Genomic DNA, 461,373 nt, shown 5'->3' on the forward strand with positions numbered 1-461,373 from the left:
GCCGAGGGCCCCTGCCCGGCTCACGAAGCTAACTGCGTGCCTGACCCGCCAGCCGTGCCATGCGCTGCGCATCGGACAAAATGCCGCGCAGCAGGCGCACTTCCTGCTCGGTCAGCGCGTTGCGCAGGAACAGGCGGCGCAGCTTGCGCATCGCCGAATCCGGCGCGCGGCCCTTGTGGAAGTCGACGTCGTCCAGGGTGTCGGCCAACTGCCCGAACAAGCCTTCCAACTGCGCATGGCTGGCCGGCGCTTCGCGGAATCCGGGTTCCGGCGCGGCCTGCGCCGTGCCCTCGCCGCGCAGCTGCGCCAGGCGCAGCTCGTAGGCCAGGACCTGCACCGCCGCGGCCAGGTTGAGCGAACTGAACGCCGGATCGGAGGGAATGTGCACCGCCGCGTGGCACAGCTGCAGTTCCTCGTTGGTCAGGCCGGTACGCTCGCGGCCGAACACCAGTGCCACCTCGGCCTGCCCGGCGGCCGCGGTCACCAGGCGCTGCGCGCCCTCCGCCGGCAGCAGCTCTTCCAGCGACACACGCCGGCTGCGCGCGGTACAGCCGAACACCAGCTGGCAGTCGGCCACCGCCTCGGCCAGCGTGGCCAGCACCGGCGCCTGCTGCAGCACGTCCTCGGCCCCGGCCGAGCGCCGGTAGCCGTCCTCGTCGAGCGCACGCTCCGGCGCCACCAGCACCAGCCGCGCCTGGCCCATGGTCTTCATCGCCCGCGCCGCCGCCCCGATATTGCCGGGGTGCTGGGTACCGACCAGAACGAAGCGGATGCGGGCAGAAGCGGTCATGGCAGGAAGATGCGGAGCGAACGGGGCGTAGATGGTAAACTGTGCGGCCGGCCTTCGCGCCGGACTGTTCTTTTCCTCCGCCAGATCCTTCTCGCCCTCTCGGGAGCCGTTGCCATGCAAAAACCCGCCGTCACCGTCATGGTCAAGGCCGCCCGCCTCGCCGGCAATGTGCTGTTGCGCCATATCAACCGGCTGGAAGCGCTGAACGTGGTGCAGAAGGACCGCATGGACTACGCCAGCGAAGTCGATGCCGACGCGGAGAAGGTGATCGTCAAGGAACTGCGCCGCGCCTATCCCGATTACGGGGTGATGGGCGAGGAAGGCGGCGTGCAGGGCGGCGGCCGCTACATGTGGGTGATCGACCCGCTCGACGGCACCAGCAACTACCTGCGCGGCTTCCCGCATTACTGCGTCTCGATCGCCCTGGTCGAAAACGGCGAGCCGATCGACGCGGTGATCTTCGATCCGCTGCGCAACGAGCTGTTCACCGCCAGCCGCGGCAACGGCGCGGTGCTCAACGACCGCCGCATCCGCGTCAGCGAGCGCAAGGAGCTGAACGGGGCGATGGTCAACACCGGCTTCGCCCCGCGCGAGCGCAAGCGCACCGGCGCCCAGCTCAAGTGCGTGGACGCACTGATGGTGCAGGCCGAGGACATCCGCCGCACCGGCTCGGCCGCGCTAGACCTGGCCTATGTGGCCTGCGGCCGCACCGACGCCTACTTCGAGGCCGGGGTGAAGGCCTGGGACATCGCCGCCGGCGTGCTGCTGGTGCGCGAGGCCGGCGGCCGCATCACCGACTTCAAGGGCGCCACCCCGGGCCGCATCGACGACCGCGGCGTCCCGCAGTTCCAGATCGTAGCCGGCAACATCAAGGTCAGCGACGCGCTGCAGAAGCTGATCGTCAACACCGGGTATGCGGCGGAGTTCGACGCCAAGTTCTGATGGGGCCGGGATTGGGGATTTGGGATTGGGGATTCGTAAGAGCGGCGCCCCATCGCTTACCTCTTCTCTTCCCAAAACGAAAAAGCCGCGCATTTGCGCGGCTTTTTCGTTGCAGAACCGGGAATCCGCCTTTGCGAATCCCCAATCCCAAATCCCCAATCCCAGCCCCTCAGGGCCTACGCGCCAATGCCTCGACGTCCTTGGTCTTGGGCAGCAGGTCCTGCTTGCTGACCTGGAACGGGCCGATCGACAGCAGCGGCACCGCCACGATCACCGAGGACACCACCACGATCACCGCGCCGATCATGTGGGTCAGCGCCAGGCCTTCCATCGAGTTGCCGCCGTACAGGTACAGCGCCAGCGCCGACAGGAAGAACATCACCGCAGTGATCACGGTACGCGACAGGGTCTGGTTGATCGAGCGGTTCAGCACCTCGATCGGCTCCACGCGCAGGCTGCGGAAATTCTCGCGCACGCGGTCGAACACCACGATGATATCGTTGATCGCAAAGCCCATCACCGACAGCAGGCCGGCCAGCACGGTCAGGTCGAACTCGCGGCCGGTGAGCGAGATGTAGGCCACCGTCACCAGCAGGTCGAACAGCGCGGTCAGGCTGGCCACCACCGCGAACTTCCACTCGAAGCGGAAGCCGATGTAGATCAGGAAGCCGACCAGCATGAACAGGGTCGCGTAGACGCCGTTCAGCGCCAGGTCCTTGCCGACCTGCGGGCCGACGAATTCGCCCGGCTTCACCGTCGCCGGGTTCTCCGCCGTGTTCACCGCCTTGCGCACCTGCTCGGCGAGGTTCTTGGTCACGTCTTCGTTGTTGTGCTCGCCCTGCGGCTGCAGGCGGATCACGACCTCGTTGCCGCTGCCGACGTTCTGCACCTGCGCGTTCTCGAACCCGGCAGCGCCCAACTGCTCGCGCACATGGTCGATGTCCACCGGCTTCTGGAAGCTGGTCTGCACCAGCGCGCCGCCGGTGAATTCCAGCGCGTAGTTGAAGCCCTTGGCGAAGATCACCCCGAGCGAGGCCACCGCCAGCACCAGCATCAGCACCAGGGTCGGACGCCGCCAACGCATGAAGTCGATCTTGGTGTCGTTCGGGATCAGATGAAGCGGGAAGATTTTCATGGAGACCTGCTCTTCATTAATTTGGACCCCGCACATGGATGTGTGCGGACTCTTGCGAAGGACTCGCATTTTTGACACCCCGCACATGGCTGCGGGCTCTTGCGAAGGACTCGCCGTGTTCGGCCCCTGCGCAGCGCCGCGCAGGGTCTTGCGAAGGAGCCGCCCGCGGCTCAGATCGCCAGCGACTTGAGCTTCTTGCGACGGCTGTAGATCAGCGTGGCCAGCGCGCGCGACACGGTGATCGCGGTGAACATCGAGGCGAAGATGCCGATGATCATGGTCAACGCGAAGCCCTTCAGCGGACCGGTGCCGAACGCGTACAGCGCCACGCCGACGATGATGCCGGTGAGGTTGGCGTCGAGGATGGTGCCGCCCGCCTTGTCGTAGCCGGCGACGATCGCCGATTTCGGCGGCACGCCCAGCCGCAGCTCCTCGCGGATACGCTCGTTGATCAGCACGTTGGCGTCCACCGACAGGCCGACCGACAGGGCCAGGCCGGCGAAGCCGGGCAAGGTCATGGTGGCGCCGAACAGCGACATCACCGAGACCACGATCAGCAGGTTCATCAGCAGCGCCACCGAGGTGATCGCGCCGAACATGCGGTAGTACACGCCGAAGAACACCAGGGTGAACAGGAACGCGTAGACCACCGCGGTGACGCCGCGCTCGACGTTCTCCGCGCCCAGGCTCGGGCCGATCACGTATTCTTCCACGAAGTCCATCGGCGCGGCCAGCGAACCGGCGCGCAGCAGCTTGGCCAGGTTCTCGGCTTCGACCTTCTCCAGGCCGGTGGTCTGGAAGTTCTTGCCGAACACGCCGGCGATGCGGGTCGGCGCCAGGGCCTCTTCCTTGACCCGCACGCTGCGCACTTCCTTGCCGTCGACCATGCTCACGGTCGGAATGCGCTCGATGTAGACCACCGACATCAGCTTGCCGGTGTTGGCGCTGGTGTAGTCGAACATGCGCTGGCCGGCGACGTTGTTGAGGGTCACCGACACCGCCGGCAGGCCGTTCTGGTCGTTGCTGACGGTGGCGTTGACCATCTGGTCGCCGGACACCAGCACGCGCTTGTTCAGCAGCACCGGGGCGCCGCTGTCGCGCAGGCGATACACCTTGGCTTCCGGCGGGATGTTGCCGGTGCGCACCGCGTCCTCGGCATTGCCCTCGACCACGCCGCGGAACTCCAGCGTGGCGGTGGCGCCGATCATGCGCTTGGCTTCGGCGGTGTCCTGCACGCCCGGCAGCTCGACCACGATGCGGTCCTCGCCCTGGCGCTGGATGATCGGCTCGGCCACGCCCAGCTGGTTGACGCGATTGCGCAGCGTGGTTAGGTTCTGCTCGATCGCGCCGGCGGCGATCTGCTTGAGCTCGGCGTCGGGCACGCTGACCGCGATGGTCTGCCCGGACACGGTATAGCTCAGCGTCGGCTGCGCCTTGCTCAGCGCGGCGCGCGCGGCGTTGACGTCGGCGCCCTCGCCCAGGCCGACCTGGATGCTGTTGTCGGCGCGGCGCTCGACCGAGCGGTAAGGGATGCGGCTGTCGCGCAGCGTGGTGCGGATGTCCTCGGCGAAGGCGTCCAGGCGCTTGTCAAGCGCCGCCTTCTGGTCCACCTGCAGCGCGAAGTGCACGCCGCCGACCAGGTCCAGACCCAGCACCATCGGCTTGCCGCCGATCGACGACAGCCAGTGCGGCACGGTCGAGGCCAGGTTCAGCGCCACGGTGTAGTTCTCGCCCACCTGCTGGCGCAGGATGTCGTTGGCGCGGGTCTGCGCCTGCAGGCTCGGCAGGCGCACCATCAGGCTGTCGCCCTCCTTGGCCACCGACTTGGGAGTGATCCCGGCCGTCTTCAGCTCGGCGACGACCCGCTCGCGCAGGGCTTCGTCGAGCTGGCCGCCGCGGCTGGCGGTGATCTGTACCGAAGGGTCCTTCTGGTAGACGTTGGGCAGCGCGTACAACGCACTGAACGCCAGCACGATCAGGATGAGGAAATACTTCCAGCGCGGAAACTCGAGCATTGCAGGACCCCGCGCGACGCCACGCCGGCGCCGCGCCTAGCAGTAAGAGAAATGGATCAGGCGGACTTCAGCGTGCCCTTGGGCAGCACGTTGCCGATGGCGCCCTTCTGCACGCGGATGCGCACGTTGTCGGCGACTTCCACGGTGATGAAGTGGTCGCCGATGTCGGTGACCACGCCGGCCACGCCGCCGGAGGTGATGACCTCGTCGCCGCGACCGAGCTTGTCCAGCATCGACTTGTGTTCCTTCTGCCGCTTCATCTGCGGGCGGATCATCACGAAATACATCACCGCGATCAGGATGATCGGCAGCAGGAACATCTGCATGCCGCCACCGGCGGGAGCGGCGCCGGCGGTCTGCGCCTGGGCCACGGGAATCAGGAAATCGAGCGGGTTCATCGGTGTGTCCTATGGTTTGGGCGGTCCGTCGCCGTTGCGGGCACGGACTGCTGGTTTGTCGCCGAAGGCGGCAAGCAGCCGCCGATTATGCCACGATCTCCTCTCATCCCCCGGAACGGCCGCAGCGCCCCCTTCTCCCACTGAGAGAAGGTGCGGCGCCGCGGCGGATGAGGGTACGGGCAAGGCCTCGTGCACCCCGACGCCGCGAGACGCTTCGCGCCGTACCCTCACCCCAACCCCTCTCCCAATGGGAGAGGGGCTACGGCCGTTCCTTCTCCCGTCGGGACCATGGCCCCCTTTTCGGGGGAAGGTGCCCCGAGGGGCGGATGAGGGTACGGGCGAAGCCTCGTGCACCAAACGCCGCGAGACGCTTCGCGCCGCACCCTCACCCCAACCCCTCTCCCGGGGGGAGAGGGGCTTTATCCGTGCTCCGACGGGAGTGGCGCCGCTTCTGCCCCGCGCGCCGCATAGAAGGACCTGCGGAACTGGGCAAAGGTTCCCGCGGCGATCGCCGCGCGCATGTCCGCCATCAGTTTCTGGTAGTACCAGAGGTTGTGCAGGGTGCCCAGCATCGGCGCCAGCATCTCGTTGCAACGATCCAGATGGCGCAGGTAGGAGCGGGTATAGCCGCCGCTGCAGGCGTGGCAGCCGCAGCCCGGCTCGATCGGGTCCAGGTCGCGCTCGTAGCGGGCGTTGCGGATGCGTACGGTGCCGAACGAGGTGAAATAGTGGCCGTTGCGCGCGTTGCGGGTCGGCATCACGCAATCGAACATGTCCACGCCACGGGCCACGCCCTCGACCAGGTCCTCCGGCCGCCCTACCCCCATCAGATAGCGCGGGCGCTCTGCCGGCAACCGCGGATGCAGGTGTTCGAGCATCGCGTTGCGCTCGTGCTCCGGCTCGCCCACCGCCAGCCCGCCGATCGCGTAGCCGTCGAAGCCGATCGCCTGCAGGCCCTCGATCGAGCGCGTGCGCAGGTCCGCATGCACGCCGCCCTGGACGATGCCGAACAGCGCCGCGTCGTTGCCCAGGCCATCGTGCGCATCGCGCGAACGCTGCGCCCAGCGCAGGCTCAGCTCCATCGAGCGGCGCGCGACGTCCTCGGTGGCCGGGTACGGGGTGCACTCGTCGAAGATCATCACGATGTCCGAATCGAGCACCTTCTGGATGCGCATGCTCTCCTCCGGGCCCAGGAACACCTTGGCCCCGTCGGTCGGCGAGGCGAAGGTCACCCCCTGCTCGCTGATCTTGCGCCGGTGCGCCAGCGAGAACACCTGGAAACCGCCCGAATCGGTGAGGATCGGCCCGTCCCAGCGGGCGAAGCCGTGCAGCCCGCCGTGGTCGCCGATCACGTCCAGGCCCGGCCGCAGGTACAGGTGGAAGGTATTGCCAAGGATGATCTGCGCGCCCAGCGCCTTGATCTGCTCGGGCAGCACGCCCTTGACCGAACCGTAGGTGCCGACCGGCATGAACGCCGGGGTTTCCACCGTGCCGCGCGGGAACGTCAGGCGGCCGCGGCGCGCGGCGCCGTCGGTGGTATCGAGCTGGAATTGCAATCGGGACATGGTCGGGCGGAAGTCGGCTAGCCGGCTATTGTCGCATTGCCGGAGCACTGAGGCTCGGCCCGCCGCCGCGCGGCCACACCAGCCCGTGTTCACACCGCTGTTTTGCCGTCGCGCAACGGCCACGGCTGCAGCACCGATGCGTGCTTCGGGAATCGCCGCGCCGGCAGCCGAGGTGCCGCCCCGTTGCGGGGACGGCACCGTTTTGCCTCAGTAACCGTAGATCTCGATTTCCGAATAGGCCAGCCAGGAGTACGGGTTGTTGGCCTCGATCTTCAGGTAGCGCGCGCCGCCGCTCAGCCCGATGTAGACCGGGGCCACATCGGATTGATCGGCCTCGGTGTAGTAAATCGGCGCGCCGTAGCTGACCTGTCCGCCGCCGGTGCTGCCGCCGAACACCGCGCCAGGAACGCCGGACGAGACCGCGAAGTCGATCGGTTGCGCCTCCCCCGCCAGTTCGCTGGCCGCGGTACGCAAGGTGATCCGCACCCCGGTCACCGTGCGTACCTGGCCCAGGTCCAGGGTCACGCTGCCCCAGTTGGCCTGCGCATTCCAGTAGTCGACATCGCTGAAGAACTTGCCGTCGTACAGCGAGGCCAGATTGGCCGAATTGGTCGGCGACGTCGCCGCCACCACCGGCAATCGCTTGGGAATGTTGAACTGGGCGGGCGCCACGTACCGCACCGTCCGCAACGGCAATCCGGCTTCGCTGTAGCCGGTGGCGGCCAGGCCGGCCTTGATGTAGGCCTCGCGCTCGAGCGGACGGGTCTGGCTGTCCCCATAGCGCGACGCGATCGCCGCCACGATCGGCGCGGCGAAGGAGGTGCCGGACACCGCCTCGGTGCCGCCGCTGTAGAGCAGGTTGGTGATCTCGTGCGCCGGCGCCCAGGCCTCGATGCAGGGGCCGACGGAGGAGCCGCTGGCGAATCCGCCCCATTGCGCGCTGTTCTCGGCGCCGCCGAAACGCGAGCCGTCGCGCTGCAGGCCGCCGACCACGACGATGCCGTCCATGTCGCGGGCTGCGCCTGCGTTGTTGTAAGCCAGTTTGCAGGCGTCGGGCTCGAACGGCGAGCGCCCATCGGTATAGGCGTTGCCGGCAGACTGGGTGATGAAGAAACGATTGCTGGCGGCGCGGATCCTGCGGCCCCATTTCTGGCTCGATGCGAACCAGTTGGCCGACCCGGGATAGGTGTTGAACGACATGTTCAGTACGGCGAACTTGCCGATCCCATCGGCGTAGCGCGCAGCCGCGTCTAGCGCATTGGCCACCGTGTCCTCGTTCAAGTCGTTCAGACCGAACGCCTTGATTGGCTGGCCAGGATTGATCCCGCGCACCAGCTGCCCGTTCTGCCTGGCGCCGACCAAACCGGCCACGGCAGTGCTGTGCAGCGGATTGGGGATGGCCGACGGCGAATCCTGCCGGTACACGACGTTGAGTTCCGGATGCGGCGGGTTGTCCAGTACCGCGTCCAGCAGATAGAACGGGTTGGACGTGGTGATGGCGTCGTTGGTGTTGGTGTACGGCAGAGCCCAGGACGCGGTCTCGGCGCCGTTGAACACATCGCCCGCGGCCGAGAAGGTCGCCGCGGACGCCGCCACCCCACGCACCGAGACGACGTAATCGATCCGTGCCAGTTGCGCGGCCACGCGTTCCGGCATCCACGCATAGACGGTGCTGGAGACCGTCGACAGCACCCGCTCGATCTTCACCCCTGGCATCCGCGCGATCTGGTCGGCGAAATGCACCATGCCCTTGCTGTTCTGCTGCGGACGGATCGCCGGGTCGATGCTGCGGAACTCCGCGGGGCTGGTGTTGGCGTACAACCGTTCGGTTTCCTGCAGCACGAACGGATTGAGGTTGATCGCATACAGCCGGCGCCCCTGCGTGTCGCTGCGCGGCGTGCCTGCTTCAACCAGCATGCGCTTGGCCGGGAACTTGCCGCCGCCCAGGGTCTGTGTCTGCGCCGCCGCCGAGGCTGCCGCCAGACTCATCAGCAACGCGGTGAGCAACAGGTTGGTGGATTGCTTCTTCATGAATCGTCCTTTGAGTGAATGACATGTCCCGCTCATCGGGACACCGGAGCGCAAGCTCCATTCACCAGGACGAGATGCGCGCGTCCATCCCCCAGCATCGCGCGGCACCGTCTACGCAAGAAGACGCTGCATGTCATCCATCACAATCCCGCGCGATCGACGTTGCCGGATCAGCGGCTTGCGGTGATGCGCTGCTGCGCGACGTCACGCGCATGCGCCGATCGGCATGCAGAAAGCGAACGCCAGGTCGCGTCGCCGTTACCAATGCCCAATCCCGAATCCCTACTCCCCGCTCCACAGCAACATCGCATCGCCGTAGCTGAAGAAGCGGTAGCGCTGCTCGATCGCATGCCGATACGCGTCGAAGATGCGCTCGCGGCCGGCGAAGGCCGAGACCATCATCAGCAGCGTGCTTTCCGGCAGGTGGAAGTTGGTGACCATCGCATCGACGCTGCGGATGCGGTAGCCCGGCAGGATGAAGATCTGCGTTTCGCCGGCGAAGGGATGCAGTTCGCCGTCCTTCGACGCGCTCTCCAGCGCGCGCACCACCGTGGTCCCGACCGCGATCACGCGGCCGCCGGCGGCGCGCGTGCGCCGCACCTGCTCGACCAGGCTGGCGCCGACGTTGAGCCATTCGCGGTGCATCACATGCTGCGCGAGCGCCTCCACCCGCACCGGCTGGAAGGTGCCTGCGCCCACGTGCAAGGTGACATGGCCGACGCTCACGCCGCGCGCCTGCAGCGCCTCCAGCAACGGCGCATCGAAATGCAGGCCGGCGGTGGGCGCGGCGACCGCGCCGGCCTCGCGCGCGAACACGGTCTGGTAGCGCTCGCGGTCGTCCAGGCCGGGCTCGCGGCGGATATACGGCGGCAGCGGCAGGCGCCCTGCCTGTTGCAGCCACGTCTCCAGCGCGTCGGGCACATGAAACTGCAGCACATAGAATTCGCCGTCGCGCTCCAGCACCTCGGCCTCGCCGCCGGCGTCCAGGGCGATGCGCGCGCCGGGCTTGGGCGACTTGCTCACGCCCAGCTGCGCACGCGCACGCTGGCCGCCGAGCAGGCGCTCGATCAGGACCTCGACGCGGCCGCCGCTGCTCTTGTTGCCGAACAGCCGCGCCGGAATCACCCGGGTATCGTTGAACACCAGCAGATCGCCGGGCTGCAGCAGCTGCGGCAGGTCGCGGATCTGGCGGTCTTCGAACGGCGCCGGCGCCGGCGGCACCAGCAGCAGGCGACTGGCGGAACGCTCGGCCAGCGGCGCCTGCGCGATCAGTTCCTCGGGCAATTCGTAGCGGAAATCGGACTTCTTCAAGGCCGGCGCGTCACTGTACGGGTGGTCGGTCATTGTAGCTGGAGGGCCGGGATTGGGGATTCGGGATTGGGTCAAGCGCAGCGGCACCGCGCCTTTGCGAATCCCCAATGCCCAATCCCCAATCCCGGCAGTTCACCGCTCGAACTTGGTCGACAGGATGATCGACGACGTGGTCCGCTCCACCCCATCGACCGCGCCGATGCGGTCGGTCAGCACGTCCATGTCGTTGACCCCGGGCACCACGCCCAGTGCGATCAGGTCGTAGGAGCCGCTGACCGAATGCAGCACGCGGACCTCGTCGATCTCGCGCAGCGCCTTGACCACCGAGGTCATCTTCTTCGGCAGCACGGTGATCAGGATGTGCGCGCGGATGTGGCCCTGCTCGAAGTCGTCGCGGGTGCGCACCGTATAGCCGCAGATCACACCCTCGCGCTCCAGCCGCTCGATCCGGCTCTGCACGGTGGTGCGCGACAGGCCCAGCCGGCGCGCGATCTGCGCGGTGGAGGCGCGGGCGTCCTCGCGCAGCAGGGAGAGCAGGCGTTCGTCGGAGGATGTGATCTTCATGGGCGCCGAATTTCGTCGAATCGACGAAATTATCCGATTTCCTGCACAAATCAACTCTGCCAACCGACGATCCGGTCCCGATAATAGAAGGTCTATCGCTGAACGACCCCGCCTCCAGGAGATCCCGCATGTCCGTACTCGGCCCCCTCGCCCCGCTGCGCGCCCATGCCGGCGAACGCCTGACCGCCGGTCTGGACGATGCCAGCATCGAACGCCTGGCCGCCTCGCACCCGCAGCTGGGCGCCGCGATCGACGCCGCCGCGGCGGATCATCCGCGCCTAGTGGCAGAGTTCGCCGAACTGCTGGAGCTGGACGAGATCGAGCAGATCCGCGCGCTGCAGGCCGGCTTCGTCAACTTCTACGCCGACGATGCGGTGACCCCGTACGTGGCCGTGGCCGCGCGCGGGCCCTGGGTGGTCACGCTGAAGGGCGCGGTGCTGTACGACGCCGGCGGCTACGGCATGCTCGGCTTCGGCCATACCCCGGACGCGGTGCTGGAGGCGATGGCGCGGCCGCAGGCGATGGCCAACGTGATGACCCCGAGCCTGTCGCAGCTGCGTTTCGAGCGCGCGCTGCGCGCCGAGATCGGCCAGCAGCGTGGCAGCTGTCCGTACAGCAAGTTCATGTGCCTCAATTCCGGCTCCGAAGCGGTGGGCCTGGCCGCGCGCATCGCCGACATCAACGCCAAGCTGCAGACCGACCCGGGCGCGCGCCATGCCGGCGCGAAGATCAAGCGCATCGTGGTCAAGGGCAGTTTCCATGGCCGCACCGACCGCCCGGGGCTGTATTCCGATTCCAGCCGCAAGGCCTACGTGCAGCACCTGGCCAGCTATCGCGGCGAGGACTCGGTGATCGCGATCGCTCCCTACGACGTGGACGCGCTGCGCCGCGCCTTCGCCGACGCCGAGCAGCACGGCTGGTTCGTCGAGGCGGTGTTCCTGGAGCCGGTGATGGGCGAAGGCGATCCGGGCCGCGCGCTGCCGCCGGCGTTCTATGCCGCCGCGCGCGAGCTGGCCCGCGCCCACGGCAGCCTGCTGCTGGTCGATTCGATCCAGGCCGGACTGCGTGCGCACGGCGTGCTGTCGGTGGTCGACTACCCCGGCTTCGAGCAGCTCGACCCGCCGGACATGGAAACCTATTCCAAGGCGCTCAACGCCGCGCAGTACCCGCTGTCGGTACTGGCGGTGACCGAGCATGCCGCACAGCTGTACCGCAAGGGCACCTACGGCAACACTATGACCAGCAACCCGCGCGCGCTGGACGTGGCCAGCGCCACGCTGGCGCAGCTGACCCCGCAGGTGCGCACCAACATCCGCGCGCGCGGTGCGGAGGCGGTGCAGAAACTGGAGAAGCTCAAGAGCGAGCTCGGCGGGCTGATCACCCAGGTGCAGGGCACCGGCCTGCTGTTCTCCTGCGCGCTGGCCCCGCAATTCAAGTGCTACGGCGCCGGCTCCACCGAGGAATGGCTGCGCCAGCACGGGGTCAACGTGATCCACGGCGGCGAGAACTCGCTGCGCTTCACCCCGCATTTCGCGATGGACAGCGAGGAGCTGGACCTGCTGGTCGGGCTGATCGGCCGCGCGCTGCGCGAGGGTCCGCGCCTGGCGCAGGCCGCAGCCGCCTGAGGCCGGCTGGCGCATGCTGCAGGACCTGGCCGAGGCGATCGCCCGGCCGTTGTTCGAACTGCTCCTGCAACTGTTCGGCTACTGGAGCGGCCGCATGCTGCTCCCGGTGCTGTCGCTCGGCTGGATCCGCGCCGAGGCGCGCCGCGACCGGCCACCGCGCCGGCCTGGCAAGCGCCTTCGAGGCCAGCCGCTGCTCTATCGCAACGCCGGCGGCAACTTGGTCGCCAGCGACGACGCGGTGATGCTTCTGGGCCTGGCGTGCTGGGCGCTGCTGGCGCTGGCCGCGTTCGCGCTCTACCGCATGGCGCGCTGAGGGCGCGGACGCGCGGCGCAGCATCGGCCAGGTCCGCCAGAACGCCGCGCAGTGGCAGATCGCGACGCGACGGACACGCGCAGCTGCCGGCCGGATTTCGCCGTGGCCCTGTCTCCGGGCCACCTGTGGAGCGACGACGCGATGGCCCGCACCGGTGGACACGCGGTTGCGCACGATCGGCATGACGTCCTGGCAGGTTCGATGCCGCTCCATCCGGCGGTTCCCCTGCACGCCACGTAACCCCGGGATACCTGGCGGCTGCCGCGCCGGCTGCGGCACACTGTGCGCATCCCCCTTGCGAGCACGTCCATGAAGATCGTCGAAGTCCGCCATCCGCTGGTGCAGCACAAGATCGGCCTGTTGCGCGACGCCGCGCTGAGCACCAAGGGCTTCCGCGAACTGGTCACCGAGCTGGGCACCCTGCTCGGCTACGAGGCCACCGCCGACCTGGAGACGGAGACGCACACGATGGACGGCTGGGCCGGCCCCACCCAGGTGCAGCGCATCGCCGGCGCCAAGATCACCCTGGTGCCGATCCTGCGCGCGGGACTGGGCATGCTGCCCGGCGTGCTGGCGCTGATCCCGGCGGCGCGGGTCAGCGTGGTCGGCCTGCAGCGCGACGAGGAGACCTTGCAGCCGGTGCCCTACTTCGAGCGCCTCACCGGCCGCCTGGAAGAACGCGATGCGCTGATCCTGGACCCGATGCTGGCCACCGGCGGCACCCTGATCGCTACCGTGGACATGCTCAAGCGCGCCGGCGCGCGGCGGATCAAGGGCATCTTCCTGGTCGCCGCGCCGGAAGGACTGCGCGCGCTGGAAGCGGCGCATCCGGACGTGGAGGTCTACACCGCCGCGATCGACGACCACCTCAACGACAAGGGCTACATCCTGCCGGGCCTGGGCGACGCCGGCGACCGTATCTTCGGCACCCGCGTGGGTTGATGGGATGCCGTCGCGCCTGCGATAGAGCGCATCGCGGCCAGCAGGCAATCGACGTGCGCTACAGTGCGCAGTGCCGATAGGCGGTTGGAGCAGACCACGCGCCACGCAATCGCGGCGCCAGCCGCGACGCTCACAATCCGGCAGCGCGCGCGTTCATCCCTTTAGCGCCCCATCGCGGGGCGCCACGGGATGGAGCCGCGCGATGCTTACCTGCAGGGAAACCCAGGTCCTGAACCTGATCGGCCGGCGCCTGCGCTGCCGGCAGATCGCGCGCGTGCTGGCGATCGGCGAATCGACCGTGCGCAAGCACCGCGCCAATATCTGCAGCAAGCTCGGCTTCCACAACACCGCGCAACTGGTCGCCTATGCGCTGCGTACTCGCCCGGCACCAGCGGCCGATAGCGGCAGCGGCCCGTGGGAGACGCTGCGGCCGCGCGAATGCGAGATCGTGCGCGAACTTTGCCGCGGCCAGACCAGCAAGCAGATCGCACGGCGACTGCGGATCAGCCATCGCACGGTGGAAAAACATCGCCAGAACGCGATGCGCACGCTCTACGTGCACGACATGGCGACGCTGATGCGGCTGGCCGACGGCAGCGGCGGACAGGCGTCGCCGTCGCTCGCGTCAGGTCGCGATCGACCTTGAGCATGCCTGAGGCTTCGGCGCATCGCACATGCGGCCGCGCCGGGACCACGACCCGCACAAGCACGCGGACGCCGCAGCTCGAAACCGACACCGCAACAGGCACAGGCGGAAAACGGACGCGCCGAAATCGGCGCGCCCGTCGCGGATCAACGCGCTTCGACCCTGCCTTCCACATCCACGGCGCGCGTCTGTCCGGGCCAGACGCCGAACAGGTCGATGGTGCGCACGCCATTGAGCCATTGGCCGAGCGGCCGCTGCCAATGGAAGTGGCGGCGGTCGGTGGAGCGGATGCCGCGGAACCCCAGTTCCAGGCGCAGGTTGCTCGCGTCCAGCGGGATGTCGCCGATGGTCGAGGTCAGCCCGCCGCTCACCGTCACCCGTCGCTGCTGCGCGCCGCGCGGCGTGTCGAATTGCAGGTGCGCATCGACGATGTAGGTGCCGCCATGGTTGTTGCGCAGGATCAGGGTGAAGGCCCCCAGATGGGTGATCCAGTTGGGCATCGGCAAGCGCCCGCCGAACGAGGCGAAGGCGAAGGCCAGCGGCGCCTGCGTGTCGGCCAGCCGGCCGGCCTCGCTCGGCCACAGGTGCAGATCCACGCTGCGCTGCGCGCTGGTGGAAACGAACGAGCCGCGGCCACGCGCCTGGCCGAGCATCTTCTCCACCGCGCCGGCATTGCCGGTGATGGAGAAACTGTTGTCGGCCGACTGCGATGCCACGTTGACCCCGCTGCGCGCGTACAGCACATCGGTGATCACGCCGAAGCCCTGGGCGATGCCGTTGCCCTGCTGCATGCCTGCCTCCTGCGCGCGCGCCAGCAGCCAGTCCATGTGCCGGGTCAGCAGCGCGGTCGGATCGTTGAGCCCGACCGTTTCCTCCAGTGCGCACTGCGACACCATCGAGCCTTGCCGGCCGAAGCTCCAGGTGATCTTGGTGCCGGCGGTGATCTTGAGCCCGGTCTCCGGATCGGTGACCGAACCGTCCAGCTGCGCGGCTGCGCGCGTCTGCCGCACGTCGCTGGTCATCATGCTCCAGTCGATGCTGAGCGGCTGCCGACGCAACTGCGCATCGTCCAGGCCCGGCAACGCCGCGGCGATGCGGCGGAAGCTGCCGTTGTGCGGATCGACGATGCCGACCGCGCCGGGCGCGATGTCCGGGCTGAGTCCCCAGTTGCCCCAGTAGCCGGGATGGCTGTTGCGTACCATCTGCGTGAACTGCGAGTTCCACTGTGTCATGGCGATGTCCCTGCTCGATGCGAATTGCATCGCGGCCACGCTGGCATCGGCGACAAGCGCTTTGAATTGCACCGATTGCGTAGCGCTGGCCGTTGCTGGCGCGCTACGCATTCGGAAGAATTTATCGCGCACCCCGCTGCAGCCATGCTTGCCGGGACGGCGAATGGCCGCCATTGCACAGGAGCGCGACATGCCCTATCAGTTCGAGCAGGCGAGCAGCCCGCAACAGATCGCCGAGCGCCAGTTCGCCTCGGTCTCGCTGGAAGCCGGCCCTACCACCGGCACGCTGCTGCAGTTCACTCCCTTCACCTCGTGCATCGGGGTGGCGGTCAACAACAACGGCATCCTGATCGGCGTGCACCTGTCGCTGCTGGGCGCCGACGGCACACCGTTCTCGGCCGAAAGCGTCGCGGAGGTGATGCGGCTCACCGGCAAGGACCAGCAGCCGGGCGCGCCGTGCATCGTGTTCGGGCAGGTGGCGTACTGGGAGAATTCGCTGCCGGATGCCTACCAACTGCTGCTGCAGCAATTGCAGCCGAACGAGGTCTACGCGCTGGCCGATCTGACCCCGGGCGTCGGCGTGGACAACCTGGGCCGACCGATCCTCACCGAGTACTGAGCGACACGCGACCGGGAGCCGACGCATGCGGCGACTGGGCGATCCAGATCGCCTGCGGGTGCCGCGTCGCGATCGGGCACCGACGATGAGCGCGCGGCATCCGCGGGCGATGCCGGCGCTCAGCGTTGCAGGTTCTGCAGCGCCGCGCTCACGTACACCAGCGGCGCGTTCCAGTTGATCGCCACTTCGTTGCTGGCATAGCTGCATTCCTGGTCCAGGTAGGACAGCGCCGGCAGCGACGAGGCGTAGCCGTGCTTGCACTGCGCGGCGTCCTGCTGGCCCGGCTGCGGACCGCCGACCAGCAGGCCAGGCACCGGCAAGGCGACCCCGTCGGCGATGGAGATGCGATGGTGGATGTGCAGCGGCGAACGCACGCCGATCCCGGTCACGAACGACATGCCCAGCGGATTGCGCCCGAGCACGTAGTCCAGCTGCGACTGCGCGGCCTGCAGGTACTCGGGCTTGCGTTGCAGCTGATAGGCCTGCAGCAGCAGCATCGCCTGGTTCAGCGCGGTGCTGTTGCTGCCCCAGTGGAAATCGCCCGGGGCCATCGCCACTTTCCACGCCGAGCCCTGCCAGGTTTGCAGCAAGTGCGTGGCCACGCTGTCGATCTCGTGCGCGATGCGCGCCTGGTCCGCATGCGCGGTCAGCCGCGTGCGGTGCTGCGCCAGCGACATCCACGCCAGCCCGCCCACCGAACCCCAGCTCGGTACGCTCGCCGGCACATTGCGCGCCAGCGCCGCGTCGTAGAACGCGTCCTCGCCGGTGGCCAGATACAGCTCGGTGGCGGCCCAGGCGAACTCGTCGTCGAGCTTGTCGTCGTCGTAGCCGCCGGTGTGCACGTCCGCCGGCTGCCGGTAGACCGCGTCCGGATGCGCCTGCGCCCAGGCCCAGGCGCGACGCGAGGCCTGCAGCATGCGCCTGGACACGCCGTCGAAGCGGTCGTCGAACGGTGCGTAGATGCGGCTGGCCTGGGCCATCACCGCAGCGAAGTCGAGCGTGGCCGCGGTGCTCTTCTGCACCACATAGCGCGGCGCGCGCGCCTGGTCGGGCATCTGCATGCCGCCGAAGTCCAGGTTGGTCAGCTTGTGGTAGACACCGCCGTCGCCCGGGTCCTGCATCGCCAGCAACCACTGCAGGTTCCAGTCGACCTCGCGCAGGATGTCGGGCACGCCGCCGCCGCTGTCGGGAATGCCCTCCTTCTGCGCGGCGAAGTAGGCCGGGAACTGCTCGTAGGCGGCCAGCAGCGTGTACACGGTGATGCCGGAATTGACCACGTACTTGTTGTAGTCGCCGGCGTCGTACCAGCCCTTCGGCGCGGCGATCACGGTGCCGGCCGGACGCCCCGGCGACGCCGCCGAGGCGTGGACCAGCACATGGGTGTCGGGGTGCCCTTCGGCGCGCGCGTGGCGGCCGGCGTACTCGCCGGGCAATGCGGTGCTGGCGCGGTTGAAGTAATAGGCCTTCAGTGCCGCGCGCGTCACCGCGTCGTAGGCGTCGGCGGCGATGGCGAAGCTGTCCGATGGCGCCAGCCCGTCCACGCGCAGGCGATAGCGGCCCGGTTCGCGCAGCACAGAGAAGTCGGCGATGCGCACCGTCTGCTGCGCCGGCGCCCATGTCGCCGCCGGGCCCAGCGTGCCGCGCAGCACCACCTTGCCCGAATCGGCGCGTTCGACCGCGAAGCCGTCGCCGTGTCCATCAAGCACCACCGCGAGCTTGCTGGCGGCCGGCAGATAGCCGACCTGGTTGAGCCGGATCGGCGACATGGCGGCGTCCTCGGAACGCGAGGCGCAGCCGGCGACGACCAGGCAGGCGAGAAGCAGGCAACGCAAGGCGATAGGCAGGTTCATGCGCCGATACTGGCCGGCCGTGATGACGGCTGCAAGCGCCGCGCGGCGGGCTTTCAGCCGGCAGCCGGAATGCCGCCGCGGCGGCGGCGCGACGGCGCGATCCGGGCGGCGCCCTACCCCGCCAGCGAACGCGCCTGCAGCGACGGCAGCTCGTGCGCGGTGACGAAACGGCCCTTGTCGTCGCGCGCCAGTTGCGCCAGTGCGCAGTCCGGGTCGTGGGTAAAGAACAGATGCACGTTGCGCGCCAGCGCGTCTTCCAGGAACGCGCGCTTTTCGTCGATGAGCAGTTCCGCATTGCGGTCGTAGCCCATCGTGATCGGCACATGCACCCACGAGCGTCCCGGGATCAGGTCGGCGCAGAACGCGACGCCGCCATGCGCCTGTCCGTCGACCTGCTGCGCGCCGACGATCTCGGCCAGCATCAGCCCCGGGGTGTGCCCGTCGCTGAAACGGAAGCGCACCGCCTCGCCCAGGGCGCGCGAATAGTCGCCGTCGACCAGTTCCAGGCGGCCGCTGGCCTCCAGCAGGCCGGGCAATTCGGGAATGAAGCTGGCACGGTCGCGCGGATGCGGCCGCAACGCGCGTTGCCAGTGCGCCGCGCCGACCAGGAAGTGCGCGTTCGGGAACAGCAGTTCCGGCGCGGCGCCCTCGCGCCATGGCGCCAACAGCCCGCCGGCATGGTCGAAGTGCAGATGGCTCAGCACCACCACGTCGATATCGGTATGCGCGACGCCCGCTGCATGCAACGAATCCAGCAGCACATGGCGCTCTTCCTGGATGCCGTAGCGCGCGCGCAGCGCCGGCGCGAAGAACGCGCCGACACCGGTCTCGAACAGCACCGTCTTGCCGGCCAGCGGGCGCGCCAGCAGCGCGCGGCAGGCCAGCGCGATGCGGTTGGCGTCGTCGGGCGCGGCCCACTGCTGCCACATCGCCTTGGGCGCGTTGCCGAACATCGCGCCGCCGTCGAGCTTCTGCGAGTTGCCTTGGATGGACCAGAGTTTCATTGCCGGGATTCGGGATTGGGGATTCGCAAAAGCAGGCGGCGCGCGGCTCAGCGTGCCGGCGCTGCCGGTTGCAGGACCTCGGCGCTGCCGACCTCGTTGCGCGGGTCGCTGCCGCCGCTGAGCACGTTGTTGCGCTTGTCCCACTCCACCGTCTGCAGGTTGCCCCATACGTGGCTGGACCCACGGCCGCCCTCGGCGCTGTCGCCGGGCAGCTTGAGCGTGTGGCCCATCGCCTGCAGCGCCTGCACGGTGGCCGCGTCGAAGGTGCCGGTCTCGGCCTCGATCACGTCAGGCAGCCACTGGTGGTGGTAGCGCGGCAGCGCGGCGACCTGCTGCGCGCTGAGGCCGTCGTCGTAGCCGAGGATGCCCAGCAGGACCATGGTGATGATGCGGCTGCCGCCCGGCGTACCGAGCACGATCGTCTTGTCGGCGTTCTCCATGAAGGTCGGCGTCATCGAACTGAGCGGACGCTTGCCCGGCTTGGGCGCGTTGGCGGCGTAGCCCATCACCCCGAACGCGTTGGGCGTGCCGGGCTTGAGCGCGAAGTCGTCCATCTCGTCGTTGAGCAGCACACCGGTGCCCTTGGGGATCAACCCGGAACCGAACAGCAGGTTCACGGTCTGGGTCGCGCCGACGCGGTTGCCTTCGCCGTCGATGATCGAAAAATGGGTGGTCTCGTCGTCTTCCAGCGGGGTCGGCTGGCCAGACAGCAGGTCGCTGGGCGTGGCCTTTTCCGGATTGATCGTCGAACGCAGACCCACAGCGTAGTCCTTGCTCAGCAGGATGCGCTGCGGCACCGCGGTGAAGTCCGGGTCGCCGAGAAAGAAGGTACGGTCGCGGTAGGCACGGCGCATGGCTTCCACCACCAGGTGGGTGCGGTGCGCCGGATCCATCGCCTTCAGGTCGTAGCCTTCCAGGATCTGCAGCATGCTGGCCAGGGCGATGCCGCCGGAGGACGGCGGCGGCGCGGTGGTGATGGTCCAGCCCTTGTAGTCGAACTGGATCGGCGTGCGCTGCTTGACCGTGTAGCCGGCCAGTTCCTCGGCGGTCCAGTGACCGCCGGCCTGCTTGACTCCGGCCAGCAGCTTCTTGGCGGTGACGCCGCGGTAGAACCCGTCGAAGCCCTTGGCGCCCAGCAATTGCAGGGTGTTGGCCAGTTCCGGTTGCTTGAACAGGTCGCCTTCGGCGATCGGCTTGCCGTTGCGCAGATACACCTCGCGGGTCCCGGGATAGCGCTCCATCACTTCGCGCCGCGACTGGTAGCCCTCGGCCATGCGGCGGTACACCGGGAAGCCGTCGCGGGCGATGCGGATCGCCGGTGCCAGCGATTGCTGCAGCGGCAGCTTGCCGTGCTTGGTCGCCAGTTCCACCAGCGCCGCCGGCAGGCCGGGGACGCCGGCCGACCATGGGCCGTTGACCGAACGGTCGCGGTCCAGCGCGCCCTTGGCGTCCAGGAACTTGTCGGCGCTCGCCGCTTCCGGCGCGACCTCGCGCGCGTCCAGCATCACGTCCTTGCCGGTCCTGGCGTCGTGCAGCAGGAAGAAGCCGCCGCCGCCCAGGCCGGAGCTGATCGGTTCGACCACCGCCAGCGTCGAGGACACCGCCACCGCCGCGTCGAACGCATTGCCGCCCTCGCGCAGGATCTGCAGGCCGGCGTCGGTGGCCAGGCGGTGCCCGCTGGCGACGGCGGCGCCGGGCGGATGCGCGGCAGCGCTAGCGGTAGCGACCGGCGCCTCGGCCCACGCCGACGGCGTCAGGACCAGGGCGAGCAGCAGGACACGGCGGACGAGAGTGCTCATGCGGCGGGGGGCTCCTGTCGGTAGAACTCGGGATGATCGCGCTGCAGTTGCAGCAGCTTGGCCAGCAACTGGTCGTGGCTCTCCGGGATCGCCGGATCCGGATCGATGCACTCGACCGGACACACCACCACGCACTGTGGCTCGTCGAAATGGCCGACGCATTCGGTACAGCGGGCCGGATCGATCACATAGATCGTCTCGCCCATCGCGATGGCCTGGTTCGGGCAGGCCGGCTCGCAGACGTCGCAGTTGACGCAGAGCTCGTTGATCTTGAGGGACATTTCGCTGGATTCGGCACTAACCGCGCCATCTTACCGGATCGGGCGTGGCGGCCCCGGCATCGCGGTCACGTCCGGCGGGAACGCTGCGTCGCGCAGGCGACGGCTGGCTGAAGGCGCCAGCGGGCGGGCCGGAGGCGCCGATGCACGTGGCAATTGCTTGTGGCGTCCCGGGAACGCCGTTGTCGCCCTGCCTGGCCGAGGCGCGCAGGAACCAGATCGGGCGATGGATGCCGCTGGCGAAACGGAAACGCTGCAGTGAAGACCGGGCCGTCACGGCCGCAGGCCAGCCGACGCTGGCCACTGCGTCGGCTGGCCTGCTTGGACCCGCCTGCGCCAAGCCGGCGCGCCCAAGCAGGCACGCCGGCGCGAAGGCGCTTACTTCGCTTCGACGAAGATGTACTCGGCGCCGGTCGGCTGGATCACGGTCTGCACGCGCGCGTTGTCGGCGGCGTTGCCGATGTAGACCACGCGCACGCCCTTCATCGTGTTCGGCTCGACCTTGGCGAAGGCGGCGGTGATCAGGTCGGCCATCTTGGCCGAGGCCGAGGAGCCGAACGCCAGCATGTTGCCCGGCTGGATGCCGCGGCCGATGGCGGTGGTGGCGCTTTCGACCTGGCGATCGTACTTGGCCTGGAAATCGGCGTCCGACTCCGGCGGCAGGTAGTACAGGAACGGGCTGTTGGTGATGGTGCCCATGTTCTGCAGCGCCACTTCCTGCAGGTACTTCTTCCAGCCGGCATCGTCGTCCTTGGACGGCACGGTCAGCGCCGGCTTCGCATCGGCGACCGGTGCGGCGGCCTCTTCCTTCTTGCAGGCGGTGAAGCCCAGTGCCAGCGAGGCGATCAGCAGCACGCGTACGGTGTTCTTCATGGATGGCTCCCTTGTTGTCTGTGAATGGCGGACGGCTCAGCGCTGCGCCGCGGCTTGGCGGGCCTGGACCAGCGCCTGCACCACCGACGGCGGCACGAAGCCGGACACGTCCCCGCCCAGCCGCGCGATCTCGCGCACCAGCGACGACGAAATGAAACTGTGTTGCTCGGCCGGGGTGAGGAACAGCGTCTCCACTTCCGGGATCAGATGCCGGTTCATGCTCGCCATCTGGAACTCGTATTCGAAATCCGACACCGCGCGCAGGCCGCGCAGCAGCACCCCGCCGCCGACCGAACGCACGAAATGCGCCAGCAGCGTGTCGAAGCCGATCACCTCGACATTGCGGTGCCCCGTCAGCGCCTCGCGGGCCAGGTTCACGCGCAATTCCAGCGGCAGCGTCGGCCCCTTGGACGGACTCTGCGCCACGCCCACCACCACCTGCTCGAACAGCGGCGCGGCCCGGTTGACCAGGTCGATGTGACCGTTGGTGATCGGATCGAAGGTCCCGGGGTAGACGGCGATGCGGCTATGGGCCACGGTCATGCGTTGGATACCGCGTGAAAGTCGCCGGGAAGTGTAGCAGCGGCGCGCCGGTACAGGGCAGCGCGGACCTCGCGGCTGCCGCCCTCGCGGTACAGCGCCCACTGCGCCGGCACGGCCGGCACCTGTCCCGCCGGCGACTCCAGGTACAGCCAGGCGTCGGCCGCCAGCCGCGCCGGCAGCCGCTGCAGCACCGCCTCCCACAACCCGTCGGCGAACGGCGGGTCGACGAAGGCGATGTCGGCCGGGGCCTCGCTGCCCGGCGCCTGCAGCCAGCGCAGCGCGTCGTCCTGCACCACCTGGATCTGCGCCTGCGCCTGCAGCTTGGCGACGCTGGCGCGCAGGCCGGCGGCCAGCGCCGGATCGCGCTCGACCAGGCAGGCCGAGGCCGCACCGCGCGACACCGCCTCCAGCCCGAGCGCGCCGCTGCCGGCGAACAGGTCCAGCACGCGCGCACCGGGCAGCGCCGGCAGCAGCCAGTTGAACAGGGTTTCGCGGACCCGGTCGGAGGTCGGGCGCAGCCCCGGCAGGTCCGGCACCGGCAGCCGCGTGTTACGCCAGCGCCCGCCGATGATGCGTACCTGGCCCGCGCCGGCGCGGCTCATCGGCGGCCTCGCGACGGCCGGGGAACGGGAGGCAACGGGCACGGGATCGACATCGACGGCGGCGGCATGGAACGGGGCCAGGATGATAGACCAGCGCCAGGGCGCCCGCTGGCGCGGCCGGGCGCTTGAAGCCGGGCCTGGCCGCCACCATCTCCGCTGGCAGAGTCGCGCCCTCCTCCGCGCGGCCAGCCATCATCCATGGAGCAAGCACCGATGAGCGTGGAAACCCAAAAAGAAACCCTGGGCTTTCAGACCGAGGTCAAACAGCTGCTGCAGCTGATGATCCATTCGCTGTATTCCAATAAAGAGATCTTCCTGCGTGAACTGATCTCCAATGCCTCCGACGCGGCCGACAAGCTGCGCTTCGAGGCGCTGGTCAAGCCGGAACTGCTGGATGGCGATGCGCAGCTGCGCATCCGCATCGGCTTCGACAAGGACGCCGGCACCGTCACCATCGACGACAACGGCATCGGCATGAGCCGCGAGGAGATCGTCTCGCACCTGGGCACCATCGCCAAGTCCGGCACCTCCGATTTCCTCAAGCACCTGTCCGGCGACCAGAAGAAGGATTCGCACCTGATCGGCCAGTTCGGCGTGGGCTTCTACAGCGCCTTCATCGTTGCCGACCAGGTCGACGTGTACAGCCGCCGCGCCGGACTGCCGGCCAGCGAGGGCGTGCACTGGTCCTCGCGCGGCGAAGGCGAGTTCGAGGTCGCCACCATCGACAAGCCCGAGCGCGGCACCCGCATCGTGCTGCAGCTGAAGGAAGGCGAAGAAGGCTTCGCCGACGGCTGGAAGCTGCGCGGCATCGTGCGCAAGTATTCCGACCACATCGCTCTGCCGATCGAGCTGCCGAAGGAACACCACGGCGAGGACAAGGACAAGCCGGAAACGCCGGAGTGGGAAACCGTCAACCGCGCCAGCGCGCTGTGGACGCGGCCGCGCAACGAGATCAAGGACGAGGAATACCAGGAGCTGTACAAGCACATCGCGCACGACCACGAGAACCCGGTGGCATGGAGCCACAACAAGGTCGAGGGCAAGCTCGAGTACACCTCGCTGCTGTACGTGCCCGGCCGCGCGCCGTTCGACCTGTACCAGCGCGACGCTTCGCGCGGGCTCAAGCTGTACGTGCAGCGCGTCTTCATCATGGACCAGGCCGAGCAGTTCCTGCCGCTGTACCTGCGCTTCGTCAAGGGCATCGTCGATTCCAGCGACCTGCCGCTGAATGTGTCGCGCGAGATCCTGCAGTCCGGCCCGGTGATCGACTCGATGAAGTCGGCGCTGACCAAGCGCGCGCTGGACATGCTGGAGAAGCTGGCCAAGGACGAACCCGAGCGCTACAAGAGCGTGTGGAAGAATTTCGGCCAGGTGCTGAAGGAAGGCCCGGCCGAGGACTTCGCCAACCGCGAGAAGATCGCCGGCCTGCTGCGCTTCGCCTCTACCCACAGCGGCGACGCCGAGCAGAGCGTGGCGCTGGCCGACTACGTGGTGCGGATGAAGGAAGGCCAGGACAAGCTGTACTACCTGACCGGCGAGAGCTACGCGCAGATCAAGGACAGCCCGCACCTGGAAGTGTTCCGCAAGAAGGGCGTCGAAGTGCTGCTGCTCACCGACCGCATCGACGAGTGGCTGATGAGCTACCTCACCGAGTTCGACGGCAAGTCTTTCGTCGACGTGGCGCGCGGCGACCTGGACCTGGGCAAACTGGACAGCGAGGAAGAGAAGCAGGCCAAGGAAGAAGCGGCCAAGGCCAAGCAGGGCCTGGTCGAGCGCATCCAGCAGGCGCTGGGCGAGGACGTCTCGGAAGTGCGCGTATCGCACCGCCTGACCGACTCCCCGGCGATCCTGGCCATCGGCCAGGGCGACCTGGGCCTGCAGATGCGGCAGATCCTGGAAGCCAGCGGCCAGAAGCTGCCGGAGAGCAAGCCGGTATTCGAATTCAATCCGGCGCATCCACTGATCGAGAAGCTGGACGCGGAAGCCGACGGCGAGCGCTTCGGCGACCTAGCGCGGGTGCTGTTCGACCAGGCGGCGCTGGCTGCGGGCGACAGTCTGAAGGATCCGGCTGCTTATGTGCGGCGGCTCAACAAGTTGTTGTTGGAGTTGTCGGCGTAAGCCCTGGCAGCCACGCGTGTAGGGTAACGAAGCCGGCGCCCTGCCGGCTTTGTTGCAGTTGGCACTAGGCGCTCGCTGCTGCGAACTGGCCGTGGGTAACGATCATCAGCCTCTTGCCGTGCAATCAACAACTGAAAAGAGCCTCCCCAAATCCAAGGCCCACGGCGCCTACTTTTTACATACAGAGCGATCTTCAGCTATGAAAACCAAGCTTCCAAAACCTGGGTAACTGACAAATACCTGGTTTAACCGGGGGCCATTCTGCACTTCCTCCCCGCTCGATATCTCAGTTAATTTTTCAACTATCAATCTGTCAAGAACATAATTTTTTGAGCTTATTTTGATTGAAGCCTTTTTGTTTTCCACAGAAGCTTCGACGCAACTTTTTTTTGGCCAATCTCCGGCAGGGCCTCTACGCAGACCTATATCAAAAGCACGCCCCTCATGGCTCCCAAACGTAGAGGCTGCGCACAAAACCTGAAGAGATACGAAAGCCAACAAGAAGATATTTTTCATAAACCTACTCCACGGGATGACCAGAATAAGCCTCCCTATAACCAAACCCAATATCCCGTCGATATGGATTTTCAAAAATCTTAACTGTGTTCACCTCATCCAAAATCCCTCCATCATCCAAAGACTTGTAACCAACAGCTGATGAGCCGATACTCGTATGGCCAATCTCATGAGCCAGCAAGACATCCAAAGTCGCACCTTTCAGCTCTGGCGGATTACCCTTCAGATCCAAATATCCCTTCACATCAAGCGTATAAGTAATAGCATTCCCACCCCCTAATCCGCCACGAAAGTCTGGGTCGAATCCAGACTGTGGAGTGATGAGCTCCATCGCGACTTTTGCCTTATGCATTACCGCATATCTCCCCACCCTACCGCCAATCTTTGTACTAAGAAATTTAGTAAGCGCCTTTTTTGTCTCTTTAGGCATTGGAGATGGATTGGCCGGATCAGCCGGGTTGTTTGATGCGACAGAAGCATGAGTGAATACACTGCTCGGGTTCCGCGCCTCGATATTTAATGTCGACTCCTGCTTTGTTGTGAACTCCCCGGTAGACTTGCAAGTGTCATCATAATTTGTAATGTGCGATCCCGTGCACCGCCCATCAGGATCAAAAAATCTATAGGGATTGTTGTTCCCGTACCAGTATCTATTGAAATTACTACCGCTGATCGAGTTGGCCCTCACCGGGTCCACCGACAAAAACCGGCCAATCAGCGGATCATAGTACCGCTGCTGCATGTACGTCAGCCCGGTGGCCGCATCCTGCACATGGCCGGTGAACCCGGGTCCATCGGTCACCGGGCGATTGAGCAGCTTGCCGTAGGGTTCGTACTCGCTGGTCTCGATCAGGTTGCCGCTGGCGTCGGTGATGGCGATCGGGGTGCCGAGGGCGTCTGTGTGGACGTATTCCACCGTTTCGGCGGCTGCGTGGAGCGGCAGCGCGAGGCCCAACAGCCACAGCAGCTTGGTCAAACGCTTGCCGCTTCCTTTCATCTCGTGTCCGATGCTCATTGGTTCGGCCCTCCCTCGAGCGGCGGAGTGTAGGCGGCGGACCAGGCCGAGCAGCCGTTCTCGTTGCAGGCGCGGACCTGGACGCTATTGCCGCTACCACTCTTGCTAAGGCGGGCGAAGGTCTTTGGTCCGGAGTAGCTGACTGCACCGGTGACTTCATAACGCGTGGCGCGGGCTCTAGGTGTCCAGTCCAAGTCGAAGGTTGTAGGCGAGGTATTTAGATAGCGATAGCTAGGGTTGAACGCTGGCATGGCTGGCGGCGAGGTATCCACCACCGTGGTCTGGGTATTGGAGTACGGTCCGCAGCCCGCGATGTTGCAGGCCTTGCTGCGGTAGGCATAGCTGCCGTTGCCCTTGCTGGCGAACGCCTGGCTGGTGGCATTGGCGTTCTGCGTGGCGCTCCAGCCGCCGCCATTGGCGCTCTCTTCAAGGGTGTAGCTACTGGCGGCGGCCACACCGCTCCAGCTCACCGTGTAGCCATTGACACCGGCACTGGCCGGAGCGCTCAGGCTGGGTGTGCCGGTGGGGGCGAAGATCACCTGAGTGGAGGCATTGCCCGAGTACGGTCCACAGCCAGCCGCATTGCAGGCCTTGACTCGGTACACGTACGTGCCAGCGCCGCGGCCGCTGACACCTGCGCTGGTTCCGCCCACCGAGGCGATCCCGCTCCAGCTGTTGCCGCCGTCGCTGCTCTCTTCCAGGTTGTAGCTGACAGTGGTGGCGACCGTGCTCCAGCTGAGCGTGTAGCTGCCGGTGGTGTTGGTCGCCGGCGCGCTCAACGAAGGCGCCGAACCCGGGGCGTAGACCGCCTGCACCGTGCCGGTGCCCGAGTACGGCCCGCAGCCAGCGGGATTGCAGCCGCGCACGCGATAGGCGTAGCCGCCAGCGGCCTTGCCGCTATAGGCGTTGCTCTGCGCGCTGCCGCTGTAGGACACGCCCCAGTTGCCGCCGTTGGCGCTTTCCTCCAGCGAGTAAGTGGCCGCGCCAGTGACCGTGCCCCAGCTGATGGTGTAGTTGCCGACCACGCCGGTGCCGGGCACGCTGATGCTGGGTGCATCGCTCGGTGCGAACTGCACCACTGTCGTGCCGGTGGCGCTCCACCCGCCGCAGTAGCTGCCCAGGCAGGCACGGGCGCGATAGGCGTAGCTGCCCGCGGCCTTGCCGGAGACCGCCTGGCTGGTCGCGGTGCCCGAGGACAGCGCCGTCCAGCTACCGCCGTTGGCTTGCTCCTGCAGTTCGTAGCGGTTGGCAGAGGCCACCGTCGTCCACTGCACGGTATAGCTGCCGGAGCTGCTGTAGCCGGGGACGGTCACGCTGGGCGAAGCCAAGGTCGGCAGATTGCTGACCTTGGCCAGCAGGCTGCCGCCCAGGTACACGTACTCGGTGATCTTGCCGACCCGTTCGTCGCGCTGATAGCGCAGCACGCCGTCCTGACCGTACAGCGAAACGATATTGCCCAGGCTCGGGCTGGTGGCCAGCACCCGACGGCCCTGCGCGTCGTAGCGGTAGGTCTCCACGCCGGTGACCTCGCGCAGGCGGTTGCCCTTGTCGAACAGGTAGTGGACGCCGTTCTTGTTGGACAGGTTGCCCTGGGCGTCGTAGCTCAGCCCGATCACCGCCGAGCTATCGGAAGTGTTGTTGACGCTCAGCAGCTGCCGGTTGGCGTTGTAGAAGTAGCTGTAGTCGCGACTGCCGCCGACCTTGACCGCGGTCAGGTCGTCGAGCACGTTGTAGCTGTAGCGCGCCAGGTTGTCGCCGCCGAACATCGCCGACTGCGTGGTGGACAGGCGATCCAGCCCGTCGTAGCTCATGCTGCGGGTCTGCCGGCCGCGCGCGTAGTCGGTGATGCCGCCGACGTTGCCGTTGGCGTCGTAGGTATAGCCCAGGTCCAGCGGATTGCTGGCGCCGCTGTCGGAGCTGCGCGCCGGCAGCTGACGTGCATTCTGCGCCATGGTGTGCACGATGCCGTTGCCGTAGGTGAACTGCTTGATCGCCCCGTTCGGGTAATAGCCCACGCCCAATGCGTAGCCGTTGGCCTGAGTCGCCTGGCCCAGCGCGTTCGGTGCGTAGTTCAACGCCAGCCCCGATGGATAGGTGACGCCGGCGGGATGGCCGTTGGCGGTGTACGCGTAGCCAATGCTCAGCGCGCTGGATCCCGGCTGGGTCATGCTCTCGCTCAACAGCAGGCGTCGCTTGTTGTACGCATACGCATTGACCACAGCGTCGCCGCCGTTGCTGTTGTTGGTGGTGACCTGCGCGGGCAAGCCATCGGCGGTGTAGACGAAAGACTGATTACCGACGCCATCGGGGAACGCCAGCGTGGCCAGGCGGTTACGTGCGTCGTAGCTCCTGCCGACCTTGGCACCGGCGGCAACGTCGGCGCTGTTGCACGATGAGGTCGACGTGTAGCTCTGCCCGCTGGCTGACCAGGCCACGTTGCCGGCCGCATCGTAGTCCATCACCGTGGCGCCGGTTTCCGGCTCGATGGTCTTGCACAGTTGCTGGTAGCCGTCGTAGACGTAGCTGCGCGTGACCGACAGCGACCCGTCGGCATTACGGCGACGGATCGAGCCCGGCTTGCCGAACACGTCCAGCGTGATATCGGTATTGGCGCCTTCCGGATGTTGGATCCATACCGGCTTGCTGTAATCCGGTTGATCGAACACCTGGAACCCGCTCACCGTCTGCTGGCCGCGCGGGTTGGTCACCCGGGTCTGGTTGCCGGCCAGGTATTCGGTGCGCGTGGTCAGCAGGCCCAGTTCGCTGTCCTGCGATACCGAGGTGGCACGGCCCAGCGCGTCGTATTCGCTCCAGGTGCCGGTGCTCAGCGTATCGCTCGTTCCGGGGTAGGAACTGAAGGTGGTGCGTCCGTCGTAGTCGTAGGTGAACTTCTGGAAGCGCTGGGTGTTGGCTTCGTTGCCGACTTCGAATTCGCGCGTCAGCAGCGGGCGCCACAGCGCATCGAAATAGGTCAGCTTGCGTGCGTTGCCGGTGGCCACGGTCTGCCGCCAATGGCCGGCATCCAAGCCGTATTCGCTGCCGTTGACCTGCTCGAATGCCTGTGTGGTGGTATTCCAGGCCACGTTGTCGCTGGCCGGATAGGCGATGCTCGCCAGTCGTCCCATCGTGTCGTAGCCATAGGTGGTGGTGTAGCCGTTCTCGTCGGTGGTCGAGGTGATCCAGCCGCTGTCGTTGACCGTGGCCGACTCGGTGCTGCCGTCGGCATAGCGGATCGACTGCGGAACACCGCGCTTCCAGTTGGAGACGGTGGTTGTGTTGTTGTTGCCGTCCTTCACCGTGGCCAGCGTGCCGTCGCCGCTATAGCCCAAGGTCAGGCGCAGTTTGCCGAACGACCAGCGTTGCGAGGGCATCGCATTAGCATCGAAGCTGGTTTGCGATTCCACCAGGCCGGTATTGGTGTTGGTGCTCTTGGCGCGTTGGCCGACGATCCACTTGCCCAGGTCGTCGTAGTACTCGGTCGCATCGGTGCGCGAGTGCCACGGGCTGGCGCGGGTGACGCTGAGCGTCCGCGCGAACGCATCGAAGCCGTTCGCAGTCCAGGTATAGGTGGTGCTGTCCTGCACCACCGTCTTGCTGCGCAGCGGGCGCAGCACGTTGGTCAGCGGGTTGGGAATACCGAGCAGGGATTGTCCCATTTCCGCCGGGAATGGCTGGGCAGCTACGTCGCCATCGGCGAAATAGGTGTTGCTGGTCTTGGAAACAGTATTGCCGTTGGCGTCCAGTGCCGAGGTACTTAGCAGGCGGCCGTCATTGAGGCCGTACATGATCCCGAATTCATAAGCGGTAGCGTTACCGTCCGGATTGGTCACCTTGGTCGTCTTACTCGGCGTGCAGGTTGGGCAGGGATCAGTCGCTTTGCCCGTCTTGTAGAATTGTGTTACGCCATCGCCCGGCTGGTAATGCCAGACCTGCTGCGCAAGGCCCGGGCCGGTCACGGTCTTCGACGTCAGAACATAGTTGTCAAAGTAGTTAGGAACATAAGGAATTGGCGGCTCCTGACCAATCGGCAGAGCACACCGGATGATGGGAGTATGGCTCCTGTACTGACGACGGTAGTCGAAGGCGAACACGCCTACGGCACCGGAAGGATGGTTCACCTGCAGCGACACCGCGCCATCCATCGGATCGGGCTCATAGACGCAACTGCTGGCACCACCGCCGGCTGGTGGCTCGCGCTTTGGCAGCATATTGCCGCTGATGATGCTATAGATCCACTGCGAGCCATCGGGCTGGGTGACGGTCTTCAGGCGATAGGCGCCTTGTGCCGTCGGATACGCCGTGCTGAATTCGTAACCGTAACTCCAGGTCTGACCGTTCGCCTGGATACTGCTGATCAAATCGCCGTTGTAATTCAGCGTGATCGCACGGCCGTCGCTGGACTGGATCGACGACAGCTTGTCGCCCGCGTAGCTATACGTCACCCAATTGCCAAAGCGATCTTCAACGCGGCTCGCCGCAAGCGCTACGCGCACTCGCACCGCCGGGGCACCTGAGCCTGCCTGCAGGTAACCCTTTATCTGAGTGACAATTGCATAGTCGAAGTAATACTTTACGCCGGAAGGCGAAACAGCCAGAAAACCCTCACCACCGTAATTGCTTGCGGCGGTCAGACAACCCAGGCGCCACCCATCCTTGGTGATCCAGGGGCGTGCCACGCCATCGGTCGGTCGTGGCGTCTTGGTCTGATTGTCGACCAATAGCTCCTGCTCGCCGGCACCGGGCACATGTAGATAGTAGCCGTGCCACATATCGTAAACGCTATACGAAACGTTACCGACGGTCATTGCAGCATCGGGTATAGCTGGAACGGAACAACGTGCGCTAGGCGATGCGCTAGTCGTTACCCAGCCTTTATCTGACCGGAACTCGCCGTACACCCGAGGCGTATCGATTTCCCAGTCACCGAACCCCTTTGCAACATACTCCGAGCGCCGGTTCGTGACCTTAAACTCGCGCCCTACCGAGACCGGCAGCGCATTGTTGCCCGGTACGTCAACGTCGGTGGCATGGAAGCCGACACTGAGGTCGTACAGGCTGATGTTCTCACCGAAGATGTTGCCCTTCAACGGACCGACGACCTGCGATGCTTTGATCTTCTTCTCGTACTCCTCGTAAGGCGACAGGTCGTCCCCGGCGTGCACGCGCACACCCAGGCACACCAGCAGCATGCCGATCACCAGCCGTACTTTGAACATCCGCCTGCCTCTTCCCTTTCAGCCCGTTGCGGGCCGAATTCCCTGAACGATCGCGAGGCTCCAAACCGCGAGTATCGCGATAACGAAAATCGCAAAAAAGCAATACGAATCCATCGCGCCAAGGCACGAGGCAATGAGTTGAACGGAAAATCCCCTGCGGGCTGGATCCCGGCCCCTGTCGAATTATCGAACCAATTCAGGGATACCTGTCAACAAAATTTTTCAGCATCCGACGAGTGGTGTCGTCTCCTGAAATCTTCCACATCGTCGGCTCGGCCGCCACGCAATTCGCGCATAGCTGAGTCATTACAACGCCATCTACGCATGCGGGCGTCTTGTATTGCGCGACGCCTGACTGGCGCACAGATCAGGCCGCTCAGTGTCGGCTCGCAGTCTAGGGTGTTCACAAGGCGCGGCACGGGCGAGAATCCGGGTCACCCTCGCCCGTGCTTTTTCGATGAATACCAGCGATACCGTCGCACTGTCCCTGGACCAGGCCACCGCGCTGGTCGAACGCATCCTGCACCATGCCGGCTTCGGTCCGGCGCATGTGCGGCCCCTCACCGCCACGATCGTCGCAGGCGAACGCGATGGCTGCGCGTCGCATGGGCTGTACCGGACGCTGGGGTGTGTGGCGACGCTGCGCAACGGCAAGGTCGTAGGCGATGCCGAACCGGTCGTGCACGATCAGGCACCCGGGATCGTGCGCGTCGATGCCTGCGGCGGCTTTTCGCTGCTGGCCTTCGAGCGCGGCCTGCCGTCGCTGATCGGCAAGGCGCGCGGCAATGGGCTGGCGGCGCTGGCGATCAACCATTGCGTGCATTTCTCCGCATTGTGGCCGGAAGTCGAACGCATCACCAAGGCCGGGTTGGTCGCATTGATCTGCAACCCCAGCCACGCCTGGGTCACGCCAGCCGGCGGCCACACGCCCTTGCTGGGAACCAACCCGCTCGCGTTCGGCTGGCCACGCGGGGATGCGCTTCCCTTCGTATTCGATTTCGCCACCAGCGCGGTGGCACGCGGCGAGATCGAGTTGCACCGCCGCGCCGGCCTGCCGATTCCCGAGGGTTGGGGCGTGGACGCCGCCGGCAAGCCGACCACCGATCCGAACGTGGTCGCCGGCGGCGGCGGCGCAATGTTGACCTTCGGCGGGCACAAGGGGTCGGCGTTGTCCGCGATGATCGAACTGATCGCCGGGCCGCTGATCGGAGACCTCACCAGCGCCGAATCGCTGGCGCACGACGCCGGCGCCGGCGCCTCGCCCTATCACGGCGAACTGATCCTGGCCTTGGACCCGGTCCGGTTCCTCGGCGCCGAGTGGGCCGCGCACATGGCGCGCGCCGAGGCGTTCTTCGCCGCCTACCAGGACACCGGTGCGCGGCTGCCCTCGCAACGCCGCTATCAGGCACGCGAGCGCAGTGTCCGCGACGGCGTGCGGATTCCGCGCGACCTGCACCGGGACCTGCTGAAGTTGCTGGACTAAACCAGCGCAGCGCGGAGGCGGCGCGAGCACAAGGCGCTGCCCGAGCATGCGACTGAGCAGGCGGACAAGCGCCGCCGATCGATCCGAAAACCCTGGCCATGCAGCGCCAACCGCAACCAGGCATAGCGCACATCGATGCGATTGCCGTGATCCCTACGATCGCCGATGTACCGGCCGCCTTGTACTCACCAAACAAGTAGCTGGCGCGATCACCATCTAGCAGGCGCCATCGCCATCGCGCAGCAAGCCGGCGCCATGGGTGTTGATCCCAAGCGCCCTGACGATCGTTTCGCGATGCCCCAAGGCCATTTTGCTCGACACCGGCGGCAGCCTTGCAAGGGACTACCGTCGGCATCGCCTGCCATCACATCAAGGTACGTGTGAGCGGATAGCAACGGCAAAGCGCATCTACAACATCCAGGCTGGTCCTAGCCAACGCACGCTTAGAACTTCACCGTCGCCCGCGCCCAGTAGTAGCGGCCGAGCAGATCGTAGGTGGCCACATCGGTATTGGCGTTGGTGACGTTGTTGGCGTAGTACAGCGGCGGCTGCTTGTCGGCCAGGTTGTCCACGCCCAGCTCGAAGCGGGTGTGCCAGGGCTTGACGTTATAGCCGACCTGCACGTTGTGATACACGTACGAACCGATGCCGCGCACCACGGCGGCCTGGTCGGCGTCGGCCGACAGACCCTGCCGCGTATCGGCGCTGCCGATCTCGGTGCTGCCGATGTAGCGGATGCGCCACGACGCGCTCCAGTCGCCCAGGTTCCAGCTCAGCGTGCCCAGCCCGCGCCAGCGCGGGAAGTTGCCGTAGGCGTAGGTGTACTTGCCGGCGTTGTGGATGGTGACGGTGCTGGCGTCGGTGGTGTCCGGGTTGATGTCGTAGCGGATCACGTAGGTGCCGTTGAGGCTGGCGTTGAAGCTGCCCCACGCGGTGTCCGGCAGGCGGTAGTTGAGGCTGAAATCGGCGCCGCTGGCCCACAGCTTGCCGAGGTTCACGGTGGGCTCGGCGACGTAGTTGATGGTGCCGTTGTCGTTGCGGTGAATCAGCGCGCAGAACGCGCTGGACGCGTTGGCGTAGCACTGGTTGAGCACGGTCTGCGCCGACACCTGGGTGATGGTGTCCTGCAGGTTGATCTTCCACAGGTCCGCGCTCATCGACAGGCCGTCCAGCCAACCCGGATCGTAGACCACGCCGAAATCGTAGGACTTGCCGGTTTCCGGCTTGAGCTGGTAGCCGGCCACCACCGCGCCGGACGCCTTGGCGCCGACCTGGTTGTCGGCCTGCTGGTAGCTGCCGTCGGTGGGCACGTTGGCGCAGGCCGCGGCATGGCCGCCGGTGTAGCCGTTGCAGGGATCGTTGACCGACGGCGAATCGCCGACCACGCCGGAGTACAGTTCGCTGATATTCGGCGCACGGAACACCTGCGACACGGTGCCGCGCAGCAGCAGGTTCTCGATCGGACGATATTCCAGCGAGACCTTGCTGTTGGTCTTGCTGCCGACGGTGTCGTAGTCGGAGAAGCGGCTGCCCACGGTCAGGTTCAACGAGTGCACCATCGGCAGATCCGCCAGCAGCGGGAACAGCGCCTCGGCGTAGGCCTCCTTGACGCTGAAGCTGCCGCCGAGCACGGTGGCGCAGAATTCGATCACGCCGCACATGCCGTTCTCGTCGCCGGTCCACAGCGGATCGGCGGCGGTGGAGGTGCTTTCCTTGCGGTAGGACACGCCCGCCGCCAGGCTCACCGTGCCGGCCGGCAGGTCGAACAGGTTGCCGTTGGCGTTGGCTTCGAACTGCTTGACGGTGTAGACGCTGGTGACGATCGGGTTGACCACCAGTGCCTCCAGCGCCGCCTTGTTGCTGGCGCTGTTGAGGTTGAACACGTCGATCGGGGTACAGCCGGCGATCACCGCGCCCGCACTGCCGCACTTGACCGTGCCGTCGCTGTCCAGGAACGAGGGGCCAACCGCGGCGTTGAAGCCGGCGTAATTGAGGAAGCCGTAGTTGATCGACTTCTGCTTGACCTTGCCGTAGTTGACGCTCGCATCCCATTGCCAGGAGCTGTCGCCGAAGCTGCCGCGCAGGCCGGAATTGATCTGGAAATTGTAGGTGTTGTACTCGTATTGGCGGTTGCCCAGCACCGTGGCGCGGGTGTTGAAGCTGTTGTACGAGGTGCCGGTGCTGCGGTCGGTGCCGAAATTGACCCCGAACGGGTTGTAGTAGCTGTCGGCGGAGACCAGGAAATTGTCGCCGTTGGCGAAGATCGGGATCGGCGCGATGATCGAGGACGAGGTGGTCTTGCTGAAGTAGGTGTTGACGTAGCCTTCCAGGTGATCGTTGAAGCGGTAGCTGCCGATCACGAAGGCATTGGTGCGTTCCTGCGGCGTCTGCAACAGGTTGTACGGCTGGTAGTTGTAGGAATCGGTGGAGGCGACGTAGCAGTGGTACTGGCTGGCGTTGGTGGGACTGCTGTCGCCGCCGTTGAAGGTGACCCGCGAACAGCCGTTGCTGGCCGCCAACGCCTTGGACTGGGCGGAACCTTCGTCGAAGCTGATGCTGCCGGTCGGCGTGGCCGAGGAGCCCTGCTTCACCGGCACGCCGTCGATCAGCGACAGCGCATCCTTGGAATAGCTGCGCTGGCCGGCCGAGACCGGATCGATGTTGTGGTAGGACAGGCCGGCGACGATGCTGCCGCGCTCGCCGGTCTTGCCCGCGGTCAGGGAGAAGTTGCGGCGGTTGCCGTCGCTGCGCGAGCTGGTGCCGAAGTCGGTGCTGCCCTCGATGCCGTCGAAGCCCTTGCGCAGGATGAAGTTGACGACGCCGCCGATCGCATCCGAACCGTACACCGCCGAGGCGCCGTCGCTGAGCACTTCCACCCGCTCGATCATCGTCGCCGGGATCGCGTTGACGTCGTTGCTGGCCAGGCGCGTGCCGTTGACCAGGATCAGCGTGCGCTTCTCGCCCAGACCGCGCAGCGAGATGGTCGAGGCGCCGGTGCCGCCGCCGTTGTTGGTGTTGGGGTTGGTCGCATTGCCGGCGATGGAGGGCAGTTCCTGCACCAGATCGCCGAGCGTGGCCTTACCGGTCGCCTCGATTTGCGCGCGGTCGATCGTCACCACCGGATTGGCGGTCTCGGTATCGACGCGGCGCAGGCGCGAGCCGGTGACCACGATGCTGTCCAGGGTCTGGGTCTTGCCGTCGTCCGCACTCGCGTCCTGTGCCAGCGCCGACCAGGAACTGCCCAGCGACAATGCGGCGACGACGGCCAGCGCCAGCGGCTGTTGCGCCGGTGCGCGGCGACGGTGGGGATGGGGTGCGTGCGGGAACGACATGGAAATCTCCTGAGCGATGGCGACACGTGGCGTAAGCGGAAACGAGGGGCCGAACGGGTCCGCACCGGCTTGCGCCAGCGACGGAACGTGCAATGAGGACGACGCTGCGCAGCGACGCCGGTGGTACGCATCCTGCGTCGCGACCAACGGGCCGGACGCGTCACGGGGATGACTGCTGTCCTTCGCACGCAATGCGTGCGCAGACCCCCGGTCCTGCAGTGAATGGCGAAGGGCGGTGGCGGATCCTGTCCCGCGCACCGGCCGTTGGGCCGGAAAACAAAAGGTCATCACGCTTTAACGATGCAATCACAATGTGCCCGTAACCACGGTCGGCGTCTTGACGCAATTAGCGGTTCTGCATGCGGAATAACGCATGGTCGCGACGCGGCGGCGCGTCCGGGCCAGCGACCGGCATGCATATACGTTGCTTCCGGTTCAGCCGGCGCCGCTGCACGCCGGCGCGCGCCGGGTGCAACTCGGCACAATGTTTCAGTAGCTTGGCAATGGCTGCGATACATCGCCAGCTACGTGACGCACGAAGCAACCAGCAAACAAGCGCGCAGGCATGGCGAACCGCCCGCGATGGCGTGTTCCCGCCTTCCAGTTCAACTCAACGCCGGTGTGCAACCGCTGGCGGCGACAGCCGCAGCAACACCACGCCATGCGCAGCGACCTGCACGCTGCGCAGCTCGCTGGCGGGCCGGCTGCCGCCGCGCCACAGATCGCGCCAGCGGCGCCCGCGCAGCGCGGTGCCGGCATCGTCTTCGCTCAGCGCCACCCGCCGTGGCTGCGCATCGCGATTGAACACGCCGAGCGCGACGCCGCCATCGGCCAGCGGCTTGCGCCAGATCTCGATCGCGCCGTCCTTGCGCACCGCCCTGCCCTGCACGCCCAGCGCATCCTGGTCGATCGCCAGCACGTCGCGATTGCGCAGCAGCGCCAGCGTCGCCGGGGTCATCTGTCGCAGGTCGTTGCCGAGCAGCAACGGCGCCGCCGACAGCGCCCACAGCGCCAGGTGCGTGCGGTATTCGTCCACGCTCATGCCGCCGTTGCCGACCTCGAGCATGTCCGGATCGTTCCAGCCACCCGGGCCGGCGTCGGCGGGATCGCCGTTACGGTCGAAGCCGATCGAGGCCATTTTCGCGTAGCTGTCCTCGATGTCGCCGGTGGTGCGCCACAGGTGGCCGCCGACCTCGCGCCCCCACTGCCCGACATGGTCGCGGCCGTACTGGCACAGGCTGTAGACGATCGGCCGGCCGGTCGCACGCAGCGCCTGGCCCATCTGCAGGTAGGCGCGGCGCACCTGTTGCGGTTCGCGAAAGATGCCCTCGCCCGAGCACAGATCGTACTTGACGTAGTCCACGCCCCAGCCGGCCCAGGTGCGCGCGTCCTGTTCGACGTGGCCGTAGCTGCCGGTGTAGCCGGCGCAGGTCTTGGGGCCGGGCGAGCTGTACAGGCCCAGCTTCAGGCCCTTGCCGTGCACGTAGTCGGCCAGCGCGCGCATGTCGGGAAAGCGCGCGTTCGGCTGCAGCACGCCGTCGCGGTCGCGCTGGCCCTGCCAGCCGTCGTCGATGTTGACGTAGACGTAGCCGGCATCGCGCAGCCCGGAAGCGACCATGGCGTCGGCGATGCGGCGCACGGTGGCGTCGTCGATGTGTTCGGCGAAGCGGTTCCAGCTGCTCCAGCCCAATGGCGGCGTCCGCGCCAGGCCGTCGCTCGGCAATGCGGCATAAGCCGGCAGCGGCGCGGCGGGAAACGCCAGCCGTTCCGCGTCCGCCTCGCTGCCGCGGCTGGCGCGCACGTCGACCTGCTCGTCCCAGATGCGCCCGGCCACATGCAGCTGGCCGTGCTCCAGGGTCGCGGTCCACGGTTGCGCCGGCAGCCGCGGATTGCCGTTGTCGATCTGGAAGTGGGCCACGTCGCCGTCGATGCGCAGTTGCTGCATCGGCACATCGCCATACCAATCGGTGGTGATGCTGCCCTGCGCCTGACCATCGCGCTGGACGATGCGCAGGTAACGCGGGCCGGGAAACGACGGCCCCTGCGCGATCACCCAGATGCCGTGCAGTGGGCTGTCGGTTGCCGTGGCCGCTACTGCGACCGGCGGCGCATGCGCGCAGCCGCCACTGCCGATCACCGCGAGTGCGAGCAGGCCACCCCACAGCCAGCGGCGCGCGGGAAACGCAACGCGCGAGCGTGGCGCCCTAGTAGGCTCCCGCCAGGGCGCGACGCCAGCGCCGCGTGCATGCGCCGCCGCGGTGGTCATGCGCTCGCGGCCGGGATCAACCAGCCGCCGAACAGCGGCCCAGCGGTATCGCCGTGTTGCGGCTCGATGCGGAAGGTCAGCTGCGCGGCGCGGGTCAGCGCCGGCGGCAATACGTAATCGCGATCGACGAAGTCGATGACCTGGCTGCGGTCCACCTGCACTTCCACCGCCAGCTTGCCGTCGATCAGGATGTTGAAGCGGCCCTTGTCGCTGCCCCAGAAACGCAGGCGCAACGCCAGCGGCTGCGCGCTGCCTTTCATCTGGAACTCGACGAAGCCCTTGCCGCGCACGTCGCGGCATTGCTGGCGGCGGTAGGCGCCGCCGAAGGACGTATCGCTGCGCAGCTTGTGCGCCTGCTCGGAGGCCTCGTCGCCGAACTGGATCATATCCACCGCACTGGCCTGCAGCGCCGCGCGCTCGGCCTGCTGGCGCGCGCGTCGCGCCGCTTCCTGCGCCCACTGCGCCGGCGCCATGCGTTTGAAGTACAGCGCGCTGCGGCGTTCGTACTGCGCGTAGAACGGCACGAAAGTCAGCCCCGGCGGCTGCGTGGCGGCGGCCAGGAAATGCCCGAGCTGCGGCAATTCGGCAAACCCCGCCAATGGATCGGCCGCGGCCACCAGCGCCGGGTCTGGCGCGTCGTAGGGATCGGCGACCGGGCCGAGATCGGCGGCCAGCGCCAGCGGACCGCGCATCACCACCACCGTGTCGGCATCGCCGGCGGCATGCTCCAGGCGCAGCGGCATCGCCAGGTCCAGTTCGATCAGGTCGCCGCTGCGCCACTGCCGCTCCAGCGCCAGATAGCCATCGGCGGAGGTGCCACGCTGGGCCTTGCCGTTGACGCGCACTTTGTAGTCCCCCTGGCACCAGGCCGGCAGCCGCAGCAGCAGGCGGCGCGGTGTGCGTGCGCCGGCGCGACGCAGTTGCAGCCGCACCTTGCCGTTGTCGGGCACGCCGCTGTCCAGTTCCAGCGCCAGGTCGCGCTCGGGCCAGTCCAGGGTCGAGGGGATGTACAGGTTGACATACAGCGACGCCGCGTCCTGCCAATAGATCGAGTCGCCGAACTGCGCATGCGCCTCCATGCCGCTGCCGACGCAGCACCAGAACGAATCGAACTTGTCGGAGAAGCCGCGCTCGCCGCCGCTGATCATCGGCGTCATGTAGGTGAACATGCCGGTGGCCGGATGCTGCGCGGCCATCGTATGGTTGTGCAGGGTGCGCTCGTAGTAGTCGAAGTAGCGCGCCTGCGGCGTCCACTGATACAGGTGCCGGGTCAGCTTGAGCATGTTGTAGCTGTTGCAGTGCTCGCAGGTCTGCTCGGTCAGGAACGCGGCGATGGTGTCCGGTTCCTGGAAATACTCGCGATCGGCGTTGCCGCCGATGACATAGCTGTAGTGGCCGGTCACCGTTTCCCAGAAGAAGCGCGCTGCGGCCGCGGCGTCGGCATCGCCGGCGACCTCGAACTGGCGCGCCTCGCCGATGAACTTGGGTACCTGGGTATTGGCATGGATGTGCGGCAACTCGTCTCGGCCGGCCGCGGCCGGATCGATCACCTTCTCGTGCCGCAGGCGCTTGCCCAGCGCGACCCAGCGCGGGTCGCCGGTGCGCGCGCCCAGTTCGATGTAGGACTCGTTGAGGCCGCCGAACTCGGTATCCAGCAGGGTCTGCATCTGCGCATGGTCCAGCGCGTCGAAGACTCCGCCCAGATAGCCGGCCAGCGGCAGCAGCACCTGCAGCGCCTGCGCGTTGCCGGCCAGTTCGTGCGCATCGAGCAGGCCGGCGAACAGTTTGTGCACCGTGTACAGCGGCGACCAGCTGCCGTTGAGATTGAACTTGCTGCCTTTGATGATGCCGCGCCGTACTTCCTCGAACACCACCTTGCCGCTGTCGATGGTGCCCTTGTCGTTCTTGCGGGTGAGTCCGCCGACGTAGCCGTCCGCGTCCTTGGCCTGCGCGCGCGCCAGTTCGGCCACGATGTAGTCGATGCGCTGGCGCAGCGCGGGATCGCGCGTCTGCGCATGCATCTTGGCCAGTGCGCTGAGGTAATGGCCGAGCGTGTGCCCGGCGATGGTGTCGCCTTCCCAGCCGCCGTAGACCTCGCCCTTGGGCGGCAGGCCGGCGTTCTGCAGGAAGTTGTGCAGCAGGCGGTCCGGCTCCAGTTCCAGCAGATAGCGGCGATTGGTCTGCAGCGAATCCAGGAACAGCGACGGCTTGAGCGTGACCTGCTTGAGCGGCAGCGCCTGCACGGCACCGGCGCTGGACGCGGCAGCATCCAGCGGGAAGCGCAACAGCCCCGCGGCCACCGCGAGCGCGCTCCATTGCAGGAAACGCCGCCGCGAGGGGTCCAGCGCCGTCAGATCGACATCGGCGGCATGCGCGCAGTGCGCGGTGTGGACGTCGTGCCCAGAGCGCGCGCTCATCGCGCACCGCGCGAATGGATGGCTACGGGAAACCGAGAGGAAATGCGAGACGGCATTGCTTGCTCCTTTGCGCTTGGCGGCGGCGGGCGCGGGCCCGGCCGCGGCCACGAACGGGCGGCCTGTGGCCACTGTGTCATCGATACGTCATCGCGTCTTGTCGCCTCGGCAGCGCGAACATGCGGATTTGTGCCGAATCGCGCCCCATGCTCACAGCGCCAGGCGGATCCCGCCGTAGTACATGCGCCCGATCACGTCGTACACGCCGGCGTGGTAGCCCAGCTCGAAATTGGCGCCGCCCGCCTCCGCACCCGGCACCCGCGGCGGCGCGCGGTCGAACAGGTTGCTGACCCCGCCGAAGAACTCCAGACCCGACTTGAGCCGGTAGTAGCCGGACACGTCGCTGTAGAACACGTTGCCGGTCCACACCTTTTGATAGTCGGTATCGGTGATCTCGGTGCTGTTGCGCATCTTGGAAAAATGCCGCAGCGACCAGGTCGCGCCGGCATGCGCGTTGGACCAGGTGCTGCGCAGCACGCCCTTCCAGTACGGCGAGCCGAACACCCCGGCGAAGTGGGTGACATCGTCCGGCTGGTCCGGATCCAGCGTGTAGTCCTGGCGGATCAGCCGCGTGTAGTTCAGGTCGAACGACAGCGCGCCGGCGTTCTGGCCCCAATGGTCGGCCAGGTCGTAGCGGTACTGTGCGGCGAAGTCGATGCCGCGGGTCAGGTAGCGCGACAGATTGAGTTTCTGCGTGACCACGTTGAGCAGGTTGCCGTCGGCGTCGCGGCTGACGAAGCCGCAGAACGGGTTGTCCAGCGTCTGCGCGTCGACGCACTTGTTGATGATGGTCTGCGCCGGAAACGAATCGATCGCACCGCGCAGGTCGATGCTGTAGTAGTCCACCGACAGCGAGAAGTCCTGCAGGAAACGCGGGCGCAGCACGATGCCGACGGTACGGGTCTTGGCGGTTTCGTTGGCCAGGTCCAGGTTGCCCTTGGTGATGATGTCGCGGTACAGCCAGTAGGTGCTCTTGTCCGAGGGATTGAGCTGCGCGCAGTTGGCCGCGGTGTACTGGCTGCGGTCGGTGCGGTAGCGCTGGTTGTAGGTGTTGCACGGGTCGGTGATCCACATGCCGCCGATGCTGCTCGCGGTATACAGCTCGCCGATGTTGGGCGCGCGCACCGCCTTGCCGTAGGTGCCGCGCAGGGTGATGTCCTGGATCGGCGCCCAGTCGATGCCGAACTTGTTGGTGACGGTGCGGCCGGCGAGGTTGTAGTCGGACACGCGTACCGCCGCGTCCACGCCCAGGCGCTGTGCGAACAGCTTGTCGGCCAGCAGCGGCAGGTGCAGCTCGCTGTACAACTCCTTGACGTCGTACTGCCCGACCAGCGGCAATTGGGTGGTGCCCAGGCTGGCGTCGTAGGCGGGATTGGCCGGATCGTATTGCGCGACCGCACCGATATCGTTGCGTTCCTTGCGGTACTCGCCGCCGAACACCATCTGTACTTCGCCGCCGGGCAGGTCGAACAGGCCGCCGGACGCGTAGGCCGACAGCACCTGCTGGGTCAGGGTGGTGGTGGCCCAGTCGGAGTCGTAGCGCAGGTAATCGATCTCTTTCGCGGTCAGGCGCTTGAACGGGTTCAACGGTACGCAGCCGTTGCCCGGATCGGTGAGCGTGCTGCGGCAGATCGCGCTGCCGTCGGCGGCCGTGGTGGAATCCACCGCCAGGTAATAGCGCGGATAGGCCACCGTATCGATGTCGCGGTTGCGCTGCCGGGTACGGCCATAGGAGTAGTACGCCGAATAGTTCCAGGCGCGCCCGCCCAGGCTGAAATCGCCTTCCACGCCGAACACGCCCTGCAACAACTGGCGCCGGTACTCGCTGCCGCCCTGCCCCAGCTCCTCGTCGAAATGCCGCGCGAAATAGACTCCGTCGGTGATCGTGCCGCCGTTGGCCGCGCGCATCTCGTCGGTGATGAACGGACTGTCGGCCGGCACCGCCTCACTGCCGAACGCGCTCAGCGCGCGCCAGGCCGATTGCGATTGCGTCCGCGAGTAGCCGACATTGGCGAAGAAACGCAGGCTGTCGTTGACATCGAAATTGAACGTGGCGCGACTGGAGAAGCGGTCCGACGGTACCGCCAAGTACCACGAATCGTAGCGTCCGCCGTATTCGCCGCCGTCGGTGAGCAGACTGCCCAGCGCGCCGGACGGATCGGCCAGGCTGATCGGCGAGGCGTTGACGTAGCCGCCGGGTCCGAGCACGGGCGCGCGCAGCTGGCCGTCGGCGGTCATCGCGTAGTGGCGGCCGCCGAGGATGAGCTGTGCGTCCTCGGCGTTGTTGATGTTGCGGTTGTTGTCGGAGATCCAGTAGCGCTGGTTGCGGTTGTTGCGGGTGTACATCGGGTAGCCGGTGGCGGTCCATGGCCGGTCCTGGCCGGACACCGAATCGGGCTCGCGCTCGTAGAAACCGTAGAAGGTGAAGTTGCCGCGGTTGTCGGCGAAGTTGCGCCCGAACAGCGCATCGACGCTGCTGCTGCGCATGTCGCCGCGGCTGGAGATGCCGTAGCGCGCACTGGCGTCCAGGCCCTGGAAATCCTTCTTCAGGATGAAGTTGGCCACGCCGGTGACCGCGTCGGCGCCATACAGCGCCGAAGCGCCGCCGGTGATGACTTCCACCCGTTCGACCAGGCTGGAAGGAATATTGCTCACGTCCACCGCCGAGGTGCCGGGGATCGCCGGCACCTGGCGCCGGCCGTCGACCAGCACCAGGGTGCGCTGGGTGCCCATGCCGCGCAGGTCCAGCGCGTTGATGCCCGGATTGCCGGCCAGGTTGCTGGTCTGGCTGGTCTGGGTCAGCGCCAGGCTCGGCAGCTGATTGACCACGTCGGCGATCTCGGTATAGCCGGCCGCGCGGATCTGCTCGGCGCCGATCACGGTCAGCGGCGTGGGGCCATCCAGCGCATCGTTGCGGCGGATGCGCGAACCGGTGACGACCACGCTGTCCAGGGTCTTGGCGTCGGCGGCGCTGTCGCTGCCATCGGCCGCGGCGGCGGCGGTGGCGCGCGCGACGGCCGCTTCCTGCGCCGCCGCCGGCAACGCGGCCAGCAGCGCCATGCCGATCGCGGCGCACAACAGCGTGCGTCCGTGTTCGCGCCGATCGCGACAGGAGGAGACCAGAGAGGAGGAAGGCAAACGAACGTCGCGCATGGGTTGTCTCTCGGTTGAGCGGCCTGCACCGAAATCCAGGCCGCACGACGCCACGCCCTCGCCGCGCATGGCAGCGAGAACCCGCATCGATCGATGGAGGCCGTGCATCCCCGCACGGCGCAGAATGCGGTGCGCGTGTCGCGCATCGGAGAACCATTGCGCATCTCCGCGCTCCGGAAAAACCGTCGCGCGTCGCTACGCACCGCAGCTGCAGCGTTTCACGTCTGCAGGGTCAACGTCTTGTGCAAAAACCTCGCCTTTGACGTGGAAATTTGTCGATATGTTGCGATGTGTCGCAATGACTGCCACACACCGTGCGCGACCTCACGCCGGCCCGCATGCGACCCTCAGTGCGCGACAGGCGCCGCTGCCGCGGCTTGCCGGTTCCAGTCCGGCGTCGGCGCCTGCTGCAACCAGCGCACGAAGAAGTCCGCGAGGCGGCGCCGGCCGTAGTCGCCACCGGCGCCATGGTCGCCGCCCGGGACCACCAGCAGATCGAAATCCTTGCCGGCCTTGATCAGCCGGTCGGCGACCTGGAAGGTGCTGGCCGGATCGACGTTGTGGTCCATGTCGCCGGTCACCAGCAGCAGATGCCCCTGCAGGCGCGCGGCGTTGTCGACATTGGACGAGGCCGAATACCACGGTCCGACCGGCCAGCCCATCCATTGCTCGTTCCACCAGATCTTGTCCATGCGGTTGTCGTGGCAGCCGGAATTGGCCACCGCGGCTACGTAGAACTCCGGGTGGAACAGCAACGCGCCGAGCGCGCTCTGGCCGCCGGCGGAGGTGCCGTAGATGCCCACGCCCTGCTCGATCGCGTACCACGGATACTGCGCGGCCACGGCCCGGTGCCAGGCGATGCGATCGGGGAAACCGGCGTCCTTGAGGTTGCGCCAGGCCACGTCGTGGAACGCGCGCGAACGGTTGTTGGTGCCCATGCCGTCGATCTGCGCCACGGCGAAGCCGAGCGCGGTCAGTGCCGGCACGCGCGCACTGAAGGTCTTGGGCACGAACGAGCCGTGCGGCCCGGCGTAGATGTTCTCGACCACGCGGTAGCGCTGCTGCGGATCGAGCCCCTGCGGGCGATGGATCACGCCCCAGATCTCGGTCTTGCCGTCGCGTCCGGGCGTGTGGAACGGCAGTGGCGGCACCCAGCCGGCCGCACGCAGCCGGCTCAGGTCGGTGCGCTCGACCTGGCGCACCAGCGCACCGTCGTCGCTGCGGCGCAGCTCCAGCACCGGCCCCAGGTCCACGCGCGAATACAGGTCGAGCAGCCAGCGGCCGTCGGGCGACAGCACGATCTCGTGGTCGGCCGGCGCCGGCGTCAGCGCGGTCAACCCGCTGCCGTCCAGGCCGATGCGATAGGCGTGGCGGTAATAAGGGTCCTCGCCGGGGGTCATACCCGAGGCGATGAAGTAGATCTGCTGCGCCGCCTCGTCGACGCGCTCGACCTTGCGCACCACCCACTCGCCGCGCGTGACCTGGCGCGGAGCGCCGCCGCTGCGCGTGTCGTACAGGTACAGCTGCTCCCAGCCATCGCGCTCGGAAGCCCACAGGGTGCGCGCGCCGTCAGCGAAGTCGTGGCGATAGCGTTTGCCGCCGTTCTCGTGGGTGCCGCTGAGATCGGAATACTCGATGAAGGTCGGCGAGGTTTCCTCGATCAGGGTGCGCGCCTGCGCGCTGCGTCCATCCGCCTCGATCACCCGGTAGCGCTGGTGGCCGCGTTCGTTGTACTCGAAGGTGAAGCCGCTGCCGTCGCTGCGCCACTGCGGCCAGCTCAGCGCGAACGCATTCGGGAACAGCGTTGCCGGCACCGCGGTTGCCTGCCGCGAGGCGAGGTCGAACAACACCGGCTGCAGCACCGGCAGCGGATCGCCGGGCTTGGCGTAGAGTTGCTGGTGCAGCTTGGGCTGCAACTGGTCCACTGGCGCCGACTCGATGTAGTACACCGTGCGCAGCGGTGCCGGCTTGATGCGGTAGGCGACCAGCCGGGTCGAATCCGGCGACCAGGCGATGCTGTCCGCCGCGTAGTACTCGGCGGCGCTGCCGTCGCGGCTGAGTGCGACCGCAGCGCCGCCAGCGGCCGGCGCGACCACCACATTGCCGGCCTCGACCCAGGCCCGCCACTTGCCGTCCGGCGACGCCTGCGCATACGCCGGACCCTGCTTGAGCGGGATGCTCATGTCGTAGGAATCGGGCGGCAGCGGCTCCATGTCGGTGCGCGTGCAACGGTACTGCGGCAGCGCGCACTGCCAGCGCACGCGATCGCGCTCGAAGGCCAGCCGCTGCGCGTCCAGCTTCACCTCGCTCAGCTGCAATGCCGCCGCATCGACCGGCTTGCCGCTGGCCGCGGACATCGCCGCCGCCAGCCGTGCGTGATCGAACGCAGGTTCGTTGCGGCCGTCGGCGACCGCGACCCGCCGGTACTCGATCGCCGGTGCGGCGCCGTTGCGCGCCAGCGAACGCCGATACAGGAAATGCCCGGCGTCCAGCCACACCGGCTGCGACGGCTGGCGATCCACCAGCGCCTCGTAGCGCCGGCTCAAGGCCTGCGCGCGCTGGTAGTCGTCCGCGCTCGGCGCGGCCAGCGCGCAGGGTGCCAACGCCGTCAACGCCAACAGCAATGCGCCCGCTGCGGCGACGCGCCCCCCGTTTCGATCCGTCTTCATCCGTCGACCACCCGATGCCTCAAAGCGTGTCGCAGCGCTGCGCATCCGCAGCGCCGGCCTGGACCAGGCGCTGCGCGCGCGTGGCCCATATTTCCCATTCCTGCACCGCCAGCGCGGCGTAGCGGCCATCGTCGCCGGAAGCATCGAACACCGCACGCACGCAACGCGTGGTCACCGGCGCGAAGCGCACCGTCTGCAAGCGGCCGGCCACCGCACCACGCGGCGCCTGCGCCAGCGGCAACCACTGTCCGCCTTTGCGGTACTCCAGATGCCAGCGCGCAGGCGGCGCCACGCCTTCGTTGGCGCCGGGTGGATGGTCGGCCCAGAACACGATGCGGCTGCGCTGCAGCGTCACCGGTTGCGCCCAGCTGTACTGGATCCACTGCTGCGGCGGATTGTGCGGGCTCCAGCTGCCCCACATCTGCGGCGGCAGCGGATTGCGCTTGACCACGCCGTCGTTGAGCGCGGCGATCCAGTACTGGTGCGGGATGTCCGGGCCGTTGGAGGCGCTGGCATGGGCGTAGCGGGCGACGTTGCGCTGCAACGGCAGTGGCGGCTGCGGCGCGCGCGTGGCGATCACGCGGCGGATCCGCGCGGGCTGCTGCGTGTCGTCCCATTCCATCCTGTCGATCGCCACGCTGCGGCGGAAGTGGCCGCCGCCCTTGGCGTCGGCGGTGTGGTAGACCAGATACCACTGGCCCTTGAAGTGCACGATGCCCGAATGCGAGGTGGTGGAGGACACCGGCGGCAGGATCACCCCGCGGTAGGTCCACGGCCCCAGCGGCGACGGCGCCGTGCCGTAGGCGATGCAGGCGTGGTACAGCGTCGGCGTGCAGTCCGAGTCCGGCCCGGCGCGGTTGCCGGCGTAGGCCATGTAGTAGGTGCCGTTGCGCTTGAACAGCCACGGCGCCTCGAAATAGCCGTCCAGCGTGGTCACCGCCACCGCCTGCCCCTTGGGCGTGACCATGTCGCGTTCCAGTTCGATCCCGAACAGCTTGCCGAAAGTGCCCCAGTACAGGTACACGCGGCCGTCGTCGTCGACCAGCACGGTCGGATCGATGTTCTGGATCGTGTTCCGGACCGGCAACGACTGCGACAGGATCGGCCCTTGCGGATGCGCATCGCGCCACGGTCCCAGCGGGCTGTCGGCGACCGCCACGCCGATCGCGAACGGATCGGCGTTGGGCGAGTGTTTTTCCTCCACCGGTGCGTACAGGTAATATCGCCGGTCCGGCCCCTGCACGATCTGCGCGGCATAGGCGCGGCCCGCGGCGGCCCAGGCGAAGACCTGTTCCGGACGCAGCAACGCGGGATAGTGGGTCCAGTTGCCGCTGCCGACATCGTCGGTCACCAGCATTTGCCAGCGCCGGATCACGAAGTCGTTGACCTCCGGCGGCGCTTCGTCGCGGCCGGCGATGATGTACAGCTTGCCGTCGGCGACCAGCGGCGCCGGATCGGCGGAATAGTCGCGGCCGTCGGCCAGGATCGGATTGCCGGCGCTGCGCACGCTGCGCGCGCGCAACGGCGCCGCCTGCGCGCCGGCAACGGCCAGCGCCAGCAACAGCCAGGCGCCGCTGCGCCGGGCAAGCCATGCTGCGCGGCGCAGGCTCATGGCGCCACCGCCGCATCGACCACGATCTGTAGCTGCACCGGCAACTTCCCGCTGTCGCCACGCCCCTGCACGATGCCGACGATGCTGCTGGTGCCCGGCGCGGCATAGGTGGTCGGCGACAATGGCGGCCACTGCACCGGCACGCGTTCACGCGAGCCGTCGTTGTACTGCACGCCGACGAATGCCGGCAGCGCCGGCACCTGGCCGACGCGCACGTGCAGCGGCGGCGGCGCCTGCACCGTGTTGATCTGGCCAGGCGCCGTGGCGCGCACCCAGATGCTGGCGCTCACCGGCATGCCGCCGTCGGCCAGGCCCTGCACCTGCACGCGGCCTTCGCCGGCCAAGGCTGCCGCGTCGAGCTGCGGCCAGCGCACGTCCAGCCACCCCCAGCTGCCGTCGGCGAAGTAGCCGGCGATGCGCTGCGGCAACGCCGGAGTCTCGCCCGGCGCCACCCGCGCGTCGATCGGCTCGACCGCGTCGGCGCGCTCGGCGAACACCTGCCATTCGTCGATGCCGACCGCGGCATGGCCATCGCCCTGCACCGCGGTATCCAGCACCGCACGCAACGCGGTGGTGGTCACCGGCGCGAACGCCACGCGGCTCGCTGCGCCGCGCGCGGCGACCGGATAGCCGCCGCGCACCGCGATGTCGCGCCACTGCTCGCCGTCGCGGTATTGCAGCTTCCACGCGCGCGGCGGCGCCACGCCGCCGTCGGGCTGGTCGTCCCAGAAGTAGAGTGCCGCGCCATTCAAGCGCTGCGGCTGCCGCCACTGGTACTGCACCCACACCGACGCCGGTTGCGCACGGCCCCAGCTACCCCAGCGCCGGTCCGCGGACGGCACCTGATCCGGCGCGGGCAACAGCCCGTCGTTGAGCGCCTGCAGCCGATGGTGGCCGGCGGTGAACTGCGCGCTGGCCTCGGCCTCGCCCTGCACTTCCAGGCCCTGCCCGGCCGGCGTCGGCGCGGCCGTCACGGCCACGTCGGCATGGCCTTGCAACGCGCCATCGTCGGCCTGCAAGCGTAGCGTGTAGGCGCCGGGCGCGGTGAAGCGCACGCCGGTGCTGGCCGCCTGCGGTTCCTCGAAGATCGCCGCGCCGCCCGGCGGCGCCTGCAGCACGCGCCACTGCAGTGCCAACGTGCCGTTCGGCAGCGCGTCGTCGCCGACACGGCCGAGCAGGCGCAGCGCACCGCCACCGGCGATGCCGTCCTGTTGCCAAGCCTCGACCTGCGGCGCCTGATTGGACTTGGCCACCGGTACCCTCACGCCGCTGGCATAGGCCTGGATTTCCTTGATCCCGGTGCGCAGCGCGCCGGCATGGGTCACCAGCACGCGCAGCCGTTGCAGGCGCAATGCCGGGAAGCGCACGCGGTTGCGATTGCCCTGCGCGATCGGCGCATCGCGCACCTGGCCGGGCACGGTCTTCCAGGTCTGTCCGTCGAAATACTGCAGCACGTACAGCCACGGCGGCGCATAGCCGGCGCGGGTGCCGGAGGGGAAGCCGTGCTGTTCGCCGGGCGGCGAGGAACTGCGGTAGAAGTACAGGCGCACGTCGTCCAGCAGTTGCGGCTTGCCCAGGTCGAGTTCGATCCAGTCGCTGCGCGACGGCGAGCCGGCCGTGCCCCAGAACGGTTCGTTGGCGGTGCTGCCGTCCACCGCCGCGCTGGCCGGGAAGCCATCGGCGGCATAGCTGGCGCTCATCGCTGCGCCTTGCGCAAGATTGTGCGCGGTCGCCGGCAGCGTGGTGTCCACGCCGGCGTCGGCCAACACCGCGGCGATGCGCGCATCGGCGGCGAAGCGCACCTGCTGCGGCGCCTGCACGGCGATGGTCTTCGCACCGAGCACACGCAACTGCGCGGCATCCGTATTGATCGCATCCGGCAGCGCCTGCACGCGGCCGCTGGCCGGGTCGTAGAGCACATGCGCCAGGCGATCGACGGTGAACGCCAGCTTGCCGTCCAGATACAGCGAATAGCCCTTGGGCACCGCGCCGCCGTAGTGGCGGCCGTCGCGATCCCAGACGATGGCCAGATCGCGATCGCGGTAGCGCACCGCGTCGGCGGCGAAGTGATCCCAGCCGATGTCGATCGGATACAGCTCGATCTTCGCGTCGCTGCGCGGACGCAGGCCCATCGCGTCCTCGATCACGGTGAAGTTGGTCGCGCCGAGCTGGGTGTGGTGGATCCACGAGCGGTAGCCGATGCTGCCGCCGTCGGCGGCGCTGCCCTGCGCCCAGAACTCGTTCTGGTCCGGGTAGCGGTTGTCGCCGTCGATGTAGTGCGCCCAGGCGTTCCAGTACAGCAGCTTGCGGTAGCTGTTCGCGTCCAGGTATGGACTGGGATAGTCGCGCAGCGCGCTGCCGAACAGGCGGAAGGCGACCGTGGAGTTGATCACCGAAAAATTGTTGCTGCCGCCGGCGCCGCGCGCCTGCCGGTCGGCCTGGTTGGCGGTGTAGAACGGGAAGATCGGATACTGCCGCGCGTCGGCGAACAGGCGCAGCGCGCGCACGTATTTCGGATCGTAGTCGGCATCGCCCTGCCTGGGCATCAGGCCGACGCTGAACGGGTAGTAGTTGTTGGTCTCCTTCCAGTCCACCGGCAGCCGCGCGCCATCGGCCTGGCGCTGCTTGAGCAGGTCGCCGTGCAGGCCCATGCCGTCGGCGACATCGCTATGGTCCTGCCACAGCACGTCGAGCACGCCGCGGCGGATCTTCGCCGCCAGCGCCTGCATGCGCAGCGCGGTGGCCGCGTCGCCGGCGAGCTGCGCGGCCTGCGCCGCGGCCTGCGCGTTGGCGTAGACGTAGGCGCTCTCGCTGCGGTCCATGCGGATCTGGCCGTGCTGCTTGGCCCAGTCGAAGGACACCGCGTCGGCATCGTTGCCGGTCATCGCCGCCCAGTCGTACTCGATCAGGCCGTTGCCGTTGCGATCGTAGGCGCGCAACAGCGCGTCCGCGTCGGCGCTGGCGTAACGCGCCAGCTTGGCCGCCACCGCCGGCGGCCCGCCGTGCAACTGATAGGCGCGCCAGGCGGCGGCGCTGAGATATTGGGCGTAGGAATTGGACCAGTTCTCCGGCGCGCCGGGATTGTCCACGTACTTGCCGCCGCCGGCGGTCTCGCCGGCGCCCAGCCACGAGCCGTAGGCATAGCTGGGATCGCGCAGGTATTTGAGGTCGTCGATGAACATGCCGGTGGTCAGCACGATCGCGTTGTCGTAGCCGAGCACGCCTTCGATCGCCACCGGGAACTGGTAGTCGTTGCCGGGCACCGCGGCATCGAGGAAATTGAAGCGCAGCAGCCACCAGCGATAGAACAACGTCTTGTCGATGTTGTCCTCGGGCGTGTCCAGGTACGGCAGGTTGTCGGCCCACCAGCGGTTGTAGGCGATCACGTGCTCGCGGTAGGCCTGCTGCGGCGACTGCGCTGCGATGCGTCGGTACTCGCGCAACGACGCAGGCAGTTCGCGCGTGACCAACCCGAGCTGCACCTTGAGCGTCGCAGCCTCGCCGCTCGCCGGCACCGCCACGCGGCGCGCGATGGAACCGCCCTCGACCGAGAAGCCGTCGCCGGACAGCCGCGGAAACACCGTGGTGATCGCGTTGTGGGTGGCGAACGCACCGGTCAGCTCGGCGCCGTCGGCGTGCGTGGCCATCGGCGAGATCGCGCGCAAGGTCAGCGCATGCGCCACGCCGTCGCTGCTGGACAGCGTGGCCTCGGCCACGGCCACGTTCTGCTCGCTGATGAACTTGACCAGGCGCAAGCGCACGCCGGCATCGGCATCGGCATAGACGCTGCTGAAATAGCTCGGTGTCTGCCGCCGCTGTGCGCTGTCCTCGATCAGCTGCAGCGGCTTGCCGTCGATCTCCGCCTGCAGCCGGAACAACGCATCGTGGCCAGTCTTGTGCGCGTAGGCGACATCGCCGACGAAGCCCGGCTGCTGCGGCTGATGGGTGTACATGTACGCGGCGCGGCCGCGGCTGAACAGCCAGTTGTTGGTGTCGTCGAACCCGCCGCCGGTGCCGCTGCGCGCGAGCATGCGGTCGATCCAGAAATCCTTGCCCGGCGCAGTGCCGGCGTCGGCCGCCAGGTCGGCGGCGAACACCCGCTGCAGATAGCGGCCAGGCGCGAAGGCCACGCCGCTGTCCGGAATCGGTGTCGGGCTGCCCTTGAAGCGCGGATAGCCGAGCGCGGCGTTGCTGGTCTGCAACGCTTCGCCATCCGCGGCGGCGACGGCGCTGGCCCCCACCGCGCCGCACGCCGCACCCAGCAACACCGCGAGCAACGCGGCGGCGGCGCGCGGCCGCCGCCAGGCCGCGGCCACGCCGCCTGCCCGCAACCTCAAAACTCGGTCCTGAGCCGGGCCCAGAAGTAGCGCCCCAGCGTGTCGTAGGTGAACGCATCGGTATTGGCCGCGCTCGCATAGCCGTAGTACTGCGGCGGCTTGCGGTTGCCGACATTGTTGGCGCCGGCCGACAGCGTGGTGTGCAGGCTCTCGAACTTCCGGCTCAGCGAGACGTCGTGGTAGGTCACCGTGCCGACCTTGAAGTAGACGCAGCTGCCGTCGGCGGCGGTGTTCACGCAGAAGTCCTCGTAGGCGCTGCCGACCGTGGTCGGCCCGATCAGGCGCGTGTTCCAGCTGGCGTGCCACGGCCCGTTGTCCCAGCCCAGGTTGAAGCTGGCGCGCCAGCGCGGCAGGTTGCCGTAGCTGGACATCTCGCCGACGTAGTTGTGGTCGTCGCCGCTGAACCTGTAGCTGGACAGGAAGGTGGCATCCACGCCGGCTTGGAAGCTGCCCCAGGCGGTGTCGCGCAAGGCGTACTTGATGCCGATGTCGTAACCGCGGATATCGACCTTGCCGCTGTTGATCGCGAACGGCACGGTCACGCTGACCAGCTGGCCGCTGGCGTTGCGCTGGATCAACGGGCAGTACGCGCTCTGGCCGTCGTAGCAGTTCTGCAGCACCTGATCCAGGCCCACGCCATTGATCATGTCGTCGAGCGTGACCCGCCAGCTGTCCAGGTTCAGCGACAGGCCGTCCGCCCAGCCCGGATCGTAGACCGCACCGACGTTGTAGGAACGGCCCTGCTCGGGCTTGATCGCGAAGCCGGCATTGGCCGAACCGGTGGTCAGCACGGTGAACGAGGAGGTGTTGACGAAGCTGCCATTGGTCGGCACGTTGGCGCAGGCCGCGGCGTTGCCGCCGCCGGTGTAGCCGTTGCACGGGTCGGTGTAGTCGCCGGTGCTGTCCACCACCGAGTTGTACGGCGAGCCGTACAGATCGCCCAGCGCCGGCGCGCGGAACACCTCCGAGCCGGTGGCGCGGATCAGCAGGTTGTCGATCGGCCGCCATTCCAGCGCGACCTTGCTGTTGGTGGTGTTGCCCCAGTAATCGTACTTGGAATAGCGCGTGCCCAGGTTGAGGTTCAGCGCCTGCGCGCCGGGTACGTCCTTGAGCAGTGGAATCAGCACTTCGGCGTAGGCTTCCTTGATCGTCTCGTCGTGGCCCTGGTTCATGATGCAGCCGTCGTTGTAGTCGCAATTGCCTTCGGCATCGGCGGCGGCGACCGGATTGCTGGTGCCCTGCGAGAACCCGTTCTTGCGGAACGACAATCCGAATGCGGCCTGCACCATGCCCGCCGGCATCGCGAACAGGTCGCCGTTGACGCTGGCCTCGGCGAACTTCATCGTGCTCTCGTCGATCAGGTCGACCGCGCTCTGGGTGGCCTTGATCCCGGCGATGGTGGCCGGATCGTCCGGATTGAACACGTTGATCGGGGTACAGCCGGAGATCACGTTGCCCGGCGTGCCGCACTTGACCACGCCGTCGCTGTCCAGGAACGAGGCGCCGACCGCGTTGTTCAGCGCCGAGGTGATCGAGAAGCCGTTGCGCACCAGGGTGTCCTTGTAGCGCGCATAGCCGGCCGCCGCGTCCCACTGCCAGCTGGTGTCGGCGAACTTGCCGCGCAGCCCCGCCACGATGTTGGTCTGGTACATGGTCGAGGTGTAGACGCGGGTGTTGGCCGCCACCGAGCGCAGCAGGTAGCGCGAGAGCTGGCTGCCGAACGGGTTGTAGTAGTTCTGCGCGGCGTTGGGCAGCTCCAGGCCATAGGCGGTCAGCTGCGAGGTGGTCTCGCTGCGGGTCCAGAACATGTCCAGATAACCCTGCACATTGGGGGTGAAGTCGAAGCTGGCGTGCGCCGAGAAATTGGTGCGGGTCACCGGAGTGATCAAGTACTGGCCGTAGTAGGCGTCGTAGCCGTCGCTGGCGATGTTGTAGGTGCGGTAGTCGCTGGCATCGACCGCGCCGGGCGCCAAGCCGCTGTTCGGCGTCAGCACGCGGCCGTCGCTGAGGAAGGCGCGGGTGCCGTTGCCGCGGCGCTCCACCACCTGACCGTTGAGATAGTTCAGCGCGGTCTTGGAATAGCTGCGGTCCTCGTCGTACAGCGCGTTCATCGAGCTGCGGCTCAGACCCAGGATCAGCCCGCCGCGCTCCCAGGTCTTGCCCCACTCCAGGCCGTAGGAACGGCGGTTGCCGTCGCCATGGGTGCTCTGGCCGTAATCGACGGTCGCCGCGGCGCCGTCGTACTTGTCCTTGAGGATGATGTTGACCACGCCGGCGATCGCATCGGAGCCGTACACCGAGGACGCGCCGTCGGTCAGCACCTCGATCCGCTCCACCATCGCCGCCGGGATCGCGTTGATGTCCACGCCGGGCGCGGCGGAGACGCTGCTGGCCGGCCCGGCCATGCGGTGGCCGTTGACCAGTACCAGAGTGCGCTCGGCGCCGAGGTTGCGCAGCGAGACCAGCGCGCGGCCGTGGCTGAAGCCGGAATTGAGCGAGATGTTGGGCATGTTGCCGGCCATCGCCGGCAGTTGCTGCAGCAGCTGGCCGAGCGTGTCCTGGCCGCTGTCCTCGATCCGCTGCCGGTCGATGGTGATCACCGGGCTGGCGGTTTCCGCATCGACACGGCGGATATGGCTGCCGGTCACCGTGACCTTTTCCAGCGTGGTGGCGGCCGCGCCATCGGCAGTGGCGTCCTGCGCCAGCGCGGCCGGCGCCGTTGCGGCCAGCGCCAACGCGGTACAGATCGCCGCTGCCAGCGGACCCGGCCGCTGCGCGCGGCGCCACGAAGACGGGGAGAGCGGCGCAGCGCGTTCAGACAAAGACGACATCGGGATTCTCCTGGGCGGCGATGCATGGCGATCGGCAGGGCCGGCATGCCCTTCCCCGGGCTGCCATCCCCATCGCCAGCGGTCGTTGGCGGGACGGAACAGGGCGTCGTGTGCAAGGCGCGACGGCAGCGCGAGCTGCCGCCGTCGCCGCTGCGTGCGGCGCTGCATCGTGCAGGAATCTCCCCCGGAGACTTCATTGCACGGACACAATGTGCGCGTACTGTGATGGCGTCGTCTTGTCGTATTTATCGGGTAAACATGCGGAATATCGCACTGCGCGACGCGCAATGGGACATTTCCGACTTTTTCGCCACTCAGCCGTAGGCGGCCGAAATCGTCATTTCCCGCGCCGCGCCGGCGGGCACCTGCACGCGTTCGTTGCGCGGCTCGGACAAGGCCACCGCGCGCCCGTCGATCCGCACCTCGCGCAGCTGCGTGCCGGCCGGCACGCGCAGGGTCAGCCAGGTCCGCGCCGGCGCCTGCGCCGGCAGGGTCAGCGTGCCGTCGATGCGCTTGCGCGCCGGATCGGCGCGCAGGGTCAGCGACACCGCGCCCCAGCGGGTCGGCGCGGCGGCGATCGCGATCGGTTCGCCGCTGCCCAGCCACTCGCGCGGCAGCGCGCGCGCCAGGAACAGTTCCTCGCCGGCGCTGTCCTCGAACACCAGCATCCAGCGCAGCAGCAGCGGGATGGTCATCTGCGCCGGGATGCAGAACAGCGGCATGCCGCCGGTGATGCCGCTGACCTCGCCTGCGGTCCAGCTGCCGCGCGTGTGCACGTGGTAGCGGTGCGCGTACAGGAACAGCAGGTATTCCTCGATCCGGTCCAGGCGCAGCAATTGCTGCGCGTAGCCGTAGGAGATGAAGCCGAGCAGGTCGCGCCCTTCCGGCGTCGGCGGGGCGATGTTGCCGACCACGCCGAGGCTGGTGCCGCCATGGCCGCGCACGCAGTCGATGACCAAGTGCGCCAGGTCGGCGGGCAGCACGTCGGCCTGCAGCAGTTCGGCATAGGCGCGGTGCGGCCAACCCTGCTCGCTGGGGCTCTCCTGCTGCAGCGACTGGCGGAAGGTCAGCTTCACGCCCGGCAGCGGGCCGATGTAGGGCGGCTGCAGGTCGCGGCGGATGTTGCCGCGCAGGGTCTTGTGCAGTTGCGCGGTCAGTTGCTGGGCGCGCCGCTGCCACTGCGCTGCGGTGCCCTGCGCGGCCGGACCGGCGATGGTGGTCCACACCGCGGCGATGTCCTGCCAGCCGCGGATCGCCAGCGCGCTGTTGGCGTAGTACGGCTTCCACCACAGGGTCGGATCGGGGAACAGGCAGGCGTCGGATTCGTTCCAGCCGTGGATCAGGCCGTGCCCGGGCGCCTTTGCCGGCAACTTCAAACTGACGTCGTGCAGTTCCAGCAGGATCTGCACCGTCGCCTCGATCTTGCCGCGGTGCTTGCGCAGCAGCGCCGCATCGCCGGTGTAGCGCAGGTAGCGCGCCAGCAGCGACAGGGTCAGGCCGAATTGGCCGGTCTCCGCGCCGCGCATGTTGACCATGCCGTCGTCCTGCACGAAATCGCTGAAATAGCCGTCCAGCACCGCTGCCGCCTGGGCGAAACGGCCCCATTCCAGGTTCGCGTACAGCGAGCTGGTGAAGGTGTCCTGGAAGCCGTCGTATTCGTTGCCGTAGTAGTCGCGATCGACCGCGCCGTACTTCGGATAGGTGCCGCCGGGGCGCACCACCAGCTCGCGGGCGAAGGCGAAGCGCGCCATGTCGCTCCAGCTGGCGTCGGGCAATTGCGCCTGTACGGTGTCGGCGAGCAGGCCCTGCCAGTAGCCAGCGAAGGCGAGCAGGCCACGGTAGAAGTCCTCGGCGCTGCGCGGGCCGCGCCGCGGCGGATAGTCGGGATAACTGTAGCCGTACACCACCTTGGTCACCTGGCCGTGCTCGACCAGCGCGCTGCGATGCCAGGTCTGCACGATGAAGCGGTCGGTGGCGAGCACGTCGGCGAACAGCAGCACGTCGTAGTAGCGGCCCTCGCCGGCCGGCACCACCTTGCGCACCGCTGGCATCCAGCCGCCGATCAGGCCTTCGTGGCGGCGTGCGACCAGTTCGGCCTTGCCCAGCTCGGGAAAGGCGTGCAGTGCGCGATAGGCGCGGGTGCGGCCGTCCGGATACACCGGCATGGTGTCGGCGCATTCGCGGGTGCCGACGAAGGTGGTCCACGGCAGGCGCCCGTTGTAGTCCTTGGGATCCAGTTGCGAGGCCGGCGGCGGCGCCGCGTCGCGCACTTCCTCCACCCTCGGATCGCCGTCGCGCAGCAGGCGGTCGGCGAGCAGGTCGGCTTCGGCCAGCGCCACGTCGGCCAGCTTCATGCCCAAGTACGGCGCCTGCGCGCTGGGGTAGACCGCTTCGGTGCGCTTGCCGAGCACCAGCGCGCCGCCGGGGCCGAGCAGGGTCAGGTCGCCGTCGGCGCTGCGCAGGTCCTCGTACACCTGCCACTGCGCGCCGGCCTCGGTGAAGCGGCACTGCAGGGTGTGGCCGGCGAGCGCATCGGCGGCCAGCGGCTGCAGGCGTGCCGCCGCCGGCGCTGGCGGCGTGGACGGGGCGGCGTTGGCGGGCGCGGCCATGCCGCCGGCGAGCGCTTCGACACCGGCCACCGCGCCGACCGCCAGCCCCTGGCGCAGAAAATCTCTCCGATCCATATCCCTTCCCCGATGAGCAATAGCGCATCATCGTGCGCCGCAGGTGCGGTCACGTCTTGTGTGCTGTGTCGAGGATCGGTGCGGAAAATTGCATAGCTTGGGGGCTGCGGTGGTGGCTGCAGGAGGCTTCGCCCGTACCCTCATCCGCCCCTGCGGGGCACCTTCTCCCGATGGGAGAGGGGGACAGCCGACTAGCCCCTCTCCCACCGGGAGAGGGGTTGGGGTGAGGGTCCGGCGCGAAAGCGACTCGCAGTGCTTGGGAGCGCGAGGCTTCGCCCGTACCCTCATCCGCCCCTGCGGGGCACCTTCTCCCGAGGGGAGAAGGGAGAGCTCAGGTCTCAGGCCAGGACGTCGAGGAGGCTGCCGATGGTGTCGCCGGCTGCGCGCAATACCCGCGCGTTGGCCTGGAAATCGTTGCGGGCGGACAGCCCGCCGACCATGTCGTCAACCAGGTCGCTGCCCTCGCCGCCCGCCGCCTGCACCTGGACGCTCACGCCGCCGCCCGGCGTTTCCTGGTTGGCCGTGACCTGGCGCTGGAACCCTTCGGTGGCGGCGTTGGCGACATTGTTCGCGCGCGCCTGCAGGCCGGATGCGGCGGCGCGCATGCCGGACAGGGCGATCGAGGACACCGAGGCGATGGAACTCATGCGCGTTTGCTCGTCGGGCGGCCGCGCTGCGGCCGCAAGGTCAGTAGGTTCCCACGGTCACCCGCAGCACGTAAGGATCGCTGCGCCGGAAGTTGAGCCCGTAATCGGTCTCGTCGCCGTTCAACAGGCGCACCAACCGCCACTGGCCATCGACGTAGCGGCCCTGCTCCACGCGCAGCAGTTGCCCGTACTTGCCATCGGCCCGGTCGCGCAGAAATTCAACGCGCGCGTTGAAACCTGTGACCAGAAACACATTCGACTGCAGTTCCTGCACCAGCACGCGGCCATCGTGCTGTGGGGTGCCGGGCAGGATCGCCGGCGCTTCGCCCCAGCCCGGCGCGCCGAACGATACCTGCGCCTGCCACGCGCCGAAGCGCAGGCTCTGCTTGGGCACCCCGGCTTTCTCTACGGCCGCCTGCAAGGTACCGGCGAAGGCGCCGGCGGCCAGTTCGCGCTGCAACGGCGCGAGCAGGCCGAAGCCGGCGGCATGCGCGGCGACCGCGGCCCGGTTCTCCGGCGTGTCCTCGTTGCCGTCGATGCCGAACACCGAGAAGCCGATGCCGCCACGGCCGAGCACGTGGAAGTGATACGGCGCGGTGGCCGCCTCGAACCCGGTCTCCGAGACCCAGGCCGGGTTGTCGGCGCGCGCGTACTGGCCCACCACCTTGGTGTATTCGTCGTAATCGCTGGTGTAGATGTCGGTGCCGATGAAGTCGATCGCCGGCGTGGCCAGGCGCCACAAGTCGAACACGTTCCAGGTGGCGCCGCCGGCCGGGTATTCCTCGCCGGGTCTGGTGCGGCCCTTGTAGCGCAGCCAGGTGTTCACGTACAGCGGCAGCGGATACGCCGCCTTGCCGGCGGCGGCGACCTGCTGGATATAACTCGCGTTGCTCCAGGCGCTGAACATTTCCTCGGCGTCGCTGCCGAACACCTGGATCCAGGTGCCGGCCGGCTTGCCCAGGCGCTGCAGCACAGCGCCCGGCACTTGCGCGTTGAACGCGCGCTCGCCAGCTTCGCCATGGTCGCGCACGGTGCCGATCGCGCCGGGTTCGTTCTCCACCTGCACCGCGATCACCGTGTGGCGGCCGGCGTCGATCTTGCGCAGGTGCTGCATCAGCGCGGCGAAGGCGCGCGCATCGGCCTGCTGGTTGGCCGGCGCATGCGGCGACAGCACGTCCACCGGCTCGCCCTTGGCGTCGCGCATGCGCGGGTACGTCACCGGATCGCGCTTGATCCATTCCGGCACGTAGTGCATCTGCCCGTTCTTCCAGGTGCCGAACCACAGCACGATCAGGCGCAGCCCGCGTGCACGGCTCTGCTCGACCAGCGCATCGACGTTGCGGTAGTCGTAGTGGCCAGGCTCCGGTTCGAACTGTTCCCAGTACACCGGCGCCTCGACCGTATTGGCGTGCAGCGCCTGCACCGCGTCCAGCGCCTGCGGCAACACCTGCGGCCAGGCGCTGGAGTTGTGCAGCTGCGCGGCCATGATGCTGTACGGCGCCCCGTCGACGAACAGCGCGTGGTGGCCGTCGCGGCTGACGTAGCGGGGCATGTCTTCGGCATGGGCGAGCAGCGGCAACAGCATGGCCAGCACGGCGTACCCGCAGATTGGCCACGCTTTCTGTAGGAGCGGCTTCAGCCGCGACATCGGCGCCGAGAGGATTCGGAATCTGAAACTTCCTGTCGCGGCTGAAGCCGCTCCTACAGGGGAGTACGACGGGCTTTCGGTCATGGCCTGTGCTCCTGTTCGAACGAATTCCAGCGCGGCGTCTGCGCTCCCAGCAGATGCCGCACGAAGAAGTCGTACTGGCGCCGCTGCACGTAGTCGATCGGGCCGCTGGAACGGCCCGCCGTGTGCTCGCCACCGGGCACGTTGAGCAGGTCGAAATCCTTGCCGGCCTTGATCAAGGCGTCCACCACCTGCGCGGTCGAGGCCGGGTCGACGTTGCTGTCCTGCTCGCCGACGATCAGCAGCAACTCGCCGCGCAGCTTCGAAGCGTTGTCGACGCCGGAAGCGCGCGCATAGCTGGCGTCCACCGGCCAGCCCATCCACTGTTCGTTCCAGCTGATCTTGTCCATGCGGTTGTCGTAGCAGCCGGCGAACGCCACGCCCACCTTGTAGAAATCCGGGTGCCGTTCCAGCGCGCCCAGCGTGCTCTGCCCGCCCGCCGAGGCGCCGTAGATGCCGACGCGGGAGATGTCGTAGGACGGGTCCTTGGCCGCCAGCGCCTTGTGCCAGGCGATGCGATCCGGAAAGCCGGAATCGCCGAGGTTCTTCCAGGCCACGTCGTGGAACGCCTTGGAGCGGTTGGCGGTGCCCATGCCGTCGATCATCACCACGATGAAACCCAGGTCGGCCTGCGCCTGCATGCCGATCTGCTTGTCGCCGCCGGAGTGGTAGCCGAACGGCCAGAAGGTCTTGGGCACGAAGCTGTCGTGCGGGCCGGCGTAGATGTTCTCGATCACCGGGTATTTCTTGTGCGGGTCGTAGTCGCGCGGGCGCACCACCATGCCCCAGATGTCGGTCTTGCCGTCGCGGCCCTTGGCCACGAAGGTCTGCGGCGCGCGCCAACCGGCGGCCTGCAGCTTGCCGATGTCGCCACGCTCCACCACCTGCAGCAGCGCGCCGTCGATGGCGTGCAGCTCCATCACCGGCGGCAGGTCCGGGCGCGAATAGGTGTCCACGTAGTGGCGGCCGTCGTCGGCGATGGCCACGTCGTGGTCGGCATCGGCTGTGGTCAGCCGGGTCAGGTGGCGGCCGTCGAAATCCACCGCGAACAGCTGCCGATAGTAAGGATCCTTGCCCGCGTCCATGCCGCTGGCGGAGAACCAGACGCGGCGCTGCGCGTCGTCCACACGCAGCACGTCGCGCACGATCCATTCGCCTTTGGTGATCTGCGCCTTGACCTTGCCGCTTTCGCCATCGAACAGATAGAGATGGCGCCAGCCGTCGCGCTCGGAGATCCACAGGATCTCCTTGCCCAGCCCGTCCACGTCGTGGCGGTAGCTGCGGTCGGCGTAGACGAAGGTCCTGGCGTCCTCGCCCACCGCGACATGCGCGCGGCCGCTGGCCGCGTCCACCGCGATCGCGCGCATGCGCTGGAAGCCCCGCTGCACGTAGTCGAACACGAAGCTGCGGCCGTCGCTGCGCCACTGGATCGGCGACAGCTGGTACGGATTGGCGAACAGCGCATCGTCGACGACGGTGCGCCGCGCACCGGCACCCGCAGACACGCCGGCCAGATCGAACAGCACCGGGCGCTCGATATCCACCGCATCCCCGGGCTTGGGATACAGCTGGGTACGCACGCGTGGCTGGCCGCCGCCGGGCGGCGCCGCCTCCACCCGCGTCACCCGCCGCGGGAAGCCCGGACGCACCTTGTACAACGCCAGCCGCTGCGAATCCGGCGACCAGGCCAGCGTTTCCGGGTCGTAGAAATCGTCGGCGCGGCCGTCGTCGCTCAAGCGCACGAGGTGGCCGTCGGCGACGCTGCGCAGCACGAGATCGTGGCCGTCGGCGAACGCCTCCCAGCGCCCATCCGGCGAACGCTGCGGCGTGTTGTCGGCGGGCACTACCGGATCGCGGACCACACCGAAGCCGCGCGGCCGCGGCTGTGGGCCGGCGTCGGCGCGCGCGCAGACATAGTCGGCGAGCGTGCAGCGCCACGGCGCGTAGTCGATCTGGAACACGATCGCGGCATTGTCGCGGCCGGCGTCGGCGGCATAGCGAAAGCGCTCGAAGGGCAAGCGCTGTGCCGAATACTCGGTGCCGGCCGCAGCGCTCAGCCCGCGCGCCAGCCGCAGCGCATCGAACGCCGGCTGCTTGCGCTGGCTGGCCACGTCTTCGAGCACGAAGGCGAAACCGCCGGACACGGTCTTGCGGTAATAGAACGTGCCGTCGTCGCGCCATTGCGCCGGCCAGGTCACGTTCTCGGTCAGCGTCATCCACGCCTCGCGCAGGCCGAGCGAGCGCTGGTAGTCGGCGACGCTCGGCGCGGCCTGGGCGTGGGCGGCGATGGACGCCGCGGCCAGCACGATCGATGCAGCGAATCTGTTCATTACGTTCCGATATCCCCTGATACAGCTTTTTCTGTAGGAGCGGCTTCAGCCGCGACAGGATGTTTCAGCAAGCCTGTCGCGGCTGAAGCCGCTCCTACACAAGCGAGCACACCCTATTCCCCGTCGTCCTCTTCCAGCGCCAGTTCGTCGCTGCGCAAGCCGGTGCGCGCACCCCAGTGGTAGCAGCCGAACGCGATGACCGCCACGCTCAGCGTGTCCCACGGATGCGCGATCTGGCCGGTGCCGCCGAAGGTGCCCAGGTAGGACACCAGCAGCACCAGCACGAAGAACCCGATCAGCCACAGCGCGCCGCGCACCTGCCGCCACAACTGCGCGCGGCCGGCCGCGCTCGGCAGCTTGTACAGCACGTACAGCGCGAACATCGCCACCTGCAGGCCGAGCAGCCACGACAGCGTGCTCCAGGTGGACCAGTACACGATCAGCGCGGCGACGATGAACGACAGCGGCCCGAGCACGGCGAAGCCGCGCAGCAGGAACGGCCGCGGCAGCTGCGGCGCGCTGCGGCGCAACGCGGCCACGGTCACCGGCGCCACCGCATAGCTCAGCACCAGCGCCGCCGACACCACCTGGATCAGCGTCTCCCACGACGGGAACGGCAGCGTCCAGAACACCGACAGCGCCAGGCTCAGCCACAGCGCCGGACGCGGGATGCCGGACTTGGCATCGACCCGGGTCAGCACCGGCAGGAAGCCGCCGCTGCGCGCCCAGCCGTAGACCACGCGCGGCGTGGCGTTCATGTAGATGTTGCCGGTGCCGCTGGGCGAGATCATCGCATCGCAGATCACCAGCGCCGCCAGCCAGCCCAGGCCCAGCGCCAGCGCGATGTCGTGATACGGCAGCGCGAAGACCTTGTCGATGCCGCCCCAGCCCTGCGCCAGATACGCGGACGGCACGCTACCCAGGAACGCCAGCTGCAGCAGCACGTAGATGACCGTGGACAGCGCCACCGACAGGATCAGCGCGATCGGGATATTGCGCTGCGGATCGCGCACCTCGCTGGCCACCGACACGATCGGGGTCAGTCCCAGGTAGGCGAAGATGATGCCGCCGGCCGAGATCGCCGCCTCCACGCCGGCCGCGCCGGAGGGCGCGAACCCCTGCACGTGCAGATTCTGCGGATTGAAGTGCGCCATCAGCAGCACGATCACCAGCACCGGCACCAGGAACTTGAATACGCTGACGATGTTGTTGGCGGTGGCGAAGGTCTTGACGCTGAAGTAGTTGAGCAGGAAGAACGCCACCAGCAGCGCCAACTGCAGCAGCCAGCCGGCCACGCTGGGATGGGTGCTGCCGGCCTGATTCAACGACGGGAACCACGCCGCGGCGTACTGCCGCGCCGCCTCGACCTCGATCGCGATCAGGCTGGAGAACGCGATCAGGGTGATGAAGCCCATCAGCCAGCCGAGCAGCGCGCCGTGCGAATACTCCGGGTAGCGCACCACCCCGCCGGCACGCGGCAGCGCCGCGCCCAGTTCGCAGTACACCAGGCCCAGCAGCAGCACCGCCACACCGCCGGCGATCCACGACACGATGCCGGCCGGGCCGGCGATGGCCGACACATGGCTGGCCGAGAACAGCCAACCGGAGCCGAAGATCGAACCGAGCCCGATGAAGGTCAGATCGGTCAGGCTCAGACGCTTGTGGAACTTGCCTTGTGTGGTCATGGTGCCCCCGCTGGAAAGGTTGTAACCGGCTATTCCTGACTACCGCCCCCTTCTCCCCCTGGGAGAAGGTGCCCCGAAGGGGCGGATGAGGGTACGTGCGCAGCCTCGTGGCGTTTCGACTGCGCGCGGCTTCGCCCCGTACCCTCACCCCAACCCCTCTCCCGGAGGGAGAGGGGCTTTGGTCATCGCTACTGCTTTGTCGCCTCCTGCGCCCATGGCGACTTGCCGCCCTCGGCGATGAAACGGTCGATGCGCTGCTCCAGTACCGGCAGCGGCACCGAGCCGGTTTCCAGGATCGCGTCGTGGAAGGCGCGGATGTCGAATTTCTCGCCCAGCGCGGCCTCGGCCTTGCGCCGCAACTCGATGATCTTCAACTCGCCCAGGTAATAGGACAGCGCCTGCCCCGGCCAGGCGATGTAGCGGTCGACCTCGGTGGTGACCTCGTGCTCGCTGAGTGCAGTGTTGTCGCGCAGGTACGCGATCGCCTGCTCGCGGGTCCAGCCCTTGTGGTGGATGCCGGTGTCGATCACCAGCCGGCAGGCGCGCCACATCTGGTAGGTCAGGTAGCCGAAGCGGTCGTACGGGGTCTCGTACATGCCCATTTCCTGCCCCAGGTACTCCGAGTACAGCGCCCAGCCCTCGCCGTAGGCGGAGATGTAGCCGTAGCGGCGAAAGTCCGGCAGGCCCTGCTGCTCGGCCGCCAGCGGCATCTGCAATGCGTGGCCGGGCGAGGATTCGTGCAAGGTCAGCGCGGTCAGGTTGTACAGCGGGCGCGACGGCAGGTCGTAGGTGTTGACCAGGTAGATGCCCGGGCCGCCGCGGCCGCCGGTGTAGAACGGCGCCAGGTCCGGCGGCACCGGCTCGATCGCGAAGCGCTGCCGCGGCAGCCGGCCGATGTAGTCGCCGACCTTCGCATCCACGCGCTTGGCGATCCACGCCGCCTGCTTGAGCAGCTCTTCCGGCGTCTTCGGATAGAACTGCGGATCGGTGCGCAGGAAATGCAGGAATGCCGGGAACGTCGCCTGTCCCTTCGGCGCGACGAAGCCGCTGGCGGCGATGGTCTGGTCCATGTCCTTGCGCAGCTTGGCCACTTCCTGCAGCCCGATCTGGTGGATCTGCTCGGGTGACAGCTCCAGCGTGGTGTATTCGCGGATCTGCGCGCGGTAATAGTCCTTGCCGTCGGGCAGCGCCTCGCCGGACAGCGTGCTGCGCGCCTTCGGCTGGTACTCCTCGCGCATGAAGCGCAGCAGGTCGGTATAGGCCGGCACCACGCTGTGCGCGATGGTATCCAGCGCCTGCTGCCGCAGCTGCGCCTGCACCTCGGCCGGGATGCTGGCCGGCATCTGCTTGAACGGTGTATAGAACAGATTGGCCTCGCCGCTGGCGTTGGCCACATCGGCGATCGATTGGTCGCGGCCGGTCAGCGTCACCTTCGGCTGGCTGAAGCCGCGCGCCAGGCCGGCGCGCATGTTGACGATCTGCTCGTCGAAATAGCGCGGGATGTCGGCCAGGATCTTCAGATAGCGCTGGTAGTCGTCGCGGGTGTGCAAGGTGGCGCGGGCACTGAAGCCCAGGTTGCTCCAGAACGCGGTGTCGCTGTTGAACGGCATTTCCCAGGCGCGAAAGCGCTGCTGATCCAGGAATACCGCGATCTGCTGACGATAGACCTGGTAGTTGACCTGATCCTGCGCCGACAGCTGCGCCTGGTCGATCGCGTCCAGTTCGCGCAGCACCTGTTGCCAGTACGCGGTGCGCTGGTTCTGCGTGGCCACGTCCACCCTGGGCAAGTGGTCGGCGGCCGCGCCCTGGCTGTCCTCGTCGTCGGCGCCGGCCGACTGCTCCTGGCGCCACTTCCACTCGCGCAGGTACAGCGCCTTGAAGCGCGCGGCGGCGTCGCCGGGCGTCGCGGCGGCGGCGGCCTGCGCGGGTTGCGCGGCCATGGCGGCGCCCTGCCCTGCAAGCGCGCCGAGCATCGCCAGCAGCAACGGCACGCGAAATCGGGAATTCAGGCTCATTGCGGTGTCTCCGGAGTGGCGGATGTGCCCGCCTTGGCCTGCGCGATCCAGGCATCGATGCGCGCGTCGAGCAGGTCCAGCGGCATCGCGCCGCCGCCGAGGATCTGGTCGTGGAAGGCGCGGATGTCGAAGCGTGCGCCGAGTTCGCGCTTGGCCTTCTCGCGCAGCGCCAGGATGTCCAGTTCGCCGAGCTTGTAGCCCAGCGCCTGGCCCGGCCACACGATGTAGCGGTCGGTCTCGGCCTGGATGCTGGGCTCGTCGTCGGAGGGATGCGCGTGGAAGAAGTCGATCATCTGCTGCCGCGTCCAGCGCTTGTAGTGCACGCCGGTATCCAGCACCAGACGGTTGGCGCGCAGCAGTTCGCCGGCCAGGCGCCCGTAGTCGCTGTAAGGATCCTTGTAGAACCCCACGTCCTTGCCCAGCTTCTCCGCGTACAGCGCCCAGCCTTCGACGTAGGCGTTGTAGCTGGACTGCTGGCGGAACGGCGGCAACGGCAGGCCCTGCGCGAGCGAGATCTGCAGGTGATGGCCGGGTACGCCTTCGTGATACGCGGTGGCCTCGATGTTGACCAGGGTGCGTTGCGCGTAGTCGCTGGTGTTGACCATCACCAGCGCCGGCTTGCTGCCCTGCGCATCGCTCTGCCAGTACTCCGCGCCCGGTGCGGTGCTGCGGAAGTCGGCCATCGCGCGCACTTCCAAAGGCGTCTTCGGCAATTTGCCGAACAGCTTGGGCAGCTGCGGCTGCATCTGCGCGATATCGTCGCGATAGCGCTGCAGGATCTGCTCGCGGGAACTGGCGAAGAACTTGCGGTCGCGTGCCACCGCCTTGCGCAACGCGGGCAGATCGGCATAGCCGAGCTGCCTGGCGATGGCGCTCATTTCGCCCTCGATGCGCGCCACTTCGGCCAGGCCGATCTGGTGGATCTGCTCGGGCGATTTGTCGGTGGTGGTCTGGGTATGGATCGCGTAGCGGTAGCGGCGCTCGCCATCGGGCAGCGACCACAGCCCTTCCTGCGCGCGGCCCTGCGGCGCGTATTCGTTGGCGACGAAATCGGCCAGTTTGGCGTAGGCCGGACGCACCTGCTGGTCGATCGCCGCCAGCATCGCCGCGCGCAGGCGCGCGCGCTCGGCCGCCGGCACCGCGTCGGGGAAGCTCTTCAGCGGCAACGCGAACGGGCTGTCGGCGCCGGACGGCGCGGCGATCTCGCGCACCTGCGCCGGGATCCGCTCCAGCAAATATTTCGGCTGCACCAGCCCGTCCTTGGCGCCGGCGCGCGACAGCGCCACGACCTGGTCGAGCAAGGCCGGGATCGCTTGCAGGCGCTTGATGTAATCCTCGTAGTCCTTGACGCTGGCGAACGGAAACGCCTGCGCGTAGCCCGGCAGCGCCAGCTGGATGCCGCCGACCGGCTCCAGCGGCATCTCATCGTTCTTCAGCGCGATCGCTTCCAGCCGGTCGCGCAACTGGCGCAGCATCATCTGCAGGCTCAACTGGTCCTGTGCCGACAGCGCCGTGCCGTCGATCGCCTCGAACCGCTTGAGGAAATCCGCGGTGGCCTGTTGCTCGGCCTGCAACGCCGCCAGCGAATAATCGCTCCAGCGGTCGTTGTAGCGCGTGTCGCCGATGATGCTGGCGAATTCCGGATGGTGTGCGAGCTGGTACTGCCACTGCGCGTCGAGCAAGGCGGCGAAGGCCTGGCCCGGCTGTTGCGCCGCCGCGCCCGTCGCGGCGGCCGGCTGCGGCGACGCAGGCGGCGTGGCCGGCTGGCATGCGGCCAGCAACGCCGCGGCCAGCGCGCAGGGAAGCAACAGGCGGGCGAATCTCATCGACGAACTCCGGTAAGCGAATGGAACCCGTGCGGCGGCGCTGCGACAGCCGCCGCCGCGTACATCATGCGAATGGCCGATCGATCGCCGGCGACGGCGGGGTGAACCACTGCGCACCGTGTTCGGTGACGTAGAAATGGTCTTCCAGGCGCACGCCGAACTCGCCCGGCACCACGATCATCGGTTCGTTGCTGCAGCACATGCCTGGCGCCAGCGGCAACGCGTTGCCACGCACCAGATACGGCGCCTCGTGGATGCTCATGCCGCAGCCATGGCCGGTGCGGTGCGGCAATCCCGGCAGCCGATAGTCCGGGCCCAGGCCGGCCGCCTGCAGCACATCGCGCGCGGCCTGGTCCACCGCGGCGCAACTCACGCCCGGACGCACCGCGGCGAACGCCGCCGCCTGCGCATCGTGCTCCAGCTGCCAGATACGCCGCTGCTTTTCGCTCGGCTCGCCGAAGATGTAGGTGCGGGTGATGTCGGAGTGGTAGCCGTGCACGGTGCAGCCGGTGTCGATCAGCACCAGTTCGCCCGCACGCAAGGTCTGCACGCCGGGGATGCCGTGCGGATACGCGGTGGCGTGGCCGAACTGCACGATGCAGAAGGTGGACCCGTTGTCGGCACCGAGCGCGCGATGCGCCTGGTCGATGAAGCGCACCAGTTCGGCGGTGGTGATGCCTTCGTGGATCAGGCCGGCGGCCAGCCGCTGCACCTGCAGGGTCATGTCGCAGGCCTGCTGCATCAACGCCAGTTCCGCCGCCGACTTGCGCATGCGGCAGCCATCGACGATCGGCGTCGCGTCGCGGATCGCGATCCGGTCCAGCACCTTGCTGAGTCCGCTGTGCACGGCGAAGGCGACGCCCGGATCCAGCGCCAGCGCCTGCGCGCCGAGTTCGCTCAGCGCCTCGGCGACCAGCGCATGCGGATCCTCGTGTTCTTCCCACAGCCGCTTGCGCACCGGGATGCGCAGTACCGCATCCAGCGAGCCTTCCTCGAACGCCGGGCAGATCAGCAGCGGATCGCCTTCGGCGGTCAGCAGCATCGCCACCAGGCGCTCGCTGGCGCCCCACGGCACGCCGGTGAAATAGCGCAGCGAGGCGCCGGCGCCGATCAGCAGCGCGTCGGCGCCCTGCGCGCGCAGCAGCTCGCGCGCACGCGCCAGCCGCTGCTGGTATTCCTGCGGCTGGATCGGCGGCGCCTGGATCGGCCACGGCGCCAGCTGCGCCCGCGCCATGGCCAGGCTCAGCCCGCCGATCTGCGCGGTGGCGCTCATGCCGTGCGCTCCACGTCGGCGACAGTCCACTGGCCGTCGATCAGGCGCTGCACGCCGCCGGGATTGCGGTCGCGCAGCAGGTCCGGCAGCAACGCATCGGGCAGGCCGTCGTAACTGTGCAACGCGGCGAAGCGGCGGATCGCGGCCGGCATGCCGACTGCGGTGAAGCCCGGATGCCCGGTGCTCGGATACGGACCGCCGTGATTCATCGCCGCACTGACCGCCACGCCGGTCGGCATTTTGTTGCAGATCAGGCGCCCCACCCGCGGCCGCAACGCGGCGGCCAACGCCGCGAACGGCACGTCGTCGCTGCCGTCGGCGGCACGGTACACGGTGCCGGTGAGGTTGCCCTCCAGGCTGTGCGCCAATGCGGTCATCTGCGCCAGGCCGGCAGCGCGCACCACCAGGCTGACCGGGCCGAACGCCTCGGTCTGCAGCGCCTCGGGCTGTTGCAGGAAGGCCTGCGCCGAAACCGCCAGCAAGGTCGGCGCGTGGCGATAGCCCGGCTCCAGCGCGGCGTCGCCGCCGGCCAGCACGCTGGCGCCGGCATTGCGCAGCGTGGCCACGCCGCGCTGCAGATGCTCGAGCACGCCGCGCGAGAACAGCAGGCTCGGCGCGGCGCCGGCGAAGTGCGCGCTGGCCGCGGCGACGAACGCATCGCCGTCCTCGCCTTCGGGCACCACCACGATGCCGGGATTGGTGCAGAACTGGCCGCTGCCCATCGTGCACGAGGCGAAGAACTCCTGCGCCAGCGCGGCGCCGCGTTCGGCCAGCACGCCCGGCAGCAGGAACACCGGATTGACGCTGGACAGCTCGACGTAGGCCGGCACCCCGGCGCGGTCGGCCGCGGCCTTCAGCGCCAGCCCGCCGGCACGGCTGCCGGTGAAGCCGATCGCGCCCAGCCGCGGGTCGCCGGCCAGTTCCAGGCCCAGCGTGTTGTCGAAGTGGTACAGCAACTGCACCGCCGCCGCCGGCAGGCCGTTGTCCAGCAGCGCCTGGTGCGCGAGCTGCGCCAGGCGCTGGCTGGTGGCCGGATGCGACGGATGTGCCTTGGCGATGACCGGATTGCGCGCGGCGATGGCCGAGGCGAAATCGCTGCCGGCCACCGCGTTGAACGCGAACGGGAAATTGTTCGGGCCGAACACCAGCACCGGCTTGTGCAGCGGCCCCAGCTGCGCGCGCAGGCCGGCCGCGGTGTCGATCACCGGCTGCGTCCAGCTGTGGCTGCGCACCGCCTGCGCGGCCTGGCGCAGCTGCCCGCTGGCGCGCGGCAACTCCACCTTGGCCAGGCGCGGTTCGACCGGCAAGCCGGTCTCGGCATGCGCCAGCGCGACCAACTGCTCCACGTCGGCATCGATCGCCGCGGCGTAGCTGTCGAGGAACCCGGCGATGCGCTCGGGCGCCGCCGCGGCCAACGCGTCGGCGACCAGCACCGCCGCGCTCAGCGCCGCTTCCAGATCGGCGGCGCCGCTGACCGGGAATTCCGGTCCGAACGCGTTCCCGTCGCGCGGGTCTTCGGCGCGGAAGCTGCCGCGCGCTTCCAGCGACGGCTGCCAATGCCCGGCAAGCAACAGCGGCTGCATGCTCATCTCAGAGCCCGGGGTGGGTGGCGATGGCGTGGTCGATCACCTTCAGCGCCGCTTCGCGCTCGGCGCCGTCGACGACCAGGCGCGGTGCGCGCACGCGCTCGCTGCCCAGGCCGACCTTCTCCTGCACCAGCTTGATCAGCTGCACGAACTTGGGCACGGTGTCCAGGCGCAGCAGCGGCAGGAACCAGTCGTACAGTGCCTTGGCCGCCGGGTAGCCGCCGTCGCGGGCCAGCTCGAACAGCTTCACCGACTCCTTGGGATACGCATTGACCAGGCCGGCGATCCAGCCCTTGGCGCCCATGCTCAGGCCTTCGACGATCGCATCGTCCATGCCCACCAGCAGCACCAGGCGGTCGTTGAGCAGTTCGCCCAGCGCGGCGAAGCGGCGCACGTCGCCGGAGGATTCCTTGACCGCCTGCAGGTTGGGGAATTCGGCGGCCAGCTCGGCGATCTGCGCCGGGCTGAAATCGGTCTTGTAGGCGACCGGGTTGTTGTACAGGATCACCGGCAGGTCGGTGGCGGCGATGACCGCACGCGCATGCGCGCCCATTTCGCGCCAGTCGGTGGAATACACGTACGGCGGCAGCACCATCAGGCCGCCGCAGCCGACCTGCTTGGCGGCCTGCGCCAGGCGCACGGCCTCGTCGGTGGACAGCGCGGCGATGCCCGGCACCACCGGGATGCGGCCGTCCAGCGCCTGCACCAGGGTCTTCAGGATCGCGACCTTGTCGTCGAAGCTGAGCGTGGCGGCCTCGCCGAGCGAGCCCAGCGGCACGATCGCGGTGCAGCCGGCGTCGACCATGACCTGCGCATGCTTGGCCAGGAACGCGTGGTCGATGCTGCCGTCGGCGTTGAACGGAGTGGTGATGGCCGGCAGCACGCCGTACCAGAAAGGAGCCTTGCTCATGGGATTACACCTTGTCGAGGGTTGTGAGTGGAGGTTCGGGAAGTCGTGGATCGGGAAGCGATTGGGCGAGCGCGTCCAGGCGCACCGGGAACAGTGGCGGCCGGCGGCCGTCGTCGGAAAAATCGTCGTGCCGCGGCGCCAGCCCCAGCTCGGTCAGCGCGCTGCCGCAGATGCGGCCCTGGCAGGCGCCCATGCCGCAACGCGAGGCCAGCTTGGCATCGCGCAGGTCGGCATGGCCGCGCAACGCCGACAGCGGCACGTCCTCGCAGCGGCACACCAGCGTGTCCGCCGCGGCCAGCGTGTGGATGCGCGGGTCCAGCGCGAACTGGCGCTGCAGCAGCGCGGCGAACGCGCGGGCGCGGGCGCGCTGCGGCTGCAATGCCTGCGCCGCGGCCTCCTGCCCTGCCGCCAGGTGCCCGGCGATGGCGCCTTCGACGCGCGCGCAATCGCGCCCGCCGATGCCCAGCGCCTCACCGGCGGCGTACACGCCGGCGACGCTGGTGCGCAACTGCGCGTCCACCGCCACGCACGGATGCGCGCCGCTGCGCGCCAGGCGGCAGCCGAGCAGTTGCGCCAGCTCCACGTTCGGTACCAGTCCGTAGCCGACCGCCAGTTGGTCGCAGTCGAGGCTGCGGCGGCCGCGCGGGCCGTCGATCTCCACCGAGCGCAGCTGGCTGTCGCCGTGCGCCGCCAGCACCACGCTGCCGCTGTGGTAGCGCACGCCGGCCAACTGGGTGCGCAGGCTCAGTGCCTGCAGCGCCTTGTCCGGCCAGCGCCACGGCAACTGCGCGGCGAAGCCGGCCAGCGCGCGCAGCGGCGCCTGTTCGACGATGCCCAGCACCTGCGCGCCGTGCCGGCGCAGCGTCGCCGCGCTGGCCAGCAGCAGCGGACCGCTGCCGGCGACCAGCACGCGCTTGCCGGCCAGCGGCCAGCCCTGCTTGGCCAGCGCCTGCGCGCCGCCGGCGCCGGTGACGCCGGGCAGCGTCCAGCCGGGGAAGGGCAGCAGCAGTTCGCGCGCACCGGTGGCCAGCACCAGCGCGTCGTAGCCGATCCAGCGCGCGCCCTGCGGACCGTCGGCCAGCAGTTGCCGGTCCTGCGCCATCAGCAACTGCGTCTGCGCGAGGAATTCGATCTTGCTCGCCGCCAGCTGCGCCAGCACGCGCGCGGCCAGTTTGGGCGGCGCGTGGGCCACGTCGTGGCGCCAGATCTGGCCGCCGGCGCGCGCCTGCAGATCGATCAGCGCCACGCGCCGGCCGTGCCCGGCGGCGGCCAGCGCCGCCGCCAGTCCGGCCGGGCCGGCACCGGCCACGACTACGTCGTAATGCAGGGCGCGCGGCTCAGCCATCGGTCCACACCTGCATGCCATCGCGCGCCGGCGTGATGCAGGCGCGCAACTGGCCGACGCCGTCGATGCGCACCCGGCATTCGCTGCACACGCCCATGCCGCACAGCGGCGCGCGCGGCTGGCCATTGCGCGAGCGGCGGAAATGCACCGCCACCTGCGCCACCGCCGCAGCCACGCTGCTGCCGTCCAGCACCTCGAGGGTCTGCCCGTTGACCTGCAGGCGCAGCATCGGCGCGCTCACGACAGCGCCCGTGCCGGCGCGAACGGCGCCGGGTCCAGTGCAGGCGTGCGCTGCAACAGCAGATCCAGCAACAGCCGCGCGCTGCCCAGCGCCGTGGTCACGCCCAAGCCTTCGTGGCCGGCCGCGACCCACACATCGTGACGCTCCGGCACCGCACCCAGATAGGGACGGCCGTCGGGCGTGGCCGGACGCAGCCCGGTCCAGACCCGGATCGCCTGCAGCTGGCGCAACGCCGGCACGAACGCGAACGCGCGCTCGAGCATGCGTTGCAGCATCGGCATCGACACGCTGCGGTCGCTGGCATCGAACTCGCGCGAGGACCCGATCAGGATCTGCCCGGTCGGCCGCGGCTGCACGTTGAACGCCACGCTGCTGCCGTCGCTGCCGTGCGCGCTGTCGGCATAACCCAGTTCCAGCAATTGATGGCCGACCAGGCCGGGATAGCGGTCGGTGATGACCAGTTGGCCCTTGCGCGCGCGCATCGGCAGTTCCGGCAGCAACTCCGGCAACGCGCAACCGGTGGCGACCAGCACCGGCCCGCTCAGCGTGGTGCCGTCGTCCAGGCGCAGCCCGCCGGCGCCCAGCGCCAGCGCGCGGCGCCCGGCGTACAGCTGCGCACCGGCGGCGCGCGCGCGCTCGACCAGATGCCGCGCCATGCGCGGCGGATACACCACCGCTTCGGCGGCCACGCGCATGCCGCCGGCCAGTCCGGGCACCAGCGCCGGCTCCAGCCGGTACAACGCCTCGGCATCGATCGCCTGGGCGTGCACGCCGGCAGCGGCCAGGCGCTGAATCTTGGCCGGGATCGCGTCCAGCTCGCGCGCTTCCCGTGCCACCCACAGCGTGCCGCAGCGGCTGTACTCGGCCGCCGGCAATTGCGCGAATTCTTCCCACAGGCGCAACGAATACGTCGATAGCGCCAGTTCCGCCGGATCGTCGTCCATCGCCACCAGATGGCCCATCGCCGCGGCGGTGGAACCGCCGCCGATCGTGCCCGACTCGACGATCGCCACCCGCAGCCCGGCGGCCGCGGCCGCATCGGCGCAGGCCGCGCCGACGATGCCGGCGCCGACGACGATCAGGTCGAAACCGCTCATCCGGCGCCGATGCCCCAGGCGAACGGATCCTGCGCATCGATCAGCAGCTGCGAACGCGCGGTGATGTGCGCCTGCCCGGTGATCCGCGGCAGCACGCCACGGCTGCCGGGCACGTAGCTGCCTTCGAACAGGCTGCCGAGGATGCCCTCCTGGCGCCACACCTGGCCGGCGGCCAGCTTGCCGTCGGCGGCCAGGCACGCCAGCTTGGCGCTGGTGCCGGTGCCGCACGGCGAACGGTCGTAGGCCAGGCCCGGGCACAGCACGAAATTGCGCGCATCGGCGCCGGCGCCCGGCGCCGGGCCGTTGATCTCGATATGGTCGATCTCGCCGCCGTCGGCGCCGCGGATGCCGGCTGCCTCCAGCGCCAGCCGCAGCGCCTCGGTGTAGGCGGTCAGCGCGCGCTGGTTGCGCAGCTCCAGCGCGCACGGCGTCTGCTCGGTGATGAAGAACCAGTTGCCGCCCCAGGCCACGTCGCCGCGCACGCGGCCGTAGCCGGGCACCTGCACTTCGATGCCGGCGGCGTGGCGGTAGCTTTCCACGTTGTCCACCGAGACCCGGCCGTCGCCGTGCAGTTCCACGCCCACCGTGCCCACCGGGGTCTCGATGCGATGCGTGCCCGGGGCCAGCCGGCCCAGCTCGGCCAGCGTACGCACCAGGCCGATGGTGCCGTGCCCGCACATGCCCAGATAGCCGACGTTGTTGAAGAAGATCACCGCAGCGCAGGCATCGGCCGCGATCGGCGGCAGCAGCAGCGCGCCGACCATGGTGTCCGAGCCGCGCGGTTCGCAGGCGATGGCGCTGCGCCAGCGATCGAAGCGATCGCGGAACAGATCGCGCCGTTGCGCCAGCGGTCCGGTGCCCAGGTCGGGGAAGCCGGCGACGACGACACGGGTCGGTTCGCCGCCGGTATGCGAGTCGATCACATCGAGTGTATGCATAGGTCCATGCTCACATTCCGGGCCGCTGGCGGCTAGCAGCGTTTGCCTGTCATAAATGCGGAAATTCGCACAACCCGAACCTCCCCGCAGGCCCGACTTAGGCTAGGATCGGTCCTGGGGACGGGCACGCCGCGGCGTGCCTGCCGCCGCAGCCTACAACCGCCCGGTGAGTGCAGATGGATACTTTGATTTCCGCGTTGGAAATGCAGACGCTGTTCGATGCGTTGCCGGACGTGGTGTTCTTCGTCAAGGACCGCGACGGCCGCTACACCCACGTCAACCTGACCCTGGTGCGGCGCCTGGGCAAGAAATACCGGGCCGACCTGATCGGCAAATCGGCGCTGGAAGTGTTCCCGCTGCCGCTGGGCGGCAGTTATCTGATGCAGGACCGGCGCGTGCTGTGCGGCGAGATGATCGAGAACCAGCTGGAAGTGCACCTGTTCCCGAACCGCACCCCGGGCTGGTGCCTGACCTTCAAGCGCCCGCTGTGCGAGCACAACGAGGTGATCGGCGTGGTCGGCATCTCCCGCGACCTGGGCCAGCCCGACAGCCGCCATTCGGCCTACGAACGCATCAGCCGCGCGATGGAGCACATGCAGAGCCACTATGGCGACAACCTGCGCGTGCAGACCCTGGCCGACCTGGCGGAACTGTCGGTGGCGCAGCTGGAACGGCACTTTCGCCGCGTGTTCCAGCTGACCCCGCAGCAGCTGCTGACCAAGATGCGCATCGAAGCGGCGATGCGCCTGCTGCACGGCGAGGACAGCATCGCCAGCATCGGCCAGGCCTGCGGCTTCGCCGACCAGAGCGCGTTCGCGCGCCAGTTCAAGGCCACCGTCGGCATGACCCCGCGCGACTACCGTTCCATGAAGGGCAAGCTCTGAGGGGCCGGGATTCGAGATTGGGGATTAGGGATTGGTGGCTGAATGCGGGCGGTGTGACGCTGCGCGTCGCTGGCCGTTGTAGGAGCGGCTTCAGCCGCGACAGGATGCGTGATGTGGGGCGAGCGGCGGCGGATGCAGTCTGTCGCGGCTGAAGCCGCTCCTACAACGGCGCGCGCCAGCGTCGCCACCTGCTTCGTGTTGCCGCTGCACAGGGCCCTCAGGCCGCAAGTGGTAGCATTCCGCGTTTCCGGTCCACGCGTCATCCATGGTCAGCCTATTCCGCCGCAACAAGCCACAGGACAACGCCGGCGAGAGCCGCACGCAGCGCTACAGCATCGAGGAACTGGCCGCCGCCTTCCCCAAGCCGGCCGGTGCCGAACCCGCTGCGCCTGCGCCGTCGGCGCCGCCTGTCACCGAGACGGCGCCCGCCGCCCTCGCACCTGCCGATACTGCTGAGCCGGTAGACGCGCCGGTCGCCGAGCGCCCCGTGCAGGCGCCGGCCCCGGTCGCCGTTCCGCAAGCGCAACCCGCGCCGCTGCCGCCCGCGGCGCCCACCCCGCCGCCGCAGGCCTACGTGCCGCCGCCGGCCGCGGCGCCGCAACCGAGCGCGCCGCAACCGACGCCCGCCCCCGTCCAGCCGGTTGCCCCGGCCGCCACCACCGCATCCGTGCCGTCGGCCGCGGCGGACCTGGTGCGCAGCGATGCGCTGCCCGCCGCTCCGGCCGGCAAGCCCGGCTGGCGCGAGCGCCTGCGCAACAGCGCCATCGCGCGCAGCTTCGGCGGCCTGTTCTCGCGCAATCCCAAGCTCGACGACGACCTGCTCGACGAGATCGAGACCGCGCTGATCACCGCCGACGTCGGCGTGCCGGCCACCACCGCGCTGATCGAGAACCTGCGCAAGCGCATGAAGGCGCGCGAGTTCGCCGATGCGCAGGCGCTGCTGCGCGCCCTGCGCGCCGACCTGATCGCGATCCTGCAGCCGATCGCCAAGCCGCTGCAGATCGACCGCAGCGCCAAACCGTTCGTGGTGCTCACGGTCGGCGTCAACGGCGTCGGCAAGACCACCACCATCGGCAAGCTGGCCAAGCGCTTCAAGGACGAGGGGCACAGCCTGATGCTGGCCGCCGGCGACACCTTCCGCGCCGCCGCGGTGGCGCAGTTGCAGGCCTGGGGCGATCGCAACGGCGTCACCGTGATCGCGCAGGGCCAGAACGCCGACGCCGCCTCGGTCGCGTTCGACGCGCTGCAGGCCGGCAAGGCGCGCGGCACCGAAGTGCTGATCGCCGACACCGCCGGGCGCCTGCATACCCAGACCGGGCTGATGAACGAACTGGGCAAGATCCGCCGCGTGCTCGGCAAGCTCGACCCGGCTGCGCCGCACGAAGTGCTGATGGTCATCGACGGCACCACCGGCCAGAACGCGCTGTCGCAGCTGCGCCAGTTCCACGCCGCGGTCGGCGTGACCGGGTTGGTGGTGACCAAGCTCGACGGCACCGCCAAGGGCGGCGTGGTGTTCGCGCTGGCTCGCGAGTTCGGCATCCCGATCCGCTTCGCCGGCATCGGCGAGCGCCCGGAAGACCTGCGCGTGTTCGACGCCGAAGCCTTCGTCGACGCCTTGCTGCCGGAAGCGCTGGGCGCGTGACGCTAAGCCCCTCTCCCGCCGGGAGAGGGGTTGGGGTGAGGGTACGGCGCGAAAGCGACTCGCTGACCCAAGCACACGAGGCTTCGCCCGTACCCTCATCCGCCCCTTCGGGGCACCTTCTCCCGCTGGGAGAAGGAACGACCGATGCCAGCATGCTCCAGCCAGACACCTTCCCCACCCGACTGCTCGCCTGGTTTGACCGCCACGGCCGCCATGACCTGCCCTGGCAGCATCCGCGCAGCCCGTACCGCGTGTGGCTGTCGGAAATCATGCTGCAGCAGACCCAGGTCGCGGTGGTGATCCCGTACTTCCTGCGCTTCCTGCAACACTTCCCCACCTTGCCCGACCTGGCCGCGGCCGGCACCGATGCGGTGATGGCGCAGTGGGCCGGGCTGGGCTACTACGCCCGCGCACGCAACCTGCATGCCGCCGCAAAGCGCTGCGTGGAGCTGCACGCCGGCGAACTGCCGCGCGACTTCGACGCCCTGCACGCGCTGCCCGGCATCGGCCGCAGCACCGCCGGCGCGATCCTGAGCCAGGCCTGGAACGACCGCTTCGCGATCCTGGATGGCAACGTCAAGCGCGTGCTGACCCGCTACCACGGCATCGCCGGCTACCCGGGTCTGCCGGCGGTGGAGAAACCGCTGTGGGCGATCGCGCAGGCGCATGTGGCCGCGGTCGCCGACGGGCGCATGGCCGATTACACCCAGGCGCAGATGGATTTCGGCGCCACCCTGTGCACCCGCGCCAACCCCGCCTGCGTGTTGTGCCCGCTGCAGGACGATTGCGTGGCGCGCCGCGACGGCCTGGTCGAGGCATTGCCCACGCCGAAACCGGGCAAGACCCTGCCCGAACGCGAGGCGCTGGCGCTGCTGCTGGAAAACGCCGCCGGCGAACTGTTGCTGCAACGGCGCCCGCCGAGCGGCATCTGGGCCTCGCTGTGGACGCTGCCGCAGGCCGAGAGCGAGAGCGCGCTGCGCGCCTGGTTCGAACGCGAGACCCGCGGCCGCGACTTCGACGCTGCCGAGCTAATGCCGCCGATCGTGCACACCTTCAGCCACTATCGCCTGCATCTGCAGCCGTTGCGCCTGCGCAAGGTCGCCTTGCGCGACGCGGTACGCGACAATGACGACCTGCGCTGGGTCGCGCGTGCGGACTTGTCCGTGCTCGGCCTGCCCGCCCCGATCCGCAAACTGCTCGACGGCCTCTGATCGTCGCCCATCGCGCCACCAGGAACCGCCATGTCCCGCACCGTCTTCTGCCAGTACCAGCAACGCGACGCCGAAGGGCTCGACTACGTGCCGTATCCCGGCGACCTCGGCCAGCGCGTGTTCGCGCACATCGGCAAGGCCGGCTGGCAGGCATGGCTGGCGCACCAGACCATGCTGATCAACGAGAACCGGCTGTCGCCGCGCGATCCCAAGCACCGCGCATTCCTGGAAACGGAACTGGAGAAATTCCTGTTCCAGGGCGGCGCATCCAAGCCCGAAGGCTACGTGGACCCCGAACAGGAATCCTGAGACCGAATCCCTGTAGGAGCGGCTCCGGGTGGCCTCGGGCCATCAGCCGCGACAGAACCCATCCGCAAAGCCGCCGCACCCGCAACCTCTGCGAAACCGCTTCGACACCAACAGGCCTGACGCCGGCGCTACTGCGCCGGCACCGGCTGCTGCGCCCGCTCCTGCACCTTGGCCTCGCGCAGTTCCTTTTCCGAGGTACGCAACGCCTTGACGTCGAGCGGACGGATGCTCTGGATGCGGCACGGCAGGCGGATCGCGCCCGGGCTGCCGCCGATCACCAATACGTCGTCGAAACGCGCCGACACCCGATCGCTGAAGTGGGTGATGGCGATCGTCGGCGCGAAGTCCAGATCGGGGCAACGGCCGCTCAGCTCCAGCAGATAGGCCTGGTTCGGCCGCGTCCATACCGCCAGCGCGCTGTCGCCGAGCGCGGTCCAGCCGCTGATCCGGTTGTAGTACTGGAAATCGCGCACCGGCGCGGCGGCATGGGCGCGGTACAACGCCAGGCGCTCGTCGTCGCTGATCCGGTTGGTGGCGCAGCCGGCCAGCGCGGCCAGTCCGAGCAGTGACAGCAAGAGACGTTTCATGGCGAATGCTCCGGTGGCGATGCGCGAATGATGCACCCGCGCCATGCGCTGCCGCGTGCGCGCCCGCGGCACGTTCAGCCGCAAGGCAGCATGGCGGACCCGAGCCGCGGCCGCGGGTCCAACCCCGTTGTCGGCGGTCGCGCGTTTGCAGCCTCGCAACCCACACCGAGCGCCCACCATGCAGCCACGCCCGCACCGCACCGCCCTGCCGTCCCTGATCCTTGCCGCGCTGCTGGCAAGCTGCAGCACCACCAGCGACGACCGCGTCGCCGCAAGCGCGCCGGCGGCGATCGATGCCGCAGCCGTGCAAGAGGTCTACGCTCCCAGCGAACGCCTGGCCAAGCCAGCGCCGGCGCCGGTGCCGGCGAAGATGCTGGCCCCGCCCGCACCGCCCGCACCACCCGCAGCGTCGGTCGCGCCGTCGGTGGCCGGCAATACCGGCATCGACACCTACCCGCGCCTGGCGCCCACGGCGCCGCCGATGCCGCCGCTGGACCGCGAACGCTACGACCATCCCACCGACAACCCGGTGCACAGCGCGCGCGAACAACCGCTGTCCACCTTCTCGATCGACGTGGACACCGGCAGCTACGCCAACGTGCGGCGCATGCTGCGCGACGGCCAGCGCCCGCCTGCCGACGCGGTGCGCGCCGAGGAATTCATCAACTACTTCGACTACGCGCACCCGGCCCCGCGCGACCGCGACACGCCGTTCCGCGTGTCCACCGAACTGGCGCCCGCGCCGTGGAATCCGCAGCGGCAGCTGCTGATGATCGGCATCAAGGGCTACGACGTGCCGCGCCAGGCCTTGCCGCCGGCGAACCTGGTGTTCCTGATCGACACGTCCGGCTCGATGGAAAGCGCGGACAAGCTGCCCTTGCTCAAGCAGGCCTTCGCCATGCTGGTGCCGCAATTGCGCGCGCAGGACCGGGTCTCGATCGTGGTCTATGCCGGCTCGGCCGGACTGGTGCTGCCGCCGACGCCCGGCGACCGCCATGCCGAGATCCTCGCCGCGCTGCAGCGCCTGCAGGCCGGCGGCAGCACCAACGGCGGCGACGGCATTCGCCTGGCCTATGCGACCGCACGGCAGAGCTTCATCGCCGGCGGCAGCAACCGGGTGATCCTGGCCACCGACGGCGACTTCAACGTCGGCACGATCGACCGCGGCGCGCTGGAGACCCTGGTCGCCGATCAGCGGCGCAGCGGCGTGGCGCTGAGCACGCTCGGCTTCGGCCGCGGCAACTACAACGACGCGATGGCCGAACGCCTGGCCGACGTCGGCGACGGCAACCATGCCTACATCGACTCGGCACGCGAGGCGCACAAGGTGCTGGTGCAGCAGATGCAGGCCACGCTGCTGACCATCGCCCGCGACGTCAAGATCCAGGTCGAATTCAATCCGGCCCAGGTCGCCGAATACCGCCTGATCGGCTACGAGAACCGGCTGCTGGCGCGCGAGGATTTCGCCAACGACAAGGTCGATGCCGGCGAGATCGGCGCCGGCCACAGCGTCACCGCGCTGTACGAGATCACCCCGGTGGGCAGCACCACAGCGCGCCTGCCGGCGCTGCGTTACGGCGCGCCGGCAAAGGCGCAGACACCGCCCCACGCCGGCGAACTGGCGCAGCTGCGGCTGCGCTACAAGCTGCCCGGACAGGAGCGCAGCCGCCTGCTGCAGAGCACGATCGCGACCGCTGCGGCGACGGCGCGGCCCAGCGCGGATCTGCGTTTCGCCGCAGCGGTCGCCGCCTACGCCGACCTGCTGCGCGGCGGCACCCACATCGATGGCTGGGACTGGTCGCAGGTGGCCGCCGCGGCGCGCACGGCGACCGGCGAGGACCGCAGCGGCGACCGCCGCGAGTTCGTCGAACTGCTGGCGATCGGGCAGCGTCTGGCCACGCCGCAGTCAGCGGCGGACGTGGCGGCGACAGAGGCTGCTGCGGCAACGGCGGCGGTGCAGGTATCCACGCGCTGAGGGCAGGCTCCCGCGGACCGCGCATAGCCATGCGAAGCCGCATGGCTATACCGCCGCATCCGCGCACGGCGGACGATGCCGAGGTGCCGAAGTGCCGAGCTGGGACTTTGACGGCGTGCGCGGCGCTGCCGCCGCCTCGGGTCGCCCGCGCCTGCCACCTCGTCAGCGCTGCGCCGTCTTCGCCGATTCGCAGAAGCGCTGCCGGTACTCCATCGCCTTGGGCATCAGCGCTTGCAGGTTCTGGATCCGCGTGCCCGGATTCGGGTGCGTGGAGGCGAACTCCGGCGGCGCCTGGCCGCCGCTGCTGGCGCTCATCCGCTCCCACAGCGGCACCGCCTCCTGCGGATCGAAGCAGGCCGCCGCGGCCAGCATCAACCCGACTTCGTCGGCCTGGGTCTCGTGGCTGCGCGCATACGGCAGCAGGTAGCCGTAGCCCATCGCCGCCATCGCCATCTGCTGCTGTTGCGGGTCCATGCCGCTGGCCGCGCCGGCCATCTGCCCGATCTGGGTCAGCTTCTGCTGCGCCATGCGTTGCGCGCCGTGGCGCAGCAGCGCATGCGCGATCTCGTGGCCCATCACCACCGCCATCGCGTCGGCGTTCTTGGCCACCGGCAGCAGGCCGGTGTAGACCGCCATCTTGCCGCCGGGCAGGCAGAACGCGTTGGCCTGGTCGGACTCGATCACGTTGACGTCCCACTCGAAACCGCGCGCGTAGTGCTTGGCCTGCATGCCGTGCTCGGCGGCCAGCGCGTCCTCGACCACATCGACCTTGGCGATCAGCCGCTGCGCGATCGCGCGCACCTGCTGCGCCACCTGCGATTGCGGATCGACCGGACGTTCCTGCGCCAGGATCTCCTGGTAAGCCTGCAGGCCCAGCGCCTTCTCGTCCTCGACGCCGAGCGAATTGTCGATCAGCACTTTCTCGCCGGTGTAGGGATCCTCGCTGCGGTTGGAGAACCAGTAGAACCCCGCGTACACCGCGAAGCCCAGCAGCACCAGCCAGCGCACGCCGCCCAGCGGACCGCGGCGGCCACCGCCCTGTTCCCCGCCCTGGCGGCCGAAGACGTTGCTCATATCCAATCCCCTTGCTGGCTGGTGGGCGGCGACGGCGCCTGCCTGTGCCGCGCACTGTAACGACGTGCGCTGCGCGGCCGCGTCAAATTCCGCGCACCAGGCGGAAACCGACTCTGGCACTGGTGGTGTCGGAGTCCTGCATCAGCCGCCAGGCGGCACGGGTCTGCTCCGGTGCGTTGGCCCAGTTGCCGCCGCGCACCACCCGCGAACGGCACCCGGGGTTGTACCAGGCGGCGCCGTCGGCCGGTGCGCGGCGGTAGCTGGAATGCCAGCAATCGGCCACCCACTCGCTGAGGTTGCCGCCCATGTCGTGCAGGCCCCAGGCATTGGCCTTGAAGCTGGCGACCGGCGCCGGCCCCCAGAAGCCGTCGGCATAGCCGACGAAGGCATTGTTCCAGTGCCGGCCGCTGGGCGAGACGTCGCCGCCGCCGGTGAAGTTGCCGGCGCCGCGCGGCGGGGTGCCGGCGTTGCCCCAGGGATAGCGGCCGCGGCCGCCGGCGCGCAGCGCGTATTCGAACTCGGCCTCGCTGGGCAGCCGATAGTGGCGCCCGGTCTGCTGCGACAGCCACGCCGCGTAGGCCTCGGCATCACGCACGCTGACGTGCATCACCGGGCTGTTCGGCGCGGCGCGCGCGCCGTTGTAGCCGGACTGCCAATCGGTGCCGCTGCGGCGCACGAAGTTGCCGCTGCGCTCGTCGTAGACGATCGAATGCCCGCGCCGGGTCGCCCGCGGCCGCGCGCCGCTGAGCTCGACGAAGCGGCGGAACTCGGCCACGGTGACCTCGGTGATCGACATCGCGAAGCCGCGGTCGAAGCGCACGTAGTGCAGCGGCTGCTCCGCCGGCATCGCGCCCGGCTCGGTCTCGCTGGCGCCCATGCGGAAGCCGCCGTGCGGCACCACGATCATCTGCGGCCCGCGCTCGCCGTCGCTCATGCCGTCGGTGAACACCTGGCCGGGGCGGAAACTGCCGTAGTAGGTGGCCAGGTCGATGCGCTCGCGCAGCATCGCCGCCACCGGGTCGCCCGGATCGGCGATGCGCAGGACCTCGCCCAGCTTCTCGCGCGCCGCCTTCAGTCCGACCGGCGTGGCCAGATCGCGCAAGCCGGCGTCGCGCAGCGCGGCGATGCGCGCGCTGCGCACGCCTTCCACCCGCGCACGCGCGTCGCGCACGGTGGCGGCGGCGTCGCGGATGCGCGCCGCGCGCGCCAACCAGCTGCCGGCGGCGGCGAAATCGGACAGCGCCGCGGCGGCCTCGGCGCGCCGGATCAGCGCGCTCTCCACCGCCGCCACGCCCTGCCGCGCCCGCGCATCGTCCGCGTCCAGCTGCAGCGCTTCGCGGAAGTTGGCCAGCGCGCCGTTGCCGTCCTCGCCGAGCCGGCCGGCGCGCAGATCGTCTTCGCCGGCACGGTTGTAGGCCAGCACCCGCTGCGCGGTCTCTACCCGCTGCTGCAGGCGCCGCACCGCCGGATCGTCCGCATCCAGCGACAGCGCCACCATCGCGATGCGATCGGCGCGCTCCAGCGCCTGCTCCTGCTGCTCCGATGCGCGCAACAATTCGTCGCCGAGTTGCAGCAGCCGGCGCCGCGCCTTGCGCAGCCCATCGCGCGCGACCGGGTCCTGCGGCGCCAGCGCGCGGATCGCCAGGTACAGCGGGATCGCCGACTGCGCGTCCTCGAAAAGGCGGTCCTCGGCCAGCGCGCGCGCGGCGTCGCGGCGCGCCTGCGCCAGTTGCGTGCGTTCGAGCGGCGGCAGCGGCGGCTGCCAGCGCGCCACCGTCTCGGCGGCGTCCTCGCCGCCGATGGTGACGCTGGGCGCCTGCACCGGCTTGCCGGCCGCCGCCTGCGCGGGCTTGGCGGCGGGTTGCGCCGGCGGCGCAGATGCCGGCCCGGTGCAGCCGCACGCCAGCGCGGCCAGCACGGTCCAGGCGATCACGGTGCCGCTCGTACGCACGCTTCCTCCCAACGACATTGGCCTCCCGATGGCATCCGCGCCACCCCGTCCGTGCGGCCGGCGGGCCGACGTTAGGCTATTCTCGCCTGCCTGAGCAAACCCTGCATTCGACGGAAACCACGTGCCCTATTGGATCAAGCAACCCGCCGAGCTGGCCGAACGGCTGGCGCAGCGCCCGGCCAGGATCGGCCTGGATACCGAATTCGTCCGCGAACGCACCTATTGGCCGCAGCTGGCGCTGGTGCAGATGGCGGTGGCCGACGAAATCCTGCTGATCGACCCGCTGATTCCCGGCATGCCGCAGGCGCTGGCGCCGTGGCTGTCGGACCCGTCCATCCTCAAGGTCATGCACAGCGCCAGCGAAGACCTGGTCGCGTTCAAGTGCGCCTGCGGCACGCTGCCGCGGCCCTTGTTCGACACCCAGATCGGCGCCGGCCTGGCCGGCATCGGCGCCGGCATGGGCTACCAGAAGCTGGTGCTGGAGATCACCGGCGTGCATCTGGCCAAGGGCGAGACCCGCTCGGACTGGTTGCGCCGCCCGCTGTCGCCGGCGCAGCTGGAATACGCCGCCGACGATGTGCGCCACCTGTTCGCGATCCACGATGCGCTGCAGGAACGGCTGCAGCTGCTGGACCGCAGCGCCTGGCTACACGAGGACGGCGAACGCCTGCTCGGCACCGTGGAGCACGACGAAGGCGAACGCTGGCCGCACCTGGGCATGCGCTCGGCGCAGTTCATGGACCGGCCCGCGCAACAACGCCTGTTGCGCCTGCTGCGCTGGCGCGACGTGCAGGCGCGGCACAGCGACAAGCCGCGCAGCTGGATCCTGGACAACGAACTGGCCGCCACCCTGGCGCGGTTCCCGCCGTCCGACCGCCACGCGCTGCAGGCGACGCTGGACAAGCACCCCAAGGCGCCGCGCAAGCTCGGCGACGCGCTGTGGCAGGCGCTGACCACGCCGCTGCCCGACGAGGCGCAGGCGCCGCTGGCGCTGGCCTCCAGCGACGAAAACAAGGCCGCCTTGAAGCGGCTGCAGGACGCGGTTTCCGCACGCAGCGCCGAACTCGGCCTGCCCGACGGCCTGCTGGCCTCGCGCAAGCACCTGGAAGCCCTGCTGGAAAGCGGCCAATGGCCGCAGCCGCTGGCCGGCTGGCGCCGGCGCGAACTGGAAGCGACGCTGCAGCCGCTGCTGGGCGGCGCGGGCTGAGATTCGGAGGCGGTTGTAGGAGCGGCTTCAGCCGCGACAGGCGTTATCGATGATGTCTGTCGCGGCTGAAGCCGCTCCTACAGGGGCTGTCGCCTGCGGACAGCGGCTCTACGGTCGAGCGGCGAACATGCCCTCGGTTATTCCAAGCGCATTCCCTGCCGCGCCTGCCTCTGCGCCACGGTTTTATCCACGACAAACCTGGGCGACACCAATGCCGCGCATAAAACCATCGCACATAAAAAAGGCCAGGGAACCCTGGCCTTTTTCGACCGATCAGTATTTGACCAGCGGGAACTTCAGATCCGGATGGCGCGCCTTCCATTCGTTGTAGGCGGCGGTGCCTTCCCATGCGGCGAACGCCTTCGGCGTGCGGCCGCGGCCGGACCAGGTCTCGCCGGTATGCGGCAGCTGGTACTTCGGCTTGACCTCGCTGCGGCCGCCGGCGGACTTGGCACTGGCAACCTTCGGCGCGGCGCTGCTGGTCACGTAGGCGGCGATCTCGTTGCGCTGCTTGGCGCTGAAGAACTCGGAGAACTGCTCGAGCAGCGACAGGATGTTGGCGTGCGCGGCGCTGGTCTCGCCTTCGCGCGCCTGCTTCTCCTGCTCTTCCAGCTTGCGCATTTCTTCCTGCAGCTTGGCCTTGGCTTCGGCGATTTGTTGCAAGTTGCGAACTTCCGTCATTTTTTCAAAGACCCGTGGATAAAAGATTTGGAACGGACGGAATATTTCATCCGGAACGACGAAATCGTCTGGCGAGGATTTCGGCCCGCGATTATATCGACTCCGTCCGGCGGTTGCCTGGATACGGCACCGCATTCCTGACACTGGGCAAGACCGAAAGGAAACCGCAGACGATCGCATGAGGCGGCCTGCCCTGCCGCCTCGCGCGGCAGCAGCGCCGCACCGTGGACGATGCGCCTCGCCCCCTCTTGGCACGCATGCCCCGGGCCAGTTAGACTATGCGTCTGATGTGGGGCGGTAGCTCAGCTGGGAGAGCGTCGCGTTCGCAATGCGAAGGTCGAGGGTTCGATCCCCTTCCGCTCCACCATTTGTTCAGACGAAAGCCCCGGAGGCGACTCCGGGGCTTTTTTGTGGGCCGCGTGCCGACATCGCCGGCGTCCGCCTGCCGCGCATGCGGCGGAAGTGGCATGGATCTGCTGGCCTGGCCCCCTGCCTGCACAGGCGCGCGCCCGGCCGCCGAGGCGCGCGGCGGCCGACGCAACCGTTCAGTCCTGCTGTTCGCCCGACTTGGGGCCGCGCTCGTGCGCCTCGCGCAGTTTTTCGTCTTCCAGTCCCTGCCGCTGCTTGGCGGCGGCGTCCTGGGCGCGGTCCTGCTGACCCTCGCGGATGCCCTGCTTGTCGCTGTGCTGCTTGTCTTGGTTCGCCATGTCCGGATCTCGCTGTGGCGGGCAGATGCCCTACCTCCACGACCCTAGCCGGTGCGCCGTGATGCGCGTATCACGGCGAGCGCGCGGACCGCTCAGGCGGCCAGCGCTGGCGCGAGGATATCGGCATCGCCATCCATCGCCAGCACACGCCTGCGCTCCAGCAGGACCACCAGACGATCGTGCAGCTTGCCCACGCCCTGCATCAGTTCGCCGCGGATGCCGCAGCCGAACGAGGGCGCCGCCTCGATCTGCTGCGGCGAAATGTCCAGCACCTCGCTGACCGCATCGACCAGCAATCCGAACGCCTGGCCGGCGCTTTCGCCCTCCTGCGTCACGATCACCACGCAGCTGCGCCGGGTGACGGCGCTGGCCGCACGCCCGAGCCGCAACTGCAGGTCCACGATCGGCACCACCGCGCCGCGCAGGTTGATCACCCCGCGTACGCATGCCGGCATCGACGGGACCGGCGTCGGCGCCCGGTACTCGATGATTTCCTTGATGCCCACGATGCTCAGGCCGAACAGCTCCTGGCCCAGATGGAAGGTCAGAAACTGCGATGGGTTCTGATCGTGCGCTTGCGCCGACGCGTCGAATGTCCCGTTCTGCATCACGTTCACCTTTAGAAGTTGACGAAGTTCGCTTCGTCCGGCGATTCCACCATCGCGTAGGCCGCAGCCAACGGCCGCACCCGCGCCCTCTTGCTTTCGGCACGCGCGGGCCGCACCACGCCCGTGCGCGGCGGCCGCTCGGCGCTGCGCACGGGCAGCGCCTCGCTACGGCTCAAACGGAAGAACGCCATCGCCTGCTGCAACGACTCGGCCTGCGAACTCATCTGCTCGGCGGTCGCCGCCAGCTGCTCGGAAGCGGTGGCGTTCTGCTGCGTGGTCTGGCTCAGCTGCGACACCGCCAGATTGATCTGGGTCACGCCGGAAGACTGCTCCTGCGATGCGGAGGCGATCTCCTGCACCAGGTCCGAGGTCTTCTTGATGCTGGGCACGATGGTTTCCAGCAGGTTGCCGGCGCGGTCGGCCAGACTCACGCTGTTGGCCGCTACCTCGCCGATCTCCTGCGCGGCCACCTGGCTGCGCTCGGCCAGCTTGCGCACTTCCGCGGCGACCACCGCGAAGCCCTTGCCGTGCTCGCCGGCGCGTGCGGCCTCGATCGCCGCATTCAGCGCCAGCAGGTTGGTCTGGTAGGCGATGTCGTCGATGATGCCGATCTTCTGCGCGATCTGCTTCATCGCATGGGTCGAGGCCAGCACCGCCTCGCCTCCCTGCACGGCCTCCTTGGCCGCCTGCGCGGACATGCCTTCGGTGATCCGGGCGTTGTCGGTGTTCTGCGCGATCGACGCGGTCATCTGCTCCAGCGAGGCGCTGGTTTCCTCCACCCCGGCGGCCTGTTCGGTGGCGGCCTGGCTCAAGGTCAACGCGGTGGCGCTGACCTCCTCCGACGAACCGGCCAGCGACTGCGCGCTGTTGTTGACATCGCCGACCACTTCCGCCAGCCGGTCGACCATCACCTGCAGCGCCACCATCGCGCTGCTGCTGTCGTTGGCGCGGGTCGGCACCTGCACGGTGAGATCGCCCTGCGCGATGCGCCTGGCCACTTCCATCACCGCGCCAGGTTCGCCGCCCAGTTCGGTCATCAGCGAACGCGTGATCAGGAATCCGATCACCACCGCACACAGCGCCGCCACCAGGCTACCGATGATCAGGGTGATGCTGGTGCGCTGCTGCAGCTGCTCGGCCTCGGCCGCACGCGCCGCCAGCAGGTCGCTCTCGGCCGCGCGCACTTCGGCCATCTTGTCGCGCATGGCATCCATATAGGCCTTGCCCTTGGACGAACGCACCGCGGCCGCCATCGCCTCCATCGTGGCCTTGCCGCCATTGACGTTGTGACGCAGGGCGATCTGCGGATGCACCGCCTGGCTCAGCCACTGCTCCTGCGTCTGCTTCAGTACATCAAGCCGCGACTGTTGCTTGGCATTGTCCGCGGTCAACTCGCGGGCTTTCTTCAGGTGCTGCTCGAACTCGGTCATGCCGGCCCGGTAGGGCTGCAGGAACTCGTCTTCGCCGGTCAGGGAGAATCCGCGGGTGCCGGTCTCGATGTTGATCAGGCTGCTGAGCGCGCCGTCCACCTCGGCAATCACCTTGTAGGTGTGCGTGTTCCAGTAGTTGGCCTGCGACAGCGCGGTGACGTTGTAGTACGCCACGGCCGCCAGCGCCAGAAGAATCAGCAGAACGACCGAAAACCCGCCGTAGAGCTTGGTCGATATCTTGATGTGTTTTATCACGGCACTCTCTCAGGAATGGGATGCGCGTTGGGACGAAGGACGCTGAGCGCGCTGCGGCATCGCAGCGCGAGGTATCAGGCGTGGCCCAGTAGCGCTTCGCTGCGGTCAAGTTTTGCGCTGCCCGGCCTACGTGCCGCGACCGTGCGATCGCGTGCCGCCTGGCGCGCGCGCGGGTAACGCGCCGCGATCTCCGCATCGGCGTCGGCCGCGTACACGGTGCCCACCCGCGGCTGCCCGGAGAGCCGGAAGAAGGCCATGCTGTCCTGCAACTGGCTGGCTTGCGAGCTCATTTCTTCGGCGGTGGCCGCCAACTCCTCGGACGCGGTCGCGTTCTGCTGCGTGGTCTGGCTCAGCTGCACCACTGCCGAATTGATCTGCGCCACGCCGGAGGACTGCTCCTGCGACGCCGCGGCGATCTCCTGCACCAGGTCCGAGGTCTTCTTGATGTTGGGCATGATGGTTTCCAGCAGGCGCCCAGCCTTCTCCGCCAGCTCGACGCTGGAGCCAGCGACCTCGCCGATTTCCTGCGCCGCCACCTGGCTGCGCTCGGCCAGCTTGCGCACTTCCGCGGCGACCACGGCGAAGCCCTTGCCGTGCTCGCCGGCGCGCGCGGCCTCGATCGCGGCGTTGAGCGCAAGCAGGTTGGTCTGGTAGGCGATGTCGTCGATGATGCTGATCTTCTGTGCGATCTGCTTCATCGCCGCCACGGTGGCCACCACCGCCGAGCCGCCCTCCAGCGTTTCCCGCGCCGCCTGCGCCGCCATGCCGTCGGTGATCCGTGCGTTGTCGGTGTTCTGCCCGATCGAGGCGGTCATTTGCTCCAGCGACGCGCTGGTCTCCTCCACGCCGGCCGCCTGCTCGGTCGAGGCCTGGCTCAGCGACTGCGCGGTCGCGCTCACTTCCTCCGAAGCGCCGGCCAACGTCTGCGCGCTGGCGTTGACCTCGCCGACCACCTGCTGCAGCCTCTCGACCATGCGCCGCATCGCCATCAGCAACTGCCCCGCCTCGTCCTTGGACGTGGTTTCGATCAGCATGCTCAGGTCGCCCTCGGCCAGCGCATTGGCCACGTCCACTGCCTTGCCGATTGGCTTGGTCACGCTGCGGCTGATGAAGAAGCCCAGACCCACTCCGAGCAACACGCCGGCCACGATGATGGCCGTCAGTACCTTGGTTCCATTGGTATAGATCGCATTGGTTTCGGCACTCGCGGCCGCCGCGTTGGCTTCCTTCATCTTGGCCAGCCCGGTCATCAGCTCGTCGACGTCGTCAGAGGCGCTGCGCGAGGCGGCAGACAATGCGATGAGTTCCGGATTGGCGTCCTGCAGCGGCTGCTGCGTCGCTTTCTCCAGGAACGCGCCGCGGCGCGCCAGGTACACCTTCCACGCTTCGTCGAAGCGCGCCATCGCCGCCTTGCCCTCAGGGTTGTCCATCGAGGCGCGCGCCTTGGTCATGTAGTCGACCATCGTCGCGGTGTACTTGTCGATGCTGGCAAGGTGCTTGGCGCGCTCTTCCTGCGTAGTGGCTAGTTGCAGGTTGGCGCGGGCGCGGCCGGCATAGATCAGGTTGATATTGGCTTCCTTGATGTTGGACAGGCCGACCAGCTCGCGTTCGTACAGCAGCGTGGCGTAGTCGTTGATGTGCCCGGAATTGCGGATACCGATCGCGCCGATGCACGCGCCGATGGCGGCCACGATCAGGAACGCGCAGGTCAGCCTGATGCCAATTTTCATATTGCCCAACATGATCTCTACCCCGATTGTTTGGTAACGACCGCGCCACCACGACGCGTCCGGACGTCCTTCCCGCTGCACCACATGGATCGGGAACGATGGCGACGGTGTATGCGATGCACCTGGGATGACCCGAGGCGGTGCTGCACTGGCCCGTTGCTTGAGGGCTATCGGCACCCCGGCAAATCGTCTTTAATCGGTGCCATGTCTGCAGAATTCGGCACACAACAACGCACCCGTGCCCCGTTGATGAATACGAGCCAAGCCTTTTCGCAGCGACGTTTTAGCGCTACCACGGGAGGCCCGCCAGGTTGCGCGTCGCATGCAGCAGTTGTTCTGCGCGGCGAATTCAACTCATTTGTACGCGCAAGGGAACTGAGATGGGAACCTAGATTATTTGTAGACAAGATGTGAAATTTGCACACGTCCGAGCGCTGGCGCGTTGCTTTCTGAATGTTCTTGGTAGCTGAACAGGCAGTTGAGACCAGATTTGTGTTAGCGCAGACCGGCGAGCATCGCGGCGATGGCCTCGCGCGTCCCTGGGCCGGTCGATTCGAGCAACCGCTGCCGCGCCGCGGCGGCATCGGTGGCGCTCAGGTCCTGCAACAGTTCGAAGCGCTCGGCCACCCAGGTCGCCATCGGCAGGCCATCGCGGTACAGCACCCGCGCACCAGGCACGCGCGGCACCCGGGCGCCCGGCAATACGCTGCCGAGCAGGTTCGCCGGATCGGCCGCGGCCACGCATAGCCAGGCGCCGTCGTGCGGCTGGCGGCGGATCTGACGCAACAGGGCGATCGCCTCGGGCAGCGCGAACTGCTCGCCGGACAGCCCGCTGATGAAGCGCCCGCCGCGGATCTCGCCGCGCGCCTCCAGGCGTTGATAGACGCGCAGCAACTCGCGCCACGGCGGCAGCCACGCCGCCTCGCGCTCGAGCAGGCGCCAGCAGATGACGCCGTAGCGGCGCAGCAGGGTCCGCGCCAGGTGTTCGAGCGCCTCGCCGCGCGCCACGGCGTCGCCGGCATCCGCGGCGCCGCGCAGCAACGCCCAGCGTCCCGCATCCTGGATGCCGTACAGCGGCACCCGGCGCCGGCGCCGCGACAGCGCCGAGGGACGCTTGGAGGCCGGTACCAGCAACGCGCGCAGGCCTGCGTAGCTGTCGCAGTGGATGCGGCCTGCCGCAACCAGTTCGGCCAGCGCTTCTTCCAATTCGGTGGACAGCAGCCGCGTCGCATCGGCGATCTCGTCGAAGAACGAAGCGCCATGCGTCCCCAGGTAATCGGCGACCTTCTGCGCGCGCGAACCCAGCGCGCCCGACTCGGCCGCCGGCGCCAGTCGCGCCCACTGCGCGGCGCTGCGCCGCGGCAGCAGCAGGATCGGCGTGCTGCGCAGCGAGCCCGTGCCGCCAGCACCGCCCGCGCTGGCCGCTGTCGGGCGCAGGCGCGTCCACAGCGTGCGGCCGGCGCTGCACAGTTCGTCCAGCCAGGCCGGCGCGTAGTCGCGCACCCGCGCCGGCAACAGGTCGGCCTCCCACAGCGCCGCCGGCGCCTCGAAGCCCTCCAGTTGCGCCAGCACGCTGGCCAGCGCTTCCGCGCCGGCGACCCGGCCTTCGCCATCCAGGTGCTGCCAGCGGAACAGGAAGCGCGCGTAGTCGCGCGGCGCCACCGGTTCGATCTCGCGGCGCAGCCGGCCCAGCGTGTAGCGATGGATGCGCGCCAGCAGGTGGCGCTCGCACCATTCGTCGGCGCTGGCCTCGGCGGTGAAGCGGCCGGGCAGGAGGTAGCCGTCCTGCTGCAACGCCAGCAGCGCCGCCTGCACCTCGCGCAGCGGCATCTGCAGCGGCGCCGCCAGCGCCGCCGCGGTCACCGGCCCCAGCGCCGACAGGCGCGCGCGCAGCAGCTCGCGCAGCGCGTGGTCGCGCTGCCAGTCGTCGATCGCGTAGCCCTGCGGCACGGCGATGCGCGGCTGCGCGGCGGCCTGCGGATACAGCGGCGCGATCAGCGCCAGCGCTTCGGCCGCGACCCACAGCCCGATGCCGTCACCGTCGCCGCCCAGCTGCAAGCGGGTGGCCCGCGCATCGGCAGCCAGCTCGGCCAGCCAGTTCGACCACGCCGGCTGTGCGGCGGCCTCGCCGTCGCTCAGCACGCCGAGCGCGACCAGCGCCTCGTGCATCTCGTCGCGGCTGCGCGGCTGCGGCCAGGCTTCCTCGCGCACCGCGGCGATCGCCTCCGGATCGAGCCGGCCGAGGTCGTCGGCGCTGTCCGGATCCTGATAGCGGCGGCTGTGCACGGCCTGGGTGCGACGCTCTTCCAGCGGCGCATCGTCGAGGAACGCGTACGGCCGCGCGTCCAGCGCCTCGGCCGCCAGCGGCGAGGGCGCCGCCAGATCGCGCGCCAGCACGCGCACGCTGCCGTCCTCGATGCCGCGCAGCAGCTGCAGCCAGCCGTCGCTGTCCATCGCCTCGTGCAGGCAATCGTGCAACGTCTGCGCAACCAGCGGGTGCTCGGGGATCTCGCGCTCGCCGACCAGGTTCTCGGCGCAGGCGACCTGGTCCGGGAACACGGTGGCCAGCAGGTCTTCCGACTTCATCCGCTGCAGCTGCGGGGCGACCTTGCGCCCGCCGGTGAAGCGCGGCAGGGCCAGCGCGTTGGTGGCGTTCCAGCGCCAGCGCACGCCGAACAGCGGCGCGTCCAGCAAGGCCTGCACCAGCACGTCCAGCGCCGAGGACGCATGCAGGTAACGCGCGACCTCGTCCAACGCGAAGCTGTGCCGGGTCGACAGCGACAGCACGATCGCGTCCTCGGTGGCCGCGGCCTGCAGTTCGAAATTGAAGGTGCGGCAGAAGCGCTTGCGCAGGGCCAGGCCCCAGGCGCGATTGATGCGGCTGCCGTACACGCTGTGGATCACCAGTTGGGTGCCGCCACTGTCGTCGAAGAAGCGCTCCAGCACGATGCAGCGCTGCGTGGGCAGCGCGCCCAACGCGGTACGTGCGCGGCCCAGGTAGTCCACCAGTTGCTGCGCAGCGGCGGCGTCCAGCGCCTGTTCCTCCTGCAGCCAGGCCAGCGCCTGCGCCGCACCGCCCTGCTCCAGGCAGCGCTCCAGCTCCGCGCGCAGCCGCGACACGCCGGCCGAGAGTTCATCGCTGCGCCCAGGCGCCTCGCCGAGCCAGAACGGGATGTTCGGCGGCGCACCACGCGCGTCCTCCACCCGCACCCTGCCCGGCTCCACGCGCAGGATGCGATAGCTGGCATTGCCGAGCTGGAATACGTCGCCGCTGAGGCTCTCCACCGCGAAGTCTTCGTTGACCGTGCCGATGGTCTCCGCCTGCGGCTCCAGCAACACGCTGTAGTCGCCGGTCTCGGGAATGGTGCCGCCGGAGGTCAGCGCCGCCATGCGCGCGCCGCGGCGCTCGCGCACGCGGCGATGCACCGCGTCGCGATGCAGATAGCCGGCGCGCGGCCCCAGCCGCGTGCTGAAGCCGTCGCACAGCATCCGCAGCACCGTGTCGAAGCGCTCGCGCGGCAACGTCGCGTACGGCCAGGCGCCGCGCACCAGCGCGTACAGCGCGTCCTCGTCCCATTCCTGGCAGGCGACCTCGGCGACCAGTTGCTGCGCCAGCACGTCCAGCGGCGCATCGAGCATGCGCAGCGCATCCAGTTCACCGCGGCGCACGCAGTCGAGCAGTGCCGCGCATTCGACCAGGTCGTCGCGCGACTGCGGGAACAGCCGCGCCTTCGGCGTGCCGCCGACGGCGTGGCCGGAACGCCCGGCGCGCTGCAGGAAACTGGCGATCGAGCGCGGCGAGCCGAGCTGACACACCAGGTCCACGTCGCCGATGTCCAGACCCAGTTCCAGCGAGGCGGTGGCGACCAGCACCTGCAGCTGGCCGGCCTTGAGCCGCTGCTCGGCGAGCAGCCGCGCCTCGCGCGCGAGGCTGCCGTGGTGCGCCGCCACCGCGTCGTTGCCGAGCAGCTCGGCCAGGTGCCGCGCGGTGCGTTCGGCCATGCGCCGGGTGTTGACGAACACCAGCGTGGTGCGATGCGCGCGCACCAACTCGGCCAGTCGCGCGTATACCTGCTGCCATTGATCGTTGGACATGGTCACGCTGAGCGGCGTCGGCGGCAGCTCCAGCGCCAGATCGCGGGCACGCGCATAGCCGATGTCGACGATCGCGCAATCCGGTTGCCCGGCATGCACCGCCGCGCTGCCGACCAGGAAGCGCGCGACCGCATCGATCGGCTTCTGCGTCGCCGACAGGCCGATGCGCAGCGGCGGCGTCGCGCACAGCTGCTGCAGGCGCTGCAACGACAGCGCCAGATGGCTGCCGCGCTTGTTCGCGGCCAGCGCGTGGATCTCGTCGACGATCACCGTGCGCACATGGCGCAGCGCGTCGCGCCCGGATGCCGAACCGAGCAGTACGTACAGCGACTCGGGCGTGGTCACCAGCACGTGCGGCGGGCGCCGCCGCGCCTGCGCGCGTTCGCGCTGCGGCGTGTCGCCGGTGCGCACCGCGGTACGGATCTCCACATCGGGCAGGCCCAGCGCGGCCAGCTCGGCGCGGATGCCGGCCAGCGGCGCCTCGAGATTGAGCTGGATATCGTTTGAAAGCGCTTTCAGCGGCGACACATACAGCACCTGGGTGCGGTCGGCGAGCCCGCCATCGCGCAGGCCTTCACGCAGCAGCGCATCGAGCGCGGCGAGAAACGCGGTGAGGGTCTTGCCGGAGCCGGTGGGCGCCGCCACCAAGGTGTGCCGCCCGTCCTGGATCGCCGGCCATGCAGCCAGCTGCGCAGGCGTCGGCGCGGCAAAACAGCGCTCGAACCAGCGGGCGACGGCAGGATGGAAGCGTGCTTGCACGAACGACATGCGGTCTCCGGCGACGCAGCGTCGCGATCGAATGCATTGCGGGCGAAACGAGGGGGTGTCCCGATTGTCCTCGGTACGACAATCGAGTCAATCGCGTCGGGAAAACATGGTGACGTTACCAACGCAGATCAAGCGCAGCTGCGCGGGACAGCTGTTTTCAAGGGATTTTCGGTTAATGATTCAGTGAAAGCCAAGCTGTCTACCACGTACCCCGACATGCGTTGTTATGTTGTCGATGCCGTCACGCCAGCGCATCCAGAGTTTGCGCAACGAACGTGAAATCGCTTCGGGGAGCCTTGCATGCAGCATGGCAGCATGATCGAACAACCGCGCCGGTACCGGCGCCGCCACGCCGCCGCGGCGCGTGACTGCGCGTACGCCGTGGTATTGCGCAACGCGCGCATGCTCGGCGATGGCCGTGTGCGACAGCGCAGCGCAAGGTGCGTGCGCGGCACCGGCGCACAACGGGGCAACGTCCGCACCGACGTCGATTGCAGCTTCACCGCTTCCACTCGCTCGCCCTCGGCGGCGTGGCGATTCAACGTCGACTCCACCGCTTCACTTCCCTAGCCAGACCTTTTCACTTCCCTAGCCAAGGAGCATCACCAATGGCACACAGCAGCTCGAATGTTTCCACCGCCCACTGGGTGCAGCGCGTCAACGACAGCAGCGATGCGCTGGAGCTCACGCCCAGCGTGTTCGAACGCGACGACCCGGTGTCCATCGCCCGTTCGCTCAAGCACTCCGCCGACCAGAGCGCGCGGCGCCGCACCGGTCCCTACCGCTCGGCGATGTCGATGCTGACCTTCTACATCAACCGCGCCGGCAAGCAGCTGCCGGCCCAGCGCCGCGAGGTGCTGGAACAGGCCAAGGACGAACTGCGCAGCCTGTACGGCAAGCCGCGCCGGGGCACCGCGGGCTGAGCGCCGCGACGCGGCATTCGGGGGCGCAGCGTGATGCGCACGGCAGTTCCGTGCTTCGCTAGCGCCCCCCGGCGCGTTGCGTTTGCCCTGCGCCGAAGCATGGGCGCATGATCGCGACATGATCAAGGAACCCGACGTTTCGGACTGGGTCCAGCGCCCTGCCGATACCGCTGCCGACCCTGGCTCCGTCGCCTCGGCGATGAGCGAGGATGCACTGCTGCTGTCGCGGATCATCCTCGCCCAGGGCGAGATCGCCGCTGCCGGCAGCGATCCGCTGCAGGTGGTCGACGTGGTGACCCGCCGCGCGCAGGAGCTAACCCGCTCCAACGGCGCGGTGGTGGAGATGTGCGACGGCAACGACATGCTGTACTGGTCGGCCAGCGGTACCGCCGAACGGCACCTGGGCCTGCGCCTGCCCAGCAACGGCAGCCTGTCCGGACTGTGCATGCGCAGCGGCAAGGTGCTGCAGTGCGACGATTCCGAGCAGGACCCGCGGGTCAATCTCGAGGCGTGCCGCAAGGTCGGCCTGCGTTCGATGCTGGTGGTGCCGCTCAGCTATGGCGATCGCGGCATCGGCGTGCTCAAGGTGATGTCGCCCTACCCCTGCAGCTACACCCCGCAGGACGTGCGTACGTTGGAAATGCTGGCGACCCTGGTCGGCGCGACGCTGGCATTGGCGATGGACCGCGCCGCGCTGCAGACCGATATCGCGCGCCGCCAGAACGCGGAAAAGCATGCGTTCCGCGAGAAGGCGGCGATCGCCACGCGCATCCGCGAGGTGGTCGCCAACGAACGCCTGCAGATCGTGACCCAGCCGGTGCTGGCGCTTTCCACGCAGCGCATCGTCGGCGTGGAAGCCTTGTCGCGGTTCCCGTCCCATCCCGGCCTGGCGCCGCTGCGCTGGTTCGACGACGCGAGCAAGGTCGGGCTGGCGCTGGAGCTGGAGCTGACCGCGGTGCGCAAGGCGCTGCCGTTGCTGGCGCAATTGCCCGCGCCGCTGTACCTGGCGCTCAACGTCTCCGCGCAGACCCTGCTGCACCCGCAGCTGGAGGCGCTGCTGCACGGCCACGACCTGTCGCGGGTGGTGCTGGAGATCACCGAGCAGTTGCAGGCGCCGGACTATCCGCGCCTGTCCGAGCATATCGGCGCGCTGCAGCGGCAAGGCCTGCGCGTCGCGCTGGACGACGCCGGCACCGGCTTCGCCAGCCTGCGCCACCTGCTGCACCTGTCGCCTGACATCATCAAGCTGGACCTGACCCTGACCCGCGGCATCGACGCCGAACCGCGGCGCCAGCGGCTGGCGCTGGCGATCCTGTCCTTCGCCGCCGAGACCGACGCCAGCGTCATCGTCGAGGGCATCGAGACCGAGAGCGAACTGGCCACGCTGCAGGCGCTGGGCGCGCGCTACGGGCAAGGCTACCAACTGGCGCATCCGGGGCCGCTGTCGGCGCACCTGGCGCGCTATCCGGCAATCGGCGACGCGGCGGACTGAGTTCTTGCGATAGATTTCTGTAGGAGCGGCTTCAGCCGCGACCGGGCCTTCTTCGGAACGCTCCTGTCGCGGCTGAAGCCGCTCCTACACGGGCATCGCGGTGTTCGCGGCATTGCGACCGCTCGCGGCGCGCTTCCTACGCAAACGCCGCCCATGAAAAAAGCGGGCCGAAGCCCGCTTTTTCCTTGGTGCAGCGCGGGATGCGGACGGCTTACTCGGCCGACACGCCCTCGCCTTCTTCCACGGCCTTCATCGACAGGCGGATGCGGCCCTGCTTGTCGACTTCCAGCACCTTGACCTTGACCAGATCGCCTTCCTTCAACACGTCGCTGACCTTCTCGACGCGGTCGCTGGAGATCTGCGACACGTGCACCAGGCCGTCCTTGCCCGGCAGGATGGTGACGAACGCGCCGAAGTCCATGATCTTGGCGACCTTGCCTTCGTAGATGCGGCCCGGCTCCACGTCCGAGGTGATCTGCTCGATGCGCGCCTTGGCGGCCTGCGCAGCGATCGCGTTGACCGAGGCGATGACGATGGTGCCGTCGTCTTGGATGTCGATCTGGGTGCCGGTTTCCTTGGTGATCGCCTGGATGGTCGAGCCGCCCTTGCCGATCACTTCGCGGATCTTGTCCGGGTGGATCTTGATCGTCAGCAGGCGCGGCGCGTAGTCGCTCAGCTCCGAACGCGGGGTGGTCAGCGCGCTGGCCATCTCGCCGAGGATGTGCAGGCGGCCGGCCTTGGCCTGCGCCAGGGCCTGCTTCATGATCTCTTCGGTGATGCCTTCGATCTTGATATCCATCTGCAGCGCGGACACGCCTTCGGCGGTACCGGCGACCTTGAAGTCCATGTCGCCCAGGTGATCTTCGTCACCCAGGATGTCCGACAGCACCACGAAGTCCTCGCCTTCCTTGACCAGGCCCATCGCGATGCCCGCGACCGGCGCCTTCACCGGCACGCCGGCGTCCATCAGCGCCAGCGAGCTGCCGCAGACCGAAGCCATCGACGAGGAACCGTTGGACTCGGTGATTTCCGAGACCACGCGGATCGTGTACGGGAACTCTTCCATGCTCGGCATCACCGCCAGCACGCCGCGCTTGGCGAGGCGGCCGTGGCCGATCTCGCGACGCTTCGGCGCGCCGAAGCGGCCGCACTCGCCCACCGAGTAGGGGGGGAAGTTGTAATGGAACAGGAAGTTTTCCTTGTACTCGCCGCTGACCGCGTCGATCACCTGGCCGTCGCGGGCGGTGCCCAGCGTGGTGACCACGATCGCCTGGGTCTCGCCGCGGGTGAACAGCGCCGAACCATGGGTACGCGGCAGCACGCCGGCCTTGACGCTGATCGGACGCACCGTGTCCAGCGCACGGCCGTCGATGCGCACCTTGGTGCTCAGCACCGAGCCGCGCATGGTCTGGTATTCCAGCTCGCCGAATTCCTTGGCCAGGTCGGCGGCGACCCAGCCTTCGACGGTGGCGCGCGGCGCCAGCTGCGCCAGCACGTCCTTCTTGATCGCCGAGATCGCGTCGCGGCGCTGCAGCTTGTCGCGCACCTGGAACGCCGAGGCCAGCTGATCGCCGACCGCTTCCTTCAGCGCCGCGATCATGCCTTCGTTCTTCGCCGGAGCGACCCAGTCCGACGGCTTGGTGCCGGCTTCGACGGTCAGCTCGTTGATGATGTTGATGACCTTCTGCATTTCGCGGTGGCCGAAGGTGACCGCGCCCAGCATCACTTCTTCGGACAGCAGCGCCGCTTCGGACTCGACCATCAGCACCGCATTGGCGGTACCGGCCACGACCAGCTCCAGCTGCGAATCCTTCAGCTCGGTGACGGTCGGGTTGAGGATGTATTCGCCGTTCTTGTAGCCGACCTTGGCGGCGCCGATCGGGCCCTTGAACGGGGTGCCGGCCAGCGACAGCGCGGCCGAGGCGCCGATCAGCGCGGCGATGTCGCCGTCGATGTCCGGGTTCATCGACATCACCGTGGCGATGATCTGCACTTCGTTCTTGTAGTCCTCCGGGAACAGCGGACGGATCGGACGGTCGATCAGACGCGAAATCAGCGTCTCCTTCTCGGTCGCACGACCCTCGCGCTTGAAGAAGCCGCCGGGGATGCGGCCGCCGGCGTAGAACTTCTCCTGATAGTCGACCGTCAGCGGGAAGAAGTCCTGACCTTCGCGCGCGCTCTTGGCGGCGACGGCGGTGACCAGCAGTACGGTGTCGTCCATCTTGACGATGACGGCGCCGCCGGCCTGGCGGGCGATCTCGCCGGTTTCGAGGGTGACGGTGTGCTTGCCGTACTGGAAGGTTTTGGTGATTTTTGCCACGGGGTTTCCTTGGATGATGCTGTCTTCGAATGGACCGCTGACGGCCCATGCCGCTGGCGGGTGGCCGGGAGGATCCGGCCGGCGGCGCGGAGCATTCCCCGGGCCACGGTACTACCCAAAACAAAACCGCGGCGCATCACTGCGCCGCGGTCGGGTTCGTTGACTCAGCGACGCAGGCCGAGCTTCTCGATCAGCGCCTTGTAGCGCTCGCCATCCTTCTTCTTCAGATAGTCGAGCAGGCTGCGGCGGCGGTTGACCATCTGCAGCAGGCCGCGGCGGCTGTGATGGTCCTTCTTGTGGGTCTTGAAGTGGCCGGTCAGCAGCTCGATGCGCGCGGTCAGCAGGGCGACCTGCACTTCCGGGGAGCCGGTATCGGCGGCGCCGCGCTTGTTTTCTTCGATGACTTTCTGGGTGTCGATGGACATGGTGTGTTTTCTCTGAGATGCGGGGCCGGCAGGAACGTGCTGATGACGCACCGCCTGGCTCGCCGATTGCGAAGGATTGCGCCGGAGCGCAGGGTTGCCGTAAAGGCCGCCGAATTGTACCGGCCCCAGCCGGTACGGACAAGGTGTTAACGCCGCGTCATGGCCAGGCCGGCCGTATGGCGGCCGCCGCGGCCGCCCGGCAGGCGCCGGATCAGAGGTTGAACATGCGCTGCGGCGCCAGCAGCCCGCCGGCATCGATCTGGCCCAATCCCAGCGGCACGCCGTCGTCGCCGAACACCGCGACCGCACCGGGCGCCCAGGCGGCATCGCGCAGCCGCTGCCCCATGCGAAAACGCTGCGCCGCAGCATGATCCAGGCGCACCGGCGGAAAATCGACCAGGCCGGCGGCCAGCGGCAGCAGCAGCGCCTCCAGGGCCTCCGGCTCTTGCGCGGCCAATTGCTGCAGCCGCTCAAGGGTCACCATCTGCGGCTGCCGGAACGGCTCCACCCACAAGCGGCGCAAGCCCGCGATATGCGCGCCGCAGCCCAGCGCCTCGCCCAGGTCGCGGGCCAGGCTGCGGATATAGGTGCCGGAACCGCAGGCCACGTGCAGGCGCAGGCGCTCGTTGTCGTGGGCGAGCACGTCGATCGCATGCACCTCGACCTCGCGCTCCGGCGCCTCGATGGCTTCGCCGCGGCGCGCCTTGGCGTACAGCGGCTCGCCGCCCTGCTTCAGCGCCGAATAGATCGGCGCGCGTTGGCGGATGCGGCCGCGCAGCGGCGCCAGCGCCGCCTGCAGGGTCGCCGCGTCGATCGGTGGCACCGGCCGGGTGCGCAGCACCGCGCCATCGGCATCGTCGCTGTCGGTGCTCACGCCGAGCACGATCTCGGCGTCGTAGGCCTTGGCCGATCCCAGCAGCAGCCCGGCCAGCTTGGTCGCCTCGCCGAAGCACAGCGGCAGCAGGCCGGTGGCCAGCGGGTCCAGGCTGCCGGTATGGCCGCCCTTCTCGGCACGGAACAGCCGCCGCGCCGCTTGCAGCGCCGCGTTGGAACTCATGCCGGCCGGCTTGTCGAGCAGCACGATGCCGTCGAGGCGGCGGAAGGAGATGCGGGGCAGTCGGGGGCCGAAGACGGGCATGGAGGAATCGGGACCGGGGACTCGAGACTCGGGACCCGGGAACGCCGAATCGGGAGTCGAACGGTGAGGCCTGCGCGGCTGCAGGCCGGACTTGGGAAACAGCCGCCTAGCGGCGGCGGATCGCGGCTGCGGCTACCGCAGGCGGAGATGCTGGAGCGGCATGGCGATCGATGCAGACAAGTGCTGCCTGCCGCTCGCCAACGCCGGTTGCGCACCGCAGCGATGCTTGCGCATCGTGCGCGCGCTCACTCCTTGGACGGAGCCGGCTCGTCGTCGCCGTCGTGGCCTTCGGCTTGCTGCAATTCGGGGATGTCGCGCAGCAGGTTGTCGATGCGCTCGCCGCGATCGACCGAATCGTCGTAGTGGAAATGCAGTTCGGGCACGTGGCGCAGCTTCATCGCCCGCGCCAGTTCGCTGCGCAGTTGCGGCGCCAGCTCCTTCAGGCCCTTGACCGCCTCGACGGAGCGCTCGGGCATCAACGCGGTGACGAACACCTTGGCATGGGCCATATCGCGGGTGACTTCGACGTCGGACACGCTGACCGACGGCAGGCCGTGATCGCGCACGGCCGAATGCACGATCGTGCCCAGGTCGCGGCGGATCTGCGCGGAAACGCGATCGGTACGGTGAAAGGATTTGGTGGGCATAGCGAAAATCTCTCTGTTCGGAATAAAGAAACCGGGAAAGGCCTGGGACGAGCGACGCACCTGCTGCGCCCCGCTCCTCCCATTCCCCAATCCCGATTCCCGAATCCCGGCTCTTAAAGCGTGCGCTGCACTTCGATGCGCTCGAAGCACTCGATCTGGTCACCCGGCTTGACGTCGTTGTAGGCCTTCACGCCAATACCGCACTCGGTGCCGTTGCGCACCTCGTCGACGTTCTCCTTGAAGCGGCGCAGCGATTCCAGCTCGCCCTCGAACACCACGGTGTTGTCGCGCAGCACGCGGATCGGCTTGTTGCGCTTGACCACGCCCTCCACCACCATGCAGCCGGCGACCGCGCCGAACTTGGAGCTGCGGAACACGTCGCGCACCTGGGCGGTACCGATGATCTCTTCGCGGATTTCCACGCCGAGCAGACCGGACGCCACCTGCTTCACCTGGTCGATCACGTCGTAGATGATCGAGAAGTAGCGCAGGTCGATCCCGTTGGTCTCGATGATGCGCCGCGCCGACGCGTCGGCACGCACGTTGAAGCCGATCACCGTGGCCTTGGACGCCAGCGCCGAGTTCGCATCGGACTCGGTGATGCCGCCGACGCCGGAATGGATCACGTTGATGCGGATCTGCTCGTTGGACAGCGCCACCAGCGACTGCTTCAGCGCCTCCACCGAACCCTGCACGTCGGCCTTGATCACCAGGTTCAGCGACAGCTGGCCTTCGCCCTTGCCGAGCTGCGACATGATGTCTTCCATGCGGCTGCCCGCCGAGGACACCAGGCGCGATTCGCGGCGCTTGGCTTCGCGCTGCTGCGCCACGTCCTTGGCCAGGCGCTCGTCGTCGACCACGACGAAGTCGTCGCCGGCATCGGGCACGCCGGACAGGCCCAGCACCTGCACCGGGATGGACGGGCCGGCGGAGTCCGGCTGCTTGCCGGTCTCGTCGAACAGCGCACGCACGCGGCCGTACTGCACGCCGCACACCAGGTAGTCGCCGCGCTTCAGGCTGCCCTGCTGCACCAGCACCGTCGCCACCGGGCCACGGCCCTTGTCCAGCGAGGATTCGATCACCACGCCGCTTGCGCGGCCCTCGAACACCGCCTTCAGTTCCAGCACTTCGGCCTGCAGCGAGATCGCGTCGAGCAGCGTGTCGATGCCCGCGCCGGTCTTGGCCGAGACTTCGACGAACTGGGTGTCGCCACCGAATTCTTCGGCAACCACGTCCTGCGACAGCAGTTCGTTCTTGACCCGCAGCGGATCGGCGCCGGACTTGTCGATCTTGTTGACCGCCACGATCAGCGGCACGCCGGCCGCCTTGGCGTGCTTGACCGCCTCGATCGTCTGCGGCATCACGCCGTCGTCGGCCGCCACCACCAGCACCACGATGTCGGTCAGCTTGGCGCCGCGCGCGCGCATCGAGGTGAAGGCCGCATGGCCGGGGGTATCCAGGAAGCTGATGACGCCGCGATCGGTTTCGACGTGATACGCGCCGATGTGCTGGGTGATGCCGCCGGCTTCGCCCGAGGCGACCTTGGTGCGGCGGATGTAGTCCAGCAGCGAGGTCTTGCCGTGATCGACGTGGCCCATGATGGTGACCACCGGCGGACGCGGGCGCTTCTCGCCCTGCTCGTCCTCGGTGTGCGCCAGCAGCGCGTCCTCGGCATCGGCACTGCCCGCGCGCACCGGCTTGTGGCCGAGCTCTTCGGTGATCAGCGCCGCGGTGTCGTGGTCGATGGACTGGGTGATGGTGGCCATCACGCCCATCTTGAACAGCGCCTTGACCACGTCGCCGCCCTTCAGCGCGAGCTTCTGCGCCAGGTCGGCCACGGTGATCGTGTCGCCGATCGCCACTTCGCGCACCACCGGTGCGGTCGGACGCTCGAACCCATGCGCGCCGCCACCGCTGCGCGAGGGCTCGGGCTGGCGACGGCCGCCGCTGTTGCCGCCGCGCGGCTTGCCGCGCACGTTGGAACGGCGCGCGCGATCGGCGGCGGACAGGTGCAGCTGGCCGGCGAAGCGGCTGGTGCTGTCGTCGTCCTCGACGCCGGCGACCATCACGTGCGAGCCGCGGGTCTTGTGCTTGTTGCCGGCGTTGCGGTCGTCGCTGCGCGGCGCGGCCGGCTTCGGCGGATGGTGCGGTGCGCCGGCCGGGCGCGGCGCGCGCGGCGCGGCGGCGGCGGCGCTGCCGGCACCGGCATTCGGACTGGCGGTAGACGCAGGCGCGGTTGCGGCCGGCGGCGCCGACTCGGCTTCCACCTCGGCCTGTGCGGCCTTGCGCTCGGCTTCCACGCGGTCGCGCGCATCCTGCTCGGCCTTGCGCTTGCGCTCGATTTCCTCGGCGCGCGCGCGGTCCTGTTCGGCGAGCTTCTGCTGCTCGGCCAGATTGCGCTGCTTGGACTCCTCCAGCTTGCGCAGGATCTCGGCGCGCTCGTCATCCACCCGTCCGCCCGACGACGTGCCCGCGCGCTCGGCGGCGAGGTCTTCGGCGGTCTTGACGTAGGTACGCTTCTGCCGGACCTCGACATTGACCGTGGTCTTGCTGCGACCGGCGCTGACCGTCACTTCCTGCAGCTTGCGCCGGTTCAGGGTGATCTTCTTCGGCGCGGCCTGGGCTTCTTCCTCGACCGGCTTGTCGGTCTTGCCGTGGGTACGGCGCAGGAAGCCGAGCAGCTTCATCTTTTCGGTACTGGTCACGACCTGGTCGGGACCGCTGAACTTCATCCCGGCCTCGGCCAGTTGAACCAGCAGTTTATCGACCGGCGTATTCACCAGTTCGGCCAGCTTGCGGATGGTGGTTTGCTGCGACATTCGGATCCTATGATCTGGTTGGCGCCCCCTCGCGTGCGAAGGTAGCGCGGATTCTAAGCCCTGATCGGTTCAGGGCGGCATTCATCGCTGACTCATTCGCCGCGTTCCAATCGGGCGATCTCCTCGGCACGGGCTGCCAGGATGAGCGCAGCGGCGCGCTCCTGGTCCATGTCCTCGATGCCGAATTCGAGGATTTCGTCCGCAGCCAGATCCGACAGGTCCTCGCTGGTGCGCACGCCATGGCTGGCCAGCGCGTAGGCGGTGGCCTCGTCCATGCCTTCCAGGGACAGCAGATCCGCCGCCGGCACGCCGCTGTCGTCGCTTTCCTCGGCGGCCAGCGCCTCGTTGAGCAGCGCATCGCGCGCACGGGCCCGCAGCTCCTCGACGATGTCCTCGTCGAAGCCTTCCACCGCCAGCAACTCGCCGACCGGCACGTAGGCGATTTCCTCGACCGAGTTGAAGCCCTCGGCGACCAGGATCGCGGCGATTTCCTCGTCCACTTCCAGCTTGTCCATGAACAGCTGGCGGGCGACGGTCTGCTCGGCCTCGGACTTGGCCGCGACCTGCTCGGCGGTCATCACGTTGAGCTGCCAGCCGGTCAGGCGGCTGGCCAGACGCACGTTCTGGCCGCCCTTGCCGATCGCCTGCGCCAGCCGGTCTTCGGCCACCGCCAGGTCCATCGAGTGCTTTTCCTCATCGACGATGATCGACTGCACTTCCGCCGGCGCCATCGCGTTGATGACGAAATTGGCCGGGTTGTCGTTCCACAACACGATATCCACGCGCTCGCCGTTGAGCTCGTTGGACACCGCCTGCACGCGCGAACCGCGCATGCCGATGCAGGCGCCGATCGGGTCGGTGCGGGTGTCGTGCGCCAGCACCGCGATCTTGGCGCGGTCGCCCGGATCGCGCGCGCAGGCCTTGATCTCGACCAGGCCCTGGCCCACTTCCGGCACTTCCAGCTTGAACAGCTCGATCATGAATTCCGGCGCGGCGCGGCTGATGAACAGCTGCGGGCCGCGCGGCTCCGAACGCACTTCGGCCAGGTAACCGCGGACGCGGTCGCCGGCGCGCAGCACGTCGCGCGGGATGCCCTTGTCCTTGGGAATGAAGGCCTCGGCGTTGCCGCCCAGATCGACATAGATGTTGCCGCGCTCGGCGCGCTTGACCACGCCGGTGACCAGCTCGCCGATGCGGTCCTTCCACGCGTCCACCACCTGCTGGCGCTCGGCTTCGCGCACGCGCTGCACGATCACCTGCTTGGCGGCCTGCGCGGCGATGCGCCCGAAATCCGGGTTCTCGATCTGCTCTTCGATGTAGTCGCCGACGTCCACGCCTTCGGCTTCGTCGACCGCATCCATCAGGCGGATCTGGCGGTCCGGCGATTCCATCACCACGTCGTCGGCCACCACTTCCCAGCGGCGGTAGGTTTCGTAATTGCCGTCCTTGTGATCGATGGTGACGCGCGTCAGCACGTCCTGATCGGGGTAGCGCTTCTTCGCCGCCGAGGCCAGGGCGGCCTCGATCGCGTCGAAGATCACTTCGCGCGGCACGCCCTTTTCGTTGGCCACCGCGTCGACTACCAGCAACAGTTCCTTGCTCATTCTTTCGCTCCGCGCGCAGCCTTGTCGGCTGCCGGTTCGTTGGATGGTTTCTTATTGGGTGTTGCGGTCTTGCCGGCCGGCTTGGGAGCCTTGCCCGGCTGCTTGGGGGTCTTGCCCGGCTTGGTCGGCGCCAGGCCCAGCGCCGCCCAGTCGGGCAGGATCCGCGCCTTGTCGATATTGTCGAAGTCCACCGCCAGTTCGGCGCCGTCGACCTCGAACACGATGCGGCCGGCGTCCACGTCCACCTGGGCGATACGCCCCTGCAGGCGCCGACGGCCCTGCTGCGGCAGCTTCAACACCACCTTGGCCGACTCGCCCTGGTGGCGCGCGAACTGCGCGGCGGTGAACAGCGGACGGTCCACGCCGGGCGAGGACACTTCCAGCGTGTAGTTGCCGCTGATCGGATCTTCCACGTCCAGCTGCGCCGACACTTCGCGGCTGACCCGCTCGCAATCGTCGATGTTGACGATGCGCTCGGGCTGCTCGGCCAGCGGCACGTCGATATACAGGCGCAGCGTGGCGCCGCCCGGAGCCGGCAGATACTCCGTCCCCAGCAGTTCCAGGCCCAACGCGTCCACGGTCGGGCCCAGCAGATTCGCGATTTCGTTTGCCTTGTCGCTCACAGCCTGCCTTGCATTTGAAATGAATGAATTCGGTCCCGGCGGTTTTCCCGGACCCCGGAAACGACAAAGGGCCCGTTGGGCCCCTTGTCCGGTACGACTCCGGTAAAGCTGGATTCCGGTTGCAAAGACGGGAACATGCGTCTTCGCGAAGCCCAAATTTCCCTACTGCAGGCAACCGCTGAACTGGTTGCCGCTGTAGACAAATATGGTAGCGGGGGCAGGATTTGAACCTGCGACCTTCGGGTTATGAGCCCGACGAGCTGCCAGACTGCTCCACCCCGCAGCAGAAGCGGAATTATGAAGAACCAGCGCGATTATTGCAAGCCCTGATTTTCATCCGACCCGGTGGCGATGCCGCCGGTCTTCGAGCGACATGATAACCGCAAGCGACCGACAACGGAATACCGATAGCATCGCTCGATGCACAAACGACAACGCCGCCAGGACGGCGGCGTTGTCGCAAACAGCTTGAAAACAGCGCTTTGGTGCGCTCAGGCCAGTTGCGCGAACGCGCGCTGGCACCACGCCATCAGCGGGCTCCAGGCCAGGCCCAGCGCCAGCAAGCCGATCGCATTGACGCCGAGCACCACGCCGAGCACGCGGTCGTCGTTGGCCGGCAACGGCTCGCCGACCGGCTCGTCGAAATACATCACCTTGATCACGCGCAGGTAGTAGAACGCGCCGATCACCGCGCACAGCACCGACAGGATCGCCAGGCCGGTCCACCACAGGTTGTCGGTCGGCACCGCGAGCACCGCGCCGAGCACCGCCAGCTTGGCCCAGAAACCCAGGAACGGCGGCACGCCGGCCAGCGAGGCCATGATGCACAGCACCAGCAGCGCCATCCACGGGTTGCGCGCGTTCAGGCCCTTGAAGTCGTCGATATGCTCGGCCTCGAAGCCCTTGCGCGACATCGCGATGATCGCGCCGAACGAGGCGGTGGACATCACCGCGTAGCAGATCGCGTAGAACAGCGCCGCCGCATAGCCGCGCTCGCCGCCGCCGGCGATGCCGAGCAGCAGGAAGCCGATGTGCGAGACGGTGGAATACGCCAGCATGCGCTTGAGGTTGCTCTGCGCCAGCGCCATCAGGTTGCCGACCAGCAGCGACAGCGCCGCCAGGCCGCCGATCACCCAGTGCCACTGCTCGGACAGCGGGCCCACGCCCACTTCCAGCAGCCGGTAGGCCATGCCGAACGCGGCCAGCTTGGAGGCCGAGCTGATGAACAGCGCGATCGGTGCCGGCGCGCCCTGGTAGACGTCGGGCAGCCACATGTGGAACGGCGCGGCGCCGAGCTTGAACGCCACGCCGGCGATCATGAAGACGGTGCCGGTCAGCAGCAGCGTGCGCTCGTGGGTGGAGCCGATCGCGTCGTGGATGCCGGCCAGGCTCAGCGTGCCGGTGGCGCCGTAGATCAGCGACATGCCGTACAGCAGCAGGCCCGAGGCCAGCGAGCCGAGCACGATGTACTTCATCGCCGCCTCGGTGGCCATGCCGTTGTCGCGGTTCGACGCGACCAGCGCGTACGAGCACAGCGCCAGCAGTTCCAGGCCCAGGTACACCATCAGCAGGCTGCCGGCGGAGACCAGGATCATCATGCCGACCGTGGCGAACAGCACCAGCACCGGAATCTCGCCCTGGTACAGCTTGCGCTCGCGCAGGTAGCTCCAGCCGTAGATCAGGGTCAACGCGCTGAGGCCGACGATCACCGTCTTCATCACGTCGGCGGCGGCGTCGCGCACGAACATGCCGTTGAACACCTCGCCCTGCCCGCCCACGCCGGCGAGCAGCATCGCGAACACCGCGACCAGGATCGCCACCGAGACGATGTGGGTCCAGGCCTTGTTGCGCTCGCTGACGAACAGATCGAGCATCAGCAGGGCGAAGGCGCCGCCGGTCAGCACCAGCTCGGGGAGCAGGGGCGGCAGGTCGACGGCGGTCAGGGGCAGTAGCGCAGGGGTGGTCATCATCAAATCTCTGGAATCATTTCGCTCGACGGCCCGATTACAGCTTGCTGGTGGCGATCTGCGCCGCCAGCTTTGCGATCGAGGGTTCCATCAGGTCGGTCAGCGGCTTCGGATACAGGCCCAGGACCAGCACGCCCACCGCAAACACGCCCAGCACCAGCGCCTCGCGGCCGTTGATGTCCTTCAGCTCGGCCACGTGCGCATTGGCCACTTCGCCGAAGAACACGCGCCGGTACAGCCACAAGGTATAGGCGGCGGTGATCACCAGGGTGGTGCCCGCACCGACGGCCAGCAGCGGATGGGTCTGGAAGCTGGCCATCAGCACCATGAACTCGCCGACGAAACCGCTGGTCCCCGGCAGGCCGGCATTGGCCATGAAGAACAGCATCGCGAACGTGGCGAACCACGGCATCACGTTGGCCACGCCGCCGTAGTCGGCGATGCGGCGGGTATGCATGCGGTCGTAGAGCACGCCGACGCAGGAGAACATCGCGCCGGACACGAAGCCGTGCGAGATCATCTGCACCATCGCGCCCTGCAGGCCCAGGCGCGCCGCATCGGCGCTGCCGAAGCCGACCAGGGCGAAGGCGATGAAGGTGCCCAGGGTGACGAAGCCCATGTGCGCGATCGACGAATAGGCGATCAGCTTCTTCATGTCGTCCTGCACCAGCGCGACCAGGCCGACGTAGATCACCGCGATCAGCGACAGCGCGATCACCAGCCAGGCCCACTCGTTGCTGGCGTCGGGCAGGATCGGCAGGTTGAAGCGCAGGAAGCCGTAGCCGCCGATCTTCAGCGCGATCGCGGCCAGGATCACCGAACCGGCGGTCGGCGCCTCGACGTGCGCGTCCGGCAACCAGGTGTGCACCGGGAACATCGGCACCTTGACCGCGAAGGCGATCAGGAACGCGAAGAACAACCAGGTCTGTTCCTTGGAGGTCAGCGACAGCTGGTACAGGTCGGCGAGCTGGAAGCTGCCGCCCTTCAGGTACAGGTAGATCAACCCGACCAGCATCAGCACCGAGCCGAGGAAGGTGTACAGGAAGAACTTGACCGCGGCGTAGATGCGGCGCGGACCGCCCCAGATGCCGATGATCAGGAACATCGGGATCAGCATCGCCTCGAAGAACACGTAGAACAGCATCGCGTCGGTGGCGGCGAAGATGCCGACGGTGACGCCTTCCAGGATCAGGAACGCGGCCACGTACTGGTTGACCCGCTTCTCGATCGAGGTCCAGGCGCCGATCAGCGCCAGCACCGTGACCAGCGTGGTCAGCACGATCAGCGCGATCGCGATGCCGTCGACGCCGAGGTTGTAGCCGATGTCGTAGGCCGGGATCCACGCATGGGTCTCGACGAACTGCAGCGCGTCGCTGGCGTAGTCGAAGCCGGTGAGCAGCGGCAGGCTGAGGGCGAAGGTCAGCAACGCGACCAGCAGCGACGCCCAGCGCGCCGCCTTGGCGTCGCGCAACGCGAGGATCAGCGCGCCGCCGAGGATCGGCAGCCAGATCAGGAGAGTCAGTAGGGGCCAGTTCGACACGTGTTCTTATTCCGTACAGGTCAACGCCAGAAATGCATCAGCACGCCCAACAGGGCAATGAGACCGATGATCATCGCGAAGGCGTAGTGATAGAGGAAACCGGATTGCGTGCGACGCAGCAGATTGGCCGCCAGGTCGATCACGCGCGCGGTGCCGTTGACCATGACGCCGTCCACGACATGCGTATCCACCGCACGCGACACCTTGCCCAGGCCCAGGCCGCCGCCGGCGAAGCCGCCGATCCAGAGCTTGTCGAACCCGTACTTGTTCTCGAGGATCCACACCGGCAGCGAGAACGTCTTGCGCGCCTTCGCCGCCAGCTCGGGCTTCCACAGGTACAGGATCCAGGCCAGGGCGAAGCCGGCCAGGGTCAGGAAGAACGGCGGCTGGGTCAGGCCGTGCAGCGCGAACGCGACCGGGCCGTGGAACTCTTCGGCCAGCGCGCCGACGCTGTCGCGCGCCGGGTTGTAGAAGTCGATGACGCCGCTGAAGAACCCGACCGCCTGGCCCTTGATCGCCGCCGCGGCATGGTGCCCGGCCCAGTCGGTGCCGAACAGCATCGGGCCGATGGTGAAGAAGCCGATCGCGATCGACGGGATCGCCAGCAGCACCAGCGGCACCGTCACCACCCACGGCGACTCGTGCGGTTCGTGCGCGCCATGGTGGCCATGGCCGTGGTCGTCGTGCGCGTGGTCGTCGTGCGCATGCGCCTGCACCTCGGCATCGGCGTGCGCGCTGTCGTGGTGCGCATGCACCTCGTGCGCATGCGCATCGCGGAAGCGTTCCTTGCCGTGGAAGGTCAGGAACAGCAGGCGGAAGCTGTAGAAGCTGGTGATCAGCACGCCGCCGAGCACCGCCCAGTAGCCGTAGGTGGCGATCCAGCCATGCGAGGTGTGCGCGTGGTGCTGCGCCGCCTCGATGATCGTGTCCTTGGAATAGAAGCCGGCGAAGAACGGGGTGCCGACCAGGGCCAGGGTGCCGATCACGCTGGTCCAGTAGGTGACCGGCATGTACTTGCGCAGGCCGCCCATCTTGCGCATGTCCTGCTCGTGGTGCATGCCGACGATCACCGAGCCGGCGGCCAGGAACAGCAGCGCCTTGAAGAAGGCGTGGGTCATCAGGTGGAACACCGCCGCCGAGTACGCCGACACGCCCAGCGCCACGGTCATGTAGCCCAGCTGCGACAGCGTCGAGTAGGCGACCACGCGCTTGATGTCGTTCTGCACGATGCCGATCAGGCCGGTGAAGAACGCGGTGGTGGCGCCGATGAACAGCACGAAGTTCAGCGCGGTTTCCGACAGCTCGAACAGCGGCGACATGCGCGCCACCATGAAGATGCCCGCGGTGACCATGGTCGCGGCGTGGATCAGCGCCGAGATCGGGGTCGGGCCTTCCATCGAGTCGGGCAGCCACACGTGCAACGGCACCTGCGCCGACTTGCCCATCGCGCCGATGAACAGGCAGATGCAGATAATCGTCGCCACGTTCCACGGGTGGCCCTGGAACAGCTGCACCTGCGCCAGGCCGCCGGCGGCCTCGTTGCCGAGCACCGCGGTGGCGTTGGCGAACACGGTGGAATAGTCCAGCGTGCCGAACCACAGCAGTACCCCGGCGATGCCGAGGATGAAGCCGAAGTCGCCGACGCGGTTGACCAGGAACGCCTTCATGTTGGCGAACACCGCGCTCGGGCGCTTGAACCAGAAACCGATCAGCAGGTACGACACCAGGCCCACCGCTTCCCAGCCGAAGAACAGCTGCAGGAAGTTATTGCTCATCACCAGGCTCAGCATCGAGAAGGTGAACAGCGAGATGTAGCTGAAAAAGCGCTGGTAGCCCGGATCGTCGGCCATGTAGCCGATGGTGTAGATGTGCACCAGCAGCGACACGAAGGTCACCACCACCATCATCATCGCGGTCAGCCGATCGACCATGAAGCCGACGTGGGCCGAGTAATGGCCGACCTCGAAGAAGGTGTACAGGTTCTGGTTGAACGGCGACGCGCCCTGCCCGACCAGCTGGTACAGGGTCCAGCACGACAGCGCGCAGCTGATCGCGACGCCGAGGATGGTGATGGACTGGGCGCCCTTGCGGCCGACCTGGCGACCGAACAGGCCGGCGACGATGCTGCCGAACAGCGGCGCAAGCACCACTGCGATCAACAGACTCTTGGAGAGAGTGATTTCCATCTACGGGTCAGCCCTTCAGCGAATCGACTTCGGCCACGTTGATCGTGTGGCGGGTACGGAACAGCGTCACCAGAATGGCCAGGCCGATGGCGGCCTCGGCCGCGGCCACGGTGAGGATGAAGAACACGAACAGCTGGCCGGCGGCGTCGCCGAGTTCGCGCGAGAACGCGACGAAATTGATGTTGACCGACAGCAGCATCAGCTCGATCGACATCAGCAGCACGATGACGTTCTTGCGGTTGAGGAAGATGCCGGCCAGGCTGATGCAGAACAGCACCGCGCCGAGCGCCAGCATGTGGCCTAGGGTGATCATGGCTGGCCCTCCTGCGGTGCCGGAGCCGGGGTGTGCAGCGTGGGCTTTTCGGCATCCATCTTGACGATGCGCAAGCGGTCGCCGGCCTTGACCCGCGCCTGGTCGCCGGGGTTCTGGGTCTTGATGCCGGTGCGCTTGCGCAGGGTCAGCATCACCGCCGCCACCACCGCCACGGTCAGGATGATCGCGGCGAACTCGAACGGCAGCAGGAACTGGGTGAACAGGGTCTTGGCCAGCCAGGCGATGTTGGAGGTGTCGGCGGCCTGCGCAGCGGCGTTGTCGGCCGGGAACGGCGTCGCCGTCCGCGCCTTGACCCCGATCAGGGTGACCATCTGCACCAGCATCGCCACCGCGACCAGCAGCCCGACCGGCAGGTAGCGCACCCAGCCCTGGCGCAGCCGCGCGGTATCGATGTCGAGCATCATCACCACGAACAGGAACAGCACCATCACCGCGCCGACGTAGACCAGCACCAGGGTCACGCCCAGGAACTCGGCGCCCACCAGCAGCCACACGCAGGCGATGGAGAAGAAGGTCAGGATCAGGCACAGCACCGCGTACACCGAGTTGCGCACGCTGATCACCGCGCCGGCGGAGACCGCGGCGATGGTGGCGAAGATCCAGAAAGCGATATTTACCCAATCCATTTCAGGACCTCAACGGAAGGCGGCGTCGGCGGCGCGGCGCTCGGCGATCTCGGCTTCGAGCCGGTCTCCGATCGCCAGCAGCTGCGGCTTGGTGACGATGTTCTCGCCGCGGTTCTCGAAGTGGTACTCGAGCACGTGGGTTTCCACGATCGAGTCCACCGGACAGCTTTCCTCGCAGAAACCGCAGTAGATGCACTTGAACAGATCGATGTCGTAGCGGGTGGTACGGCGGGTGCCGTCCTCGCGCTTGGCCGAATCGATGGTGATCGCCAGCGCCGGGCACACCGCCTCGCACAGCTTGCAGGCGATACAGCGTTCTTCGCCGTTGGGATAGCGGCGCAGCGCGTGCAGGCCGCGGAAGCGCACCGACTGCGGGAACTTCTCCATCGGGTACAGCACGGTGTACTTGGGACGGAACGTGTACTTCAGGGTCAGCCACAGGCCGCCGAGCAGCTCGAGCAGCAGCAGGCTCTTGAAGTAATGGGTGACTTTATTCATCGCTTACACGCCCTTGTGGATCACACCGTAGAACACCATCAATGCCGTCACCGCGATCCACACGATCGTCAGCGGGATGAACACCTTCCAGCCCAGCCGCATGATCTGGTCGTAGCGGTAGCGCGGGAAGCTGGCGCGGAACCAGATGTAGGCGCTGGCGAAGAACAACACCTTCATCAGCAGCCACGGCCAGCCGCCGGTCCAGATCCAGTTGACCCACGGCGAGATGTCCGCGGTCACCCAGCCCTGGATCGGGCTCAGCCAGCCGCCCAGGAAGAAGATCGAGACCAGGAAGCTGACCAGGATCATGTTGGCGTATTCGGCCAGGAAGAACAGCGCGAACGCGCCGCCCGAATATTCGACCATGTGCCCGGCGACGATTTCCGATTCGCCTTCGACCACGTCGAACGGCGCGCGGTTGGTCTCGGCCACGCCGGACACCCAGTACACGATGAACAGCGGGAACAGCGGGATCAGGAACCAGTCGAAGAACCCGGAACTGCCGGCCTGCGCCTGCACGATCGTGCTCAGGTTCAGGCTGCCGGCGGCGATCATCACGCCGACCAGGGCGAAGCCCATCGCGATCTCGTAGCTGACCACCTGCGCGGCCGAGCGCATCGCGCCCAGGAACGCGTACTTGGAGTTGGACGCCCAGCCGGCCAGGATGATGCCGTACACGCCCAGCGAGGTCATCGCCAGCAGGTACAGCAGGCCGGCGTTGGCGTTGGACAGCACCAGCTTGGCGTCGAACGGCACCACCGCCCAGGCCGCGAACGCCGGCGCCAGGGTGATCAGCGGCGCGATCACGAACATCGCCTTGTGCGAACTGCTGGGCTGGATGATTTCCTTGAACAGCAGTTTGAACACGTCGGCGAAGGCCTGGAAGATGCCCATGCCCACGTACATCGGCCCGTGGCGCACGTGCATCCAGCCGATCAGCTTGCGCTCCCAGACCACGTAGAACGCCACCGAAATGATCACCGGCATGGCGATCAGCAGGATCTTCAGCACGATCCACAGGACCACGCCGATCGCGCCCAGGCCGACGAACCACTGGTGCAGCGGATCGACCACGTTCAACAGCATCTCGTTCATGCAGCCACCACCGTTACCCGGCCGGCACCGATCGGCGCCGTCGCACCATGCCCGGATTCGATCCAGGCCACCCCTACCGCGACCCGCGGATCCAGCACCACCGGCAGCGTCGCGTTGCCGACGGCGTTGCCGACCTTGACCACCTGCCCGGCGGCCACGCCCAGTTGCGCGGCGTGCTCGGGATGCAGGCGGATCGCCGGCGCATCGTTGAGCGGATGCGACTGCAGCGCAGGCGCACGGCGCACCACCGCATCGGTGCGGTAGATCGCCGGCGTCGCCGCCACTTCGATGCCCTCGCCCGCCGCGGCGGCTTGCGCCGAACCGCGCAGGCTCACGCTGCGCGGCTGCACGCCGGCACGCAGGCCGGCCAGGTCGGTGAAGTCGAAGCCGGCCAGCTGCAGTTCGCCGCCGAGCGCGCGCAGCACCCGCCAGCCTTCGCGCGCCTGGTCCGGCAGCTTGCCGGCGGCACGCGCCAGCTGTTCGACGCCGTCCAGATTGGTCAGCGTCGCGTCGATCTCCGGCAGCGCGCCGATCGGCAGGATCACGTCGGCGACGTCACGGGTGGAGGCGCAGGCGAACTGGCTGAACGCCACCACCTTGGCCCCGGCCAGCGCGGCGCGCGCGGCGCCGGCATCGGCGAAGTCCAGGCCCGGCTCGATGCCGTACAGCACGTAGGCGCTGCGCGGCTCGGCGAACATGCCGGCCACGTCGCGCGCGCTCGGCAGCACGCCCAGCTTGGCCAGGCCGACCGCATTGGCGCCCTGCGGGATGCGGCACAGCGCCGCGCCGGTGGCGGTCGCGAAGTCGCGCGCGGCGGCGCGCAGCGCGGCTGCCTGCGGATGGGTCTCGACCAGCGCGCCGACGATCAGCACCGCGCGTCCGGCCGCGCCCTGCACCGCCTCGCGCAGCGCCGCATCGGCGAGCGCGGCGGCGAAGCCGGACGGGGCCACGATCTGCTTGCCGGCCTGGTCGAAGGTGAAATCGAAATCGACCGGATTGATCGAATACACGCGCGCCTGGCGCTGCATGCGCGCCTTGCGGATGCGCGCGTGCAGCAGCGGCAGCTCATGGCGCAGGTTGCTGCCCAGCACCACGATCACGTCGGCCTGCTCGATCTGCGCCAGCGGCACCGCGAACGGTTCGGCCACGGCGGCGTCGGAGAAATCGCGGTTGCCGATGCGGTGATCTAGGTTGCCGCTGCCCAGGCCATCGGCCAGGCGCGCCAGCAAGGCGCCTTCCTCGTTCGAGGTGGCCGGGTGCGCGAGCACGCCCAGCGCGTCGCCGCGGTTGCTCTTCAGGATGTCGGCGGCGGCGGCCAGGCCATCGGCCCAGGACACTTCCTGCCACTGGCCATCGATCTTGCGCAGCGGCCGCACGGCGCGATCGGCGGCGTACAGGCCCTGATGCGAATAGCGGTCGCGGTCGGACAGCCAGCACTCGTTGACCGCTTCGTTGTCGCGCGGCACGGTGCGCAGCACTTCGCCGCGGCGCACGTGCAGGAACAGGTTGGAGCCCATCGCGTCGTGGTAGCCGAGCGATTCGCGCGCGGTCAGTTCCCACGGACGCGCGCGGAACTGGAACACCTTGTTGGTCAGCGCGCCGACCGGGCACACGTCGATGACATTGCCCGACAGCTCGGTGGTCAGCGGCTTGCCGTCGTAGGTGCCGATCTGCAGGTTCTCGCCGCGGTACATGCCGCCCAGCTCGTAGGTGCCGGCGATGTCCGCGGTGAAGCGCACGCAGCGCGTGCACTGGATGCAGCGGGTCATCTCGGTGGCGACCAGCGGACCGATGTCCTCGTCCGGCACCACGCGCTTGCGCTCGTTGAAGCGGCTGACCGAACGGCCGTAGCCCAGCGAGACGTCCTGCAGTTCGCACTCGCCGCCCTGATCGCAGATCGGGCAGTCCAGCGGGTGGTTGATCAGCAGGAACTCCATCACGCTGCGCTGGTACTTCAGCGCCTTGTCGCTGCGGGTCTGCACCTTCATGCCGTCCATCACCGGCGTGGCGCAGGCGGGCGACGGCTTCGGCGACTTCTCCACATCGACCAGGCACATGCGGCAGTTGGCCGCGATCGGCAGCTTCTCGTGGTAGCAGAAGCGCGGGATCGGAATGCCGGCCTTGTCGGCGGCCTGGATGATCATCGAACCCTTGGGCACGACCAGGGACTGGCCGTCGATCTCGACGGTCACATGTCCCTCCGGCACCACGGCCGGGGTCGCGCCAGGATTGTTGGGTTGCGCGCTCATGCGGCGGCTGCCTCCACCTTCTTGCCGTCAACCATCGAATGACCGTTGACGATGTAGTACTCGAATTCGTCCCAGAACTGGCGCAGGAAACCCTGGATGGGCCATGCCGCCGCTTCACCGAACGCGCAGATGGTGTGGCCTTCGATCTGGCCGGCCACCGTCCTCAACTGGTGCAGGTCGTCCATCGTCGCCTTGCCGGCGACGATGCGCTCGAGCACGCGGTGCATCCAGCCGGTGCCCTCGCGGCACGGGGTGCACTGGCCGCAGGATTCCTTGTGGAAGAACTGCGAGATGCGGCAGGCGAACTTGACGCAGCACACGCTGTCGTCGAGCACCACGATCGCGCCCGAGCCCAGGCCGGTGCCCAGCGCGCGCAGGGTGTCGTAGTCCATCTGCAGGTCTTTGAGCTGCTCGGCCTTCAGCACCGGCATAGACACGCCGCCCGGAATCGCGCCCTTGAGGGTGCGGCCCGGCTTCAGCCCGCCGGCCATTTCCAGCAGTTCGTCGAAGGTGGTGCCCAGCGGCACCTCGAAGTTGCCGCCCTTCTGCACGCAGCCGGAGACCGAGAAGATCTTCGGCCCGCCGTTCTTGGTCTTGCTCAGCCCCAGGAACCATTCCGGGCCGTTGCGGATGATCGCCGGCACCGACGCGTAGGTCTCGGTGTTGTTGATCGTCGACGGCTTGCCGTACAGCCCGAAGTTGGCCGGGAACGGCGGCTTGTAGCGCGGCTGGCCCTTCTTGCCTTCCAGCGATTCCATCAGCGCGGTCTCTTCGCCGCAGATGTAGGCGCCGGCGCCCAGCGCGCCGTAGATGTCGATGTCCACGCCGCTGCCGAGCACGTTCTTGCCCAGCCAGCCGTTGGCGTAGGCGTCCGCCAGGGCCTGCTCGAAGTGCTCGAACGGCTCGTGGTGGAATTCGCCGCGTAGGTAGTTGTAGCCGACCGTGCTGCCGGTGGCGTAGCAGGCGATGGCCATGCCTTCCACCACCGAATGCGGGTTGTAGCGCAGGATGTCGCGGTCCTTGCAGGTACCCGGCTCGGATTCGTCCGAGTTGCACAGGATGTACTTCTGCGGCGCGCCCTTGGGCATGAACGACCACTTCAGGCCGGTCGGGAAACCGGCGCCGCCGCGGCCGCGCAGGTTCGACTGCTTGACCATCTCGATCACCTGCTCCGGCGCGATCTTCTCTTCGAGGATCTTGCGCAGGGCGGCGTAGCCACCGGTCTTCAGGTAGCTCTCGTACGACCACGGGGTGTCGTAGTGCAGCGTGGTGTACACCACCTGGTGCGGCAGCGGCGCAGGGCCGACCGGACCGGTGGGAGCGTGGGGATGCTGTGCCATTGCCGTTACTCCAACCCGTCCAGCAGCGCGTCGACCTTGTCCTTGGTCAAGTGCTCGTGATAGTGGCCGTTGATCACCATCATCGGCGCGCCGGCGCAGCCGGCCAGGCATTCTTCTTCGCGCTTGAGGTAGACGCGGCCGTCGGCGGTGGACTGGCCCAGCTTGCAACCGAGCTTCTTCTCCGCGTGCGCGACCAGGTCTTCGGCGCCGTTGAGCCAGCAGCTGATGTTGGTGCAGAAGGCGACGTTGTTGCGGCCGACCTTCTCGGTCTCGAACATCGAGTAGAAGCTGGCGACCTCGTAGGCCCACACCGGCGGCAGCTCCAGGTACTTGGCCACGCCGGCGATCAGCTCGTCGGTCAGCCAGCCCTGGTTCTGCTCCTGCGCGGCGTGCAGGCCCTGCAGCACGGCCGAACGCTTGCGGTCCGGCGGGAACTTGGCCAGCCAGTGATCGATGTGCGCGCGCGTCTTGTCGCTCAGCACCACCATCGGATCGACGTCGCGCGCCGCTTCGAAATTACCTGTCGCCTTCATCGGTCGACCTCACCAAACACCAGATCATAGGTACCAATCATCGCCACCACGTCGGCCAGCATGTGCCCGCGCACGATCGCGTCCATCGAGGACAGATGGGCGAAGCCCGGCGCGCGCAGATGCACGCGGAACGGCTTGTTGGCGCCGTCGGACGCCAGGTAGCAGCCGAACTCGCCCTTGGGCGCCTCGACCGCGCAATAGGTCTCGCCGGCCGGCACGCAATAGCCTTCGCTGAACAACTTGAAGTGATGGATCAACGCTTCCATGTCGTCCTTCATGTCGGCGCGCTTGGGCGGGGCGACCTTGAAGTTCTCGACCATCACCGGGCCGGGGTTGGCCTTCAGCCACTTCACGCATTGCTGGATGATGCGGTTGGATTCGCGCATCTCGGCCACGCGCACCAGATAGCGGTCGTAGCAGTCGCCGTTGGTGCCGACCGGGATGTCGAAATCCACCGCGTCGTACTTGGCGTAAGGCTGCTTCTTGCGCAGGTCCCATTCGATGCCCGAGCCGCGCAGCATCGCGCCGGTCATGCTCCAGGCATAGGCCTGCTCCGGGGTGACCACGCCGATGCCGACGGTGCGCTGCTTCCAGATGCGGTTGTCGGTGAGCAGGGTCTCGTATTCGTCGACGCGGCCCGGGAAGGTGCTGGTGAAGTCTTCCAGGAAGTCGAGCAGCGAGCCCTCGCGCGCGGCGTTGAGCCGCTTCAGCGCGTTGCCCTTGTGCCAGCGCGATTCCTTGTACTTGGGCATGCGGTCCGGCAGGTCGCGGTAGACGCCGCCGGGCCGGTAATAGGTCGCGTGCATGCGCGCGCCGGAGACCGCCTCGTAGCAGTCCATCAGCTCTTCGCGCTCGCGGAACGCGTACAACATCACCGCCATCGCGCCCAGGTCCAGGCCGTTGGAACCGACCCACATCAGGTGGTTCAGGATGCGGGTGATCTCGTCGAACATGGTGCGGATGTACTGCGCACGCTCCGGCGCCTCGATCCCCATCAGGGTCTCGATCGCGCGCACGTAGGCGTGCTCGTTGCACATCATCGACACGTAGTCGAGGCGGTCCATGTAGCCGATCGACTGGTTGAACGGCTTGGACTCGGCCAGCTTCTCGGTGCCACGGTGCAGCAGGCCGATATGCGGATCGGCGCGGACCACGGTCTCGCCGTCCATTTCCAGGATCAGGCGCAGCACGCCATGCGCGGCCGGATGCTGCGGGCCGAAGTTCATGGTGTAGTTGCGGATCTCCTGCTTGCTCTCGGCAGGGTTGCTGGCGAAGGCGTCGTGCGCCTGGTGGTACTCGCTCACTTGGCGGGCTCCTTGAATGCTTCGCCCGCGGCGGTCTGGTAGCGCGCATCGTCGCGGATCACGCGCGGCACGCCGACGCGCGGCTCGACCGAGGTCACCGGCTCGTAGACCACGCGCTGCTTGGCTTCGTCGTAACGCACTTCGACGTTGCCGATCAGCGGGAAATCCTTGCGGAACGGATGGCCGACGAAACCGTAGTCGGTGAGGATGCGGCGCAGGTCCGGGTGGCCGGCGAAGACCACGCCGAACAGGTCGAACGCCTCGCGCTCGAACCAGTTCGCGCCCGGCCAGATGTCGGTGACCGACGCCACCACCGGAAGGTCTTCGTTCGGCGCATAGCAACGCACGCGCAGGCGCTGGTTGTGGCGATAGGAGATCAGCTGCGCGAGCACCGCGTAGCGCTGCTGCGGCACCGGCAACGGCTGGATGTCGCCGGCGGTTTCGCCGCTGGGGAACTCGCCCCAGGCGAAGCGGCCCATGCCCTTGCCTTCCACGCCGCGGCTGAAACCCTGCGACGATACGTCGTCGGTGTCCCACTCGTCGCTGCCGTAGCCCAAGTAGTCCACGCCGCACAGGTCGGACAATTGTTCGAAACCGAACTCGTCGCGCAGCGCCAGGCAGGTGGCGTGCCAGGCGTCGGCCGGCACTTCCAGGGTGACTTCGCCACGCGGGAGGACCACGAACACCTGGCTGCCGGGGAAACGGGCGCCGAGTCGGTCGCTAAAGGAAGATGCTTGCTCTGCCATGGGGGCTTGGCGTGCTCTTAAGAAGTAAGAGGAATCAGCGCGCGATGGTCTGGGTTCGCCAGATCTTCTTCTGCAGCTGCAAGATGCCGTAGACCAGCGCTTCGGCGGTCGGCGGGCAGCCCGGGACGTAGATGTCCACCGGCACGATGCGGTCGCAGCCGCGCACCACCGAATACGAATAGTGGTAGTAGCCGCCGCCGTTGGCGCAGCTGCCCATCGAGATCACCCACTTCGGGTCGGGCATCTGGTCGTAGACCTTGCGCAGCGCCGGGGCCATCTTGTTGACCAGGGTGCCGGCGACGATCATCACGTCGGACTGGCGCGGCGACGGGCGGAACACCACGCCGTAGCGGTCCAGGTCCAGCCGCGCGGCGCCGGCGTGCATCATTTCGACCGCGCAACAGGCCAGGCCGAAGGTCATCGGCCACATCGAGCCGGTGCGCGCCCAGTTCAGCAGCGCATCGACGCTGGTGGTCACGTAGCCCTTGTCGAGCAACGGGTTCTCGCCTTCGGGACGCAGGATGTCGTCGACCCGCCCTTCCGGGATCGGGTTGGTCATCAGGCGATCCAGGGTCTGAATCACTCCCATTCCAGCGCTCCCTTCTTCCACACGTAGATAAAACCGAGGAAAAGCATGCCGACGAACAGGCCCATGGTGACCAGGGAGCGAGCGCCCAGGTCCATGAACACCTGCGTCCACGGCACGATGAAGATGATTTCCAGATCGAAGACGATGAACTGGATCGCGATCAGGTAGTAGCGCACGTCGAACTTCATGCGCGCGTCCTCGAAGGCCTCGAAGCCGCACTCGTACGGCGAGAGCTTCTTCAGGTCGGGACGCCGGGGACCGAGGAACCGCCCCACCAGCATCAGCGCGACGCCGATTCCGGTGGCCACGATCAGAAACAGTAGGGAGGGCAAATATTCGGCCAGCACTCGCAATTCTCTCTTGCCTGTGCCCGCGCGCGTGCCGCGCAGGCATGGGATAGACGATTTTCACCACAGGGACGTGACGTCCCTGCGCAGAAACCGTAGCCAAACAATGGTGCCCAAGAGGGGACTCGAACCCCTACGACCTAAGTCGCTACCACCTCAAGGTAGTGCGTCTACCAATTCCGCCACCTGGGCTTGCGTATCGCGCGCGGCATCCCGCCGCGCAACATATTGTAACCGTCTTCAGTCTTTCTGCGATGGGGCAGGCGACTTTTGTTGTGCATTTTCCGGCGCAGGCTGCGCGGGCACCGCAGCGGCAGGCGCGGCGACGGCCGGCGCGGTCGCCGCCGGGGCCTGCGGAATCTGCAGTTCGCCGGCCGGGGCAGCCGGCGCCGGGGTCGCGGCCTGCGACATCACGCCGAGGTTGGCGTCCGCGGCCGGGCGCGCGCTGTGGCCGGCATACCAGGCCATGAACAGGCTGATGCCGAAGAAAACCACCGCCAGCCACTTGGTCGACTTGGACAGGAAGTTGGACGCGCCGCGCGATCCGAACACGGTGCCGGACGCACCCGCGCCGAAGCCCGACCCCGCCGCCGCGCCGGAACCGCGCTGCATCAGGATCAGCGCGATCATCGCGATCGCCACCAGCACATAGACCACATTGAGGATGACCATCAGCATTTCGAAATCCGTCCGGACAGTTGCGACGTTGAGTAGCGAGCGGGCGCCAGCGCGGCGACCGTTCGGTTAACGGGCGGCCGCCGCTCGCGCGATGGCCAGGAATTCATGGGCGACCAGGGAAGCGCCGCCGACCAGCCCGCCATCGACATCCGGCTGCGCGAACAGCTCGGCGGCGTTGTCGGGCTTGACGCTGCCCCCATACAGGAGCGGCAGCGAATCAGCGATTCTAGCATCGTGGGCGGCCACTTCGCCACGGATGAAGGCGTGCACCGCCTGCGCCTGGGCCGGGCTGGCGGTGCGCCCGGTGCCGATCGCCCACACCGGCTCGTAGGCGACCACGGCCTGGGCGAAGCCCTGCGCGCCGACCAGCGCCAGCACCGGCGCCAACTGCGCGGCGATGACCGATTCAGTCTGGCCGGCCTCGCGCTGTTCCAGGGTCTCGCCCACGCACAGGATCGGGATCAGCCCGGCATGCAGCGCCGCGGCGAACTTGCGCGCGACCAGCTCGCTGCTCTCGTAATGGTACTGGCGCCGCTCCGAATGCCCGACCAGCCCGTACTCGGCACCGACATCGACCAGCATCGCCGCTGACACCTCGCCGGTGTAGGCGCCCTTCTCGTTGCTGCTCACGTCCTGCGCGCCGAAGCGCAGCGCGTGGCCTTCGAAATCCTCGATCAGGTCGCCCAGGTACGGCAGCGGCGGCAGGATCACCACCTCCACGCCGTCGGCGGGCAGGCCCGCGGCGACCTCGCGCACCAGCGCGGTGGCGAAGTGGCGGTTGCCGTGCAGCTTCCAGTTTCCGGCTACGATCTTGCGTCGCATCGGCGCGTTCTCCGGCGAAAAAGTGCCGAAAGGATAGCCGATGCGCGGTGAGGCCCGGCGCTGGCGCCCCGCTTCGCCGCGTCCGCCCTGCCCCACCCTCTACCGCCTCCGCGAGACCGCCAATGCCCCAGCCTTCCGGCCATGCCCTGATCACCGGCGCCTCCAGCGGCATCGGCCGCGAGATCGCCCGCGAATACGCCCGCCGCGGCGTGCCGCTGATCCTCAGCGCGCGGCGCGAGCCGCTGCTGCAGGCGCTGGCCGAGGAACTGCGCGCGCAGGTGCCGGTGCAGATCGTGGTCGCCGACCTGGCCGACCCGGCGGCGCCGGCGGCGCTGGTGGCCGAACTGGAACGGCGCGGCCTGGCGGTGCGGGTCCTGGTCAACAACGCCGGCTATGGCGTGCCGGGTCGCTTTCACGACAGCGACTGGGCCACCCATGCCGCCTTCCTGCAGGTGATGGTCGGCGCGGTCTGCGAACTGACCTGGCGCCTGCTGCCGGCGCTGCGCGCCAGCGGCCAGGGCCGCATCCTCAACGTCGCCTCGTTCGCCGCCCTGGTGCCCGGCGCCGACGGACAGACCCTGTACGCGGCGGCGAAGAGCTTCATGCTGCGCTTCAGCGAATCGCTGGCGCTGGAAAATGCCGACCGCGGCGTCAACGTCTGCGCGCTGTGCCCGGGCTTCACCTGGTCCGAATTCCACGACGTGACCGGCACCCGCGACCAGATGAACAAGCTGCCGCGCTGGGCCTGGCTGCAGACCGCCGCGGTCGCCCGCGCCGGCATCGACGGCGCCGAACACGGCCGCGTGCGGGTCGTGCCGGGCGCGTTCTACAGGGCGCTACTGGGCCTGGTGACGCTGCTGCCGAATGCATTGCTGCTGCGCCTGATGCGCCGCGGCTCGCAACGCATCAGACCGTTGGAGTGAAGCCGGGATTGGGGATTCGGAATTAGGGATTCGCAAAGGCAGGACGTACGCACCGGACGCAAACGCCAACGCGGAACCCGCTCTTGCGAATCCCCAATCCCGAATCCCAAATCCCGGCTACTTGAGCTTGATCTCGCGCAACCGCTCTTCCAGATACCCCTGCGCCGTGATCGGCTCGGGATAGCGGCTCGGGTTGTCGGCGCTCACGCACGAGGGCAGCACGTCGATGACGAAATCCGGGTTCGGATGCAGGAAGAACGGCACCGAGTAGCGCGGCTGCCGCGCCTGTTCGCCTGGCGGGTTGACCACGCGATGGGTGGTCGAGGGGTACACGTGGTTGGTCAGGCGCTGCAGCATGTCGCCGATGTTGACCACGATGGTGTCGGCGTCGGAGGTGAACGGCACCCACTCGCCCTGCTTGGACTTCACTTCCAGGCCGGCGGCGCTGGCGCCGACCAGCAGGGTGATCAGGTTGATGTCCTCGTGCGCGCCGGCGCGCACGTTGGGGATGTCGTCGGCGGTGATCGGCGGGTAGTGGATCGGGCGCAGGATCGCGTTGCCCGAACCGGTCTTGTCGGCGAAGTAGTGCTCGGGCAGGCCGATATGCAGCGCCAGCGCCGCCAGCACGCGCGCGCCGAGCTGGTCCAGCGCCTGGTACAGGCCGTAGCCATGTTCGCGGAAGCCCGGCACTTCGCTCGGCCACAGGTTCGGCGGCATGACGTCGCGATATTTGGAATCGTCGCCGATCTCGCGGCCGATATGCCAGAACTCCTTCAGGTCGAAGTGCTTGGAGCCCTTGGCGGTTTCCACGCCGAACGCGGTATAGCCGCGCGCGCCGCCGCTGCCGGGCACGTGGTACTTGCGCTTGACCTCCTCCGGCAAGGCGAAGAACGCCTTGAACACGTCGTAGGCCGCATCGATCTGCGCCTGCGCGATGCCGTGGTTGCGGATGCCGGCGAAGCCCCACTCGCGGTAGGCCGCGCCCAGCTCGGCGACGAAGGCGTCGCGGTCCGTGTCGTAGCGGGTGATGTCCAGGGTCGGGATGCGCGCAGTCATGGCGGGAACCGTAGTCGTGAAAGGGAAAGACGCCGCGATCAGATCAGCAGGCGGTACAGCAGGTAGAAGGTGGCGGCCTTGGCGATGACCACCGCGATGCCGATGGCGATCGACTCACGCCGCGTCACGGACCGCCTCGGCGAGCTTTTCCAGGGTCTCGCGCATCAGCGCGGCGTCGTCGGCCTCGACCGTGACCCGCAGCACCGGCTCGGTGCCGGACGGACGCAGGAAGGCGCGGCCGCGCCCCTGCACTGCCGCCTGCGCCGCGGCCAGCGCGGCCTGCACGCTGGCCGCCTCGGCCGGGCGCGCGCCCTGCTGCAGGCGCACGTTGACGGTCTGCTGCGGCACCTTGCGCAGGCCCTGCAGCGCCTGGCGCAGGCTCTGCCGCGAGCGCTTGAGCACCTCCAGCACCTGCAGCGCGCTGACGATGGCATCGCCGGTGGTGGCGCGGTCCAGGCACAGCATGTGCCCGGAGGTCTCGCCGCCGAGCACGCCGCCGTGCTCGACCAGCGCCTGGTGCACGTAGCGGTCGCCGACCTTGACCCGCAGGAACGGCAGCTGCAGCGCGGCCAGCGCCTGTTCCAGCCCGTAGTTGGTCATCAGCGTGCCGACCACCGGTCCGCGCAGGCGGCCGCTGGCCTGCCAGCCGCAGGCCAGCACGTACAGCAGGTCGTCGCCGTCGACCGGGTTGCCCTGGTCGTCGGCCATCAGCACGCGGTCGCCGTCGCCGTCGAAGGCGATGCCCAGCTGCGCGCCGTGCTGGCGCACGTTGCTGGCCAGGTTGTCGATGTGCATCGAGCCGACCCCGGCGTTGATGTTGAGCCCGTCCGGCGCGGCGCCGATCGCGATCACCTCGGCGCCCAGCTCGCGAAACAGCAGCGGCGCGATGTGGTAGGTCGCGCCGTGCGCGCAGTCCAGCACCACCTTCAGCCCGCGCAGGTCGAAACCGCGCGGCACGCTGGCCTTGCAGAACTCGATGTAGCGGCCGATCGCGTCGCGCGCGCGCATCGCCTTGCCCAGGCGCTCGGATTCCACCGTGGCGAACGGCGCATCGAGCGCGGCTTCGATCGCGCTTTCGGTGGCGTCGTCGAGCTTCTCGCCCTCGGCGGAAAAGAACTTGATGCCATTGTCGTAGTGCGGGTTGTGCGAGGCGCTGATGACGATGCCGGCGTCGGCGCCGAGCGTGCGGGTCAGGAACGCCACCGCCGGGGTCGGCATCGGCCCGAGCAGCTGCACGTCGACCCCGGCGGCGACCAGCCCGGCCTCCAATGCCGATTCGAACATGTAACCGGAGATGCGCGTGTCCTTGCCGATCACCACCGTCGGCCGCGCGGTGCCGGCGGCGCCCGCGCCGAGCACCCGGCCCAGCGCATTGCCCAGGCGCATCACGAAATCGGCGGAAATGGCGCCCTGCCCGACCCGGCCGCGGATGCCGTCGGTGCCGAAGTATTTGCGGGTGCTCATGCGGCGGGGATTCGGGATTCGGGATTCGGGATTCGGTCAAAGCCGGAGACTTGCAGGGATCGCGGGAAACGCGCGTTTGCCGCGCAATGCATCGCGCGCGCGGGACCGCGAATCCCGAATCCCGACTCCCGATTCCCGGCCTTCACGCCACCACCTCGGTCTTGGCCGGGGCCGGCTGGCGCATCATCATCGCCAGCAGTTCGGACAGGCGGTCGCGCAGTTCGCGGCGGTCGCAGATCTGGTCGATGGCGCCGTGCTCGAGCAGGAATTCCGAACGCTGGAAGCCTTCCGGCAGGGTCTCGCGCACGGTCTGCTCGATCACCCGCGGGCCGGCGAAGCCGATCAGCGCGTGCGGCTCGGCGATGTTGATGTCGCCGAGCATGGCGAAGCTGGCCGAGACGCCGCCGGTGGTCGGATGGGTCAGCACCGACACGTACGGCAGGCCGGCTTCGCGCAGGCGGCCGAGCGCGGCCGAGGTCTTGGCCATCTGCATCAGCGACAACAGGCCTTCCTGCATGCGCGCGCCGCCGCTGGCGGAGAAGCACACGAACGGCGCGCCGATCTGCAGCGCGGTCTCCGCGGCCAGCGCGAAACGTTCGCCGACCACCGAGCCCATCGAGCCGCCCATGAAGGCGAAATCGAACGAAGCGGCGACCAGCGGCTGCGCCTTGAGCAGGCCCTGCATCGCGATCAGCGCGTCGTACTCGCCGGTGCTCTTCTGCGAGATCTTGATGCGTTCGCCGTACTTCTTCTGGTCCTTGAACTTCAGCGCGTCGGTCGGTCCCAGGCGCGCGCCGATCTCGGTCGGCGTGGTGTCCGGATCGAACAGCGAGGCCAGGCGAGCGCGCGCGCGGATCGCCATGTGGTGGCCGCATTTCGGGCACACCTCCAGGTTCTCCTCCAGCTCCGGCCGGTACAGCACGGCGCTGCAGTTGGGGCACTTCTCCCACAGGCCTTCGGGAACGCTGCGCTTCTTGCTGGGCGTGCTATCGGTGCGGATGCCGGAGGGCATCAATTTGCTGAGCCAACTCATGCGGAATGACGATCCAGTCGCGCGGCCCACCGGGCCGCCAAGGGGCGACAGTCTAGCGCGGTGCCAGATATCGCGCCGCAACGACATCGTCCGGCCCGCAGCAGCGCGTCGGTTGACGCGCCGCAACATCCTGCCCGTGGCCGGCACACGATGAGCGCACGGCACGCCCGGCAAAGGCCTGCGTGCGGTGAAGCACCTGGATCGGCACGGGTCGGAGGCGCCGCAGCGGAGACCTGCAGCCCATCCCTCGCCCAGCAAACTCCGCAACCGAACCCCTAGCGAAAACCGCGTGCCGACCTTGCCGTCGACGCCATCGACCGCCGGCGAATACGGCCCTCAGCCCTGGTCCAGCGCCTGCCGCAGCGGCGCCAGGAACGCCAGCGCGCGTTCGCGCACCGCCTCCGCGGTCGTCGCCTCGGCCAGCGCCGCGACCAACGCGCTGCCGACCACCACGCCGTCGGCATCCGCCGCCATGGCCCTGGCGCTGGCGGCGTCCTTGATCCCGAACCCGGCCACCACCGGCACCGCCGAACGCGCGCGCAACTGGCGCAGGCGGTCGCCGGCGGCGCGCGTGTCGAGGTGGTCGGCACCGGTCACGCCGGCGAAGCTGACGTAGTACAGGTAGCCGCGCGCCGCATCGCACAACAGGCCGATGCGCGCATCGCTGGTGGTCGGCGAGGCCAGCACGATCAGGTCCAGCCCGGCCGCGGTGAAGAGCGCCAGGGTCTCGGCCGACTCTTCCGGCGGCAGGTCGACCAGCAGCACGCCGTCCACGCCGGCGGCGACCGCCTCCTCGGCGAAGCGCGCGGTACCGTGGATCTCGACCGGGTTGAGGTAGCCCATCAGCACCACCGGCGTGGTGGCGTCGTCGCGGCGGAACGCGCTGACCGTCTCCAGCACGTAGGCCAGGCCGGCGCCGCGCGCCAGGGCGCGCTCGGAGCTGCGCTGGATGGTGGGGCCGTCGGCCATCGGGTCGGAGAACGGCACGCCGAGCTCGATGATGTCGGCGCCGGCCTCGACCAGCGCATGCATCGCCGGGACCGTCGCCTCCAGCGCAGGATCGCCGGCGGTGAGGAAGGGGATCAGGGCCTTGCGCGAGTGCGTGCGCAGGCGGGCAAAGGTGGCGTCGATGCGGCGCATGAGAAATCCAAGCTGAGGAAGAAGGGGGGGTCAATCGGTCGGCGGCGCCGCGCTGGCGGACACCATGTGCGCAGGCAGTTCCGCCAGCGCCGGTTCGGGCGCTTCCACCGCGAAGCTGTCCACGCAACAGCCGCAGCCGGTGTTCTCGGAACAGGCGCGCAGCGTGCCGCGCCAGCGCTCCAGCCAGTCGAGCAGCAGCGCCTGCTCGCCCGGCGTGTCGAGTTCGGCGATCAGCGTCGCGCGTACCCAGCGCATCGCTCAGACCTGCACGCCTTCGCGCGCGGCGATGGTGTGCACGTCCTTGTCGCCACGGCCGGACAGGTTGCACAGCACCAGCGCGTCCTTGGGCAGGTCGCGCGCCAGCTTGATCGATTGCGCCACCGCATGGCTGGATTCCAGCGCGGCGAGGATGCCCTCGGTGTGCGCCAGCAGATGGAACGCGGCCAGCGCCTCGTCGTCGCTGATGCCCTGGTAGACCGCGCGGCCGCTATCTGACAGGAACGCGTGCTCGGGGCCGACGCCCGGGTAGTCCAGGCCGGCGGACACCGAATGGGTCTCGGTGATCTGGCCGTCGTCGTCGCAGATCACGTAGGTGCGGTTGCCGTGCAGCACGCCCGGGCGGCCGGCGGCGATCGAGGCGGCGTGGCGGCCGCTGGCGATGCCGTCGCCGGCCGCTTCGGCGCCGTAGATCTTCACCCCCGGATCGTTGAGGAAGGCGTGGAACAGGCCGATGGCGTTGCTGCCGCCGCCGACGCAGGCGCTGATCGCGTCCGGCAGGCGGCCGTAGTCCTCGAGCATCTGCGCGCGCGCCTCGCGGCCGACGATGGCGTTGAAGTCGCGCACCATGCGCGGATACGGATCCGGTCCGGCGACGGTGCCGATGATGTAGAAGGTGTCGCGCACGTTGGTCACCCAGTCGCGCATCGCCTCGTTGAGCGCATCCTTGAGCGTGGCCGAACCGGAATGCACCGGCACCACCGTGGCGCCGAGCAGCTTCATCCGGTAGACGTTGATCTTCTGCCGCTCGATGTCGGTGGCGCCCATGTACACCACGCATTCCAGGCCCAGCCGCGCGGCCACCGTGGCGCTGGCCACGCCGTGCTGGCCGGCGCCGGTCTCGGCGATGATGCGGGTCTTGCCCATGCGGCTGGCCAGCAGCGCCTGGCCGATGGTGTTGTTGATCTTGTGCGCGCCGGTGTGGTTCAGGTCCTCGCGCTTGAGCAGGATCTGCGCGCCGCCGACTTCGCGGCTGAGCCGCTCGGCGTGGTAGATCGGGCTGGGCCGGCCGACGTAGTGCTTGAGGTCCTTGTCGTACTCGGCGATGAAGGCCGGATCCTGGCGCGCCTGGTCATAGGCCGCGGCCAGCTCCTGCAACGGCCCGATCAGGGTCTCGGCGACGAAGCGGCCGCCGTAGCGGCCGAAGTGGCCGTTGGCGTCGGGATAGGCGTGGAAGTCGCTGATGGGGACGGAAGACATGGCGCTCACGGGAAGCAGGACAGGCCTGCACTTTAGCGCACGCGTCGCCCGGCAAAAACCGATAAAGTCTGCGCCTATCCGTCAGGAAATCTCACATGTCCAGCCTGCGCCGCCTGCCCTCGCTGAATGCCCTGCGCGCGTTCGAGGCCGCGGCGCGGCTGCGCAGCGTCGGCGGGGCGGCGGCCGAGCTGCACGTCACCCACGGCGCGGTCAGCCGCCAGATCCGGTTGCTGGAAGAGGAACTGGGCGTGGCGCTGCTGCGGCGCGAGGGCCGCGGCATCCGCCCGACCGCGGCCGGCGAACGGCTGCGCGACGCGGCCGGCGGCGCCTTCGCCCAGTTGCAGGACGCGGTGGCGGAACTGCGCCGCCCGGCACGCGCCAGCGCCCTGGTGCTGGGCTGCCCGGGCAGCATCCTGGCGCGCTGGATGATCCCGCGGCTGCAGGCGCTGCAGCGCGACCTGCCCGAGCTGACCCTGCACCTGTCCGCGCATGAAGGCGAGTTCGGCGCGGATCTGGACGGGCTGGATGCCGCGCTGCTGCTCGGCCAGGCGCCGTGGCCGGACGGCTGGCAGGTGCACGTGCTGGCGCCGGAGCGGATCGGCCCGGTGCTCAGCCCGGCCCTGCCGCAGGCGCAGGCGCTGGCCGCCGCCCCGCCCTCGGCGCTGCTGCAGCAGCCGCTACTGCACACCGCCTCGCGCCCGCAGGCGTGGCCGTCCTGGGCGCAGGCGCATGGCGTGGACCCTGCCGCGCTGCGCTACGGCACCGGCTTCGAACACCTGTACTACCTGCTCGAAGCGGCGCTGGCCGGCATCGGCGTGGCGATCGCGCCGCAGCCGCTGGTCGCCGACGACCTGGCCAGCGGCCGCCTGCTGGCGCCGTGGGGCTTCGCCGAGACCGGCGGCGAGTGGGCGCTGTGTACGCGCCGGGAGCAGCAGGACCCGCGGGTGGCGGCGCTGGCGCGCTGGCTGGCGGGCGAATTGCGGCAGGACGGCGGCCAGGGCGTGTCATCGATTCCCGAGTAGGTCGCGTCGGGTCTGCCAGGTCGCCGGCCGGTGCCGCGTGGCGCAGCGCCTGACTGGCGGTCAGGTCAAGCCGCGCGGCGCCGGCCGGCGGCCTGACAGGCCCAACCCGCAGGGCCGCTCTTGCGCGCCCTCGGCGCTACGTCATTCCCCGGATGGAACCATCCTCCACGCCTTCTATTGCCTGCCTCGTGCACGCACACGAGCGGCGCGATCTGCTTGGGGATTGATGACGCGCCCTAGGCCTTTTCTTTCGCCGGATTGCCGGCGACCAGCGGCAGCGACCGCGCAGGAAACGCGAAGCGGCGACGGTTTGGCATGTCACGCGTAGCCGGCGATCCGTCGCGGCTGAAGCCGCTCCTACAGGGTTCGACGGCGGCCGAAAGCGATCGGCCGCTGCGTGCGGCCGACGCGACCGCCTCAGCCGGCCGGGGTCGGCGCGGCCAGGCGCTGCTGCAGCTCGTCGCGCAACCGCGCCAGTTCGACCTCGGCCACGCGCCGCTGCTGCATGCCGTCGCGATGGATCTCGCGCACTTCCTCCACCGTGGCGATCAGTTGCTCGTGCACGTGGCGCAGCGTGTCCATGTCGATCACCGCGCGCTGGTTGGCGCGCGCGGTGTCCACCGAGGTCTGCCGCAGCAGGTCGGCGTTGCGCCGCATGATGTCGTTGGTGGCGTCGTCGATGGCGTTGGATAGCGCCGCCGCGTTCTGCTGCTCGCTCAGCGACAGCTGGATCGCGAACTGGCGCTTCCACGACGGGATGGTGATGTCGCGCACGGTGTTGAATTTCTCGATCAACTGCAGCGCGTTGGCCTGGATCAGGCGGATCATCGGCAGCGCCTGGTCGGCGGCATGCTGCATCACCTGCAGGTCGCCGACGCGCTTGTCGAGCAGGCGCAGGGCGGTGTCGATCTCGGCGCGCTGGCCGCGCGCCTGCGGATCGTCCTGCCCCGCCAGCGCCAGATGTTGCTGCTGCAGTTCGGCCAGCCGCAGCTTGCCGGCGGCGACGTGCAGGCCCAGCTCGCGGCGTTCGGCCTGCACCATCTGGTGCATGCGATCGAACTCGCTCACGCGCTGGCTCAGGCTCGCCTGCTGCGCGCCGACATCGCGCAGCAACTGTTCGATCTGGCGGTTGGTGTCGCTGAATTTCTGCACCAGCTCGCCCTTGGAGGCGCGCAGCCGGTCGATCAGGCCGCCGAGCAGCGGCACCCGCGAGCGCTCGCTGAGCTGGTCCAGCTTCAGCGCACGCGCGATCCGCACCACCTCGCCGAGTTTGTCGCCGGTGGCTTCGAGATCGCGGTTGCGCACCTGGTCCAGCAACTGGCTGGAGAACGCGGCGGTATGCGCGGCGACCTCGTTGCCGAACAGGTGCAAGCTGCCCGGGGCCACGTCGCGCAGCCCCTGCGCGAGCGCGGCGATCTGCTCGCGATCCTCGGACACCAGGCCCAGGGCCTTGAGCTCGGCCGCATCGGGCGTGGCCGGCGCAACCTGCGGCAGCAGCGGGTTTTCCTGGGTCATCGTGCTTCTCTCCTTCGATAGCGGGACGCGGCGGCTCGGTCGCAGGCTCAGCGCAGTCTAGCCCGCATCGCCTGGACTTCGGCCAGGATGCGCTGCTGCGCCTGCGCGGCGCGGGTGGTGCTGGCCGCGCCATGCGCCGCCTGCACGGCCGACTCGGCCTGGCGCCATGCCGGCAGCAACACCTCGCGGATATGCCGATAGCGCTGCAGCAGGTCGTTGCCCTGCTGTTGCAGCAGGCGCCACTGCGCGGCCTCCAGCCGCCAGGCGGCGGCGAGGCGTTGCAGGTGCTGCAGGCGCCGGCTCCAGGCATCGGCCAGTGGCGCGACGCTGGCCATCGCCGGCACGGCGACGATCCAGCGTTCGAGCGCGGCGACGCCGGCCTCCGCTGCAGCGGCCAGCGCGCCATGTCCATCCAGGCGTTGCTGCAATGCGTACGCATGCCGATCGGCGCGCAACAGCACCACGCCCAACTGCGCACTCAGGGTTTCGGCCTCGGCCTGCGTTTCCAGGTCGCGTCCGAGCAGGCGCCCGAGCACACCGCTGGCGCGGCGGATGCGCTGCGGATCGCGCGCCTGCAGCGCCTGCTGGATATGCTCCAGTTCGCGGACCAACGCGGCGCCGCTATCGGCTGCCGCATCGCGCGGCGCCAGCAGCTGGCCGACGGCGTCCAGCAACGGCGCCGCATAGCTCGCCGCGGCCTGTGCGTCGCCCAGCTCCGGCGGCGCGGCAGGCGGCTGCGGCAGCGCCGGGGCGATGTCCGTGCTCACGTCGGGCCGGGCTGCGGATCGTCGTCGCGCGCGGCCCCGGCCTCGCCGTAGAAATGCCGCGCGAGGGCCTCGTCGAGCTGGCGTTCGGCCAGCGTGCGCGGACGGCGCTCGCGTGGCGCGACCGCAGCCGCGGCCGGCGTGGCGGGCTCGCGCAGATAGGCGCGCACCGCCTCGGCCAGCGCCGCGAGCGCTTGCCCGGCCTGGGCATGGCCTTCGTGCGAGCGCGCCAACGCGTCCAGCAAGGGCTGCAGTTCGGGCGCGGGCGTGGACGCAGGCGGCGGCGTCGAAATGGATTCGGCAGCGGCCGGTGCCGGCAGCGCACGCTCGCGCTCGGCCAGCACCTGCTGCAGCAGCGCCAGCACCTGCTCCCAGCGCTGCTGCGCCGACGCCGGTTCGGCGCGCAATACCTGCAGGCCGTTGGCGATGTCGGCCAGCTGCGCCACCATGCGTCCGCCGACATCGGCCTCGTCGGCGCCCATCGCCTTGTTGCGCAGGAAATCGCGCTTGATCTGCTCCCAGCGCGCCAGTTGCTCGGCACTCATCGCGCCGCGCAGTTCGGCCAGCTTGAGCAGGTTTTCCTCGGCGCCGCTGGTCAGCAATTGCGCCTCGCCCAGGTAGTGGTCGGAGATCAGCTGCTGCAGCTCGGCCTCGTTCATCACCGGCGAGATCTTCTCCGCCAGCTTGTTCATGTTGCGATAGCTGCCCTGCAGCCGGAACGGCGGCTCGCTGCGGTAGCGATCGTCCTGCGCGGCGCTGGCGATGTACTGCTGGTTGACCCGGTAGACCACATCGCGCACGCGCAGCATGCGTTGAAGGGTGGCGACGATCTCGTTGATCTCCGCGCCGCTGTAGGCGTGGCTCAGCGCATTGGTGGAAATCTCCTTGCCGCGGGCGCGCTCGACCAGCAGGTACAGATCGGCCAGATCGCGCGTGGCCAGCGGCGCCAGCACCGGATTGGAGGTCAGGCTGTTCTCGATGTAACTGAGCACGAACGCCTCCTCCATGCCGCCGAGCACGTCGCCGAGGTTGTAGACGTCGGCGCGGTTGGCGAGCATGTCCGGAATCTTGAACACCTCGCCGGACTCGGTGTACGGATTGCCGGCCATCACCACGCAGAACTTCTTGCCGCGCATGTCGTAGGTGCGGGTGCGCCCCTTCCACACGCCCTCGATGCGGCGGGTACCGTCGCACAGCGAAATGAACTTCTGCAGGAATTCCGGATGGGTGTGCTGGATGTCGTCGACATACAGCATGGTGTTGTTGCCCATCTCCAGCGCCAGGTTGAGCTTGAGCAGTTCCTGCCGCGAGGTGGCGTCCGGCGCCTGCGCCGGATCCAGCGAGCGCACCGCATGCCCCAGCGCCGGGCCGTTGATCTTCATGAAGACCAGGCCCAGGCGGCTGGCCACGTATTCCATCAGCGTGGTCTTGCCGTAGCCCGGCGGCGAGATCATCAGCAGCAGGCCCATCAGGTCGCTGCGCTTGTTCTCGCCGACCGTGCCCATCTGCTTGGCCAGGTTGTCGCCGATCACGCCCAGGTAGACCTCGTTGATCAGCTTGTTGCGCACGAACGAGGACAGCGGCCGCGCCTTGAACTCGGACAGGCGCAACTGCTCGCGTTCGCGCGCGATGACCTGCTGGCGCAAGGCCTGGTAGTGGCGGAAGCCGGGCACGAAGGTCTGTTCGTGGCGGTGCAGGCGCGCCAGGAAATCGTCGATGGCGATGGTCAGGCGGCCGCCCTGGATACGCGGATGCTCGCCGAGCAAGCCCTCCACCGTGGTCATCAGCAGCACCTCGCTGTGCTGGCTGCGCAGCCGCGACGCCAGCAGCGCGATCGCCACCGCTTCCGGCACGTAGCCGGCATAGGCGAGGAAGCGCGGATCCTGGCACAGGCCGTGCAACCAGTGGCTGGCCAGGGCCCAGCCGGCAGCGAGCTGGCCGCGCACGCGTTCCAGCGAGCGGTCGAAGTCTTCGCGCAGGCCGGCCTCGCCCAGGCGCGCATGCAGGGCGTCGAGCAACTCGCGCGCGTGGCGGCTGAGCGGGAAGGTCGGCTCGCCCAGCGCCAGCTCGGCGCCCAGGTAGGCGGCGGCGGCCGCCACATGGCCGCCATCGAACGGCAGCAGGCTGTCGTCGACGAAGCGTTGCAGCGCCTGCTGCATCTTGGCCTGCAGCGCCTGGCGGCCCTCGCTTGCGCCGAACAGGCGGAAGATCGCATCGGCGCCGGCCTGGCGCGCGACCCAGGCCGCGACCGCGTCGTCGCGCTGGCGCTCGGCCCAGAACGCCATCGCCAACGCGCGCGCGGCCGGCGCATGCACCAGCGTGCCGGCCGCCTGGTGCAGCGGCAGCAGCGCCTGCAGGATGCGCGTGGCGTCGTGGTCGTGGATGCCGCGCTCGTAGCCTTCGCGATAACGCGGCGCGGCGAAGTCGCGCACGCTGCGGGCCAGCGCCTCGGGCGTGGCCGCCTGCTGCAGCAGGCCCGGCAGGTCGAGCCCGTCGCGGCCGGCCAGCGCCGATTCCAGCAGGCTGCCGGCCAGGTATTCGCCGCGGTACAGGTCCGGCGATTCCGAATCCAGCGCCACCTGCCAGTAGGCGCGCGTCGCCTCCAGCGCTTCGTCGTGCAGCGGCTCCAGGTAGTCGGTGCCGGTGAGGTGCAGGGCCAGTCCGTCCTCGCGCGGCAACAGGGTCAGATCCAGCACCTGGGTGTTGACGCTGAAGCGGTGCCGCGGGCCGAGCCGGACCACGTTGCCGCCGGATTCGAACAGCTCGCTGCGGTCGCGCAGGGCGCGCACCGCCTGGTCGCGCACGCCCTTCAGGCGCGCCTCGACATCGTCGGCCTTGACGCTGTCGCGGTAGCCGCGCAGGCGTTCGGCCAGTTCGCGCAGCTTGAGGATCAGCGGATCGCCGGCGAAGAAGGCATTGAGTTCGTCGGCGGTGGCGAAGCGTTCGGTGCGCCGGGGCAGGCCGTCGAGGATGCGGGTGGCGGCGTCGAGCAGCGAACGCGCCTTGCGCTGGCGCTCGTCGAGCGAGGCCTGCTTGTGGCTGTCGAAGGCCTCGATCAGTTCCTCGCGCTTGCTCAGGATGTCGCCGAGGAATTGCTCGTGCTCGCCGAACTGGCTCTCCAGCTCTTCCAACTGCAGCAGCAACCGCGACAGCTGCTCGTCGGCGCGCTCGGGATCGGTGGACAAGGACAGCGCGCTGGTGATGGCCTGGCCGAACAGCGCGAACTGCGCCGCGAACTGGGCCACGGTCTCGGCCGAGCCCAGGGTCTTGCGCCGCTGCTCGGCGCGCGCGCGCGCCTGGTTGAGCCGTGCATAGACTTCGGACAAGGTTTCGACCACGCGGGTGCGCTCGCTGGCGTCGTCGACCTTGAGCCCGGCCATCAGTTCGGAAAGCAGGTCCAGGTCGTTGGACAGCGCCTGCATCGCCTGCAACTGCTCGGACAGCGCGCGCGCGGTGGCCGCCGCCTGCGCGGCCGCGTCCAGTTCGGCCAGGCGTTCGTTCAACGGCGCCAGCGCGGTCTCGCTGCCGAGGAAGCGGCCGGTGGCCGCGCCGACCGTATCGTGCGCCTGCTGCAGCGCCGCGCCCATCGCGTCGATCGCGTCGGTGTCGATGTAGCGGTATTCGCGGATCGTCAGCAACTGCCCGCGCTGGGCGGCGATGGCATTGAGCGGCTCGACGAACTCCTGGATGCTGGTCCAGTTCTCCGGCTGCAGCCGCGCCAACAGCGCCTTGTGCGCGGCGACGGCGGCGGCCATCGCCTGCTCGGACTGCTGGCGGATCGACAGCACCTTCTCGTATTCGTCGAGCACCGCTTCGCCGGTGGCGCTGATGCCGCGCAGCACGCCGCCGAGACCGCCGCACTGCGCGTCGTCCAGCCAGTGGTGGGCGTCGAACAGGCGTCGCGCGTCCTGAACCAGCAACTCGTAGCGCTGCACCGAGACCTCGTCGTGCTCGATCGCGCGCGCCAGCCCGAACAGGTTGGAGATGCCGCGCACCAGTTCGGCGTTGCCGATGCGGCCGAGGAAGCTGTTGCCCGGCGCGCGCCTGGCGGCGAATTCGTCGCTGCTGAACGGGGTCTGCCAGACCTGCATCGGATGGATCCGGGTCGGCTCGGTGCCTTCGGCGTGGAACAGCACCATGCGCCCGTCCTGCAGCAGCGCATAGCCATGGCCGAACACCGGGTTCTGCAGCGCGCGGCGGATGGTGTTGTAGACGAACAGCGCAGACTTGCCGCCTTCGCGCTCGTAGAAGATATACAGCACGTCCTCGCCGTTGGGCGAGCGGATCGCGCGCTTGAACTGCATGCCGTCCATCGCCGCGTCGAACGCCTTGTGATCGCCGTTCTGCAGGTAATAGCCGCCGGGGAAGATGATGCCGTGGTCCTCGGGCAGCTGCACGCAGGCCTGCACGATGGCGTCGTTGCGCACGATGCGGCCGCTGAGCGTGTTGTAGATCAGCCCGCGCCATTGCGTTTCGCGGTACGGCAACACCTTGAGCAGGACCAGCGTGCCGACCCGCGCGAAATCGAACTGGGCGTCGTCCAGCGACTGGGTCTTGTCCTCGACCGGCTCGCTGTAGATGCCCTGCCCGGTCTCGGTGTTGTTCTCGACCTTGATGGTCAGGTCGCCGCCGATGGTCTCCACGAACAGGGTGTCGAGGATGTTCAGATGCGAATGGCGGCCGTTCACCGCCATCTCGCGGGTGGCGCGGGTCCATTCGAAATCGAACGGCGGCGGCAGCGCGATGTCGCGCTCGCCGCGCGCGTCGATGTAGGTCAGGTCGCCGGCGCTGTCGATCGCCCAGCGGAACACGCGCACGTCGGCGCTGCGCTCGCCGATCTGGAACGCCGCCAGCAGCTTGCCGCCGATGACGATCAGCTGCAGCAGCCGCGCGTGCTTGTAGTAGGCGTACAGCTCGCCGAAATCGTGCACGAAGCCGGGCTGGCCGAGGAAACTGCCGGCCACGTCGATCGGGCTGACGTCGTAGCCGTCGGCGCCCTCGACCAGCCGGTACAGGCCGAACACGTCCTCGATGCGGGTCTGGTTCTTGAGCCCGAGGAACACGTTGTAGCCGAACAGCAGCATGTCCTGGCCGACCTGCACGATGTCGCGGCCGACGCAGTTGTTCTCAGTGCGGATGCGGAAGCGCCCGACCACTTCGAGCCGGCTGTCGCCGAATTCCTGCAGGCGCTGCGCATTGAGCGCCTCGACCGCTTCGTGCAGGCGCGCGCCCTGCTCGACCAGGCGCCGGCGCAGCACGTCGTAGGCGCCGCCCTGGGCGACGGCCTGGTCGACCTGGGACGCGTTGCCGCCCTCGGGCTGCGGATCGGTCGGGGATTGGGTTGCTGCCATCGTCAACGGCTCCTGCCGGCTTGCATGCGGCCGGCGCGCGTCGCCGCGCGCCGTCTTCTCAACGGGGTGCGGCGGCACGCGGCCGCCGCTGGATCGCGCAGCGTGCGCGGATCAGGCCGGGTCCGGGATCACGGCTGCGCCACGGGCAGCGCGGCGGCGCCATCCGCCGCCACCGGCGTGTGCCGCTGCACCCCCAGGTAGCGCTGCATCAGGTCCTGCACGATCGGACTCTTGTCGGCCAGGCCCTCGATCGACTTGCCGAGCGAGACCGCCTTGACCAGGTTCTCGAACATGCCGCCGTCGCCGCCGACCAGGTCGATATCGGCATTGCGCAGGGCGCTGGCGATGACCTCGGCGTTTTCCTTGGACACTTCCTTGCCGGCTTCGATCGAGGCCAGCGCCTGCTTGAGGCTGTTGTCGAGCAACATGCGGAACTCCTCGTGGCCGCGCGCGGTGTCGCTGAGCGCGCCGATCGCCTCGAACTTGCGGGTCAGGCCTTCGGCTTCGGCGAACAGGCGCTTTTCGACCACGCTCGCCTCGGCCATGCCGATCGACTCGGCCGCACTCGCCTTGGCCTTGCCCATCTGCTCCTCGCCCTGCGCCTTGGCCTGCAGCGTCTCGGCCAGCACGCGCGCGTCGTTGCTGCCCTGCTTGAGGCTGGCGTCGGCCTTGGCCTCGATCACCCGCGCCTCGGCGATGCCAACCTTTTCGATCGCCAGCGCCGAGGCTTCCTTGACCTGCGCGTCGGCCAGGCCGGGCGCGGCCTTCTCGGCGCGGGTGCCGTCGGCGAGCAGCTTCTTGGCCTCGGCCTGCTTGCCCGCGGCCTCGTGCTCGGCCTGCGCCAGGGTGGTGAGTTCGACCGCGCGATGCTTGGCCGCGGTCTCGCGCGCCTGCGCTTCCTTGACCTGGCGCACCAGCAGTTCCTGCGCCTTGGCCTCGGCTTCCAGGATCGTCACCTGCTTGTGCCGGTCGGCCTCGGCCACTTCGCGCACTTCCTTGATCCGTTCCTCTTCCTGGGCCACGGTCTTGTCGATGGCGATGCGCTCGCGGGTGATGTTGGCCACGTCCATCTTGCCGTTCTCCACCACCTTGTCGCGCTCCACGCCCTGCAGCTGCACTTCGCGATCGGTGGTGACCTGTTCCAGCTGGCGCGCGCGCGCCACCCGCTCGACCTCGATGGCGACCGCGCGCTGGCGGTTCTGTTCGGCGACCTCGACCTCGCGCAGGCGGTTCTGCTCGCGGATGTCGATCAACTGCTGCGCCTCGATGCGCGCGTTCTCCGACAGCTGGCGCTGTTCTTCCTGCACCTTCAGCGTCTCGGCCTGTTCGCGCGCGCGGATCGTGTCGACCTCGCGCTTCTGCCGCGCTTCGGCCTCGGCCTGCTGCCGCTCCAGCGCCAGCAGCGCCTCGCGCGCTTCCACGTTCTTCTTGGTGATCGCCAGCTTCTCGTTCTGCTCCAGCTCGTTGGTGACCACGTTCTGGGTGGCGGTCAGCTCGGTGATCTTGCGGATGCCCTCGGCGTCGAGGATGTTGTGCGGATCCAGCAGCGACTTCGGAGTCTGCTCCAGGTAGTCGATGGCCACGTCCTCGAGCACGTAGCCGTTGAGGTCGTTGCCGATCACCGCGATGATCTCGTCGCGGAATTCCTGGCGCTTCTCGAACAGTTCGGTGAAGTGGAATTTCTTGCCGACCGTCTTCAGCGCCTCGGAGAACTTGGCGTTGAACAGTTCGTCGACCGCATGCTTGTCCGAGGCGCGGTCGGCGCCGATCGCCTTGGCCACGCGCAGCACGTCGGCCTGGGTTTCGTTGACCCGCAGGTAGAACGCGACGGCGATGTCGGCGCGCATGTTGTCGCGGCAGATCAGGCCTTCCTTGCCGCGGCGATCGACCTGCAGGGTGATCAGGCTGATCCGCATCAGCTCGGCGCGATACAGCACCGGGATGATCAACGCGCCGGTGAAATGCACCTTCGGCGTCGAACTCATGTCGTTGACGATCAACGCCACGCCCTGGTCGACCTTGCGGTAGAACGCCTTGAACAGGCCGGCCAATCCCAGCAGCAGCACCAGCAGGATGCCGACGCCGATCAGGAACGGCGCCATCGTCGCAAAACTCATCGGTGGATCTCCTTGTCGCCCGCAATCAGGCTGTGGGGTAACGGCGAACCCGGCTGATCCCGCTCGCGGGCCACCAGGTAATGATTGTGCGCATGCACGTAGTCGACCAGCACCACGCGCTCGCCGCGCAGGTATTCGCTACCGGCCGGCGCGCGCACCTGCAGTACCAGTCCGGCGCCGCCGTCGTCGACGTTGGCGTAGCCGCTGCCGGCATCGGCGCGCGGCGAGGCGATCACCCCGACCTTGCCGAGCAGCGACTGCTGCGCGACCGGACGCAGCTTCAGCAGCAGGCGGCGCAGCGGCCGCAGCATCCACGAGGTCAGCGGCACCGCCGGCACCAGCGCCAGCAGCGCGACCGCGCTGCCCAAGCCCCAGCGCAGCCCGTCCGGCAGCGCCTGCAGCAGGAACAGATGCGCGAAATAGGTGCCGGTCCAGGCCCAGAACGACAGCAATGCCACCACCAGCATCAGCGGCGCGCCGCCCAGGCCGAGCCGCGCGAAGATGCCGGAAATGCCATGCAGGCCGTGCTCGGCGCCGTGTGCGCCATCGAGATGCAGATGCCCGTCGGCGAGGTGGTGATCGGCAATGCCGGTCGCGGCCAGCAACCAGTAGATCGCCGAGAATCCCAGCAAAATGCTGTACGGCAGCGTGGGAAATCCCAGTGCGACACTCAAGAACTCGGCCATTCCCTCATCCATCCCTGTGCGCGCAGCGCACAGCGCCATCGGGCGCGTGCGCTGCCGCTGCATCCTCATCGGCCGGCGGCGCGCCTGTCGCGCGGCGCGGCATCGCCGACCGACCCCTGGTCCGGATCATACGATAAAGGCGTGTCGGCCCGCAGCGCGGCGCGCGGGCGCCCTGGAACGGCACGCCTGGATCTGCGGAGCGCGAGGCGACCCATTGCCCCGCCGTACTGACGCGTACGCGGCCTGGGACGACTAGCCTGGCGGCGGTGGCCGCGCTAGCAGTTGGTGTTCAACTCGTGGCAATCGGCGCGGCGCACTTCCTCGACGAACTTGCGCATCTTGTGCCCGTCCTTGATGCCCGGCTGGCTCTCGATGCCGCTGGACACGTCCACGCCCCACGGCAAGGTGGCGATGATCGCGTCGAACACGTTGTCGGCGGTGATGCCGCCGGCGAGCAGGAACGGCCGGTGCAGGCCGGTCGGCAGGCGCGTCCAGTCGAAGGTCTTGCCGGAGCCGCCGCTCTCGCCCGGGGCGTGGCTGTCGAACAGGAAGCCGGCCGCGTTCGGGTACTGCAGCTGCAGCGTGCGCGCGTTGATGTCGGTGCCGGCCATCGGCACCGCCTTCAGGTACGGCAGGTTGAAGCCGCGGCAGAAGCCGTCGTCCTCGTCGCCATGGAACTGCAGCAGGGTCGGCCGCACCGTGCGCAGCACTTCGCGCACCTCGTCCTTGGGGTTATCGCGGAACAGCGCGACCACGTCGACCATCGGCGAGGCGGCCTGGCGCATCGCACGGGCTTCGGCCGGCGCCACGCGGCGCGGACTGCCGTGGGCGAAAATGAATCCCACCGAATCCACCCCAAGCTCGCCCGCCAGGCGGATATCGCCGGCACGGGTCATGCCGCAGAACTTGATGCGGGTGCGATACAGGGTTCGATTCATAGGGTGACCTCGGCCGGTAGCTTCCAGTGATCGGGGTAGAGCGGACCGACGAACACCAGTCCCTGCGGCGGGGCAGTCGGGCCGGCGACGCTGCGGTCGCGCCCGGCAAGCAGTTCGCCGATCCAGGAAACCGGCTTCTCGCCTGTTCCTACCATGATTAGGGAGCCTACGATATTGCGCACCATGTGATGAAGGAATGCATTGGCCTGGACCTGGACCTCGACGACCTCGCCGATCCGGGTCACCGCGATCGCCTGCAATTCGCGGCGCGCGTGCAGCGCCTGGCACTGGATGCTGCGGAAAGCGCTGAAATCCTGCTCGCCCAGCAACGCCTGCGCGGCGGCGTGCATCGCCTCGGCCTGCAGCGGCCGCCGCTCCCAGCTCAAGGTCTGCCGGTACAGCGCCGGACGTACCTGGCGGTTGAGCAGGCGGTAGCGGTAGCGCCGCGCGCGCGCCGAGAAGCGCGCATGGAAATCGTCCGCGGCCGGCACGCACCAGCGCACGCATATCGACGCCGGCAAGCGCGCAGTGGCGCCGAGCATCCACCCGCGCGGCGCGCGCGGCGCATCGCAATCGAAATGCACGACCTGGCATTCGCCGTGCACGCCGGCATCAGTGCGTCCGGCGCAGACCACGCTCACCGGCGTATCGGCCACCGACGACAGCGCCGCCTGCAGCGTCGCCTGCACGCTCGGCCCGCCGGATTCGCCGAGCTGCTGCCAGCCTTGAAACTCGCTGCCGTCGTATTCCACGCCCAGCGCATAACGCATCGCCCGCTACTCCGTCACAACGCGCACTGCGCGCTGCAGCGGCCACGGCGCTGCGCTGCGGTACGCGCGCGAATATGGACGCGCGCGCGGCCGCACGGCCCGGGCCGCGGGCAGGCGACGCCGCGGCAAGAGCACAGCCGCGATACCGTCCGCGTGCGTCGCCGGGGACAGCGCCTGGCGTGCCGGCGACAGCGTCGCAAGATCAAGGAGGTGTTCGCGCATCGTCGCATTCCCTGTCGAGGCAGCACGGCGGCGGCGTCCGCGCCGCACGCCGCCTGCGCGCATCAGCCCAGGCGGGCCAGCAACTGCTGGGCCTCGGCACGCGCCGCCGGATCGCCGCCGGCCGCCACTTCGGTCAGCAGGGTGCGCGCGGTTTCGTTGTCGCCCAGGTCCATATAGGCCACCGCCAGCTCCAGCCGCTCGCGGCCGATCGGCGGATACGCGGGCGTCGGTTCGACGCTCGGCTCGGCGGCGGCAGGCAGATCGCCCTGGTGCCAGGTCGGCTCCTGGCGTTCGGCCACCACCGGCGCGACCGGCGTCGGCGTCGGCGTCGACACCGGCGACGGCTGACGCCATGGTGCGTCGGCGTCGAGCGGCGCCTGCGTCGGCGGCGCGACCTCGGGATCGGGCCGTTGCGCGAAATGCGGATGCTCCACGGCAGGCGTCGCGTCGGCGTCGTCGTAACGCGGCGCATGGCTGGCCAGTTCGCGCTCGAAGGCGTGGTCCTGGTACGCCCGCTCTTCCTCGGCCGCGTCTTCGGCCACTTCGTGCTCGTGTTCGTGTTCGTCCAGCGGCGGCAGGTCCGGCGCGTCCACCTCGCGGTGCGCCACCACCGGCACCGCCGCGGCCAGTTCCGCCGCGTCGTAGCCATGTCGCGGCAGCGGCGGCAACGGCGAGGGCTTGCGCCGGCGCGACAGCAACAGCGCGCCGATCCCGAGCACCAGCAGCGCCAGCCCGCCCCACAGCCACAGCGGCCAGCCGCCGGAGGCCGCCGGCGCGGGTTGCGCCTGCGCTTGGGCCTGCCCGGACTGCGCCAGGCGCTTCTGCGCCGCGGCCAGGTCGCTGTCCTTCAGTGCGATCAGTTGCTGCTGCTGGGCCTTGAGCTTTTCCAGCTGTTCGACCCGCGAGCGCAGTTCCTGGACCTCGGCATCGCGTGCCGCGAGGTCTTCGCGCGCCTGCTGCAATTGTTGAGTCGCCACCATGTCTCCCTCGTCGCCGGCACCGGTGCCGGACTTGGTTCCTGCGTTGTCGCGCTGCGCCGGCACCGCCGGCGCGATTTCCAGGCGTGCGCCCGACGCCGCCGTGGCCGTCGCGGCGGCGGGCTTGGCGGCGGCCGGCGCAGGCGCGTCGGCCTGCTGCGCCTGGGCCGGCTGCGGCACCGGCGCCCGCGCCTGGCGCCATTGCGCGGCCTGCTCGCGGACGATGGCGGTGGCCGCAGCGGCATCGATGCTGGCCAGTTCCTCCTGGCGCGGCGTGCGCAACACGGCGCCCTGCTTGAGCAGGTTGACGTTGCCGCGGATGAACGCATCCGGATTGGCGCGCAGCAGCGCGACCATGGTCTGGTCCAGCGAATGACCGCCGCTGCGCGCCAGTTGCCCGGCGATCTGCGACAGGGTCTGCCCGCGCTGCACCGGCGCCAGCGCATCGCCGGGCGCCGCCGTGGGCGCCGGGGCGCTGCGCACCGGTGTGGCGGGCGCGCTCGACAGCGCAGGCGGCGGGGTATTGGCGGCCGCTGGCGGCGTGGTTGCCGGCACCGGCTCGCTGCGGACGATGCGGTCGGACGGTGCGGCGGCGGCCGGCGCATCGATCGCCGGCGCATCGATCGCGGCGGCGGTGTTGGGAGCGTCGACCAAGGCCGAATATTCGCGGATCAAGCGGCCCTGGCCCCAATCGACCTCGATCAGGAAGCTCAGCGACGGCACCTCGACCGGCATCTGGCTGCTGACGCGGATCACCGCGCGGCCCTGGCTGGTCTGCGCGAAGCGGAACTGCAGGCTGCCGACCACGCCGTCCGGGCGCTCCAGCCCGACCCGGGCGAAGGTCGCCGGCGAGGCCAGCGCCACGCGCGCGTTTTCCAGCTCGCCCGGTTCGTTGGAGATCACCGGGATCTCGGCCAGGAACGGCTGGCCGGGCTTGGACAGGACGCGGATGTCGCCCAGTCCCAACGCCAGCGCGGCCTGGCTGCAGGCCAGCAACAGCAGCGCGCATGCCGCGCGCCAGCCGCGGCCCGGAGCCGACGCAATGGAAGTGCCGTCGCCGCCATGGCGGCGGAAGAAGCGTGTTTGTAGGCGCATCACGCCCCTGCCCTTGGTGTCATGGCGTGCAATATAGCCGTTGGCCCTGGGATTGTGGCGTTCGTCTACGCGGCCGTGCGACGGCGCCTGCATAGCACCGCGCCGCTTTGCCTCATTGCCCCCACGGGGCTATGGCCCACTTTTGCAGGAAAGTGCTACGAAGGCGCGGATGCGGGGACTGGCACAGCCTCGCGCCCCAAACTCCGCGAGTCGCTTTCGCGCCATACCCTCACCCCAACCCCTCTCCCGGTGGGAGAGGGGCTAGTAGGCTGTTCCTTCTCCCATCGGGAGAAGGCGCCCCGCAGGGGCGGATGAGGGTACGGGCGAAGACTCGTGCACCCAAACGCCGCGAGTCGCTTTCGCGCCGTACCCTCACCCCAACCCCTCTCCCGATGGGAGAGGGGCTCGGCTGTTCCTTCTCCCGTCGGGAGAAGGTGCCCCGAAGGGGCGGATGAGGGTACGGGCGAAGCCTCGTGCACCCAAATGCCGCGAGTCGCTTTCGCGCCCTGCCCTCGCCCCAACCCCTCTCCCGCACCTGATTAGCGTCGAATCTCAGCTGCTGATGCGTGACAGGTGCACCCTTGCTGCCGGTTCTCTTGGAGAGGCAGTCATGGCGATGAATCGTGTGCAGTTCCAGCGGGGGATGTCCTTACCGCAGTTCCTGCAGCATTACGGCACTGAGGAGCAGTGCGTGTCCGCGCTGCTGCGCAACCGCTGGCCTGACGGTTTCGTCTGTCCGCGCTGTGGCCAGCGGGCGGCCAGTCAGTTCCAGCGCGGGCACCAGCGGCTGTGGCAATGCCGGCAGTGCCGCGCCCAGACCAGCCTGACGGCGGGCACCGTGCTGGCCGACACCAAATTGCCGCTGCGTCTGTGGTGGATGGCGATGTATCTGCTGAGCCAGGCCAAGAACGGGATTTCGGCCCTGGAGCTGATGCGCCACCTGGACGTGTGCTACCGCACGGCTTGGCGCATCAAGCACAAGCTGATGGCGGCTATGGCTGAGCGGGAAGGCCAACGTCAGTTGGCCGGCTGGGTGCAGATCGACGATGCCTATCTGGGTGGGGAGCGCGCGCGCGGCAGCGGTGCCGAACAGTGGACCAACAAGATCCCGTTCATTGCCGCCGTGGAGACGCGACAAGGTCGGCCGGGATGCGTCCGGTTTGACTGGGTCGGCAGCTTCTGCCGCGATGCTGTCCATCGCTGGGCCCAGCAAGCCCTGGCGCCGGGAACCCACGTTCTCAGCGATGGGCTGACCGCCTTCACCGCCGTCACCTGGGCCGGTATGAGCCATGAGCCGATCGTGACCGGCACCGGGCGCAAATCGGTACAACAGCCCGCTCTGAAATGGGTCAACACGATCCTGGGGAATCTCAAGACCGCCCTTGGCGGCACCCACCATGCCATCGCCTTCGGCAAATACGGTCTGCGCTACCTGCGCGCGCACCAATATCAGGTCAACCGGCGCTTCAACTTGGCCGCGATCCTTGACCAACTCGGCTTGGCTTCCATGGCCACTCATGCCATCCCGGAGCGCGCTCTGCGCGCTCCGGCTGAGATTCGACGCTAATCAGGTCTCCCGCAGGGAGAGGGGCGGCATGGCTTGGGCTCAGCCCTCCTGCGCCACCAGCTCGGCCAGCTGCACCGCGTTGAGCGCAGCGCCCTTGCGGATGTTGTCGGAGACCACCCACAGGTTGAGGCCGCGCGGATGCGAGATGTCCTCGCGGATGCGGCCAACGTAGACCGCATCGTTGCCGGAGGCGTGGGTGACCGGGGTCGGATAGCCGCCGGCCTTGCGCTCGTCGACCACTTCCACGCCCGGCGCGGCGGCCAGCAGCGCGCGCGCCTGCTCGGCGCTGACCTTGCGCGTGGTCTCGATCGCCACCGCTTCGGAATGGCCGTAGAACACCGGCACGCGCACCGCGGTCGGGTTCACCTGAATGCTGTCGTCGCCGAGGATCTTGCGCGTCTCCCAGACCAGCTTCATCTCTTCCTTGGTGAAGCCGTTCTCCAGGAAATCGTCGATGTGCGGGATCAGGTTGAAGGCGATCTGCACCGGGAAGCGCTGCGGGTCGATCTCCTGAAAATTGAGCAGTTGGCCGGTCTGCTTGCCCAGTTCTTCCAATGCCGAACGGCCGCCGCCGGAGACCGACTGGTAGGTGGCCACGTTGATGCGCTCGATGTGATACTCGCGGTGCAGCGGCGCCAGCGCCACCAGCATCTGCATGGTCGAGCAGTTGGGATTGGCGATGATGCCGCGCGGGCGCTGCTTCAGCGCTTCCGGATTCACTTCCGATACCACCAGCGGCACATCGTCGTCGTAGCGGAAGGCCGAGGAGTTGTCGATCACCACCGCGCCGGCCGCGGCGAACTTCGGCGCGTACTCCTTGGAGATGCCGCCGCCGGCGGAGAACAGCGCGATGTCCACGCCGGTCGGGTCGAAGGTGGCCAGGTCGAGCACGGTGACCTTCTGGCCCTTGAACTCGACCTGGCCGCCGGCGGAGCGCTCGGAGGCCAGCGGGTACAGGGTGGCAATGGGGAAGTCGCGCTCGGCGAGGATGGCCAGCATGGTTTCGCCGACAGCACCGGTGGCGCCGACGACGGCGACGTTGAAACGACGGGATTCGTTGCTCATGGGAGATGGTTCGATCGAGTAGGAGAAAGGGGGAACAGCCGCACTGCCAGCTGGATTCGGGGAACCTCCCGAGCGCGCCGCTCAGGTCGCCGGAGGTTCCCTATCGTTTTTTGCTCGCGCCAATCTCGCCGCCGTTGCCGGCAGCCGCGATCGCGTCCAGGTTCAACGCATTCGGCGGACGCCCGGCGTCGACGCCGAAGCCCAGCGCGGCCAGCAGGTTGTCCACCGCCAGCGCCACCATCGCGCGGCGGGTGGCCGCGCTGGCGCTGCCGATGTGCGGGGTCAGCACCACGTTGCGCAGCGCCAGCAGCTCCGGGCGCACCGCCGGCTCGCCTTCGTACACGTCCAGTCCGGCCGCGGCCAGGCGCCCGTGCGTCAGCGCGTCGGCCAGCGCCAGTTCGTCGACCAGGCCGCCGCGGGCGATGTTCACCAGCGTCGCCGTGGGCTTCATCTTCGCCAGCGCGGCGGCATCGACGATGTGGTGCGACTGCGCCGAATACGGCAACACCAGCAGCAGGTGATCGGCGCGCGCCAGCAGTTCGTCGAAGCCGACGTAACCGGCCGCGTGCGCACGCTCCACCTCGGCCGGCAGGCGGCTGCGGTTGTGGTACAGCACGCGCATCGAGAAGCCGGCGGCGCGGCGCGCGATGGCCTGGCCGATGCGGCCCATGCCGAGGATGCCCAGGGTGCTGCCGTGCACGTCGGCACCGAGCATGGTCTGGAACGACCACTGCCGCCACTGCCCTTCGCGCAGCCAGCGCTCGGACTCGGTGATGCGCCGCGCGGCGGCCATCAGCAGCGCGAAGCCGAGGTCGGCGGTGGTTTCGGTGAGCACGTCCGGCGTGTTGCTGGCGACGATGCCCGCGGCACTGAGCGCGTCCAGGTCGAGGTTGTTGTAGCCGACGCCGACATTGGCGATCGCGCGCAAGCGCGGCGCAGCAGCGATCTCGGCGGCGCCGATGCGCTCGTTGAGGGTCACCAGCGCGCCGTCCAGCGGCGCCAGCGCCGCGGCCAGGTCTTGCGGCGAATACCTGGTCACGTCCGCGGTGGTGGTCAGCGCGCAATGTTCGCCGAGCCGTGCGACGACATCGTCGAACAGCGGTTGGCTGACCCACACCCGCGGCCGCGACTCAGCCATCGCCACCGCCGGGAATGCGCGGCGTCACCGTGCCGACATCGCCGCACTGCGCGCGGTGGCGCAGCGCCTGGTCCATCAGCACCAGCGCCATCATCGCCTCGGCGATCGGCGTGGCGCGGATGCCGACGCAGGGGTCGTGGCGGCCGGTGGTGATGACGTCCACCGCCTGCCCGTCCACGTCCACCGTGGCGCCGGGCAGGCGCAGGCTGGAGGTGGGCTTGAACGCCAGCGAGGCGACGATCGGCTGGCCGGTGGCGATGCCGCCGAGCACGCCGCCGGCGTGGTTGGACTGGAAGCCGTCCGGCGCGATCAGGTCGCGATGCTCGGTGCCCTTCTGCGCCACCACGGCGAAGCCGTCGCCGATCTCCACGCCCTTGACCGCGTTGATGCTCATCATCGCCGCGGCCAGTTCGCCGTCGAGCTTGCCGTAGATCGGCTCGCCCCAGCCCGGCGGCACGCCGTCGGCGACCACGGTGACCTTGGCGCCGATCGAATCGCCGGACTTGCGCAGTGCGTCCATGTAGCTTTCCAGCTCCGGCACCTGCGCCGCGTGCGGCCAGAAGAACGCGTTGTCTTCCACCGCGTCCCAGGCGAAGCCCTGCGGCAGCAGCGGCCCGAGCTGCGACAGGTAGCCGCGCACGCGCACGCCGTAACGCTGCGCCAGCCACTTCTTGGCGATCACGCCGGCGGCCACGCGCATCGTGGTTTCGCGCGCCGAGGAGCGGCCGCCGCCGCGCGGATCGCGGATGCCGTACTTCTGCCAGTAGCTGTAGTCGGCATGGCCCGGGCGGAACTGGCGGGCGATGTCGGTGTAGTCCTTGCTGCGCTGGTCGGTGTTGCGGATCAGCAGGCCGATCGGGGTGCCGGTGGTGCGGCCCTCGTAGACCCCGGACAGGATCTCCACCTCGTCGGCCTCGCGCCGCGCCGAGGTGTGGCGGCTCTTGCCGGTGGCGCGGCGCTGCAGGTCGTGGGCGAATTCGGCCGCGTCCAGCTCCAGCCCCGGCGGGCAACCGTCGATCACGCAGCCGATCGCCGGCCCGTGCGATTCGCCGAAGGTGGTGACGGTCAGCAGGGTGCCGAAGCTGTTCGCGCTCATGGCCGCCGGCTCACCGGCTCGCGGCCAGTTCGGCGATGCGCGCGTGGTGCGCGACCAGTTCGCTGGCTTCCACCGCGAAGATGCCCATCTGCCCGACCTTGAACTCGACCCAGGCGAAATCCACTTCCGGCAGCAGCTGCACCAGCGCGCGCTCGGATTCGCCGACTTCGCAGATCAGCAGGCCGTCCTCGCTCAGGTGCGCCGGCGCGTCGCGCAGGATCTTCAGCGCCAGGTCCAGGCCATCAAAGCCGGCGCGCAGGCCCAGTTCCGGCTCGTGCGCGTATTCGGGCGGCAGCGCGTCGGTCTCGGCATGGGTGACGTAGGGCGGATTGGTGACGATCAGTTCGTAGCGGCGTCCGCCCAGCCCGGCGAACAGGTCGGACTTGACCAGCTCGACGTTGTCGGCCAGCAGCCGCTGCTTGTTCTCCGCGGCCAGCGCCAGCGCGTCGTCGCTGATGTCGACCGCGTCCACCTGCCAGTTCGGGTTGTAGTGGCCCATGGCGATGGCGATGCAGCCCGAGCCGGTGCACAGGTCCAGCGCGCGGCTGACCTCGCGCCCGGCCAGCCATGGCTCGAAGCCGGCCTCGATCAGCTCGGCGATCGGCGAGCGCGGCACCAGCGCACGCGCGTCGCTCTTGAAGCTGAGCCCGGCGAACCACGCTTCGCCGGTCAGGTAGGCGGCGGGGATGCGCTCGGCGATGCGGCGCTCGAACAGCGCCAGCACCTGCGCCTTTTCCGGCGTGGTGACGCGCGCGCCGCCGTAGGCCGGGCCCAGGTCGTGCGGCAGGTGCAGCGCGTGCAGCACCAGCTGCGTGGCTTCGTCCAGGGCGTTGTCGTAGCTGTGGCCGAAGCTCAGTTCGGCGGCATTGAAACGGCTGGTGCCGTAGCGGATCAGGTCGATGATCGTGTGGAGTTCGGCGGCCGCGTCGGCAGTCATGGCAACAGGCAAGGCAATTCGGCCCCCGATTATAGAGGCCCGGCCGCTATCATGAGCGTTCGTTGCATGGGAAATCAGTATGTTCAACCGCAACTTCGGCATCGTCCTGGTGGTCGCACTGGCCGCCGGCCTGGGCCTGCTGCTGGCCCAGAAGTACTTCGGCGGCAGCGCTTCGGCGTGGCCGCAGACCCGCAGCGTGCGTCTGTACCCGCAGCCGCGCCCCCTGCCCGACTTCCACCTGCGCCAGTCCGACGGCACGCCGCTGGTGCCCGGCGAGCTGAAAGGCCACTGGACGCTGGTGTTCCTGGGCTTCACCGCCTGCCCGGACGTGTGCCCGACCACCCTGGCCGACCTGGCGCGCGCGCAGCAGCAGTGGCAATCGATCCCGGACCCGCTGCGCCCGCGGGTGCTGTTCGTCTCGGTCGATCCCGAGCGCGACACCCCCGCGCGGCTGGGCGCCTACGCCCACGGCTTCCACAAGGACACCCTGGCCGCCACCGCCGACGTGCCGGAGCTGGAACGCTTCGCCACCGCGCTGGGCTTCGTGTTCCAGAAGGTGCCCGGCAAGCATTTCCAGGAAAACCCCAACGACTACAGCATGGACCACTCCGCCGCGATCGCCGTGCTCGACCCGCAGGGCCGCCAGGCCGGGCTGATCCGGCCGCCGTTCGAGCCGGCGGCGATCGCCGCCGACCTGCAGGCATTGACCAAGGCGACCGCGCCATGAGCGCGCTGACCACGCTGACCTACGTGCTGCCGCACCGGCTGCTGTCCTCGCTGGCCCGGCGCCTGGCGTATTCGTCGCGACCGGGGCTGAAGCAATGGCTGATCGACACCGTGGTGCGCCGCTTCGGGGTGGACCTGGCCGAGGCCGCCGAGCCCGACCCACGCGCCTACCCGACCTTCAATGCCTTCTTCACCCGGGCGCTGAAGCCCGGCGCGCGCGTCGCCGATCCCGACCCGCAGGCGCTGCTGATGCCGGCCGACGGCCGCATCAGCCAGCTCGGCCCGATCCAGGACGGGCGCATCTTCCAGGCCAAGGGCCAGTCATTCACCGCCGCCGAGCTGCTCGGCGACGAAGCCGCCGCGGCGCCCTTCGCGAACGGCCTGTACGCCACCGTGTACCTGTCCCCGCGCGACTACCACCGCGTGCACATGCCCTGGACCGGCACCCTGCGCGAGACCGTGCACGTGCCGGGACGCCTGTTCAGCGTCGGCCCGGACGCGGTGCGCGACGTGCCGCGGCTGTTCGCACGCAACGAGCGCCTGGTCTGCCATTTCGACACCGACTTCGGCCCGATGGCTTCGGTGATGGTCGGCGCGCTGCTGGTGTCCGGCGTGGAAACGGTGTGGAGCGGCGTGGAAATCCCGCGCTACGGCGACCGCATCACCCGCAAGGACTGGCGCGGCAAGGGCATCGTGCTGGAGCGGTTCGCGGAGATGGCGCGCTTCAACTACGGCTCGACCGTGATCGTGCTGTTGCCGCCGGGCGTGGCGCAGCTGGATCCGGCACTGGCGGCGGAAACCGCGGTCCGGCTCGGCCAGGCGCTGGCGCGGCGGCCGCGCTGACGCTGGCAGAGGCCGCGGCGCGTCCCATGTGGAAGAGGACTGCGGCGCGGCCCATGTGGGAGGGACTTCAGTCCCGACGCGTTGGTGGTTGAGCTGAGACCACGCACATTTTGAAGACGACGTGCCGCCGTGCCCTCATCCGGCGCTGCGCGCCACCTTGTCCCAAAGGGGGCATAGTCCCGGCGGAAGAAGGGCCATGGCGCTATCAACTTCCCGCAAACAGCCGCGGCACGGCCCCGTGCGGGATGCCCTTGTGGGAGGGACTTCAGCCCAGACGCGTGGTGGTCGAAACAATGCACGTTACTGGCGACACGCCGTGTCGCCGCACCGCACCCCATCCGGCGCTGCACGCCACCTTCCCCCAAACGGGGCCATGGTCCCGGCGCGAGAAGGGAACGGCTACTTGTCGCAGCCGGTCATCTTCAGCGACTGGCCCGGCTTCAACGCATAGCCCGGCGCGCGCAGGCCATTGGCCTTGGCCAACTGCTTGATATCGCAGCTGTAGCGGTCGGCGATGCGGCCCAGCGTGTCGCCCTTGGCCACGCGGTAGCTGCGCACCTGCTTGGGCTTGGGCTTGACCGGCGCCGGGCGCCCGGTGGCGACGGTGGTCGGCACGCCGGCCACCGGGGTCACGTCGCCCACCGCCACGTTGCCGGTGGGATCGGCGACCACGGGCGTGTTGCTGCGGATCGCGGCGTTGACGTCGGCGGTGATCAGCGCGCGCGCCAGGTCAGCGCGCGGGCCGCTGACGCAATAACGGTTGTACAGGCCGACGATCTTGGTGGTGGCGTTGATGGTGACCCCGGCCGGGATCCAGCCGTCGGGCTCGTAGCGCGGGTTGAGGTTGCGCAGCGCGCGCATGTAGCCGTCGCGGGTGCCGTCGCTGCCCAGGCAGATGGTCAGCTCGTAGATCGTGGTGGATTTGGCCAGGCGCAGCGTGGCCGGCTGCGCGTTGATCTTCGGGAACGCCACGCCGTACTGCTGCGGGTGCAGGAAGATCCACGCCGCGGCGATCACCATCGGCACGTAGTCCTTGGTCTCGGCTGGGAACTGGTTGTACACCTGCGCATCCCAGAAGCTGCGCCCCTGCATCTGGTTGAACACGCGCGCGGCGCGGCCCTCGCCGCCGTTGTAGCCGGCCAGCGACAGTTCGATGCTGCGGTTGAGCTCGGCCATGCGCTCGTTGATGTACACCGCGCTGGCCTCGGCGGCGCTGCGCGCGTCGTAGCGCGTGTCGAAGCCGGTGCCGTCCGGGCCCAGACCGAAGCGGCGCCCGGTGGCCGGCATGAACTGCATCAGGCCGGCGGCGCCGACCCGCGAATTGGCATGCACGCGGCCGTTGGACTCCTTGGCGATGATGCCGAACAGCAACGCCTCCGGCAGCCCGCGCTTTTCCCATTCCGGCCACATGATCGCGCGCAGGTTCTGGTAGTTCTCGTAGCTGTTCATCAGCGACGGGCGCATGTCGGTGAGCCAGCGGCGGATGCCCGCCTGCACCGCCGGGTTGTATTCGACCATCGCATCGAAGGCATGGCGCTGGTCGTTAAGCAGGCTCGCCGCGCGCGCCGCTTCCGGCACATTGGCGGCCAGCGGGCTGATGTGGTCCGGATCGGCCTGCAGCGGCGCGGCGCCATCGTCGACCGCATCGGCGTCGGCATCGCTCGCCGCGCCCTGCGCGTCGGCCTTGGCCTTGAGCAGGCGCTTGTACGCGCCCAGGTAGGTGCCGACCTGGCAGCCGCGCTGCTTGATGCAGGCATCGACCACGTCCTCGATGTCCTCCAGCGCCGCGTCGCTTTCCTGGGTGCCCTTGGGGTCGCTGTTGCCGACCAGCACCATCGCGTCGTTGTAGCGCTTCTCGGCAGCCGCCAGGCGCTGGTCGAGGACCGCGATGGCGGCCTTGTCGCGCGAGGAGACGCGTTCGGCGTGGGCAGAAGGCGCGGCGCAAGCGAGCGCCAAGGCAGCCACGGCGGGCCATCCATGGGTGATACGGAACGAAAGGGGCATGTTGGGACGCGACGACGGAAAGGCCGCAGGGTAGCCGCCGCTGTCACATCGCGGCAAGGTCGGGCGGACATCGGCACCGCACCGGCACGGCATTCGTTCATCGCTGCGGCCAGGCGAACCGCGGCCCTGGCGCCTCGCGGCGAGCGGGCGCCGGCGCGAACGCCTAGAATCCGCCCACCTCACCGCGGAGCTGTTCATGGACCCGATCCTGCTGGGCAAAGGCCTGACCGACGACATCGCGGTGCTGCTGCAGCCGCGCCTGGGCAACCGCCACGGTCTGGTCGCCGGGGCCACCGGCACCGGCAAGACGGTGACCCTGATGACCCTGGCCGAGGGCTTCTCGCGGATCGGCGTGCCGGTGTTCATGGCCGACGTGAAGGGCGACGTGGCCGGGCTGGCGGTGGCCGGCGACGGCAGCGAGAAAGTGCTGCAGCGCGCCAAGGACATCGGCGTGACCGACTACGCCCCGGCCGCCAACCCGGTGGTGTTCTGGGACCTGTACGGCCAGCTCGGGCACCCGGTGCGCACCACCGTCAGCGAGATGGGGCCGACCCTGCTGGCGCGGATCCTGGAACTCAACGACACCCAGGCCGGCGTGCTCGACATCGTGTTCAAGCTGGCCGACGACCGCGGCCTGCTGCTGCTCGACCTGGACGACCTGCGCGCGCTGCTGGCGCTGGTGGTGGAGCAGCGCAAGGACATCTCCACCGAATACGGCCTGGTCAGCGCGCCGTCGGTGGCGGCGATCCAGCGCGCGCTGCTGCGCCTGGCGCAGGACGGCGGCGAAGGCTTCTTCGGCGAACCGGCGCTGGACCTGGCCGACCTGATGCGGGTCGGCAGCGACGGCCGCGGCGTGATCGGCATCCTCGCCGCCGCGCAACTGGTGCTCAAGCCGCGCCTGTATTCGACCTTCCTGCTGTGGCTGCTGTCGGAACTGTTCGAACGGCTGCCGGAAGTGGGCGACCTGGACAAACCCAAGCTGGTGTTCGTGTTCGACGAGGCGCACCTGCTGTTCGACGACGCCCCGCCGGCGCTGGTGCAACGCATCGAACAAGTGGTGCGGCTGATCCGCTCCAAGGGCGTGGGCGTGTACTTCTGTTCGCAGTTTCCCGACGACGTGCCGGACAACATCCTCGGCCAGCTCGGCAACCGCGTGCAGCACGCGCTGCGCGCCTACACCCCGCGCGACCAGAAGGCGGTACGCACCGCCGCCGAGACCTTCGTCGCCAATCCCAAATTGGACGTGGCCAAGACCATCTCCCAGCTCGGCACCGGCGAGGCCTTGGTCTCGACGCTGCAGGACAAGGGCGTGCCGATGCCGGTGCAGCAGACCCTGATCGCCCCGCCGCGCTGCCGGATGGGCGCGATCTCCGACACCGAGCGTGCGCAGCTACGCACCGCCAGCGTGGTCGGCACCCGCTACGACACCCCGGTCAACCGCGATTCGGCGGCGGAAATGCTGGCGCGCCGGGTCGAACAGGTGGCCGAGAAGGCCGCGGCACCGGCGGCGCGCACGCGCGAGCAGGACGACGCGCACGACAGCGGCTTCGGTCAGGCGGTCAAGGACGCGGTATTCGGCACCAAGCGCCGCCAGGGCATGCTCGAGGCGATGGCCAAGCAGACCTCGCGCACCGTCGGCAACCGCATCGGCCAGCAGATCGTGCGCGGCATCTTCGGCAGCATCTTCGGCGGCAAACGCTGAGCGCAGCCGGCACCCACAAGGAGTTCCACCATGTACAAGGAAGCGATGAGCGCCCTGCTGCTGGCGCTGGCGGCCACGACCGCCGACGCGGCGCAACCGGCATCGGGCGATGACTGGCCGCCGCAACGGCAGCAACTGCTGGCCGGCCGCTACGTCGGCAAACTGCAGGGCTATACGCCAGACTGCGACACCGTTCGCGCCGATCTCAGGCTGGAGGTGGGAGCGCCGAGCGAGACGGCCCACCGCTATACGCTGACCACCACCTGCATCGCCGGAGCCGCGCGGCACACCGCGCCCAGGACCATCACCGGCACTTGGGGAATCGACCAGCTGGCCGGCAGTTGCCTGATGCTCGGCTTCGAGGACCCGGACGATCCGCAGGTGGGCCCCACCATTTACGGCTTCCGTGTGGAAGAGGCCGGGTCGCGCGGCCATCGCGCCGCGACCGACTACGTGCTGGCCCAGGACGGGATGAATTGCCATAGCGGCATGCCGCCGGAGCATGCCGACAAGCGCCTGCGGCGGGTACGCTGACCCGATCGGCGCATCGCGCCTGCAACCGCGGCCGCGCAACGACGGCCACGCCGTGAGCGCAGGTGCCTGTATCGCTCGCGCCGACACGCGCGACAGACCGCCTTCGATCCAGGCAACACCAGTCGCACATGCAAAACCCGGCGGCGCTACCCTAGGCCAGCAATCCCTGCAGCTTGGCGTATTGCAGCAGCATGATGGTCTTGCCATCGGCGATGGCGCCGGATTCGATCATCGCCAGTGCCGCGTCGAGCGGCAATTCCAGCACCTCGCTCTCCTCGCCTTCGGCGGCGACGCCGCCGCCTGCGCCGACCCTGTCGCGATCGAAATACTCGCCGACGAAGAAATACAGCTTTCCGGTGACCGAGCCCGGACTCATGAACGCCTCGAACACCTTGCGCACATTCTCGATCCGGTAGCCGGTTTCCTCTTCGGTCTCCTTGCGGATGCAGGTCTGCGCATCGTGCTGGTCGAGCAGTCCGGCGCAGGCTTCGATGAGCATGCCGTCGGGATTGCCGTTGAGCAGCGTCGGCAGCCGGAACTGGCGGGTCAGCATCACCGTCTGCTTGGCGCGGCTGTAGAGCAGGATGGTAGCGCCGTTGCCGCGATCGTAGGCCTCGCGCGACAGCGTCTGCCAGCTGCCGTCGCGGCGCTGGAAATCGAAGGTGACCTTGCGCAGCACGTACCAGTTGTCGGACAGCACCTCGACCTTTTCGATACGCACGCGCGGATTGCCTGTGGCGGGTAGGTTCAAGCGACACTCCCTGCGTTGTGCTGGCGCGATGCAGGCGTCCGCAGCGAATTTCCGCCTGGATGCCGGCCGTTGCCGTGGAACGTCCATTCTATCTGTCGTGCCGCGGAGCAGCGGGTCGCACCGACACGCAATGCGCGCCGCAACGCCAAACCCAGTACAACACTGCGCGCGCCGCGAACTGATCTGCCGACTGCGCCGCACGCCGATGCCCGGACCGCGAGCATCGGCGCAACGAGCACGGCGCGCGCAGGGGCGAAAGGCGCCCGGCCCGGCCCGGCCGCGCCCGGACCAACCACGCGGGCGCCCCCGATTGCACGCCCGCCCGGCGCGTCGCACAATCGGCGCACATTGAACGCAGGGGGCGTCATGGAAGACCGTCATCGCGCCGGCGCAGGCCGCGCGCGCCGCAGCACACCCGAACCTTTCTGGGCGCGTACCCGCGACATCGCGCTGTATCCGCTGCGCGGCGGCGCGCTGTTCGCGCTGATCGCGCTGACCCTGTGCGGCCTGCTGGGAATGCTGCCGGGCATCGGCTGGATCATCGGCATCGTCACCTCGTTGGCGATCTACAAATACGCCTTCGAGATCCTGCGGCATACCGCCGACGGGTACATGGATGCGCCCGAGCGCGGCTTCGACATCGGCGATGGGGTGGTCCTGCGGCTGCTGGCGCTGATGATCGTGCTCGGCGTGGCGGTCGCCGCCGCGGCCGTGCTTGCCGGCCCGGTCGCCGGCCTGCTGATGTTGCTGGCGGTGGTGTTGCTGCAGCCCGGCTTCCTGATCTCGCTGGCCATCGACGGCAGCCTGCGCCGCGCGCTGAATCCGGCCGTATCGATCGGCCTGGCGCTGCGCATCGGCTGGCCGTACCTGGCCGCGTTCGGCCTGCTGTTCGTGATCCAGGCCAGCGCGCTGACCGCGGCCCGATGGCTGCAGAACTACCTGCCGCCGTTGGCCAGCGACCTGGCGGTCAGCGTGGTCACGACCTGGGGCCTGTTCGCCGCCTTCCATCTGATGGGCTATCTGGTCTACCAGTACCACGAGGTGCTGGGTTACGAACCGGCGGCCGGCAACGACGCGACGCATGCGCGCCACGATCCCGACCAGCGCGTGCTCGACGAAGCCGAACAGTTCGTGCGCGACGGCCACGCAAACGAGGCGCTGCAATTGCTGCGCGGCGAAGTGCGCTCGCGCGCGGTCAGCCTGGCGGTGCACGAGTTGTACCAGCGCCTGCTGCGCAACGGCGGGCGCGCCGACGACCGCCGCGACCACACCCGCCAGTACATCAATCGCCTGCTGCAGGAAAAGCAGGAGCGGCGCGCGCTGGCGCTGCTGCGCGAGGCCCTCGACGCCGATCCCGACTTCGTCCCCTTGCTGCCGGAACAGGCCTCGCTGCTGGCCGAGCGCGCGCAACTGGCCGGGCAGTTCAAGCTCTCGCTCGACGGCCTGCTTGCCGCGCTGCGTGCCTGGCCGAAGGCTGCCGAATTCGGCACCTGGTCGCTCGCCGCAGCGCTGCTGCTGGCCGAACGCTTTGGCGACGACGCGCAGGCGCGCGCGCTGCTGCAGGACGCGCTCGCGCGCTGCGAGGACGAGCCGCAACGCGGCAAGCTGCAGGCGGCACTGAAGGCGCTGACGATCGCGCCGGCCTAGCATTGGCGCGCCGCGGGCTCCATGCCGGCGCCAACGGCGCTCACGCGTTGGCGAGCAGGAACCGCGCCTTGTCCGCCTGCGGCAGGTCCGGGTAGCGCTCGATCACCGCGAGCAACAGGCGGCGCCACTCCGAGGGCGCCTGCTCGCCGTGGCCCAGCGCGAGCCGGAACCAGTGCTGCGCCTGTTCGGTGCGCGGCACCGCCGCATCCTGCGCCAGCAGCGCTTCGGCATCGCGCAGGCGGCCCAGCGCCAGCCAGCGATCGAACAGCAGCGCGCGCGTCGCCGCATCCACGGCGATGGCAGCAGCAGTGCAGTCGCCGAGCACCGTCGCCTGCACCTGCGCTTCCTGCGCCGTGATCGCCGGCAGGCGCAGCAGTTCGATCGCGCGCACCTGCGCGACACGCACGTCGCCGGCATTGCGCGCGACCCGGTAGCGCGCCTGCGCCACGTCGAAGCGGCGCGGCTGCTCGGCGGCGAGCTCGTCGAGCAGGAACGCGGCCTCGCGGTTCTCCAGCCGCCCCAGATGCCGCTGCGCGCGCTCCCAGCGATCGTCCGCAATCACCGCCGCCTCGTCGCGCATGAAGCCCTCGCGCGTCTGCCGCATCGCCACCAGCGCCGCGCCGAGCAGCGCGCCGGTGACCAGGCCGCCGGCATGCGCATCGAAACCGATCCCGGCATCGCCGTTGGCCAGCAGGTTGTACAGCTCCCACCCCAGCCACAGCGGCAGCAACGCGATCGCCGGACCGCGCACGTAGTCGAACACCACCGCGAACCAGTAGAAGAAGCGCACCGGCCGCCGCCCCCACACCACGCAGAACGCGCCCATCAGCGCGGCGATGGCGCCGGACGCGCCCAGCCCGCCGCCGGCCTCGCCCCAGCGCCACCACAGGCTGACCGCGCTCGACCCGAACGCGCCCAGCAGGTAGACCAGCAAAAATCGCCAGCGCCCGATCGCCCCTTCCAGCAAGGTGCCTAGCACGACCAGGAACAGCATGTTGCCGAACAGATGCAAGGCGTCGGCATGCAGGAACGCCGAAGACAGCATCCGCGCCGGCGACCATTCGGAACTGCGCTGCAGATGGCGCAGGGTGAACACGCGCTCCAGCAGCGCGTCGTAGCGCGCGCGCAGCGGCGCCCACGTCTGCTGTGCGGCGGGGTCGTCGAACGCCTCGCCGCCGCGCAACGCCTGGACGAAGCGCACATCGTTGAGGCTGGCGGTAGCGACGAACTCCGCCTGCTGCGCCGCCGGCACGCGCTCGAACCGGGCCAGCGCCTCCGCGCGCCCGCTGCGCTGCAGGTAACGCGCATACGCCGGCGCCTCGTAGCCACCCAGCCCGGAATCGAGGTAATAGCGTTGCGCCTGCTGCAGCGGCACCGTGTCCTGGCGCTGCCAGCCGAAATAGACCGCCGCATTGAGCAGCACCAGCAGCAGCGTGACCAGCGGGAAATTCTCCCGCGACAGCGGCTTGTGCAACGGCAGGATCAGCATCGAACAACGTCCGTGTGGATGGCCGCGCCAGCTTCGGCCATCGCCTGCGCGTGCGCAAGCCGGACGCACGCGCTAGCATCGCCACCCCGCTCCACCGTAGTCTGCAACCCGATGAGCCGCTGGCGTCCCCCTGCCGAAAAGAGCACCGCCCTGATCACCGCCGAAGGCCACGCCCAGCTCAAGGCCGAGCTGGATGAGCTGTGGCGCGTACGCCGCCCGGAGGTGGTCAAGGCGCTGGCCGCGGCCGCGGCCGAGGGCGACCGCTCGGAGAACGCCGAGTACACCTACCGCAAGAAGCAGTTGGGCGAGATCGACCGCCGCGTGCGCTACCTGAGCAAGCGCCTGGAAGCGCTGCGGGTGGTGGACACCGCGCCGTCCGATCCGCAGGCGGTGTTCTTCGGCGCGGTGGTCGAGCTGGAAGACGCCGACAGCGGCGAGCTGCGGCGCTACCGCATCGTCGGCCCGGACGAGACCGATGCCGGCCGCGGCTGGATCAGCATCGATTCGCCACTGGCGCGGGCGCTGCTGAAGAAGCGCATCGACGACGAGATCGAGGCGCAGCTGCCCGGCGGCCGCCACAGCTTCGTGGTGGTGTCGGTGGACTACGCGGGGCGCTGAGCGGCCGGCAATGCCGGCCGGGCTTCACAGCACCTGCAGGTTCAACGCTTGCCGCGGCTGTGCCGCGTCCGCCGGCAACGCCTCGCCGAACAGGTCGTGTTCGTCGCTGTCGGTGATTTCCACATCGACCAGGTCGCCCTGCCGCAGGCCGCGCTCGGCGCCGTTCTGGATGTGCACCAGGCCGTCGATTTCCGGCGCGTCGGCCTTCGAACGCGCCACCGCGATGCCATCCTCGAGCAGATCGACCAGGCATTGCTGCACGCTGCCGATCTTGGCTTCCAGACGCGCGGCGGAGATGCCGGCCTGCTTGGCCATGAAGCGCGCCAAGCGCTCCTGCTTGACCTCTTCCGGTACCGGGTCGGGCAGCGCATTGGCGCTGGCGCCCTCCACCGGCGAATAGGCGAACGCGCCGACCCGATCGAGCTGGGCGGCGTCGAGGAACTCCAGCAATTGCTCGAATTCGGCCTCGGTCTCGCCGGGGAAGCCGACGATGAAGGTCGAGCGCAGGGTGATGTCCGGACACAGCGCGCGCCAGCGCTGCACCCGTTCCAGGGTCCGCTCGACCGCGCCCGGCCGCTTCATCAACCGCAGGATGCGCGGGCTGGCGTGCTGGAACGGGATGTCCAGGTACGGCAGCAGCTTGCCCTCGGCCATCAGCGGGATCACGTCGTCCACGTGCGGATACGGATACACGTAGTGCAGCCGCGTCCACACGCCCAGTTCCGACAGCCCCTCGCACAGCGCCTTCATCCGTGTCTGGTAGCTGCGGCCGCGCCACTCGCGCTCGGCGTATTTCAGGTCGACGCCGTAGGCCGAGGTATCCTGCGACACCACCAGCAGCTCGCGCACCCCGCCCTTGACCAGGCGCTCGGCCTCGCGCAGCACCTCGTCGACCGGACGCGAATCCAGGTCGCCGCGCATCGAAGGAATGATGCAGAAGCTGCAGCGGTGATTGCAGCCCTCGGAGATCTTCAGGTAGGCGTAGTGGCGCGGGGTCAGCTTGACCCCGACGCCGTCCTCGTCGCGCACGCCATGGCGGCCGCGCGGCAGCAGGTCCACGAACGGGTCGTGGCGCGGCGGCAACGCCGCATGCACCGCCTCCATCACGCTCTGATAGTCCTGCGGACCGGACACCGCCAGCACGTCCGGGTAGGCCGCGCGGATCTGCTCCGAGCGCTTGCCCAGGCAGCCGGTGACGATGACCTTGCCGTTCTCGGCCATGGCCTCGCCGATCGCCTCCATCGATTCGGCCACCGCCGAGTCGATGAAGCCGCAGGTGTTGACCACCACCACGTCGGCCGCATCGTAGCTGGGCACGATCGCGTACCCCTCCACGCGCAGCTGGGTGAGGATGCGTTCGGAGTCGACCAGGGCCTTGGGACAGCCGAGGCTGACGAAGCCGACTTTGGGGTTCGCGAGAGACATGGAATGGAGGCCTGGGTCCGAGGGACCTGGGAGAAAAACCGCGCGAAGTATACCGGGGCCGGCGCCGCCGCGCGGCTGGACGGCGCGGCGCGGCCGGCACGCAAGCCGCCGCGCCTGCCCGCCCGATCCCGCGCGCGTTAACAGCCGCCTGGCCGCCGGTGTGGATAATCGTCGTTCTCTCCCCACCACAGGAACACGCCATGGGCCACTGGACTACCCTCGATACCCCGCACGGCCAGGTCTCCGCCTGGCACGCTGTGCCGGAAGGCGCCCCGCGCGGCGGCCTGGTGCTCATCCAGGAGATCTTCGGCGTCACCGACTACATCCGCGAAGTCGCCGACTACTACGCCGCGCAAGGCTACGAAGTGCTGGCGCCGGGCCTGTTCGATCCGGTGGAGAAGGACATGCAACTGAACTACGACCAGGACGGCGTGCGCAAGGGCCTGGAACTGGTCGGCGCGCTAGGCTTCGACAAGGCGCTGGACATCGTGCAGGCCGCGGCGCAGGCGCTGGCGCCGGCCGGCAAGGTCGGCGCCCTCGGCTACTGCTGGGGCGGCAGCGTCGCGCTGCTGGCGGCACTGCGGCTGGGCCTGCCGTCGGTGAGCTACTACGGCGGGCGCAACACCCAGTTCCTCGACGAGACGCCGAAGGCGCCGGTGCTGTTCCATTTCGGCGCGCAGGACAGCAGCATCCCGCCGGACTCGGTGCAGCAGCACCGCGAGAAATTGCCACAGATGCAGACCTACGTGTATCCAGCCGGGCATGGCTTCGACCGTCACGTCGATCCAAACCACTACGACGCCGACAGCGCCGCCAGCGCACGCGAACGCAGCCTGGCGTTTCTCGCCGACCAGTTGCGCTGAGCCGCGACGATGCCGGAGTTCGTTCTCGATCCGCGCCTGGACGCCGACAGCGCGTTCGTCGCCGACGGCCCGCTGTCGCAGGTGCGGCTGATGGACGATGCGCGCTTCCCGTGGCTGCTGCTGGTGCCGCGCGTGGCCGATGCCAGCGAATGGATCGACCTGGACGGCGGTCAGCAGCGCCTGCTGCTGGCCGAGATCAACCAGCTTTCGCAGCTGCTGCGCGGCGAGCCAGGCGTGCACAAACTCAACATCGGCGCGCTGGGCAATATCGTGCGCCAATTGCACGTGCACCTGATCGGGCGCCACGAAGGCGACGCGGCCTGGCCCGGGCCGGTGTGGGGCAGCGGCGCGGCGCAGCGGCTGGATGCCGATGTCCTGCAGACCCGTGTTGCGGCGTGGCGGCAACGGCTACGATAGGCGCCCTTTTAGCGGAAGCCGCGTCTCCATGAAATCCAATGTGATCGCCGCCATCGTGCTGATCGTGATCGGCCTGGTGTTCCTGGCCAACAACCTGGGCTGGACCAATCTCAGCCTGGGCCGGCTGATCGCCACCTGGTGGCCGGCGATCCTGGTCGCGGTCGGCGTGGGCATGCTGTTCGGGCGCGGCAAGTAGTCGATGCCGGGATTGGGGATTGGGGAGTCGTTCCGGCAATCCCCGCGTCCCGGCCGCCGATGCGCGGCAGCCGGGGCATGCATCAACGGCGGGCGTTGACCACCTGGGTGCCTGCGATCAGGTCGTGCAGGCAGCGCTTGTCCTTGCGGAAGATGAACAGCGCATCCACCAGCGCGTAGAAGTTGCCGACGATCGGCACCAAGGCCGCCAGTTGGGTGGGCAGGTAGCGCAGCGCGATCAGCCGCCACAGCGGCGGCTGCTCGCCATGCAGATCGACGATGCGGATCGACAGCAGCTTCTTGCCCCAGGTCTGCCCGGTCTTGGCCAGCGGATAGCCCTGCACCGCCACGAACACCACGAACGACATCACCGCGTATCCGGCCAGGGTCAGCCACGGCATCTGCTCGCCACCGCGCGCCGCGTCCATGACCCTGCCAAAATAGCCGGTGAGCGCGGCCAGCGGCAGGAAGGTCGCCAGCGAGATCACGCCGTCGATCAGCGCCGCGCCGAAGCGCTCGCCGCGGCCGGCCAGCACGTCGGCGCCGTCCGGCGCCAACGGTGCCGGCGGCAGCGGCGCTTCGGGCGCCTGGTAGGGATTGGGATCGTTCATTGCGCGCTCCTTCGTGCGTTGGGAAAACTCAGGTCTTGGGCAGGGTCACGCCGGTCTGGCCCTGGTACTTGCCGCCGCGATCCTTGTAGCTGGTCTCGCAGACGTCGTCGGCATCGGACTGGAAGAACAGCATCTGCGCCACGCCTTCATTGGCGTAGATGCGCGCCGGCAGCGGCGTGGTGTTGCTGAATTCCAGGGTGACGTGCCCTTCCCACTCCGGCTCCAGCGGCGTGACATTGACGATGATGCCGCAGCGCGCATAGGTGCTCTTGCCCAGGCACACCACCAGCGTGTCGCGCGGAATGCGGAAGAACTCCACGGTGCGCGCCAGGGCGAAGCTGTTGGGCGGGATGATGCATTCGTCGGCCTCGATGTCCACGAAGCTCTTCGGATCGAAGCGCTTGGGATCGACGATGGTCGAATTGATGTTGGTGAACACCTTGAACTCGCGCGAGCAGCGCACGTCGTAGCCGTAGCTGGAGGTGCCATAGCTGACGATGCGCTCGCCGTTGAGCTGCTTCACCTGGCCCGGCTCGTAGGGCGCGATCATGCCGTGCTGCTCGGACATGCGGCGGATCCAGCGGTCGCTCTTGATGCTCATACGTCTTCCTGATGCCTGGGGCGGCAGGCCGATTCTGCCCGCCGGGAACGCGGCCGACGCCGGAGCGGGCCGCAGTGACCGGCGATTCTAGCCGGTCGCAGTGCGTCCGCGGCAGCCGCGGCGGCGCTCAGAGCAGCGAGGCGGCGATCGGGATCGACGCGCGCGGCCGCTTGCGCAGCTCCTCGGTCAGGCGCTGCGCGGTCGCCAGATAGGCCAGCGCGGCGGCTGAGTCCGGGGCCGCGGCGACGACCGGAGTGCCGGCGTCGCCCTGCTCGCGGATCGCAATCGCCAGCGGCAGCGAACCCAGCAGCGGCACGCCGTATTGCTGCGCCATGCGCTGGCCGCCGCCTTCGCCGAACAGGTGCTCGACGTGCCCGCACTGCGTGCAGGTGTGCACTGCCATGTTCTCGACGATGCCAAGCACCGGCACCTCGACCTTCTCGAACATCTTCAACGCCTTCTTCGCATCCAGCGTGGCGATGTCCTGCGGCGTGGTCACGATCACCGCGCCGGCGACCGGGATCTTCTGCGCCAGGGTCAGCTGGATGTCGCCGGTGCCCGGCGGCAGGTCGATCAGCAGGTAGTCCAGATCGTCCCACAGCGTATCGGTGAACAGTTGGGTCAGCGCCGAGGTCGCCATCGGCCCGCGCCAGATCATCGGCGTGTCCTGGTCCACCAGCAGCCCGATCGACATCGCCTCGATACCGAACGCGCGCATCGGCTCGATCGACTTGTTGTCGGGGCTGTCCGGGCGGCCGCTCAGGCCGAGCATGGCCGGCACGCTGGGACCATAGACGTCGGCATCCAGCACCCCAACCCGCGCGCCCTGGCGCTGCAGCGCCAGCGCCAGATTCACCGCGGTGGTGGACTTGCCCACCCCGCCCTTGCCGGAGCCGATGGCGATGACATTGCGGATCCGCGGCAGCGGCGTGAGGTTGGGCTGGACGGCGTGTGCGGGAATGCGGGGGCGATCGGTCATGGGAGAACTCGTGGAGGTGATGCCGGCTTGCGCGCCGTGCGCTGCAACTGGCGAAAAAAGAAAGGGTGACACAGGGTGAGCGTCTTGCGTATCGGCGCTGCAAGACACGCGCGATCGCCGCCGTAACGCGCGCGGTTGCGCATTCGAACGTCGATGGCCTCGCGTGGACGTATCGAGCAAAGGCCGACATCGCGTGTGCGGCGCTGACGCACGACGACGGCAAAGAACGCCGGCATGGCAACCGCGCAATGCGCCATGGCCGCCCATTCCCCATTATGGCGAAACGCCTCACCGCATTGGTGCATGCGGCGGCTGCAAAGAATCGAGTGCGCCGCGATGTCGCATCGCGCGGAGATCAGCCTTTCCAGGCTTCAGCGAATGCGCCAATAAGGGCGCCCGAAACCCGTTCATCTACCTGTCCAATCCAGGCCCCGAATTGGTGCAAAGCAACGCAGACGAGGCCGCGCCCGCCGCGCAGAGCCACATTTGCTGGGCGTTTGCCGTCGGATCGCTGCAGATGCAACCGTTACCAGTAAAACGTGACAGACCTGTACAAACCGCGTTAAGTTCGTGTTACGTTTGGGTCGCTCGCACGGATGCGACCCCAATTCAAGGCCTATGCCGTGGCACGACGCCACCCGCCTTTTCTTTATTGATTTCCGGGGATAGAGAGAAATGACTGCTCGTCAGACACGTAGTTTCAAGCACAGCCGCCTGAGCGCGGCGCTGGTGACCGCCATGGTCGTGCCGGCCGCGTTCAGCGCCTTCGCGCAGGACAGCGGCGAGACCAAGGCGACCGACCTGGAGAAGGTCACCGTCACCGGTTCGCTGATCCCGCAGACCGAGATCGAGACCGCCACGCCGGTCACCACCATCACCGCCGAAGACATCAAGGCCCGTGGCTTCAACTCGGTGGCCGACGTGCTGCAGAAGAGCTCGTTCGCGACCGGCGCGGTCCAGGGCGGCCAGAGTTCGGGCTCGTTCACCCAGGGTGCGAAGACCGTCAGCCTGTTCGGCCTGCCTCCGGGCTACGTGAAGTACCTGATCGACGGCCGGCCGATGTCGAACTATCCGGCGCTGTACAACGGCAGCGATACGTTCAACAACATCAGCGGCATTCCGATCGATCTGGTCGACCGCATCGAGATCCTGCCGGGCGGCCAGTCGTCGCTGTATGGCTCGGACGCGATCGCCGGCGTGATCAACGTCATCCTCAAGAAGAAGATGGACGGCGCGGTGTTCAGCATCCGCGGTGGCGGCTTCTCCGAGGGCGGCGGCAGCAACTTCCGCGCCACCTTCGCCGACGGTTGGACCTCCGCCGACGGCCGCACATCGGTGCTTGGCGGCGTGCAGTACGAAGAGAAGGATCCGATCTGGGCCTACGATCGCAGCCTGACCAAGCAGGTCAACGCACAGGGCTATTCTCGCCAGCTGGTCAGCCGTGACTTCCTGGTGTACAGCCCGTTCACCAGCTACAAGTTCCTCGACCCGGCCAACTGCGGCAACGTCTCCGGCCTGTTCGGCGGCACCATGGCCCTGCAGCAGCGCCCCGGCTTCGGCGACGAGTACTATTGCGGCTCCAAGTACACCCCGGGCTACCGCACCCTGGACGCCGGCCAGAAGTCGCTGCAGGCGTACGTGCACGGCACCTTCGACCTCAACGACAACGTGCAGCTGTACGGCGACGTGCTTTACAGCAAGGACCAGGTCAAGTACAACTCCGGCGGCAACTACCTGTGGTGGGGCACCAGCGCCGACTTCGGCTACTACTACGATCCCAACCTGGACGACCTGGTCAACCTGCAGCGCTCGTTCGCGCCTGAGGAAGTCGGTCCCAACGGCTTCAACGATACGATGAGCCGCGATACCAGCGAGTCGGTCCGCGTCACCTTCGGTGCGCAGGGCACGCTGGGCCAGTCCAGCTGGGACTACGACGCCGGCGTCACCTACACCCAGTACAAGCTCGAAGAGCGCAACTTCGTCCGCTTCAAGGGCCCGATCGACCAGTTCTTCATCAACAAGGTGCTGGGGCCGCAGCAGGGCCTGGATCCGTACTACAACGCCTATCCGGTCTACACCCCGAACTACGCGGCGTTCTACTCGCCGATCACCCCGGAAGAATTCGCCAGCTTCACCGGCCATGCGACCAACAAGAGCAAGACGTCCGACGGCATGATTCGCCTGCAGGCCACCAACGCCAAGCTGTTCGGCCTGCCTGGCGGCGACGCCGGCCTGGCCGTGGTCGCCGAATACGGCAAGCAGAAGTGGAACTACGATCCGGCGCCGGAAATCCTCAACGGCGAAGTGTGGGGACTGACCTCGGTGGCCGGCGGCGGCGACCGCGACCGCTACGCGGTGACCTCTGAATTGCGCATGCCGGTGTTCGACCCGCTGACCATCACCCTGGCCGGCCGCTACGACGCGTTCAAGGCCAGCGGCACCACCGTCGATAAGCCGACCTACAGCATTTCGCTGGAATACCGCCCGTTCCAATCGCTGTTGCTGCGCGGCAAGTACGGCACTGCGTTCCGTGCGCCGACCCTGTCCGACCAGTACCAGGGCAAGAGCGGCTACTACAACTCAGTGATCGACTACTACCAGTGCGCACAGCGCGGCTACCTGCCGGGCAACACCGACAACTGCCCGGCCGCCTATTCCAGCCGCCAGTTCTTCGGCACCCAATCCGGCAACCTCGGCCTGAAGCCGATCAACGCCGATGTGTGGAGCGCCGGCTTCGTGTGGTCGCCGATCGATCGCATGGCGCTGACCGTCGACTACCTCAACTGGGACATCAGCGACGAGGTCAACCAGCAGAGCGCCAACGGCCTGAGCCTGCAGGACTATCGCTGCCGCGCGGGGATCGACGACATCAACTCCACGCTGTGCACCACCACGATGGCGCAGGTCACCCGCAACGCGGCCGGCCAGATCACGGCGATCTACACGCCGAAGATCAACGTCTCCAACCAGAAGCTGGAAGCGGTGACCGCCTCGTTCCGTTATGGCTACGACTTCGGCCGCTGGGGCGACCTCAGCACCGTCGCTAGCTATAGCGAGAACCTTCGCCATAAGTACGTTCAGTACGCCGGAGACGAGCCGGTCGACCTGCTCAACGATCCGTACTGGAGCTCGGATCCGAAGCGCAAGGCCGATGCCTCGCTGACCTGGAAAATCGGCGACTTCTCGACCACGTGGTATGCCAGCTGGTTCGACAAGACCCCGAACTATGCGGCCACGATCAGCCAGGCAGGTTACGCCGCGCCGCGCGCCGGCAAGTTGCCGTCGCACATCACCCACAACGCCAGCGTCACCTACACGGCGTTCGAGGGCATGGAGCTGTCGTTGATGGTCACCAACGTGTTCAACAAGATGCCTCCGTTCGACGCGTCCTATCCCGGCAGCGCGCAGTGGGCCTATAACGAGTACAACTTCGACGTGTACGGCCGCGCGTACCTTATGGAAATGCGTTACTCGTTCGGCAAGTAACAGTCGCAGCCTCACGCGAAACAAGGCCCACCCGCAAGGGTGGGCCTTTTTTTTGCGTGGCGTCCCACTGCGGGAATCTCGACGCCATCGCCGGCGACAACGCCCCCCGGATGGGCCAAGGCCACGCATGCGATGCCGCGGCGTTCGCCGTCGACCGACAACTCTCAAGTGCAGCCGCTTCAGCGGCCGTCGCGGACTCGCGCGTGCAGCGACTGCGTCTCGAGCAGCTGCTTCAGCTCGGCTAGATCCTCGCCGTAACGCTGCCAACGCCCCATGTAGGCGCGCGTCATCGAGGTACGCACCTGGACCACGCTGGCGGTGGCCACCGGCGCCTGGTTCTGTTCGAAACGCAGGCAGGCCTCGTCCCACGGCAGGCCGCAGAACTCCAGCAGACGGCGCGTGGTCGGCTCCTGCTCCAGCACCAGGTCTGCGTAGTCGATTTCCAGCAGATGCTGCGGGAACAAGGCGCGCCAATGCGCCATCAAACGCTCGAACATCAGGTAGTAGCGGCCGACGTCCATCAGGTCGAAGGAATAGTCGTAGTACGGCGAGGACAGCGCGAACAGCTGGCGGAAGTTGCTCAGGCAGGTGTCCATCGGATCGCGCCGCAGGCAGACGATGCGCGCGTTCGGCAACGCGCGCGCGATGTGCCCCACGTACAGGAAATTGTGCGGCAGCTTGTCCACGAAACGCGGCTTGGCGGCGGTGCCGGGACGGGTGGACTCGACGTAGGCGCGGCCGAGTTCGCGCCAGTCCAGCCCCTGCAGTCGGGTCAGCGTGGCCACGTCCAGAATCGCCGGCGATGGCGTGCGCACCAGGCGCTTGAGCGCCACCGAGAAGTTCTGCAACTCGCCGGCCGAGTGCACCTGCGGATGGCTGGACAGGATTCGGTCCACCAGGGTGGTGCCGCTGCGCGGCATGCCGACCACGAAGATCGGCTCCCGGCTGTCGAAGCCGGACGCAGACGCGTCGTCGGCGCGGAATGCCTGTTGCAGCGCGTCGAACAGCACCGCATCGCGCTCGGACGTGTAACCGCGCGCGCGCTTCTGCACCGCCTTGCCCTGCACATAGCCACGGAACGCGGCATGGTAGTCGCCGAGATCCTCATGCTCCTTGGCCAATGCCAGGTTGAGATACAGCACCGCTTCCGGCGCGTCGCCAGCCGACGCCAGCGCCTGTTCCAGCATGCCCAGGTTGTTCTCGTCCGCGCTCCACTTGCGCAGCTGCGACAGCGACAGATAGACCTTCCAGTAGCGCGGCTCCAGGGCCAGGCAGGCCCGGTATTCCTGCTCGGCTTCCTGCAGGCGCCCGGAGAACAGCAGCGAGGTGCCGAGGTTGTAGCGGAAGCCGGCCTGTTGCGGCGCGAGTTGCACCGCCTGGGTGAACGCCTCCAGCGCCGCGACATGCTCATTGACCTGGGTGTAGACCACGCCCAACGTGTCCAGGGTATGCGCATCGGTCGGCCGCAACGCCATCGCCTGGTCGGCGAAACGATGCGCCTCCTGCAGGAAACGTCCCATCGCCAGCACCTTGGCCAGCTGGGTCGCATAGTCCGCACGCTGCGGATTCAAGGTCGTCGCCTGATACAGATGCGCCGCTGCCGCCTGCATCTGCTTCAGTTCCAGCGCCGCCACGCCGGCCACGAAATGCACGCCGGCGTGTTGCGGCAACGCGCGCAGAAGATGCTGCGCGATCCGCTGCGCCTGACCCCAGTCGCGCTGGTTGAGCGCGGCGACGGCCTGGTTGTAGAGCTGAACCTGTTCGGTCATGGATGCGCCTGATATTCCCCCGGGAAGCCGGTAACACCACGAAGTAACCGCAGCGCACCGAACTGACATTATGCCCGGCACTCCAAACCCACGACCGGTACAAGCCTCCACCAAGCTTTTGCAGGCGGCCCAGCCAGGTGAATATTGCGTTTGCCGTCGACCAGCACCGCGCTCTGGTCGCGCAGCCATGTCCTTCGCAACGATCTCCACCGGCAGGATCCGGTCGCTCGCTGCAGGCTCCGAAGTGGCCGCACCAGGCGACCACAGCAGCACATCGAGACCTTCGCCCAGCGGTGCGCCGACACGATCGGCCTGACCGCCGGGCCTGACGTCGCGACAGCCATCGCTGGCCGCTACCGCGTGAACGGCGAGCCATCGACCAGGAAATGGAGAAGAGCCACAGACGGAGGCTATCCGCTATCGGACGCCGTTGCGCATCAGATACAACTTCATGCGGCCCCGAGCGGGGCAAAAATATATGCTGAATTCGTCGTTTCTATAAAATCAGCAGCACGCTTCCAGTGGGCGGCACCGAACCAAAGGCCAGTGATGATCCGTTGGCGCCCGCAGTTTTTGTCAATATATTTCAACGGATTGCAATGAAAGACACACTATATGTCTTGCTATACCTATTCCCTTAGGCACTGGCGATTTGCGCATTTATGTGATCTTCAATCCATTTCACGCTCGCCATTTATACGAAATGCCGCACTTTCGATGCGGATGATGGCAGATCCGGCCCCAACCCGTTGCATGCGCTAGCACGCCGTCATTACGTTTGGGTTAAGGCCGCTCGGAGGGACGGCCCCGCCACCCCACGTCATCGAAGGTAAGCAATGAACAACTACCCCGATCGAAAGGCACTCAAGCGCACCGCCCTGGCCATGATCCTCAGCGCTGCGCTGGCCCAAGGCGTCGTCCAGGCGCAAAGCACCACCGGCAGCATCTACGGTTCCGCGCCGGCCAGCGGCACCAGCATCACGATCCAGAGCGACACCGGATTGAGCCGCACCGTGCCGGTCGACGGCAGCGGCCACTACAGCCTCGGTTCGCTGCCGATCGGCAACTACACGGTGATCCTGCGCCGTGGCGAGGAAACCATCGACACGCGCAAGAACGTCCTGCTGCGCGTCGGATCGGGTACCGAAGTGTCGTTCGCGACGGGCGACGCCACCACGCTGGAAGCGCTGACCGTCACCGCCGCCAGCGTGCCGAAGATCGACGTCACCAGCACCGCGTCGCGCTCGGTGATCACCTCCGAACAACTGGACACGCTGCCTCTGGGCCGCAGCGCCGAAGCGATCGCGCTGCTCGCGCCAGGCACCGTTTCCGGCAGCGGCGCCTTCACCAACGGCAGCCGCTCGGTGGTGTCCTTCGGTGGCTCCGGGGTGACCGAGAACGCGTATTACATCAACGGATTCAACGTCAGCAATCCGTTGAACAACCTCGGCGGCGTGAGCCTGCCCTATGGCGCGATCGACCAGCAGGAAACCTACACCGGCGGCTACAGTTCCAAGTACGGCCGCTCCACCGGTGGCGTGATCAACCAGGTCGGCAAGCGCGGCACCAACGAGTGGCACTTCGGTTTCCAGACCACCTGGGCGCCGGATTCCCTGGCCAGTTCGCCGCGCGACGTCTGGTACCCCAGCGCCAGCCTGCCGTCAGGATATTCTTACGAAAACCCCGACCTCGCCGGCACCCTGTATCGCCGGCGCAAGGGCGACACCAGCACCAACACCACCTACAGCGCCTACGCCGGCGGCCCGCTGATCGAGGATCGCCTGTTCGTCTTCGTCGCCGGCGAATCCAGCAAGACCGATGGCGTCGACACCAACGACAAGGCCGATACCGTCCAGGCGCGCAACCACTACAACTACAGCGCGCCGAAGTTCTACGGCAAGATCGACTGGAACATCAACGACAGCAACATCCTGGAATACACGCGCATCCAGAACACCGACCGCCGCGCCGGCTACTACACGTCCTTCGACTACGACACCCTCAGCGAAGGCGGCCGTACCGGCACCTATCCGGATACCTACAAGCTCACCGACACCTACGACATCTTCAAGTACACCGGCTACCTGACCGACAGCCTGACCTTGAACGCGACCTGGGGCCGCAGCCTGGAACGGGATTACCAGGCCAATCCGGTGTCCTCGGACCTGCCCTACATCAGCGGCGTCACCAACCAGGATCCATCGATCACCGGCGGCACCGCGATCACCAACAACCAGGCCTCGACCACGGTCAAGAACGCCAACGCGCAGAACAAGACCCGCGGCCTGCGCGTGGAACTGGAATACCGCATCGGCAACCACGACCTGACCGCCGGCGTGGACAACATGTACTTCAACGCCTACAACGAAGGCGTGGACACCAGCGGCCCTGGCTATCGCTGGATCTACAGCAAGTCGTCCACCCCGGACGTGGCCATCGATCCCAACCTTGGGGTCGGCGCCGCGGGCGGCGACGGCTACTACGTGCAGAAGTACATCTTCACCACCGCCACCAGCATGGCGGTGGAGCAGAAGGCCTACTACCTGGAAGATCGTTGGCAGGTGAGCGACAACTGGCTGCTGACCCTGGGCGTGCGCAACGACAAGTTCACCAACTTCAACAGCAGCCATGTGGCGTACGTGGACAGCGGCGACCAGTGGGCCCCGCGTGCAGGCGTGAGCTGGGACGTGTTCGGCGACTCCTCGTTCAAGCTGTTCGCCAACCTCGGCCGCTACTACCTGGCGCTGCCCAACAGCGTCGCCATCCGCGGCGCCTCGGCCTCGACCTACACCCGCGAGTACTTCACCTATACCGGCATCGATGCGAACGGCGAGCCCACCGGCCTGACCGCGCTGGGTCCGGGTCCGGTGTCGAGCAACGGCGAGTACGGCGAAGCGCCGGATCCGAATTCGTTCACGCCCAGCGACCTGAAGTCGCAGTACCAGGACGAGCTGATCGTCGGCTTCGAGAAGACCATCGGCGACAAGTGGAACTCCGGCGCCAAGGTCACCTACCGCAAGCTTCAGTCGGCGATCGACGATGTCTGCGACAGCGACAAGATGTCGAGCAAGCTCACCGCGCTCGGCATCGATCCCGATTCGGTCACGATTCCGGGTTGCGTGCTGTTCAATCCCGGCGAAACCAACACCTACAAGCTCGCCAACGTGGACGGCTCCGGTTACACCACGCTGAAGATGTCGCGCTCGGACTGGGGCTTCACCAATTCGGCCAAGCGCAACTACGCCGCCGTCGACCTGTTCCTGGAGCATCCGTTCGATCAGAAGTGGTACGGCCGCGTCGACTACACCTGGTCGCGCAGCTTCGGCAACACCGAAGGCCAGGTGAAGTCGGACATCGGCCAGACCGACGTCTCCAAGACCCAGGACTGGGATGCCGCATCGCTGATGGAATACGCGGGCGGTTATCTGGCAAACGACCGCCGCCATCAACTCAAGGCCTTCGGCGCCTACCAGTTCACGCCGGAGTGGATGGTGTCGGCCACCCTGAAGGTCGCCTCCGGCATGCCGAAGTCCTGCCTGGGCTACTACGGCACCAACGAAGGTGATCCGATCAGCTATGGCTCGGCCTACCACTACTGCGCTGGCAGCCCATCCAGCCCGGGCCAGGCGGGCCGCCTGCCCTGGACCAAGCTGGTCGACCTGGGCGTGACCTATCGCCCCGCCTTCGCCGACCACAAGCTGGCGTTCGGCCTGCAGGCGTTCAACGTGTTCAACGAACGCAAGCCGGTGCAGATCGACGCGACCTACGAAACCGACCCCTACACCGTGTCCAACACCTACGGGATCGGCACCTACTACACCCAGCCGCGTTACGTGCGCCTGTCGGCGTCCTACGACTTCTGACGGTCCGCGGCGGAACGCCCGGCCAGGGCGTTCCGCCGCAACGCAGCGTCGCTCTCTCCTGCCCCGGCCACGCCAGGGCTTTTTTTATGCATGACGCCGGCTGCCATTGCCGGCGATGCCTCAGCGGCCCAGCAACGCCATCGCCGCATTGTGGCCGGGCGCGCCAGTGACGCCGCCGCCCGGGTGGGTGCCGGAGCCGCACAGGTACAGCCCTGGAATCGCGCCGCGGTAGTTGGCCTGGCCCAGCATGGGGCGGGCGCTGAACAACTGGTTGAGGCTCAGCGCGCCATGGAAGATGTCGCCGCCGATCAGGCCGAACGTGCGCTCCAGGTCCAGCGGGGTCAGCGCCTGCCGGCCCAGCACCGAGTCCGCGAAGCCTGGCGCGTAGCGCTCGACGGTGGCGATCATCAGCGCGGCGACCTCGTCGCGATGCGCATCCCAGCTGCGCCCATCCGGCAACTGCGGCGCCACGTGCTGACAGAACAGGCTGGCCACGTGCTGGCCGGTCGGCGCGAGCGAATCGTCGAGTGTGCTGGGAATCAGCAGTTCGACGATGGGTTCGCGCGACCAGCCATGCTCGCGCGCATCGCGGTAGGCGCGGTCCATGTAGTCCAGGCTCGGCGCCAGGATGATGCCGGCGGTGAGGTGGTCGCCCTGCCCCGGCAACGCACGGAACTCGGGCAGCCGCGACAGCGCCACGTTCATCCGGAACGTGCCCGAGCCGCAGCGCCAGTGCGCCATGCGCTCGCGGGTGGCGGCCGGAACGTGCGCCGGGTCGAGCAGGCGCTCGTACAGCAGCTTGGGATTGACGTTGGCGACGATGCGGCGCGCATGCAGGCGCTCGCCTTGCTCGGTGACCACGCCGACCGCGCGCCCATCCTCGACCAGAATCTCGCGCACGCCGGCGTCGGTACGGATCTGCGCGCCGGCGGCGAGCGCCGCCCTGGCCATCGCCTGGGTGATCGCGCCCATGCCGCCGAGCGCATGGCCCCACGCGCCCTTGACCCCGTTGCTCTCGCCGAACACATGGTGCAGCAGCACGTAGGCCGAGCCCGGCGTGTACGGGCTGGCGTAGTTGCCGACGATGCCGTCGAAGCCGAACAAGGCCTTGACCGGGTCGCTCTCGAACCAGCGTTCCAGATACTCGGCGGCGGAGATGGTGAACAGGTCCAGCAGTTCCTGGCGCAGGCCGGCATCGAGCGCATGCAGGCGGCGCCCGAGGCGGCCGGCGCGCAAGAGTTCCGGCAGCGCCTGCACCCAACCGCCATCGGTGACGTTCGGCGGCGGCTGCAGCGCCAGCGCGCGCAGCACGTCGGCGATGCGTTCCAGCCGCGCTTCGTACGCGGGCAGGCGTTCGGCGTCGCGCTGCGAGAACTTCGCCACCTGCGCCTGGGTGATGCCGGCGCCGGCCAGCAGGTAGCGGTCGTCGGGCAGCGGTACGAAGTTGTTGCAGCGGCGCGGCACGATACGCAATCCGTGCGCGGCCAGGTCCAGGTCGGCGATCACCTTGGGCTGCAGCAGCGACACCGTGTAGGACGCCACCGAATTGCGGAAGCCCGGATGGAATTCCTCGGTGACCGCGGCGCCGCCGACCACGCCGCGCCGCTCCAGCACCGTGACCTTCCAGCCGGCCCGCGCCAGGTAGGCGGCGCAGACCAGGCCGTTGTGGCCGGCGCCGACGATCAGGGCATCGCAGGACGGTTCGCGCTTCATCCCCGGATGATACCGGCACGCCGGCCCCGCGGCCGCCGAGCGCGAGCCCCCGCCCATGACCTTCGACACCCCTGAAACCCCGGGCAGCGGCGTACAGTCTCGCCACGGCCCTCGGGCCATTCCGTTATCCACGCTGGCTTGGAGCTTCCTTGTGACCTTTCGCAATCCCCAGATGCTGTTGTTGACCCTGGCCGTGAGCGCCGCCCTGAGCGGCTGCAACAAGCCCGACGCGGCAGCGCCCGCCGCCGACACTGCCAAGACCGAGGCCGCCGCGCCGGCGCCCGCTGCCGCTGCCGCGCCGGCCGAGCTGAAGCTCGACGCCAGCAAGCTGCCGCCCTACAACGCGTTCAGCGCCAACGACCTGGATCCGACCAAGGAGGCGTGCAGCGACTTCGCCGGCTACGTCAACGGCAAATGGCTGGCCGCCAACGAAATTCCGAAGGACCGCAGCAGCTGGGGCGCGTTCTCGATCCTGGACGAGCGCTCGGTCGCCGTGCAGCACCAGTTGGCCGAGCAGGCCGCCGCGGCGGCCAATGCGCAGGGCGTGGACAAGATCGTCGGCGATTTCTGGTCCTCGGGCATGGACGAAGCCAAGGTCAATGCGCAGGGCATCGAGCCGCTGAAGGCGGACCTGGCCGCGATCGACGGCCTCAAGGACGGCCCGGCAGTGGCCGAGTACCTGCGCCAGAGCGCGGCCAAGGGCGAGAACGGCCTGTTCGGCTTCGGCGCCGAGGCCGACTTCAAGAACTCCTCGATGAACATGGCCTACGCGATGCAGGGCGGCCTGGGCCTGCCCGACCGCGGCTACTACTTCGATGCCGACAAGAAGGACAAGCTCAACGCCTATCAGGCGCACGTGGCCAAGGTGCTGGAGCTGTCCGGGGTGCCGGCCGCCGATGCGGCCAAGCAGGCCAAGGACGTGGTGGCGCTGGAAACGCGCCTGGCCAAGGTCTCCAAGTCCAGCGAGCAGATGTCGCGCGATGCCGAGCTGTCCTACAACCCGGTGACCCCGGCCGAGGCCGACAAGCTGGCCCCGAACTTCCCGTGGACCAAGTTCTTCGAATCGCAGGGCGTGGCGGTACCGGAGAAGTTCTCGCTGGCGATCCCGGCGTTCCACCAGGAAGTGAGCAAGGCCCTGGGCGACACCGATCCGTCGGTGTGGCGCGCCTACCTGCGCTTCCACACCGTGGACAGCGCTTCGCCGTACCTGAGCGATGCGTTCGCGCAGGAAAGCTTCGCGTTCTACGGCAAGGAGCTCAACGGCCAGGCCGAGATGAAGCCGCGCTGGAAGCGCGTGCTGGGCAGCATCGAGGACGGCGCAGGCGAGGCGATGGGCCAGATGTACGTCAAGGTGGCGTTCTCGCCCGATGCCAAGACCAAGATGCAGCAGCTGGTGGACAACCTGCGCCAGGCGCTGAAGGCACGCATCGAGAACCTCACCTGGATGAGCCCGGAGACCAAGGCCAAGGCGATCGCCAAGTGGGAGACCTTCACCCCGAAGATCGGCTACCCGGACAAGTGGCGCGACTTCAGCGGCCTGAGCACCCAGCGCGACAGCTACCTGGACAACGTGCGCGCCGCCACCGCGTTCAACTACAAGTACAACCTGAGCAAGATCGGCAAGCCGGTGGACAAGACCGAATGGGGCATGACCCCGCAGACGGTCAACGCCTACTACAACCCGCTGCAGAACGAGATCGTGTTCCCGGCCGCGATCCTGCAGCCGCCGTTCTTCGATCCCAATGCCGACGACGCGTTCAACTACGGCGGCATCGGCGCGGTGATCGGCCATGAGATGACCCATGGCTACGACGACCAGGGCGCGCGCTTCGGGCCGTCCGGCAACTTCGAGAACTGGTGGACGCCGGCCGACGCCAAGAACTTCGCCGCGCTCACCGGCAAGCTGGTCAAGCAGTTCGACGAGTACAAGGTGGACGGCAAGCCGGTCAACGGCAAGCTGACCCTGGGCGAGAACATCGCCGACCTGGGCGGCCTTTCCACCGCCTACGACGCGATGAAGAAGGCCACCGAGGGCAAGGACGATCCGAAGGTCGGCGGCATGACCCGCGACCAGAACTTCTTCCTCAACTGGGCCACCGTGTGGCGCACCAAGTACACCCCGCAGAACGCGATGGTGCGCCTGACCACCGACCCGCACGCCCCGGCGCAGTTCCGCGCGATCGGCGCGCCGTCGAACCTGCCGGCCTTCGCCGCCGCGTTCCAGTGCAAGGCCGGATCGCCGATGGTGCGCGCCGGCGACAAGCAGGTCGTGATCTGGTAAGCGCAGCCCTCGCTGCAACGCGAAAAGGCCCGGCATGTCCGGGCCTTTTCTTTGCGCGCTGCGCGGAGGCGGCCGGTAGCGCGGCGGCAAGGACGCGTGCGCAACGGTGCGACGGCGCGATCCGCATGCACGCCCGGCGCCCGCACGCGCATCCGTCTGAACCGGTTGGGGAAAGCCGCGCCACAGCTGGGTCACAGCTGCGGGCCGCAGCTTGTTAAACTCCGCCGACTTTAATCCTGACCGGATTCGCTCCCGATGCTCAATGCCCGTCCGCTTGCCCTCGCTGTCGCCCTCGGCCTGATCGCCCTGGCGTCCACCGCCGATGCCGCGCCCAAGAAGAAGCGCGCCGCCGCCAAGGCGCCCGTCGTCAGCGCCGCCTGCACCGATTTCTACGATTACGCCAACGCCGACTGGCTGAAGAGCAACCCGCTGCCGCAGACCGGCGCGGTCACCGCGCTGGGCCAGCTGTCCGCGCGCGCGCAGCAACAGCAGCGCGACCTGCTCGACGCGTCGATGCAGTCGCCGCAGAACGACGTGCAGAAGGCGCTGGGCGATTTCTGGGCCAGCGGCCTGGACGAAGCGGCGGTGGAGAAGGACGGATCCAACCCGATCGCGCCGCTGCTCAGCCGCATCGATGCGATCAAGAAGGCCAAGGAAGTTCCGGCCTCGATCGCCGCGCTGCACCAGGTCGGCATCCCGGTGGCGTTCAACTTCGGCGCCGACGTCGACCTGAAGGCATTGGACCGCCACATCGGCTACTTCATGCAGGGCGGCATGGGCCTGCCCGACCCGGCCTTCTACACCCGCACCGACGCCGACACCGTGGCGCTGATGGGCCGCTACCGCGCCTACGTCAAGCAGATCCTGACCCTGACCGGCACTCCGGCGGCCAAGCTCGAAGCCGACACCCAGTCGGTGCTGCAGATCGAGACCGCGCTGGCGCGCAGCGCCAAGTCGCTGGCCGGCATCAACAACCCGTTCAACAACTACGCGCCGATCTCCACCAAGGAGTTGAACAAGCAGTACCGCAACCTGCAGCTGGACGCGTTCCTGAAGGCGCAGGGCGTCAACGACGACCTGGTGTCGATGGCCGACCCGGAGATGTTCAAGCAGCTCGACGGCATGATCGTCAGCATCAAGCCCGACCAATGGAAGGCCTACCTGCGCTGGCGCGTCGGCGACGCGATGGCGCCGTACCTGTCCAAGAGCTTCCGCGACGCCAGCTTCGAGTTCCGCGGCCGCGTGCTGGAAGGCCAGACCCTGCCGCCGCAGCGCTGGTCGCAGGTACTGGACGCGATCAACATCGCCGCCGGCCCGATGCTGGGCCGCGAGTACGTCGGCCGCTATCTCAACGCCGACACCCGCCGCCAGGCCGAAAGCATCGCCGACCAGGTGCGCGACACCGAGATCGCCGCGATCAAGCGCAACACCTGGCTGAGCGAGTCGGCGCGCGCCGAAGCGCAGGCCAAGCTGGCCGCGCTGAAGATCGAAGTCGGCGCGCCGCGCCGCGACCTGGACTACAGCGTGCAGCCGATGGGCCGCGGCAGCTTCGGCGGCAACATGCTGATCGCCTCCACCTGGCGCCACCGCGAGGAAATGAAGCGCATCGGCAAGGGCAACGCCGACCGCCGCTGGGACGTGCTGCCGCAGCAGCCGGCGCTGACCTACGACCTCGCCCAGAACCGCCTGATCGTCACCGCCGCGGTGTTGCAGCCGCCGGTGTTCGTCGCCGGCGGCGATGCCGCCGCGCTGTACGGCGGCTACGGCGCGCTGGTCGCGCACGAACTGATCGGCGCGATCGACAGCAAGGGCAGCCAGGTCGACGCCAAGGGCGAACTGCGCAACTGGTGGACCGCGGAAGACAAGAGCGCGTGGAATGCGCTCAGCGCGCGCGCCGCGGCGCAGTACGGCGCCTACGACTTCCCCGGCGTGAAGGGCGCCAAGGTCAACGGCCAGCTGACCCAGGAGCAGGACCTGACCGACATCGGCAGCGTGGAACTCGCGTGGCAGGCGTATGCCGCCGCCCAGCCCGCCGCCGGCGATGCCGGCAAGCAGGCGTTCTACAAGGCCTGGGCCGGCCTGTGGGCGCAGCAGCTGTCGCCGAACGAAGCGGTGCAGCGCGTCACCGCCGACGTGCACGCGCCGGGCCGCTGGCGCGCCAACGGCCCGCTGGCCAACCTGCCCTCCTTCGCCGCCACCTTCACCTGCAGGGCCGGCCAGCCGATGGTACGCAGCGACGCCGAGCAGATCCGCGTCTGGCCGTAACCGCAATTCGCAGGCAGTGCATGCACGACGGCGCGGGCAACCGCGCCGTCGTCGCATGTCTCCAAAGGGCTCCCCGAAACCTCGCTGTAGAAATCTGCGCGACAGGGGATCACCGGCGTGTGCCTTTTTTTGTCGCGGCTGAAGCCGCTCCTACAGCGGCGTCTCACGCATTTGTAGGAGCGGCTTCAGCCGCGACAGAACGCATGAAACGCTCGCAATGCCAGGGCGCCCACGAAGCGCGGCATCAACACCAGCGCCGCCCGCACGCCGCAGCGGCACCTGCTATGTCGAGCGCAGACCTGGCACGGACACTGCGGACCGGTCGAACCGGGAGATCGCCTCTCCGGCAAATGCCCTCAGCGCACGATCCGCGGCCGCGGCGGCTTGCGCTTGCCGAACGGCGGCTGGCCACGCCAGTATCGAATCAGCAGCCAGCCGAACAGCATGCCGCCCAGGTGCGCGAAGTGCGCCACACCCGGCTGCCAGCCGGTGAAGCCCATGATCAGCTCCAGCGCGCCGAACACGATCACGAAGGTGCGCGCCTTCATCGGGATCGGCGGGAACAGCAGCATCACCCGCTGGTTGGGGAACAGCATGCCGAACGCCAGCAACAGGCCGAACACGCCGCCGGACGCGCCCAGGGTCGGATACGGATCGCCGCCGTTGCTGACCATCCACCAGCCCACCAGCAGCTGGCACAGGCCGGCACCGGCCACGCACACCAGGTAATAGGTCAGGAACCGCTTGTTGCCCCAGGTCTGCTCCAGCGGCCCGCCGAACATGTACAGCGCCAGCATGTTGAACAACAGGTGCGAGAAGCCGCCGTGCAGGAAGCCATAGGTCAGCAGCTGCCAGATCTGGAAATTCTGTCCCGGCGAAAACGCGTCGAAGTCGCTGAGCGGCCACAGCATGAACGGCTCGAAGGTGTAGTCGCCCAGCAGTTGCTGCAGCAGGAACACCACCACATTGCCGATCAGCAGGGCTTGGGTGACAGGCGGGAGTCTGGGAAACATGGTCGTGTCCGTGGCAAATGCCGACCATCATAGCCGCTCGCTATTGCGGCCCCCATAACGCCGCGTCGAGGTCGCGCGCCGCTGTTGGGGCGCGCTTCACTCGCCCGCCCTGCACCGCCACGCCTTCGCCGCGCAGCCGCTGGCACTGTTCGTGAAAGCCGTGCGAGCCTTCCGGGAAGGCGATGCGTCCGTCGCTGCGCAACACGCGGTGCCAGGGCAGCGTCGGATCGGCGTTGCCGCCGAGCACCCGCGCGACCAGGCGCGCGCGGCCAGGCAGCCCGGCCAGCATCGCCACTTCGCCGTAGCCGCGCACCTGGCCGGACGGGATCGCGCGGATCGTCGCCAGGATCCGCGCCTGCGCCGCCGCCGAGGCCTCGGCTGCCGGCGTCGGACGCTGTCCGCTCATGCCGGCGCCGTCCGTGCGGGGCGCGACACCGCCAGCACCCCGCCCAGCACCAGCAGCGTGCCGGCGATCTGCCACGGCCCCATCGCCTCGCCCAGCAGCAGCACGCTGAGCACGATGGTCGACACCGGACCGAGCATGCCGATCTGCGACGCCAGGCCCGAGCCGATCCGGCGTACCGCCAGCATCGTCGCCAGCACCGGCACCGCCGTGCACAAGGTGCCGTTGAGCAGCGACAGCGCATACACCGGCGTCGGCAACGCCAGGGCGTGCAGCGGCCGCAGCAGCAGGAACTGGGCGATGCACAGCACGCAGGCGACGAGGCTGGCGTAGGCGGTCAGCCGCACCGCGCCGATCCGCGCCACCATCTGCCCGCTGCCGACCAGGTACAGCGCGTAGGCCAACGCGCTGCCGAACACCAAAAGGCTGCCCCAGGCGGTGCGCGCGCCGCCGACCTGCAGATCGTGGCCGAACGCCAGCAGCACGCCGAGATAGCTCAGCGCCAGCGCCCATAGCTGGCGGCGTTGCGGCCGGCGGCGGAACGCGAGCACGCCGATCAGCAACACCAGGGTCGGGGTCAGATACAGGATCAGCCGTTCGAGCGTGGCAGTGATGTAGGCCAGGCCAAGGAAATCCAGATAGCTGGCCAGGTAGTAGCCGAGCACGCCGAGCACGGCGATGCGCCAGCGGTCGCCGCGCTGCAGCGGCGGCGCCCGGCGCGCGGCCCACATTGCCATCGCCGCGAAACACGGCAAGGCCACCAGCATGCGCAACGCCAGCAGGGTCACCGCGTCCACCCCGTAGCGGTAGCCGAGCTTGACGATGATCGCCTTACCGGAAAACGCGATCGCGCCGCCCGAGGCCAGCAGCACGCCGCCCAGGTCGGCATGCGCAGTGACCAGCGGCGCGGCGGCGGAGCGCTCGGGCGCGCTCATCGCGGAGCGGCGCCGAAGCGGAAACGAAAATGGGCATCGTGCATGCCCTCCATTCTACGGCGGCGATGCACTGCGCACTGCGTCGCGTAGCCGATCGCGTCGGCGCCAACGATGCGAGACGTGCATAGCCCCTCTCCCCCCTGGGAGAGGGGTTGGGGTGAGGGTACGGCGCGAAGCGTCTCGCGGATTTGGATATGGGGCTTGCGCCCCCAGCCAGTTCTTCGGGATACCGTCCTTCCGTGTTGGCCTCAGCGCCGCCCTGTCTGCAGGATCGCTGCAATGTCGCGCATCTCAGCGCGACTCAGCGCATCAACACCACTTCCTCGGCCGAGGTCGGATGGATCGCCACCGTGTCCTCCAGCTGGCGCTTGGTCACGCCCAGCTTCAGCGCCACCGCGAAGCCCTGCAGGATCTCGTCGGCGCCGTCGCCGAGCAGGTGGAAACCGACCACCCGTTCCTCTTCGCCGACGCAGACCAGCTTGAACAGGCTGCGCTGCGGCGAGTCGGCCAGCGCGTGCAGCATCGGCCGGAAATTGCTGCGATACACCGTCACCGCGTCACCGTAGCGCGCCCGCGCCTGCTCTTCGCCCAGGCCGACCTGGCCCAGCGGCGGATGCGAGAACACCACGCTGGGCACGTTGTCGTAGTCCAGCCGCGCCTGCGGCTGGTCGCCGAACAGGCGATCCATCAGCTTGCGGCCGGCGGCGATCGCCACCGGAGTCAGGCCGACCTTGCCGGCCACGTCGCCGATCGCGTACAGCCCCGGCACGTCGGTGTTCTGGTAATCGTCGACCAGCACCTCGCACTTGTCGCCGATGCGCACGCCCAGCGCTTCCAGGCCGATGTCCTTGCTGTTCGGACGCCGCCCGATCGCGAAGAACACCTGATCCACGGCCTCGCTCGGCTGCCCGTCGCCATCGTGCAACTGCAAGCCCTGCTCGCCGCGGCGCAGCGCCGTGGCGCGATAGCCGAAATGCAGGCGCACGCCCTGATGACGCAGGTTCTCGGCGAGCTGCCGCGCCAGTTCCGCATCGAAACGCTCCAGCAGGCGCTCGCCCTGCACGAACAGGTCGACGCGGCTGCCCAGCGCCTGCAGCAGGCCGGCCAGTTCCACCGCGATATAGCCGCCGCCGACGATGCCCACGCGCGGCGGCGCCTCGCACAGATTGAAGAAGTCGTCCGACACCAGGCCCAGCTCGGCGCCCTCGATCGGCGGCCGCAGCGCGTGCGCACCGGTGGCGATCACCACGTGGCCGGCGCTGACCCGCACGCCATCGCCGCATTCCACCGTATGCACGTCCAGCAGCCGGCCGCGCTGCGGGATCAGCACCACGCCATCGGTATCCAGGCGCCGCCGGTAGCTGCCGTGGATGTTGCCGATATAGCCCTGCCGATGCGCCACCAGTTCCGCCCACGACAAGGTGGAACTGGGAATGGAAAACCCGATGTCGCGCGCCAGGTCGATGCGCCCGACCAGGTCGGCGGCCAGCCACATCGCCTTCTTCGGCACGCAGCCGATATTGACGCAGGTACCGCCGAGCGCGCCCGGCTCCAGGATCGCCACGCGCGCGCCGAGGCCGGCGGCGCGGAACGCAGTGGCCAGGCCGCCGGACCCGCCGCCGAGCACCAGCAGGTCGTAGTCGTAGACTGCATCGCTCACGGGAAACACTCCACGCGGTACGGTGTGGTGTCGATCGCGGGCGACTGCCCGGCTGTCAGGTCGGCCATCGGTTGTCCTGTCGTGCTGTTCATGCTGATTCCGAGCATGCCACGCGCGGTGGCGCGCCACGCGTGACGATGCCGCGGCGCCGCGGCGGTCGGCACGTCGCCGTGGGCCGTCATGCGCGCCGCACCCGCGTCACTGCGCGCCATGACGGCGCAGCGGTTGCCAACGCAGATAGCTGGCCGAACGCCACAGCCATTCCACCGGACCGAAGCGGAAATGGCGCAGCCACAGCTGCGATAGCGCCACCTGCACCGCGAACAGCGCGAACGCGAACGGGATCTGCCAAGCCCGCGGCAGGCGCTCGAAATATCCCAGGCCATAGCCATAGAACAGCGTGGTGCACACCAGCGACTGCAGCAGATAGTTGCTCAGCGCCATGCGCCCGGCCGGCGCCAGCCAGCGCAGCGCCGCAACGAAGCGCAGCACCCAGGCCGCATAGCCCAGCGCCATCATGCCGCTGGCCACGGTGGCCAGGGCGAACGCGCCGGCCAGGCGCAGGTCCAGGCGCGCCGGATCCATCCACGGCTCCAGCCGGAAGCTCAGCAGCATCAGCGCCATGCCCAGCGGCAATACGCCCCAGCGCAGCGCCGCCAGCAGCCGCGGGCGCCGCAGCGGTTGCTGCGCCAGGCCGCTGCGCACGCACCATGCGCCGAGCAGGAACATGCCGAAGATGGTCGGCGCATTGAACACCAGCGTGCCCAGCGCATCGACCAGGTCGCGCAGGCGCTGCGCGGTCGCCTGCGCATAGCTGCCGTGACCGAACACCTGCCGCTGTTGTTGCAGCGCGGCCGCCGCGCGCTGCGCCTGCTCGGCCATGTCCTGCCGCCACTGCGCGGCGCCGTGCGGATCGGCCTGCGCCGCCGAACCGATCGCGCCGGTCAGCAGCGACAGCAGCGGCGAGCACAGATAGACCGCCAGCGCCATCCACGGCAGCCAGCGCGTCGGCGCCTCGCGGAAGGCCAGCAGCATGAACGCCAGCAGCGCGTAGCTGACCAAGATGTCGCCGGACCACAGCAGCACCGCATGCAGCACGCCGATCAGCAGCAGCGCCGCGCTGCGGCGCACGAAGAAGCCGCCGAACTCGCGCCGCGCCGCCTCGGCGCGTTGCGCCATCACCGCAAAGCCCATGCCGAACAACAACGAGAACAAGGTGTAGAACTTGCCCTGCACCAGCAGGTAGACCGCGGCATCGGCGATGCGGTCGGCGCCGCGCAACAGCGGGTCCAGCCCGGTCATCGCCGTATCCAGCGGACCGACGAAGCCTTCGATGTTCATCAACAGGATGCCGAGCAGCGCGAAACCGCGCAGCACGTCCATGCTGACGATGCGTTCGGCGGGCGCGACGGGCTGCAGCACGGAAGCGGAGGAAGCCAAGGCGTGGCACCGGACGAAAGACCGGCGATCATCCGTCGCCGCGGCGCGAATGCGCCAAGGCGCATCGCGAAAGACATGAACTACGCGTGGGGCCGGGCGGCGAGTGGCGACGCCGCTCGCCGAGCCACCAGGCAGCGCCGGCGACGCGGCGCGCACCGGTGCGGCGCAGACGGACCCCGCGAACGGGACCCGTCCCCGCGCTCACTCAATGGTGGTGACCGCCCTCGCCGTGCACGTGGCCGTGCTCGATCTCTTCCGGCTTGGCTTCGCGCACCTCGAGGATCTCCACGTCGAAATGCAGGTCCTTGCCGGCCATCGGATGGTTGAGGTCGACATCGACCACGCTCATGCCGACCTTCTGCACGGTCACCGCACGCGGGCCGAAGTTGGTCTGCAGGACCACCTGGCTGCCCGGCTGCAGCTTGGTCGCGCCGAAATGCTTCTTCGGCACGCGCTGGGTCAGGCCCTCGCGGTAGTCGCCGTACGCGTCCTTGGCGGCCACGTCGACGCCGAAGCTGGCGCCGGCTTCCTGGTCCAGCATCGCGTTCTCCAGGCCCGGGATGATGTTGCCGTGGCCGATCAGGATCACCAGCGGATCGCGGTCCTTGGACGTCTCGATCGGCGCCTGGCCGGCTTCGGAGACGGTGTAGTGGAAACGGACGACGCGGTCTTTTTCGATCTTCATGTGAACTCTGCGCTATGGCTGCCGATGGCAGACGGTGTGGACGGCTTGTCGGCCGCCGGGGGCGCCGCCATGATGGCGGCCATCTAAGGTTGCGCATTATCCCGGCTCCATGCAGAACAAGCCAGTTGCACCGTCCGCGCGGCGCCGCCTTCCCTGTTGGGCGGCCTTGCTGTGCATGGCCGCCCTGGCCGCCTGCGGCCGCCACGAGGTGCGCCCGTCGCGGCCCCCACCGCCGGTGGCGGTGCGCAGCTGGCCGCAGGTGGCGCCGGCCGACCCGGCCAAGGCCAACGCGGTGCTGATGCGCGCACTGGGCCTGGTCGGCACACCCTACCGCTACGGCGGCAACACCCCCGACTCCGGCTTCGACTGCAGCGGCCTGGTCGCCTATGTCTACCGCGACATGCTCGACCTGCAGCTGCCGCGCACCTCGCGCGAACTGGCCGCGGTGCAGGGTCCGCGGATCGATCCGCAACGCCTGAGCACCGGCGACCTGGTGTTTTTCGGCAGCGGCGGCACGGTCAGCCATGTCGGCATCTATGTCGGCGAGGGCCGCTTCGTGCACGCCCCCAGCACCGGCGGAACGGTCCGCCTGGACTATCTGGATGGGGCCTATTGGCGCGACCACTACACCGGCGCCAAACGCGTCCTGCACTGAACTGTGGTTTCGCTCACATTCACAATTACGAAATATTAACGTAATTTGAACTTCCTCTTCTCTTCTACAAGGCATGATCGCCCATCGTTTGAATTTGTGATTGACGCGTGACGACTAAAGCCAAGACCTCTCCAGGCAAGACCTCCGTCCCCCGGGCCGCCTTCCGCTTAATCTGTACCGCCTCGCTCTGCCTCTCGGCCGTTCCGGCCCTGGCCCAGTCGGCCCCGGCCGACACCGTGGTCCCCGAAGCGATCGCCCCCGTGGCGCCGGCCCAGGTGACCACCGCCACCGGCGGCACCAGCAGCACCCCAGCGCCTTCCCAGACCGCGACCGCCAAGCCGGCCGCCGCGCAGGCCCCGGCCACGGCACGCAGCAAGGCCGACGCCGCCGCCACCGCCACCCTGGCCGCCCTGCTCCCGCATCTGGCCGCCAACGACACCATTCCGCTGATGGACCGCTCGGCGATGTTCGCTGGCGACATCAGCCGCCTGCTGGCCAACTACGACGTGTCCCAGGCCCCGCTGCGCGAAGGCGTGGTCCCGGGCGGCGACAAGGTGCAGTCGGTGCTCAAGCGCGCCATGGCGCTGCTCGGTACCCCGTACCGCTGGGGCGGCGAAGACACCGAAGGCTTCGATTGCAGCGGCCTGGTCGGCTACGTGTTCCGCACCGCGCTGGGCATCGAGCTGCCGCGCGTGTCGCGCGAGATGGCGCGCGAGGCCAGCGCCGAACTGATCAAGGACCGCGACGCGCTGGCCCCGGGCGACCTGGTGTTCTTCGGCCGCAAGGGCCGCGTCGACCATGTCGGCCTGTATGTCGGCGAAGGCCGCTTCCTGCACGCGCCGAGCCGCGGCAAGGACGTGCGCGTGGACACGCTGACCAGCGGCTACTGGAGCGAGAAGTTCGTGCAGGCGCGGCGCGTGGCGATGTAAGCCGCGCGGCACGCAGGCAAAAAAGAAAGGCCGCTGGGGACAGCGGCCTTTTTCGTTGTTGTTTCCTTGTTGCAGTTCGCCGACGTCCTGCCCTGCGTCAGATGACCGGGCCGCGCCGGCCCGGGAACGTCACCGCGCCCCGGCGCGGCCGGCGCCACGCTCAGGCCTGGTAGTGGGAGATGGTGTCCTCGATGCCCTTGCTCAGTTCCATCACCTTCAGCGCGTACTCGGCCAGGCGATGGTCTTCCGGCGTGTCCGGTTGCCACGACGGCACGGGGGTCGGCTTGCCTTCCACTCCGTCCAGGGCCACGAACACGATGATGCAGTGGGTGCACAGCCGCGAGTCGCCGCCCATCGGGTCGCGCGCGCGCACGTCGATCGCGAAATGCATGCTGGTGCTGCCGGTGTAGACCAGCTTGGCGGTGACCGTGACCATGTCGCTGATCCGGATCGGCGAGACGAAGCGGATCCCGCCCACCGCCACGGTCACGCTGTAGCGCCCGCTCCAGCCCACCGCCGCGGCGTAGCCGACCTGGTCGATCCACTTCATCACCACCCCACCGTGGACCTTGCCGCCGTAGTTGACGTCGATCGGCTCGGCCAGGAAGCGGAAGGTCAGTTCGCGTTGCGTGCCGCTCATCGGGGCTCCAGGGGAAGGAAAGAAGGTGAAGTCTGCCATGTACAGATGCTGCAGGCGCCGCGCCACCGCAACGCGCGGTGGGCCGGTTCAGGGGCAACGTCGGCACCGCACCATCGTCTGGCCAGCGACGCCCGCCTCGCGATCGCGACGGCCTAGACAGCCGCCAATGCCGGGTTGTCGCGCTTGCGGATGCACAGCCACGGAAAGTGCGGTTGCCGCCAGCGCAGCGCACGCAGGCAGCGGGCGCGCAGGCTGCACGGATCGAACAGCCTGTGCAGCACGATGCCGTCGAGCGCGGCCCAGGTGTGCTGGTGGTACTGGCCGGCCAGCTCGGCGCAGCCCAAGCCTGCGAAGTAGCGCAGGCTGCGCGCGGCGCTGGCCTGCGCCTGCGCCGCGTCGGCATAGAACGGACTGTCGATCACGTGCAGCTCGCCGTCGTCCTGCAGCAGGCCGAGCAGCCGCGCGATCAGCGCGCGCGGGTCGGCGAAATACTGGATGCACGCCGGCAGTACGATCACATCGAAGTGCTGCGGCGGCAGCGGCAGCGTGTGGATGTCGCCGGCGACGAAGCTCAGGCGCGGATCGGCCGCGAACACGCGTGCGGCCTGCGCCAGTTCGGTGCGGTTGACGTCGACGCCGCAGACCTCGCGCTGCAGGCCTTCGGCCAGCCGCCGCGACAGCCAGCCGTTGCCGCAGCCCAGTTCCAGCAACGGCCCGTTGCCGCCGCGCGCGCGCAGGTGGCGCAGCAGGCGTCGGCAGGACTCGGCGCGCACCCGCCACTCGTGGCTGGCGCCCAGCGCACCGCCGGGATGCGGCAACGTGCGTACCTGCGCGTCGCTGTAGACGCGGCCTTCCTGCTGCCGCACCGCCAGGTACTGGTGCTCGAACGGGTCGGCGGCGAGCGCCTGCTGCACCAGCACGCCATCGATCGGCGTCAGCCCGGGAAGCCGCTGCAGCTGTTCGCGCAGACTGGTCGCTGGCACGCTCACCGCGCGATCAACGCAGTTGGCCGGACCCGTCGGCCGGCGGATCTTCCAGGCCGACATTGCTCGACGCCGCCTCGTACACGCTGCGGTCGAGCAGGCCGGTTTCCTTGGCCACCAGCACCGGCACCAGCATCTGCCCGGTCACGTTGGTCATGGTCCGCATCATGTCCAGCACGCGGTCGATGGCGTACAGGTAGCCGATCACCTCCAGCGGCAGGTTGGCCGCGCTCAGCACCACCGTCGCCATCACCACCGCGGTGCCGGGCACGCCGGCGGTGCCGAAGCTGCCCAGCACCGAGGCGATCAGCACCACGAAATACTGGTTGGCGGTCAGCGGCACCCCGGTGTACTGGGCGATGAACACCGCGCACAGCGCCGGGAAGATCGCGCCGCAGCCGTCCATCTTGATGCTGGCGCCCAGCGGCACCGCGAACGCGGCGTAGTCCTTGTTGACGCCGAGGTTGTGGGTGATCGAGCGCAGCGCCACCGGCATCGCGGCGAAACTGGAGGAGCTGACGAACGCCACCTGCATGCCCGGCGCGGCGCCGCGGAAGAACTTCCACGGATTCAGCCCGTGCGCCAGCAGCAGCCCGCTGTACACCACCAGGATGTGGATCGCGCAGGCCAGGTACAGCGCCAGCACGAAGTTGCCGAACGGCAGCAGCTTCTCGAAGCCGTAGCTGCCGACCAGCGAGGCGATCAGGCCGAAGGTGCCAAGCGGGGTCATCTCCAGCACGAAGCGGGTGACCTGGATCATGATCTCGCTCATCTGCCCGGCGAGCTTGCGCGCCTGCGCGACCCGCTCGCCGAGCTTGACCATCGCAAAGCCGAGCAGGCCGGCGAAGAAGATCACCGGCAGGATCGAACCGCGCCCGGCCGCCAGCACGGTCTCGCCGGCGGCGTTGGTCTTGGTGCCGATGCCGGTCAACGCGTAGAACGGGTTGGACGGCACCACATCCAGCAGCACCTGGACCGGGCTGGGCACGTCGCGCGGCCTCCAGGCGCTGTCCACGCTCAGGCCGAAGTGGCCGGCGCCCGGCTGCAGCAGGGTGCCCACGCCCAGCCCGACGCCGACCGCCAGCGCGGCGGTGAGCACGAACCACAGGAAGGTGCGCCCGCCCAGCTTGGCCACCGACTGCTGGCCATGCAGCGAGGAAATCGCGTTGATCACCGCAAAGAACACCAGCGGCACCGCGATCATCTTGATCAGGGTCACGTACAGGTCGCCGAGCGGCCCGAACCAGGTGTCCGCCGCAGGCCCCATCGCCCAGCCGGCCAGCGCACCGAGCACGAAGCCGGCCACCACGCGCTGCCAGAACGGGATGCGCAACCAGGCGGTCACCACTTTCATCGATGCTGTCCAGGAAATCTCGGGGGTTTCGCACGATAGCGCACCCCGGCGCCAACGACGACGCCATGGCTGGAAAGGCGCGATGTCATCGGCGTGCCTTGTCGTAGCCGGCATAATGCGGGGGACTTCGTTGTTCAGGACCCGTTCCGCGTATGCGCCTTCCCGTTTCCGTTCTCGCCGCCGCCTCCACCCTGCTGCTGGGTGCCTGCGCCAGCGCGCCGCACGCCCCGGCCGCCAGCGCCAACGTCGCGCCGATCGTCGTCCCCGCCGTGGCCCATCCCGGCGGCGAGACCCCGGGCTGGTGGTACCGCAGCGGCGCCGCCAAGGCCGCCAACAATGGCGCCATGCGCGGCAAGGCCAAGAATGTGATCCTGTTCCTGGGCGACGGCATGAGCCTGACCACGGTCGCCGCCGCGCGCATCCTCGACGGCCAGCGCAAAGGCGCCTCCGGCGAGGAGAATCAGCTGTCGTGGGAGGCGTTCCCGGCCACCGCGCTGAGCAAGACCTACAACACCGATTCGCAGACGCCGGACTCGGCTGGCACCATGACCTCGATCACCACCGGGGTGAAGACCCACATGGGCGCGATCGGCGTGTCCGCCGGCAAGCGCGAGGCCTGCGCCGACAGCCTCGGCAAGCGGTTGCTGACCTGGCTGGAACTGGCCGACAGCGCCGGCCTGAACACCGGCATCGTCACCACCACCCGGCTGACCCACGCCACCCCCGCGGCGACCTACGCGCACACCCCCGAACGCAATTGGGAAAGCGACACCGACCTGCCCGAGCAGGCGGTGGCCGAAGGCTGCCGCGACATCGCCCAGCAGATGGTGAGCGCGCGCTTCGGCCGCGGCCCGCAGGTGATGCTGGCCGGCGGCCGCAGCCAGTTCACCACGGTCGAGCAGCGCGACCCGGAATACGACGACAAGGTCGGCCTGCGCCTGGACGGCCGCGACCTGGTCGGCGAATGGCGCCAGCGCCATCCGCAGGGCGCCTATGTCTGGAACCGCGGGCAGCTGGAAGCGGCGCAGAACGCACCGGCCCTGCTCGGCCTGTTCGAGCCGGACCACATGCAGTTCGACCACGACCGCGACCAGAGCGCGGCCGGCGACCCGAGCCTGGCCGAGATGACCCGCGCCGCGATCCGCACGCTGTCGCGCGGCAAGGACGGCTATGTCCTGATGGTCGAAGGCGGCCGCATCGACCACGCCCACCACGCCGGCAACGCCTACCGCGCGCTGGACGAGACCATCGCCCTGTCGCAGGCGGTGCAGGCCGCGGCGGAGGCGACCTCGGCCGAGGACACGCTGATCATCGTCACTGCCGACCATTCGCACACGCTGAACTTCGTCGGCTACCCGCAGCGCGGCAACCCGATCCTGGGCAAGGTGCGCGGCACCAGCGGCGAAGACGCCAATACCGGCGAGCTGGCGCTGGACGGCAACGGCCAGCCGTACGCCACGCTCAGCTACGCCAACGGCCCCGGCTACACCGGCGCCAGCAACCAGCAGCCGGCCGGAATCAAGACCTTCCCGCACGCGCCCAGCAGCTTCGAACCGGTCAAGGGCCGCCCCGACCTGACCCATGTCGATACCGAGCAGCCGGACTTCATGCAGGAAGCGCTGGTGCCGACCAAGGCCGAAACCCATGGCGGCGACGACGTCGGCATCTGGGCGCGCGGCCCCGGCAGCGATGCGTTCCGCGGCAGCCTGGAAGAGAACGTGATCTACCACGTGATCGTGCAGGCCACGCCGAAGCTGCGCGGCCGCCTGTGCCAGGCCGGCACCTGCAACGGCGACGGCGTGCCGGTGCAGTTGCCGAAGCCGGAGGCGTTCGTGGCCGACACTGCGGGCGTCACCGCAAAATGAGGGTGGAGCAGCAGCGGCACACGACGATGGCCAGGCGAGGGGCAGCGGCGCTGGTCGCGCTGGTCGCCCTCGCGACGGCGCCAGCGGCCTGGGCGCAGGCCGACAACCTGTGCCGGATCGCCGATCCGAACGCCGACCGCGAGGTCGTGCCCGGCTGCAGCGTGGGCGCCGACGGCCGCCTGCGGCTATCGCCGCAGATGGCGCGGCAGCTGCAGTTCGATGCCGACGGCCTGTCCGTGCTGACCGTGAACGCGCAGTTCTACTACGTACGCGCCGACGGCAGCAGCCTGCCGGTGATCACCTGGGACAACGGCCCGGACTATTTCGCCGAAGGCCTCACCCGCGGCATCTTCCATGGGCGCATTGGCTTCTACGACCTGCACCTGCGCGAAGTGATTCCGCCGGTGCACGACTTCGCCTGGCCGTTCGAGAACGGCGTGGCCCGGGTCTGCGACGGCTGCCGCCGCGGTACGCCCGATGGCGACGGACACACACCGATGGAGGGCGGACGCTGGTACGCCATCGACCGCAAAAACCGCGAAGTGCCCGAAACGCGGCCCTGAGTGCCCATTGCAGCGCAACAGCGTCGGCGGATCGAATAAGTGCAAGGTGGACTGCCGCTCCCTTCGCATCGCCCAAGCCGCTGGCGCGGAGCGCTTGCGGCGAAAAGACGGTGCAGCCGCGTAGCGTCGAAACGACGCAGCGGCCAGACCGGCGATACAAGCGCACGATCGCGATCCAGGCCCCTCTTCGCCGCCCGCTCCAGCGCAATCCGCTGCGCGACCGCGACGCATCCCCGCAACACACTTCGCGGCCGCGCCGCCAGCCTCTAAAGTGGCGCGATGACGCCCCATTCGGATATCGCATCGCCCTGCGCCGTGAGCGCCGCCCTGCCCGACCCGGCGCCGGCGGCGGTCCTGGTCGGCCTCAGCGGCGGACTGGATTCCAGCGTGCTGCTGCACGCGCTGGCCCACCAGCCGCGGTACCGCCGCGCCGGGCTGCGCGCGCTGCATGTGCACCACGGCCTGCATGCCGATGCCGATGCCTGGGCCGAGCACTGCGCCGCGTTCTGCGCCGCGCTGGCGATCCCGCTGCAGGTGCTGCGCGTGCAGGTGCCGCGCGACAGCGGCCATGGCCTGGAAGCGGCGGCGCGGCAGGCGCGGCGCGCGGCGTTCGCCCAGGCGCTGGGCGAAGGCGAGTGGCTGGCATTGGCGCAGCACCGCGACGACCAGGCCGAGACCTTCCTGCTGCGCGCGCTGCGCGCCTCCGGTCCCGACGGGCTGGCGGCGATGCAGCCGCTGCGCGGCTTCGCCCACGGCATGCTGTGGCGCCCGGTGCTGGCCCTGCCGCGTAGCGAACTGCACGCCTATGCGCAGCGCCACGCGCTGCGCTGGATCGAAGACCCGAGCAATGCCGACCCCGGCTTCGACCGCAACTTCCTGCGCCTGCAGGTACTGCCGCTGCTGCGCCAGCGCTGGCCGCATGCCGGGGACGCGCTGGCGCGCAGCGCGCAGCTGTGCGGCGAGGCCGGTGCGCTGCTGGATGCCGACGACCAGGCCGCGCTGGAAGCGCTGCGCGAGGACCCCGCCGCGCCACTGCCGCTACCGCAGCTGCGTGCGCTGCCGGCGCCGCGCCGCGCGCGGGTGCTGCGGCGCTGGGTCGCGCAAGCGGGCCTGCCGCCGTTGCCGGCGGCCGGCCTGGTGGCGATCGAGCGCACGCTGCTGCATGCGCGTGCAGATGCATCCGCGCAATTCGCCTGGCATGGCGCGACGCTGCGCAGCTGGCGCGACGCCTTGTACGCCGAGCGCGATCCGCCGCCGCTACCCGCCGACTGGCAGGCGCAGTGGGATGGCCGCGCGCCGCTGGCGCTGCCCGACGGCCGCCGCCTGCGGCTGCACGCCGACCCGCCGTTGGCGTTCGACACCCCGCTGCTGGTGCGCTTGCGCCGGGGCGGCGAACGCATCGCGTTGCCCGGGCGCGTCCACTCACAGGCGCTCAAGCAGGTGCTGCAGGAACGCGCCGTGCCGCCCTGGCAGCGCGCGCGCCTGCCGCTGCTGTTCGACGCCGAGCGCCTGCTCGCCGCCGGCGACCGGATCGCCGCCGCGCCGCTGCACGCCTGGCTGCAGGCGCACGGCGCAGCGCTGGCCCTGGACGCCGCCGCCACGCCATCGTCACCCGCCTCGCATTGACCCTGCCGCCGACGCCGCGCACACTTCCGCGATGCCCAAGAAGTCACTAGAAGAAGCCTCCCCGGTCGCCCGCTTCGAGCAATCGCTCGAGGAACTGGAAGTGCTGGTGGAGAAGATGGAAACCGGCGACCTGAGCCTGGAGCAGTCGCTCAGCGCCTACGAGCGCGGCGTCGGCCTGTACCGGCAGTGCCAGCAGGCGCTGGAACAGGCCGAACTGCGCGTGCGCCTGCTCAGCGATCCGGAGCAGCCGGACACCGCCGAGCCGTTCGATCCCGCCCCGCTCCATGGCGGCTGACGCCGCGTTCGCGCGCTGGCGCCAGCGCGTGGAGGCCGGCCTGGATGCGCAGCTGCCCAGCGCCGCGGCCGCGCCGCAGCGCCTGCACGCGGCGATGCGCCATGCCACCCTCGGCGGCGGCAAGCGCATGCGTCCGCTGCTGGTCTATGCCACCGGCGCGCTGTTCGCCGCCGACGAAACCCGGCTGGATGCGCCGGCGCTGGCGGTGGAACTGATCCATGCCTATTCGCTGGTCCACGACGACCTGCCGGCGATGGACGACGACGCCCTGCGCCGTGGCCGTCCCACCGTGCATATCGCCTTCGACGAGGCCACCGCGATCCTGGCCGGCGACGCGCTGCAGAGCCTGGCCTTCGCCCTGCTCGCCAACGCCGGCGCCGCCGATGCGGCGTTGCGCGTGCGCTGGCTGCAGACCCTGGCCGACGCCGCCGGCGCGGCCGGCATGTGCGGCGGCCAGGCGCTGGACATCGACGCCACCGGTACGGTGCAGCCGCTGACCGACCTGCAGCGCATGCACGCGTTGAAGACCGGCGCGCTGATCCGCGCCAGCGTGCGCCTGGGCGCGCTCGGCGGCGGCGCCGACGCGGCCGCGCTGGCGCAGCTGGATACCTTCGCCAGCGCGCTGGGCCTGGCGTTCCAGGTGCGTGACGACATCCTCGACATCGAGGCCAGCTCCGAACAGCTCGGCAAGACCGCCGGCAAGGACGCGGCGCAGGCCAAGTCCACCTATCCGGCGCTGCTCGGCATGGACGGCGCCAAGGCCAAGCTCGCCGAACTGGCGACGACGATGCGCGACAGCCTGCAGGGCCACGGCGCCCGCGCCGACACGCTGGCGGCGCTGGCAAGGCTGGCGGTGGATCGCTCGCACTGAATCGATCCAGGCGCTGCCTTTACAAGCTCCTGTAGGAGCGGCTTCAGCCGCGACAGGCGCTATGGATAACCCCTGAAGCCGTCTTTTTTCAGTGCACGTAGCGCACTGTCCGCAGAGTCATGTGGGAGCGACTTCAGTCGCGACGGGCTTTACCGGTAAAGCCCGTCGCGACTGAAGTCGCTCCCACAACAGCTCCCTGCGCTGCAAGTATCCAGTAAAAAAAACCGCTAGCGCGGACGCAACTCCACCAGCACCACATCGTTCGCGCGCATCCGCACCTCCACCTGCGCCGAGCCGTCCTTGCCGACCCGCACGCGGCGCAATTCGGGCGCATCGGCGGTCATGCCCTGCAGCTTGCGCACTTGTTCGGCGCTCAGCGCCTTTGGCGCGCCCATGCGCAGATAGGCGCTGTACGCATCGTTGGCATCGAAACCGGTGCGGCGGATCGCCAGCGCATACGTGCCCGGCGCCAGTCCACGCAGCTGCACGCGCAGCGGCGCGGTCGTGGCCGCCGGCAGCACCTGGGTGAAGTACGGGCGGTTGCTCTTGTCCTGTTGCGGCGTCGCGAACTCCCAGGCCAGCAGCTTCAGCACGCCGCCATCGTAGGTCGCATAGCTCTGCGCATCGGCGTTGCGCAGCTGCCGCTCGCCCAACGCGTTGAGGTACTTGTAGGCGAAGTACGCCGGCTTGCGGACCCCCTGCGGATTGAGCAGGCCGAAGCCGCCCTGGAACGGCGCGGTCGGCGGGCCCGGTTCCTCGAACAGGTCGCTGTAGGTCCAGTAGCTCATGCCCTGCACCAGCCCTTCGGTGGCCTTGAGCTTGCTCAGGATGTAGGCCGCGCTGAGGTAGGCATCGTGCACGGGATCGCGCGGCGTATAGCTGGTGCTCCACTCGGTGAAGTACAGCGGCAGCCCCGGCATCGCCGACGCCTGGATCTGCTCGCGCACGCGGCGCACGTCGCCGACGATCGCATCGGGCGATGGCGACAGTTTGGTATCGCTCTCGCCCTTCTCGTCGAGGAAGCCGCCGTCCACGCCATAGGTGTGGGTGGTGATGAAATCCAGCGGCGTGCCGGCGGCATGCGCGTGGGCGATGAACTCCGGCACCCAGGCCGCGCCCGCGGTCGACGGCCCGCCGACCTTGAGCAGCGGGTCGATGCGCTTGATCGTCTTCGCCGTCGCGTCGTACAGCGCGAAGTACGCGGGCTGGTCGGCGCCTTCCCAGAAACCGGCCAGGTTTGGCTCGTTCCAGACCTCGAAGTACCAGCGGCGCACTTCCTCCTCGCCGTAACGCTGGCGCGCATGGCGCACGAACGCATCCACCAGCGCACTCCACTTGTCCAGCTGCGGATGCGAGGTGTTGCCCTTCCAGTAGAAGATCCGCTGATCGGAACGCTTCATCGCCTCGGGGGTGAAACCCAGTTCGACGAACGGACGGATGCCCATGCCGAGCATGCGGTCGTAGAGCCGGTCGATCTTGCTCCAGTCGTAGACCGGGCGTCCATCGACCTCGCGATAGGTGCCGAGCACGTCGTGGAAGATCGCGTGGAAGCGCAGATAGCGGAACCCCAGTTCGGTGCGGGCGGTGCGCAGCTGCGCCAGGCTGTCTTCGCGCAGCAGCGTGCCCGGATAGTCCGAGCCCACCGACAGGTCGTAGAAGTGATCGCGCGGCGACGTCGGCCCTTGCACGTCCAGCGCGATCTCGCGGACCGCAGGCTGCGCCGCGGCCACCGCTGTCAGCGAAGCCAATGCGGCAGCCAGCACCAGCCGTAGCACTCCCATGACATCCCCTCTCCCAAGACGCGAAGGCTCGACTCTAGCATCGGCCCGCACACCGGCAAATCGCCAATGCACCGGCGAACGCGCGATGCCAGGCCGCACGCGCATCGTGTAGCGCATCGAGGCGCCGCGGCATTCGCGCGAACGCCGTTTGTGGGACCGAGCGCCCGGTTCGCTGGACGGAATCGCAGACAAACGCGCAAACGCCGGTTGCCCGCGGATCGTCGGGCTAGTTTGCATACGCCCTCGCATGGGCATCCCCTTTTCGACGGAGAAAGCCTGCATGAAACACGTATCCCTGATCTCGGCAGCCATCGGCTTGAGCCTGGTCGGCATCATGTCGGCGGCCACTGCGCAATCGCAGCTGTCGCGCACCACCACACCGTTGCAGGTCGAGCTGGCGCCGGTCGCCGACGCGGACGGACAGTACCGCGGCCAGGTCGCGGTCACCGTGCGCAATACCAGCGAACGCGTGGCGCGCGTGCCGAAGTGGGAATTGCCGCTGGGCGAACTGGACGCCAGCCTGTTCGAGATCGCACGCGACGGCAGCACGGTCGATTACGTCGGGCGCCTGGTCAAGCGCGCCGCGCCACGCGCCGAGGACTACGTGACCCTGCAGCCGGGCGAAGCGCGGCACGCGCAGATCGACCTGGCCAACGCCTACGACCTGTCGCGCAGCGGCAACTACACCATCAACCTCAACGCGTCGCTGCAATACGCCGCGTTCGCCGACGGCGAGCGGATGCAGCGCGCCGACGGCCAGGCGCAGACCGTGTCCAGCGCACCGTTGACGCTGTGGCTGGACGGCCGCGGCCGCGCGGTGCGCAACGATCTGATGGCCGGTCCGCAGGCGGTGGTCAACGGCATCAACTACGCCTCGTGCAGCACCAGCCAGATCAGCACCATCGGCAGCGCGGTGAACTCGGCGCGCACCTATTCCCAGAACGCCAAGACCTATCTCAACGGCGGCAGCACCGGCGCGCGCTACACCACCTGGTTCGGCGCCTACAACGCCAGCCGCTACAGCACCGCCACCTCCAACTTCGTCAACATCGACGCGGCGATCGACCAGAACAACGGCCAGGTCACCATCAACTGCGGCTGCAGCGACAGCTCCTATGCCTACGTCTACGCCAACCAGCCGTACCAGATCTACGTCTGCAACGCGTTCTGGAGCGCGCCGCTGACCGGCACCGACTCCAAGGCCGGCACGCTGATCCACGAGATGAGCCATTTCACCGTGGTCGCCGGTACCTCGGACTACGCCTACGGCCAGAGCGCGGCCAAGAGCCTGGCCACCAGCAATCCGGCGCGTGCGGTGAAGAACGCCGACAGCCACGAATACTTCGCCGAGAACACCCCGGCGCAGAACTGAGCCTAGCGGCGGACGCCGCGTTCGCACCAGCGGTGCCGGCAGGCATGCCGGCACCGCTGCTTCGGCGCGGAGCAGCGCAATGGGCCGCGTCGCAATCCGGGCGGTCGCCACGTTGGCCGCGAATGCGACAGAGTATCGGCGCGCCAGCGTCTACCGTTGGCACGCAAAAGCTTCAACCCGACGCCACCAGTCCTTCCATCGCCCGCACCGCGCCGCTGCCCGGAAACACCTGCGTTTCCAGCGCCGCTTCGGACACGCCCAGGTGCGCGCTCAACAGATGTTTGAACAGACCGCGCAGGTCGGTGGTCGCGCGCAGATCGCGGCCTTCGTTCAGGGCCCGCGGCGACAGCCCCGGCCAATCGCCGGCAACGCGTCCGCCGCGGATCGCGCCGCCGGCCAGGAAGGCGACGCCACCGGTGCCGTGATCGGTACCGCCGGTGCCGTTGACCGCCGCCGTGCGTCCGAACTCGGTCACCACCGCGACCACGCTGCGCTCCCAACTGGCACCGGCGCCGTCGTGGAATGCGCGCACGCCGGCATCGAGCTCGGCCAGCTTGCGCTGCAGCACCGCGGCCTGGTTGCCGTGCGTGTCCCAGCCCGAATCCTCGACGAAACCGATCCGTGGGCCATCGGCCTTGGCCATGAAGCTGGCGGCGGCGCTCATCGCCTGCGGCAGCTGCCCGCCCTTGACGCTGTCCACCTGCATGCCCTGCCCGCGCACCGCGCGCGCGAAGCCGTCGGCCAGTTGCGCATCCGCGGCGTACAGGGGCTGCAGCCGCTGCAGCAGGATCGGATTGACCGCGCTCGGCAACGGCGGCGACCAACTGCTGACCGCACCCGGGCCACGCATGATCAACGGCGTCACCGCGCTCACCGACAGCGCGTCGGCGCCGCGCAGCGCCGCCGCACAGCGGTTGAGCCAACCGCTGGAGGCGCCGCTGGGCCGCGCGGTGCCGTTTTCCAGGCAGTCCTGCGCTTCGAAATGCGAGCGCTGCCGATACGGCGGTGCCACCGCCACCACCGGCAACCACTGCTTGCGCGCATACAGCGCGTGGGCGAAGGCCAGCGCCGGATGCAACGCGAAACTGCCGTCCAACGCCAGCGTCTGCGGCGGCGCCAGCGCGCCGCGCAGCCGCGCATAGTCCGCATCGCCCTGCGGCACCAGCGCATGCAGTCCATCCAGCGCGCCGCGCAGCAACACCACCAGCAGCCGTGTCTGCGGTCCCGGCGTCGCCAGGCCGGAACCGGACCAGAGGCTCAAACACGTGGCCGCACCGCTGGCGGCGAGAAAACGGCGGCGTGTCAGTTGCATCGGGCGTTCTCCGCGGTCGGGTTGTGCGACGCGCCGCTCAGGCGCGCCACTGGAAGGCCGGGCTGGCCAGCAGCAGGGCCACGCCATCGCGCGGCGATTCGGCGCGACGCAAGGCCGCATCGGTGTCCTGGTCCAGCGTCCCGCCGAATACGCTGCCTGCCAGCGCCAGCGGATCGGTCGGCGCTGCGAGACCGGCCAGCGCCTCGGCCGCCTGCAGCCGCTTCCACAGCGCATCCGGCCCGCTCCATTCGGCGGCCACGTCGGCATAGCCGGCCGGCGAGCGCGGCGTGAACGGCGGCTGCCCCATCCGCGCCAGCAGCTCGAGCAGCATTTTCTGCTGCGCCGGCGCCTGCGGCCATTCGCCGCCGGCACGCAATGCCGACACCACGAAATCCTGCGGCGGCTTGAACTTGCGCGCCTGCGCGCTCCACGCCTCCGGGCTGTCGATCAGCGCGCGGTAGACGCTGGGCAAGTGTCCGTCGCTACGCAGCCAGGCGTCGGCCATGCGCTGCACCAACGCCGGCGGCGGATCGTCGCGGACGAAATGCCGCGCCAGCTTCAACGACACATGCCGCGCAGTGGCCGGGTGCCGGGCCAGGGCGGTCAGGATCGCCTCGCCCTGCTCCAGCCCGGCTTCGGCATAGCGCCGGCCCAGTACCTGGCGGCTGCCGGCGGCATGCGCCTGGGCGCGGAACGCGAAGGCGCGATCGGGCGCGCCCTGCTCGAAGTCGCGCGGCGCCGGCACGCCCCAACCGGTGATCGCGCGCGCCAGTTCGGTGACGTCGGCCTGGGTATAGCCACCGTCCACGCCCAGCGTGTGCAGCTCCAGGATCTCGCGCGCCAGGTTCTCGTTGAGACCGGGCCGGCGCGGCGGCGCATCCTGGCCCTGGCCCTGGCGTGCCGCACGCCGCTGCGCGCGTTGCGCCAGCATCGAGTCGGGGCCGATCGAGTTGGCGTTGTCCAGGTAGCGCAGCATCGCCGGATGCCGCTCCACCGCCAGCAGCAGGTCGGCGAAGCGGCCCATGCACTGCGGGCGGATCGCCTCGCGTTCCATCGGCGCGGCGTACAGCGCGGCCGCACGCTTGTCGACCGAGACCGCGAAATGGTTGGACCAGAAATGCACGAGCCGTTCGGCGAAGCCATCCGCGCTGGCCACCGCGACGGCGTAGCGCGCCGCCAGTTCCTGCGCCTGCGTTTGCCGGTACAGGCCGCGCGCCGCCTGCTGCGCGGGCTTGGCGTCGGCCGGCGCCTGCATCCGCGCCTGGCGCCGCTCGCGCTGGTAGGCGGCTTCGCGGCGCAGGTACTCCAGGCTGTCGGGCAAGCCCTGCATCGCGGGGCCGGCGACGGGCGGCGCACGCAACTGCGCGGCCAGCCATCCACGCGGATCGTCGATGCTTGCCAGCTCGCCCGGGCGTGCGCCCAGGCCGAAGCGGTTCGCGGCACTCAGGGTTTCGCGACGGATCATGCGGCGCTCCGGTTCGGCATCGCTACTGCAAACGCGCCACACCGGGTGCGGTTGACCTGCGGCGCGGCTTCCCGGATCGGCGAACACGCCTGGCCGGCCGCCGACCCGCCGCGCCGGTCGCGTGCGCTGCAGCGGCCGAAATGAAAAAGGCCCGGCGGATGCCGGGCCTTTTTCGCGAACCGGAGAACCGGACCGCGCTTACTTGATCAGGCGCAGCGCGAACGGGTAGCGGTAGGCCACGCCTTCGTTGGCCTTGATCCCGGCCAGGATGCAGAACACCAGGTTCACCACCCACACCACCGGCATCAGCAGCCCGCCGATCACGATGATGCTGAGCACCATGCAGATCACGTATGCGATGGCGACGGTGATCTGGAAATTCAGCGCTTCCTTGGCCTGGTCGTTGAGGAACGACTTGGCCGGGTTGTCCTTGTTCACCAGCCAGATGATCAGCGGCACGATGAAGCCGGCGATGATGCCCGACAGATGGGTGATCAAGGCGACCGTGCGGTCTTCCTGCGGGCCGGCGCCAGCCGGCGGCGGCGGCGGTGCGGTCACGTTGTCGAATTCGCTCATCGGTATTCCTATCCTTATGGTGGTGAGTGGGCAAGGCGCTTCGCGCGCCACTCTCGGCGGCCTGCGCGAACCTGTCAAGCCGTGGCCGTACCGATCCGGGTCGGCGCACCGCACCGTCCGCGGCCGGGCACACCCCAAACGACCCGAAAAACGACCAGTCCGGGCTACCGGGACTCACCCCGGCTCTCGCACGCCACCCCGCACAGCAAGCGGCCGCGGTGCGTGGCAACGCCTCAGTCGTTGCCGGCCACGGTCATCTTGCCGACCAGCACGGAGCCGATGTGCACGTGCGAGCGCACGTCGATGTCGCGGCCGACCGCTTCGATGCGCTGGAACATCTCGCGCAGGTTGCCGGCGATGGTGACCTCGTCCACCGGATAGGCGATTTCTCCGTTCTCGATCCAGAAGCCGCCGGCACCGCGCGAATAGTCGCCGGTGACCGGGTTGACGCCGTTGCCCATCAGTTCGGTGACCAGCAGGCCGCGCGGGATGCCGGCGGCGATCGACGCCAGGTCGTCCGCGTTGGCCGCCACCTGCAGGTTGTGCACGCCGCCGGCGTTGGCGGTGGTAGGCAGGCCGAGCTTGCGCGCCGAGTAGCTGCCCAGCACGTAGCGCTGCAGCACCCCGCCGGCGATCAGCGGCGCGGCGCGGGTGGCCACGCCCTCGGCGTCGAAGGTCGCCGAGCGCAGGCCGCGGCGCAGGTGCGGCAGTTCGTCGATCGCGAACCAGTCCGGGAACAGGCGGGTGCCGACGCTGTCGAGCAGGAAGCTGGCGCGGCGGTACAGCGCGCCGCCGGACACCGCGCCGAGCAGGTGCCCGACCAGCGAACGCGCCATCTCCGGCGCGAACAGCACCGGCAGTTCGCCGGTCGGCAGCGAGCGCGGCTGCAGCCGGGCCACGGTGCGTTCGGCGGCGCGGCGGCCGATCGCCGCCGGCTGTTCGAGATCCTCGCGCGCCAGGGCGCTGCTGTACCAGTGGTCGCGCTGCATGGCGTCGCCATGCCCGGCGATCAGCGAGCAGCCGATCGAATGGTGGGTGCTGCGCTCGCGGCCGACGAAACCGTGCGAATTGGCGTACACCGACAGGCTCTCGCTGCTGCCGGCCGAGGCGCCGTCGGAATTGGCCACGCGCGGGTCGGCCTCGCGGCCGGCCGCCTCGCAGGCCAGGGCCAGCTCGATCGCCTCTTCGGCCTCCAGCGCCCACGGATGCCAGCGGTCCAGCTCGGGCATGTCGCGCGCCATCAGCGCCGCGTCGGCCAGCCCGGCGGCGACGTCGTCCTCGGTGTAGCGGGCGATCGCGCAGGCCTGGGCGACGGTCGCCTCGAGGCTGGATTCGTGCAGGTCGGCGGTGCTGGCGCTGCCCTTGCGCTGGCCGAAGTAGACGGTGACGCCGATGCCGCGGTCGCGGGTGGCCTCGACCGTTTCCACCGCGCCCAGGCGCACGTTGACGTCCAGCCCGCGGTCTTCGCTGCAGCTGACCTCGGCCTGGCTGGCGCCCAGTTCGCGTGCCCGCGCCAGCAGCCGCTCGGCGATATCGGACAGGCGCTCCAGCCGTTCCAGGCTGTCGTCGCGGCGCAGTTCGGAAGTGATCGCGTTCAATGCTTTATCCTGTAGAGGTCACGGCTCCGCGCAACGCGGAGCGGAAAATTCGAATTGGAAAGACGATGCGCGGACGCGACGAAGACACCGGTGAATTCCGCGGCGACAGCCGCAGCCAGCAGCGCCGCGCGGCGCTGGAAGTGCTGAGCCTGGGCGAGAAGCTGGTGGCGCTGACTCCGGCGCAGCTGGCCAAGCTGCCGGTGCCCGAGTCGCTGATCCCTCATATCGCCGAAACCAAGCGCATCACCTCGCATATCGCGCACAAGCGGCAGCTGGCGTTCCTGGCCAAGCAGATGCGCCGCGAGGACGACGCCACCCTGGACGCGATCCGCGAGGCCATGGACGTCAACAGCGACGGCGCGCGCCGCGAAGTGGCGGCGATCCACCGGGTCGAGGACTGGCGCACGCGCCTGCTCGCCGACGGCGACAGCGCGCTGTCCGAACTGCTGGGCGACTACCCCGAGGCCGACCGCCAGCGCCTGCGCCAGCTGATCCGCAACGCCAAGGAAGAGCGGCTGAAGAACAAGCCACCGCACGCCTACCGCGAGCTGTTCCGCGAGTTGCGCGAACTGGTGCTGGGGGCGGACGCGGGACTCGCGACCGGGGACTCGGGACTCGAGGAAGCGGACGACGACGAGTTCGAAGACGACGCGCGCGACTGAGCCACGGCGGCGCCGGCCCCGCACGGTTGCACACCCTCGACCGCTTCGGCACGCTGGACGGCGACGCCGACCAAACGCATCGGCATCGCCACAGCGACCGCCCGCGGCTTTACCGAATCCCGAATCCCGAATCCCCACTCCCGGCTCCTACGCCGTCCCGCCCACGGTCAGCCCGTCGATCAGCAGCGACGGCTGGCCGACGCCGACCGGCACGCTCTGCCCGTCCTTGCCGCACACGCCCACGCCTTCGTCCAGCGCCAGGTCGTGGCCGATCATGCGCACCTTCTGCATCGTCTCCGGGCCGTTGCCGATCAGGGTGGCGCCCTTCACCGGCGCGGTGACCTTGCCGTCCTCGATCAGGTAGGCCTCGGTCGCCGAGAACACGTACTTGCCGCTGGTGATGTCGACCTGGCCGCCGCCGAAATTGACCGCGTACAGGCCCTTCTTCACCGAGCGGATCATCTCCTGCGGGTCGTGCTGGCCGGCCAGCATGTAGGTGTTGGTCATGCGCGGCATCGGCAGGTGCGCGAACGATTCGCGGCGGCCGTTGCCGGTCGCCGCCACGCCCATCAGCCGCGCGTTCAGCGAATCCTGCATGTAGCCGACCAGAACGCCGTCTTCGATCAGCGTGGTGCAGTTGGTCGGCGTGCCTTCGTCGTCCACGTTCAGCGAGCCGCGGCGGCCATCGAGGGTGCCGTCGTCGACGATGGTCACGCCCGGCGAGGCCACGCGCTGGCCGATGCGCCCGGCATAGACGCTGGTGCCCTTGCGCGCGAAATCGCCTTCCAGGCCATGCCCGACCGCCTCGTGCAGCAGCACGCCGGGCCAGCCCGGCCCCAGCACCACCGGCATCACCCCGGCCGGCGCGGGCACCGCCTCCAGGTTGACCAGCGCCTGCCGCAAGGCTTCCTTGGCAAAGGCTTCGGGGCGGCCGTCGGCGAACAGCACCTCATAGCCGTAGCGGCCGCCGCCGCCGGCGTAGCCGGACTCGCGGCGCCCGCCCTGCTCGACGATCACCTGCACGTTGAGCCGCACCAGCGGACGCACGTCGGCGGCGAGCACGCCGTCGCTGCGCGCCACCAGCACCGTGTCCACGCCGCCGGACAAGCCGACCATCACCTGCTGCACGCGCGGGTCGGCGGCGCGCAGGAACTGGTCCAGGCGCCGCAGCATCTCGACCTTGAGGTCGTTGCCCATGCCGTCCACCGGGTCCAGCGCCGGATACAGCGCGCGGCCGTTGCCGCGCAGCAGCGACTGCGCCGGCTGCGCGCCGCCATCGCGGGAAATCGCCCGCGCCGACTGCGCCGCGGCCAGCAGCGCGTCGCGGTGGATGTCGTCGGAATAGGCGAAACCGGTTTTCTCGCCGGAAATCGCGCGCACGCCCACGCCCTGCTCGATGGAATGCGCACCGTCCTTGACGATGCCGTCCTCCACGCTCCAGCTCTCGCGCCGCGAATGCTGAAAATACAGGTCGCCGAAGTCGATGCCGGGGCCGAGCAGCGTGCCGAAGGCGCGCTCCAGGCTGGTGGCATCGAGGCCGGCGGGAAGCAACAGGCGGGTTTCGGCGAGGCTCAGGGCGTTTTCGGTCATGGGACTCAACATGGGGGACGGGGGCGCTCAGCGCAAGCGCCGGCGGCGCGGCGCAGGCGCCGATTCAGGGACTTCCGGACGACGCAGGCGGCGCCGGCGCAGGCGCCGAGTCGCGCTCGACCACCTCCACCTTGGGATCCTTCCACGGGCCGGTGACGCGGTAGGTGCGTGCGCCGATCGCGCCCAGCGGTTTGCCCAGCACCGCGTTGGCCGCGGCGCCGACCGCCGCGCCGACCGGGCCACCGGCGACCGCGCCGACCACGGTCAGCAGATTGCCGGATTTGGGATTGACGTCGATGGTCTGGTCGAACTGCTGCGCGCGCAGGTCGGCCTGCCCGCGCACCTTGATCTCCGCGGCCGGGCCGTCGATCAGCATCGATTCGCTGCGCGCCACGCCGTCGCCGAACTGCACCTGGCCGTCGATGCGGTTGAAGGCGAAGCCCTTGGAGAAGAAATCGCGGAAATCGAACATCAGCCGGCGCGGCAGCTGCGCCACGCTGAGCAGGCCGAGCACGCGCCCGGCACCGGGGTTCAGTTCCAGCAGCTGGCCGTTGCGCGCGGCTACGTCCAGCTGGCCCTGCAGCGTGGCCAGCTGAAACCCCGCCGGGTCGCCGGGCCAGGCGGCGCGCAGGGCGAGCGTGCCTTCGCCGCCGCGCAGCTGGCCGCCGAAGTCCAGGTTCTGCATCAGTTCGCCCAGGTCCTGGCTGTCCACGCTGGCGCTGAGCTGGGTGCGCGCGGTGGCGCCCTTGCCGCGCCAGTCGCCGCTGATGTCGATCTTCTGCTTGTCCGAGCGCAGGTGCAGCTGGTCCACCTGCATGCCGTCGCCCAGCTTGCGGGTGCGCAGCGAGGCGGCGCCGAGGTTCATCGCACCGAAGCGCAGGTCGTCCACGTCCAGCGCCAGCGCCGGGATCGAGGCCGGGTCGATCGCCTCGGTCAGCGGTCGCACCGCCGCAGCCGCCACCGCGGCCGCGGGTGCCGGCTCGGAGGCCGCATCCGCCGTTGCCGTTGCCGTCGCCGCGGCCGCAGGCGCGCGTGCGGTCGGCGCGGCGCGCCAGTGCACCCGCGCCAGGCGGCCGCCGAGCACCCCGCCGTCCTTGCTCGGCACGCTGAGTTCGCCGGCCAGGGCTGGTCCGTCCAGATGCACCGCCACCGTGTCGGCCTGCGGCTGCAGCCGCAGGCGGGTGTTGTCGAACACGCCGCCGAGCAGCAGCAGGTGGTCGGCCAGCACGTCGATCTGGCGCAACGGCATCGGGTCTTCGGCGCCCGGCGCGGTCGCGGTGTTCGGATCCGGACGGCTGACCAGGCCGATCCAGTCGATCGCGTTCAGCGAGGCGGTGCGCCCACTGACGGTCAGCCCGCTACTGGGCGGATCCTCGGTGACGTGGTCACTGCCCATCACCACCTTGACCCCGGTCTTGCCGTTCTGGCTGCGCGCGACCAGCGCCATCAGCTTGCCGAAGGCCACCTCGATGCGTCCGGTGCCGACCGGCAGCGGCACGTTGACCGCGGTCGCCAGCGGCACGGCCGCGCCCTTGTCCATCGGCGCAGGCAGCAGCAGTTGCGTACCGACCAGGTCCGAGCGCAGCTGCAGGCGGGTCGGCGGCTGTACGCCGCCGTCGGCGGCCTTGGGCAGGGCGACGCCGATGTTCCAGCGCGAGCGGCCCTGCACGTAAGGCTTGAGCCAGGCCATTTCCGGCGCCCGGTCGAGCAGTTCGTCGGCATCGGCCGAAATGCTCAGGGCCGCCTCGAACGCCTGCTGCGGATCGCTCACGCCGTCGCCGGCACGCAACGCCAGTTGGCCGGCATGGCCGTCCTGCAGCGCCGCCAGCTGCGGCGCCTCGAAGCCGGTGTCGCGGTAGTCGGCGCTGCCGCGCATGTCCTCGAAGGCCACGTCCCAGCGACTATCGGCGATACGCGCGCCGAGCAGGTCGACCTTGCCGCGCAGGTGGTGGGTGCCGACGTCGGCGCGCAACGGCTGCAACAGGTCGAAGCTGACGTCGGCCGGGCCGGAGGCGCTGAGCGCGTCCAGAGTGTCGCCGTAGCGCTTGCGCAACGGACTCTGGCGCAGCATCGCCAGCAGCTTGCCGGTCTCGGCGCGGCTGCTGGCCAGCACGCTGAGCTGACCCTGCTTGTAGTCCGGCAAGGTCGCCGACAGCCGATCCACCGGCACCCCGCCCATCTCGCCGCGGCCATGCACCTCGAAGCCGTTGCCGATGAAGGCCACTTCGGCATCCACCTTCTCCACCGCCGGCCATTCGCGCTGGAAACGCACCTTGGCGTCGTCCAGCCGCGCGGTCGCCTCGAAGCGGCCGTTGTGGTCGACGAACGGCCAGTCGTCCAGATCGCCGGAGACCAGCGCGCGGCCGTCGCGCAGGCGCCCGCCCTGCAGCGCGGCGTCCAGCCAGTCGGTGGCGGCCTTGCTCATCTTCGAATGCACCCAGAATTTCTTCGCCGCCACCACCGGCGCGTCCTGCAGATCGGCGGCCAGGTCGATCCAGGGCTTGGAGCCGTCGGCCTGGAAGCGCAGCCCGCCGCGCACGTCGGCGCCGTAATCGTTGCCCTGCACGCGCAGCGCGGGCGTCGCCACGCGCAGGTCCTCGCCATCGCGGAACACCACGATGCGCCCGGCCAGTTGCACGTCGTGGGGCACGCCGAAGCCGCTGGGCCAGTCGAAACGCACCGGGCTGGCGGCGTCCAGCACCAGTTCGCCGCCCTGCGCGTCGCCATCGAAGCGGCCACGCAGGCCGCTGACGCCGGGCGACTGCCCGACCGGCGCGAACGCCAACTCGCTGAGGCGCCCCTGCCCGTACAGCGGCCCGCCGGGGCGGCCGGTCAGCACCACCTGGGTCAGCTGCAGCCGCGGCCGCGCCGCGTGCAGCCAGGTGCGCAGGGACGGCGACAGGCTGTCGCTGAGCGCGGCCACCGCCAGCAGCGGCGCCAGGTCCAGATGCTCGCCGAGCAACGCGAAGCGGCGCCCGCCGGCCACGGTCAGCCCGTCCAGGCGCTGCGTCGGCTGTCCGGCCTGGCCGATCTGCAACTGCGGCGCATCCAGCCGCCAGCCGCCGTCGATCAGCCGCCAGCGCGCGGTGGCGCGTAACGTGGTGAATGCGGTCTGCGGCCGCGCCCCGCCGGCGACCGGCGCCGCGCCGCTCAGCCGCAGGTCGCGCAGCGTGGCCTCGATGCTGACCCCGACGATCCGATGCTGGCGCAACTGCGCCCAGCCCTGCACCTGGCCGTCGCCGCCGTCGATGCGGATGCCGCCAGCCTGCAGCAGCCCCGACCAGCCGGCCAGTTCGGCCGGGCGCGCGGCCACATAGGCCTGGCCGTTGCCGCGCCGGCGGTCCATGTCCAGCACCGCGGTCAGCGGCGCCTGCTTCGGATCGGTCCAGCCCTGCACACCGACGCGCAGGCGGTCGCCGTCCACGCGCAGGCGCAGGTCGATCTTCGGCAACGTCGCCTCCACGCCCAGGTCCGGCGCATGCACCGCCAGCCGGCCGTCGATGACCTGCAGCTCGCCCAGGCCCTGCAGCGCGTCCAGCGGATCGCCGCCCTGCCCGGTGCTCGGCAGGCCCTGCACCGACCAGCTGCCGTCGGCGCCGCGCAGCAGGGTCAGCGCCAGCCCGCGCAGGCGCAATTCGGTGAACGAGCGGCCCGGCAGCAGGCCGGCGTACATCGACACCAGCACCTCGGCCTGGCCGATGCGCACGCCGTCGCCGGCGCCCACGCGCAGGCCATCCAGGCGCAGCAACGGGCCGCGCTGGGTCCACGCGGTCTCGACCCGGTCGAACTGGATCGGACGCCCGGCGCGTTCGCTCAGCCAGGCCTGGATCCGCTGCGGATGCCGCTCCACGAACGGCAATGCCTGGCTCAGCGCCCCCACCACCAACGCCACGCACACCAGCCCGATCGCCACCGCGTAGAACGCGAAACGGCGAGCCAGGCGCAGGCGGCGGCGCAGGGGGGTATGCATCAGGGGCGGGGAGTTGGGATTGGGGATTGGGGATTCGCAACAGCCAAAGCGATGCGCGCGGACGGTAACCGGCCGCGATCAGGCCGCTCAACCAATCCCCAATCCCGAATCCCGAATCCCGGCCTCACAACAACACCACGTCGAACTGCTCCTGCAGGTATTGCTCGTCGGCCTGGAAGCGGATGCTCTTGCCGAGGAATTCCTCCAGCTCGGCCACCGCCGAGGATTCCTCGTCGGTGATCCGCGCCACCACCTTGGTCGAGGCGATCACCAGCAGGCGCGCGGCATCGAACTGGCGCACCGCGCGGGTGATCTCGCGGAAGATCTCGTAGGTCACGGTCTCGGCGGTCTTGATCGAACCGCGCCCGCTGCATTCCGGGCACGGCTCGGACAGCTGCCGCTCCAGGCTCTCGACGGTGCGCTTGCGCGTCATCTCCACCAGGCCCAGCGGCGAGAACTCGTACACCGTGGTCTTGGCATGGTCGCGCGACAAGGCCTTCTCCAGCGTGCGCAGCACCTGGCGGCGGTGTTCGGCGTCGTCCATGTCGATGAAGTCGATGATGATGATGCCGCCCAGGTTGCGCAGCCGCAGCTGCCGCGCCACCGCCTGCGCCGCCTCCAGGTTGGTGCGGAACACCGTTTCCTCGAGGTTGCGCTGGCCCAGGAACGAGCCGGTGTTGACGTCGATGGTGGTCATCGCTTCGGTCTGGTCGATGACCAGGTAGCCGCCGGATTTCAGCGGCACCTGCTTGTCCAGCGCGCGCGCGATCTCGTCCTCCACGCCGTACAGGTCGAAGATCGGGCGGTCGCCGGTGTACAGCTCCAGGCGCTCGGCGAGGATCGGCATGTACTTGGCGACGAACGCCTGCAGCCGTTCGAAGGTCTCGTGCGAATCCACCTTGACCTTCTCCACGTCCTTGCGGATCAGGTCGCGCACCGCGCGCAGCGGCAGGCTCAGGTCTTCGTAGATGATGCTGGCCGGGGCGCCGTCGCGGCCGCGCCGCTCGACCACGTTCCACACCCGCGACAGATACGCGATGTCCTCGGCCAGCGCCTCGGCCGGCTGGCCCTCGGCATTGGTGCGGATGATGTAGCCGAAGCCGCCGTGGCTGGCGGCCAGGTCGGCGACCAGGGTCTTCAGGCGCAGCCGTTCGGCCTCGTCCTCGATCCGCGCCGACACCCCGATCACCCGCGACTGCGGCAGCAGCACCAGATAGCGCGAGGGAATGCTGATCTGCGTGGTCAGCCGCGCGCCCTTGCTGCCGATCGGGTCCTTGACCACCTGCACCACGATGTCCTGGCCGTCGCGCAGCAGTTCCACGATCGGCACCCCCGCCGCCACCGGCAGCGGCGGCGCCTCGTCGGTGTCGCCGTTGGCCACCGGCGCCGGCCGCACCACGTCGTTGGCGTGCAGGAACGCCGCGCGCTCCAGCCCGACCTCGACGAATGCCGCCTGCATGCCGGGCATGACCCGCTGCACCCGGCCCTTGTAGATATTGCCCACCACCCCGCGGCGCCAGCCGCGTTCGATGTGCAGTTCCTGCAGCATGCCGTTCTCGATGACGGCCACCCGGGTCTCGCGCGGTGTGACGTTGACCAGGATCTCTTGCGACATCAAAGCACTCCGAAGGCGCGCAGCAGTTGGGAAGTTTGGTGCAGGGGCAGGCCCATCACCCCGGAATAACTGCCGTCCAGGCGGCTGACGAAGCGCTCGGCGCCGCCCTGGATCGCATAGGCGCCGGCGCGCCCCATCGGTTCGCCGCTGGCCACGTAGTCGGCGATGTCCTGCGCCGACAGGGCCGCGAAGCTGACCTGGGTCGGCACCAGCAGCACGTCCTCGCGCGCCGCGGCGACCAGCGCCACCGCGGTGATCGCCTGGTGGGTGCGCGCCGACAGCGTGGCCAGCATCGCCGCCGCGTCGGCGGCGTCGGCCGGCTTGCCGAACACGCGATCGTCCAGCACCACCTCGGTGTCGGCGCCGAGCACCACCGCATCCGCGCCGTTCAACTGCGCCATGCCGGCGCGGGCCTTGTCCAAGGCCACGCGGCGCACATAGGCTTGCGCCGATTCGTCGGCCGCGCGCACTTCCGGCACCTCCAGATCGAGGATCCGGAACGGTACGCCCAGGCGCGTCAGCAGTTCGTTTCTGCGGGGGGAACGGGAAGCGAGATACAGCATGGCTGAAGGATAACCCGGCAGGCCTGACTGAACGATCGCTAATTCCGCAGGCGCACCCTCGACCCCGCTCCGAATCACGACGCGTTCATCGTCGCGGCAACACCCTCGCCCCACCTTCAAGGAGAACATACGATGCGCGCACCATCCGTCCGTCCGCTGCTGCTGGCCCTGACCCTCGCCCTAGGAGGCACGATGACCGCCCATGCCCAAACCGCCGCACCGGGCTACGCCGTGCCCGCCGACGGCACCCTGCTCAACATCGCCGCCCAGGCCGAGGCCAAACACGCGCCGGACGTGGCCACGCTGTCGGCCGGCGTGGTCACCCAGGCCAGCGACAGCGCCGCGGCGATGCGCCAGAACGCCGAGCAGATGACCAAGGTCCTGGCCGCGGTGCGTGCCGCCGGCATCGCCGAGAAGGACGTGCAGACCAGCGGCATCAGCCTCAACCCGCAATACAAGTACGTCGACAACCAGGCGCCGCAGGTCATCGGTTACCAGGCCAGCAACTCGGTCAACCTGAAGGTGCGCGACATCGCCAAGCTCGGCAAGGTGCTCGACGCGCTGGCCGCGCAGGGCGCCAACCAGATCAATGGCCCCACCTTCGAGATCGACGATCCGGAACCGCTGTACGACCAGGCGCGGGTCGATGCGCTGAAGAAGGCGCAGGCCCGCGCGCAGACCTATGCCAAGTCGCTGGGCCTGCGCGTGCGCCGCATCGTCAGCATTTCCGAAGGCAGCGGCGGCGGCGTGCGGCCGATGCCGATGATGCGCACGATGGCGATGAAGGCGGAGATGGACAGCACACCGGTGGCGACCGGCGAGAGCAGCGTCTCGGTCAATCTGGACGTGGTGTTCGAACTGGGCAAGTAAGCCCGGCCGCTGCCGCGCTTGCGACGATGGCGCCTGCGGGCGCCATCGTCGTTTCCGGGCCATGCGATTCCAGCGGCGCGGCGCGGCCGCACCGGCGTCGTGCCGGCGCTTGCCATGGCGGCGGCAACGGGTGCAATGTCGGAGACGCGGGCGGGTGGCGCATCGACCCCGTCCGCCGCGCTGGCGCGTTTGGTCGTACCGCAAGTCCACAAGACGCACTCATCATGGAGGTGGATCATGGTTCGCACGCAACTCCCCGCTCCCTCGTTCGGTATCGACCTGTCGCGGATCCTGGCGCTCAGCGCCGCGATCGGCCTGCACCTGTTGGCAATGCTGCTGTTGCTGATCCCGCTCTCGCACGTGGCGCCGCCGCAGGAGCCGGCCAAGGCGCAACCCGCCTGGCAGCAGCCGATCGTGGTCCCGGTCACGCCACCGCCGCCGCTCGTCACGGTGCAGCCCGAGAAGCGGCCCACGACCCAGCCGCGGGTGCCGGTCGCCGTGCCGACCCCGACGCCGGTGCAGGCGCCACTGGTCGACAGCAGCCCGATGCCGATGCAGGCCGAGGCCGCCGATCCGACGCCCACCCCGGCAGAGCCGAGCGCGCCGCCGCAGCAGCCCAGCGCGCCCGTCGCCGGCATGCAACTGCAGTACCTGCGTGCGCCGGCCCCGCCCTACCCGCGCGAGGCGTTGCGCGACGGCCTGCAGGGCAGCGTGTTGCTGCGCGTGCTGGTCGGCGTCGACGGCCAGCCGCTGGAGGTCAGCATCGCCAAGAGCAGCGGCCACCGGATCCTCGATCAGGCCGCCCGCGAGCAGGTGCTGAAGCGCTGGAAGTTCCATGCCGCATTGCAGCAAGGAACGCCCGTTCAGGCGTATGGCCTGGTCCCGGTGGATTTTTCCCTGGGCCGTTGAAGGCACGTGCATCCGTCCCGCTGCGGCAGCCGCAGCGGGACGGATATCCGATCAGGATTCACTGAAATTTCACAACCACTGCAAGTACATGGCACGCGTCCGACCCAGGCAGGTCGGCGCCCTTGCATTTCTTAGCCGTACAACTCGCGTTTCCAGTTAGGAGAGAGACTGTGAACACCCAGAATCAACGGCGTGCGACCCGCCGCCTTGTCCTATGCGCGTGCGTGGCCAGCGCCCTTGCGAGCACCGCAGCGGTTCCCGCGGCCTTCGCACAAGAAGCGGCGACCAACCTCGACCGCATCACCGTCACCGGCTCCAACATCCCCCGCACCAATACCGAAACCCCGTCCCCGGTCCAGGTGGTCACCCGCCAGGAAATCGACCGCACCGGCAAGAGCACGGTGGCCGAATACCTGCAGACGCTGACCTCCGATGGCGCCGGCTCCATTCCCAAGAGCTTCGGCAACGGCTTCGCCGGCGGCGGCGCCGGCATCTCGCTGCGCGGCCTGGGCGCCGGCTCCACCCTGGTGCTGTTGAACGGCCGGCGCATGGCCACCTACGGCCTGGCCGACGACGGCCAGAAGGTCTTCACCGACCTGAGCACCATCCCGCTGGACGCGGTCGAGCGGATCGACATCCTGAAGGACGGCGCCTCGGCGATCTACGGCTCCGACGCCATCGCCGGCGTGGTCAACATCATCCTGCGCAGCGACTTCGAAGGCGCGATCCTGCGCGGCTCCTACGGCATGTCCGGCGACAGCGACGGCAACGCGCGCAAGGCCACCCTGACCGCCGGTACCGGCAACTTCGCCAGCGACGGCTGGAACGCGTTCTTCAGCCTGGACGTGGGCAAGACCGATGCGATCAAGATCAGCGACCGCAAGGACCGCAAGTGGATCGGCACCGGCGACATCCGCCGCTACGGTTACGACGCCGCCGACGTGCAGTTCATCAGCGGCGCCTATCTCAGCGGCGGCACCGCCGGCGGCTCGGGCCCGAACGGCTCCGTGTTCAACAACGACGCGACGCCGCAGCTGATTGCGCTGCCCGGTTGCGCCAGCGTCAGCACCATTCCCGGCCAGACCGATGCCACCGCCCAGGCCCAGGGTTGCCTGGGCAATACGGCCCAGCAGTTCCGCGACCTGAGCCCGGAGGAGGAATACGTCAACGTGTTCGGCCGCGCCAGCTTCGCCTTCGGCGAGGGCGGCGAGATCTACACCGAGATCGGCTACTCGAAGAAGGAAACCGTGTTCTCCAATACCCCGTCGAACGTATCCGGCGGCTGGGGCTATCCCGGCGGCCCGGTCAATGCCAACAGCGGCGCCGGCGCCACCGTGCTCTATGCCGGCCATCCTGACAACCCGCTGCCCTACGCCGCGCGCCTGCGCTACAACGCCTGGGACGTGGGTCCGCGGGTCACCGACAACACCAACGAGTTCAACCGCTTCCTGGCCGGGGTCAAGGGCAACTGGGGCGAGTGGAGCTACGACACCGCCTACCTGCATTCGGGCACCGACCTGGTCAACAAGCGCACCGGCTTCCTGCGCTACAGCGCGGTGCAGTGCGTGCTCGGCAACCCGGCCTGCGCGGCCGGCACCTGGCGCATCGGCGACGATGCCGGGCTGAACTCGCAGGCGCTGTACGACTACATCTCGCCGACCATCAGCGCGCGCGCCAAGTCCAGCCTGGACATGTTCAACTTCACCGTCTCGCGCAGTCTGGCCGACCTGCAAGGCGGTCCGCTGGGCCTGGCGGTAGGCACCGAATGGCGCCGCACCAGCAACAGCCTGACCCCGCAGACCTACACCGATGTCGGCGACATCATCGGCCTGGGCTACTCGGCCTACGACGGCACCCAGAACGTCTATGCCGCCTACGCCGAACTGTCGGCGCCGGTGCTGGAGCAATTGGAACTGTCGGCCGCGGTGCGCTACGACAAGTACGAGAGCGGCGACAGCAAGGCCACGCCGAAGCTGGGCGTGAAGTGGACTCCGGCCGAGTGGATCGCGCTGCGCGCCAGCTATGCCGAAGGCTTCCGCGCGCCCAACCCGGCCGAGAACGGCGACGGCGGCCTGGCCGCATTCTCCAATGCGGTCGATCCGATCCGCTGCGCGATCGACCCGGCCAACGAGTGCACCGCGCGCTCGGTCGCGATCATCACCCGCCCCAATGCCGCGCTGACCCCGGAAGAGTCCAAGAGCTACTCGGTGGGCTTCGTGCTGCAGCCGACCGCCAGCACCTCGCTGACCGTGGACGCATGGGAGATCAAGCGCACCAACGAGATCGCGCAGGGCAACACGCGCGACGCGATCCTCGCCGGCGACGTATTGCGCGACAGCAACGACATCGGCGGCGTGGCCGACAGCGGCACCATCCTGGCGGTCAACACCGATTACGTGAACGCCAATTCCTCGCGCGTGCGCGGCATCGATACCGACATCCGCCAGACCTTCGCCATCGGCCCGGGGCAGCTGGAACTGGACGCGCAATGGAGCCACCTGCTCAAGTTCGAGCGCACCGAAGGCGACACCACCTACGACTACGTCGGCACCCACGGCAACTGCGACGTGACCAACTGCATCGGCACCCCGCAGGACCGGATCAACGTCGGCGGCACCTGGAAGCAGAACGCCTGGAGCGTCAGCGGCGTGATCAACTACATCTCCAGCATCGACAACAAGGACAGCCGTGGCGGTGACTACCTGGCGTTCTATGCCGACGGCAGCCCGGTCGAGAAGATCGCCTCGTTCACCACCTTCGACCTGTCGGGTCGCTGGAACATCACCGATGCGTTCGAACTGAATGCCTCGGTGCAGAACGTGTTCGACCGCATCGCGCCGCTGGATCCGTCCACCTACGGCGCGGTCAACTACAACCCGCTGCACTACAGCGGCGCGGTCGGCCGCTACTTCACGCTCGGCGCGAAGTACACGTTCAACTGATCGGACGCGTCGCGCTGCACGACGAAGCCCGGGTGCGAGCCCGGGCTTTTTCGTTTTGCCGATGCTGCAGGACGTGCATTGCGATCTGGCGGCGGGCGATGCGCGGACGGCGCATCGCGCGCGCCAGGCGAATCAGGCGAATCAGGCGCTCACGCGCGATGGTAGGGATGGTTGGCCAGCATCGCCGCCGCGCGGTACAGCTGTTCGGCCACCACCAGCCGCACCAGCATGTGCGGCAGGGTCAGCGGCCCCAGCGACCAGGATTCGCTGGCCACTGCCAGCACCTCGGGCGAATGCCCTTCGGGGCCGCCGATCAGCAGCGCCAGGTCGCGGCCCTGGCCGCGCCAGTGCTCCATGCGCTGCGCCAGCTGTTCGGAACTGTGCTGCTTGCCCGGCACGTCCAGCGCCACCACCAGCGCGTTCTTCGGCAGCGCCGCAAGCACGCGGCGGCCTTCGTCCTCGATCGCGCGCTGCGCATCGCGGCCCTTGCCGCGCAGCCCGGGTTCGATCTCGACCAGCTCCAGCGGCAGCCAGTGCGACAGGCGCTTGCGGTATTCGGCGAAGCCCTGCGCGACCCAGGCGGGCGCGCGTTCGCCGGTGGCGATGAGCCGCGCCTTCATCGCCGCGACCGCCGCGCGCGCCTCACCAGCGCTCCTGGGCGAACGCCACGTCGAACAGTCCGTCCTCGCTCTGCCGCTCGATCGCGCGCGCGCGCTCCAGCTTGAGCCAGTGCTTGAGCGTGTCCGGCTGCCGCACCGCAGCGCGGTCTGCGGCGCATTGCTGGATCTCGTCCTGCAGCTGGCGCTTGAACTGCGCCAGCAACGCGTCCAGGCGCTGCGGCTGCGGACGACGCTCCTCGTACAGCCCATAACGGCCCATGAAGTCATCGACGATCTGTGTCAGCTCCAGCTCGACCTGCTTCAGTTGCGTGGCGAACATGCTGTTGTAATCGCGAATCCGCTCCTCGGCCATCGCCGCGATGGCGGCCTGGTCCAGTTGGCCGATTTCCAGCTGCAGTTCCAGCAGGGTCAGCAGGTCGTCGTCGCGATAGGCCTGGTTGAGCCTTTGCATCAACGCGGTCTTGCGGTCGCGCTGCTGCGGATCGGGTTCGCGGTCCGGATGCAGGGCCGCGATCAGGTTGCGGTACAGCGCGCGCCGCGCCTGTTGCGGATCGGCGACGCTCTCGGCGCTCTTGCCGGCGCCTGCACGGCGCCGCTTGGCGCGCTGCTGCGCGCGCCCGGCCGCGTGCGCCTGCTGCGCCTGCAGGCGCTCGCGCACCTGCGCGTACAGCGCCTCGGGCGAGTGCACGTGCCGCAGTTCTTCCTCGGTCAGGCCGAACTCCTCGCCGATCAGCGATGTCAGCACCGCTTCGGACTCGGCCAGCCCCTGGTCGAAACCGATCGGGCTGTGGCGGTCGTAGATGCGCTTGAGCTCGTCGTCGCCGCCGTCCTGGAGCAGCAACGCGGCCAGTTCGCAGATCGTCTCGGACAGATCGGCGCGATCGCGCTTGCTCAGCTTGTACGCGGCATGCGCCGCATCCAGCTCCCGCAGCAATTGCGTCTGCGCCGCATCGCGCGCCTGCAGCAGCGGTTCGACCTGGTCGTGGAAACGCTGTTCCCAGCGCGGCAGCGCCTCGCGCCAGGCGCGCAATTGCGCGCGTGTGCGCTCGAGGCGTTCGATCAGCGCGCCGAAGCGCTTGCGTGTCGGGGTCGCGCGCGACTGCGCGACTTCGCCGACCCCGACGCTCACGCGCACCGGCGCCGCATCGCCACCGGCGCGGTGCGCGGCGTCGTGCCGCTTAGGCATCGCGTGCCGGTTCGTCGCCGTCGTCGTCGCTCGGCGGCTGGTCGCCGACCGTCCACAGCCGCTCCAGCGCATAGAATTCGCGCACCCGCGGCAGCATCACGTGCACCACCACGTCGCCGAGATCGACCAGCACCCACTCGGCCTCGCGCTCGCCTTCCACGCCCAGCGGCATCACGTCCAGCTTCTTGGCGTACTTGATCACCTCGTCGGCGATCGACTTGACGTGGCGGGTGGAAGTCCCGGAGACCACGATCATGTAATCGGTGACGCTGGACTTGCCGCGCACGTCGATTTCCACCGCGTCCTTGGCCTTGAGCTCGTCGAGCGCGGTGCGGACATGGGCGAGCAGTGCCGGCAACGACGGCGGCGGGTTGGGCAGTTGGGTCTTGATGACGTGGGCTTGACTGGACAAAGGTGCGAACTCGATGGAATGGGCGAATTATAGGGAACTGCGCGAAGGCGCGTATTCAGCTAGCGCGCGCGGGGTCGCCGGGAGCGCCCGCATACAGTCCGGCGGCACGGATGTAGTCCGCGACCGCCGCCGGCACCAGCGTCGCCCAGTCGCCGCCGGCGGCGATGCGCTCGCGCACCTGGCTGGCCGATTCGCTGCGCAGCGGCTGCCGCAGGCACCACAGCAGGCCGCCCGGCGCGCGTGCCAGCGCCTGCGGCGACGCCGCCCAGCGCCCGGCCACCGCCTGCGCCAGTTCGGCCGGCAAGGCGCGTTCCCAGCCGCTGCCGGCGCGGTCGGCCACGACCAGATGCGCCGCGTCGAGCAGGCCGCGCCAGTCGCGCCAGCCGTTGAAGCCGACGAAGCTGTCGGCGCCGATCAGCAGCGCCAGCGGCGCATCGACGCCGAGTTCGGCACGCAGTTCGCGCACCGTGTCGATGCTGTACGAGGCCACGCCCGGCCGCGCCAGCGCGCGCTGCAATTCGTGCCGGTCGAGCAACAGCCCGGCTTCGCCGGCGATCGCCAGCGCCAGCATCTCGCAGCGCTGCCGGGCATCGGCGCCCGGCGCCTGGCGATGCGGCGGATCGGCGGCCGGCATCAGCCGCACCGGCACCCCGAACGCATCGCGCGCCGCCCGCGCGATCGCCAGGTGGCCGTTGTGGATGGGGTCGAAGGTGCCGCCGTAGATCAGGGTGAGCGGCTGGGATTGGGGATTGGGGATTCGGGATTCGTCAACGGCGGAAAGCTCTGCGCGAGCATCCGGCACCCTCGGATCGCCGCTGTTGCCAATCCCCAATCCCCAATCCCGAATCCCAGCCGTCATACCACCAACAACCGCACCGCCCGCGCCTCGGCGATGGCCAGCAGCAGGCGTTCCAGCGCGATCCAGGCGTCGCCGTCGGCGCGGCCCTTGGCGATGCGGTCGATGCGCCCGGCTTCGGCGGCGAAGCGCTCCCAGCGGCGCGGCTCGGCATGCCGCTGCAGCGCGCGCTTGAACGGGGCCTGGCGCGATTCCCAGATGCCCTGCCCCTTCATCTCCGCGGCCAGGTTGCCGCCGGCCGCCTGCACCTTGGCCAGCGCGGCGGTGCGCAGCAGTTCCTTGATCAGGATCGGCAGCAGGGCCGCCACCGCCTCACCCTCGGCACGCAGGCCGGCGAGCATGCGCCCGACCATCGGCGCCTGCCCGGCCAAGGTGGCCTCGGCCAGGCGGAACACGTCGTAGCGCGCGGCATCGGCGACCAGCGACTCCATCGCCGCCACGTCCAGGCTCTGCCCGTCGGCCAGCAACGCCAGCTTGTCGATCTCCTGCGCGGCGGCCAGCAGATTGCCTTCGACCCGCTCGGCCAGGCGCTGCACCGCGCCGGCATCGGCACGCAGGCCCTTGCTGCGCAGGCGGCGCTCGATCCAGTCGCCCAGTTCGTGCGGCTTGATCGCCCAGGCCACGGCGATGACGCCGATCCGGCCGACCGCGTCGGCCCACTTGCCCTGGTGCGCCTTGCTCCATTCGTTGCAGGTGATCAGCAGCACCACGTCCGGCGGCGGATCTGCGCAGAACGCGCTGATCACCTCGCCGCCTTCCTTGCCGGGCTTGCCGCTGGGCAGGCGCAGTTCGATCAGCCGGCGCGGACTGAACAGGCTCGGCGCATTGAAGCTGGAATACAGCTGGCTCCAGTCGAAATCGCGGCCGTCGGCGTCGAACACCTCGCGTTCGCCGATGCCTTCGGTGCGCGCACGCGCACGCACCGCGTCGGCGGCCTCGAGCACCCGTAGGGTTTCCGGGCCGGCGATCAGATAGACCGGATGCAGCGGCTGCGTGGCCGGCTGGGTGACGAGCTGTTCGGGACGCAATTCCATGGCGGCACCTAGGGCCTGTCGCTGCGCGACGCCAGCGGATCGCCGCACACGGGCGAACGGCGGGCGGCGGGCGGTGGCCGACGGATCAAGGCTGCGGCGAGGTCGCCGGCGGCGTGGCGGGGACCGGCTTGCCTTCGACCGGGGTGCCGGTGGCCGCGGGCGGCGCCTGGTTGACGTTCTTGCCGTCGCGCACTTCGGCGCGCACCACGCTGTCGATCCGGCGCAGCATCGAGGCGGACATCTCGCGGCGCAGTTCGTCGGCCAGGATCTCGCGCTCGGTGGTGGTACCGGTGGCGTCGGTCGGCGGCGACACGTAGTCGCGCGACAGCTCGATTACCTGCTGCGGCACCAGCACGCTGCCGTCGGCACGGCGGAACACGAAGATCGCCGCATAGCGCAGGCTGTATTCCTGGGCGCGGCCTTCGGCGTCGAGCGCGATCGGCAGGTCGCCCCAGCGCTCGGACAGCACTTCCAGGCGCGCCACGCCGGTGTTGACCTCTTTCGGTGCGATCTCCGCGCCGGCGGCGCGCAGGCCGCGTTCGAGCAGCTTCACCAGCTCGCTGTACGGCGCCGAGGAGACCACCTTCACCGAGGGCGTGCCGGCCGGCAGGGTCAGCTTGTCGCGCAGATGGAAGCCGCAGGCGGTCAGGGACGTCGCGAGGACGAGGGCGAGCAGGAGTCGGGTCATGGACACAGTCTGGAGGAGCCGGCTGGGCGCGGCAACAGGCGGCTAGCCTGCCGGATGCCGCGTGAACGAGGGTTGAGATGTGCCGCGGCGCGCGCCGGCGGCCCTGCCGCGGCGGCGCGCATGTTCGCGGCAGCGTGGTTCACGCCGCCACCAGGTTCACGATCTTGCCCGGCACGATGATGATCTTGCGGATGCTCAGGCCTTCCAGGAACTTGGCGGTGTTCGGCTCGGCCTGCGCCAGCGCCTCGATCTGCTCGCGCGGGGCGTCGGCCGCGACCTCGATGGTGCCGCGCAGCTTGCCGTTGACCTGCACCGCCAGGGTCAGCGCGTCGCGCACCAGCGCGGCCGGGTCCGGCTGCGGGAACGGCAGGTCTTCCAGCAGCGTCGGCGCATGGCCCAGCGCCTGCCACAGCGCATGGCTGGCATGCGGGGTGATCGGGTTGAGCAGCAGCACCGCCGCTTCCAGCGCTTCCTGGCGCACCGCGCGGCCCTGTTCGCTGGCGTCGTCGAACTTGGCCAGCGCGTTGGTCAGCTCCATCACCGCGGCGATGGCGGTATTGAAGCTGTGACGGCGGCCGTAGTCGTCGCCGACCTTGCCGATGGTCTCGTGGGTCTTGCGCCGCAGCGCCTTGTGTTCGGCGCCCAGCGCGGCCACGTCCAGCGCCGGAGCGGCGCCGTCGGCGACATGCCTGTGCACCTGCGCCCACAGCCGGCGCAGGAACCGCGCCATGCCGTCCACGCCGGCCTCGTTCCACTCCAGCGACTGTTCCGGCGGCGCGGCGAACATCGAGAACAGGCGCACCGTGTCGGCGCCGTACTTGCCGACCATCGCCTGCGGGTCCACGCCGTTGTTCTTGGACTTGGACATCTTCTCGGTACCGCCGATGTGCACCGGCGCGCCGTCGGCGATCAGGCTGGCGCCGACGATGCGGCCGCGCTCGTCGCGCTGCACGTCTACCTCGGCCGGGTTGATCCAGTCCTTGGAGCCGTCGCCGTTGTCGCGGTAGTAGGTCTCGGCGATCACCATGCCCTGGGTCAGCAGGTTGGTCGCCGGCTCGTCGCTGTCCACCAGGCGCGCGTCGCGCAGCAGCTTGTGGAAGAAGCGGAAATACATCAGGTGCAGGATCGCGTGCTCGATGCCGCCGATGTACTGGTCCACCGGCAGCCAGTAGTTGCCGCGCTTGTCGACCATGTCCTTGGCGCCGGGCGAGGTGTAGCGCGCGTAGTACCAGCTCGACTCCATGAAGGTGTCGAAGGTGTCGGTCTCGCGCTCGGCCGCCGCGCCGCATTGCGGGCAGGTGGTCTTGCGCCATTCCGGATCGGTCTTCAACGGCGAACCGGTGCCGCTCAGCGCCACGTTCTCCGGCAGCAGCACCGGCAACTGGTCTTCCGGCACCGGCACCGCGCCGCAGCTGGCGCAGTAGATCACCGGGATCGGGCAGCCCCAGTAGCGCTGGCGGCTGACGCCCCAGTCGCGCAGGCGGTAGTTGATGCGGCGCTGGCCCTGGCCCTTGCGCTCGAAACGCTCGGCCAGCGCTTCGAACGCGCCGTGGTAATCCAGGCCGTCGAACTCGGCAGAGTTGACCAGTTCGAACTCGCGGGTCTTGTCGGTGTACCAGTCGCGCCAGACGTTCGGCTCCCAGGTACGCTCGTCGTCGTTCTTCGGCGCCTTCAGCGCGATCACCTGGCGGATCGGCAGCGCGTACTTGTTGGCGAACTCGAAATCGCGCTGGTCGTGGCCGGGCACCGCCATCACCGCGCCGGTGCCGTAGCCCATCAGCACGAAGTTGGCGACCCACACCGGGACCTGCTCGCCGCTGATCGGGTGCACCGCCACCAGACCGGTGTCCATGCCGCGCTTTTCCTGGGTCTCCAGTTCCGCCTCGGACACGCCGCCCTGCTTCAGCTCGGCCAGCAACGCGGCCAGCTGCGGGTTGGACTTGGCCGCATGCAGCGCCAGCGGATGCTCGCTGGCGATGGAGACGAAGGTCACGCCCATCAGCGTGTCCGGGCGCGTGGTGAACACGCGCAGCGGATCCAGCGCCGCGCCGTCGGCGTCGCGCACCTCGAACTGGATCTCCAGGCCTTCGGAACGGCCGATCCAGTTGCGCTGCATGGTCTTGACCGACTCCGGCCAGCCCGGCAGCTGGTCCAGGCCGTCCAGCAGTTCCTGCGCGTAGTCGGTGATGCGCAGGAACCACTGCGGGATCTCGCGCTTCTCCACCAGCGCGCCGGAGCGCCAGCCGCGGCCGTCGATGACCTGCTCGTTGGCCAGCACGGTCTGGTCGACCGGGTCCCAGTTCACCACCGCGTTGCGGCGATAGGCCAGGCCCTTGCGCATCAGCCGGGTGAACATGCGCTGCTCGTGCACGTAGTACTCGGGACGGCAGGTGGCGAATTCGCGCGACCAGTCGATCGCGTAACCCAGCGACTTCAGCTGGCTGCGCATGTGCTCGATGTTGGCGTAGGTCCACTTCGCCGGCGCGGTCTTGTTCTTGATCGCGGCGTTCTCGGCCGGCAGGCCGAACGCGTCCCAGCCCATCGGCTGCAGCACGTTCTTGCCGTTCATGCGCTGGTAGCGGCTGATCACGTCGCCGATGGTGTAGTTGCGCACGTGGCCCATGTGCAGCGCACCGGACGGGTACGGCAGCATCGACAGGCAATAGAACTTGGGCTTGTCGGAGGTCTCGTTGACCTCGAAGGCGCGGGTGGCGTCCCAGAACTGCTGGGCGGACGATTCGACCTGCTGCGGGTCGTAGGCGGTGGGCTCGACGGCGGACATGGAAACGGGCAAGGGCCAGGCGGCAACAAAGCAGGCAAGGGTACCGCAGCGCAGCAGGCGGCTCCAATCGTGGCGACGAGCGGCACCGGCCCGCGCCCGGCCCGGGCGCTCGCGCGCATCGCCGCCAGCGTGGCGGATAGCGGGAAAACTCCGCTCGCCGCGCCGCCCGGCGCAGCGGAACAACCGCGCAACGGCCTTGCGCCGGGCCGGACCGATGCGCAGCGGACCGGCGCCGATTGCGCGCGAACAGGGTTCAGCCCCCGCGCGGCACCCGCTGCGGCCCGGGGCGGCAGGCCAGCAGCGCCAGCCAGGCCCACCACAGCGCGAACACCAGCCGCTGCGCCACCGCCGCCGACAGCAGCGCGTCCAGCGCGAACGCACCGAGCGCGGCCAGCAGGGCCACCGCCAGCGCGGTGCGCGCCCAGCCGCGCGCGCCGGGCTGGCGCCAGGCACCGATGGCCAGCAGGCTGGCCGCCGCCACCAGCGCCACCACCCACAGCAGCCAGGCGCTGGCGTGCAACTGGGTGGCGCGCGATTCCAGGTCGGCCGGGTCCAGCGGCAGCAGGCCCATGCCGGCGAAGGCCAGCCCGGCCAGCAACAGCAACTGGCCGCCGACGCGCAGCGACCAGGGCGCGCCACGGCCGCTACGCTGCAGCAGGCGCAGCGCCAGCGCCGCCGCCAGCGCGCCGGGCAGCACGAAGGCCAGCAGATCGAAGGCCCAGGCATGGGCGATACCGCTGGCGCCGAGCAGCGCGACCGGATGCGACCACGGCAGATAACCCGGCAGGGCCAGCCCAAAGCCCACCACTGCGGCCACGGCGACCAGCGCCAGCAACGGCCCTGCATAGCGCAGCGCCTGATCGTATCGGTTCGCCATCGTGTCTTCGGGCCTCTGCGCCGCCACGCCACCGCGGCGCGGCAAACGCCCATTGTCGCCGCTGCGGCCGCGGCTGGCACCCCGCGCCCGCGTCGCCGCCGCGATCGCCGCGGCGACGGCGCGCAAGGCCGTCGCCGGCCTGCCTACCCTTGCGTCAGCGCCGGTCTGTCACCATAGAACCCATCATTCTTCGCCAGCCACGATGCCCCCATGTCCGACATGCCCCACGTTTTCGACGCCAAGACCGAGACCTTCGAAGCGGAAGTGCTGCAGAAATCGCTGCAGACCCCCGTGCTGGTGGACTTCTGGGCGCCCTGGTGCGGCCCGTGCAAGACCCTGAGCCCGATCCTGGAGAAGCTGGCCGCCGAGTACCACGGCGCGTTCGTGCTGGCCAAGGTCGATGTGGACCAGGAGCAGCAGATCGCCGCCGCGTTCCAGATCCGCTCGGTGCCGACCGTGTTCTTGGTCAAGGACGGGCAACTGGTCGACGGTTTCCCCGGGGCCATGCCCGAAGGCCAGCTGCGCGAGTTCCTGACCCAGCACGGCATCGCGCCGCTGCCGGCGCCGGCCGAGGCCCAGGACGACGCGCCCGCGGCGCCGCTGGACCCGCAGGCCGAGGTGCTGCGCCTGCGCGAGGCGGTGGCCGCCGAGCCGGACAAGGACGAACTGAAGCTGGACCTGGCGCTGGCGCTGGTGAAGACCGGTGCGGCCAGCGAAGCCGAGGCGTTGATCGACGCGCTGCCGGCCAACCTGGCCACCGACGAACGCGCGGTGCGCGCGCGGGCGCGGCTGGGCTTCGTCGGCGCGCTGCAGTCGGCGCCGCCGCTGGAATCGCTGCAGGCGGCGGTGGCGCAGGACCCGGCCGATCTGAAGGCGCGCTACCTGCTCGGCGTGCGGCAGTTGATCGCCGGCGAGGACGAAGCGGCGCTGGAGCAGTTCCTGGAAATGCTGCGGCAGGACCGCGGCTTCGAGGACGGCCTGCCCAAGAAATCGCTGATCGACGCGTTCCGGGTGATCGAGGACGAGGACCTCGTCGGCCGCTACCGGCGCAAGATGTCCGCGCTGCTGTTCTGAGCCGCACGCGGAACGCTGCACACGGCCGCACCTGCGCCGGGCCGGCCGTTGCGTGACGTCGGCGGCGGCAGCGCCGCCACCCACCATACTCATGCGAATGGTAAGCTCGCCCTCCCCTAGCGCTGCTTCCGTCCGCAATGAAAGCCTCCCTGTTCCGCCTGGGCCTGAACCTGTGGCCGCCGTTCCTGTTCGCCGGCATCCACCTGGCGGAACTGAGCCCGGACTACCGCTACGCGCGGGTCGAACTGCGCATGCGCCCGTGGAACCGCAACTACGTCGGCACCCATTTCGGCGGCAGCCTGTTCGCGATGACCGATCCGTTCTGGATGCTGCTGGCGATGCAGAACCTGGGCCGCGACTACTACGTCTGGGACAAGGCCGGCAGCATCGAATTCGTACGCCCGGGGCGCGGCACGGTGACCGCGCAGTTCCGCCTGGACGAGGCGATGCTGGACGACATGCGCACCGCCACCGCCGGCGGCGACAAATACCTGCGCTGGTTCGACAACGAGATCCTCGACGCGCAGGGCACGGTGGTGGCGCGCACGCGCAAGCAGCTGTACGTCAAGCGCAAGCCGGCGCGCTAGCCTTTACCACGCCGGTGGCGACGGTGCCGGCGCATCAGGGCCGCAGCCGGCTGCCCGGCAAGGGCAACCGCAGCGCATCGCCTTCGCCATCGGCATACAGCGCCACCTGCACGCCCTGCCCGTCGGCTGTCGCCTGCAGCGGCCGCCGCTCCCCGCGCAGATCGGGCGGTAATGCGGCCAAGCGCTGCGGCAGCGGCTGCGCGCCGGGATGCGCGCGCAGCCACAGCAGCGCCGAGGTCAGCCGCATCGCCGCCGCGGCATCCTGCAACGACGCCTGGTAGCGTACGAACGATGGCGGCGGCATCCGCGCCATCGCGCAGCCCAAGGCATTGGCGACACAGCCCATCGAGAGCACGGCCACCGGTGCCGACACCTGGGCCGCGCTAGGCGGCCGGTCCGCATTCAAGCTGGCGCGCGCATCGGCAGCGCAGGCGCGAGTAAACAGTGGCGCCAGCATGGCCTTGCTGCGCTCGGCGTCGAACGCCAGCGGCACCAGCGCCGATTCGTACCAGCGCCGCTGCGCGGCATGGCGGTCGCTGGCGAGCTCGTCGAATGTCGCGAACGTCCACTGCGCCTCGCCACGCAACGGCTTGCATAGGCTCACGTCGTCGATCTGCAGCGGCGCGAACGCCTGCGCGCACTGCGCAGGCAGCGCCTGCTGCGGCGGCAAGTCGGCGAGCATGTCGGCGAGCATGTCGGCGAACAGGCGCGCGTTGCCGCGCAGCATCGCCGCGCCGATCATCGAGGTGATCAGGTTGTCGCCGCTGGCCAGCAACGCCCGCGCCACCCCGGCATCGTTGCAGACACCTAGCAGCGCTGGTTGGGTACGGCCATCCACGAAATCCAGCGAATGCTGCGTCAGCGGGATCTGCAACAGCGAAAAGGCCGGCAGCTGGATGTCAGTGCTGCCAGCGAAAGGACTGCGGTACCCCGATGCTTCGGACACGGTCGGCATCGCCGCCAGCAACGGCGCCTGGGTCGCAAGGGCCGCGGCATAGGCTGGACGCGCCGCGCGCACGGTGTGCAGGCAATCGTCGCCGCGCCAACGGCATCGCGGCAGGCTGGCCGCCGGCCAGTCGGGAACGCGCGGATAGCGGCTGGCGGCGCTATGAAAGGCGACGCCGGCGGGCCATGCCCTGAAGCGCCGCGCGTCTTCGTCGAGCAAGGCTTGCCGCTGGGCCGAGGGCACGGCGTAGGGCAATAGCCACAGGTCCGCGAACAGGTTCGGCCCCCGCAGCGGCTGTGGCGGCTGCCGCAGCTGCGCCAGCGCGTCGCGCTGCGCCGCCGGCACCGGCCACAACCGCGACGCCAGATAGAACGCCGCACCCAGCAACAGCAGCGCGCCGCCTGCGTATCCCAGCCACTTGCCGATCCTCGCCACGCCGCTTCCCCAATCGCACCTGCACGGTAACGCGTCATCTTAGCCGGCGGCGCAGCGGCAGGCGCGGCGCGCCGCTACACTAGGCGGATGTCGCCCGATACCCCCGCTCCGCACCCCCGCCCGTCCCTGCAACGGCTGTTCTTCACCGGCCTGCTGACCCTGCTGCCGATCTGGCTGACCTGGGTCGTGGTCAAGTTCGTGTTTGTGCTGCTGTCGGGCATCAGCAGTCCGTGGGTGGTGCCGCTGTCGGCGCGCATCGCCGCCTCGTTCCCGCGCGAGATGGGTTGGGCCACCGCACTGTGGGTGCAGAACACCATCGCCCTGATCGCCACCCTGGCGGTGATCCTGCTGGTCGGCATCCTCAGCCGGCGCATGATCGGCCAACGCCTGCTGCGCTGGTTCGAGGCGGTCATGCGCCGCATTCCGCTGGCCAGCGTGGTCTACGACAGCGTGCGCAAGCTGGTGGACATCCTGCAGACCCAGCCCGGCAGCACCCAGCGCGTGGTGCTGATCGACTTCCCGCATCGCGACATGAAGTCGGTGGGCCTGGTGACCCGGGTGATCAAGGAACAGGGCAGCGGCCGCGAGCTGGCCGCGGTGTACGTGCCGACCACACCGAACCCGACCTCCGGCTATCTGGAGATCGTGCCGGTGGAGCTGCTGACCCCCACCGACTGGAGCGTGGACCAGGCGATGAGCTTCATCATCTCCGGCGGCGCGGTGGCGCCGGACAGCGTGCCCTTCACCCGTACCATGGACCGCTGAGGGCAGGCGGATGCGCAACGGCACGCTCGACGACCGCGCCGTCCGCCTGTTCATCGGCCTGGCCGCGTTCTTCTGCGTCAATGCCGCGCTCGCCGAATTCATCGGGGTCAAGATCTTCGCCCTGGAAGACACCCTGGGCATCGCGCCGCTGAACTGGAACCTGTTCGGCCAGACCGGCTCGATGAACTTCACCGCCGGCACCTTGCTGTGGCCGCTGGTGTTCATCCTCACCGACACCATCAACGAGTTCTTCGGCCGCCGCGGAGTGCGCTTCATCTCCTGGCTGGCGGTGGCGCTGATCGGCTACGGCTTCCTGTTCGCGTTCGCGGCGATCGCGCTGGCGCCGGCCGGGTTCTGGGTCGGCGCGGCGCAACACCAGGGCGTGCCGGACTACCAGGCCGCGTTCGCGGCGGTGTTCGGCCAGGGCCTGTGGACCATCGCCGGATCGCTGGTCGCGTTCCTGGCCGGGCAGCTGATCGACGTGGCGGTGTTCCACCGCATCCGCAACGTCACCGGCGAAAAACACGTGTGGCTGCGTGCCACCGGCTCCACCGCGGTGTCGCAGCTGATCGACAGCTTCGTGGTCATCTACATCGCCTTCGTGCTCGGTCCGCAGCACTGGTCGATCCCGCTGTTCCTGGCGGTGAGCACGCTCAACTACATCTGCAAGATGCTGCTGGCGGTGCTGCTGATCCCGCTGCTGTACCTGATGCGGCGGCTGATCACCGACTACCTGAGCCCCGAGCGCGCCGAGCAGTTGCGCGAGGAAGCCGCGGCCGACTGAGTGCGCGGATCGGCCGCGCCGCTGCGGCAACGCGTGGGATTCACGCGCTCCGCTGCATCCCGTCTCCGCAAGGCCGTCGCGCCCGGATTCGCGCCCCTGCACGGCCGGCGCAAACGCCGGAGACAACCGCCCGGCCTGGGCCGCGTGCGCCGCGCGCAGCCGCCGTAGCAGCTACCCAGACCCTTCGTCTTCCCGGTTTTTTCCTGACCGTGCGCCCGGCGGTGGGTGGCCTCCTCGGTGCGGATCGGGCAAGCTCCCGTGCTCGCTTGTCGTTGGAGCCCGTAATGCCGCCCAGCTTTCCCCGCCTGCTGTCGCTCGCCATCGCCGCCGTCCTGAGCCTGTCGCTGGCCGCGCCGGCGGACGCGGCCAAGAAGAAGGCCGCCAAGAAACAGCAGACCACGCAGACCCGCAGCAAGGCCAGGAAGGCGCGGCCGGCGCCGGCGCCGGTGGTGCTGAGCAAGGCGCAGCAACTCAACCGCCTGTACGACGACTACTGGGAAGCGTCGCTGAAGCTCAATCCGCTGCAGGCCACGTTCCAGGGCGACAGCCGCTACAACGACCAATTGCCGAACTTCCTGTCCCCCGCCTTCCGCCAGCAATCGCACGACTTCACCGTGCTGTGGCTGGGCAAGGCCGAGGCGATCGGCAAGGACGGGCTGAGCGGGCAGGACCTGCTCAGCTACGAGATCTTCGTCAGCGACGCGCGCACCGCGCTGGAAGCGGAGAAGTACCCGAGCTGGATGCAGCCGGTGAACCAGTTCTACAACGTCGGCAGCATCATGGTGATGCTCGGCTCGGGCACCGGCGCGCAGCCGTTCCACACGGTCAAGGACTACGACAACTGGTCGCGGCGCGCGCTCGGCATTCCCGCCCTGTTCGACCAGGCCATCGCCAACATGCGCGAGGGCATGAAGGCCGGCGTGGTGCAGCCGCGCGCCTTGATGGAAAAGGTGCTGCCGCAGCTGGACGCGATCATCAAGCCCACCGCCGAGGAGAGCCTGTTCTGGGGCCCGGTGCGCAACCTGCCGGCGGACATGCCCGAGGCCGACAAGCAGCGCATCACCGCCGAGTACAAGCGCATGATCGAATACCGGATCATGCCGGCCTACCGCGAGCTGCGCGGTTTCATCGCCACCGAGTACTTGCCGGCCACGCGCAGCAGCGCCGGCGTCGGCGCGCTGCCCGGCGGCGCGGACTGGTACGCCTACAACGTGCGCCAGAGCACCACCACCGACCTGAGCCCGGCGCAGATCCACCAGATCGGCCTGGACGAGGTCGCGCGCATCCAGGCGCAGATCCAGGTGGTGATGAAACAGGTGAAGTTCCGCGGCTCGATGCCGAAGTTCTTCAAGTTCATGCAGACCGACAAGCGCTTCACCTTCAAGAGCGAAGACGAGCTGCTGAGCTATTACCGCGGCCTGGAGTCGCGGGTGGACGCGGCGGTGCCGCGCTTGTTCTCGCTGAAGCCGAAGGCGGCGTTCGAGATCCGCCCGGTGGAACCGTACCGCGCGCAATCGGCGGCCGGCGGCTCGTACATGCGGCCCAGCGAGGACGGCTCGCGCCCAGGCATCTTCTACGTCAACACCTACGACCTGCCCAGCCGCAAGACCTGGGATGCGGAAGACCTGTACCTGCACGAAGCCATCCCCGGCCACCACTTCCAGCTCGGCCTGCAGCAGGAGCTGAGCAACCTGCCCAAGTTCCGCCGCTTCGGCGGCGAGACCGCCTACATCGAAGGCTGGGGCCTGTACACCGAATCGCTGGGCAAGGAACTGGGCCTGTACCAGGATCCGTACAACTACTTCGGCTATCTGCAGAACGAGTTGTGGCGGGCGATCCGCCTGGTGGTGGACACCGGCCTGCACAGCAAGGGCTGGACCCGCGAGCAGGTGATCGACTACATGCTCGAGAACTCGGCCACCAGCCGCACCGATGCCGAAGCGGAGGCCGAGCGTTACATGGCCATCCCCGGCCAAGCGCTGTCCTACAAGATCGGCGAGATGAAGATCATGCAGCTGCGCGAATACGCGCGCACCCAGCTCGGCGCCAAGTTCGACATCCGCGAATTCCATGCCGAGATCCTGAAGGACGGCTCGGTGCCGCTGGACGTGCTGCAGGAGAAGATCGAACGCTGGGTGGCGAGCAAGAAGGGCTGAGCGAGACGCGCCGCTCGTGCAGGAGCGGCGTTAGGGCGACTCTAATAGCTCCATTCCCGAAGCTGCACTCTTGCACGCTGAGCGTGGCGATGGCGTGTTCCTTTTTTCTGTCGCGGCTGAAGCCGCTCCTACAAGAGCACGGCGCGCATGTTGTAGGAGCGGCTTCAGCCGCGACAGGAGGACGAAGCAGCCGTGATGCCAAGGCGTCATGAAAAACGCGGCCGCAACGCCACCGTCTACCGCCAACGTGCCTTTGCCACTCCATGGCATCTCGAACGTATCGATGCCGGAACCTGCAGGCTGGGCGTGTCGGCGTCTCGCAAGTGCCTCGCCATGCTTTTTGGGGGTATTAGAGGTGCTCTTTAGCCGCGACCGAATCTATCGGTAGAGCGGTCGCGGCTGAAGCCGCTCCTACAGTGGACTTCCGGAGTGTCGAGGCAAGCCGAGTCGTTCCTCCGGCCCAGTGACCCCGCGCTCGCCGGATCAACCACCGTGCACCGCATCCGCGTGCAGCCGCTGCGCCAGCTGCGCGATCGCGCGCGGTGTGGTGCGGCAGCAACCGCCGATCAGGCGGGCGCCGGCCGCGCGCCAGGCATCGGCATGGCTGGCCACACCGCAGGCATCGTCGCCGCCATCCCAGCGCTTGTCCGCGGCGTCGTAGCGCTCGCCGGAGTTCGGATACGCCACCAGCGGCAATCGGGTCAGCGTCGCCAGGTGCTGCAGCGCCGGGGTGCACAGCGCCGGCGCGATGCAGTTGACGCCGAGCGCCACCACCTGCGGATGACCATCGAGCAGCGCCACCACTTCGCGCAGAGGCGTGCCGTCGCTGAGATGCGCGCTATCGTGCAGGGTGAACGAAAACCACGCCGTGCTCTGCGGGAACTCCTGCAGTAACGCCAGCAGCGCGGCGATCTCCGCCGCCGACGGCTGCGTCTCGCAGGCCAGCAGGTCCACGCCCGCGGCGACCAACGCGGCGATGCGCGGGCGGTGGAAGTCCAGCATCTGCGCCTGCGGCAGGGCATAGTCGCCGCGGTATTCCGAACCATCGGCCAGATAGGCGCCATACGGCCCCACCGAGCCGGCGACCAGCAGCGGGCCGGCCTCGGGATGCGCGGCCCAATACGCGTCGCGCGCCTGCAGCGCCAGCTCCGCGCTGCGTGCGATCAGCTGCTGCGATTGCAACGCATCGATGCCACGCGCGGCGAACCCCAACGGCGTGGCCTGGTAGCTGGCGGTGATCGCGCATTGCGCGCCCGCGTCGAAATAGTCCAGGTGCACCTGCCTGATCAGCTGCGGCTGCTCGAGCAGCACCTTCGCCGACCACAGCGCATCGCCGAGATCGCAACCGCGCGCCTCCAGCTCGGTGGCCAGCGCGCCGTCGAGCACGATGCAGCGGTCGTCGGCCAGCAGCGCGGTCAATGGATTGTGCGGCATGCTCGCGTCCTCGCGGGCGATACGTGATGCCGACATTGTGTCAGGCAGCGGCCGCTGCGCGGAATGTTGCCGTTTACGCGTCGCCGCTCGCGACGCACGCGTAGCGAAGGGGGCGCCGCTGCATGCGAACGCAGTTTTCCGCAGACATGGCCCAGACGCATACCCGACGCTGCGCTATGCTCGGCGCATGACTTGCCCTCTTCCTTCCCCACCGGAGCAGCGCATGACGTTTACCGCGTTGACGCCGATGCCGCGCACTACCGATCTCGCCGCGGCGCTGGCGTTCCACACCGACACGCTGGATTTCCATCTCCATGGCGGCAACGCCGACGCCCGCCGGGCTTCGCTGCGACGTGGTTCGCCGGCGCGCACGCTGGCCGCGCAGCAGGCCGCCAGCGATGCCGCCGCTGCCGGCCAGGCGCCGTGCCGATGAGCCTGACCCTGCGCGGCGTGCACCACGTGGCGATCATCGCTTCCGACTACGTGCGCTCGAAGGATTTCTACTGCCGCATCCTCGGCCTGCGCGCGATCGCCGAGGTCTACCGCGATGCGCGCGACTCCTGGAAGCTGGACCTGGCCCTGCCCGACGGCACCCAGATTGAACTGTTCTCCTTCCCCGCGCCGCCGCCACGGCCCAGCCGCCCGGAAGCCTGCGGCCTGCGCCATCTGGCGCTGCGCGTGGAGGACCTGGACGCTGCGGTCGCCCACCTGCAGGCGCACGGCGTGCTCGCCGAACCGATCCGCGTCGACGAATACACCGGCCGCCGCTTCACCTTCTTCGCCGACCCGGACGAGCTGCCGCTGGAGCTGTACGAGATCGGCTGAGCGGCGCCATCTCTGGGGCCGGCCGGCCGTTGCACATCCGCCCGCTGCGCGCATTCGCCTGCGCGCAGCGGCGCCGATGGCAATGACTTCCGGCGCATGCGGCAGCGCACGATGGCGCCATAATCGGCTATCGACCAGGGGAAGGTACGCCATGCTGCAGATCCGCGAGCTGTCCAAGACCTACGCCAATGGCGTCCATGCGCTCAAGGGCGTCACCCTGGACATCCCGCGCGGCATGTTCGGCCTGCTCGGCCCCAACGGCGCCGGCAAGTCCTCGTTGATGCGCACGCTGGCCACGCTGCAGGAGGCCGACACCGGCAGCGCCACGCTCGCCACCGCCGACGGCCAGACGATCGATGTACTGCGCGACAAGGATGCGCTGCGGCGCAAACTCGGCTATCTGCCGCAGGATTTCGGCGTCTATCCCAAGGTCAGCGCGCTGGATCTGCTCGACCATTTCGCGGTACTGAAAGGACTCACCGAACGCCGCCAGCGCAAGGAGCTGGTCGAGGGACTGCTGCAGCAGGTCAACCTGTGGGACGCGCGCAAGCGCAAGCTGGGCACCTATTCCGGCGGCATGCGCCAGCGCTTCGGCATCGCCCAGGCGCTGCTCGGCAATCCGCAGCTGGTCATCGTCGACGAACCCACCGCCGGCCTGGATCCGGAGGAACGCAACCGCTTCCTCAACCTGCTGGCCGAGATCGGCGAGAACGTGGTGGTGATCCTATCCACGCACATCGTCGAGGACGTCACCGACCTGTGCCCGGCGATGGCGATCATGAACAAGGGCCAGGTCCTGCTGACCGGCCGCCCCGCCGACGCGATCGCCACGCTCAGCCAGCAGGTCTGGCGCAAGCAGGTGGCCAAGAGCGCGCTGGCCGATTACGAGGCGCGCTTCACCGTGTTGTCGACGCGGCTGGTGGCCGGTAGCCCGGTGATCCATGTGTTCAGCGCCGAGTGCCCGGAAGCGGGCTTCGAACCGGTCGCGCCGGACCTCGAGGACGTGTATTTCCAGCGCCTGCGCCAGCAGGCGCGGGCCGCCTGACGGAGCGCCGACCATGATCCTGGCTTTCCTGCGCTTCGAGCTGCGCGAGCAGCTGCGTTCTCCGCTGCTGTGGCTGCTGGCCGCGCTGCTCGCCCTGCTCGCCTTCGGCGCGACCTCCAGCGACGCGGTGCAGATCGGCGGCGGCGTCGGCAACGTGCACCGCAACGCGCCCTCGGTCATCGCCACCATGATGACCGTGTTCACCCTGATCGGCCTGCTGGTGGCCACGTTGTTCGTCAGCAACGCGTTGCTGCGCGATTTCGAGCTGGGCACCGCCGAACTGGTGTTCTCCAGCCCGGTGCGGCGCCGCGACTATCTGTTCGGGCGCATCGGCGCGGCATTGCTGGCCTGCATGGTGATGTACCTGGTCATCGCGCTCGGCCTCTTCATCGCCCAGTTCATGCCCTGGATCGACCCGGCCCGGCTGGGGCCAGTGGCCGTCTCGTCCTACCTGTGGACGCTGGCGGTGATGGTGCTGCCGAACGTGCTGTTCGCCACCGCGCTGCTGTCGCTGCTGGCGGTGACCGCGCGCAACGTGCTGTGGGTGTATGTCGGCGTCATTGTGTTCCTGGTGCTGTACGGGGTCAGCCGCGCGGTGCTGGCCGACCTGGACAACGTCTGGGCGGCCACGCTGTCCGAACCGCTCGGCATCCGCGCGCTGGCGCAGACGCTGCGCTACTGGTCGGCGGAAGAGCGCAACCACAACCTGCCCGAACTCGGCGGCTATCTGCTGGCCAACCGTGCGCTGTGGCTGGGCGTGTCGGTACTGCTGTTCGCCGCGACCTTCGCCCTGTTCCGCACCGAACGCAGCGGCACGCGCCGCCGTTTCGGCCGCAGGCAGCGGACGCCGACCGTGGTGGCGCCCTCGGTCGCATCCGTGACCGCTGCGCGCAATGTGCGACTGCCAGCGGTCGTCCCGTTCGCGCAGGGCGGCGCCGGCTGGCGACAACTGCTGCGACAGGTGCGCTTCGACACCCTGGGCGTGTTCCGCAGCGCGCCGTTCGTGGTGTTGCTGCTGCTGGGCATCGCCAATTTCGTGCCGCTGGCCCTGTTCGGCGGCAGCGTCTACGGCACCGACGTCTGGCCGGCGACCTCGATCATGCTGCAGGGGCTGCAGAACAGCTACAGCTTCCTGCTGGTGATCATCGTGCTGTTCTATGCCGGCGAACTGGTGTGGAAGGAGCGCGGCGTGCGCATCGACGGCATCACCGATGCGATGCCGGTGCCGAACTGGGTGCCGCTGCTGGGCAAGCTGCTGACGCTAATCGCGGTGATCGCGGCGTTCCAGGCGGTCGGCGCGCTGGCCTCGGTCGCGGTGCAGTTGGGCAAGGGCTATACCCAGATCGAACCGCTGCTGTATCTGAAGACGCTGGCGCTGGGCTCGGTGTTCTACGTGTTGATGGGCGGCATGGCGCTGGTGCTGCAGGTGCTGAGCAACAACAAGTTCCTCGGCTATGCGCTGCTGGTCCTGCTGATGGTCGGGCAGGTGGCGCTGTCGATGCTCGACTACACGCAGAGCCTGTACAACTTCGGCAGCTGGCCGAATGCGCCATATTCGGACATGAACGGCTTCGGCCACTTCCTGCCCGGCCAACTGTGGCTGCAGGGCTACTGGGGCCTGTTCCTGCTGACCTTGCTGTTGCTGGCGGCCGCGTTCTGGTCACGCGGCGTCGGCAACGGACCGCGCCAACGGCTGCGGCTGGCCCGGCAGCGCCTGCGCGGCGGCGCCGGCGTCGCGACCGCGCTGTCGCTGCTGGCGTTCGCCGCGGTCGGCGGCTGGATCTACTGGAACACCAACATCCACAACACGTTCCGCTCGCCCGACCAGGAACTGGACCTGCAGGCCCGCTACGAGCGCGAGTACCGCAAGTACAAGGACCTGCCGCAGCCGCGCATCGTCGCCGTGTCCAACCAGGTCGATCTGCATCCGGAAACGCAATCGGTGGTGGTGGACGCCACCTGGACCGTGCGCAATACCCACGCCACGCCGATCGGCGACGTGCACCTGGGCATGAGCGGCGAGGACGGCGACAACACCCTGGTCGCGGTGGACCTGGGCGGGCAGACCCTGGTCAAGCACGACAAGCCGCTGGGCTATCGCATCTACCGGCTGAGCACGCCGCTGCAACCCGGCGAGCAGCGCACGTTCCGCATCCGTGTCGATCGCCATCCGCACGGGCTCACCGTGCGCCAGGCGCAGACCGAGATCGTGGACAACGGCAGCTTCTTCAACAGCAGCATGCTGCCGTGGTTCGGCTACAACGAGCAGCAGCAGATCGAGGACCGTAACGAGCGCCGCAAGCGCGGGCTCGGCGAACCCACGCGCATGCCCAAGCTGGAAGATCAGGCCGCGCGCGCCAATACCTATATCGGCAAGGATGCCGACTGGATCGATTTCGCCACCACCATCTGCACCGCGCCGGACCAGATCGCGCTGGCGCCGGGCTATCTGCAGAAGGAATTCGTTCGCCAGGGCCGGCGTTGCTTCAGTTACGCGATGGACCGGCCGATGCTGAATTTCTACGCCTACCTGTCGGCACGCTGGCAAGTGAAGAAAGCGCGCTACAAGGACATCCCGATCGAGGTCTACTACGACGCCAAGCATCCGTACAACGTGCAGCGGATGATCGAGGGCGTGCAGAAGTCGCTGGCCTACTACGAGCGGCACTTCACCCCGTACCAGCACCATCAGGTGCGCATCATCGAGTTCCCCGGCTACCAGAGCTTTGCCCAGTCCTTCGCCAACACCATCCCGTACTCGGAGTCGATCGGCTTCATCGCCGACCTGCGCGACCCCGACGATATCGACTATGTGTTCTACGTCACCGCGCACGAAGTGGCGCATCAGTGGTGGGCGCACCAGGTGATCGGCGCCAACGTGCAGGGCGCGACGATGCTGTCCGAATCGCTGGCGCAGTACTCGGCGCTGATGGTGATGGAGCAGGAATACGGCCGCGCGCACATGCGCCGCTTCCTGAAGTACGAACTGGACCGCTATCTGAGCGGGCGCGGTGGCGAAAGCCTCGAAGAGCTGCCGCTGTACCGGGTGGAGAACCAGCAGTACATCCACTACCGCAAGGGCTCGCTGGTGTTCTACCGGCTGCGCGAGGAGATCGGCGAGCAGGCGCTGAACCGTGCGCTGCACAAGTTCCTGCTGGCCAAGGCCTTCCAGCAGCCGCCCTACACCACGTCGGCCGAGCTGCTGCAGTTCATCCGCGCCGAGGCGCCCCCCGAGCAACAGGCGCTGATCACCGATCTGTTCGAGAACATCACCTTCTACGACAACCGCGTGGAAGCGGCGAGCGCGCGCAAGCGTAGCGATGGCCGCTACGACGTGACCCTGCAGCTGCACGCCGCCAAGCACTATGTGGACGGCAAGGGCAAGGAGCGCGACGCCGCGCTGGACGACTGGATCGAGGTCGGCGTCTTCGCCAAGGGACCGTCGGGCAAGGAACGCGACGAGAAGGTGCTGTACCTGCAGCGCCTGCACGTGACCACCGCCGCGCCGACGCTCACCGTGACCGTGGACCGCTTGCCCAGCGAAGCCGGCTTCGATCCGTACAACAAGCTGATCGACCGGGTCTCGGACGACAACCGCAAGCAGGTGACGCTGCAATAGCCAGGGCTGCGGCTTCGGCGGCCGGCGCGCCGCCGGCCAGTCTCGGCCGCACGCCGCAGCCTGGAATCGCGCGCCAGCGCCGGCCGCCGGCCGGGCCGCGCCGGCGCCTCGCTGAACCGCCTGCGGCCGGCGATTCCCAGCACCATACGCTTGGGTATACAGTCGGCCCCAGGTCGGCATCGCGCCGACCGCTTCGCACACACCCTGGGAGGGGACACATGCGCACCACCTTCAAGACCCTGCTGCTGGCCCTGCCGCTGAGCGTGGCCGCGTTCGTCGCGCAGGCCGCCGACACCTCGCCGGTCGGCCGCTGGCAGACCATCGACGACGAAACCGGCAAGCCCAAGTCCATTGTGCAGATCGAACAGGCCGCCAACGGCACGCTGAGCGGCAAGGTCGTCGAGATCCTGCAGTCCAACCACGGCCCCAACCCGATGTGCGACAAATGCGACGGCGCGCAGAAGGGTAAGCCGATCAAGGGCATGACCATCCTGTGGGGCCTCAAGCCCGACGGCACCGCGGTGTGGGACGGCGGTTCGGTGCTGGACCCGGCCAAGGGCAAGACCTACAAGGCCAAGGTCACCCTCACCGACGGCGGCAAGAAGCTGCAGATGCGCGGCTACATCGGCATCGAGGCGCTGGGGCGGACGCAGACCTGGATCAGGGAGTGAAGGGCCGGGATTCGGCATTCGGGATTCGGGATTGGTAGAAACGGGGCGCCTCAAGGCGCCCCGCTTTTTTAGGCAACCACCACGCACCTGCAGATGACGGGATACCTCCAATCCCCAATCCCGGCCTTCCAGACTAGTGCGATAATCGCGATCCCCCAGGATCGCCGTTCGCCATGACCCGCACCGCACTCGTCACCACCGCTCTGCCCTACGCCAATGGTCCGCTGCACCTTGGCCATCTGGTCGGCTATATCCAGGCCGACATCTGGGTGCGCGCGCGGCGGCTGCGCGGCGACCGCACCTGGTTCGTCTGCGCCGACGACACCCACGGCACGCCGATCATGCTCGCCGCGGAGAAGGCCGGGGTCACCCCGGAAAACTTCATCGCCAACATCCAGGCCAGCCACGAGCGCGATTTCGCTGCATTCGGCGTGGCCTTCGACCATTACGACTCGACCAACTCGGCGGCCAACCGCGCGCTGACCGAGGCGTTCTACGCCAAACTCGATGCCGGCGGCCACATCGCGCGGCGCTCGGTGGCGCAGTTCTACGACCCGGCCAAGGGCATGTTCCTGCCCGACCGCTACATCAAGGGCATCTGCCCCAACTGCGGCAGCGCCGACCAGTACGGCGACAACTGCGAGGTGTGCGGCGCCACCTACGCGCCGACCGAGCTGAAGGAGCCGAAGTCGGTGATCTCCGGCGCCACCCCGGAACTGCGCGACTCCGAACACTTCTTCTTCGAGGTCGGCCGCTTCGACGGCTTCCTGCGGCAATGGCTGGCCGGCGACGTGGCCCTGCCCGGGGTCAAGGCCAAGCTGATGGAGTGGCTGGACAGCGACGGGGGGCTGCGCGCCTGGGACATCTCGCGCGATGCACCGTACTTCGGCTTCGAGATCCCCGGCCAGCCGGGCAAGTATTTCTACGTGTGGCTGGACGCGCCGATCGGCTACCTGAGCAGTTTCCAGACGCTGTGCGCGAGCCTGGGCGAGCCGTTCGAGCCGCACCTGACGGCCGGCACCGCCACCGAGCTGCACCATTTCATCGGCAAGGACATCGTCAACTTCCACGGCCTGTTCTGGCCGGCGGTGCTGCACGGCACCGGCCACCGCGCGCCGACCCGGCTGCACGTCAATGGCTACCTGATGGTGGACGGCGCGAAGATGTCCAAGTCGCGCGGCACCTTCGTGATGGCGCGCACCTACCTGGATGTGGGCCTGGAGCCGGAAGCGCTGCGCTACTACTTCGCCGCCAAGTCCTCCGGCGGCGTGGACGATCTGGACCTGAACCTGGGCGACTTCGTGGCGCGGGTCAACGCCGACCTGGTCGGCAAGTTCGTCAACCTGGCCAGCCGCTGCGCCGGTTTCATCGACAAGCGGTTCGGCGGCACACTGGCCGACGCGCTGCCGGACCCGGCGCAGTACGCGCGCTTCGTCGCCGCGCTGGCGCCGATCCGCGACGCCTACGAGCGCAACGACCCGGCCAGTGCGATCCGCCAGACCATGGCCCTGGCCGACGAGGCCAACAAGTACATCGACGAGCACAAGCCGTGGGTGATCGCCAAGCAGGACGGCGCCGACGCGCAGTTGCAGGCGGTCTGTACGCAGGGCCTGAACCTGTTCCGTGTGCTGGCCGGCGCGCTGAAGCCGGTGCTGCCGCGCACCAGCGCCGAAGCCGAAGCCTTCCTGTCGGCGCCGCTCACCGCCTGGGACGACCTCGATGCGCCGCTGCTGGCGCACGTCATCCAGCCCTACGCCCCGCTGTTCACCCGAATCGACCCCAAACTGATCGACGCCATGACCGACGCTTCCAAGGACACCCTCGCCCCCGCGCCCGCCGCCACCAAACCGGCACCGGCCAAGACCGAAGCGAAAACCGCTGCAAATCCCGAATCCCCAATCCCCAATCCCGGCCTCATCGGCATCGACGATTTCGCCAAGCTCGACCTGCGCATCGGCAAGGTGCTGGTCTGCGAATTCGTCGAGGGATCGGACAAGCTGCTGCGTTTCGAACTGGACGCCGGCGAGCTGGGCAAGCGGCAGATCTTCTCCGGCATCCGCGGCAGCTACGCCGAGCCGGAAAAACTGGTCGGCCGCAGCGTGGTGTTCATCGCCAACCTGGCCCCGCGCAAGATGCGCTTCGGCCTCAGCGAAGGCATGATCCTGTCGGCCGGCTTCGACGGCGGCGCGCTGGCGCTGCTGGATGCCGACAGCGGCGCCCAGCCGGGAATGCCGGTGCGTTGACGGCCGGGATTCGGGATTGGGGATTGGGGATTCGTTGAAGCGGATCCCTTGCCCTACCCGCTCCATGACGCGCTTTGCGAATCCCCAATGCCGAATCTCCAATCCCTTGCTCTTTTCGACTTCGACCACACCGTCACCACCACCGATACCTATTCGCGGTTCCTGCGCCGCGTCGCCACGCCGCAACAACTGACGCGGGCGAAATGGTCGGTGGGGCCGTGGCTGGCCGGGTATCGGCTGGGCCTGGTGTCGGCGCAGGCGCTGCGCAAGCGGGTCACGCGGATCGTGTTCGCCGGCCGCGCCGCAGAGGAGATCGCCGCGCACGCCCAGGCCTATGCGCGCGAGGTGCTGCCGACGCTGCTGCGCCCGGAGATGATGCAGCGCATCGCCTGGCACCAGGCGCAGGGCGACAGCGTGGTGCTGGTGTCCGCATCGCTGGACCTGTACCTGCAACCCTGGTGCGAGCAGCATGGACTGGGGCTGATCTGCAACCGCCTGGAAGCGCGCGACGGCCAGCTGAGCGGATGCTATGCCGATGGCGATTGCGGGCCGCACAAGGCGCGCCTGATCCGCGCACAGTACGATCTGGCCGCCTACCCCCGCGTCTACGCCTACGGCGACAGCCGCGAAGACCGGCCGATGCTGGCGCTGGCCCACGAGCGCTGGTACCGCGGGCGACGGATCACTTGAACGTGGCGGTGCGCAGCGGCGCTGCGGGACGGATCGGGCCTGACGCGACTCCCGCGACCTTCACTCGCGCGCGAGCACACAGGCGCACCGATCGATCACGATAGCCGCCTGCACCGGCTCGGCTCGGCATGATCGCAGCACACATCACCCCCACCACGTCTTCCGCGACCCACATGAGCGCCACGCCGCACCCGCCGCCATTCCCGCCGCCGTCCGCGTCACGTCCGCCGGATCGGACCGGGCGCATCGCCCTGACCATCCTGGCCATCGCCGTGCTGCTGGTCCTAGCCTGCGCGGCGGCTGGCGCCGCCCTGTGGTGGCTGCGCCACGACCGCATCAAGAGCAGCGACGACGCCCAGGTCACCTCCACATCGCCGCCCGCCGCACAGGTCATCGTGCTCGCCCGCTTCAGGCATGAGGACGGCGCCGCGATCCGCATGTGGCAGCGAGCCCTTGTCAGCGCGCCACAGGCGCCAGGCGTCCAGGTGCCCGGCATCGTCACCGTGGTCATTCCGCAGGCGGACGAGCCCGCGACTGCGCAAGGCAACTTCGTGAAGGTCGTGCGACGCGATCTGGTCCGCATCCACCTCGATGCCTCCCCCGCCCAGAGCGCGCTGTTCCTGCAGGGCATGGCAGTGCGAGTACAGGTCGATACCGGCACGGGGCGCTGAGCGCGCCATGCCGGCGCCGGCAGGCGGGCGTCAGCCAGGCGAATGCGCGCCACGCGCTACAATGCGCCTGCCGCTGCCGGCGCTGCCAGCCCATCGGATGCGGCGCCTCCACTTCCGCCGCAGGTGCGCGCCGCACGCGCTGATTCCGCCATGATGCCCGCCCACGCCGACCTGCTCGAACGTCTCGATCGCCTGCTGCCGCAGACCCAGTGCGGCCAGTGCGGCTTCGACGGCTGCCGCCCGTACGCTGCGGCGATGGCGCGCGGCGCGGCGCAGGTGGACCGCTGCCCGCCCGGCGGCGATGCCGGCGCGCGGGCGCTGGCGCGCGTGCTCGGCAGCGCGCCGCTGCCGTACGACCGCCGCCGCGGTACGCACAAGCCGCCGCAGCTGGCGTTGGTGATCGAAGCCGACTGCATCGGCTGCACCAAGTGCATCCAGGCCTGTCCAGTGGACGCCATCGTCGGCGGCGCCAAGCACATGCACACGGTGCTGGCGCCGCTGTGCACCGGCTGCGAGCTGTGCGTGCCGGCCTGCCCGGTGGATTGCATCGAGCTGCGTCCGGTCTAGCCGCGCGGTCCACCCGCGCAGATCGCGCCACGCATGCGTGTGAACGGTGCAAGCAGGTTGGAAGGGACGAGCGCGTCCCACGCCCAGGCGATCACGCAAGTAAAGCGCAGGCGCGGCTGCGCCCACACTGAGCTTGCCTGGACATCCGCCGGCAAGCGCCGCATGACCTGACACGGCCAGCCGGGAACGGATGGCCGCCCGGGCGTCGCATCGGCCGTGCCGCCACCGCATCCGGATCGGTGTCCGCTGCGTATTGCCAGCTGTCACCGTCTCGCGGAAGCGCCACGCATGCCCATGCCGATCGCCATGTCCCCCCTCGCCCACGCACGCGCGCCGCTGGCGGCGGCGGTGTGTCTGGCCGCACTGGGCATCGCCGCGCCGGCGCGGGCCATGCTGCACTACGACGGCCTGGCGTATGCGCCGAACGGCCAGCAACTGCTGTACCGCGAGAGCCACTGGGTGCGCGACGACGGCGCGCGGCTGGTGCTGTACCGCTGCGCCGACGGCACACCGTTCGCGCGCAAGCGCATCGCCGACGGCAGCATCGCCCCGGATTTCGAACTGGTCGACGCGCGCAGCGGCTATCGCGAAGGCGTGCGCCGCGCCGGCGGTGGCCGGGTCATGTTCAGCCAGCGCGACGGCGAGCCGGAACGCAGCGCGCCGTTGCCGGCGACGACGGCGCCACAGGTGATCGATGCGGGATTCGATGCCTTTCTGCGCCAGCACTGGGACACGCTGAGCCAGGGCGCACCGCAGCGCGTCGCCTTCGTCTTGCCTGGCGCCTTGCGCACGCTGGAATTCCAGATCAAGCCGGCAGCGGCCGACGCCGGCGTGCAGCGCTATACGCTGGCGGTGGATGCCTGGTACGGCGGCGTGCTGCCGAACATCGCCGTCGCCTATGCGCGCAACGATCGCCGCCTGCTCGAGTTCCGCGGCATCGGCAATGTCCGCGACGCGCGCGGCCGCTATGCGCAGGTGCGCATCGAATTTCCCGAGCGCCTGCGCGAGCAGGCCGACGCCGCCGCATGGAACCAGGCGCTGCAGCAACCGCTGGCCGCGCAATGCGCCGCGCGTTGAAGCGCGCCGGCACCGGCTTCACGCCCGCCTCCGCCGCAGCCGCCACACCCATGCCAGCGCATCGCCCATCCCCCGACGAGGAACATCCATGGCCAAGGCCTATCTGTGGTTCAACGCTGCGCTGTACGCGATCCTGGCACTGTGGTGCACGCTCCTGCCGGCGCAGACCGCCGCCGCGGTCGGCTACATCGGCCTGGACCGTTCCGGGCAGTCCGAATACCTGGTCATCTACGGCGGCCTGCAATTGGGCATGGCGTTCCTGTTCGGCTATTTCGCCCGCAGCGGGCAGATCCGTACCGGCTTGCTGCTGGCGCTCGCCTTCTACGTTCCGATCGTGCTCTACCGCAGCGCCGGCCTGCTGCGGCTGTGGCCGGTCGGACCGACCACCACCGGCCTGGCCGTGTTCGAAATCGCGCTGCTGCTGGCCGCGCTCGCGCTATGGCGCAGGCAGCCGCGTTGAGCGACGCGCGCGCCGAAAGCCTGTAGCATCGCTGCCACCTTCGCCACCGCTCCCCGGCATGACCGAGACGCCCGATCACGACGAAGCAGGCCAATTGCTGGTCGCCACTGCGGCCGGCGACAGCGCCGCGTTCGAACGCCTGTACCGCACCACCTCGCCGCGCCTGTTCGGCGTGTGCCTGCGCATCGTGCCGCAGCGCGGCGAAGCCGAGGACGTGCTGCAGGAGGTGTTCACCTCGGTCTGGCGCAAGGCCGCGCAGTTCGATCCGCAGCGCGCGCGCGGCCTGACCTGGCTGACCATGATCGCGCGCAACAAGGCCATCGACTACCTGCGCGCGCGCGCGCCGGCGCGGCAATCGGTGGCGCTCGACGACGCCGGCGAACTGCACGACGACGGCCGCGATCCGCTGGCCGAGACCGAATGGCGCGTCGCCGGGCGGCGCCTGGACGTGTGCATGGGCGAGCTGGAACCGCCGCGCGGCGACCTGATCCGCACCGCGTTCTTCGAGGGCATCACCTACGAGGAACTGGCCCACCGCAGCGGAACGCCGCTGGGCACGGTCAAGAGCTGGATCCGGCGCGGCCTGGCCAAGCTGAAGGCGTGCCTGGAACGATGAACGCATCCGTGCCCGATCCGCAGGAAACCCCGCCGCCGCGCGACGTGCTGGCCGGCGAATACGTGCTTGGCGTGCTCGATGCGAGCGAACGCCGCGCCGCCGAACAACGCATCGACGCCGACGCCGAATTCGCCGCGGCGGTGACGCAATGGCAGCAGCACCTGATGCCGCTGGCCGACGAGATCGCGCCGGTCGCGGTACCGGAACGCGTGTGGGTGCGCATCCGCGCATCGCTCGGCCTGGATGCGCCGGCGCCGCGCGCGCCGACGGCGAAGCCGGGCTTCTGGGAAAGCGTGCGCACCTGGCGTTGGCTGAGCGCCGGCGGTTTCGCCACCGCAGCGGCCTGCATGCTCACGCTGATGGTCGCGCGGCAGCCGCTGCCGCCGCAAACGCCCACGCCGCCGGTCACGACAACGCCTGCCGACACCGGCATCGCGATGACCTCGACGCTGATGCAGGACGACGGCAAGCCCGGCTACGTAGTGCTGATGGACGCCGACAAGAAGCGCATCACCCTGACCCCGCTGGCCGGCAGCCGCGATCCCGCGCGCGTGCCGGAGTTGTGGCTGATCCCGGCCGACGGCAAGGCACGCTCGATGGGCGTGTTCGACGACGCGCAGGCGCGCGCGGCGCGCATTCCCGACGCACTGATGCCGTTGCTCAGCGACGGCGCCCTGCTGGCGGTGACGATGGAACCGCCCGGCGGCGCGCCCGGCGGCGTCGCCACCGGCCCGATCGTGGCCAAGGGCGGCATCAGCACGCTGCGCCTGGCGCCGTAGACAACATCCCACGCGCCCCTTCTCCCCTCCGGGGGAAGGTACCCCGAAGGGGCGGATGAGGGTACGGGCGCAGCCTCGTGCGTCCAGGCGTACCAGCCTGTCCGTGCCGACGTACCCTCACCCCAACCCCTCTCCCGACGGGAGAGGGGCTACTGTCGCCAGTAGACAACGCAGCGGACTGTCCTTCTCCCTTCCCCCTCCGGGGGAAGGTGCCCCGAAGGGGCGGATGAGGGTACGGGCGAAGCCTCATGCATCCAGGTGCGCCAGCCTGTCTGTGCCGACGTACCCTCACCCCAACCCCTCTCCCGACGGGAGAGGGGCTACTGTCGCCAGTAGACAACGCAGCGGACTGTGCTTCTCCCTTCCCCCTCCGGGGGAAGGTGCCCCGAAGGGGCAGATGAGGGTACGGGCGCAGCCTCGCGCGTCCAGGCGTACCAACCTGTTCGTGCCGACGTACCCTCACCCCAACCCCCCTCCCGCAGGGAGAGGGGCTAATGCGGCGCGGGGGTCAACGCAGCGCAAACTCGCGCCTCCCTTCCCCCTCCGGGGGAAGGTGCCCCGTAGGGGCGGATGAGGGTACGGGCGAAGCCTTACGCATCCAGGCGTACCAGCCTGTCAGTGCCGACGTACCCTCACCCCAACCCCTCTCCCGCGGAGAGAGGGGCTTTAAGCGCTTCGCAGCAGCAACACACTCGGCTTCTCGCGCAGCGCGTGATCGCTCAAAAGCATCGCGAACCCGCACATTCACCCGGCCACCACTCGCGCGTAGGCAGCATGCCGCAGCCGTCGCGCATGCGCGGGTAGCCTGATCCCTCCGACGATTCCGATCTGCGTGGACGCCGCCTCGCGCGGTGACGGCAGGCGCTGCCCTGGCCGGCCATCCACGCCCGCCACATCACGCACGGACGCGGCAACGCGAGTGCATCCGTCTTCCGGCTTTGCCCGTATCGCTATCCGAATCCCCACGAGATGCGCTTGTGCCGAGCCCCGTTCCGGACCATTCCCGTGCCCCCATCACTGCGCCTGCCGAGGCGCCCGCGCGCCGCGGCGGCGGCGTGGCGCGCACGTTGCGGCGCTGGTTCGACACCGGCGCGGAAATCGAACTGGACGAGGCCCGCGCCGATCGCATCGACTGGCTGCGCGCCGCGCCCTATTTCGCCCTGCACCTGGCCTGCCTGGGCGTGTTCTGGGTCGGCGCGTCGTGGTTCGCGGTGGGCATGGCGGTGGCGATGTACGCGGTGCGGATGTTCGCGCTCACCGGCTTCTATCACCGCTACTTCGCGCATCGCGCATTCAAGACGTCGCGCGTGGTGCAGTTCCTGTTCGCCGCGCTCGGCGCCACCTGCGTGCAGCGCGGGCCGCTGTGGTGGGCCGCGCATCACCGCAACCACCACCGCCACACCGATACCCCGGCCGATCCGCATTCGCCGCGCCAGCACGGTTTCTGGTGGAGCCATAGCGGCTGGTTCCTGACCCCGCGCGGCTTCCGCACCGACTGGGAGGCGATCCCGGATCTGCGCCGCTTCCCGGAACTGCGCTTCCTCGACCGCTTCGATCTGCTGCTGCCGGTGCTGCTGGCGCTGGCGCTGTTCCTGCTCGGCGGCTGGTTGCAACGCCACCATCCGCAGCTCGGCACCGACGGGCCGCAGCTGCTGGTGTGGGGCTTCTTCGTCTCCACCGTGGCGCTGTTCCATGCCACCTTCACCATCAACTCGCTGGCGCACCGTTTCGGCAGCCGCCGCTTCGCCACCCGCGACGACAGCCGCAACAACGCGTGGCTGGCGCTGCTCACCTTCGGCGAAGGCTGGCACAACAATCACCACTTCTTCCCCGGTGCGGCGCGGCAAGGCTTCCGCTGGTGGGAAATCGACCTGACCTGGTATGGCCTGAAGGCGCTGTCGTGGACCGGCCTGATCCGCCAGCTGCGGCCGGTCCCGGCGGGGCTGGTGCGGGCACAGGCGCGCGCACGATGAGCCGCATCGCGGTGGTGGGCTCGGGCATCGCCGGGCTGGGCGCGGCATGGCTGCTGTCGCAACGGCACGACGTCACCCTGTACGAGGCCGCCAATTACTTCGGCGGGCACACCCATACCCATGCGGTGGAACTGGACGGCGTGGAGTACGCGGTGGACAGCGGCTTCATCGTGTTCAACCCGCAGCACTATCCGCTGCTGAGCAAACTGTTCGCACAGCTCGGCGTGGCCGCGCAGCCGACCACGATGAGTTTTTCCGTGCAGGAAGCGCGCAGCGGCCTGGAATACAACGCCGGCAGCCTCGGCGGCCTGTTCTGCCAGGCCGGCAATCTGGTCAGCCCGCGCTTCTGGCGCATGCTCGGCGATCTGCGCCGTTTCTACCGGCAGGCGCCGCAGGTGCTGATCGATGAAGCGCAGGCGCAGCTGACGCTGGGCGAATTCCTGCAGCGGCATGGCTATTCGGACGTGTTCCGCGACGCGCATCTGGTGCCGATGGCCTCGGCGCTGTGGTCCTCGCCGTCGCAACAGATCCTGCAATTCCCGATGCGCCAGCTGATCGGCTTCATGGCCAACCATCACATGCTGCAGATCAGCGGGCGGCCGCAATGGCAGGTGGTGCGCGGCGGCTCCAACCGCTACGTGCGCGCGCTGCGCAGCCGCTGGCGGGTGCACGAGCGCATCGGCACGCCGGTGCGTTCGATACAACGGCTGTCGCAAGGCGTGTCGGTGCTGACCGATGCCGACAGCGATGCCGATGCCCAGCACTACGACCACGTGGTGCTGGCCTGCCACGCCGACGACGCCTTGCGTCTGCTCAACGACGCCAGCGCCGCCGAGCGCGAGATCCTCGGCGCGATCGCCTACCAGGACAACGACACTGTGCTGCACACCGATGCGCGCGTGCTGCCGCGCAATCGCCGCGCCTGGGCCGCCTGGAACGCGCATGTGCCGGCCGATCCGGAGGCGCCGTGCACGGTCAGCTACTGGATGAACGCGCTGCAATCGATCGCCTCGCCGCAGCCGTTCATCGTCAGCCTCAACCGCAGCGACGACATCGATCCGGCCAAGGTGCTGCGGCGCATGCGCTACCGGCATCCGCTGCAGACCCACGCCTCGGTCGCCGCGCAGGCGCGCAAGGGCGAGATCCAGGGCCAGCGCGGCACCTGGTTCGCCGGCGCCGGGTGGGGCTTCGGCTTCCACGAGGACGGCCTGCGCAGCGCGGTCGACGTGGCCGCCGGGCTGGGGGTACCCTGGCCATGAAGCTGCTGCGCAGCGCTACCGTGTCCGCCCCGCCGGCTGGCGCCGTCTCGACAACGCCGGCGGCGGCGGGCACGACCACGCCGCGACTGCACAGCGCGCTCTACAGCGGCTGGGTCCGGCATCGCCGCCATGCGCCGAAAGCACTGGCGTTCCGCTATCCGCTGTTCCTGATGTACCTGGATCTGGCCGAACTCGACCAGGTGTTCGCGCGGCGCTGGCTGTGGTCGGTCGGCCGCCGCAACCTGGTCGAATTCCGCCGCAGCGATTACCTGGGCGACCCGGCGCAACCGCTGGACGAAGCCGTGCGCGACCGCGTGCAGCGGCACTGCGGCGAACGCCCGCTCGGCGCGGTGCGCATGCTGACCCACCTGCGCTATTTCGGCCACTGCTTCAACCCGGTCACCTTCTACTACTGCCACGACGCGCAGCAGCGCCTGCACAGCGTCGTCGCCGAGATCACCAACACGCCGTGGAAGCAGCGCCACGCCTATGTGCTGCCGGTCGCGGCCGCGCACAGCCGCGGCAGCGTGCATGCCTGGCGTTTCGACAAGCGCTTCCATGTCTCGCCGTTCATGGCGATGGCGCACCAGTACGCCTGGCGCCTGAGCGAACCGGGCGCGCAGTTGCGCGTGCACATGGACGTACTCGATCCGCAGCCGCCGGCCAGGCGCTTCGACGCCACGCTGGTGCTGCAGCGGCGCGAGATTTGCGGCGCCAGCCTGGCGTGCGCATTGCTGCGCTATCCGGCAATGACCCTGCAGGTGGTGGCCAAGATCCACTGGCAGGCGTTGCGCCTGTGGCTGCGCGGCAATCCGGTGCACGACCACCCCGATCACTCCCTTCCGCGAGAACGCCGATGAACGCTCCGCATGCGCCCTCCTCCGCTGCTGCCGCGCTGATCCCGGCCGCGCCGCCGCTGCGCGGCCTCGACCGCCTGCTGCGCCGCCGCCTGCTCGCCACGCTCGATGGCTTGCGCGACGGCCAGCTGCACATCGAGGAAGCCGGCGCGCTCACCACCTTGGGCAGTGCAGGTCCAACGGATGGCACGCTGCACGCGCATCTGCGCATCCACGATCCGCGCTTCTACCGCCAGGCCGCGCTGAACGGCAGCGTCGGCGTCGGCGAGGCGTACATGGACCGCGTGTGGGACTGCGACGACCTGGTCGCGCTGGTGCGGCTGCTGGTGCGCAACCGCGAGCGCCTGGACGCGATGGAGACCGGCCTGGCCCGTCTCGGCGGCATGGCGATGCGCGGCCTGCACGCGCTGGCGCGCAACACCCGCGCCGGCAGCCGCCGCAACATCGCCGCGCACTACGACCTGGGCAACCCGCTGTTCGAACTGTTCCTGGACCGCAGCCTGATGTATTCCTCGGCGATCTTCCGCGACGAGGACGCCGCGCTCGGCGACGCCGCGCTGGAACGCGCGGCCGAGCGCAAGCTGCAGCGCATCTGCGCCAAGCTCGACCTGCAGCCGCATCACCACGTGGTGGAGATCGGCAGCGGCTGGGGCGGTTTCGCGCTGCACGCGGCCACGCGGCACGGCTGCCGCGTCACCACCGTGACCATCTCGCGCGAACAATACGACCTGGCGCGGCAACGCGTGGACGCGGCCGGCGTGGCCGACCGCGTCGAGGTGCTGTTGCGCGACTACCGCGACCTCGACGGCCGCTACGACCGGCTGGTCTCGATCGAGATGATCGAAGCGATCGGCCACCAGTACCTGGACACCTATTTCGGCAAGGTCGGCAGCCTGCTCAAGGACGACGGCCAGGCGCTGATCCAGGCCATCACCATCGAGGACCACCGCTACGCGCAGGCGCTGAAATCGGTGGACTTCATCAAGCGCCACATCTTCCCCGGCAGCTTCATTCCCTCGGTGGCGGCGATGACCGGCGCGATCGCGCGCGCCAGCGACCTGCGCCTGTTCAACCTGGAAGACATCGGCCCCAGCTACGCACTGACCCTGCGCGCCTGGCGCCAACGCTTCATGGCCAAGCTGCCGCAGGTGCGCGCGCTGGGCTACGACGAACGCTTCATCCGCATGTGGGAATTCTATCTGGCCTATTGCGAAGGCGGCTTTCTGGAGCGCTCGATCGGCGACGTGCATCTGTGGCTGAGCAAGCCGGGCGCGCGCCCGGCGCAGTTCGCGCCGGCGCTGGCGGGCGACGCATGAGCAACTTCGCCAACTATGTCGCGCTGCAATTGCTGTGGCTGGCGGCGGTGATGGGCGCCGGGCGCGGACTGGCCTGGGCCGGCCCGGCGGCGCTGGCGCTGTTCGCGCTGTACCAACTGCAGCCGCGCCGCCGCGCGCGCGGCGATGCGGCGCTGATGGCGCTGGCCTTGCTGCTCGGCGCCGGCGTGGATACCGCACTGGCCGCCGGCGGCTGGGTGCGCTACGCCGCAGCGCTGCCGCCGGCGCCGTGGGCGCCGCTGTGGATCCTGGCGCTGTGGGCCGGCTTCGCGCTGACCTTCAACCATTCGCTGGCCTGGGTGATGCACCGTCCGTGGCGCGCGGCACTGTTCGGCGCGGTGTTCGGCCCGCTCGGCTACGTCCTGGCCGCACGCGGCTGGCAGGCGGTGACGCTGGGCACGCCGCTGCTGCATGCGCTCGTCGCGCTGGCGCTGGCCTGGGCCGCGGCGCTGGCCGTGCTGAGCCTGGCGACGCGGCGTCTGTCGGCGGCGGCGCAGCCCGCGCCACGCATCGCAGGGGCCGCGCCATGAACGGCTGGCCGCTGCTGCACGTGGGTGCGTTCACCGCGCTGGTGATGCTTGCCGGCTGGGCCTGGCAGCGGCGCAGCCGCAACGCCGGCGTGGTCGATGTGCTGTGGGCCGCGTGCATGGCGCTGGCCGCGGTGTACTGCGCCTGGCGTGCCGACGGCGCCGCGCTGCCGCGGGTGCTGACCGCGGCGATGGGCGGGCTGTGGGGCGCGCGCCTGGCCTGGCACCTGGGCGTACGCGTGTTCGGCGATGCGCGCGAGGACGGCCGCTACCGCGCGCTGCGCGAACATTGGCACGGCGACCAGCGCCGCTTCCTGCTGTTCTTCCTCGGCCAGGCGCTGGTGGTGGTGCTGTTCGCGCTGCCGCTGTCGGCCGCCGCGCACAATCCGCTGCCGCAGTGGAGCGTGTGGACCACGCTGGCGCTGGCGACCTGGCTGCTGGCGGTGGGCGGGGAAAGCCTGGCCGACCGCCAGTTGGCCGCGTTCCGCGCCGATCCGGGCAACAAGGGCAAGACCTGCCGCCGCGGCCTGTGGCGCTACTCGCGGCATCCGAACTATTTCTTCGAGTTCGTGCACTGGTTCGCCTATGTGTTCCTCGCCGTGGGCAGCGGTGCGCTGTGGGTCGGCGTGGCCGCGCTGGGGCCGTTGCTGATGTTCGCGTTCCTGTACCGCGTCACCGGCATTCCCTACACCGAACAACAGGCGCTGCGCTCGCGCGGCCAGGACTACGCCGACTACCAGCGCAACACCAGCGCCTTCTTTCCGTTGCCGCCGCGGCAATGACTTCGCTTTCAGGAGATTCGCCGATGTCCAGCACCCTCGTCTCTTCGCCTGCGCCCGCATTGCCGGCCGAACCGCTGGCCACCCGCGTGGCCGAATCCGGCCTGCTGCCCGATGCGCTGCTGCGCGCGGCGATGCGCAGGCTGTGCACGCAGCGCCTGCGCGACGAGCGCAGCGGCGGCGCCGACGCGGCCTGGGAACGCCAACGCGCCTTCGTCGAGGCCTTGCGCGGCAGCGCCATCGCGATCGAGACCGAGGCCGCCAACCGCCAGCACTACGAGCTGCCGCCGCGCTTCTTCGAGCTGTGCCTGGGCAAGCGCCTGAAGTACAGCAGTTGCTACTGGGATGCCGACACGCGCGACCTGGACGCGGCCGAGGAACGCATGCTGCGCCTGTACGCCGAGCGCGCGCAGTTGCGCGACCGCCAGCGCATCCTGGAACTGGGCTGCGGCTGGGGCTCGCTGACCCTGTGGATGGCCGAGCAGTATCCCGGCGCGCGCATCACCGCGGTGTCCAACTCGCGGCCGCAGCGCGAGCACATCGAGGCGCAATGCCGCGCACGCGGGCTGCGCAATGTCGAGGTCATCACCCACGACGCCAACACCCTGACCCTGCCGCATGCGAGCTTCGATCGCGTGGTGTCGATCGAGATGTTCGAGCACATGCGCAACTACCGCGAACTGCTGGCGCGGATCGGCCAGTGGCTGGTGCCGGGCGGCCGGCTGTTCGTGCACATCTTCTGCCACCGCGACCTGGCCTACCCGTTCGAGGTGCAGGGCGAGGACAACTGGATGGGCCGGCACTTCTTCACCGGCGGGCTGATGCCGGCCGCCGACACCCTGCTGCAGTTCCAGGACGACCTGGCGCTGGAACGGCGCTGGCTGCTGTCCGGCGAACACTACGAGAAGACCGCCAACGCCTGGCTACGCAACCAGGACCGGCATCGCGCCGAACTGATGACGGTGCTGCAGGCCACCTACGGCCGCGACGCGAAGATCTGGTGGCAGCGCTGGCGCATGTTCTGGATGGCCTGCGCGGAACTGTTCGGTTACGAACAGGGCCAGCAGTGGGGCGTGGCGCATTACCGGTTTGTTAGGCGCTGACGCGCCGGGATTCGGGAGTAGGGATTCGGGATTGGTAACAGCGGGCCGCGGGCTCTGACGCGCGACCGAGGCGGATGGGCCAATGCACCAATCGCATAGGTCAAGCAGCCGGAGTGGGGATCGCAGTTGCGAATCCCCAATCCCCAATCCCCAATCCCGAATCCCGGCCTTCCACTCACACGGCAGCGGTAACCACGATCTCGATCTTCCACTCCGGGTTGGCCAGCTTGGCCTGCACGGTGGCGCGCGCCGGGGTGCTGCCCGGGCAGACCCAGGTTTCCCAGACCTTGTTCATTTCGGCGAACTCGGCCAGGTCGGTCATGTAGATCTCCGCGCGCAGGATCTTGCTCTTGTCGCTGGCGGCGCGCGCCAGCAGTTCGTCGATCGCCGCCAGGACCTGGCGGGTCTGGCCGGCGATGTCGGCGCTGGTGTCGTCGGCGATCTGCCCGGCCAGATAGGCCACGCCGTTGTGCACGGTCATTTCCGACATGCGCGGGCCGGTATCGAATCGCTGGATCATGAGGCGGTGTCCTGAAGAGGGGAAACCCGGGCATTGTCGCGCGATTGCGCCAAGCCTGCAGGCCGCCACAGCCGGTAGGCGACCAGCAGCAGCCAGGCCAGGATCAGCACGATCGCCAGCTTCTGGGTCAGCCCGCGCGGCGGCGCGCGCCACAGCACGTGCACCCAAAGCGCAACGAACGCCGCCACCGCCAGGCTCGACAGGGTGCCGGCACAGCCGAGCCACGGCGCTTGCCGGCGCAGCCAGGCGCTCTGCAGCAGCATCGCGCAGGTCGCGCACAGGAACGCGGTCTGCGCGAACAGCGCGTGCAACATCGGCGCCAGTAACGGGGCGCGCTGCGGCAGATAGCTGTCGCCGATCGCCACCCCGCACAGGCCCAGCCCCGCCACCGCGAACAACAGCAGCGGTGCGGCGCTGCGAGCCTGCGGCGGGGCCTGCGCGTACAGGCCGGCAGCCATGGCGACAATGCCCGCCGCCAGCAGCACGTAGACGGTGCGCAGCAGCAACCCGCCGGGGCCATGCAGGTACATGCTCAGCGTCGCCTGCTGCCAGTGCAGGTCCGTGCGCAGCAGTTGCAGGGCCAGCGCCACGCCGAGGAATAGCAGACACAGCAGCGTGGCGAGGGCCCCGGCGGCGCGCGGCCACTGCGGCGGCGCGGAGGCGGGGACCAGGGGCGTGGGCATGGGATCGGCTCCGGGTCGTGGCGGGGACGCGATGCGCGACGCATGCGCGCGCACCCTGCGCGCACACCGACGCGGTGCCGACGTGCGATTCCACTATGATGCGCGTCGCCGGTGTTGCCGGTACAGCCCCAGGCCACCGGATCTCGCGATGCACCACTCCCTTTCCGCCTGCAGGCGCACCTTGGCGATGGCCCGCGCCGCCGATACCGCGTGTCTACGCGACGCCGCCGGCCTCTGCGCACAGTTCCCTCTCTCCTTCGCTTACGCTCCTCTGCAATGACCGACGCCGCGCCCCCCGTTTCCCCGCCCCCCTCCGCCGCTGGCTGGCGCCGTGCGCTGCCGGTGGTGTTCAGCCTGGTGATCCTGGCGCTGGCGCTGCGCGCGCTGGCCACCGAGTTCAGCACCCACGGCTACGCCGCGATCCGCCATGCCTTCAACCAGCTCGGTGTCGGCCAGATCGCGCTGACCCTGCTGCTGGGGCTGAGCAGCTATGCCTGCCTGATCGGCTTCGACGCGATCGGCCTGCACCGCAGCGGGCGCAAGCTGCATCCGATGCGAATCGGCGTCACCGCGTTCCTGGCGCACGCGGTCGGGCAGACCCTGGGCTTCGCCGCGCTCACCGGCGGCGCGGTGCGCCTGCGCGGCTACGGCCGGGTCGGGCTGAGCCTGGCCGAGATCGGCCAGGTGGTGCTGATGAGCACGCTCGGCTTCGTGTTCGGCGCCTGGCTGCTGCTGGCGTTGGCGCTGACCTTGGAACCGGCGTCGGCGGCGCTGGCGCTGCCGCTGGCCTCGCCGGCGGTGCGCGCGATCGGCATCGCGCTGCTGGCCGGCTTCGGCCTGATGCTGCTGCTGGCCGGGCGCGCAGGCCGCACCCTGCGCTGGCGCACCCACGAACTGTGGCTGCCGGACCGGCGCACCGCGCTCGGCGTGACCGCGCTCAGCGTGGTCGAACTGGGCCTGGCCAGCGCCGCGTTCTATGTATTGCTGCCGAACGAATCGGGCATCGAGTTCGTCGGCTTCGTCGGCCTGTACCTGGTCGCGGTGGTGGCCGGGTTGATGTCCACCGTGCCGGCCGGGCTGGGCGTGTTCGAATGGAGCCTGCTCAAGCTGCTGCCCGGCGTGGCCCCGGCCGCGGTGCTGGCCGCGGCGCTGATCTACCGCATCACCTACTACGTGGTGCCGCTGCTGCTGTCGGTGCTGATGGCCGCGGTGTCGGGCCTGCGCCAGCCGCTGGCGGCCGGCGCCGGCGGGCTGCGCGTGGCCTGGGGCACGCTGCGTCCGTGGCTGCCGCAGATCATCGCCATCGCGGTGTTCGCGGTCGGCGCCGCGCTGGTCATCGACGGCACCCTGCCGACGCCGAAGCGGCGCCTGGGCATGGCGCCGCTGTCGATCGTGGAGACCTCGCACCTGCTGGCCAGCCTCGGCGGCGTGGTGCTGCTGCTGATCGGCCAGGGCCTGCAACGCCGCAGCCATGCCGCCTGGGTGCTGGCGATCGGCATCTGCGTGCTGCTGCCGTTGCCGGCCTGGCTGCGCGGCGGCCACGCCTCGGTGGCGTTGTCCTCGCTGGTGGTGGCGGCCGGGCTGTGGGGCGCGCGCCGCGAGTTCTACCGCCAGGGCGCACTGCTCGACGAGGCCTGGTCGTGGCCGTGGCTGCGCAACCTGGGGCTGGTGCTGATCGCCACGGTGTGGCTGCTGTTCTTCGTCTACAGCCACGTCGAATACCAGAACGAATTGTGGTGGCAGTTCGCCACCTCGGCCAATGCGCCGCGGGCGCTGCGCGCGGTGCTGCTGGTCAGCGTGGCGGTGGTGGTGTTCGGGCTGGCGCGGCTGCTGCACAGCACGCGCTCGCCGCTGCCGGCGGCCGACGCGGCGCAGCTGGACGCGCTGGCGCCGGTGCTGGCCGCCGCCACCGACACCCAGGCCTGCCTGGTGCTGACCGGCGACAAGGCGCTGCTGCCCGACGAGGCCGGCCAGGGCTTCGTGATGATGCAGCGCTACGGCGGCTCGCTGGTGGCGATGGGCGACCCGGTGGGGCCGCCGGAGGTCGCGCGCGCGCTGATCTGGCGCTTCCGCGAGGAAGCCGACCGCATGGGCCTGCGCCCGGTGTTCTATCAGGTCGGCGAGCAGCACTGGCAGACTTATCTGGACCTGGGCCTGACCCTGGTCAAGCTGGGCGAGGAAGCGATGGTGTCGCTGGAAGACTTCCACCTGGAAGGCCGCGACCGCGCCGACCTGCGCCAGGCCTGGAATCGCGGCAAGCGCAGCGGGCTGAGCTTCCGCATCGTGCCGCTGGAGCAGATCGACGCGCTGATGCCGGTGCTGGCCGACGTCTCGCAGCAATGGCTGGAGGAAAAGGCCGGCGAAGAGAAAGGCTTCTCGCTCGGCAGCTTCGACCCGGCCTATCTGCGCCGCTTCCCGATCGCGGTGGTCGAGGCCGAGGGCAAGGTCGTGGCATTCGCCAACCTGTGGCAGGCACCGGCCGGGCACGAGCTGTCGGTGGACCTGATGCGGCACATCGCCGATGCGCCGAAGGGCACCATGGATTTCCTGTTCATCGAGCTGTTCCTGTGGGGCCGCGAACAGGGCTACAAGCGCTTCTCGCTGGGCATGGCGCCGCTGTCGGGCCTGGCCCAGCACCGCCTGGCCGGCCGTTGGAACCGCTTCGGCAACCTGATCGTGCGCCACGGCGAGCGCTTCTACGGCTTCACCGGCCTGCGCCGCTTCAAGTCCAAGTTCGCCCCGGCCTGGCGCACCCGCTACCTGGCCGCGCCCGGCGGCATGCACCTACCGGCGGCGCTGCTGGACGTGACGCGGCTGATTTCGCTGGATCCGCGGAAGCCTGATTGACCGCCGGGATTGGGGATTTGGGATTGGGGATTGGTAGAAGCAGGATTCGGGGCGCTGTCCCTTGGTAGCGCCGGCGAGTGGTTCGGTGGGAAGCCGAACCTGAAGCCACGCAGCCGCGCTCAGAAGGCGTTCAATCCCAATAGCTAAGCGCCGGAAAATCCGGAATCAAGGCGCGCAACGAATGCGTGCGCGCCAAGCTCTTACGAATCCCCAATCCCGACTCCCCAATCCCCGCCGTCAATCGATCCGCTGCAGGATCTGCTTGGCCAGTTCCGCGTAGTCGCCCTTGAAGTGGTGGTCGCCGGGCAGCTTCACCAGCTGCGCGCCGCGATGCGGCAGGTCCGGGCACAGCGCGTCGTCGTCGTCTTCGCCGTAGATGCACAGGGTCTGCGCGCCCGGCATCTTCGCCACTTCCGGGGCGATCGGCAGGCCGTCGTCGCCGGAGCTGATCCAGTTGGACACGTGGAACTCGTAGTCGGCGGTCTTGCCCAGCGACAGCAGCGCGGTGGCCTGCACCTGCTCGCGCATCTCCGGCGGCAACTGGTTGTAGGCCGCCGGCAACACGTCGGCGCCCTGCGAGAAACCGATCAGCACCACCCGCTCGCGCTGCCACAGGCGGCTGTAGTGGCGGTAGATGCGGTCCAGGTCGGTGGCGAAGCCCTGCGGGGTGCGCTCGCTCCAGAAGTAACGCAGCGAGTCCACGCCGACCACCGGGATGCCGGCCTCGGCCAACGCCCCGGCCACCTGCTGGTCGAGCCCGGCCCAGCCGCCGTCGCCGGAAACGAAGATCGCGAACACTTGCTCATGGCCCTTGCCGGTGGCCGCGTCGTCCGTGGGCACGGGCACATCGACCACCGGCAATCCGGCCAGATCGGCCGGCGTTGGCGGCAGGCTGACCCCGCGCTGCGCACCCAGCGAACGCACCGCCGCGCGCAGTCCGGGCAGCGGATCGCCACTGGCGCTGCGGCGGAACTGCCGCGCCTGCGGCACTTTCTGCAGGAACGCATCGCTTTGCTGGGTGCAGCGGGCCTTGCCCGGCGCATCCAGTGCCGCCAGCCACGGCACCGGCAGCGTCGCCGGCTGCAGCGCGCGCGCCGGCGCGGTGATGCCGGCGCCGCAGATCTGGTCGTCCAGCACCTGCACCGGACAGAAATCCTCGGTGACCAGGCCGGCCAGCAAGTGCTTGGGCGCCTGCGCCGCGACCGCATAGGCCAGCGCGGCGCCGTCGCCATCGCCGACCAGCAGCGGCAGGCGGTAGGTCGGCACGTGGTAGTAGGCCTGCACGTAGCGCGAGAAGTTCTCCACGTCGCCGGCGGAGAAGCCGCAGGTGCCGGGGATCTTGGCCAGCACCGCCTGCAGGTGCGCGCCGTCGATCACCACCACCATCGCGCCGTCGTCGCGCAGCGCCTCGATCTGGCGCATGCGCACCGCCTCGCCGTGCTTGCCGCCGGCGAACCACAGCACCACGCGCTGCGCCTCGCCCTTCGGCAGCAGCACCGGCACCTGCTCGAAGCGGCCGTGGCTGAGTTTCTCCGGGACCGCGGCCGCTGGCGCAGCCGGCGCTGGCGCCGCGACCGTCGTCGCAGGCGCCGCCGCGGCGGCAGCCGCGGCGCTCAGGCCGGCCAACGCACATCCCCACATCCATCCGCCACGCAGTCGCATCATCCGGCAATCCTGAAAGGGCCAATCCTGAAAAAGCAGGTAAAGATAATCCCGAACGGCAGCGGCGCGAAGCACGGCGCGGGCTCCGGTTCATGCGGGATACGCCGCGAGCGTTCCAGCGCACTGCCAGGCGGCGGCGCCGGCGCGGACTGCAGCGACGCGCAGCTCAGGGCTCACGCGTCCGGATCGGCCTGTGGATGGCGCAGCCGCCATGCCGCCAGCGCCTGCCGATAGCGCGTCACTTCGTCGTTGTACAGGTCGTGGACGCAGAGCGGACAGCCGCTGTCGCAGCAGTCGCTGGGCAGCGGAGGCTGCGGCGCCTGCGGGCGCGGATCGGCAGTGGCGGGATCGGAATCGGAATCGGAATCGGACATCACGGTACGCAGCGGGTGGCACGCCGGCGGCGTGAACAGGCGCGCATTGTAGACCGCCGTCGCGGCCGGCTCAGCCGATCGCCTGGCGCAGGTTGACGCGCGCCGCCGCGTCGTAGCGCGCATGGAACCAGTCGCTGAGGAAGATGCGCGGCTGCGCCAGCACCGTCTTCAGGAATGCGCGGCGCTTGCGCCGGTACAGCCAGCCGGGCACCACGCCGCGGTATTCCTCGGCGATGGCGCGATCGTAGGCGGCGAACCCGGCGGGATCGGCGCCGAGGATGGCCATATCGCAATCCAGGAACAGCGCCGCCTCCGCATCCACCGCAGCGGCGGACAGTTGCCCGTGGCGCGCGGTCAGTTCGATCAGCGCGGCGACGCGCGCCGCGTCCAGCCCGGCATCCGGCAGCCACTGCGCGATCGCCGCCTGCGCCATGCGCGCCGACTGCGCCTCGTTGTCGCCACGTCCGGCCTGATACACCGCGTCGTGATAGAGCACGGCCAGGTAGACCTCGCGCGGCTGCCGCCAGCCCAGGGCCGCGGCGACTTCGGCATAGTGGCCCAGCACCGCCTGCACATGGCCGAAGTGGTGATACGCGCGTGGCGGCGTCGCATAGGCCGCCTGCAACTGCTCCCATTGCGCGGCGGGCAAGGTCAGCGGCGGCGCCGGCTCGCTCATCGCGTGGCCTCGACGCCCGCAGACCCAGGCTTGGCCGCATCCGCCGACAGCGGCCAGGTCGCCTCGTGCACATAGCGCCCCTGCCCTTGCACGCTGCGGATCAGACTCACCGTGGCGACCGTGCAGCGCAATTCCGGCACGGTTTGCGGCGGCACCATCTGCTCGTCGTAGCTCAGGGTGAGATGCGGGACAAAGACCGGATCGGCGCGCGTGGCCACGCCCTGGCGGCCGAGTTGCCGCTGCAGTGCCTCGCGCAGGTAGCGCAGCGCGGACGGCTCGCCGTCGCCGAGCAACACCAGCGGCCGCGTGCGGGCGCGGCCGCCGAAACTGGCCACCCGATCGAAACACAGCTCGAACGGCGCTGCCTCCAGCGCCTGTCCGGCGGCATGCGCCTGTTGCAGCAGCCGCGGCGGAATGCCGGCGTACTCGCCCAGGTAGTGCAAGGTCAGGTGCAGGCGTTCCACCGGCAACGCGCGGCCGCGCAGGCCATGCTCGGCCCGCAGGCGCTCGCCAATCGCGAAGGCGCGCTGCGCGGTGGCCGGGTCCGGCAGCACGGCGAAGAACAGGCTCTCGCGCGGCGCCGGCGCGGCGAAGCCGAGCGCGAACTGCGTGTTTGCGGAAGAAGGATCGTGGGCCATCGGCAGGATACGCAAGCCGCGGGCGCTGCGGCGACTGGGCAGGAACCGTCATGGTAGCAAGCGCATTGCGCCGAGCGCCGCGCATTCCGAAAACGCACAAAGACCGCCCGGACGGAATCCGGGCGGCCTTTGTGCGTTTCGGCATCGGCACGTCGCGCTCCGCGCGGATCGCGACGCCTTCGACGACGGCCGGACAAGCCAGGCCTGCAGCTTACGCCGCGTTCTTCAGCGCCAGCTTGCGATTGCGCATCACGTCGTGGCAGGCGCGCACTTCCGGCAGCAACTTGGTGGCGGCATCGCGTGCGGCGACCGGGGTATCGCTGTCGGCGATGGTGTCGTTGAACGCCTTCAACAGGCGATCCTCGGACTCTTCCAGTTCGGCCACGTAGCCGTACTTGGTGTCGCCCAGCGTCGCGCGCACCTTGCCGTACATCTGCTGCATGCTGCCGACCATTGTGCCGTGCTCTTCCGGCTTGCCGCCGACCGCCTGGACCACGGCGCTCAGGCTGCTGACGATGTCGGACTTGACCCCGGCAATGCGCAGGAACAGTGCGGACAATTCGGTATCGCCGACCTTCTGCGCCGCTTCTTCGTAGAAATCCTTGCCGTCGCGGGAGATGGCGATGAGGTCGTTGAGGCTGTGGGTGGTCTTGCTCTGAATGCTCATGGATGGAACTCCTTCTGCAATGGGCCGGCGAACATCGCGCAACGGGCACGTCGGGTCGTGTTCCCTGGATGTCGCTTGGCCGCGGGATGAAACGTCTTGCCGCGTTGCGTCGTGGGAGGGATGCTGGACGCGGGGGCATAAAGTGCACGTGAGCCGAAACGGCCGCGTCCTCACGCGACGCTGGCAGGCATGAACAGGCATTCATCGCCGGCGCCATGGCCTGCGTGGCGATATTTTCGCCAGGCCATGCGTGTGCCCGGCACGACGGCACGCCCCGGTGCAGTCATCCATCTGCCTGCCCGCACGTATCCACGATCGCTGTGGATGAATACGCGGCGCCCGCCGGCCGCCAGGCACGGCACCGGGTGGGCCGCGATGGCTGCGTTCCGAGGCGCGTGCACCGCTCCGGCAAAGGGCTATATTTGCCGAAAGAGCCTCCCATCCGGGATTCCCACGAGGTGCGCCATGTTCGGCTGGACCGCATTCGCCCTGGTCGCCGCGACGGCGATCGCGCCGCCCCCCGCACCGCCGTCGCCACCCGCGCCACCTGTGCCGCTCGTCCCCGAAGAGATCATGCGCGTCCCGCCCGCGCTGCATGCGCTGGTGCAGCAGCGCGTCGACCGCCACGGCCCGCCCGAGCAGCGCCTGCAGCAGTTGGTGCGGCTGGCCTTCGACGTGGACGGCCTGGATCTGCAGTACGACGCCAAGGCCACCAACAGCGTCGCCGAGAGCTATGCCACCCGGCGCGTCAACTGCCTGTCCTTCACCCTGCTGTTCGTGGCCCTGGCGCGCGACGCCGGGGTGGATGCGCAGGTGCAGGAAGTGGGCCGCGTCCTGAGTTGGTACGAGGACGGCAACGCGCTGTACAACGCCGGCCACGTCAACGTCCTGGCGCGCATCGACGGCAGTCGCCGCAGCGTGGACCTGGACCGCAGCGTGCTGATGGACCGGCGCGGCCCGCAGCCGATCTCCGACCGCCGCGCACTGGCGCACTACTACAACAACCGCGGCGCCGAGCTGATGGCCAACGGCGACCTGCCCGCCGCGCAGCAGCACCTGGAGATGGCGCTGCGGATGGACCGCGACTTCGCCGCCGCCTGGAACAACCTCGGCGTGCTGGCGCTGCGCCAGGGCCATGCGCAGACTGCCGCGAACAACTACGCGACCGCACTGTCGATCGATCCCGGCCACGTGTCCGCGCTGTCCAACGCCGCCATGCTGTACCGGCACCTGGGCGACAGCCGGCGCGAGGCGGCGATGCTGGCTCGGCTGCAGCGCGTGCAGCTGACCGACCCGTTCCACCAGTATCTACTCGGCAACGAGGCGGAACGGCGCCAGGACTATGCTGCGGCGATCGGCTACTACCGGCATGCGCTGCGCCTGTACGACAACGCGCACCTGCTGTATTTCGCCCTGGCCCGCGTCTACCTGCTCAACGGCGATCCGCGCCGCGCCAACTGGGCGCTGCAGCAGGCCGTGGAGCACGCCGACAAGACCGCGCAGCCGCGCTACCAGGCCAAACTGGAGGCGTTGCGGCGGTTGACCCACAACGCCCAGGCGCAGCGCTGAGCCGCCGCGGGCGCCGATCGGGCCGGGCGCGTGGCATCGGCGTGCGCCTGCGTGCGTCCGCGCGCACGACGGTACGTCGCGTGCCCGACCTGGCGCGATCGCAGCAGGCCCGATGCCGCGCGGCTCAGCAGGCTTGCGCCAGGCGCCGCGTGCGGCGCGCGTCGTGGCGCGCCCACAGGTACACCAGCAGCCCGCCCAGCGCCGCCGCGGCGCCGACGTAGCCGGTCGAGGTCCAGCCCAGCCCGGCGCTGATCGCGATCCCGCCCATCCACGGCCCCAGCGCATTGGCCAGGTTGAAGGCGGCATGGTTGGATGCCGCGGCCAGGGTCTGCGCTTCGCTGGCCACGTCCATCAGCCGGGTCTGCAGCACCGGTGCCAGCGCGCCCATGCTGCCGACCGCGACCACCGCCGGCAGCACCGCCCACGGCGAATGCGCGGCCAGCGGCCAGGCCAGCAGCACCGCCATCGACCACAGCAGCACCAGCGGCACCGCACGGAACTGCAGCCGGTCGAACAGCCAGCCGCCGGCGAGATTGCCGAGCAGGCCGCCAAAGCCGAACGCGCCCATCGCCACCGGAATCCAGCGCTCGGACACGCCGGTGACCTGGGTCAGGGTCGGCGCCATGTAGCTGAACACGCAGAACATGCCGGCGAAGCCGACCGAGCCGATGCCCAGCGCCAGCCACACCTGCGCACGGTTGAACGCGCGCAGTTCGCGCAGCGGCTGCTGCCGCGGCTCCTGCGGATCGGCAGGCAGCAGGCGCACGACCAGCACCACGGTCAGCACCGCGATCGCCGCCACCAGCGCGTACGCGTAGCGCCACTGCGCCACCTGGCCCATCCAGGTCGCCAACGGATTGCCGACCAGCACCGCCAGATTGAGACCCAGCAGCACCCGGCTCACCGCCGCGCCGCGCTGGTCGGGGCGGCTGATCGACGCGGCGACCAGGGTGGCCACGCCGAAATAGGCGCCATGCGGCAGCCCGGCGATGAACCGCACCAGCAGCATGCTGTGGTAGTCCGGCGCCAGCGCACTGGCCAGATTGCCGACCGCGTAGAAGCCCATCAGCGCCAGCAGCAGCGTGCGCCGCGGCCAGCGCGCGCCGACGATCGCCAGCAGCGGCGCGCCGACCACCACGCCCAGCGCATAGGCGCTGATCAGGTGCCCGACCTGCGGCTCGTCGATCGCCAGCCCGCGCGCGATGTACGGCATCAGGCCCATCGTGGAGAACTCGCTGGTGCCGATCGCGAAGCCGCCCATCGCCAGCGCGAACAGGATCAGCACGTAGCCGCGGCGCGACAGCGGCGCCTGGGGAGTGACGGGAGTGGACATGCCCGATCCTGCTCAAACGGGGGGCTGCGCATTATTGTGCATTGCAACACGAGAATGAAGCCACGCTCGTGCAACGCCGCGTTGCAAGCCGTCTGCGCTGGCGATGGAACGGCCGAGACACGCCCGGACTCGGTGTCGGCCTGGCCTCGCCCTGTTCGCGATGGAACTGCGACTCCGCTGCGGCGGACATTCGCGTGCATCGCGGCGGCGCTGTCGGGTGCGTGCGAGGACTTCCTTTACCCGCCTGCGCGCCGACTTCGACGATCGAAGATGCGGGTTGCGGTGAGCGTGCCAGTGCGGCCAATGTGAACGTCGAAGATCACCGGGCCTGATTGCTGCAAGGTGTCCGCATGGTACCCACGCGTCGCGAGTGGACGTCGTATGCCAGCACCGCACCGCATCGCGACCGGCCACCAGCAGCCGCTGCGCGGCGCAAGGTCGAGGCGCCTACGCGCTGCGTCGGCCAGTCACGTCAGTAGCGTCGTCGATCCTCTTCGGATCGCACTTCATGACCCGCATCGCGCCCTGCGGCGCCGTCGCGCCGTCGCGGCGACGCGTCGACACGCAACCCGCGTCCCGACTAAGGCACCAACCTGCCCTGCAACAGCACCATGCACGCATCCAGATGCGCCGCGACCGACCCCTCCGGCAGCGGCGCGGTCACGCCCAGCGCCATCTGCCGCAACGGCTCGGCCACCGCCATGGCCAGGATCAGCGTCGCCAGCATGGCCGGGTCGCCGTCGCGCAACAGCCCGCGCCGCTGCTGCCGCGACAGCCAGTCCGCGAGCAGCGCGCGGCCGCGCTCGATGCCGTTGGCCTGGTAGCTGCCGAGCAGTTCCGGCTTGCCTGGAAAGTCGGTGGTCAGCAGGCGGAACAACTTCACCGCCGGCTCCGACAGGACCTGATCGCACAGCGATTGCAGGATGGCCCGCAGCAACGGCGACAGCTCGCTGCGGTCGCCGGCGTCGCGCTGCATCGGCACGGCGATACCGTCGCTCCAGGCACGCACCGCCAGCCCGACCAGCGCCTCGCGGTTGGCGGCATGGCGATAGACCGTCTTCTTGGCCACGCCCGCCCGCGCGGCCACCGCCTCCATCGTGGTGGCCTCGTATCCGTGCTCGAGCAACAGCTGCATCGCATGCTGCAGCAAGCGCGCGCGGACTTCGGCTTCGGGCTGCGCGGGCCGTCCGCGCGGACGCTTTGCAGACGTGGGGGAATCGGTCATGGACAAGGACGTGGCGACATCGGCGGCCATGGTAACGCATCGCGATATTTGAGAAACGATGTGCGTTTCTATATTATCCGGACTCCATCCCCACGCAGGAGTTGCACCGATGACGGCTTCCTCCATGGCCTCGCCCTGGCTGGACCACCATGCGCTGCTGAATCCGGCACCGCTGCCTCTGGAAATGGGCCTGCAGCGCCGCGACGACGGCACCTTGCTGGTGGCGGTGCGCACCGACCTGCACGGCTGCAAGGGCCGCATGCTGGACTGGTGGTTCACCTTCTTCGAGACCACCCAGCACATCAAGTGGTGGCATCCGCGCGACCATGTCGCGCATCACGGCTGGGACGCGCACTGGCGCAAGGGCCACAGCTATCACGGCGCCAGCATCAGCGCGGTGGAGGCGCTGGCGGACATTCCGCCCGTGGCCGCGCGATTGAAATTCCACGATCCGCAGGATGTCTTCGACCGCCAACGGCTGCAGCAGGCGCTGGCCGACCAGCACGTCGCCGCGATCGTCGCCGCCCGGGTCGGCTTCGGCGACCACGTGCAGTGCGATGCCGACGGCGATCCCACCGATGGCGAAATGCTCCACGTCGCCCGCGACACGCCGTTCGGCTGCGTGCTGCGCAGCCGCTTCGTGCTCGGCCGCGGCAGCGACGACCCGCACCGCGACGCCAGCGACGCGGTCGGCCTGGGCCTGATGCAGCACTGCTACACAGAGTTCACCTTCCTCGCGCGCTTCCTGCCGTCGCTGTACTACGGCGAGCGCGCCAACGGGGAAGCGGTACCGCTGCCGTGGTGACCTGCTGACGCACTGACGCGCAACCGCTCGCCGATGGCGACGGCGGCGCTGCGCGGATGCCGGACGTCATCGACTGGCCAGGGCATCGTTTCCTCGCGGTGCCGCCACCGGATCACCGCGCGCTACGACGACGGGCATGCGCCGACGCGGCAATGCGGAGAACGCACTGTCCCGCCGGCGCGGCGAACTGGAGTGCATCCACGGATTTAAGCGGCGCGCTGGCGTCCCCATGAAGCGGTAACGGACGCGCTGCGCCCGCCCCTTCCTCTTCAGACTTCTTCCATGACCTCGTCCGATATCTCCTTGTTTTCCCCGCTGCGCCTGGGCGCGATCGAACTGGCCAACCGCATCGTGATGGCGCCGTTGACCCGCAACCGTGCCGAAGGCACAGGCCGCATCCCCTCGCCGCTGGCGCCCGAGTACTACGGCCAGCGCGCCAGCGCCGGGTTGATCGTCGCCGAGGCCACCCAGATCAGCCCGATGGGCCAGGGCTACATGGATACGCCCGGGATCTACAGCGAGGCGCAGATCGCGGCCTGGAAGAAGGTCACCGCCGAAGTGCACCGCCGCGGCGGCAAGATCGTGCTGCAGCTGTGGCACGTCGGCCGCATCTCCCACGTCAGCCTGCTGCCGGACGGCGCCGCGCCGGTGGCGCCGAGCGCGCTGCGCGCCAACGCCAAGACCTACACCGCCGCAGGCTTCAGCGACGTCTCCGAACCGCGCGCGCTGCGCCTGGACGAGATTCCGGCGCTGATCGAGGACTTCCGCCACGCCGCACGCAATGCCATCGCCGCCGGTTTCGACGGCGTGGAAGTGCATGCCGCCAACGGCTACCTGATCGACCAGTTCCTGCGCGACGGCAGCAACCATCGCGACGACGCCTACGGCGGCAGCATCGAGAACCGGACCCGGCTGCTGTTCGAGGTGGTGCAGGCGGTGGCGCAGGAAATCGGCGCCGAGCGCACCGGCGTGCGCCTGTCGCCGGTGACCCCGGCCAACGACGCGCACGACAGCGATCCGCAGCCGCTGTTCGAGCGTGCGGTGGAACGCCTGGACCCGCTGGGCCTGGCCTTCCTGCACGTGATCGAGGGCGCCACCGGCGGCCCGCGCGACAACATCGCCTTCGACTACGCCGCGCTGCGCGCCAAGTTCCGCGGCCCGTGGCTGGTCAACAACGGCTACGACAAGGCCCTGGCCGAGCAGGTGGTCGGCTCCGGCGCCGCCGATGCGGTCGCGTTCGGGCGCCCGTTCATCGCCAACCCGGACCTGGTGGAACGGCTGCGCCGCGATGCGCCGCTCAACCCGCTGGATGCGGACACGCTCTACGGCGGCGGCGCCAAGGGCTACATCGACTACCCGACGCTGGACTGAGGCGCCAGGCGTGCCGCGGCGGCACCCACGCGCCGCCGCTGCATCTCAGGGCGTGGCCGCGGCGTGCGGCGGCGCGTCCGCTGCCAGATGCGCCTGCAGGAAGCCGGCCACGCCGCTCCACAGCGCGGCGCGGTGATCGACGTCGGCGAAGCCATGTCCTTCGCCCTCAAAGGTCAGGCCCACCGGCGGGTTGCCGGCCATGTCCAGCATCCGCAGCATGCGCCGGGTGTGTTCGTAGTCCACGCGCCGGTCCTCCAGGCCGTGCGCCAGCAGCACCGGCACCTTGATCGCGTCGTAGCGGTACAGCGGCGAGGTGCTGGTCATCTGCTCCAGCTGCGTATTCGGATCGCCCAGCCGGCGCTCCAGATTGGCGCGGCCTTCGGCGGAGCGTGCGCCGTCGCTGGCGGTATAGAACAGGATCCGGTCGGCGACCCCGGCGATCGACGCCACGCAGCGGAAACGCTCCGGCCAACGCATCGCCATCACCAGTGCCGAGTAACCGCCGTAACTGGCGCCGAGCACGCACATGCGCTGCGCATCCAGCGGATAGCGCGCCAGCGCCTGCACGATCGCCGCATCGATGTCGTCTTCGATCAGCGTGCCGAAGCTGCCGCGCCCGGCTTCGCGGAACGCGCGCCCATAGCCGTCGGAGCCGCGGAAATTGACCCGCAGCACCGCATAGCCCAGCGAGGCGAGGAACTGGGTGTCCGGATCGAAGCCCAGCGAATCGGCCACGCCGATCGGCCCGCCATGCGGGAACACCACCAGCGGCTTGCGCCCGCCGCCCGGCGGCAAGGTCAGGAACGCTTCCAGCGGCAACCCGTCGCTGCCCTTGAACTTGATCACTTCGCTGGGCGCGAAGCGCATGCCATGCAGCCAGGGCATGTCCTCGGCGATCGCGGTGGCCGCACGCTTGTCCAGGTCCAGATGGAACAGCTGCGGCGGCTGGTCGCTGGCGTCGGCCCACAGCACCATCTGCCGTCCATCCACGTTGCGCGCGGCGATCTGCACGTTGCGCTCGGGCAGCGCGGCGCTCAGCGCGCGGCCGAGGCGTTCGTCGGTGCTTTCGAAATAGTGGCTGACCAGGCGCCCGCTCTCGTAGTAGGTGACCCCGATCGGCGTGCGCCGCGGCCCCTGGATCAGATCGACCACATCGACGCCGGGTTGGCTGAACAGCGTGCGCACGATCTTGCGCGCGGCGACGTCGTAGGCGACCAGGTCGCGCTGCGCGCGGCCGTCGTCGGTCACCGCATAGATCTCGCCCGCATCGAAGGACAGGCCGACCGGCTGGAAATCGCGCAGGTCGCTGAGCGTCATCACGTCGCGGTAGGTCGCGCCCATGCCTTCGCGGTACATCAGCACGTAGTCGTCGGCGCGCCGCACCACCGCCAGGCGCAGCCGTCCGTTGCCGTCGGTCAGCCAGCCCACGTCGCGTTCCAGGCCGATGTTCAGCCGTTCCTGGAAACGCGGCCGCCAGCGGTCGATCGCCGCCTGGCTGGACACGTCCAGCAGCTGCACCGAATTGTCGCCGTTGCGCAGCGTGGTGGCGTACAGCACCGTGTTGGGCGTCTGCGGCAAGGCATCGACGATGTAGCCGCCATTGGGCAGGGTCAGCGCGCTCCACTTGCGCGCGCCGTCGGCCGCGGTGTCCACGCGCATGCCGCGCACCACGTCCGGACCATGCGGCACGCGCACGGTGAACAGCAGCGCATCGTTGCCGGCCCACAGCAACTGCTTGATCGGTTCGACGCTGGTGGCCAGCAGGCGCTGCTGGTTGCTGGTCAGATCCAGCAGTTCGATCCGCCATTCGTCCTTGCGCTCGTGCAGTTGCAGCGCCAGCAGGTCGCCGCGCGGATTCAGCTCCAGCGCCTTGACCAGCCCGCCGCGAAACAACGTGGCGGGCGCGATCGGCATTGCGGCCGGCGGCGGCGGCGCGCGCAATGCCACCTTCGCCGCCGGCGAGGCGTTGGGATGCTGGGCCAGCGCCTGGCGGTAGAACTGCGGGAACGGATCGGGATAGTGCCCCGAATAGCCCAGTTCGTAGTGCGCCCACACTGCCGGATGGGTCTGCTGCAGCCAGTCCATCGCCGCCAGCGAACGGTTGACCATGCCCAGGTCGAAATTGAACAGGGACTTGGGCCGGAACAACAGGTCGCCCGGATAGGTGATGCGTCCGGGCTGGATGCGGAAGCGGAACTCGTCACTGTCGCGCATGCTGTAACTGAATTCCGGAAGCAGCGAGATCTTGCGCCAGGCGTAGTTGCCGACCGGCGCGATGTACAGCCGGTAGCTGATCCCCGGCTTGAGCTGGGACATGATGCCGGCGCCGAAGATCTTGCCGTCCTTGTTCAACTCCACGCCGTGGAGTTCGACATCGGTATCCACCGCGACCAGCACCAGGCCCTCGTCGGGCGCCAGTTGCGGCGTCTGCCCGGGTTTGACTTCCTGCATCCGTGCCCATGCCGGCAGCGCCAGCAGGAACAACAGCAACAGCCCTGCCAACCGGCGTCCCACGCGACCGCCGGCCGCCACACCCTGCTTGTCCATGCTCCCCCTGCTCCTTCGTTGGGCGGCGCCCCCCGGCACCCGTCCGCATCATAGCCGCGGCCAGGGCGGCGCGCAGGCCGCGCCAGGACCTCGCGCCAGGATCTAAAGGGTGAGCCGCTCGCCGAGAAAATCGATGAACACGCGCAGTTTCGGCAACATGTGCCGGCCCGACGGCCACAGCAGGTGGAAGGTGCCGATGGAATCGACGTGCTCGTCGAGGACGGTGCGCAAGCTGCCGGCCGCCAGTTCCGCGCGCACCGAATGCTCGGGGAGGAAAGCGATGCCGCAGCCGCGCAGCGCCAGGCTCAGCCGCGTCTCGATGTTGTTGCAGACCATCGAGACCGGCAGTTGCAGGCCCGCCGCCGCGGCGCCCAGCGGCCACGCCTCCAGGCGCCCGCTGCTGCGGAACCGGTAGTGCAGGCACTGGTGCGCGGCCAGGTCCGCCGGACGCTGCGGCGTCCCGTAGCGTTGCAGGTAGTCCGGCGAGGCGACCAGGCAACGCCGGAAGCTGCCCAGCCGCCGCGAGGCCAACCTCGAATCGTCCGGCTCGGCGACGCGCAGTACCGCATCGAAACCTTCCTCGATCACATCCACCAGGCGGTCGTCGAAATCCAGGTCGAGCTGGATCTGCGGGTAGGCGCACATGAAATCGGCCAGCGCCGGCAGCAGCACGTTGTTGTTGTTCATTGGCAGGCTGATCCGCAGCCGCCCTTTCGGCGTCCCGGCGAGGCTGCTCAGTTCACCGCGCGCCGCCTCGGCCTCGGCCAGGATGCGCCGGCAGCGCACCAGGAACAGCTGACCCTCGGCGGTCAGGGTCAGGCTGCGGGTGCTGCGATGGAACAGGCGCACGCCCAGCGACTGCTCCAGCCGCGCCACGCTCTTGGCGACCGCCGACGCGGACACGCCCAGCACCCGCCCGGCCTCGGCGAAACCGCCGCTCTCCACCACCTGTACGAAGCCACGCAGGCCGCCCAGACTGTCCATCGCACCGCCACCATTGCGGACATTCGTGTCCTCGCAGCCAGGAACTCTACCCGTCTTTTTCCGCAATCGGCATGCGTCCACGCTGCACCTCCCTCCTCCACGAGTTGCGCCGATGTCCACGTCCTCCGCCGTCGCCCCCCCTGCCCCGGCCCATGCGCCGGCGCTTTCGCCGCAGCACGCCGCGCCGCTGGATGCCGCGATTGATGCCGCGCTGCGCCAGCAGCGGCTGGTCGGCGCCGTGGTGCTTGTCGCCCACCGCGGCAGCTGCGTCTACCGCCGCGCCGCCGGCTGGGCCGACCGCGAGGCGCAGCGGCCGATGCGCGAGGACACCGTGTTCCGCCTGGCCTCGGTCAGCAAACTGATTGTCGCCACCGCGGCGCTGGCGCTGGTGGCGCAGGGTCGCCTGAATCTGGATGCGCCGATCGCGCGCTGGCTGCCGTGGTTCCGTCCCGCATTGGCCGACGGCCGGGTGCCGGACATCAGCCTGCGCCAATTGCTCAGCCACAGCGCCGGGCTCGGCTACCGCTTCCTGGAACCGGCGGACGGCGCGCATGCGCGTGCCGGCGTCTCCGACGGCATGGACAACAGCGGCCTGAGCCTGGAAGACAACCTGCGCCGCCTCGCCGCAGTGCCGCTGCAGTACGCGCCCGGCAGCGGCTGGGGCTATTCGCTGTCGATCGATGTCGCCGGCGCGGTGCTGCAGGCGGCCAGCGGCCAGTCCTTGCCGGCACTGGTGCGCGAACTGGTCACCGCGCCGCTGGGCATGCATGCCACCGCCTTCCATGCCGAGGACGCGGCAAGCCTGGCCGTACCCTACGTCAACGACGCCCCGGCGCCGCATCGACTGGGCGAAGGCGAAGTCGTCGCGCCGTTCCCCGATGGTGCCGGCATCGTGTTCCATCCCTCGCGCGCGCTGGACCGCGACGCGTTCGCCTCCGCCGGCGCCGGCATGGTCGGCAACGCCGACGACGTGCTGCGCCTGCTGGAGACGTTGCGCGGCGGCGGCGCGCCGCTGCTGCCGGCCGCACTGGTAGCCGAGATGGGCCGCGCACAGGCCGGCGACTTCGGCCCGCCGGACGGACCCGGCTGGGGCTACGGCCTGGGCTTTGCGGTGCTCCGCGATCCCGCGCCGACCGCGACCCCGGAAGCGCCCGGCACCTGGCGCTGGGGCGGCGCCTACGGGCACGCATGGTTCGTCGATCCGGCGCGGCAACTGAGCGTGGTGGCGTTGACCAACACCTTGTACGAAGGCATGTCCGGTGCGTTCGTGGTCGAGTTGCGCGACGCGGTCTATGCCAGCCTGCGCGGGGTACCGGCATGAGCGGCGACTGCCTCGCGCCGTGCCCGGCCGCATCCGCTGCGATCGCGCCGCCGGCAACCCGGCGCCTGCCCTGGAGCGGCCTGCTCGCGCTGGCCTGCGCCGGCTTCGTCACCATTCTCACCGAAGCGTTGCCGGCCGGCCTGCTGCCGCAGATGGCGGCCGGGCTGGGCGTCGGCGAAGCCTGGGTCGGCCAACTGGTCAGCGTCTACGCGCTCGGCTCGCTGCTGGCGGCGGTCCCGCTCACGGCCGCCACCCGGCGCTACCGCCGGCGCCCGTTGCTGCTGCTCGCCATCGCCGGCTTCGCGCTGGCCAACACGGTCACCGCGGTATCGGCCAGCTATCCGTTGACCCTGGCCGCGCGACTGCTCGCCGGCGTCAGCGCCGGGCTGCTGTGGGCGCTGCTGGCCGGCTATGCGAGCCGGATGGTGGCGCCGGCGCAGCAGGGCCGCGCGATCGCGGTGGCGATGCTCGGCACGCCGCTGGCGCTGGCGCTGGGCGTGCCGGCCGGCACCCTGCTCGGGCAGCAGTGGGGCTGGCGCTGGACGTTCGGCGCGATGTCGCTGCTGGGCCTGGGCCTGCTCGGCTGGGCCCGCGCCGCGCTGCCCGACTTGGCCGGCCAGGCGGCGACCGCGGCGCTGCCGCTGCGCCGCGTGCTGCGTCTGCGCGGCATCGCCCAGGTGCTGACGGTGATGCTGCTGTTCGTGCTCGCGCACAACCTGCTCTACACCTATGTGGCGCCGCTGCTCGCGCTGTCGACCGCGGCGGCCGCGCTGGACCGCTACCTGCTGCTGTTCGGCATCGCCTCGCTGCTGGGCATCGCCGCGGTCGGCGTGTGGATCGATCGCTGGATGCGGCCGCTGCTGCTTGCCAGCATCGGCCTATTCGCGCTCGCCGTGCTGGCGATGGCGCTGTGGCCGCGCTCGCCGTCGCTGCTGGCCGCGGCGCTGGCGGCCTGGGGCGTGGCGTTCGGCGGCTGCGCCACGCTGTTCCAGACCGCGATCGCGCGCCGTGCCGGCGACGCCGCCGATCTGGCCCAGTCGCTGGTGGTCACCGGCTGGAACCTGGCGATCGCCGGCGCCGGCGTGTTCGGCGGCATGCTGCTGCAGCGTTCCGGCGCCGCCGCGCTGCCGTGGCTGGCGCTGGCGCTGCTGGTGCTGGCGTGGGCGTTTGCGCAGCGCCGGCACGGCTGGGCCGATGCCGGCGATTGAGCGGGCGGCGCGGCCGACGCGGCTGCCGTCCGAGGCGTCGGCGCACGCGCAACGGCCGCCGTGCGCTGCGCGCCGCTCGCCTCTGCATGCAGCGCGCGCGACGGCTGCGGCGCGCTTTTTTGCGCAGCGGCTCAGGCCTTGCGCAGGAAGCAGGTCTTCAGCACCAGGCCCTTGATCTTGTCCGAGTTGCCTTCGATGTGCTCGGCATCGTCCTCGACCAGGCGGATGCCGCGAATCACCGTGCCCTGCTTCAGCGGGATCGACGATCCCTTGACCTTCAGGTCCTTGATCACCACCACGGTGTCGCCGGCCTGCAGCACGTTGCCGTTGCTGTCGCGCACCACCGTCGTCGCGGCAGTGGCGGTGTCCGCCGCCGCCGGCCACTCGTAGCCGCAGTCGGCGCAGATCCACAGCGCCCCGTCGACATAGGTGTTCTGCAGGGTGCATTGCGGGCAGGCGGGTGCGGCGGACATGAGATTCCTTGATACGGCGACGACGGGAGGGCGCCTATTGTAGCCGCCCGCTCCACGCCGCCGCGTGCCGCGACCCCGGCCGCTCTTCCCGCAGGAATCCCATGTCCGCCGCTTCCGGTTCCCGCTTCGCGATCTATGCCGCGCTCGCCGGCAATCTGGCCATCGCCATCGCCAAGTTCGTCGCCGCCGCGTTGTCCGGCAGTTCGGCGATGCTCAGCGAAGGCGTGCATTCGCTGGTCGATACCGTCAACGAACTGTTGCTGCTGTACGGCCTGCGCCGCGCCGCGCGGCCCGCCGATGCCGGCCATCCGTTCGGCTACGGACGCGAGCTGTACTTCTGGAGTTTCATCGTCGCCCTGCTGGTGTTCGCGCTCGGCGCCGGCGTGTCGCTCTACCAGGGCATCGCGCATGTGCGCAATCCGGAGCCGGCCAGCAACCACACCCTCAACTACGTGGTGCTGGGCCTGTCGATGCTGTTCGAGGGCGCCTCGTGGTGGGTGTCGCTGCGCGAGTTCCGTGCGCGCAAGGGCGCCATGGGCTACGTGCAGGCGTTTCGCGAAAGCAAGGACCCGAGCCTGTTCACCGTGCTGCTGGAAGACAGCGCCGCGCTGATCGGCCTGTGCATCGCCCTGCTGGGCCTGCTGGCCGCGCAGTGGCTGCGGATGCCCGAGCTGGACGGCGTGGCTTCGATCGGTATCGCGGCCGTGCTGGCCTGCTCGGCCTTCGTGCTGGCGCGCGAGACCAAGGGCCTGCTGATCGGCGAGCCGGCGGCGCGGCCGCTGAGCGATGCCTTGCGCCGCATCGCCAGCGCCGATCCGGACGTGCGCGCGGTCAACGGCGTGCTGAGCGTGCAGATGGGCCCCGAGCAGGTGGTCGCCGCGCTCAGCGCCGAATTCGAGGACCAGCGCAGCACCGCGCAGATCGAGGCCTGCATCGAGCGCATCGAACGCGCCGCGCGTGCCGAACACCCGGAATTGCAGTCGCTGTTCGTCAAACCGCAAACGCCCGAAGCCTGGCAGGCGCGACGCAGCGCGTTGCGCGCACCGCCACCTGCCTGAACGCGCGGTCCGGCGCGCCGACTTGCGGTCCGCCGCCGCTTTTCGTTAGGGTATCCAGGTAGCACCTCTCATCGCGCTGTGACTGTGCCGGCGTATCCCACTTCCTACTGAATGAGGTTTCCCATGGAGATCGCCAATGGCCTTGTCGCCACCATCCACTACACCCTGACCGACGATGCCGGCGAGGTGATCGATCAATCCTCGCCGGACAATCCGCTGAGCTATCTGCACGGCGCCGGCAACATCGTGCCGGGGCTGGAAAAGGCGCTGACCGGCAAGCGTCCCGGCGAACGCGTGCAGGTCGACGTGATTCCGGCCGAAGGCTACGGCCCGCGCCACGAGCAACTGCAACAGCAGGTGCCGCGCAGCTCGTTCCCGGATGCCGAGGGCCTGCAGCCGGGCATGCAGTTCCAGGCGCAGACCGACCAGGGCCCGCTGCTGGTCACGGTCACCGAGGTCGGCGCGGAGCTGGTGACCATCGACGGCAACCACCCGCTGGCCGGGCAGGTGCTGCACTTCGCGGTGGAAGTGGCCGGCGTGCGCGATGCCACCGAGCAGGAAAAGAACCAGGGCCACGCGGGCGCCGCGCTGTAACCGCTGGCATCCGGCTGTACCCGCACGAGGCCCGCAATCGCGGGCCTCGTGCATTGTGCGGCAACGGCAGCAGCGGCCGGCGCCGGCTTGCGCCGCGCTGCGGCTTGCCGCACAGTGCGCGGCCCCCTGCCCGGCCCCGCAGCGACATGAGACTCGGCATCGATTTCGGTACCAGCAACTCCGCCGCCGCCGCGGTGATCGATGGCCGCGTGGTGCCGATCGGCTTCGGCGACCAGCACCAGTTCCGCACCACGGTGTACTTCCCCGAGGTGATGCGCGACCCCTCCGATTTCGAACTGACCCCAGTGCTGGAGCGGCAGGTGGACGAGCTGATCGAGGCCGGGCGCCGCGATGCGGCGGCGGCCGGCCGCGAGCGCAGCCGCGACGACCTGCGCCGCGACGCGATCCGGGTGGTGCGCCGGCAATGGATGGAGGCGCAGATGCGCGAGCCGCGCAGTTCCGCGGCGCTGCTGCAGAACGCGGTGTACGGCGACGCGGCGCTGGATGCGTATTTCGTCGAAGGCGAAGGCAGCCTGGTGCAGAGTCCCAAATCGATGCTCGGCTACAACCTGCATCCGCGCGCCAAGCAGACCATCACCGGCATCGCCACCCATATCCTCGAGCACATCCGCCTGACCGCCTCGCAGCAACTCGGCCTGCAGGTGCGCAGCGCGCTGCTCGGGCGACCGGTGCAGTTCCGCAGTTCGATCGGCGAGGCCGGCAACGCGCAGGCGCTGCAGATCCTGCACAGCGCCGCGATCGCCGCCGGTTTCGACGACATCGAGTTCCTGGAAGAACCCGCCGCCGCGGCGATGCATTACCACGCCGGCAGCGACGCGCGCCACGAGGCGGTGGTGGTGGATATCGGCGGCGGCACCACCGACATCGCCCACGCCAGCGTCGGCGGCGCCGGCGCGCCGCAGGTGCATCGCGCGTGGGGCATCGCCCGCGGCGGCACCGACATCGACCTGGCGCTGAGCCTTGCCAGCTACATGCCGCTGTTCGGCCGCGGCAGCACGCGCGTGCCGGCGCACCATTACGTCGAAGCGGCGATGGTGCAGGACACCACCCGCCAGCGCGATTTCCGCCAGCACCGCTACGACGAAGTGCCGCACCCGTACGACAGGCGGCTGCAGGCGCTGCAGGACACCGGCAACACCGCGCGCCTGTACCGCGCGGTGGAGCGCAGCAAGATCCGCCTCAGCGACAGCGCGCAGCACGAAGAGGCGCTGGACTACATCGAAGCCGGGCTGCAGGTGCAGGTGCGCGCCGACGAGCTGACCCACGCCGCACGCAGCTATCTGGAAGCGCTGGGCGAACTGCTCGCGCAGGTCCGCAGCGATATCGACGGCGATCCGGCCGCGGTGTTCCTGACCGGCGGCATGTCGCGCGCCGGCTACATCCAGCAGGTGGTCGCCGCCGCGTTCCCGCAGGCGCGCCTGGTGCACGGCGATCCCTCGTTCGGCGTGGTCCAGGGCCTGGCGCTGGCCGCCGCGCAACGCTGACCACGCAGGCAGCGTTGCGTCAACTTCGCCGCCGCGCGCGCCGGCCCGGCCGCGCGTGTGCAAATCGCTAGCGCAGCTTCCGTTCATACGCAAGGGGCGCGACTGGCGTAATATGCGCGGTCACGCTTCAGCGTCACGTTTCTACACGCGTCTCGTCCGGCCGTTTCTGTCGCCCGACTCGCTCCTCTTCTCGCGCCAGCCTCCGTCCCGCTTCGGGCCGGACCCACCGGGAGCGCCTGTGTCCGGCTACACCACCCAGATCACCACGCTCAACCTGGGCGGCCAGGACTATCGCATCCGCTCGCTGCTCGATACCCAACAGTTCTCCGATCCCGACGCGCAGGCCGAAGCGGCTGGCATTTCCTCGGCGCAATGGAGTCTGTTCGGCAACGTGTGGCCGGCCGGACGGCTGCTCGCCGAAGCGATGGCGCTGTACGACTTCGGCGGCAAGCGCATCCTCGAGATCGGCTGCGGCCTCGGCCTGGCCAGCCTGGTGCTGCGCCGCCGCGGCGCCGACATCGTCGCCAGCGACCGGCATCCGCTGACCGAAGTGTTCCTGGCCTACAACGCCGCGCTCAACGATCTGCCCGCGGTGCCGTACCGCCGCCTCGACTGGGACCAACCCAACCCCGAGCTGGGCCGTTTCGACGTGATCATCGGCAGCGACGTGCTGTACGAACACCAGCATCCGGCACTGCTGGCCGAATTGCTGGAGCGGCATGCCACGGCGAGCGCGGAAGTGCTGATCGCCGATCCGGGCCGCGGCAACAGCGCCGCGCTGACCCGCGCGCTGGCCACGCAGGGCTACGCGCTCAGCGAACAGCGCGAAATGCCGCTGGGTCCGGACGATGTGCCGCCCTACCGCGGCCGCGTGCTGCACTTCCGGCGCGACGCCGCGCCTGCCGGCGGCGCCGCTTGAGCGCGCAACCGGCAACGCCGCATGTCCCGGCCGAAACGTCCGTCGCCTGCGATCGCTGCGATGCGATCTGCTGCCGCCTGACCGTGCTGCTGATGCCCGAGGACAAGGTGCCCGAGCACTACACCGAGCATACCGCCGAAGGCCTGCACGTGATGGCCCGCGACGAGGACGGCTGGTGCGTGGCGGTGGACAGCAAGCGCATGTGCTGCTCGATCTACGAACAGCGCCCGGCGATCTGCCGCAAGTTCACGATGGCCGGCCCGTATTGCCGCGACATCCGCCGCATCCACAACGATCAGTTGGCGCGCGGCATTCCCCTGACGATGTACTGATGACTGCAGGAGATTCACCATGGCACGTCCCACCAGCAAGACCCCGCCCCCGACCGCCAAGACCGCACGCAGCAGCGCCGGCGGCGACAAGGCGCAGAAAGGCCTCAGCCGCGAGCGGATCGAGGCCGACATGGCCGCGTTCCGCAAGGCCGGCGGCCGCGTCGAAGTGCTCGGCACCACCCGCGTGCTGAAGAAAGTCGACGAAGCCGAAGCCGGCTGAGCATGCGCGCTGCGGTACCGCCGCAGGCGATGTCGGCGCCGCCTTCACGGCGCCGGACGATAATCCAGGCCCCTTCGGCTGCGGCAGACGCACGGCATGCTCCTGCGATCCCTCTGCGCTGAACTGGGCCAGCCGGCCTGCGGCAATTGCCGCGATGGCGAACCGCTCGACTTCGGCATTCGCATGGCGTTCCAGCCGATCGTCGATGCACGCACGCGCACGGTCTACGCCTACGAAGCGCTGGTTCGCGGCGAGGACGGCGGCGGTGCGGCCGCGGTGCTGGCGCGGGTCGGCCCGCGGCAGCTGTACCGTTTCGACCAGACCTGCCGGGTACAGGCGATCGCCACCGCGGCGCGGCTGGGCCTGCGCACCCGGCTGTCGATCAATTTCATTCCCAATGCGGTCTACGAACCGGCGACCTGCATCCGCCTGACCTTGGCTGCGGCCGAGCGCTACGGCGTGCCGACCGGCGATCTGATCTTCGAGCTGAGCGAGTCCGAGCGCATCCACGACCTGCCCAAGGTGGTGCGGATCCTGCGCGACTACGCGCAGCGCGGTTTCCTGACCGCGATCGACGATTTCGGCGCCGGCCATTCCGGGCTCAACCTGCTCGCCGATTTCCAGCCGCATCTGCTCAAGCTGGACATGGCGCTGATCCGCGACATCGATAGCAGCGCGCCGCGCCGGCACATCGTCGCCGGCATCGCCGGCATGGCGGCGGCGCTGGGCTGCCAGGTGCTTGCCGAGGGCGTGGAAACGCCCGCCGAATACCGCGCGCTGCGCGCGTTGGGCATCGACCTGTACCAGGGTTTCCTGTTCGCGACGCCTGCGCTGGAGGCGCTGCCGGAGATTTCCGCCGAACGCTGGGACAGCCTGGAACACGCTGCCTGAGCGACGCCCGGCAGCGCGCATGCGCTGCAACGCCGGCGTGGCGACGATGGCGCCTGCCACACTTGCCCGATGCGGCGACGATTGCGACCATCGCGCCTCCCCGTCATGCCGAACCCGCCGATGTCCTCGCTCCACACCCTGCTGCCGCCCTCGGTCCACCGCTGGCTGGATCTGATCGTGCCGGGCGCGCAGATCGCGCTGATCGTGCTCGGCGCATGGCTGTTGCGCAGCTTGCTGCGGCGATTGGTGCGGCGACTGAGCGAGCACCACGCCTTGCCGCCCGAACTGACGATGCTGGCGCGCCGCGGCAGCGGCTTCGTGATCTACACCACCGCGCTGCTGCTGATCCTGGACCGGCTCGGCGTGTCCGGCACGGTGCTGTGGACCGCGTTCACCGGTTTCGCGGCGGTGGCGGCGGTGGCGTTCTTCGCGGCCTGGAGCGTGCTGTCGAACATCTTCTGCACGCTGCTGATCTTCGCCACCCGGCCGTTCCGCCTGCACGACCACATCGAACTGCTCGAGAACGGCGAAAAACCCGGGCTCAAGGGCCAGGTGGTGGATATCAACCTGATCTACACCACGCTGCGCGAGGACCGCGGCGACGCGGGCGACAGCGTGCTGCAGATTCCCAACAGCCTGTTCTTCCAGCGCAGCACGCGACGCTGGCGCGGCCACCCGCTGCCGCCGGGGCTGGGTTAGCGCGCAAGCGCACGTCCTAACAAGACACTGATCGCACGCAGGCTATCGTGCCTGGTCCGTGTGCTGCCTCGCGGCGCACGCCCCCTCTTCGACAAGGTGCCCCATGGAACAACCCGTCCACCCGTTCGCCGAGCTGTTCGCCCAGTTGGGCCTGCCCACTAGCGAAACCGAGATCCGCCAGTTCATCGGCCGCCACTCGCCGCTGCCGGACACCATGCGGCTGGAGGAAGCGCCGTTCTGGACACCGGCCCAGGCGCAGCTGCTGCGCGAGGAGCGCATCGACGACGCAGACTGGGCGATGGTGGTCGATCAACTCAACATCGCCCTGCACGCGCGGCCGGTGCCGCCGGTCAGCGACGCCGCCAACGACGACTGAGCGCCCAGGGACGCCATCCATTCCCAAGCGGATCGCACCGCTCCTACACGTCGGATTGAACGAGCGCGTGTCCCCCGCGCGCTGAGACGGCAGCGCGCACACGCAACAGCGGCCCTGCGTGTTGGGCCGGTCAGGCCCCCAGCCGGGCGCGGCTTGACCTGACCGCCAGTCAGGCGCTGCGCCACGCGGCAGCGGCTGGCGACCTGACAGACCCAACGCGACCTACGCGGGAATGGAAGGCGCGCCCTAGCGCAGCTGGCTGTCCTTGCTGCCGCGGCGGTTGTAGCCGCTGTGCTCGTGCTGTTCGTGGTCGTGCACTTCCTGGCAGGCCACGCACAGGCGCACGCCCGGCACCGCCTTGCGCCGTGCCTCGGGAATCGGCGCATCGCAGTCCTCGCACCGCTCCAGGCTCGGCCCCTGCGGCAGCTGGCTGCGCGCACGCTTGATCGCATCTTCGACGGTCGCATCGATCTGGTCCTGCACCGCGCCGTCGTTCGCCCAGCCTGTGGCCATCGCCGTCTCTCCTGTGTCGCCTGTCTTCGATGATGCGGCCGGCGCCAGTCGATTCAATGGCGGGCGCCTTCACATTGCTTGGGTATTCACGCAGGCCCCCTTCCCGCCTCGCGGCGATGCCTAGCGTTGCGCCAGAAACCGCTGCAAGCGCGGCACCACGAAATCCAGGAACAGGCGCACGCGCTGCGGCAGGCGCGGGCCGCCGCGATACAGCGCATGGATCTCCTCGGTATCGCCTTCCACCGCGTCCTGCAGCACTTCCACCAGGCGGCCCGCGGCAAGATCCTCGCGCACGTGATAATCGCCCAGCCGGGCAAGGCCGATGCCGGCGACGGCCATGCGCCGCACCGTTTCGCCATTGTTGGCGAGCAGCGCGCCGTGCACCGTGCGATCGACGATACGGCCGCTGTGCGCGAGCGGCCACACCGGTGCGGCACGGCGGAAATTGAAGCCCAGGCAGCTGTGCCGCGCCAGCGCATCGATGTTGCGTGGCGTGCCGTGACGCGCCAGATACGCAGGCGCAGCGACGATCTTGCGGTGCGCCACGCCGACACGCCGCGCCATCATGCTCGAATCCTGCAGGGCGCCGACGCGGAATGCGACGTCGGTGCGGTCCAGATACAGATCGACCATTTCGTCGGACAACGAAAGATCGACCACGATCTGCGGATGCGCCTGCCAGAATGCCGGCAGCAGCGGTTCCAGGCCGAGAATGCCGAACGCCACCGAGGCATTCACCCGCACGCTGCCGCCGGCGCTGGCCGCGCCACGCCCGAGGTCGCGCTCCACGTCGTCGAGTTCGGCGAGCAGCGACTGGCTGCGCTCGTAGTAGACCTGGCCTTCGGCGGTCAGCGACAGGCGCCGGGTCGAACGCTCCAGCAGGCGCACGCCCAGCCGCGCCTCGATACGGCCGATCAGCTTGCTGACCGTCGACGGGGTCATCCGCAGCAGGCGTGCCGCCGCGGAAAAACTGCCGGCATCCACGACCCGCAGGAACACCTGCATTTCGCCGGCCCGATTGTCCATTGCGCCAACCTGTGAATTCGCTTCACAGATCATAAGCAGGCCTGGCGGATTATCAAACCTGTCGCCGCGGCCTATCTTGGCCCTTCTCAACTGAGCTGCAGACGGTGCCAGAAGCGAGCGAGCAGCCGCGACCACGCCCGGCAGCAGCGCGAATGCCGCACCGGCAGCCGTAGCGCGCCGCACCACAGCCAATTCCGCCGATGCGGCCAGCGCCGCACCGCCCCCATCTCACCGAAGAAGGATCACCTCATGGACCTGCAACTCGACGGCAAGACCGTCCTCGTCACCGGGGCCACCGCCGGCATCGGCCTGGCCATCGCCCGCGCGCTCGCCGCCGAAGGCGCCGCGCTGATCATCTGCGGCCGCAACCAGGCCAATCTGGACGCGGCCGCCGCCAGCATCGGCGGCCGCGTGCGCAGCGTGCTGGCCGACCCGGCGACCGCGCAAGGCGCCGCAGCGCTCACCGCCGCGGTGCCGCAGGTCGATGTGCTGGTCAACAACCTGGGCATCTACGAATCCAAGGAATTCGGCGAGATCAGCGATGCGGACTGGCTGCGCTTCTTCGAAATCAACGTCCTCAGCGGCGCGCGCCTGGCGCGGCATTACCTGCCCGGCATGCTGGCGCGCGACTGGGGCCGGATCATCTTCATCTCCAGCGAAAGCGCGGTGCTGGTGCCGCCCAACATGATCCATTACGGCATGACCAAGACCGCGCAGTTGGCCATCTCGCGTGGCCTGGCGGCGACCACCAAGGGCACCCGCGTCACCGTCAACGCGGTGCTGCCCGGCACCACGCGCTCGGCTGGCATCGAGGACTTCATGCGCAGCGTCGCCAGCGACCCGGACATGCCGCCCGCGGACATGGAGCGCGAGTATTTCGCCAAGGAACGCGGCAGCTCGCTGATCCAGCGCATGATCGAGCCCGAAGAGGTCGCCAGCCTGGTCGCTTACGTGGCGAGCCCGTTGTCGGCCGCGACCAACGGCGCGGCGTTGCGCGTGGACGGCGGCATCACTCCGACCATCGTGTGACGCAGGCGCGGCGCGCGGAGGCTGCGGCCCGAGGTCGCCAATCCGTTCGCAGTGCAGCGTCCACGTCGGCGCGTACAGCGCATTAGGCCTGCCCGGTTGCCTCCTGGCGTCGATCATCGTGGCGCGAGGCGGCCATACCGGGGGGCCGCAGCTGCAGCGTGGCGGGCTGCACCAGCCGCGGGTCAGTCGTGCATCGCGGCCGGAACCTGCCCGTCGTAGCCGCTGTCGCGCAGGATCTGCTCGGGATCGCGCAGTTCCAGCAGCGTGCGCAGCGCCGCGCGCTTGTCCGTCTGGCCCTGGTAATAGGCCAGCAGCACGCGCTGGCCGATCCAGTAGCCCAGCTCCGACGGCCAGCCCGGCGGCGCACTGCCGTTGTTCCAGAACCAGCGCAGCGCGGCCTGCTGGCCTTGCGCATCGGGGTCGGCATGCGCCGGCCAATGCGCGAGCAAGGTCTGCCGATCGGCGCGGAACTGCCGCCACAGCGCGGCTTCCTGCGGCATCGCCCAGGCGTTGTCCGCGCCGCCCGGATCGCCGCCGGTGACCAGCGCAGCGACGAAATTGGCCGCGCCTTCGCGCAGCGCCCATACCAGCAGATCGCGGCGAGCCGGGTCGTCCTCGCTCAGCGCCGGCTGCAGGGCATGCAGGGTTTCGTGCGCGAACAGATGGCGCAGGCGCGCGCGGAACGCCTCGGGCTGGTCGATGCCGGCGCACGCCGCCTCCAGGCCGATCACCTGCGCGCGCGCATCGGCACTGCCGGCGGAATTGCCGGCACCGAACAGCGCCACCACCGGCGGCAGGCGCGCCTGCGGCCACAGCCCGGCGTAGGCCAGGTAGATCGCGCGCAGATCGGCATCGGCACGGCGCGCCTGCGGCAGGCACACCGCGATCGCATGCCGGTACTTGTCCGGATCGGCGGCGACGGCCTGCGCCAGATGCGCCGCGTCGACGATCCGGTCCGGCGTGAACAGCTGCACGCCGATGCCGCCGGGCGCCAGGTAGCCGTGCTGCAACTGGCCCGCGGTGGGCCGACCATGCGCGGCCTCGAACACCTGCACGAAGCGCTCGGCATCGTCGATGCCGACGCGGACGGTGAGCGCATCCACCGGCGCATCGGCAGGCGCGGCGATTGCAGCGCATGCGGCCATTGCCAACGACAGCGCTGCGGCGAAGCGGATGGCGTACGGCGAGAATGAACGTCGATGCGGCATCGGCAGGCACTCCGGTAACGCGATGGCGATGGCGCCGCATGCGATCGCTGCCGGCGCCTAGTGCTATGCAGCCGCCGCGGCGCAGCGGCCGGAAGGCCGCAAGCCGCCGGCTACCAGATCAGGTCGTCCGGCACCTGGAAGCGGCTGTAGTACGCGTCGTCCTCGTCGCCTGCCGCCGACGCGGCCTGCGTGGTGTCGAGCACGATCGCCGCAGGATCCCGGCTGGCGACCTTCTCCACCACCGCGCGCGGGATCGGCACATAGCCCGCGTCCAGCCGCGCGATCACCACCGCACCGCTGATCAGCTGCGCGCGCAAGGCCGCGTCGACCCGCAACCGCTGGATCTTGCCGGCATCGGTGAAGTGGTAGTCGATCTCGCCATCGGCCTTGAGCTTGTTGCTGTCCACGATCTGCCGCGCCTGCGCGCGCTGCTCCTGGGCCCGCGCCTGCGCGTTGCGCTCGGCGGCCAGCGCGCGGTCGCGCTCCACCCGCTCCAGCCGCAGCCGCTCGCTCTCCAGCTGCTCGGCGCTGGGCGGCGGCGGCGCCTTGCCGTGGCGCGCCTTGGCCTGCTCGCGCGCGACCTGCGCCACCTGGTTCTTCTTCACCAGGCCGGCCTTGAGCAGTTGTTCCTGCAAGGGATTGCGCATCGGGAAAATCCAGTCGATCCAAGACGTTGGCCGCCATCTTACCCGTTGCGACCGGCCCTGGCCGCGGCTGCGCGGCGGCGGCCACGGCTCGTGCCGGCGGCGGCCACGGCTCGTGCCGGCGGCCATGCCGCGCTATCGTGGCGCCATGCAAGCGCTGAAATACCTCGTCGGCTACCCGCCGCATGTGCAGGACCAGGTCCGCGAACTGATCGCGCGCGACCGCCTCGGCGAATGGCTGCGCAAGCGCTACGACACGCCCAATCCGGTGCGCAACGACCGCCAGCTGTACGACTACACGCTGGCGTTGAAGGACCGCCACATGCGAAGCTCCGAGCCGCTGCACAAGGTGATCTACGACAACCGGCTGCAGGCGGTGAAGCACGCGCTCGGCACGCACACCAGCATCTCGCGGGTGCAGGGCGGCCGGCTCAAGGCCAGCCGCGAGATCCGCATCGCTGGCGTGTTCCGCGACGCGCCGGCGGCGTTCCTGCAGATGATCGTGGCGCACGAACTGGCGCACCTGAAGGAAAGCGCGCACAACAAGCCGTTCTACCAGCTGTGCACGCACATGGCGCCGGACTACCACCAGCTGGAATTCGATCTGCGCCTGTATCTGACCCAGCTCGATCTTGCCGGGCGCGCGGACAGCTGAGCGGCGCCGCGCATGGCCGCGCGGCGACGGCTGCACGTACACTGCCCTGCCCGATCGCCGAGCCTTTCGATGTCCGCCCCTACCCGCCTCGACAAATACGTGGCCGCCATGCTGCCGTGCTCGCGCAGCGAAGCGCAGCAGTACATCGAGGGCGGCTGGGTCAGCGTGGACGGTGTGGTGGTCGAGGAACCGCAGGCGCCGGTGACCACGCAGCAGGTGACCCTGGCCGCCGACGCGCAACGCGGCGCGATCGAACCGGCCACATTGCTGCTGCACAAGCCGGCCGGACTGGACCTGGACGCCGCGCTGGCCCTGGTCGGGCCGGACACGCGCAGCGCCTTGGACATGGCCAACGTGCGCGTGCTGAAACGCCACTTCCTGCGCCTGAACGCGCCGCTGCCATTGGAAGACGCGGCCAGCGGCCTGCTGGTGCTGAGCCAGGACGGTCGCGTGTTGCGCCGCCTGACCGAGGACGCGCATTCGATCGAACAGGAATTCGTGGTCGAGGTGCGCGGCGAACTGCGACCCTACGGCATGCTGCGGCTGGCGCACGGCCTGGTCTATCGGCAACGCAGCCTGCCGCCGTGCAAGGTCAGCTGGCAGAACGAGGACCGCCTGCGCTTCGCGATCAAGCACGTGCAGCCCGGGCAGCTACAGCACATGTGCGCCGAGGTCGGACTGGAAGCGATCAGCCTGCGGCGCCTGCGCGTGGGCCGCATTCCGTTGGGCAAGCTGGCACCGGGCGAATGGCGCTATCTGCCGGGCGGCGAGCGTTTCTGAGCGGCGGCGGTCGGGAGCGGTGACGCGCCGCCCCACCGCGCGCATCCCTGTCGTCTCGCGCGATGAGCCTGGCGGCACGAAGCCCCCTGCCTTGCGGCCTATTGCAGGCCTCGCTGCGCACGGCAGACACTCGCGAGGCCTGGAAACTGACCCTGCCGACCTTCTATGCCGGCGATCCCGGCTTCGAAACGACGCTGGCCGCGATCGCCGCGGCGGCGGACGCGCTGCGGCACCACACGCCCGCACTGCTGGTCCTGGACCTGCGCGGCAATGGCGGCGGCGCCGCGGCGCCCGGCGATGCGGTGCTGGCCGCGACCTGGGGCGAGCAGATGCTGCGCGCACTGGATCGCCGCCGTGCCAGCGCCTCGCTGTGGCGGGTCTCCGGCCGCAGTCTCGCCCCCGCCGGCACCGCGCCATAGCGCCACGGTGCGGCCCGAGCTGGATCGATCGATCCGGGCGCGCGCCTGCGCCGCAACGCGCTACGGCTGCGCCAGCGCGCGCTCGACCGCCTGCTGCGCCAGCGGCGCCATCACCGCATAGCCAGCGACGGTGGGATGCACGCCGTCGTAGGCCAGCGCCTTGTCCATGCCGCCCTGGCGGTTGCTGAGCTTGCTGTGGTAATCCAGGTACACCGCGCCGTGGCTTTGCGCGTACTGCTCGATCCAGGCGTTGAGCGCGCGGACCTTTTCCGCCGGCTGCAGGCCTGGCCGCCACGGGTACTCGCTGACCGGGAGCACCGAGGCCAGCACCACCTTGATGTGGTTGGCCTGTGCCAACTCGATCATCGAGCGCAGGTTGTCCTCGATCATGTGCTGCGTGGTCAGGCCGGTGTTGCCGGCCAGGTCGTTGGTGCCGGCCAGGATCACCACTGCCGCCGGCTTCAGCTCGATCACGTCCTGGCGAAAACGCACCAGCATCTGCGCGGTGGTCTGCCCGGAGATGCCGCGGTTGACGTAGGGCTTGCCGGGGAAGAACGTGGTGCCCTGCATGCGGCCCCAGGCATCGGTGATCGAATCGCCGTAGAACACCACGCGCTGTTCGCCCGCCGCCGGCGGCGCCAATGCGGCGTTGTCGGCGCGGTAGCGCTCCAGCTGCGCCCAGTCCAGCAGGCGCTTCTGCAGTTCCGCCACCTCCTTGGGCTGCAACGTGTCGGGCGCGCGCGTGTACAGCGCATCCACCTTGCCCTGCAGCGCATCGGCGGCAGGCGCGGCGGTCTGCGCGAACGCGGGATGGGCGAGACTCAGGCACAGCGACAACAGTGCGACGCGCGACAAGGGCTTCACGATCACCTCCACTTCGGGGAAACGCGTCACCCTAATCGAAATCGTGCGCTTGCGCGCGGGTTGGCGGCTTCGGCGGCGTTTGCCGAACGCACGGGGCGGCGTGCACGGGGCATGGTCGATGCGCCGATGTCCGCGTTGTTGCGTACGCGGTTATGCCTGCGCTTCCTCTTGGCGAGGCTCCGCCCGTACCCTCACCCCAACCCTTCTCCCGGGGGGAAAGGGGCTTTTGTCCGCTTCGCTGGATCGCGTCAATGCCGGCAGGGCTGCAGGCAGGCTTCGCTCAGTCGCTGGCAGCCGCACGCCGCGGCAGCGTCACCAGGAAACGGGTGCCGTCCTACTGCGAGGAGTTGACGCGCTGCGCGGCGCTGAACGATTCGAGTTTGCGTACACCGAGGCCGCAACGCACACGGCAGTCACGATTCGCAATCGGAGCTACGCCAATGACGAGCCGCAAGGGTCGACCGCCGAACGTGGCACACGCCAGGCACGCGATGCGCAGACTGTCATCAAATCGCCATATGGGCGCCTCCGCTGCGACCGATCGCAGATACGCCGCTGCGCCACGCGCTCGGCATTCAGTCGCCACTCATGCGCCGACGACTGCACGCATGGCGCGCACCAACGAACGCCCGCGTGCCGGATGCCGAACTCACAAGCCTTTACCCGGCAAGGAAAGCGGCCAATGCCCAAGCGCGTACGCCACGGCGTGCCGGCCATCGGGCGTGCACTTGTTTGCCACGCGATGCCGAGCGCACGATTGTTTTTCGCTATGCATGCAACCTTTTCGCCGCCGCTAACTTTTTTGTACGTACATGACATGCGCTGTTTTCCGTTCCTACCATTGCGCCGGTAGTGAAGGGGGGGTCCCCACTCCAAGCCCCGAAGGACACCGCATGAACAGGCATTACGCGCAACGCAAACTCTCTGTGCTGTGGCTGGCGTTGGCTCCCGGATTGATGCTCGCCACGGCGGCATCGGCACAATCCGCAAGCACCGCTCCGGCGCAAGCTTCGAACGCCAGCGCAGCGTCCGCCAACCCGCAAGGCGGCAGCTACGACAACGCGAGCTCCGGGCCCACCGCTGGCTATGGCACGGTGTTCGGCGGCGGCGCGCCCTACGCCACTCGCAGCAGCTGGGAAAACGCCGGCGGCGGCTATCTCAACACGCGCTTCGCCCCGGCCGAATGGCAGATCACTCCGTTCAACGCGGCGCGGCTGAAGACTGCATGGACCTTCACCACCGCAGGCGACGTGTCCGCCACGCCGACCGTGCAGGGCAGCGCGCTGTACGTGCCCGACTGGGGTGGCCAGCTGTATCGCATCGACACTGCGCTGGGCAAGGCGGTGTGGCAGGTGAAACTGTCCGACTACACCGGCAACGCCGCCTCGCTGTCGCGCAACAGCCCGGCGATTGCGCGCGACAGCATCCTGGTCGGCGACCAGGCCAGCGGCACGGTGCTGGCGATCGACAAGAACACCGGCAAGTTGCTGTGGAAGACCGTGGTCGAAGCCAATGCGCAAGCGCGCATCACCGCCTCGCCGGTGGTGTACGGCGACCGCGTCTACGTCGGCGTGTCCTCCGGCGACTGGGGCGGACTGACCCCCGGCTACAGGTTTTCGTTCCGCGGCAGCGTGGCCGCGCTCGACCTGAAGACCGGCAAGCTGCTGTGGAGTTTCCGCACCGCGCCGGAAGGCTATACCGGCGCCTCGGTGTGGGGCACGCTGGCGATCGACCCGCAACGGCAGCGCGTCTATGCCACCACCGGCAACAACTACTCGGTGCCGCTGGACGTGGCCAACTGCGTCAAGAACGCCAACGGCGATAAGACCGCGCAATTGGCCTGCCTTGCGCCGGACAACTACGTGGACTCGGTGCTGGCGCTGGACATGCGCAGCGGCAAGCCGGTGTGGACGCGCCGCCTGCAGGGCGCCGATGCCTGGTCGCTATCGTGCCTGGTCGCGCCGACCGCCGGCGTGTGCCAGGAACCGCAGGGGCCGGACTACGACTTCAGCGGCGGCGGCGCCAACCTGTTCACCGCGATCCGCAACGGCAAACCGCAGGCGCTGGTCGGCGCCGGGCAGAAGAGCGGCGTGTATTGGGCGTTCGATGCCGACAGCGGGCGCACCGTGTGGTCCACCCAGGTCGGCCCAGGCGGCACCGCCGGCGGCATCGAATGGGGCTCGTCGGTGGATCCGCTCAAATCGCGGGTCTACGTCGCCATCAACAACAACAACCACACCAGTTACACCCTCGCGCCCGGCAACACCGAGACCTGGAACGCCGGCTCGTGGGCGGCGCTGGATGCGGCCAGCGGCAAGATCCTGTGGCAGGTGAAGGTGCCGGGCATCGATCCGATCCAGACCACGTTCGGCGCCGGCGGCCGCGGCCCGCTCGCGTCCTCGCCCGGACTGGTCTACGCCGGCTCGATGTCCGGCGCGATGACGGTGCTCGATGCCGGAACCGGCAAGACCCTGTGGAGCTTCGATGCCGGCGGTTCGGTCTCCAGCGCGCCGGCCGTGGTGGACGGCGCGGTGTACTGGGGTGCGGGCTACAGCCGTTTCAACTTCGGCACCGGGGTGCATAAGCTGTACAAGTTCGTCCCGGCGCCCTGATCGCGCGATCGCAGCAACACGCACGCCGCACGTCCCTCGCCTCTCCTGCGCACGCAGGAGGGGCTTTTTTGTGCGTGGATGGCGCCGCCGACGCTGCGCGCGCATCGCACCGATCGCTCATGCCGGCGAACAGCATCGCCGTCAGGCGAACGTGCGCATGCGCCACCGCAGGTCGCGCATGAAGATGAAAACGCGGCGAGAGGTGTCTACGAAATCGACCCCTGTGGCGTGACGCCGCGCACGCAATCACCGTGGCGGCGCCCGTAGCCTCGATATGCACCGTGGAAGTCGGTGCAACGGCATCCGGTCCCCTGCCGGATGGTCCAGTCGTCTTCTAGCAGAAGGAAGATCCATGAACCGCAAGAACGCGCTGTATCTGGCCCTGCTGGCCAGCGTCTCCGGGCTTTCCCCCGTCGCCATGGCCGCCAATCCCCCAGCGGCCGAGATGGACTCCGCTCCCGTCGAAGCCCGCCCCAATGCCGCCGCGCTCGGCGGCGCCGAACTGCGCAGCCTCGCCACCGGCAGCGCGCATGCGCCGCGCGTCATCGAACTCGGCGCGCCCGACAGCGCCCAGGCCGCGACGATGAAGCAATTGCGCGGCCAACAGGTCAAGCATGGCCAGCCGCTGCAGATCGGCTTCTCGCGCGACATCGCCAAGCCGGCGATCAACCTGCGCAGGCTCCGTTGGCAGAGCCTGCCCAGCGGCGCGCAGGTCACCAGCTTCGAGATCGTCTCCACCGATGCGGCGGCGCTGCGCGCGGCATTGCAGCTCAGCGGCAGCGGCGCGCAGCCGGGAGACCCGGGCAAGGCCACGCTGCGCTTCGCCGGCGACGACGGCCGCGTGTTCGAACAGAGCGGTGCCGATTTCGCCGGCAGCGAACCGGGCTGGTCCGCGGCGGTGTCCGGCTCGCGCCTGGTGGTGGAGATCGAACTGCCGGCCGGCCAGTATCCGCAGGGCTTCGCGCTGAAGATCCCGCAGATCTCGCACATGGACATCAATCCCGTCGCCAGCGAGGAAATGATGCGGCCGATGATCGGCGAGAGCGATTCGTGCGAGCGCGACATCGTGTGCCGCGCCAGCCCCACGAGCGGCTTCACCTCGGCCGCCAAGTCGGTGGCGCGCATGGTGTTCAGCACCAGCAGCGGCTCCTACCTGTGCACCGGCACCCTGCTCAACAACAGCAACTCGCCGAAGAAGTACCTGTTCTGGACCGCGGCGCACTGCATCAGCACCCAGACCGTGGCCAACACCCTGCAGACCTACTGGTTCTACGACGCCACCACCTGCAACGGCTCCACGGTCAGCTCGTCCTACACCACGCTCAGCGGCGGCGCCTACCTGCGCCACGCCAACACCACCCGCGACACCTCGCTGCTGGAACTAAAGACCGCCCCGCCCAGCGGCGCGTTCTATGCCGGCTGGAGCAGTTCGGCGATCGGCTCCACCGGCACCGCGATCGAGGGCATCCACCACCCCGCAGGCGACGTGAAGAAGTACTCCCTGGGCAGCGTCACCGCGCTGTCGTCGTCGATCGACGGCAAGTCGCCGCTGTACAAGGTGGTCTGGAACACCGGCGTCACCGAAGGCGGTTCGTCCGGCTCGGGCCTTTTCACCGTCAACAGCAGCGGCGCCTACCAGCTGCGCGGCGGCCTGTACGGCGGCACCTCGTACTGCAGTGCGCCCAGCGACCCGGACTACTACTCGCGCTTTTCCGACGTGTATTCCACCATCCAGCCCTACCTGAGCCCGTAAGCCCAGGCCCGGGAGGGCCGTACTCCCGGACCCGGACAGGCCACGCGCGTGCGTGGCCTGTCCTTACGGCCGCCACCGCCCTGGCACGCAGCGGTTACACTGGGTGCCATCTCACACACGGCAGGCACCCACTTGGCAAAGCCCAACTATTCCTTCGAAAAACGTCAGCGCGAAATCGCCAAGAAGAAACAGCAGGACGAGAAGGAAGCGCGCAAGCGCGAAGCCCGCGAGGCAGCGAAGGCCGCAGCGGACGCCGAAGCGAAGACGCCCGACAGCGGCAATTGAGCGGCACCGCGCAACCGGTCGCGTACCGGCTGCCGCCATCGCCGTAGCGTTGCGTGTTGCCGCCATCCGCGTACGACGGCCTGGCGCTGGGCGCCAGCGCATGCTTGCGCAGCAGATGCCGGGCCGCCCGTTCGCCCAGCGCCGCCTTCCCGGATACCGGCACGGCCTCCAGGCCGGCGATGACGTACCAGACGCGATCCCGCGTTCCTGTCCCGCTGGCACCGCGGACCCGGAATCCCGCAGGCAACCCAAGCGGCGCGATGCCGCTCCCCGGCGCAGGCGCGACTCAGCCGACCTTCTTGGCCAGCGCGGTACCCAGCAGGAACAGCACAAGGGCGATGGCGATGCCGGCCCAGAACAGGAACTTGGCGATGCCCATCGCCGCGCCCGCGGCGCCGGTGAAGCCGAGCGCGCCGGCGATGAGTCCGATGATGGCGATGATGATGGCCCACTTGATCATGCTGCAATCTTCCCGAATCCGATGAGGGAGCGCTGCGCCAGGCGGCGCGGCGCCACGGTCGCCACATGCGACCGCATCGTCGGCAATGCTAGTCAGCCTGCCATGCCCCCCATGTGAAGCGCTGCCGGCGTCAGCGCCCTTGCGGCTTAAGCGACGCCGCTGTCAGGCGCCGTGGCCGCAGTGGATGGCAGCGTCGCCGGGAACCATTCCGCGCGTGCCAGCCAGCCTTTCAGGAATTTGTCGTCGACCGGACGTTCCTGCGCCAGCCGCTGGTAGTAATCGATCCGGCCCTGGCGATACAGCGCGTATACCTGCGCCTGATCGGCGGCCTGCAGCGCAGCCAGCGTAGCCGGTCCCATCTCCCCGTCGGTAGCCAGGCCCGTGGCGCCCAACTGCAGCAGGATCCGCTGCAGCAACAGCACCGCCTCGGTCCCGGCATTGACGTAGAAATCGAACAGGATCTCGGCCAGCGGCTGCGAGGCGATCTGGTCGCCGTCCAGCTTGTCCCAGTATTCCTGTTTGTAGATGGCACCGGCCTGCTCCGGGGTAAGCGCGCGCAGCGCTTCCAGCGTCGGCGCCTCGCCGAGCAGGGACTGCGCGTAGCGCTGGAACGTGGCCAGGGTGATGCCAAGATTGGTGGCGCCGCCGGGATCGGCCGGATCGTCCACGAAGCTTCCTTCGAACTTCAGCAACTGCGGCAGATACAGATCGAACGACGCCATCGGCTTTGCTCCTGGAAAAATGATCGGACTGACCGCGCGCAGTGTGGCAGCGGGCGCGCCGCGACGCTGTGCCGCACGGGACAGCATCGCCCCGCCGGGCGCGTGCGGGCAGGCGCGCCGCAGCCGAGCGCTCATCCGCTCGCAGTGGTCGGCGCCGGCTGGCCCGGCGCCAATCCCAGCAACCGCTCGGAGGTGCGCGCGGCCAGTTCGATATCGGCCCATGCCGGCTGCGGTTGCGTCGGCGGCGCCTGGCTGAGCATCAGCCGCCGCGGATCCTCGTAGTCCGGGAAGGTGCCGGACCAGAACTGTGGCGAAAGCGCCAGCGCGTGTCGCAGCACAGTCTGCATGTTGACGATGGAGTGCCGCGACAGCAGATGCACGAACAGGGCGCCGCGCACGTCGTGGGCGGTGCGGAATTGCTGCCCCACCGGCACGTAGCCGAACGCCGAGGGCGGCAGCGCCGGCACGTAGTCCCAGTAGTTGAAGCAGCGCGTGCTTTCCGCCGCAGCGATGTGCTGCGCATAGCACTGGCCCCAGCTCGCCTCGCCGACCATCGGGCTGCAGAAATTGATGTTGCAGGCGCTCACGGCCGGCTGGCTGAGCGCAAGATCCAGCGAGAACAGCTGGCTCAGCGCGCCGCCCAGGCTGTGCCCGGTGACGTACACCTGGCTGGGCGCGAAATGCGCCAGCAGCGCGAACACCTGCTCGCGCATCGAGGCGCGCATGTTGCCGCCCTTGCCGTCGTAGATGCCGTAGAAGCCCGCCGACACCCGTGGCGTCGGCGCGACCGTGCCGGCGCTGGGCACGAAATCGGTGGTGGTGAAGTCCAGGTCCTCATAGACGTCCAGATCCGAATCGGTGCCGCGGAACGCGAACAGGCAGGTACCGGCGTCCTCCGTGGACTGGAACAACAGGCCGAATAGTTCCTCGCTGCCGCCGAACGGATCGCCGTCCCAACCGGACCAGCGGGCGACCAGCCGGTAGTTGGACGGCGCCAGCACCGGCTTGCCCTCGAAGGCGGCATAGGCAGCAATGCTGGCCTGGGCCATTGCCAGCGTCAGCAGCGGATCCAGCGGGGCCTGCGTCGGGGGAATCGCACTCATCGTCGAGCGTCCTTTGCCAAAAAAGGGGAGAAATTGCGGTCGTCGGCGAGCATCTGCAGCAGCGGCGCCAGATCTATCGATGGGCAGGCGAGCAGCCGCATGCGCACCTAGCGTCTAGTACCACCGGCAGAGGTCGCGCGTTTTCGATCCCGATCCCATCGCCACCGCGCGGCGACGCTTGTCTACCGCCGCACGCATCCGCAATGCCTGCCCGCCATCGCCAACCTGCCGCCCTACACGCTCCGTCGACGTCTCCATCACGGTTCACGCGCGCACCGCGCGGCACAGTGCCAGCAAGCATTCACGCCCGATCGGAGACCCGCATGGCCAGCCCGCAGGAACTGGAAGAGAAATTCTGGAAAGCGCTCAAATCCGACCGCACGGTCATGCTCGGGCTGGACGGCGTCGAGGACGGCCATGCGCGGCCGATGACCGCGCAATTCGAGGGCGACCGTGGTGGCCCGATCTGGTTCTTCACCTCCAAGGACAACGCCCTGGTGCAGAAGCTGACCCAGAGCCAGCGGGTCATCGCCGCGTTCAGCGCCAAGGACCACGACCTGTTCGCCAGCATCAGCGGCACCCTCAGCGTGGACAACGACCAGGCGGTGATCGAGCGCCTGTGGAACGGCTTCATCGACGCCTGGTACGAGCAGGGCAAGGACGATCCCAAACTGGCGCTGCTGCGCCTGGACCCGGACCACGCGCAGATCTGGCTCAATGGGTCCAGCCTCGTTGCGGGCATCAAGGTGCTGTTCGGCATCGACCCCAAGCGCGATTACCAGGACAAGGTAGCGGACGTGCCGCTGCGCTGAGCGGCACGCACGCCTCCTGACAGGCCGCATCGCGCAGCCTGTCGAGCGCCTATTGCCCATGTCCCTTCTTCGCCGCGGGCGCGCGGCGAAAATGCTCCCGCAAGCGCTCGGAGACCAGCAGCGCTTACACGCGCTGATACGCCATCCGCCCCCTTCACTCTCTGCAACCTCAAGCGGCATCGCTCTGGGCGGGATCGCCTCGCGCGTCCATAATCAGCGCCCTCCCTTCAGCGCAGACCAGGCCGTCCCGATGCCGCAGCCTTTATCCGAAGAAGACCTGCAGACGGTGCACGAACGCGCCTACGCGAGTTTCGACGCAGGGCAGCTGGAACAGGCCGCGCAACACTTCGCCACCTTGCTCGCGCATGCGCCGGACGCGCGCTACTACCACTACATGCAGGGGCTGGTGCACAAATATCGGCTGGACTGGCACCAATCCCTTCGCCACAACCTGCGCGCGTTGGCGCTTGGCGAAGAAGCAGACGAAGCCGCCCAATGGAATGCCGGCATCGCGGCCACGGCGATCGGCGACTGGGCGCAGGCGCGGGCGCAATGGGCGGCGTGCGGCATCGGCATTCCCGAAGGCGAGGGACCGATCGAGACGGATTTCGGCGTGGTCAGCGTGCGCCTGAACCCGTGGTCCCATGGCGAGACCCTGTTCGCCCAGCGCATCGACGTGGTCCGCGCGCGCCTGCTCAACGTGCCGCTACCGGAAAGCGGCCACCGCTACGGCGACATCATCCTGCACGACGGCGCCGCCACCGGCCGGCGTGCGTTTCGCGACCGCACCGTCCCGGTCTTCAACGCCCTGGCACGACTGCAACCTTCGCCATTCCAGACCTTCACGGTGTTCGCGCATTGTCCTGCCCCCGAAGACCGCGACGCGCTCCAGGACACACCCGCCGGCGACGAGATCGCCCTGGTCGAGGACTGGACCGAAACCCTGGTCAACTATTGCCTGCGTTGCAGTTACGGCGCAGCCACGCATCCGCACCGCGACGCGTCGCCCGATACCTGGAAAAGCGACCGCGATTTCGGCGTCGCCGCCGTCCAGCGCGGTTCGCTGGAGACGTGGTTGCAACACTGGCAAGCCGGTGCTGCAGGGCGTCGCATCGACGCGGTGGAACTCCGCGAGACCGACCCGCCGCTGCGCCAGGACGGCATGGCCTGGTGGATCTCGCCGGACGAGGCGGCCGACGACGGCATGGCCGAGACGTCCTAGCGACGCGCCCGAGCGCTCAACCCGGGGCCGCCTCCAACAGCGCCAGCGCCGCCTCGCGCCGCCCGATCCGCAGCGAACGCCCCAGGAGACTCAACGCATGCGACTCGACATGCCTGTGTTGTTCGTCGAGCGCTTGCTGCATGCGTTCCGACAGCGCCCAGTCTTGCGAGATCGCCTGCGCCACCCGCGCCGTCCAGTCCTGCAGCAGCTCGGCCACTCTCCCTGCATCGGGGACGAGTCCCGGCTGTTTCGCATACGCATCGCGCACCACCTGCAGCACCGCGACCGAGCCCAATCCACACAACAGCGCCAGCAGCTGCGCCGCCGCGAGATCTTCGCGCTTTGCATCCTCGGCCTGGCGCGCCGTGGCCTTGGCCGAGAGCAGGGTGTGCTCCCACAGCAGCGACGCGCAACGGCCGAACGCGCTGCCGTCGTCGGCGATGACCGGCTGCAGCAGCGCGGCCAGCACGATCTGGCGCAAGCCCTCGGTGCCGAGCAGGGCCACCGCGCGCTCCAGGGTCTCGATCGGCTCGGCGTGGCGGCGATATGCGGCACTGTTGGCGATGCGCAGCAGGTTGCCGGCCAGCGCCGGATCCTGGCCGAGAATCGCAGCAATGGCCTGCGCCCCGGCGCCAGGATCGTTGAGCGCGCGGGTCAGCTGCGGCAACAGCTGCGGGCGGCGCGGCGTGTAGCGCGGATGCGCGTCGATGCGCGCCAGTACCGCGACCGCCGCCGCGGCGATCTCGGCCTGCGCGGCACGCGCCGCCGCGCTCGGCTCTGGTGCGGGCACGCCGGCGAACGCCAGCGCGTACAGGCGCAGCAACAGCGCGGACTCCTGCTCCGCGGAAAGTTCGGCGTCAACGGCAGCCGCGCCCTGTCCCTGCCCCGGCCCCGGCCCCAGCTCCGCCGCGACCGCCACATCCGTAGCGCCGTCTCCGCCGACAGCACGGTGCGCAGACGCTGCTGCTTGCGCAACGCTGCTCGGCACCACAGGCACGCGCGAACGTCCACGGCGCCATATCCAGCCGCCGATGCCCAGCAGCAGCAAGACGGCAACGCCCGCAATCCAGATCGACGGGACCATCATCGGCCTCCGCAAGCTCGCCAGAACCCGCCCACGGCTGCAAGCGCAGCCACGGCCGGACGCGCCACGCCATGCAAGCATGGCGCGCAGGTCGCTACCCTAGCTGCAGCGCCGGCCTGCGCGCGAAGCCACAGCGCCTGCATAGTGCCTCCCCCATGCACGCTCAGGGCGCCGGCGAGGCGACCGCGCGATGCCCGTAGCTGAGCACCCGCGTCAGCTTCCAGCCGTCCTGATCCTGGCGCCACACCATCACGAATTTGGCGATGCCCTCGCAACGCCCGCTGGCCAGCTCGCAGAAGCGGTGTTCGCCTTCCTCGATCGCACCGAAGCCCTTGATCGGGTAGACCCGCAGCGTGCCGTCCACCAATTCGCGGCGCACCTTGCCGCAGATGAACTTGCGCGTGTTGTCCACCACCGTCTTGCGGTCCCAGCTGGCGCCGCCGGTGTCGTGGTAGAACTCCACGTCGGGCACGAACAGTTGCTCGAACGCCGCCATGTCGCAGCGGTTGTACGCGCCGAACACGCGCTGGTCCAGTGCGGCGACCGTGTCGAACAGCGGCCCCGCGGTGCCGTCCTCGGCCGGCGCCGCGGCTCGCGCCGTCGCCGCGCAGGCCAGCAGCAGAAGTAGCGATCCCCATGCCTTCATCCGCCATCTCCCCGATTGTCGATGCGCAACTATGCGTCCCCCCGGGCCGTGCCCGCAATGGCGCCAGGCGCATGCTGCGGCAGCGCGACAGGCGGCAGGCAGCTGACACGGCCGGCTGCAGGGTGCCGTCAGTGCCCGCACCGCAGCCGCCGTCGGCCGCTGCCGGCACCTACATGTTGCGCCGGTACTCCCCACCTACCTCGTACAGCGCGTGGCTGATCTGCCCCAGGCTGTGGGTCTTCACCGCCTGCATCAGCGCGGCGAAGACGTTGCGGCGCTCGCGTGCGGCGCGCTGCAGATAGCCCAGGCCCGCCGCATCGCCGACAGCCGGCGCACCGGCCGCATCGCCGTGTTCCGCTTGCAGCGGCTGCGTCGGCGCAATGCCGTTGCGGCGCTGCTGCCAGTCCCGCACGTTGGCGATCTGCTGGCCCTTCTCTTCCTCGGTGGAGCGGATCAGCTCGATCTGGGTCGCGGTCTCGCCGGCGTGCTGTTTGGGCAGGAAGGTGTTGACACCGACCAGCGGCAGGCTGCCGTCGTGCTTCTTGTGCTCGTAGTACAGGCTCTCTTCCTGGATCTTGCCGCGCTGGTACATGGTGTCCATCGCGCCGAGCACGCCGCCGCGCTCGCTGATCGCCTCGAACTCCTTGTACACCGCCTCCTCCACCAGGTCGGTGAGCTGTTCGACGATGAAACTGCCCTGCCACGGGTTCTCGCAGAAGTTCAGTCCCAGCTCCTTGTTGATGATCATCTGGATCGCCACCGCGCGGCGCACGCTCTCCTCGGTGGGGGTGGTGATCGCCTCGTCGTAGGCGTTGGTGTGCAGGCTGTTGCAGTTGTCGAACAGCGCGTACAGCGCCTGCAGCGTGGTGCGGATGTCGTTGAACTGGATCTCCTGCGCATGCAGCGAGCGGCCCGAGGTCTGGATGTGGTACTTCATCATCTGGCTGCGTTCGTTGCCGCCGTAGCGTTCGCGCATCGCCCGCGCCCAGATGCGCCGCGCCACCCGGCCGATGACGGTGTATTCCGGATCCATGCCGTTGCTGAAGAAGAAACTCAGGTTCGGCGCGAAATCGTCGATGCGCATGCCGCGCGCCAGGTAGTACTCGACGATGGTGAAGCCGTTGCTCAGGGTGAAGGCGAGCTGGCTGATCGGGTTCGCGCCGGCCTCGGCGATGTGGTAGCCGGAGATCGACACCGAATAGAAGTTGCGCACCTTCTGCTCGACGAAATACTGCTGGATGTCGCCCATCATGCGCAGCGCGAACTCGGTGCTGAAGATGCAGGTGTTCTGCGCCTGGTCCTCCTTGAGGATGTCGGCCTGCACCGTGCCGCGCACGCTGGACAGCGTCTGCGCCTTGATCTGCGCATAGGTCTGCGCGTCGACCAATTGATCGCCGCTGACCCCGAGCAAGGCCAGGCCCAGGCCGTCGTTGGTCGGCGGCAGGTCGCCGTGATAGCGCGGCCGCGGCCGGCCCTCGAACAAGGCCTCCAGGGTCTGTTCGGCCTGCGCCCAACGCTGCGCATCGGCCTTGAGGTATTTCTCCACCTGCTGGTCGATGGCGGTGTTCATGAACATCGCCAGGATCATCGGTGCCGGGCCGTTGATGGTCATCGACACGCTGGTGGTCGGCGCGCAGAGGTCGAAGCCGGAGTACAGCTTCTTCATGTCGTCCAGGGTGGGAATATTGACCCCGGAATTGCCGATCTTGCCGTAGATGTCCGGGCGCGGCGCCGGATCCTCGCCGTACAGGGTGACACTGTCGAAAGCGGTGGACAGGCGCGCGGCCGGCTGGCCCACGCTCAGGTAGTGGAAGCGGCGGTTGGTGCGTTCCGGCGTGCCTTCGCCGGCGAACATGCGGATCGGGTCCTCGCCGGCGCGGCGGTACGGATACACGCCGCCGGTATAGGGATAGCTGCCGGGCAGGTTCTCCTTGCCGAGGAAGGTCAGCAGCTCGCCCCAGCTCTTGTAGCGCGGCGCGGCGATCTTCGGAATCGGCTGGTGGCTCAGCGACTGCCGGTAATTCTCCACCCGGATCGCCTTGCCGCGCACCTCGTACTCGGTGACTTCGTCGGTGATCGACTTCAGCCGCTGCGGCCACTCGCGCAGCAACTTCAGCGATTCGCTGGACAGCGCCTGCAGCGCGTCGTTGTAGCGCTGGCGCAGCAGCAGCAAGGTCGCATCGACGGCGGCGCCGGCGAGCGGCTGCAGATCCTCGACGGCGTAAAGCTCCAGCTGCTTCGGCAACTGCGGGTCCTGCAGTTCGTGCAGCGACTGCCAGAACGATTGCGCGCGATCGGCCGCCTCGGCCTGGCGTTCGATGCCGGCATTGAGCGCGCGGCCCTGTTCGGCGATCTCCGCCAGGTAGCGCACGCGCGCGCCCGGGATCAGCACGGTGGCGCGCGGCTCCTTGAGCGTGGTGTCCAGGTGCGGCAGGAAATCGCAATGCGGCGACGGCGCGGCGCGGCGGGCGGCGGCGGGCGCTTCGGCGCCGGCGTCCGCCGCTTCGAGACCCGCTTTCGCGCGCAACAACCGGCACAGGTTGACGAACATCCAGCTGATGCCGGGATCGTTGAACTGGCTGGCGATGGTCGGATACACCGGCACCGCCTCGTCCTCGAGCTGGAACGCGGCGCGGTTGCGCCGCCATTGCTTGCGCACGTCGCGCAGCGCGTCCTCGGCGCCGCGCCGGTCGTACTTGTTCAGCACCACCAGTTCGGCGAAGTCGAGCATGTCGATCTTTTCCAGCTGGCTCGGCGCGCCATAGTCGCTGGTCATCACGTACACCGGGAAATCGACCAGGTCGACGATCTCCGAATCGCTCTGGCCGATGCCGGCGGTTTCCACGATCACCAGGTCGTAGCCGATGCCTTTCAGCAACGCGATGCAGTCCTTGAGCACCCGGTTGGTGGCCGCATGCTGGCGGCGCGTGGCCATCGAGCGCATGTACACGCGCGGGCTGCGCAAGGCGTTCATGCGGATGCGGTCGCCGAGCAGCGCGCCGCCGGTGCGGCGCCGGCTCGGGTCCACCGACACCACCGCGATGCGCATCTGCGGGAAGCCGGCCAGGAAGCGATTGAGCAGTTCGTCGGTGACCGAGGACTTGCCGGCGCCGCCGGTGCCGGTCAGGCCCAGCACCGGCGCCGCGCGCCGCTCGCGGGACTCGGGGTTGCCCGCCGGGCCGGATTGCCATTGTTTGCGCAGCAGCGCCAGCTCCGCGTCGGAGAAGGCGCCATCCTCGAGTGCCGACAGCATCCTGCCGATGCCGATCTCGTCGTCGATGTGCGGCAGCAGCGCGCCGGCTTGTTCCGGGTCCCGAGTCCCGAGTCCCGAGTCCCGGGCGCGCGAAGCGCGCGCCACCACGTCCTCGATCATCTCCACCAGGCCCATCTTCATGCCGTCGTTGGGGTGGTAGATGCGCTCCACGCCATAGGCCTGCAGCTCGGCGATCTCTTCCGGGGTGATGGTGCCGCCACCGCCGCCGAACACCCGCACATGGCCGGCGTCGCGTTCGCGCAGCATGTCCACCATGTACTTGAAATACTCGACGTGGCCGCCCTGGTAGGAGGACAGCGCGATCGCATCGGCGTCCTCCTGCAACGCCGCGCGCACCACGTCCTCGACGCTGCGGTTGTGGCCCAGATGGATCACCTCCGCGCCCTGCGCCTGGATCAGCCGGCGCATGATGTTGATCGCCGCATCGTGACCGTCGAACAGGCTGGCAGCGGTGACGAAGCGCAGCGGGCTGGTGTCGGCGTGCGGCAATGGCACGCGGGACGCGGGAATGCTCATCGGGAAGACATCGGCAAGAGAATGCGGCAATTCTAGGCGCGCAGCGCAGCGCGGGCAGGTTGCGCTGCAACATGCAGCGAGCGGCGCATTGGCGGCGCGGGTACCACCGGACGCCAAGGCGGGCCTGGTTATCCGAGACATGAACGCGGCCAAGCAGCGGGTCAACAGCAGCCCTGCTTGCCGCGTTTGCGTTGACGTCGGCACACCGCCGATGTCCTTGGAGAATCGCATGTCCATTCGTCCCTTGTTGCTGGCCTCCCTGCTCGGCAGCGCGCTTGCCGGCGGCATGCTGGCCGCGCCCGCGCAGGCGCGCTCGGTGGTGGAACTGTCGGTGCGGACCGCACCGCCGCCGCCGCGGTTCGAACGCGTGGTGGTACGCCCGGGCTACGTCTGGGCGCCGGGTTACTGGCATTGGAACGGCCATCGCCATGTCTGGGTCGCCGGCCGCTACGTGGTCGAACGCCCGGGCTATGTCTATGTCGGCCCACGCTGGGAACACCGCGGCCCGGGCTACCGCTTCCACGAGGGCTATTGGGTGCATCGCTAGAGCGCAGTTTGGCGGCACGCGGTCCAGGGGCGGCGCCGCCAATGCTGCGCGGCGTCGTGACCGTCTTCATCGCGCTCTGAGATAGTGCGCGAATCACGGCACCCGCCGGTTCCCGAGAGAACGCATGTTCAGGCATTCGCGGTCGCGTGCGTTCCTGCCGTGGTCGCCGGCGCCAGCCGTTGGCGCCGGCACCGGCCGGGTGCGCGCGCTGTCGCGCACTGCGAGCCCTTGCTTGCCTGGCCCGATGCGGCGCTCGCCGCGGGCGGGACGCTAGCGATGCCGTCGCGCTTCCCGCCAGGAACCTATGCGATCAGCATCACCGTGCTGGCGGTGGCGATCGCCAGCGTCGCCGCGTGGCGCGAACGCCCCACCGACACGGCCTCGGACCGGGGACTCGGCGAAGCCATCGACGCCACCGCGAAGACGGTCGCGGCGCGCAGAACCCTTTTCAGCCCCGTCGCCGGCACGGCACCCGCGCCGAGCGCCGCCCGGACCATCGACGAACCCCACTTCGACCTGCGAGGCCGGCTGCTGCCCGATCCGGCCTTGCGGCGCTATCTGGATCGCTATCTGACGGCGGTGGATGCACAGGCCCTGGCGACGCAGCGCCAGCGCCTGAAGCGCGACCTGGCCGCGAGGCCCGCGGCGCAGGCAGATCAGGTCCTTGCCTGGTTCGATCGCTACGCCGGTTATCTGCAGGCCGAAGCGGCAGGCGCGCCGCACGGCGCAGACCCGGAGCAGCACGCCCAGCAAGGTCGCGCACTGCGCGAACGCCTGCTCGGAGCGCAAGCGGCCGCCGCGTTCTTCGCCGACGAGACGCCCGCACGCTGAACGGCCTGGCGATCGGTGCCGGGTGGCGAAAAGCGCCCTCGCACCGCGCCCGACATCGCCACAGCGTCGCAAAAGGGGCCGAGATGCCTATCCCGCATGGGTCTGCAGGGAGCTCCCGGAGAATGCACGGCACGCAGGCAATTGCTTTAAAATGCGCCCATCGCGACGCTCAGGACCCGTTCCGGAACCCGTCGCGTTTTTCGTTTTGCGCACCCTCACTAGGAAGTTCCTGGAACCACGGTGTCCACACCTGCAACGCCAGCGGAGCCCCCATGCTTTTCGAAACGCTAGCCACCACCGGCCACGAACAAGTCGTCTTCTGCCACAACCGCGACGTGGGCCTGCAGGCGATCATCGCCATCCACAACACCGTGCTCGGCCCCGCCCTGGGCGGCGTGCGCATGCGCCCCTACCCCAATACCGAGGCCGCGCTGCACGACGCGCTGCGGCTCAGCCGCACGATGACCTACAAGAACGCACTGGCCGGGCTGAACATCGGCGGCGGCAAGGCGGTGATCATCGGCGACCCCAAGGCCGACAAGTCCGAAGCGCTGTTCCGCGCCTTCGGCCGCTACGTGGATTCGCTGGGCGGGCGTTACATCACCGCCGAGGACGTCGGCACCGACGTCAACGACATGGAACAGATCTACCTGGAGACCGAATACGTCACCGGCGTGCACCAGGTGCACGGCGGCTCTGGCGATCCGGCTCCGTTCACCGCCTATGGCGCGCTGCAGGCGCTGATGGCCTCGCTGCAGCGCAAGCTCGGCCACGAGGAGATCGGCAAGACCAGCATCGCTGTGCAGGGCCTGGGCCACATCGGCATGGAGCTGGTGAAGCTGCTGAAGGAGCGCGGCGCCAAGCTGTACGTCACCGACCTGGACCCGGCGCTGGTGGAACGCGCGGTCGCCGATTACGGCGCCGAGGCGGTCAAGCCGGACGAGATCTACGACGTGGCCGCCGACGTGCTGGCGCCGTGCGCGCTGGAAAGCGCGATCGACGAAACCACCCTGCCGCGGCTGAAGGCGAAGATCATCTGCGGCACCGCCAACAACCAGCTGGCCAACGCCGCCGTGGGCGAGGAACTGCACCGCCGCGGCATCCTCTATGCGCCGGACTACGCGGTCAACGCCGGCGGGGTGATGAACGTGTCGCTGGAGATCGACGGCTACAACCGCGAACGCGCGATGCGCCTGATCCGCAGCCTGTACCACAACCTCGGCAAGATCTTCGACCTGTCCGAGCGCGACAACATCCCGCCGCAGCAGGCCGCCGACCGCATCGCCGAAGCGCGCATGCACGCCATCGGCAAGCTCAAGCTGCCGCTGGGCCGCACCGCCCCGCGCTCGATGGGCCATCTGCGCGGCGAGTAGGCGAGCGACCGACACAACTCCCGACGCGCAACGCGTCGGGACTGAAGTCCCTCCCACAAAAACCGGGCGCCATCGGCAGGCCATATCCCCCTGTAGGAGCGGCTTCAGCCGCGACAGTCGAAGAAGGAAACCCAACACTGCCTCGGCGCGTTGGGACCAAACATCCTCCGCGAATCAAGCGCGACTGCCTCGGCCACGCCATCTCATCACCGAGCCGGCTATAAGCCGGTACCGCATCGCAGGTGGGAACGACTTCAGGGCACCGCTAAATAACCCGCCATGTCGATGCACTTGGCGCCGCCGATGCGCCCAGTCTGCAGGTCTGCAGGTCCGCGCATAGAAACGTTCGGGATGCCGTGAAGCGGCAAAGCCCATTGGCGGCGGGACTCGGTGGCGTTGCGTGCGGGTTTCCCATAGATGTCTTTGCATCACGGCAACTTCGTTTTCCTGTCGCGGCTGAAGCCGCTCCTACAAGAGCACGGCGCGAATGCTGTAGGAGCGGCTTCAGCCGCGACAGGAAAACGCCACGCCATAGACACGCGCAACGTGCAGCTTCCGGACTGACGTTATTAGCGCTGCCCCTCAGTCGCGACAAGCGAAGAGGCAGACCTGACGCCTCGGCACGTCGAGACCGAATCCTTCCACGAATCGAGCGCGGGCCATAGCAGGCCCGCACCGCTTCAGAACCCCAACCGATACCGCAGCGATACCGCACGATCGTCGCCGCGCGGGCCGAAGCGCTGGTCGTAGCCGATGCCCAGCGCGCTGCCGCCCCAGCGCCGGTCCAGGCTCGCCCCGAACAGCCCACCGGAACGCGCCGGCTGCAGATCCACCAGCGGCGCCCACGCGTCCACGCCGACGAAGCTGGCCTGGCGCTGCAGTCCCTGCGCGGCCAGGGTCTGCTGCCATTCGGCATAGCCCTGCAACGACCAGCCGCGGCCGCCGTAACCGGCACGCAGGCCGGCCAACGCCTGGCTGCGCGAAGAGGACGCGGCCGCGGCCATCAGCCCGAAGCCGTCGCCGCCCTGCTCGCGGAAGCCGTCGCTGTCGATGCGGCTGTAGTCGGCGCCGGCGTACGGCGTCAGCGACGCCTTGCCACGCACGAAGCGGTAGCCGACTTCGACGCTGCTGGACAGGAAGCGCCCGGCGTAGCGGCTGGACGCATCGGCGACGCTATCGCCGAGCAGCAGGCTGCGGTCGAGCTGGCGCCGGTACTGCCCGGTGCCCAGCTGCGCCAGCGCGTAGGCATTGCCGCCGACCGCGCCGAGATAGGCCTGGCCCTGCACCTGGCGGTCGCGGCCGTGGTCCAGGCCGCCGTCGCCGCCACTGTCGGCACGGCTCTCGCCGAAGGCGAAGCCGGCCACGCCGTGCTCGCCCAGGCGCAGGTCCTGGCCCATCATCCAGCCGTCGAGCTGGAACTGGCTGCCGGCGAAGCTGCCCTGCCCGGTCTCGCCCAGGCGCTGGCTCCACGCGCCGATCGCGCGCGGCTGCGCCAGCAGGCTGTCGAAGCGGCCGGACAGCGCGCGCCGCTGCAGATCGATGCTGTCGAAGGTCATCGCGGTGGCCGCCGCGTGCGCGTCGCCTGACAGGCTGCGCAGCGTCGCCGCCGCGGCGGCCGCGCTCGGCGATTGCTGCACCGCGCCCGCCGCCTTCAGCAGCGACGCATCGACTGTCGCCGGATCCTTGCTCAGCTGCGCATCCAGCTGTGCGAACGCCGCGTCCACCCGCGTGGCGGAGGCAAGCGTGGCGGCGGTGATGTTGCCGAAACCGGCCGCCGCGGCGGTGACGCTGAGCGCCTGCACGGTGATCGAAGCGCTGGTGCTGTCGTAGGCGAGCGACGAGGTCAGGAACACGTTCGACGGCGTGGTCACCGAGGCGAACGTGCCGCTCAGTCCGCCGCTGGTTTCGAGCACCTTGTAGGCGGTGTTGTTGACCACGTAGTCGCGCTTGCCGAGCACGTACAGCGAGCCGCCCTGCAGCGTCGCGGTGCCGGTCACCGAGAGCTTGTCGCCGACCAGCAACGCCAGCCGGCCGTTGCTGTCCTGCACGTAGTTGCCGCTCAGGCTCAGCGCCGCGGCACCGACCTGGAAGGTCCCGGAATTGCTGACGTTGCCGCGCAGCGGCCCGGTGCCGATGAAGGTGGCGCCATTGCTGATCGCCACGTTGGAGCCGCCCAGGCTGGCCGCGCTGAGCGTGCCGGCCTGCACCTGGGTCGTGCCGCTGTAGCTGTTCTGGGTGCCGCTAAGCGTCAAAGTGCCGCTGCCCTGCTTGATCAGGCCGCCGCTGCCGGCGATGTCGTTGGCCCAGGTCGAGCTGCCGCTGAAGGACACGCTGACATCGCCCCAGTCGAACCTGGCCGGTCCCAGCACCGCCTTGCCGACGTTGAGCAGGCCGTAGCCGAAGGTGGCGTCCACCCCGGGCGTGCCCAGGTCGGTGGCGGTGCCGAGCAGGGTCTGCCGCAGCAGATCGTTGCTGAAGTAGGGGAACGCCTGCCACACCAGCGCCGCGGCGCCGGAGACCAACGGCGCCGCGTACGACGTGCCGCTGCCGTAGTAATAGTCGGGATTGGCGGTGGCGGTGGTCGCCTTGGGATCGACGAACACTTCCGTGCCCGGCGCCACCAGGCAGTAATGCATGGCCACGCCGCAGGCGTTGGAATACGACTCCAGCTTGGTCCCGGTGCTGGCATCCACCGCGGCCACCACCAGCCAGCCGCGCTCCAGGTCCGCCGCCGGCCGGGTGCCGCCGGGACCGGGCTGGCTGGGCAGCGACGCGATATCCGACGGATCGGCCTTGGCTTCGTTGCCGGCGGCGAACACCACCAGCCCGCCGTTGCCGATCACGAACGGGCGGTATTCGGCGGCGATCGCATTGGTGGCGGTCGCATCGGTCCAGTAGATGCCGCCCCAGGAATTGTTCATCACCTTGACCCCGGCGTTGATCAGGTCTTGGTGAATGGACGCCAGGCCCAGCGCGCCGCTGGTCTGGTTGCCCTCGCCGCTGCCGTCGTCGTCGGGCGAGGTGTCGCTGATGATGCGCGCCGACACGATCTGCGCGCCGGGCGCGATGCCGCCGGGCCACGCGCCCACCGGCTTGCCGGCGGCCAGCTGCGCGACCGTGGTGCCGTGGCCGTCGACATCGTCGACATTGACGTTGTTCTTGGCCGGGTCGACATAGATCAGGTTGGACACCACGCGTCCGGCCAGGGCCGGGTGATTGCGGTTCACGCCGGTGTCGACCACGCCGATGCGATAGCCGCTGCCGTCGTAACCGGCGTTGTGCGCGGCCAGCGTATTGGTCAGCGCCAGATGCGCATCGAACGCCGGCTGCGGCGGCGGGGGCGGCGAGGTCGGCGGCGAGGTGGGGGGAGAGGTCGGCGGCGGTGGCGGTGGGGGCGACGTGGGTGGCGGCGAAGTCGGCGGCGGATCGCTGCGGGTCAGCCCGCCACCGCCACCGCCGCCGCACGAGGTCAACGCCATCGCCAGTGCGGTCGCCAGCAGCGACCGGGCCATCAACTTCTGCATGATCTCTCTCCGAAGATAAGCACGCCGGCCAAGCCTGCCGGCAACATTGCGTTAGCGGCCGCAAACGGGCGGCCTGAATCGACACGAATCTACACCGGAATCCCGCCCCCGCCACCCTCCCCGCCCGCGCGCCGCGATTGGCAGAAGCGGCGCCGAGGCAGATAATCGGCGACTAATCTTTCGTAAGGGTTTGCCATGACCGAGATCGTCATCGCCGCGGCCAAGCGCACCGCCATCGGCTCCTTCCTGGGCCAGTTCAACGGCGTGCCCACGCCGGAACTCGGCGCCGCGGCCATCCGCGCCGCGCTGGAGCAGTCCGGCATCCCCGCCGCCGACGTGTCGGAGGTGATCATGGGTTGCGTGCTGCCGGCCAACCTCGGCCAGGCGCCGGCGCGTCAGGCCGCGCGCGCCGCCGGCGTGCCCGACGCCACCGGCGCCACCACGATCAACAAGGTCTGCGGCTCGGGCATGAAGGCGATCATGCTGGGCCACGACTTGATCAAGGCCGGCTCGGCCAGCATCGTCGTCGCCGGCGGCATGGAATCGATGAGCAACGCCCCGCACCTGCTGCCGAATTCGCGCACCGGCAACCGCTACGGCAACTTCCAGGCGGTCGATCACATGGCCTGGGACGGCCTGACCAACCCCGACGACGGCCAGGCCATGGGCGTGTTCGGCGAGGCCACCGCGGAGAAGTTCGGCTTCAGCCGCCAGGACCAGGACGCCTACGCGATCGAGTCGGTGACGCGCGCGCAGGCCGCGCAGCGCGATGGCGCCTTCGACGCGGAAATCGTGCCGGTGCGCGTGGCCACCCGCAAGGGCGAGGCGGTGTTCGCCAGCGACGAGCAGCCGGCCAAGTCCGACATCGCCAAGATCCCCACGCTGAAGCCGGCGTTCAAGAAGGACGGCACGGTCACCGCGGCCAGTTCCTCCAGCATCTCCGACGGCGCCGCCGCCACGGTGCTGCTCAGCGCCGAGGACGCGGAACGCCGCGGGGTCGTACCGCTGGCGCGGATCGTCGGCCACGCGACGTTCTCGCAGGCGCCGGAATGGTTCACCACGGCCCCGGTCGGCGCGATCAGGAAGCTGCTCGAGCGGGTCGGCTGGAGCCTGGACCAGGTCGACCTGTTCGAAATCAACGAAGCGTTCGCGGTCGTGCCGATGGTGCCGATCAAGGAACTGGGGCTGGACCCGGCCAAGGTCAACGTCAACGGCGGCGCCTGCGCGCTCGGCCATCCGATCGGCGCATCCGGCGCGCGGCTGGTGGTGACATTGCTAAACGCGTTGCGCACGCGCGGCGGACGCCGCGGAATCGCCACCCTGTGCATCGGTGGCGGCGAGGCAACGGCGATCGCCATCGAATTGATTTGATTGGGATTAACCCTTAAAACACAAAAATGAATGCGCGTGCGCTTGACAGCCGACTTTGGCTTGTCATCATGTTGAGGGCGCGCAATAGCGCGTTGCCTAACTAAACGACGAGGATAGACACACATGAGCATCAACAAGCTGCTGATCGCAATGGCCCTGGGCCTGGCCCTGGCCGCGTGCTCGAAGCAGGAGCAGGCCCAGGACGCCGCCGCTTCGGCTAACGAAGCCGCCACCGACGCGCAGGCTGCTGCCGACCAGGCTTCGGCCGCCGGTGCCGCCACCGCCGATTCCGCCCAGGCTGCTGCCGACACGGCCGCTACCGCCGCCAACACCGCTGCCGACGCTTCGCAGACTGCCGCCGCTGCCCCGACCGATGCCGCTGCCGACAAGGCTGCCGACACCGCCAAGGCTGCTGACGACACCGCCGACAAGGCCAAGGACGCTGCCGAAGAAGCCAAGAAGTAATCACTTCTCGCTTCAGGCACGTCTGAAGAAGCCGCTGGTTCGCCAGCGGCTTTTTCTTTGCCTGCGATTTGCACAACCGCATGCGCGGCACCGGCGCTGCACGCTGCGCCGTGCATTCGGCCGACGCTATCATTGGCGAGCGCGTGGCCGGCTTCATCTTCGCCGCCACGCCCCAGCGTCTTCTTTTCGCAACGGATTTGCCAATGATCGTCGGCATTGACCTCGGCACCACCCATTCCCTGATCGGCGCCTACTCCCAGCAAGGCAGCCGCCTGTTTCCCAACGCGCTCGGCGAATTGCTGACCCCGTCGGTGGTCAGCGTCGACGACAGCGGCATCCTGGTCGGTCAGGCCGCGCGCGATCGCCTGGTCAGCCACCCGCAGCGCAGCGTGGCGGCGTTCAAGCGCTGGATGGGCAGCGACCGCGAGACCGTGCTGGGCGAGCATCGCTTCCGCCCGGAAGAACTGTCGGCGATGGTGCTGCGTTCGTTGCTGGCCGATGCCGAAGCCGCACTCGGCGAAAAGGTGCGCGAAGCGGTCATCAGCGTGCCCGCGTATTTCTCCGATGCCCAGCGCAAGGCCACCCGCGCGGCCGGCGAACTGGCCGGCATCCGCGTCGAGCGGCTGATCAACGAACCCACTGCGGCCGCCCTCGCCTACGGCCTGCAGGAACGCCAGGGCCATGGCCGTTTCCTAGTGCTGGACCTGGGCGGCGGCACCTTCGACGTGTCGATCCTGGAGATGTTCGAAGGCGTCATCGAGGTCCACGCCAGCGCCGGCGACAACTTCCTCGGCGGCGAGGATTTCCTGGACGTGCTGCTGCAGGCGTTTCTGGCCGACCATGCGCTCGCGCCGCAGGCGCTGAGCGTGCAGGAGAGCGGCCAGCTGCGGCGGCGGCTGGAAGCGGCCAAGCGTGCGCTGTCAAACGGCCAGGAAGCGACCGTCGAGATCGGCGTGGCCGGTCAGGCCTTGCACTGGACGCTGCACGAGGAACGCTTCAACCACCTGGCCGAACCGCTGGTGCAGCGCATGCGTGCGCCGCTGGAACGAGCGATGCGCGATGCGCGGCTGCAGCCGGCGCAGTTGGACGAGATCGTGCTGGTCGGCGGCGCGACGCGGATGCCGCTGGTCGCCAAGCTGGTCACGCGCATGTTCGGACGGCTGCCGATGCGCCACATCAATCCCGACCAGGCGGTGGCGCTGGGCGCGGCGGTGGCGGCCGGAATGAAGGCGCGCAATGCCGCGCTGGAAGAAGTGATCCTCACCGACGTGTGCCCGTATACGCTCGGGACCGAAGTCGCCTCGCGCGACGCGCAAGGCCAGCTGCGCACCGGCCTGTTCCACCCGATCATCCAGCGCAACAGCACCGTACCGGTCAGCCGCGAGGACGACTTCTACCCGGTCCACGACGAGCAGGAACACCTGGTGATCGACGTCTACCAGGGCGAGAGCCCGCTGGTGGCCAAGAACATCAAGCTCGGCGAATTGCGGGTGGCGCTGCCCAAACACCTGCCCAATGCCGAGAAAGGCGTCACCGCCCGCTTCACCTACGACAACAACGGCCTGCTGCAGGTGGAGGTGACCGAACACCACAGCGGCCTCAAGCACGAGCTGATCCTGGAGCAGAATCCCGGCCTGCTCGGCGCCGAGCAGATACGCGAACGGCTGGCCGCGTTGCAGGCGCTGAAGATCCATCCGCGCGAGCAGCAGGACAACCTGAGCCTGCTGGCGCGCGCCGAACGCATGTACGAGGAATACCTGGACCTGCGCGAACAGATCCAGGCCTGGATCGTCGCCTTCCGCGGCGCGCTCGACACCCAGGACCTGCGCCTGATCGACGACTACCGGCAACGCCTCGGCGAGGCGCTTGACGCACTGGAGCAGCGCGCTTGAACTGGGCGTTGCGGCGGCTGCAACTGCCGCCGGATGCCGACGAAACCGCGATCAAGCGCAGCTACGCCAAGTTGCTGCGCCAGCATCGCCCGGACACCGACCCGGAAGGTTTCCAGCAACTGCACGCGGCCTATCAGGCCGCGCTGGCCTGGGCGCGAGCGCGCGGCGACGATGCCGATGCCGACGACGACGACGACGTTGAAGAAGTTGAAAACGTCGAAAACGTCCAAACCGACAATGCTCCTGCCGCTGCGATGGCCGCGCCCGCCGCTGGTGATCCTCGCATCAGCGCCGGCGATGACGACGATCGCCACGACGCACCATCGGATCCGGCGACCGCGTCGGCCACGCACAGCGACTTCCCCGACGGCCACCGGCCCCACCCCGAGACCGAGGATCGCGACGCACACCCGGCGCAGCATCCCCCGCTGACGCCAGCACCGCAGGCCGCGGCAGCTACGCCACCGCCATTCGACCCCGACGCCCTGTGCGACGACCTCCTCGCCGTGGCCACGCGCGCCGAGCCGCAGGCGCTGCAGCAGTGGCTGGAGGAGCAGCCTGCGCTGTGGTCGCTGCGCGACAAGGCGCAGATCGGCTGGCTATTGAGCCATCGATTGCAGCAGCAGTTGCCGCCGATCCAGCGCGGCAATTTCGCGATCCTGCTCAGCTTCTTCGGCCTGGACGACATCGCCGCCGGCCCCGCGGCGCAGGCCTTGCCGATGCTGCAGGAGCGCCTGCACCTGGCCTGGGAAATGCAGCCGGAAAATGCCGAGGCACTGGCGCGGCGGGTGTATCCCGCCACCGCCGAGGAATATCGGGTGCCCGCGCTGATGCGCCAGCTGAGGCGTCCGTTCACGCTGCCGCAGGCGCTGTGGGCGAGCCTGATGCCGGGGCGGCCGCTGGCGCTGCGCCGATTGCTGCTGCGCCTGGATCAGGGCCGTCTGCATACCCTGCCCGCGCCGCTGGAGACGCAGCAGCTCGAGTTCTGGATGAGCGCGACCGAGGCCGGCTACCTGACGCGGGCACGGCTGCAGGTGGGCCTGGCGCGTTGCGTCGCGGGCTCGGCGCTGCTGGCGTGCGTGCTGATCCTGTTCACCGCGCTCAGCGCCTGGTCGGCAGAGCCGGTGCCGCTGTCCTACGCCGTGTCGCGCAGCGGCCTGATCGCCTTGGCGATCGTGGCGCTGTGGGCCGCGTGGCTGCTCGCCGGCACGCTGCTGCGCTGGCAGGGCGACGCGGAGTCGGACATGCGTTCGCCGGCGCCGCGCTGGCTACGCTGGTCGTTCGTTCCGCTGCTGGCCGGCATCGGCCTGGGCATCAGCGAGATCCCCGGGCAGCAGCTGACCGGCAGCGCCGTCGCCACCATCGCCCTGCTCGTGTCGATCGTGCGGCTATGGCGGCGCAGCGGGCGCCCCTACCGCCCGAACAGCGCCATTCTCTGGCTGGCTTTCCTGAGCTACAGCATCGCCCAGTCGCTGCCGGTCCCGCTCAGCGCGGCGCTGGCGCTGGGCCTGTGGGCGTGGGACCTGCTGCGCCATCGCCGGCTGCGCTGGCGGCGTTCCTGAACGCGAGCCGATGGCAAGCGCAGGCATTGACGCCGACTGCATGTGTGCCCCCCTAGGCTGCGCCGCATCAACCCGCAATGGAGAACGCGCATGAACAAGACCCCGATCGCGACAGTGGCCTTGCTGGGCGCCCTGGCGCTGGCCGCCTGCCAAGGCCCGGAAGCGCAGCAGGCGCAGCGCGACGCCAAGGTCGCCGCCGAGCAGACTGGCGAAGCAGCCAAGGAAGCCGCCAACCAAGCGGCGCAGACCGGCCACGAAATCGCCGCCGATGCGCGCGATGCAGCGCACCGCGCCGCCAACTCCGAAGCGGTGCAGGATGCCTCGGCCGCTGCCAAGGAAGCCGCGGCCGATGCCAGCGAAGCCACCGCCAGCGCGGCGCAGAAGCTCGCCGACAAGGCGCGCGAGAACGCCAACGAAGATCCGCACAACGGCGACAAAGAGACGCATTGATCGCACCATCGCCGCACTCGCGCATTGCGCGAGTGCGGCCGGCAGCGTAGCGGCGCCGCGAACGGCGCCGCCGCGCCGCCCAAGCAAGTCCGGCGTCACCGCGCCGATGTCGCAATCCGGCCGCGCCGCGGCGTGACCCACGCCACCTTTCGCACGCGCGGGTTCTGCCGCTCCGGTCCCTGGTTACAATTCCCCCATGTCGACGTTCCAACGCGTGCGGATCAGAACCCGCCTAGCGCTTCTGTTCTCCGCCCTGGTCTTCGTTTCGATCGGGTTCGGGGTGTTTACCGGCGCACAGCGTTCGATTTCCGATGCGGCGCGCGTGGCCCACACGCACCAGGTGCTGCGCAGCATCGACGAAGTGCAATCGACCCTGCTGCAGGCCGAAACCGCGGCACGCGGCTACGAGCTCACCGGCAATCAGGCGTACCTGAGCAACTACCGCGACAGCGCCGAACGCATGCCGCGGCACCTGGCGCAACTGCGCGACCTGGTCGTCGACAATCCGGCGCAGATCGCGAACCTGGACATCCTGCAGCGCCTCGTGCGGGCGCGGCTGACGCAGATACAGCAGATGCTGGAGATCTACCAGCGCGACGGCTTGGACGCGCTGCAGCGGGCGATGGCGCCGAGCGTGTTCAAGGATTCCAGCGCGATCCGCGACCAGGTGCAGCAGATGACCGAACTGGAGCAACAGCTGCTGCAGAGCCGCGACCGTTCCAACCAGCGCAGTTCCGATCTGCTGCTGGCATTGGCCCTGGCCGGCATTCCGTTCGGCCTGGGCAGCGTGGGCGTGGTCTATGCGCTGCTGTTCCGCGAATTGCGCAGCCGCAGCAACGCCGAGCAGGCCGCCTCGGTCGCCAACGAGAAGCTGGCCGCCAGCGTCCGCGACATGGAACGCACCAGCGCCGACCTCAATGCGCTCAGCCGCTACACCGGTCTGCTGCAGAGCTGCATGGACCCCAAGGAAGCGCTGGAGGTAACCGCGCGCATGCTCGCCGCGCTGATGCCCGACGCCGGCGGCAGCGTGTACCTGCTGCGTGCCTCGCGCGATCGCGCCGAATCCATCGTCGCCTGGGGACAGACGCCGGTGCGCAGCGAACCGGCCGTGGCGCCCGAGGAATGCTGGGCGTTGCGCCGCGACAAGGCGCACTTCGTGCACGCGCAGCGCCACGACTCGGCATGCGCGCATCTGCTCGACGATCCGCAGGCGATAGGCGCCAGCAGCGCCTGCATTCCCTTGTCCGCGCAGGGCACGCAACTGGGCTTCGTGTTCCTGGCCGGCCCCGGTCCCGGACCGCTGCCGCGCATCGCCATCGCCGAGGCGGCCGCCGAGCAGCTGTCGTTGGCGCTGAGCAACCTGCGCCTGCGCGAATCGCTGCGCCTGCAGTCGATCCGCGACCCGCTCACCGGCCTGTTCAACCGCCGCTATCTGGAGGAATCGCTGAACCACGAACTGGCGCGCTGCGCACGCCGCTCGGCGCCGCTGTCGCTGCTGATGCTGGACGTGGACCACTTCAAGCGCTTCAACGACCTGCACGGCCACGGCGGCGGCGACAGCCTGCTCGCCGCGGTCGGGCAACTGCTCGCCTCGCGGCTGCGCGGCGAGGACATCGCCTGCCGCTACGGTGGCGAGGAATTCACCGTGATCCTGCCGGAAACCGATGCGGAAACGGCGCTGGCGATCGCCGAGCAGATCCGCAGCGCCGCGCAGCAGATGAGCACCACGCTGGACGGCAAGGCGCTGCCGGGGGTGACGCTGTCGATCGGGCTGGCCAGCTATTCGCGCGACGGGGTGGTCGCCACCACCCTGCTGCGCAAGGCCGATGCGGCGCTGTACCGGGCCAAGCGCAGCGGCCGCAACCAGGTGCAGCAGTTCGATCCGGCGCTGGACGGGATGGGCTGAGGCCGATCGCGTCGCGATGGGGGCGCAATGCGCCTGGTGCCTGCCCCCAGGCCGGCGGATACGGCACGGCCTCCGATTCGATCGCGCTGTAGCCGCGGATCCGATCACGGACGACGAAGCACGTTTTAGCGATAGTTGTCACAAAACCTGCGTGGTAGAGCGGCGATAGTCCGGTTTCCCCCGACTGGAGACGTCTGCGCATGTCCATCTGGAAAGATCAGGGTACCCCGCGCAAGGATGGCCTACCGCTGCCTGGCGCGCCCGGCGGCACCACGGTGCCCGAGCCGCGTCCGGCCACCGAACCGGCAGTCGCCGAGTCCGCGGTCAGCGTCGCCGCGGCCGCCCCCCTCCCCGCACGCGCCGCAACGCCGGCGGCAAAGGAGTCGCTGATCGCCGCCGACATCACCATCGAAGGCAAGATCGAAGGCGCCGGCCACATCCGCATCGCCGGCAAGTTCAAGGGCGACGTCAACGTACAGGGCGACCTGACCATCGAGACCGGCGCCAAGCTCAGCGGCGGCGTGCGCGCCAACAAGGTGATCATCGCCGGCGAGCTGGAAGGCAACATCGAATCGGCGTCGCAGGTGGAGTTGCTGGCCTCCGGCGCGCTGATCGGCGACGTCAAGGCCGGCTCGCTGACCGTGGCCTCCGGCGCGCGGATGCGCGGCCAGGCCGATTTCGGCTGGGAAGACGACAAGGGCCGCAAGGGCAACAAGCCGACCACGGAGCCCGACGCCGGCGCATGAGCACGCCGCGTCCCGGCACTCCGGGGGCGACCCGGACCTGCCCCCACTGCAAGGCGACGATCCTGGAAAGCGCCAGCGTCTGCCCGGCCTGCAAGCATCACCTGCGCTTCGACTCGGCGGTGCTGCAGCAATCGGCGCCGACCGCGACCGTGCCGCTGCGCGTGCAGGGCACCATCCAGCATCCTGCCGACGGCACCGCGTGGGAATACACCGTGGTGGTGACGATCCGCAACGGCCGCGGCGAGGAGATCAAGCGCCAACTGGTCGGCGTCGGCGCGATGCTGGACGGCGAAGAACGCAGCTTCACCTTGTCGGTGGAAGCGACCCAGGCCAAGGGCGGCAAGCGCGGGACGCGGCATTGAGGCCGAGATAGCCCCTCTCCCACCGGGAGAGGGGTTGGGGTGAGGGTGCGGCGCGAAAGCGTCTCGCGGCGTTTGGTGGCACGAGGCTGCGCCCGTACCCTCATCCGCCCCTGCGGGCACCTTCCCCGAAAAGGGGGCCATGGTCCCGAGGGGAGAAGGAACAGCCGAGCCCCTCTCCCACCGGGAGAGGGGTTGGGGTGAGGGTGCGGCAGCTCGCTATGTCACACCACCAATCAGGGCAACACCTGCGCCAACACCTCCTCCACCGGCACCTCCGCGTCCAGCGTTCCGAACGCCAGCCCGTGCGCGCCGGCCAGGCGACTGCGCACGAACGCATCGGCAGCGGGGCTGCCGCTGCGCAACAGCAGCGCCGCCTGCAAGGCCAGCGCGATGCGTTCGCTGATGCGGCGCGCGGCGTATTCGTCCACGTCGCCGTTGCCGGCCAGCGGCGTGCGCAGCGCATCCAGCGCCGCGTCGTAGTCCGGGCTGAGGCCGGCCGCCGTCTCCAACTCGGCCAACAGCGCCGCCGCGCTGGCCGGCTCGCGCGCCAGCGCCCGCAGCACGTCCAGGCACTGGATGTTGCCGCTGCCTTCCCAGATCGAATTCAATGGCGCCTGCCGGTACAGCCGCGGCAATATCGATTCCTCGACATACCCTGCACCGCCCAGACATTCCTGCGCTTCGTTGACGAAGGCCGGCGCGCGCTTGCACAGCCAATACTTGCCCAGCGCGGTGGCGACGCGCGCGAACGCGGCTGCGGCCGGATCGCGCTCAGCCGCATCCACCGCGCGCGCCACGCGCATGGCGAATGCGGTGGCGGCCTCGGATTCGATCGCCAGATCGGCGAGCACGTTGCGCATCAGCGGCTGCTCGACCAGGCGCTTGCCGAACGCCACCCGGTGCCGCGCGTGATGCAGCGCCTGCGCCAATGCCATGCGCATCTGCGCGGCGGCGGCGAGCATGCAGTCCAGCCGGGTCAGCATCACCATGCCGATGATGCGCGCCACGCCGCGTCCTTCCTCACCGATGCGCTGCGCCCAGGCGCCGGCGAATTCGACTTCGCTGGACGCATTCGACCAGTCGCCGAGCTTGTCCTTCAGGCGCATCAGCCGCAGCGCATTGAGCCGGCCATCGGGCAGGCGCCGCGGCAGCAGGAAGCAGCTCAGACCGCCCGGCGCCTGCGCCAGCACCAGAAAACCGTCGGACATCGGCGCGGAGAAGAACCACTTGTGCCCGACCAGCGTGTACTCGCCATCGGCGCCCAGCGGCGTGGCGACGCTGGCGTTGCTGCGCACGTCCGAGCCGCCCTGCTTCTCGGTCATGCCCATGCCCAGGGTGACGCCGGCCTTGTCGGCGATCGGCACGTCGCGCGGATCGTAGTGCGGCGCGGCGGCCTTGTGCGCCCACTCGTGCAGCGCCGGTTCCTGACGCAACACCGCGACCGCGGCGTGAGTCATCGTCAACGGACAACTGGTGCCGGCCTCGGCCTGGTGATGCAGGTAGCTCAGCGCCGCGCGCGCCACGTGCGCGCCCGGCTGCGGCAGGTGCCAGGACAGCCCGGCCACGCCGTGGGTCTTGGCCGCATCCAGCAGTTGGTGATAGGCCGGATGGAATTCCACCATATCGATGCGTTGGCCGAAACGATCGTGCGTGCGCAGCCGCGGGCGATCGCGGTTGGCATCGAAGCCGAGCCGATACAGCGTATCGCCGGCCAGCGCGCCGTACTGCGCCAGGTGCGCGGCGAACGCCTCGCCGCCCTCGCGCGCGACCGCGGCGCGCAGTACCGCATCGTCGGCCCAAAGATCGCGCGGCTCGAACGGCGGCGGCTGGTTGTCGACCACGTGCGTGGCGAAGGCGGGCAAATCGCGTTGCATGCAGCTCCCTCCCAGAAGTGCGTGCCGCATTGTGGCCGATCCGCACGCGTGCAGTGAACCGCCCGGCGTGGATTCTCATCTCCTGCACAGCGCATTGGACACAGTGGCGGGCATGCCGAAACCCGCTTCCCAGGACCTGGTGGTGCTGCGCCCGGAAGGGCTGTACTGCCCTGCCGGCGATTTCCATATCGACCCCTGGCGGCCGGTGCCGCGCGCGGTCATCACCCATGGCCATGGCGACCACGCCCGCGCCGGCATGGGCGAATACCATTGCGCCGCCGCCGGCCTACCGATCCTGCGCTGGCGCCTCGGCGAGCAGGCCTACCGCGCCTACGACTACGGCGAACGCTTCGCGCTGGGCGCAGCCACGGTGTCGCTGCATCCGGCCGGGCACGTGCTCGGCTCGGCGCAGGTGCGCATCGAAGTGGACGGCGAAGTGTGGGTGGCTTCGGGCGACTACAAACGCCAGCCCGACCCGACCTGCGCGGCGTTCGAAGTGGTGCGCTGCGACACCTTCATCACCGAGGCCACCTTCGGCCTGCCGGTGTACCGCTGGCCGGATACCGCCGCCGTGGCGCGCGAGATCGTCGCCTGGCGCCACGAATGCGCCGCGCGCGGCGAGGCCGCGGTGCTGTTCTGCTATGCGCTGGGCAAGGCACAACGGGTGCTGGCCGAGCTGCAGCCGTGGGACGATCAACCGGCATTGCTGCACGGCGCGGTCGCCGCCGGGGTGGCGGTGTACCGCGACGCCGGCATCGCGATGCTGGACACGCAGCCGGTCGCCGAGATGGACAAGCGTGCCGACTACGCCGGGCAGCTGGTGCTGGCGCCGCCGTCGGCCGCGGGCAGCCCGTGGCTGCGCCGCTTCCGCCACGCGCAACTCGGCTTCGCCTCTGGCTGGATGCGGCTGCGCGGCAACCGGCGCCGGCGCAACTACGACCGCGGCTTCGTGGTCTCCGACCATGCCGATTGGCCGGATCTGCTGCGTACCATCGCCGAAACCGGCGCGCAGCGGGTCATCGCCACCCACGGCAACACCGACGCGATCATCCGCGCCCTGAACGAACGCGGCGTCGCCGCCGAGGCGTTCCGCACCGACTACGGTGCCGAGGAATGAAGCGCTTCGCCGCGCTGTACCGGGCGCTGGACCAGAGCACCGCGACGCTGGACAAGCGCGCCGCGCTGGTCGCGTATTTCGAGCAGGCGCCGCCGGCCGACGCGGCCTGGGCGATCTGGCTGCTGAGCGGCGGCAAGCTGCGGCGCATCGCCAACACCCGCGAACTGCGCGAGTGGATCGCGCAGGAAAGCGGCCTGCCCGGCTGGCTGGTGGACGACAGCTATGACCATGTCGGCGATCTCGCCGAAACCCTCACCCTGCTGCTCGACGATCCGGCCGAAGTTTCCGATCCGGCGCCGCTGCGCGACTGGATCGAGGAACGTCTGCTGCCGGTTGCCGCGCAGGACGAAGCCGCGCGCCGCGCCGCGGTGCTCGCCGGCTGGCGCAGCCTGGCCTTCGACGAACGCCTGCTGTTCAACAAGCTGCTCACCGGCGCGCTGCGCGTGGGCGTGTCGCAGCGGCTGGTGCAGCAGGCGCTGGCGGCGATGTCGGGGATCGACATCGCACGCATCGCCCAGCGCATGCTTGGCGCGTGGTCGCCGACGCCGGCAGCGCTGGAAGATCTGCTGTCGCACGACGTGCTGGCCAGCGACCGCCAGCAGCCCTACCCGTTCTTCCTGGCGTCGCCGCTGGAAAACGCGGTGGCCACGCTGGGTGCGATCGACGAGTGGCTGTTGGAGTGGAAGTGGGACGGCATCCGCCTGCAGCTGATCCGCCGCGCCGGCGAGACGGCGCTGTGGTCGCGCGGCGAGGAACGCCTGGACGGCCGCTTCCCCGAAATCGAGACCGCTGCGGCCACACTGCCGCGCGATGCGGTGATCGACGGCGAACTGCTGGGCTGGCGCGACGGCGACGCCGCGCCGCTGCCGTTCACCGCGCTGCAGACCCGCATCCAGCGCCGCAAGCCCGGCGCCAAGACCCTGGCCGACACGCCGGCGCGGGTGCTCGCCTACGACCTGCTGGAATTGGACGGCGTCGATCTGCGCGAACAGCCGTTGGCGCAGCGCCGCGCGCACCTGCAGGCCTTGCTCGACGCGCATGCCGATCCGCGCATCGTGCTGTCGCCGCTGGTGCAGGCCGCGTCGTGGGAGGCGGCTGCGACGCTGCGCGAGGATGCGCGCGAACGCGGCGTGGAAGGGCTGATGCTCAAGCGCGCAACGTCGCCGTATCAATCCGGGCGCCGCCGCGGCGACTGGTGGAAGTGGAAGATCGACCCGCTGACCATCGACGCGGTGCTGCTGTACGCACAGGCCGGCCATGGCCGCCGCAGCACGCTGTACACCGACTACACCTTCGGGCTGTGGGACGGCGAACACCTGGTGCCGGTGGCCAAGGCGTATTCGGGCCTGGACGACAGCGAGATCCTGGCCCTGGACCGCTGGATCCGCGCACACACCACCGAGCGCTTCGGCCCGGTGCGCGCGGTGACGCCGTACCACGTGTTTGAACTCGGCTTTGAGGCGGTGAACAAGAGCAGCCGGCACAAATCCGGCATCGCGGTGCGGTTCCCGCGCATCCTGCGCTGGCGCCACGACAAGCCGTTCGCCGAGGCCGACCGGCTGGCCACGCTGCAGGCGCTGGCGCGATGATCCCGGCGCAGGCGCGCAAGCGCCCGGCCGATGCGCCGCTGTACGCATGGTTCGCCGCGCAGGGCTGGCAACCGCTGCCGTTCCAGCGCGCACTGTGGAAGCACTATCTGGACGGCGGCTCGGGCCTGCTGCACACGCCTACCGGCAGCGGCAAGACCCTGGCTGCGTTCGGTGGCCCCTTACTGGAAGGCCTGCGCGAACAAGCCGCGCTGCAGGCGGCGGCGGCCAAGCGGCCGCGCCGCGCGAAGGCAGCCGGCGCCGACAAGGCCGCGTCGGCACCGAAGTCGCGCCGGCAGGCGCAGCGCGAGCTGAAAGTGCTGTGGATCACCCCGCTGCGCGCGCTCGCCGCCGACACCTTGCGCGCGTTGCGCGAACCGATAGAAGCCTTGGGCCTGGACTGGCAGATCGGCCTGCGCACCGGCGACGCCAGCGCGCGCGACAAGCGCCTGGCGCGCAGTGGCAAGCTCGACGTGCTGGTGACCACACCCGAATCGCTGGCGCTGCTGCTGTCCTATCCAGACACCGCGCCGCAGCTGGCGACGCTGCGCTGCGTGATCGTCGACGAATGGCACGAACTGCTCGGCAACAAGCGCGGCGTGCTGCTGCAGCTGTGCCTGGCGCGGCTGCGTGCGTGGGCGCCGGCGCTGCGCACCTGGGGGCTGTCGGCCACGCTCGGCAATCTGGACGAAGCGCGCGACGTGCTGCTGCCGCACGTGCCGGACGCGCCGATCGTGGCCGGGGTCAGGCCGCGCACGCTGACCCTGGAAACGCTGACCCCGGCCAGCGGCGAGCGCTTTCCCTGGGCCGGCCACCTCGGCCTGGCGCAACTGCCGCGGGTGCTGGAAAAACTGTTCGCGGTACGCACCAGCCTGGTGTTCACCAACACCCGCGCGCAAGCCGAACTGTGGCATCAGGCGCTGGAATCGGTATGGCCAGAGGACACGCGGAGCCTGGCCCTGCACCACGGCTCGCTGGATCCGGCGCTGCGCCGCGCCGCCGAGCAAGGCCTGCGCGACGGCAGCCTGCGCTGCGTGGTGGCGACCTCGAGCCTGGACCTGGGCGTGGATTTTCCCGCGGTCGACCAGGTGTTGCAGATCGGCAGTCCCAAGGGCGTGGCGCGCCTGCTGCAACGCGCCGGCCGCGCCAGGCACCGCCCCGGCGAGGCCGGCCACGTGCTGTGCGTGCCCTCGCATGCGCTGGAGCTGGTCGAGTACGCCGCCGCGCGCCACGCCATCGCCCACGGCCGCATCGAATCGCGCCCGTCCCCGCGGCTGTCGCTGGACGTGCTGGCGCAGCACTGCGTGACCTGCGCGCTGGGCGGCGGCTTCCGCGCCGACGCGCTGTTCGATGAAGTGCGCGGCAGCGCCGCGTTCGCCGCGCTCGATGCGCCCACCTGGAATGCGGTGCTGGAGTTCGTCGTGCAAGGCGGCCGCGCGCTGGCGCAGTACCCGGACTACCGCAAGGTGGTGCTCGACGAGGACGGCGTGTACCGCGTGCACGACCGCCGCATCGCGCTGCGCCACCGGCTGTCGATCGGCACCATCACCAGCGACGGCAGCGTCGCGGTGCGCTTCCTGCGCGGCGGCCGGCTCGGCGCGGTGGAAGAGCAGTTCGTCGGCCGCCTGCGCCGCGGCGACCGCTTCCAGTTCGCCGGGCGCCTGCTGGAGCTGGTGCGGCTGGAAGACATGACCGCCTACGTGCGCCTGGCGAAAGGCGGCGACGGCAGCGTGCCGAAATGGATGGGCGGGCGCATGCCGCTGTCCTCGGCGCTGGCGCACGAAGTGGAGGCGGTGTTCGCCGAACCGCGCGGCGAGGAGGAACTGCGCGCCTTGGCGCCGCTGCTCGGCCTGCAACGCGCGTTGTCGGCGCTGCCGTCGCCGCGGCGGTTGCTGGTGGAGAGCGTGCGCGCCCGCGACGGCCGCCACGTGTTCGTCTACCCGTTCGCCGGGCGGCAAGTGCACGAGGGCCTGGCCGCGCTGCTGGCGCTGCGCTGGGGGCGGCGCCAGCGCAACACTTTCAGCTTCGCCGCCAACGACTACGGGCTGGTGCTGTCGCCGGCGCAGGAGGTCGCCGCCGACGCCGCCCTGCTGCGCGAACTGCTCAGCCCGGAGCACTTGTTCGAAGACCTGCGCGAAAGCCTCAACCTGGGCGAACTGGCACGGCGCCAGTTCCGCGAGATCGCGCGCGTGTCTGGCCTGCTGCCGCCGAGCCTGCCCGGCGGCATGCCGCGCAGCCTGCGCCAGCTGCAGGCCTCCAGCGGCCTGCTGTACGACGTGCTGAGCCGCTTCGATCCGGAGCATCTGCTGCTGGCGCAGGCCGAACGCGAGGTGCTGCAGGGCGAAATGGAACTGACCCGGCTCGCCGCCACCCTGCACGACTGCGCCGCGCGCGAGCTGGCGGTGTACGCGCCGCGCAGCCTGACCCCGCTGTCGTTCCCGCTGTGGGCCGAGAGCATCCGCGGCCAGCTCAGCACCGAGGACTGGAAGGCGCGGGTGATGCGCGCGGCCGCGCAGCTGGAACAGCGCCATGCGCGCTGAACTGGATTGGCACCTGGCCGGCGAACCGATGCGCCTGCTCGGCGAACGCGCGCTGTACTGGCCCGCGCGGCGGCGGCTGCTGATCGCCGACCTGCACCTGGGCAAGGCCGACGTGTTCCGCCGCGCCGGCATCGGCCTGCCCAGCGGCGGCACCGCGCTCGACCTGCAGCGTCTCGCTGCGCTGGTGCAGGCGCCGGCGGCGCAGGAACTGTGGATCCTCGGCGACGTGCTGCATGGCGCCGCGCCGGCCGCCGCGTGGCAGCGCGACTGGCACGCCTGGCGCGCGGCGCATCCGCAGGTGCGCGTGGCCGCGATCGCCGGCAACCACGACCGCGCGCTGGCCGGCGCCGGATTGGACATCGCGCTGCTCGGCGAACAGGTCGAGGACGGTCCGTTCGCGTTGCGCCACGATCCGGTGCCGCACCCCCATCTGCACGTGCTGTGCGGACACCTGCATCCGCTGGCGAAACTGCCGGGACTGCGCCCGCGCTGGCCGGCCTTCTGGCTGCGCGAACGGATGACGGTGCTGCCCGCGTTCTCGCAGTTCACCGCCGGCGTGGCGCCGGTGCTAGAGGCGGGCGAACGCCTGGCCGTCTGCGTCGAAGGCGCGGTGCTAGCGTTGCCGGCAGCGGTCGAATAACCCGCCGCTGCAGATACCCCTGTGGGAGGGACTTCAGTCCCGACACCGTATTGGTAACGCGTCGGGACTGAAGTCCCTCCTACAAGGAAGCGCAGACGCGGCGGCGTCGCTGCATGCCGGCCAAGCGTAGCCACCATGTCGATCGCCATCCGCACGAGCGCGCCGGCTCACTGCAGCTGCTCGCCTTGCAGCTGTTCGCCTTGCAGCTGTTCGCCCTGCGCCTGCTCCGCCGCACCCGTTGGCGCAGCCTGTGCCTGCGCCAACGCCTGCAAAAATCCGGAATCCAGCGGCAGCTTGCCGAACCAGCTGTGCTGGGTGCCGCTGAGCACGCGCAGCATGTGCCCGCGCCCGCCCGGCATGCGCCCGGCCGGCAACATGCCCAGGTCGCGCACGCGCGCCACCATGTCGCGTTCGGACTGGAACAGCGGCGTCAGCCAGCGGCTCCAGAACTGGTACACCGCCACGTGCGCATGGCGCTGCGCCTGGTAGCGCGCCAGCGCCGCGTCCAGGTCAGGCGCTTCGCGCAAGCTCTCGCTCAACACCCACGCATCCATCAGCGCCATGTTGACGCCCTGCCCCAGCTGCGGGCTCATCGAATGCGCCGCATCACCGGCCAGCACCAGGCGGCCGCGGTACCAGCGCTGCTGCACCGCATCGCGATAGCTGGCGCGCGCCAGTTGCGCCGGTGCGCACAGCTGAGTCAGACGCTCGCGCGCCTGCGGCCACAACTGCGCGACCTCGTCCAGCCACGCGTCCATGCCGCGCGCCTGCCAGGCATCGAAATCGGCGGTGGGCAGGCTCCAGAAGAAACTCATGCGCGGCTCGGGATCGCCGGGCCGGGTGCCGACCGGCAGCAGCCCGATCATCTTGCGCGCGGCCACGTAGCGCTGCCGCAGTTCGTCGGCGAAGGCCCAGTCGCCGCGCGGCAGCAGGCACCACAGGGCGCCCCACGGATAGACCCGGTCCAGGCGCGTGCCCTGCACCTGCGCGCGCAACGCCGAGGCCGAACCGTCGCTGGCGATCACCAGGTCGAACGGGCCATGCCAGCGCCCATGCTGGTCCTGCAGCCGGCGCAGGCCGTCGTCGATGGCGACGATGCGCGTATCGCGCTGCAGCTCGGCATAGCCGTCCCATGCCTGTGCCAGCAGCGAGAACAGGGCGCCGCGCTGCATGCCCAGACCGAACAGGCGCGGGTCCAGATCGCGGTAGCGCATGTCCATCACCGCGCGGCCGCACGGCGTTTCGCCGTACAGGCGGCGCACCGGCGCGCCATGCGCCAGCGCCTGCTCGAGCAGGCCGATCCGCCACAGCACCTGCAAGCCGGTCGGCTGCAGCAGGAAACCGGCACCGACCGGGCCCGGCTGCGGCGCGCGCTCGAACACCTGCACCTGATGGCCGTCGCGCGCCAGCAGCAGCGCCAACGCCTGGCCCGCCGTGCCATAGCCGACGATGCCGATCTGCATCCGTTGCTTCATCGCATCCACTGATTGCGGGCGACACCACCGCGGTATCGCCATCCATAAAAAACCCCGCCGAAGCGGGGCTCAAAAACAGCTCAGCCGAGCAAGCGATTTACTCGACAGGCGTAATATTGGAGGCCTGCGCGCCCTTCGGACCCTGGGTCACGTCATAGCTGACACGCTGTCCTTCCTGCAGGCTGCGGAAGCCCTTGGAATTGATCGCGGAGAAGTGCGCGAATACATCGGCGCTGCCGTCTTCCGGTGAAATAAAGCCAAATCCCTTGGCGTCGTTGAACCACTTGACGGTACCGTTCGGCATGGTGATGCGAGACCTTGTGCAATGAATGGGTGGTGGTTGTGCGGCAGCCCGCACCGGCGGAGTATGCAAAGCTTGAGCAACGAAGACAATCACCCGCGCGCCAGTTCGCCGATCAGCTCCGGCAGCCCCGCCGACGCCGCCTCCACGTTCGCCAGCACCTCGGCCAGGGTGATTTCCTGTGCGTCGCCGCAGCCCGCCGCCCAGTTGGCCACGATCGCCAGGCACACGTAGTCCAGGCCCAGTTCGCGCGCCAGGCCCGCTTCCGGCATGCCGGTCATGCCGACCAGATCGCAGCCGTCGCGGCGCAGCCGCGCGATCTCTGCAATCGTTTCCAGGCGCGGCCCCTGGGTGGCGCCGTAGCAGCCGCCATCGACCACCTCGGCGCCGGTCACGCGCGCGGCGGCCAGCACCTTGCTGCGCAGCATCGGCGAATACGGATGGCCGAAATCCACGTGCAGCACCTCGCTGCCCGGCTCCTCGCTGAGCGTGGAGACGCGGCCCCAGGTGTAGTCGATCAACTGGTCCGGGCAGGCCAGCACGCGCGGTCCGAAGCGCTCGCCGATGCCGCCGACGGTGTTGAGCGCGAGCACCCGGGTGGCGCCGACTTGCTGCAATGCCGCAAGGTTTGCGCGGTAATTGATCTTGTGCGGCGGCAGCGAATGGCCCTCGCCGTGCCGGGCCAGGAACGCGACCCGATGGCCGAGCAGCGTGCCGATGCGGATCGGGCCGGAGGGACTGCCATAGCGGGTGTCGACCTGGCGGGCCTCCACGTCGTCCAGTTGTGCGAGCTTGTAGACGCCGGTGCCGCCGATCACGGCCAGTGCGATGTTGTCCATGCGGATCCTCGAATCAGAACGTGCGCGCACGCCGGCCGCGACGGCCGGCGCGCGATGGGGAAAAAGGCGCTGCGCCCTATTCCTTCATCGCGTAGATCGCCGGCAGGTTGCGCAGGCCTTCGTTGACGTCCATGCCGAAGCCGAACACGTAGCGGTCGGGCACTTCCACGCCCACGTAATCGGCCTCGACATCGTCCACGCGGCGGTCGTGACGCTTGACCGTCAGCGCCGCGATGCGCACGTCGGTAGCGCCCTGCTCCAGACACCACTGGCGCACCGCCAGCAGGGTCAGGCCTTCGTCGAGGATGTCGTCGAGCAGCAGCACGCGGCGCCCGTACAGCGCGGTGGCCGGGCGATGCTTCCACACCAGTTCGCCGCCGACGGTCTCGCCGCGGTAGCGGGTGGCGTGCAGGTAATCCAGCTGCAGGTCCTGGCCGCGCGCGCCCAGTTCCAGCGCCAGCTGCCCGGCGAACGGCAAGGCGCCGTGCATGATGGTCAGGTAGACCGGGATCTCGCCGCGGTAGTCGGCGGCGATGGCGTCGGCCATGCGCGCGATGGCCTGGTCGAGGTGCGAACGGTCGACCAGCAGGTCGGCCTGGGCCAGGGCCTGGGCGATGGTGAGAGTGGACATCAGGCGGTTTTTCCGAAGGTTGCGAGCAAGTGGGATTGGGTGTGGCCGTAGCGGGCATCGGCGAGCAGGCCGTCCCAGCCGAGGGCGCCGCGGCCGATCAGGCCGAGCAGCGCGGCGGTGTTGAGCGGGCGGTCGCGCACGGCCTGCAGCGAGTCGTCGACCAGTTCGGGATGGCAGACCAGGACCACGTCGCAGCCGGCGTCCAGGTGCGCGGACACCCGCGCGGCGACGCCGCCGGCGGCGAACGAGGCGGCCATGCCGATGTCGTCGGAGAACACCACGCCGCGGAAGCCCAGCTCCTGGCGCAGGATCTGCTGGATCCAGCGCGGCGAATAGCCGGCCGGTTCCGGCGCCACCTGCGGGTAGACCACGTGCGCCATCATCACCGCATCGGCACCGGCGGCGATGCCGGCGGCGAACGGCACCAGGTCCTGCTCGCGCAGTTCCTGCAGCGGGCGCGGATCGACGGCGTTGTCGACGTGGGTGTCTTCCAGCACCGTGCCGTGGCCGGGAAAGTGCTTGAGCGTGGCGGCCATGCCGACGCTGTGCATGCCGCGCACGTAGGCGCCGGTGAACGCGGCCACCACCTGCGGATCGTCGCTGAAGGCGCGGTCGCCGATCGCGCGGTTGCCGCGCGCCAGATCCACCACCGGGGCGAAGCTCAGGTCCACGCCGCTGGCGCGCACCTCGCTGGCCATCAGCCAGGCATGCTGCTCGGCCAGCGCCAGCGCCGCATCGCGGTCGCGCGCATACAGCGCGCCGAAGCCGTGCAGCGGCGGCAAGGCGCTATAGCCTTCGCGGAAGCGCTGCACGCGCCCGCCTTCCTGGTCCACGCAGATCAGCTGCGGCCGCGGCGCGGCGGCGCGGATCGCCGCGGTCAGCTCCACCAGCTGCGCCCTGGAGGCGAAATTGCGCTTGAACAGGACCACGCCGGCGACGGCATCGTGCTGCAGCCAGTCGCGTTCCTGGGCGGTGAGTTCGGTACCGGCGACACCGATCGCGAGCATGCGGGGGATTCTCCTGCCAGCGCTGTTCAGCGCGCCTGGGCCGCATTGTCGCAGATGACGGCGCCGGCGGCAGGCCGACGCGGCGGCGCGATGCGGCTCGGGCGCAGTGAGCGCATTGGACCCAGGCCAGGTTGCCGCGTTGCGACAGCGCCTACACCGCGCAGCCGTCGGGGCCGCAGTCCTGCGCCGCAGCCGCTGTCGGCGGCAGCAGGCCACGCAGCGTCGCGGCGAACACCTCCGGCGGTTGCGCTCCCTGGATCGCATGGCGGCCGTCGACGACGTAGGTCGGCACCGCGCGGATCCCCATCGCCTGCGCCTGCTGCAGCTGCGCCTGGATCTCGGCCAAGCCCTCGTCGCCGTCCAGCAGCGCCTGCACCCGCGCCGCAGGCAGCCCGCCGGCGGCGCCGGCCTCGAGCAGCGTGCCGGTCTCGGCCAGGTTGCGGCCCTCGGCGAAGTGCGCGTGGAACAGCGCCTCGGCCACCGCCTCGACGTCGCCTTCGCGCGCCGCCAGCCACAGCAACCGGTGCGCCGGCAGCGTGGTCACCCGCACCTGGCCGCGATCGAAGTCGAACGGCAGGCCCTCGGCGCGCGCGGTGGCCTGGGTCTGCGCCAGGATCTGCTCGGTCCGCGCGGCACCGCCGAACTTGGCTTCATAGGCCTTGCGCAGCGGCACCGGCTCGGTGCCGGCATCGGGATCGAGCAGGTACGGATGCCAATGGATGTCCAGCGCCGGCGCATCCGCGCCGAGTGCCGCGATGCCCTGCTGCAGGCGGCGCTTGCCGATCCAGCACCAGGGGCAGACCACGTCGGACCAGATGTCGATGCGCATGAGCGGGGATTGGGGATTCGTGATTCGGGATTGGCAAAAGCATAAACCTGATCGCGACGCGTGACCCGCTTTTGCGAATCCCCAATCCCAAATCACCAATCCCGGCACCTCAACGAATCCCTAATCCCGAATCCCCAATCCCGGCCACTGACAGAACGGATGCGACGCCAGCGCCAGGTTGTAGTAGCGGGCAACGTCGGTGACTTCGGCGCCGATCCAGTCGGGTTTGGCGAAGGCCTCGTCGGCGCGCTCCAGCTCGATCTCGGCGACCACCAGCCCGGCGTTGTCACCGAGGAACTCGTCCACTTCCCACAGATGGCCCTGGTGTTGCACCAGGTGCCGGCGCTTGTCGATCAGCCCGCCCACGCACAGCGCCAGCAGCGCGCGCGCATCGTCCAGCGGCAGCGGATATTCGAACTCCTGGCGGGTATGCCCGAGCTCGCGCGACTTCAGGTTGAGGAAGGCCTCCTCGCCCTGGATGCGGACCCGCACCGAGGCCTTCTGCGCGCCGCTGTCCATCGCCGCCTGGTCGTTGATATAGCCCTGCGCCATCGGGATCACCCGATGCGCCGCGGCGCGCCAGCCGTCGCCGGTGACGAGGAATTTGCGTTCGATTTCTACAGGCATGGGATTAGGCATTGGGGATTCGGGATTGGTCAAAGCATAAGCCCGCGCGCAGGCTGCGCTGTTACGAATCCCTAATCTCGAATCCCCAATCCCGGCTTCTCGAACACCGCGATGCTCTCCACATGCGCGGTATGCGGGAACATGTCCATCGCGCCGGCGGCCTTCAGCACGAAGCCCTGCTCGTTGACCAGGTAGCCGGCGTCGCGCGCCAGCGAGCCGGGGTGGCAGCTGACGTAGACGATGCGCTGGAAGCGGTCCAACGGCAGCTGCCGCAACACCTCGATCGCGCCGGAGCGCGGCGGGTCGAGCAGCAGCTTGTCGAAGCCCTGCTGCATCCACGGCGCCTGGCGCTGGTCCTGGGTCAGGTCGGCGGCGAAGAACTGCGCGTTGTCCAGGCCGTTGCGCTGCGCGTTGTCGCGCGCCCGCGCCACCAGCCCCGCATCGCCTTCCACGCCCACCACCTCGCGCACCGTGCGCGCCAGCGGCAGGGTGAAATTGCCCAGCCCGCAGAACAGGTCGAGCACGCGGTCATCGGGCTGCGCGTCGAGCAGGGTCAGCGCCAGCGCGATCATCTTCTGGTTGAGCGCGGCGTTGACCTGGATGAAATCCAGCGGCCGGAACGCCAGCTCCACGTCCCATTGCGGCAACCGGAACGACAGCGGCACCTGCTGCGGGTACAGCGGATGCACGCTGTCCACGCCGCCGGGCTGCAGGAAGATGGCGAAGTCGTGCGCCTGGGCGAACGCCACCAGCGCCGCCTGGTCGCGCGCGCTGAGCGGCTGCATGTGGCGGAAGGTCAGCGCTACGCCGCTGTGCTCGGGGGTGGGGTCGCCGGCGATGAATTCGATCTGCGGGATGTCGCGCTTGCCGTCCAGGCCCTCGACCAGCTCGGCCAGCACGCTCACCTTGAAGCCGATCTGCGGAATCACCGTGTGGCATACCGACAGGTCGGCGACGAAGCGCGGATCGAGCTCGCGGAACCCCACCAGGGTCTTGTCCTTCTTCTCCACCCGGCGCACCGAGAACCGGCCCTTGCGCCGGTAGCCCCAGGGCTCACCGGACAGCGCCGGCAGCACCGTCTGCGGGCTTACGTGGCCGATCCGCTCCAGGTTTTCGGTCAACACCCGCTGCTTGGCCAGGATCTGCTGGTCCTCGGCCAGGTGCTGCAGCACGCACCCGGCGCAGACCCCGAAATGCGGACAGCGCGGTTGCACCCGCTGCGGCGAGGGCTGCAGCACCTGCAGGGTGCGCGCCTCGTCGAAATGACGGTTGCGCGCGGTGGGTTCGGCGAGGACCGTCTCCCCGGGCAACGCGCCGGCGACGAAGGCGACCTTGCCGCCCTCGCCCTCCGGGCGGGCGACGCCGCGGCCGTCGTGGCTGAGATCGGCGATGTCGGTCTGGAACGGGGTGCGGTCTAGGCGTTTTCTGGATCGGGCCACGTGGCGGCAGGCTGCGGGCGGAAAAGGGCGGCTATTGTCGCAGATGCGCCAAGGCCTGCCGATGCGCGGGGAGCGACCCTGCCGTGCCCGCGCGTGCGCCGATGCCGCCCTGCAAGCGCCCGGCGCGGCGCTCCGGGCTACCCGGCCTGCGCCGATGCGGTCGGCAGCGCCCGCAGCGGCTGGCCCATGGCGCCCGCTTGCAGACGCGGCGGCGGCGGCGCAAAGTGGTGCGACGCATCGTCGCAGCCGCTAAGATGCGCCCAGGCCGCATGGAGGCATAAGGATGGCATTGACCCAGGACCCTGTGACGCGACTTTTGCTGGTCGAGGACGACCCGATCAGTCGCACGTTTTTGCACGTGACGCTGGAATCCCTGCCCGCGCAGGTCGATCTGGCCGACAGCGTCGCTTCCGCGCTGCTCAGTGCGCAGGCGCAGCAACACGATCTTTGGCTGATCGACGCCAACCTGCCCGACGGCAGCGGCGCCGAGCTGCTGCAGCGTCTGCAGCGGCAACGCCCCGGCACGTTGGCGTTGGCGCATACCGCCGACGCCAGCGGCGCGGTCCGCGAGCACCTGCTCGGCGCCGGTTTCGCCGAAGTGCTGCTGAAACCGCTCACTCCCGAACGCCTGCTGCAGGCGGTGCGCCGCTTGCTGGCGCGTGGCCGCGCCGGCGCGGCGCCGAACGCGGCGGAGGCGACAATGGACTGGGACGAGACCACCGCGCTGGTCGCGCTCAACGGCGAGCGCTCGCACCTGATCGCGCTGCGCGAACTGTTCCTCGCCGAGTTGCCCGGCACCCGAGACGCGGTCGCCTCGGCGCTGCAGCTCAGCGACGAACAAGCAGTGCGCAACCACCTGCACCGGCTGCAGGCCAGCTGCGGCTTCGTCGGCGCCGCCCGGCTGGCGCGCGCGGTACGCCAGTTGCAGGGCGACCCGGCCTCGTCGCAGGCGCGCAGCCAGTTCAGCGAGGCGGTCGCTGCGTTGCTGCATTGAGCCGGGATTGGGGATTTGGGATTGGGGATTCGTGAAAGCTGGGCGTCGCTGCACTGCCGCGCCGCCCGCATGCCCCTGTAGGAGCGGCTTCAGCCGCGACACACACCGCCGGCAGCCGATGCGCTGCAGAACCGGCGGGGGCTGAAGCCCCTCCTACAGAAGGCCGGCGAAAGCGCGGCTCAATCGGCCTTCGGTGCCGGCGATTCGGGCTCTTCCGGCGCCTCCGGCAGTTCCGCAGCGTCAGCGTCCGCGTCGCGGCGCTGGCGGGTCAGATCCTGCAGCATCTCCCATGACTTCAGGCCGCGCCCGCCGAGGTGGTGCATCAGCACCACGCGCATGCCGCGGCGCAGGCCGGGCAGGTCTTCGGCCACTGGCATCTCGTCGGCGGCCAATGCCAGCAACGCGCGGCCGGTGGCCATGCCGCTGCGCTGGTCGTGGCCGCGGTCGCTGAGCAGGCGACGCGGGCCGTGTTCGGCGTCCAGCACGTAGCGCGCGGCCGGGTCGATCGGCTCGCCATCGCCGTCGTGGCGCAGGTCGAACCCCACGCCCAGCGCGTCCAGCAGGTCGCGCTCGAAGCAGCGCAGCGTCCACGCCAGCGGCGCCTCCGCGCCCAGCCGCGCGCGCACCCGTGCGTAGGCCAGGTACAGGTCGGGCGCGGGATCGTCGCGCGGCGCCAGGCGCAGGGTCAATTCGTTGATGTAGAACCCGGCGAGCATGCCGTCGCCACTCAGGCGCGGCGCCGTGTCCAGCGCCTCGGCCGCACGAAGCTGGGCCAGCTCGCCGCGGCGCTGCGCGCTGAAGCGGATCGACTGCAGCGGCTGCAGCGCGGCGCGCAGCGGCTGATTCTTCGGGCCCTGCACGCCCCGCGCCAGCACGCCCAGCCGGCCGTACTGCGCGCTCAGCACTTCCACCAGCAGGCTGGTCTCGCGCCAGGGACGCGCGTGCAGGACGAAGGCGGGTTCGTGTTCGATGAGCATGGGAGCTTCGGGCTCGGGACTCGGGACTCGGGACTCGGGACTCGGGACTCGAAGATGCTGTCCGGGAACGAATCGCTGTCAAGCGATCCGATGATGAAAGTGCCACGTGTTTCCAGGTGAAAACGGCTTGGCTCAGCCACTTCGAGCCAACGCTATTCTGTAGGAGGGGCTTCAGCCCCGACGCCTTACCGGTAACGCGTCGGGGCTGAAGCCCCTCCTACAGAAAAGCGGAAATGCGGCGAACTTGCGAAATCCCGAATCCAAAATCCGAATCCCGAATCCCAGCCTTACTCCCCGTAACCGAACGCCTTCAGCGCCGCCTCGTCGTCCGACCAGCCCTCGCGCACGCGGACCCAGGTCTCCAGGAACACCTTGGCGCCGAACAGGCGCTCCATCTGCTGCCGGGCCTTGGCGCCGATGTCCTTCAGCCGCGTGCCGCCCTTGCCGATCACGATCGCCTTCTGGCCCTCGCGTTCGACCCAGATCACCGCGCCGATGCGCAGCAACGCGCCGTCCTCGGCGAAGCGTTCGATTTCCACCGTGGTCGCGTACGGCAGCTCTTCGCCGAGCTGGCGCATCAGCTGCTCGCGGACCAGTTCGCCGGCCAGGAAGCGCTGGCTGCGGTCGGTGATCTCGTCCTCGCCGAACATCGCCGGCGCTTCCGGCACCAGACCCAGCAGGTCGCGCACCAGCGCCTCCAGGCCCTTGCGCTTGAGCGCGGAGATCGGGTGCACCGCGGCGAAGCTGCGGCCGTCGCTGACCTGCTGCAGGAACGGCAGCAGCGCGGTCTTGTCCTTGAGCCGGTCGACCTTGTTCACCACCAGCACCACCGGGATGCCGGCATCGCTGAGCACGTTGAACGCCAGCGTGTCCTCGTCGTCCCAACGCCCGGCCTCGATCACCAGCAGGCCGGCGTCCACGCCTTCCAGCGAGCCGCGCGCGGCGCGGTTCATGACCCGGTTCATGGCGCGCTTCTGCTCGCGGTGCAGGCCGGGGGTGTCGACCAGCACCAACTGCCCTTCCGGGAAGCTGGCGATGCCGAGCAAGCGGTGCCGGGTGGTCTGCGGCCGGTTGGAGACGATGCTGACCTTGGCGCCCACCAGGGCGTTGGTCAGGGTGGACTTGCCCACGTTGGGGCGGCCGATCACGGCCACGCTGCCGCTGCAGTAAGAAGAGGCTTGCTCGTTCACTTGCTGGAATCCAGTTGCTCGATGGCGGCGGCGGCGGCCTGTTGCTCGGCCAGCCGTCGCGAGGTGCCCTCGCCCTCGGTGGTGAGGGCAGGCTCGGCGAGTACGCAGCGTACCCGGAATAGCTTGGCGTGTTCGTCGCCGGTTTCGCTGATCAGTTCGTAGCCCGGCAAGGCGCGCTGTCGCGCCTGCAGCCATTCCTGCAGGCGGGTCTTGGCGTCCTTCTCCGGCTTGCCCACCGGCAGTGCGGCCAGCGCCGTCTCGAACCAGGGCAGGATCACCGCACGGCAGGCCTCGAATCCGGCATCCAGGTAGATCGCCGCGACCACCGCCTCGACCGCGTCGGCCAGGATCGAATCGCGGCGATGCCCGCCGGACTTCATCTCGCCCGGCCCCAGGGTCAGCCGCTCGCCAAGTTCCAGCTGGCGGCCGATGGTGGCCAGCGAGGCCTCGCGCACCAGTTCGGCGCGGGCGCGGGTCAGCGCGCCCTCGTCGGCCTTGGGCCAGCGCCGGTACAGCGCCTCGGCGATCAGCTGGTTGACGATGCTGTCGCCGAGGAATTCCAGCCGCTCGTTGTGCGGCGCGCCGGCGCTGCGATGCGTCAGCGCCTGCGCCAGCAGCTGCGGGTCGGCGAAGCGGTGACCGATGCGGTCGCCGCGCAAGATCGTCTTACTCGCCACCGCGCGTCGTCAGGTCCTGGGTGATGTCGAACTTGCCGACCACGTCCAGGTTGGCGACCAGCGGCTTGCGCACTTCGTAAGCCACATGCATCTTCCAGCCAGAATCCATGCGGTCGAACTTGACGTCGTCCGGCTTCACGTTGTCCGAGTTGTTGATGTCCAGGCGGCGGAACAGCAGCATCTTCGCCTGCGCCGGATCCATGTCGGCGCTGCCCGGTTCGGCGGCCAGGCCCTTCATCGCCGAGCGCACCGCGTAGTACTCCAGGTACATCGGGAACAGCTTCATGCCGATGTAGGCGAAGAACCCCACCACCGCCAGCACGATCACGAACGACGTCAACGTCATGCCACTTTGCTTGTGCTTCATCGCGCTTCCCCTTACGCCAGAAATCACTGGATGCCGGTCCCGATCCGCGAGGGATCGAAACTGCCGCTGCAGAACCACCCCTCGCAATTGAGCCAGACCAGGAACGCCTTGCCGCGCAGATTCTCTTCGGGCAGGAAATGGGTCTGGGTCCAGAAGCGGCTGTCCTCGCTATTATCGCGATTGTCGCCCATCACGAAATACTGGCCCGGCGGCACCACCCAATCGCCCTGGCCGGCCGGGTTGTTGCGGTCCAGCCATTCCAGTTCGGTGTGGGTGCGGCCGGGCAGGTATTCGGTGAGCAGCGTGGCGCCGGTCATCTCCGCGCCCTTGCCCTTGCCGACGTACTCGCCGCGCACCTGGTACTTCATCGGCGTGCCGTTGATATACAGGGTATCGCCGTGGAAGCCGATGCGGTCGCCGGGCAGGCCGATGACGCGCTTGATCCAGTTCTCGTCCGGCTTGTGCGGCGGCTTGAACACCACCACGTCGCCGCGCTTGGGCTCGCTGACCGGGATCACCTTCTGGTTGGTGATCGGCAGGCGGAAGCCGTAGGAGAACTTGTTGACCAGGATGAAATCGCCGACCAGCAGGTTCGGCATCATCGAGCTGGACGGGATCTTGTACGGCTCGGCGATGAAGCTGCGCAGGATCAGCACCACCGCCAGCACCGGGAAGAACGCCCGCGAGTAATCCACCAGCACCGGCTCGCTGTCGAGCAGGCCGGCGCGCGCGGCACGGCGCTTGGCGAAGAACAGCTTGTCCAGCAACCAGACGATGCCGGTGGCGAAGGTCAGGACCACCAGCGCGATTTCAAACCATTTCATTCGTGTTCCTTCGGAACGGGATTTGGGATTGGGGATGAGGGGATTCGGCAGAGCGGGATCGGGCAGGCTTGCGCTCTTGCCAATCCCCAATCCCGAATCCCCAATCCCGGCTACTTATCCATCTGCAGCACAGCCAAGAAGGCTTCCTGCGGGATCTCCACGCGGCCGACCTGCTTCATGCGCTTCTTGCCTTCCTTCTGTTTTTCCAGAAGTTTCTTCTTGCGCGACACGTCGCCACCATAACATTTGGCCAGCACGTTCTTGCGCATCGCCTTGACCGTGCTGCGCGAGATGATCTGCGAGCCGACCGCGGCCTGGATCGCCACGTCGAACATCTGCCGCGGGATCAGGTCCTTCATCTTCTCGCACAGCTCGCGGCCGCGCCGGTCGGCATGGCTGCGGTGCACGATGATCGACAGCGCATCGACCTTGTCGCCGTTGATCAGCGTGTCCACGCGCACGAACGGGCCGGCCTCGAAGCGCAGGAAGTGGTAGTCCAGCGAGGCGTAGCCGCGCGACACCGACTTGAGCTTGTCGAAGAAATCCAGCACCACCTCGGCCATCGGCAGCTCGTAGCTGATCTGCACCTGGCTGCCCAGGTAGTTGATGCCGATCTGGCTGCCGCGCTTTTCCTCGCACAGGGTGATGATGTTGCCGACGTAATCCGGCGGGGTCAGGATGTTGGCGCGGATGATCGGCTCGCGGATCTCCTCGACGTTGTTCAGCGGCGGCAGCTTAGACGGGTTGTCCATCGGGATCACGCTGCCGTCGGTCTTGAGCACCTCGTAGACCACGGTCGGCGCGGTCGAGATCAGGTTGAGGTTGTATTCGCGCTCCAGCCGCTCCTGCACGATCTCCATGTGCAGCATGCCGAGGAAGCCGCAGCGGAAGCCGAAGCCCATCGCCTCGGAGCTTTCCGGCTCGAAGCGCAGCGCCGCGTCGTTGAGGCGCAGCTTGTCCAGCGCTTCGCGCAGGTCCGGATAGTCCTCGGCATCGACCGGGAACAGGCCGGCGAACACGCGCGGCTGCATTTCCTGGAAGCCGGGCAGCGCGTGCGGCGCCGGGTCGGCGGCCAGGGTCAGGGTGTCGCCGACCGGCGCGCCGTGCACGTCCTTGATCGAGGCGTTGATCCAGCCCACTTCGCCGGCGCCCAGCGCGGGCAGCTCCTTGCGCTTGGGGGTGAACACGCCGACCTTGTCGACCAGGTGGGTGCGGCCGGTGGACATCACCAGGATCTTGCTGCCCGGCTTGATCTCGCCCTGCATCACCCGCACCAGCGAGACCACGCCCAGATAGTTGTCGAACCACGAGTCGATGATCAGCGCCTGCAGCTTGTCGGTGTCGCGCGGCTTCGGCGGCGGGATGCGATGCACGATCGCCTCCAGCACCGCGTCCACGTTCAGGCCGGTCTTGGCGCTGACCGCGACCGCATCCTCGGCGTCGATGCCGATCACCGCCTCGATCTCGGCCTTGGCGCGGTCGATGTCGGCGGTCGGCAGGTCGATCTTGTTGAGCACCGGCACCACTTCCAGACCCTGCTCCACCGCGGTGTAGCAGTTGGCCACCGACTGCGCTTCCACGCCCTGCGCGGCGTCCACCACCAGCAGTGCGCCCTCGCAGGCGGCCAGCGAGCGGCTGACCTCGTAGGAGAAGTCGACGTGACCGGGGGTGTCGATGAAGTTCAGGTGGTAGACCTGCCCGTCCTTGGCCGTATACGGCAGGGATACGGACTGCGCCTTGATGGTGATGCCGCGTTCGCGCTCGATCGGGTTGGAGTCGAGCACCTGCGCTTCCATCTCGCGCGCCTGCAGGCCGCCACAGAGCTGGATGATGCGATCGGCCAGGGTCGATTTGCCGTGGTCGACGTGGGCGATGATGGAGAAATTGCGGATGTTCCGCATCGAATCAGAGGACATGAGGTGGGCGGCGGCCAGGACCGTCGTCAGGATAACGGGCCATTATCGCATGGCCGGAGGGAGCCCGGCGCCCCAGCTGCGGCACAGCGGTGGGCGCGGCGGAGCGGGCACCGCCACAGGAGAAAAATTCCAATGAAATCAAGGCGGCCAGCGAACCGAGGTTCGCTGGCCGCCATGGGCACCACCGCGATCGGAAGATCAGTCGACGCTGATCGCGACGAACTGGCTGGCCGGGCTGCCCGGCGCGCGCACCAGCAACATCACCACGTCGCCCTTCTTCGCACCGGCGGTGAGCTTGCGGAACTGCGCCGCATTGGACACCGGCGTGCGCCCGACCTGCAGCACGATCATGCCGGGGCGCAGCTGCGACTTGCTCGCCACCGCGCGGCTGACCTGCGCCACCTGCACGCCCTCGTCGGCGCGCAACCCGAGCTTCTGCCGCACCGGCGCCGGGATTTCCTCGACGCTGATGCCCAGTGCGCTGCTCTCCGCGGCCTGCGGCGCCGGCGCTGCGCCGCCGCGGCCCGGCTGCTGCTGGCCCATGGCCACGCCGTCGTCGCTGAGCTCGCTCAGGGTCACGCTGATGTCGCGCGGCTTGCCATCGCGGATCACGGTGACGCGCGCCTTGCTGCCAGGCGGCAGCATGCCCACCAGCGGCGGCAGGTCCTCACGCGTGTTGATCTTCTGTCCGTTGAAGGCAACGATGAAGTCGCCCGGCTCGATCCCGGCCTTGGCCGCGCCGCTGCCCGGCTGCACGCCGTTGACCAGCGCGCCGCGGGTGTCGGTCAGGCCCAGGCCCTTGGCCTCGACATCGCTGATGTTCGGCTGCATGGTCACCCCGAGCATGCCGCGGCTGACCTTGCCGGTCTTCTTGATCTGCTCGACCGCGCTCATCGCCAGGTCGATCGGGATCGCGAAGCTGATGCCCATGTAGCCGCCGGACGCGGAGAAGATCTGCGAGTTGATGCCGACCACCTCGCCGCGGGTGTTGAGCAGCGGGCCGCCGGAGTTGCCCTGGTTGATCGCCACGTCGGTCTGGATGAAGGGCACATAGCGTTGGTCGGCGTACGGATTGCTGCGACCGGTGGCGCTGACGATGCCGGCGGTGACCGAGTGGTCCAGGCCGAACGGCGAACCGATCGCCACCACCCACTGGCCGGGCTTGAGCGTGTTGGAATCGCCCACCCGCACCGTCGGCAGGTTCTTGCCTTCGATCTTCAGCAGCGCCACGTCGTACTGCTGGTCGCTGCCGACCACCTTGGCGGTGAATTCGCGGCGGTCGGTCAGCTTGACCTTGACCTCGCTGGCGCCGTCGACCACGTGATGATTGGTCAGCACGTAGCCGTCCGGCGAGATGATGAAGCCCGAGCCCATCGAGCGGCCGCCGGGGGTCGCATCGTCGTCGTCCGGCCCTTGCTGGCCCGGCATGCCCGGTTGGCCCGGCATCCCTTCCGGCCCGAAGAAGCGGCGGAAGAACTCGGGGATCTGCGCATCGTCGGGCATGCCGCCGGCGCCGGCACGGGTGGCTGCGGCCTTGCGGCTGATCGTGGTCTCGACGTTGACCACGCCGGGGCCGACCTGTTCGACCAGGTTGGTGAAATCGGGCAAGCCGGCAACCAACTGCGGCGCGGGCGCCGAACGCGCCGCCGGCGCGGCGGCAGCGGGTGCGGCCGACTCGGGCTGCTGTGCGCAGGCGGCCAGCGGCAGGGACAGGGCCAACACGCCCAGCAGATGGTTGCGGATACGGTGAGTCATCGGACGCGAGCCTCCGGTTCGGGAAAGGGAAGGAAAACAGGGGCGGTGCTGCGGGCACCGCGCGCCGGAGCGAAGCACGCGCTTCGACCGACGCCTGGGTTCAAGGCTGCTGCGGCAACGGCGCCGGCGCCGCATCGGCCGGCAGTCGCGGTTCGAACGGATAGAACGCCGCCGACGCGCCCTGGCGCGGGAAACTGGCGGTGAACTCGCCGCCGGACGCGGCCGGCGCCAGCGCCGAGCGCGGCCATGGCCGTGCCTGCAGCGGTGCCGCCTGGTGCGCGAACGGATCGCTGGCATGTTGCTGCGCGAGCGCCTGGCCGGCGGTCGTGGCGGTCAGCGGCAACGCGCTCGCCGCAGGCCGCGGCGGTGCCGCAGCGGCCACCGCGCGCACCGGTTCGGCGGCCCGCGCCGCGCTGCTGCGCGCGGCCTGCTGGGTGCGGGTGGCACCGCGGCGGACGGCCGCCTCCTGGCGCCGGTTGGCGGCGATGGCCACGGCCGGTGCGGCGGCGACCGCCGCACCGAGGTCGCCCTGCGGATCCGCCGGCGATGGCGACGGCGCCCGCGGCACGGCGGCTACCGGGACCGCGGGCTTGGCGGCGACAGGCGCGTTCGAGCTGGCAACCTGCACCGGCGCTGCCGCGGGTGCCGTATCGGGCAGGCGCTCGCGGGTCATGAACAAGGCGATCGCGGCGACCGAAGCCGCCAGCGCCGCGCTTCCGCCCCAGCGCCAGGCGCGGCGGCTGCCGGCGGCATCGCTGGCCCGCACCGTCTCTGCGCGCTGCGCCTCGGCGGCCACCGCCTGGCGCACGCGCTCGCCGAAATCGGCGGGCGCCGGCATGCACACGCGGCCGCGCAGGATGTCGCCGCACAGCTGCCAGCGCTCGTGGCAGCCGGCAAGCTCCTCGTCGTGCTGCAGCCGGCGCACCACGAAACGCGCTTCGTCGGCCGGCAGCTCGCCGTCGATCAACGCCGACAGCTGCTGCCGGTAGTGCAGTTCGAACTTGTCCGGCGGTGCAGCGCCGGGAGTCGGCTCGGACGGGGGAATGGGAGTGCTATCGGTCATACGCGGTGTCGCTCACGAGTGGCGCTGTCGGTATCCAGCAGGGGACGGAGTTCGGCGTCGATGGCGTCGCGCGCACGGAAGATGCGCGAGCGCACCGTGCCGATCGGGCAACCCATCTTCTGCGCGATGTCCTCGTAACTCATCCCGTCCACCTCGCGCAGGGTGATGGCGGTTCGCAATTCTTCCGGCAACGCATTCACCGCCTTCATCACCGTCTGTTCCAGCTCCTGGCGCATCAGTTCGCGCTCGGGCGTGTCGGTGTCGCGCAAGCGCGTGCCGCTGTCGAACTGCTCGGCGTCGAGCACGTCGACGTCGTCGGTGGGCGGCCTGCGGTTGTGCGCAACCAGGTAGTTCTTGGCGGTGTTCACGGCGATACGGTGCAACCATGTGGAGAACTGGGCGTCGCCACGGAAATTCCCTATCGCGCGGTAGGCGCGGATAAAGGTGTCCTGGGCCACGTCCTGACATTCGCTCCAGTCGGCGATGTAGCGCCCGATCAGGCCGACGATCCGGTGTTGGTACTTGCGCACCAGCACATCGAACGCCGCGCTTTCGCCGCGCTGCACACGCCGGACCAGTTCCAGGTCCAGCTCCTGAGGTGTTTCGACATCGGCCATAACGGGCCGCACTCCTGTCAGCCCAACCTACGTCGGACCATCTGACCGCCAATTCGGAAAAAAGTTCAGCGCTCCTGCGGACCGCCGCCCCACGACGTTAACCCGCATTCCGTTAGGCTGGCGGCAGGCCAGCGGTCGCGGGACCCGCGTCACTCCCCTGTGGATTGGGATTTGACGCAACGGAAACAACCTCTGGATGATAACGATCTTCTCCATACATAAGCGGATGGTCCTCCCCATGCTTTCAGGCTTCGACGGGCTCCGATTCAGTCACTGGCAAGCGGATATCCGCGACGACGGCGTCGTCGTGCTCAGCCTCGACCGCCAGGACGCGCCCGTCAATGCGCTGTCGCAGGACGTGCTGCTGGAGTTGGGCGACCTGCTGGAACGCATCGCCATCGACCCGCCCAAGGGCGTGGTGATCCGCTCGGCCAAGGCCAACGGCTTCATCGCCGGCGCGGACCTGAAGGAATTCCAGGAATTCGACCGCCGCGGCACCGTCAACGACGCGATCCGCCGCGGCCAGGCCACCTTCCAGAAACTCGCCGAGCTGCCCTGCCCGACCGTGGCCGCGATTCACGGCTTCTGCATGGGCGGCGGCACCGAGATCGCGCTGGCGTGCCGTTACCGGGTCGCCTCCAGCGACGGCTCCACCCGCATCGGCCTGCCCGAGACCAAGCTCGGCATCTTTCCCGGCTGGGGCGGCAGCGCGCGCCTGCCGCGGTTGATCGGCGCGCCGGCGGCGATGGACCTGATGCTGACCGGGCGCACCGTGTCGGCCTCGGCGGCGCGCGCCATGGGCCTGGTCGACAAGGTCGCCGCACCGGCGGTGCTGGTCGATACCGCGGTGGCGCTGGCCTTGACCGGCAGCGCGCGCCCGTTCAAGCAGCGCGCCACCGCCTGGGCCACCAACACTTGGCCGGCACGCAAGCTGCTGGCGCCGCAGATGCGCAAGCAGGTCGCGCGCAAGGCGCGCAAGGAACACTACCCCGCGCCGTACGCGCTGATCGGCGTATGGGAGCGCAGCGGCGGCGGCGGCATCCAGGCGCGGCTGGACGCCGAGCGCAAGGCGGTGGTCAAGCTGGCGAGCACGCCGACCGCGCGCAACCTGATCCGCATCTTCTTCCTCACCGAGCGGCTCAAGGCGCTGGGCGGCAAGGATCACGGCATCCGCCACGTGCATGTGGTCGGCGCTGGGGTGATGGGCGGCGACATCGCCGCCTGGTCGGCCTACAAGGGCTTCGAAGTGACCCTGCAGGATCGCGAGCAGCGCTTCATCGATGGCGCGTTGAACCGCGCCGGCGAACTGTTCGCCAAGCGGGTCAAGGACGACAGCAAGCGTCCGGCGGTGGCGGCACGGTTGAAGGGCGACCTGGCCGGCGACGGCGTGCCGGTGGCCGACCTGGTGATCGAGGCGATCATCGAGAACCCTCAGGCAAAGCGCGAGCTGTACGAATCGCTGGAACCGCGGATGCAGCCCACGGCGCTGCTCAGCACCAACACATCCTCGATCCCGTTGACCGAACTGCGCGAGCACATCCAGCGCCCGGCGCAGTTCGCCGGCCTGCACTACTTCAACCCGGTGGCGCAGATGCCGCTGGTGGAGATCGTCTGCCACGACGGCCTGGCCGCCGACAACCAGAAGCGGCTGGCCGCGTTCTGCAAGGCGATCGACAAGCTGCCGGTGCCGGTCGCCGGCACGCCCGGGTTTCTGGTCAACCGCGTGCTGTTCCCGTACCTGCTGGAAGCGGCCACCGCCTACGCCGAGGGCATCCCCGGCCCGGCGATCGACAAGGCCGCAGTGAAGTTCGGCATGCCGATGGGGCCGATCGAACTGATCGACACCGTAGGCCTGGACGTGGCGGCCGGCGTGGGCTCGGAACTGGCGCCGTTCCTGGGCCTGCCGATTCCCGCCGCGCTGCAGACCGTGGAGCCGGGCAAGCGCGGCAAGAAGGACGGCCAGGGCCTGTACGCCTGGGAGAACGGTCGCGCGAAGAAACCGGAGCTGGACAAGGACTACCAGGCGCCGGCCGATCTGGAGGACCGGCTGATCCTGCCGCTGCTCAACGAAGCGGTGGCCTGCCTGCACGAGGGCGTGGTCGCCGATGCGGACCTACTCGACGCCGGGGTGATCTTCGGCACCGGCTTCGCTCCGTTCCGCGGCGGCCCGATCCAGTACATCCGTGCGGCCGGCGCCGATGCGCTGCTGGAGCGGCTGCGCGCCCTGCAGGCGCGCTACGGCGAGCGCTTCGCGCCGCGCCCGGGCTGGGATGCGCCGGCGCTACGCGAACCGGTGGCCTGAGTTCGGTTCGCCCCCGTAGCATCCGTTCTCTGCGTTCCCTGTAGGAGCGGCTTCAGCCGCGACATGTGCTGTCCGGAGGGTACCTGTCGCGGCTGAAGCCGCTCCTACAGGGGGACGAGCGACGCCCGACCCGGTGTCAGGAATGCGAATGCCGATGCGCATGGCCACCGTGGTCGTGCTCGTGATCCGCATGCTCGTCATGCGCATGCGTTACCGCGCGTGCCGGCGTGCCGCACGGCTCGGCGCCGCAGTGCCCGGCTTCCATCTGCAGGGTGATATGGTCGATGTCGAAGCGCGCGTGCAGGCCGTCGCACAGGGCCGCGCGCAAGGCGTCGGCATCGGTGCCGTCGGCGATCACCACGTGCGCGGTCAGTGCCGGCGTGCTGGAGGCCAGCGCCCAGACATGCAGGTCGTGCACGTCCTCCACTCCCGCGACGCCGCGCAGATAGCCGCGCACCGCGGCCATGTCCACGCCCTTGGGCACGCCTTCCAGCAGCACGTTGACCGCCTCGCGCAGCAGCACCCAGGTGCGCGGCAGCACCCACAGGCCGATCAGCACCGCCAGGATCGGATCGATCACCTTCCAACCGGTGAGGCGGATCGCCAGCGCGCCGGCGATCACCGCCACCGAGCCGAGCATGTCGCTCCACACTTCCAGGTAGGCGCCCTTCATGTTCAGGCTCTCGCCGCTGCCGGCCTTGAGCAGGCGCATCGAGATCAGGTTGATCAGCAGGCCGAATGCGGCGATGCCGAGCATGCCGACCGTGGCCACGTCCTGCGGCTGGCGGAAGCGCTGCACCGCTTCCCACAGGATGTAGGCGGCGACCACGAACAGCATGCCGCCGTTGAACAGCGCGCCCAGCGCTTCCAGGCGCGCATAGCCGTAGGTGCGCTTGGCATCGGGCGGGCGCCGGCTCAGCCGCACGGCGACCAGCGCGATCATCAGCGCCAGCGTGTCGGTGGCCATGTGCGCGGCGTCGGACAGCAACGCCAGGCTGTTGGTCAGAAACGCACCGGCGATCTCCGCCAGCAGGAACGTGGCGGTCAGCCCCAGCGCCCACCACAGCGGTTTCTCGTGGCGGATCTCGGTCGGTGCGTGGCTGTGGTCGTGTCCCATGGCGGTGCTGGTACGTGCGGAGAATGCCGCCACCTTAGGTCGCCACCGCCGCGGAGACTATTACACTGCCGCGGGTTCGCGCTGCATGCCGGGCACGAACACCGCGCGGACGCAGCCGTCGTGCTTGTGTTTGAACATGTCGTAGCCGCGCACCGCATCTTCCAGCGGCATCCTGTGCGTTGCCAGGAAGCGCGACTTGAGTGCGCCGCTACGGGCCAAGTCCAACAACCGCGGCAAATAGCGTTGGCCATGCTGCTGCGCGGTGCGCACGGTCAGCCCCTTGTTCATGACCGCGCCCAGCGGGAACTTGTCCATCAGCCCGTAGACGCCGAGGATCGACAGCACGCCGCCCTTGCGGCAGGCCAGGATCGCCTCGCGCAGCGCCTGCCCGCGGTCGGTGTGCAGGTGCAGCGCCTGCTTGACCCGGTCGTAGGCGTAGCCCAGACCGGTGCCGTGCGCTTCCATGCCGACCGCATCGATGCAGGCATCCGGGCCGCGCCCGCCGGTCATCTCGCGCAGCATGTCGACCACGCTGTCGACCGCCGAATAGTCGATCACCTCCACGCCAAGCACGTCGCGCGCCATCGCCAGGCGCTCGGGCAGGCGGTCGATGCCGATCACCCGTTCGGCGCCAAGCAACTTCGCGCTCTGCTGCGCCATCAGGCCGACGCCGCCGCAGCCCCACACCGCAACGGTGTCGCCCGGCTGGATCTGGCAAAAATCGGCGCCCATGAATCCGGTCGGTCCGGCATCGGACAGGAACAGCGCGTCCTCGTCGGACACCTCCTCGGGAATCGCGAAGCAGCCGACATCGGCATGCGGCACACGGATGAAGTCCGCATGCGAACCCGCGTAGCCGCCGAAGGCGTGGGTATAACCGTAGATGCCGGCCGTCGGATGGCCCAGCAACGGCTCCTGCATTTCCCAGTTCGGATTGGTGTTGTCGCACAGCGAGAACTCCTGCCGCCCGCAATGCCAGCATTCGCCACAGGAGATGAAGGACGGCACGACCACGCGCTGCCCGACCCGGAGGGATTTGACCTGCGGGCCGACCGCCACGATCTCGCCCATGAATTCATGGCCGATGACGTCGCCCTCGCGCATGCTGGGGATGTAGCCATCGATGAAGTGCAGGTCGGAACCGCAGGTGGTGCTGAGGCCGACTTTCAGGATCGCATCGCGCGGGTTGACGATGCCCGGATCGGGCACGGTTTCCACGCGCAGGTCGTTCACGCCGTTCCAGCACAGTGCGCGCATAAGAGGACTCCTCAATCTTCGTGGGGATGACGTGCACGTGCGGACGGATTGCCGCGCAAGGTCGGCACTTCGCCGCATTCGATCCAAGCCTTGAAGCGGCGCAGCACCTTGGCGACCACCGCATCGGGCGCGGCGCCGACCAGCTTGGCCACGGCCTGCGCGAGCGGTCCGCCCTCGACCCGGTACTCCACCACCAGCGCGGTTTCGCAACCGAAGCCGTTGGGCGCCGCACGCACGCTCAGCTCGGTCTGCACCTGCAGGCCGTGGTCGCCGCTGCCTTCGTAACGCACCGAATCGCCCAGCCGCACCTCGCCGCGCTGGTAGCGCAGCGCGACATGCCGGTCCAGCGGCAGGCGCAGCAGCCATTGCGATTGGTAGCCGTCGCCGGATTGCAGTTCGGCGATACCGTGCAGGATCTGCTGCTGCACCGTCATGTCGCACCATGCATCGAGGATGCGGTGCGGCTCGCCGAGGATGCTGACCGTGCGCAGCATCCGTGTTCCATCGAGCTTGGTGGGATGTTCGGCAACAGGAGAGTCGCGCATGGGGAAGTTCCTGGCTGGCACCACGGGCTCCACGTGCCCGTGGTAGTGGATGGCGAAGTCCGCGGCGCGATCAATGCGTGTCGGTGCCAGCCGACGCCGCCGCGCCCATGCCCTGCAGCTGCTGCGCCTTGGCGAGATGGGCGGCGACGTGAGTGCGCGTGGTGCGCAGATGCTCGGCGACCTGCGGTGTCTTGGCGGCGGGGATCAGTGTGCTGTCGAGCATCTTCAATGCCTCCTGGTGATCCTTGACCATGGCCGCAACGTAGGCCTGTGCGAACTTGTCGCCATCGAGCTGCTGCAGCGTCTTGGCCTCGGCCTGCGCCTTCTTCGTCTGCTTCTCGGCCGGCGCGGCGCTGCGGTCCGGGGACCACGGCGCAATCTTGGCGTTGTTGTCCGAGTGCTCCTTGATCATCTGGCTGGCGTAGTCGCGCACCGGGCCTTTTACCTGCTTCTGCAGCGCCAGGTTGCCGGCGTTGACTTCAGCGGTGTTGATCGCCGCGAGCACGCCAAGCGCTTGCTTCTCGTCCAGCGCGGCGGAGCGGGCGCCGTCACTGCTGGTGGGCGTTCCCGCCGCAGATGACGCGGCCGTGGGTGGATCGACCTGATGGGCGCTGCCGGTGGCAGGGCTGCCGGACTGACCGGACACGTCGCTTTGCGCCTGCGCCGCGCCTGCGCCCAAGGCCATCATGACCGCCAGGGAGACACCGCTGATGAGGTTGCGCATGACCGCTCTCCGTACATGGAAGGAAGGCCAATCCTGCGAAGCGCAGCGTTAGTGCATCGTTGAACACAAGTGCAGGCAGTGCGAAAACGTGCATCAACGCGAGTGAGACGGCGCATGGATCGTTTCACCCGCATCTTCGCCTGGCACGCGTTGCAACGGCGGCGCCAGCCCGTCCTTGATCGCAGACAGGAACGGCAGAGTGAAAGCGCCTGCACGCCGAGTTCCGGATGGGTCGATCGCCGGCTGGCGCGCCGCTCCGCACGATGCTGCATGTGCAGCACACACGACGGTGACGGAATGCAGGTTTCGCCGGCACATCGCACGCGCAGGAGGCGATAACGCACGTGACGCCGCCACTTGACGCGATGCCGATATCCGCTTCACTCCGATGCCACAGTCCGGCGCCTAGCGTGGCGGCAACCGTCCCGGGAGCACGCATCATGGCGCAGCCACATCATCCCATCGAGCAACAGGTCCTGGTCATCACCGGTGCATCCAGCGGTATCGGGCTGTGCACGGCGCTGCTGGCCGCCGAGCGCGGCGCCAAGCTGGTGTTGGTGGCGCGCAGCCGCGAGACGCTGGACGATGCGGTGCGGACCATCCGCGAAGCCGGCGGCGATGCGATCGCGGTCACCGCCGACGTCGCCGACCGCGAGCAGTTGGAAGCCGCCGCGGCGGAAGCGATCCGCCGCTACGGCCGGATCGACACCTGGGTCAACAACGCCGGCGTGGCGATCTACGGCAAGCTCGCCGATGTCGCCGACCGGGACAGCAAGCGCCTGTTCGACGTCAACTTCTGGGGCGTGGTGCATGGCTCGCTGGTCGCGTTGCCGCACCTGATGGCCTCGCACGGCAGCCTGATCAACCTGGGCAGCGAAGCATCGGAAGCGGTGGTGCCGCTGCAGGGCATGTATACGGCATCCAAGCATGCGGTGAAGGGCTTCACCGATGCGCTGCGAATCGAACTGGAGCACGTGGACAAGCTGCCGGTCTCGGTAGTGCTGATCCAGCCGACGGCGGTGGACACGCCTTACCCGCAGCACGCACGCAACTACATGCGCGAGGAGCCGACGCTGCCCAAGCCGATGATTGCGCCGATACGCGTCGCCGAGGCGATCCTGCACGCCGCCGAGCACGGCGGGCGCGACGTCAAGGTCGGGTTGCTGGCCAAGGCCAACACCGCGGTGACCCACATGCTGCCGCGGCTGGCGGACCGCATGTCGGCGCTGCGGGGCGAGCAGCAGAAGCAGCCGGTGCCCGCGCGCGACCCGGATGGCACCTTGTACCGCGCCGGCGAGAGCGGCCGCATCCACGGCAGCTGAGGCGCACATCGCGCCGCGCTATGGCAGCCACCACACCAGCACCGCACTGATGCCGGCCAGGGCCAGCAGCGACAGCGCGCCCGCAGCCAGTACGCGGCCACCGGAGGCCAGCACCGAGCGCAGGTTCACCGACAGGCCCAGCGCCGCCATCGCCACCAGGGTCAGCAGCGCCGAAACGCGCTGCGCCGCATCCGCCAGCGCCAGCGGCAACAGGCCGGTGGAGCGCAGCAGCATCATGCCGACGAAGCCCAGCACGAACCACGGCAGCAGACGATGCAGCGGCAAGCGCGCGACGCCCGGCCGGCCGGCGCTCAGGCCGAGCAGCAACATCACCGGTCCCAGCATCACCACCCGCATCAGCTTGACCAGCGCGCCGACCTGCGCGCTGATGGCGCCGACCGGCAGCGTCACCGCCAGCACCTGCGGCACCGCGTAGACGGTCATGCCGGCGAGGATGCCGTAGTGGCGCTGGTCCAGGCCGAACAGCGGTACCGCCAATGGCAAGGCCAGCACCACCACGATGCCCAATGCCGCGGTGAAGGCGATCGAGGCCGCCACCTCGTCCGAATCGGCGTCGATCACCGGCGCGGCGGCGACGATCGCCGAGTTGCCGCAGATCGCATTGCCGCAGGCCACGAGCGTCGCCAGTCGTGCCGGCAACCCGAGCAGGCGGCCGATGCCGTAGCCGACGCCGATCGCCAGCAGCACGGTGGCCGCGATCAGCCCCAGCAACACGCCGCCAGCCGCGCCGACCGCGCTGAAGCTGACCGACGCGCCGAGCAGCACGATCGCCACTTCCAGCGGCAGCTTCGCGGCGAACGCGATGCCGGCGTCGGCCCGTGCCGGCAAAGGCAACGCGGTGCGCAGCAGCGTGCCGAGCGCGATCGCGAACACCAGCGCATCGATCCACGGCCGGCCCAGCCAGCGCAGTTGCACCTGCTCGGTCAGCGACGCCAGCGCGGCGACCGCGATCGCCAACAGCAGGCCCGGCCACACTGCCGCGCCCTTGAATCGTGCCTGGTTCATTGCCGCCACCCTGTCAAAGTGGCTGCAGGATGCGCTCGCCGACCTTGTCACTCCATCGCATAATGATGGATAGTTCGTTCGGCTCAACCGAATGATCCCGCCGTGACCCTGGAACAACTCGCCCTGTTCGTCGCCGTCGCCGAGCGCCAGCACTTGACCCTGGGCGCGCAGGCCGCGCATCGCACGCCGTCGGCGGCCAGCGCCGCGATCAAGGCACTGGAAGCCCGGTACGGCGTGCCGCTGTTCGACCGGGTGGGGCGCGGCATCGCATTGACCGCGGCGGGCGCGGCGTTCTTCGAGGAGGCCAAGGCGATCCTGGCGCGTACCCGCGCCGCGGAACTGGCCTTGAGCGAATGGCGCGGCGTGCTGCGCGGCACCCTGGATCTGCACGCCAGCCAGACCGTGGCCAGCTACTGGCTGCCGACGCGGCTGGTGGCGTTCCATGCGCGCTTCCCGCAGATCCAGATCCGCCTCAGCGTCGGCAACACCGAGAGCGTGGCGCGCGCGGTGGTCGAAGGGCGGGCGGAATTGGGATTCGTCGAAGGCGGCGTGCACGATCCGCAATTGCAGTTGTCCACGCTCGGCCATGATCGCCTGCTGCTGGTCGCCGCGCCCAGCCATCCATTGGCCGGACGCCTGCGCCTGGGTCTGCCGCGGCTGGCCGAGGCCAACACCTGGATCATGCGCGAAGTCGGCTCGGGCACGCGCTCGGAGTTCGAGGCGGCGCTGCGCGCGGCCGGGGTCGCGCCGGAACGCCTGCGCGTGGCGCTGACCCTGCCCTCGAACGAGGCGGTGTTGTCGGCGGTACATGCCGGCCACAGCCTGGCGGCGATCTCGGAACTGGCGGCCGCGCCATGGCTGGACAGCGGCCGCCTGCAACGCGTCGGCACGGCGCTGGGCGCACGCAGCTTCCACGCCTTGCGCCATCGCGAACGCAGCCTGGGTGCGGCGGCGGCGGCCCTGCTCGCCAGCGGCGACGCCACGGGCGCATCCGGCTGAGCCGGCACTCGCCGGCACGGTCGCGGCGATCGGTACGGCACGCGCGCGGACCCGTCGGCGTGCGCACACAGTGCCGCGCCGGACTGCGGCGCAGGCGCGTCGCGACGCCCGCCCCGCCCTGCCTGACCAGGTTCCGCCCCGCAGCCACCGACCGCTCCGCGGCATGTGCGCCATGCCGCTTCGCAACATGGCAATCAATTCCAAAAAAAGATAGCCGACAGCAAATGCTTCATTGGAATGGAATGACTACCCCTCCTATGCTCGCCCCAGTTCCAGGCGATCGGCGCGGCGGCAAGGGGCCAAGTCCGCTATCGACGACTGCCGAAACGCGACAGGCTTCGCGCAGCGAGGCCGCGACACGACGCACGTTCGCACTACGCAGGGACCATCCCTGCGATCTGCCAGCGCGGCCAGGAAGACCGGATTGTCCGGTCCCATTTCAACTTGCTCGGTAACTTTCGTCCTGGGAGGGAACAAAGATGCCTTTGGAACACCACCGTCGCCCGGCTAGCCGGCGCGCGCAGCAGCAGGCCGCCCGCACGTTGCTCGGTTCGGCCATCGTCCTGGCCCTGGCCAGCAGCTTCGGCGCCCACGCGCAGAGCATCGCCGCCGATCCGGCGCCGCCGGCCAGCGCCTCGAACAGCGAGACCGGGCAAGCACCGGTCACCCTGGACAACGTGATGGTGATCGGCCAGCGCGCCAGCCTCGACCAGGCGGTGCAGGCCAAGCAGCTCGACGACCACGTGGTCGAGGTGATCTCCGCCGACAACATGGGGCAGATGCCCAACGTCACCGTGGCCGAGGCGCTGGTGCGCCTGCCCGGCGTCAACGGCACCCGCGACCGCGGCAACGAGAGCCTGGCCACGGTGCGCGGCCTGGGCCCGCGCATGACCATGGGCACCGTCAACGGCCGCGAGATCGCTTCCTCCGAACCCAACCGCGCGGTGCGCTGGGAAGTGTTCCCCACCGAGATCGTCTCCACGGTCAAGGTCTACAAGACCCAGTCGGCGGACCTGGTGGCCGGCGGCATCGCCGCCACCGTGGACATCTCCACGATCAGCCCGCTCGACCACACCGGCCCCAGCTTCGTCGGCACCGCCGGCCCGATCTACTACGACGAAGCCAAGGACGTGGACGGCTATTCGCCGTGGGGCAACCGCCTCGGCGCCAGCTGGATCCACCGCTTCAACGACAACCTGGCCATCGCCCTCGGCGCCACCTACCAGAAGCAGAAGAACGCCGGCGTCTCGATCGGCAGCTGGGGCTATACCGACGACAGCAATGCGCGCGACGTCGATGGCGACGGCAAGGTCGACTACACGCCGTGGGGCGCGGCCGACCAGCTCAAGCTGACCGAACAGACCCGCACCGGCGCGATGGGCACCGTGCAGTGGCGCTCGGGCAACCTCGAACTCAAGCTCGATGGCCTGTATTCGCGGATCAAGATCGACGAGGAACAGCGCCAGAACTGGTTCAACAACCTCGGCTACAGCATCTTCTCCGCCAGCAATCCGTACACCACGCCGGGTTCGTCCTACACCATCGTCGATGGCGACGTGGTCGCCGCCACGCTGGCCAATTCCAACCTGCAGGTGGACCACGTCATCAGCCACTACAACGAGGTTAAGACGCTCGCCGCCGGCGGCCTCAACGCGAAGTGGAGCGGCGACGTGTGGACCCTGGGCGGCGATCTGTCGTTCTCGCAGGCCAAGCGCGACAACGACTGGCGCGCGGTGCGCTTCGGCAGCAATCCGGACACCGTGTCCTTCGATTTCCGCCATGGCGTCACTCCCACCATCAGCACCAGCTCAGACGAGCCGGAATGGGGCATCAGCGGGCAGACCGAACCGCAGGCCTTGCGCGACCGGATCGCGGCGCTGGCGCTCAGCGCCAGCCGCACGATCGAAGATTCGCCGATCACCGCGCTGCAGTTCGGTGCGCGTGCGGCGCAGCGCGAAAAGCAGAACCGCCACTTCACCAGCTTCCAGTCCGGTTACGACCAGCCGATCTCCGCCTACCAGGATCTGATCCATCCGGTGCAGATGCCCGACCTCAACGTGCCGACGTTGACCGGCGGCGATCTGGACGCGATCGCCAGGCTCGGCTTCGGCGGCTTCGATCCGAGCCTGAACACCGAACAGTTGCTGGACCACTGGAACGTCAAGGAAAACGTGCGCGAAGCCTTCGCCAAGGCGGTGTTCAGTTCGCAATGGTTCGGCATCGACGTCACCGGCAACGCCGGCGTGCGCGTGGTCCACACCGACACCACCAGCGACGGCTACGACACCGTCGGCGGCGTGGTCCAGCCCAGCAGCGCCAGCAACGACTACACCGACGTGCTGCCCAGCGCCACGCTGAACTTCCTGCTCGACGACGAGCGCATCCTGCGCTTCTCGGTGGCCAAGGTGATCGCGCGTCCGCCATTGGACGAACTGCGTACCGGCCGCGCGCTCGACGACCCCAACACCACCGTCGGCCAGCTCACCGGCAGCGGCGGCAATCCGCAACTCAATCCGTTCCGCGCCACCCAGCTCGACCTGTCCTACGAGTGGTACTTCCACAAGGAAGCGCTGGCCGCGCTGGCGCTGTACCGCAAGTGGGTGGACTCGAGCATCGGCTACAAGACCCAGCACGAGACCATCGACGGCCGCGACTACCTGATCAGCGGCCCGTTCAACGGCGGCGGCGGCTACATCAACGGCGCCGAACTGACCTTCCAGACGCCGTTCTTCTTCATTCCGCACATGGAGAACTTCGGCGTCTACTCGAACTATTCCTACGTCGAATCCAACCTGCACGAGTTCTCGCCGGCCGACGATCCGCTGCCGCTCAGCGGCCTGGCGCGCAACACCGGCACCTTCGACCTGTGGTACAGCAACAGCAAGTTCGAAGCGCGGGTGGGCTACAAGTACCACAGCCCCTACACCGTGGTGTACGGCTGGAACGCCGCGCGCCTGGCGCGGCTGGAAAGCGAAGGTACGGTAGACCTGAGCCTGGCCTGGCGCTTCAGCGAACACCTTGGGCTGAAGTTCCAGGTCGGCAACCTGACCAACGAGCCGTTGCGCGCCTACAGCGACAACAAGCGCAACCGCCTGGCCAACCAGGACGACGGCGGCTACCAGTTGTTCGGCCGCCGCTTCGCCCTGGAAGCGACCTACACGTTCTGAGTTCCCCTGCCGCAGGTATCGCATGCCGCACACACGCCGTCACTGGATGCCAGCGCTCGCGCTGGCCCTCGCCGCCGCCCTCGCCCCCACCGCCGTTGGCGCCGGCCCGCTGTACCTGGGCGCCGACCTGTCCTACGTCAACGAGATGGAGGACTGCGGCGTGCAGTACCGCGAACACGGCGTCGTGCAGGACCCGTTCGCGCTGTTCCATGCGCACGGCGCCAACCTGGTGCGCGTGCGCCTGTGGAACGACGCGCGCTGGACCCGCTACAGCGATTTGAGCGACGTCAAGAAGACCATCCGCCGCGCCCGCGCGCAGGGCATGCAGGTGCTGCTGGATTTCCACTATTCCGACGACTGGGCCGACGGCGAGAAGCAGCTGATTCCCAAGGGCTGGGCCACGATCACCGACCAGGACGAACTGGCGCGCACGCTGTACGGCTACACCTACGACACGCTGAGCGCGCTGGACCGCGCCGGGCTGATGCCGGAGCTGGTACAGGTCGGCAACGAGAGCAACTCGGACCTGATGGACAGCCAGCCGTGGGACAAGCGGCGGCCGATCGACTGGACGCGCAACGCCAAGCTGTTCAACGCCGGCATCAAGGCGGTGCGCGACGCCGGCGCACGCTCGACGATCAAGCCCAAGGTGATGCTGCATATCGCGCAGCCGGAGAACGTGGAGCCGTGGTTCGCCGACGCCGCCAAGGCCGGCGTGCGCGACTTCGACTTCATCGGCATCAGCTACTACCGCAAGTGGTCCAGCGAGTCGATGGCCGGGCTCGGCGCCACCATCAAGCGCCTGCGCCAACGCTACCCGGCCGAGGTGATGGTGGTGGAGACCGCCTACCCGTGGACGCTCGCCAGCGGCGACACCTCGCACAACCTGCTGGGCGAGGACTCGCTCATCGCCGGCTATCCGGCCACGCCGCAAGGGCAACTGGATTACCTGGTCGATCTCACCCAGTTGGTGATCGACAACGGCGGCAGCGGCGTCGTGTACTGGGAACCGGCCTGGACCAGCAGCCGCTGCAAAACGCGCTGGGGCACCGGCTCGTCGTGGGAGAACGCCAGCTTCTTCGATTTCGCGCACGGCAACGAACTGCTGCCCGGCATCGGCTTCATGCGCCATGCCTACCGGCCTGCGCCGCAGGCCAGCAGCGACGCGGCGCCGGCGCCGCACGCACAGGACCCGCAACCATGATCGAACTGAGCCGACGCGAGCTGCTGCGTTCGCTGGTCGCCGGCGGCGTGCAGGTGGCCGTTCCCGGCGCAACGGCGGCCCTGGCGCCGGCAGCGCTGGCCGCGAGCGCCGGTGGCACCAGCCCGGCACTGACGCTGGACGAGGACGCAGCAGCCCCGCGCGAACGCCTGCTGTGCGATTTCGGCTGGCGCTTCCATCTCGGCCATGCCGACGACCCGGCGCGCGACTTCAACTTCGGCACGTTCCAACGTAGCTACGCCAAGGCCGGCAAGGACACCGCCGACGCGGCCCTGCCCGGCTTCGACGACAGCGCCTGGGCCGCGATCGACCTGCCGCACGACTGGGCGTTGGCGCTGCCGCCGCGCCAGGATCCCGCCTCCGCCAGTATCCTGGTCGACGACCCGGCCGCCGCGCACGGCTACAAGCCGCTCGGCCGCAACGACCCGCAGACCAGCATCGGCTGGTACCGGCGCGAACTGGAGATTCCCGCCGACGACCTGGGCAAGCGGATCTGCCTGGAATTCGATGGCGTGTTCCGCGACTGCATCGTGTTCTGCAACGGCCACATCGTCGGCCGCAACGCCAGCGGCTACTGCGGCTTCGAGGTCGATCTGAGCGACGTGCTCGACTACGGCAAGCGCAACGTCATCGCCGTGCGCGTGGACGCCACGCTGGGCGAAGGCTGGTTCTACGAGGGCGCCGGCATCTATCGCCACGTCTGGCTGCGCAAGACCGATGCGCTGCACGTGCCGATGGACGGCGTGTTCGTACGCAGCCCGTGGCAAGGCGGCGCCGCGCAGGCGCTGGTCAGCACCGAAGTCGGCAACAACGGTGCCGACCCGCGCAGTTGCAGCGTCACCTCGGTGATCCGCGCGCCGGACGGGCGCATCGTCGCGCGCGCGACCGCGGCAGCGGTGACGGTGGCGCCGGGCGTGATGCAGCGCGTCGAACAGACGCTGGATCTCGGCACGCCGGCGCTGTGGTCGCCGGATACGCCACAGCGCTATACCCTGTCCACCTATCTGCACAGCGACGGCCGCGCCTGCGACGCACTGACCACGCGCTTCGGCGTGCGCAGCCTGCAGTTCGACCCGCAACGCGGCCTGCTGCTCAACGGCGCGCCGTTCAAGCTGCACGGCACCAACAACCACCAGGACCATGCCGGCGTCGGCACCGCCATTCCCGAGCGCCTGCACGAATGGCGCCTGCGCCAGCTCAAGTCGATGGGCTGCAACGCGTACCGCAGCGCGCACAACCCGGCCGCGCCGGAAGTGCTGGAACTGTGCGACCGGCTCGGCCTGCTGGTCATCGACGAGACCCGGCGCATGTCCTCCGATGGCGAGGCATTGGCCGAACTGGAAAGCATGGTGCGGCGCGGGCGCAACCATCCCTGCGTGATGCTGTGGTCGCTCGGCAACGAAGAACCGCAGATGGTCACCGCGCGCGGCGCGCGCATCGTCGCGCGCATGCAACGGCTGGTGCGGCGCCTGGATCCGACCCGCCCCACCACCTTCGCGATGGACAAGGGCTTCGACGATGGCGTCGGCCAGGTGGTGGACGTGGTCGGCTTCAACTACCGCACCCCGCAGATGGACGCGTTCCACGCGCGCCATCCCGACATCCCGATCTACGGCAGCGAAACCGGCAGCACCGTCGGCGTGCGCGGCAACTACCGCACCGACGACACACGCGGCTACGCCCGCACCTACGATCTCGACTACCCCTGGTGGGCCAGCAGCGCCGAAGCGTGGTGGAGCTACATCGCGCAGCGCCCGTACATCGCCGGCGGCTTCGTCTGGACCGGCTTCGACTACCGCGGCGAACCCACCCCGTACAACCGCTGGCCGAACGTGGCCTCGCAGTTCGGCATCCTCGACAGCTGCGGTTTTCCCAAGGACAACTACTGGTACTACCGCGCGCAGTGGACGCGCGAGCCGGTGCTGCACCTGTTCCCGCACTGGAACTGGGACGGCCTGCTGGACGAACGCGACAACGGCATGGTCGACGTCTGGTGCCACAGCAACCTGGACGCGGTGGAACTGCTGGTCAACGGCGCCAGCCAGGGCCTGCAGCAGGTGCCCGCCTACGGCCACGTCGAATGGCGGGTGAAATACGCACCCGGCACCCTCGAAGCGCGCGGCTATCGCGACGGCAAGCAGGTGCTGGTGCAGACCCGCACGACCGTCGGCGCAGCGGCGGCGATACGCCTGCGCAGCGACCGCGGCGAGCTGCTTGCCGACGCCGAAGACGTCGCCGTGGTCGCGGTCGAGATCGTGGATGCGCAAGGCCGCGTGGTGCCCACCGCCGACGACGCCGTGCGCTTCGCCGTGCGCGGCGCCGGCCGGCTGATCGGCCTGGGCAACGGCGACCCGGCCAGCCACGAGAACGACAAGGGCGACAGCCGCCATGCGTTCAACGGCCTGTGCATGGCGTTGCTGCAGACCACGCGCGATGCCGGCACGCTGACGCTGGAAGCGACCGCGCCCGGGTTGGTGCCTGCGCGGCTGGTGCTGAAGAGCGTGCGCAGCAGGGCGCGGCCGTTCGTGGCCTGATGCGGGCGCGTGCTTTCAAGTAGCCGCGCGGCGCCGTCGTCAGGCGCTCCCGACTCGGTGCCTCCTACGGCGCAGGCGCGCCATCTACGCCCGCCCAAGCTGCGGTCGGCGCGCTAGCTACGCACACTGAAGTGAAGTCGCCGACGCTTCACACCGAAGCCGATCTACGACCCCTCACTAGCATCGCCGAACCAACGAAGCTGCATCGCCCCAGCGATGCAAGCTCCCCCACCGCGCATGCGGTGAGGGAGCGCAAGCCGTCATCGCAGGCGCGAGAACGCACCGATACCGGCGATCGCCAGCCGCTCGGCAGGCAGCGCCGTTTCGGCGAACGACAGCCGCAGGTAGCGGATCTGGCGGACCTCGGGGAAATTCAGCCGCTGGGTCGACAGCGCATAGGCGATATTGGACAGCTCGCCGCCGCCGGCCGGCTGCCAGTGCTGGCCATCCTCGCTGGTTTCGGCGCGATAGCCCTTCGGCGGCGCCGCGCCGTTCATCACCATGCGCGAGGGGGTGAGGCTGAAGCCGGCGACCTGACGCAGCGCGCCGAGGTCGATGGTCACCTGCGCGGGATGGCCCGGCCTGGGAGCTGGCACGACCCAGATCGTGCCGGCATCGTCATCGAGCAATTTCTCCGCCCCCGGCGCACTGGACTCGACGATACGCCAACCCGCGGTGGACAGCACATCCGGCGCGTTCGCCGTCGGCCGCGCGACCGCAACTGGCGCAACCGCGCGGAACAGCGCGAATTCGCTGATCGCGGGGCAGACCGGTGCCTCGAGCACCAGCAGACGCACACGGCGCGCGGCGACCGGGCGATCGAGCCGCAGGATCCGCTGCGCGCCGATGCATTGCGCCTCGGCCAACCGCTGCCATTGCCCATCGAGCTCGGCTTCGATCGCGAAACGGGTGACGCGCACGCCCAGCGGCAGGTATTCGCGCAGGCGGATCAGGTCGAAGCTGTGCAGCGCCGAAAGTTCCAGCGTCAGCGTCGGCGTGGTCACGTCGTCCGGCGTGGACCAGTAGCTGTCCGGCTGGCGGTCGAGCACGCGCGCCGGCTCGAACCCAGGGCCGCGCGACGCGCTGGCGCTGGCCTTGGCGCCCTTGGCCAGATCGATGGCGAAGCTGGCACGGATCGCGTCGCCGAAGCTCTTCAACACCGCGACGTCGTGGTCGGCGATGCGACCGCGCCGGTCCGGCGGAAGATTGAGGTTCATGTTGGTACCGCGCGCGACCGAGGTATCGAAGTAGCGCACCAGATTCTCCGGGCTGCGCACCTTGCCGTCTTCGTCGGCATGGTAGAACCAGCCCGGGCGGATCGAGGTATTGGTTTCCGCAGGCCACCACAGCGCGGCGCCACGCACGCCGGCATTGCCGTTTTCCTGCGTGTAAGGCGCATTGGGCATGGTCGGCCAGCACGGATCGCCGGCCACGCCGTCCTCGTTGCCGACCCAACGGATGTCGGCGCCGAGCGGGTCGAAGGTGCAGGCCATCGGCTGGTGCTGGTGGACCAGCTCGATCATCCGCGGCCAGTTGTAGTAAGCGGGCGCATCGATCTTGCGCGTTTCGCGCGCCCCGCCGTAGTAGCCGTCGCCGCCATTGGCGCCGTCGAACCAGAACTCGAACAGGTCGCCATAGCCCGTGCACAATTCGGCGATCTGCTTGCGGAAATAGTCGAGATAGCCGGGGCGGCCGTACTCGGCATGGTTGCGATCCCAAGGGGACAGGTAGATGCCGAAGGCCAGGCCGGCGCGTCGGCACGCCGCGGCCATTTCGCCGACGATGTCGCCCTTGCCATTCTTGTAGGGCGAATTGCGAATGCAATGCTCGGTCAGGCGCGTGGGCCACAGGCAGAAGCCATCGTGGTGCTTGGCGGTAAAGATGATCCCTTTCAGATTGCCGGCCTTGGCCGCGGCGACGATTTGATCGGCGGAGAAATCGCTGGGATCGAATCTGCGCGGATCCTCGTCGCCGTAGCCCCATTCCTTGTCGGTGAAGGTGTTCATCGCAAAATGCACGAAGGCGTATTGCTCCCACCGGTGCCACCGCAGCTGCCGCGCGCTGGGCACGGCGCCCCACGGTGCCGGCCCCTTCGGGCGCGGCGCAGCCGCGATCTGGGCGGCGGATGCGCTGAAACCCGCGGCGACGGCCACGACACCCGTGGCAAGAAAGGTACGACGATCGATCATTGACGCCTCCGGCTCTGCACAAGCTCGGATCTTAGCTTTTTCCAACGGCGAAACAGTCCTGCCCCGAAGCTACGGAAGGTCTGTAAGGAGCAGACCGTCAGTCGTGTTGCGATCCTTTCGCCACATGGTTGGGGGACGTGCACTGCGCGCTGTCGCTAATCCCCGTTTTCACGGACACTTGCAGCTGACGCCAGACGACTCGACCGCACCTGGCGCGGACTCGGCGTTGCATGTTGCGCGCCCGAACCGGACATTTCCTGTCTTCCGATTGGCCTTTCTGCAGTTACGCAGAAACGGTGCGGCACCCGAGTTCCAAATCGGATCGGCAGCTGCCGCATAGGCCATGCACCGGGCCGGCGCCGCGCCACGCTGTCATTTGTCGGCGGCACCCGTCCATACTTGTCCACCGTCCGCCACCCCGAAATTCATTAAGTCACTGAATCAGATGCAGAATCGAGAAAAAACCCAAGCTCCTGGAAGCGCAGCGGAGCACACCCCGCTGATGAAACAGTTTTTCGCTGCCAAGTCCGAATACCCGGACCTGCTGCTGTTCTTCCGCATGGGCGATTTCTACGAGCTGTTCTACGACGACGCGCGCAAGGCCGCGCGCCTGCTGGACATCACCCTGACCCAGCGCGGCAGTTCCGGCGGCGCGCCGATCCCGATGGCCGGGGTGCCGGTGCATGCCTACGAGGGCTACCTGGCGCGGCTCGTGGCGCTGGGCGAGTCGGTGGCGATCTGCGAGCAGATCGGCGATCCGGCGCTGGCCAAGGGCCTGGTCGAGCGCAAGGTGGTGCGCATCGTCACCCCCGGCACCGTCACCGACGAGGCCTTGCTGGACGAGCGCCGCGACACCTTGCTGATGGCGATCGCGCGCAACAAGCACGGCTATGGCCTGGCCTGGGCCGATCTGGCCGGTGGCCGTTTCCTGGTCAACGAGGTGGACAGCGAGGACGCGCTGGAAGCGGAACTGGCGCGACTGGAGCCGGCCGAACTGCTGGTGCCCGATGAAGACCAGTGGCCGGAATTCCTGCGCGAACGCCGCGGCGTGCGCCGCCGCGCGCCGTGGCTGTTCGACGCCGACAGCGGCCGCCGCCAGTTGCTCGCCTTCTTCCAGCTGCACGACCTCAGCGGCTTCGGCATCGACGATAAGCCGCGCGCCACCGCCGCCGCCGGCGCCCTGCTCGGCTACGTGGAAGAAACGCAGAAGCAGCGCCTGCCGCACCTGACCGCGATCGCGATGGAGACCGCGGCCGAGGCGATCGCGATGAACGCCGCCACGCGCCGCCACCTGGAACTGGACACGCGGGTGGACGGCGACACCCGCAACACCTTGCTCGGCGTGCTCGACAGCACGGTCACGCCGATGGGCGGGCGCCTGCTGCGGCGCTGGCTGCACCGCCCGCTGCGCCTGCGCGAGGTGCTGGTGCAACGCCACCACGCGGTCGGCACGCTGATCGATCGCGGCGCCGATGCCGACCTGCGCGATGCGTTCCGCGCGCTAGGCGACATCGAGCGCATCCTCACCCGGGTCGCGCTGCGCTCGGCGCGCCCGCGCGATTTTTCCACGCTGCGCGACGGCCTGGGCCTGTTGCCGACGGTGCGCACGATCCTGGCGCCGCTGGATTCGCCGCGACTGGCCGCGCTGGCCGCGGAACTGGGACAGCACGACGAGATCGCGCACCTGCTGGCCTCGGCGATCGCCGAGCAGCCGCCGCTCAAGCTCAGCGACGGCGGCGTCATCGCCGCCGACTACGACGCCGAGCTGGACGAACTGCGCCGGCTCAGCACGCATGCCGACCAGTTCCTGATCGACCTGGAGGCGCGCGAGCGCGCCAGCAGCGGCATCGCCACGCTGAAGGTCGGCTACAACCGCGTGCACGGCTATTACATCGAGATCAGCAAGGGCCAGGCGGACAAGGCGCCGGTGCACTACACGCGGCGGCAGACGCTGACCAACGCCGAGCGCTACATCACCGAGGAATTGAAGAACTTCGAGGACAAGGTGCTGTCGGCGCGCGAACGCGCGCTATCGCGCGAGAAGCTGCTGTACGAAGCGCTGCTGGACACGCTGGGCGAGTGCCTGGAACCGCTCAAGCGCGCCGCTGCCGCGCTCAGCGAACTGGACGTGCTGGCCGGCTTCGCCGAGCGCGCGCAGGCGCTGGACTGGGCGCAGCCGGAACTGGACACCGCGCCCTGCCTGCGCATCGAACGCGGCCGCCATCCGGTGGTGGAAGCGGTGCGCGAGCAGCCATTTGAACCCAACGACCTGGATCTGCATCCGGACCGGCGCATGCTGGTGATCACCGGCCCGAACATGGGCGGTAAATCCACCTACATGCGCCAGAATGCGTTGATCGTGTTGCTGGCGCACATCGGCAGCTATGTGCCGGCCACGCGTGCGGTGATCGGCCCGATCGACCGCATCCTGACCCGCATCGGCGCCGGCGACGACCTGGCGCGCGGCCAGTCCACCTTTATGGTCGAAATGGCCGAGACCAGCTACATCCTGCACCACGCCAGCGCGCAGTCGCTGGTGTTGATGGACGAGATCGGCCGCGGCACCTCGACCTACGACGGCCTGGCATTGGCCGATGCAGTGGCGCGCCACCTGGCCCACCACAACCGCTGCTATACCTTGTTCGCCACGCATTATTTCGAGCTGACCGCGCTGGCCGACGAGTCGGTCGGAGGCGGCGCCAGCGGCATCGCCAACGTGCACCTGGACGCGGTCGAGCACGGCGACAGACTGGTGTTCATGCACGCGGTCAAGGACGGCCCGGCCAATCGCAGTTTCGGGCTGCAGGTGGCCGCGCTGGCGGGCTTGCCGAAGAGCACGGTCGCGCAGGCACGGCGGCGGCTGGCGGAACTGGAACAACGCGGCGGCGAGAGCCACGCCTCGCAAATGGCGCCGCAGGCGCTGGACGCGCCGCAGCAGTTCGGCCTGTTCGCCGCCGCGCCGTCGGCGGCGCAGGACGCGCTGGCCGCGCTGGATCCGGACGAGCTGACGCCCAAGCAGGCGCTGGAAGCGCTGTACCGGCTCAAGTCGCTGCTGTAGCGCGGCCTGCCGCTTTAGCCCCTCTCCCCTCGGCGACCGAAGGAAGTCCCTGTGGGAGAGAGGGGTTGGGGTTGGGGTTGGGGTGAGGGTGCGGCGCGAAGCGACCCGCGGAGTTGGGTGCACGAGGCTGCGCCCGTACCCTCATCCGCCCCTTCGGGGCACCTTCCCCCGAAAAGGAGGCCATGGTCCCGACGGGAGAAGGAACAGCCGCTAGCCCTCTCCCCCCGGCGACCGAAGGAAGTCCCCGTGGGAGAGAGAGGTTGGGGTGAGGGTCCGGCGGCGCAACATACGCCCCACTAGACCGCATTTCGCTAGACGGCAGCCGGCGCCACGCTCGCCGGCATGTCCGGATTGGGGTACGCCGCGACCAGCGCATCGTCCAGCGCCTTGGCCCGCAACGCCGCGGGGCGCGCGAGATGGCGCTGGACGAAGGCGGCGAACGCCGGACGCGGTTCGAGCACGCCGGTGCGCAGATAGAACCCGAGCACCCCTGTCGCGTACAGGTCGGCCGCGCTGAAACGGTCGCCGACCAGATGCTCGCGCCCGGCGACTGCCTGCTCCAGCGTGCGCAGCAGGTCGGCCTCGTTGCCGTAGCCGGCACTGCGCGCCGGTGCCAGCGCCCCGGCTTCCTTGGCGGTGAGCAGGGACTCGACCGGGCCGGTCAGGAACGCCAGCCAGCGATAGTAGTCGGCCCGCGCCGGCGACCCCGGCGGCGGCGCCAATTGCCGCTCCGGCACCAGGTCGGCCAGGTAGGCGCAGATGGCCACGTTCTCGGTGACCACCGCGCTGCCGTGGGTCAGGGCCGGCACCTTTCCCATCGGGTTGATCGCCAGATACTCGGGCGTCTTCATCATGGTGCCGTAATCGAGGATCACCGCCTCGTACGGCAGGCCGGTTTCCTCGAGCATCCAGCGGGCCAGGCGGCCGCGCGACAGCGGGTGGGTGTAAAGCACGATCTGGTTGGACATGGGCAGACTTCCGTGGTGAACAGCCTGCAGTCTGGCGGTGCCCTGCTGACAACCGCTGTCAGTAGTCGCCACCGTAGCCGGTGGCAGCGCGCCACCGCTTGATCAGCAGATGCCGGCGCGACGGATAGCGCTCGCCGTCGTCGGCCAGGGCGCGCACCCGGTCGGCGCGGAAATGGCGAAAGTCGCCACGCAGTTCACACCACGCGGCGATCATGCCGTAGCCACCGAGGAACGCCATCGCGAACGGCCAGACCCGCCGTTGCGACGCCGCGCCATCGGCATCGGCGTAGTCCATCCGCAGCACGTGTTCGAGCCGGATGCCGCGCCGCAGAACCGGCAGCCACGGCGCGGGCGGCTGCGTGGCATCGGCCGCAGGCACCAGCAGCCCGCTGGTCTCGATCGATGCGCGCAGCGTGCCGGGCAGCGTGGCGGTGATCCGCGCCACCGCGCGCTGCGCCGCCTGCGCCAGTTCCGGATCGGCCTGGCGCGCCACCCAGCGCGCACCCAGGGTCAACGCCTCCAGTTCGTCCTCGGTGAAGTTCAGCGCCGGCAGCAGGAAGCCGGGACGCAGCACGTAGCCGACGCCGGGATCGCCGAGGATGTCGGCGCCCTGCGCGCGCAAGGTGGCGATATCGCGGTACAGCGTGCGCAGGCTGACGCCCAGCGCGGTGGCGAGCTGCGCACCGGCCACCGGCCGGCGCCGTCCGCGCAGGGCGTCGAGCAGATGCAGCAAACGGGTCGCACGGATGGTCATCGCGACAGGATAGTGGGCTTTGCCTGCCGGCTGCTCGGTGCCGCGCATGAATCCTGCTCTCGCTGTTCCGGGCGCGCGATTGCATCCACGGCATCGGACCGGCGCGCGGCAATCCACCGGCGCGCAAGCGGTCAATGCTGTCGACCAAGTGCGGCCATGGCTGTAGCCCAGCCGAAACACGCGCCCCTATACTCGCCAAGCCGCGCCTGCCGCATCGCCGACGCAGGCGCAGATCGGTGCGCAGCGATTGAACCAGCCGCACGGGGGTGGACACGCTCAGGACAAGGAAGAGAGGCAACGCATGTCGGGATGTCAGCAAGTCACCACAGCGCGATCGGCGCGGCCGGGCACGGCGCTCGATGCGGCCGCGTCCGATCCCCGAACCGTCGTCCAACACCGCGACATAGCAGCTTCCAACCGTAGCGGCAGGCACTGAAGGAGTCTTGCGTGGAGATCTACCTGTTCGTGATCGGCGTCGTCGTGGGCGCCCTGCTGCTGCACGTGGTCAAACAGGCCGGATCGGCCGAACCGCAGACGCCGCAGGCCGCACCCGAACCGCAACCGCAGACCGTGGCCGAACCACCGCCCGGGGACACGCCGGCCGAGCACGTGCAGCAGTTGCGCCAGCAGGTGGAAGCGCTGGACGAGCAGATCCAGAGTCCGGCCGACCTGCTGCGCATCCCGCAGTTCCAGCAAGGCGCGACGCTGCTGGCCAGCCAGGAGTTCTCCGACCAGGCGGTGCTCGAAGCGCTCGGCGGCCCTGGCTACGTGCTGCCGTCGATGGCGGCCGTGGCGCTGCCGCAGCGCCACCGCAGCGATCCGGAAGCGGTGTTGGAACGGCTGCCGCAGCTGGGCTCGTATCCGCTGAACTTCGTGCTCGACTACCTGCAGACGCTGCCCGATGCCGATCACCTGCACGTCGTGCTGCGCCAGGCGCGCGAATGGTGGTGGGGGTTCGTGCCGTTCCGGCAGCGCCTGCGCAGCTATCTGCACTGGGCGGCGGACAAGGCGGCAGCGGCATCGGACCGCGCGGTGGACTTCGACGGACTGGACGACGAGGCGTTGGGCAAGCTGGCCGACACCCTCGGCCAGTTCAAGGAACCGGTGCTGGAGCCGTTCCTGCAACGCGTGCAGGAGGCGCGCCGGCAGCGCCGCGAGCAGCGCGTGCTGGGCGGTTTCGGCCGCGTCGTCGCCACGCTGCCGCCACGCCTGCGCCTGCGCCACCCCGCCCTGGACACGGCGCTGCAGCGCACCTACGAACAACTGGTGGCCTCGCCGCCGCAGCCGGTGCTGCTGGTCGGCGAACACGGCGTCGGCAAGAGCGTGCTGATCGATCTGCTCAGCGAACGCCTGCTGGCCGAAGGCTGGCGCGTGTTCGAGGCCTCGGCGGCGGAGATCCTCGCCGGGCAGAGCTACATCGGCGAGCTGGAAGGCCGCATCCGCGAAATGCTGGCGGTGCTGCATCGCGAACGCGCGCTGTGGCGCGCGCCCGACTTCTACGACCTGCTGCACAAAGGCTCGCACTCGCGCGACCCGCGCGGCATCCTCGACCTGGTGCTGCCGGCGCTGGAGCGCGGCGAGCTGCGCCTGATCGGCGAAATCACGCCGCGGCAGCTGGCCCAATTGCAGGTGGCGCGGCCGGCGCTGCGCTCGCGCTTCGAAGTGGTCACGCTGGCGCCGGCCACACCCGCCGCGCTGGCGCAGATCGGCGAACAGTGGGCACAGGCGCAACGGCAGACGCTGCAGGCGGACGTGATCGACACGCGCACCCTGGCCGAAGCCGAACGCATGGCCGCGCAGTATTTCCCCGAGCAGCACGAGCCAGGACGGCTGCTGCAGCTGCTGGACGAGACCTTGCAGGCCGCGACCGGCACCGAGACGCCGCGCCTGCCGCTCGACGACGATGCGCTGCTGCAGGCCGTGGCCAAGCGCAGCGGCCTGCCGCTGGAAGTGATCGACGATCGCCAGCGGCTGGAACTGGACGCGCTGCGCCGGTTCTTCCGCCAGCGCGTGCTCGGCCAGGACGAAGCGGTGGAAACCCTGCTCGACCGCATCGCCATGCTCAAGGCCGGCCTGGTCGACAGCCATCGCCCGATCGGCGTGTTCCTGTTCGCCGGCCCCACCGGCACCGGCAAGACCGAACTGGCCAAGGCGCTGGGCGAGTTGCTGTTCGGCAACGCCGAGCGCCTGCTGCGCCTGGACATGAGCGAATTCCAGGGCGAGGACGCGCTGTCGCGGCTCACCGGCGACGACAGCGCCGGCCAGCGCACGCTGATCGCGCGGATCCGCGAGCAGCCGTTCTCGGTGGTGTTGCTGGACGAGTTCGAGAAAGCCCACCCCAAGGTCTGGGACCTGTTCCTGCAGGTATTCGACGACGCGCGGTTGAGCGATCGCAACGGCAACACCGCCGACTTCCGCCACAGCATCATCATCCTGACCAGCAACGTCGGCGCCACCCTCGCCCGCGGCGCCGGCCCCGGCTTCGCCACCGTCGCAGGCGGCTATTCGCGCAGCGCGGTGGAGAAGGCCGTGTACGACACCTTCCGCCGCGAGTTCATCAACCGGCTCGACCGCGTGGTGCTGTTCAACCCGCTGGATCGCGCGCTGATGCGGGAAATCCTGCACAAGGAGCTGGATCGCACGCTGACCCGGCGCGGCCTGCGCAACCGCGCCTGGGCGGTGGAATGGGAGCCGTCGGCGATCGAATTCCTGCTCGATCGCGGTTTCACCCCGGACCTGGGCGCGCGCCCGCTGCGCCGCGCGATCGAGCAGCACCTGCTCGCGCCGCTGGCGCGCAGCATCGTCGAACAGCGCGCGCCGGAAGGCGACCAGTTCCTGTTCGTGCGCGGCGCCGGCGATCGCCTCGACGTACGGTTCATCGCCCCCGACGCCCCCACCTCCATGCCCGAGGCGGGCGCCGCCGCCGCCCCTTCGCTGCCGACGGATCTGCGCGACCTCGTCTACGCGCCAAGCAGCGGCGGCGCGGTGCCGATGCGCCTGGATGCGGCGCTGCAGGCCCTGCACGACACCCATGCCGCCAGCGCCTGGCGGCTGGCGCGAGAAGCGGATTTCGCCAGCATGGGCGAAGCCGATTTCTGGTCGCAGCCCAACCGCTTCCAGGTGCTGGACCGGATCGAACGCCGCGACCGCATCGAGAGCGCACTGGACAGTGCGGTCCGCATGCGCGCGCGGCTCGATGGCGCGCAGCGCGACGGCGAATTCGTCGCCCGCCTGGCGCAGCTGCTGTGGCTGTTGCAGCTGGCCAGCGACGCGCTGCAGGAGCAACGCCCGCAGGACGCACTGTTGGACCTGCGCATCGGCGCCAGCGAACTGCACCGGCATCCCGCCGACGCGCGGCGCTGGTGGCAGCAGTTGCTGCAGATGTATCTGGCCTGGGCGGCGCAACGCAACATGCGCGTGGAGGTGCTGGTGCAGGATCCCGAGCAGGGACGCGCCTGGCTGGCGATCGCCGGCTTCGGCGCGCTGGACCTGCTGCAACCGGAGACCGGCCTGCACGTGCAGGAACAGGATGCCGACGAGCCGGCGCTGCGCCGGCTCAGCGCGCAGGTGCGGGTCGCGCCCGACCTGCCCGGACAGCCCAGGCGGGCGGCGGAGGCCGACGACGAACTGCGCGTGTGCCGGCGCTACCGCATCGCGCCGGCGGCGCTGGTGCGCGACAGCGTGCGCGGCTGGCGCAGCGGCCGGCTGGAGCGCGTGCTGGGCGGCGATTTCGACGTGATGCCCAACGCCTGAGTCTTACGGCGGCAGCTGCGCACGCCGCTCCCAGACAACGCGCGCGGCCTGCCCCATGATCGGCGCGCCCGCCGCGATTGCCCTTCCCTATCGAATCATTTCGATCAATCAATTTTATAAGCAATTCACTTGCCGATAGCCTGCATCTACCGAAGCCCGCCCGAGCCCGCCATGCGCCAGCCCGATGATCGCCTCCTCCGCATTGCGTCGACGCCTGCATAGCCGCGAACGCGCTTCCGACGACACCCAACCCCTTTCCCAGCAATCGCCCGGCCCACAGGCATGTCCTTGCGCACGTAGAAGGTAGAGACCGATGAACACCGAAGCCAAATGCCCGTTCAACCACAGCGCCGTCGCTGAAGGCACCACCAACAAGGATTGGTGGCCCAAGCAGTTGCGCGTGGATCTGCTCAGCCAGCATTCGTCCAAATCCAACCCGCTGGGCGAGACCTTCGATTACGCCAAGGCCTTCAAGGCGCTCGACCTGCAGGCGCTGAAGCGGGACCTGCACGCGCTGATGACCGATTCGCAGGACTGGTGGCCGGCCGATTTCGGCCATTACGGCCCGCTGTTCATCCGCATGGCCTGGCATAGCGCCGGCACCTACCGCACCGCCGACGGCCGCGGCGGCGGTGGCCGCGGCCAGCAACGCTTCGCCCCGCTCAACAGCTGGCCGGACAATGTCAGCCTGGACAAGGCGCGGCGCCTGCTGTGGCCGATCAAGCAGAAGTACGGGCAGGCGATTTCCTGGGCCGATCTGATGATCCTCACCGGCAACGTCGCGCTGGAATCGATGGGCTTCAAGACCTTCGGTTTCGCCGGCGGCCGCGAAGACACCTGGGAGCCGGACCAAGACGTGTACTGGGGCCGCGAGACCACCTGGCTGGGCGGCGATGTGCGTTATGCGCGTGGCTCGGAGGGCGTGGACAAGGCCGGCGGCGTGCTGGTCTCCGACGACGATGCCGATGGCGACGTGCACTCGCGCAACCTGGAGAACCCGCTGGCCGCGGTGCAGATGGGCCTGATCTACGTCAATCCGGAAGGCCCCGACGGCAATCCCGATCCGCTGCTCGCCGCCAAGGACATCCGCGATACCTTTGCGCGCATGGCGATGAACGACGAAGAGACGGTCGCGCTGATCGCCGGCGGCCACACCTTCGGCAAGACCCACGGCGCCGGCCCGTCCGACCACGTCGGCGCCGAACCGGAAGCCAGCGACCTGGCCGCGCAGGGCCTGGGCTGGCACAACAGCTTCGGCAGCGGCAAGGGCGGCGACACCATCACCAGCGGCCTGGAGGTCACCTGGACCACCACCCCGGCGCAGTGGAGCAACGATTTCTTCGAACACCTGTTCAAGTTCGAGTGGGAGCTGAGCAAGAGCCCGGCCGGCGCGCACCAGTGGGTGGCCAAGAACGCCGAGGCGGTGATTCCCGACGCGCACGACCCGTCGAAGAAGCGCCTGCCGACCATGCTCACCACCGACCTGGCGCTACGCTTCGACCCGGCCTACGCCGCGATCTCGCGCCGCTTCCTGGAGCACCCCGAGCAGTTCGCCGATGCCTTCGCCCGCGCCTGGTTCAAGCTGACCCATCGCGACATGGGGCCCCGCGCGCGCTACCTGGGTTCCGAAGTGCCAGCCGAAGAACTGGTCTGGCAGGATCCGATTCCCGCGCTGGACCACGCGCTGGTCGATGCGCAGGACATCGCCGCGCTGAAGCAGACGCTGCTCGGTTCGGGCCTGAGCATCGCCCAACTGGTCGCGACGGCCTGGGCCTCGGCCTCCACCTTCCGCGGCTCGGACAAGCGCGGCGGTGCCAACGGCGCGCGCATCCGCCTGGCCCCGCAGAAGGATTGGGAGGTCAACCAGCCCGCGCAGCTGGCGCAGGTCCTGTCCGTGCTGGAGCGCATCCAGGCGCAGTTCAACGGCGCGCAGAGCGGCGGCAAGAAGATCTCGCTGGCCGACCTGATCGTGCTCGGCGGCGCGGCCGCCGTCGAGCAGGCCGCGAAGAACGCGGGGCAGACGCTGACCGTGCCGTTCGTGCCGGGGCGCATGGATGCCACGCAGGCGCAGACCGACGTCGAGTCGTTCGCGGTGCTCGAGCCGATTGCAGACGGCTTCCGCAACTACAGCAAGCGCCGCTACGCGGTCTCCGCCGAAGCGCTGCTGATCGACAAGGCGCAGCTGCTGACCCTGACCGCGCCGGAGATGACCGTGCTGATCGGCGGCTTGCGCGTGCTCGGCACCAATGTCGGGCAGTCGGCGCACGGCGTGTTCACCGAGCGCGCCGACACGCTGAGCAACGACTTCTTCGCCAACCTGCTGGACATGGGCATCGAGTGGAAGGCGACGTCGGATACCAGGGAGCTGTACGCGGGCCACGACCGCGCCACCGGCGAGCAGAAATGGACCGGCACGCGCGTGGATCTGGTGTTCGGTTCCAACGCGATCCTGCGGGCGCTGGCCGAGGTGTATGCCAGCGCCGACGGGCAGGAGAAGTTCGTGCGCGACTTCGTCGCCGCGTGGAGCAAGGTGATGCAGCTGGATCGTTTCGATCTGGCGGCCTGAGGTCGGCGCCTGCCTGGCATGTCGGGCAGGCTGCCGATCGGTTGCGCCTGACCGGATGCTTCGGAGCAGGTGGTGGCTGTGGTTGTTGCGCTTTGTGACACGGGAAAACGCCCTGGCCTGCCGGGGCGTTTTTGCGTGAGCGGCGTGACATGGAATATCGCGGCGATATGGCTGATGCGAAGCTGGGTGGTGGAAGTGATTCGGGGTGGCCTCAAATCACGTTCCCGACACCCTGCAACAACGACAGGTTCACCGCTTCGTTCGTCGCGACTGAAGTCGCTCCCACACGGGATCTGCGGCAGGTCGGCTGGGTGCATTGTGGGAGGGACTTCAGTCCCGACACTCTCCGACACCGGCAGACTTCGCGGCTTCGTTCGTCGCGGCTGAAGCCGCTCCTACACGGGCTCCGCGGCATGCTGGCTGGGCGCACTGTGGGAGAGACTTCAGTCCCGACACTCTCCGACACCGGCAGACTTCGCCGCTACGTTCGTCGCGGCTGAAGCCGCTCCTACACGGGCTCCGCGGCATGCTGGCTGGGTGCATTGTGGGAGGGACTTCAGTCCCGACACTCTCCGACACCGGCAGACTTCGCCGCTTCGTTCGTCGCGGCTGAAGCCGCTCCTACACGGGCTCCGCGGCATGCTGGCTGGTTGCACTGTGGGAGGGACTTCAGTCCCGACTGCACGATGCCTGGGGAAGCCCACCCGGCGATAACGACGAAGGGCAATGGACACAGAAGCAGCGTTGTCGGACCGACCACCCCGCCCAACGCTACAGCGCGTCCAGATCGCCCAGCGCGCGGATCAGGCGCCGTGCGCGCTTGTCCGGCTTGCTGTCCGGGGCCTGGTAGCCGGTGCGCTCGGCGCTGCGTTGCGCGCGTTGCTGCGCGCGCCGCGCGCGCGAGGCGTCGCTCTCCTGGTACAGCGTCTGCGCGACGCTAGCCGGGCCGCGGTCGTCGCTGAGCGCCAGCACCTGGATCTCGAACACCTCCTCGCCGCGCTCCACGCGCAACTGCTCGCCCACGCGTACCGCGCGCGAGGGTTTCGGACGCTGCCCGGCCACGTCGACCTTGCCGGTTTCCACCGCCTGCTTGGCCACGCTGCGGGTCTTGAAGAAGCGTGCGGCCCATAGCCAGACATCCAGCCGGACGGCATTCGGTTGCGCTAGCGATTCATTCATCGTGCTGAGGGACATCCCACCTGCATCTGTTGATCGTCGTGCCGCTCGCAGGACCACTGCAGCGACGGTTGCGGATGACGGCGCCGCCGAACGCCGGGCCGTCAGCGCCTCGCGGAATCCCGCGGCGGTTCGCGCCGGCACGGCGTCGGGCTTCACCCGCGACAGGTTGGCATCGCCTCGGCGCGCGGCATCGGCGCTACCGGCCCACTCCGGCCGCCGGCGCGCTGCATCCGGTCCACTGCAGATTGCGGCGCGAGCGCGGCATTGCAAGTCCTCGCATCGGTTCCGCAGCGGCATCCTGCGCCCGGACCTACGGCGTCGCCGCAAGGCCGCACATCCACGCCGACCCATCCAGTCTAGGGCGTTTGCCACCGCACCACATCTGCCATCCGTTGCCTCCCCTGGCAGCGCATGCAGGTGCTAGTGTGCGCGGCTCCCCGCTCCCGTCCCGCAGGCATGCGATGGCCAAGCCCGCCACCCTCACCGAAGGCCCGATCGGCCGGCAATTGCTGCTGTTCGCGTTGCCGATCCTGGCCGGCAACATCGCGCAGTCGCTGAACGGTTCGGTCAATGCGATCTGGGTGGGCCACTACCTCGGCGAGGCCGCGCTGACCGCGGCGGCCAACGCCAACAGCATCATGTTCTTCCTGATCGGCTCGGTGTTCGGCATCGGCATGGCCGCCACCATCCTGATCGGCCAGGCGATGGGCCGCGGCGATATCGTCCAGGCGCGGCGGGTGATGGGCACCAGCGCCACCTTCTTCATCGGCATCTCGGTGCTGATCGCGGCCGGCGGCTGGTGGCTGGCGCGGCATCTGCTCGCGGCGATGGGCACCCCGGCCGCCTCGCTGCCGCTGGCCGAAGCCTACCTGCGGGTGATCTTCCTGGCGATGCCGCTGCTGTACGCGTTCGCGTTCCTGTCGGCGGCGCTGCGCGGCACCGGCGACTCGCGCACCCCGTTCCGCTTCCTGCTGCTGTCGGTGGCGCTGGACATCGGCTTCAATCCGCTGCTGCTGTTCGGCCTGGGCCCGTTCCCGAAGCTGGGCATCGCCGGCGCCGCCTGGGCCACGCTGATCGCCCAGGGCATCGCCCTGAGCGGCCTGCTGCTGTACCTGCGACACAAGCGCCATGTGCTGTGGCTGGGCCGGCAGGATGCGCGGATGTTCCGCATCGACCCGACGATCCTGCGCGCGCTGGTGGTCAAGGGCGTGCCGATGGGCCTGCAGATGGTGCTGATCTCGCTGGCGATGATCGTGATGATCTCGATGGTCAACGGCTACGGCACCGATACCTCGGCGGCCTACGGCGCCGCGATGCAGCTGTGGACCTACGTGCAGATGCCGGCGATGGCGATCGGCGCGGCCTGCTCGTCGATGGCCGCGCAGAACGTCGGCGCGCAGCGCTGGGACCGGGTCGCGGCGACCGCGCGCAAGGGCGTGCTGTTCAACTTCCTGCTGACCGGCGCGCTGATCGCGCCGCTGATCCTGCTCGACCGCTGGACCCTGGTGCTGTTCCTGCCGCCGCACAGCGAGGCGCTGGAGATCGCGCGCCACCTCAACCACATCGCGGTGTGGTCGTTCCTGTTCTTCGGCGTGACCTTCGTGATCTCCGGCGTGGTCCGCGCCACCGGCGCGGTGCTCCCGCCGCTGCTGATCCTGGCGCTGGCGCTGTGGGGCGTGCGCGTGCCGTTCGCGCAGTTGCTGCAGCCGCAGTTCGGCGCCGACGCGGTGTGGTGGAGCTTCCCGACCAGTTCGATCTGTGCGATGGCCTTGTCGCTGGCCTATTACCGCTGGGGCAACTGGCGCAAGGCGCGGATGCTGGCGCCATCGCACCCGGACACGCTGGCGCAGCCGGCGGAAGTGCCCGCGCAGCCGCCGGCCCCGGTCGCCGACGTGGCGACCGCGCAGGATCCGGCACGCTGATCGCCTGGACTGCGGCGATGCAACCAGCCCCCCTGTAGGAGCGGCTTCAGCCGCGACCGGACGTCCCCGCAAGCCGCTCGCCACCAAACGCCTGATACAGCTTGATGCCGGCCCGGCTCCCGGTCGCGGCTGAAGCCGCTCCTACAGAGGCTTGTTGCGCGTGACCTTGGCGGAAACACCGACACCGACGTCCAGCGCAAAACCCCATGCCGCGCGCACCGGCCATCCACAAACGCAAACGGCCGCCCGAAGGCGGCCGTCGCGGCAGCGACCGAAGTCGCTGGGGGATTACTCGGCCTTGGCGGCGGCCGCAGCGGCCTGGCGCGCGACCTTGGCCTGCGCAGCGGCGGCCAGATCTTCCTTGATGCGGGCGGCCTTGCCTTCCAGGCCACGCAGGTAGTACAGCTTGCCGGCGCGGACCTTGCCGCGGCGCTTCACTTCGACCGAGTCGATGATGGCGCTGTGAGTCTGGAACACGCGCTCCACGCCGAAGCCGTGGGAGATCTTGCGCACAGTGAACGAGGAGTTCAGGCCGGCGTTCTTGGTGCCGATCACCACGCCTTCGTAGGCCTGCACGCGCTCGCGGTTGCCTTCCTTCACCTTGACGTTGACGACGATGGTGTCGCCCTGGTTGAACTCCGGCAGCTTGCGCTGGATCTGGGCGGCTTCGAAGTCGGCCAGGATGGTCTTGTTGAGCTTGCTCATGGTGGGCACCGCTTGTGTCTGGTGAGGTGGTCCGGCAGTCGCCGCACGGCGATTGCGCTAGATCGGGATGGGCCAAGCGCAGATGGCTAGGCCGGAAAGCCGGGCATTTTAACCCAGTCGCGCCGCCATGGCTAGGGTTTGGATGGATTTTCCTGCACGGGGGCCGGATCGGCCAGCAGGCCCCGGCGGAATTCCTCCAGCAGGCGGCGGTCGGCCGCGCTCAGCGCCGCCTCGTCCAGCAGCTCCGGGCGCCGCAGCCAGGTCCGGCCCAGCGCCTGCATGCGCCGCCAGCGCGCGATTGCGGCATGGTTGCCGGAGCGCAGGATGGCCGGCACCTCGCCCAGCGCGTGCTCGCGCGGATGGGTGTAGTGCGGGCAGTCGAGCAGGCCGTCCGGGCCTTCGAAGCTGTCCTGGGCGGCAGACTCGGCATCGTTCAGCGCGCCCTCCTGCAGCCGGGTGACCGCATCGACCAGCACCGCCGCGGCCAGCTCGCCGCCGGACAGCACGTAGTCGCCGATCGAGATCTCCTCGTCCACCGCGGCGGCGACGAAGCGCTCGTCCACCCCCTCGTAGCGTCCGCACAGCAGCACCAGCCGCGGCAGGGCCGCCAGCTGGCGGGCCTTGGCCTGGGTGAGCGGCGCGCCCTGCGGGCTCAGGTAGATCACCGGCGCCGGTTGCGGGTCGGCGTCGCGCACCGCCTGCAGGCAGGCCTGCAACGGTTCGATCATCATCACCATGCCCGGGCCGCCGCCGAACGGGCGGTCGTCCACCTTGCGGTAGCCGCCGGTGGCGTAGTCGCGCGGATTCCAGCCATGCAGCGCCAGCAGCGCGCGCTCCTGCGCACGCCCGACCACGCCGAACGCGGCGCACTGGGCGACGAATTCGGGGAACAGGCTGATGACGTCGATGCGCATGAGGCCGGGAATGGGGAGTCGAGAATGGGGAATGGGAAAAACAAGAGCGAAAGCGGCCGCATGGCCGCATCGCTCAGAACTCGGGGTCCCAGTCGACCACGATCAGGTTGGCGTCGAAATCCACCGACTTGACGTAGTCCGGCTGCACGAACGGCAGCAGCCGCTCGCGGTCGCCGCGCACCACCAGCACGTCGTTGGCGCCGTTGGAGAACAGGTGCGAGACCTGGCCCAGGGCCACGCCGTCGACGGTGCGCACGTCGAGGCCTTCCAGATCCACCCAGTAATATTCGTCGGGCTTGGGCGGCGGCAGCGTATCGCGCGCCACGTAGATCTCCGTGCCGCGCAGCGCCTCGACCGCATCGCGATCGGTGACCTCGGGCAGGCTGGCGATCAGGTACTTGCCGGACTCGCGCCCGCGCGCGCCGCCGAGGCTGCTCTCGCTGCCGTCGGGCTTGCGCACGATCCAGGGCTGATAACGAAAAATGGCGAGGCGCGGCTCGGTCCAGGACTCGAGCTTGGCCTCGCCACGGATGCCGAAGGCGCCCAGGATCCTGCCCAGCAGGATACGGCGCTGGCTGTCTTTCATGGGTGCAAAAACCGAAGGGCCGCGCCAGGCGCGGCCCGCAGGATCAGGCCGCGGCGGCCTGGACCTTGGTCGCTTCCTTGTACAGGTTGCGCACCTTGTCGGTCAGCTGCGCGCCGTTGGACACCCAATGGTCCACGCGCGGCAGATCGAGCACGATACGCGGCTCGGCGCCCTGCGCGACCGGGTTGTAATAGCCCACGCGCTCGATGTTGCGGCCGTCGCGCGCGCTGCGCACGTCGGTGACGATGATGTGGTAGAAGGGGCGCTTCTTGGCGCCGCCACGGGTAAGGCGAATCTTGACCATGGTGAGTTTTCCGGTGTTGCCCAGTCGCCAGGATGGCGCGGTAAGCCGGCGATTATAGCGGGCGGGCGGAACGCTGCCAAGTCGCCCCCGGATCGGTCAGATGGCTTGCCAGGCCTGGGTCTCCACCGCCGCGCTCAGTATGTGCAACAGCTCCGCGGCCGACCCCAGCGCCTGTCCATCCACCGCGGCGATGGGCTGCTGGCCGCGCGAATTGCAGGCAAAGGCGGCGGCGCACCCGGCCAGCTCGCGCAGAGGCAGCGGCCGCACCTGCTGGGCGATGCCGAGCGCGGACAGGCCGGCCTGCAGCAGCCGCTCCTGGGTGCCGCGCAAGGCCGGCGCCTGCGGCCATACCACGCCCTGCCCGTCCCAGGCGCCCAGGTTCCAGATCGAGCCCTCGGCGATCAGGCCCTGCGCATCGACGAACAGCGCATCGTCGAAGCCGGCCTGCAATGCCAGCCGGCGTTGGTGGAACAAGGCGAACGTGCCGGCGTGCTTGATCTGCGGCAGCTCGCGCGCGAACACCACGCTGCGCAGCCGCAAGGGCGTTGCATCCGCCTGCGCGGGCGCCGCCAGCGACACCAGCAGTTCCGGCGTGCAGGCCGCATCGGCGCGGCGGAAATCGAAGTCGCGCGCGAACACGCTGACGCGCAGCGACGCATCGTCGCTGCCGAACGCCTGCAGCGCCGCGCGGAGCTCGGCGCGGATCCGCTCGGCGGGCAGTTCATTGCCGAACAGCGTGCGGGTGGCCTCGTCGAGCCGCTGCAGGTGCAGGTCGAACCCGCGCACCGCGCCGTCGCGCACCTGCATCGTGCTGAAGTGGCCGTAGTTGACCAGCGCCGGCGCGGCCAATGCCTCCGCGCTCGCCGGCCGCCCCTCGCAGAACAGCTGCGGGCTCACAGCAGCGCCTGCGCCTGGCCCCACCAGGTCTCGAGCAATGCCGCCGCCGGCTGCGCCGGCGCCATCCACGCCGACTGCCCGGCCCAGGCCTGCATCGCCGCCAGGCGGCCTTCGCGCGCGGCGGCCTGGCGCATCGGCGCGGTCAACCCCCGCTGCACCGGATAGGGCCGCGGCGGCGGCGCGGTCGGTTCGGCGGCGGCGCGCACGTAGTCGGTAGCCAGCGCGCGGCCGAGGCGGCCGGAAAAGGCGCGGGTCAGCATGGTCTGCTCGGGTTCGGCCTGCGCCAGCCCCGCGGCCCAGGCCGGCGCCAGCGCCGCCTCCGGCGTGCGCAGGAAGGCGGTGCCGATCTGCACTGCGCTCGCCCCCAGGATCAGCGCCGCCGCGATGCCGCGGCCATCGGCGATGCCGCCGGCGGCGATCACCGGCACGTCCAGGCGATCGGCCAGCCGCGGCAACAGCGCGAACAGCCCGGTCAGCTGCCCCTCGGCGCGCGCCGCGTCGAACGCGCCGCGGTGGCCGCCGGCCTCGGCGCCCTGCGCTACCACCGCATCGGCGCCGGCGGCCTGCGCCGCCAGCGCTTCGTCCAGCGTGGTGGCGCAGGCGAACCAGGCGATGCCGGCGGCCTTCAAACGCTGCACCTGGTCCGGCCGGAACAGGCCCATGATCGATGAGGCCACGGCCGGGCGCGCTTCCAGCAACGCGGCGAACTGCGCATCGAAGTCGGCCGGCGCCGCATCGCCGGCAGCGGCATCGACCGGCGGTCCCCATTGGCCGAGAAAAGCGCGCACCTCGGCCTCGGCGGCGGCGTCACGCAGCGGCGGCGGATCCGGCACCCACAGATTGATCTGCGCCGGTCCGCCGCCGGCGGCGCGGAACGCGTCCATCCACTGCACGATGTCCTGGGGCGTCGACAGCACCGCCCCCATCGCGCCCATGCCACCCGCCGCGGCAACCGCGGCCGACAGCGACACAGGACAGGCGCCGGCCATCGGACTGAGCAGGATCGGCAGGCGCAAGCCGAACCGCTGCTGGAAGGCATCCACTCGCGCCAGGCGCTCCATCATGCGTGCTCCGCGACTGCAGGGACGCCCATGGTAGCCGCGCAGCCTCCAGGCCAGCGCGCCGCGGGCAGCGGCGCGCTCAAGGCAGCGGCACCGGCAGGCATTGCTGATACCGATCGTCGACCCACACCTGCTGCAGCGAGAAGGCGCGCAGCAACGGCGCGCGCTGCACGAACGTACCCCATAGCCGCAGATCGGCGAATGCCTCCGCCGCCCGGCCGCGCCAGGCCGGCGGGCCGGCCAGCCGCAACTCCAGGCAGTACAGGCCATCGGCCGGACACACCACCTCCACGCATGCCTGCGCGCCTGCGCACGGCCACAACGCCGCCAGCTGCGGACCTTGCAGCAGCGCGAACAGGCGCAGTTCGCCGCCGCTCGGACTGGTGCCGCCAGACATCGGGACCGGCCGGCCGAACAGGCTGGACGTCCACGCTGCCTCCAGCACCAGTACGTCGCCCCGGCTCAGCTGCAGGAAATGGCGATACACCACCACCGCGCGCTCGACCGAGTCCGCTGCAGCGGGATCCGGCACGCCGGCCACATCCCAGTGGCGATCGACACTGGCGAACAGCAGCGCGGCGCCGGCCGGCACGCGCGCCGCGCTACGCGTCGGCAGCTGCGCCAGCGGCCAGTCGCCCTGCCCCGCGACGTCTTCGACCCCGATCGCGCCATCGCCACGCCGCACATACGCCAGCGACGTGCCGCGCAACGGCTGCAACGGCAGCGCCAGCCGTTCCGGGTCCGGCACGCGCAGCCACAGCGACACCGTGCCAGGCACCCGGAGCTCGGCCTGGCCGATGCCGATCGAATACACCCCGGTCTGCGCGATCGGCACGACGCATTCCGCGTCCGCCGCCACGTCCAGCCACTGCGCCCGGGTCGCGCCCGGCGCCAACAGGTCGCAGCACCACTGCGCAGGACCGCCATCGGCGGGATGGAACGCGAGCACCAGCGCGTCGCCGGCGCGCAGCACCTGCTCGAGCGTCGTACAGATGCCCTGGCGCGGGAAGCGCTCTTCCGGATAGGGCACGACATCGTCGAGATGGCGGCGCCACTGGCGCGCGCCGGGTGGACGCGCAGGCGCTGCGGACGCGGGCAGCGCAGGCTGTGCCGGCGGCGGCAGCCGCGCCTGCGCGACGTCAGCGAGGTCGACATCGTCCTGCGTGGTCGTGGCCGTGGCTGGCAACGGGAGGGCGCCGCTCCTGCCGCGCGCGGCCAGATGATCGATCACCGCGGCGAGCAGCACCACCAGCACCCAGTACGCGAACGTCGCCGGCAGCACCGCCCAGCCGCTGGCCGACTGCAGGGCCAAGGCCAGCGCCAGGGCCAGACGCAGGCAGCGCGTGCTGGCGGAGACGCTCACCCTGCGCGCCGCGGCCGCGGGTTCAGCGGAACGGCAGGCCGCCGCGCCCGCCCATGCCGCCCATCATGCCCTTCATGCCGCGCATCAGGCCTTTCATGCCGCCGCCGGCCATCTTCGACATCATCTTTTCCATCTGCTGGAACTGCTTCATCAGCTTGTTGACGTCGGCCGGCTGGGTGCCGGAGCCGCGTGCGATGCGGGCGCGGCGCGAGCCGTTGAGCAGGGTCGGATTGCGCCGCTCCTTCTTGGTCATCGAGCCGATGATGGCGATCATCCGCGGCACGTCCTTGTTGCCGGCGACCTGCTGCTTGAGGTGCTCGGGGATCTGGCCCATGCCCGGCAGCTTGTCCATCAGCCCGGACAGGCCGCCCATGTTCTGCATCTGCTCGAGCTGGTCGCGCATGTCGTTGAGGTCGAACTTCTTGCCCTTGGCGACCTTCTCGGCCAGCTTCTGCGCCTTGTCCTTGTCGACCTGATGCTCGACCTGCTCGACCAGCGACAGCACGTCGCCCATGTCCAGGATGCGGCTGGCCAGGCGGTCGGGATGGAACACGTCCAGGCCGTCGGGCTTCTCGCCCACGCCGATGAACTTGATCGGCTTGCCGGTGATGTAGCGCACGCTCAGCGCGGCGCCGCCGCGCGCGTCGCCGTCGGTCTTGGTCAGCACCACGCCGGTCAGCGGCAGCGCTTCGCTGAACGCCTTGGCGGTGTTGGCCGCGTCCTGGCCGGTCATCGCATCGACCACGAACAGGGTTTCGGCCGGGTTGATCGCGGCGTGCAGCGCCTTGATCTCGGTCATCATCGCTTCGTCGATGGCCAGGCGGCCGGCGGTATCGACCAGCAGCACGTCGACGAAGGACTTGCGCGCATCGGCGATCGCGGCGCGGACGATGTCCACCGGCTGCTGCGACGCCTCGGACGGGAAGAACAGCACGCCGACCTGCTCGGCCAGGGTCTTCAGCTGCTCGATCGCCGCCGGACGGTAGACGTCGGCCGAGACCACCATCACCTTCTTCTTGCGCTTTTCCTTCAGGTGCTTGGCCAGCTTGCCGACCGTGGTGGTCTTGCCCGCGCCCTGCAGGCCGGCCATCAGCACGATCGCCGGCGCCGGCACGTTGAGGTTGAGGTCGCTGGCGGCCGAGCCCATGACCGCGGTCAGCTCGTCGCGCACGACCTTGATCAACGCCTGGCCCGGGGTCAGGCTCTTGAGCACTTCCTGGCCGACCGCGCGCACCTTGATGCGTTCGATCAGGGCCTGCACCACCGGCAGCGCGACGTCGGCCTCGAGCAGCGCGATGCGCACTTCGCGGGTGGCTTCGCGGATGTTCTCCTCGGTCAGGCGGCCGCGGCCGCGCAGGCGCTGCATGGTGCCGGAGAGGCGTTGGGTGAGGGATTCGAACATGCGGGCGGGTCGCAGACGGGAAACGGTCGTCGATTATAGCCGCGCCGGCCGGCGATCCCGGCGCCGGCCCCGGCCCGGGCTCCAAGCCACATCGGCAGGCTGTCGCGCCCGACTCGGCGCCTTCGCCGGCCGGCTTGCTGCCGGCACCGCCAATGCGGCCGCCCTGTCGCGCGCTGTCGTGCCGTGTGGCGCGCGGTGCGCCCTCCGGGCCACCGAGCCGCCACCACGAGCGCTGGCCCGATATGCGAAACTGGCGCGATGCTCCTCATCCTCGTCGCGACCCTGCTGTACCTGACCGCTACCGGCCTGCTGGTCGGCGCGTTGGTGCGCGACCGGGTCGAACGCGGCCGCGCATGGCTGTGGGCGGCGCTGCCGGCGGTGGCGCTGCATGCCGGCTACCACGTGCAGGTGGCGCTGCACACCGCCGGCGGGCCGGACATGCACTTCTTCGCCGCGCTGTCGCTGGTCAGCCTGGGCATGGCGCTGATGACCGCGCTGGTCGGCGCCGGCGGGCGCATGGCGGCGCTGGGCGTGGTGGTGTTCCCGCTGTCGGCGGCGCTGCTACTGGCCTACCACTCGCATGGCCACGAGCCGGCGCCGGTGCTGGACTGGCGGCTGCAGCTGCATGCATGGATGGCGCTGCTGGCCTACGCCACGCTGGGCATCGCCGCGCTGCTGGCGGTCATGCTGTGGCTGCAGGAGCGCGCGCTGCGCCGTCGCGACTTCCACCCCTGGCTGCGCGCGCTGCCGCCGCTGACCGCGCTGGAGACGCTGCTGTTCCGCACCATCGTGGTCGGCTTCATGCTGCTGACCCTGACCCTGCTGACCGGGGTGCTGTTCGTGCAGGATTTCCTGGCGCAGCGGCTGGTGCAGAAGACCGTGCTCAGCGTGCTGTCGTGGATCGTGTTCGGCGCGCTGCTGTTCGGCCGCTGGCGCTACGGCTGGCGCGGGATCAAGGCGGTGCACTGGACGCTGGCGGCGATGCTGTTGCTGCTGCTGGCGTTCTTCGGCAGCAAGTTCGTCATCGAACTGGTGCTCGGGCATCCGCAATAACCCCTGCGGTTAGGCTACCGGAACGCGCGATGCATCCTTCGTAGGAGCGGCTTCAGCCGCGACAGGATGTTTCCGTCACCGAAATTGCTTCAGCGCCGGTGTCGCGGCTGAAGCCGCTCCTACAGGAAGCGGGCGCTCCGACGGCAGCGAGCTGCATCCCCATCTCAATCGGCCAATGCCGCCTCCACCGCGGCCCAGTCGGCGTTCGCACCGACCTCGGCGAAGCGGTATTCGATGCGGTGCCGGTAGACCTGGCCTGGCCGCAGGATGGTGTCGGGGAAGCCCGGCTGGTTGGGCGCATCCGGATAGCCCTGCGGCTCCAGGCACACGCCGCGGCCCAGGCCCGGATGCTGGCGGTCCAGCCAGTGGCCTTCGTACAGCTGCAACGCCGGCATCGCGCTGGCGATGCGCATGGCCACGCCGCTGTGCGGCGAATACAGGATGGCGCTGCAGTCGCGCGGCTCGGCCAGCACCAGGCAATGGTCGTAGCCGCCGCTCAGGCGCAGCTGCGTATCGGCTGCGGCGTCCTTGTCGGCGATCGCGCGCGGATTGCGGAAGTCGAACGGCGTGCCGGCCACCGCGGCGATCTCGCCGGTCGGCAGCAACGCCGCGTCGGCCACCGGCAGGTAGCGGTCGGCCGGCACCCGCAGCCACTGCGCGGCGGCCGCCACGCCGGCATCGCCGGCCAGGTTGAAGTATGGATGGTGGGTGAGATTGAGCGGGGTCGGCGCATCGGTCTGCGCCGCGAACTGCAGCTCCAGGGTGCGCCCGTGCACGCTGAACTCGGCGCTGACCTGCACGTTGCCCGGATAGCCTTCCTCGCCGGCTGGCGAGTCGTAGCGCAGTTGCAGGCTGCGCTCGGACTGCGCCTGCACTGCCCACACCCGGCGCCCGAATCCCAGCGCGCCGCCATGCAGATGATTGGGTCCTTCGTTGGCAGTGACCGCGTAGCGCTGCCCGTCCACGTCGAAGGCCGAGCCGGCGATGCGGTTGCCGAAGCGGCCGACCAGCACGCCGAGATAGGCCGGGTCGTGCAGGTACGCGTCCAGCGTCGGCAGGCCGAGGACCAGTTCGGTGCGGCCGCGCGCGGTGTCCAGGCTGAGGCCGCGCAGCAGGCCGCCATAGGTCAGCACTTCCGCACGCAAGCCGGCGCCGCTGTCCAGCAGCACACGGTGGATGGTGGTACCGTCGGGAAGCTGGCCGAAGATCGATGACATGCGCGGGTCCTTGTTGGGCGCGTGCGGAGTCCACGCGTGCCGCGCAGCATAACCAGCGCGGCTGCCCGCAAGCCATCGCTGCGCAGGTTGGTGCATCGATGCACCATGCACACGCCACTGCGCGGGGAGAGTGTGATGCGCTATCCACGTACGCGATCTGCGGCATCGCATCATTGCAATCTCCGTATCGATACGCCGATTTAAATCATTGGTCGGCTTCCTGTCGCCTCCCTATTCTCGATTCGCAGGTCGGGGGACACGTAACGGGACGGCGCAGCGATGCGCGCCCCCGGTACAGCGCACCAACGATGCGAATCGGCTATAGCAGCGCGGATTTACGTCATTGGTCGCCACGCGCCAGCCGGCCTATGCTCGAACCGCGGACGGGGAACCGCCGTCTATGTCGCTGCACACCGTCATCGGTCACAAGGATTGCGATCTGCACCGTTACCGCTACCACGCCATGCCCTGCCGCTGCCCGCGACCGCCGCGGCTGCGCCGTGCATCGCCGATCCCGTGCCTGCTCCGCGTGGCCAGTGCCGGCCATCACCGACACGACCCGCTTGCACGGCACCACCGCACCTTCCACCCAGGAGACCCACGATGCTTTCGATCCGCTCGCTGAAGAACGCCGCGCGACGCTGGCGGCGACGTCTGCCGCTGGCCGCCGCGGTGGCCACGCTGACAGTCGGCGCCGGCCTGGCGCAGGCCGCCGACGTCGCGGTGCGTGGCACGCTGCATGCCGACCAGCCGGGTGCGCAGGTCTCGCGCAACCTGTTCGGCCAGTTCGCCGAGCACCTGGGCAACGGCATCTACGGCGGCGTGTGGGTCGGACCGGAGTCGAAGATCCCCAACACCCGCGGTTACCGCAACGACGTGGTCGCGGCGCTGAAGGCGCTGGAGGTGCCCAACATCCGCTGGCCCGGCGGCTGCTTCGCCGACGAGTACCACTGGCGCGACGGCATCGGTCCGCGCGCCAAGCGCCCGACCAGCATCAACACGCACTGGGGCGGCGTGGAGGAGCCGAACAGCTTCGGCACCCACGAGTTCATGGACTTCACCGAACTGGTCGGCACCCAGGCCTACGTGGCCGGCAACGTCGGCGACGCCGCGCCGGACGAGATGGCGCAATGGGTGGAGTACATGACCGCGCCGACCAAGTCCACGCTGGCTAACCAGCGCCGCGGCAACGGCCGCGATGCGCCGTGGAAGGTGCCGTACTTCGGCGTCGGCAACGAACTGTGGGGCTGCGGCGGCAACATGCGCGTGGAATACGCCGCCGACGTGTACCGCCGCTACCAGACCTTCGTCAAGGCGCCGGCCGACCAGAAGATCATGAAGATCGCGCCCGGCCCCAGCGATGCCGACTACCACTGGACCGAAGTGATGATGCGCGAGGCCACCAAGTACATGGACGGGCTGAGCATGCATTACTACACCATCCCCGGCGGCTGGCCGCCGCGCGCCTCGTCCACCGACTTCGACGAGACCGCGTGGATCGAGACGCTGTCGCGCACCCTGCTGATGGACGAGCTGATCAGCAAGCACAGCGCGATCATGGACAAATACGACCCGGGCAAGAAGGTCGCGCTGGTGGTCGACGAATGGGGCACCTGGTACAGCGGCCTGCCCAACGTCAATCCCGGCTTCCTGCGCCAGCAGAACACGCTGCGCGACGCGTTGGTGGCCTCGCTCAACCTGGACATCTTCGTCCAGCACGCCGAGCGCGTACGCATGGCCAACATCGCGCAGATGATCAACGTGCTGCAGGCGATGATCCTCACCGACGGCGACAAGATGCTGTTGACCCCGACCTACCACGTGTTCGCGATGTACAAGCCGTACCAGGACGCGACCGCGCTGCCGCTGCAGATCAAGGCGCCCGACTACAAGCACGGCGAATACACAGTGCCGGCGGTGCACGGTTCGGCGGTCAAGGCGAAGGACGGCCACGTCTACGTGGCGCTGACCAACCTGGACCCGAACCGCGCCGCGGAGGTGGCGGTGAGCGTGGACGGCGTACAGGCCGGCGGCGTCAGCGGACAGATCCTCACCGCGCCGAAGATCACCGCGCTCAACACCTTCGAACAGCCGCAGGCGGTGAAGCCTGCCCCATTCGGCGGCGCCAGCCTGCAGGGCGGCACGCTGAAGGTGGCGCTGCCGGCCAAGGCGATCGTGATGCTGAAGCTGCAATAGGGCCCGACGACGCGACCGGACAGGTCTCCAGCTAGTCGCGGACGCCTTCGCGCCTACCCTCCGCTGCAGGGCGCGGGCAGGTCGTCCGAACCACGCCGGCACCGCCCGGCGTGGTTTTTTTTATGCGCCGCGCTTAGTCCGGCGTGTCGGACAGCCGCGCGAACAGCGAGTCGCCGTCCGGCGAGATCAGGTCGCTGACCGCCCAGCAGCCGTTGCCGCGGCGCTGCAGTTCGATCTTGACCGAGCCGGCGCCGCCGAGCGCCCGCCTGTAGTCCATTCGCACTTCCAGCGCCGTGGCCTGGGAGCCGCCGGACACCAGGGTGAAGCGCGGCGTGCCATCGATGGCGCCGTCCTGCGCATCGGTCCACGGTTCGAAGTCCAGGTTGTCCGGGCGGCAGAAGACCTTGTGCTTGGCGCAGCCCAGCCCGGTCTCCAGCGCATAGGCGAAGGGCGGCGTCAGCAGTCCGCCCAGTTCCTGCGGCCGCCGATAGAAATCGCGCGCCTGGTACAGCCGCTCGGCCATCTGCAGCGGCGTCGCGCAGTGCGGCGCCTGCGCCGCGGCAAGCGCAGGCAGGAAGGCGAGGATGGCAACGAGTCGACGCATACGCAGATTCCGGTATCGGGGGCGCATATGAAGCCCGGATCGCCGCGGGCGCGCAAGCGCCGGGCAAAAAAAGAGGAGCCGGCGAACCGGCTCCTCGACCTCGTGCAGCGTTTTCTTGCGTGCAGGCGAGCTACGCGGCCCTGACCGCCTCGTAGCCGTCGAAGGTCATGCTGGCCGACGCGCGCCCCTGGGTCAGCGAGCGCAACGCGGTGGTGTAGGCCTGCAGCTGCGCCAGCGGCGCCTGCGCGACCACGTCGGCACGCGCGCCGCGCTCGGCGATCGCCACGACGCGGCCCTCGCGCCGCTGCAGATCGCCGAGCACGTCGCCGACGCTGGCGGCCGGCGTATCGATCGCCAACGCCATCACCGGCTCCAGCAGCAGCGTGCCGGCCTGCGCCAGCGCCGCCTTCACCGCTTCCGAGGCCGCGCGCTGGAACGCCATGTCCGACGAATCCACCGCATGCGCCTGGCCATCGACCAGCACCACCTCCACGCCGACCACCGGGTAGCCGCGCGGGCCTTGCGCCAGCGCCGCGCGCACACCCTTCTCGGTGGCGGCGACGAAGGCCTTCGGCACCACGCCGCCACGGGTGCGGTCGGCGAAGACGACCTCGCCGTCCGTGCGCGGCACCAGGTCCAGCACCACGTGCGCGAACTGGCCATGGCCGCCGTTCTGCTTGGACAGCCGCCCGACCACGCCCAGCGCCGCGGCGCGCAGCGTTTCCTGGTAGGCCACGTGCGGCGCACCGGTCCGCACGTCCACCTGCCACTCGCTGCGCAGGCGCTCCACCATCACCTCCAGGTGCAACTCGCCCATGCCCCAGACCAGGGTTTCGCCGGTCTCGGCATCGCTGTCGACGCGGAACGAGGGATCTTCCTGCGCCAGCCGCGCCAGTCCCTGCCCCATCCGCACCAGCTCCGCGGCATTGGCCGCGCCCAACCGCCACGCCAGCACCGGCGGCTGCGTGCGGATGCTTTCCAGCACCCAACGCTCGCCGACGCCGCTGAGCGTCTCGCCGCTGGTCGCGTCCTTCCAGCCGAGGATGGCCACGATCTCGCCGGCACAGGCCTGCGCCACGTCGTGGGTACGCTGCGCCTGCACCACCGCCAGCCGCCCGACGCGGCGCATGCGCCGCGCCTGTGACGTCCACACCGTGTCGCCGACGCGCAAGGTGCCTGCATACACGCGCACGAAGGCCAGCGGCCCCTGTGCGGTATGCGCGACCTTGAACACCAGCGCCGCCAGCGGGCCGGACGGATCCGGCGCCAGTTGCGCGGCGAGCGCGGCATCCGTGCCGCTGGCATCGTTCGCGTCGCGCGTCGCCGGCACCGGCGGGCGGTCCAGCGGCGACGGCAGCCAGTCGACGATCGCGTCCAGCAACGGTTCGATGCCCTTGCTCTTGAACGCCGATCCGGCCAGCACCGGCACGCCTGCGCCGGCCAGGGTGGCGCGGCGCAGGGCGGCGCGCAGCATGTCCGCGTCGATCGCACGCGCTTCCAGATAGGCCTGCGCCAGCGTGTCGTCGTGCTCGGCCACCGCGGCGACCAGGCGCTCGCGCGCCTCGGCGAACGTCGCGGCATCGTCCGTGGTCCAGGCGCGCGCGGCCATGCGTCCGTCGCCGTCCCAGGTCAGCACGCGGCAGTCGACCAGGTCGACCCAGCCGTCGAAGCCCGAATCGCCCGGCAGCGGCACGCCGACCGCCCACACCGTGGCGTCGAGCTTGCTGCGCAGTTGCGCCAGCACGCCATCGAACGAGGCGCCGGCGCGGTCCATCTTGTTGACGAACGCGACCAGCGGCACGCCGTGCCGGCGCGCCTGGCGCCACACGGTTTCCGATTGCGGCTGCACGCCGTCGACCGCGGAGAACACCGCGACCGCGCCGTCGAGCACGCGCAGCGAACGTTCCACCTCGATCGCGAAATCGATGTGTCCGGGGGTGTCGATCAGGGTGAGCCGATGCGCCGGTTGCCCGCGCGGCGCCCACTGCGCCTGCACCGCGGCCGCGCCGATGGTGATGCCGCGGGCGCGTTCGATGTCGGAAAAGTCGGTGGTGGCCGCGCCGTCGTGGACTTCGCCGATGCGATGGATCGCGCCGGTGGCCCACAACAGGCGTTCGGTGAGGGTGGTCTTGCCGGCGTCGATGTGGGCGATGATGCCGAGGTTGCGCCAGCGGGAAAGAGTTTGAGTGTTCATGAGATGGGTTCCGCATTGCCAACACTGGGGAAGCCGCACGCCCCGGTTGGCGAAGGGGCATGCGGCTAGGTTTTCGGTTCGGCGGCGTAGTGCATGGCACGTTCTCCTTCGCGTTTCGGAAGTGGGACAGCTGGGAAAAAGGCAATAAAAAAGCACCCATCGGGTGCTTGTCTGCGAATCGGCGGCGGCGGAGCGCTACGGCTCGGCTCGGTCCATCCCGTCAGGCAGGCGCACCCGGCCCGCGCTGATGCGCAGGGCGGCGGTCGGCAATATCAGCAGCGGTGCGTGCGACATGGGTTGACGGGCGATACGGTGGACGAGGGCGCAAGTCTGGACCTGTGCCGCCGCCGGGTCAATGCAGCGGACGCAGCGCCGCTGGAACGGACCGGCGCGACGCGTGCAACGACGCCGCGCCGGCGCGGCGTTCGCGCACCGCCAAGACGCCCGGCCGCGACCAGGCAGAACGCTGCGACCGGCATGCGGGCGACCGGAGCGGACGCGAGCCGGCGTGCGCAGCCCGCGCTTCCCTGCCTGGCAGAAAATGAAGCAAGATCGACCTTTGCGCCAAGCGGGAATCCCGAGAGAGTGGCACGCCGACCACACACCCGGATTTCACCATGCCCAAGACGTCTCGCACCCGCACCCGCTCCTGCATCGCCCTGCTCGCCCTTGCCTGCCTCTTCGCTGGCGGCGGAGCGGTTGCCGCCGCCGATTTCCCGGCACCATCGCAGCCAGCCGATATTCCGGTTGCGGGCTTGCCGATCGTCCACCTGCGAACGCGTGCTGACGCCCTTCCCGTAGTGGTCGTGGTCGCCCAGGACAAGACCGTGTTGTCGGACTTCGTCGTGCCGTATGGCGTGCTCGCGCAGTCCGGCGCGGCGCAGGTGATCGCCTTGAACATGACCGATCGCCCGCTCAAGGCCGGTCCGCTCACGCTGCTGCCCGACATGACCGTCGCCGAATTCGACAAGGCCTACCCGGCCGGCGCCGACTACGTGATCGTGCCGGCGACAGAGAACAAACACGCCGCGGAAACCGCCTGGTTGCGGGCGCAACGCGCGCACGGCGCGGCGCTGGTGTCGATCTGCGACGGCGTCGAGCTGCTGGCGGAGATCGGTGCGCTCGACGGTCGCCACGCCACCGGTCACTGGAGCTCGCTGCGCGATCGCCGGAAGCAGTACCCGCAGGTCGCCTGGCTGACGAACCTGCGCTATGTGGCCGACGGCGATGTCGCCTCCAGCGCTGGGGTCTCCGCGGCGCTGCCGATCAGCCTGGCGCTGGTCGAGACCATCGCCGGACCGCAGGCGGCGCGCGCGACCGCCGACCGCCTGGGCGTCACCTCATGGGAAGCCGCGCATGACAGCGACATCTTCAAGGTCCTGCCGACGGACCTGGCGACGCACCGCGCCAACATGCGCGTTAAGCACGAAGAGGTGGTGGCGCTGGAAGTGCGCGACGGGGACGACGAGGTGGCGCTGTCGCTGCACGCCGAGGCATGGTCGCGCACGATGCGCAACGACGTACGCCCCGTCTCCGCCACGGCCGGCCCGGTACGGCTGCGCGGCGGCCTGCGCGTGCAGACGCAGGCGACGTCGTCCTTGACGCCGGACGTGCGCATCGTGGTGGCCGACGCCGCCCCTGCCGGCACGGCGCTCCCTGCCGCGTTCGACATGATCGCCCAGCGCTATGGCAGCGGCACCGCGCGCCTGTCGGCGCTCGCCATGGAATACCCATGGGGCGACCTGCAGGCGACGCGGTGACATGGGCAGCTCCCGCCGCTGCGTCATCCTGTCCAACACCCGCGGCGGCGGGCACGTACCGCGATCGGACCATGATGCATGACCTCTAGACCCGCACAGAACGTTCCGGCCTCCCTGGATGCAACGCCAATCGGCATCGAGCGTGCGAGACCGCCGCAAGGACCACTGCGGGTGGTGCTTCTTGCCTACGACGGAATGAACCTGCTCGACCTCGCGGGGCCATTGCAGGCGCTGGCCACCGCCAACCGGAGCGCGGAATCGGGCGCGCCTGCGCGTTACGACACCATCGTGGCGTCGGAATACGGCGGCCCGATCGTCACCGGCTCGGGCTTGGCGGTCGTCACCGTCCCGGTTTCCTCGTTGAGCAATACAGCGATCGACACGCTGATCGCAGCCGGCGGCTGCGCTGGCGATGAGTTCGAGGTCACGCCCGCGCTGCGCGACTTCATCGCCGCGCGCGCCGGATCGGTGCGCAGGCTCTGTTCGGTGTGTACCGGCGCGTTCCTGCTGGCCGCCGCCGGCCAGCTCGATGGCCGGCGCGTGGCCACACATTGGGCCTGGATCGACAAGCTGAAGCGCCGGCATCCGCACCTGAATGTCGATCCGGACAGCATCTTCATCCGCGACGGCGACCTGTGGACCTCGGCCGGGGTGAGCTCGGGCATCGATCTCACCCTGGCGCTGATAGAGCAGGACTACGGCCCGCGCATCGCCATCGACGTCGCCAGACAACTGGTGGTGTTCGTGAAGCGCGCAGGCGGGCAAGCGCAATTCAGCGTGCCCTTGGCGGCGCAGGCGCGGGATCACGCCTTTGTCGAACTGCACGCGTGGATCGCGGCGAACCTGCGCGCGGACCTGTCGGTCCCGCAGCTCGCCGCGCGCGCCAACATGACGCCGCGCACCTTCGCCCGCCTCTATGCGGCGAAGGTGGGGCGCACACCGGCCAAGACGGTCGAGCTGATGCGACTGGAGGCGGCATGCCGCGCCCTGGAGGAAACCGCGCTGCCCTTGAAGAGCGTCGCCCTGCATGCCGGCTATGCCGACGAACAGCAGCTGCGGCGCGCGTTTCAGCGCCAGTTCGGCACCAACCCAGGCACGCATCGCGCGCACTTCTCCACGCAGCCCGCAAGCATCGAAGCGGAGGACCGCGGCCGCGTCCAGGAACGATGAGCGCAAGCGCGAACGCCTGAAGGCGGCATCCGCTTGGCGGCGCGCCTCACGCCGCCCAGATTTCGCCGAACACCCGGTCGAAGTTCAGCCCCAGCACCTTCTCGGTCACCCGTGCGCTGTAACCATGGCGCAGCAGGCCATCGGCGACGCGTTCGAGCTTGCGCACGCTGTTGGCGTCGGGCAGGTACGGAGTGCGGTTCTCGCCTGGCGCGCCGACGCCGTCGCGGCGGCGCTGCTGCATCAGCGCGTCCATCTCGCGCATGTCCTGTTCGGTGACCGGGAAGAACATCGAATCGGTGCCGATGCCCACGTGGTCCTCGCCGCACACGTCCAGCGCATGCAGCATGTGCCGCAGGTAGTCGGCCAGTTGCGGCTGGCGGCTGTCCTCGGTCAGGAACGGCAGCATGTAGATGCCCATCACCCCGCCCTTGTCGGCCAACGCGCGCATGTCGCGGTCGAGCTTGTTGCGCGGATGCGCGAACACCGCGCTGCAGCCGGCATGGGTGAAGACCGGCGGCCGCTGCGACAGCGCGATGCCGTCGCGGGTGGTCTGCGCGTTGGCATGGCTCAGGTCCAGCGCCACGCCAAGCCGGTTCATGCGCGCGATCGCCTCGCGCCCGAGCGCGGTGACGCCGCCGGTATCGCCGTCCAGGCAGCCGGTGCCGAACGGCGAGGCACGGTTGTAGGACAGCTGCATCACGCGCACGCCGAGCTGGCGGAACAGATCGATGCGCGCCGGTTTGTCCTCCAGCATCGCCGCCGATTCGAAGGAGAAGATCAGCGCGATCCGGTCCTCGCGCTTGGCCCGCTGCAGGTCGTCGTGCTGCAGCACTTTCAGGAAGTGCTGCGGATAGGTGTCGACCAGCGCCTGCGCCGCGGCGATGTCCTTCACCGCCTCTTCGAAGCCGCCATCGGCGCCGCCCAGCGTGGTCTTCAGCGCGGTCACGCCGGACTCGCGCAGCTGGCGCAGTTGCGCGGCGCTGTCGCCGTCGCTGGCCAGCTGGCCGATCGAGGCCAGGGTGTTGGCGTCGAGCACCAGGGCGCGGCGATACAGCGCCGCCGCGTCGGTGGCACCTGCGTCCTTGTTGGCCAGGTCCTTTGCCGTCGATGCCGCCGCGCCCTGTGCCGCCGTCGCACCGGGCAGCAGCCCGGCCAGCAGCGCGCTGCCGGAAAGGCCCAGCCATTGCCGCCGAGTCCATGCTTCGCTCATCGCTTCCCTCCGCTGCAATCGATAACGCGCCCTGCGGCCGCCATCGGCCAGACGCACAGCCCCCGCATAGCACTGCATTTGGCGTGCCGCGGTCAGTGCCGAAAGTACCGGCGGCCGCTCGTGGCGGCAGCCGTGGTGCCGCGTCAGCGGGGCGGCGGGCAAGCATCGCTTTCTCTGCACCGGGCTCTTATCATCCGCCGACATATCAAGGATGCGTGCCGATGACCACACCGCAGATGTCCGTCTATTTCTTTCTGCAGGCCGCGGTGATCCTGCTGATCTGCCGGCTGGTCGGCCTGCTGGCCAAGCGCGTGGGCCAGCCGCAGGTGGTGGGCGAGATGATCGCCGGCGTGGCGCTGGGGCCGTCGCTGTTCGGCCTGGTCCTGCCGGACCTGCAGCAGGCGCTGTTTCCCAAGCAGACCCTGGACATGCTGTATGTGGTCGCGCAGTTCGGCGTGGGCCTGTACATGTTCCTGGTCGGCACCGACTTCCGCGGCGACCATTTCCGTGCGCGCTACCGCAGCGCGATGAGCGTGTCGCTGGCCGGCATCGCGGTGCCGTTCGTGCTCGCGTTCGCGCTGGTGCCGTGGCTGCTGCACACCCCCGGCCTGTTCTCGGCCAAGGCCAAGGCCCTGGAAGCCTCGCTGTTCCTGGGCGCGGCCATCGCCATCACCGCGTTCCCGATGCTGGCGCGGATCATCCACGAGCGCGGCCTCACCGGCAGTTCGCTGGGCACGCTGGCGCTCACCGCCGGCGCGGTCGACGATGCCGCGGCGTGGTGCATCCTGGCCATCGTGCTGGCCAGCTTCGGCGGCAGCTGGAACAGCGCCTACCTGGCGATCGGCGGCGGCGTGGGCTACGCGTTGTTCATGATGCTGGTCGGCCGCCATTGGCTGCGACGCCTGGCCGACCACGTGCGTCCCGACCAGCCGCTCAGCGCCAGCGTGCTGGCGGTGGTGCTGATGCTGTTCTGCATGAGTGCCTGGGCGATGGACGCGATCGGCATCCACGCGGTGTTCGGCGGCTTCCTGCTCGGCGCCTGCCTGCCCAAGGGCGCGCTGACCGAAAAGCTGCGCGAGCAGCTGCAGCCGTTCGTGGTGGTGTTCCTGCTGCCGATGTTCTTCACCTTCTCCGGGCTCAAGACCCAGCTCAGCGTGCTGCTGGACCCGCAGATCCTGATCGCCGCGGTGGCGATCCTGCTCGCCTCGTTCCTGGGCAAGGGCATCGCCTGCTGGGCCGCGGCACGCGTCAGCGGCGAGAACAACCGCGACGCGATGGCGATCGGCGCGCTGATGAACGCACGCGGGCTGATGGAGCTGATCATCATCAACATCGGCCTGCAGGCCGGGGTCATCGAGCAAGGCCTGTTCTCGATCCTGGTGCTGATGGCGATCGCATCCACGCTGATGGCCACGCCGCTGTTCAACTGGGTGATGCGCCGCGCCGCCGCGCGCGAGGCGGCGCCGGCGGTCGCTGGCGGCAGGCCATAACGCGCTGCCTGTGCTGCGCGGCTAGGCGGGCGCCACGCGCCACGCCGGCGGCAGGCCGGCGACGAGGTGCTCCTGCAGGGCGCGCACCTTCGGCGTGAAATCGCGGCGGTCGGCCACGCACAGGAACAGCTGCATCGGTTCGGGCGCGGCGTTGGCCGCGCCAGCGCCGGCGTCTGCGAACAAGGCGCGCAACGCACCGCGTTGCAGGTAGGGCTGCGCCACAAATGCGGCCAGCCGGGTGATGCCGCCGCCGGCCGCGGCCATGGCGGCGAGCGCGTCGATGTCGTCGCCGACCAGCGCCGGCGTCACCTCGACCTCGAAGCGTGATCCATCGCGCACGAAGCCCCAACGCAGGTAGCGGCCGTCCACTGCCCAGCGCAGCAACAGACACGCGTGTTCCTTCAGATGCTCCGGCGTCGCCGGCGTGCCGGCACGCGCCAGGTAGTGCGGCGCTGCGCAGAATACGAACGGCACCGCGGCGAAGCAACGCGCGACCAGGCCGTCCTGCAATTGCGGCGCGATGCGGATGCTGACGTCCACGCCTTCCTGTGCGTGGTCGACGCGGTGATCGGCGCTCAGCAATTCGATCGACAGGCGCGGATGGCGCGCCGCCAGCGCAGGCAGCAGCGGCGCCAGCACGTGCCGGCCGAACGCAGCGGTGCTGGCCACGCGCAACCGCCCTTCCGGCTCGGCCTGCGGATCGGCCACCGATTGCCGCGCGCGCTCCAGGTCCAGCTCCACCCGCCGCACCTGCTGCAGGTACAGCGCACCGCGCTCGGTCAGCGCCAGGCTGCGCGTGCTGCGGTTGAGCAGGCGCACACCAAGATGCGCCTCCAGCCGCGCGATGTTCTGGCTCACCGCCGCCGCGCTCACGCCAAGGGCTTTGGCGCCACCGGCGACGCTGCCGGCCTCGACGGTATGAATGAAGCTGCGGATGGACTGAAGAAGATTCACTGGACAGCTATACGCGATGCATTCGTAAGTTGCAGTTTACAAAGTCGCAAGCCGCCCTCGCCTACTGGCGTTGCGCCCGGCTTGCTAACGTGCCGCCTCCCGAGCCATCCGGCTCGCAACACCACCGAGGCATCGCCCATGCAGGATTTCGATATCGCCGCGCCACGCCGCCTGAAACTGGGCGTGCGCGCCACCCCGTTCGTGTTCGCCTTCTACATGGCCACGATCATGGCCATGCTGATGTGCCTGGTGATCACCGCGGCCAATGCCGGCCTCGGCGGCGATTATCTGCAGCGCGTGCTCGGCGCGTACCGGCTGGCGATGCCAACCGCGTTCTGCTGCATCCTGGTGGTGCGGCCGCTGGTGCTGCGGCTGGTGGCGGCGACGGTGCATCCGCCGCGCTAGCCATGCTCGGGCATCGCCAGCGGAAAACGCTCCGCGTACGCCGGCTGGCACAGCGGAGACCGAACGGCCGAACGGCTCGCGCGCCCAAATAAGTGCGGCGCATCTAAGTTCCGAAGCGAACTTCTCCATGTCCTGCCCGGCGCATCGATAACGGTCCGCACACCGTTGCTACGCTGAGGCGGCGACCGATGCGGTGACGGCGACAGTCAAGCACGCGGCGCATGGCCATATCGCCGCAGCATCGGCTCGGCGACCACCCATACAGGAGCTTTTGCGATGACCTTGTCCATTGCCGGCCGCTTGCTTCGATCCCCGCGCACGCTCACCGAACCCGCCCAACTGACGCTGGCACGCATCGATGGCGGCACGCAGTGGTTCGAATGGGCGAGCGGGTCCGCACAGCGTTACGATTTCGCGGACGAACGCAGCCTGCTCGATGGTGTGCAACAAGGCTTGCACGGCACCTCCATGCTGTGGCTGCCGCGGATTGGCCTGCAGGTCGGGCCGGCCAAGCTGCTGACGCTGGCCCTCCATGAGCTCGCCCTGATCCATAACGCCGAAAGCATAGGCGACAGCGAGGCGCTGGCGCACCGGGTGCAAGACCTGCTGGCCGCACACGACCTGGTGACCAATGCCGAGTTGGCGTCCGCCGATGCGTTCCTGACCGAACTCGGCGTGGCGACGGCGCCGTTGCTGCAGGTGCTGGACTTCGACGGACGCATGGCCGTGTGGCGCCTGGCGGCAGCGGACCCGCAACCGGCTGCGCGCGCCGTCAGCCGCCGCGAAGCGGCCGATTTCGCATTGGCGCGGGCGCAGTCCGCATTGGAATTCTGCGACTACTACCGCTACTACCTGCAGTCCGCCGCCGATGGCCGCAATGCCGCCGCACGCCGGCAGGCCACGAACGAAGCGCTGGACGCGCTGTTGCCCGCGTTGTTCGATGCGCTTGGCGGGCCAAGGTTCGAGGGCGCGCCCGCGCCGAACGAGATGCAGCTTGCGATCAACAGCTACCTGGCGACGGGACGCGCGATCGGCTTCCCGCGCCTGTCGCTGGCCGCGCAACAGATTGCAGGCCAGATTGCCGGCCCCGGCGGCAACCCCGACCGTCTACGCCGCAGCGTCGGGTCCGTGCTGCAGGCCGCGCAAGTGTTGCTGGGCAGCGGTTCGCTGCGGCCAGGACGCCTGGGCCAGGATGGCGCCAGCCTGCAGTTCCTTGCCCAGGACGGGGACCGCCGCGTGCTGCTGCAGTTCGCCGGCGACGTGCTGACGATCGCCGAGCTCGCTGTCGCCACCGACGCCGTGGCCGCTGAGGCTCCGCCGCCGGCACCGCCGCGACGGCCGCAGGCGATCCCCGCACCCGCTGCGCCGCCGGTCCTCGAGGCAAGCGCAAACGCCGAAGAACGCCTCAAGCAGGCGCAGCAGCAGATGGACGAGGCGCTGCGCACCGCCGAGCGCCTCATCGCAGAAGCCGAGGCCGTCGCGGCGGCCGCCATCCGCCAAGCCAACGAGGCCGCCGACGCCGCCCAGGCCGCGGCGAATGCCGCGATTAGCCGCTCCTCCAGGACCTAGTTCCGCTGCCCGCGCGACGTACCGTGGCGATGGCAGGCACACCGGCACCGTCGTTGCGAACGATCGTGTGCAGCGCCAGCAGGTACAGGCGAGCGCGCTGCGCGGCAGCGTCCGGCCACCTACAGCGGCGTCAACCGCCACAAGCCGTAGGGATTGGCGAACAGGTCGCCGGGCTGGAACTGCGTGCTGGGTTCGGCGTCGAGCCGGTAACGCGGCGCATCCTCCGCGACGGCGAAGGTGTGGCCCTCACGCATCTCCGGCGCCTCGGTGAACAGATACCAGGTGAAGGTGTGCAGCAGCGCGACCGGGTCGTCCGCTGCCTGCGCAGCGACGATCGCGTCCTTCATGCCGAAATGGTGCATGCCGCAGGAATGCACCTGCTCGCCGGTGAGGTTCAACACATACGCACGGTGGGCGCTGAAAAAGCGCAGGTCCGCGCACAGCTGGCGCCACGCCCCCGGCCCGTGCGCGACGCCGCTGCTCTCGACCTTCACGCCCAGGCCGCCGGCATCCAGCAACGCCGCGGCCGCCAGCATCATCGCCTCGGCACGCGCCCTGGAACCGCCATCGCCGATCAGGTACACCACCGAGGCATGCGCCTGGATGCGCGCCATGTCGTCGGAATCGAACCAATGTGGTCCGGCGGCCGCGAACGCGTCCGCCATGCGCGGATCGCGCGGCTCGTACTGCAGCTCGAACGCATCGCCGCTTTCCATGTGCAACAGGACCTGCCCGGCGAACAGGTAACCGCCGCTGTCGCGGGCGATACGCGCGAGCAGATCCGAGCGGTCCTGCCAGGGGCCGGGAATGCACAACACGATTTTCGGCGTTTCGATCAAAGTAGCGGCTCCTTGCCGTCAGTTGGCGGGCACGCTCGACCGGAAGGGCGACCGTCCGTCATGCAGGTTTGTTCGGCGCAGCACGCACCCTGCGCACGGTCCTCGGTTGTGACGACGCCAGATCTCTTCAGCATGCGCCGCTTCCGGCATGTCCGCGGATTCTACCCGGGTGCAACGCGCGACGTCCGCGCCAAGCAGTCACCGCCACACCTGAACGTGCTCGTGCGGGCCGGTCCCGACGACCGCGACGATGGCATTATCATGACGTGCACTCGCGTCTCACCGTGCCTGCCGGCGCGGTACGACCTGGGACCCGGACGCCACGCCGGCACGGCTTGGCGTCGATCCGCTGCCGAGGAACTGAACGTGAGCAAGATCCCGCCGCCGCAGACCGACAAGCCCGGCGTCCAGGCAACCGAATCGCCCCAGGCCGAAACTCCTGGACATCAGGGCGCCCCTGCGCCATTCAACGAACTGCAACGCCTCGCCTCGCTGAAGCGTTACCGGGTGCTGGACACCGATCCCGAGCAGGCCTACGACGACCTGACCACGCTGGCCTCGGCGGTCTGCAAGGCGCCGATCGCGCTGATTTCGCTGATCGACAGCGAAAGGCAGTGGTTCAAGGCGCGCGTGGGGCTGGAGGCGACGGAGACGCCGCGCGAACTGGCGTTCTGCGCGCATGCCATCCTGCAGCCGGACTACGTGTTCGAAGTCGGCGACGCGCAACTGGACCCACGTTTCGCTGGCAACCCGCTGGTCACCGGCGAGCCCGGCATCCGTTTCTACGCTGGTGCGCCGTTGGTGAGTTCCGACGGCATGCCGATCGGTACGGTGTGCGTGATCGACCGCATGCCGCGTGTGTTGTCCGAGGAAGAACGCAAGGCGCTGCAGTCGTTATCGCGGCAGGTGGTGGCGCAATTGGAGCTGCGCCAGGCGATGGCCGGCCTGGAACTGGAAAGCATGACCGACCCGCTGACCTCGCTGTGGAACCGCCGCAGCCTGGACCGCAAGCTGCACGCGGCGTGGGACATGCACATGCTGGACAAGACGCCGCTGAGCCTGCTGATGATCGACCTCGACCATTTCAAGAGCATCAACGACAGCTTTGGCCACCCGGCCGGCGACCAGGTGCTGGCGCAGGCCGCAGCGATCATCCGCGACAACGCCGGGCCCGGCGCGATCGCCGCACGCTTCGGCGGCGAGGAGTTCTGCGTGTTGTTGGCGGATACCGACGCGGCGCAGGCGCAACGCACCGCCGAGACGATCCGCGCAGCGCTGCAGGCAGCGGCATGGCCGCACCGGCAGGTCACCGCCAGCATCGGCGTCGCCAACGCCGACGTCGGCGACGGCAGTTTTCCCAACGTATTGCTGGCGCGCGCCGACCGCGCGCTCTATGTCGCCAAGCAGGACGGCCGCAACCGCGTGGCGGTGTTCGACGGCTGGGGTTGACGCAACGTCGCCCAATGCAGTCGCCGCGCCGCGCGTGCGGCCGCCGTTTGCGCCGGGCACGCGCTCGACCCGATTCTGCAAGGCGCGTGTCCGATCGGAGCCGCCGGCTCGCGCTCCGGTTGCACAGCCCGCACCCCACTCAGGTCAGCGGCGTCATCACGCCCTTGCGATAGGCCGGACGCTGCTGCAGGCGCGCGTACCAGTCCTGCAGATGCGGCAACGCCGGCCGTTCGATCGGCATCTCGAACCAGGCGTAGGCGAAGCTGCCCAGCGGGATGTCGCCCATCGCGAACTGCGCGCCCGACAGCCATGGCTGCTGCGCCAACGCCGCATCGGCCATGCCCAGCAGTTCGCCGCAACGCGCCAGCGCCGCGGCAATCTTGGCCGCGTCGCGCGCTTCGGGCGCGGTGCGCAGCGTGCCCCAGAACAGATCGCGGAACGGGACGGCGAAGGTCGACGTGGTCCAGTCCATCCACTTGTCGCCGAGCGCGCGTACGGCCGGATCCTGCGGATACAGCGTGTCCGGCGCATAGCGCGCGGCCAGGTAGCGCACGATGGCGTTGGATTCCCACAGCGCCAGGCCAGCGTCCTCGATCGCCGGCACCAGGCCGTTGGGATTCAATGCGCGGTAGGCCGGATCGGCGGTCTTGCCGAACGCGCCGCCGACCTCGATCGATTCGTAGGCCACGCCGGTTTCCTCGGCGCACCACAGCACCTTGCGCACGTTGCTCGAGTTGTGTCGGCCCCAGATCTTCAGCATGGTAGCGCTCCTGTCGCGAGCGCCAATTCTATGCCGCGGCGTCCGCGGCGGCGACGCCGATGCCTGCGAATGCGGCCATCGTGCCGCTGCCGCAATGGCGCGGATTCAGCCTTGGCGGGCCGGCGCGGCATCGCATCGACCAACAGGCAACCGTCGCCATCGGCATTCGCACACCCAACGCCCGCCCCTGCACGCGGCAGGGTCCAACGCTCAGTCGAACTGCAGGACGAAGCCGCCGCGCGCCGGCAAGGCCACCTCGACGGTTTGGGTCGGCCCCACGTCGATACGGCGGCTGGCCAGCCCCAGCGGGCCGTCGCCGTCGACGATCAGGCGTGCGCCGCGGCCGGCCACGCCCAGCTCCGCCAGATTCAGGCGCAGCGTGCGCGGTTGCGCATCGGCGTTGATGCCGGCCACGTACCAGCGCGTGCCGCCGCGCCGCGCGAACACCGCGAAGCGGCCGGGATAACCGTCCACATAGCGGCTGTCGTCCCACACCGCCGGCAGCTCGCGCAGCAGCGCACGCACCTCCGGCGCGGCCCTGTCCACAGCCTCCGGCGTCTCGGCGTAGTGCTGGATGCCGGACACGAACAGCACCGTCTCGGCCAGTTCGAAGCCCGGCGTGGTACGGCGCTGCACCCTGTCGTTGAGCTTGACCATGGCCAGCGGGGTGAAGTCCATCGGGTCGAACACGTTGCGCGCGAACGGCAGCATCGCCGCATGCGCCGGCACCTGGTCGGCGTTGGCCTGCTCGAAGGTGGCGAATTCCAGCCCGCGCACCGCCTCCATGGTCATCAGGTCCGGCCAGGTGCGCTGCCAGCCGCGCGGCAAGGTGGCGCCGTGGAAGTTGAGCATCAGCCCGTACGGCGCGGCGTCCTGCAGGATGTCCAGGTAGTAGCCGATCATCGACTGCCCGTCGCCGCCGAAGAAATCGATCTTCACCCCGGCCACGCCCAGCGCCTTGAGCCGTTCGAACTCGCGGATGCGGCTGGCGTGGGTCAGCATGCGGTCGCGCGGGGTCTGCGGCGCGTCGTTCCAGCTGCCGGCCGAGTTGTACCAGAGCAGGATGGCCACCTGCTTGCCGCGCGCGTAGGCGATCAGTTCGCGCAGCTTGTCCTCGCCGATCTGCGTATCCCACAGCGCATCGATCAAGGTGTAGCGCCAGCCCATGCGCGCGGCGAAATCGATGTAGCGCTTCTGCACCTCGAAGGTGGTGGCGCCGTCGCCGAGCAGCGGCCAGCTCCACGCCGCCTTGCCCGGCTGCGGCGGCGCGACCGGCGGCTTTGCGGGCGGATCGGCCAGGTCGGTACCGAGCGTGGACTCGGCGATGGTCTTCAGGCTGCCGACCGCGACGATGCGCCACGGCGAGCGCCACGGCAGCGCGAAGTGCGGATTGGCGGGTCCGCCGGGAAACACTTCGCGCGGGTCGGGCATGCCGATCGCGTACTCGCCGCGCACGTCGGCGACATCGCGCAGGCGGCTGCCGGCATGGCCGCGACCGAGCGCGCCCTCGCTAAGCAGGACCCAGTCCGCCTCATGCCGGAACAGCGCCGGATACACCCAGCCGGCCGCGAGCGGCGACGGCGTGCCGACGTCGACGTCCTGCAGGTAGTACTCCTCATAGGACGGATTGGTCCTGCCGAACCCGGTCTTGGCCGGCGACATCGGCTGCAGCCAGGCGCGCGTGGCGGCGGCGAAGCGGAACGTGGTGGCGTCCTCGCGCAGCTCGCGGATCTTCGGGTCGCGCTGCGGGAAGGCGTAACGGAACGCGACGCCGTCGTCGGAGACCTGGAATTCGATCTGCAGGCGCTCGCCGTTGGCGCCGCGCCAGGAGAACACGCGGCGGTTGGCGTGGTAGTCGTTGAGGCGCCGCTTGCCGGTCAGCAGTTCGTAACGATCGTGCACCGGCTCGACCGGCGACACCGCGAGCAGGCGCAGGCCCTTGGAGAAATCGGCATCGTCGCGGACCAGGCCCAGCCGCGAGCGCAGCAGCACCTCGCGGCCGTCGCGCAGCACGCGATAGTGCGCGCTGCCGGCGTCGTCCACGCTCACTTCCGCACGCAGCGTGGCGTCCGGGCTGAGCACGTCGCCGACCATGCGCTCGGCGGCCAGCACCGGCAGCGCGCACAGCAGCAACGCGCACGCCGCTGCGATCGTGGCACAGGCCCTGCGCCAGCGGCTCAGAACTGCGGGTTCTTTTCCCATACGGGCCTCGCTCGGCAATAGACCGCATAGCGCTCGTGGGCGATGCGGTAGAACGGCACCAGGGTGAGCGGGCCTTGCAGGCCGTCGGCCTCGAACACCTGCTCCTGGCCCTCGCGCTTGCGTGCCCACAGCTGCTCCGGCGCGAAGTAGACCGCCGGCAGCTGGCGGCCGACGATCCGGTTCAACGACGGCCGCTGGTCCGACACGTGCAGCTGCGCCGGATCGATGCCGTCGCTGCCCAGTTGCGCGGCCAGGACCAGCGGGCCGTACATCATCGCCTGCAGGCTGGGTTCGTCGGGCAGCGGCGCGGCATGCAGCGCCATCGGCAGGTCCAGTTCGATGCGGTCGCCGTCGGCGAAACGGCGCTCCAGCGCCAGGTAGCTGCCCGGAGTCGCCTGGATGGCCTGCGCCTTGCCGTTGATGCGCACACGCACGCCCTGGGTAGCCCAGTACGGAATGCGCAGGCGCAGCGTCATCTGCTGCGGACGCTTGCAGTGGAACTCCAGCGCGGTGCCTTCCTGCTGCGGGAACCGCGTGCGCTGCACGACGCGCATGCCGCGCTCGGCCCAGTCCAGCTGCGAGGCGATGAACAGGTTGACGGTGAGGCCGGCATCGTCGCGGAAGTAGATGCTGTCGTTGCTCTTGGCGAACTCCTCCACGCCGGTGCCGGTGCAGCACCAGAACGAGGCGAACGGCGTGTTGTAGAGCTTCCAGTAGCCGGCGTCCATCGGCACGAAATACATCATCATGCCGGCTTCGTCCTGGGTGCCCAGGCGCGCGTTGAACAGCACGCGCTCGTAGTAGTCCATCAGCGCCGCGTCCGGCTGCCAGGTGTACAGATGCCGGGTCAGCTTGAGCATGTTGTAGCTGCAGCAGCACTCGTGGCTGTGCCCGCTCAGGCGCCCGGCAAAGTGGTCGGGCTTGCCGAACAGTTCGAAGTCGCTGGTGCCGCCGGTGCAATAGGCATGGTGGCCGCTGACCGTGCGCCAGAAGAACTCGGCGATCTGGCGCTGGCGCGGCTCGCCATCGATCTCGTAGGCGCGCGCGGCGGCGACGATCTTCGGAATCTGGGTATTGGCGTGCAGGCCGGCCAGTGCGTCGCGCTGCTGCGCCAGCGGATCGAGCAGCGAGGGCTGCGCGTAACGCGCGGCCCAGCGCTGGTACTTGGCCTCGCCAGTGAGCAGGTACAGCTCCAGCAGCGATTCGTGCACGCCGCCGAACTCCACGCCGAGGATGCGCTGCCACTGCGCGTCGTCGAAACCGTCCATCCACGCGCCCAGCCAGTCGGCGAAGCCCTGCGCGGTGCGCAGCGCCTGCGCGTTGCCGGCATGGCGGGCCATGTCCAGGTGCCCGGCCAGGATCTTGTGCGCGGTGTAGATCGGCACCCACACCTCTTCGCGGCGGCCGAGCCGGTCGTAGAACGAGGATGGGTACGCGCCGATGTAGCCGTCAGCGCGCTGGCAGCGCGCCAGTTCGGCGACCAGCGCATCGGCCTTGTCCTTCAGCGCGGCATCGCCGGTGGCCGCGTACAGCAGCGCGCAGGCGGACAGGTAATGGCCACCGGCGAAATGCCCGCGGATCTCGCTATGCGGCGACTCCCAGCCGCCCAGCGGCTCGGCCTGCGCGTCCAGGCCAGCGGTCACCCGGAAATTGTGCAGCAGGCGGTCGTTGGGAATCGACATCAGGTAGCGGCGGTCGCGCTCGCGCGCCTGCAGGAACGGACCGTCGAGCAATTGCACCTGGTTCATCGCGAACGGCTGCTCGCGCAGTTGCACGACCGGCTGCCGTTTCGCGGCCACCGGCATCTCCGCCGCCGGCGCGCCCAGCGCCTCGCCTTGCGCCAACACGCCCAGAGCGGCCAGCGAGGCGCCGCCGTAGTGCAGGAACTCGCGCCGTGTGCAGGCCAGGCCTGGCGTTTCATGTTCGGTCATGCGTCCGCTCCTGCGTCCGGCGCGCGCCGGGTCAATAGCCGCTGCAACAGGCAGAACACCAGCAGCAGCGCGCCGATCACGATGCGCGTCCACCACGAGCTGAGCGTGCCGTCGAACACGATCAGGGTCTGGATCACGCCCAGGATCAGCACGCCGAACAGCGTGCCGATCACGTAGCCGCTGCCGCCGGCCAGCAAGGTGCCGCCGATCACCACCGCGGCGATCGCGTCCAGCTCCAGGCCCAGCGCATGCAGGCTGTAGCCGGACAGCATGTAGAACGTGCACACCACCCCGGCCAGCGCCGAACAGAATCCGCTGAAGGCGTAGACCTTGACCTGGGTGGCGGCCACCGGCAGGCCCATCAGCCGCGCCGAGGCCTCGCTGCCGCCCAGCGCGTACACGCAGCGGCCGAAGCGCGTGCTGTGCGCCAGCCACATGCCCAGCGCCACCGTGGCCAGGGCGATCAGCGCGCCGATCGACAGCGAGGCGCCGGCGCCGATCGGCACGCGGAACTGGGCGATGGCCACGTACAGCGCATCGTCGATCGGAATCGAATCGACGCTGATCAGGTAGCTGGCGCCGCGCGCCAGGAACATGCCGGCCAGGGTCACCACGAACGGCTGCAGCCGGTAGCGCTGGATCAGCAGGCCCATGAACGCGCCGAACAGCGCACCGAGCAGCAGCACCAGCGGGATCGCCGCCAGCGGCGACCAGCCATGGCGTTGCACCAGCGACGCCGACAGCACCGTGGTGAACGCGATCACCGCGCCCACCGACAGGTCGATGCCGCCGCTGAGGATCACCAGGCTCATGCCGACCGCGGCGATGCACAGGAAGGCGTTGTCGATCAGCAGATTGGCGAACACCTGCGGCGACAGGAAGCCGTCGTAGAGCACGCCGCCGGCACCGGCCATCGCCACGAACAGGGCCACGGTGATCGCCAGCGGCAGGCGCGCGCCGTGCAACAGCGTGCCGGCGCGGCGCAGGCCGCGTGCGTTCTGGATCGGCACACTGGTGGCGCTCATCGCTCCGCTCCCGACGCGGGGCGCCGCACCCAGCCGCGCACGCTGGCGCGGAACTGCGGCGACTGCAGCAGCATCACCGCGAACACCAGCAGCGCCTTGATCAGCATGTTGACCTGCGCCGGCACGCCAATGGCGTAGATCGTCGCGGTCAGGGTCTGGATGATCAGCGCGCCGATCAGGCTGCCGGCCAGGCTGAAGCGCCCGCCGTCGAGCAGCGTGCCGCCAAGGGTCACTGCCAGGATCGCGTCCAGCTCCATCAGCTGGCCGGCGTTGTTGGCGTCGGCGCTCTTGACGTTGGAGCTGATCAGCAACCCGGCCAGGCCGGCGCTGAACGCGCAGAACACGTACAGCAGCACCGCGATCAGCCGCGCCTTGACCCCGGCCACGCGCGCCGCGCGCGGGTTGTGCCCGATCGCGCGCACGAACAGGCCCAGCGCGGTGCGCCCCAGCAACAGCTGTAGCACCACGAACACCGCGGCGACCACGAACAGCGCGAACGGCAGGCCGAGCAGGAAGCCGTTGCCCAGATAGAAATACGGCGGGTAGTAGATGGTCAGGATCTGGCCGTCGCCGATCAGCTGCGCCACGCCGCGCCCGGCCACCATCAGGATCAGCGTGGCGATGATCGGCTGCATGCCGACCTTGACCACCAGCAGCCCGTTCCACAGTCCGCATGCGGCGGCGACCAGCAACGGGGCCACGATCACCGTCCACAGCGGGAAGCGGCTGTGTTCGCCGCCGCCGATCATCCACGCCGCCACCGTCGCGGCGATCGCCACCACCGCGCCGACCGAGATGTCCAGGCCGCGCACCGCGATCACCAGGGTCATGCCCATCGCCACCAGCGCCAGCGGCGCGGCGCGGTTGCCGATGTCCACCAGGTTGCCGTACAGGTGCCCGTCGCGCCATTGCAGCGCCAGGAAACCGGGATTCCACAGCCCGTTGCCGAGCAGCAGCAGCGCCAGCGTCGCCAGCGGCCAGAACAGCGGGTGGGCGACGATGCGCGCCGGCAGCCGCGCCGCGCTCGGCGATTGGGTGGCCGCCGCGCTCATGTCGCCGCGCTCCCGGCGATCAGTTCGAACACCGCGCGCTCACCGCAGCCGCCCGGCAACTCGCCGACCAGGCGTCGTTCGCGCAGCACCGCGATGCGGTCGGCGATGCGCTCGATCTCGGCGACCTCGGCGGAAATGAACAACACCGCCATGCCCTCGCGGGCCAGCGCCAGGATGCGGGTCATGATGTCCTGCTTGGCGGCGATGTCGATGCCGCGGGTGGGTTCGTCGAGGATCAACAACCGCGGTCGCGTCGCCAGCCAGCGCGCCAGCACCACTTTCTGCTGGTTGCCGCCGGACAGCAGCCCGACCGGCGTTTCCACGCTGGCGGTCTTGATGCCCAGCGCGTCCACGTAGCCCTGCGAGATGCGCACCTGTTCGGCCAGCGGCAGGAACCGGCGCAGGCCCATGCGCGCCTGCAGCGCCAGCACGATGTTCTCGCGCACCGACAGCTCGGCGACGATGCCGTCGGTCTTGCGTTCTTCCGGGCACAGCGCCAGGCCGTGGCGGATCGCGTCGGGCGGGCCGCGCAGCGTCATGTCATGGCCGTCGATAGACACGCGGCCGCAGTCGGCGCGGTCCAGGCCGAACAGCAGCCGCGCCAGTTCGGTGCGGCCGGCGCCGAGCAGGCCGGCCAGGCCCAGTACCTGGCCGCGGCGCAGTTGCAGGTCGACCGGATGCAGCTGGCCGCGCCGACCCAGGCCCTGCGCCTGCAGCAGCACCGGCGCCTGTTCCTGCGGCGCGGCGTCCACCGCCGTCGCAGCCGCGGCGGCCACGTCCAGTTCGCGCCCGACCATCGCCGCGATCAGCCGCGGCGCCGGCAGGTCCGCCGCCAAGTACTCGCCGACCAGGCGGCCGTTGCGCAGCACGCTGATGCGGTCGGACACCGCATACACCTGGTCGAGGAAATGGGTCACGAACAGGATCGCCATGCCCTGCTCGCGCAGGCCGCGCATGACCCGGAACAATTCGGCGACCTCGCCTTCGTCGAGGCTGGAGGTGGGTTCGTCGAGGATCAGCACCCGCGCCGACACGCTCAGCGCGCGCGCGATCGCCACCATCTGCTGCACCGCCACCGGATAGGCGGACAGCGTGCGGCGCACGTCGATGTCCACGCCCAGCCGCTGCAGGCACTCGCGCGCCTCGCGCTCGACCCGGCGCCAGTCGATGCGCCGCGGCCAGCCCTTCAACGGATAGCGGCCGGCGAAGATGTTCTCGGCCACCGACAGGTTCGGGCACAGGTTCACTTCCTGGTACACGGTACTGATGCCCAACTGCTGCGCCTGCAGCGGCGAGCGCGGCGCGATCGCGTCGCCGCCCAGCGCCATGCGCCCGGCATCGGCCGCCACCGCGCCGGTCAGCAACTTGATCAGGGTCGACTTGCCGGCGCCGTTCTGGCCCATCAGCGCGTGGATCTCGCCGCGGCGCAGGCACAGCGCCACGTCGTCCAGCGCGGCGACGCCGGCGTAGGCCTTGCTCAGTCCCTGCGCGTGCAGCACCACCGGCTTCATCGGCAGGCTCCGTCAGTACTTGCGCTTGGGCAGCTCGGCGGCGGCCTGCTCCTGGTTGAACACCGATTCCTCGACCACGATGCGCTTGGGCAGCGACTTGCCGGCCTTGACGTCGCGGATCGCCTGCACCAACTGCGGGCCGAGCAGCGGATTGCATTCCACGGTGACGTTGAGCTTGCCGGCCTGCATCGCCTCGAACGCGCCCTTCACCCCGTCGATGGAAATCACCAGGATGTCCTTGCCAGGCTTCAGCCCGGCTTCCTCGATCGCCTGGATCGCGCCGATCGCCATGTCGTCGTTGTGCGCGTACAGCACGTCGATGTTGCGTCCTTCCGACTTCAGGAACGCCTCCATCACTTCCTTGCCCTTGGCGCGGGTGAAGTCGCCGCTCTGCGAACGCACCACCTGGAAACGCGGGTTGGCCGCGATGACGTCCTTGAAGCCCTTCATGCGATCGATCGCCGGCGCCGAGCCGACCGTGCCCTGCAGCTCGACGATGCGCACCGGCTTGTCGCCGTCCTTCAACGGCGACTGCTCGAGCAGCCAGCGCCCGGCCTTGCGCCCTTCCTCGACGAAATCCGAGCCGATCAGCGTGGTGTACAGGCTGTCGTCGGAGACCTTGACCGCACGATCGGTCAACACCACCGGGATGTTCGCCGCCTTGGCCTCGCGCAGCACGGTCTCCCAGCCGGATTCGACCACCGGCGAGAACGCGATCACGTCCACGCGCTGGGCGATGAACGAGCGCAGCGCCTTGATCTGGTTCTCCTGCTTCTGCTGCGCGTCGGAGAACTTCAGCTTCATCCCCGCCTGCTCGATCGCCTGCTTCACCGACGCGGTGTTGGCGGTGCGCCACTCGCTCTCGGCGCCGACCTGGCTGAAGCCGACCGTGATCTGGCCCGCCTTGCCGGCCGCGTCCTTGCCGCCGCCGGAACACGCGCTCAACGCCGCGCCCAGCAGCACCGCCATCCCCAGCACCGCCGCACGCACACCTGACTTCTGCATAACCCCTCCTCGTTCGTTGCACGCTGGCGGTCGCGCGGCGCTCGGGCCGCGGCGGCCGCCCACCCTCCCAGGCAGGCGCGCGAGTGGATCGATCAGTTCATCCCGCGAATGTATAGGCCGTCTTGACCGTCGTATAGAACTCCACCGCATAGCGGCCCTGCTCGCGCGGGCCGTAGCTGGAAGCCTTGCGCCCGCCGAACGGCACATGCGGATCGACCCCGGCGGTGGGCAGGTTGACCATCACCATGCCGGCCTGCGCGTGCCGCTTGAAATGCGTGGCGTGCTTGAGCGAGCGCGTGGCGATGCCGGCGCACAGGCCGAATTCTGTGTCGTTGGCCAGCGCCAGCGCGTGTTCGTAGTCGTCGGCCGGCATCACCGCCGCGACCGGGCCGAACACTTCTTCGCGCGCGATGCGGTGCTGCGGCTGCGCGGCGATCAGCGCCGGGCGCATGTAGTGGCCCTGGTGCTCGCATTCCAGCGCGTCGCCGCCGTACAGCAGCTCGGCGCCTTCGTCCTGGGCGATGCGCACGTAGTCGCGGTCCTGCGCGAACTGGCTGGCGCTGGCGACCGGGCCGATGTCGATGCCGGGGGTCAGCGCATGGCCGATCTTCAGCGTGGCCAGGCGCTTGCTCACCCGGGCGATGAATTCGTCGTAGACCGGGCGCTCCACGATCAGGCGGCTGGATGCGGTGCAGCGCTGGCCGGTGGAGAAATACGCGCCGTTGACCGCGATCTCCACCGCCAGGTCCAGGTCGGCATCGGCCAGCACCACCAGCGGATTCTTGCCGCCCATTTCCAGCTGGATCTTCAGCCCGCGCGCAGACGCCTGCTTGAGCAGATGGTTGCCGGTGGGCACCGAGCCGGTGAAGCTCAGCGCGTCGATGCCGCGGTCCTCGACCAGCGCCTGGCCGACGCTGCGGCCGCTGCCGATCACCAGGTTGAACGCGCCGCTGGGCAGGCCGGCGCGACTGAGAATCTCGGCCAGCGCCCAGGCGCAGCCGGGCACGATCTCGGCCGGCTTGAACACCACGGTGTTGCCGTAGGCCAGCGCCGGGGCGATCTTCCACGCCGGGATCGCCAGCGGAAAATTCCACGGTGCGATGATGCCGACCGTGCCGACCGGCTCGCGGGTGATCTCCACGTCCACGCCGGGGCGGGTGGAGGCGAGCTTTTCGCCTGGAATGCGCAGCGCCTCGCCGGCGAAGAACTTGAAGATCTGCCCGGCGCGCGCGGCCTCGCCGATGCTCTCCGGCAGGGTCTTGCCTTCTTCGGAGGCCAGCAGCGTGCCCAGTTCCTGCTTGCGCGCCAGAATCTCGCTGCCGACGAAGTCCAGCGCGTCGGCACGCTGCTGCGGCGTGCTCGCCGCCCACTTGGCCTGCGCCGCGTTGGCCGCGGCGATCGCGCCGCGCACCGCGTCGGCATCGACGCTGCCGACCTCGCCGACCGGCGCGGACAGGTCGGACGGATTCTCGTCCGCGGCGATGTCGCCGCCAGCCACCCAGTGGCCGTCGATGTAGCTCTGGAACTGCTGACTCATGTCGTTCTCCCTCGCTCGGTTACAGCGCGCGCACGCCGCCCAGTTCGAACCCCGCCGCCACCCGCTGCAGCGGATTGACCAGCGCCGCGCCCAGGTCCGGCAGTTCGATTTCGAAGCGGTCGCCCGGCTCGGCCTGCACGCCGTCGGCGAAGCTGAGCGTGGCGGTGCCGAAGAAATGCAGGTGCACGTCGCCGGGCACGCGGTGCGCGGCGTACTTGAAGTGGTGGTATTCCAGATTGGCCAGCGAGTGGCACATGTTGGCCTCGCCGGTGACGAAGGGCTTTTCCCAGATCACCGCATCGCCGCGACGGATGCGGCTGCTGCCGCGCAGGTCGCGCGGCAGTTCGCCGCTGCGCAACTCCGGGCCCACCGCGCAGGCGCGCAGCTTGGAATGGGCCAGGTAGAGATAGTTCTGGCGTTCGGTGACGTGGTCGGAGAACTCGTTGCCGAGCGCGAAGCCGAGCCGGTACGGCACGCCGTCGGCGCCGATCACGTACAGCCCGACCAGCTCCGGTTCCTCGCCGCCGTCCAGGGCGAAGTCCGGCGACGGCAACGGCGCGCCGGGCGCGACCAGGATGCTGCCGTCGCCCTTGTAGAACCATTCCGGCTGCGCGCCGGGCTGGCTGTCGCGCGGGATGCCGCCTTCCACGCCGAGCTGGAAGATCTTCATCGAATCGGTGAGCGTGCCCTGATCGGCCTGCTGCTGCAGGTTCTGGTGCATCGCATCGCGGGTGGCGGCGCTGCCCAGGTGGGTCAGGCCGGTACCGGTGACGCGGCAGTGCGCCGGGTCCGGATGGGTCAGCGGCGACAGCACGCGCTGGTTCGCCAGCAGTTCGGCGTAGTCGAGCACGATGTCGCCGAGCTGATGCGTGGCGTAGTCGTCCAGCGTGGTGCCGGCGGCGAGCGCGGCGTTGGCCAGCGCATAGGTCGAGCCGACTTCGCGCAGCAGCCGCACCTGGGTGCCGTCCGCCGCCACCGCGCCCACGCTGGGGATGCCGGACTCGTCGAGCAGTTGGATCAATCGCATGAATCGGTCGCCTGTCGGGATACGAAAGAGCGGCGTGGCAGCACAGACCGCCGGTGCCGCGGATGCGGTTCTATTCTGGCCGGATGACCTATATGCAACAAATATCGTTTTTGGCTTAATGTATACGAACATTCATATGCATAGGCCGCCATGCCTGCTGCCACGCCCTGGTTCGTCCGTGCTCGCCTGAAGACCCGGCAGTTGATGCTGCTGCTGGCGATCGAGGAGGAAGGCAACATCCACCGCGCCGCCGAGACCTTGAACATGTCGCAGCCGGCCGCGTCCAAGCTGCTCAAGGACCTGGAGGACATGCTGGCGGTGCCGCTGTTCGAGCGCCTGCCGCGCGGCATGCGCCCGACCTGGTACGGCGAGGCGATGATCCGCCACGCGCGCATCGCCCTGTCCAGCCTGGGCGAGGCCGGCGCCGAGATCGAGGCGTTGAAGGCCGGCTACTTCGGCAGCGTCAGCGTCGGCGCCATCGCCGGACCGGCGATGACCCTGCTGCCGGCCGCGCTGGCCCAGGTCACCGAACAGCATCCGCTGCTGCGCGTGGCCTTGCGCGTGGACGGCAGCGACGTGCTGCTGGAGCAGCTGGCGCAGAACAGGCTCGACATCGTGGTGGCGCGGCTGTTCGCGCGCCACGACAAGCGCAACCTGCACTACCAGGCGCTGGCCGAGGAAGAGGTCTGCGCGATCGCCCGCCCCGGCCACCCGATCCTGGCCATGCCTCAGCTGGCGCTGCCCGACCTGGCCGCGGCCGGCTGGATCGTGCCGCCGGACGGCAGCGTGCTGCGCCACCGCTTCGAACTGATGTTCCAGAACGCCGGGCTGGAGCCGCCCAAGCGGGTGGTGGAGACCTCGGCGCTGGTGGTGCTGCCGCAGTTGCTGCGCCAGGGCGACTACCTGGCGGTGGTACCGATGGACGTGGCCCGGCATTTCGCCGACCACGGCAGCGTGGCGATCGTGCCGGTGGACCTGTCGTGCCGGATGGACGCGTTCGGCATCATCACCCGCACCGACTGGCTGCTGTCGCCGGGCGCGCGGATCATGCTGCAGGCGCTGCAGGCCGCGGCCGGGCCGGTGTACGGCTACGTCGCGCCGGCCGAGGACGCAGTGGCGCCGGCCGACGCGCAAACCGAAGGCTGATGTCGGGGCCGAAGCCCCTCCTACAGCGCACACCGCAAGCCCCTGTAGGAGCGGCTTCAGCCGCGACAGAACCCTGCCGCGGAGCGCACGTATTGCCAATGCCTCAGGGTTGAAGCCCGCCGCACAACCCACCCTCCAGCCAACCGCGCCCTCCTGTGGGAGCGACTTCAGTCGCGACGAGCGAAGCCCGCAATCGCGGCCATCTCCGTCATCGGTCGGCAGCCGAAACCCTTCCCCATGTCAGCGGCGCACCAGCCCCTCAGGTCCACCCCGCATCCACCACGAACTCCTGCGCCGTGATCGCACGCGACTCGTCCGAGGCCAGGAACAGCGCCATGCGCGCGATGTCCTCGGGCATCACCTTGTCCGGCAGGCACTGGTTGCGCGCCAGTTCGCGCTCGCCGGCCTCGTCCAGCCACAGCGTGACCTGGCGTTCGGTCATCACCCAGCCCGGAGTCAGCACGTTGACCCGGATCCGCGCCGCGCCCAGTTCGCGCGCCAGGCCGCGGGTCAGTCCGTTCACCGACGACTTGGCGGTGGCGTAGACCGGATAGCCGCCGGTCTTGGTCTGCCAGCCGGTGGAGCCGAGGTTGACGATCGAACCGCCACCGAGCCGCTTCATGCCCGGCACCGCCGCCTGGATCGCGAAGAACGCGGCGCGCTGGTTGATCGCCACGCAGCGCTCCCAGTACGCCGGGGTCACCGCGTCCAGCGCGTGGCGGTCGTCGCTGCCGACGTTGTTGAGCAGCACGTGGAAATCGCCCAGTTCGGCCGCCGCCTCGCCGATCGCCGCCTGCAGCGCGGCCACGTCGGTGACGTCGCAGCGGCGCCACCACGGCTTGGCCAGGCCGGCCGCGGCCAGGCGCTCGGCCAGCGCCGCGCTGGCCTCGGCGGCCACATCGACGAAGGCCACCTGCGCGCCCTGCCCGGCGAAGGCCTCGACCAGGGCCGCGCCGATGCCCGAGCCGCCGCCGGTGATGAAGACGCGGCGTCCGTGCAGGCTGCCGTAGGTTGCGTTGCCGGTGCCGGGAGACGCCGCGCTTGCCGTGTTGTCCATGCCGTTTCGCTCTAGGTGGATAGGATTTCGATATATGAAAACAAATATCCATAGTCAGTTATTTGTTATTTTTCATGTATCAATATGCCCGCTAGCATCGCCGACGTAAAGCACCCCGGGCGACGCCGTGCAGGCACCGATCCGGGCCGATCAGGTCTCGAGGATTCGCCAGCATGGGCTCACCCACCAAACCGGTCCGCCGCAGCCAGGCGTGGTTCGGTCGCGAAGGCAAGCAGGGGTTCTACTACCGCAGCTGGCTCAAGAGCGCGGGCCACCCGCACGACATGTTCGACGGGCGCCCGGTGATCGGCATCTGCAACACCTGGTCGGAACTGACCCCGTGCAACGGCCACCTGCGCGAGCTGGCCGAGCACGTCAAACGCGGCGTCTACGAGGCCGGCGGCTTCCCGCTGGAGTTCCCGGTGATGTCGCTGGGCGAGACGCAGATGCTGCCCACCGCGATGCTGTTCCGCAATCTGGCCAGCATGGACGTGGAGGAATCGATCCGCGCCAATCCGCTGGACGGGGTGGTGCTGCTGATGGGCTGCGACAAGACCACCCCGTCGCTGCTGATGGGCGCGGCCAGCGTGGACCTGCCGACCATCGGCCTGTCCGGCGGCCCGTCGCTGTCCGGCAATTGGCGCGGGCAGCCGCTGGGCTCGGGCACCGGGGTGATCCAGATGTCGGAGATGGTTCGCGCCGGCACCCTGAGCCAGGACGAGTTCGTCGAGGCCGAGGCCTGCATGCAGCGCTCCAAGGGCAGCTGCATGACCATGGGCACCGCCTCGACCATGGCCAGCATGGTCGAAGCGCTGGGCATCTCGCTGCCGGAGAACGCGGCGATCCCGGCGGTGGATTCGCGCCGCGCGCGGCTGGCGCGGCTCACTGGCCGGCGCATCGTGCAGATGGTCGAGGAAGACCTGCGCATATCGAAAGTGCTGACCCGCTCCGCGTTCGCGAATGCGATCAAGGTCAACGCGGCGATCGGCGGCTCGACCAATGCGGTGATCCACCTGCTGGCCATCGCCGGGCGCCTGGGCGTGCCGCTGAGCCTGGACGATTGGGACCAGCTGGGTTCGCGGCTGCCGTGCTTGGTCAACCTGAAACCGTCCGGCCAGTATCTGATGGAAGATTTCTACTACGCCGGCGGATTGCCGGCGGTGATGCGCGAACTCGGCGCCGAACTGGACCTGGATGCGCTCACCGTCAACGGCCGCACCCTCGGCGAGAACGTGGCCGACGCGCCGTGCTGGAACCGCGAGGTGATCCATGCGCTGGACACGCCGTTCCGCGAACAGGCCGGCATCGCCGTGCTGCGCGGCAACCTGGCCCCGGACGGCGCAGTGATCAAGCCGTCCGCCGCCTCGCCGCACCTGCTGCGGCACCGCGGCCGCGCGGTGGTGTTCGAGAGCATCGAGGACATGAAGGCGCGTATCGACGACGAGGCGCTGGACATCGACGCCGACTGCATCATGGTGCTGAAGAACTGCGGCCCACGCGGCTACCCGGGCATGGCCGAGGTCGGCAACATGCCGCTGCCGCCGAAGCTGCTGCGCGCCGGCGTCACCGACATGGTGCGCATCTCCGATGCGCGCATGAGCGGCACCGCCTACGGCACCGTGGTCCTGCACGCCTCGCCGGAGGCCGCCACCGGCGGCACCCTGGCGCTGGTGCGCGACGGCGACATCATCGAACTGGACGTGCCGGGGCGCTCGCTGCACCTGGAGGTCAGCGACGAGGAACTGCTGCGCCGGCGCAGCGAATGGACCCCGCTGCCGACGCCGCTGCGCGGCTGGAGCAAGCTGTACGTGGAGCACGTGCAGCAGGCGCATCTGGGCGCGGACCTGGATTTCCTGGTCGGCGGCAGCGGCGCCGACGTGGCGCGCGATTCGCACTAACGCGTCGCCTCGGCGCGGTTGCCGCCGACGGCGTCTCGCGCCGATGCGCTCGCAGCCGACGCGGTGTTGTGGGAGCGACTTCAGTCGCGACGGGCCTTACTGGTAGAGCCCGTCGCGACTGAAGTCGCTCCCACAAATCCATGCAGCCGGCCGCATGCAACCAAGGCGCCCTGCACGCTCCCGTCACCGAAACGTCATCCGCAGCCTCTAGCCTGCGCCGCAACCAAGGGGCAAGGCAGGTCGGTGGCGGCACATCCCAAGCGCGCGTGGGCGCGCATGTTCGCGGAACACGGTCCGGTGCTGCGCGGCTTCTTCGTGCGCCGCGGCGCCAACGAGGACGCCGAGGACATGGTGCAGGAAACCTACCTGCGCCTGCTGCGCGCGCACCAGCACCAGGGCGAGGCGATCGCCAATCCCGAGGCCTACCTGTACACGGTGGCGCTGAACCTGGCGCGCGAACAGGCCGCGCGGCGCAAGCAGGCGCCGCTGCGCATCGACGAGATGGAGCAGTTCTCGCAATTGCTGGCCGCAGGGGACGACGTGGAAGACACGGCACAGCGACAGCAGCGGCAACAGCGCCTGCAGGCCTTGCTGGCCGGCCTGCCCGACCGCACCCGCGCGGTGCTGGTGATGCAGTACCGCGACGGCCTGAGCTACAAGCAGATCGCCGAACGCATGGGCGTGTCCGCGCACATGGTCAAGAAGCACGTGGTACGCGGACTGTCGGCGTGCCGGCGGGCGCTGGCCGACAGCGGAGAAAGCTGGTGAGCGAGGCCGCCTTTCCTGCGCGCAACGCGACCGCCGAAGCCGCGCACTGGCATGCCCTGCAGCGCATGCAGGCGCTGGACGCCACGCAGCAGGCGCAACTGCTGGACTGGCTGACCGCTTCGCCGTTGCATCTGCGCGAATACATGGCGGTGCTGCGCGTGGCCGGCGAACTGGGCGCGGCGCTGCGCGGCATGGACCTGGACGTGGACGCGCTGCTCGCTGCCGACCGCAGCGCAGACACCGATGCGGCGCCGCGCAACGTGATCGCGCTGCCGCTGCCGCCGCGTGCACCGCGACCGGTCGCGCCGCCGTCCAGCGTCGCCGAAACAGACCGGCGTACGCGCCTGCGCGGCTGGGGCATGGGCCTGGCCGCGGCACTGTGCGGCGTGGCGGTGCTCGCCGGCTGGGCCTGGCCGCGCACCGCGACCTACAGCACCGCGCACGGCGAGCAGCGCAGCGTGCAGCTGGCCGATCGCAGCACCGTGCATCTCAATGCGCAAAGCACGCTGCGCGCGACGATGACGCCGTGGAGCCGGCGCCTGCAGCTGCTGCAGGGCCAGGCCAGCTTCGTGGTCGCGCCGGATCGGCGCCCGCTGCAGGTGCTGGCAGGCGCGCTACGGATCGAGGACATCGGCACCACCTTCGATGTCACCCTGTACCGGCAGCAAGCGCGCATCGACGTCACCGAGGGCCACGTGCACGTGTGGCACGCCGGTCGCCCGCGACAGCCGATGCTGGCCGATCTCGGCGCCGGGCAGAGCGCGCGCATCGACGATGCCAGCGGCCGGGTCCAGCTGGCCAGCGAAGACGTCGCCGCGATGCATGCCTGGTGGCAGCGCCGCATCGTGTTCCGCGACGAGCCGCTGGCCAACGTGGCCGAGGATTTCAACCGGCTCAACCGCACCCACCTGCTGATCGACGATGCCGCTGCCGGCGCGATGCGCTTGACCGGCAACCTGCGCGGCGACGACATTGCCTCGCTGCGCGCGTTCCTCGCCGACCAGCCGACGCTGCGCGTCACCGCCACTGCCGACGCGATCCGCGTCGGCAGCCGTGCGGCGCCGCGACCGGGCGCGCACTAACGCTTCATCGGCGCCGAGCGCAGCGGTCACCGCATACATGCATGGCGGGGCGTTGCGCCATCGCGCGCGCCGCTGCAGCCGCGACACCGCGGCCGGAACGCGCCACGCATTCCTCCCGGCGCGCACCACATCGCGACGATGTTGCCGACCACGCCGAGGCTGGTGCCGCCGTGGCCGCGCACGCCGTCGATGGCCAGCTGCGCGAGGTCGGCGGGCAGCACGGCGGCCTGCAGCAGTTCGGCGCGCGCGCCCACCAACGCAAGCGGCAAACGACACGCGAAGCAAACCACCGCCCGCCCTCGCCTCCCCGCACGTGTCACAGAAAATTCATCGAAAACCGGTGCCCGATCGTCGCTGTCGATCCTCGTAGTCCAGGCACAACGCAGCATTGCGCCCCTCGCGGCGGCGTTGCGCCCCACCTTCCGCTCCCACTGGACAACGACGATGCGCCGCACCCTGTTCCTTTCCGTCGCCCTCGCCCTGCATGCCGGCGCCGCCGGCGCCCAGACCACGCCCATCGCGGTCGATGCGATTCCCGCACAGCCATTGGCGCGCGCGCTCAACACCTTGTCGCGGCAGAGCGGATTGCAGTTCGTCTATGCCGCAGGCATCGCCGGCAACCCGCAGACCCGCGGCACCAGCGCCGGCGCCACGCCGGAGCAGGCCCTGCAACAACTGCTCGACGGCACCGGCCTGCGCTACCGCTATCTCAATCCGACCACGGTGACGATCGAAGCGGCGAGCGCGGCGGGCGACGCAGCGCGGGCGGTCCCGGCCGCGAGCGCGACCGCGATGCCGGCCGCCGCGCCCACGGCGGACGCACCGGTGAAGGAACTGGACCGCATCCAGGTGCTCGGCAGCTACGCCGGCAGCCTCAGCGCCGCGCTGCGCGAGAAGCGCTACGCCGACAGCGTGGTCGACGTGATCGCCGCCGAGGACATCGGCAAGCTGCCGGCGCAGAACGTGGCCGAAGCGCTGCAGCGCGTGCCCGGCGTGTCGATCGTGCGCGACCGCGGCGAAGGTGTGTACGTGCGCGTGCGCGGTCTGGGTCCGAACTTCCAGGTGACCACGCTCAACGGCCAGACCATGGCGGTCAACGAGAACGTGCGCACCTCCGGGCAGACCGGGCGCCAGTTCCGCTACGACACGCTGCCGGCCGAACTGGTATCCGGCCTGGAGGTGATCAAGAGCCCCACCGCCGACCTGGACGAAGGCGCGATCGGCGGCATCGTCAACGTGCGCACGTTTCGTCCGCTGGAACTGGGCAAGACTCTGACCAATGTATCGCTGGAATCGAGCCAGGCGCAGCGCACCCACGCCAACGATCCGCGCGTGTCCGGCCTGTTCAACTGGGTCAACGCCGACGGCAGCTTCGGCATGCTGATCTCCGGCGCCTACGCGCAGCGCAGCCTGCGCCAGGACCGGGTCAACGAAGTCAGCTGGGACTACTACCCCAACGGTGTGCCGGGCGCAGCGGGCGCCTATTACGCGCCGACCGGTCTGCGCCCGACGCTGGAACTGGAGCAACGCGAGCGCACCGGCGTGGCCGCCTCGCTGCAGTGGAAACCGAGCGCGGCGTGGGAGACCAACCTGGACCTGCTCTACGCCAAGCAGACCGTGCACTACGACGAATACAGCCTGGGCGTGGGCTTCGACAGCCTGGCCAAGATGAGCAATATCCGCGTCGAGCACGGCGGCATCACCGGTTTCGACTACCGCAACGGCCAGGTGCAGATCTCGCGCGAGACCTCCGGCATCACCGACGACAACCGCAGCGCGCGTCTGTCCAGCACCTGGAGCGGCGATCGCTGGACGCTGGGCGCGGTGGCGTTCCACTCGCAGGCGCACAGCTACGATTCGGACCCGATCCGGCGTACCCGCCTGCGCAGCGGCACCACCCTGTCGATGCACGTGGACATGCCGCAGGCCGACGACGACAACGTGCCGAACTGGAGCTTCAGCAACGGCTTCGATCCGAGCAACCCGGCCACCGTGGCCGGGCGCCGCCTGGAATGGCGCGAGATCGATGCGCGCGACAAGGAAGACGCGCTGCAGTTCGACGCCAAGCGCGCGCTCGACGGCGACTTCTTCCGCGACCTCAAGGTCGGCGCCAAGTACCGCCAGCGCTCGCGCAGCTACGACCGCGCCGACCTGTTGCTCAACAGCATCGCCGGCGTGCGCTTCCCGGCCGGCAACTTCACCGCGCTGCCGGTGGACGACATGCTCGCCGACGCCAACGGCAGCCTGCCGCGGCAATGGCTGGCGCCGATCGAATCCACCTTCTGGGGCAACTGGCCGACTGCAACCGACCTGGCCAACACGCCCAACAGCGCCGACCTGCAGAACTCCTACGAAGTGAAGGAAAAGATCGGCTCGGCCTATGCGATGGCCGATTTCGGCAGCACACTGGCCGGACGCGAGGTGCGCGGCAATCTCGGCGTGCGCCTGGTGCGCACCGAACAGACCACCGATGGCCACGCCGACGTCGACGGCAGCGCGCAGCCGGTGCATTTCGAGCGCAGCTACAGCAACGTGCTGCCCTCGTTCAACGCCGCCTGGGACGTGCGCGACGACATGGTGCTGCGCAGCTCCGCGGCCAAGGTCATCACCCGCCCCGACCTCACCGACCTGTCGTCCAAGCTCACCTTCAACTCCAGCGGCGAGATCCTCACCGCCAGCGGCGGCAATCCCGGGCTCAGGCCGTTCGAGGCGTGGCAGTACGACCTGACCTTCGAGTGGTACATCGACGGCACCTCTGCACTGACCGGCGGCGTGTTCTACAAGGACATCTCCAGCTTCATCCAGACCCGGATGTCGAACCTGGTCTACCAGGGCCAGACCTATCTGCTGTCGTCCAAGACCAACGGCAGCGAGGCCAAGGTCAAGGGCGCGGAGGTGGCCTACCAGCAGGTGTTCGCCGGCCTGCCGGCGCCGCTGGATGGCCTGGGCATGCAGCTCAACTACACCTGGACCGACAGCGAAGCCACCTACCGCGACGGCACCCGCACCTTCACCGACAGCCTGGAAGGCGTGGCCAGGAACACCTACAACGCGGTGCTGTTCTACGAGAAGGGACCGCTGATGGCGCGGGTCAGCTACAGCTGGAGCGACGACATCCTCAACGCGGTCGGCACCGCCAACGTCGCCACGCTCAACAGCGACAGGTTCGGCAGCCTGGACGCGAACGTGGCCTGGAAGGTCAACGACACCCTGTCGCTGTTCGTCAACGCGATCAACCTCACCGGCGAAGTGCAGCGCCAGTACGTCGGCGACCATCTGTTCGGCGGCTACACCGACTACGGCCGCACCTGGTCGGTCGGCCTGCGCGCGCGTTTCTGAGCCGCGTCGGCGCGGTCGCCGCCATCGAGCGGCACCGCGCGCGATGGCGACAGCGCCCACTGCGGCGCTGTCCGCCAGACCTTCTTCACCGAGCGGTGCAGCAGCCGGCGGCATCTCGCGCCTTGCTTGCGCACCGCCGCTTCCGGAACATGCTCATGCCTTCGATTCCTCGCCTCGCCGCCGCCCTGCTCGTCCTCGCCCTGCTGCCGTTCGCCACGGTGCACGCCGCAACCGCAGCAGCGTCGGACATCCTGGAAAAGGTGCTGATCCTCAAACGCCACGGGGTGCGCTCGGCGATGTCCAGCCCGGAACAGCTGGGCCGCTATTCGGCGCGCCCATGGCCGCGTTTCGGCGTGCCGGCCGGTGACCTGACCGAGAACGGCGCGCGCCTGGAAGCGCTGTTCGGCGCCTACTACCGCGCGCTCTATGCGCCGCAGGGACTGTTCGCCGGCGATGCCTGCGCCGGCGCCTACTACTGGGCCAATCGCACCCAGCGTACCATCGCTTCGGCGCGCGCATTGGCGAGCACGCTGACACCGGGTTGCGCGAACGCGGTGCACAGCGTCGCCGACGGCGCCTCCGATCCGCTGTTCGACGGCGCGCCGGCCTTGCGCACCCCCGCCGCGCTCGCGTTGATGCGCGCGGCCATCGCCGGCCGCATCGGCGGCGACGCCGCGGCCTGGAATGCGGCGCAGCGCGATGCGATCGACACGCTGCAGCAACTGCTGTTGCAGTGCGCACAGCGGCCGTGCCCGGCCGACACAGACGCCGGCAAGCAGCGCCTGGACGCGGTGGCCGCACGAATGGGCGACAGCGAAGACGGCATTCCCGGCATCGAAGGCCCGGCGGCGGCGGCCTCCGGCATCAGCGAAAGCCTGCTGATGGGCTGGGCCGATGGACAGGACTTCGCCGTACTGGGTTGGCAAGGCCTGGACGAGGCCAGCCTGCTGCGTGCATTCGCCCCGCACCAGGCCGAGTTCGCGTTGCGGCTGCGCGCGCCGGCGGTGGCGCGCATGGCCAGTTCGCCGCTGGCCGCACGCGTGCTGGCCACGCTGCAACAAGGCAGCGATGGCACCGCGCATCCGGCAGCGATCGGCAGCGACGCGCCGCTGGTGGTGCTATCCGGACACGACGGCACGCTGACCCTGCTGGCCGGCATGCTCGATCTGCACTGGCAATTGCCCGGCTACCAGCCCGACCAGACCGTGCCCGGCGGCGCACTGGTGTTCGAACGCTGGCGCCGCGCCGACGGGCAACGCGTGATCCGCCTGCGCTACACCGCGCAGAGCCTGGCGCAGCTGCGCGAACAACGTGCGTTGACGCTGCAGGCGCCGCCACTCTCCTCGCCGGTGTTCATTCCCGGCTGCAGCAGCGCCACCCCGGACTACGACTGTGCGCTGCCGACCCTGGCGGCGCTGTTCGGCAGCGCGATCGACCCGCAATTCCTCGGCGAATGACGCCATGCCGCCGGCGCTCGGCCGGCGACGTGGCTGCATCGGCGCGTCCGGCGCCGCTGGCGCATCCCGCGCCGCTTCCCTGGCTACCGTGCCAGCCGCTGTTTCCCACCACCGCAAGAGGCGATTCATGATCCAGCATCTACGTACCCTCGTGAGCTTCGGCATCGGAGCGAGCCTGGCCTGTGCCGGCGTGGCGCACGCGCAATCGGACACCGGCGTGCTCGACGTCCTCAGCTACAACGTCGCCGGGCTGCCCGAGGGCATTTCCAGCAGCAACCCATCCGCCAACACCGCGCAACTGGCGCCGAAACTGGCGCCGTACGGCCTGGTCCACGTGCAGGAGGACTTCAACTACCACGCCACCCTGTACGCCGGCGACGCGCATCCCTACCGCACCGCCACCAGCGGCGGCGCCGCCATCGGCGACGGCCTCAACACGCTGAGCAACTATCCCTTCAGCGACTTCACCCGGGTCAAGTGGAACCAGTGCAACGGCACCGACTGCCTGACCCCGAAGGGCTTCAGCTACATGCGCGTGCGCCTGGCCGATGGCGTGCTGCTGGACGTGTACAACGCCCATCCCAACGCCGGCACCGAAACCGGCGACCTGTCCGCGCGCCGCGCCAACATCGGCCAGCTCTCGCAGTTCATCCAGACCTGGTCGGCCGGCAACGCGGTACTGGTGATGATGGATTCCAACACCCGCTATACCCGCGCCGACGACAACATCCGCGACCTGGTCGCGGCCAACGGCCTGACCGATCCGTGGGTGGAACTGGTCAAGGGCAGCGCACCGGCCGCCGGCGCCGAACCGCTGCTGTGCGGCACGCCGCCGACCAATGCCTGCGAGGTGGTCGACAAAATCCTGTACCGCGATGCGCCGCAGCTGACCCTGGTCGCCAACCGCTACCAGCTCGATCCCGGCAACTTCTACGACAGCGCCGGCAAGCCGCTGTCCGACCATTACCCGCTGTACGCGCAGTTCGGCTGGGCGGTCGGCAGCGACGTGCGCACCAGCGACCAGTTCGGCGGCCCGCACGGCACGCCGTTCAACGATCTGGCCGACAGCGCCAGCGCACGCCCGCTCAGCGGGGTGACCCTGCGCGGCGCCGAGCGCGTGGACAGCGTCGGCGCGATCCTGGACACCGGCAAGCTGCTCGCGCACGGCGGCACCGGCGGTCAGGCGACCACCCTGTCGCTGGGTGCCAACGAAACGCTGACCTCGGCCACCGTCAGCGTCGGCAAGTACAACGACACCACCCGCGTGTTCTCGCTGAGCCTTCGCACCAGCAGCGGCCGCAGCGTGCAGGTGGGCAAGCCGACCAGCGAGAGCTATATGCTGACCGCGCCCAGCGGCTGGCACATCGCCGGCTTCACCGGCCGCGCCGGCGACGAGATCGACAAGCTCGGCGTGGTGTACCGGAAGAACTGACGCGCCGCGGCAGATCGTCCATGTTCGCGCATACGCGCATAAACGAGACCGGCGCTCGCAACAGCGAGCGCCGTTTCACTATGCGGATTGTCTCTGCGCCGCATATGCGGCCGGCATGCCGGCAACGCCGATGCGTCGCTGCGCGCGCATTCGTTCCATTGCTACGCCCCGGATCGGGGTGCCGCCATTTCCAGCTTCGATGCCGGCATCACCGCACGTCGCGCGTGCGCGCCAATACATCGGCAGCGGCCAGGTCGCGGGACCCGGCCGCTGCGGGATCGAGCCGCAGATCAGGCCTGCTTCGGATCCGGACCGTAGGCGTTGGCGCCCCTGGTGCCTTCCATGAACATGAAGACCAGGATCACCACGCCGCCCAACCAGGGGATCAGCCCAAGCAGCACGTACCAGCCGGACTTGCCCTGATCGTGGAAACGGCGCACCTGCACCGCGATCGACGGCACCAGCACGGCGAGCGAATACAGGCCCAGCAGCACCACCGCCACCAGCGACAGCGCACCGGTGCCGTTCTGGCCGCCGACGCCGCCGCCGATCGCCATCAACATCATCAGCACGGTGATCACGATGATGTTCAACAGCGTGAACATCCAGTACTCCTTGCGCCGCGAACGCCCGGAAAAATCCGCGTAGCGCTTGAGCGGCATCAACATCCATTCCATTGTGTTTCCTTTTTTTTAGAACCGCTGCCTCACTGCAGCGGGCGGCATGGTGGCATAAACGCCGCCGCAGGAAAACGCTCGCGGTTACTCGCTCGCCGCCTCCAGCGCCTGCGACAGGCGCTCCACCGCGATCACTTCCATGCCCTTGACCACGCCGGTCTTGGGCGCATTGGCCTTGGGCACGATGGCGCGCTTGAAGCCGTGCGTGGCCGCCTCACGCAGCCGGTCCTCGCCGTTGGGCACCGGGCGGATCTCGCCGGACAGCCCGACCTCGCCGAAGGCGATGGTCTTCTCCGCCAGCGGCCTGTCGCGCAGCGAGGACAGCACCGCCAGCAGCACCGGCAGGTCGGCCGCGGTTTCCTGCACGCGGATGCCGCCGACCACGTTGACGAACACGTCCTGGTCGCCGACCAGGATGCCGCCGTGCCGGTGCAGCACCGCCAGCAGCATCGCCAGGCGGTTCTGCTCCAGGCCCACCGCCACCCGCCGCGGATTGGACAGCGGCGAGGCATCGACCAGCGCCTGCACTTCCACCATCAGCGGCCGCGTGCCTTCGCGGGTCACCATCACGCAGCTGCCGGGCTGGTTGGCGCTGCTGCCGGACAGGAAGATCGCCGACGGGTTGGAGACTTCCTTCAGCCCCTTCTCGCCCATCGCGAACACGCCCAGCTCATTGACCGCGCCGAAGCGGTTCTTGAACGCGCGCAGCAGGCGGAAGCGGCTGCCGCTTTCGCCCTCGAAATACAGCACCGCATCGACCATGTGCTCGAGCACGCGTGGCCCGGCGATCCCGCCTTCCTTGGTCACGTGGCCGACCAGGAACACCGCGGTGCCGGTTTCCTTGGCGTAACGCACCAGCCGCGCCGCGCTCTCGCGCACCTGGCTGACCGAACCGGGCGCGGCGGTCAGCGACTCGGTCCATAGCGTCTGCACCGAATCGGCCACGATCAGCCTGGGCTGCGCCGCGCTGGCCTGCTGCAGGATCTGCTCGACGCCGGTCTCGGCCAACGCGTTGAGGCCGTCCAGCGGCAGATCCAGGCGTACCGCGCGACCGGCGACCTGGGCCAGCGATTCCTCGCCGGTCACGTACAGCACCGGCAGCGTACTGGCCATCTTCGCCAGCGCCTGCAGCAGCAGCGTCGACTTGCCGATGCCCGGGTCGCCGCCGATCAGCACCACCGCGCCTTCGGCCAGGCCGCCGCCGAGCACGCGGTCGAACTCGCCGATGCCGGTGGACACGCGCGCCTGGTCGCGATGCTCCACGTCCTTGAGCGCGGTGATCTTCGGCGCCTCGGTCTTGCCGGCCCAGCCGCTGCGCCGCGCCGCGGCCGGCGCCTTCGCCGCCGACGCGCTTTCCAGCACGATCTCGCTCAGCGAATTCCACGCCCCGCACTCGGTGCACTGGCCCTGCCATTTGTTGTATTCGGCGCCGCATTCGCCGCAGACATAGGCCGTTTTCGCTTTCGCCATCTCGCTCTTGCCCGCTCACAGAATGCGCCAGCATAGTGGCTGCCGGTCTCAGGGTGCGCGACGGAATGCAGAAAAGCCGCAGCGGCCGAGGCTGCCGCTGCGGTCAGGGGCGCGATGTTTCCTCTACCGCATGCGCCTCCTGTAGGAGCGGCTTCAGCCGCGACGCGCGTTACCGATAGTGTCTGTCGCGGCTGAAGCCGCTCCTACAAAAGCGGTGCGCGCGCAGCCGCCGCCGAGGCCTGCCGCTCAACGCGCCTTGTACAGCTCGCTCAAGCGGTCCGGCTTGCCGGCGATGCGCTCCAGGTGCGGATACTGCAGGCCGCCGTGGTAGGCGATGCGCAGCGTGTCGTAGCGGTTGCCGCGCTTGACCAGCAGCTCGATCGGCGCGGTGCCGCCCTTGGCCGCGGTGATCGCCTCCTTGATCGTGTCGGCGCTGTACTCGCGGCCGTTGACCGCGACCACGCTGTTGCCGGCAATGATGCCGGCATCGAACGCAGGGCCGTCCCACAGCACGTCCTGCACGATGCCCTTGTCGTCCAGGCTCAGGCCCAGCGAATAGGTCAGGCCGACGCCCTTCTTGGTCGCCTCGTAGGTCTTGATCGCCTCGTTCGGCTGGTCGCTGTAGACCAGCTTCCAGCCGCTGGCCTCGATGCCGCCGACCAGCGAATCGTGACCATCGACGCGGCTGCGCAGGAACGTCGCCCAGTCGTACCTGGCCACGCCATCGAGGGTGGCGACGATGTCATCGAAGGTATACGGATTCACGCCCCACGCGCCGTCGTGCATGCCGAAGAAGGCCTTGGCGAAATCGTCGATCGAACGCTTGTTGCCGCTGAGCTCGCGTAGCTTGGCGTCCACTTCCAGCCACATCATCTGCCCGCCGGAATAGTAGTCCTCGCTCATCTGGTAGCTGCGGTAGGCGCGCGGCCGGCGCATCGACATGGTCGGATCGTTGGTGGTGTCCTGCAGCGCGCGCCAGGCCAGGCCGGGGCGGCCGCGCTGGTAGGTGGCGGCGACGTCGGCGAGCATGTCGCGCGCCTGGCTCTGCGTCCACAGGCCGGAACGCGCGGACAGCACTTCGCCCCAGAACTGGGTCTGGCCTTCGTACAGCCACAGCAGGCTGTCGCCCATCGGCACGTTGAAGTTCGGCGTGGCCAGGTCGGCGCCGCGGCGGTACTTGCCGTTCCAGGAATGGTTGAACTCGTGCGCGAGCAGGTCGCGCCGGTCCCAGCTCTTGTCCCACTCGGTGAAATAATTGAGCGGGCCGCTGTTCTCGCTGGAGCGGTGATGCTCCAGGCCGATGCCGCCGAGCTTTTCGGTCAGCGCCAGCAGGAATTCGTAGTGGTCGAAATGGCGCGCGCCGTACAGCTTGTCCATCTGCTGCACCAGCGCCGCGTGCGCCTTGATCTGCTCGGGCTTGGCCTCCAACGACTTGGCCTCGTCGGCGAACACGTTCAGGTACACCGGCGCCTTGCCGCTGGCATCCAGCGCGATGCGCTTGTAGTACTTGCCGGCGAACATCGGCGAATCGACCAGGTCGTCGAAGTCGATCGGCTTGAACGTCACCGTGTCGCCGGCGCGGCCGGCGGTCTCCAACGCGGTGGCGTAGCTCCAGCCCGGCGGCAGGGTCACGCTGGCCTGCGCCTTGATGTTGCGCGCGTAAAAGCCGGCCGGGTACAGCGCGGTGGTGTTCCACTGCAGGTTGAGCATTTCCGGGGTCATCATCACCCGGCCCTGGCCGTCGCCCTGCGAGGACAGGAACTGGTATTCGGCGACGATCTCGCTGGCGCCCTGCGGCACGTCGACCTTGAACGCGTACACGTCGAACTGGTCGCGCTTCCACGGCAGCACCTGGCCGTTGGCCTTGATCACCAGTCCCGCCAGCTTGTCGATCGGCCCGGTCGGCGAATGGTTGCCGGGGATCCACTGCGGATACAACAGGGTCATCGGACCCGGCGTGGCCGGGATGGTGGTGCGCACGCGGAAGATGCGGTGCGCCAGGTCGGTGGCATCGACATCGATCTTCAGGGTGCCGGCGAACGGCACGTCCTGCGGCGGCGCGGTCTGCGCCGAGGCCTGGAAGGCGGCGGTGGCGGCCAGCAGCAACGGCGCCATCCAGGCGGTGGACTTGGTCATGGGATCTCCAGTGGGCACAACGGACGGACAACCCCTGATCCTATGCCGGCCATCGCCTGGCGTTCCATGCCATTGGTCATGCTCGGTGCCGATCGCTTGCCGCCGCGCCGGCTCACGCGCCGCGGCGCGATGCCTCGCGGCGCATGGCGGTAAGCGCAGATCGTCCGCCCCCATGCGCGCGCGGCGCAAGCGAACACGCCGACGCCATCTCACCGCAAAGGCGGAGCGCGCGCTTCAATACGCACAGGAAAGCGCCCCGAGAAGCTCTCGAACAGGTGGCGATCGACGGCCAGGCGCTGTCGGAACTCCGCGGTGGCGGTCATCCCGAAGCCGATTTCATCGGCCTGCCCCGCCTCGAGTCCGGTAAAGATGGCGTCGCAGAACGCGTCCAGGTCCGCGCCATGGGTCACGCCGGCGGCCATCAGACCGGTCCGGACGGCGGGCGGGATGATCTCCACGACCCTGACCGGCGTCCCGGAAAGCGCGAACCTGAGGTTGGTCGTGTAGCTGTGGAGCGCGGCCTTGCACGCGCTGTAGACCGGCGCGAATGACTGCGGAACGAAGCCGCCGCCGGACGACACATTGGCGATGAGTCCTGGCCGGCCATGTGCGAGCAGCATCGGAATCAGCAGGTGGTTCAGATGCACCGGGGCGGCGAACAGAATGTCGATTTCGCGCTGACGCTCGGGCCAGGGCGCCTGCTCGTCGGCGAGCGCGATCCGGCGCTGGATGCCGGCGTTGTTGACGATCACGCGCAGCCCGGGAAGCTGCGCCTGCAGATGCTGCGCAAGTGCCTCCCGTTCTTCGGGAATGCCGATGTCGTTGACCAGGGTCTTCAGCCCCGGCGCGGCCGCCGCGGCACGTTCGAGCTTGCCTGCATCGCGGCCGGTGACCAGGACCTGTGCGCCCGCGGCCAGGAAGCGCCTGGCCAGGCCGAGCCCGATGCCGTCGCTTCCGCCGGTAATCAGTACATCTGCAGCGTCGAACGTCGTTCCGGGCATCGCCATCGCCTCCAGGAGATCAGGGCCTGCGCCGCGACTCGAACGGCCACGGCCTTGGTTGTCACATCAACCAAACGTACGCCGCTCAGGTTGCCACGTCAACCAAATCCACCTATGGTCGCCGGATGAAACACGCGCAGCTTTCCAAACGCGAACTGGCGCTCTGGCATGCGTTCAAGCAGATGGGCCAGGCAGTGATGGCGGCGGTCGAAAAGGATCTGGCCGACCACGCCGAGCTGACCGGCAGCGACTTCGGCGTGCTGTCGCGGCTGGTGGACCTGGGCAAGGGCGAGCTGCGCCAGCAGGCGCTCGCCGATTCCATGGGATGGCACAAGAGCCGGCTATCGCATCAGCTCACGCGCATGCAGGAGCGCGGCCTCGTAGGCCGCCGTGAAACGGAGCCGCGGGTGGTGACCGTCACCATCACCGCGCTCGGGCGCGACAGGCTGGGCGCGGCACGGCCGGTGCATGCGGCATCGGTCAGGAAACGGTTGCTCGATCGCCTCACCGCCGAGCAGGCGGATCTGCTCCTGGCGCTGTCGGTAACGCTCGCGGGCGAGCGGAGCTGACGCGCAACCGCGCATCGAGCGCGATCGCACTTTATGAGCACCCGACCGGCTGCGCCAGTTCGGCGCCGCCCCACTGCGCCGGCACGCGAGCAACGTCTCGATCCCTCCTGCGTGCCGCTCGCCGCCCAGCCACCTGCGTTGAAGCGGTCACCGCGAGCGCCTATGCTCGGGCCACCCACACCGCAGGGAATCCATCGCCATGCCGAGCTGCCGCCTGTTTGCGATCGTCGTCCTCGGCATGGCGCTTGCGCCGGCCGGGCTTCATGCCCAGGCCAAGGGCCATGTCACCGGCGTCGGCGGCATCTTCGTCAAGAGCGACCACCCGAAAGCCTTGATGACGTGGTACCGCGACGTCCTGGGAATCCGCATCGAACCCTGGGGCGGCGCGGCGTTGCCCTACGACGCCCCTGGGCATCCGCCGGTGCTGGCGTTGAACGCGTTCGCCCGCGACAGCGACTACATGGCGCCGTCGAAACGGGAGTTCATGCTCAATTTCGCGGTGGACGACCTCGACGCTGTCCTCAAGAAGGTGGAGGCCAGCGGCGTGGCGGTGCTCAAGCGCGACGACGACGATCCCAGCGGGAGATTCGCCTGGATCGTCGATCCGGACGGCACCAAGATCGAACTGTGGCAGCCGAAGGCGGAAGCATCGCCCTAGCGCGCGGACTGCATCGGCGCGTTGTCGGCGCCGACAGCGTGCCGGCGCGCCTGCCACCACGCCCATACGTCGCCGCCGCATGCGCCCTGAACGAACGAGGCCGCCCGAAGGCAGCCTCGTTCGATGCAGCGGCTGTCCCGCCCTCAATGCATCATGTTGACGTTGAGGTTGTGCATGACCCACAGCGAGCCGACCACCACGATGCCGATGATCAGCAGCGAGAACAGGCCCACGTGCACGTTGGAGCGCTGCTCGGCGGAGCGGTCCATGTGCAGGAAGTAGATCAGGTGCACCAGCATCTGCACCGCGGCCAGCACCGCGATGACGATGACGGTCACGCCCTTGGGGAAGGCGCCGCTCATGACCATGGCGAACGGGATCACGGTGAGGATCACCGCCATCACGAAGCCGATCAGGTAGGACTTCAGCCCGCCGCCGTGCGAGTGCTCGGCGTGTGCGTCGGAAGAAGAGTGGTTGGCCATTACAGCGCTCCCAGCAGGTAGACGATGGTGAACACGCCGATCCAGATCACGTCCAGGAAGTGCCAGAACAGGCTCAGGCACGCCAGACGGGTCGCGTTGCGCGGGGTCAGGCCGTTCTTGGCGATCTGGATCACCAGCACCGCCATCCACAGCAGGCCCGAGGCCACGTGCAGGCCGTGGGTGCCGACCAGGGTGAAGAACGCGGACAGGAACGCGCTGCGGCCGGGACCGGCGCCCTCTTCGATCAGGTGGTGGAACTCGTAGATTTCCATGCCCAGGAAGCCCAGGCCCAGCGCCGCGGTGACCGCCAGCCAGCCGTACATGCCGCCCAGGCTGCGCTTGTGCGCGGAGATCATCGCCAGGCCGAAGCTCAGGCTGCTGAACAGCAGCAGGAAAGTTTCCACCAGCACGAACTTCAGGTCGAACAGTTCCTTGGCGGTGGGTCCGTCCACCGTCGCGCCGGCCAGCACCGCGTAGGTCGCGAACAGGCCGGCGAAGATGAGGCAGTCGCTCATCAGGTAGACCCAGAACCCGAAGACGGTGTTGCCGCCCGCGTCGTGATGTTCGTGGTCGTGGTCATGGCCGCCCGCGTGGGCGGCGTGGGGATCGAGCGTCGTGGAAGCCATGGTTCAGACCGCCTTTGCGGCGTTGGCCGCGTGTTGCTGTTCCAGCAGGGCGAAACGCGCGTTCTCGATGCGTTCCACTTCTTCTGCCGGCACCCAGTAATCGACATCGTCGTCGAACGTGCGCGCGATGAAGCTGCCGATCATGCCGACCAGGCCGATGATCGCCATCCACCAGATGTGCCAGATCAAGCCGAAGCCCAGCACCACGCTGAAGGCGCCGATCCAGACCCCGGCCGCGGTGTTGCGCGGCATGTGGATCGGTTCGTACTTGGCCGGACGCGTCCAGCCCTTGCCCTTGAGCTTGTCTTCCCAGAACTGGTCGCGGTCGTCGATGTGTGGCAGCACCGCGAAGTTGTAGAACGGCGGCGGCGAGGACGTGGCCCACTCCAGCGTGCGGCCATCCCACGGGTCGCCGGTCAGGTCCAGGTTGTCCTTGCGCTTCCAGACGCTGTAGCCGATCTGCACCAGGTTCAGGAAGATGCCGATACCGATGATCGCCGCGCCAGCCGCGGCCACCATCAGCCACGGCGCCCACTCCGGATGGTTGTAGCTGTTCATGCGCCGGGTCATGCCCATGAAGCCGAGCACGTACAGCGGCATGAAGGCGATGAAGAAGCCGATGATCCAGCACCAGAACGAGGCCTTGCCCAGCGTCTCGTTGAGCTTGAAGCCGAACGCCTTCGGGAACCAGTAGGTCAGGCCGGCCAGGTAGCCGAACACCACGCCGCCGATGATCACGTTATGGAAGTGCGCGATCAGGAACAGGCTGTTGTGCAGCACGAAGTCCACCGCCGGGATCGCCAGCATCACCCCGGTCATGCCGCCGATGGTGAAGGTGATGATGAAGCCGATCGTCCACAGCACCGGCGCGGTCATGCGCACCCGGCCGCGGAACATGGTGAACAGCCAGTTGAAGATCTTCACCCCGGTGGGGATGGAGATGATCATCGTGGTGATGCCGAAGAAGGCGTTGACGTTGGCGCCCGAGCCCATCGTGAAGAAGTGGTGCAGCCACACGATGAACGACAGCACGCCGATGCACGAGGTCGCATAGACCATCGAGGTGTAGCCGAACAGGCGCTTGCGGCTGAAGGTGGCGATCAGTTCGGAGAAGATGCCGAACGCCGGCAGGATCAGGATATAGACTTCCGGGTGGCCCCAGATCCAGATCAGGTTGACGTACATCATGGCGTTGCCGCCGCCGTCGTTGGTGAAGAAGTGCGTGCCCAGATAACGGTCGGCACCCAGCAGCGCCAGCGCCACGGTCAGGATCGGGAACGCGGCGATGATCAGGATGTTGGTGATCAGCGCGGTCCAGGTGAAGATCGGCATGCGCATCAGGGTCATGCCCGGCGTGCGCATGCGCATGATCGTCACGAAGAAGTTGATGCCGGTCAGCAATGTGCCCAGACCCGATATCTGCAAGGCCCAGATGTAGTAGTCCACGCCGACCCCGGGACTGTATTCCAGCCCCGACAGCGGCGGATACGCCAGCCAGCCGGTCTGGGCGAATTCGCCCACGCCCAGCGAGATGTTGACCAGCGCCGCGCCGGCCACGAACAGCCAGAAGCTCAGCGAGTTCAGGAACGGGAACGCCACGTCGCGCGCGCCGATCTGCAGCGGCACGATCAGGTTCAACAGGCCGGTCATGAACGGCATGGCCATGAAGAAGATCATGATCACGCCGTGCGCGGTGAAGATCTGGTCGTAGTGGTGCGGCGGGAAGATGCCCTCGTTGCCGCCGTGCGCGATCGCCTGCTGGGTGCGCATCATCGCCGCGTCGGCGAAGCCACGCAGCAGCATGACCAGCGCCACCAGGATGTACATCACGCCGATGCGCTTGTGGTCGACCGAGGTGAACCACTCCTTCCAGAGATAGCCCCACAGCTTGTACTTGGTGACCGCGGCGACCACCAGCAGGCCGAGCAGGCCGGCACCGCCGAGGGCGCCCATGATGATCGGCTCGTGGTACGGAACCGCCTCGAGCGTGAGTTTGCCTAGCATCACTTGTCTCCAGAAGTGCACATGGCGACCGGCTCGGTAGCCGATGCCGGATGGGCGTCGTGGCCTTCCATCTTGTGGCCCTTGCCCATCATGTATTTGTCGAGCAACGACTTGAACATGCCGTCCTGCACCGACGAGTAGTAGGTCACCGGGTACTGCGCCTTGTCGTTGCGGTTGGCCGCCAGGATCTGGAACTCGGCCTGGTCCAGCGCCTTCGGCGCGGCCTTGACCTTGGCCACCCAGGCGTCGAAGCCGGCCTGGTCGGTGGCGTGCGCGGCGAAGCCCATCTTCGAGAAGCCGTGGCCGCTGTAGTTCGCCGACAGGCCGAAGTACTCGCCCGGCTCGTTGGCGATCAGGTGCAGCTTGGTCTCCATGCCGGCCATCGCGTAGATCTGCGTGCCCAGGTGCGGGATGAAGAACGAGTTCATCACCGTATCGGAGGTGATCTTGAAGTTCAGCGGCGTATCCACCGGGAACGCGATCTCGTTGACCGTGGCGATGCCCTGCTCCGGATAGATGAACATCCACTTCCAGTCCAGCGCCACCGCTTCGATGGTGATCGGCTTGACGTCGGAATCCAGCGGCTTGTACGGATCCAGCTCATGCGAGGAGCGCCAGGTCAGCACCGCCAGCACCAGGATGATCATGCACGGGATCGACCACACCACCACCTCGATCGCGGTGGAATGCGACCAGTTCGGCTCGTAGCGGGCCTTGGTGTTGGAAGCGCGGTAGCGCCAGGCGAAGGCCAGGGTCATCACGATGACCGGGACCACCACCAGCAGCATCAGCACCACCGAGGTGATCAGCAACGTCTTTTCGTCGTGGCCGATCTGCCCCTTGGGGTTGAGGATGGCCGCGTCGCACCCCGCCAGCAGCAGCGCAGGCAGGAGCAACAGACCGGAGCGCAGCGAGCGCCGGAGTTGTTTCAACGGAATCATCGAACGATCCAATTGCGTAGGGGATGCGGACCGCACAACGGCGAACGGGAGCGGCCCGTGACGGGCGTTTCCGCGTTTCCTGCGGCATCCTGGCCGGCATGCGCGATCGACCACGCATTTTATGCTGCCGTGCGGCATCTCCGAAAGCCATTGACAAGGCCGAGCGTGCGCACAGGCGCGTTTTTGCGTGCGACACATTGCCGCACCTGCGTGCGACGGATCGCCGCAGGCGGCCCGAGACGCGCGGCGGCCGCCGTCCATCTCGTCACAATCTGAGATGAAATCGGGCGCGGGGGGCGCCGCTTCGGCACGGCTTTTCCCCGTTCTACGCGAACCGCGCGTGGCGACCAGCCGTTGCGTGACCGCTTCAGCGGCCCGGCCGGCCCCGCTCCGGCGCTACGGCCGCGCCACCGCCTTCTTCTGCTTGATCTGCTCGATGTAGTTGTAGATGGTGAAGCGGCTGACCCCCAGCGCCGCCGCCACCTGCTCCACGCTGTTGCGGATCAGGAACAGGCCGCGATGCATCATCGCCTCCACCGCGTACATCTTCTCTTCCTTGTTCATCAGCGCCGGCGGCTTCATGAAGCGCTTGACCGCGTCGTCGATGATCTCCTGCATCATCGCCTCCAGCCCGACCTCGCCGGCAGGGGCCTCGCTGCGCGACGGCTTGGCCTTCCGGTGCAGCATCTGCTCCAGCCAGCCATGCGCCATCTCGAACACGGTCATGTCGGCGTTGAGGCACAGCGCGGCCACCGGCTGGCCGGCGCCGTCGCGGAACAGCAGCGTGGCCGAACGCAGGTGGCGGCCGGCGGCATTGGTGGTCTGGTACTCGTCGACGATCGACCAACTGATGCTGCCGGTACCCGCCACGTCGCGGTAGAGCTCGCTGAAACCGGCGTCCTCGCGCGGGCCGCTGAGGATCGGGTCGCCGAGGTTGCGCCCGGACACATGGCCGTTGGCGATCGCCAGCACCGAGGCGTCGGGCGCGGACAGGTCGTGCAGCACCACTTCGATGTTCTCGCCGATCACTCCGCCGAGCAGGGCCACCACCGGCTTGAGCAACTCGAACAGGTCACGCACCTGCACACCTGCGCCCAGGCCCTGCGTAGCGGTGGGAGCAGGCGCCGCCTTGCCACGGATGCGCTTGGCGGCGGGCGCCGCCTCGGCCTTGTGCGGCGCTGCGCGCTTTTTCGCTGTTGCCATCGAATCGTTCCGTCCTGAGAAGTGCCGGCGCATGCGCAGCGGCCATCTTGCCGGCTGCGCCGGCGGGCGTCGAGGCGGCGGCGCAACGGCACAGTCCGCACAGGAAAGATTGTGACGCGGTCTTGACATACAAATTATTTTTGTATATCAACAAACTGTTGAAGCAACACCAGGCCCGCGGCGCCAGGGGGTGGCGCGGGCCAGCCAACCACAGTCGCGCCCTCGCACCGGGCGTCGCGCCACGCTTCACCAGGGGACAAGCAAGCAGACCATGTCGACGTCCATGCCGTCCGTCAGATCGTGCTGTCGCGCCAGTGCCTGGCTGCTTCCGCTCGCCGTTGCCGCGGCGCTGTGGCTGGCCGCTGTCGCCAGCGTGTCGGCGGCGGTGCCGGCGCATGCGGACGTGCAGGTGCGCTCAGCCGGCAGCGTGGCCGTCGAGGGCCACGGCACGCTGCGCTACGCGGCCGAGGCCGGCCTGCTGCCGATTTACGAGGATGAGAGCGGGCGGCGGATGGCGTCGGTGTTCTTCGTCGGCTACAGCGTACCGGCCGGTGCCGGCGCAGCGCGGCCGCTCACCTTCCTGTGGAACGGCGGCCCCGGCTCCAATGCCGCGCAACTGCACCTGGGCGTGGGTCCGCGACGCCTGGATACCGCCGACCGCCTGCCGGACTGGACGCCGGCGCAGAGCGAGCGGCCGCTGGTCGACAACACCGACAGCTGGCTGGGCGCGAGCGATCTGGTGTTCGTCGATCCGCTGGGCACCGGCTACAGCCGCGCGGTCGACAGCAAGGACCTGCCCACGCTGTACACCGCGCACGGCGATGCGGAAGTCGTGGCCGAAGCGATCCGGGTCTACCTCACGCGCCACGACGCCTGGGACCGCCCGCTGTACCTGGCCGGCGAAAGCTATGGCGTGACCCGCGCGACATTGGTCGCCGAAGCGCTGCAGCGGCGCGGCATGCCGGTGCGCGGCGTGGTGCTGGTGTCCAACAACTTCGACCTGGGCACGCCGCCACCGGCGTATCCGGAAGACGCGTTGAACGTGCCGCAATTCACTGCGGCGGCGCACTACCACCACCGCCTCGATGCCGCGCTGCAGGCGCTGGACGAAGCGGCCGCGGTCGCCCAGGCGCAGGCGTGGACGCAGCACGAATACCTGCCGTTCCTGTCCGCCGCGGCGGCACAGACGCCGCAGGCGCGGCGCCGGATCCTGGAGGCGCTGGTGCGCTTCACCGGCCTGCGCGCACAGGACATCGACACCGAGCATCTGACCGTCTCCACCGCCGATTTCGCCGACCGCCTGCTCGCCACGCAAGGCCTCGAACTGGGCCGCTACGACCTGCGCATGACCGCGCCGCGTCGCGCCAAGGATGCGCCGTGGATGCCGGGCATCGACCCGAGCCTGCGGCCGATGGCCGGCCTGATGAACGGCACCTCGCGCGTGTTCAACCGCTATCTGCGCCAGCAGCTCGGCTTCGAAAGTGACCTGCAGTATCGGGGACCGTTCGGCAACGCGTTCCATCCGCTGCCGCGCCGCACCGATCCGACATCCGGCCTGCCGGACGACTGGATGGCGCAGCAGTGGGATTTCACGCAGAAGGTTCCCGACGGCGCCGATGCGCCGCTGCGCAAGGCGATGGACCAGAACCCGCAGTTGCGCGTGCTGAGCCTGCGCGGCCGCTACGACGGCTGGCCGTGCGAAAGCTCGGTGGAAACCACCCGCGCCGCCGGCCCGCGCTTTGCGGCGCGGGTGAGCAACCTGTGCCTGCAAGGCGGGCACATGTGGTACTCCGAACGCGCCAGCCGCGCCCAGGGCCGCCGCGCGTTCGAGGCCTTCCTCGCCGCCTCCCCCTCTCTTCCCAGCACCGACTAGCCCCATGCGCTCCGCGACCGCACGCCCCGGCCCTGTGCCGCCGAAGACCCTCGCGTCGTTGCCGATGCTGGCGCTTGCCCTGGCCATGCTGCTGGCGCAGCCCGCCGGCCGCGCGCATGCCGCCGAGCCCGGGTTCGTCGATCCGACCACGCTGGGCCCGGTGTCGCTGCCGACGCCGGTGACCACGCGGCACCACGGCACGTTCAACGGCCAGCGCATCGACTACGCCGCGACGGTGGAAAGTTACGCCATCGCCGGCGCCGACGGGCGACCGCTCGCGCGCCTGGTGTCCACCGCCTACGTGGCGGCGTCCGCCGAGCGATCGCGGCCGGTGCTGTTCGCCTTCAACGGCGGCCCGATCGCGGCTAGCACGCCGCTGCATTTCGGCCTGCTCGGCCCGCGGCGGCTGGCCGTGCCTGACGACCTGCACGCACAGGCGACCGGCTTCAAGCTGGTGGACAACCGCCATTCGCCGCTGGATGCGACCGACATCGTCATCTTCGACCCGGCCAGCACCGGCTACAGCCGCGTCGCCGACGGTGTGGCGCCGGCCAGCCAGTTCTCCACCCGCGCCGACGCGCGCCAGCTCGCGCAACTGGTGGCGGCATGGCTGGACCGGCACGGCCGCCGCGGTTCGCCCGTTTATCTGCTGGGCGAAAGCTACGGCACTTTGCGCGCGCCGGAAGCGGCCACGCAATTGAAGGCCTCCGGCATCGCGGTGGACGGCATCGTCCTGCTCGGCCAGGCCGCCAACATCCTCGAATACGCGCAGCGCCGCGACAACATCGTCAGCTACGCGGTGTCGCTGCCGACCCTGGCCGCGCTCGGCTGGTACCACGGCAAGGTCGAGCGCAAGGGCCGCAACCTGGCGCAGTTCGTGGATGAGGCAGCCGCCTATGGCCGCGATCGCTACCTGACCACGCTGTTCCTCGGCAACCGCGCCAGCGCGCAGCAACGCGAGGAGGTGGCGCAGGCGCTGCAGGGCTTCACCGGCCTGCCGGCGCAGGCGTGGCTGCAGGCCGACCTGAAGGTCTCCAAGGTCGCCTACGCGCGACAGCTGTTCCCGGGGCAGATCCTGTCGGCCAGCGACGGCCGCTACCTGCTCGATGCGCAGGGCAATTCGAGCAGCATTCCCGACTACAACACCGTTGCCGAGCGCTACTACCGGCAGATTCTGAAAGTCCCCGCGCAGGCGGGCCACTACTCCACCGCGATGCCGACCTCCAGCGACTTCAACGCCTGGGACTGGGACAGCAACAAGTCGCCGTTCGGCGACTACCCGTGGGTCGGGCAGCTGCGCGACCTGCTGGCGTCCAACCCGCGCTGCCGGCTGCTGGTCGGCAACGGCTACTACGACAGCCAGACCACGCTCGGCGCCATGGACTATCTCGCCGCGCAGTCGGGCTTGCCGATGCAGCAGGTGCGCACTCGCTACTACGAGGGCGGACACATGATGTACACGGTCGAGCGCAGCGCCGCCGACCTCGCCGAGGACATCCGCCAGATGGTCCGCCGCACCTGGTGACATGACATTCCGCAGTTCCCGCAGCACCCGTGGTTCGCGCTCCACCCCTCCCGCCCACCGCCCGCCAGACGAGTCCCGCCCATGTCATCCGCCGCCCGCCGCAACCGCCTCTCCCAGTTCATTTCGCGCGCACTGTGCTGCCCGGCCAGCGCGCTCCTGCTGCTGCCGTCCGTCGCGCTCGCCCAGCAGGACGACGGCGCCACCGCGGCCAAGCAGCTGGACACCATCACCGTGACCGCGCAGAAGCGCAGCGAGCGGCTGCAGGACGTGCCGATGTCGGTGCAGGTGCTCAACACCGAGAAGATGAGCAGCGAAGGCAGCTACAAGCTGGCCGACTACTTCGCGCAGCTGCCCGGCCTGTCCTACATCCAGTCGCCGATGAGCAGCAACATCGTGCTGCGCGGCATCGCCACCGACTCGGGCATCGGCAGCCGCCCCACCTCGGGCATCGTCATCGACGACGTGCCGTACGGCTCGGCGCTGAACACCGGCGCGATCCCCGACCTGGATCCATCCGACCTGCAGCAGATCGAAGTGCTGCGCGGCCCGCAGGGCACGCTGTACGGCGCAAGCAGCATGGGCGGTCTGATCAAGTACGTGATGACCGATCCGGACACCAGCGCGACCTTCGGCCGCGTCGAGGCCGGCGGCTCCACCGCCGCGCACGGCGGCTCCGGCTACAACGCGCGCACCGCGGTGAACCTGCCGTTCTCCGACCGCTTCGCGCTGCGGGTCAGCCTGTTCCAGCGCCAGGATCCGGATTTCGTCCACAACACCAACAGCGACGACAAGAACGACAGCCAGGTGCGCGGCGGCCGCGTCTCGGCGCTGTGGAACGTCACCGACACCGTGACCGTGCGTTCTTCGGCGCTGTTCCAGGACACCGAGACCGGCGCCAGTTCGGTGATCGATACCGACCCCGAGCTGCATCCGCTGTACGGTCAGTACAGCCGCGACCGCATCCGCGGCGGCGACACCTTCAAGGGCCAGGTGCGCTTCTACACCACCAAGGTCAGCTGGGACCTGGGCTGGGCCATGCTGGACAGCATCAGCGGCTATGCGCAGCACCGCAGCCGCGCCTACCAGGACGTGGGCTACACCACCATCGGCCGGCTCGCGCCGGTGTTCGCCGGCATCTTCGGGCTGGACAGCGACAACCCCAGCTCGCTGATCGACAACCGCTACAACATCGACCGCACCACCCAGGAAGTGCGGCTGGTCTCGCAGGGCCAGCGCGCGCTGGACTGGCAGGTCGGCGCGTTCTACAGCGACGAGGAAGCCAAGAGCACGCAGAACTTCTACATCGCCGACAAGACCAGCGCCACCATCTACCGCGATTTTCCGCTGCTGGTCTCGCTCGGCGACAACACCTACCGCGAGAAAGCGGTGTACGCCGACGGCACCTACCACTTCACCCCGCAGTTCGACATCCAGGTCGGCGCCCGCTACGCGCGCAACAGCCTGCGCGAGAACAGCGACACCGGCGGCCTGCTGCAGGATCCGGAGCAGAGCTTCGACAGCAACAAGGACAGCGCCACCACCTACCTGTTCTCGCCGCGCTACCGCTTCAACGATCAGTTGATGACCTACCTGCGCGTGGCCTCCGGCTACCGCGCCGGCGGCAGCAACGGCACGCTGGTGGCCAGCGTGCCGTTCTCCTACGACTCCGACAGCCTGTGGAGTTACGAGCTGGGACTGAAGACCCAGTTGCTGGACCATTCGCTGAGCCTGGATGCGGCGCTGTTCCGCATCAACTGGAGCGATCTGCAGATCTCGCAGGTCGAGCCGACCCTGGGCAGCAGCTACACCACCAACGCCGGCAAGGCCACCAGCCAGGGCCTGGAGCTGTCGGTCAACTGGGTACCGTCGGCCGACTGGAAACTCAGCGCCAGCTATGCCTACACCGACGCCACGCTGGCCCAGGACATCCCCGGCTACATCGAGGGATCCTCCGCCTACGGCAAGGACGGCGATCGCCTGCCCTACTCGGCGCGCAACAGCGCCTCGGCCTCGCTCAAGCGCTACTTCGCGCTGGGCGACAACCTGGAGGGCTTCGTCGGCGCCGATGCGGCCTACATGGGTGATCGCGACATGGAGTTCACCACCTCGGCCAACATCCCGCGCATCCACCTGCCCAGCTACACCACCGTGGGCCTCAACGCCGGCGTGCAGGGCCAGGCCTGGAGCGCCACGCTGTACGTGCGCAACCTCACCGACGAGGTCGGCTACATCAACGCCAACCGCCGCGGTTCGCTGGCCAGCTCCACGCTCGGCGCCACGCTGATCCAGCCGCGCACGGTCGGGCTGACCCTGGCCTGGGACTACTGATGCGCATCGCCGGCCGCCGCGTGGCGGCCGGCCCTTCTCCCTGTCCCTGTTGCGGAATTCCCCGATGAACTGGATCCACGGCCTGGCGCTGCTGCTGTGCGCGGCGCTACCGTTCGCCGCTGCCGCCGACGACGCGGCGCCGCTGCCAAGACCGACCCTGTTGTCCAGCCCACAGCAGGCCCGCATCGGCGAACAGCGGCTGCGCTATCGGGTCAGCTTCGACCAACTCGATTTCGCTGGCGAGAGCCGCGACCGTGTCGCCTCGATCAGCGCCATCGGCTATCTGGCCGAGCGCGCGGACGCCGACACGCGGCCGGTGCTGTTCGCCTTCAACGGCGGCCCTGGCGCATCGTCGGTGCTGCAGGTCGAAGGTCTCGGCCCGCGGCTGCGCGTGCGCGACGGAAAGCGACAGAAACTGATCGCCAATCCGCACGGCATCCTCGATGCCGCCGACCTGGTGTTCATCGATCCGCCCGGCACCGGCTTCAGCCAGGCCCCGGCCGATGCCGCCGCACGCGCACGCTACTGGTCCGATCACGGCGACGCCAAGGCCGTGGAAGCGATGATCCGGCACTGGCTCAAGACGCACGGCCGCGAACACGCACCGCTGTATCTCGCCGGCGAAAGCTACGGCGGCTACCGGCTCGCCCTGCTCGCCGCGGACATCGCCGACCTGCGTCCGGCCGGGGTGCTGCTGATCTCGCCGCTGCTCGATGCCACAAGCACCGACGACAGCGCCGGCAACGACCTGCGCGCAGTGTTCGACCTGCCCTCGCTGATCGTCGCCGCCGCCGCCCACGGCAAGGGCGAACTGGCCGGGCGAGCGGTCGCAGACGTCTATGCGCAGGCGCGTGCGTTCGCGCTCGGCGACTACGCACAGGCCCTGCTGCAGGGCAGCGCCTTGCCGGCCGACGCACGCAGCCGCATCGCGACGCGCCTGGCCGCGCTGCTGGGCCTGCCGGCGCAAACGTTGCTGGCGGCCGACCTGCGGCCGGACGTGGAAAGCTTCCGGCTCGGCGTGCTCGCCGCCGACGGCCAGCAGATCGGCCGGCTCGACAGCCGCGTCGCCGCGCCGCTGCCGGCGCCGCACGCAGCGGACAACGGCCGGCCCTCCGCCGCCAACGATCCGGCGCTGGGCCTGGGCCGCAGCAACCGGATCAACTCCGCGGTCATGGCCGACTACCTGCACGGCCTGTTCGGCGCCGCGTTGCCGCGCGACTACGTCAGCCTGGACATCGACATCGCCATGGCCTGGCGCTTCGCCGCCGACGATGGCGCCGGCCCGCGCCCGTTCGGCAGCGCCATGCGCTTCAATCCCACGCCGAACCTGGCGCGGCTGGCGCAGGCCAATCCCGGCTTCCATGTGCTTGCGCTCAACGGCTATTACGACCTGGCCGTGCCCGCGCTCGGCCCGTGGTACGCGCTGCACCACAGCGCGCTGGATCCGGCGCGCATCGATTTCCGTCTGCTGCCCGGCGGCCACGCCGTGTTCGCGGAAGACGCATTGCGCCCGCAGCTGCACAGCCTGCTGAAGGACTTCCTGCAATGACCCGCACGCTGCTGCTCACCGCGCTCGGCCTCGCCTGCACGTTCGCCGGCCACGCCGCGCGCGCCGCCACCGCGCCGCAATCGCTGGTGCTGATCGCCAACGGCGAGAACGTCGGCTACCTGAAGGCCACCGCCGACGGCGACACCTACGAGGTCGATTACCACGTCGACAACAACGGCCGCGGTCCCAAACACCACGAGACGATCGTGCTCGGCGAGGATGCGTTGCCGCTGGCGTGGTCGATCGCCGGCACCTCGCTGATGGGCGGCAAGGTCGCCGAGCGTTATCAATGGCGCGACGGCATCGCCGAATGGAGCAGCCAGGCCGACAGCGGCCGCACCCCGCAGCCGCGCCCGGCGCTGTACATCGCCAACGACAGCAGCCCCTGGGCGATGTGGACCTACGCCAAGGCATTGCTGGCCGCGCCCGATCACGCCCTGAACGTGCTGCCCCGCGGCCGCATGCGGCTGGAGCTGGTCGGCACCCTGGCGCTGCAAGGCCAGGCCGGCGCGCCGCCGCTGCAGGCGCGGCTGCTGCGGCTGTCCGGCCTGGATCTGGAACCGCACTACCTGGCCGTCGATGCCGACGACGCCCTGCTGGCCGACATCGACGACGACGCCGTGGCGATCCGCGACGGCTACCAGGCGCAGGTGGCGACCATCGCCGATGCGGTGAAGGCGCAACAATTCGCGCACGCGCAGGCATTTCAGCGCCATCTCGCGCATCCGCTGACCCATGGCCTGTGGCTGCGCAATGTGCATGTGTTCGATCCGGTCAACGGACTGCGCAGCGACGCGGTGAACCTGCATGTCGCCGACGGCCACATCGTCTCGATGGACGCGCGCTGGCAGCCGGCGCCCGGCGACAGCGTCTACGACGGCAACGGCGGCACCGTGATTCCCGGCCTGCACGACATGCATTCGCACAGCACCCTGTCCTCCGGGCTGTGGTACCTCGCTGCGGGCGTCACCAACACCCGCGACATGGGCAACGACAACGCCTTCCTGCTCGATCTCAACGCGCGCATCGAACGCGGCGAGATCGCCGGCCCGCGCATCGTGCGCAACGGCTTCCTGGAAGGCCGCAGCCCGTATTCGGCGCGCAACGGCTTCGTCGTCGACACGCTGGACGACGCGCTGAAGGACGTCGCCTGGTACAAGGCCCACGGCTACTGGCAGATCAAGATCTACAATTCGATGAACCCGGCCTGGGTGGCGCCGATCGCCGAACGCGCGCATGCGCTGGGCATGGGCGTCACCGGCCACATCCCGGCCTTCACCAACGCCGACGCGATGATCGCCGCCGGCTACGACGAGGTCACCCATATCAACCAGCTGATGCTCGGCTGGGTGCTGTCCCCCGTAGAAGACACGCGCACGCCGTTGCGGCTGACCGCGATGCGGCGCGTCGCCGACCTGGATCTCGACGCGCCGCAGGTGCGGCACACGCTGGAGCTGATGCGCCAGCGCGACATCGCCCTGGACACCACCGAGGTGATCGTGGAACGGCTGATGCTGAGCCGCGCCGGCAGCGTGCTGCCCGCCGATGCGCCGTACCTGTCGCACATGCCGATCGCCTACCAGCGCTACCGCCAGCGCACCTTCGTTCCCGATCTCGACGCGCAGGCCGACGCGCAGTACCGCCGCGCACTGGACAAGACCCTGCAGCTGATCGGCCGCCTGCACCGCCAGGGCACCGTGCTGCTGCCCGGCACCGACGACACCACCGGCTTCACCGTGCACCGCGAACTGGAACTGTACGTCGCCGCCGGGCTGACCCCGCAGCAGGCGCTGCGCGCCGCCACCTGGCAGAGCGAGCTGCATTTCGGGCGCACCGACCGACTCGGCAGCGTGCACCCGGGCAAGCAGGCCGATTTCGTGCTGCTGCCCGGCGATCCGACCACCGACATCGCCGCGATCCGCCGGCCCTCGCTGGTGGTGAAGGACCAGACCCTGTACCTGCCCGCCGACATCTACCGCGCCCTGGGCGTGGAGCCGTTCGCGCCGGCCCCAAAGAAACTTCAATGACCCCGATCCCCCATCCCATGCAGACCCCGCACGCCCAACCAACCGATACCGTGAGCGCGCGCCTGCGTGCGCTCGGCATGACCTTGCCGCCACCGCTGCGCGTGCCAGACGGGGTGGTCCTGCCGTTCGCGCCGGTGCACGTGATCGGCACCCGCGTGTTGATCTCCGGCCACGGCCCGCAACACGCCGACGGCAGCATGGCCGGCGGCGTCGGCCGCGTCGGCGACGAACTGGACGAAGCCCAGGGTTACGCCGCCGCACGCGCCACCGCCCTGTCGATGCTGGCCAGCCTGGAACGCAGCCTGGGCAGCCTGGAGCGGATCAAGCGCTGGGTGCGCGTGTTCGGCATGGTCCGCTGCGCGCCCGGCTTCCAGCGCCTGCCGAACGTGATCAACGGCTGCTCGGACCTGCTGCTGGCGCTATGGGGGCCGGAACTGGGCCAACATGCACGCAGCGCGGTCGGCATGGCCGAGCTTCCGTTCGGCATCCCGGTCGAGATCGAAGCCGAAGCCGAACTGCACTGACCCTCGCCCGCCGGAACGCCACCATGGACACGCGCTCGCCCCGATTCGATCCCACCCGCAGGCACTTGCTGGCGGCCGCAGGCGCGCTGCCGCTGTCCGCCGCGCTGTCCTGCCTCGCCGCCGCCACCAATGCCACCACCGCCGCCGCATCCACGCCCGCACGCGGCCTGCAAGGACTCGACCAGGCCTTCGAGATCGCTGGCTGCTATCTCAACGGCGCCTACATGCATCCGGTCAGCCGCGCGGCGGCGCAGGCGCAACGCGGCTTCCTCGATGCGCGGCTGATGAACGCCGGCGCCGACAAGGTCGACATGGGCGGCGACCGCGAGCGCGCGATGGCCGCGCTGGGCCGGCTGCTGCACGCCGACCGCGACGAACTGGCGTGGATTCCCAGCACCATGTTCGGCGAGAACCTGGTGTTGAACGGCCTCGGCATCCCGCACAGCCGCCAGCGCGTGGTCACCGACGCCTACCACTTCAACGGCTCGCTGTTCATGTACATGGAACTGGCCAAGCGCGGCCTCGACGTGCAGGTGGTGCGCCCGCACGACAACCGCATCCGCCTGGAGGATCTGGACAAGGCGATCACCCCGGGCACGCGCCTGGTCGCGCTGACCCTGGTGTCCAGCGTCAACGGCTTCCAGCACGACCTCAAGGCGGTCTGCGACCTCGCCCACAGCCGCGGCGCGCTGGTCTACGCCGACCTGATCCAGGCCGCCGGCAACACCTCGATCGACCTGCACGGCAGCGGCGTGGATTTCGCCGCCAGCTCCACCTACAAGTGGCTGATGGGCGACTTCGGCCTGGGCGTGATGTACGCGCGTCGCGCCAGCCAGGACGCCTTGCGGCAGATCGTCTGGGGCTACCGCCAGGAAGGCGATACCGTCTCGCACATCCTGCCGTTCGACCCGCCCGGCGAGCCGCCGCTGCAGACGCAGGCGATCGGCGGCCTGGCCGGCAAAATCGAGGTCGGCACGCTCAACAACTCCGCTGCGGCCGCGCTGGCGACCTCGCTGGAACTGATCGAGCGCATCGGCGTGGAAACCATTCGCCAATGGCGGCAACCGCTGCTGGCGCGCCTACACGAGGCGATCCCGCGGCTGGGCTTCGACGCGATGACGCCGCCGGATTCCAGCTCCGCGCTGGTGTCCTTCGCCCAGCGCGACGTGGGCAAGCGGCTCGCACCGAAGCTGAAGGCCGCCGGCGTCGACGTCACCCTGTACCGCAACTATTTCCGCGTCTCGCCGTCGTTCTACAACGGCAGCGACGATGTCGAGCGCCTGATCGAGGCCCTGTCATGACGCGACTCCCGTTGCTGCTGTGCGCGCTGCTGCCGTGGACCGCCCAGGCCGCGCCGGCATCGCTGCAGCACTATGGCGCCGCGCCCGGCGCGCCGTTCTCGGCCGCGGTGCGTGCCGGCGACACGCTCTACGTGTCCGGCCAGATCGGCAGCGCCGCGCAGGGCGGCTTGCCCGAGGATTTCGCGGCCCAGGCCAACTACGCGCTGGACAACGTCGCCAGCGCCCTGACCCTGGCCGGCGCCGGCATGGACGACATCGCCAAGTGCACGGTGATGTTGACCGACATGAGCCAATGGCCCGCGTTCAACGCCCTGTACGTACGCCGTTTCAAACCCGGCCACCTACCCGCACGCAGCGCCATCGGCGCCAAGGCGCTGGCGCTGGGCGCCAAGGTGGAAATCGAATGCATCGCCTACCTGCCCCAGGCCACACCATGACCGCATGCATCTCCCGCTGGCTCCCTCTCGCCCTGTTGCTGCTGCCGGCCTGCGCCGCGCTCGCCGCCGAGCCGCCCAACGCTCCCGTACCGCTGGATGTGGTGCTGACGCCCAAGGCCAACGCCGGCCAGATCGGCGCGCTGCAGGTGCACCTGCACCTGCCGGCGCCCAAGGTCGCCGCCGGCGCGCCGCTGCTGCGCATGCCGGTGGAACTGGTGTCCACGCCCACGGCTGCCTACAGCGCCGAGCAGATCCAGGTGCGCGACGCGCGCGGCGCCCTGCCGCTGCGCGCCAGCGACGAAGCGCCGGACCCGTCCGGCAAGTACCGCAACTACCTGGCCACCCGCGCCAGCGTCGGCGATGTCGATGTCGACTACGCCACGCCGCCGCGCGCGGTCGATGCCGACACCCGCAACGGCCCGCTGTTCGACCTGCGCGCGCAGGACGGCGGCCTGATGGGCGCCGGCGTCTACTTCATGGCCTTGCCACCGGGCGAAGCCCCGCGCCAGATCCACCTGCGCTGGGACCTGAGCGCGCTGCCGGCCGGCGCGCGCGGCGTGTGGAGCGTCGGCGAAGGCGAGCAGCGCACCACCGCGCCGACCGACCTGCTGCGCTTCTCCTACTACGCCGTCGGCAAGATGCAGCGGCTGCCGGCAAACGACGACGACGTCTTCCACTTCTACTGGATGGACACCCCGCCGTTCGACGCGCCGCTACTGGCCCAACAGACCGGCCAGCTGTACCGCTACATGGCGCGCTTCTTCGGCGACGACGGCTCGGCCTATCGCGCCTTCGCCCGCCGCAATCCATACCCGGCCGGCGGCGGCACCGGCCTGGCGCACTCCTTCATGTTCGGCTACGGGCCGCAGGGCCAGACCATCGCCGAAGGCCCGCAAGCACTGCTGGCGCACGAGATGGCGCACACCTGGCCCAAGCTCGACGGCGAAGAACACGCGCTCACCGCCTGGTACACCGAAGGCACCGCCGAGTTCTACTCGCTGCTGCTGTCGCTGCGCGCCGGCGTGTTCGGCCAGGACGCCTTCCTGCAAGCGATCAACCACCGCGCCGACGGCTACTACGACAACCCGTTCCGCGCCCTGGACAACCGCGCCGCCGGCGAACGCTTCTGGAAGGACGCGCGCGCCCAGCGCGTGCCGTACGGCCGCGGCTTCATGTACCTGGTGAGCGTCGATGCGCAGCTGCGCCAGCATGGCAAGCAAGCGCATTCGGTGGACGACCTTGTGCTGGAAGTGCTGAAGCGCCAACGCGCCGGCGAAACCGTCGGCGTGCCCGAATGGCGCGCGATGGTGGTGCGCGAACTCGGCGCCGGTGCCGGCAGCGACTTCGACGCGATGGTCGCCGGCAAACTGATCGTGCCGGCCGCGCCGGCGTTCGGCTGCTACCGCGTCGTATCGGCGCCGCACCAGCCGTTCGAACTCGGCTTCGATCGCATGCGCATGGGCGTGGTCAAGAACCTGCTGCCCGACTCTGCCGCCGCCCGTGCCGGCGTGCAGGAAAACGACCGCATCGTTGACTACACCCCGCTGGAACGGGCGATGGCCGACGAACACACGCGCATGCAACTGAAACTGGAGCGCGACGGCAAACCGCTGCAGGTGGACTACCTGCCGCGCAGCGCGCGCGTGGACGCCTGGCGCTTCGCCGTCGATCCGGCGCTGGCCGCCCGCTGTTCGCCCTGATTCCCACCTGCCGCGACCCTTGCCGATGAAAATGCCACGCCAACGCTGCCTGTTCCTTGCCCTCGCCGCGGCCGCGTCTCCGGCCCTGGCCGCGACCGATGCGCCGTACGCGATCACCATCCACGCGCAGGCCAGTACCACCGATGGCAGGATCGAGGCGCTGCTGGTGGACGAAGCGATCCCGCTGCCGGCCACCCCGGCCGGCACCACCGTGCTGGCGATGCCGCACGTGACCAGCAACGTGCCCACCATCGCCGCCAGCGTCGGCGAACTGCCCGCGCGCGACGACGGCGGCGCCGTGCAACTGCGCTATCGCGACCACAGCGAAGGCCCGGCCCGGAAGCGCGAGTGGTACGCCGACCGCGCTGTCGCCGGCACCCTGCGCTTTTCCTACCGCGCGGCGATGACGGAAGCCCTGGCCGCGCGCGGCGCTGCGCCGCCGATCGAACTGCGCAGCGAGGAAGCCGCCTTCTCCGGCGCCGGCGCCACCTTCCTGCTGCATCCGCCCAGCGGCCGGCACGACATCGCGCTGCACTGGGACCTGAGCGCGCTGGGCGCGAGTGCGCAGGCCGTGAGCAGCCTGCAGGACCGCAACGCCCACGACGTGGACATGGAAGCGCTGGACAGCAGCTACTTCATGGCCGGCAAGATCGGCCTCTACCCGCAGGCGCCCGACGCCACCGGCTTCTTTTCCGCCTGGCAGGGCACCACCCCGTTCGACGCGGCAAAACTGCTGGCGTGGACCCAACACTTGCGCCAGCACTACCAGGCCTTCTTCGCCGTACCGGCCACGCCCTACGGCGTCTTCCTGCGCCGCAACCGGGTCAATCCCGGCGGCGGCATGGGCATGTACAACTCCTTCATCGTCACCTACGACGACGACCGCGGCAACGATCCGGAACAACTGGAACTGACCCTCGCCCACGAGATGTTCCACACCTTCCAGCCGCACATGAACTCCCAGTACGACGGCGAAAGCCTCAACGAAGCCTGGTTCAACGAAGGCATGGCGGTGTTCTACCAGGCGCGCCTGCCGTTCCGCTACGGCATGATCGATGCCGACGCGTTCCTGAAGGATCTGAACTTCACCGCCGCGCGCTACTACACCAACCTACTCGGCAACGCCCCCAACCGCGATGTGGCCGCGAAGTTCTGGCAGGACACCCGCATCCGCACTCTGCCCTACGACCGCGGCTTCCTGTACTTCGTCACCGTGGACGACGCGATGCGCAAGGCCAGCGGCGGCCGCAAGTCGCTGGACGATCTGATGCTGGACATGCTGCATCGGCAGCAACGCAACAAACAGCTCGGCATCGCCGACTGGGAAGCGGTGCTGCGCGACGCCCTTGGCGAAGACGCGGTCCGCCAGCTGCACGCCATGCTCGACGGCGCCGCACCACTACCGGCCAGCGACGCCTTCGGCCCCTGCTTCGAACGCGTCTCGCAACCGATGCGCCGCTACGAACTCGGCTTCGCCCCCGCGGTGCTGACCGAATCCCCACGCATCGTCCGCGACCTGATCCCCGGTTCGGCCGCGGCCAAGGCGGGCGTGCAAAATGGCGACGAGATCATCCGCCCGGTCGGCCAGGACCAGTTGCAGGGCGAACAGGACGGCATCCTCACTTTGCAGTTGAAGCGCGACGGCAAGCCGTTGACGGTCTCATACAAGCCGCGTGGTGAGACCGTGGCAACGTGGCAATGGAGGCGCAAGCAGGGCGTTGCGGAGCCCACGTGCTCGCTGCCTGCCACCACCCAGGCGCAATGATCAATAGACGGTGGAACCGGAGCACATCTCTGCCTAGACTGCCGCCATAGGGCATGAAGATGGAATTTCCATGACAGTCGGAACCTACACGAAACGAACAGTCGGTGCACTTGCACGCCTGACTGTCGCGATGTGTTCTGGGTTGGTCGCGTGCGCGACCCACCAATCCAAGATTGTGGAGGAGCTCTCCAACCGCAGCCGAATTCCCCAAACAGAACTGCAGCAGCTACTGAGCGACTGTGATCGAACACAGCTCAGCATGAACATCTGCGCTTTTCGAAATTTCGTTGCGTCAGACCTCGACCTCGAGGCTGCAGTCAAGGCGAAGCGGGAATCCCTGCCGCACTGCCGAGCCAAGATAGATAGTGCTCAAGCCGCTTGGGAAGCGGAGCTTGAAAAAGCATGCAACGAAGAAACGGAGGCAGAAGAAGGGGGCTCGATGCGCCCCATGCTTATCAGCGCTTGCAAAACTTCAGCCACCAGAGCACGAATAGCATTTGTGAAAAAGATGAAATCGTGCCCCCGAGGGTAATAAAGCAAATACTAGCCCTAACACTGATATAGATACCAGGTCGTCGGCACCCTAACCACCGCAAATTGCAGAGAGAAGGCGCTGTCAGCAACCTCGGCGAAGACGCGGCCCGCCAACTGCACTCCATGCTCGACGGCGCACCGCTGGTAGCACATCGCGTCCGGGCGGATCGTCTCCCGGACTAAGCTCGAAAGCGCAAGAAGCACGGCCTTCGGCCGCCATCGCTGGAAGCTCTCAAGGCCGAACGTATCCAGACCTCGCAGGGCTGGCGACTCGCGCCGCGGTTAGTGCTGAGCGAGGGGCCGCGGTGGATTTTTCCGTGAGCTAGTGGATCACAGTGTCGCCGTGTATCAACTCTAGCGCCATCTTCGCGAACTGTTTCAACTCCACATCCGTCACAGCGGGAGTCGGCTGCATGTCGTCATGATGGAACCTTGTGGAGAAATCATTGAGGGATCGCATCTTTTCTAATGCTACTTTCGCCAGCGCGAGTGGCGAATCATCCGGAGCCTTCTCAATGTCCCCGATGATCTGCCCAAGATTCGCCTCTTTGCGCAGAAGGGGTGCCGGAAACCTCCGTTTGAAGAACCCCTCAACAAGCGGGCGCAGGTCATCCGCAACTTCGTCCAGCCTTCCTTGATAGGTGCCTTCCAAGTAGGCGATCACCTTTCCATACCGCTGGATGTAGGGCTCCTGGCAGAGATAGTCGAGATCGCACGAATCAATGATTGAATAATCATTCGCCGCTCGCCGAATCTCATGCACGATTGCCTGTATTTTGTACCTTGGGCCGGCGAGCATGTCCCGTTGAGCCAACAGGAAATAAGCATCATGAGAAAGGACGACAACTTGAGCGCCAGCCGCAGCCAAATCAGCGATAGCTTGGATCGTTCGAGTCCGCCTATTTGAATCCATGCTACAGACCGGATCATCGAGAACTACAACTTTCCCACCGATCTGACCACCGAGTGCCATAAGTCGAGCGAAGAAGAATGCAAGTGCCAGAGTTCGCTTGTCCCCCTCGCTTAGAATACCCCTGAAACTCTGGTGCATTTCTTCTCGCGACCCTAGCCCCACAGAGTGACCGCGAAGTTTCAGACCGTACTCCGTTCGCACCGTCCCGCCACGTGCGCTCGTCGTGAACTTCTCAACCGAGAATGACGCGCTGAACTTCTGAAGAAACGCGTTAATGTGCACCTCATACTGGCCCAGAATTGCCGGGAGAAGTCCATCCAGCTTCTCCTTCACCTCCGTCTTTTTGGTAGTCAGCTCGTCTTTCTTGGCTTTGGCCGACATGTATTCCGTTATCGCTTCCTCAGCCTGCGGCGCGCGCTTTGCAATCACCGCCTCAAGACGAGAGATTGAAGCGGTAATGGCCGCCGCAGATTCAGCCCCCAAGTCGCGATTGAACGTAGTGATGCGCCCGGAAATATCCTTCACGGAGGAGTTGTGCATTTCCACCCGCCCTCGAATCTCGCCGAGCAATTGCGAAATCGCGGCCTTTTGCTGCGTCGCTGTTTCTGTAGCGCGAGTTCACCAGCCAACTCCCGGACGCTAGAAAGCGTCCGCTGGACCTGTTCTAGATCAAGCAATGGAGGTTGTATGTCGAGCTGATCGTTCCATGCTTTCACGCGAGCCTCGTTCACGTCGAGCGCGGCTTTGTATGCGTAGATCTTTGCGTCAGAGAAGCGCGTTTCCACCCCGCGCCTGAGAACGGCAACTTTAGCCATGAAATCGTCATAGGCCGTGTTGAAATATCCGTCATACGCTTCAATTAGCTCAGCACCTTCCAAGCTTTGCCCGCAGTACGGGCAACCATGCTCTAGTCCAAACTCCCGCCCCTTCGTCACCCATTCTTCGATTCCGGGCGGAGCCTCGTACAGCTGAAAATGCCTTTGGACAAGCGTCTTGGCATCTTCGCGGATGCCTTGAAACGTAGAACTGAGGATATTGAAGAATGCGTCAATATCGAACTCAATTAGGGGGAGAGCGTCTGGTCCTTGTCGCTGAAGGAAAGCCGCTGCGTTCTTCGCCGCTTCCAGCCGGCTACGTAGCGCGGCT

At 69.1% G+C, this 461,373-nt stretch carries 364 protein-coding genes, 3 tRNA genes and 2 pseudogenes (1 of these 369 only partly in view); 150 read left to right on the top strand and 219 right to left on the bottom strand.

The genetic code is table 11. From position 1 onward, the window contains the following. Nucleotides 1–28 precede the first annotated feature (28 nt). Nucleotides 29–790: an RNA methyltransferase gene (locus AB3X08_RS13620; RefSeq protein WP_369933182.1), complete on the bottom strand. Its 762-nt coding sequence runs from the start codon at nucleotides 788–790 to the stop codon at nucleotides 29–31. Between the two features lie 114 nt (nucleotides 791–904). On the opposite strand from AB3X08_RS13620, the gene AB3X08_RS13625 reads away from it, so the two are divergent. After that, a complete protein-coding gene (locus tag AB3X08_RS13625; RefSeq protein ID WP_369933183.1) occupies nucleotides 905–1,732 on the top strand; it encodes an inositol monophosphatase family protein in 828 nt (275 codons plus the stop codon). Nucleotides 1,733–1,901: 169 nt separating this feature from the next. Here AB3X08_RS13625 and secF read toward each other — a convergent pair whose 3' ends face one another. From secF to AB3X08_RS13660, 7 genes are all read right to left on the bottom strand, one after another. Further along, nucleotides 1,902–2,867 carry a protein translocase subunit SecF gene (gene secF / locus AB3X08_RS13630; protein WP_369933184.1) on the bottom strand — a complete coding sequence of 322 codons (966 nt, stop codon included), beginning with the start codon at nucleotides 2,865–2,867 and terminating at the stop codon, nucleotides 1,902–1,904. A 170-nt stretch (nucleotides 2,868–3,037) separates the two neighbouring features. Continuing rightward, nucleotides 3,038–4,882 (bottom strand): protein translocase subunit SecD, encoded by a 1,845-nt coding sequence (gene secD / locus AB3X08_RS13635; protein ID WP_369933186.1) that lies wholly within the window; start codon nucleotides 4,880–4,882, stop codon nucleotides 3,038–3,040. 56 nt (nucleotides 4,883–4,938) lie between these two features. Next, nucleotides 4,939–5,280, bottom strand: coding sequence for a preprotein translocase subunit YajC (gene yajC, locus AB3X08_RS13640; RefSeq protein WP_184411093.1), 342 nt, complete (start codon nucleotides 5,278–5,280; stop codon nucleotides 4,939–4,941). Between the two features lie 419 nt (nucleotides 5,281–5,699). Next, nucleotides 5,700–6,845: a tRNA guanosine(34) transglycosylase Tgt gene (gene tgt / locus AB3X08_RS13645; protein ID WP_369933187.1), complete on the bottom strand. Its 1,146-nt coding sequence runs from the start codon at nucleotides 6,843–6,845 to the stop codon at nucleotides 5,700–5,702. 207 nt (nucleotides 6,846–7,052) lie between these two features. Continuing rightward, nucleotides 7,053–8,876 (bottom strand): S8 family serine peptidase, encoded by a 1,824-nt coding sequence (locus AB3X08_RS13650; protein ID WP_369933188.1) that lies wholly within the window; start codon nucleotides 8,874–8,876, stop codon nucleotides 7,053–7,055. Nucleotides 8,877–9,158: 282 nt separating this feature from the next. Then, the gene (gene queA, locus AB3X08_RS13655) at nucleotides 9,159–10,220 is read right to left on the bottom strand and encodes a tRNA preQ1(34) S-adenosylmethionine ribosyltransferase-isomerase QueA (RefSeq protein ID WP_369933189.1); all 1,062 of its coding nucleotides are present in this window, start codon (nucleotides 10,218–10,220) and stop codon (nucleotides 9,159–9,161) included. Between the two features lie 99 nt (nucleotides 10,221–10,319). Then, a complete protein-coding gene (locus tag AB3X08_RS13660; RefSeq protein ID WP_369933190.1) occupies nucleotides 10,320–10,751 on the bottom strand; it encodes an Lrp/AsnC family transcriptional regulator in 432 nt (143 codons plus the stop codon). A 128-nt stretch (nucleotides 10,752–10,879) separates the two neighbouring features. Between AB3X08_RS13660 and AB3X08_RS13665 the strand changes: the two genes are divergently transcribed. The 4 genes from AB3X08_RS13665 to AB3X08_RS13680 all read left to right on the top strand — a co-directional run bounded on the left by AB3X08_RS13665 (nucleotide 10,880) and on the right by AB3X08_RS13680 (nucleotide 14,277). Continuing rightward, entirely contained in the window at nucleotides 10,880–12,376 is a 1,497-nt protein-coding gene (locus AB3X08_RS13665) for an aminotransferase class III-fold pyridoxal phosphate-dependent enzyme (RefSeq protein ID WP_369933191.1), read from the top strand. A gap of 13 nt (nucleotides 12,377–12,389) precedes the next feature. Then, nucleotides 12,390–12,689, top strand: coding sequence for a hypothetical protein (locus AB3X08_RS13670; RefSeq protein ID WP_369933193.1), 300 nt, complete (start codon nucleotides 12,390–12,392; stop codon nucleotides 12,687–12,689). A 309-nt stretch (nucleotides 12,690–12,998) separates the two neighbouring features. Then, nucleotides 12,999–13,631, top strand: a complete 633-nt coding sequence (upp, locus tag AB3X08_RS13675; RefSeq protein WP_145700641.1) for a uracil phosphoribosyltransferase — start codon at nucleotides 12,999–13,001, stop codon at nucleotides 13,629–13,631. 202 nt (nucleotides 13,632–13,833) lie between these two features. Continuing rightward, nucleotides 13,834–14,277, top strand: coding sequence for a LuxR C-terminal-related transcriptional regulator (locus AB3X08_RS13680; RefSeq protein ID WP_369933194.1), 444 nt, complete (start codon nucleotides 13,834–13,836; stop codon nucleotides 14,275–14,277). A 146-nt stretch (nucleotides 14,278–14,423) separates the two neighbouring features. Here AB3X08_RS13680 and AB3X08_RS13685 read toward each other — a convergent pair whose 3' ends face one another. After that, the gene (locus AB3X08_RS13685) at nucleotides 14,424–15,509 is read right to left on the bottom strand and encodes a hypothetical protein (protein WP_369933196.1); all 1,086 of its coding nucleotides are present in this window, start codon (nucleotides 15,507–15,509) and stop codon (nucleotides 14,424–14,426) included. 190 nt (nucleotides 15,510–15,699) lie between these two features. Here AB3X08_RS13685 and AB3X08_RS13690 point away from each other — a divergent pair, with 190 nt between their 5' ends. Next, nucleotides 15,700–16,128 (top strand): hypothetical protein, encoded by a 429-nt coding sequence (locus tag AB3X08_RS13690; protein ID WP_369933197.1) that lies wholly within the window; start codon nucleotides 15,700–15,702, stop codon nucleotides 16,126–16,128. A gap of 119 nt (nucleotides 16,129–16,247) precedes the next feature. Here the strand turns inward: AB3X08_RS13690 and AB3X08_RS13695 are convergent, their stop codons facing one another. The 7 genes from AB3X08_RS13695 to rsmD form a co-directional block, all read right to left on the bottom strand. Beyond that, nucleotides 16,248–17,978, bottom strand: coding sequence for a glycoside hydrolase family 9 protein (locus AB3X08_RS13695; RefSeq protein ID WP_369933198.1), 1,731 nt, complete (start codon nucleotides 17,976–17,978; stop codon nucleotides 16,248–16,250). Nucleotides 17,979–18,091: 113 nt separating this feature from the next. Then, nucleotides 18,092–18,982: an MBL fold metallo-hydrolase gene (locus AB3X08_RS13700; protein WP_369933200.1), complete on the bottom strand. Its 891-nt coding sequence runs from the start codon at nucleotides 18,980–18,982 to the stop codon at nucleotides 18,092–18,094. Between the two features lie 47 nt (nucleotides 18,983–19,029). After that, complete coding sequence (gene ggt, locus AB3X08_RS13705) at nucleotides 19,030–20,781, bottom strand: gamma-glutamyltransferase (RefSeq protein ID WP_369933202.1); 1,752 nt, start codon at nucleotides 20,779–20,781, stop codon at nucleotides 19,030–19,032. Further along, nucleotides 20,778–21,062 (bottom strand): YfhL family 4Fe-4S dicluster ferredoxin, encoded by a 285-nt coding sequence (locus AB3X08_RS13710; protein ID WP_179563903.1) that lies wholly within the window; start codon nucleotides 21,060–21,062, stop codon nucleotides 20,778–20,780. Before AB3X08_RS13710 ends, ggt begins: the two co-directional genes overlap by 4 nt. Nucleotides 21,063–21,437: 375 nt before the next feature. Further along, a complete protein-coding gene (locus AB3X08_RS13715; RefSeq protein WP_369933203.1) occupies nucleotides 21,438–21,932 on the bottom strand; it encodes a hypothetical protein in 495 nt (164 codons plus the stop codon). A gap of 36 nt (nucleotides 21,933–21,968) precedes the next feature. Next, a complete protein-coding gene (gene coaD, locus AB3X08_RS13720) occupies nucleotides 21,969–22,475 on the bottom strand; it encodes a pantetheine-phosphate adenylyltransferase (RefSeq protein ID WP_369933205.1) in 507 nt (168 codons plus the stop codon). Then, nucleotides 22,472–23,077, bottom strand: coding sequence for a 16S rRNA (guanine(966)-N(2))-methyltransferase RsmD (gene rsmD, locus AB3X08_RS13725; RefSeq protein ID WP_369933206.1), 606 nt, complete (start codon nucleotides 23,075–23,077; stop codon nucleotides 22,472–22,474). Before rsmD ends, coaD begins: the two co-directional genes overlap by 4 nt. 213 nt (nucleotides 23,078–23,290) lie before the next feature. Between rsmD and htpG the strand changes: the two genes are divergently transcribed. Then, nucleotides 23,291–25,195 (top strand): molecular chaperone HtpG, encoded by a 1,905-nt coding sequence (gene htpG / locus AB3X08_RS13730; RefSeq protein ID WP_369933208.1) that lies wholly within the window; start codon nucleotides 23,291–23,293, stop codon nucleotides 25,193–25,195. A 168-nt stretch (nucleotides 25,196–25,363) separates the two neighbouring features. On the opposite strand, the gene AB3X08_RS13735 is transcribed toward htpG, so the two are convergent. The 3 genes from AB3X08_RS13735 to AB3X08_RS13745 are packed head-to-tail and all read right to left on the bottom strand — an operon-like array spanning nucleotide 25,364 to nucleotide 30,511. Further along, complete coding sequence (locus AB3X08_RS13735) at nucleotides 25,364–25,711, bottom strand: hypothetical protein (RefSeq protein WP_369933209.1); 348 nt, start codon at nucleotides 25,709–25,711, stop codon at nucleotides 25,364–25,366. A 4-nt stretch (nucleotides 25,712–25,715) separates the two neighbouring features. Beyond that, the gene (locus tag AB3X08_RS13740) at nucleotides 25,716–26,726 is read right to left on the bottom strand and encodes an RHS repeat domain-containing protein (RefSeq protein ID WP_369933211.1); all 1,011 of its coding nucleotides are present in this window, start codon (nucleotides 26,724–26,726) and stop codon (nucleotides 25,716–25,718) included. Next, nucleotides 26,723–30,511, bottom strand: a complete 3,789-nt coding sequence (locus tag AB3X08_RS13745; RefSeq protein WP_369933212.1) for an RHS repeat protein — start codon at nucleotides 30,509–30,511, stop codon at nucleotides 26,723–26,725. Before AB3X08_RS13745 ends, AB3X08_RS13740 begins: the two co-directional genes overlap by 4 nt. A 267-nt stretch (nucleotides 30,512–30,778) precedes the next feature. Between AB3X08_RS13745 and AB3X08_RS13750 the strand changes: the two genes are divergently transcribed. Together AB3X08_RS13750 and AB3X08_RS13755 are read left to right on the top strand one after the other, a co-directional pair. After that, nucleotides 30,779–31,240 carry a hypothetical protein gene (locus AB3X08_RS13750; protein WP_369933213.1) on the top strand — a complete coding sequence of 154 codons (462 nt, stop codon included), beginning with the start codon at nucleotides 30,779–30,781 and terminating at the stop codon, nucleotides 31,238–31,240. A gap of 1,159 nt (nucleotides 31,241–32,399) precedes the next feature. Continuing rightward, nucleotides 32,400–33,425 carry an Ldh family oxidoreductase gene (locus tag AB3X08_RS13755; protein ID WP_369933214.1) on the top strand — a complete coding sequence of 342 codons (1,026 nt, stop codon included), beginning with the start codon at nucleotides 32,400–32,402 and terminating at the stop codon, nucleotides 33,423–33,425. Nucleotides 33,426–33,868: 443 nt separating this feature from the next. Here AB3X08_RS13755 and AB3X08_RS13760 read toward each other — a convergent pair whose 3' ends face one another. The 22 genes from AB3X08_RS13760 to AB3X08_RS13865 all read right to left on the bottom strand — a co-directional run bounded on the left by AB3X08_RS13760 (nucleotide 33,869) and on the right by AB3X08_RS13865 (nucleotide 76,405). Then, complete coding sequence (locus AB3X08_RS13760) at nucleotides 33,869–36,757, bottom strand: TonB-dependent receptor (RefSeq protein WP_369933216.1); 2,889 nt, start codon at nucleotides 36,755–36,757, stop codon at nucleotides 33,869–33,871. A gap of 610 nt (nucleotides 36,758–37,367) precedes the next feature. Beyond that, the gene (locus tag AB3X08_RS13765; protein ID WP_369933218.1) at nucleotides 37,368–38,894 is read right to left on the bottom strand and encodes a glycoside hydrolase family 27 protein; all 1,527 of its coding nucleotides are present in this window, start codon (nucleotides 38,892–38,894) and stop codon (nucleotides 37,368–37,370) included. Nucleotides 38,895–39,019: 125 nt separating this feature from the next. Then, nucleotides 39,020–41,440: a beta-L-arabinofuranosidase domain-containing protein gene (locus tag AB3X08_RS13770; RefSeq protein ID WP_369933220.1), complete on the bottom strand. Its 2,421-nt coding sequence runs from the start codon at nucleotides 41,438–41,440 to the stop codon at nucleotides 39,020–39,022. A 207-nt stretch (nucleotides 41,441–41,647) separates the two neighbouring features. Beyond that, entirely contained in the window at nucleotides 41,648–44,650 is a 3,003-nt protein-coding gene (locus AB3X08_RS13775) for a TonB-dependent receptor plug domain-containing protein (protein ID WP_369974714.1), read from the bottom strand. 347 nt (nucleotides 44,651–44,997) lie between these two features. Beyond that, a complete protein-coding gene (locus AB3X08_RS13780; protein WP_369933224.1) occupies nucleotides 44,998–47,319 on the bottom strand; it encodes a S9 family peptidase in 2,322 nt (773 codons plus the stop codon). 19 nt (nucleotides 47,320–47,338) lie between these two features. Then, a complete protein-coding gene (locus tag AB3X08_RS13785) occupies nucleotides 47,339–48,931 on the bottom strand; it encodes a family 43 glycosylhydrolase (protein WP_369933226.1) in 1,593 nt (530 codons plus the stop codon). Then, nucleotides 48,928–53,268 (bottom strand): Ig-like domain-containing protein, encoded by a 4,341-nt coding sequence (locus AB3X08_RS13790; protein WP_369933229.1) that lies wholly within the window; start codon nucleotides 53,266–53,268, stop codon nucleotides 48,928–48,930. The genes AB3X08_RS13785 and AB3X08_RS13790 overlap by 4 nt, the downstream gene beginning before the upstream one ends. Next, entirely contained in the window at nucleotides 53,265–56,099 is a 2,835-nt protein-coding gene (locus AB3X08_RS13795; RefSeq protein WP_369933231.1) for a TonB-dependent receptor domain-containing protein, read from the bottom strand. Before AB3X08_RS13795 ends, AB3X08_RS13790 begins: the two co-directional genes overlap by 4 nt. A 314-nt stretch (nucleotides 56,100–56,413) precedes the next feature. Further along, nucleotides 56,414–58,783 carry a Tat pathway signal protein gene (locus AB3X08_RS13800; RefSeq protein ID WP_369933233.1) on the bottom strand — a complete coding sequence of 790 codons (2,370 nt, stop codon included), beginning with the start codon at nucleotides 58,781–58,783 and terminating at the stop codon, nucleotides 56,414–56,416. Between the two features lie 338 nt (nucleotides 58,784–59,121). Continuing rightward, complete coding sequence (locus tag AB3X08_RS13805; RefSeq protein WP_369933234.1) at nucleotides 59,122–59,430, bottom strand: hypothetical protein; 309 nt, start codon at nucleotides 59,428–59,430, stop codon at nucleotides 59,122–59,124. A gap of 40 nt (nucleotides 59,431–59,470) precedes the next feature. After that, nucleotides 59,471–61,078, bottom strand: a complete 1,608-nt coding sequence (locus AB3X08_RS13810; protein WP_369933235.1) for a DUF5597 domain-containing protein — start codon at nucleotides 61,076–61,078, stop codon at nucleotides 59,471–59,473. Nucleotides 61,079–61,158: 80 nt separating this feature from the next. Further along, complete coding sequence (locus AB3X08_RS13815) at nucleotides 61,159–63,489, bottom strand: S9 family peptidase (protein ID WP_369933237.1); 2,331 nt, start codon at nucleotides 63,487–63,489, stop codon at nucleotides 61,159–61,161. A 113-nt stretch (nucleotides 63,490–63,602) separates the two neighbouring features. Beyond that, entirely contained in the window at nucleotides 63,603–65,174 is a 1,572-nt protein-coding gene (locus AB3X08_RS13820) for an APC family permease (RefSeq protein WP_369933239.1), read from the bottom strand. 188 nt (nucleotides 65,175–65,362) lie between these two features. Then, nucleotides 65,363–67,147 (bottom strand): DUF885 family protein, encoded by a 1,785-nt coding sequence (locus tag AB3X08_RS13825; protein WP_369938533.1) that lies wholly within the window; start codon nucleotides 67,145–67,147, stop codon nucleotides 65,363–65,365. Nucleotides 67,148–67,185: 38 nt separating this feature from the next. After that, nucleotides 67,186–69,015, bottom strand: a complete 1,830-nt coding sequence (locus tag AB3X08_RS13830; protein ID WP_369933241.1) for a DUF885 domain-containing protein — start codon at nucleotides 69,013–69,015, stop codon at nucleotides 67,186–67,188. 64 nt (nucleotides 69,016–69,079) lie between these two features. Continuing rightward, a complete protein-coding gene (locus AB3X08_RS13835; protein WP_369933243.1) occupies nucleotides 69,080–70,288 on the bottom strand; it encodes a M24 family metallopeptidase in 1,209 nt (402 codons plus the stop codon). Next, on the bottom strand, nucleotides 70,285–71,877 hold the full coding sequence (locus tag AB3X08_RS13840) for an aldehyde dehydrogenase family protein (protein ID WP_369933245.1): 1,593 nt from the start codon (nucleotides 71,875–71,877) through the stop codon (nucleotides 70,285–70,287). Before AB3X08_RS13840 ends, AB3X08_RS13835 begins: the two co-directional genes overlap by 4 nt. A gap of 1 nt (nucleotide 71,878) precedes the next feature. Next, a complete protein-coding gene (locus AB3X08_RS13845; protein WP_369933247.1) occupies nucleotides 71,879–72,784 on the bottom strand; it encodes a dihydrodipicolinate synthase family protein in 906 nt (301 codons plus the stop codon). A 4-nt stretch (nucleotides 72,785–72,788) separates the two neighbouring features. Beyond that, on the bottom strand, nucleotides 72,789–74,129 hold the full coding sequence (locus tag AB3X08_RS13850; protein WP_369933249.1) for an FAD-dependent oxidoreductase: 1,341 nt from the start codon (nucleotides 74,127–74,129) through the stop codon (nucleotides 72,789–72,791). After that, nucleotides 74,122–74,358, bottom strand: a complete 237-nt coding sequence (locus tag AB3X08_RS13855) for a (2Fe-2S)-binding protein (RefSeq protein ID WP_185823428.1) — start codon at nucleotides 74,356–74,358, stop codon at nucleotides 74,122–74,124. The genes AB3X08_RS13850 and AB3X08_RS13855 overlap by 8 nt, the downstream gene beginning before the upstream one ends. Nucleotides 74,359–74,366: 8 nt before the next feature. Then, nucleotides 74,367–75,467 (bottom strand): NAD(P)/FAD-dependent oxidoreductase, encoded by a 1,101-nt coding sequence (locus AB3X08_RS13860; RefSeq protein ID WP_369933251.1) that lies wholly within the window; start codon nucleotides 75,465–75,467, stop codon nucleotides 74,367–74,369. Then, on the bottom strand, nucleotides 75,464–76,405 hold the full coding sequence (locus AB3X08_RS13865; protein WP_369933253.1) for a 4-hydroxyproline epimerase: 942 nt from the start codon (nucleotides 76,403–76,405) through the stop codon (nucleotides 75,464–75,466). Before AB3X08_RS13865 ends, AB3X08_RS13860 begins: the two co-directional genes overlap by 4 nt. A gap of 176 nt (nucleotides 76,406–76,581) precedes the next feature. Here AB3X08_RS13865 and AB3X08_RS13870 point away from each other — a divergent pair, with 176 nt between their 5' ends. The 4 genes from AB3X08_RS13870 to AB3X08_RS13885 all read left to right on the top strand — a co-directional run bounded on the left by AB3X08_RS13870 (nucleotide 76,582) and on the right by AB3X08_RS13885 (nucleotide 80,451). Next, complete coding sequence (locus AB3X08_RS13870) at nucleotides 76,582–77,289, top strand: helix-turn-helix domain-containing protein (RefSeq protein ID WP_184411133.1); 708 nt, start codon at nucleotides 76,582–76,584, stop codon at nucleotides 77,287–77,289. Nucleotides 77,290–77,554: 265 nt separating this feature from the next. Further along, nucleotides 77,555–78,931 carry a signal recognition particle-docking protein FtsY gene (ftsY, locus tag AB3X08_RS13875; RefSeq protein ID WP_369933255.1) on the top strand — a complete coding sequence of 459 codons (1,377 nt, stop codon included), beginning with the start codon at nucleotides 77,555–77,557 and terminating at the stop codon, nucleotides 78,929–78,931. A gap of 152 nt (nucleotides 78,932–79,083) precedes the next feature. Then, a complete protein-coding gene (mutY, locus tag AB3X08_RS13880; protein WP_369933257.1) occupies nucleotides 79,084–80,142 on the top strand; it encodes an A/G-specific adenine glycosylase in 1,059 nt (352 codons plus the stop codon). 30 nt (nucleotides 80,143–80,172) lie between these two features. Beyond that, nucleotides 80,173–80,451, top strand: a complete 279-nt coding sequence (locus AB3X08_RS13885; RefSeq protein ID WP_369933259.1) for an oxidative damage protection protein — start codon at nucleotides 80,173–80,175, stop codon at nucleotides 80,449–80,451. Nucleotides 80,452–80,579: 128 nt separating this feature from the next. Here AB3X08_RS13885 and AB3X08_RS13890 read toward each other — a convergent pair whose 3' ends face one another. Beyond that, the gene (locus AB3X08_RS13890) at nucleotides 80,580–81,038 is read right to left on the bottom strand and encodes a DUF6491 family protein (RefSeq protein WP_369933261.1); all 459 of its coding nucleotides are present in this window, start codon (nucleotides 81,036–81,038) and stop codon (nucleotides 80,580–80,582) included. Nucleotides 81,039–81,216: 178 nt separating this feature from the next. Here AB3X08_RS13890 and AB3X08_RS13895 point away from each other — a divergent pair, with 178 nt between their 5' ends. After that, the gene (locus tag AB3X08_RS13895) at nucleotides 81,217–83,013 is read left to right on the top strand and encodes a vWA domain-containing protein (RefSeq protein WP_369933263.1); all 1,797 of its coding nucleotides are present in this window, start codon (nucleotides 81,217–81,219) and stop codon (nucleotides 83,011–83,013) included. 162 nt (nucleotides 83,014–83,175) lie between these two features. On the opposite strand, the gene AB3X08_RS13900 is transcribed toward AB3X08_RS13895, so the two are convergent. Both AB3X08_RS13900 and AB3X08_RS13905 read right to left on the bottom strand, forming a co-directional pair. Continuing rightward, nucleotides 83,176–84,087 (bottom strand): M48 family metallopeptidase, encoded by a 912-nt coding sequence (locus AB3X08_RS13900; protein ID WP_369933264.1) that lies wholly within the window; start codon nucleotides 84,085–84,087, stop codon nucleotides 83,176–83,178. 82 nt (nucleotides 84,088–84,169) lie between these two features. Beyond that, nucleotides 84,170–86,056 carry a formylglycine-generating enzyme family protein gene (locus AB3X08_RS13905; RefSeq protein WP_369933266.1) on the bottom strand — a complete coding sequence of 629 codons (1,887 nt, stop codon included), beginning with the start codon at nucleotides 86,054–86,056 and terminating at the stop codon, nucleotides 84,170–84,172. Nucleotides 86,057–86,159: 103 nt separating this feature from the next. Here AB3X08_RS13905 and rnd point away from each other — a divergent pair, with 103 nt between their 5' ends. After that, nucleotides 86,160–87,245, top strand: coding sequence for a ribonuclease D (rnd, locus tag AB3X08_RS13910; protein WP_369933267.1), 1,086 nt, complete (start codon nucleotides 86,160–86,162; stop codon nucleotides 87,243–87,245). Between the two features lie 273 nt (nucleotides 87,246–87,518). Here the strand turns inward: rnd and AB3X08_RS13915 are convergent, their stop codons facing one another. After that, nucleotides 87,519–87,926, bottom strand: coding sequence for an H-NS histone family protein (locus AB3X08_RS13915; RefSeq protein ID WP_184411142.1), 408 nt, complete (start codon nucleotides 87,924–87,926; stop codon nucleotides 87,519–87,521). Between the two features lie 291 nt (nucleotides 87,927–88,217). Here AB3X08_RS13915 and AB3X08_RS13920 point away from each other — a divergent pair. Beyond that, nucleotides 88,218–88,293, top strand: a tRNA-Ala gene (locus AB3X08_RS13920). 178 nt (nucleotides 88,294–88,471) lie between these two features. Here AB3X08_RS13920 and AB3X08_RS13925 read toward each other — a convergent pair. The 6 genes and pseudogenes from AB3X08_RS13925 to AB3X08_RS13950 form a co-directional block, all read right to left on the bottom strand. Continuing rightward, on the bottom strand, nucleotides 88,472–88,633 hold the full coding sequence (locus AB3X08_RS13925) for a hypothetical protein (protein WP_369933268.1): 162 nt from the start codon (nucleotides 88,631–88,633) through the stop codon (nucleotides 88,472–88,474). Nucleotides 88,634–88,725: 92 nt separating this feature from the next. After that, nucleotides 88,726–89,241: a chemotaxis protein CheW gene (locus tag AB3X08_RS13930; RefSeq protein ID WP_369933269.1), complete on the bottom strand. Its 516-nt coding sequence runs from the start codon at nucleotides 89,239–89,241 to the stop codon at nucleotides 88,726–88,728. Between the two features lie 11 nt (nucleotides 89,242–89,252). After that, nucleotides 89,253–90,149 (bottom strand): annotated as a pseudogene (locus AB3X08_RS13935) (methyl-accepting chemotaxis protein); the annotation flags it as partial. Between the two features lie 291 nt (nucleotides 90,150–90,440). Next, nucleotides 90,441–90,926 (bottom strand): annotated as a pseudogene (locus AB3X08_RS13940) (CHASE3 domain-containing protein); the annotation flags it as partial. Between the two features lie 74 nt (nucleotides 90,927–91,000). Continuing rightward, complete coding sequence (locus AB3X08_RS13945; protein WP_369933270.1) at nucleotides 91,001–92,668, bottom strand: methyl-accepting chemotaxis protein; 1,668 nt, start codon at nucleotides 92,666–92,668, stop codon at nucleotides 91,001–91,003. Between the two features lie 483 nt (nucleotides 92,669–93,151). Beyond that, a complete protein-coding gene (locus AB3X08_RS13950) occupies nucleotides 93,152–97,519 on the bottom strand; it encodes a DEAD/DEAH box helicase (protein WP_369933272.1) in 4,368 nt (1,455 codons plus the stop codon). A 315-nt stretch (nucleotides 97,520–97,834) separates the two neighbouring features. On the opposite strand from AB3X08_RS13950, the gene AB3X08_RS13955 reads away from it, so the two are divergent. From AB3X08_RS13955 to AB3X08_RS13965, 3 genes are all read left to right on the top strand, one after another. Further along, entirely contained in the window at nucleotides 97,835–98,089 is a 255-nt protein-coding gene (locus AB3X08_RS13955) for a hypothetical protein (RefSeq protein ID WP_369933274.1), read from the top strand. A 38-nt stretch (nucleotides 98,090–98,127) separates the two neighbouring features. Next, nucleotides 98,128–98,442 carry a DUF3175 domain-containing protein gene (locus AB3X08_RS13960; RefSeq protein WP_369933276.1) on the top strand — a complete coding sequence of 105 codons (315 nt, stop codon included), beginning with the start codon at nucleotides 98,128–98,130 and terminating at the stop codon, nucleotides 98,440–98,442. Nucleotides 98,443–98,560: 118 nt separating this feature from the next. Beyond that, a complete protein-coding gene (locus AB3X08_RS13965) occupies nucleotides 98,561–99,934 on the top strand; it encodes an EAL domain-containing protein (protein ID WP_369933278.1) in 1,374 nt (457 codons plus the stop codon). 211 nt (nucleotides 99,935–100,145) lie between these two features. On the opposite strand, the gene pnp is transcribed toward AB3X08_RS13965, so the two are convergent. The 25 genes from pnp to tpiA form a co-directional block, all read right to left on the bottom strand. Then, a complete protein-coding gene (gene pnp / locus AB3X08_RS13970) occupies nucleotides 100,146–102,254 on the bottom strand; it encodes a polyribonucleotide nucleotidyltransferase (RefSeq protein WP_369933280.1) in 2,109 nt (702 codons plus the stop codon). 164 nt (nucleotides 102,255–102,418) lie between these two features. Next, nucleotides 102,419–102,679: a 30S ribosomal protein S15 gene (gene rpsO, locus AB3X08_RS13975; RefSeq protein WP_003467392.1), complete on the bottom strand. Its 261-nt coding sequence runs from the start codon at nucleotides 102,677–102,679 to the stop codon at nucleotides 102,419–102,421. Between the two features lie 211 nt (nucleotides 102,680–102,890). Beyond that, entirely contained in the window at nucleotides 102,891–103,817 is a 927-nt protein-coding gene (truB, locus tag AB3X08_RS13980) for a tRNA pseudouridine(55) synthase TruB (protein WP_369933282.1), read from the bottom strand. Between the two features lie 245 nt (nucleotides 103,818–104,062). Next, on the bottom strand, nucleotides 104,063–104,464 hold the full coding sequence (gene rbfA, locus AB3X08_RS13985) for a 30S ribosome-binding factor RbfA (protein WP_369933283.1): 402 nt from the start codon (nucleotides 104,462–104,464) through the stop codon (nucleotides 104,063–104,065). 113 nt (nucleotides 104,465–104,577) lie between these two features. After that, the gene (gene infB / locus AB3X08_RS13990; RefSeq protein WP_369933285.1) at nucleotides 104,578–107,283 is read right to left on the bottom strand and encodes a translation initiation factor IF-2; all 2,706 of its coding nucleotides are present in this window, start codon (nucleotides 107,281–107,283) and stop codon (nucleotides 104,578–104,580) included. Nucleotides 107,284–107,375: 92 nt separating this feature from the next. Further along, nucleotides 107,376–108,887 carry a transcription termination factor NusA gene (nusA, locus tag AB3X08_RS13995; RefSeq protein ID WP_184411156.1) on the bottom strand — a complete coding sequence of 504 codons (1,512 nt, stop codon included), beginning with the start codon at nucleotides 108,885–108,887 and terminating at the stop codon, nucleotides 107,376–107,378. After that, nucleotides 108,884–109,510: a ribosome maturation factor RimP gene (rimP, locus tag AB3X08_RS14000; RefSeq protein ID WP_369933287.1), complete on the bottom strand. Its 627-nt coding sequence runs from the start codon at nucleotides 109,508–109,510 to the stop codon at nucleotides 108,884–108,886. The genes nusA and rimP overlap by 4 nt, the downstream gene beginning before the upstream one ends. 206 nt (nucleotides 109,511–109,716) lie before the next feature. Further along, nucleotides 109,717–109,793, bottom strand: a tRNA-Met gene (locus tag AB3X08_RS14005). Between the two features lie 208 nt (nucleotides 109,794–110,001). Next, on the bottom strand, nucleotides 110,002–111,477 hold the full coding sequence (nuoN, locus tag AB3X08_RS14010; protein ID WP_369938534.1) for an NADH-quinone oxidoreductase subunit NuoN: 1,476 nt from the start codon (nucleotides 111,475–111,477) through the stop codon (nucleotides 110,002–110,004). A gap of 37 nt (nucleotides 111,478–111,514) precedes the next feature. Continuing rightward, nucleotides 111,515–113,017, bottom strand: coding sequence for an NADH-quinone oxidoreductase subunit M (locus AB3X08_RS14015; protein WP_369933289.1), 1,503 nt, complete (start codon nucleotides 113,015–113,017; stop codon nucleotides 111,515–111,517). Nucleotides 113,018–113,037: 20 nt separating this feature from the next. Then, on the bottom strand, nucleotides 113,038–115,203 hold the full coding sequence (gene nuoL / locus AB3X08_RS14020; RefSeq protein WP_369933290.1) for an NADH-quinone oxidoreductase subunit L: 2,166 nt from the start codon (nucleotides 115,201–115,203) through the stop codon (nucleotides 113,038–113,040). Between the two features lie 7 nt (nucleotides 115,204–115,210). Continuing rightward, nucleotides 115,211–115,516, bottom strand: coding sequence for an NADH-quinone oxidoreductase subunit NuoK (nuoK, locus tag AB3X08_RS14025; protein WP_179563852.1), 306 nt, complete (start codon nucleotides 115,514–115,516; stop codon nucleotides 115,211–115,213). Next, nucleotides 115,513–116,163 carry an NADH-quinone oxidoreductase subunit J gene (locus tag AB3X08_RS14030; protein ID WP_369933292.1) on the bottom strand — a complete coding sequence of 217 codons (651 nt, stop codon included), beginning with the start codon at nucleotides 116,161–116,163 and terminating at the stop codon, nucleotides 115,513–115,515. Before AB3X08_RS14030 ends, nuoK begins: the two co-directional genes overlap by 4 nt. A gap of 9 nt (nucleotides 116,164–116,172) precedes the next feature. Next, nucleotides 116,173–116,661 (bottom strand): NADH-quinone oxidoreductase subunit NuoI, encoded by a 489-nt coding sequence (gene nuoI, locus AB3X08_RS14035; RefSeq protein WP_003467418.1) that lies wholly within the window; start codon nucleotides 116,659–116,661, stop codon nucleotides 116,173–116,175. A 3-nt stretch (nucleotides 116,662–116,664) separates the two neighbouring features. Further along, the gene (gene nuoH, locus AB3X08_RS14040) at nucleotides 116,665–117,756 is read right to left on the bottom strand and encodes an NADH-quinone oxidoreductase subunit NuoH (protein ID WP_369933294.1); all 1,092 of its coding nucleotides are present in this window, start codon (nucleotides 117,754–117,756) and stop codon (nucleotides 116,665–116,667) included. Next, nucleotides 117,753–120,005 carry an NADH-quinone oxidoreductase subunit NuoG gene (gene nuoG / locus AB3X08_RS14045; RefSeq protein WP_369933296.1) on the bottom strand — a complete coding sequence of 751 codons (2,253 nt, stop codon included), beginning with the start codon at nucleotides 120,003–120,005 and terminating at the stop codon, nucleotides 117,753–117,755. Before nuoG ends, nuoH begins: the two co-directional genes overlap by 4 nt. Next, nucleotides 120,002–121,345, bottom strand: coding sequence for an NADH-quinone oxidoreductase subunit NuoF (gene nuoF, locus AB3X08_RS14050; RefSeq protein ID WP_369933298.1), 1,344 nt, complete (start codon nucleotides 121,343–121,345; stop codon nucleotides 120,002–120,004). The genes nuoG and nuoF overlap by 4 nt, the downstream gene beginning before the upstream one ends. A 5-nt stretch (nucleotides 121,346–121,350) precedes the next feature. After that, nucleotides 121,351–121,878 carry an NADH-quinone oxidoreductase subunit NuoE gene (nuoE, locus tag AB3X08_RS14055; RefSeq protein ID WP_184411164.1) on the bottom strand — a complete coding sequence of 176 codons (528 nt, stop codon included), beginning with the start codon at nucleotides 121,876–121,878 and terminating at the stop codon, nucleotides 121,351–121,353. Further along, entirely contained in the window at nucleotides 121,875–123,182 is a 1,308-nt protein-coding gene (locus tag AB3X08_RS14060) for an NADH-quinone oxidoreductase subunit D (RefSeq protein WP_369933300.1), read from the bottom strand. The genes nuoE and AB3X08_RS14060 overlap by 4 nt, the downstream gene beginning before the upstream one ends. Next, nucleotides 123,179–123,928, bottom strand: a complete 750-nt coding sequence (locus tag AB3X08_RS14065; protein ID WP_184411166.1) for an NADH-quinone oxidoreductase subunit C — start codon at nucleotides 123,926–123,928, stop codon at nucleotides 123,179–123,181. Before AB3X08_RS14065 ends, AB3X08_RS14060 begins: the two co-directional genes overlap by 4 nt. A gap of 34 nt (nucleotides 123,929–123,962) precedes the next feature. Further along, nucleotides 123,963–124,517, bottom strand: coding sequence for a NuoB/complex I 20 kDa subunit family protein (locus tag AB3X08_RS14070; protein WP_064539336.1), 555 nt, complete (start codon nucleotides 124,515–124,517; stop codon nucleotides 123,963–123,965). Further along, nucleotides 124,508–124,864, bottom strand: a complete 357-nt coding sequence (locus tag AB3X08_RS14075) for an NADH-quinone oxidoreductase subunit A (RefSeq protein WP_184411167.1) — start codon at nucleotides 124,862–124,864, stop codon at nucleotides 124,508–124,510. The genes AB3X08_RS14070 and AB3X08_RS14075 overlap by 10 nt, the downstream gene beginning before the upstream one ends. 107 nt (nucleotides 124,865–124,971) lie before the next feature. Next, nucleotides 124,972–125,056: transfer RNA gene (locus AB3X08_RS14080), tRNA-Leu, on the bottom strand. 48 nt (nucleotides 125,057–125,104) lie between these two features. Next, on the bottom strand, nucleotides 125,105–125,542 hold the full coding sequence (gene secG, locus AB3X08_RS14085) for a preprotein translocase subunit SecG (RefSeq protein ID WP_369933302.1): 438 nt from the start codon (nucleotides 125,540–125,542) through the stop codon (nucleotides 125,105–125,107). Between the two features lie 66 nt (nucleotides 125,543–125,608). After that, on the bottom strand, nucleotides 125,609–126,364 hold the full coding sequence (gene tpiA, locus AB3X08_RS14090; RefSeq protein WP_369933304.1) for a triose-phosphate isomerase: 756 nt from the start codon (nucleotides 126,362–126,364) through the stop codon (nucleotides 125,609–125,611). Between the two features lie 122 nt (nucleotides 126,365–126,486). Here tpiA and AB3X08_RS14095 point away from each other — a divergent pair, with 122 nt between their 5' ends. Further along, nucleotides 126,487–127,287 carry an SDR family NAD(P)-dependent oxidoreductase gene (locus AB3X08_RS14095; protein WP_369933306.1) on the top strand — a complete coding sequence of 267 codons (801 nt, stop codon included), beginning with the start codon at nucleotides 126,487–126,489 and terminating at the stop codon, nucleotides 127,285–127,287. A gap of 117 nt (nucleotides 127,288–127,404) precedes the next feature. On the opposite strand, the gene AB3X08_RS14100 is transcribed toward AB3X08_RS14095, so the two are convergent. From AB3X08_RS14100 to trpB, 6 genes are all read right to left on the bottom strand, one after another. After that, on the bottom strand, nucleotides 127,405–128,343 hold the full coding sequence (locus AB3X08_RS14100) for an isopenicillin N synthase family dioxygenase (RefSeq protein ID WP_369933308.1): 939 nt from the start codon (nucleotides 128,341–128,343) through the stop codon (nucleotides 127,405–127,407). 114 nt (nucleotides 128,344–128,457) lie between these two features. Continuing rightward, nucleotides 128,458–129,807 (bottom strand): phosphoglucosamine mutase, encoded by a 1,350-nt coding sequence (gene glmM / locus AB3X08_RS14105; RefSeq protein ID WP_184411173.1) that lies wholly within the window; start codon nucleotides 129,805–129,807, stop codon nucleotides 128,458–128,460. 142 nt (nucleotides 129,808–129,949) lie between these two features. Next, complete coding sequence (gene accD / locus AB3X08_RS14110) at nucleotides 129,950–130,840, bottom strand: acetyl-CoA carboxylase, carboxyltransferase subunit beta (RefSeq protein WP_369933310.1); 891 nt, start codon at nucleotides 130,838–130,840, stop codon at nucleotides 129,950–129,952. Nucleotides 130,841–131,176: 336 nt separating this feature from the next. Continuing rightward, on the bottom strand, nucleotides 131,177–131,980 hold the full coding sequence (gene trpA / locus AB3X08_RS14115) for a tryptophan synthase subunit alpha (RefSeq protein ID WP_369933312.1): 804 nt from the start codon (nucleotides 131,978–131,980) through the stop codon (nucleotides 131,177–131,179). Between the two features lie 30 nt (nucleotides 131,981–132,010). Further along, a complete protein-coding gene (locus AB3X08_RS14120; RefSeq protein ID WP_369933313.1) occupies nucleotides 132,011–132,235 on the bottom strand; it encodes a hypothetical protein in 225 nt (74 codons plus the stop codon). A 3-nt stretch (nucleotides 132,236–132,238) separates the two neighbouring features. Beyond that, complete coding sequence (gene trpB / locus AB3X08_RS14125) at nucleotides 132,239–133,456, bottom strand: tryptophan synthase subunit beta (RefSeq protein ID WP_369933314.1); 1,218 nt, start codon at nucleotides 133,454–133,456, stop codon at nucleotides 132,239–132,241. A gap of 95 nt (nucleotides 133,457–133,551) precedes the next feature. Here trpB and AB3X08_RS14130 point away from each other — a divergent pair, with 95 nt between their 5' ends. Continuing rightward, nucleotides 133,552–134,478: a LysR family transcriptional regulator gene (locus tag AB3X08_RS14130; protein WP_369933316.1), complete on the top strand. Its 927-nt coding sequence runs from the start codon at nucleotides 133,552–133,554 to the stop codon at nucleotides 134,476–134,478. 417 nt (nucleotides 134,479–134,895) lie between these two features. Here the strand turns inward: AB3X08_RS14130 and AB3X08_RS14135 are convergent, their stop codons facing one another. From AB3X08_RS14135 to AB3X08_RS14170, 8 genes are all read right to left on the bottom strand, one after another. Next, nucleotides 134,896–135,993: a toxic anion resistance protein gene (locus AB3X08_RS14135; RefSeq protein ID WP_369933318.1), complete on the bottom strand. Its 1,098-nt coding sequence runs from the start codon at nucleotides 135,991–135,993 to the stop codon at nucleotides 134,896–134,898. A gap of 47 nt (nucleotides 135,994–136,040) precedes the next feature. Beyond that, entirely contained in the window at nucleotides 136,041–136,760 is a 720-nt protein-coding gene (locus tag AB3X08_RS14140) for a hypothetical protein (protein ID WP_369933319.1), read from the bottom strand. After that, entirely contained in the window at nucleotides 136,757–142,108 is a 5,352-nt protein-coding gene (locus AB3X08_RS14145) for a DNA repair ATPase (RefSeq protein ID WP_369933321.1), read from the bottom strand. Before AB3X08_RS14145 ends, AB3X08_RS14140 begins: the two co-directional genes overlap by 4 nt. Nucleotides 142,109–142,236: 128 nt before the next feature. Then, nucleotides 142,237–144,225: a hypothetical protein gene (locus tag AB3X08_RS14150; protein WP_369933322.1), complete on the bottom strand. Its 1,989-nt coding sequence runs from the start codon at nucleotides 144,223–144,225 to the stop codon at nucleotides 142,237–142,239. Next, the gene (locus tag AB3X08_RS14155) at nucleotides 144,222–144,911 is read right to left on the bottom strand and encodes an OB-fold-containig protein (protein ID WP_184411181.1); all 690 of its coding nucleotides are present in this window, start codon (nucleotides 144,909–144,911) and stop codon (nucleotides 144,222–144,224) included. The genes AB3X08_RS14150 and AB3X08_RS14155 overlap by 4 nt, the downstream gene beginning before the upstream one ends. A 275-nt stretch (nucleotides 144,912–145,186) precedes the next feature. Then, nucleotides 145,187–145,849 (bottom strand): phosphoribosylanthranilate isomerase, encoded by a 663-nt coding sequence (locus AB3X08_RS14160; RefSeq protein ID WP_184411182.1) that lies wholly within the window; start codon nucleotides 145,847–145,849, stop codon nucleotides 145,187–145,189. After that, nucleotides 145,846–146,619: a tRNA pseudouridine(38-40) synthase TruA gene (gene truA, locus AB3X08_RS14165; protein WP_369933325.1), complete on the bottom strand. Its 774-nt coding sequence runs from the start codon at nucleotides 146,617–146,619 to the stop codon at nucleotides 145,846–145,848. Before truA ends, AB3X08_RS14160 begins: the two co-directional genes overlap by 4 nt. Before the next feature lie 284 nt (nucleotides 146,620–146,903). Next, entirely contained in the window at nucleotides 146,904–148,913 is a 2,010-nt protein-coding gene (locus AB3X08_RS14170) for a FimV family protein (protein ID WP_369933327.1), read from the bottom strand. Between the two features lie 610 nt (nucleotides 148,914–149,523). On the opposite strand from AB3X08_RS14170, the gene AB3X08_RS14175 reads away from it, so the two are divergent. Continuing rightward, complete coding sequence (locus AB3X08_RS14175) at nucleotides 149,524–150,480, top strand: IS1595 family transposase (protein WP_369933329.1); 957 nt, start codon at nucleotides 149,524–149,526, stop codon at nucleotides 150,478–150,480. A 39-nt stretch (nucleotides 150,481–150,519) separates the two neighbouring features. On the opposite strand, the gene AB3X08_RS14180 is transcribed toward AB3X08_RS14175, so the two are convergent. From AB3X08_RS14180 to prmB, 4 genes are all read right to left on the bottom strand, one after another. Further along, nucleotides 150,520–151,545 (bottom strand): aspartate-semialdehyde dehydrogenase, encoded by a 1,026-nt coding sequence (locus AB3X08_RS14180; RefSeq protein ID WP_369933331.1) that lies wholly within the window; start codon nucleotides 151,543–151,545, stop codon nucleotides 150,520–150,522. A 100-nt stretch (nucleotides 151,546–151,645) separates the two neighbouring features. Then, nucleotides 151,646–152,683, bottom strand: a complete 1,038-nt coding sequence (locus AB3X08_RS14185; RefSeq protein WP_369933333.1) for a 2-hydroxyacid dehydrogenase — start codon at nucleotides 152,681–152,683, stop codon at nucleotides 151,646–151,648. Beyond that, a complete protein-coding gene (gene aroC, locus AB3X08_RS14190) occupies nucleotides 152,676–153,779 on the bottom strand; it encodes a chorismate synthase (protein ID WP_369933335.1) in 1,104 nt (367 codons plus the stop codon). The genes AB3X08_RS14185 and aroC overlap by 8 nt, the downstream gene beginning before the upstream one ends. Nucleotides 153,780–153,789: 10 nt before the next feature. Next, the gene (gene prmB, locus AB3X08_RS14195) at nucleotides 153,790–154,716 is read right to left on the bottom strand and encodes a 50S ribosomal protein L3 N(5)-glutamine methyltransferase (RefSeq protein WP_369933337.1); all 927 of its coding nucleotides are present in this window, start codon (nucleotides 154,714–154,716) and stop codon (nucleotides 153,790–153,792) included. A gap of 79 nt (nucleotides 154,717–154,795) precedes the next feature. On the opposite strand from prmB, the gene AB3X08_RS14200 reads away from it, so the two are divergent. Next, nucleotides 154,796–155,443 (top strand): SCO family protein, encoded by a 648-nt coding sequence (locus AB3X08_RS14200; protein ID WP_369933339.1) that lies wholly within the window; start codon nucleotides 154,796–154,798, stop codon nucleotides 155,441–155,443. Then, a complete protein-coding gene (gene asd / locus AB3X08_RS14205; protein ID WP_369933341.1) occupies nucleotides 155,440–156,285 on the top strand; it encodes an archaetidylserine decarboxylase in 846 nt (281 codons plus the stop codon). Before AB3X08_RS14200 ends, asd begins: the two co-directional genes overlap by 4 nt. Nucleotides 156,286–156,684: 399 nt before the next feature. On the opposite strand, the gene AB3X08_RS14210 is transcribed toward asd, so the two are convergent. After that, nucleotides 156,685–158,289, bottom strand: coding sequence for a transglycosylase SLT domain-containing protein (locus AB3X08_RS14210; RefSeq protein WP_369933342.1), 1,605 nt, complete (start codon nucleotides 158,287–158,289; stop codon nucleotides 156,685–156,687). Between the two features lie 196 nt (nucleotides 158,290–158,485). On the opposite strand from AB3X08_RS14210, the gene AB3X08_RS14215 reads away from it, so the two are divergent. Further along, nucleotides 158,486–159,991 (top strand): helicase HerA-like domain-containing protein, encoded by a 1,506-nt coding sequence (locus AB3X08_RS14215; protein WP_369974715.1) that lies wholly within the window; start codon nucleotides 158,486–158,488, stop codon nucleotides 159,989–159,991. A 30-nt stretch (nucleotides 159,992–160,021) separates the two neighbouring features. After that, nucleotides 160,022–160,525, top strand: a complete 504-nt coding sequence (locus AB3X08_RS14220) for a hypothetical protein (RefSeq protein ID WP_369933343.1) — start codon at nucleotides 160,022–160,024, stop codon at nucleotides 160,523–160,525. 151 nt (nucleotides 160,526–160,676) lie between these two features. On the opposite strand, the gene nudK is transcribed toward AB3X08_RS14220, so the two are convergent. Continuing rightward, nucleotides 160,677–161,276: a GDP-mannose pyrophosphatase NudK gene (gene nudK, locus AB3X08_RS14225; RefSeq protein ID WP_369933344.1), complete on the bottom strand. Its 600-nt coding sequence runs from the start codon at nucleotides 161,274–161,276 to the stop codon at nucleotides 160,677–160,679. 366 nt (nucleotides 161,277–161,642) lie between these two features. On the opposite strand from nudK, the gene AB3X08_RS14230 reads away from it, so the two are divergent. Beyond that, on the top strand, nucleotides 161,643–162,923 hold the full coding sequence (locus tag AB3X08_RS14230; protein ID WP_369933346.1) for a hypothetical protein: 1,281 nt from the start codon (nucleotides 161,643–161,645) through the stop codon (nucleotides 162,921–162,923). Between the two features lie 40 nt (nucleotides 162,924–162,963). Here the strand turns inward: AB3X08_RS14230 and AB3X08_RS14235 are convergent, their stop codons facing one another. Next, nucleotides 162,964–164,412 carry a rhomboid family intramembrane serine protease gene (locus AB3X08_RS14235; RefSeq protein WP_369933347.1) on the bottom strand — a complete coding sequence of 483 codons (1,449 nt, stop codon included), beginning with the start codon at nucleotides 164,410–164,412 and terminating at the stop codon, nucleotides 162,964–162,966. 111 nt (nucleotides 164,413–164,523) lie between these two features. Between AB3X08_RS14235 and greB the strand changes: the two genes are divergently transcribed. Next, nucleotides 164,524–165,030: a transcription elongation factor GreB gene (greB, locus tag AB3X08_RS14240; RefSeq protein WP_369933348.1), complete on the top strand. Its 507-nt coding sequence runs from the start codon at nucleotides 164,524–164,526 to the stop codon at nucleotides 165,028–165,030. Between the two features lie 24 nt (nucleotides 165,031–165,054). On the opposite strand, the gene rimO is transcribed toward greB, so the two are convergent. Next, entirely contained in the window at nucleotides 165,055–166,455 is a 1,401-nt protein-coding gene (rimO, locus tag AB3X08_RS14245) for a 30S ribosomal protein S12 methylthiotransferase RimO (RefSeq protein WP_369933350.1), read from the bottom strand. Between the two features lie 200 nt (nucleotides 166,456–166,655). On the opposite strand from rimO, the gene AB3X08_RS14250 reads away from it, so the two are divergent. The 3 genes from AB3X08_RS14250 to AB3X08_RS14260 are packed head-to-tail and all read left to right on the top strand — an operon-like array spanning nucleotide 166,656 to nucleotide 167,931. Next, nucleotides 166,656–167,318, top strand: coding sequence for a dienelactone hydrolase family protein (locus AB3X08_RS14250; RefSeq protein WP_369933352.1), 663 nt, complete (start codon nucleotides 166,656–166,658; stop codon nucleotides 167,316–167,318). 9 nt (nucleotides 167,319–167,327) lie between these two features. Beyond that, nucleotides 167,328–167,735 (top strand): HIT domain-containing protein, encoded by a 408-nt coding sequence (locus AB3X08_RS14255; protein ID WP_369933353.1) that lies wholly within the window; start codon nucleotides 167,328–167,330, stop codon nucleotides 167,733–167,735. Between the two features lie 28 nt (nucleotides 167,736–167,763). After that, a complete protein-coding gene (locus AB3X08_RS14260; RefSeq protein WP_003467495.1) occupies nucleotides 167,764–167,931 on the top strand; it encodes a LiaI-LiaF-like domain-containing protein in 168 nt (55 codons plus the stop codon). A gap of 82 nt (nucleotides 167,932–168,013) precedes the next feature. On the opposite strand, the gene AB3X08_RS14265 is transcribed toward AB3X08_RS14260, so the two are convergent. The 3 genes from AB3X08_RS14265 to apbC all read right to left on the bottom strand — a co-directional run bounded on the left by AB3X08_RS14265 (nucleotide 168,014) and on the right by apbC (nucleotide 170,121). Next, the gene (locus AB3X08_RS14265; protein ID WP_369933354.1) at nucleotides 168,014–168,541 is read right to left on the bottom strand and encodes an RDD family protein; all 528 of its coding nucleotides are present in this window, start codon (nucleotides 168,539–168,541) and stop codon (nucleotides 168,014–168,016) included. A gap of 28 nt (nucleotides 168,542–168,569) precedes the next feature. After that, nucleotides 168,570–169,142, bottom strand: a complete 573-nt coding sequence (dcd, locus tag AB3X08_RS14270; protein WP_179563815.1) for a dCTP deaminase — start codon at nucleotides 169,140–169,142, stop codon at nucleotides 168,570–168,572. Between the two features lie 127 nt (nucleotides 169,143–169,269). Then, nucleotides 169,270–170,121, bottom strand: a complete 852-nt coding sequence (gene apbC / locus AB3X08_RS14275; RefSeq protein WP_369933355.1) for an iron-sulfur cluster carrier protein ApbC — start codon at nucleotides 170,119–170,121, stop codon at nucleotides 169,270–169,272. Between the two features lie 738 nt (nucleotides 170,122–170,859). Between apbC and AB3X08_RS14280 the strand changes: the two genes are divergently transcribed. Then, complete coding sequence (locus tag AB3X08_RS14280; RefSeq protein ID WP_369938536.1) at nucleotides 170,860–173,607, top strand: TonB-dependent receptor plug domain-containing protein; 2,748 nt, start codon at nucleotides 170,860–170,862, stop codon at nucleotides 173,605–173,607. A gap of 179 nt (nucleotides 173,608–173,786) precedes the next feature. Here the strand turns inward: AB3X08_RS14280 and AB3X08_RS14285 are convergent, their stop codons facing one another. Then, nucleotides 173,787–175,376: a tetratricopeptide repeat-containing sulfotransferase family protein gene (locus tag AB3X08_RS14285; protein ID WP_369933357.1), complete on the bottom strand. Its 1,590-nt coding sequence runs from the start codon at nucleotides 175,374–175,376 to the stop codon at nucleotides 173,787–173,789. Between the two features lie 836 nt (nucleotides 175,377–176,212). Between AB3X08_RS14285 and AB3X08_RS14290 the strand changes: the two genes are divergently transcribed. Then, nucleotides 176,213–179,239: a TonB-dependent receptor gene (locus AB3X08_RS14290; RefSeq protein ID WP_369933359.1), complete on the top strand. Its 3,027-nt coding sequence runs from the start codon at nucleotides 176,213–176,215 to the stop codon at nucleotides 179,237–179,239. Nucleotides 179,240–179,359: 120 nt separating this feature from the next. On the opposite strand, the gene AB3X08_RS14295 is transcribed toward AB3X08_RS14290, so the two are convergent. Then, nucleotides 179,360–180,952 carry a phytoene desaturase family protein gene (locus AB3X08_RS14295; protein ID WP_369933361.1) on the bottom strand — a complete coding sequence of 531 codons (1,593 nt, stop codon included), beginning with the start codon at nucleotides 180,950–180,952 and terminating at the stop codon, nucleotides 179,360–179,362. 172 nt (nucleotides 180,953–181,124) lie between these two features. Here AB3X08_RS14295 and AB3X08_RS14300 point away from each other — a divergent pair, with 172 nt between their 5' ends. Together AB3X08_RS14300 and AB3X08_RS14305 are read left to right on the top strand one after the other, a co-directional pair. Further along, a complete protein-coding gene (locus tag AB3X08_RS14300) occupies nucleotides 181,125–183,233 on the top strand; it encodes a M13 family metallopeptidase (RefSeq protein WP_184411265.1) in 2,109 nt (702 codons plus the stop codon). A gap of 255 nt (nucleotides 183,234–183,488) precedes the next feature. Further along, nucleotides 183,489–185,498 carry a M13 family metallopeptidase gene (locus AB3X08_RS14305; protein WP_369933362.1) on the top strand — a complete coding sequence of 670 codons (2,010 nt, stop codon included), beginning with the start codon at nucleotides 183,489–183,491 and terminating at the stop codon, nucleotides 185,496–185,498. A 356-nt stretch (nucleotides 185,499–185,854) separates the two neighbouring features. On the opposite strand, the gene AB3X08_RS14310 is transcribed toward AB3X08_RS14305, so the two are convergent. From AB3X08_RS14310 to AB3X08_RS14340, 7 genes are all read right to left on the bottom strand, one after another. Continuing rightward, on the bottom strand, nucleotides 185,855–186,511 hold the full coding sequence (locus AB3X08_RS14310) for a rhomboid family intramembrane serine protease (RefSeq protein WP_369933363.1): 657 nt from the start codon (nucleotides 186,509–186,511) through the stop codon (nucleotides 185,855–185,857). Between the two features lie 40 nt (nucleotides 186,512–186,551). Further along, nucleotides 186,552–186,917, bottom strand: coding sequence for an MGMT family protein (locus AB3X08_RS14315; RefSeq protein ID WP_369933364.1), 366 nt, complete (start codon nucleotides 186,915–186,917; stop codon nucleotides 186,552–186,554). Further along, nucleotides 186,914–187,849, bottom strand: a complete 936-nt coding sequence (locus AB3X08_RS14320; protein WP_369933366.1) for a DMT family transporter — start codon at nucleotides 187,847–187,849, stop codon at nucleotides 186,914–186,916. Before AB3X08_RS14320 ends, AB3X08_RS14315 begins: the two co-directional genes overlap by 4 nt. Before the next feature lie 301 nt (nucleotides 187,850–188,150). Then, entirely contained in the window at nucleotides 188,151–189,509 is a 1,359-nt protein-coding gene (gene gorA, locus AB3X08_RS14325; RefSeq protein WP_369933367.1) for a glutathione-disulfide reductase, read from the bottom strand. Further along, complete coding sequence (locus AB3X08_RS14330) at nucleotides 189,506–189,721, bottom strand: hypothetical protein (protein ID WP_369933369.1); 216 nt, start codon at nucleotides 189,719–189,721, stop codon at nucleotides 189,506–189,508. The genes gorA and AB3X08_RS14330 overlap by 4 nt, the downstream gene beginning before the upstream one ends. Next, complete coding sequence (locus AB3X08_RS14335; protein ID WP_369938537.1) at nucleotides 189,708–190,892, bottom strand: DUF418 domain-containing protein; 1,185 nt, start codon at nucleotides 190,890–190,892, stop codon at nucleotides 189,708–189,710. The genes AB3X08_RS14330 and AB3X08_RS14335 overlap by 14 nt, the downstream gene beginning before the upstream one ends. Nucleotides 190,893–191,154: 262 nt before the next feature. After that, nucleotides 191,155–191,634 carry an FKBP-type peptidyl-prolyl cis-trans isomerase gene (locus AB3X08_RS14340; RefSeq protein ID WP_179563805.1) on the bottom strand — a complete coding sequence of 160 codons (480 nt, stop codon included), beginning with the start codon at nucleotides 191,632–191,634 and terminating at the stop codon, nucleotides 191,155–191,157. Between the two features lie 109 nt (nucleotides 191,635–191,743). Between AB3X08_RS14340 and AB3X08_RS14345 the strand changes: the two genes are divergently transcribed. Beyond that, on the top strand, nucleotides 191,744–192,289 hold the full coding sequence (locus tag AB3X08_RS14345) for a C40 family peptidase (RefSeq protein WP_369933371.1): 546 nt from the start codon (nucleotides 191,744–191,746) through the stop codon (nucleotides 192,287–192,289). A gap of 107 nt (nucleotides 192,290–192,396) precedes the next feature. After that, nucleotides 192,397–193,218: a C40 family peptidase gene (locus tag AB3X08_RS14350; protein ID WP_369933373.1), complete on the top strand. Its 822-nt coding sequence runs from the start codon at nucleotides 192,397–192,399 to the stop codon at nucleotides 193,216–193,218. Between the two features lie 160 nt (nucleotides 193,219–193,378). Here the strand turns inward: AB3X08_RS14350 and AB3X08_RS14355 are convergent, their stop codons facing one another. The 3 genes from AB3X08_RS14355 to AB3X08_RS14365 form a co-directional block, all read right to left on the bottom strand. Further along, the gene (locus AB3X08_RS14355; protein WP_184411277.1) at nucleotides 193,379–193,858 is read right to left on the bottom strand and encodes an acyl-CoA thioesterase; all 480 of its coding nucleotides are present in this window, start codon (nucleotides 193,856–193,858) and stop codon (nucleotides 193,379–193,381) included. Nucleotides 193,859–194,010: 152 nt separating this feature from the next. Next, nucleotides 194,011–194,847: a class I SAM-dependent methyltransferase gene (locus AB3X08_RS14360; protein WP_369933375.1), complete on the bottom strand. Its 837-nt coding sequence runs from the start codon at nucleotides 194,845–194,847 to the stop codon at nucleotides 194,011–194,013. Nucleotides 194,848–194,854: 7 nt separating this feature from the next. Then, nucleotides 194,855–196,195 (bottom strand): dicarboxylate/amino acid:cation symporter, encoded by a 1,341-nt coding sequence (locus tag AB3X08_RS14365; protein ID WP_369933377.1) that lies wholly within the window; start codon nucleotides 196,193–196,195, stop codon nucleotides 194,855–194,857. Between the two features lie 152 nt (nucleotides 196,196–196,347). Between AB3X08_RS14365 and AB3X08_RS14370 the strand changes: the two genes are divergently transcribed. The 5 genes from AB3X08_RS14370 to AB3X08_RS14390 all read left to right on the top strand — a co-directional run bounded on the left by AB3X08_RS14370 (nucleotide 196,348) and on the right by AB3X08_RS14390 (nucleotide 201,415). Further along, entirely contained in the window at nucleotides 196,348–198,060 is a 1,713-nt protein-coding gene (locus AB3X08_RS14370) for an alkaline phosphatase (protein ID WP_369933379.1), read from the top strand. A 26-nt stretch (nucleotides 198,061–198,086) separates the two neighbouring features. Continuing rightward, the gene (locus tag AB3X08_RS14375; RefSeq protein ID WP_369933381.1) at nucleotides 198,087–198,623 is read left to right on the top strand and encodes a WG repeat-containing protein; all 537 of its coding nucleotides are present in this window, start codon (nucleotides 198,087–198,089) and stop codon (nucleotides 198,621–198,623) included. A 279-nt stretch (nucleotides 198,624–198,902) separates the two neighbouring features. Next, complete coding sequence (tilS, locus tag AB3X08_RS14380) at nucleotides 198,903–200,249, top strand: tRNA lysidine(34) synthetase TilS (protein ID WP_420018187.1); 1,347 nt, start codon at nucleotides 198,903–198,905, stop codon at nucleotides 200,247–200,249. 31 nt (nucleotides 200,250–200,280) lie between these two features. After that, nucleotides 200,281–200,544 carry an exodeoxyribonuclease VII small subunit gene (locus tag AB3X08_RS14385; protein WP_038237299.1) on the top strand — a complete coding sequence of 88 codons (264 nt, stop codon included), beginning with the start codon at nucleotides 200,281–200,283 and terminating at the stop codon, nucleotides 200,542–200,544. Beyond that, nucleotides 200,534–201,415 carry a polyprenyl synthetase family protein gene (locus AB3X08_RS14390; protein WP_369933385.1) on the top strand — a complete coding sequence of 294 codons (882 nt, stop codon included), beginning with the start codon at nucleotides 200,534–200,536 and terminating at the stop codon, nucleotides 201,413–201,415. Before AB3X08_RS14385 ends, AB3X08_RS14390 begins: the two co-directional genes overlap by 11 nt. A 227-nt stretch (nucleotides 201,416–201,642) precedes the next feature. On the opposite strand, the gene AB3X08_RS14395 is transcribed toward AB3X08_RS14390, so the two are convergent. Then, on the bottom strand, nucleotides 201,643–203,196 hold the full coding sequence (locus tag AB3X08_RS14395) for a GH39 family glycosyl hydrolase (protein ID WP_369933387.1): 1,554 nt from the start codon (nucleotides 203,194–203,196) through the stop codon (nucleotides 201,643–201,645). Between the two features lie 280 nt (nucleotides 203,197–203,476). Here AB3X08_RS14395 and AB3X08_RS14400 point away from each other — a divergent pair, with 280 nt between their 5' ends. Next, complete coding sequence (locus tag AB3X08_RS14400; protein ID WP_369933389.1) at nucleotides 203,477–204,568, top strand: M35 family metallo-endopeptidase; 1,092 nt, start codon at nucleotides 203,477–203,479, stop codon at nucleotides 204,566–204,568. 172 nt (nucleotides 204,569–204,740) lie between these two features. Here the strand turns inward: AB3X08_RS14400 and AB3X08_RS14405 are convergent, their stop codons facing one another. From AB3X08_RS14405 to pmbA, 4 genes are all read right to left on the bottom strand, one after another. Beyond that, the gene (locus AB3X08_RS14405; RefSeq protein ID WP_369933390.1) at nucleotides 204,741–205,880 is read right to left on the bottom strand and encodes a DUF1501 domain-containing protein; all 1,140 of its coding nucleotides are present in this window, start codon (nucleotides 205,878–205,880) and stop codon (nucleotides 204,741–204,743) included. A 37-nt stretch (nucleotides 205,881–205,917) separates the two neighbouring features. Next, nucleotides 205,918–207,345 (bottom strand): DUF1800 domain-containing protein, encoded by a 1,428-nt coding sequence (locus AB3X08_RS14410; protein ID WP_369933391.1) that lies wholly within the window; start codon nucleotides 207,343–207,345, stop codon nucleotides 205,918–205,920. 198 nt (nucleotides 207,346–207,543) lie between these two features. Beyond that, nucleotides 207,544–207,921 (bottom strand): DUF4870 domain-containing protein, encoded by a 378-nt coding sequence (locus AB3X08_RS14415; protein ID WP_184411288.1) that lies wholly within the window; start codon nucleotides 207,919–207,921, stop codon nucleotides 207,544–207,546. 233 nt (nucleotides 207,922–208,154) lie between these two features. Then, nucleotides 208,155–209,519, bottom strand: a complete 1,365-nt coding sequence (gene pmbA / locus AB3X08_RS14420) for a metalloprotease PmbA (protein ID WP_369933393.1) — start codon at nucleotides 209,517–209,519, stop codon at nucleotides 208,155–208,157. A gap of 65 nt (nucleotides 209,520–209,584) precedes the next feature. On the opposite strand from pmbA, the gene yjgA reads away from it, so the two are divergent. Next, nucleotides 209,585–210,181 carry a ribosome biogenesis factor YjgA gene (yjgA, locus tag AB3X08_RS14425; protein ID WP_369933395.1) on the top strand — a complete coding sequence of 199 codons (597 nt, stop codon included), beginning with the start codon at nucleotides 209,585–209,587 and terminating at the stop codon, nucleotides 210,179–210,181. A 147-nt stretch (nucleotides 210,182–210,328) separates the two neighbouring features. Here yjgA and tldD read toward each other — a convergent pair whose 3' ends face one another. From tldD to AB3X08_RS14445, 4 genes are all read right to left on the bottom strand, one after another. Continuing rightward, the gene (tldD, locus tag AB3X08_RS14430) at nucleotides 210,329–211,771 is read right to left on the bottom strand and encodes a metalloprotease TldD (RefSeq protein WP_369933397.1); all 1,443 of its coding nucleotides are present in this window, start codon (nucleotides 211,769–211,771) and stop codon (nucleotides 210,329–210,331) included. Between the two features lie 64 nt (nucleotides 211,772–211,835). Then, a complete protein-coding gene (locus AB3X08_RS14435; protein WP_369933398.1) occupies nucleotides 211,836–215,741 on the bottom strand; it encodes a YhdP family protein in 3,906 nt (1,301 codons plus the stop codon). A 124-nt stretch (nucleotides 215,742–215,865) separates the two neighbouring features. After that, nucleotides 215,866–217,356 carry a ribonuclease G gene (rng, locus tag AB3X08_RS14440; RefSeq protein ID WP_369933400.1) on the bottom strand — a complete coding sequence of 497 codons (1,491 nt, stop codon included), beginning with the start codon at nucleotides 217,354–217,356 and terminating at the stop codon, nucleotides 215,866–215,868. Next, on the bottom strand, nucleotides 217,356–217,919 hold the full coding sequence (locus AB3X08_RS14445; RefSeq protein ID WP_369933401.1) for a Maf family nucleotide pyrophosphatase: 564 nt from the start codon (nucleotides 217,917–217,919) through the stop codon (nucleotides 217,356–217,358). The genes rng and AB3X08_RS14445 overlap by 1 nt, the downstream gene beginning before the upstream one ends. A gap of 132 nt (nucleotides 217,920–218,051) precedes the next feature. Between AB3X08_RS14445 and AB3X08_RS14450 the strand changes: the two genes are divergently transcribed. The 3 genes from AB3X08_RS14450 to AB3X08_RS14460 all read left to right on the top strand — a co-directional run bounded on the left by AB3X08_RS14450 (nucleotide 218,052) and on the right by AB3X08_RS14460 (nucleotide 222,640). Next, entirely contained in the window at nucleotides 218,052–218,789 is a 738-nt protein-coding gene (locus AB3X08_RS14450) for an SIMPL domain-containing protein (protein ID WP_369933403.1), read from the top strand. 237 nt (nucleotides 218,790–219,026) lie between these two features. Then, the gene (locus AB3X08_RS14455; RefSeq protein ID WP_369933405.1) at nucleotides 219,027–219,698 is read left to right on the top strand and encodes an energy transducer TonB; all 672 of its coding nucleotides are present in this window, start codon (nucleotides 219,027–219,029) and stop codon (nucleotides 219,696–219,698) included. A 224-nt stretch (nucleotides 219,699–219,922) separates the two neighbouring features. After that, nucleotides 219,923–222,640, top strand: a complete 2,718-nt coding sequence (locus AB3X08_RS14460; RefSeq protein WP_369933406.1) for a TonB-dependent receptor — start codon at nucleotides 219,923–219,925, stop codon at nucleotides 222,638–222,640. Nucleotides 222,641–222,789: 149 nt separating this feature from the next. Here AB3X08_RS14460 and rlmH read toward each other — a convergent pair whose 3' ends face one another. The 8 genes from rlmH to AB3X08_RS14500 form a co-directional block, all read right to left on the bottom strand. After that, on the bottom strand, nucleotides 222,790–223,260 hold the full coding sequence (gene rlmH / locus AB3X08_RS14465) for a 23S rRNA (pseudouridine(1915)-N(3))-methyltransferase RlmH (RefSeq protein ID WP_184411298.1): 471 nt from the start codon (nucleotides 223,258–223,260) through the stop codon (nucleotides 222,790–222,792). 22 nt (nucleotides 223,261–223,282) lie between these two features. Continuing rightward, entirely contained in the window at nucleotides 223,283–224,446 is a 1,164-nt protein-coding gene (locus AB3X08_RS14470) for a J domain-containing protein (protein ID WP_369933408.1), read from the bottom strand. Next, nucleotides 224,439–224,858: a ribosome silencing factor gene (rsfS, locus tag AB3X08_RS14475; RefSeq protein ID WP_369933409.1), complete on the bottom strand. Its 420-nt coding sequence runs from the start codon at nucleotides 224,856–224,858 to the stop codon at nucleotides 224,439–224,441. Before rsfS ends, AB3X08_RS14470 begins: the two co-directional genes overlap by 8 nt. A gap of 55 nt (nucleotides 224,859–224,913) precedes the next feature. Further along, nucleotides 224,914–225,660, bottom strand: coding sequence for a nicotinate-nucleotide adenylyltransferase (gene nadD / locus AB3X08_RS14480; protein ID WP_369933410.1), 747 nt, complete (start codon nucleotides 225,658–225,660; stop codon nucleotides 224,914–224,916). A 53-nt stretch (nucleotides 225,661–225,713) separates the two neighbouring features. Continuing rightward, entirely contained in the window at nucleotides 225,714–226,748 is a 1,035-nt protein-coding gene (holA, locus tag AB3X08_RS14485) for a DNA polymerase III subunit delta (RefSeq protein WP_369933411.1), read from the bottom strand. 85 nt (nucleotides 226,749–226,833) lie between these two features. Next, on the bottom strand, nucleotides 226,834–227,436 hold the full coding sequence (lptE, locus tag AB3X08_RS14490) for an LPS assembly lipoprotein LptE (RefSeq protein WP_369933412.1): 603 nt from the start codon (nucleotides 227,434–227,436) through the stop codon (nucleotides 226,834–226,836). Nucleotides 227,437–227,575: 139 nt separating this feature from the next. Further along, nucleotides 227,576–230,218 (bottom strand): leucine--tRNA ligase, encoded by a 2,643-nt coding sequence (gene leuS, locus AB3X08_RS14495; RefSeq protein ID WP_369933414.1) that lies wholly within the window; start codon nucleotides 230,216–230,218, stop codon nucleotides 227,576–227,578. A gap of 253 nt (nucleotides 230,219–230,471) precedes the next feature. After that, nucleotides 230,472–231,095: a DUF998 domain-containing protein gene (locus tag AB3X08_RS14500; protein ID WP_369933415.1), complete on the bottom strand. Its 624-nt coding sequence runs from the start codon at nucleotides 231,093–231,095 to the stop codon at nucleotides 230,472–230,474. A 210-nt stretch (nucleotides 231,096–231,305) separates the two neighbouring features. Here AB3X08_RS14500 and trxA point away from each other — a divergent pair, with 210 nt between their 5' ends. After that, nucleotides 231,306–232,169 carry a thioredoxin gene (gene trxA, locus AB3X08_RS14505; RefSeq protein WP_369933416.1) on the top strand — a complete coding sequence of 288 codons (864 nt, stop codon included), beginning with the start codon at nucleotides 231,306–231,308 and terminating at the stop codon, nucleotides 232,167–232,169. A 137-nt stretch (nucleotides 232,170–232,306) separates the two neighbouring features. Then, on the top strand, nucleotides 232,307–232,756 hold the full coding sequence (locus tag AB3X08_RS14510; RefSeq protein ID WP_369933417.1) for a DUF4442 domain-containing protein: 450 nt from the start codon (nucleotides 232,307–232,309) through the stop codon (nucleotides 232,754–232,756). A gap of 34 nt (nucleotides 232,757–232,790) precedes the next feature. On the opposite strand, the gene AB3X08_RS14515 is transcribed toward AB3X08_RS14510, so the two are convergent. Then, nucleotides 232,791–234,137 (bottom strand): hypothetical protein, encoded by a 1,347-nt coding sequence (locus tag AB3X08_RS14515; protein WP_369933418.1) that lies wholly within the window; start codon nucleotides 234,135–234,137, stop codon nucleotides 232,791–232,793. Nucleotides 234,138–234,224: 87 nt separating this feature from the next. Here AB3X08_RS14515 and AB3X08_RS14520 point away from each other — a divergent pair, with 87 nt between their 5' ends. The 3 genes from AB3X08_RS14520 (at nucleotide 234,225) to AB3X08_RS14530 (ending at nucleotide 237,842) form a co-directional block, all read left to right on the top strand. Then, nucleotides 234,225–234,902, top strand: a complete 678-nt coding sequence (locus tag AB3X08_RS14520; protein WP_184411309.1) for a DUF502 domain-containing protein — start codon at nucleotides 234,225–234,227, stop codon at nucleotides 234,900–234,902. 10 nt (nucleotides 234,903–234,912) lie between these two features. Then, complete coding sequence (locus AB3X08_RS14525) at nucleotides 234,913–235,686, top strand: queuosine precursor transporter (protein ID WP_179563771.1); 774 nt, start codon at nucleotides 234,913–234,915, stop codon at nucleotides 235,684–235,686. 284 nt (nucleotides 235,687–235,970) lie between these two features. Further along, nucleotides 235,971–237,842 carry a DUF885 domain-containing protein gene (locus AB3X08_RS14530; RefSeq protein WP_369933419.1) on the top strand — a complete coding sequence of 624 codons (1,872 nt, stop codon included), beginning with the start codon at nucleotides 235,971–235,973 and terminating at the stop codon, nucleotides 237,840–237,842. Between the two features lie 483 nt (nucleotides 237,843–238,325). Here the strand turns inward: AB3X08_RS14530 and mmuM are convergent, their stop codons facing one another. Next, nucleotides 238,326–239,276 (bottom strand): homocysteine S-methyltransferase, encoded by a 951-nt coding sequence (gene mmuM / locus AB3X08_RS14535; protein WP_369933420.1) that lies wholly within the window; start codon nucleotides 239,274–239,276, stop codon nucleotides 238,326–238,328. 223 nt (nucleotides 239,277–239,499) lie between these two features. On the opposite strand from mmuM, the gene AB3X08_RS14540 reads away from it, so the two are divergent. The 20 genes from AB3X08_RS14540 to AB3X08_RS14635 all read left to right on the top strand — a co-directional run bounded on the left by AB3X08_RS14540 (nucleotide 239,500) and on the right by AB3X08_RS14635 (nucleotide 260,371). After that, complete coding sequence (locus AB3X08_RS14540; protein WP_369933421.1) at nucleotides 239,500–239,709, top strand: hypothetical protein; 210 nt, start codon at nucleotides 239,500–239,502, stop codon at nucleotides 239,707–239,709. Nucleotides 239,710–239,711: 2 nt separating this feature from the next. After that, complete coding sequence (locus AB3X08_RS14545; protein ID WP_369938538.1) at nucleotides 239,712–240,101, top strand: VOC family protein; 390 nt, start codon at nucleotides 239,712–239,714, stop codon at nucleotides 240,099–240,101. Nucleotides 240,102–240,252: 151 nt separating this feature from the next. Then, nucleotides 240,253–241,146 carry an ABC transporter ATP-binding protein gene (locus AB3X08_RS14550; RefSeq protein ID WP_369933422.1) on the top strand — a complete coding sequence of 298 codons (894 nt, stop codon included), beginning with the start codon at nucleotides 240,253–240,255 and terminating at the stop codon, nucleotides 241,144–241,146. Between the two features lie 13 nt (nucleotides 241,147–241,159). Next, on the top strand, nucleotides 241,160–244,765 hold the full coding sequence (locus AB3X08_RS14555) for an ABC transporter permease/M1 family aminopeptidase (protein ID WP_369933423.1): 3,606 nt from the start codon (nucleotides 241,160–241,162) through the stop codon (nucleotides 244,763–244,765). Nucleotides 244,766–244,983: 218 nt separating this feature from the next. Beyond that, nucleotides 244,984–245,436 carry a DUF2147 domain-containing protein gene (locus AB3X08_RS14560; RefSeq protein ID WP_369933424.1) on the top strand — a complete coding sequence of 151 codons (453 nt, stop codon included), beginning with the start codon at nucleotides 244,984–244,986 and terminating at the stop codon, nucleotides 245,434–245,436. Nucleotides 245,437–245,609: 173 nt separating this feature from the next. Further along, nucleotides 245,610–247,679 (top strand): methionine--tRNA ligase, encoded by a 2,070-nt coding sequence (metG, locus tag AB3X08_RS14565; RefSeq protein WP_369933425.1) that lies wholly within the window; start codon nucleotides 245,610–245,612, stop codon nucleotides 247,677–247,679. Nucleotides 247,680–247,766: 87 nt separating this feature from the next. Next, entirely contained in the window at nucleotides 247,767–248,369 is a 603-nt protein-coding gene (locus AB3X08_RS14570) for an HAD family hydrolase (RefSeq protein ID WP_369933426.1), read from the top strand. A 128-nt stretch (nucleotides 248,370–248,497) separates the two neighbouring features. Continuing rightward, the gene (locus AB3X08_RS14575; protein WP_369933427.1) at nucleotides 248,498–249,040 is read left to right on the top strand and encodes a hypothetical protein; all 543 of its coding nucleotides are present in this window, start codon (nucleotides 248,498–248,500) and stop codon (nucleotides 249,038–249,040) included. 153 nt (nucleotides 249,041–249,193) lie between these two features. Further along, a complete protein-coding gene (gene rnfB / locus AB3X08_RS14580; protein WP_369938539.1) occupies nucleotides 249,194–249,607 on the top strand; it encodes an Rnf electron transport complex subunit RnfB in 414 nt (137 codons plus the stop codon). 306 nt (nucleotides 249,608–249,913) lie between these two features. Then, nucleotides 249,914–250,684 carry a hypothetical protein gene (locus AB3X08_RS14585; RefSeq protein ID WP_369933428.1) on the top strand — a complete coding sequence of 257 codons (771 nt, stop codon included), beginning with the start codon at nucleotides 249,914–249,916 and terminating at the stop codon, nucleotides 250,682–250,684. An 88-nt stretch (nucleotides 250,685–250,772) separates the two neighbouring features. Beyond that, complete coding sequence (locus tag AB3X08_RS14590; protein ID WP_369933429.1) at nucleotides 250,773–251,144, top strand: DUF4345 domain-containing protein; 372 nt, start codon at nucleotides 250,773–250,775, stop codon at nucleotides 251,142–251,144. Between the two features lie 58 nt (nucleotides 251,145–251,202). Beyond that, complete coding sequence (locus AB3X08_RS14595; protein ID WP_184411322.1) at nucleotides 251,203–251,760, top strand: sigma-70 family RNA polymerase sigma factor; 558 nt, start codon at nucleotides 251,203–251,205, stop codon at nucleotides 251,758–251,760. Further along, on the top strand, nucleotides 251,757–252,539 hold the full coding sequence (locus AB3X08_RS14600) for an anti-sigma factor (protein WP_369933431.1): 783 nt from the start codon (nucleotides 251,757–251,759) through the stop codon (nucleotides 252,537–252,539). Before AB3X08_RS14595 ends, AB3X08_RS14600 begins: the two co-directional genes overlap by 4 nt. Nucleotides 252,540–253,516: 977 nt before the next feature. Further along, nucleotides 253,517–254,512 (top strand): acyl-CoA desaturase, encoded by a 996-nt coding sequence (locus AB3X08_RS14605; RefSeq protein ID WP_369933432.1) that lies wholly within the window; start codon nucleotides 253,517–253,519, stop codon nucleotides 254,510–254,512. Continuing rightward, nucleotides 254,509–255,771 carry an NAD(P)/FAD-dependent oxidoreductase gene (locus AB3X08_RS14610; protein WP_369933433.1) on the top strand — a complete coding sequence of 421 codons (1,263 nt, stop codon included), beginning with the start codon at nucleotides 254,509–254,511 and terminating at the stop codon, nucleotides 255,769–255,771. Before AB3X08_RS14605 ends, AB3X08_RS14610 begins: the two co-directional genes overlap by 4 nt. Beyond that, on the top strand, nucleotides 255,768–256,631 hold the full coding sequence (locus AB3X08_RS14615; RefSeq protein WP_369933434.1) for a DUF1365 domain-containing protein: 864 nt from the start codon (nucleotides 255,768–255,770) through the stop codon (nucleotides 256,629–256,631). Before AB3X08_RS14610 ends, AB3X08_RS14615 begins: the two co-directional genes overlap by 4 nt. Continuing rightward, a complete protein-coding gene (locus AB3X08_RS14620) occupies nucleotides 256,628–257,944 on the top strand; it encodes a class I SAM-dependent methyltransferase (RefSeq protein WP_369933435.1) in 1,317 nt (438 codons plus the stop codon). Before AB3X08_RS14615 ends, AB3X08_RS14620 begins: the two co-directional genes overlap by 4 nt. Then, nucleotides 257,941–258,492 carry a DUF2878 domain-containing protein gene (locus tag AB3X08_RS14625; protein WP_369933436.1) on the top strand — a complete coding sequence of 184 codons (552 nt, stop codon included), beginning with the start codon at nucleotides 257,941–257,943 and terminating at the stop codon, nucleotides 258,490–258,492. Before AB3X08_RS14620 ends, AB3X08_RS14625 begins: the two co-directional genes overlap by 4 nt. Further along, nucleotides 258,489–259,271 (top strand): DUF1295 domain-containing protein, encoded by a 783-nt coding sequence (locus AB3X08_RS14630; RefSeq protein WP_369933437.1) that lies wholly within the window; start codon nucleotides 258,489–258,491, stop codon nucleotides 259,269–259,271. Before AB3X08_RS14625 ends, AB3X08_RS14630 begins: the two co-directional genes overlap by 4 nt. Nucleotides 259,272–259,294: 23 nt before the next feature. Further along, nucleotides 259,295–260,371, top strand: a complete 1,077-nt coding sequence (locus AB3X08_RS14635; RefSeq protein WP_369933439.1) for an SAM-dependent methyltransferase — start codon at nucleotides 259,295–259,297, stop codon at nucleotides 260,369–260,371. Between the two features lie 175 nt (nucleotides 260,372–260,546). Here AB3X08_RS14635 and AB3X08_RS14640 read toward each other — a convergent pair whose 3' ends face one another. Together AB3X08_RS14640 and AB3X08_RS14645 are read right to left on the bottom strand one after the other, a co-directional pair. Next, a complete protein-coding gene (locus AB3X08_RS14640) occupies nucleotides 260,547–260,891 on the bottom strand; it encodes a RidA family protein (protein WP_369933441.1) in 345 nt (114 codons plus the stop codon). Next, complete coding sequence (locus tag AB3X08_RS14645) at nucleotides 260,888–261,574, bottom strand: DUF998 domain-containing protein (RefSeq protein WP_369933442.1); 687 nt, start codon at nucleotides 261,572–261,574, stop codon at nucleotides 260,888–260,890. Before AB3X08_RS14645 ends, AB3X08_RS14640 begins: the two co-directional genes overlap by 4 nt. Nucleotides 261,575–261,850: 276 nt before the next feature. Between AB3X08_RS14645 and mprF the strand changes: the two genes are divergently transcribed. Beyond that, nucleotides 261,851–264,421, top strand: coding sequence for a bifunctional lysylphosphatidylglycerol flippase/synthetase MprF (mprF, locus tag AB3X08_RS14650; protein ID WP_369933443.1), 2,571 nt, complete (start codon nucleotides 261,851–261,853; stop codon nucleotides 264,419–264,421). 237 nt (nucleotides 264,422–264,658) lie between these two features. Here mprF and AB3X08_RS14655 read toward each other — a convergent pair whose 3' ends face one another. The 5 genes from AB3X08_RS14655 to AB3X08_RS14675 form a co-directional block, all read right to left on the bottom strand. Continuing rightward, nucleotides 264,659–266,047 (bottom strand): virulence factor family protein, encoded by a 1,389-nt coding sequence (locus AB3X08_RS14655; RefSeq protein WP_369938540.1) that lies wholly within the window; start codon nucleotides 266,045–266,047, stop codon nucleotides 264,659–264,661. A gap of 209 nt (nucleotides 266,048–266,256) precedes the next feature. After that, nucleotides 266,257–266,457: an oxidoreductase-like domain-containing protein gene (locus AB3X08_RS14660; RefSeq protein ID WP_369933445.1), complete on the bottom strand. Its 201-nt coding sequence runs from the start codon at nucleotides 266,455–266,457 to the stop codon at nucleotides 266,257–266,259. A gap of 70 nt (nucleotides 266,458–266,527) precedes the next feature. Beyond that, entirely contained in the window at nucleotides 266,528–267,133 is a 606-nt protein-coding gene (locus tag AB3X08_RS14665; RefSeq protein ID WP_369933447.1) for a hypothetical protein, read from the bottom strand. Continuing rightward, a complete protein-coding gene (locus tag AB3X08_RS14670; RefSeq protein WP_369933448.1) occupies nucleotides 267,130–267,786 on the bottom strand; it encodes a 2'-5' RNA ligase family protein in 657 nt (218 codons plus the stop codon). The genes AB3X08_RS14665 and AB3X08_RS14670 overlap by 4 nt, the downstream gene beginning before the upstream one ends. Nucleotides 267,787–267,982: 196 nt before the next feature. Then, nucleotides 267,983–268,438: a PA2169 family four-helix-bundle protein gene (locus AB3X08_RS14675; protein WP_369933449.1), complete on the bottom strand. Its 456-nt coding sequence runs from the start codon at nucleotides 268,436–268,438 to the stop codon at nucleotides 267,983–267,985. Nucleotides 268,439–269,011: 573 nt separating this feature from the next. Between AB3X08_RS14675 and AB3X08_RS14680 the strand changes: the two genes are divergently transcribed. After that, a complete protein-coding gene (locus AB3X08_RS14680) occupies nucleotides 269,012–270,007 on the top strand; it encodes a tetratricopeptide repeat protein (protein ID WP_369933450.1) in 996 nt (331 codons plus the stop codon). 124 nt (nucleotides 270,008–270,131) lie between these two features. On the opposite strand, the gene AB3X08_RS14685 is transcribed toward AB3X08_RS14680, so the two are convergent. Together AB3X08_RS14685 and AB3X08_RS14690 are read right to left on the bottom strand one after the other, a co-directional pair. Next, nucleotides 270,132–271,340, bottom strand: a complete 1,209-nt coding sequence (locus AB3X08_RS14685; RefSeq protein ID WP_369933452.1) for an MFS transporter — start codon at nucleotides 271,338–271,340, stop codon at nucleotides 270,132–270,134. 580 nt (nucleotides 271,341–271,920) lie between these two features. After that, nucleotides 271,921–272,595: a TetR/AcrR family transcriptional regulator gene (locus tag AB3X08_RS14690; protein ID WP_369938541.1), complete on the bottom strand. Its 675-nt coding sequence runs from the start codon at nucleotides 272,593–272,595 to the stop codon at nucleotides 271,921–271,923. 79 nt (nucleotides 272,596–272,674) lie between these two features. On the opposite strand from AB3X08_RS14690, the gene AB3X08_RS14695 reads away from it, so the two are divergent. Both AB3X08_RS14695 and AB3X08_RS14700 read left to right on the top strand, forming a co-directional pair. Beyond that, nucleotides 272,675–273,370: a DAPG hydrolase family protein gene (locus tag AB3X08_RS14695; protein ID WP_369933454.1), complete on the top strand. Its 696-nt coding sequence runs from the start codon at nucleotides 272,675–272,677 to the stop codon at nucleotides 273,368–273,370. 282 nt (nucleotides 273,371–273,652) lie between these two features. Further along, complete coding sequence (locus AB3X08_RS14700) at nucleotides 273,653–274,741, top strand: alkene reductase (protein WP_369933456.1); 1,089 nt, start codon at nucleotides 273,653–273,655, stop codon at nucleotides 274,739–274,741. 45 nt (nucleotides 274,742–274,786) lie between these two features. Here AB3X08_RS14700 and AB3X08_RS14705 read toward each other — a convergent pair whose 3' ends face one another. After that, the gene (locus tag AB3X08_RS14705) at nucleotides 274,787–277,288 is read right to left on the bottom strand and encodes an alpha/beta hydrolase family protein (RefSeq protein WP_369933457.1); all 2,502 of its coding nucleotides are present in this window, start codon (nucleotides 277,286–277,288) and stop codon (nucleotides 274,787–274,789) included. A 102-nt stretch (nucleotides 277,289–277,390) separates the two neighbouring features. Further along, on the bottom strand, nucleotides 277,391–278,272 hold the full coding sequence (locus tag AB3X08_RS14710) for a LysR family transcriptional regulator (RefSeq protein ID WP_369933458.1): 882 nt from the start codon (nucleotides 278,270–278,272) through the stop codon (nucleotides 277,391–277,393). A 112-nt stretch (nucleotides 278,273–278,384) separates the two neighbouring features. Between AB3X08_RS14710 and AB3X08_RS14715 the strand changes: the two genes are divergently transcribed. Together AB3X08_RS14715 and AB3X08_RS14720 are read left to right on the top strand one after the other, a co-directional pair. Continuing rightward, nucleotides 278,385–279,593: a serine hydrolase domain-containing protein gene (locus tag AB3X08_RS14715; RefSeq protein WP_369933459.1), complete on the top strand. Its 1,209-nt coding sequence runs from the start codon at nucleotides 278,385–278,387 to the stop codon at nucleotides 279,591–279,593. After that, nucleotides 279,590–280,801: an MFS transporter gene (locus tag AB3X08_RS14720; RefSeq protein WP_369933460.1), complete on the top strand. Its 1,212-nt coding sequence runs from the start codon at nucleotides 279,590–279,592 to the stop codon at nucleotides 280,799–280,801. The genes AB3X08_RS14715 and AB3X08_RS14720 overlap by 4 nt, the downstream gene beginning before the upstream one ends. A 131-nt stretch (nucleotides 280,802–280,932) precedes the next feature. Here the strand turns inward: AB3X08_RS14720 and AB3X08_RS14725 are convergent, their stop codons facing one another. After that, nucleotides 280,933–281,274 carry a zinc ribbon domain-containing protein YjdM gene (locus AB3X08_RS14725; protein ID WP_369933461.1) on the bottom strand — a complete coding sequence of 114 codons (342 nt, stop codon included), beginning with the start codon at nucleotides 281,272–281,274 and terminating at the stop codon, nucleotides 280,933–280,935. A gap of 101 nt (nucleotides 281,275–281,375) precedes the next feature. On the opposite strand from AB3X08_RS14725, the gene AB3X08_RS14730 reads away from it, so the two are divergent. From AB3X08_RS14730 to AB3X08_RS14770, 9 genes are all read left to right on the top strand, one after another. Next, the gene (locus AB3X08_RS14730) at nucleotides 281,376–282,332 is read left to right on the top strand and encodes a cation diffusion facilitator family transporter (protein ID WP_369933463.1); all 957 of its coding nucleotides are present in this window, start codon (nucleotides 281,376–281,378) and stop codon (nucleotides 282,330–282,332) included. A gap of 123 nt (nucleotides 282,333–282,455) precedes the next feature. Beyond that, entirely contained in the window at nucleotides 282,456–282,926 is a 471-nt protein-coding gene (locus AB3X08_RS14735; RefSeq protein WP_369933465.1) for an FKBP-type peptidyl-prolyl cis-trans isomerase, read from the top strand. Nucleotides 282,927–283,072: 146 nt separating this feature from the next. Next, on the top strand, nucleotides 283,073–284,431 hold the full coding sequence (locus tag AB3X08_RS14740) for an Hsp70 family protein (RefSeq protein ID WP_369933467.1): 1,359 nt from the start codon (nucleotides 283,073–283,075) through the stop codon (nucleotides 284,429–284,431). A 238-nt stretch (nucleotides 284,432–284,669) separates the two neighbouring features. Beyond that, nucleotides 284,670–285,350, top strand: coding sequence for a class I SAM-dependent methyltransferase (locus AB3X08_RS14745; protein WP_369933469.1), 681 nt, complete (start codon nucleotides 284,670–284,672; stop codon nucleotides 285,348–285,350). Then, the gene (locus tag AB3X08_RS14750) at nucleotides 285,347–285,682 is read left to right on the top strand and encodes a YkgJ family cysteine cluster protein (protein ID WP_184411346.1); all 336 of its coding nucleotides are present in this window, start codon (nucleotides 285,347–285,349) and stop codon (nucleotides 285,680–285,682) included. The genes AB3X08_RS14745 and AB3X08_RS14750 overlap by 4 nt, the downstream gene beginning before the upstream one ends. Before the next feature lie 19 nt (nucleotides 285,683–285,701). After that, nucleotides 285,702–285,902 carry a hypothetical protein gene (locus AB3X08_RS14755; protein WP_369933471.1) on the top strand — a complete coding sequence of 67 codons (201 nt, stop codon included), beginning with the start codon at nucleotides 285,702–285,704 and terminating at the stop codon, nucleotides 285,900–285,902. 96 nt (nucleotides 285,903–285,998) lie between these two features. Further along, nucleotides 285,999–286,793 (top strand): EAL domain-containing protein, encoded by a 795-nt coding sequence (locus AB3X08_RS14760; RefSeq protein ID WP_369933473.1) that lies wholly within the window; start codon nucleotides 285,999–286,001, stop codon nucleotides 286,791–286,793. 120 nt (nucleotides 286,794–286,913) lie between these two features. Further along, a complete protein-coding gene (locus AB3X08_RS14765) occupies nucleotides 286,914–287,492 on the top strand; it encodes a mechanosensitive ion channel domain-containing protein (protein WP_369933475.1) in 579 nt (192 codons plus the stop codon). Between the two features lie 103 nt (nucleotides 287,493–287,595). Beyond that, complete coding sequence (locus AB3X08_RS14770) at nucleotides 287,596–287,868, top strand: DUF2789 domain-containing protein (protein WP_369933477.1); 273 nt, start codon at nucleotides 287,596–287,598, stop codon at nucleotides 287,866–287,868. 246 nt (nucleotides 287,869–288,114) lie between these two features. Here the strand turns inward: AB3X08_RS14770 and AB3X08_RS14775 are convergent, their stop codons facing one another. Then, nucleotides 288,115–288,381, bottom strand: a complete 267-nt coding sequence (locus AB3X08_RS14775) for a DksA/TraR family C4-type zinc finger protein (RefSeq protein WP_369933479.1) — start codon at nucleotides 288,379–288,381, stop codon at nucleotides 288,115–288,117. A gap of 120 nt (nucleotides 288,382–288,501) precedes the next feature. Further along, nucleotides 288,502–289,407, bottom strand: coding sequence for a LysR family transcriptional regulator (locus AB3X08_RS14780; RefSeq protein WP_369933481.1), 906 nt, complete (start codon nucleotides 289,405–289,407; stop codon nucleotides 288,502–288,504). A 249-nt stretch (nucleotides 289,408–289,656) separates the two neighbouring features. On the opposite strand from AB3X08_RS14780, the gene AB3X08_RS14785 reads away from it, so the two are divergent. Then, nucleotides 289,657–290,436: an SDR family NAD(P)-dependent oxidoreductase gene (locus AB3X08_RS14785; RefSeq protein ID WP_369933483.1), complete on the top strand. Its 780-nt coding sequence runs from the start codon at nucleotides 289,657–289,659 to the stop codon at nucleotides 290,434–290,436. Between the two features lie 182 nt (nucleotides 290,437–290,618). Here AB3X08_RS14785 and AB3X08_RS14790 read toward each other — a convergent pair whose 3' ends face one another. Then, nucleotides 290,619–291,644, bottom strand: coding sequence for a hypothetical protein (locus tag AB3X08_RS14790; protein ID WP_369933485.1), 1,026 nt, complete (start codon nucleotides 291,642–291,644; stop codon nucleotides 290,619–290,621). A 110-nt stretch (nucleotides 291,645–291,754) separates the two neighbouring features. Beyond that, nucleotides 291,755–292,291, bottom strand: coding sequence for a DUF2058 domain-containing protein (locus tag AB3X08_RS14795; protein ID WP_369933487.1), 537 nt, complete (start codon nucleotides 292,289–292,291; stop codon nucleotides 291,755–291,757). Between the two features lie 145 nt (nucleotides 292,292–292,436). On the opposite strand from AB3X08_RS14795, the gene AB3X08_RS14800 reads away from it, so the two are divergent. The 3 genes from AB3X08_RS14800 (at nucleotide 292,437) to AB3X08_RS14810 (ending at nucleotide 294,142) form a co-directional block, all read left to right on the top strand. Then, entirely contained in the window at nucleotides 292,437–292,943 is a 507-nt protein-coding gene (locus tag AB3X08_RS14800) for a YgjP-like metallopeptidase domain-containing protein (RefSeq protein ID WP_369933489.1), read from the top strand. A gap of 69 nt (nucleotides 292,944–293,012) precedes the next feature. Next, complete coding sequence (locus AB3X08_RS14805) at nucleotides 293,013–293,723, top strand: rRNA pseudouridine synthase (protein ID WP_369933491.1); 711 nt, start codon at nucleotides 293,013–293,015, stop codon at nucleotides 293,721–293,723. A gap of 101 nt (nucleotides 293,724–293,824) precedes the next feature. After that, nucleotides 293,825–294,142, top strand: a complete 318-nt coding sequence (locus AB3X08_RS14810; protein ID WP_369933493.1) for a hypothetical protein — start codon at nucleotides 293,825–293,827, stop codon at nucleotides 294,140–294,142. Nucleotides 294,143–294,202: 60 nt separating this feature from the next. Here AB3X08_RS14810 and AB3X08_RS14815 read toward each other — a convergent pair whose 3' ends face one another. Beyond that, nucleotides 294,203–295,006: an SGNH/GDSL hydrolase family protein gene (locus AB3X08_RS14815; RefSeq protein ID WP_369938542.1), complete on the bottom strand. Its 804-nt coding sequence runs from the start codon at nucleotides 295,004–295,006 to the stop codon at nucleotides 294,203–294,205. Nucleotides 295,007–295,899: 893 nt separating this feature from the next. Between AB3X08_RS14815 and AB3X08_RS14820 the strand changes: the two genes are divergently transcribed. The 3 genes from AB3X08_RS14820 (at nucleotide 295,900) to AB3X08_RS14830 (ending at nucleotide 299,656) form a co-directional block, all read left to right on the top strand. Beyond that, nucleotides 295,900–297,618, top strand: a complete 1,719-nt coding sequence (locus AB3X08_RS14820; RefSeq protein WP_369933495.1) for a PQQ-binding-like beta-propeller repeat protein — start codon at nucleotides 295,900–295,902, stop codon at nucleotides 297,616–297,618. A 352-nt stretch (nucleotides 297,619–297,970) separates the two neighbouring features. Continuing rightward, nucleotides 297,971–299,371: a trypsin-like serine peptidase gene (locus AB3X08_RS14825; RefSeq protein WP_369933497.1), complete on the top strand. Its 1,401-nt coding sequence runs from the start codon at nucleotides 297,971–297,973 to the stop codon at nucleotides 299,369–299,371. Between the two features lie 132 nt (nucleotides 299,372–299,503). Beyond that, nucleotides 299,504–299,656 carry a hypothetical protein gene (locus AB3X08_RS14830; protein ID WP_369933499.1) on the top strand — a complete coding sequence of 51 codons (153 nt, stop codon included), beginning with the start codon at nucleotides 299,504–299,506 and terminating at the stop codon, nucleotides 299,654–299,656. A 286-nt stretch (nucleotides 299,657–299,942) separates the two neighbouring features. Here the strand turns inward: AB3X08_RS14830 and AB3X08_RS14835 are convergent, their stop codons facing one another. From AB3X08_RS14835 to AB3X08_RS14845, 3 genes are all read right to left on the bottom strand, one after another. Further along, complete coding sequence (locus tag AB3X08_RS14835) at nucleotides 299,943–300,116, bottom strand: DUF1328 family protein (protein WP_184411363.1); 174 nt, start codon at nucleotides 300,114–300,116, stop codon at nucleotides 299,943–299,945. Between the two features lie 146 nt (nucleotides 300,117–300,262). Next, on the bottom strand, nucleotides 300,263–300,838 hold the full coding sequence (locus AB3X08_RS14840) for a glycoside hydrolase family 108 protein (protein WP_369933501.1): 576 nt from the start codon (nucleotides 300,836–300,838) through the stop codon (nucleotides 300,263–300,265). Between the two features lie 131 nt (nucleotides 300,839–300,969). Then, a complete protein-coding gene (locus AB3X08_RS14845) occupies nucleotides 300,970–301,941 on the bottom strand; it encodes a lipase family protein (RefSeq protein ID WP_369933503.1) in 972 nt (323 codons plus the stop codon). A 323-nt stretch (nucleotides 301,942–302,264) separates the two neighbouring features. Here AB3X08_RS14845 and AB3X08_RS14850 point away from each other — a divergent pair, with 323 nt between their 5' ends. Together AB3X08_RS14850 and AB3X08_RS14855 are read left to right on the top strand one after the other, a co-directional pair. Next, nucleotides 302,265–302,753 carry a pyridoxamine 5'-phosphate oxidase family protein gene (locus tag AB3X08_RS14850; protein ID WP_179563712.1) on the top strand — a complete coding sequence of 163 codons (489 nt, stop codon included), beginning with the start codon at nucleotides 302,265–302,267 and terminating at the stop codon, nucleotides 302,751–302,753. Between the two features lie 58 nt (nucleotides 302,754–302,811). Further along, nucleotides 302,812–303,975 carry a hypothetical protein gene (locus AB3X08_RS14855; RefSeq protein ID WP_369933504.1) on the top strand — a complete coding sequence of 388 codons (1,164 nt, stop codon included), beginning with the start codon at nucleotides 302,812–302,814 and terminating at the stop codon, nucleotides 303,973–303,975. A 16-nt stretch (nucleotides 303,976–303,991) separates the two neighbouring features. On the opposite strand, the gene AB3X08_RS14860 is transcribed toward AB3X08_RS14855, so the two are convergent. From AB3X08_RS14860 to AB3X08_RS14870, 3 genes are all read right to left on the bottom strand, one after another. Then, a complete protein-coding gene (locus AB3X08_RS14860) occupies nucleotides 303,992–304,798 on the bottom strand; it encodes an HDOD domain-containing protein (RefSeq protein ID WP_369933505.1) in 807 nt (268 codons plus the stop codon). Between the two features lie 424 nt (nucleotides 304,799–305,222). After that, nucleotides 305,223–305,705 carry a nuclear transport factor 2 family protein gene (locus AB3X08_RS14865; protein WP_369933506.1) on the bottom strand — a complete coding sequence of 161 codons (483 nt, stop codon included), beginning with the start codon at nucleotides 305,703–305,705 and terminating at the stop codon, nucleotides 305,223–305,225. Between the two features lie 169 nt (nucleotides 305,706–305,874). Then, entirely contained in the window at nucleotides 305,875–309,495 is a 3,621-nt protein-coding gene (locus AB3X08_RS14870; protein WP_369933508.1) for a methylmalonyl-CoA mutase family protein, read from the bottom strand. A 229-nt stretch (nucleotides 309,496–309,724) separates the two neighbouring features. Between AB3X08_RS14870 and AB3X08_RS14875 the strand changes: the two genes are divergently transcribed. The 3 genes from AB3X08_RS14875 (at nucleotide 309,725) to AB3X08_RS14885 (ending at nucleotide 312,246) form a co-directional block, all read left to right on the top strand. Then, nucleotides 309,725–310,042 carry a YXWGXW repeat-containing protein gene (locus tag AB3X08_RS14875; protein WP_369933509.1) on the top strand — a complete coding sequence of 106 codons (318 nt, stop codon included), beginning with the start codon at nucleotides 309,725–309,727 and terminating at the stop codon, nucleotides 310,040–310,042. A gap of 276 nt (nucleotides 310,043–310,318) precedes the next feature. Beyond that, nucleotides 310,319–310,873, top strand: coding sequence for a hypothetical protein (locus tag AB3X08_RS14880; RefSeq protein ID WP_369933510.1), 555 nt, complete (start codon nucleotides 310,319–310,321; stop codon nucleotides 310,871–310,873). A 272-nt stretch (nucleotides 310,874–311,145) separates the two neighbouring features. Beyond that, complete coding sequence (locus tag AB3X08_RS14885; protein ID WP_184411372.1) at nucleotides 311,146–312,246, top strand: Glu/Leu/Phe/Val dehydrogenase; 1,101 nt, start codon at nucleotides 311,146–311,148, stop codon at nucleotides 312,244–312,246. Between the two features lie 680 nt (nucleotides 312,247–312,926). Here AB3X08_RS14885 and AB3X08_RS14890 read toward each other — a convergent pair. Next, nucleotides 312,927–315,770 carry a S8 family serine peptidase gene (locus AB3X08_RS14890; protein ID WP_369933511.1) on the bottom strand — a complete coding sequence of 948 codons (2,844 nt, stop codon included), beginning with the start codon at nucleotides 315,768–315,770 and terminating at the stop codon, nucleotides 312,927–312,929. A gap of 195 nt (nucleotides 315,771–315,965) precedes the next feature. On the opposite strand from AB3X08_RS14890, the gene AB3X08_RS14895 reads away from it, so the two are divergent. The 8 genes from AB3X08_RS14895 to AB3X08_RS14930 all read left to right on the top strand — a co-directional run bounded on the left by AB3X08_RS14895 (nucleotide 315,966) and on the right by AB3X08_RS14930 (nucleotide 324,524). Then, on the top strand, nucleotides 315,966–317,141 hold the full coding sequence (locus AB3X08_RS14895) for a thiolase family protein (protein WP_369933512.1): 1,176 nt from the start codon (nucleotides 315,966–315,968) through the stop codon (nucleotides 317,139–317,141). A 123-nt stretch (nucleotides 317,142–317,264) separates the two neighbouring features. Next, on the top strand, nucleotides 317,265–317,606 hold the full coding sequence (locus AB3X08_RS14900; protein ID WP_369933513.1) for a hypothetical protein: 342 nt from the start codon (nucleotides 317,265–317,267) through the stop codon (nucleotides 317,604–317,606). Between the two features lie 203 nt (nucleotides 317,607–317,809). Then, the gene (locus AB3X08_RS14905; protein WP_369933514.1) at nucleotides 317,810–319,498 is read left to right on the top strand and encodes an Hsp70 family protein; all 1,689 of its coding nucleotides are present in this window, start codon (nucleotides 317,810–317,812) and stop codon (nucleotides 319,496–319,498) included. Beyond that, nucleotides 319,495–321,060 carry a J domain-containing protein gene (locus AB3X08_RS14910; protein WP_369933516.1) on the top strand — a complete coding sequence of 522 codons (1,566 nt, stop codon included), beginning with the start codon at nucleotides 319,495–319,497 and terminating at the stop codon, nucleotides 321,058–321,060. The genes AB3X08_RS14905 and AB3X08_RS14910 overlap by 4 nt, the downstream gene beginning before the upstream one ends. A gap of 90 nt (nucleotides 321,061–321,150) precedes the next feature. Then, nucleotides 321,151–321,510 carry a hypothetical protein gene (locus AB3X08_RS14915; RefSeq protein WP_369933517.1) on the top strand — a complete coding sequence of 120 codons (360 nt, stop codon included), beginning with the start codon at nucleotides 321,151–321,153 and terminating at the stop codon, nucleotides 321,508–321,510. 196 nt (nucleotides 321,511–321,706) lie between these two features. Beyond that, nucleotides 321,707–323,416 carry a diguanylate cyclase gene (locus tag AB3X08_RS14920; RefSeq protein ID WP_369933518.1) on the top strand — a complete coding sequence of 570 codons (1,710 nt, stop codon included), beginning with the start codon at nucleotides 321,707–321,709 and terminating at the stop codon, nucleotides 323,414–323,416. 200 nt (nucleotides 323,417–323,616) lie between these two features. After that, nucleotides 323,617–324,162: a bactofilin family protein gene (locus AB3X08_RS14925; RefSeq protein ID WP_369933519.1), complete on the top strand. Its 546-nt coding sequence runs from the start codon at nucleotides 323,617–323,619 to the stop codon at nucleotides 324,160–324,162. Next, entirely contained in the window at nucleotides 324,159–324,524 is a 366-nt protein-coding gene (locus AB3X08_RS14930; protein WP_369933521.1) for a hypothetical protein, read from the top strand. The genes AB3X08_RS14925 and AB3X08_RS14930 overlap by 4 nt, the downstream gene beginning before the upstream one ends. Nucleotides 324,525–324,757: 233 nt before the next feature. On the opposite strand, the gene AB3X08_RS14935 is transcribed toward AB3X08_RS14930, so the two are convergent. After that, complete coding sequence (locus AB3X08_RS14935) at nucleotides 324,758–326,413, bottom strand: acyl-CoA dehydrogenase family protein (RefSeq protein WP_369938543.1); 1,656 nt, start codon at nucleotides 326,411–326,413, stop codon at nucleotides 324,758–324,760. A 97-nt stretch (nucleotides 326,414–326,510) separates the two neighbouring features. Here AB3X08_RS14935 and AB3X08_RS14940 point away from each other — a divergent pair, with 97 nt between their 5' ends. The 4 genes from AB3X08_RS14940 to pdeM are packed head-to-tail and all read left to right on the top strand — an operon-like array spanning nucleotide 326,511 to nucleotide 332,281. Next, the gene (locus AB3X08_RS14940) at nucleotides 326,511–327,515 is read left to right on the top strand and encodes a ligase-associated DNA damage response exonuclease (protein ID WP_369933522.1); all 1,005 of its coding nucleotides are present in this window, start codon (nucleotides 326,511–326,513) and stop codon (nucleotides 327,513–327,515) included. Continuing rightward, entirely contained in the window at nucleotides 327,512–329,104 is a 1,593-nt protein-coding gene (locus tag AB3X08_RS14945; protein WP_369933524.1) for an ATP-dependent DNA ligase, read from the top strand. Before AB3X08_RS14940 ends, AB3X08_RS14945 begins: the two co-directional genes overlap by 4 nt. After that, entirely contained in the window at nucleotides 329,101–331,641 is a 2,541-nt protein-coding gene (locus AB3X08_RS14950; RefSeq protein WP_369933525.1) for a ligase-associated DNA damage response DEXH box helicase, read from the top strand. The genes AB3X08_RS14945 and AB3X08_RS14950 overlap by 4 nt, the downstream gene beginning before the upstream one ends. Further along, a complete protein-coding gene (pdeM, locus tag AB3X08_RS14955; RefSeq protein WP_369933526.1) occupies nucleotides 331,631–332,281 on the top strand; it encodes a ligase-associated DNA damage response endonuclease PdeM in 651 nt (216 codons plus the stop codon). Before AB3X08_RS14950 ends, pdeM begins: the two co-directional genes overlap by 11 nt. Before the next feature lie 167 nt (nucleotides 332,282–332,448). Here pdeM and AB3X08_RS14960 read toward each other — a convergent pair whose 3' ends face one another. The 8 genes from AB3X08_RS14960 to rlmD all read right to left on the bottom strand — a co-directional run bounded on the left by AB3X08_RS14960 (nucleotide 332,449) and on the right by rlmD (nucleotide 339,429). Then, complete coding sequence (locus tag AB3X08_RS14960; RefSeq protein ID WP_369933527.1) at nucleotides 332,449–333,756, bottom strand: FAD-dependent oxidoreductase; 1,308 nt, start codon at nucleotides 333,754–333,756, stop codon at nucleotides 332,449–332,451. Nucleotides 333,757–333,853: 97 nt separating this feature from the next. After that, nucleotides 333,854–334,060, bottom strand: coding sequence for a cold-shock protein (locus tag AB3X08_RS14965; protein ID WP_003488188.1), 207 nt, complete (start codon nucleotides 334,058–334,060; stop codon nucleotides 333,854–333,856). 89 nt (nucleotides 334,061–334,149) lie between these two features. Then, nucleotides 334,150–334,896, bottom strand: a complete 747-nt coding sequence (locus AB3X08_RS14970) for an S-methyl-5'-thioinosine phosphorylase (RefSeq protein ID WP_369933528.1) — start codon at nucleotides 334,894–334,896, stop codon at nucleotides 334,150–334,152. 76 nt (nucleotides 334,897–334,972) lie between these two features. Then, nucleotides 334,973–335,527 (bottom strand): hypoxanthine-guanine phosphoribosyltransferase, encoded by a 555-nt coding sequence (locus AB3X08_RS14975; RefSeq protein ID WP_369933530.1) that lies wholly within the window; start codon nucleotides 335,525–335,527, stop codon nucleotides 334,973–334,975. Then, complete coding sequence (gene nagZ / locus AB3X08_RS14980; RefSeq protein ID WP_369933531.1) at nucleotides 335,527–336,534, bottom strand: beta-N-acetylhexosaminidase; 1,008 nt, start codon at nucleotides 336,532–336,534, stop codon at nucleotides 335,527–335,529. Before nagZ ends, AB3X08_RS14975 begins: the two co-directional genes overlap by 1 nt. A gap of 151 nt (nucleotides 336,535–336,685) precedes the next feature. Continuing rightward, on the bottom strand, nucleotides 336,686–337,363 hold the full coding sequence (locus tag AB3X08_RS14985) for a DsbA family oxidoreductase (protein ID WP_369933532.1): 678 nt from the start codon (nucleotides 337,361–337,363) through the stop codon (nucleotides 336,686–336,688). 120 nt (nucleotides 337,364–337,483) lie between these two features. Then, complete coding sequence (locus AB3X08_RS14990; RefSeq protein WP_369933533.1) at nucleotides 337,484–337,990, bottom strand: CYTH domain-containing protein; 507 nt, start codon at nucleotides 337,988–337,990, stop codon at nucleotides 337,484–337,486. Nucleotides 337,991–338,061: 71 nt separating this feature from the next. Beyond that, nucleotides 338,062–339,429: a 23S rRNA (uracil(1939)-C(5))-methyltransferase RlmD gene (gene rlmD / locus AB3X08_RS14995; RefSeq protein ID WP_369933534.1), complete on the bottom strand. Its 1,368-nt coding sequence runs from the start codon at nucleotides 339,427–339,429 to the stop codon at nucleotides 338,062–338,064. Nucleotides 339,430–339,712: 283 nt separating this feature from the next. On the opposite strand from rlmD, the gene AB3X08_RS15000 reads away from it, so the two are divergent. Next, on the top strand, nucleotides 339,713–340,423 hold the full coding sequence (locus AB3X08_RS15000; RefSeq protein ID WP_369933536.1) for a response regulator: 711 nt from the start codon (nucleotides 339,713–339,715) through the stop codon (nucleotides 340,421–340,423). A gap of 179 nt (nucleotides 340,424–340,602) precedes the next feature. On the opposite strand, the gene recO is transcribed toward AB3X08_RS15000, so the two are convergent. From recO to rpoE, 9 genes are all read right to left on the bottom strand, one after another. Further along, nucleotides 340,603–341,400: a DNA repair protein RecO gene (recO, locus tag AB3X08_RS15005; RefSeq protein WP_369933538.1), complete on the bottom strand. Its 798-nt coding sequence runs from the start codon at nucleotides 341,398–341,400 to the stop codon at nucleotides 340,603–340,605. Nucleotides 341,401–341,687: 287 nt separating this feature from the next. Further along, on the bottom strand, nucleotides 341,688–342,590 hold the full coding sequence (gene era, locus AB3X08_RS15010; protein WP_369933540.1) for a GTPase Era: 903 nt from the start codon (nucleotides 342,588–342,590) through the stop codon (nucleotides 341,688–341,690). Then, on the bottom strand, nucleotides 342,587–343,267 hold the full coding sequence (gene rnc, locus AB3X08_RS15015) for a ribonuclease III (RefSeq protein ID WP_369933541.1): 681 nt from the start codon (nucleotides 343,265–343,267) through the stop codon (nucleotides 342,587–342,589). The genes era and rnc overlap by 4 nt, the downstream gene beginning before the upstream one ends. Continuing rightward, entirely contained in the window at nucleotides 343,257–343,634 is a 378-nt protein-coding gene (locus tag AB3X08_RS15020; protein WP_369933542.1) for a DUF4845 domain-containing protein, read from the bottom strand. Before AB3X08_RS15020 ends, rnc begins: the two co-directional genes overlap by 11 nt. 23 nt (nucleotides 343,635–343,657) lie before the next feature. After that, entirely contained in the window at nucleotides 343,658–344,458 is an 801-nt protein-coding gene (lepB, locus tag AB3X08_RS15025) for a signal peptidase I (protein WP_184411395.1), read from the bottom strand. Nucleotides 344,459–344,568: 110 nt separating this feature from the next. Further along, on the bottom strand, nucleotides 344,569–346,359 hold the full coding sequence (lepA, locus tag AB3X08_RS15030; protein WP_369938544.1) for a translation elongation factor 4: 1,791 nt from the start codon (nucleotides 346,357–346,359) through the stop codon (nucleotides 344,569–344,571). A gap of 213 nt (nucleotides 346,360–346,572) precedes the next feature. After that, nucleotides 346,573–348,129 carry a DegQ family serine endoprotease gene (locus AB3X08_RS15035; RefSeq protein ID WP_369933544.1) on the bottom strand — a complete coding sequence of 519 codons (1,557 nt, stop codon included), beginning with the start codon at nucleotides 348,127–348,129 and terminating at the stop codon, nucleotides 346,573–346,575. Between the two features lie 100 nt (nucleotides 348,130–348,229). Then, on the bottom strand, nucleotides 348,230–349,192 hold the full coding sequence (locus tag AB3X08_RS15040) for a sigma-E factor negative regulatory protein (RefSeq protein WP_369933545.1): 963 nt from the start codon (nucleotides 349,190–349,192) through the stop codon (nucleotides 348,230–348,232). Next, entirely contained in the window at nucleotides 349,189–349,809 is a 621-nt protein-coding gene (gene rpoE / locus AB3X08_RS15045) for an RNA polymerase sigma factor RpoE (RefSeq protein ID WP_053835168.1), read from the bottom strand. The genes AB3X08_RS15040 and rpoE overlap by 4 nt, the downstream gene beginning before the upstream one ends. Before the next feature lie 238 nt (nucleotides 349,810–350,047). Between rpoE and AB3X08_RS15050 the strand changes: the two genes are divergently transcribed. After that, nucleotides 350,048–352,111 (top strand): 3-hydroxyacyl-CoA dehydrogenase NAD-binding domain-containing protein, encoded by a 2,064-nt coding sequence (locus AB3X08_RS15050; RefSeq protein WP_369933546.1) that lies wholly within the window; start codon nucleotides 350,048–350,050, stop codon nucleotides 352,109–352,111. Between the two features lie 136 nt (nucleotides 352,112–352,247). Here AB3X08_RS15050 and AB3X08_RS15055 read toward each other — a convergent pair whose 3' ends face one another. The 4 genes from AB3X08_RS15055 to AB3X08_RS15070 all read right to left on the bottom strand — a co-directional run bounded on the left by AB3X08_RS15055 (nucleotide 352,248) and on the right by AB3X08_RS15070 (nucleotide 355,754). After that, nucleotides 352,248–353,228 carry a cation diffusion facilitator family transporter gene (locus tag AB3X08_RS15055; protein WP_369933548.1) on the bottom strand — a complete coding sequence of 327 codons (981 nt, stop codon included), beginning with the start codon at nucleotides 353,226–353,228 and terminating at the stop codon, nucleotides 352,248–352,250. Between the two features lie 60 nt (nucleotides 353,229–353,288). Continuing rightward, a complete protein-coding gene (locus AB3X08_RS15060; protein ID WP_369933550.1) occupies nucleotides 353,289–354,485 on the bottom strand; it encodes a zinc-dependent alcohol dehydrogenase in 1,197 nt (398 codons plus the stop codon). An 11-nt stretch (nucleotides 354,486–354,496) separates the two neighbouring features. After that, nucleotides 354,497–355,030 (bottom strand): hypothetical protein, encoded by a 534-nt coding sequence (locus tag AB3X08_RS15065; RefSeq protein WP_369933551.1) that lies wholly within the window; start codon nucleotides 355,028–355,030, stop codon nucleotides 354,497–354,499. Between the two features lie 70 nt (nucleotides 355,031–355,100). After that, complete coding sequence (locus tag AB3X08_RS15070; protein ID WP_369933552.1) at nucleotides 355,101–355,754, bottom strand: DUF4142 domain-containing protein; 654 nt, start codon at nucleotides 355,752–355,754, stop codon at nucleotides 355,101–355,103. A gap of 440 nt (nucleotides 355,755–356,194) precedes the next feature. Here AB3X08_RS15070 and AB3X08_RS15075 point away from each other — a divergent pair, with 440 nt between their 5' ends. Further along, the gene (locus AB3X08_RS15075; protein ID WP_369933554.1) at nucleotides 356,195–357,076 is read left to right on the top strand and encodes an SDR family oxidoreductase; all 882 of its coding nucleotides are present in this window, start codon (nucleotides 356,195–356,197) and stop codon (nucleotides 357,074–357,076) included. Between the two features lie 18 nt (nucleotides 357,077–357,094). Here the strand turns inward: AB3X08_RS15075 and AB3X08_RS15080 are convergent, their stop codons facing one another. Then, nucleotides 357,095–358,102: a YeiH family protein gene (locus AB3X08_RS15080; protein ID WP_369933556.1), complete on the bottom strand. Its 1,008-nt coding sequence runs from the start codon at nucleotides 358,100–358,102 to the stop codon at nucleotides 357,095–357,097. A gap of 102 nt (nucleotides 358,103–358,204) precedes the next feature. Between AB3X08_RS15080 and AB3X08_RS15085 the strand changes: the two genes are divergently transcribed. The 4 genes from AB3X08_RS15085 (at nucleotide 358,205) to galA (ending at nucleotide 366,024) form a co-directional block, all read left to right on the top strand. Beyond that, nucleotides 358,205–359,101, top strand: coding sequence for a LysR family transcriptional regulator (locus AB3X08_RS15085; RefSeq protein WP_369933557.1), 897 nt, complete (start codon nucleotides 358,205–358,207; stop codon nucleotides 359,099–359,101). Nucleotides 359,102–359,580: 479 nt separating this feature from the next. Next, the gene (locus AB3X08_RS15090; protein WP_369933558.1) at nucleotides 359,581–362,268 is read left to right on the top strand and encodes a TonB-dependent receptor; all 2,688 of its coding nucleotides are present in this window, start codon (nucleotides 359,581–359,583) and stop codon (nucleotides 362,266–362,268) included. 22 nt (nucleotides 362,269–362,290) lie between these two features. Then, nucleotides 362,291–363,472, top strand: a complete 1,182-nt coding sequence (locus AB3X08_RS15095) for a glycoside hydrolase family 53 protein (RefSeq protein ID WP_369933559.1) — start codon at nucleotides 362,291–362,293, stop codon at nucleotides 363,470–363,472. Continuing rightward, nucleotides 363,469–366,024 (top strand): beta-galactosidase GalA, encoded by a 2,556-nt coding sequence (galA, locus tag AB3X08_RS15100; protein ID WP_369933560.1) that lies wholly within the window; start codon nucleotides 363,469–363,471, stop codon nucleotides 366,022–366,024. The genes AB3X08_RS15095 and galA overlap by 4 nt, the downstream gene beginning before the upstream one ends. 260 nt (nucleotides 366,025–366,284) lie before the next feature. On the opposite strand, the gene AB3X08_RS15105 is transcribed toward galA, so the two are convergent. Then, on the bottom strand, nucleotides 366,285–368,213 hold the full coding sequence (locus AB3X08_RS15105) for an alpha-L-fucosidase (RefSeq protein WP_369933562.1): 1,929 nt from the start codon (nucleotides 368,211–368,213) through the stop codon (nucleotides 366,285–366,287). Nucleotides 368,214–368,658: 445 nt separating this feature from the next. On the opposite strand from AB3X08_RS15105, the gene mutS reads away from it, so the two are divergent. Beyond that, nucleotides 368,659–371,271 carry a DNA mismatch repair protein MutS gene (gene mutS, locus AB3X08_RS15110; protein WP_369933563.1) on the top strand — a complete coding sequence of 871 codons (2,613 nt, stop codon included), beginning with the start codon at nucleotides 368,659–368,661 and terminating at the stop codon, nucleotides 371,269–371,271. Between the two features lie 311 nt (nucleotides 371,272–371,582). On the opposite strand, the gene AB3X08_RS15115 is transcribed toward mutS, so the two are convergent. Together AB3X08_RS15115 and AB3X08_RS15120 are read right to left on the bottom strand one after the other, a co-directional pair. Then, nucleotides 371,583–372,239: a glutathione S-transferase family protein gene (locus AB3X08_RS15115; RefSeq protein WP_369933565.1), complete on the bottom strand. Its 657-nt coding sequence runs from the start codon at nucleotides 372,237–372,239 to the stop codon at nucleotides 371,583–371,585. A gap of 58 nt (nucleotides 372,240–372,297) precedes the next feature. Beyond that, on the bottom strand, nucleotides 372,298–372,993 hold the full coding sequence (locus AB3X08_RS15120; RefSeq protein ID WP_369933567.1) for a helix-turn-helix transcriptional regulator: 696 nt from the start codon (nucleotides 372,991–372,993) through the stop codon (nucleotides 372,298–372,300). A 447-nt stretch (nucleotides 372,994–373,440) separates the two neighbouring features. Here AB3X08_RS15120 and AB3X08_RS15125 point away from each other — a divergent pair, with 447 nt between their 5' ends. Then, complete coding sequence (locus tag AB3X08_RS15125) at nucleotides 373,441–376,746, top strand: AAA family ATPase (protein ID WP_369933569.1); 3,306 nt, start codon at nucleotides 373,441–373,443, stop codon at nucleotides 376,744–376,746. Between the two features lie 313 nt (nucleotides 376,747–377,059). Next, nucleotides 377,060–379,312 (top strand): catalase/peroxidase HPI, encoded by a 2,253-nt coding sequence (katG, locus tag AB3X08_RS15130; RefSeq protein WP_369933571.1) that lies wholly within the window; start codon nucleotides 377,060–377,062, stop codon nucleotides 379,310–379,312. A gap of 771 nt (nucleotides 379,313–380,083) precedes the next feature. On the opposite strand, the gene AB3X08_RS15135 is transcribed toward katG, so the two are convergent. Further along, the gene (locus AB3X08_RS15135) at nucleotides 380,084–380,491 is read right to left on the bottom strand and encodes an RNA-binding S4 domain-containing protein (protein ID WP_369933573.1); all 408 of its coding nucleotides are present in this window, start codon (nucleotides 380,489–380,491) and stop codon (nucleotides 380,084–380,086) included. A 461-nt stretch (nucleotides 380,492–380,952) separates the two neighbouring features. Between AB3X08_RS15135 and AB3X08_RS15140 the strand changes: the two genes are divergently transcribed. Further along, nucleotides 380,953–382,413, top strand: a complete 1,461-nt coding sequence (locus AB3X08_RS15140; RefSeq protein ID WP_369933575.1) for an MATE family efflux transporter — start codon at nucleotides 380,953–380,955, stop codon at nucleotides 382,411–382,413. A gap of 288 nt (nucleotides 382,414–382,701) precedes the next feature. On the opposite strand, the gene rplS is transcribed toward AB3X08_RS15140, so the two are convergent. From rplS to ffh, 8 genes are all read right to left on the bottom strand, one after another. Beyond that, the gene (rplS, locus tag AB3X08_RS15145) at nucleotides 382,702–383,118 is read right to left on the bottom strand and encodes a 50S ribosomal protein L19 (RefSeq protein WP_184411414.1); all 417 of its coding nucleotides are present in this window, start codon (nucleotides 383,116–383,118) and stop codon (nucleotides 382,702–382,704) included. A gap of 131 nt (nucleotides 383,119–383,249) precedes the next feature. Further along, nucleotides 383,250–384,032 carry a tRNA (guanosine(37)-N1)-methyltransferase TrmD gene (trmD, locus tag AB3X08_RS15150; RefSeq protein WP_369933577.1) on the bottom strand — a complete coding sequence of 261 codons (783 nt, stop codon included), beginning with the start codon at nucleotides 384,030–384,032 and terminating at the stop codon, nucleotides 383,250–383,252. A gap of 73 nt (nucleotides 384,033–384,105) precedes the next feature. Beyond that, nucleotides 384,106–384,618 (bottom strand): ribosome maturation factor RimM, encoded by a 513-nt coding sequence (gene rimM, locus AB3X08_RS15155; RefSeq protein WP_369933578.1) that lies wholly within the window; start codon nucleotides 384,616–384,618, stop codon nucleotides 384,106–384,108. A gap of 43 nt (nucleotides 384,619–384,661) precedes the next feature. Beyond that, nucleotides 384,662–384,922, bottom strand: coding sequence for a 30S ribosomal protein S16 (rpsP, locus tag AB3X08_RS15160; protein WP_369933580.1), 261 nt, complete (start codon nucleotides 384,920–384,922; stop codon nucleotides 384,662–384,664). A gap of 96 nt (nucleotides 384,923–385,018) precedes the next feature. After that, on the bottom strand, nucleotides 385,019–385,819 hold the full coding sequence (locus AB3X08_RS15165) for an aminotransferase class IV family protein (protein ID WP_369933582.1): 801 nt from the start codon (nucleotides 385,817–385,819) through the stop codon (nucleotides 385,019–385,021). After that, nucleotides 385,816–386,880, bottom strand: coding sequence for an NAD(P)H-dependent flavin oxidoreductase (locus AB3X08_RS15170; RefSeq protein WP_369938545.1), 1,065 nt, complete (start codon nucleotides 386,878–386,880; stop codon nucleotides 385,816–385,818). Before AB3X08_RS15170 ends, AB3X08_RS15165 begins: the two co-directional genes overlap by 4 nt. Before the next feature lie 79 nt (nucleotides 386,881–386,959). After that, the gene (locus AB3X08_RS15175) at nucleotides 386,960–388,243 is read right to left on the bottom strand and encodes a hypothetical protein (protein WP_369933584.1); all 1,284 of its coding nucleotides are present in this window, start codon (nucleotides 388,241–388,243) and stop codon (nucleotides 386,960–386,962) included. A 22-nt stretch (nucleotides 388,244–388,265) separates the two neighbouring features. Next, nucleotides 388,266–389,645 (bottom strand): signal recognition particle protein, encoded by a 1,380-nt coding sequence (ffh, locus tag AB3X08_RS15180; protein WP_369933586.1) that lies wholly within the window; start codon nucleotides 389,643–389,645, stop codon nucleotides 388,266–388,268. A 258-nt stretch (nucleotides 389,646–389,903) separates the two neighbouring features. Between ffh and AB3X08_RS15185 the strand changes: the two genes are divergently transcribed. Then, the gene (locus tag AB3X08_RS15185; RefSeq protein ID WP_369933588.1) at nucleotides 389,904–390,698 is read left to right on the top strand and encodes a cytochrome C assembly family protein; all 795 of its coding nucleotides are present in this window, start codon (nucleotides 389,904–389,906) and stop codon (nucleotides 390,696–390,698) included. A gap of 164 nt (nucleotides 390,699–390,862) precedes the next feature. Here the strand turns inward: AB3X08_RS15185 and AB3X08_RS15190 are convergent, their stop codons facing one another. Further along, complete coding sequence (locus AB3X08_RS15190; RefSeq protein WP_369933589.1) at nucleotides 390,863–391,915, bottom strand: aldose epimerase family protein; 1,053 nt, start codon at nucleotides 391,913–391,915, stop codon at nucleotides 390,863–390,865. A gap of 603 nt (nucleotides 391,916–392,518) precedes the next feature. Between AB3X08_RS15190 and AB3X08_RS15195 the strand changes: the two genes are divergently transcribed. Then, a complete protein-coding gene (locus tag AB3X08_RS15195; RefSeq protein ID WP_369933591.1) occupies nucleotides 392,519–394,111 on the top strand; it encodes an alpha-N-arabinofuranosidase in 1,593 nt (530 codons plus the stop codon). Nucleotides 394,112–394,244: 133 nt separating this feature from the next. Here AB3X08_RS15195 and AB3X08_RS15200 read toward each other — a convergent pair whose 3' ends face one another. Together AB3X08_RS15200 and fusA are read right to left on the bottom strand one after the other, a co-directional pair. After that, the gene (locus AB3X08_RS15200; protein WP_369933593.1) at nucleotides 394,245–394,715 is read right to left on the bottom strand and encodes a hypothetical protein; all 471 of its coding nucleotides are present in this window, start codon (nucleotides 394,713–394,715) and stop codon (nucleotides 394,245–394,247) included. A 130-nt stretch (nucleotides 394,716–394,845) separates the two neighbouring features. Further along, complete coding sequence (gene fusA / locus AB3X08_RS15205; RefSeq protein ID WP_369933595.1) at nucleotides 394,846–396,909, bottom strand: elongation factor G; 2,064 nt, start codon at nucleotides 396,907–396,909, stop codon at nucleotides 394,846–394,848. A 617-nt stretch (nucleotides 396,910–397,526) separates the two neighbouring features. On the opposite strand from fusA, the gene AB3X08_RS15210 reads away from it, so the two are divergent. Both AB3X08_RS15210 and AB3X08_RS15215 read left to right on the top strand, forming a co-directional pair. Beyond that, nucleotides 397,527–398,669, top strand: coding sequence for a DJ-1/PfpI family protein (locus tag AB3X08_RS15210; protein WP_369933597.1), 1,143 nt, complete (start codon nucleotides 397,527–397,529; stop codon nucleotides 398,667–398,669). 78 nt (nucleotides 398,670–398,747) lie between these two features. Then, nucleotides 398,748–399,839, top strand: coding sequence for a GlxA family transcriptional regulator (locus AB3X08_RS15215; RefSeq protein WP_369933599.1), 1,092 nt, complete (start codon nucleotides 398,748–398,750; stop codon nucleotides 399,837–399,839). A 46-nt stretch (nucleotides 399,840–399,885) separates the two neighbouring features. On the opposite strand, the gene AB3X08_RS15220 is transcribed toward AB3X08_RS15215, so the two are convergent. Beyond that, the gene (locus AB3X08_RS15220; RefSeq protein WP_369933601.1) at nucleotides 399,886–401,049 is read right to left on the bottom strand and encodes a dipeptidase; all 1,164 of its coding nucleotides are present in this window, start codon (nucleotides 401,047–401,049) and stop codon (nucleotides 399,886–399,888) included. A 221-nt stretch (nucleotides 401,050–401,270) separates the two neighbouring features. Here AB3X08_RS15220 and AB3X08_RS15225 point away from each other — a divergent pair, with 221 nt between their 5' ends. Continuing rightward, nucleotides 401,271–402,539: a cation:proton antiporter gene (locus AB3X08_RS15225; protein WP_369933603.1), complete on the top strand. Its 1,269-nt coding sequence runs from the start codon at nucleotides 401,271–401,273 to the stop codon at nucleotides 402,537–402,539. A gap of 21 nt (nucleotides 402,540–402,560) precedes the next feature. Here AB3X08_RS15225 and AB3X08_RS15230 read toward each other — a convergent pair whose 3' ends face one another. Beyond that, nucleotides 402,561–403,493: a LysR family transcriptional regulator gene (locus AB3X08_RS15230; protein WP_369933604.1), complete on the bottom strand. Its 933-nt coding sequence runs from the start codon at nucleotides 403,491–403,493 to the stop codon at nucleotides 402,561–402,563. A gap of 138 nt (nucleotides 403,494–403,631) precedes the next feature. On the opposite strand from AB3X08_RS15230, the gene AB3X08_RS15235 reads away from it, so the two are divergent. Together AB3X08_RS15235 and AB3X08_RS15240 are read left to right on the top strand one after the other, a co-directional pair. Beyond that, nucleotides 403,632–403,898, top strand: coding sequence for a DUF2798 domain-containing protein (locus AB3X08_RS15235; RefSeq protein WP_369933606.1), 267 nt, complete (start codon nucleotides 403,632–403,634; stop codon nucleotides 403,896–403,898). A 276-nt stretch (nucleotides 403,899–404,174) separates the two neighbouring features. Further along, nucleotides 404,175–405,467, top strand: coding sequence for a hypothetical protein (locus AB3X08_RS15240; protein ID WP_369933608.1), 1,293 nt, complete (start codon nucleotides 404,175–404,177; stop codon nucleotides 405,465–405,467). Nucleotides 405,468–405,586: 119 nt separating this feature from the next. On the opposite strand, the gene AB3X08_RS15245 is transcribed toward AB3X08_RS15240, so the two are convergent. Further along, nucleotides 405,587–406,306 carry a hypothetical protein gene (locus AB3X08_RS15245; RefSeq protein ID WP_369933610.1) on the bottom strand — a complete coding sequence of 240 codons (720 nt, stop codon included), beginning with the start codon at nucleotides 406,304–406,306 and terminating at the stop codon, nucleotides 405,587–405,589. A 366-nt stretch (nucleotides 406,307–406,672) separates the two neighbouring features. Between AB3X08_RS15245 and AB3X08_RS15250 the strand changes: the two genes are divergently transcribed. After that, nucleotides 406,673–407,755: a sensor domain-containing diguanylate cyclase gene (locus AB3X08_RS15250; protein WP_369933612.1), complete on the top strand. Its 1,083-nt coding sequence runs from the start codon at nucleotides 406,673–406,675 to the stop codon at nucleotides 407,753–407,755. A gap of 139 nt (nucleotides 407,756–407,894) precedes the next feature. Here the strand turns inward: AB3X08_RS15250 and AB3X08_RS15255 are convergent, their stop codons facing one another. From AB3X08_RS15255 to araD1, 9 genes are all read right to left on the bottom strand, one after another. After that, a complete protein-coding gene (locus tag AB3X08_RS15255) occupies nucleotides 407,895–408,515 on the bottom strand; it encodes a glutathione S-transferase family protein (RefSeq protein ID WP_369933614.1) in 621 nt (206 codons plus the stop codon). Between the two features lie 210 nt (nucleotides 408,516–408,725). Next, nucleotides 408,726–410,717 carry a glycoside hydrolase family 97 protein gene (locus AB3X08_RS15260; RefSeq protein ID WP_369933616.1) on the bottom strand — a complete coding sequence of 664 codons (1,992 nt, stop codon included), beginning with the start codon at nucleotides 410,715–410,717 and terminating at the stop codon, nucleotides 408,726–408,728. Then, nucleotides 410,693–412,648, bottom strand: coding sequence for a glycoside hydrolase family 127 protein (locus AB3X08_RS15265; RefSeq protein ID WP_369933617.1), 1,956 nt, complete (start codon nucleotides 412,646–412,648; stop codon nucleotides 410,693–410,695). The genes AB3X08_RS15260 and AB3X08_RS15265 overlap by 25 nt, the downstream gene beginning before the upstream one ends. Beyond that, complete coding sequence (gene yjfF, locus AB3X08_RS15270; protein WP_369933619.1) at nucleotides 412,645–413,673, bottom strand: galactofuranose ABC transporter, permease protein YjfF; 1,029 nt, start codon at nucleotides 413,671–413,673, stop codon at nucleotides 412,645–412,647. The genes AB3X08_RS15265 and yjfF overlap by 4 nt, the downstream gene beginning before the upstream one ends. Continuing rightward, nucleotides 413,670–414,725 (bottom strand): ABC transporter permease, encoded by a 1,056-nt coding sequence (locus AB3X08_RS15275; protein WP_369933621.1) that lies wholly within the window; start codon nucleotides 414,723–414,725, stop codon nucleotides 413,670–413,672. Before AB3X08_RS15275 ends, yjfF begins: the two co-directional genes overlap by 4 nt. After that, entirely contained in the window at nucleotides 414,722–416,236 is a 1,515-nt protein-coding gene (locus tag AB3X08_RS15280; protein WP_369933622.1) for a sugar ABC transporter ATP-binding protein, read from the bottom strand. The genes AB3X08_RS15275 and AB3X08_RS15280 overlap by 4 nt, the downstream gene beginning before the upstream one ends. 12 nt (nucleotides 416,237–416,248) lie before the next feature. Next, nucleotides 416,249–417,241 (bottom strand): ABC transporter substrate-binding protein, encoded by a 993-nt coding sequence (locus AB3X08_RS15285; RefSeq protein ID WP_369933624.1) that lies wholly within the window; start codon nucleotides 417,239–417,241, stop codon nucleotides 416,249–416,251. Between the two features lie 97 nt (nucleotides 417,242–417,338). Continuing rightward, nucleotides 417,339–418,778: an aldehyde dehydrogenase family protein gene (locus AB3X08_RS15290; protein WP_369933625.1), complete on the bottom strand. Its 1,440-nt coding sequence runs from the start codon at nucleotides 418,776–418,778 to the stop codon at nucleotides 417,339–417,341. 19 nt (nucleotides 418,779–418,797) lie between these two features. Then, on the bottom strand, nucleotides 418,798–419,805 hold the full coding sequence (gene araD1 / locus AB3X08_RS15295) for an AraD1 family protein (protein ID WP_369933626.1): 1,008 nt from the start codon (nucleotides 419,803–419,805) through the stop codon (nucleotides 418,798–418,800). 150 nt (nucleotides 419,806–419,955) lie between these two features. Between araD1 and AB3X08_RS15300 the strand changes: the two genes are divergently transcribed. Then, nucleotides 419,956–420,951 (top strand): LysR substrate-binding domain-containing protein, encoded by a 996-nt coding sequence (locus AB3X08_RS15300; protein WP_369933628.1) that lies wholly within the window; start codon nucleotides 419,956–419,958, stop codon nucleotides 420,949–420,951. 259 nt (nucleotides 420,952–421,210) lie between these two features. On the opposite strand, the gene AB3X08_RS15305 is transcribed toward AB3X08_RS15300, so the two are convergent. After that, nucleotides 421,211–422,008, bottom strand: a complete 798-nt coding sequence (locus AB3X08_RS15305; protein ID WP_369933630.1) for an SDR family NAD(P)-dependent oxidoreductase — start codon at nucleotides 422,006–422,008, stop codon at nucleotides 421,211–421,213. Nucleotides 422,009–422,181: 173 nt separating this feature from the next. Between AB3X08_RS15305 and AB3X08_RS15310 the strand changes: the two genes are divergently transcribed. From AB3X08_RS15310 to AB3X08_RS15320, 3 genes are all read left to right on the top strand, one after another. Next, entirely contained in the window at nucleotides 422,182–423,906 is a 1,725-nt protein-coding gene (locus AB3X08_RS15310; protein WP_369933632.1) for an IlvD/Edd family dehydratase, read from the top strand. A 243-nt stretch (nucleotides 423,907–424,149) separates the two neighbouring features. Further along, on the top strand, nucleotides 424,150–424,674 hold the full coding sequence (locus AB3X08_RS15315; protein WP_184411448.1) for an RNA polymerase sigma factor: 525 nt from the start codon (nucleotides 424,150–424,152) through the stop codon (nucleotides 424,672–424,674). Nucleotides 424,675–424,739: 65 nt separating this feature from the next. Beyond that, the gene (locus AB3X08_RS15320; protein WP_369938546.1) at nucleotides 424,740–425,756 is read left to right on the top strand and encodes a FecR family protein; all 1,017 of its coding nucleotides are present in this window, start codon (nucleotides 424,740–424,742) and stop codon (nucleotides 425,754–425,756) included. A gap of 26 nt (nucleotides 425,757–425,782) precedes the next feature. Here the strand turns inward: AB3X08_RS15320 and AB3X08_RS15325 are convergent, their stop codons facing one another. Next, nucleotides 425,783–426,010 (bottom strand): hypothetical protein, encoded by a 228-nt coding sequence (locus AB3X08_RS15325; RefSeq protein WP_369974716.1) that lies wholly within the window; start codon nucleotides 426,008–426,010, stop codon nucleotides 425,783–425,785. Between the two features lie 190 nt (nucleotides 426,011–426,200). Between AB3X08_RS15325 and AB3X08_RS15330 the strand changes: the two genes are divergently transcribed. The 3 genes from AB3X08_RS15330 (at nucleotide 426,201) to AB3X08_RS15340 (ending at nucleotide 431,984) form a co-directional block, all read left to right on the top strand. Further along, the gene (locus tag AB3X08_RS15330; RefSeq protein WP_369933634.1) at nucleotides 426,201–429,095 is read left to right on the top strand and encodes a TonB-dependent receptor; all 2,895 of its coding nucleotides are present in this window, start codon (nucleotides 426,201–426,203) and stop codon (nucleotides 429,093–429,095) included. A 155-nt stretch (nucleotides 429,096–429,250) separates the two neighbouring features. Next, nucleotides 429,251–430,552: a histidine-type phosphatase gene (locus AB3X08_RS15335; protein ID WP_369933635.1), complete on the top strand. Its 1,302-nt coding sequence runs from the start codon at nucleotides 429,251–429,253 to the stop codon at nucleotides 430,550–430,552. A 127-nt stretch (nucleotides 430,553–430,679) separates the two neighbouring features. Beyond that, nucleotides 430,680–431,984, top strand: a complete 1,305-nt coding sequence (locus tag AB3X08_RS15340) for a jacalin-like lectin (RefSeq protein ID WP_369933637.1) — start codon at nucleotides 430,680–430,682, stop codon at nucleotides 431,982–431,984. A gap of 290 nt (nucleotides 431,985–432,274) precedes the next feature. On the opposite strand, the gene AB3X08_RS15345 is transcribed toward AB3X08_RS15340, so the two are convergent. The 4 genes from AB3X08_RS15345 to AB3X08_RS15360 all read right to left on the bottom strand — a co-directional run bounded on the left by AB3X08_RS15345 (nucleotide 432,275) and on the right by AB3X08_RS15360 (nucleotide 437,268). Then, a complete protein-coding gene (locus tag AB3X08_RS15345) occupies nucleotides 432,275–432,661 on the bottom strand; it encodes a DUF805 domain-containing protein (protein WP_369933638.1) in 387 nt (128 codons plus the stop codon). A gap of 84 nt (nucleotides 432,662–432,745) precedes the next feature. Then, a complete protein-coding gene (gene radA / locus AB3X08_RS15350; protein WP_369933640.1) occupies nucleotides 432,746–434,131 on the bottom strand; it encodes a DNA repair protein RadA in 1,386 nt (461 codons plus the stop codon). Between the two features lie 246 nt (nucleotides 434,132–434,377). After that, on the bottom strand, nucleotides 434,378–436,267 hold the full coding sequence (locus AB3X08_RS15355; protein ID WP_369933642.1) for a M61 family metallopeptidase: 1,890 nt from the start codon (nucleotides 436,265–436,267) through the stop codon (nucleotides 434,378–434,380). Nucleotides 436,268–436,476: 209 nt separating this feature from the next. Next, a complete protein-coding gene (locus AB3X08_RS15360; RefSeq protein WP_369933643.1) occupies nucleotides 436,477–437,268 on the bottom strand; it encodes an SDR family oxidoreductase in 792 nt (263 codons plus the stop codon). Nucleotides 437,269–437,393: 125 nt separating this feature from the next. On the opposite strand from AB3X08_RS15360, the gene AB3X08_RS15365 reads away from it, so the two are divergent. Further along, the gene (locus AB3X08_RS15365) at nucleotides 437,394–437,837 is read left to right on the top strand and encodes a MarR family winged helix-turn-helix transcriptional regulator (protein WP_369933645.1); all 444 of its coding nucleotides are present in this window, start codon (nucleotides 437,394–437,396) and stop codon (nucleotides 437,835–437,837) included. 199 nt (nucleotides 437,838–438,036) lie between these two features. Then, nucleotides 438,037–438,495, top strand: coding sequence for a VOC family protein (locus AB3X08_RS15370; protein WP_369933647.1), 459 nt, complete (start codon nucleotides 438,037–438,039; stop codon nucleotides 438,493–438,495). Between the two features lie 143 nt (nucleotides 438,496–438,638). On the opposite strand, the gene cyoD is transcribed toward AB3X08_RS15370, so the two are convergent. The 5 genes from cyoD to AB3X08_RS15395 form a co-directional block, all read right to left on the bottom strand. Beyond that, nucleotides 438,639–438,977: a cytochrome o ubiquinol oxidase subunit IV gene (cyoD, locus tag AB3X08_RS15375; RefSeq protein WP_369933649.1), complete on the bottom strand. Its 339-nt coding sequence runs from the start codon at nucleotides 438,975–438,977 to the stop codon at nucleotides 438,639–438,641. Continuing rightward, nucleotides 438,977–439,603: a cytochrome o ubiquinol oxidase subunit III gene (gene cyoC, locus AB3X08_RS15380; RefSeq protein WP_369933650.1), complete on the bottom strand. Its 627-nt coding sequence runs from the start codon at nucleotides 439,601–439,603 to the stop codon at nucleotides 438,977–438,979. Before cyoC ends, cyoD begins: the two co-directional genes overlap by 1 nt. Nucleotides 439,604–439,606: 3 nt before the next feature. Beyond that, nucleotides 439,607–441,607 carry a cytochrome o ubiquinol oxidase subunit I gene (gene cyoB, locus AB3X08_RS15385; RefSeq protein WP_369933652.1) on the bottom strand — a complete coding sequence of 667 codons (2,001 nt, stop codon included), beginning with the start codon at nucleotides 441,605–441,607 and terminating at the stop codon, nucleotides 439,607–439,609. Further along, the gene (gene cyoA / locus AB3X08_RS15390) at nucleotides 441,607–442,548 is read right to left on the bottom strand and encodes a ubiquinol oxidase subunit II (RefSeq protein WP_369933654.1); all 942 of its coding nucleotides are present in this window, start codon (nucleotides 442,546–442,548) and stop codon (nucleotides 441,607–441,609) included. The genes cyoB and cyoA overlap by 1 nt, the downstream gene beginning before the upstream one ends. A 396-nt stretch (nucleotides 442,549–442,944) precedes the next feature. Beyond that, complete coding sequence (locus tag AB3X08_RS15395) at nucleotides 442,945–443,751, bottom strand: helix-turn-helix transcriptional regulator (RefSeq protein WP_369933656.1); 807 nt, start codon at nucleotides 443,749–443,751, stop codon at nucleotides 442,945–442,947. A 283-nt stretch (nucleotides 443,752–444,034) separates the two neighbouring features. Here AB3X08_RS15395 and AB3X08_RS15400 point away from each other — a divergent pair, with 283 nt between their 5' ends. The 11 genes from AB3X08_RS15400 (at nucleotide 444,035) to AB3X08_RS15450 (ending at nucleotide 459,312) form a co-directional block, all read left to right on the top strand. Beyond that, complete coding sequence (locus AB3X08_RS15400; protein ID WP_369933658.1) at nucleotides 444,035–445,624, top strand: S10 family serine carboxypeptidase-like protein; 1,590 nt, start codon at nucleotides 444,035–444,037, stop codon at nucleotides 445,622–445,624. 4 nt (nucleotides 445,625–445,628) lie between these two features. Then, complete coding sequence (locus AB3X08_RS15405; protein ID WP_369933659.1) at nucleotides 445,629–447,149, top strand: S10 family peptidase; 1,521 nt, start codon at nucleotides 445,629–445,631, stop codon at nucleotides 447,147–447,149. Between the two features lie 81 nt (nucleotides 447,150–447,230). Then, nucleotides 447,231–449,477, top strand: coding sequence for a TonB-dependent receptor (locus AB3X08_RS15410; RefSeq protein WP_369933661.1), 2,247 nt, complete (start codon nucleotides 447,231–447,233; stop codon nucleotides 449,475–449,477). Between the two features lie 64 nt (nucleotides 449,478–449,541). Beyond that, on the top strand, nucleotides 449,542–451,026 hold the full coding sequence (locus tag AB3X08_RS15415) for a S10 family serine carboxypeptidase-like protein (RefSeq protein WP_369933662.1): 1,485 nt from the start codon (nucleotides 449,542–449,544) through the stop codon (nucleotides 451,024–451,026). After that, nucleotides 451,023–453,053 (top strand): amidohydrolase family protein, encoded by a 2,031-nt coding sequence (locus AB3X08_RS15420; protein ID WP_369933663.1) that lies wholly within the window; start codon nucleotides 451,023–451,025, stop codon nucleotides 453,051–453,053. The genes AB3X08_RS15415 and AB3X08_RS15420 overlap by 4 nt, the downstream gene beginning before the upstream one ends. Continuing rightward, nucleotides 453,050–453,577: a RidA family protein gene (locus AB3X08_RS15425; RefSeq protein ID WP_369933664.1), complete on the top strand. Its 528-nt coding sequence runs from the start codon at nucleotides 453,050–453,052 to the stop codon at nucleotides 453,575–453,577. Before AB3X08_RS15420 ends, AB3X08_RS15425 begins: the two co-directional genes overlap by 4 nt. A gap of 23 nt (nucleotides 453,578–453,600) precedes the next feature. After that, nucleotides 453,601–454,878, top strand: a complete 1,278-nt coding sequence (locus tag AB3X08_RS15430; protein WP_369933666.1) for an aminotransferase class V-fold PLP-dependent enzyme — start codon at nucleotides 453,601–453,603, stop codon at nucleotides 454,876–454,878. Further along, complete coding sequence (locus tag AB3X08_RS15435; protein WP_369933668.1) at nucleotides 454,875–455,315, top strand: RidA family protein; 441 nt, start codon at nucleotides 454,875–454,877, stop codon at nucleotides 455,313–455,315. The genes AB3X08_RS15430 and AB3X08_RS15435 overlap by 4 nt, the downstream gene beginning before the upstream one ends. Then, on the top strand, nucleotides 455,312–457,015 hold the full coding sequence (locus AB3X08_RS15440; protein ID WP_369933670.1) for a hypothetical protein: 1,704 nt from the start codon (nucleotides 455,312–455,314) through the stop codon (nucleotides 457,013–457,015). Before AB3X08_RS15435 ends, AB3X08_RS15440 begins: the two co-directional genes overlap by 4 nt. Nucleotides 457,016–457,040: 25 nt before the next feature. Continuing rightward, a complete protein-coding gene (locus AB3X08_RS15445) occupies nucleotides 457,041–458,780 on the top strand; it encodes a peptidase M61 (protein WP_369933671.1) in 1,740 nt (579 codons plus the stop codon). Between the two features lie 259 nt (nucleotides 458,781–459,039). After that, on the top strand, nucleotides 459,040–459,312 hold the full coding sequence (locus tag AB3X08_RS15450) for a lysozyme inhibitor LprI family protein (RefSeq protein WP_369938547.1): 273 nt from the start codon (nucleotides 459,040–459,042) through the stop codon (nucleotides 459,310–459,312). A 324-nt stretch (nucleotides 459,313–459,636) separates the two neighbouring features. Here AB3X08_RS15450 and AB3X08_RS15455 read toward each other — a convergent pair whose 3' ends face one another. Both AB3X08_RS15455 and AB3X08_RS15460 read right to left on the bottom strand, forming a co-directional pair. After that, a complete protein-coding gene (locus tag AB3X08_RS15455; RefSeq protein ID WP_420018231.1) occupies nucleotides 459,637–460,773 on the bottom strand; it encodes an AAA family ATPase in 1,137 nt (378 codons plus the stop codon). Next, nucleotides 460,749–461,373, bottom strand: the 3' portion of a protein-coding gene (locus AB3X08_RS15460) for an AAA family ATPase (protein ID WP_369933675.1). The gene runs 557 nt beyond the window's last position; 625 of the gene's 1,182 nt are visible here — the last part of the coding sequence; the start codon falls outside the window, past its right edge; the stop codon is at nucleotides 460,749–460,751. The genes AB3X08_RS15455 and AB3X08_RS15460 overlap by 25 nt, the downstream gene beginning before the upstream one ends.

This window comes from Xanthomonas sp. DAR 34887 (assembly GCF_041245805.1).
GTDB lineage: Bacteria > Pseudomonadota > Gammaproteobacteria > Xanthomonadales > Xanthomonadaceae > Xanthomonas_A > Xanthomonas_A tesorieronis.

Bases quoted from the DNA above. Each gene is read 5' to 3' on its own strand.
- AB3X08_RS15200 (WP_369933593.1), bottom strand. From the start codon at position 394,715: ATGCGTCGACTCGTTGCCATCCTCGCCTTCCTGCCTGCGCTTGCCGCG.
- AB3X08_RS14315 (WP_369933364.1), bottom strand. From the start codon at position 186,917: ATGAGCGGACAGCGTCCGACGCCGGCAGCCGAGGCCTCGGCGGCGGCG.
- AB3X08_RS14130 (WP_369933316.1), top strand. From the start codon at position 133,552: ATGTCCAGCCTGCGCCGCCTGCCCTCGCTGAATGCCCTGCGCGCGTTC.
- AB3X08_RS14455 (WP_369933405.1), top strand. From the start codon at position 219,027: ATGGTTCGCACGCAACTCCCCGCTCCCTCGTTCGGTATCGACCTGTCG.
- AB3X08_RS14095 (WP_369933306.1), top strand. From the start codon at position 126,487: ATGCCCCAGCCTTCCGGCCATGCCCTGATCACCGGCGCCTCCAGCGGC.
- AB3X08_RS14895 (WP_369933512.1), top strand. From the start codon at position 315,966: ATGACCGAGATCGTCATCGCCGCGGCCAAGCGCACCGCCATCGGCTCC.
- AB3X08_RS14390 (WP_369933385.1), top strand. From the start codon at position 200,534: ATGGCGGCTGACGCCGCGTTCGCGCGCTGGCGCCAGCGCGTGGAGGCC.
- AB3X08_RS14940 (WP_369933522.1), top strand. From the start codon at position 326,511: ATGCCGAAACCCGCTTCCCAGGACCTGGTGGTGCTGCGCCCGGAAGGG.
- AB3X08_RS14355 (WP_184411277.1), bottom strand. From the start codon at position 193,858: ATGAGCGGCACGCAACGCGAACTGACCTTCCGCTTCCTGGCCGAGCCG.
- AB3X08_RS13895 (WP_369933263.1), top strand. From the start codon at position 81,217: ATGCAGCCACGCCCGCACCGCACCGCCCTGCCGTCCCTGATCCTTGCC.
- AB3X08_RS15255 (WP_369933614.1), bottom strand. From the start codon at position 408,515: ATGCTGAAGATCTGGGGCCGACACAACTCGAGCAACGTGCGCAAGGTG.
- AB3X08_RS15115 (WP_369933565.1), bottom strand. From the start codon at position 372,239: ATGTCCAACCAGATCGTGCTTTACACCCACCCGCTGTCGCGCGGCCGC.
- AB3X08_RS14785 (WP_369933483.1), top strand. From the start codon at position 289,657: ATGGACCTGCAACTCGACGGCAAGACCGTCCTCGTCACCGGGGCCACC.
- AB3X08_RS15065 (WP_369933551.1), bottom strand. From the start codon at position 355,030: ATGCGCGACTCTCCTGTTGCCGAACATCCCACCAAGCTCGATGGAACA.
- AB3X08_RS13815 (WP_369933237.1), bottom strand. From the start codon at position 63,489: ATGAACAGATTCGCTGCATCGATCGTGCTGGCCGCGGCGTCCATCGCC.
- AB3X08_RS15105 (WP_369933562.1), bottom strand. From the start codon at position 368,213: ATGATCGATCGTCGTACCTTTCTTGCCACGGGTGTCGTGGCCGTCGCC.
- AB3X08_RS14780 (WP_369933481.1), bottom strand. From the start codon at position 289,407: ATGGACAATCGGGCCGGCGAAATGCAGGTGTTCCTGCGGGTCGTGGAT.
- tgt (WP_369933187.1), bottom strand. From the start codon at position 6,845: ATGTCCCGATTGCAATTCCAGCTCGATACCACCGACGGCGCCGCGCGC.
- AB3X08_RS14180 (WP_369933331.1), bottom strand. From the start codon at position 151,545: ATGAGCAACGAATCCCGTCGTTTCAACGTCGCCGTCGTCGGCGCCACC.
- AB3X08_RS13885 (WP_369933259.1), top strand. From the start codon at position 80,173: ATGTCCCGCACCGTCTTCTGCCAGTACCAGCAACGCGACGCCGAAGGG.
- AB3X08_RS13810 (WP_369933235.1), bottom strand. From the start codon at position 61,078: ATGTCGCGGCTGAAGCCGCTCCTACAGAAAGCGTGGCCAATCTGCGGG.
- tilS (WP_420018187.1), top strand. From the start codon at position 198,903: ATGACGCCCCATTCGGATATCGCATCGCCCTGCGCCGTGAGCGCCGCC.
- AB3X08_RS15215 (WP_369933599.1), top strand. From the start codon at position 398,748: ATGACCTCTAGACCCGCACAGAACGTTCCGGCCTCCCTGGATGCAACG.
- AB3X08_RS13660 (WP_369933190.1), bottom strand. From the start codon at position 10,751: ATGAAGATCACATCCTCCGACGAACGCCTGCTCTCCCTGCTGCGCGAG.
- metG (WP_369933425.1), top strand. From the start codon at position 245,610: ATGACCCGCACCGCACTCGTCACCACCGCTCTGCCCTACGCCAATGGT.
- rbfA (WP_369933283.1), bottom strand. From the start codon at position 104,464: ATGCCCACCAAATCCTTTCACCGTACCGATCGCGTTTCCGCGCAGATC.
- AB3X08_RS14795 (WP_369933487.1), bottom strand. From the start codon at position 292,291: ATGCGCAATCCCTTGCAGGAACAACTGCTCAAGGCCGGCCTGGTGAAG.
- AB3X08_RS15435 (WP_369933668.1), top strand. From the start codon at position 454,875: ATGACGCGACTCCCGTTGCTGCTGTGCGCGCTGCTGCCGTGGACCGCC.
- recO (WP_369933538.1), bottom strand. From the start codon at position 341,400: ATGCTCATCGAACACGAACCCGCCTTCGTCCTGCACGCGCGTCCCTGG.
- AB3X08_RS13860 (WP_369933251.1), bottom strand. From the start codon at position 75,467: ATGAGCGGTTTCGACCTGATCGTCGTCGGCGCCGGCATCGTCGGCGCG.
- AB3X08_RS14320 (WP_369933366.1), bottom strand. From the start codon at position 187,849: ATGAGCGCGCCCGAGCGCTCCGCCGCCGCGCCGCTGGTCACTGCGCAT.
- AB3X08_RS13795 (WP_369933231.1), bottom strand. From the start codon at position 56,099: ATGTCGTCTTTGTCTGAACGCGCTGCGCCGCTCTCCCCGTCTTCGTGG.
- AB3X08_RS14990 (WP_369933533.1), bottom strand. From the start codon at position 337,990: ATGCCTGTAGAAATCGAACGCAAATTCCTCGTCACCGGCGACGGCTGG.
- AB3X08_RS13685 (WP_369933196.1), bottom strand. From the start codon at position 15,509: ATGACACAGTGGAACTCGCAGTTCACGCAGATGGTACGCAACAGCCAT.
- AB3X08_RS15170 (WP_369938545.1), bottom strand. From the start codon at position 386,880: ATGGAGCGCCTGGCGCGAGTGGATGCCTTCCAGCAGCGGTTCGGCTTG.
- leuS (WP_369933414.1), bottom strand. From the start codon at position 230,218: ATGTCCGCCGTCGAGCCCACCGCCTACGACCCGCAGCAGGTCGAATCG.
- AB3X08_RS14135 (WP_369933318.1), bottom strand. From the start codon at position 135,993: ATGACCCAGGAAAACCCGCTGCTGCCGCAGGTTGCGCCGGCCACGCCC.
- AB3X08_RS14840 (WP_369933501.1), bottom strand. From the start codon at position 300,838: ATGGCGTCGTTCGATCTGTATCTGCCGCAGTTGCTGAAGTTCGAAGGA.
- AB3X08_RS15345 (WP_369933638.1), bottom strand. From the start codon at position 432,661: ATGGAATGGATGTTGATGCCGCTCAAGCGCTACGCGGATTTTTCCGGG.
- rpsP (WP_369933580.1), bottom strand. From the start codon at position 384,922: ATGGTCAAGATTCGCCTTACCCGTGGCGGCGCCAAGAAGCGCCCCTTC.
- AB3X08_RS13735 (WP_369933209.1), bottom strand. From the start codon at position 25,711: ATGAAAAATATCTTCTTGTTGGCTTTCGTATCTCTTCAGGTTTTGTGC.
- yjgA (WP_369933395.1), top strand. From the start codon at position 209,585: ATGCGCGGACGCGACGAAGACACCGGTGAATTCCGCGGCGACAGCCGC.
- AB3X08_RS13830 (WP_369933241.1), bottom strand. From the start codon at position 69,015: ATGAGATTCGCCCGCCTGTTGCTTCCCTGCGCGCTGGCCGCGGCGTTG.
- AB3X08_RS14570 (WP_369933426.1), top strand. From the start codon at position 247,767: ATGCCGAATCTCCAATCCCTTGCTCTTTTCGACTTCGACCACACCGTC.
- AB3X08_RS14675 (WP_369933449.1), bottom strand. From the start codon at position 268,438: ATGAGCATTCAGAGCAAGACCACCCACAGCCTCAACGACCTCATCGCC.
- AB3X08_RS14510 (WP_369933417.1), top strand. From the start codon at position 232,307: ATGAAAGCCTCCCTGTTCCGCCTGGGCCTGAACCTGTGGCCGCCGTTC.
- AB3X08_RS14450 (WP_369933403.1), top strand. From the start codon at position 218,052: ATGCGCGCACCATCCGTCCGTCCGCTGCTGCTGGCCCTGACCCTCGCC.
- AB3X08_RS15410 (WP_369933661.1), top strand. From the start codon at position 447,231: ATGTCATCCGCCGCCCGCCGCAACCGCCTCTCCCAGTTCATTTCGCGC.
- AB3X08_RS14885 (WP_184411372.1), top strand. From the start codon at position 311,146: ATGCTTTTCGAAACGCTAGCCACCACCGGCCACGAACAAGTCGTCTTC.
- AB3X08_RS14640 (WP_369933441.1), bottom strand. From the start codon at position 260,891: ATGATCCAGCGATTCGATACCGGCCCGCGCATGTCGGAAATGACCGTG.
- AB3X08_RS14445 (WP_369933401.1), bottom strand. From the start codon at position 217,919: ATGCTGTATCTCGCTTCCCGTTCCCCCCGCAGAAACGAACTGCTGACG.
- prmB (WP_369933337.1), bottom strand. From the start codon at position 154,716: ATGACTGCCGACGCGGCCGCCGAACTCCACACGATCATCGACCTGATC.
- AB3X08_RS14690 (WP_369938541.1), bottom strand. From the start codon at position 272,595: ATGGCCGCCGATGTCGCCACGTCCTTGTCCATGACCGATTCCCCCACG.
- AB3X08_RS14900 (WP_369933513.1), top strand. From the start codon at position 317,265: ATGAGCATCAACAAGCTGCTGATCGCAATGGCCCTGGGCCTGGCCCTG.
- nagZ (WP_369933531.1), bottom strand. From the start codon at position 336,534: ATGCTCGCGATCGGTGTCGCCGGTACCGAACTCACCGCCCAGGAACGC.
- AB3X08_RS14365 (WP_369933377.1), bottom strand. From the start codon at position 196,195: ATGAAAGTGGTGACCGCCTGGTTGCGCATCCCGTTCTGGCAGCGCGTG.
- AB3X08_RS14740 (WP_369933467.1), top strand. From the start codon at position 283,073: ATGAGACTCGGCATCGATTTCGGTACCAGCAACTCCGCCGCCGCCGCG.
- AB3X08_RS14070 (WP_064539336.1), bottom strand. From the start codon at position 124,517: ATGGGAGTGATTCAGACCCTGGATCGCCTGATGACCAACCCGATCCCG.
- dcd (WP_179563815.1), bottom strand. From the start codon at position 169,142: ATGAGCATCAAGAGCGACCGCTGGATCCGCCGCATGTCCGAGCAGCAC.
- AB3X08_RS13945 (WP_369933270.1), bottom strand. From the start codon at position 92,668: ATGTTGGGCAATATGAAAATTGGCATCAGGCTGACCTGCGCGTTCCTG.
- AB3X08_RS13750 (WP_369933213.1), top strand. From the start codon at position 30,779: ATGGCTCCTGTACTGACGACGGTAGTCGAAGGCGAACACGCCTACGGC.
- AB3X08_RS14625 (WP_369933436.1), top strand. From the start codon at position 257,941: ATGAGCAACTTCGCCAACTATGTCGCGCTGCAATTGCTGTGGCTGGCG.
- AB3X08_RS15195 (WP_369933591.1), top strand. From the start codon at position 392,519: ATGCTTTCGATCCGCTCGCTGAAGAACGCCGCGCGACGCTGGCGGCGA.
- accD (WP_369933310.1), bottom strand. From the start codon at position 130,840: ATGAGTTGGCTCAGCAAATTGATGCCCTCCGGCATCCGCACCGATAGC.
- AB3X08_RS14765 (WP_369933475.1), top strand. From the start codon at position 286,914: ATGTCCTCGCTCCACACCCTGCTGCCGCCCTCGGTCCACCGCTGGCTG.
- AB3X08_RS14945 (WP_369933524.1), top strand. From the start codon at position 327,512: ATGAAGCGCTTCGCCGCGCTGTACCGGGCGCTGGACCAGAGCACCGCG.
- AB3X08_RS15240 (WP_369933608.1), top strand. From the start codon at position 404,175: ATGACCTTGTCCATTGCCGGCCGCTTGCTTCGATCCCCGCGCACGCTC.
- AB3X08_RS14710 (WP_369933458.1), bottom strand. From the start codon at position 278,272: ATGGACAGTCTGGGCGGCCTGCGTGGCTTCGTACAGGTGGTGGAGAGC.
- upp (WP_145700641.1), top strand. From the start codon at position 12,999: ATGAAGATCGTCGAAGTCCGCCATCCGCTGGTGCAGCACAAGATCGGC.
- tpiA (WP_369933304.1), bottom strand. From the start codon at position 126,364: ATGCGACGCAAGATCGTAGCCGGAAACTGGAAGCTGCACGGCAACCGC.
- AB3X08_RS13770 (WP_369933220.1), bottom strand. From the start codon at position 41,440: ATGAGCGCGCGCTCTGGGCACGACGTCCACACCGCGCACTGCGCGCAT.
- AB3X08_RS15050 (WP_369933546.1), top strand. From the start codon at position 350,048: ATGCTTTCAGGCTTCGACGGGCTCCGATTCAGTCACTGGCAAGCGGAT.
- AB3X08_RS13710 (WP_179563903.1), bottom strand. From the start codon at position 21,062: ATGTCCCTCAAGATCAACGAGCTCTGCGTCAACTGCGACGTCTGCGAG.
- AB3X08_RS15265 (WP_369933617.1), bottom strand. From the start codon at position 412,648: ATGACCGAACATGAAACGCCAGGCCTGGCCTGCACACGGCGCGAGTTC.
- mprF (WP_369933443.1), top strand. From the start codon at position 261,851: ATGACCGACGCCGCGCCCCCCGTTTCCCCGCCCCCCTCCGCCGCTGGC.
- AB3X08_RS14335 (WP_369938537.1), bottom strand. From the start codon at position 190,892: ATGGACGTGCTGCGCGGTTTCGCGCTGCTCGGCATCCTGTTGATGAAC.
- secD (WP_369933186.1), bottom strand. From the start codon at position 4,882: ATGCTCGAGTTTCCGCGCTGGAAGTATTTCCTCATCCTGATCGTGCTG.
- AB3X08_RS15190 (WP_369933589.1), bottom strand. From the start codon at position 391,915: ATGTCATCGATCTTCGGCCAGCTTCCCGACGGTACCACCATCCACCGT.
- trxA (WP_369933416.1), top strand. From the start codon at position 231,306: ATGTCCGACATGCCCCACGTTTTCGACGCCAAGACCGAGACCTTCGAA.
- AB3X08_RS14175 (WP_369933329.1), top strand. From the start codon at position 149,524: ATGGCGATGAATCGTGTGCAGTTCCAGCGGGGGATGTCCTTACCGCAG.
- lepA (WP_369938544.1), bottom strand. From the start codon at position 346,359: ATGCGGAACATCCGCAATTTCTCCATCATCGCCCACGTCGACCACGGC.
- AB3X08_RS14700 (WP_369933456.1), top strand. From the start codon at position 273,653: ATGACCTCGTCCGATATCTCCTTGTTTTCCCCGCTGCGCCTGGGCGCG.
- AB3X08_RS13820 (WP_369933239.1), bottom strand. From the start codon at position 65,174: ATGACCACACAAGGCAAGTTCCACAAGCGTCTGAGCCTGACCGATCTG.
- AB3X08_RS13785 (WP_369933226.1), bottom strand. From the start codon at position 48,931: ATGAGCCTGCGCCGCGCAGCATGGCTTGCCCGGCGCAGCGGCGCCTGG.
- AB3X08_RS14760 (WP_369933473.1), top strand. From the start codon at position 285,999: ATGCTCCTGCGATCCCTCTGCGCTGAACTGGGCCAGCCGGCCTGCGGC.
- AB3X08_RS15020 (WP_369933542.1), bottom strand. From the start codon at position 343,634: ATGAAGCACAAGCAAAGTGGCATGACGTTGACGTCGTTCGTGATCGTG.
- AB3X08_RS15330 (WP_369933634.1), top strand. From the start codon at position 426,201: ATGCGCCGCACCCTGTTCCTTTCCGTCGCCCTCGCCCTGCATGCCGGC.
- AB3X08_RS13890 (WP_369933261.1), bottom strand. From the start codon at position 81,038: ATGAAACGTCTCTTGCTGTCACTGCTCGGACTGGCCGCGCTGGCCGGC.
- AB3X08_RS14735 (WP_369933465.1), top strand. From the start codon at position 282,456: ATGGAGATCGCCAATGGCCTTGTCGCCACCATCCACTACACCCTGACC.
- AB3X08_RS14345 (WP_369933371.1), top strand. From the start codon at position 191,744: ATGCAGAACAAGCCAGTTGCACCGTCCGCGCGGCGCCGCCTTCCCTGT.
- AB3X08_RS14925 (WP_369933519.1), top strand. From the start codon at position 323,617: ATGTCCATCTGGAAAGATCAGGGTACCCCGCGCAAGGATGGCCTACCG.
- AB3X08_RS14905 (WP_369933514.1), top strand. From the start codon at position 317,810: ATGATCGTCGGCATTGACCTCGGCACCACCCATTCCCTGATCGGCGCC.
- AB3X08_RS13800 (WP_369933233.1), bottom strand. From the start codon at position 58,783: ATGGATCGGAGAGATTTTCTGCGCCAGGGGCTGGCGGTCGGCGCGGTG.
- ggt (WP_369933202.1), bottom strand. From the start codon at position 20,781: ATGAGCACTCTCGTCCGCCGTGTCCTGCTGCTCGCCCTGGTCCTGACG.
- AB3X08_RS13855 (WP_185823428.1), bottom strand. From the start codon at position 74,358: ATGCTGCGCCTGCAGGTCAACGGGCAGACCCTCGAGGTGCTGGACGGC.
- AB3X08_RS15275 (WP_369933621.1), bottom strand. From the start codon at position 414,725: ATGAGCGCGGCGGCCACCCAATCGCCGAGCGCGGCGCGGCTGCCGGCG.
- AB3X08_RS14540 (WP_369933421.1), top strand. From the start codon at position 239,500: ATGACGTTTACCGCGTTGACGCCGATGCCGCGCACTACCGATCTCGCC.
- AB3X08_RS14550 (WP_369933422.1), top strand. From the start codon at position 240,253: ATGCTGCAGATCCGCGAGCTGTCCAAGACCTACGCCAATGGCGTCCAT.
- AB3X08_RS15320 (WP_369938546.1), top strand. From the start codon at position 424,740: ATGCAGGCGCTGGACGCCACGCAGCAGGCGCAACTGCTGGACTGGCTG.
- AB3X08_RS14680 (WP_369933450.1), top strand. From the start codon at position 269,012: ATGCGCGTCCCGCCCGCGCTGCATGCGCTGGTGCAGCAGCGCGTCGAC.
- AB3X08_RS13745 (WP_369933212.1), bottom strand. From the start codon at position 30,511: ATGTACGGCCTCAATGACGGCCGCCTGCTAAGTACCTCGGCACTGGAC.
- AB3X08_RS14695 (WP_369933454.1), top strand. From the start codon at position 272,675: ATGACGGCTTCCTCCATGGCCTCGCCCTGGCTGGACCACCATGCGCTG.
- yjfF (WP_369933619.1), bottom strand. From the start codon at position 413,673: ATGAGCGCCACCAGTGTGCCGATCCAGAACGCACGCGGCCTGCGCCGC.
- AB3X08_RS13780 (WP_369933224.1), bottom strand. From the start codon at position 47,319: ATGAAGACGGATCGAAACGGGGGGCGCGTCGCCGCAGCGGGCGCATTG.
- AB3X08_RS15430 (WP_369933666.1), top strand. From the start codon at position 453,601: ATGGACACGCGCTCGCCCCGATTCGATCCCACCCGCAGGCACTTGCTG.
- AB3X08_RS14265 (WP_369933354.1), bottom strand. From the start codon at position 168,541: ATGAACGATCCCAATCCCTACCAGGCGCCCGAAGCGCCGCTGCCGCCG.
- araD1 (WP_369933626.1), bottom strand. From the start codon at position 419,805: ATGCGATTGATCCAACTGCTCGACGAGTCCGGCATCCCCAGCGTGGGC.
- htpG (WP_369933208.1), top strand. From the start codon at position 23,291: ATGAGCGTGGAAACCCAAAAAGAAACCCTGGGCTTTCAGACCGAGGTC.
- AB3X08_RS14950 (WP_369933525.1), top strand. From the start codon at position 329,101: ATGATCCCGGCGCAGGCGCGCAAGCGCCCGGCCGATGCGCCGCTGTAC.
- AB3X08_RS15360 (WP_369933643.1), bottom strand. From the start codon at position 437,268: ATGCCCGGAACGACGTTCGACGCTGCAGATGTACTGATTACCGGCGGA.
- AB3X08_RS14600 (WP_369933431.1), top strand. From the start codon at position 251,757: ATGAACGCATCCGTGCCCGATCCGCAGGAAACCCCGCCGCCGCGCGAC.
- AB3X08_RS13900 (WP_369933264.1), bottom strand. From the start codon at position 84,087: ATGAGCAACGTCTTCGGCCGCCAGGGCGGGGAACAGGGCGGTGGCCGC.
- AB3X08_RS14470 (WP_369933408.1), bottom strand. From the start codon at position 224,446: ATGCCTAAGCGGCACGACGCCGCGCACCGCGCCGGTGGCGATGCGGCG.
- AB3X08_RS14835 (WP_184411363.1), bottom strand. From the start codon at position 300,116: ATGATCAAGTGGGCCATCATCATCGCCATCATCGGACTCATCGCCGGC.
- AB3X08_RS14185 (WP_369933333.1), bottom strand. From the start codon at position 152,683: ATGGCTGAGTCGCGGCCGCGGGTGTGGGTCAGCCAACCGCTGTTCGAC.
- AB3X08_RS14880 (WP_369933510.1), top strand. From the start codon at position 310,319: ATGCCGTCGCGCTTCCCGCCAGGAACCTATGCGATCAGCATCACCGTG.
- radA (WP_369933640.1), bottom strand. From the start codon at position 434,131: ATGGCGAAAGCGAAAACGGCCTATGTCTGCGGCGAATGCGGCGCCGAA.
- AB3X08_RS15035 (WP_369933544.1), bottom strand. From the start codon at position 348,129: ATGACTCACCGTATCCGCAACCATCTGCTGGGCGTGTTGGCCCTGTCC.
- AB3X08_RS14820 (WP_369933495.1), top strand. From the start codon at position 295,900: ATGAACAGGCATTACGCGCAACGCAAACTCTCTGTGCTGTGGCTGGCG.
- AB3X08_RS13620 (WP_369933182.1), bottom strand. From the start codon at position 790: ATGACCGCTTCTGCCCGCATCCGCTTCGTTCTGGTCGGTACCCAGCAC.
- AB3X08_RS13650 (WP_369933188.1), bottom strand. From the start codon at position 8,876: ATGAAGAAGCAATCCACCAACCTGTTGCTCACCGCGTTGCTGATGAGT.
- AB3X08_RS15355 (WP_369933642.1), bottom strand. From the start codon at position 436,267: ATGACCAAGTCCACCGCCTGGATGGCGCCGTTGCTGCTGGCCGCCACC.
- tldD (WP_369933397.1), bottom strand. From the start codon at position 211,771: ATGACCGAAAACGCCCTGAGCCTCGCCGAAACCCGCCTGTTGCTTCCC.
- lepB (WP_184411395.1), bottom strand. From the start codon at position 344,458: ATGAAATGGTTTGAAATCGCGCTGGTGGTCCTGACCTTCGCCACCGGC.
- aroC (WP_369933335.1), bottom strand. From the start codon at position 153,779: ATGAGCGCGAACAGCTTCGGCACCCTGCTGACCGTCACCACCTTCGGC.
- AB3X08_RS15365 (WP_369933645.1), top strand. From the start codon at position 437,394: ATGAAACACGCGCAGCTTTCCAAACGCGAACTGGCGCTCTGGCATGCG.
- AB3X08_RS14845 (WP_369933503.1), bottom strand. From the start codon at position 301,941: ATGAGTGCGATTCCCCCGACGCAGGCCCCGCTGGATCCGCTGCTGACG.
- AB3X08_RS14730 (WP_369933463.1), top strand. From the start codon at position 281,376: ATGTCCGCCGCTTCCGGTTCCCGCTTCGCGATCTATGCCGCGCTCGCC.
- AB3X08_RS15425 (WP_369933664.1), top strand. From the start codon at position 453,050: ATGACCCCGATCCCCCATCCCATGCAGACCCCGCACGCCCAACCAACC.
- cyoA (WP_369933654.1), bottom strand. From the start codon at position 442,548: ATGATTCCGTTGAAACAACTCCGGCGCTCGCTGCGCTCCGGTCTGTTG.
- AB3X08_RS15135 (WP_369933573.1), bottom strand. From the start codon at position 380,491: ATGAATGAATCGCTAGCGCAACCGAATGCCGTCCGGCTGGATGTCTGG.
- AB3X08_RS14220 (WP_369933343.1), top strand. From the start codon at position 160,022: ATGTACAAGGAAGCGATGAGCGCCCTGCTGCTGGCGCTGGCGGCCACG.
- AB3X08_RS14500 (WP_369933415.1), bottom strand. From the start codon at position 231,095: ATGGCGAACCGATACGATCAGGCGCTGCGCTATGCAGGGCCGTTGCTG.
- AB3X08_RS14210 (WP_369933342.1), bottom strand. From the start codon at position 158,289: ATGCCCCTTTCGTTCCGTATCACCCATGGATGGCCCGCCGTGGCTGCC.
- AB3X08_RS14965 (WP_003488188.1), bottom strand. From the start codon at position 334,060: ATGCCGAACGGTACCGTCAAGTGGTTCAACGACGCCAAGGGATTTGGC.
- AB3X08_RS13700 (WP_369933200.1), bottom strand. From the start codon at position 18,982: ATGAAACTCTGGTCCATCCAAGGCAACTCGCAGAAGCTCGACGGCGGC.
- mutY (WP_369933257.1), top strand. From the start codon at position 79,084: ATGCTCCAGCCAGACACCTTCCCCACCCGACTGCTCGCCTGGTTTGAC.
- queA (WP_369933189.1), bottom strand. From the start codon at position 10,220: ATGACCGACCACCCGTACAGTGACGCGCCGGCCTTGAAGAAGTCCGAT.
- AB3X08_RS14705 (WP_369933457.1), bottom strand. From the start codon at position 277,288: ATGGACAAGCAGGGTGTGGCGGCCGGCGGTCGCGTGGGACGCCGGTTG.
- AB3X08_RS14155 (WP_184411181.1), bottom strand. From the start codon at position 144,911: ATGGCCGAGTTCTTGAGTGTCGCACTGGGATTTCCCACGCTGCCGTAC.
- rimM (WP_369933578.1), bottom strand. From the start codon at position 384,618: ATGAAAGACAGCCAGCGCCGTATCCTGCTGGGCAGGATCCTGGGCGCC.
- AB3X08_RS15095 (WP_369933559.1), top strand. From the start codon at position 362,291: ATGCCGCACACACGCCGTCACTGGATGCCAGCGCTCGCGCTGGCCCTC.
- cyoC (WP_369933650.1), bottom strand. From the start codon at position 439,603: ATGGCTTCCACGACGCTCGATCCCCACGCCGCCCACGCGGGCGGCCAT.
- apbC (WP_369933355.1), bottom strand. From the start codon at position 170,121: ATGACCGATCGCCCCCGCATTCCCGCACACGCCGTCCAGCCCAACCTC.
- AB3X08_RS13775 (WP_369974714.1), bottom strand. From the start codon at position 44,650: ATGCGCGACGTTCGTTTGCCTTCCTCCTCTCTGGTCTCCTCCTGTCGC.
- AB3X08_RS14630 (WP_369933437.1), top strand. From the start codon at position 258,489: ATGAACGGCTGGCCGCTGCTGCACGTGGGTGCGTTCACCGCGCTGGTG.
- nuoG (WP_369933296.1), bottom strand. From the start codon at position 120,005: ATGAGCGCGCAACCCAACAATCCTGGCGCGACCCCGGCCGTGGTGCCG.
- AB3X08_RS15395 (WP_369933656.1), bottom strand. From the start codon at position 443,751: ATGGCAACAGCGAAAAAGCGCGCAGCGCCGCACAAGGCCGAGGCGGCG.
- AB3X08_RS14065 (WP_184411166.1), bottom strand. From the start codon at position 123,928: ATGGCAGAGCAAGCATCTTCCTTTAGCGACCGACTCGGCGCCCGTTTC.
- cyoB (WP_369933652.1), bottom strand. From the start codon at position 441,607: ATGCTAGGCAAACTCACGCTCGAGGCGGTTCCGTACCACGAGCCGATC.
- AB3X08_RS14685 (WP_369933452.1), bottom strand. From the start codon at position 271,340: ATGTCCACTCCCGTCACTCCCCAGGCGCCGCTGTCGCGCCGCGGCTAC.
- AB3X08_RS14555 (WP_369933423.1), top strand. From the start codon at position 241,160: ATGATCCTGGCTTTCCTGCGCTTCGAGCTGCGCGAGCAGCTGCGTTCT.
- AB3X08_RS14615 (WP_369933434.1), top strand. From the start codon at position 255,768: ATGAAGCTGCTGCGCAGCGCTACCGTGTCCGCCCCGCCGGCTGGCGCC.
- AB3X08_RS13665 (WP_369933191.1), top strand. From the start codon at position 10,880: ATGTCCGTACTCGGCCCCCTCGCCCCGCTGCGCGCCCATGCCGGCGAA.
- rpsO (WP_003467392.1), bottom strand. From the start codon at position 102,679: ATGTCCATCGACACCCAGAAAGTCATCGAAGAAAACAAGCGCGGCGCC.
- AB3X08_RS14595 (WP_184411322.1), top strand. From the start codon at position 251,203: ATGACCGAGACGCCCGATCACGACGAAGCAGGCCAATTGCTGGTCGCC.
- AB3X08_RS14370 (WP_369933379.1), top strand. From the start codon at position 196,348: ATGCGCCTTCCCGTTTCCGTTCTCGCCGCCGCCTCCACCCTGCTGCTG.
- AB3X08_RS15415 (WP_369933662.1), top strand. From the start codon at position 449,542: ATGAACTGGATCCACGGCCTGGCGCTGCTGCTGTGCGCGGCGCTACCG.
- AB3X08_RS14520 (WP_184411309.1), top strand. From the start codon at position 234,225: ATGTCGCCCGATACCCCCGCTCCGCACCCCCGCCCGTCCCTGCAACGG.
- AB3X08_RS14970 (WP_369933528.1), bottom strand. From the start codon at position 334,896: ATGGACAACATCGCACTGGCCGTGATCGGCGGCACCGGCGTCTACAAG.
- AB3X08_RS15405 (WP_369933659.1), top strand. From the start codon at position 445,629: ATGCGCTCCGCGACCGCACGCCCCGGCCCTGTGCCGCCGAAGACCCTC.
- asd (WP_369933341.1), top strand. From the start codon at position 155,440: ATGAGCGCGCTGACCACGCTGACCTACGTGCTGCCGCACCGGCTGCTG.
- AB3X08_RS14770 (WP_369933477.1), top strand. From the start codon at position 287,596: ATGGAACAACCCGTCCACCCGTTCGCCGAGCTGTTCGCCCAGTTGGGC.
- AB3X08_RS14295 (WP_369933361.1), bottom strand. From the start codon at position 180,952: ATGAAGCGCGAACCGTCCTGCGATGCCCTGATCGTCGGCGCCGGCCAC.
- galA (WP_369933560.1), top strand. From the start codon at position 363,469: ATGATCGAACTGAGCCGACGCGAGCTGCTGCGTTCGCTGGTCGCCGGC.
- nuoI (WP_003467418.1), bottom strand. From the start codon at position 116,661: ATGAATAAAGTCACCCATTACTTCAAGAGCCTGCTGCTGCTCGAGCTG.
- AB3X08_RS15445 (WP_369933671.1), top strand. From the start codon at position 457,041: ATGAAAATGCCACGCCAACGCTGCCTGTTCCTTGCCCTCGCCGCGGCC.
- ffh (WP_369933586.1), bottom strand. From the start codon at position 389,645: ATGTTCGAATCCCTCACCCAACGCCTCTCCGGCACCATGCAGCGCCTG.
- AB3X08_RS15280 (WP_369933622.1), bottom strand. From the start codon at position 416,236: ATGAAGCCGGTGGTGCTGCACGCGCAGGGACTGAGCAAGGCCTACGCC.
- AB3X08_RS14405 (WP_369933390.1), bottom strand. From the start codon at position 205,880: ATGCAACTGACACGCCGCCGTTTTCTCGCCGCCAGCGGTGCGGCCACG.
- AB3X08_RS14915 (WP_369933517.1), top strand. From the start codon at position 321,151: ATGAACAAGACCCCGATCGCGACAGTGGCCTTGCTGGGCGCCCTGGCG.
- AB3X08_RS15140 (WP_369933575.1), top strand. From the start codon at position 380,953: ATGGCCAAGCCCGCCACCCTCACCGAAGGCCCGATCGGCCGGCAATTG.
- AB3X08_RS14285 (WP_369933357.1), bottom strand. From the start codon at position 175,376: ATGACCGAACAGGTTCAGCTCTACAACCAGGCCGTCGCCGCGCTCAAC.
- AB3X08_RS13690 (WP_369933197.1), top strand. From the start codon at position 15,700: ATGCCCTATCAGTTCGAGCAGGCGAGCAGCCCGCAACAGATCGCCGAG.
- AB3X08_RS13850 (WP_369933249.1), bottom strand. From the start codon at position 74,129: ATGGCTGAGCCGCGCGCCCTGCATTACGACGTAGTCGTGGCCGGTGCC.
- AB3X08_RS14300 (WP_184411265.1), top strand. From the start codon at position 181,125: ATGCTGTTGTTGACCCTGGCCGTGAGCGCCGCCCTGAGCGGCTGCAAC.
- AB3X08_RS13695 (WP_369933198.1), bottom strand. From the start codon at position 17,978: ATGAACCTGCCTATCGCCTTGCGTTGCCTGCTTCTCGCCTGCCTGGTC.
- AB3X08_RS14720 (WP_369933460.1), top strand. From the start codon at position 279,590: ATGAGCGGCGACTGCCTCGCGCCGTGCCCGGCCGCATCCGCTGCGATC.
- AB3X08_RS14865 (WP_369933506.1), bottom strand. From the start codon at position 305,705: ATGAAGGCATGGGGATCGCTACTTCTGCTGCTGGCCTGCGCGGCGACG.
- AB3X08_RS14985 (WP_369933532.1), bottom strand. From the start codon at position 337,363: ATGCGCATCGACATCTGGTCCGACGTGGTCTGCCCCTGGTGCTGGATC.
- ftsY (WP_369933255.1), top strand. From the start codon at position 77,555: ATGGTCAGCCTATTCCGCCGCAACAAGCCACAGGACAACGCCGGCGAG.
- trmD (WP_369933577.1), bottom strand. From the start codon at position 384,032: ATGCGCATCGACGTCATCAGCCTGTTCCCCGAATTCGTCGCCCAGTGC.
- AB3X08_RS13950 (WP_369933272.1), bottom strand. From the start codon at position 97,519: ATGTCGTTCGTGCAAGCACGCTTCCATCCTGCCGTCGCCCGCTGGTTC.
- AB3X08_RS15210 (WP_369933597.1), top strand. From the start codon at position 397,527: ATGCCCAAGACGTCTCGCACCCGCACCCGCTCCTGCATCGCCCTGCTC.
- AB3X08_RS13760 (WP_369933216.1), bottom strand. From the start codon at position 36,757: ATGTCGTTCCCGCACGCACCCCATCCCCACCGTCGCCGCGCACCGGCG.
- AB3X08_RS14215 (WP_369974715.1), top strand. From the start codon at position 158,486: ATGGACCCGATCCTGCTGGGCAAAGGCCTGACCGACGACATCGCGGTG.
- AB3X08_RS14385 (WP_038237299.1), top strand. From the start codon at position 200,281: ATGCCCAAGAAGTCACTAGAAGAAGCCTCCCCGGTCGCCCGCTTCGAG.
- AB3X08_RS14255 (WP_369933353.1), top strand. From the start codon at position 167,328: ATGCCGGAGTTCGTTCTCGATCCGCGCCTGGACGCCGACAGCGCGTTC.
- AB3X08_RS15260 (WP_369933616.1), bottom strand. From the start codon at position 410,717: ATGGGAAAAGAACCCGCAGTTCTGAGCCGCTGGCGCAGGGCCTGTGCC.
- glmM (WP_184411173.1), bottom strand. From the start codon at position 129,807: ATGAGCACCCGCAAATACTTCGGCACCGACGGCATCCGCGGCCGGGTC.
- AB3X08_RS13755 (WP_369933214.1), top strand. From the start codon at position 32,400: ATGAATACCAGCGATACCGTCGCACTGTCCCTGGACCAGGCCACCGCG.
- AB3X08_RS13805 (WP_369933234.1), bottom strand. From the start codon at position 59,430: ATGAGTTCCATCGCCTCGGTGTCCTCGATCGCCCTGTCCGGCATGCGC.
- AB3X08_RS14330 (WP_369933369.1), bottom strand. From the start codon at position 189,721: ATGGCGCGCAGTGACGCGGGTGCGGCGCGCATGACGGCCCACGGCGAC.
- AB3X08_RS14400 (WP_369933389.1), top strand. From the start codon at position 203,477: ATGAAACACGTATCCCTGATCTCGGCAGCCATCGGCTTGAGCCTGGTC.
- AB3X08_RS13955 (WP_369933274.1), top strand. From the start codon at position 97,835: ATGATCGAACAACCGCGCCGGTACCGGCGCCGCCACGCCGCCGCGGCG.
- trpA (WP_369933312.1), bottom strand. From the start codon at position 131,980: ATGCGCCGCATCGACGCCACCTTTGCCCGCCTGCGCACGCACTCGCGC.
- AB3X08_RS14805 (WP_369933491.1), top strand. From the start codon at position 293,013: ATGTCCGCCCCTACCCGCCTCGACAAATACGTGGCCGCCATGCTGCCG.
- AB3X08_RS14850 (WP_179563712.1), top strand. From the start codon at position 302,265: ATGGCCAGCCCGCAGGAACTGGAAGAGAAATTCTGGAAAGCGCTCAAA.
- truA (WP_369933325.1), bottom strand. From the start codon at position 146,619: ATGCGTTATGCGCTGGGCGTGGAATACGACGGCAGCGAGTTTCAAGGC.
- AB3X08_RS15055 (WP_369933548.1), bottom strand. From the start codon at position 353,228: ATGGGACACGACCACAGCCACGCACCGACCGAGATCCGCCACGAGAAA.
- AB3X08_RS15300 (WP_369933628.1), top strand. From the start codon at position 419,956: ATGCCTGCTGCCACGCCCTGGTTCGTCCGTGCTCGCCTGAAGACCCGG.
- AB3X08_RS14855 (WP_369933504.1), top strand. From the start codon at position 302,812: ATGTCCCTTCTTCGCCGCGGGCGCGCGGCGAAAATGCTCCCGCAAGCG.
- rsmD (WP_369933206.1), bottom strand. From the start codon at position 23,077: ATGAGCCGCGCCGGCGCGGGCCAGGTACGCATCATCGGCGGGCGCTGG.
- rnfB (WP_369938539.1), top strand. From the start codon at position 249,194: ATGCCCGCCCACGCCGACCTGCTCGAACGTCTCGATCGCCTGCTGCCG.
- AB3X08_RS14530 (WP_369933419.1), top strand. From the start codon at position 235,971: ATGCCGCCCAGCTTTCCCCGCCTGCTGTCGCTCGCCATCGCCGCCGTC.
- AB3X08_RS14250 (WP_369933352.1), top strand. From the start codon at position 166,656: ATGGGCCACTGGACTACCCTCGATACCCCGCACGGCCAGGTCTCCGCC.
- AB3X08_RS14825 (WP_369933497.1), top strand. From the start codon at position 297,971: ATGAACCGCAAGAACGCGCTGTATCTGGCCCTGCTGGCCAGCGTCTCC.
- AB3X08_RS14375 (WP_369933381.1), top strand. From the start codon at position 198,087: ATGGCCAGGCGAGGGGCAGCGGCGCTGGTCGCGCTGGTCGCCCTCGCG.
- pdeM (WP_369933526.1), top strand. From the start codon at position 331,631: ATGCGCGCTGAACTGGATTGGCACCTGGCCGGCGAACCGATGCGCCTG.
- AB3X08_RS14715 (WP_369933459.1), top strand. From the start codon at position 278,385: ATGTCCACGTCCTCCGCCGTCGCCCCCCCTGCCCCGGCCCATGCGCCG.
- AB3X08_RS15120 (WP_369933567.1), bottom strand. From the start codon at position 372,993: ATGACCATCCGTGCGACCCGTTTGCTGCATCTGCTCGACGCCCTGCGC.
- AB3X08_RS15235 (WP_369933606.1), top strand. From the start codon at position 403,632: ATGCAGGATTTCGATATCGCCGCGCCACGCCGCCTGAAACTGGGCGTG.
- AB3X08_RS14395 (WP_369933387.1), bottom strand. From the start codon at position 203,196: ATGGGAGTGCTACGGCTGGTGCTGGCTGCCGCATTGGCTTCGCTGACA.
- AB3X08_RS13915 (WP_184411142.1), bottom strand. From the start codon at position 87,926: ATGACGGAAGTTCGCAACTTGCAACAAATCGCCGAAGCCAAGGCCAAG.
- AB3X08_RS14160 (WP_184411182.1), bottom strand. From the start codon at position 145,849: ATGAATCGAACCCTGTATCGCACCCGCATCAAGTTCTGCGGCATGACC.
- AB3X08_RS15225 (WP_369933603.1), top strand. From the start codon at position 401,271: ATGACCACACCGCAGATGTCCGTCTATTTCTTTCTGCAGGCCGCGGTG.
- AB3X08_RS14975 (WP_369933530.1), bottom strand. From the start codon at position 335,527: ATGTCCACTCTCACCATCGCCCAGGCCCTGGCCCAGGCCGACCTGCTG.
- nuoE (WP_184411164.1), bottom strand. From the start codon at position 121,878: ATGAAGGCGACAGGTAATTTCGAAGCGGCGCGCGACGTCGATCCGATG.
- AB3X08_RS15090 (WP_369933558.1), top strand. From the start codon at position 359,581: ATGCCTTTGGAACACCACCGTCGCCCGGCTAGCCGGCGCGCGCAGCAG.
- rpoE (WP_053835168.1), bottom strand. From the start codon at position 349,809: ATGGCCGATGTCGAAACACCTCAGGAGCTGGACCTGGAACTGGTCCGG.
- fusA (WP_369933595.1), bottom strand. From the start codon at position 396,909: ATGAACACTCAAACTCTTTCCCGCTGGCGCAACCTCGGCATCATCGCC.
- AB3X08_RS15080 (WP_369933556.1), bottom strand. From the start codon at position 358,102: ATGAACCAGGCACGATTCAAGGGCGCGGCAGTGTGGCCGGGCCTGCTG.
- AB3X08_RS14170 (WP_369933327.1), bottom strand. From the start codon at position 148,913: ATGCGCCTACAAACACGCTTCTTCCGCCGCCATGGCGGCGACGGCACT.
- AB3X08_RS15290 (WP_369933625.1), bottom strand. From the start codon at position 418,778: ATGAGTCAGCAGTTCCAGAGCTACATCGACGGCCACTGGGTGGCTGGC.
- AB3X08_RS14150 (WP_369933322.1), bottom strand. From the start codon at position 144,225: ATGAGTTTTGCGACGATGGCGCCGTTCCTGATCGGCGTCGGCATCCTG.
- AB3X08_RS15220 (WP_369933601.1), bottom strand. From the start codon at position 401,049: ATGAGCGAAGCATGGACTCGGCGGCAATGGCTGGGCCTTTCCGGCAGC.
- AB3X08_RS13680 (WP_369933194.1), top strand. From the start codon at position 13,834: ATGCTTACCTGCAGGGAAACCCAGGTCCTGAACCTGATCGGCCGGCGC.
- AB3X08_RS15060 (WP_369933550.1), bottom strand. From the start codon at position 354,485: ATGCGCGCACTGTGCTGGAACGGCGTGAACGACCTGCGCGTGGAAACC.
- mutS (WP_369933563.1), top strand. From the start codon at position 368,659: ATGCAGAATCGAGAAAAAACCCAAGCTCCTGGAAGCGCAGCGGAGCAC.
- yajC (WP_184411093.1), bottom strand. From the start codon at position 5,280: ATGAACCCGCTCGATTTCCTGATTCCCGTGGCCCAGGCGCAGACCGCC.
- AB3X08_RS14575 (WP_369933427.1), top strand. From the start codon at position 248,498: ATGATCGCAGCACACATCACCCCCACCACGTCTTCCGCGACCCACATG.
- AB3X08_RS14100 (WP_369933308.1), bottom strand. From the start codon at position 128,343: ATGACTGCGCGCATCCCGACCCTGGACATCACCCGCTACGACACGGAC.
- secF (WP_369933184.1), bottom strand. From the start codon at position 2,867: ATGAAAATCTTCCCGCTTCATCTGATCCCGAACGACACCAAGATCGAC.
- cyoD (WP_369933649.1), bottom strand. From the start codon at position 438,977: ATGGCCAACCACTCTTCTTCCGACGCACACGCCGAGCACTCGCACGGC.
- AB3X08_RS13870 (WP_184411133.1), top strand. From the start codon at position 76,582: ATGGATACTTTGATTTCCGCGTTGGAAATGCAGACGCTGTTCGATGCG.
- AB3X08_RS13965 (WP_369933278.1), top strand. From the start codon at position 98,561: ATGATCAAGGAACCCGACGTTTCGGACTGGGTCCAGCGCCCTGCCGAT.
- AB3X08_RS15370 (WP_369933647.1), top strand. From the start codon at position 438,037: ATGCCGAGCTGCCGCCTGTTTGCGATCGTCGTCCTCGGCATGGCGCTT.
- katG (WP_369933571.1), top strand. From the start codon at position 377,060: ATGAACACCGAAGCCAAATGCCCGTTCAACCACAGCGCCGTCGCTGAA.
- AB3X08_RS14145 (WP_369933321.1), bottom strand. From the start codon at position 142,108: ATGGCAGCAACCCAATCCCCGACCGATCCGCAGCCCGAGGGCGGCAAC.
- rlmH (WP_184411298.1), bottom strand. From the start codon at position 223,260: ATGAAGGCGCGGCTCATCGCCACCGGCGAACGCGCGCCCGCCTGGGTC.
- AB3X08_RS14030 (WP_369933292.1), bottom strand. From the start codon at position 116,163: ATGGATTGGGTAAATATCGCTTTCTGGATCTTCGCCACCATCGCCGCG.
- AB3X08_RS14525 (WP_179563771.1), top strand. From the start codon at position 234,913: ATGCGCAACGGCACGCTCGACGACCGCGCCGTCCGCCTGTTCATCGGC.
- AB3X08_RS14620 (WP_369933435.1), top strand. From the start codon at position 256,628: ATGAACGCTCCGCATGCGCCCTCCTCCGCTGCTGCCGCGCTGATCCCG.
- nuoK (WP_179563852.1), bottom strand. From the start codon at position 115,516: ATGATCACCCTAGGCCACATGCTGGCGCTCGGCGCGGTGCTGTTCTGC.
- AB3X08_RS15185 (WP_369933588.1), top strand. From the start codon at position 389,904: ATGCTCCTCATCCTCGTCGCGACCCTGCTGTACCTGACCGCTACCGGC.
- AB3X08_RS14775 (WP_369933479.1), bottom strand. From the start codon at position 288,381: ATGGCCACAGGCTGGGCGAACGACGGCGCGGTGCAGGACCAGATCGAT.
- AB3X08_RS14410 (WP_369933391.1), bottom strand. From the start codon at position 207,345: ATGATCCGTCGCGAAACCCTGAGTGCCGCGAACCGCTTCGGCCTGGGC.
- AB3X08_RS13740 (WP_369933211.1), bottom strand. From the start codon at position 26,726: ATGAGCATCGGACACGAGATGAAAGGAAGCGGCAAGCGTTTGACCAAG.
- AB3X08_RS15000 (WP_369933536.1), top strand. From the start codon at position 339,713: ATGGCATTGACCCAGGACCCTGTGACGCGACTTTTGCTGGTCGAGGAC.
- AB3X08_RS13845 (WP_369933247.1), bottom strand. From the start codon at position 72,784: ATGAGCAAGGCTCCTTTCTGGTACGGCGTGCTGCCGGCCATCACCACT.
- nuoH (WP_369933294.1), bottom strand. From the start codon at position 117,756: ATGAACGAGATGCTGTTGAACGTGGTCGATCCGCTGCACCAGTGGTTC.
- nuoF (WP_369933298.1), bottom strand. From the start codon at position 121,345: ATGGCACAGCATCCCCACGCTCCCACCGGTCCGGTCGGCCCTGCGCCG.
- AB3X08_RS15310 (WP_369933632.1), top strand. From the start codon at position 422,182: ATGGGCTCACCCACCAAACCGGTCCGCCGCAGCCAGGCGTGGTTCGGT.
- AB3X08_RS13835 (WP_369933243.1), bottom strand. From the start codon at position 70,288: ATGAGCGCCACCGCGCAGATCGGCGGGCTGAGCCTGGCCATGGCGCGG.
- AB3X08_RS14870 (WP_369933508.1), bottom strand. From the start codon at position 309,495: ATGAGCATTCCCGCGTCCCGCGTGCCATTGCCGCACGCCGACACCAGC.
- mmuM (WP_369933420.1), bottom strand. From the start codon at position 239,276: ATGCCGCACAATCCATTGACCGCGCTGCTGGCCGACGACCGCTGCATC.
- AB3X08_RS14930 (WP_369933521.1), top strand. From the start codon at position 324,159: ATGAGCACGCCGCGTCCCGGCACTCCGGGGGCGACCCGGACCTGCCCC.
- AB3X08_RS14920 (WP_369933518.1), top strand. From the start codon at position 321,707: ATGTCGACGTTCCAACGCGTGCGGATCAGAACCCGCCTAGCGCTTCTG.
- coaD (WP_369933205.1), bottom strand. From the start codon at position 22,475: ATGACCGTGGCCCATAGCCGCATCGCCGTCTACCCCGGGACCTTCGAT.
- AB3X08_RS14260 (WP_003467495.1), top strand. From the start codon at position 167,764: ATGAAATCCAATGTGATCGCCGCCATCGTGCTGATCGTGATCGGCCTG.
- AB3X08_RS14660 (WP_369933445.1), bottom strand. From the start codon at position 266,457: ATGTCCGATTCCGATTCCGATTCCGATCCCGCCACTGCCGATCCGCGC.
- AB3X08_RS14800 (WP_369933489.1), top strand. From the start codon at position 292,437: ATGCAAGCGCTGAAATACCTCGTCGGCTACCCGCCGCATGTGCAGGAC.
- AB3X08_RS15070 (WP_369933552.1), bottom strand. From the start codon at position 355,754: ATGCGCAACCTCATCAGCGGTGTCTCCCTGGCGGTCATGATGGCCTTG.
- truB (WP_369933282.1), bottom strand. From the start codon at position 103,817: ATGCCCGTCTTCGGCCCCCGACTGCCCCGCATCTCCTTCCGCCGCCTC.
- rimO (WP_369933350.1), bottom strand. From the start codon at position 166,455: ATGTCTCTCGCGAACCCCAAAGTCGGCTTCGTCAGCCTCGGCTGTCCC.
- AB3X08_RS14890 (WP_369933511.1), bottom strand. From the start codon at position 315,770: ATGCAGAAGTTGATGGCCCGGTCGCTGCTGGCGACCGCACTGGCGATG.
- AB3X08_RS14635 (WP_369933439.1), top strand. From the start codon at position 259,295: ATGTCCAGCACCCTCGTCTCTTCGCCTGCGCCCGCATTGCCGGCCGAA.
- AB3X08_RS14585 (WP_369933428.1), top strand. From the start codon at position 249,914: ATGTCCCCCCTCGCCCACGCACGCGCGCCGCTGGCGGCGGCGGTGTGT.
- AB3X08_RS15305 (WP_369933630.1), bottom strand. From the start codon at position 422,008: ATGGACAACACGGCAAGCGCGGCGTCTCCCGGCACCGGCAACGCAACC.
- AB3X08_RS14280 (WP_369938536.1), top strand. From the start codon at position 170,860: ATGGTCGTGCCGGCCGCGTTCAGCGCCTTCGCGCAGGACAGCGGCGAG.
- AB3X08_RS15040 (WP_369933545.1), bottom strand. From the start codon at position 349,192: ATGACCGATAGCACTCCCATTCCCCCGTCCGAGCCGACTCCCGGCGCT.
- AB3X08_RS13625 (WP_369933183.1), top strand. From the start codon at position 905: ATGCAAAAACCCGCCGTCACCGTCATGGTCAAGGCCGCCCGCCTCGCC.
- AB3X08_RS14610 (WP_369933433.1), top strand. From the start codon at position 254,509: ATGAGCCGCATCGCGGTGGTGGGCTCGGGCATCGCCGGGCTGGGCGCG.
- AB3X08_RS14120 (WP_369933313.1), bottom strand. From the start codon at position 132,235: ATGCGCTGGGTACGCGCGACGCTGATCGCCGAACTCGACACGCCGGGC.
- AB3X08_RS13865 (WP_369933253.1), bottom strand. From the start codon at position 76,405: ATGCATACACTCGATGTGATCGACTCGCATACCGGCGGCGAACCGACC.
- AB3X08_RS14200 (WP_369933339.1), top strand. From the start codon at position 154,796: ATGTTCAACCGCAACTTCGGCATCGTCCTGGTGGTCGCACTGGCCGCC.
- AB3X08_RS13925 (WP_369933268.1), bottom strand. From the start codon at position 88,633: ATGGCGAACCAAGACAAGCAGCACAGCGACAAGCAGGGCATCCGCGAG.
- AB3X08_RS14645 (WP_369933442.1), bottom strand. From the start codon at position 261,574: ATGCCCACGCCCCTGGTCCCCGCCTCCGCGCCGCCGCAGTGGCCGCGC.
- AB3X08_RS13930 (WP_369933269.1), bottom strand. From the start codon at position 89,241: ATGCAGAACGGGACATTCGACGCGTCGGCGCAAGCGCACGATCAGAAC.
- nuoN (WP_369938534.1), bottom strand. From the start codon at position 111,477: ATGACCACCCCTGCGCTACTGCCCCTGACCGCCGTCGACCTGCCGCCC.
- AB3X08_RS14960 (WP_369933527.1), bottom strand. From the start codon at position 333,756: ATGAAGCAACGGATGCAGATCGGCATCGTCGGCTATGGCACGGCGGGC.
- greB (WP_369933348.1), top strand. From the start codon at position 164,524: ATGAGCCGCTGGCGTCCCCCTGCCGAAAAGAGCACCGCCCTGATCACC.
- AB3X08_RS15420 (WP_369933663.1), top strand. From the start codon at position 451,023: ATGACCCGCACGCTGCTGCTCACCGCGCTCGGCCTCGCCTGCACGTTC.
- lptE (WP_369933412.1), bottom strand. From the start codon at position 227,436: ATGACCCGACTCCTGCTCGCCCTCGTCCTCGCGACGTCCCTGACCGCC.
- AB3X08_RS15440 (WP_369933670.1), top strand. From the start codon at position 455,312: ATGACCGCATGCATCTCCCGCTGGCTCCCTCTCGCCCTGTTGCTGCTG.
- AB3X08_RS14230 (WP_369933346.1), top strand. From the start codon at position 161,643: ATGGAAGACCGTCATCGCGCCGGCGCAGGCCGCGCGCGCCGCAGCACA.
- AB3X08_RS15285 (WP_369933624.1), bottom strand. From the start codon at position 417,241: ATGCAGAAGTCAGGTGTGCGTGCGGCGGTGCTGGGGATGGCGGTGCTG.
- holA (WP_369933411.1), bottom strand. From the start codon at position 226,748: ATGGAATTGCGTCCCGAACAGCTCGTCACCCAGCCGGCCACGCAGCCG.
- AB3X08_RS14415 (WP_184411288.1), bottom strand. From the start codon at position 207,921: ATGAGCGAATTCGACAACGTGACCGCACCGCCGCCGCCGCCGGCTGGC.
- AB3X08_RS14235 (WP_369933347.1), bottom strand. From the start codon at position 164,412: ATGCTGATCCTGCCGTTGCACAAGCCGCTGTCGCGGGAGAATTTCCCG.
- AB3X08_RS14875 (WP_369933509.1), top strand. From the start codon at position 309,725: ATGTCCATTCGTCCCTTGTTGCTGGCCTCCCTGCTCGGCAGCGCGCTT.
- nuoL (WP_369933290.1), bottom strand. From the start codon at position 115,203: ATGGAAATCACTCTCTCCAAGAGTCTGTTGATCGCAGTGGTGCTTGCG.
- AB3X08_RS15340 (WP_369933637.1), top strand. From the start codon at position 430,680: ATGATCCAGCATCTACGTACCCTCGTGAGCTTCGGCATCGGAGCGAGC.
- nusA (WP_184411156.1), bottom strand. From the start codon at position 108,887: ATGAGCAAGGAACTGTTGCTGGTAGTCGACGCGGTGGCCAACGAAAAG.
- AB3X08_RS14590 (WP_369933429.1), top strand. From the start codon at position 250,773: ATGGCCAAGGCCTATCTGTGGTTCAACGCTGCGCTGTACGCGATCCTG.
- AB3X08_RS14305 (WP_369933362.1), top strand. From the start codon at position 183,489: ATGCTCAATGCCCGTCCGCTTGCCCTCGCTGTCGCCCTCGGCCTGATC.
- AB3X08_RS15400 (WP_369933658.1), top strand. From the start codon at position 444,035: ATGCCGTCCGTCAGATCGTGCTGTCGCGCCAGTGCCTGGCTGCTTCCG.
- AB3X08_RS14560 (WP_369933424.1), top strand. From the start codon at position 244,984: ATGCGCACCACCTTCAAGACCCTGCTGCTGGCCCTGCCGCTGAGCGTG.
- AB3X08_RS14340 (WP_179563805.1), bottom strand. From the start codon at position 191,634: ATGAAGATCGAAAAAGACCGCGTCGTCCGTTTCCACTACACCGTCTCC.
- rng (WP_369933400.1), bottom strand. From the start codon at position 217,356: ATGTCGCAAGAGATCCTGGTCAACGTCACACCGCGCGAGACCCGGGTG.
- AB3X08_RS15335 (WP_369933635.1), top strand. From the start codon at position 429,251: ATGCCTTCGATTCCTCGCCTCGCCGCCGCCCTGCTCGTCCTCGCCCTG.
- AB3X08_RS13905 (WP_369933266.1), bottom strand. From the start codon at position 86,056: ATGTCGTTGGGAGGAAGCGTGCGTACGAGCGGCACCGTGATCGCCTGG.
- rplS (WP_184411414.1), bottom strand. From the start codon at position 383,118: ATGAGCAAGCTCAACAAGACCATCCTGGCCGACTTCGAAGCCGCCCAG.
- AB3X08_RS13840 (WP_369933245.1), bottom strand. From the start codon at position 71,877: ATGAGCATGCAGCCGCTGTTGCTTGCCGGGCATTGGCAGCCGTCGCTG.
- AB3X08_RS13960 (WP_369933276.1), top strand. From the start codon at position 98,128: ATGGCACACAGCAGCTCGAATGTTTCCACCGCCCACTGGGTGCAGCGC.
- trpB (WP_369933314.1), bottom strand. From the start codon at position 133,456: ATGTCTTCCGTCCCCATCAGCGACTTCCACGCCTATCCCGACGCCAAC.
- AB3X08_RS14725 (WP_369933461.1), bottom strand. From the start codon at position 281,274: ATGTCCGCCGCACCCGCCTGCCCGCAATGCACCCTGCAGAACACCTAT.
- AB3X08_RS14665 (WP_369933447.1), bottom strand. From the start codon at position 267,133: ATGAGCGAGCCGGCGCCGCCGCTGACCTTGCCCGCCGCGCAATGGGAG.
- AB3X08_RS14310 (WP_369933363.1), bottom strand. From the start codon at position 186,511: ATGTTTCCCAGACTCCCGCCTGTCACCCAAGCCCTGCTGATCGGCAAT.
- AB3X08_RS14755 (WP_369933471.1), top strand. From the start codon at position 285,702: ATGGCACGTCCCACCAGCAAGACCCCGCCCCCGACCGCCAAGACCGCA.
- AB3X08_RS15075 (WP_369933554.1), top strand. From the start codon at position 356,195: ATGGCGCAGCCACATCATCCCATCGAGCAACAGGTCCTGGTCATCACC.
- AB3X08_RS13715 (WP_369933203.1), bottom strand. From the start codon at position 21,932: ATGAAGAACACCGTACGCGTGCTGCTGATCGCCTCGCTGGCACTGGGC.
- secG (WP_369933302.1), bottom strand. From the start codon at position 125,542: ATGCTGATGGTCATCCTCAATGTGGTCTATGTGCTGGTGGCGATCGCG.
- infB (WP_369933285.1), bottom strand. From the start codon at position 107,283: ATGTCGCAGCAAACCACCATCCGCAAGCTGGCCGAACTGGTGAATACG.
- AB3X08_RS13670 (WP_369933193.1), top strand. From the start codon at position 12,390: ATGCTGCAGGACCTGGCCGAGGCGATCGCCCGGCCGTTGTTCGAACTG.
- AB3X08_RS14290 (WP_369933359.1), top strand. From the start codon at position 176,213: ATGAACAACTACCCCGATCGAAAGGCACTCAAGCGCACCGCCCTGGCC.
- AB3X08_RS14435 (WP_369933398.1), bottom strand. From the start codon at position 215,741: ATGCATACCCCCCTGCGCCGCCGCCTGCGCCTGGCTCGCCGTTTCGCG.
- AB3X08_RS15450 (WP_369938547.1), top strand. From the start codon at position 459,040: ATGAACATCTGCGCTTTTCGAAATTTCGTTGCGTCAGACCTCGACCTC.
- AB3X08_RS13825 (WP_369938533.1), bottom strand. From the start codon at position 67,147: ATGCTCGGCGCGCTTGCAGGGCAGGGCGCCGCCATGGCCGCGCAACCC.
- AB3X08_RS14790 (WP_369933485.1), bottom strand. From the start codon at position 291,644: ATGCCGCATCGACGTTCATTCTCGCCGTACGCCATCCGCTTCGCCGCA.